Source organism: Streptomyces sp. NPDC090083, assembly GCF_044747445.1.
GTDB lineage: Bacteria > Actinomycetota > Actinomycetes > Streptomycetales > Streptomycetaceae > Streptomyces.
Genome location: NZ_JBIVED010000008.1, coordinates 1 through 455,839, shown reverse-complemented (window position 1 = coordinate 455,839; position 455,839 = coordinate 1). Strand labels below are relative to the sequence as shown.

Annotated in this window: 406 protein-coding genes, 8 tRNA genes, 1 rRNA gene and 4 pseudogenes; 263 read left to right on the top strand and 156 right to left on the bottom strand. The window is 71.0% G+C overall.

The annotated features are described in order from the left end of the window. Positions 1 to 93, top strand: a 5S ribosomal RNA gene (rrf, locus tag ACIPTO_RS28560); the annotation flags it as partial. Between the two features lie 1,527 nt (positions 94 to 1,620). Then, complete coding sequence (locus ACIPTO_RS28555) at positions 1,621 to 2,547, top strand: hypothetical protein (protein ID WP_401196788.1); 927 nt, start codon at positions 1,621 to 1,623, stop codon at positions 2,545 to 2,547. An 82-nt stretch (positions 2,548 to 2,629) separates the two neighbouring features. Here ACIPTO_RS28555 and ACIPTO_RS28550 read toward each other — a convergent pair whose 3' ends face one another. Further along, entirely contained in the window at positions 2,630 to 3,922 is a 1,293-nt protein-coding gene (locus ACIPTO_RS28550; RefSeq protein ID WP_401196773.1) for a DUF1015 domain-containing protein, read from the bottom strand. A gap of 72 nt (positions 3,923 to 3,994) precedes the next feature. Here ACIPTO_RS28550 and ACIPTO_RS28545 point away from each other — a divergent pair, with 72 nt between their 5' ends. From ACIPTO_RS28545 to ACIPTO_RS28530, 4 genes are all read left to right on the top strand, one after another. Beyond that, positions 3,995 to 5,023: an HAD hydrolase-like protein gene (locus ACIPTO_RS28545; RefSeq protein WP_401196770.1), complete on the top strand. Its 1,029-nt coding sequence runs from the start codon at positions 3,995 to 3,997 to the stop codon at positions 5,021 to 5,023. 109 nt (positions 5,024 to 5,132) lie between these two features. Next, a complete protein-coding gene (locus tag ACIPTO_RS28540) occupies positions 5,133 to 6,176 on the top strand; it encodes an iron chelate uptake ABC transporter family permease subunit (RefSeq protein WP_366321644.1) in 1,044 nt (347 codons plus the stop codon). Further along, entirely contained in the window at positions 6,173 to 7,228 is a 1,056-nt protein-coding gene (locus ACIPTO_RS28535; protein ID WP_401196768.1) for a FecCD family ABC transporter permease, read from the top strand. The genes ACIPTO_RS28540 and ACIPTO_RS28535 overlap by 4 nt, the downstream gene beginning before the upstream one ends. Positions 7,229 to 7,371: 143 nt before the next feature. Next, positions 7,372 to 8,202, top strand: coding sequence for an ABC transporter ATP-binding protein (locus tag ACIPTO_RS28530; protein WP_401196766.1), 831 nt, complete (start codon positions 7,372 to 7,374; stop codon positions 8,200 to 8,202). Positions 8,203 to 8,234: 32 nt separating this feature from the next. Here ACIPTO_RS28530 and ACIPTO_RS28525 read toward each other — a convergent pair whose 3' ends face one another. After that, positions 8,235 to 8,582, bottom strand: a complete 348-nt coding sequence (locus ACIPTO_RS28525; protein ID WP_366321638.1) for an SCP2 sterol-binding domain-containing protein — start codon at positions 8,580 to 8,582, stop codon at positions 8,235 to 8,237. 42 nt (positions 8,583 to 8,624) lie between these two features. Here ACIPTO_RS28525 and ACIPTO_RS28520 point away from each other — a divergent pair, with 42 nt between their 5' ends. The 5 genes from ACIPTO_RS28520 (at position 8,625) to ACIPTO_RS28500 (ending at position 14,036) form a co-directional block, all read left to right on the top strand. After that, positions 8,625 to 8,930 carry a hypothetical protein gene (locus tag ACIPTO_RS28520; RefSeq protein WP_366321636.1) on the top strand — a complete coding sequence of 102 codons (306 nt, stop codon included), beginning with the start codon at positions 8,625 to 8,627 and terminating at the stop codon, positions 8,928 to 8,930. Between the two features lie 7 nt (positions 8,931 to 8,937). Next, entirely contained in the window at positions 8,938 to 9,753 is an 816-nt protein-coding gene (locus tag ACIPTO_RS28515; protein WP_366321634.1) for a TlyA family RNA methyltransferase, read from the top strand. Next, entirely contained in the window at positions 9,750 to 10,655 is a 906-nt protein-coding gene (locus ACIPTO_RS28510) for an NAD kinase (RefSeq protein WP_366321633.1), read from the top strand. Before ACIPTO_RS28515 ends, ACIPTO_RS28510 begins: the two co-directional genes overlap by 4 nt. Positions 10,656 to 10,829: 174 nt before the next feature. Next, positions 10,830 to 12,548: a DNA repair protein RecN gene (gene recN, locus ACIPTO_RS28505; RefSeq protein WP_366321671.1), complete on the top strand. Its 1,719-nt coding sequence runs from the start codon at positions 10,830 to 10,832 to the stop codon at positions 12,546 to 12,548. A gap of 348 nt (positions 12,549 to 12,896) precedes the next feature. Next, positions 12,897 to 14,036 (top strand): glycosyltransferase family 4 protein, encoded by a 1,140-nt coding sequence (locus ACIPTO_RS28500; protein ID WP_401196762.1) that lies wholly within the window; start codon positions 12,897 to 12,899, stop codon positions 14,034 to 14,036. A gap of 10 nt (positions 14,037 to 14,046) precedes the next feature. Here the strand turns inward: ACIPTO_RS28500 and ACIPTO_RS28495 are convergent, their stop codons facing one another. Both ACIPTO_RS28495 and ACIPTO_RS28490 read right to left on the bottom strand, forming a co-directional pair. Next, entirely contained in the window at positions 14,047 to 15,693 is a 1,647-nt protein-coding gene (locus tag ACIPTO_RS28495) for a PucR family transcriptional regulator (protein WP_366321629.1), read from the bottom strand. Between the two features lie 66 nt (positions 15,694 to 15,759). Then, positions 15,760 to 17,562 carry a glycoside hydrolase family 15 protein gene (locus ACIPTO_RS28490; protein WP_366321627.1) on the bottom strand — a complete coding sequence of 601 codons (1,803 nt, stop codon included), beginning with the start codon at positions 17,560 to 17,562 and terminating at the stop codon, positions 15,760 to 15,762. A 458-nt stretch (positions 17,563 to 18,020) separates the two neighbouring features. Here ACIPTO_RS28490 and ACIPTO_RS28485 point away from each other — a divergent pair, with 458 nt between their 5' ends. From ACIPTO_RS28485 to ACIPTO_RS28435, 11 genes are all read left to right on the top strand, one after another. Further along, positions 18,021 to 19,670: a CTP synthase gene (locus tag ACIPTO_RS28485; RefSeq protein WP_352180126.1), complete on the top strand. Its 1,650-nt coding sequence runs from the start codon at positions 18,021 to 18,023 to the stop codon at positions 19,668 to 19,670. Between the two features lie 146 nt (positions 19,671 to 19,816). Further along, positions 19,817 to 20,446 carry an NUDIX hydrolase gene (locus tag ACIPTO_RS28480; RefSeq protein WP_366321625.1) on the top strand — a complete coding sequence of 210 codons (630 nt, stop codon included), beginning with the start codon at positions 19,817 to 19,819 and terminating at the stop codon, positions 20,444 to 20,446. Between the two features lie 230 nt (positions 20,447 to 20,676). Next, positions 20,677 to 22,773 (top strand): tetratricopeptide repeat protein, encoded by a 2,097-nt coding sequence (locus ACIPTO_RS28475; RefSeq protein WP_401196757.1) that lies wholly within the window; start codon positions 20,677 to 20,679, stop codon positions 22,771 to 22,773. A 142-nt stretch (positions 22,774 to 22,915) separates the two neighbouring features. Then, positions 22,916 to 24,031 carry an alanine dehydrogenase gene (ald, locus tag ACIPTO_RS28470; RefSeq protein ID WP_366321669.1) on the top strand — a complete coding sequence of 372 codons (1,116 nt, stop codon included), beginning with the start codon at positions 22,916 to 22,918 and terminating at the stop codon, positions 24,029 to 24,031. A gap of 401 nt (positions 24,032 to 24,432) precedes the next feature. Then, a complete protein-coding gene (locus tag ACIPTO_RS28465; protein WP_078532803.1) occupies positions 24,433 to 25,569 on the top strand; it encodes a ParA family protein in 1,137 nt (378 codons plus the stop codon). Continuing rightward, positions 25,554 to 26,102, top strand: coding sequence for a hypothetical protein (locus ACIPTO_RS28460; RefSeq protein WP_328832331.1), 549 nt, complete (start codon positions 25,554 to 25,556; stop codon positions 26,100 to 26,102). Before ACIPTO_RS28465 ends, ACIPTO_RS28460 begins: the two co-directional genes overlap by 16 nt. An 18-nt stretch (positions 26,103 to 26,120) precedes the next feature. Next, complete coding sequence (locus tag ACIPTO_RS28455; protein ID WP_401196754.1) at positions 26,121 to 27,131, top strand: segregation and condensation protein A; 1,011 nt, start codon at positions 26,121 to 26,123, stop codon at positions 27,129 to 27,131. Next, a complete protein-coding gene (scpB, locus tag ACIPTO_RS28450; protein WP_352180130.1) occupies positions 27,128 to 27,784 on the top strand; it encodes an SMC-Scp complex subunit ScpB in 657 nt (218 codons plus the stop codon). The genes ACIPTO_RS28455 and scpB overlap by 4 nt, the downstream gene beginning before the upstream one ends. After that, positions 27,784 to 28,938 carry a pseudouridine synthase gene (locus ACIPTO_RS28445; RefSeq protein ID WP_401196752.1) on the top strand — a complete coding sequence of 385 codons (1,155 nt, stop codon included), beginning with the start codon at positions 27,784 to 27,786 and terminating at the stop codon, positions 28,936 to 28,938. The genes scpB and ACIPTO_RS28445 overlap by 1 nt, the downstream gene beginning before the upstream one ends. Positions 28,939 to 29,081: 143 nt before the next feature. After that, complete coding sequence (locus tag ACIPTO_RS28440) at positions 29,082 to 29,810, top strand: NUDIX hydrolase (protein ID WP_401196749.1); 729 nt, start codon at positions 29,082 to 29,084, stop codon at positions 29,808 to 29,810. Continuing rightward, positions 29,807 to 30,829, top strand: coding sequence for an ADP-ribosylglycohydrolase family protein (locus ACIPTO_RS28435; RefSeq protein WP_401196747.1), 1,023 nt, complete (start codon positions 29,807 to 29,809; stop codon positions 30,827 to 30,829). Before ACIPTO_RS28440 ends, ACIPTO_RS28435 begins: the two co-directional genes overlap by 4 nt. 4 nt (positions 30,830 to 30,833) lie before the next feature. On the opposite strand, the gene ACIPTO_RS28430 is transcribed toward ACIPTO_RS28435, so the two are convergent. From ACIPTO_RS28430 to ACIPTO_RS28415, 4 genes are all read right to left on the bottom strand, one after another. After that, on the bottom strand, positions 30,834 to 31,526 hold the full coding sequence (locus ACIPTO_RS28430; RefSeq protein ID WP_401196744.1) for a DNA polymerase beta superfamily protein: 693 nt from the start codon (positions 31,524 to 31,526) through the stop codon (positions 30,834 to 30,836). A gap of 21 nt (positions 31,527 to 31,547) precedes the next feature. Then, on the bottom strand, positions 31,548 to 31,961 hold the full coding sequence (locus ACIPTO_RS28425; RefSeq protein WP_401196742.1) for a Rieske (2Fe-2S) protein: 414 nt from the start codon (positions 31,959 to 31,961) through the stop codon (positions 31,548 to 31,550). A gap of 102 nt (positions 31,962 to 32,063) precedes the next feature. Further along, entirely contained in the window at positions 32,064 to 32,648 is a 585-nt protein-coding gene (locus ACIPTO_RS28420; RefSeq protein ID WP_366321609.1) for a DUF6529 family protein, read from the bottom strand. A gap of 27 nt (positions 32,649 to 32,675) precedes the next feature. Then, positions 32,676 to 33,356, bottom strand: coding sequence for a hypothetical protein (locus ACIPTO_RS28415; RefSeq protein ID WP_401196739.1), 681 nt, complete (start codon positions 33,354 to 33,356; stop codon positions 32,676 to 32,678). Between the two features lie 177 nt (positions 33,357 to 33,533). Between ACIPTO_RS28415 and ACIPTO_RS28410 the strand changes: the two genes are divergently transcribed. From ACIPTO_RS28410 to der, 6 genes are all read left to right on the top strand, one after another. Then, positions 33,534 to 33,977: a YidB family protein gene (locus tag ACIPTO_RS28410; RefSeq protein WP_401196736.1), complete on the top strand. Its 444-nt coding sequence runs from the start codon at positions 33,534 to 33,536 to the stop codon at positions 33,975 to 33,977. Between the two features lie 91 nt (positions 33,978 to 34,068). Next, positions 34,069 to 34,437 (top strand): chorismate mutase, encoded by a 369-nt coding sequence (gene aroH, locus ACIPTO_RS28405; RefSeq protein WP_401196734.1) that lies wholly within the window; start codon positions 34,069 to 34,071, stop codon positions 34,435 to 34,437. After that, positions 34,434 to 35,519, top strand: a complete 1,086-nt coding sequence (locus ACIPTO_RS28400) for a prephenate dehydrogenase (protein ID WP_366321601.1) — start codon at positions 34,434 to 34,436, stop codon at positions 35,517 to 35,519. The genes aroH and ACIPTO_RS28400 overlap by 4 nt, the downstream gene beginning before the upstream one ends. Before the next feature lie 270 nt (positions 35,520 to 35,789). Then, the gene (gene cmk, locus ACIPTO_RS28395) at positions 35,790 to 36,485 is read left to right on the top strand and encodes a (d)CMP kinase (RefSeq protein WP_366321599.1); all 696 of its coding nucleotides are present in this window, start codon (positions 35,790 to 35,792) and stop codon (positions 36,483 to 36,485) included. 53 nt (positions 36,486 to 36,538) lie between these two features. Further along, positions 36,539 to 37,126: a lysophospholipid acyltransferase family protein gene (locus ACIPTO_RS28390; RefSeq protein WP_401196784.1), complete on the top strand. Its 588-nt coding sequence runs from the start codon at positions 36,539 to 36,541 to the stop codon at positions 37,124 to 37,126. A gap of 83 nt (positions 37,127 to 37,209) precedes the next feature. Continuing rightward, the gene (gene der, locus ACIPTO_RS28385) at positions 37,210 to 38,685 is read left to right on the top strand and encodes a ribosome biogenesis GTPase Der (protein ID WP_401196731.1); all 1,476 of its coding nucleotides are present in this window, start codon (positions 37,210 to 37,212) and stop codon (positions 38,683 to 38,685) included. A gap of 91 nt (positions 38,686 to 38,776) precedes the next feature. Here the strand turns inward: der and ACIPTO_RS28380 are convergent, their stop codons facing one another. Continuing rightward, positions 38,777 to 39,199 carry a hypothetical protein gene (locus ACIPTO_RS28380; protein WP_401196728.1) on the bottom strand — a complete coding sequence of 141 codons (423 nt, stop codon included), beginning with the start codon at positions 39,197 to 39,199 and terminating at the stop codon, positions 38,777 to 38,779. A gap of 37 nt (positions 39,200 to 39,236) precedes the next feature. After that, positions 39,237 to 40,025 carry a hypothetical protein gene (locus tag ACIPTO_RS28375; protein WP_366321593.1) on the bottom strand — a complete coding sequence of 263 codons (789 nt, stop codon included), beginning with the start codon at positions 40,023 to 40,025 and terminating at the stop codon, positions 39,237 to 39,239. Between the two features lie 504 nt (positions 40,026 to 40,529). Between ACIPTO_RS28375 and ACIPTO_RS28370 the strand changes: the two genes are divergently transcribed. From ACIPTO_RS28370 to ACIPTO_RS28360, 3 genes are all read left to right on the top strand, one after another. Then, on the top strand, positions 40,530 to 41,231 hold the full coding sequence (locus tag ACIPTO_RS28370; RefSeq protein WP_366321591.1) for a transglycosylase family protein: 702 nt from the start codon (positions 40,530 to 40,532) through the stop codon (positions 41,229 to 41,231). Between the two features lie 152 nt (positions 41,232 to 41,383). Further along, complete coding sequence (locus ACIPTO_RS28365) at positions 41,384 to 42,388, top strand: helix-turn-helix transcriptional regulator (protein ID WP_401196724.1); 1,005 nt, start codon at positions 41,384 to 41,386, stop codon at positions 42,386 to 42,388. Positions 42,389 to 42,650: 262 nt separating this feature from the next. Beyond that, positions 42,651 to 42,866, top strand: a complete 216-nt coding sequence (locus tag ACIPTO_RS28360; RefSeq protein WP_366321590.1) for an I78 family peptidase inhibitor — start codon at positions 42,651 to 42,653, stop codon at positions 42,864 to 42,866. Between the two features lie 96 nt (positions 42,867 to 42,962). On the opposite strand, the gene ACIPTO_RS28355 is transcribed toward ACIPTO_RS28360, so the two are convergent. Together ACIPTO_RS28355 and ACIPTO_RS28350 are read right to left on the bottom strand one after the other, a co-directional pair. Next, entirely contained in the window at positions 42,963 to 43,997 is a 1,035-nt protein-coding gene (locus ACIPTO_RS28355; RefSeq protein WP_366321588.1) for a phosphatase PAP2 family protein, read from the bottom strand. 239 nt (positions 43,998 to 44,236) lie between these two features. Continuing rightward, on the bottom strand, positions 44,237 to 45,496 hold the full coding sequence (locus ACIPTO_RS28350; protein WP_401196720.1) for a hypothetical protein: 1,260 nt from the start codon (positions 45,494 to 45,496) through the stop codon (positions 44,237 to 44,239). Between the two features lie 262 nt (positions 45,497 to 45,758). Here ACIPTO_RS28350 and ACIPTO_RS28345 point away from each other — a divergent pair, with 262 nt between their 5' ends. Beyond that, positions 45,759 to 47,360 carry an MFS transporter gene (locus ACIPTO_RS28345; RefSeq protein WP_401196717.1) on the top strand — a complete coding sequence of 534 codons (1,602 nt, stop codon included), beginning with the start codon at positions 45,759 to 45,761 and terminating at the stop codon, positions 47,358 to 47,360. Positions 47,361 to 47,500: 140 nt separating this feature from the next. Continuing rightward, positions 47,501 to 48,691: an acyl-CoA dehydrogenase family protein gene (locus tag ACIPTO_RS28340; RefSeq protein WP_401196715.1), complete on the top strand. Its 1,191-nt coding sequence runs from the start codon at positions 47,501 to 47,503 to the stop codon at positions 48,689 to 48,691. 97 nt (positions 48,692 to 48,788) lie between these two features. Here ACIPTO_RS28340 and ACIPTO_RS28335 read toward each other — a convergent pair whose 3' ends face one another. After that, positions 48,789 to 49,229, bottom strand: a complete 441-nt coding sequence (locus ACIPTO_RS28335; protein ID WP_019059292.1) for a cell division protein SepF — start codon at positions 49,227 to 49,229, stop codon at positions 48,789 to 48,791. 333 nt (positions 49,230 to 49,562) lie between these two features. Here ACIPTO_RS28335 and ACIPTO_RS28330 point away from each other — a divergent pair, with 333 nt between their 5' ends. From ACIPTO_RS28330 to ACIPTO_RS28310, 5 genes are all read left to right on the top strand, one after another. Beyond that, entirely contained in the window at positions 49,563 to 50,759 is a 1,197-nt protein-coding gene (locus ACIPTO_RS28330; RefSeq protein WP_401196712.1) for a DUF5685 family protein, read from the top strand. Between the two features lie 301 nt (positions 50,760 to 51,060). Next, complete coding sequence (locus ACIPTO_RS28325) at positions 51,061 to 53,406, top strand: nitrate- and nitrite sensing domain-containing protein (protein WP_401196709.1); 2,346 nt, start codon at positions 51,061 to 51,063, stop codon at positions 53,404 to 53,406. Beyond that, on the top strand, positions 53,403 to 53,831 hold the full coding sequence (locus ACIPTO_RS28320; protein ID WP_366321576.1) for a roadblock/LC7 domain-containing protein: 429 nt from the start codon (positions 53,403 to 53,405) through the stop codon (positions 53,829 to 53,831). The genes ACIPTO_RS28325 and ACIPTO_RS28320 overlap by 4 nt, the downstream gene beginning before the upstream one ends. Next, positions 53,828 to 54,184 (top strand): DUF742 domain-containing protein, encoded by a 357-nt coding sequence (locus ACIPTO_RS28315; RefSeq protein ID WP_366321574.1) that lies wholly within the window; start codon positions 53,828 to 53,830, stop codon positions 54,182 to 54,184. The genes ACIPTO_RS28320 and ACIPTO_RS28315 overlap by 4 nt, the downstream gene beginning before the upstream one ends. After that, positions 54,168 to 54,767 (top strand): ATP/GTP-binding protein, encoded by a 600-nt coding sequence (locus tag ACIPTO_RS28310; protein ID WP_366321572.1) that lies wholly within the window; start codon positions 54,168 to 54,170, stop codon positions 54,765 to 54,767. The genes ACIPTO_RS28315 and ACIPTO_RS28310 overlap by 17 nt, the downstream gene beginning before the upstream one ends. A 70-nt stretch (positions 54,768 to 54,837) precedes the next feature. Here the strand turns inward: ACIPTO_RS28310 and ACIPTO_RS28305 are convergent, their stop codons facing one another. Beyond that, positions 54,838 to 55,794: an ABC transporter substrate-binding protein gene (locus tag ACIPTO_RS28305; protein ID WP_401196705.1), complete on the bottom strand. Its 957-nt coding sequence runs from the start codon at positions 55,792 to 55,794 to the stop codon at positions 54,838 to 54,840. 423 nt (positions 55,795 to 56,217) lie between these two features. On the opposite strand from ACIPTO_RS28305, the gene ACIPTO_RS28300 reads away from it, so the two are divergent. The 9 genes and pseudogenes from ACIPTO_RS28300 to ACIPTO_RS28260 all read left to right on the top strand — a co-directional run bounded on the left by ACIPTO_RS28300 (position 56,218) and on the right by ACIPTO_RS28260 (position 66,058). Beyond that, positions 56,218 to 57,075, top strand: coding sequence for an amino acid ABC transporter permease (locus ACIPTO_RS28300; RefSeq protein WP_401196702.1), 858 nt, complete (start codon positions 56,218 to 56,220; stop codon positions 57,073 to 57,075). After that, positions 57,072 to 58,889 carry an FAD/NAD(P)-binding protein gene (locus ACIPTO_RS28295; RefSeq protein WP_401196700.1) on the top strand — a complete coding sequence of 606 codons (1,818 nt, stop codon included), beginning with the start codon at positions 57,072 to 57,074 and terminating at the stop codon, positions 58,887 to 58,889. The genes ACIPTO_RS28300 and ACIPTO_RS28295 overlap by 4 nt, the downstream gene beginning before the upstream one ends. Before the next feature lie 42 nt (positions 58,890 to 58,931). After that, complete coding sequence (locus ACIPTO_RS28290; RefSeq protein WP_401196697.1) at positions 58,932 to 59,693, top strand: amino acid ABC transporter ATP-binding protein; 762 nt, start codon at positions 58,932 to 58,934, stop codon at positions 59,691 to 59,693. 24 nt (positions 59,694 to 59,717) lie between these two features. Continuing rightward, entirely contained in the window at positions 59,718 to 60,794 is a 1,077-nt protein-coding gene (locus tag ACIPTO_RS28285; protein WP_401196694.1) for an LLM class flavin-dependent oxidoreductase, read from the top strand. Beyond that, positions 60,791 to 62,155: an NtaA/DmoA family FMN-dependent monooxygenase gene (locus ACIPTO_RS28280; protein ID WP_401196692.1), complete on the top strand. Its 1,365-nt coding sequence runs from the start codon at positions 60,791 to 60,793 to the stop codon at positions 62,153 to 62,155. The genes ACIPTO_RS28285 and ACIPTO_RS28280 overlap by 4 nt, the downstream gene beginning before the upstream one ends. A 188-nt stretch (positions 62,156 to 62,343) precedes the next feature. Continuing rightward, a pseudogene (locus tag ACIPTO_RS28275) lies at positions 62,344 to 62,527 on the top strand (DUF1684 domain-containing protein); the annotation flags it as partial. Positions 62,528 to 62,767: 240 nt separating this feature from the next. Beyond that, the gene (locus ACIPTO_RS28270; protein ID WP_366321558.1) at positions 62,768 to 63,667 is read left to right on the top strand and encodes a S1 family peptidase; all 900 of its coding nucleotides are present in this window, start codon (positions 62,768 to 62,770) and stop codon (positions 63,665 to 63,667) included. A gap of 159 nt (positions 63,668 to 63,826) precedes the next feature. Next, positions 63,827 to 64,744 carry a slipin family protein gene (locus ACIPTO_RS28265; RefSeq protein ID WP_366321665.1) on the top strand — a complete coding sequence of 306 codons (918 nt, stop codon included), beginning with the start codon at positions 63,827 to 63,829 and terminating at the stop codon, positions 64,742 to 64,744. A gap of 231 nt (positions 64,745 to 64,975) precedes the next feature. Continuing rightward, positions 64,976 to 66,058, top strand: a complete 1,083-nt coding sequence (locus tag ACIPTO_RS28260) for a S1 family peptidase (protein ID WP_401196688.1) — start codon at positions 64,976 to 64,978, stop codon at positions 66,056 to 66,058. Positions 66,059 to 66,160: 102 nt separating this feature from the next. Here ACIPTO_RS28260 and ACIPTO_RS28255 read toward each other — a convergent pair whose 3' ends face one another. After that, positions 66,161 to 67,360: an AAA family ATPase gene (locus ACIPTO_RS28255; protein ID WP_401196685.1), complete on the bottom strand. Its 1,200-nt coding sequence runs from the start codon at positions 67,358 to 67,360 to the stop codon at positions 66,161 to 66,163. Next, on the bottom strand, positions 67,357 to 68,439 hold the full coding sequence (locus tag ACIPTO_RS28250) for a DUF3533 domain-containing protein (protein WP_401196683.1): 1,083 nt from the start codon (positions 68,437 to 68,439) through the stop codon (positions 67,357 to 67,359). Before ACIPTO_RS28250 ends, ACIPTO_RS28255 begins: the two co-directional genes overlap by 4 nt. Positions 68,440 to 68,718: 279 nt before the next feature. Here ACIPTO_RS28250 and ACIPTO_RS28245 point away from each other — a divergent pair, with 279 nt between their 5' ends. Together ACIPTO_RS28245 and ACIPTO_RS28240 are read left to right on the top strand one after the other, a co-directional pair. Next, complete coding sequence (locus ACIPTO_RS28245; RefSeq protein WP_401196680.1) at positions 68,719 to 72,171, top strand: DNA polymerase III subunit alpha; 3,453 nt, start codon at positions 68,719 to 68,721, stop codon at positions 72,169 to 72,171. After that, positions 72,168 to 73,148 (top strand): DNA polymerase thumb domain-containing protein, encoded by a 981-nt coding sequence (locus ACIPTO_RS28240; RefSeq protein WP_401196678.1) that lies wholly within the window; start codon positions 72,168 to 72,170, stop codon positions 73,146 to 73,148. Before ACIPTO_RS28245 ends, ACIPTO_RS28240 begins: the two co-directional genes overlap by 4 nt. A 62-nt stretch (positions 73,149 to 73,210) precedes the next feature. Here ACIPTO_RS28240 and ACIPTO_RS28235 read toward each other — a convergent pair whose 3' ends face one another. Then, complete coding sequence (locus tag ACIPTO_RS28235; protein ID WP_401196675.1) at positions 73,211 to 73,585, bottom strand: cupin domain-containing protein; 375 nt, start codon at positions 73,583 to 73,585, stop codon at positions 73,211 to 73,213. 95 nt (positions 73,586 to 73,680) lie between these two features. Between ACIPTO_RS28235 and ACIPTO_RS28230 the strand changes: the two genes are divergently transcribed. After that, positions 73,681 to 74,124: a MarR family winged helix-turn-helix transcriptional regulator gene (locus tag ACIPTO_RS28230; protein WP_401196673.1), complete on the top strand. Its 444-nt coding sequence runs from the start codon at positions 73,681 to 73,683 to the stop codon at positions 74,122 to 74,124. Between the two features lie 146 nt (positions 74,125 to 74,270). After that, positions 74,271 to 75,131 (top strand): alpha/beta fold hydrolase, encoded by an 861-nt coding sequence (locus ACIPTO_RS28225; protein WP_366321542.1) that lies wholly within the window; start codon positions 74,271 to 74,273, stop codon positions 75,129 to 75,131. 67 nt (positions 75,132 to 75,198) lie between these two features. On the opposite strand, the gene ACIPTO_RS28220 is transcribed toward ACIPTO_RS28225, so the two are convergent. Next, on the bottom strand, positions 75,199 to 76,242 hold the full coding sequence (locus tag ACIPTO_RS28220; RefSeq protein WP_401196671.1) for a lytic polysaccharide monooxygenase: 1,044 nt from the start codon (positions 76,240 to 76,242) through the stop codon (positions 75,199 to 75,201). Positions 76,243 to 76,411: 169 nt separating this feature from the next. On the opposite strand from ACIPTO_RS28220, the gene ACIPTO_RS28215 reads away from it, so the two are divergent. Next, positions 76,412 to 76,864 (top strand): GNAT family N-acetyltransferase, encoded by a 453-nt coding sequence (locus ACIPTO_RS28215; protein ID WP_366321538.1) that lies wholly within the window; start codon positions 76,412 to 76,414, stop codon positions 76,862 to 76,864. 11 nt (positions 76,865 to 76,875) lie between these two features. Here ACIPTO_RS28215 and ACIPTO_RS28210 read toward each other — a convergent pair whose 3' ends face one another. Continuing rightward, complete coding sequence (locus ACIPTO_RS28210; RefSeq protein ID WP_366321536.1) at positions 76,876 to 77,010, bottom strand: hypothetical protein; 135 nt, start codon at positions 77,008 to 77,010, stop codon at positions 76,876 to 76,878. 135 nt (positions 77,011 to 77,145) lie between these two features. Between ACIPTO_RS28210 and ACIPTO_RS28205 the strand changes: the two genes are divergently transcribed. Then, positions 77,146 to 77,754, top strand: coding sequence for a class I SAM-dependent methyltransferase (locus ACIPTO_RS28205; protein ID WP_366321534.1), 609 nt, complete (start codon positions 77,146 to 77,148; stop codon positions 77,752 to 77,754). Between the two features lie 7 nt (positions 77,755 to 77,761). Here the strand turns inward: ACIPTO_RS28205 and ACIPTO_RS28200 are convergent, their stop codons facing one another. Continuing rightward, positions 77,762 to 78,262, bottom strand: a complete 501-nt coding sequence (locus ACIPTO_RS28200; protein WP_401196668.1) for a DUF402 domain-containing protein — start codon at positions 78,260 to 78,262, stop codon at positions 77,762 to 77,764. Next, a complete protein-coding gene (locus ACIPTO_RS28195; protein WP_401196665.1) occupies positions 78,243 to 79,172 on the bottom strand; it encodes a GNAT family N-acetyltransferase in 930 nt (309 codons plus the stop codon). Before ACIPTO_RS28195 ends, ACIPTO_RS28200 begins: the two co-directional genes overlap by 20 nt. Before the next feature lie 104 nt (positions 79,173 to 79,276). Between ACIPTO_RS28195 and ACIPTO_RS28190 the strand changes: the two genes are divergently transcribed. Then, positions 79,277 to 79,648 (top strand): GntR family transcriptional regulator, encoded by a 372-nt coding sequence (locus ACIPTO_RS28190; RefSeq protein ID WP_366321528.1) that lies wholly within the window; start codon positions 79,277 to 79,279, stop codon positions 79,646 to 79,648. An 86-nt stretch (positions 79,649 to 79,734) separates the two neighbouring features. Here ACIPTO_RS28190 and ACIPTO_RS28185 read toward each other — a convergent pair whose 3' ends face one another. Then, positions 79,735 to 80,829, bottom strand: a complete 1,095-nt coding sequence (locus tag ACIPTO_RS28185; protein WP_366321526.1) for a DUF5925 domain-containing protein — start codon at positions 80,827 to 80,829, stop codon at positions 79,735 to 79,737. A 210-nt stretch (positions 80,830 to 81,039) separates the two neighbouring features. Here ACIPTO_RS28185 and ACIPTO_RS28180 point away from each other — a divergent pair, with 210 nt between their 5' ends. Next, on the top strand, positions 81,040 to 82,464 hold the full coding sequence (locus ACIPTO_RS28180; RefSeq protein ID WP_401196660.1) for a xylan 1,4-beta-xylosidase: 1,425 nt from the start codon (positions 81,040 to 81,042) through the stop codon (positions 82,462 to 82,464). A 56-nt stretch (positions 82,465 to 82,520) separates the two neighbouring features. On the opposite strand, the gene ACIPTO_RS28175 is transcribed toward ACIPTO_RS28180, so the two are convergent. From ACIPTO_RS28175 to ACIPTO_RS28155, 5 genes are all read right to left on the bottom strand, one after another. Then, on the bottom strand, positions 82,521 to 86,270 hold the full coding sequence (locus ACIPTO_RS28175; RefSeq protein ID WP_401196658.1) for a lipopolysaccharide biosynthesis protein: 3,750 nt from the start codon (positions 86,268 to 86,270) through the stop codon (positions 82,521 to 82,523). After that, the gene (locus ACIPTO_RS28170) at positions 86,263 to 87,063 is read right to left on the bottom strand and encodes a polysaccharide deacetylase family protein (protein WP_401196655.1); all 801 of its coding nucleotides are present in this window, start codon (positions 87,061 to 87,063) and stop codon (positions 86,263 to 86,265) included. The genes ACIPTO_RS28175 and ACIPTO_RS28170 overlap by 8 nt, the downstream gene beginning before the upstream one ends. Next, positions 87,056 to 88,126, bottom strand: a complete 1,071-nt coding sequence (locus ACIPTO_RS28165; RefSeq protein WP_401196653.1) for a glycosyltransferase family 2 protein — start codon at positions 88,124 to 88,126, stop codon at positions 87,056 to 87,058. The genes ACIPTO_RS28170 and ACIPTO_RS28165 overlap by 8 nt, the downstream gene beginning before the upstream one ends. Then, the gene (locus ACIPTO_RS28160; RefSeq protein WP_366321516.1) at positions 88,123 to 88,941 is read right to left on the bottom strand and encodes a glycosyltransferase family 2 protein; all 819 of its coding nucleotides are present in this window, start codon (positions 88,939 to 88,941) and stop codon (positions 88,123 to 88,125) included. Before ACIPTO_RS28160 ends, ACIPTO_RS28165 begins: the two co-directional genes overlap by 4 nt. Positions 88,942 to 89,309: 368 nt before the next feature. Further along, complete coding sequence (locus ACIPTO_RS28155) at positions 89,310 to 89,804, bottom strand: hypothetical protein (protein ID WP_401196651.1); 495 nt, start codon at positions 89,802 to 89,804, stop codon at positions 89,310 to 89,312. Positions 89,805 to 89,952: 148 nt separating this feature from the next. Here ACIPTO_RS28155 and ACIPTO_RS28150 point away from each other — a divergent pair, with 148 nt between their 5' ends. After that, positions 89,953 to 90,759: an SGNH/GDSL hydrolase family protein gene (locus tag ACIPTO_RS28150; protein ID WP_401196648.1), complete on the top strand. Its 807-nt coding sequence runs from the start codon at positions 89,953 to 89,955 to the stop codon at positions 90,757 to 90,759. A 22-nt stretch (positions 90,760 to 90,781) separates the two neighbouring features. On the opposite strand, the gene ACIPTO_RS28145 is transcribed toward ACIPTO_RS28150, so the two are convergent. The 4 genes from ACIPTO_RS28145 to ACIPTO_RS28130 all read right to left on the bottom strand — a co-directional run bounded on the left by ACIPTO_RS28145 (position 90,782) and on the right by ACIPTO_RS28130 (position 97,592). Further along, positions 90,782 to 92,392 (bottom strand): protein kinase, encoded by a 1,611-nt coding sequence (locus ACIPTO_RS28145; RefSeq protein WP_401196645.1) that lies wholly within the window; start codon positions 92,390 to 92,392, stop codon positions 90,782 to 90,784. A gap of 45 nt (positions 92,393 to 92,437) precedes the next feature. After that, positions 92,438 to 94,141 (bottom strand): sulfite exporter TauE/SafE family protein, encoded by a 1,704-nt coding sequence (locus tag ACIPTO_RS28140; protein WP_401196643.1) that lies wholly within the window; start codon positions 94,139 to 94,141, stop codon positions 92,438 to 92,440. Beyond that, on the bottom strand, positions 94,141 to 95,928 hold the full coding sequence (locus ACIPTO_RS28135) for a tetratricopeptide repeat protein (protein WP_401196640.1): 1,788 nt from the start codon (positions 95,926 to 95,928) through the stop codon (positions 94,141 to 94,143). The genes ACIPTO_RS28140 and ACIPTO_RS28135 overlap by 1 nt, the downstream gene beginning before the upstream one ends. Positions 95,929 to 96,050: 122 nt before the next feature. Further along, positions 96,051 to 97,592, bottom strand: coding sequence for a DUF4331 domain-containing protein (locus ACIPTO_RS28130; RefSeq protein ID WP_366321504.1), 1,542 nt, complete (start codon positions 97,590 to 97,592; stop codon positions 96,051 to 96,053). Between the two features lie 229 nt (positions 97,593 to 97,821). On the opposite strand from ACIPTO_RS28130, the gene ACIPTO_RS28125 reads away from it, so the two are divergent. The 3 genes from ACIPTO_RS28125 (at position 97,822) to ACIPTO_RS28115 (ending at position 99,593) form a co-directional block, all read left to right on the top strand. Next, a complete protein-coding gene (locus tag ACIPTO_RS28125) occupies positions 97,822 to 98,364 on the top strand; it encodes a sigma-70 family RNA polymerase sigma factor (RefSeq protein ID WP_366321662.1) in 543 nt (180 codons plus the stop codon). Continuing rightward, positions 98,361 to 99,200: an anti-sigma factor domain-containing protein gene (locus ACIPTO_RS28120; protein WP_401196637.1), complete on the top strand. Its 840-nt coding sequence runs from the start codon at positions 98,361 to 98,363 to the stop codon at positions 99,198 to 99,200. Before ACIPTO_RS28125 ends, ACIPTO_RS28120 begins: the two co-directional genes overlap by 4 nt. Before the next feature lie 126 nt (positions 99,201 to 99,326). Further along, positions 99,327 to 99,593: a hypothetical protein gene (locus ACIPTO_RS28115; protein WP_033286328.1), complete on the top strand. Its 267-nt coding sequence runs from the start codon at positions 99,327 to 99,329 to the stop codon at positions 99,591 to 99,593. 42 nt (positions 99,594 to 99,635) lie between these two features. Here the strand turns inward: ACIPTO_RS28115 and ACIPTO_RS28110 are convergent, their stop codons facing one another. The 4 genes from ACIPTO_RS28110 to hmgA form a co-directional block, all read right to left on the bottom strand. Beyond that, the gene (locus ACIPTO_RS28110; RefSeq protein ID WP_401196634.1) at positions 99,636 to 100,832 is read right to left on the bottom strand and encodes a CaiB/BaiF CoA transferase family protein; all 1,197 of its coding nucleotides are present in this window, start codon (positions 100,830 to 100,832) and stop codon (positions 99,636 to 99,638) included. A gap of 20 nt (positions 100,833 to 100,852) precedes the next feature. Beyond that, positions 100,853 to 102,019: a type ISP restriction/modification enzyme gene (locus tag ACIPTO_RS28105; RefSeq protein ID WP_366321498.1), complete on the bottom strand. Its 1,167-nt coding sequence runs from the start codon at positions 102,017 to 102,019 to the stop codon at positions 100,853 to 100,855. A 139-nt stretch (positions 102,020 to 102,158) separates the two neighbouring features. Continuing rightward, entirely contained in the window at positions 102,159 to 102,905 is a 747-nt protein-coding gene (locus ACIPTO_RS28100) for a GntR family transcriptional regulator (RefSeq protein WP_366321496.1), read from the bottom strand. A gap of 27 nt (positions 102,906 to 102,932) precedes the next feature. After that, complete coding sequence (gene hmgA / locus ACIPTO_RS28095; protein ID WP_401196631.1) at positions 102,933 to 104,249, bottom strand: homogentisate 1,2-dioxygenase; 1,317 nt, start codon at positions 104,247 to 104,249, stop codon at positions 102,933 to 102,935. 161 nt (positions 104,250 to 104,410) lie between these two features. Here hmgA and ACIPTO_RS28090 point away from each other — a divergent pair, with 161 nt between their 5' ends. The 8 genes from ACIPTO_RS28090 to ACIPTO_RS28055 all read left to right on the top strand — a co-directional run bounded on the left by ACIPTO_RS28090 (position 104,411) and on the right by ACIPTO_RS28055 (position 114,933). Further along, positions 104,411 to 104,974, top strand: a complete 564-nt coding sequence (locus ACIPTO_RS28090) for a hypothetical protein (protein ID WP_401196629.1) — start codon at positions 104,411 to 104,413, stop codon at positions 104,972 to 104,974. A gap of 64 nt (positions 104,975 to 105,038) precedes the next feature. Beyond that, positions 105,039 to 105,656 carry a TetR family transcriptional regulator gene (locus ACIPTO_RS28085; RefSeq protein ID WP_401196627.1) on the top strand — a complete coding sequence of 206 codons (618 nt, stop codon included), beginning with the start codon at positions 105,039 to 105,041 and terminating at the stop codon, positions 105,654 to 105,656. A 118-nt stretch (positions 105,657 to 105,774) separates the two neighbouring features. Next, a complete protein-coding gene (locus ACIPTO_RS28080) occupies positions 105,775 to 108,015 on the top strand; it encodes a molybdopterin oxidoreductase family protein (RefSeq protein ID WP_401196625.1) in 2,241 nt (746 codons plus the stop codon). A gap of 122 nt (positions 108,016 to 108,137) precedes the next feature. Then, the gene (locus tag ACIPTO_RS28075) at positions 108,138 to 109,544 is read left to right on the top strand and encodes a citrate:proton symporter (RefSeq protein WP_366321486.1); all 1,407 of its coding nucleotides are present in this window, start codon (positions 108,138 to 108,140) and stop codon (positions 109,542 to 109,544) included. 38 nt (positions 109,545 to 109,582) lie between these two features. Further along, the gene (locus ACIPTO_RS28070; protein WP_401196622.1) at positions 109,583 to 110,806 is read left to right on the top strand and encodes an MFS transporter; all 1,224 of its coding nucleotides are present in this window, start codon (positions 109,583 to 109,585) and stop codon (positions 110,804 to 110,806) included. Positions 110,807 to 110,979: 173 nt separating this feature from the next. Then, positions 110,980 to 112,314: an ABC transporter ATP-binding protein gene (locus ACIPTO_RS28065; RefSeq protein ID WP_401196619.1), complete on the top strand. Its 1,335-nt coding sequence runs from the start codon at positions 110,980 to 110,982 to the stop codon at positions 112,312 to 112,314. A gap of 129 nt (positions 112,315 to 112,443) precedes the next feature. Beyond that, entirely contained in the window at positions 112,444 to 113,832 is a 1,389-nt protein-coding gene (locus tag ACIPTO_RS28060) for an aldehyde dehydrogenase family protein (RefSeq protein ID WP_401196617.1), read from the top strand. Positions 113,833 to 113,850: 18 nt separating this feature from the next. Next, complete coding sequence (locus ACIPTO_RS28055; protein ID WP_366321478.1) at positions 113,851 to 114,933, top strand: Zn-dependent alcohol dehydrogenase; 1,083 nt, start codon at positions 113,851 to 113,853, stop codon at positions 114,931 to 114,933. A gap of 12 nt (positions 114,934 to 114,945) precedes the next feature. Here the strand turns inward: ACIPTO_RS28055 and ACIPTO_RS28050 are convergent, their stop codons facing one another. Together ACIPTO_RS28050 and ACIPTO_RS28045 are read right to left on the bottom strand one after the other, a co-directional pair. Beyond that, positions 114,946 to 115,914 (bottom strand): DMT family transporter, encoded by a 969-nt coding sequence (locus ACIPTO_RS28050; RefSeq protein ID WP_401196614.1) that lies wholly within the window; start codon positions 115,912 to 115,914, stop codon positions 114,946 to 114,948. A gap of 151 nt (positions 115,915 to 116,065) precedes the next feature. Beyond that, complete coding sequence (locus tag ACIPTO_RS28045; RefSeq protein ID WP_401196611.1) at positions 116,066 to 116,704, bottom strand: TetR/AcrR family transcriptional regulator; 639 nt, start codon at positions 116,702 to 116,704, stop codon at positions 116,066 to 116,068. 93 nt (positions 116,705 to 116,797) lie between these two features. Here ACIPTO_RS28045 and ACIPTO_RS28040 point away from each other — a divergent pair, with 93 nt between their 5' ends. The 3 genes from ACIPTO_RS28040 to ACIPTO_RS28030 all read left to right on the top strand — a co-directional run bounded on the left by ACIPTO_RS28040 (position 116,798) and on the right by ACIPTO_RS28030 (position 119,030). Continuing rightward, a complete protein-coding gene (locus tag ACIPTO_RS28040) occupies positions 116,798 to 117,952 on the top strand; it encodes an acyl-CoA dehydrogenase family protein (protein ID WP_401196608.1) in 1,155 nt (384 codons plus the stop codon). Between the two features lie 93 nt (positions 117,953 to 118,045). Beyond that, the gene (locus ACIPTO_RS28035; RefSeq protein ID WP_366321470.1) at positions 118,046 to 118,333 is read left to right on the top strand and encodes a YiaA/YiaB family inner membrane protein; all 288 of its coding nucleotides are present in this window, start codon (positions 118,046 to 118,048) and stop codon (positions 118,331 to 118,333) included. Positions 118,334 to 118,406: 73 nt separating this feature from the next. After that, on the top strand, positions 118,407 to 119,030 hold the full coding sequence (locus tag ACIPTO_RS28030) for a TetR/AcrR family transcriptional regulator (RefSeq protein WP_401196606.1): 624 nt from the start codon (positions 118,407 to 118,409) through the stop codon (positions 119,028 to 119,030). Between the two features lie 27 nt (positions 119,031 to 119,057). Here ACIPTO_RS28030 and ACIPTO_RS28025 read toward each other — a convergent pair whose 3' ends face one another. Continuing rightward, positions 119,058 to 119,519, bottom strand: a complete 462-nt coding sequence (locus tag ACIPTO_RS28025; protein WP_366321466.1) for a MaoC family dehydratase — start codon at positions 119,517 to 119,519, stop codon at positions 119,058 to 119,060. 125 nt (positions 119,520 to 119,644) lie between these two features. On the opposite strand from ACIPTO_RS28025, the gene soxR reads away from it, so the two are divergent. After that, positions 119,645 to 120,169, top strand: a complete 525-nt coding sequence (soxR, locus tag ACIPTO_RS28020; RefSeq protein ID WP_401196602.1) for a redox-sensitive transcriptional activator SoxR — start codon at positions 119,645 to 119,647, stop codon at positions 120,167 to 120,169. A 49-nt stretch (positions 120,170 to 120,218) separates the two neighbouring features. Here soxR and ACIPTO_RS28015 read toward each other — a convergent pair whose 3' ends face one another. The 3 genes from ACIPTO_RS28015 to ACIPTO_RS28005 form a co-directional block, all read right to left on the bottom strand. Beyond that, entirely contained in the window at positions 120,219 to 121,286 is a 1,068-nt protein-coding gene (locus ACIPTO_RS28015) for an RNA ligase (ATP) (RefSeq protein WP_366321462.1), read from the bottom strand. 113 nt (positions 121,287 to 121,399) lie between these two features. Further along, positions 121,400 to 122,158 carry a 3-keto-5-aminohexanoate cleavage protein gene (locus ACIPTO_RS28010; RefSeq protein WP_401196599.1) on the bottom strand — a complete coding sequence of 253 codons (759 nt, stop codon included), beginning with the start codon at positions 122,156 to 122,158 and terminating at the stop codon, positions 121,400 to 121,402. A 50-nt stretch (positions 122,159 to 122,208) separates the two neighbouring features. Then, positions 122,209 to 123,153 carry a hypothetical protein gene (locus tag ACIPTO_RS28005; protein WP_401196597.1) on the bottom strand — a complete coding sequence of 315 codons (945 nt, stop codon included), beginning with the start codon at positions 123,151 to 123,153 and terminating at the stop codon, positions 122,209 to 122,211. A 237-nt stretch (positions 123,154 to 123,390) separates the two neighbouring features. Between ACIPTO_RS28005 and ACIPTO_RS28000 the strand changes: the two genes are divergently transcribed. Then, entirely contained in the window at positions 123,391 to 124,194 is an 804-nt protein-coding gene (locus ACIPTO_RS28000) for a G1 family glutamic endopeptidase (protein ID WP_401196594.1), read from the top strand. 166 nt (positions 124,195 to 124,360) lie between these two features. Here ACIPTO_RS28000 and ACIPTO_RS27995 read toward each other — a convergent pair whose 3' ends face one another. Then, complete coding sequence (locus tag ACIPTO_RS27995) at positions 124,361 to 124,963, bottom strand: hypothetical protein (RefSeq protein ID WP_366321454.1); 603 nt, start codon at positions 124,961 to 124,963, stop codon at positions 124,361 to 124,363. 221 nt (positions 124,964 to 125,184) lie between these two features. Here ACIPTO_RS27995 and ACIPTO_RS27990 point away from each other — a divergent pair, with 221 nt between their 5' ends. Beyond that, positions 125,185 to 127,968: a penicillin acylase family protein gene (locus ACIPTO_RS27990; RefSeq protein ID WP_401196591.1), complete on the top strand. Its 2,784-nt coding sequence runs from the start codon at positions 125,185 to 125,187 to the stop codon at positions 127,966 to 127,968. Here ACIPTO_RS27990 and ACIPTO_RS27985 read toward each other — a convergent pair. Further along, the gene (locus ACIPTO_RS27985) at positions 127,957 to 129,321 is read right to left on the bottom strand and encodes a serine-threonine protein kinase (RefSeq protein ID WP_401196589.1); all 1,365 of its coding nucleotides are present in this window, start codon (positions 129,319 to 129,321) and stop codon (positions 127,957 to 127,959) included. The genes ACIPTO_RS27990 and ACIPTO_RS27985 overlap by 12 nt on opposite strands. An 81-nt stretch (positions 129,322 to 129,402) precedes the next feature. After that, positions 129,403 to 130,623, bottom strand: coding sequence for an exo-beta-N-acetylmuramidase NamZ domain-containing protein (locus ACIPTO_RS27980; protein ID WP_401196587.1), 1,221 nt, complete (start codon positions 130,621 to 130,623; stop codon positions 129,403 to 129,405). A 160-nt stretch (positions 130,624 to 130,783) separates the two neighbouring features. Here ACIPTO_RS27980 and ACIPTO_RS27975 point away from each other — a divergent pair, with 160 nt between their 5' ends. Genes ACIPTO_RS27975 through ACIPTO_RS27965 form a run of 3 tightly spaced genes read left to right on the top strand, consistent with a single transcriptional unit; the run spans position 130,784 to position 133,832 of the window. Beyond that, on the top strand, positions 130,784 to 131,548 hold the full coding sequence (locus tag ACIPTO_RS27975) for an SDR family oxidoreductase (RefSeq protein WP_366321446.1): 765 nt from the start codon (positions 130,784 to 130,786) through the stop codon (positions 131,546 to 131,548). Then, positions 131,545 to 133,212, top strand: coding sequence for a class I adenylate-forming enzyme family protein (locus ACIPTO_RS27970; protein WP_401196584.1), 1,668 nt, complete (start codon positions 131,545 to 131,547; stop codon positions 133,210 to 133,212). The genes ACIPTO_RS27975 and ACIPTO_RS27970 overlap by 4 nt, the downstream gene beginning before the upstream one ends. Before the next feature lie 26 nt (positions 133,213 to 133,238). Next, a complete protein-coding gene (locus ACIPTO_RS27965; RefSeq protein ID WP_366321442.1) occupies positions 133,239 to 133,832 on the top strand; it encodes a TetR/AcrR family transcriptional regulator in 594 nt (197 codons plus the stop codon). A 58-nt stretch (positions 133,833 to 133,890) separates the two neighbouring features. Here ACIPTO_RS27965 and ACIPTO_RS27960 read toward each other — a convergent pair whose 3' ends face one another. Together ACIPTO_RS27960 and ACIPTO_RS27955 are read right to left on the bottom strand one after the other, a co-directional pair. Further along, complete coding sequence (locus tag ACIPTO_RS27960; RefSeq protein ID WP_401196581.1) at positions 133,891 to 134,589, bottom strand: response regulator; 699 nt, start codon at positions 134,587 to 134,589, stop codon at positions 133,891 to 133,893. Continuing rightward, complete coding sequence (locus ACIPTO_RS27955) at positions 134,586 to 136,580, bottom strand: sensor histidine kinase (RefSeq protein ID WP_401196579.1); 1,995 nt, start codon at positions 136,578 to 136,580, stop codon at positions 134,586 to 134,588. Before ACIPTO_RS27955 ends, ACIPTO_RS27960 begins: the two co-directional genes overlap by 4 nt. A 230-nt stretch (positions 136,581 to 136,810) precedes the next feature. On the opposite strand from ACIPTO_RS27955, the gene ACIPTO_RS27950 reads away from it, so the two are divergent. Further along, positions 136,811 to 137,377 (top strand): hypothetical protein, encoded by a 567-nt coding sequence (locus tag ACIPTO_RS27950; protein ID WP_401196575.1) that lies wholly within the window; start codon positions 136,811 to 136,813, stop codon positions 137,375 to 137,377. Positions 137,378 to 137,445: 68 nt separating this feature from the next. Here ACIPTO_RS27950 and ACIPTO_RS27945 read toward each other — a convergent pair whose 3' ends face one another. The 7 genes from ACIPTO_RS27945 to ACIPTO_RS27915 all read right to left on the bottom strand — a co-directional run bounded on the left by ACIPTO_RS27945 (position 137,446) and on the right by ACIPTO_RS27915 (position 142,542). Next, positions 137,446 to 138,660: an acyl-CoA dehydrogenase family protein gene (locus ACIPTO_RS27945; protein ID WP_401196573.1), complete on the bottom strand. Its 1,215-nt coding sequence runs from the start codon at positions 138,658 to 138,660 to the stop codon at positions 137,446 to 137,448. Positions 138,661 to 138,666: 6 nt separating this feature from the next. Continuing rightward, on the bottom strand, positions 138,667 to 139,689 hold the full coding sequence (locus ACIPTO_RS27940) for a phosphotransferase family protein (RefSeq protein WP_401196570.1): 1,023 nt from the start codon (positions 139,687 to 139,689) through the stop codon (positions 138,667 to 138,669). A 186-nt stretch (positions 139,690 to 139,875) separates the two neighbouring features. Continuing rightward, positions 139,876 to 140,172 carry a hypothetical protein gene (locus ACIPTO_RS27935; protein WP_366321430.1) on the bottom strand — a complete coding sequence of 99 codons (297 nt, stop codon included), beginning with the start codon at positions 140,170 to 140,172 and terminating at the stop codon, positions 139,876 to 139,878. A gap of 173 nt (positions 140,173 to 140,345) precedes the next feature. After that, positions 140,346 to 140,669: a DUF202 domain-containing protein gene (locus ACIPTO_RS27930; RefSeq protein ID WP_401196568.1), complete on the bottom strand. Its 324-nt coding sequence runs from the start codon at positions 140,667 to 140,669 to the stop codon at positions 140,346 to 140,348. Continuing rightward, on the bottom strand, positions 140,666 to 141,058 hold the full coding sequence (locus ACIPTO_RS27925; protein ID WP_266767151.1) for a YidH family protein: 393 nt from the start codon (positions 141,056 to 141,058) through the stop codon (positions 140,666 to 140,668). The genes ACIPTO_RS27930 and ACIPTO_RS27925 overlap by 4 nt, the downstream gene beginning before the upstream one ends. A 10-nt stretch (positions 141,059 to 141,068) precedes the next feature. Then, complete coding sequence (locus tag ACIPTO_RS27920) at positions 141,069 to 141,590, bottom strand: NUDIX hydrolase (RefSeq protein WP_401196564.1); 522 nt, start codon at positions 141,588 to 141,590, stop codon at positions 141,069 to 141,071. Positions 141,591 to 141,648: 58 nt separating this feature from the next. Further along, positions 141,649 to 142,542 carry a DMT family transporter gene (locus tag ACIPTO_RS27915; protein ID WP_401196562.1) on the bottom strand — a complete coding sequence of 298 codons (894 nt, stop codon included), beginning with the start codon at positions 142,540 to 142,542 and terminating at the stop codon, positions 141,649 to 141,651. Positions 142,543 to 142,950: 408 nt separating this feature from the next. On the opposite strand from ACIPTO_RS27915, the gene ACIPTO_RS27910 reads away from it, so the two are divergent. The 4 genes from ACIPTO_RS27910 (at position 142,951) to ACIPTO_RS27895 (ending at position 147,004) form a co-directional block, all read left to right on the top strand. Next, positions 142,951 to 143,901, top strand: coding sequence for a hypothetical protein (locus tag ACIPTO_RS27910; protein WP_401196559.1), 951 nt, complete (start codon positions 142,951 to 142,953; stop codon positions 143,899 to 143,901). A gap of 87 nt (positions 143,902 to 143,988) precedes the next feature. Next, entirely contained in the window at positions 143,989 to 145,521 is a 1,533-nt protein-coding gene (locus tag ACIPTO_RS27905) for an APC family permease (RefSeq protein WP_401196557.1), read from the top strand. A gap of 114 nt (positions 145,522 to 145,635) precedes the next feature. Further along, a complete protein-coding gene (locus ACIPTO_RS27900; protein WP_366321418.1) occupies positions 145,636 to 146,385 on the top strand; it encodes a molybdopterin-dependent oxidoreductase in 750 nt (249 codons plus the stop codon). Then, on the top strand, positions 146,369 to 147,004 hold the full coding sequence (locus ACIPTO_RS27895; RefSeq protein ID WP_366321416.1) for a cytochrome b/b6 domain-containing protein: 636 nt from the start codon (positions 146,369 to 146,371) through the stop codon (positions 147,002 to 147,004). Before ACIPTO_RS27900 ends, ACIPTO_RS27895 begins: the two co-directional genes overlap by 17 nt. An 81-nt stretch (positions 147,005 to 147,085) precedes the next feature. Here ACIPTO_RS27895 and ACIPTO_RS27890 read toward each other — a convergent pair whose 3' ends face one another. From ACIPTO_RS27890 to ACIPTO_RS27875, 4 genes are read right to left on the bottom strand one after another with little or no spacing between them, the layout of a single operon-like run. Beyond that, positions 147,086 to 148,111, bottom strand: a complete 1,026-nt coding sequence (locus ACIPTO_RS27890) for an L-idonate 5-dehydrogenase (protein ID WP_401196554.1) — start codon at positions 148,109 to 148,111, stop codon at positions 147,086 to 147,088. Between the two features lie 17 nt (positions 148,112 to 148,128). Continuing rightward, positions 148,129 to 148,887, bottom strand: coding sequence for an SDR family oxidoreductase (locus tag ACIPTO_RS27885; RefSeq protein ID WP_401196551.1), 759 nt, complete (start codon positions 148,885 to 148,887; stop codon positions 148,129 to 148,131). Between the two features lie 10 nt (positions 148,888 to 148,897). Further along, the gene (locus ACIPTO_RS27880) at positions 148,898 to 150,295 is read right to left on the bottom strand and encodes a gluconate:H+ symporter (protein WP_366321410.1); all 1,398 of its coding nucleotides are present in this window, start codon (positions 150,293 to 150,295) and stop codon (positions 148,898 to 148,900) included. 45 nt (positions 150,296 to 150,340) lie between these two features. Further along, complete coding sequence (locus ACIPTO_RS27875) at positions 150,341 to 150,859, bottom strand: gluconokinase (protein ID WP_401196548.1); 519 nt, start codon at positions 150,857 to 150,859, stop codon at positions 150,341 to 150,343. Positions 150,860 to 150,989: 130 nt separating this feature from the next. Here ACIPTO_RS27875 and ACIPTO_RS27870 point away from each other — a divergent pair, with 130 nt between their 5' ends. After that, positions 150,990 to 151,691: a FadR/GntR family transcriptional regulator gene (locus tag ACIPTO_RS27870; RefSeq protein ID WP_366321406.1), complete on the top strand. Its 702-nt coding sequence runs from the start codon at positions 150,990 to 150,992 to the stop codon at positions 151,689 to 151,691. A 58-nt stretch (positions 151,692 to 151,749) separates the two neighbouring features. Here ACIPTO_RS27870 and ACIPTO_RS27865 read toward each other — a convergent pair whose 3' ends face one another. From ACIPTO_RS27865 to ACIPTO_RS27845, 5 genes are all read right to left on the bottom strand, one after another. Continuing rightward, on the bottom strand, positions 151,750 to 152,127 hold the full coding sequence (locus ACIPTO_RS27865) for a YchJ family protein (protein ID WP_401196545.1): 378 nt from the start codon (positions 152,125 to 152,127) through the stop codon (positions 151,750 to 151,752). Positions 152,128 to 152,145: 18 nt separating this feature from the next. Beyond that, positions 152,146 to 152,877, bottom strand: a complete 732-nt coding sequence (locus tag ACIPTO_RS27860) for a hypothetical protein (protein WP_401196542.1) — start codon at positions 152,875 to 152,877, stop codon at positions 152,146 to 152,148. 66 nt (positions 152,878 to 152,943) lie between these two features. Next, complete coding sequence (locus ACIPTO_RS27855; protein WP_366321400.1) at positions 152,944 to 154,287, bottom strand: M1 family metallopeptidase; 1,344 nt, start codon at positions 154,285 to 154,287, stop codon at positions 152,944 to 152,946. A gap of 80 nt (positions 154,288 to 154,367) precedes the next feature. Next, on the bottom strand, positions 154,368 to 158,231 hold the full coding sequence (locus ACIPTO_RS27850; protein ID WP_401196539.1) for a Pls/PosA family non-ribosomal peptide synthetase: 3,864 nt from the start codon (positions 158,229 to 158,231) through the stop codon (positions 154,368 to 154,370). 278 nt (positions 158,232 to 158,509) lie between these two features. Further along, positions 158,510 to 158,594, bottom strand: a tRNA-Leu gene (locus ACIPTO_RS27845). 209 nt (positions 158,595 to 158,803) lie between these two features. On the opposite strand from ACIPTO_RS27845, the gene ACIPTO_RS27840 reads away from it, so the two are divergent. From ACIPTO_RS27840 to ACIPTO_RS27830, 3 genes are all read left to right on the top strand, one after another. Continuing rightward, positions 158,804 to 160,129 carry a M20/M25/M40 family metallo-hydrolase gene (locus tag ACIPTO_RS27840; protein ID WP_366321396.1) on the top strand — a complete coding sequence of 442 codons (1,326 nt, stop codon included), beginning with the start codon at positions 158,804 to 158,806 and terminating at the stop codon, positions 160,127 to 160,129. Positions 160,130 to 160,299: 170 nt separating this feature from the next. Continuing rightward, a complete protein-coding gene (chpH, locus tag ACIPTO_RS27835; RefSeq protein ID WP_266767135.1) occupies positions 160,300 to 160,533 on the top strand; it encodes a chaplin ChpH in 234 nt (77 codons plus the stop codon). A 131-nt stretch (positions 160,534 to 160,664) separates the two neighbouring features. After that, entirely contained in the window at positions 160,665 to 161,747 is a 1,083-nt protein-coding gene (locus ACIPTO_RS27830) for a chaplin (protein WP_401196536.1), read from the top strand. Between the two features lie 75 nt (positions 161,748 to 161,822). On the opposite strand, the gene ACIPTO_RS27825 is transcribed toward ACIPTO_RS27830, so the two are convergent. After that, positions 161,823 to 162,011 (bottom strand): DUF5703 family protein, encoded by a 189-nt coding sequence (locus ACIPTO_RS27825; protein ID WP_005485166.1) that lies wholly within the window; start codon positions 162,009 to 162,011, stop codon positions 161,823 to 161,825. A gap of 47 nt (positions 162,012 to 162,058) precedes the next feature. Here ACIPTO_RS27825 and ACIPTO_RS27820 point away from each other — a divergent pair, with 47 nt between their 5' ends. After that, positions 162,059 to 162,784 (top strand): hypothetical protein, encoded by a 726-nt coding sequence (locus tag ACIPTO_RS27820; RefSeq protein WP_401196534.1) that lies wholly within the window; start codon positions 162,059 to 162,061, stop codon positions 162,782 to 162,784. 93 nt (positions 162,785 to 162,877) lie between these two features. Here the strand turns inward: ACIPTO_RS27820 and ACIPTO_RS27815 are convergent, their stop codons facing one another. Further along, entirely contained in the window at positions 162,878 to 165,265 is a 2,388-nt protein-coding gene (locus ACIPTO_RS27815; protein ID WP_401196531.1) for a helix-hairpin-helix domain-containing protein, read from the bottom strand. Next, positions 165,262 to 166,245, bottom strand: a complete 984-nt coding sequence (locus ACIPTO_RS27810; protein ID WP_366321388.1) for an aldo/keto reductase — start codon at positions 166,243 to 166,245, stop codon at positions 165,262 to 165,264. The genes ACIPTO_RS27815 and ACIPTO_RS27810 overlap by 4 nt, the downstream gene beginning before the upstream one ends. Before the next feature lie 186 nt (positions 166,246 to 166,431). On the opposite strand from ACIPTO_RS27810, the gene ACIPTO_RS27805 reads away from it, so the two are divergent. Both ACIPTO_RS27805 and ACIPTO_RS27800 read left to right on the top strand, forming a co-directional pair. Then, positions 166,432 to 167,487: an LLM class F420-dependent oxidoreductase gene (locus ACIPTO_RS27805; protein WP_366321386.1), complete on the top strand. Its 1,056-nt coding sequence runs from the start codon at positions 166,432 to 166,434 to the stop codon at positions 167,485 to 167,487. A 236-nt stretch (positions 167,488 to 167,723) separates the two neighbouring features. Then, positions 167,724 to 168,512 (top strand): ferritin-like domain-containing protein, encoded by a 789-nt coding sequence (locus tag ACIPTO_RS27800; protein WP_401196528.1) that lies wholly within the window; start codon positions 167,724 to 167,726, stop codon positions 168,510 to 168,512. 14 nt (positions 168,513 to 168,526) lie between these two features. On the opposite strand, the gene corA is transcribed toward ACIPTO_RS27800, so the two are convergent. Continuing rightward, positions 168,527 to 169,525: a magnesium/cobalt transporter CorA gene (gene corA / locus ACIPTO_RS27795; protein WP_401196526.1), complete on the bottom strand. Its 999-nt coding sequence runs from the start codon at positions 169,523 to 169,525 to the stop codon at positions 168,527 to 168,529. Between the two features lie 62 nt (positions 169,526 to 169,587). Between corA and ACIPTO_RS27790 the strand changes: the two genes are divergently transcribed. From ACIPTO_RS27790 to mshC, 4 genes are all read left to right on the top strand, one after another. Further along, positions 169,588 to 170,274 (top strand): histidine phosphatase family protein, encoded by a 687-nt coding sequence (locus ACIPTO_RS27790; protein ID WP_401196524.1) that lies wholly within the window; start codon positions 169,588 to 169,590, stop codon positions 170,272 to 170,274. 75 nt (positions 170,275 to 170,349) lie between these two features. After that, entirely contained in the window at positions 170,350 to 170,940 is a 591-nt protein-coding gene (locus ACIPTO_RS27785; RefSeq protein ID WP_033283700.1) for a DUF3090 domain-containing protein, read from the top strand. Next, positions 170,904 to 171,722, top strand: coding sequence for an SCO1664 family protein (locus tag ACIPTO_RS27780; RefSeq protein ID WP_401196521.1), 819 nt, complete (start codon positions 170,904 to 170,906; stop codon positions 171,720 to 171,722). Before ACIPTO_RS27785 ends, ACIPTO_RS27780 begins: the two co-directional genes overlap by 37 nt. Positions 171,723 to 171,816: 94 nt before the next feature. Then, positions 171,817 to 173,046 (top strand): cysteine--1-D-myo-inosityl 2-amino-2-deoxy-alpha-D-glucopyranoside ligase, encoded by a 1,230-nt coding sequence (gene mshC / locus ACIPTO_RS27775; RefSeq protein ID WP_401196519.1) that lies wholly within the window; start codon positions 171,817 to 171,819, stop codon positions 173,044 to 173,046. 78 nt (positions 173,047 to 173,124) lie between these two features. On the opposite strand, the gene ACIPTO_RS27770 is transcribed toward mshC, so the two are convergent. From ACIPTO_RS27770 to ACIPTO_RS27735, 8 genes are all read right to left on the bottom strand, one after another. Continuing rightward, positions 173,125 to 174,126, bottom strand: a complete 1,002-nt coding sequence (locus ACIPTO_RS27770) for a PAC2 family protein (RefSeq protein WP_366321374.1) — start codon at positions 174,124 to 174,126, stop codon at positions 173,125 to 173,127. Positions 174,127 to 174,324: 198 nt separating this feature from the next. After that, complete coding sequence (locus ACIPTO_RS27765) at positions 174,325 to 174,996, bottom strand: FadR/GntR family transcriptional regulator (protein WP_366321373.1); 672 nt, start codon at positions 174,994 to 174,996, stop codon at positions 174,325 to 174,327. Positions 174,997 to 175,081: 85 nt separating this feature from the next. Beyond that, positions 175,082 to 176,377, bottom strand: coding sequence for an amidohydrolase (locus ACIPTO_RS27760; protein ID WP_401196516.1), 1,296 nt, complete (start codon positions 176,375 to 176,377; stop codon positions 175,082 to 175,084). Continuing rightward, positions 176,374 to 177,126: a purine-nucleoside phosphorylase gene (locus ACIPTO_RS27755; RefSeq protein WP_366321369.1), complete on the bottom strand. Its 753-nt coding sequence runs from the start codon at positions 177,124 to 177,126 to the stop codon at positions 176,374 to 176,376. Before ACIPTO_RS27755 ends, ACIPTO_RS27760 begins: the two co-directional genes overlap by 4 nt. Continuing rightward, positions 177,123 to 177,995 (bottom strand): ABC transporter permease, encoded by an 873-nt coding sequence (locus tag ACIPTO_RS27750; RefSeq protein ID WP_401196513.1) that lies wholly within the window; start codon positions 177,993 to 177,995, stop codon positions 177,123 to 177,125. Before ACIPTO_RS27750 ends, ACIPTO_RS27755 begins: the two co-directional genes overlap by 4 nt. Then, entirely contained in the window at positions 177,995 to 179,107 is a 1,113-nt protein-coding gene (locus tag ACIPTO_RS27745) for an ABC transporter permease subunit (protein WP_366321367.1), read from the bottom strand. The genes ACIPTO_RS27750 and ACIPTO_RS27745 overlap by 1 nt, the downstream gene beginning before the upstream one ends. Before the next feature lies 1 nt (position 179,108). Further along, entirely contained in the window at positions 179,109 to 180,632 is a 1,524-nt protein-coding gene (locus ACIPTO_RS27740) for an ABC transporter ATP-binding protein (protein ID WP_401196510.1), read from the bottom strand. After that, positions 180,613 to 181,665 carry a BMP family ABC transporter substrate-binding protein gene (locus tag ACIPTO_RS27735; RefSeq protein WP_366321363.1) on the bottom strand — a complete coding sequence of 351 codons (1,053 nt, stop codon included), beginning with the start codon at positions 181,663 to 181,665 and terminating at the stop codon, positions 180,613 to 180,615. Before ACIPTO_RS27735 ends, ACIPTO_RS27740 begins: the two co-directional genes overlap by 20 nt. A gap of 309 nt (positions 181,666 to 181,974) precedes the next feature. On the opposite strand from ACIPTO_RS27735, the gene mtnA reads away from it, so the two are divergent. Beyond that, on the top strand, positions 181,975 to 183,006 hold the full coding sequence (mtnA, locus tag ACIPTO_RS27730; RefSeq protein ID WP_366321361.1) for an S-methyl-5-thioribose-1-phosphate isomerase: 1,032 nt from the start codon (positions 181,975 to 181,977) through the stop codon (positions 183,004 to 183,006). An 84-nt stretch (positions 183,007 to 183,090) separates the two neighbouring features. Here the strand turns inward: mtnA and mtnB are convergent, their stop codons facing one another. The 3 genes from mtnB to ACIPTO_RS27715 are packed head-to-tail and all read right to left on the bottom strand — an operon-like array spanning position 183,091 to position 185,017. Continuing rightward, positions 183,091 to 183,699 carry a methylthioribulose 1-phosphate dehydratase gene (mtnB, locus tag ACIPTO_RS27725; protein ID WP_401196506.1) on the bottom strand — a complete coding sequence of 203 codons (609 nt, stop codon included), beginning with the start codon at positions 183,697 to 183,699 and terminating at the stop codon, positions 183,091 to 183,093. Further along, positions 183,696 to 184,421: an acireductone synthase gene (mtnC, locus tag ACIPTO_RS27720; protein WP_401196503.1), complete on the bottom strand. Its 726-nt coding sequence runs from the start codon at positions 184,419 to 184,421 to the stop codon at positions 183,696 to 183,698. Before mtnC ends, mtnB begins: the two co-directional genes overlap by 4 nt. Continuing rightward, positions 184,418 to 185,017 (bottom strand): cupin, encoded by a 600-nt coding sequence (locus tag ACIPTO_RS27715; RefSeq protein ID WP_366321355.1) that lies wholly within the window; start codon positions 185,015 to 185,017, stop codon positions 184,418 to 184,420. The genes mtnC and ACIPTO_RS27715 overlap by 4 nt, the downstream gene beginning before the upstream one ends. Before the next feature lie 438 nt (positions 185,018 to 185,455). Here ACIPTO_RS27715 and ACIPTO_RS27710 point away from each other — a divergent pair, with 438 nt between their 5' ends. Genes ACIPTO_RS27710 through mtnK form a run of 4 tightly spaced genes read left to right on the top strand, consistent with a single transcriptional unit; the run spans position 185,456 to position 190,360 of the window. Further along, entirely contained in the window at positions 185,456 to 186,553 is a 1,098-nt protein-coding gene (locus tag ACIPTO_RS27710; protein WP_366321353.1) for a substrate-binding domain-containing protein, read from the top strand. After that, positions 186,540 to 188,081 carry a sugar ABC transporter ATP-binding protein gene (locus ACIPTO_RS27705; protein ID WP_401196499.1) on the top strand — a complete coding sequence of 514 codons (1,542 nt, stop codon included), beginning with the start codon at positions 186,540 to 186,542 and terminating at the stop codon, positions 188,079 to 188,081. Before ACIPTO_RS27710 ends, ACIPTO_RS27705 begins: the two co-directional genes overlap by 14 nt. Before the next feature lie 49 nt (positions 188,082 to 188,130). Then, positions 188,131 to 189,177 carry an ABC transporter permease gene (locus tag ACIPTO_RS27700; RefSeq protein WP_366321349.1) on the top strand — a complete coding sequence of 349 codons (1,047 nt, stop codon included), beginning with the start codon at positions 188,131 to 188,133 and terminating at the stop codon, positions 189,175 to 189,177. Positions 189,178 to 189,199: 22 nt separating this feature from the next. Further along, the gene (gene mtnK, locus ACIPTO_RS27695) at positions 189,200 to 190,360 is read left to right on the top strand and encodes an S-methyl-5-thioribose kinase (protein ID WP_366321347.1); all 1,161 of its coding nucleotides are present in this window, start codon (positions 189,200 to 189,202) and stop codon (positions 190,358 to 190,360) included. Between the two features lie 70 nt (positions 190,361 to 190,430). On the opposite strand, the gene ACIPTO_RS27690 is transcribed toward mtnK, so the two are convergent. The 5 genes from ACIPTO_RS27690 to ACIPTO_RS27670 form a co-directional block, all read right to left on the bottom strand. Beyond that, the gene (locus tag ACIPTO_RS27690) at positions 190,431 to 193,394 is read right to left on the bottom strand and encodes an NACHT domain-containing protein (RefSeq protein ID WP_401196495.1); all 2,964 of its coding nucleotides are present in this window, start codon (positions 193,392 to 193,394) and stop codon (positions 190,431 to 190,433) included. A gap of 233 nt (positions 193,395 to 193,627) precedes the next feature. Further along, positions 193,628 to 195,244 (bottom strand): glycerol-3-phosphate dehydrogenase/oxidase, encoded by a 1,617-nt coding sequence (locus tag ACIPTO_RS27685; RefSeq protein WP_366321343.1) that lies wholly within the window; start codon positions 195,242 to 195,244, stop codon positions 193,628 to 193,630. Positions 195,245 to 195,253: 9 nt separating this feature from the next. After that, positions 195,254 to 196,792 carry a glycerol kinase GlpK gene (gene glpK / locus ACIPTO_RS27680; RefSeq protein ID WP_366321341.1) on the bottom strand — a complete coding sequence of 513 codons (1,539 nt, stop codon included), beginning with the start codon at positions 196,790 to 196,792 and terminating at the stop codon, positions 195,254 to 195,256. Positions 196,793 to 196,875: 83 nt separating this feature from the next. Continuing rightward, positions 196,876 to 197,655 (bottom strand): MIP/aquaporin family protein, encoded by a 780-nt coding sequence (locus tag ACIPTO_RS27675; RefSeq protein ID WP_366321339.1) that lies wholly within the window; start codon positions 197,653 to 197,655, stop codon positions 196,876 to 196,878. 379 nt (positions 197,656 to 198,034) lie between these two features. Next, positions 198,035 to 198,808: an IclR family transcriptional regulator gene (locus ACIPTO_RS27670; protein WP_366321337.1), complete on the bottom strand. Its 774-nt coding sequence runs from the start codon at positions 198,806 to 198,808 to the stop codon at positions 198,035 to 198,037. A 388-nt stretch (positions 198,809 to 199,196) separates the two neighbouring features. Here ACIPTO_RS27670 and metH point away from each other — a divergent pair, with 388 nt between their 5' ends. The 3 genes from metH (at position 199,197) to ACIPTO_RS27655 (ending at position 205,643) form a co-directional block, all read left to right on the top strand. Further along, the gene (gene metH / locus ACIPTO_RS27665) at positions 199,197 to 202,712 is read left to right on the top strand and encodes a methionine synthase (RefSeq protein ID WP_401196490.1); all 3,516 of its coding nucleotides are present in this window, start codon (positions 199,197 to 199,199) and stop codon (positions 202,710 to 202,712) included. A gap of 203 nt (positions 202,713 to 202,915) precedes the next feature. Further along, positions 202,916 to 203,614: an HAD family hydrolase gene (locus tag ACIPTO_RS27660; RefSeq protein WP_401196487.1), complete on the top strand. Its 699-nt coding sequence runs from the start codon at positions 202,916 to 202,918 to the stop codon at positions 203,612 to 203,614. A gap of 424 nt (positions 203,615 to 204,038) precedes the next feature. Further along, the gene (locus ACIPTO_RS27655) at positions 204,039 to 205,643 is read left to right on the top strand and encodes an ABC transporter substrate-binding protein (protein ID WP_366321331.1); all 1,605 of its coding nucleotides are present in this window, start codon (positions 204,039 to 204,041) and stop codon (positions 205,641 to 205,643) included. A 328-nt stretch (positions 205,644 to 205,971) separates the two neighbouring features. Here ACIPTO_RS27655 and ACIPTO_RS27650 read toward each other — a convergent pair whose 3' ends face one another. Further along, a complete protein-coding gene (locus tag ACIPTO_RS27650) occupies positions 205,972 to 206,643 on the bottom strand; it encodes a response regulator transcription factor (RefSeq protein ID WP_261702934.1) in 672 nt (223 codons plus the stop codon). Positions 206,644 to 206,904: 261 nt separating this feature from the next. Further along, the gene (locus ACIPTO_RS27645; RefSeq protein WP_401196484.1) at positions 206,905 to 207,948 is read right to left on the bottom strand and encodes a RecB family exonuclease; all 1,044 of its coding nucleotides are present in this window, start codon (positions 207,946 to 207,948) and stop codon (positions 206,905 to 206,907) included. A 175-nt stretch (positions 207,949 to 208,123) separates the two neighbouring features. Here ACIPTO_RS27645 and ACIPTO_RS27640 point away from each other — a divergent pair, with 175 nt between their 5' ends. From ACIPTO_RS27640 to ACIPTO_RS27630, 3 genes are all read left to right on the top strand, one after another. Continuing rightward, positions 208,124 to 209,845: a site-2 protease family protein gene (locus tag ACIPTO_RS27640; RefSeq protein ID WP_401196481.1), complete on the top strand. Its 1,722-nt coding sequence runs from the start codon at positions 208,124 to 208,126 to the stop codon at positions 209,843 to 209,845. Positions 209,846 to 209,895: 50 nt separating this feature from the next. After that, a complete protein-coding gene (locus ACIPTO_RS27635) occupies positions 209,896 to 210,801 on the top strand; it encodes a tRNA (adenine-N1)-methyltransferase (protein WP_366321325.1) in 906 nt (301 codons plus the stop codon). Positions 210,802 to 211,030: 229 nt separating this feature from the next. Continuing rightward, the gene (locus ACIPTO_RS27630) at positions 211,031 to 211,615 is read left to right on the top strand and encodes a hypothetical protein (protein WP_401196479.1); all 585 of its coding nucleotides are present in this window, start codon (positions 211,031 to 211,033) and stop codon (positions 211,613 to 211,615) included. Between the two features lie 13 nt (positions 211,616 to 211,628). Here the strand turns inward: ACIPTO_RS27630 and ACIPTO_RS27625 are convergent, their stop codons facing one another. Then, positions 211,629 to 211,934 carry a ferredoxin gene (locus ACIPTO_RS27625; protein ID WP_366321658.1) on the bottom strand — a complete coding sequence of 102 codons (306 nt, stop codon included), beginning with the start codon at positions 211,932 to 211,934 and terminating at the stop codon, positions 211,629 to 211,631. 387 nt (positions 211,935 to 212,321) lie between these two features. Here ACIPTO_RS27625 and arc point away from each other — a divergent pair, with 387 nt between their 5' ends. The 6 genes from arc to prcA all read left to right on the top strand — a co-directional run bounded on the left by arc (position 212,322) and on the right by prcA (position 218,457). Then, complete coding sequence (gene arc / locus ACIPTO_RS27620; RefSeq protein WP_366321321.1) at positions 212,322 to 214,088, top strand: proteasome ATPase; 1,767 nt, start codon at positions 212,322 to 212,324, stop codon at positions 214,086 to 214,088. Between the two features lie 244 nt (positions 214,089 to 214,332). Beyond that, complete coding sequence (dop, locus tag ACIPTO_RS27615; RefSeq protein ID WP_401196477.1) at positions 214,333 to 215,844, top strand: depupylase/deamidase Dop; 1,512 nt, start codon at positions 214,333 to 214,335, stop codon at positions 215,842 to 215,844. Between the two features lie 155 nt (positions 215,845 to 215,999). After that, on the top strand, positions 216,000 to 216,218 hold the full coding sequence (locus tag ACIPTO_RS27610; protein ID WP_401196475.1) for a ubiquitin-like protein Pup: 219 nt from the start codon (positions 216,000 to 216,002) through the stop codon (positions 216,216 to 216,218). Between the two features lie 31 nt (positions 216,219 to 216,249). Then, positions 216,250 to 216,843, top strand: a complete 594-nt coding sequence (locus ACIPTO_RS27605; protein WP_401196472.1) for an endonuclease VII domain-containing protein — start codon at positions 216,250 to 216,252, stop codon at positions 216,841 to 216,843. Then, positions 216,795 to 217,640, top strand: a complete 846-nt coding sequence (gene prcB, locus ACIPTO_RS27600) for a proteasome subunit beta (protein WP_366321315.1) — start codon at positions 216,795 to 216,797, stop codon at positions 217,638 to 217,640. The genes ACIPTO_RS27605 and prcB overlap by 49 nt, the downstream gene beginning before the upstream one ends. A gap of 70 nt (positions 217,641 to 217,710) precedes the next feature. Further along, complete coding sequence (gene prcA / locus ACIPTO_RS27595) at positions 217,711 to 218,457, top strand: proteasome subunit alpha (protein ID WP_266767097.1); 747 nt, start codon at positions 217,711 to 217,713, stop codon at positions 218,455 to 218,457. Between the two features lie 122 nt (positions 218,458 to 218,579). Here the strand turns inward: prcA and ACIPTO_RS27590 are convergent, their stop codons facing one another. Further along, positions 218,580 to 219,596 (bottom strand): LacI family DNA-binding transcriptional regulator, encoded by a 1,017-nt coding sequence (locus tag ACIPTO_RS27590; protein WP_366321312.1) that lies wholly within the window; start codon positions 219,594 to 219,596, stop codon positions 218,580 to 218,582. Positions 219,597 to 219,720: 124 nt separating this feature from the next. On the opposite strand from ACIPTO_RS27590, the gene ACIPTO_RS27585 reads away from it, so the two are divergent. The 11 genes from ACIPTO_RS27585 to ACIPTO_RS27535 all read left to right on the top strand — a co-directional run bounded on the left by ACIPTO_RS27585 (position 219,721) and on the right by ACIPTO_RS27535 (position 231,208). After that, on the top strand, positions 219,721 to 220,974 hold the full coding sequence (locus ACIPTO_RS27585; RefSeq protein WP_401196469.1) for an MFS transporter: 1,254 nt from the start codon (positions 219,721 to 219,723) through the stop codon (positions 220,972 to 220,974). A 9-nt stretch (positions 220,975 to 220,983) separates the two neighbouring features. Beyond that, on the top strand, positions 220,984 to 222,345 hold the full coding sequence (gene pafA, locus ACIPTO_RS27580) for a Pup--protein ligase (protein ID WP_171143128.1): 1,362 nt from the start codon (positions 220,984 to 220,986) through the stop codon (positions 222,343 to 222,345). Positions 222,346 to 222,487: 142 nt separating this feature from the next. Beyond that, positions 222,488 to 223,501: an FKBP-type peptidyl-prolyl cis-trans isomerase gene (locus tag ACIPTO_RS27575; RefSeq protein WP_366321309.1), complete on the top strand. Its 1,014-nt coding sequence runs from the start codon at positions 222,488 to 222,490 to the stop codon at positions 223,499 to 223,501. A gap of 94 nt (positions 223,502 to 223,595) precedes the next feature. Continuing rightward, positions 223,596 to 223,967, top strand: coding sequence for an FKBP-type peptidyl-prolyl cis-trans isomerase (locus tag ACIPTO_RS27570; RefSeq protein WP_366321307.1), 372 nt, complete (start codon positions 223,596 to 223,598; stop codon positions 223,965 to 223,967). Between the two features lie 131 nt (positions 223,968 to 224,098). Continuing rightward, a complete protein-coding gene (locus ACIPTO_RS27565) occupies positions 224,099 to 225,052 on the top strand; it encodes a WYL domain-containing protein (protein ID WP_366321305.1) in 954 nt (317 codons plus the stop codon). Positions 225,053 to 225,071: 19 nt separating this feature from the next. Next, positions 225,072 to 226,097: a WYL domain-containing protein gene (locus ACIPTO_RS27560; RefSeq protein ID WP_366321303.1), complete on the top strand. Its 1,026-nt coding sequence runs from the start codon at positions 225,072 to 225,074 to the stop codon at positions 226,095 to 226,097. Positions 226,098 to 226,108: 11 nt separating this feature from the next. Continuing rightward, on the top strand, positions 226,109 to 226,423 hold the full coding sequence (locus ACIPTO_RS27555) for a hypothetical protein (RefSeq protein WP_366321656.1): 315 nt from the start codon (positions 226,109 to 226,111) through the stop codon (positions 226,421 to 226,423). 21 nt (positions 226,424 to 226,444) lie between these two features. Beyond that, on the top strand, positions 226,445 to 226,639 hold the full coding sequence (locus ACIPTO_RS27550) for a hypothetical protein (protein ID WP_366321301.1): 195 nt from the start codon (positions 226,445 to 226,447) through the stop codon (positions 226,637 to 226,639). A gap of 260 nt (positions 226,640 to 226,899) precedes the next feature. Further along, on the top strand, positions 226,900 to 227,181 hold the full coding sequence (tatA, locus tag ACIPTO_RS27545) for a Sec-independent protein translocase subunit TatA (protein WP_355906538.1): 282 nt from the start codon (positions 226,900 to 226,902) through the stop codon (positions 227,179 to 227,181). Positions 227,182 to 227,229: 48 nt separating this feature from the next. After that, positions 227,230 to 228,192, top strand: a complete 963-nt coding sequence (gene tatC / locus ACIPTO_RS27540) for a twin-arginine translocase subunit TatC (RefSeq protein ID WP_366321299.1) — start codon at positions 227,230 to 227,232, stop codon at positions 228,190 to 228,192. A gap of 151 nt (positions 228,193 to 228,343) precedes the next feature. Next, complete coding sequence (locus ACIPTO_RS27535; RefSeq protein ID WP_401196463.1) at positions 228,344 to 231,208, top strand: DEAD/DEAH box helicase; 2,865 nt, start codon at positions 228,344 to 228,346, stop codon at positions 231,206 to 231,208. Between the two features lie 63 nt (positions 231,209 to 231,271). On the opposite strand, the gene atzF is transcribed toward ACIPTO_RS27535, so the two are convergent. The 4 genes from atzF to ACIPTO_RS27515 are packed head-to-tail and all read right to left on the bottom strand — an operon-like array spanning position 231,272 to position 237,922. Further along, the gene (gene atzF, locus ACIPTO_RS27530; RefSeq protein WP_401196460.1) at positions 231,272 to 232,924 is read right to left on the bottom strand and encodes an allophanate hydrolase; all 1,653 of its coding nucleotides are present in this window, start codon (positions 232,922 to 232,924) and stop codon (positions 231,272 to 231,274) included. 53 nt (positions 232,925 to 232,977) lie between these two features. After that, complete coding sequence (locus ACIPTO_RS27525) at positions 232,978 to 236,487, bottom strand: 5-oxoprolinase/urea amidolyase family protein (protein WP_401196457.1); 3,510 nt, start codon at positions 236,485 to 236,487, stop codon at positions 232,978 to 232,980. Continuing rightward, positions 236,484 to 237,101: an urea amidolyase associated protein UAAP2 gene (locus ACIPTO_RS27520; RefSeq protein ID WP_401196454.1), complete on the bottom strand. Its 618-nt coding sequence runs from the start codon at positions 237,099 to 237,101 to the stop codon at positions 236,484 to 236,486. Before ACIPTO_RS27520 ends, ACIPTO_RS27525 begins: the two co-directional genes overlap by 4 nt. Further along, positions 237,098 to 237,922: an urea amidolyase associated protein UAAP1 gene (locus ACIPTO_RS27515; RefSeq protein WP_401196452.1), complete on the bottom strand. Its 825-nt coding sequence runs from the start codon at positions 237,920 to 237,922 to the stop codon at positions 237,098 to 237,100. The genes ACIPTO_RS27520 and ACIPTO_RS27515 overlap by 4 nt, the downstream gene beginning before the upstream one ends. Before the next feature lie 186 nt (positions 237,923 to 238,108). Here ACIPTO_RS27515 and ACIPTO_RS27510 point away from each other — a divergent pair, with 186 nt between their 5' ends. The 6 genes from ACIPTO_RS27510 (at position 238,109) to ACIPTO_RS27485 (ending at position 243,571) form a co-directional block, all read left to right on the top strand. Next, entirely contained in the window at positions 238,109 to 238,744 is a 636-nt protein-coding gene (locus tag ACIPTO_RS27510; RefSeq protein WP_366321287.1) for a TetR/AcrR family transcriptional regulator, read from the top strand. A gap of 294 nt (positions 238,745 to 239,038) precedes the next feature. Next, a complete protein-coding gene (locus ACIPTO_RS27505; protein ID WP_401196450.1) occupies positions 239,039 to 240,625 on the top strand; it encodes a sensor histidine kinase in 1,587 nt (528 codons plus the stop codon). Then, positions 240,622 to 241,029: a roadblock/LC7 domain-containing protein gene (locus ACIPTO_RS27500; protein ID WP_019066134.1), complete on the top strand. Its 408-nt coding sequence runs from the start codon at positions 240,622 to 240,624 to the stop codon at positions 241,027 to 241,029. The genes ACIPTO_RS27505 and ACIPTO_RS27500 overlap by 4 nt, the downstream gene beginning before the upstream one ends. After that, positions 241,026 to 241,430 carry a DUF742 domain-containing protein gene (locus ACIPTO_RS27495; protein ID WP_366321283.1) on the top strand — a complete coding sequence of 135 codons (405 nt, stop codon included), beginning with the start codon at positions 241,026 to 241,028 and terminating at the stop codon, positions 241,428 to 241,430. Before ACIPTO_RS27500 ends, ACIPTO_RS27495 begins: the two co-directional genes overlap by 4 nt. Beyond that, positions 241,411 to 242,031 carry an ATP/GTP-binding protein gene (locus tag ACIPTO_RS27490; RefSeq protein ID WP_366321281.1) on the top strand — a complete coding sequence of 207 codons (621 nt, stop codon included), beginning with the start codon at positions 241,411 to 241,413 and terminating at the stop codon, positions 242,029 to 242,031. The genes ACIPTO_RS27495 and ACIPTO_RS27490 overlap by 20 nt, the downstream gene beginning before the upstream one ends. 52 nt (positions 242,032 to 242,083) lie before the next feature. Then, positions 242,084 to 243,571, top strand: a complete 1,488-nt coding sequence (locus tag ACIPTO_RS27485) for a cytochrome P450 (protein WP_401196447.1) — start codon at positions 242,084 to 242,086, stop codon at positions 243,569 to 243,571. Between the two features lie 40 nt (positions 243,572 to 243,611). On the opposite strand, the gene ACIPTO_RS27480 is transcribed toward ACIPTO_RS27485, so the two are convergent. From ACIPTO_RS27480 to ACIPTO_RS27465, 4 genes are all read right to left on the bottom strand, one after another. Beyond that, positions 243,612 to 244,559 (bottom strand): pseudouridine synthase, encoded by a 948-nt coding sequence (locus ACIPTO_RS27480; RefSeq protein WP_401196445.1) that lies wholly within the window; start codon positions 244,557 to 244,559, stop codon positions 243,612 to 243,614. Positions 244,560 to 244,584: 25 nt separating this feature from the next. After that, positions 244,585 to 246,135 (bottom strand): amino acid permease, encoded by a 1,551-nt coding sequence (locus tag ACIPTO_RS27475; RefSeq protein ID WP_366321275.1) that lies wholly within the window; start codon positions 246,133 to 246,135, stop codon positions 244,585 to 244,587. Between the two features lie 241 nt (positions 246,136 to 246,376). Next, positions 246,377 to 247,222 (bottom strand): siderophore-interacting protein, encoded by an 846-nt coding sequence (locus ACIPTO_RS27470; protein ID WP_401196443.1) that lies wholly within the window; start codon positions 247,220 to 247,222, stop codon positions 246,377 to 246,379. A gap of 88 nt (positions 247,223 to 247,310) precedes the next feature. Next, positions 247,311 to 248,240 carry a 5'-3' exonuclease gene (locus tag ACIPTO_RS27465; RefSeq protein ID WP_366321654.1) on the bottom strand — a complete coding sequence of 310 codons (930 nt, stop codon included), beginning with the start codon at positions 248,238 to 248,240 and terminating at the stop codon, positions 247,311 to 247,313. A 234-nt stretch (positions 248,241 to 248,474) separates the two neighbouring features. Here ACIPTO_RS27465 and ACIPTO_RS27460 point away from each other — a divergent pair, with 234 nt between their 5' ends. The 4 genes from ACIPTO_RS27460 (at position 248,475) to ACIPTO_RS27445 (ending at position 253,020) form a co-directional block, all read left to right on the top strand. Beyond that, positions 248,475 to 249,524: a glycine betaine/L-proline ABC transporter ATP-binding protein gene (locus ACIPTO_RS27460; RefSeq protein WP_401196441.1), complete on the top strand. Its 1,050-nt coding sequence runs from the start codon at positions 248,475 to 248,477 to the stop codon at positions 249,522 to 249,524. Continuing rightward, positions 249,517 to 251,328, top strand: a complete 1,812-nt coding sequence (locus ACIPTO_RS27455; protein ID WP_401196439.1) for an ABC transporter permease/substrate binding protein — start codon at positions 249,517 to 249,519, stop codon at positions 251,326 to 251,328. The genes ACIPTO_RS27460 and ACIPTO_RS27455 overlap by 8 nt, the downstream gene beginning before the upstream one ends. Positions 251,329 to 251,737: 409 nt before the next feature. Then, the gene (locus tag ACIPTO_RS27450) at positions 251,738 to 252,301 is read left to right on the top strand and encodes a helix-turn-helix domain-containing protein (protein ID WP_033283758.1); all 564 of its coding nucleotides are present in this window, start codon (positions 251,738 to 251,740) and stop codon (positions 252,299 to 252,301) included. Continuing rightward, the gene (locus ACIPTO_RS27445; RefSeq protein WP_401196437.1) at positions 252,301 to 253,020 is read left to right on the top strand and encodes a helical backbone metal receptor; all 720 of its coding nucleotides are present in this window, start codon (positions 252,301 to 252,303) and stop codon (positions 253,018 to 253,020) included. Before ACIPTO_RS27450 ends, ACIPTO_RS27445 begins: the two co-directional genes overlap by 1 nt. Here the strand turns inward: ACIPTO_RS27445 and ACIPTO_RS27440 are convergent. After that, positions 252,947 to 254,056 (bottom strand): TDT family transporter, encoded by a 1,110-nt coding sequence (locus ACIPTO_RS27440; RefSeq protein WP_401196435.1) that lies wholly within the window; start codon positions 254,054 to 254,056, stop codon positions 252,947 to 252,949. The genes ACIPTO_RS27445 and ACIPTO_RS27440 overlap by 74 nt on opposite strands. 70 nt (positions 254,057 to 254,126) lie before the next feature. Between ACIPTO_RS27440 and ACIPTO_RS27435 the strand changes: the two genes are divergently transcribed. After that, complete coding sequence (locus tag ACIPTO_RS27435) at positions 254,127 to 255,050, top strand: LysR family transcriptional regulator (protein ID WP_401196433.1); 924 nt, start codon at positions 254,127 to 254,129, stop codon at positions 255,048 to 255,050. Positions 255,051 to 255,083: 33 nt separating this feature from the next. Here ACIPTO_RS27435 and ACIPTO_RS27430 read toward each other — a convergent pair whose 3' ends face one another. Continuing rightward, entirely contained in the window at positions 255,084 to 255,776 is a 693-nt protein-coding gene (locus tag ACIPTO_RS27430) for a gamma-glutamyl-gamma-aminobutyrate hydrolase family protein (RefSeq protein WP_366321652.1), read from the bottom strand. A 71-nt stretch (positions 255,777 to 255,847) separates the two neighbouring features. Beyond that, positions 255,848 to 256,582, bottom strand: a complete 735-nt coding sequence (locus ACIPTO_RS27425; protein WP_366321261.1) for an FCD domain-containing protein — start codon at positions 256,580 to 256,582, stop codon at positions 255,848 to 255,850. Between the two features lie 85 nt (positions 256,583 to 256,667). On the opposite strand from ACIPTO_RS27425, the gene ACIPTO_RS27420 reads away from it, so the two are divergent. Genes ACIPTO_RS27420 through ACIPTO_RS27405 form a run of 4 tightly spaced genes read left to right on the top strand, consistent with a single transcriptional unit; the run spans position 256,668 to position 261,489 of the window. Next, entirely contained in the window at positions 256,668 to 258,032 is a 1,365-nt protein-coding gene (locus ACIPTO_RS27420; protein WP_401196430.1) for a glutamine synthetase family protein, read from the top strand. Positions 258,033 to 258,069: 37 nt separating this feature from the next. Further along, positions 258,070 to 259,449 (top strand): aldehyde dehydrogenase family protein, encoded by a 1,380-nt coding sequence (locus ACIPTO_RS27415; protein ID WP_401196428.1) that lies wholly within the window; start codon positions 258,070 to 258,072, stop codon positions 259,447 to 259,449. Next, on the top strand, positions 259,446 to 260,231 hold the full coding sequence (locus ACIPTO_RS27410; protein WP_366321255.1) for a 3-oxoacyl-ACP reductase: 786 nt from the start codon (positions 259,446 to 259,448) through the stop codon (positions 260,229 to 260,231). The genes ACIPTO_RS27415 and ACIPTO_RS27410 overlap by 4 nt, the downstream gene beginning before the upstream one ends. A gap of 25 nt (positions 260,232 to 260,256) precedes the next feature. After that, positions 260,257 to 261,489: a haloacid dehalogenase-like hydrolase gene (locus ACIPTO_RS27405; protein ID WP_401196425.1), complete on the top strand. Its 1,233-nt coding sequence runs from the start codon at positions 260,257 to 260,259 to the stop codon at positions 261,487 to 261,489. A gap of 32 nt (positions 261,490 to 261,521) precedes the next feature. Here ACIPTO_RS27405 and ACIPTO_RS27400 read toward each other — a convergent pair whose 3' ends face one another. After that, complete coding sequence (locus tag ACIPTO_RS27400) at positions 261,522 to 262,724, bottom strand: amino acid deaminase/aldolase (protein WP_401196423.1); 1,203 nt, start codon at positions 262,722 to 262,724, stop codon at positions 261,522 to 261,524. A 1,612-nt stretch (positions 262,725 to 264,336) separates the two neighbouring features. Between ACIPTO_RS27400 and ACIPTO_RS27395 the strand changes: the two genes are divergently transcribed. Continuing rightward, entirely contained in the window at positions 264,337 to 266,592 is a 2,256-nt protein-coding gene (locus ACIPTO_RS27395; RefSeq protein WP_401196421.1) for a hypothetical protein, read from the top strand. After that, on the top strand, positions 266,589 to 267,764 hold the full coding sequence (gene mycP / locus ACIPTO_RS27390) for a type VII secretion-associated serine protease mycosin (protein WP_401196418.1): 1,176 nt from the start codon (positions 266,589 to 266,591) through the stop codon (positions 267,762 to 267,764). Before ACIPTO_RS27395 ends, mycP begins: the two co-directional genes overlap by 4 nt. A gap of 18 nt (positions 267,765 to 267,782) precedes the next feature. Here mycP and ACIPTO_RS27385 read toward each other — a convergent pair whose 3' ends face one another. Beyond that, positions 267,783 to 268,805, bottom strand: coding sequence for a serine hydrolase (locus ACIPTO_RS27385; RefSeq protein ID WP_401196416.1), 1,023 nt, complete (start codon positions 268,803 to 268,805; stop codon positions 267,783 to 267,785). Between the two features lie 150 nt (positions 268,806 to 268,955). Here ACIPTO_RS27385 and ACIPTO_RS27380 point away from each other — a divergent pair, with 150 nt between their 5' ends. After that, a complete protein-coding gene (locus tag ACIPTO_RS27380; RefSeq protein ID WP_401196414.1) occupies positions 268,956 to 269,690 on the top strand; it encodes an SseB family protein in 735 nt (244 codons plus the stop codon). A 34-nt stretch (positions 269,691 to 269,724) separates the two neighbouring features. Here ACIPTO_RS27380 and ACIPTO_RS27375 read toward each other — a convergent pair whose 3' ends face one another. Further along, on the bottom strand, positions 269,725 to 270,096 hold the full coding sequence (locus tag ACIPTO_RS27375; RefSeq protein ID WP_366321241.1) for a DUF1844 domain-containing protein: 372 nt from the start codon (positions 270,094 to 270,096) through the stop codon (positions 269,725 to 269,727). Positions 270,097 to 270,434: 338 nt separating this feature from the next. Here ACIPTO_RS27375 and infC point away from each other — a divergent pair. From infC to ACIPTO_RS27325, 10 genes and pseudogenes are all read left to right on the top strand, one after another. Further along, positions 270,435 to 271,134, top strand: a pseudogene (gene infC / locus ACIPTO_RS27370) (translation initiation factor IF-3). A gap of 107 nt (positions 271,135 to 271,241) precedes the next feature. Next, on the top strand, positions 271,242 to 271,436 hold the full coding sequence (rpmI, locus tag ACIPTO_RS27365; protein ID WP_019065473.1) for a 50S ribosomal protein L35: 195 nt from the start codon (positions 271,242 to 271,244) through the stop codon (positions 271,434 to 271,436). Positions 271,437 to 271,538: 102 nt separating this feature from the next. Continuing rightward, positions 271,539 to 271,922 (top strand): 50S ribosomal protein L20, encoded by a 384-nt coding sequence (gene rplT / locus ACIPTO_RS27360; protein ID WP_107019818.1) that lies wholly within the window; start codon positions 271,539 to 271,541, stop codon positions 271,920 to 271,922. Positions 271,923 to 272,095: 173 nt separating this feature from the next. Further along, complete coding sequence (locus ACIPTO_RS27355; RefSeq protein ID WP_366321238.1) at positions 272,096 to 272,944, top strand: RNA methyltransferase; 849 nt, start codon at positions 272,096 to 272,098, stop codon at positions 272,942 to 272,944. Positions 272,945 to 273,000: 56 nt separating this feature from the next. Further along, on the top strand, positions 273,001 to 274,128 hold the full coding sequence (locus ACIPTO_RS27350; RefSeq protein ID WP_366321236.1) for an ATP-binding protein: 1,128 nt from the start codon (positions 273,001 to 273,003) through the stop codon (positions 274,126 to 274,128). Between the two features lie 166 nt (positions 274,129 to 274,294). After that, positions 274,295 to 275,422: a phenylalanine--tRNA ligase subunit alpha gene (gene pheS / locus ACIPTO_RS27345; RefSeq protein ID WP_366321234.1), complete on the top strand. Its 1,128-nt coding sequence runs from the start codon at positions 274,295 to 274,297 to the stop codon at positions 275,420 to 275,422. Then, positions 275,422 to 277,926, top strand: a complete 2,505-nt coding sequence (gene pheT / locus ACIPTO_RS27340) for a phenylalanine--tRNA ligase subunit beta (protein WP_401196410.1) — start codon at positions 275,422 to 275,424, stop codon at positions 277,924 to 277,926. Before pheS ends, pheT begins: the two co-directional genes overlap by 1 nt. Positions 277,927 to 278,096: 170 nt before the next feature. Then, positions 278,097 to 279,233 (top strand): PP2C family protein-serine/threonine phosphatase, encoded by a 1,137-nt coding sequence (locus tag ACIPTO_RS27335; protein WP_401196407.1) that lies wholly within the window; start codon positions 278,097 to 278,099, stop codon positions 279,231 to 279,233. Positions 279,234 to 279,430: 197 nt separating this feature from the next. Next, complete coding sequence (locus ACIPTO_RS27330; protein WP_366321228.1) at positions 279,431 to 280,771, top strand: transcriptional regulator; 1,341 nt, start codon at positions 279,431 to 279,433, stop codon at positions 280,769 to 280,771. Between the two features lie 70 nt (positions 280,772 to 280,841). Then, the gene (locus tag ACIPTO_RS27325) at positions 280,842 to 281,411 is read left to right on the top strand and encodes an NUDIX hydrolase (RefSeq protein WP_366321226.1); all 570 of its coding nucleotides are present in this window, start codon (positions 280,842 to 280,844) and stop codon (positions 281,409 to 281,411) included. Here the strand turns inward: ACIPTO_RS27325 and ACIPTO_RS27320 are convergent. Together ACIPTO_RS27320 and ACIPTO_RS27315 are read right to left on the bottom strand one after the other, a co-directional pair. Next, positions 281,408 to 281,665: a hypothetical protein gene (locus ACIPTO_RS27320; RefSeq protein ID WP_366321224.1), complete on the bottom strand. Its 258-nt coding sequence runs from the start codon at positions 281,663 to 281,665 to the stop codon at positions 281,408 to 281,410. The two genes, ACIPTO_RS27325 and ACIPTO_RS27320, sit on opposite strands and share 4 nt — an antisense overlap. A gap of 194 nt (positions 281,666 to 281,859) precedes the next feature. Then, positions 281,860 to 282,735 carry a 3-hydroxybutyryl-CoA dehydrogenase gene (locus tag ACIPTO_RS27315; protein ID WP_401196405.1) on the bottom strand — a complete coding sequence of 292 codons (876 nt, stop codon included), beginning with the start codon at positions 282,733 to 282,735 and terminating at the stop codon, positions 281,860 to 281,862. Positions 282,736 to 282,902: 167 nt separating this feature from the next. Between ACIPTO_RS27315 and ACIPTO_RS27310 the strand changes: the two genes are divergently transcribed. Next, entirely contained in the window at positions 282,903 to 284,147 is a 1,245-nt protein-coding gene (locus ACIPTO_RS27310) for a glycoside hydrolase family 10 protein (protein ID WP_401196403.1), read from the top strand. Positions 284,148 to 284,190: 43 nt separating this feature from the next. Here the strand turns inward: ACIPTO_RS27310 and ACIPTO_RS27305 are convergent, their stop codons facing one another. Beyond that, entirely contained in the window at positions 284,191 to 285,117 is a 927-nt protein-coding gene (locus tag ACIPTO_RS27305) for a DMT family transporter (protein ID WP_401196400.1), read from the bottom strand. On the opposite strand from ACIPTO_RS27305, the gene ACIPTO_RS27300 reads away from it, so the two are divergent. From ACIPTO_RS27300 to ACIPTO_RS27290, 3 genes are all read left to right on the top strand, one after another. Beyond that, positions 285,116 to 286,579, top strand: a complete 1,464-nt coding sequence (locus tag ACIPTO_RS27300) for a PLP-dependent aminotransferase family protein (protein ID WP_401196398.1) — start codon at positions 285,116 to 285,118, stop codon at positions 286,577 to 286,579. The genes ACIPTO_RS27305 and ACIPTO_RS27300 overlap by 2 nt on opposite strands. Before the next feature lie 92 nt (positions 286,580 to 286,671). After that, positions 286,672 to 287,109, top strand: a complete 438-nt coding sequence (locus tag ACIPTO_RS27295; RefSeq protein WP_366321214.1) for a GNAT family N-acetyltransferase — start codon at positions 286,672 to 286,674, stop codon at positions 287,107 to 287,109. Between the two features lie 103 nt (positions 287,110 to 287,212). Then, entirely contained in the window at positions 287,213 to 287,806 is a 594-nt protein-coding gene (locus ACIPTO_RS27290; protein ID WP_366321212.1) for a histidine phosphatase family protein, read from the top strand. Between the two features lie 98 nt (positions 287,807 to 287,904). On the opposite strand, the gene ACIPTO_RS27285 is transcribed toward ACIPTO_RS27290, so the two are convergent. Next, positions 287,905 to 288,348 (bottom strand): DUF6314 family protein, encoded by a 444-nt coding sequence (locus tag ACIPTO_RS27285; RefSeq protein WP_401196396.1) that lies wholly within the window; start codon positions 288,346 to 288,348, stop codon positions 287,905 to 287,907. A gap of 254 nt (positions 288,349 to 288,602) precedes the next feature. On the opposite strand from ACIPTO_RS27285, the gene ACIPTO_RS27280 reads away from it, so the two are divergent. Next, on the top strand, positions 288,603 to 291,116 hold the full coding sequence (locus tag ACIPTO_RS27280) for an alpha-L-arabinofuranosidase C-terminal domain-containing protein (protein ID WP_401196393.1): 2,514 nt from the start codon (positions 288,603 to 288,605) through the stop codon (positions 291,114 to 291,116). Here the strand turns inward: ACIPTO_RS27280 and ACIPTO_RS27275 are convergent. Beyond that, a pseudogene (locus ACIPTO_RS27275) lies at positions 291,103 to 291,282 on the bottom strand (carboxymuconolactone decarboxylase family protein); the annotation flags it as partial. The gene ACIPTO_RS27280 and the pseudogene ACIPTO_RS27275 sit on opposite strands and share 14 nt — an antisense overlap. Before the next feature lie 7 nt (positions 291,283 to 291,289). Then, on the bottom strand, positions 291,290 to 291,766 hold the full coding sequence (locus tag ACIPTO_RS27270; RefSeq protein ID WP_401196391.1) for a MerR family transcriptional regulator: 477 nt from the start codon (positions 291,764 to 291,766) through the stop codon (positions 291,290 to 291,292). Positions 291,767 to 291,930: 164 nt separating this feature from the next. On the opposite strand from ACIPTO_RS27270, the gene ACIPTO_RS27265 reads away from it, so the two are divergent. The 6 genes from ACIPTO_RS27265 to ACIPTO_RS27240 all read left to right on the top strand — a co-directional run bounded on the left by ACIPTO_RS27265 (position 291,931) and on the right by ACIPTO_RS27240 (position 297,821). After that, positions 291,931 to 292,800, top strand: coding sequence for a hypothetical protein (locus ACIPTO_RS27265; protein ID WP_401196388.1), 870 nt, complete (start codon positions 291,931 to 291,933; stop codon positions 292,798 to 292,800). A 133-nt stretch (positions 292,801 to 292,933) separates the two neighbouring features. Continuing rightward, the gene (gene argC, locus ACIPTO_RS27260; protein ID WP_401196385.1) at positions 292,934 to 293,962 is read left to right on the top strand and encodes an N-acetyl-gamma-glutamyl-phosphate reductase; all 1,029 of its coding nucleotides are present in this window, start codon (positions 292,934 to 292,936) and stop codon (positions 293,960 to 293,962) included. Next, a complete protein-coding gene (gene argJ, locus ACIPTO_RS27255; RefSeq protein ID WP_366322994.1) occupies positions 293,959 to 295,113 on the top strand; it encodes a bifunctional glutamate N-acetyltransferase/amino-acid acetyltransferase ArgJ in 1,155 nt (384 codons plus the stop codon). The genes argC and argJ overlap by 4 nt, the downstream gene beginning before the upstream one ends. After that, positions 295,110 to 296,069, top strand: coding sequence for an acetylglutamate kinase (gene argB, locus ACIPTO_RS27250; protein WP_366322996.1), 960 nt, complete (start codon positions 295,110 to 295,112; stop codon positions 296,067 to 296,069). Before argJ ends, argB begins: the two co-directional genes overlap by 4 nt. Then, positions 296,066 to 297,262, top strand: coding sequence for an acetylornithine transaminase (locus ACIPTO_RS27245; protein WP_401196382.1), 1,197 nt, complete (start codon positions 296,066 to 296,068; stop codon positions 297,260 to 297,262). The genes argB and ACIPTO_RS27245 overlap by 4 nt, the downstream gene beginning before the upstream one ends. Before the next feature lie 19 nt (positions 297,263 to 297,281). After that, a complete protein-coding gene (locus ACIPTO_RS27240) occupies positions 297,282 to 297,821 on the top strand; it encodes an arginine repressor (protein ID WP_328832550.1) in 540 nt (179 codons plus the stop codon). A gap of 74 nt (positions 297,822 to 297,895) precedes the next feature. On the opposite strand, the gene ACIPTO_RS27235 is transcribed toward ACIPTO_RS27240, so the two are convergent. The 5 genes from ACIPTO_RS27235 to ACIPTO_RS27215 all read right to left on the bottom strand — a co-directional run bounded on the left by ACIPTO_RS27235 (position 297,896) and on the right by ACIPTO_RS27215 (position 302,745). After that, complete coding sequence (locus ACIPTO_RS27235; protein WP_401196779.1) at positions 297,896 to 298,633, bottom strand: FAD:protein FMN transferase; 738 nt, start codon at positions 298,631 to 298,633, stop codon at positions 297,896 to 297,898. Positions 298,634 to 298,688: 55 nt separating this feature from the next. Next, the gene (locus ACIPTO_RS27230) at positions 298,689 to 299,474 is read right to left on the bottom strand and encodes an FMN-binding protein (protein WP_366323002.1); all 786 of its coding nucleotides are present in this window, start codon (positions 299,472 to 299,474) and stop codon (positions 298,689 to 298,691) included. 19 nt (positions 299,475 to 299,493) lie between these two features. Continuing rightward, entirely contained in the window at positions 299,494 to 300,876 is a 1,383-nt protein-coding gene (locus ACIPTO_RS27225) for a ferredoxin reductase family protein (protein ID WP_366323004.1), read from the bottom strand. Between the two features lie 166 nt (positions 300,877 to 301,042). Beyond that, entirely contained in the window at positions 301,043 to 301,747 is a 705-nt protein-coding gene (locus tag ACIPTO_RS27220) for a L,D-transpeptidase family protein (RefSeq protein WP_366323006.1), read from the bottom strand. A gap of 131 nt (positions 301,748 to 301,878) precedes the next feature. Next, complete coding sequence (locus tag ACIPTO_RS27215; RefSeq protein WP_401196377.1) at positions 301,879 to 302,745, bottom strand: hypothetical protein; 867 nt, start codon at positions 302,743 to 302,745, stop codon at positions 301,879 to 301,881. A 247-nt stretch (positions 302,746 to 302,992) separates the two neighbouring features. On the opposite strand from ACIPTO_RS27215, the gene argH reads away from it, so the two are divergent. The 4 genes from argH to ACIPTO_RS27195 all read left to right on the top strand — a co-directional run bounded on the left by argH (position 302,993) and on the right by ACIPTO_RS27195 (position 307,743). Then, the gene (gene argH / locus ACIPTO_RS27210; protein ID WP_366323009.1) at positions 302,993 to 304,420 is read left to right on the top strand and encodes an argininosuccinate lyase; all 1,428 of its coding nucleotides are present in this window, start codon (positions 302,993 to 302,995) and stop codon (positions 304,418 to 304,420) included. A gap of 182 nt (positions 304,421 to 304,602) precedes the next feature. Then, complete coding sequence (locus tag ACIPTO_RS27205) at positions 304,603 to 305,574, top strand: aldo/keto reductase (protein ID WP_401196375.1); 972 nt, start codon at positions 304,603 to 304,605, stop codon at positions 305,572 to 305,574. Positions 305,575 to 305,656: 82 nt separating this feature from the next. Next, the gene (locus ACIPTO_RS27200; protein WP_366323013.1) at positions 305,657 to 306,223 is read left to right on the top strand and encodes a helix-turn-helix domain-containing protein; all 567 of its coding nucleotides are present in this window, start codon (positions 305,657 to 305,659) and stop codon (positions 306,221 to 306,223) included. Beyond that, complete coding sequence (locus ACIPTO_RS27195) at positions 306,220 to 307,743, top strand: MFS transporter (RefSeq protein WP_401196373.1); 1,524 nt, start codon at positions 306,220 to 306,222, stop codon at positions 307,741 to 307,743. The genes ACIPTO_RS27200 and ACIPTO_RS27195 overlap by 4 nt, the downstream gene beginning before the upstream one ends. Before the next feature lie 76 nt (positions 307,744 to 307,819). Here ACIPTO_RS27195 and ACIPTO_RS27190 read toward each other — a convergent pair whose 3' ends face one another. After that, positions 307,820 to 308,491 (bottom strand): lysophospholipid acyltransferase family protein, encoded by a 672-nt coding sequence (locus ACIPTO_RS27190; protein ID WP_366323017.1) that lies wholly within the window; start codon positions 308,489 to 308,491, stop codon positions 307,820 to 307,822. A 319-nt stretch (positions 308,492 to 308,810) separates the two neighbouring features. On the opposite strand from ACIPTO_RS27190, the gene ACIPTO_RS27185 reads away from it, so the two are divergent. From ACIPTO_RS27185 to ACIPTO_RS27175, 3 genes are all read left to right on the top strand, one after another. Further along, complete coding sequence (locus tag ACIPTO_RS27185) at positions 308,811 to 309,992, top strand: glycerophosphodiester phosphodiesterase (protein WP_401196370.1); 1,182 nt, start codon at positions 308,811 to 308,813, stop codon at positions 309,990 to 309,992. Between the two features lie 73 nt (positions 309,993 to 310,065). Beyond that, entirely contained in the window at positions 310,066 to 310,572 is a 507-nt protein-coding gene (locus ACIPTO_RS27180; RefSeq protein WP_366323021.1) for a sigma-70 family RNA polymerase sigma factor, read from the top strand. A gap of 46 nt (positions 310,573 to 310,618) precedes the next feature. Next, positions 310,619 to 311,116 (top strand): GNAT family N-acetyltransferase, encoded by a 498-nt coding sequence (locus tag ACIPTO_RS27175; protein ID WP_366323023.1) that lies wholly within the window; start codon positions 310,619 to 310,621, stop codon positions 311,114 to 311,116. On the opposite strand, the gene ACIPTO_RS27170 is transcribed toward ACIPTO_RS27175, so the two are convergent. Further along, entirely contained in the window at positions 311,106 to 311,564 is a 459-nt protein-coding gene (locus ACIPTO_RS27170) for a hypothetical protein (RefSeq protein WP_401196367.1), read from the bottom strand. The two genes, ACIPTO_RS27175 and ACIPTO_RS27170, sit on opposite strands and share 11 nt — an antisense overlap. Before the next feature lies 1 nt (position 311,565). Continuing rightward, positions 311,566 to 311,925 carry a hypothetical protein gene (locus ACIPTO_RS27165; protein ID WP_366323025.1) on the bottom strand — a complete coding sequence of 120 codons (360 nt, stop codon included), beginning with the start codon at positions 311,923 to 311,925 and terminating at the stop codon, positions 311,566 to 311,568. 50 nt (positions 311,926 to 311,975) lie between these two features. Here ACIPTO_RS27165 and ACIPTO_RS27160 point away from each other — a divergent pair, with 50 nt between their 5' ends. The 10 genes from ACIPTO_RS27160 to ACIPTO_RS27115 all read left to right on the top strand — a co-directional run bounded on the left by ACIPTO_RS27160 (position 311,976) and on the right by ACIPTO_RS27115 (position 324,721). Next, complete coding sequence (locus ACIPTO_RS27160) at positions 311,976 to 312,626, top strand: HAD family hydrolase (protein ID WP_366323027.1); 651 nt, start codon at positions 311,976 to 311,978, stop codon at positions 312,624 to 312,626. Between the two features lie 360 nt (positions 312,627 to 312,986). Then, the gene (locus ACIPTO_RS27155; protein WP_401196365.1) at positions 312,987 to 314,021 is read left to right on the top strand and encodes a methionine ABC transporter ATP-binding protein; all 1,035 of its coding nucleotides are present in this window, start codon (positions 312,987 to 312,989) and stop codon (positions 314,019 to 314,021) included. Next, on the top strand, positions 314,018 to 314,722 hold the full coding sequence (locus ACIPTO_RS27150; protein ID WP_366323031.1) for a methionine ABC transporter permease: 705 nt from the start codon (positions 314,018 to 314,020) through the stop codon (positions 314,720 to 314,722). Before ACIPTO_RS27155 ends, ACIPTO_RS27150 begins: the two co-directional genes overlap by 4 nt. Positions 314,723 to 314,797: 75 nt before the next feature. Beyond that, on the top strand, positions 314,798 to 315,631 hold the full coding sequence (locus tag ACIPTO_RS27145; protein WP_366323033.1) for a MetQ/NlpA family ABC transporter substrate-binding protein: 834 nt from the start codon (positions 314,798 to 314,800) through the stop codon (positions 315,629 to 315,631). A 180-nt stretch (positions 315,632 to 315,811) separates the two neighbouring features. Then, positions 315,812 to 316,450, top strand: a complete 639-nt coding sequence (locus tag ACIPTO_RS27140) for a GNAT family N-acetyltransferase (RefSeq protein WP_366323035.1) — start codon at positions 315,812 to 315,814, stop codon at positions 316,448 to 316,450. Between the two features lie 118 nt (positions 316,451 to 316,568). After that, the gene (gene cbiE, locus ACIPTO_RS27135; protein ID WP_401196361.1) at positions 316,569 to 317,792 is read left to right on the top strand and encodes a precorrin-6y C5,15-methyltransferase (decarboxylating) subunit CbiE; all 1,224 of its coding nucleotides are present in this window, start codon (positions 316,569 to 316,571) and stop codon (positions 317,790 to 317,792) included. A gap of 384 nt (positions 317,793 to 318,176) precedes the next feature. Next, a complete protein-coding gene (gene cobT, locus ACIPTO_RS27130) occupies positions 318,177 to 322,058 on the top strand; it encodes a nicotinate-nucleotide--dimethylbenzimidazole phosphoribosyltransferase (RefSeq protein ID WP_401196359.1) in 3,882 nt (1,293 codons plus the stop codon). A 143-nt stretch (positions 322,059 to 322,201) separates the two neighbouring features. Next, positions 322,202 to 323,434, top strand: coding sequence for a uroporphyrinogen-III C-methyltransferase (gene cobA, locus ACIPTO_RS27125; protein WP_401196356.1), 1,233 nt, complete (start codon positions 322,202 to 322,204; stop codon positions 323,432 to 323,434). Between the two features lie 64 nt (positions 323,435 to 323,498). Continuing rightward, on the top strand, positions 323,499 to 324,317 hold the full coding sequence (locus ACIPTO_RS27120) for an RNA methyltransferase (protein WP_019059837.1): 819 nt from the start codon (positions 323,499 to 323,501) through the stop codon (positions 324,315 to 324,317). An 8-nt stretch (positions 324,318 to 324,325) separates the two neighbouring features. Beyond that, positions 324,326 to 324,721 carry an NUDIX domain-containing protein gene (locus tag ACIPTO_RS27115; RefSeq protein ID WP_401196354.1) on the top strand — a complete coding sequence of 132 codons (396 nt, stop codon included), beginning with the start codon at positions 324,326 to 324,328 and terminating at the stop codon, positions 324,719 to 324,721. Positions 324,722 to 324,785: 64 nt separating this feature from the next. Here the strand turns inward: ACIPTO_RS27115 and ACIPTO_RS27110 are convergent, their stop codons facing one another. Then, positions 324,786 to 326,159 (bottom strand): serine/threonine-protein kinase, encoded by a 1,374-nt coding sequence (locus ACIPTO_RS27110; protein WP_401196353.1) that lies wholly within the window; start codon positions 326,157 to 326,159, stop codon positions 324,786 to 324,788. A 196-nt stretch (positions 326,160 to 326,355) separates the two neighbouring features. On the opposite strand from ACIPTO_RS27110, the gene ACIPTO_RS27105 reads away from it, so the two are divergent. From ACIPTO_RS27105 to ACIPTO_RS27090, 4 genes are all read left to right on the top strand, one after another. Further along, complete coding sequence (locus tag ACIPTO_RS27105; RefSeq protein WP_033282228.1) at positions 326,356 to 326,631, top strand: hypothetical protein; 276 nt, start codon at positions 326,356 to 326,358, stop codon at positions 326,629 to 326,631. 217 nt (positions 326,632 to 326,848) lie between these two features. Beyond that, positions 326,849 to 327,058 (top strand): hypothetical protein, encoded by a 210-nt coding sequence (locus ACIPTO_RS27100; protein WP_366323049.1) that lies wholly within the window; start codon positions 326,849 to 326,851, stop codon positions 327,056 to 327,058. 348 nt (positions 327,059 to 327,406) lie between these two features. Then, on the top strand, positions 327,407 to 328,348 hold the full coding sequence (locus ACIPTO_RS27095) for a phosphotransferase family protein (protein WP_401196349.1): 942 nt from the start codon (positions 327,407 to 327,409) through the stop codon (positions 328,346 to 328,348). Between the two features lie 80 nt (positions 328,349 to 328,428). Then, complete coding sequence (locus tag ACIPTO_RS27090) at positions 328,429 to 328,728, top strand: zf-TFIIB domain-containing protein (protein WP_318015217.1); 300 nt, start codon at positions 328,429 to 328,431, stop codon at positions 328,726 to 328,728. 69 nt (positions 328,729 to 328,797) lie between these two features. On the opposite strand, the gene ACIPTO_RS27085 is transcribed toward ACIPTO_RS27090, so the two are convergent. The 5 genes from ACIPTO_RS27085 to ACIPTO_RS27065 form a co-directional block, all read right to left on the bottom strand. Then, a tRNA-Val gene (locus ACIPTO_RS27085) sits at positions 328,798 to 328,869 on the bottom strand. Between the two features lie 34 nt (positions 328,870 to 328,903). Beyond that, positions 328,904 to 328,975: transfer RNA gene (locus tag ACIPTO_RS27080), tRNA-Val, on the bottom strand. A 34-nt stretch (positions 328,976 to 329,009) separates the two neighbouring features. Then, positions 329,010 to 329,081 (bottom strand) — tRNA-Val (locus tag ACIPTO_RS27075). A gap of 1 nt (position 329,082) precedes the next feature. Further along, a tRNA-Cys gene (locus ACIPTO_RS27070) sits at positions 329,083 to 329,156 on the bottom strand. 40 nt (positions 329,157 to 329,196) lie between these two features. Beyond that, a tRNA-Gly gene (locus ACIPTO_RS27065) sits at positions 329,197 to 329,269 on the bottom strand. 179 nt (positions 329,270 to 329,448) lie between these two features. Here ACIPTO_RS27065 and ACIPTO_RS27060 point away from each other — a divergent pair. The 3 genes from ACIPTO_RS27060 to ACIPTO_RS27050 are packed head-to-tail and all read left to right on the top strand — an operon-like array spanning position 329,449 to position 332,185. After that, positions 329,449 to 330,492: a chorismate-binding protein gene (locus ACIPTO_RS27060; protein WP_401196347.1), complete on the top strand. Its 1,044-nt coding sequence runs from the start codon at positions 329,449 to 329,451 to the stop codon at positions 330,490 to 330,492. Then, entirely contained in the window at positions 330,489 to 331,310 is an 822-nt protein-coding gene (locus ACIPTO_RS27055; protein ID WP_401196344.1) for an aminotransferase class IV, read from the top strand. Before ACIPTO_RS27060 ends, ACIPTO_RS27055 begins: the two co-directional genes overlap by 4 nt. A 50-nt stretch (positions 331,311 to 331,360) precedes the next feature. Then, a complete protein-coding gene (locus ACIPTO_RS27050; protein WP_366323057.1) occupies positions 331,361 to 332,185 on the top strand; it encodes a GNAT family N-acetyltransferase in 825 nt (274 codons plus the stop codon). Between the two features lie 16 nt (positions 332,186 to 332,201). Here the strand turns inward: ACIPTO_RS27050 and ACIPTO_RS27045 are convergent, their stop codons facing one another. Continuing rightward, a complete protein-coding gene (locus tag ACIPTO_RS27045) occupies positions 332,202 to 332,723 on the bottom strand; it encodes a DsbA family protein (RefSeq protein ID WP_366323058.1) in 522 nt (173 codons plus the stop codon). Positions 332,724 to 333,168: 445 nt separating this feature from the next. On the opposite strand from ACIPTO_RS27045, the gene ACIPTO_RS27040 reads away from it, so the two are divergent. Then, entirely contained in the window at positions 333,169 to 333,609 is a 441-nt protein-coding gene (locus ACIPTO_RS27040) for a hypothetical protein (protein WP_401196340.1), read from the top strand. 169 nt (positions 333,610 to 333,778) lie between these two features. Beyond that, positions 333,779 to 333,931: a hypothetical protein gene (locus ACIPTO_RS27035; protein ID WP_019059824.1), complete on the top strand. Its 153-nt coding sequence runs from the start codon at positions 333,779 to 333,781 to the stop codon at positions 333,929 to 333,931. A 117-nt stretch (positions 333,932 to 334,048) separates the two neighbouring features. Here the strand turns inward: ACIPTO_RS27035 and ACIPTO_RS27030 are convergent, their stop codons facing one another. Continuing rightward, complete coding sequence (locus tag ACIPTO_RS27030) at positions 334,049 to 334,609, bottom strand: CGNR zinc finger domain-containing protein (protein ID WP_401196337.1); 561 nt, start codon at positions 334,607 to 334,609, stop codon at positions 334,049 to 334,051. Between the two features lie 276 nt (positions 334,610 to 334,885). Continuing rightward, positions 334,886 to 335,299, bottom strand: a complete 414-nt coding sequence (locus tag ACIPTO_RS27025) for an SsgA family sporulation/cell division regulator (RefSeq protein ID WP_004002642.1) — start codon at positions 335,297 to 335,299, stop codon at positions 334,886 to 334,888. Positions 335,300 to 335,490: 191 nt separating this feature from the next. Here ACIPTO_RS27025 and ACIPTO_RS27020 point away from each other — a divergent pair, with 191 nt between their 5' ends. The 7 genes from ACIPTO_RS27020 to ACIPTO_RS26990 all read left to right on the top strand — a co-directional run bounded on the left by ACIPTO_RS27020 (position 335,491) and on the right by ACIPTO_RS26990 (position 343,254). After that, positions 335,491 to 335,955 (top strand): TIGR02611 family protein, encoded by a 465-nt coding sequence (locus ACIPTO_RS27020; RefSeq protein ID WP_401196335.1) that lies wholly within the window; start codon positions 335,491 to 335,493, stop codon positions 335,953 to 335,955. 77 nt (positions 335,956 to 336,032) lie between these two features. Then, positions 336,033 to 336,104: transfer RNA gene (locus ACIPTO_RS27015), tRNA-Val, on the top strand. A gap of 576 nt (positions 336,105 to 336,680) precedes the next feature. Next, positions 336,681 to 337,967 (top strand): ABC transporter substrate-binding protein, encoded by a 1,287-nt coding sequence (locus ACIPTO_RS27010; RefSeq protein WP_401196332.1) that lies wholly within the window; start codon positions 336,681 to 336,683, stop codon positions 337,965 to 337,967. After that, a complete protein-coding gene (locus ACIPTO_RS27005; RefSeq protein WP_401196329.1) occupies positions 337,967 to 338,935 on the top strand; it encodes a carbohydrate ABC transporter permease in 969 nt (322 codons plus the stop codon). The genes ACIPTO_RS27010 and ACIPTO_RS27005 overlap by 1 nt, the downstream gene beginning before the upstream one ends. Then, a complete protein-coding gene (locus ACIPTO_RS27000) occupies positions 338,932 to 339,807 on the top strand; it encodes a carbohydrate ABC transporter permease (protein WP_401196326.1) in 876 nt (291 codons plus the stop codon). Before ACIPTO_RS27005 ends, ACIPTO_RS27000 begins: the two co-directional genes overlap by 4 nt. A gap of 4 nt (positions 339,808 to 339,811) precedes the next feature. Continuing rightward, entirely contained in the window at positions 339,812 to 340,402 is a 591-nt protein-coding gene (locus ACIPTO_RS26995) for a hypothetical protein (protein WP_401196323.1), read from the top strand. A 119-nt stretch (positions 340,403 to 340,521) separates the two neighbouring features. After that, on the top strand, positions 340,522 to 343,254 hold the full coding sequence (locus ACIPTO_RS26990; RefSeq protein WP_401196320.1) for a Tat pathway signal sequence domain protein: 2,733 nt from the start codon (positions 340,522 to 340,524) through the stop codon (positions 343,252 to 343,254). Between the two features lie 7 nt (positions 343,255 to 343,261). Here ACIPTO_RS26990 and ACIPTO_RS26985 read toward each other — a convergent pair whose 3' ends face one another. After that, positions 343,262 to 345,631, bottom strand: a complete 2,370-nt coding sequence (locus ACIPTO_RS26985) for an SCO7613 C-terminal domain-containing membrane protein (protein WP_401196319.1) — start codon at positions 345,629 to 345,631, stop codon at positions 343,262 to 343,264. 102 nt (positions 345,632 to 345,733) lie between these two features. Between ACIPTO_RS26985 and ACIPTO_RS26980 the strand changes: the two genes are divergently transcribed. The 3 genes from ACIPTO_RS26980 (at position 345,734) to ACIPTO_RS26970 (ending at position 346,812) form a co-directional block, all read left to right on the top strand. Further along, on the top strand, positions 345,734 to 346,180 hold the full coding sequence (locus ACIPTO_RS26980; protein WP_401196316.1) for an SRPBCC family protein: 447 nt from the start codon (positions 345,734 to 345,736) through the stop codon (positions 346,178 to 346,180). A gap of 67 nt (positions 346,181 to 346,247) precedes the next feature. Then, positions 346,248 to 346,322: transfer RNA gene (locus ACIPTO_RS26975), tRNA-Val, on the top strand. Between the two features lie 277 nt (positions 346,323 to 346,599). Beyond that, positions 346,600 to 346,812 carry a hypothetical protein gene (locus ACIPTO_RS26970; protein ID WP_401196314.1) on the top strand — a complete coding sequence of 71 codons (213 nt, stop codon included), beginning with the start codon at positions 346,600 to 346,602 and terminating at the stop codon, positions 346,810 to 346,812. A gap of 213 nt (positions 346,813 to 347,025) precedes the next feature. Here ACIPTO_RS26970 and ACIPTO_RS26965 read toward each other — a convergent pair. From ACIPTO_RS26965 to ACIPTO_RS26955, 3 genes and pseudogenes are all read right to left on the bottom strand, one after another. Further along, a pseudogene (locus ACIPTO_RS26965) lies at positions 347,026 to 348,051 on the bottom strand (recombinase family protein); the annotation flags it as partial. A gap of 119 nt (positions 348,052 to 348,170) precedes the next feature. Then, a complete protein-coding gene (locus tag ACIPTO_RS26960) occupies positions 348,171 to 349,028 on the bottom strand; it encodes a replication-relaxation family protein (protein WP_401196312.1) in 858 nt (285 codons plus the stop codon). A 255-nt stretch (positions 349,029 to 349,283) separates the two neighbouring features. Beyond that, complete coding sequence (locus ACIPTO_RS26955) at positions 349,284 to 350,537, bottom strand: type IV secretory system conjugative DNA transfer family protein (protein ID WP_401196309.1); 1,254 nt, start codon at positions 350,535 to 350,537, stop codon at positions 349,284 to 349,286. Between the two features lie 720 nt (positions 350,538 to 351,257). Between ACIPTO_RS26955 and ACIPTO_RS26950 the strand changes: the two genes are divergently transcribed. Then, positions 351,258 to 351,380: a hypothetical protein gene (locus tag ACIPTO_RS26950; RefSeq protein WP_401196306.1), complete on the top strand. Its 123-nt coding sequence runs from the start codon at positions 351,258 to 351,260 to the stop codon at positions 351,378 to 351,380. A 266-nt stretch (positions 351,381 to 351,646) separates the two neighbouring features. Here the strand turns inward: ACIPTO_RS26950 and ACIPTO_RS26945 are convergent, their stop codons facing one another. The 3 genes from ACIPTO_RS26945 to ACIPTO_RS26935 form a co-directional block, all read right to left on the bottom strand. Further along, positions 351,647 to 352,249 (bottom strand): MT-A70 family methyltransferase, encoded by a 603-nt coding sequence (locus ACIPTO_RS26945; RefSeq protein WP_401196304.1) that lies wholly within the window; start codon positions 352,247 to 352,249, stop codon positions 351,647 to 351,649. Positions 352,250 to 352,658: 409 nt separating this feature from the next. Then, complete coding sequence (locus ACIPTO_RS26940; protein ID WP_401196302.1) at positions 352,659 to 352,856, bottom strand: hypothetical protein; 198 nt, start codon at positions 352,854 to 352,856, stop codon at positions 352,659 to 352,661. Positions 352,857 to 353,085: 229 nt separating this feature from the next. Then, positions 353,086 to 353,370, bottom strand: coding sequence for a hypothetical protein (locus ACIPTO_RS26935; RefSeq protein ID WP_401196300.1), 285 nt, complete (start codon positions 353,368 to 353,370; stop codon positions 353,086 to 353,088). Positions 353,371 to 353,660: 290 nt separating this feature from the next. Between ACIPTO_RS26935 and ACIPTO_RS26930 the strand changes: the two genes are divergently transcribed. Together ACIPTO_RS26930 and ACIPTO_RS26925 are read left to right on the top strand one after the other, a co-directional pair. Continuing rightward, positions 353,661 to 354,065, top strand: a complete 405-nt coding sequence (locus tag ACIPTO_RS26930; RefSeq protein WP_401196298.1) for a hypothetical protein — start codon at positions 353,661 to 353,663, stop codon at positions 354,063 to 354,065. Positions 354,066 to 354,098: 33 nt separating this feature from the next. Further along, a complete protein-coding gene (locus ACIPTO_RS26925) occupies positions 354,099 to 356,096 on the top strand; it encodes an AAA family ATPase (RefSeq protein ID WP_401196296.1) in 1,998 nt (665 codons plus the stop codon). A gap of 90 nt (positions 356,097 to 356,186) precedes the next feature. Here ACIPTO_RS26925 and ACIPTO_RS26920 read toward each other — a convergent pair whose 3' ends face one another. After that, positions 356,187 to 356,510: a hypothetical protein gene (locus ACIPTO_RS26920; RefSeq protein ID WP_401196294.1), complete on the bottom strand. Its 324-nt coding sequence runs from the start codon at positions 356,508 to 356,510 to the stop codon at positions 356,187 to 356,189. 2 nt (positions 356,511 to 356,512) lie between these two features. Then, a complete protein-coding gene (locus tag ACIPTO_RS26915; RefSeq protein ID WP_401196292.1) occupies positions 356,513 to 356,935 on the bottom strand; it encodes an ATP-binding protein in 423 nt (140 codons plus the stop codon). Between the two features lie 353 nt (positions 356,936 to 357,288). On the opposite strand from ACIPTO_RS26915, the gene ACIPTO_RS26910 reads away from it, so the two are divergent. Further along, entirely contained in the window at positions 357,289 to 358,743 is a 1,455-nt protein-coding gene (locus tag ACIPTO_RS26910) for a helix-turn-helix domain-containing protein (RefSeq protein WP_401196777.1), read from the top strand. Here ACIPTO_RS26910 and ACIPTO_RS26905 read toward each other — a convergent pair. Further along, positions 358,733 to 359,551: an alpha/beta hydrolase gene (locus ACIPTO_RS26905; RefSeq protein ID WP_401196289.1), complete on the bottom strand. Its 819-nt coding sequence runs from the start codon at positions 359,549 to 359,551 to the stop codon at positions 358,733 to 358,735. The genes ACIPTO_RS26910 and ACIPTO_RS26905 overlap by 11 nt on opposite strands. Before the next feature lie 61 nt (positions 359,552 to 359,612). On the opposite strand from ACIPTO_RS26905, the gene ACIPTO_RS26900 reads away from it, so the two are divergent. Both ACIPTO_RS26900 and ACIPTO_RS26895 read left to right on the top strand, forming a co-directional pair. Then, positions 359,613 to 360,866 (top strand): hypothetical protein, encoded by a 1,254-nt coding sequence (locus ACIPTO_RS26900; RefSeq protein WP_401196286.1) that lies wholly within the window; start codon positions 359,613 to 359,615, stop codon positions 360,864 to 360,866. Between the two features lie 86 nt (positions 360,867 to 360,952). Further along, complete coding sequence (locus ACIPTO_RS26895) at positions 360,953 to 362,155, top strand: hypothetical protein (RefSeq protein WP_401196284.1); 1,203 nt, start codon at positions 360,953 to 360,955, stop codon at positions 362,153 to 362,155. Here the strand turns inward: ACIPTO_RS26895 and ACIPTO_RS26890 are convergent. The 3 genes from ACIPTO_RS26890 to ACIPTO_RS26880 all read right to left on the bottom strand — a co-directional run bounded on the left by ACIPTO_RS26890 (position 362,148) and on the right by ACIPTO_RS26880 (position 363,863). Beyond that, positions 362,148 to 362,519: a hypothetical protein gene (locus ACIPTO_RS26890; RefSeq protein WP_401196282.1), complete on the bottom strand. Its 372-nt coding sequence runs from the start codon at positions 362,517 to 362,519 to the stop codon at positions 362,148 to 362,150. The genes ACIPTO_RS26895 and ACIPTO_RS26890 overlap by 8 nt on opposite strands. A 129-nt stretch (positions 362,520 to 362,648) precedes the next feature. After that, positions 362,649 to 363,083 (bottom strand): helix-turn-helix domain-containing protein, encoded by a 435-nt coding sequence (locus ACIPTO_RS26885; protein WP_401196279.1) that lies wholly within the window; start codon positions 363,081 to 363,083, stop codon positions 362,649 to 362,651. Between the two features lie 51 nt (positions 363,084 to 363,134). Continuing rightward, positions 363,135 to 363,863 carry a 3'-5' exonuclease gene (locus ACIPTO_RS26880; protein WP_401196276.1) on the bottom strand — a complete coding sequence of 243 codons (729 nt, stop codon included), beginning with the start codon at positions 363,861 to 363,863 and terminating at the stop codon, positions 363,135 to 363,137. A 182-nt stretch (positions 363,864 to 364,045) separates the two neighbouring features. On the opposite strand from ACIPTO_RS26880, the gene ACIPTO_RS26875 reads away from it, so the two are divergent. From ACIPTO_RS26875 to thrS, 3 genes are all read left to right on the top strand, one after another. Beyond that, positions 364,046 to 364,612: a DUF4365 domain-containing protein gene (locus ACIPTO_RS26875; RefSeq protein ID WP_401196274.1), complete on the top strand. Its 567-nt coding sequence runs from the start codon at positions 364,046 to 364,048 to the stop codon at positions 364,610 to 364,612. After that, positions 364,609 to 365,841: a hypothetical protein gene (locus tag ACIPTO_RS26870; protein ID WP_401196272.1), complete on the top strand. Its 1,233-nt coding sequence runs from the start codon at positions 364,609 to 364,611 to the stop codon at positions 365,839 to 365,841. Before ACIPTO_RS26875 ends, ACIPTO_RS26870 begins: the two co-directional genes overlap by 4 nt. 125 nt (positions 365,842 to 365,966) lie before the next feature. After that, positions 365,967 to 367,943 carry a threonine--tRNA ligase gene (thrS, locus tag ACIPTO_RS26865; RefSeq protein WP_366323084.1) on the top strand — a complete coding sequence of 659 codons (1,977 nt, stop codon included), beginning with the start codon at positions 365,967 to 365,969 and terminating at the stop codon, positions 367,941 to 367,943. Positions 367,944 to 367,973: 30 nt separating this feature from the next. Here thrS and ACIPTO_RS26860 read toward each other — a convergent pair whose 3' ends face one another. Then, a complete protein-coding gene (locus tag ACIPTO_RS26860; RefSeq protein WP_401196269.1) occupies positions 367,974 to 368,630 on the bottom strand; it encodes a potassium channel family protein in 657 nt (218 codons plus the stop codon). Between the two features lie 67 nt (positions 368,631 to 368,697). Here ACIPTO_RS26860 and ACIPTO_RS26855 point away from each other — a divergent pair, with 67 nt between their 5' ends. After that, a complete protein-coding gene (locus ACIPTO_RS26855) occupies positions 368,698 to 369,258 on the top strand; it encodes an HIT domain-containing protein (RefSeq protein ID WP_366323088.1) in 561 nt (186 codons plus the stop codon). 157 nt (positions 369,259 to 369,415) lie between these two features. Here ACIPTO_RS26855 and ACIPTO_RS26850 read toward each other — a convergent pair whose 3' ends face one another. Continuing rightward, a complete protein-coding gene (locus ACIPTO_RS26850) occupies positions 369,416 to 371,083 on the bottom strand; it encodes a hypothetical protein (protein ID WP_366323090.1) in 1,668 nt (555 codons plus the stop codon). 173 nt (positions 371,084 to 371,256) lie between these two features. Continuing rightward, positions 371,257 to 373,455: an elongation factor G-like protein EF-G2 gene (locus ACIPTO_RS26845; RefSeq protein WP_401196265.1), complete on the bottom strand. Its 2,199-nt coding sequence runs from the start codon at positions 373,453 to 373,455 to the stop codon at positions 371,257 to 371,259. 218 nt (positions 373,456 to 373,673) lie between these two features. Here ACIPTO_RS26845 and pgsA point away from each other — a divergent pair, with 218 nt between their 5' ends. The 15 genes from pgsA (at position 373,674) to ACIPTO_RS26770 (ending at position 389,132) form a co-directional block, all read left to right on the top strand. Then, a complete protein-coding gene (gene pgsA / locus ACIPTO_RS26840) occupies positions 373,674 to 374,408 on the top strand; it encodes a phosphatidylinositol phosphate synthase (protein WP_401196775.1) in 735 nt (244 codons plus the stop codon). Next, on the top strand, positions 374,405 to 375,316 hold the full coding sequence (locus ACIPTO_RS26835; protein ID WP_366323094.1) for a phosphatidylinositol mannoside acyltransferase: 912 nt from the start codon (positions 374,405 to 374,407) through the stop codon (positions 375,314 to 375,316). The genes pgsA and ACIPTO_RS26835 overlap by 4 nt, the downstream gene beginning before the upstream one ends. Next, positions 375,313 to 376,473 (top strand): glycosyltransferase family 4 protein, encoded by a 1,161-nt coding sequence (locus ACIPTO_RS26830; RefSeq protein WP_401196263.1) that lies wholly within the window; start codon positions 375,313 to 375,315, stop codon positions 376,471 to 376,473. The genes ACIPTO_RS26835 and ACIPTO_RS26830 overlap by 4 nt, the downstream gene beginning before the upstream one ends. A 132-nt stretch (positions 376,474 to 376,605) precedes the next feature. Continuing rightward, positions 376,606 to 377,148, top strand: coding sequence for a hypothetical protein (locus ACIPTO_RS26825; RefSeq protein WP_366323098.1), 543 nt, complete (start codon positions 376,606 to 376,608; stop codon positions 377,146 to 377,148). 214 nt (positions 377,149 to 377,362) lie between these two features. Beyond that, positions 377,363 to 378,274 carry a pyridoxal 5'-phosphate synthase lyase subunit PdxS gene (gene pdxS / locus ACIPTO_RS26820; protein WP_366323100.1) on the top strand — a complete coding sequence of 304 codons (912 nt, stop codon included), beginning with the start codon at positions 377,363 to 377,365 and terminating at the stop codon, positions 378,272 to 378,274. Positions 378,275 to 378,280: 6 nt separating this feature from the next. Continuing rightward, positions 378,281 to 378,895, top strand: coding sequence for a pyridoxal 5'-phosphate synthase glutaminase subunit PdxT (pdxT, locus tag ACIPTO_RS26815; protein ID WP_401196260.1), 615 nt, complete (start codon positions 378,281 to 378,283; stop codon positions 378,893 to 378,895). A gap of 51 nt (positions 378,896 to 378,946) precedes the next feature. Next, the gene (locus tag ACIPTO_RS26810) at positions 378,947 to 379,699 is read left to right on the top strand and encodes a YebC/PmpR family DNA-binding transcriptional regulator (RefSeq protein ID WP_352180401.1); all 753 of its coding nucleotides are present in this window, start codon (positions 378,947 to 378,949) and stop codon (positions 379,697 to 379,699) included. 139 nt (positions 379,700 to 379,838) lie between these two features. Next, positions 379,839 to 380,441, top strand: coding sequence for a crossover junction endodeoxyribonuclease RuvC (ruvC, locus tag ACIPTO_RS26805; RefSeq protein ID WP_401196257.1), 603 nt, complete (start codon positions 379,839 to 379,841; stop codon positions 380,439 to 380,441). Beyond that, a complete protein-coding gene (ruvA, locus tag ACIPTO_RS26800) occupies positions 380,438 to 381,043 on the top strand; it encodes a Holliday junction branch migration protein RuvA (RefSeq protein ID WP_401196255.1) in 606 nt (201 codons plus the stop codon). Before ruvC ends, ruvA begins: the two co-directional genes overlap by 4 nt. A gap of 10 nt (positions 381,044 to 381,053) precedes the next feature. Then, entirely contained in the window at positions 381,054 to 382,124 is a 1,071-nt protein-coding gene (ruvB, locus tag ACIPTO_RS26795) for a Holliday junction branch migration DNA helicase RuvB (protein ID WP_366323108.1), read from the top strand. A 165-nt stretch (positions 382,125 to 382,289) separates the two neighbouring features. Then, positions 382,290 to 382,796, top strand: a complete 507-nt coding sequence (gene yajC / locus ACIPTO_RS26790) for a preprotein translocase subunit YajC (RefSeq protein WP_366323110.1) — start codon at positions 382,290 to 382,292, stop codon at positions 382,794 to 382,796. Positions 382,797 to 382,937: 141 nt separating this feature from the next. Continuing rightward, positions 382,938 to 384,686 carry a protein translocase subunit SecD gene (gene secD, locus ACIPTO_RS26785; RefSeq protein ID WP_366323112.1) on the top strand — a complete coding sequence of 583 codons (1,749 nt, stop codon included), beginning with the start codon at positions 382,938 to 382,940 and terminating at the stop codon, positions 384,684 to 384,686. Between the two features lies 1 nt (position 384,687). Then, complete coding sequence (gene secF / locus ACIPTO_RS26780; RefSeq protein WP_401196251.1) at positions 384,688 to 385,812, top strand: protein translocase subunit SecF; 1,125 nt, start codon at positions 384,688 to 384,690, stop codon at positions 385,810 to 385,812. Continuing rightward, entirely contained in the window at positions 385,809 to 386,348 is a 540-nt protein-coding gene (locus ACIPTO_RS26775) for an adenine phosphoribosyltransferase (RefSeq protein WP_366323116.1), read from the top strand. Before secF ends, ACIPTO_RS26775 begins: the two co-directional genes overlap by 4 nt. A gap of 243 nt (positions 386,349 to 386,591) precedes the next feature. Further along, a complete protein-coding gene (locus ACIPTO_RS26770; protein ID WP_366323118.1) occupies positions 386,592 to 389,132 on the top strand; it encodes a RelA/SpoT family protein in 2,541 nt (846 codons plus the stop codon). Between the two features lie 73 nt (positions 389,133 to 389,205). On the opposite strand, the gene ACIPTO_RS26765 is transcribed toward ACIPTO_RS26770, so the two are convergent. Both ACIPTO_RS26765 and ACIPTO_RS26760 read right to left on the bottom strand, forming a co-directional pair. Further along, positions 389,206 to 390,435 (bottom strand): DUF349 domain-containing protein, encoded by a 1,230-nt coding sequence (locus ACIPTO_RS26765; RefSeq protein WP_366323120.1) that lies wholly within the window; start codon positions 390,433 to 390,435, stop codon positions 389,206 to 389,208. Positions 390,436 to 390,569: 134 nt separating this feature from the next. Further along, positions 390,570 to 391,391 (bottom strand): peptidylprolyl isomerase, encoded by an 822-nt coding sequence (locus ACIPTO_RS26760; RefSeq protein ID WP_366323122.1) that lies wholly within the window; start codon positions 391,389 to 391,391, stop codon positions 390,570 to 390,572. A gap of 179 nt (positions 391,392 to 391,570) precedes the next feature. Here ACIPTO_RS26760 and ACIPTO_RS26755 point away from each other — a divergent pair, with 179 nt between their 5' ends. Both ACIPTO_RS26755 and hisS read left to right on the top strand, forming a co-directional pair. Then, positions 391,571 to 392,281, top strand: a complete 711-nt coding sequence (locus tag ACIPTO_RS26755) for an MBL fold metallo-hydrolase (RefSeq protein ID WP_401196246.1) — start codon at positions 391,571 to 391,573, stop codon at positions 392,279 to 392,281. A 10-nt stretch (positions 392,282 to 392,291) separates the two neighbouring features. After that, complete coding sequence (hisS, locus tag ACIPTO_RS26750) at positions 392,292 to 393,554, top strand: histidine--tRNA ligase (protein WP_366323126.1); 1,263 nt, start codon at positions 392,292 to 392,294, stop codon at positions 393,552 to 393,554. Between the two features lie 210 nt (positions 393,555 to 393,764). Here the strand turns inward: hisS and ACIPTO_RS26745 are convergent, their stop codons facing one another. The 4 genes from ACIPTO_RS26745 to ACIPTO_RS26730 are packed head-to-tail and all read right to left on the bottom strand — an operon-like array spanning position 393,765 to position 397,400. Next, the gene (locus tag ACIPTO_RS26745) at positions 393,765 to 394,388 is read right to left on the bottom strand and encodes a response regulator transcription factor (RefSeq protein ID WP_366323128.1); all 624 of its coding nucleotides are present in this window, start codon (positions 394,386 to 394,388) and stop codon (positions 393,765 to 393,767) included. Next, positions 394,385 to 395,683 (bottom strand): sensor histidine kinase, encoded by a 1,299-nt coding sequence (locus ACIPTO_RS26740; RefSeq protein ID WP_401196243.1) that lies wholly within the window; start codon positions 395,681 to 395,683, stop codon positions 394,385 to 394,387. Before ACIPTO_RS26740 ends, ACIPTO_RS26745 begins: the two co-directional genes overlap by 4 nt. Beyond that, complete coding sequence (locus ACIPTO_RS26735) at positions 395,680 to 396,537, bottom strand: ABC transporter permease (RefSeq protein WP_401196240.1); 858 nt, start codon at positions 396,535 to 396,537, stop codon at positions 395,680 to 395,682. The genes ACIPTO_RS26740 and ACIPTO_RS26735 overlap by 4 nt, the downstream gene beginning before the upstream one ends. After that, a complete protein-coding gene (locus tag ACIPTO_RS26730) occupies positions 396,534 to 397,400 on the bottom strand; it encodes an ABC transporter ATP-binding protein (protein WP_366323134.1) in 867 nt (288 codons plus the stop codon). The genes ACIPTO_RS26735 and ACIPTO_RS26730 overlap by 4 nt, the downstream gene beginning before the upstream one ends. Positions 397,401 to 397,542: 142 nt before the next feature. Between ACIPTO_RS26730 and ACIPTO_RS26725 the strand changes: the two genes are divergently transcribed. The 3 genes from ACIPTO_RS26725 to rpsD all read left to right on the top strand — a co-directional run bounded on the left by ACIPTO_RS26725 (position 397,543) and on the right by rpsD (position 400,531). Continuing rightward, entirely contained in the window at positions 397,543 to 398,199 is a 657-nt protein-coding gene (locus tag ACIPTO_RS26725; RefSeq protein WP_366323135.1) for a vitamin K epoxide reductase family protein, read from the top strand. A gap of 47 nt (positions 398,200 to 398,246) precedes the next feature. Next, positions 398,247 to 399,602, top strand: a complete 1,356-nt coding sequence (locus ACIPTO_RS26720) for a replication-associated recombination protein A (RefSeq protein WP_401196236.1) — start codon at positions 398,247 to 398,249, stop codon at positions 399,600 to 399,602. A 314-nt stretch (positions 399,603 to 399,916) separates the two neighbouring features. After that, positions 399,917 to 400,531 carry a 30S ribosomal protein S4 gene (rpsD, locus tag ACIPTO_RS26715; RefSeq protein WP_019066381.1) on the top strand — a complete coding sequence of 205 codons (615 nt, stop codon included), beginning with the start codon at positions 399,917 to 399,919 and terminating at the stop codon, positions 400,529 to 400,531. 30 nt (positions 400,532 to 400,561) lie between these two features. Here rpsD and ACIPTO_RS26710 read toward each other — a convergent pair whose 3' ends face one another. Continuing rightward, positions 400,562 to 402,730 carry an ATP-binding protein gene (locus ACIPTO_RS26710; protein ID WP_401196234.1) on the bottom strand — a complete coding sequence of 723 codons (2,169 nt, stop codon included), beginning with the start codon at positions 402,728 to 402,730 and terminating at the stop codon, positions 400,562 to 400,564. Between the two features lie 206 nt (positions 402,731 to 402,936). Here ACIPTO_RS26710 and ACIPTO_RS26705 point away from each other — a divergent pair, with 206 nt between their 5' ends. The 13 genes from ACIPTO_RS26705 (at position 402,937) to nusB (ending at position 416,127) form a co-directional block, all read left to right on the top strand. After that, a complete protein-coding gene (locus tag ACIPTO_RS26705; RefSeq protein WP_266766959.1) occupies positions 402,937 to 403,383 on the top strand; it encodes a DUF948 domain-containing protein in 447 nt (148 codons plus the stop codon). A 7-nt stretch (positions 403,384 to 403,390) separates the two neighbouring features. After that, positions 403,391 to 403,741 (top strand): hypothetical protein, encoded by a 351-nt coding sequence (locus ACIPTO_RS26700; protein WP_401196232.1) that lies wholly within the window; start codon positions 403,391 to 403,393, stop codon positions 403,739 to 403,741. Continuing rightward, positions 403,741 to 406,413, top strand: a complete 2,673-nt coding sequence (gene alaS / locus ACIPTO_RS26695) for an alanine--tRNA ligase (protein WP_401196229.1) — start codon at positions 403,741 to 403,743, stop codon at positions 406,411 to 406,413. Before ACIPTO_RS26700 ends, alaS begins: the two co-directional genes overlap by 1 nt. A 15-nt stretch (positions 406,414 to 406,428) precedes the next feature. After that, on the top strand, positions 406,429 to 406,893 hold the full coding sequence (gene ruvX, locus ACIPTO_RS26690; protein WP_366323144.1) for a Holliday junction resolvase RuvX: 465 nt from the start codon (positions 406,429 to 406,431) through the stop codon (positions 406,891 to 406,893). Between the two features lie 122 nt (positions 406,894 to 407,015). Further along, entirely contained in the window at positions 407,016 to 408,785 is a 1,770-nt protein-coding gene (gene mltG, locus ACIPTO_RS26685) for an endolytic transglycosylase MltG (RefSeq protein ID WP_401196227.1), read from the top strand. Next, entirely contained in the window at positions 408,766 to 409,605 is an 840-nt protein-coding gene (locus tag ACIPTO_RS26680) for a shikimate dehydrogenase (protein ID WP_401196224.1), read from the top strand. Before mltG ends, ACIPTO_RS26680 begins: the two co-directional genes overlap by 20 nt. 217 nt (positions 409,606 to 409,822) lie before the next feature. Continuing rightward, positions 409,823 to 411,007 (top strand): chorismate synthase, encoded by a 1,185-nt coding sequence (gene aroC, locus ACIPTO_RS26675; RefSeq protein ID WP_401196221.1) that lies wholly within the window; start codon positions 409,823 to 409,825, stop codon positions 411,005 to 411,007. Further along, complete coding sequence (locus ACIPTO_RS26670; protein ID WP_366323152.1) at positions 411,004 to 411,522, top strand: shikimate kinase; 519 nt, start codon at positions 411,004 to 411,006, stop codon at positions 411,520 to 411,522. Before aroC ends, ACIPTO_RS26670 begins: the two co-directional genes overlap by 4 nt. Next, a complete protein-coding gene (gene aroB / locus ACIPTO_RS26665) occupies positions 411,519 to 412,610 on the top strand; it encodes a 3-dehydroquinate synthase (protein WP_352180424.1) in 1,092 nt (363 codons plus the stop codon). The genes ACIPTO_RS26670 and aroB overlap by 4 nt, the downstream gene beginning before the upstream one ends. Before the next feature lie 195 nt (positions 412,611 to 412,805). Then, a complete protein-coding gene (locus ACIPTO_RS26660) occupies positions 412,806 to 413,642 on the top strand; it encodes a Pro-rich N-terminal domain-containing protein (protein WP_366323154.1) in 837 nt (278 codons plus the stop codon). A 312-nt stretch (positions 413,643 to 413,954) separates the two neighbouring features. Then, on the top strand, positions 413,955 to 415,061 hold the full coding sequence (locus ACIPTO_RS26655) for a M24 family metallopeptidase (protein WP_401196217.1): 1,107 nt from the start codon (positions 413,955 to 413,957) through the stop codon (positions 415,059 to 415,061). Positions 415,062 to 415,123: 62 nt separating this feature from the next. Continuing rightward, positions 415,124 to 415,690: an elongation factor P gene (gene efp / locus ACIPTO_RS26650; protein ID WP_366323158.1), complete on the top strand. Its 567-nt coding sequence runs from the start codon at positions 415,124 to 415,126 to the stop codon at positions 415,688 to 415,690. Between the two features lie 2 nt (positions 415,691 to 415,692). Further along, positions 415,693 to 416,127, top strand: coding sequence for a transcription antitermination factor NusB (gene nusB, locus ACIPTO_RS26645; RefSeq protein ID WP_366323160.1), 435 nt, complete (start codon positions 415,693 to 415,695; stop codon positions 416,125 to 416,127). A gap of 204 nt (positions 416,128 to 416,331) precedes the next feature. On the opposite strand, the gene bldD is transcribed toward nusB, so the two are convergent. Beyond that, the gene (bldD, locus tag ACIPTO_RS26640; protein ID WP_003956405.1) at positions 416,332 to 416,832 is read right to left on the bottom strand and encodes a transcriptional regulator BldD; all 501 of its coding nucleotides are present in this window, start codon (positions 416,830 to 416,832) and stop codon (positions 416,332 to 416,334) included. Positions 416,833 to 417,084: 252 nt separating this feature from the next. On the opposite strand from bldD, the gene pyrR reads away from it, so the two are divergent. The 13 genes from pyrR (at position 417,085) to metK (ending at position 431,487) form a co-directional block, all read left to right on the top strand. Continuing rightward, positions 417,085 to 417,666 (top strand): bifunctional pyr operon transcriptional regulator/uracil phosphoribosyltransferase PyrR, encoded by a 582-nt coding sequence (gene pyrR / locus ACIPTO_RS26635; protein ID WP_401196214.1) that lies wholly within the window; start codon positions 417,085 to 417,087, stop codon positions 417,664 to 417,666. Positions 417,667 to 417,754: 88 nt separating this feature from the next. Next, a complete protein-coding gene (locus ACIPTO_RS26630; protein ID WP_266766947.1) occupies positions 417,755 to 418,732 on the top strand; it encodes an aspartate carbamoyltransferase catalytic subunit in 978 nt (325 codons plus the stop codon). A 5-nt stretch (positions 418,733 to 418,737) separates the two neighbouring features. Beyond that, a complete protein-coding gene (locus ACIPTO_RS26625; protein WP_366323165.1) occupies positions 418,738 to 420,024 on the top strand; it encodes a dihydroorotase in 1,287 nt (428 codons plus the stop codon). Further along, positions 420,021 to 420,614 (top strand): hypothetical protein, encoded by a 594-nt coding sequence (locus ACIPTO_RS26620; protein ID WP_366323167.1) that lies wholly within the window; start codon positions 420,021 to 420,023, stop codon positions 420,612 to 420,614. The genes ACIPTO_RS26625 and ACIPTO_RS26620 overlap by 4 nt, the downstream gene beginning before the upstream one ends. Further along, complete coding sequence (gene carA, locus ACIPTO_RS26615; RefSeq protein ID WP_401196210.1) at positions 420,611 to 421,768, top strand: glutamine-hydrolyzing carbamoyl-phosphate synthase small subunit; 1,158 nt, start codon at positions 420,611 to 420,613, stop codon at positions 421,766 to 421,768. Before ACIPTO_RS26620 ends, carA begins: the two co-directional genes overlap by 4 nt. Further along, complete coding sequence (gene carB / locus ACIPTO_RS26610; RefSeq protein WP_401196208.1) at positions 421,761 to 425,069, top strand: carbamoyl-phosphate synthase large subunit; 3,309 nt, start codon at positions 421,761 to 421,763, stop codon at positions 425,067 to 425,069. Before carA ends, carB begins: the two co-directional genes overlap by 8 nt. A gap of 53 nt (positions 425,070 to 425,122) precedes the next feature. After that, complete coding sequence (locus ACIPTO_RS26605) at positions 425,123 to 426,229, top strand: quinone-dependent dihydroorotate dehydrogenase (RefSeq protein WP_401196205.1); 1,107 nt, start codon at positions 425,123 to 425,125, stop codon at positions 426,227 to 426,229. Then, positions 426,226 to 427,071, top strand: a complete 846-nt coding sequence (gene pyrF, locus ACIPTO_RS26600; RefSeq protein ID WP_366323174.1) for an orotidine-5'-phosphate decarboxylase — start codon at positions 426,226 to 426,228, stop codon at positions 427,069 to 427,071. The genes ACIPTO_RS26605 and pyrF overlap by 4 nt, the downstream gene beginning before the upstream one ends. 289 nt (positions 427,072 to 427,360) lie before the next feature. Continuing rightward, on the top strand, positions 427,361 to 427,684 hold the full coding sequence (locus ACIPTO_RS26595) for an integration host factor (RefSeq protein ID WP_019059734.1): 324 nt from the start codon (positions 427,361 to 427,363) through the stop codon (positions 427,682 to 427,684). A 59-nt stretch (positions 427,685 to 427,743) separates the two neighbouring features. Next, positions 427,744 to 428,337: a guanylate kinase gene (gene gmk / locus ACIPTO_RS26590; protein WP_366323176.1), complete on the top strand. Its 594-nt coding sequence runs from the start codon at positions 427,744 to 427,746 to the stop codon at positions 428,335 to 428,337. Positions 428,338 to 428,377: 40 nt separating this feature from the next. Beyond that, on the top strand, positions 428,378 to 428,650 hold the full coding sequence (rpoZ, locus tag ACIPTO_RS26585) for a DNA-directed RNA polymerase subunit omega (RefSeq protein WP_019059732.1): 273 nt from the start codon (positions 428,378 to 428,380) through the stop codon (positions 428,648 to 428,650). Positions 428,651 to 428,810: 160 nt separating this feature from the next. After that, positions 428,811 to 430,028 carry a bifunctional phosphopantothenoylcysteine decarboxylase/phosphopantothenate--cysteine ligase CoaBC gene (gene coaBC / locus ACIPTO_RS26580; RefSeq protein WP_401196200.1) on the top strand — a complete coding sequence of 406 codons (1,218 nt, stop codon included), beginning with the start codon at positions 428,811 to 428,813 and terminating at the stop codon, positions 430,026 to 430,028. A 250-nt stretch (positions 430,029 to 430,278) separates the two neighbouring features. Next, positions 430,279 to 431,487 (top strand): methionine adenosyltransferase, encoded by a 1,209-nt coding sequence (gene metK, locus ACIPTO_RS26575; RefSeq protein ID WP_401196198.1) that lies wholly within the window; start codon positions 430,279 to 430,281, stop codon positions 431,485 to 431,487. Between the two features lie 81 nt (positions 431,488 to 431,568). On the opposite strand, the gene ACIPTO_RS26570 is transcribed toward metK, so the two are convergent. From ACIPTO_RS26570 to ACIPTO_RS26545, 6 genes are all read right to left on the bottom strand, one after another. Next, entirely contained in the window at positions 431,569 to 432,711 is a 1,143-nt protein-coding gene (locus ACIPTO_RS26570) for a hypothetical protein (protein ID WP_401196196.1), read from the bottom strand. A gap of 26 nt (positions 432,712 to 432,737) precedes the next feature. Continuing rightward, the gene (locus tag ACIPTO_RS26565; protein ID WP_401196194.1) at positions 432,738 to 434,678 is read right to left on the bottom strand and encodes an ABC transporter substrate-binding protein; all 1,941 of its coding nucleotides are present in this window, start codon (positions 434,676 to 434,678) and stop codon (positions 432,738 to 432,740) included. Continuing rightward, complete coding sequence (locus ACIPTO_RS26560; RefSeq protein ID WP_401196191.1) at positions 434,675 to 435,427, bottom strand: TIR domain-containing protein; 753 nt, start codon at positions 435,425 to 435,427, stop codon at positions 434,675 to 434,677. Before ACIPTO_RS26560 ends, ACIPTO_RS26565 begins: the two co-directional genes overlap by 4 nt. 13 nt (positions 435,428 to 435,440) lie before the next feature. After that, a complete protein-coding gene (locus ACIPTO_RS26555) occupies positions 435,441 to 436,730 on the bottom strand; it encodes a helix-turn-helix domain-containing protein (protein ID WP_401196189.1) in 1,290 nt (429 codons plus the stop codon). A gap of 184 nt (positions 436,731 to 436,914) precedes the next feature. Next, positions 436,915 to 437,676, bottom strand: a complete 762-nt coding sequence (locus ACIPTO_RS26550; protein ID WP_401196187.1) for an ABC transporter permease — start codon at positions 437,674 to 437,676, stop codon at positions 436,915 to 436,917. After that, positions 437,666 to 438,562, bottom strand: a complete 897-nt coding sequence (locus ACIPTO_RS26545; protein WP_401196185.1) for an ABC transporter ATP-binding protein — start codon at positions 438,560 to 438,562, stop codon at positions 437,666 to 437,668. Before ACIPTO_RS26545 ends, ACIPTO_RS26550 begins: the two co-directional genes overlap by 11 nt. Before the next feature lie 98 nt (positions 438,563 to 438,660). On the opposite strand from ACIPTO_RS26545, the gene ACIPTO_RS26540 reads away from it, so the two are divergent. After that, complete coding sequence (locus ACIPTO_RS26540; RefSeq protein ID WP_366323186.1) at positions 438,661 to 439,161, top strand: TetR/AcrR family transcriptional regulator; 501 nt, start codon at positions 438,661 to 438,663, stop codon at positions 439,159 to 439,161. A 61-nt stretch (positions 439,162 to 439,222) separates the two neighbouring features. Beyond that, positions 439,223 to 441,367, top strand: coding sequence for a primosomal protein N' (locus tag ACIPTO_RS26535; protein WP_401196182.1), 2,145 nt, complete (start codon positions 439,223 to 439,225; stop codon positions 441,365 to 441,367). A 237-nt stretch (positions 441,368 to 441,604) separates the two neighbouring features. On the opposite strand, the gene ACIPTO_RS26530 is transcribed toward ACIPTO_RS26535, so the two are convergent. After that, entirely contained in the window at positions 441,605 to 442,174 is a 570-nt protein-coding gene (locus tag ACIPTO_RS26530; protein ID WP_366323190.1) for a hypothetical protein, read from the bottom strand. Positions 442,175 to 442,443: 269 nt separating this feature from the next. On the opposite strand from ACIPTO_RS26530, the gene fmt reads away from it, so the two are divergent. Next, positions 442,444 to 443,388 (top strand): methionyl-tRNA formyltransferase, encoded by a 945-nt coding sequence (gene fmt, locus ACIPTO_RS26525; protein WP_366323192.1) that lies wholly within the window; start codon positions 442,444 to 442,446, stop codon positions 443,386 to 443,388. Positions 443,389 to 443,617: 229 nt separating this feature from the next. Next, positions 443,618 to 445,036: an RsmB/NOP family class I SAM-dependent RNA methyltransferase gene (locus ACIPTO_RS26520; RefSeq protein WP_401196179.1), complete on the top strand. Its 1,419-nt coding sequence runs from the start codon at positions 443,618 to 443,620 to the stop codon at positions 445,034 to 445,036. Between the two features lie 8 nt (positions 445,037 to 445,044). Here the strand turns inward: ACIPTO_RS26520 and ACIPTO_RS26515 are convergent, their stop codons facing one another. Next, positions 445,045 to 446,217, bottom strand: a complete 1,173-nt coding sequence (locus tag ACIPTO_RS26515; RefSeq protein WP_366323196.1) for an alpha-hydroxy-acid oxidizing protein — start codon at positions 446,215 to 446,217, stop codon at positions 445,045 to 445,047. Positions 446,218 to 446,904: 687 nt separating this feature from the next. Between ACIPTO_RS26515 and rpe the strand changes: the two genes are divergently transcribed. The 5 genes from rpe to ACIPTO_RS26490 all read left to right on the top strand — a co-directional run bounded on the left by rpe (position 446,905) and on the right by ACIPTO_RS26490 (position 450,132). Then, on the top strand, positions 446,905 to 447,591 hold the full coding sequence (rpe, locus tag ACIPTO_RS26510) for a ribulose-phosphate 3-epimerase (RefSeq protein ID WP_366323198.1): 687 nt from the start codon (positions 446,905 to 446,907) through the stop codon (positions 447,589 to 447,591). 78 nt (positions 447,592 to 447,669) lie between these two features. Beyond that, positions 447,670 to 448,716, top strand: coding sequence for a sugar-binding domain-containing protein (locus ACIPTO_RS26505; RefSeq protein ID WP_366323200.1), 1,047 nt, complete (start codon positions 447,670 to 447,672; stop codon positions 448,714 to 448,716). A 50-nt stretch (positions 448,717 to 448,766) separates the two neighbouring features. Next, positions 448,767 to 449,168 carry a ribonuclease domain-containing protein gene (locus tag ACIPTO_RS26500; RefSeq protein WP_401196175.1) on the top strand — a complete coding sequence of 134 codons (402 nt, stop codon included), beginning with the start codon at positions 448,767 to 448,769 and terminating at the stop codon, positions 449,166 to 449,168. Continuing rightward, entirely contained in the window at positions 449,165 to 449,482 is a 318-nt protein-coding gene (locus tag ACIPTO_RS26495; protein ID WP_401196172.1) for a barstar family protein, read from the top strand. Before ACIPTO_RS26500 ends, ACIPTO_RS26495 begins: the two co-directional genes overlap by 4 nt. A 35-nt stretch (positions 449,483 to 449,517) precedes the next feature. After that, positions 449,518 to 450,132, top strand: a complete 615-nt coding sequence (locus ACIPTO_RS26490; protein WP_401196170.1) for a hypothetical protein — start codon at positions 449,518 to 449,520, stop codon at positions 450,130 to 450,132. Positions 450,133 to 450,144: 12 nt separating this feature from the next. On the opposite strand, the gene ACIPTO_RS26485 is transcribed toward ACIPTO_RS26490, so the two are convergent. Beyond that, positions 450,145 to 451,773, bottom strand: a complete 1,629-nt coding sequence (locus ACIPTO_RS26485) for an LPXTG cell wall anchor domain-containing protein (RefSeq protein WP_401196167.1) — start codon at positions 451,771 to 451,773, stop codon at positions 450,145 to 450,147. Between the two features lie 205 nt (positions 451,774 to 451,978). Between ACIPTO_RS26485 and ACIPTO_RS26480 the strand changes: the two genes are divergently transcribed. The 3 genes from ACIPTO_RS26480 to ACIPTO_RS26470 all read left to right on the top strand — a co-directional run bounded on the left by ACIPTO_RS26480 (position 451,979) and on the right by ACIPTO_RS26470 (position 455,749). After that, the gene (locus ACIPTO_RS26480; protein WP_366323357.1) at positions 451,979 to 453,421 is read left to right on the top strand and encodes a GuaB1 family IMP dehydrogenase-related protein; all 1,443 of its coding nucleotides are present in this window, start codon (positions 451,979 to 451,981) and stop codon (positions 453,419 to 453,421) included. 389 nt (positions 453,422 to 453,810) lie between these two features. Next, positions 453,811 to 455,286, top strand: a complete 1,476-nt coding sequence (locus ACIPTO_RS26475) for an amino acid permease (protein ID WP_366323210.1) — start codon at positions 453,811 to 453,813, stop codon at positions 455,284 to 455,286. A 10-nt stretch (positions 455,287 to 455,296) separates the two neighbouring features. Next, a complete protein-coding gene (locus tag ACIPTO_RS26470) occupies positions 455,297 to 455,749 on the top strand; it encodes an Lrp/AsnC family transcriptional regulator (RefSeq protein WP_366323212.1) in 453 nt (150 codons plus the stop codon). Positions 455,750 to 455,839 lie beyond the last annotated feature (90 nt).

Below are 455,839 nucleotides of genomic sequence, written 5' to 3'. Positions count from 1 at the left end.
ACGCCCGGTTACATTCCGAACCCGGAAGCTAAGCCTTACAGCGCCGATGGTACTGCAGGGGGGACCCTGTGGGAGAGTAGGACGCCGCCGAACAATCTTTGGAGGACCCCTGGTCCCAGCGTTCACGCTGGGACCAGGGGTCCTTTTGTTTTTCCAGAAACTTTCAGAAACACAGTCCGGAGCGCGCCGCGTAGCTGGCTGCGCGAGAATGACTTGCGGTACCGAAGACAGGAGTCACCGATGTCCACCAACTCTCCCGAGGACCGACCCGAGCGCGAGGAGCGGCGACGGGACAGTGGTGACCGCGGTGACCGTGGCGGGTACCGCGGAGGCCCGAGCCGTGGCAACGATCGCGGGGGCTACGGCCGCCGTGACGACAGCCGTGGTGGCGCCCCTCGCCGTGACGACCGTGGCGGGAGCGGTGGCGATCGCGGTGGTTATCGCGGACGGGACGACCGGTCCGCCGGCCCGCGTCGCGACGACCGGCCCGCGGGTGCGCGCCGTGACGACCGTCCGTCCGGCCCCCGTCGTGATGACCGTGGTGGCGAGCGCGGCGGGCGTCCCGGTGGCTTCCGTCGTGACGACAGCCGTGGTGAGCGTCCGCCGTTCCGGCGTGACGACCGCGGCGACAACCGTGGCGGTGATCGCCGCGACGACAACCGGGGCGATCGTGGTGGCTTCCGGCGCGATGACAGCCGTGGTGAGCGGCCTCCGTTCCGGCGTGACGACAACCGTGGCGGCGGTGGCGGTTTCCGGCGTGACGACAGTCGCGGTGAGCGTCCGCCGTTCCGCCGTGATGACCGGGGCGACAACCGGGGCGAGCGTCCTGCCTTCCGGCGTGACGACGACCGCGGCGACCGTGGCAGCTACCCCCGCCGTGACGACCGTCGCGATGACCGTCGTAGCGATGACCGCGGCAGTGGCGATCGCGGTGGGTTCCGCGGGCGGGACGACCGTTTCGCCGGCCCCCGCAGGGATGACCGCGGCGGCGATCGTGGCGGCTTCCGGCGTGATGACAGCCGTGGTGAGCGTCCGCCGTTCCGTCGTGACGACCGCAGCGACAACCGAGGCGACAGCCGTGGTGAGCGACCGCCCTTCCGGCGCGACGATCGCCGTGACGACCGCCGTGACGGTGACCGTCCTGCCTTCCGGCGTGACGACAACCGGGGCGACCGTGGCAGCTACCCCCGCCGTGACGACCGCTCCGCCGCCCCCCGTCGTGACGACCGGGGTGGGGACCGTCCGGCCTTCCGTCGTGACGACAGCAGGGGCGAGCGTCCCCCGTTCCGTCGTGATGAGCGGGGTGAGCGTCCTGCCTTCCGGCGTGACGACGACCGCGGTGACCGTGGCAGCTACTCCCGCCGTGATGACCGTTCCGCTGCCCCGCGTCGTGACGACCGTCCGTCCGGACCGCGCCGCGATGACCGCCGCGACGACCGTGGTGGCGAGCGCGGCGGACGTCCCGGTGGCTTCCGTCGGGATGACAGCCGTGGTGACCGTCCCGCGTTCCGGCGTGACGACGACCGCGGTGGCTACCCCCGCCGTGACGACCGTCGGGGCGACGACCGCCGCGGTGGTGGCAGCCGGTTCCGGGACGAGCGGGACCGTGACCGTGAGCCGATCAAGCGGCTGCCGATCCCCGAGGACGTCACGGGCGAGGAGATCGACAAGGACGTACGGCAGGAGCTGCTCAGCCTGCCGAAGGGGCTCGCGGAGGACGTCTCCAAGAACCTGGTGATGGTCGCCCGGCTCATCGACGAGGACCCTGAGGGCGCCTACGCCTACTCCAAGATCGCTCTGCGCCTGGCGTCGCGTGTCGCCGCCGTGCGTGAGGCGGCCGGGTTCGCCGCGTACGCCAACCAGAAGTACAGCGAGGCGCTGGCCGAGTTCCGGGCCGCGCGGCGGATGACCGGCAGCGTGGACCTGTGGCCCGTGATGGCCGACTGCGAGCGTGGGCTCGGGCGGCCCGAGAAGGCGCTGGAGATGGCCGGGGCCGCCGAGGTGCACAAGCTCGACAAGGCAGGCCAGGTCGAGATGCGGCTCGTCGCGGCCGGCGCCCGGCGTGACATGGACCAGCTCGACGCGGCGATCGTCACGCTGCAGAGCCCGGAGCTGGCCTCCAACACCGTGCAGCCGTGGACCGCGCGACTGCGGTACGCCTACGCCGACGCCCTGCTCGCCGCCGGGCGTGAGGACGAGGCTCGGGAGTGGTTCGCCAAGGCCGTCGAGTCCGACAAGGACGGCAGCACCGACGCGTCGGACCGGCTCGCCGAGATGGACGGGGTCGAGTTCGTCGACGCGTTCGTCGAGGACGACGACGAGGACGAGAGCGACACCGTGACGGACGCCGAGGCCGACGTCGATGTGGACGATGACGATGACGATGACGAGGTCGAGTTTCAGGACGACGTCTCCGTAGCCGACGAGTTGGATGACGAGGACGACGGCACCGAGGACGACGCCGTGGCCGAATCCAAGGACGACGTCGTCAAGGAGGGCGTCATCGAAAACGATGCTCCTCTTAAAGAGGACGACGACAAGAACTGACCCGCGTCGGTGAAGTGACAAGGGCGGGACCCCGGCACCCGGGGTCCCGCCCTTTCGCGTCTCCTGGGTCGAGGGCCGCGGCTCAGTCGTCCAGCGCGCGCAGCACCAGTCCTGATGCCGGTTTCGGGCCGAAGGACGTCGACTTGCGGGGCATCGTGACGCCCTGGCGGGCCAGGTCGCGGACGACTTCCTCGCGGACGGGGTGCATCAACACGGCCGTGCCGCCGTCCCGTTCGGCCTTGTGGACCGTGGCGGCGGTGTCGTGGATGTAGGCGATGCGGGCCGGGTCGTCCTCAGGGATGTGCCAGACGTGGTCCAGGAGAGTGGCGTGCAGGACGGTCGCGTCCAGGGTGCGCCAGGCGGCCGGGCGGTCGGCCGGGATCGTACGGGCCAGGAGGTCCGGGTCCGGGTGGTCGACCAGGTGGAAGGCGCCGTCGCCGGCGAGGAGGAAGGCGTTGCCCTCGCAGGCCGCGTCGGCGAGGGCTTCCAGGGCTTCCGGAAGGGGCACCTCCAGGTGCCGTACGCGGAACAGGCCCTCCAGGGCGGCGAGGGCGGTGGTGACCGGGACGCCGTGCAGGAGGCGGTGGATCGCGCGCACGCGGAGCGGGTAGCGGGCCGTGTCCACGAGGAGGACGAGGCCGTAGTCCCAGGGGCTGGGGGAGGGGTGCTCCGCGCGTAGACGTCGATAGGTCGCCCAGCGGTGGTGGCCGTCGGCGATCAGGGCCTGGTGGTGGGCCAGGTCCTGCTGGATGCGGGCCAGGTCGGCGGGGTCGGTGACCGACCAGAGGCGGTGGCTGTAGCCGTCCTCCGTGGTCGTCGACAGGAGTGCGGGGTCCTTGGCGACGCGTTCGACGACGGTCGTGGTGTCGGACGGCGTGCCGTTGCCGCGGTACGTCAGGAGCAGGGGTTCGAAGTTCGCCGAGGTGGCGCGCATGAGGGCCGCGCGGTCGGCGACGACGTGCGGCATGACGTCCTCGTGCGGCAGGACCACGCCCTCCGAGGGGTCCGACAGGCGCAGGGCGCCGATGACACCGCGCTGCAACATGCCGTTGCCGTCGTGCTGTTCGTAGACGTACAGGCCGGGCTCGGGGTCGGTGGTGAGGACGCCCTCGGCGAGCCAGCGGTGCAGGGTGTCGGCGGCCTGTTCGTTGCGGGCACTGGGGGTGGTGGCCTGCGGGAGGATCAGCCGGACGATGTTGTGCGGGTCGGAGTCCTGCAGATGGTGCACGCCGTCGGGGCGCACCACGACGTCGTACGGTGGGGACGTCACGGCCGCCAGGCTGCCGACCAGGTCGGGGTCGTAGCGAAGGCCTCGGAACGGGGTGAGTTCCAGGCCTCGGCGCTCCGTTGCTTCCGAGTGACCTGCGGTGTTCATCCCGGCATCGTACGTGTGTCAGTGGCATGCGGGATGATCGGGTGAAAGCGATCGAACGAGGAGCGATGTGGAATGAGCCAGAGCGTCAGGACGAGGCCCGAGGGCAGTGGCCGGGCCCTGAGCGAGGCGTACGACACGGCGCTGCTCGACCTCGACGGCGTGGTGTACGCGGGGGGTGAGGCGATCGCCCACGCGGTCGACTCGCTCGCCACCGCGCACGCGGGCGGGATGCGGCTGGCCTACGTCACGAACAACGCGCTGCGCACCCCGGACGCGGTGGCCGACCACCTCACCGAGCTGGGCATACCGACCGGCGCCGACGATGTGATCACCTCTGCGCAGGCCGTCGCCCGGCTGATCAGCGAGCAGGTGCCCGAGGGCTCCCGCGTGCTGGTGATCGGCGGGGAGGGGCTGCGGGTCGCGCTGCGCGAGCGCGGTCTTGAGCCCGTCGACTCGGCGGACGACGAGCCGGTGGCGGTCGTGCAGGGCTACGGCGGTCCCGACCTGGTGTGGTCGCGGTTCGCGGAGGCCTGTTACGCCATCGCGCGCGGGGTGCCGTGGTTCGCGTCCAACACCGACCTGACGATCCCGAGCGCGCGCGGCATCGCCCCGGGCAACGGCGCGGCGGTGGAGGTCGTGCGGATCGCGACCGGGGCCGAGCCGCAGGTCGCGGGCAAGCCGTTGCCGCCGATGCACAAGGAGACGATCCTGCGGACCGGTGCCGAGCGGCCGCTGGTCGTGGGGGACCGGCTGGACACGGACATCGAGGGGGCGTTCAACGGCGAGGTGGATTCGCTGCTCGTCCTGACCGGCGTGACCGACGGCCCGCAGTTGCTGGCCGCGCCGCCGCAGCACCGGCCGACGTACGTCGATGCCGATCTGCGGGGCATGCTCGCCGGGCAGCCCGAGGTCACCGAGGCGGGAGACGGCTTCCGGTGCGGTGGCTGGACGGCGACGGCGGGCCGTGACCGGCTGGAACTCGACGGTGAGGGCGAGGCGTTGGACGGGCTGCGCGCCCTGTGCGCGGCGGCCTGGACCGCGGCGGGCGACGGCTCCTGCGCGCTGGACGGCGAGAAGGCGCTGGCGCGGCTGGGGCTGTGACGGGGGAGACGGGGGAGAGGACGAGGGGCGCGGTCTCTGAGGGCGCTGGACGGCGGGCGAGTGGGACACGGCCTCCGGGTCACATGCGAGGGTAGGCTAACCTAACCTGGTGTTGGTCGACAGTCCCCCAGAACAGCGCGCGGAGACCGCCCCCGCGCCCCCAACCCACCGGGCGATACGTGTCCTTGGGCTCTTCGCCTCGGTGGCACTCCTGGTCCTCGTGGCCCTGGCCAGCATCGCGATCGGCGCGAAATCGCTGCCGTTGGGGGATGTGTGGCACGGCCTGTTCCACGACTCGGGGACCTATGCGGACGTCGTGGTCGGCGACCGCATCTCCCGTACGGTTCTCGGGCTGCTCGCCGGTGCCGCGCTCGGCCTGTCCGGCGCGGTCCTCCAGGCGCTCACCCGCAATCCCCTCGCGGACCCCGGTCTGCTCGGCATCAACGCCGGTGCCTCCGCCGCCGTCGTCACCGCGATCACGTACTTCGGCGTCACCTCGCTGAGCGGCTACGTCTGGTTCGCCTTCGCGGGCGCGGCCGTGGTCGGCGCGCTGGTCTGGTTCCTGGGCGGCAGCCGGGGCGCCACCCCCGTACGCCTCGCCCTCGCCGGCACCGCGATCAGCGCCGCTCTCTACGGCTACCTCCAGGCCGTCATGATCATGGACGACGCCGCGCTCTCCAAGATGCGCTTCTGGACGGTCGGTTCGCTGGCCTCGGCCACCGGCTCGACGATCACCCAGGTCGCGCCGTTCTTCGCCGTCGGCACGGTCGTCGCACTGCTGCTCGCCCGCCCCCTGAACGCGGTCGCGATGGGCGACGACACCGCCCGCGCCCTCGGCGCCGACCTCAACCGCACCCGCGCGCTCGCCATGCTCTCTGCGACCGTGCTGTGCGGAGCGGCGACCGCGGCCTGCGGCCCGATCGTCTTCGTCGGCCTGATGGTCCCGCACGTGGTGCGCTCCTTCACCGGCCCCGACCTGCGCTGGATCCTGCCGTACGCCACGATCCTGTCGCCCGTGCTGCTGCTCTCGGCGGACGTGCTCGGCCGGTTGGTCGCGCGGCCCGCGGAGCTCCAGGTCGGCATCGTCACCGCGATCATCGGCGGGCCGGTCTTCATCTATCTCGTACGACGGCGGAGGACGGCCCAGCTGTGAAGGCCACATCAACTCAGGCTCTCCGTACCCGAGCCGTACGGACCGGCGGCCTCTCGCTCCGCCTGGACCCGCGCGCCGTCACGGTCGTCGTCCTGCTCCTGGTCTGCGCGCTCGCGGCGAGCGTCGTGCTGATCGGCACCGGGGACTTCCCGCTCCCGGCCGGTGACGTCCTCAAGACGCTGTTCGGCGGCGGGAACGCGGGACAGGAGTTCATCGTCAACGAACTGCGGCTGCCCCGCGTCCTCGTCGGGCTCCTGGTCGGTGCCTCGCTCGGGCTCGGGGGCGCGCTGTTCCAGTCCATCTCCCGCAATCCGCTGGGCAGTCCGGACGTGCTCGGCCTCTCGCAGGGGTCGACGGCCGGGGCGCTCGTCATGATCGTGCTGCTCTCCGGCAGCGCGACCGCCGTCACCCTCGGGGCGCTCGTCGGCGGTCTGGTGACCGGGCTCGCGATCTATCTGCTCGCCTGGAAGCAGGGCGTGCACGGATACCGCCTGGTGCTCGTCGGCATCGGCGTCTCCGCCGTCGTCACCGCCGTCAACGGCTATCTGCTCACCAAGGCCGACCTCGTCGACGCGGCCCGCGCGGTCGTCTGGATGACCGGTTCCCTCAACGGCCGCGACTGGACGCAGGTCTGGCCGCTGCTCGCGCTGTGCGCCGTGCTCCTGCCGCTCGTCCTCGCCAACGGGCGCGGGCTGCGGATGATGGAGATGGGCGACGACGTGTCGTACGCCCTCGGCGTGCGCGTCGAGCGCGTACGGCTGCTCCTGCTGGTGGCCGCCGTGCTGCTCACCTCGGCCGCGACCGCCGCCGCCGGACCCGTCGGCTTCGTCGCGCTCACGGCACCGCAGCTCGCCCGCCGTCTGACCCGCTCGCCCGGTCCCAACCTGGTGCCCTCGCTCTGCATGGGCGCCACCCTGCTGGTCACCGCCGACTGGGCCTCCCAACGGGCGTTCGGCGCCGACCAGTTGCCCGTGGGCGTGGTCACCGGCGTCCTCGGCGGGGTCTACCTGCTGTGGCTCCTCGTCACCGAGCGGAAGGCGGGCCGGATATGAGCGCCGCCACGGACGTCCCCGCCGGCCCCTCCACGAACACCTCCCCGCACGCCCCCACGAGCGCCTCCCCTGACACCTCTGCGTACGCCTCTACAAACGCCTCTACGAACGCCTCGGCGAACGAGAACCACCGAAGGAGCACCGTGAACCGTCTGTCCGCCGAGAACGTCACCCTCGCCTACGACCAGCGCGTCATCGCGAGCGAGCTGTCCGTGGAGATACCCGACAACTCCTTCACGGTGATCGTCGGCCCGAACGCGTGCGGCAAGTCCACGCTGCTGCGCGCCCTGTCCCGGATGCTGAAGCCGAACGAGGGCCGGGTGCTGCTCGACGGGCAGGTCATCCAGTCGATGCCGGCGAAGAAGGTCGCGCGCACCCTGGGTCTGCTGCCCCAGTCGTCCATCGCGCCCGACGGCATCACCGTGGGCGACCTCGTGGGCCGCGGCCGGTACCCGCACCAGGGCATCCTGCGCCAGTGGTCCGCCGAGGACGAGCGCGTCGTACAGGAGTCGATGGCACAGACCGGGGTCGCCGAGCTGGCCGACCGCTATGTCGACGAACTCTCCGGCGGGCAGCGGCAGCGCGTGTGGATCGCGATGGCGCTGGCCCAGCAGACGCCCCTGCTGCTGCTCGACGAGCCGACCACCTACCTGGACATCCAGCACCAGATCGACGTCCTCGACCTCTGCGCCGAGCTGCACGAGGAGCAGGGCCGCACGCTGGTCGCGGTGCTGCACGACCTGAACCACGCGGCCCGGTACGCCACCCATCTCATCGCGCTGCGGGAGGGCTCGGTCATCGCGGAGGGCGCCCCGAGCGACATCGTCACGGCCGAGCTGGTCGAGGAGGTCTTCGGGCTGCGCTGCCAGGTCATCGACGACCCGGAGACGGGGACGCCGCTGGTGGTACCGGCGGCGCGCAAGGCACGCGCGCGTGCCGGGCGCGACACGGTGGCCGCCGCGAAAGCCTCCTGAACCGGACCGCTGAAGCGGGGTGCCGGAGCGGGTTACAGCAGCTTCCTGAGGCGGAACAGGTCGAACACGTTGGCCTCCAGCTTCACCCGGCCCGAGCCCCAGGCCTTGGCGAAGTTCAGGCCGCCGTCGACCATGGCCACCAGGTCGTCGCCGGCCATGGTCAGCCTGATCTGGGCCTTCTCCGCCGGAAGGCCCTGCACGGTCTCGTCCACCACGATCCGGCCGCCGGTGAGCCGGCCGACGAACGTGGTGTCGAGGTCGGTGATCCGGCAGCTGACCGAACGGTCCATGGCCGCGGCGGCGCGGACATTCCCATCGGCCTTCTGCATGGTGTCCGAGAGCTTCTCGAGTGCGGCGCGGCACTCCTCGATCGTTGCCATCGTGATCGACGGTACCCCAGGGCTTCGGGGTAGCGTCTGGGCATGAGCGACTCATTGCCCGAGGCCGAGCCCGGGGCCGTGGCGGAGGGGGCCGCGGAGGCCGTCGCGGAGGCGGAGCCCGCGTACGACCCGGCCGCCCCCGCGCCCCTGCACGTGGACCGCGCCCCGAGCGGCAACGCCGACGTCGACGCCCAGCTCGGGCGGCTTGCCGACACCGACCACCTCGCCACGGACGGCCATGTCGAGGTGTACGAGGATGTACACCGGGGGCTGCGCGACGCGCTCACCGCGCTGGACGCCCGACCGGGACCTCCGGCGCCCCCGACGACATACGACCGCAGGAGCTGAACCGAACGTGGCAGGAGTGGCACGCCGCCGTCTCGACGCCGAACTGGTCCGACGGAAGCTCGCGCGCTCGCGGGAGCACGCGAGCCAGCTGATCGCCGCCGGCCGGGTCACCGTGGGCAAGACCGTCGCGACCAAGCCCGCCACCCAGGTGGAGACCGCCGCCGCCATCGTGGTCGTACAGGACGACGACGATCCCGACTACGTCTCGCGGGGCGGCCACAAGCTCGCGGGCGCGCTGGCGGCCTTCGTGCCGCAGGGGCTCGTCGTCGAGGGCCGGCGGGCGCTGGACGCGGGCGCGTCCACCGGAGGCTTCACCGATGTGCTGCTGCGGGCGGGTGCCACGCAGGTCGTGGCGGTCGACGTCGGGTACGGACAACTCGCCTGGTCTCTGCAGAGCGATGAACGCGTCACCGTCAAGGACCGTACGAACGTACGCGAGTTGACGCTTGAAGCGATCGATGGGGAGCCTGTGGATCTTGTCGTGGGGGATCTGTCCTTCATCCCGCTCGGGCTGGTGCTGCCCGCCCTGGCGCGGTGCACGAAGCCGGACGCGGACCTGGTGATGATGGTCAAGCCGCAGTTCGAGGTGGGGAAGGAGCGGCTGGGCAGCGGCGGTGTCGTACGCAGCCCCGAACTACGGGCCGAGGCCGTGCGCGGAGTCGCCCGGCGGGCGGCCGAACTGGGGCTCGGAGTGCGGGGGGTCACCGCCAGCCCGCTGCCCGGGCCGTCGGGAAACGTCGAGTACTTTCTGTGGCTGCGGGCCGGCGCACCCGAACTGGACCCGGCCGATGTTGACCGTGCAGTGGCGGAGGGGCCGCGTTGACACAGAACCGAGCTCGTACTGTTTTCCTGCTCGCGCACACGGGTCGCCCCGCGGCCATCCGGAGTGCCGAACTGGTCGTGAAGGGCCTCCTGGAGTCCGGTATCGGAGTCCGCGTCCTGGAGTACGAGGCACGCGACCTGCCGCTGCCCCCCGAGGTGGAGACGGTCACCGAGGCCACCCCGCAGTGCCTTGAGGGCTGCGAACTGCTCATCGTCCTCGGCGGCGACGGCACGCTGCTGCGCGGGGCCGAGTTCGCGCGGGCGTCCGGGGTGCCGATGCTCGGCGTCAACCTCGGCAGCGTGGGCTTCCTCGCCGAGGCGGAGCGGGACGATCTCGACAAGGTCGTGGACCGGGTGGTCACCCGGGCGTACGAGGTCGAGGAGCGGATGACCGTCGATGTCGTCGTGCACAAGAACGGGAACATCGTGCACACGGACTGGGCGCTGAACGAGGCGGCGGTGCAGAAGGCCGGCGCGGAGAAGCTGCTCGAGGTCGTGCTGGAGATCGACGGGCGGCCGGTCACGGGGTTCGGGTGCGACGGGATCGTCTGCGCGACGCCCACCGGATCCACGGCGTACGCCTTCTCCGCCGGGGGGCCTGTGGTGTGGCCCGAGGTCGAGGCGCTGCTGATGGTGCCGATCAGCGCGCACGCGCTGTTCGCGAAGCCGTTGGTCACCTCGCCGGATTCGGTGCTCGCCGTGGAGGTGCTGCCGCACATCCCTCCGGGGGTCCTGTGGTGTGACGGGCGGCGGACCGTCGAACTGCCCGCCGGGGCCCGGGTCGAGGTCCGGCGGGGGGCCGTTCCGGTGCGGCTGGCCCGGCTGCACCACGCGTCGTTCACGGACCGGCTGGTCGCGAAGTTCGCGCTGCCCGTCTCCGGGTGGCGCGGGGCTCCGCACTGAGGTTCCGGCCGGCGGGGGCCGCGACACGGTCGCGCGCCCCTGGGCGGGATGCACTCCCCTGGGTGATATGTGGAGCGATGTTGCTTCCGTTCACCTGCTGCTTCCTCTCCGCGAGGTGGGGGGCGTCGCACAGGCGGCCCCCGACCTCGTAAGGTCGTGTCCGTGTTGGAGGAGATGCGGATACGGTCGCTCGGAGTCATCGACGACGCTGTCGTCGAGCTGTCGCCGGGGTTCACCGCTGTCACGGGTGAGACCGGTGCGGGAAAGACCATGGTCGTCACCAGTCTCGGGCTGCTGCTCGGAGGACGGGCGGACCCGGCGCTGGTGCGGATCGGGGCGAAGAACGCGGTCGTGGAGGGGCGGATCTCCGTGCCTCCGGGAGCCTCGGCCGTCCTGCGCGCCGAGGAGGCCGGTGCCGAGCTGGACGACGGGACGCTGCTCATCAGCCGTACCGTTTCCGCCGAAGGCCGGTCCCGGGCGCATCTGGGCGGGCGCTCCGTGCCGGTGGGGTTGTTGGCCGAGCTGGCCGACGACCTGGTCGCCGTGCACGGGCAGACCGATCAGCAGGGGCTGCTGAAGCAGTCCCGGCAGCGGCAGGCGCTCGACCGGTACGCCGGGGACGCCGTCACCGGGCCGCTCGCCAAGTACGGCGAGGCGTACCGCCGACTGCGTGCCGTCGCCGTCGAGTTGGACGAGATCACCACCCGCGCGCGTGAACGGGCCCAGGAAGCCGACATGTTGCGCTACGGCCTCGACGAGATCGCCGGCGTCGAGCCGCGTCCCGGAGAGGACGTCGAACTCGCCGCCGAAGCCGAACGGCTCGGTCACGCCGAGGCGTTGGCGTCCGCCGCGACGGCCGCCCATGCCGCGCTCGCCGGGAACCCCGAGGACCCCGAGGGCATCGACGCCACGACGCTCGTCGCGGGCGCGCAGCGCGCCCTGGAGGCCGTACGCTCCCACGACTCCGAACTCGCCTCCCTCACCGACCGGATCGGCGAGATCGGCATCCTTCTGGGCGATGTGGCGGGGGAGTTGGCGGGGTACGCCGACGACCTGGACGCGGATCCGCTGCGGCTGGCCGCCGTCGAGGAACGCCGGGCGGCCCTCAACGCGCTCACCCGGAAGTACGGCGAGGACATCACCGCCGTGCTCGCGTACGCCGAGCAGGGCGCCTCGCGGCTGACCGAGCTAGACGGCGACGACGAACGCATCGACGAGTTGACCGCCGAGCGGGACGCGCTCCGCGGTGAACTGGGCGGTCTCGCGCAGGCGTTGACCGACGCCCGCACGGAGGCCGCCGAACGCTTCGCCGCCGCGGTGACCGCGGAGCTGGCGTCCCTCGCGATGCCGCACGCGCGAGTGTCGTTCGAGATCCGGCAGACCGAGGACCCGGAGGGCGTCGAGGTCGGAGGCCGTGCGGTCGCCTACGGCCCGTCGGGCGTCGACGAGGTCGAACTGCTCCTCGCCCCGCACCCGGGCGCTCCGCCCCGGCCCATCGCCAAGGGCGCGTCCGGCGGCGAGCTGTCCCGCGTGATGCTCGCCGTGGAGGTCGTGTTCGCGGGCACCGACCCCGTCCCGACGTATCTCTTCGACGAGGTCGACGCGGGCGTCGGCGGCAAGGCGGCGGTCGAGATCGGACGCCGTCTCGCGAAGCTCGCCAAGACCGCGCAGGTCGTCGTCGTCACCCACCTGCCCCAGGTCGCCGCCTTCGCCGACCGGCAGCTCCTGGTCGAGAAGACCAACGACGGCTCCGTGACCCGCTCCGGCGTGAAGGTCCTCGAAGGCGAGGAGCGCGTACGGGAGTTGTCCCGCATGCTGGCCGGCCAGGAGGACTCGGAGACGGCACGCGCGCACGCGGAGGAACTGCTGGCCACGGCACGGGCGGACGGGTAGCGGGCGGCTCCGCGCACTGGTCGGCGAGCCCTCCGCGCAGGGCCGGTGGAGCGTGCCGCCGCCGTGGTGGCCGCCGCGGTGCACGGGGGCGGGGTGAGCGAGGCGGTGCGGGCGGGCTGACCCGGGCAGCCCGTTCCGGGCGCGCCGTCCCCATCACTCGTACGGGTGACACCCGTGCCCCTGTTGCCCCTCCGCACGGCCCCCACGCCCTCCGGCGTTGCCGGAACACCCGTACGTGCTGGCATCCTTGAGTCGGAACGCGTAGGAAGCGTGCGGTACACCCCCTCCGCCCGATCCTTCTGTACTTTCTTCGTGACCGCCCGTCGCCGAATCAGGAGCCCCGGCCACGTGACCCCCGTGAGCAGCCACTCACCGCACGGCCAGTCGCCGCTGCGCACCGTGCAGGTGCTCGGCGGAGGCAACGCCGCGAGCAGCGCGCATGTGCGCTCCCTGGCCTCCGGGCTCGTCGCGCGGGGCGTGCGCGTGACGGTGTGCGCCCCCGTCGAGGCCGATCACACCTACGACTTCACGGGCGTCGGCGCCGATCACGTGCACGTGCCCCGCAGCAGCGACCCGGCGTCCGTCGCCGCGCTCCGGGCCGCCTGCGCGGACGCCGACCTGGTGCACGCGCACGGGCTGCACGCCTCCTTCCGCGCCGTCCTCGCCCTCAGCGGCCGCCGCACCCCGCTCGTCGTGACCTGGCACAACCGCACCCATGCCGAGGGAGCCAGGGCGCACCTGCTGCGGCTGCTGGAGCGGCGGGTCGTGAAGGCCGCCGTGGTGGTGCTGGGGACCACGTCCGACCTCGTCGACCGGGCCCGGCGCACCGGCGCCCGGGACGCCCGCCTCGCCGCCGTCGCCCTGCCCGGCCCCCGCCGACCCGCCGCCGACCATGACGACCCCGACGGGTTCGGCCCCAAGCTCCGGGCCGAACTCGGTGCCACCGAACGCCCGTTGCTCGTCGCCGTCGGCTCCCTCGACCGGGAGCGCGGCTACGACACCCTCCTGGACGCCTCGCGCGGCTGGTGCCGGCTCGATCCGACGCCCTTGCTGGTGATCGCGGGGGAGGGCCCGTTGCGGGGCGCGTTGCAGCGCCGCATCGAGGACGAGGAGCTGCCGGTCCGGCTCATCGGGCGGCGCGACGACGTGAGCGAGATCCTCGCCGCCGCCGATGTGGCACTCCTGCCCAGCAGTTGGGAGTCCCGCTCGGTGATCGCCCAGGAGGCCCTGCGCGCCCGCGTCCCGCTCGTCGCGACCGCCGTCGGCGGCATCCCCGAACTCGTCGGCGACGCCGCCGAACTCGTGCCCTACGGCGACGCGAAGGCCCTCGCCGACGCGGTCACCGGCCTGCTGCGCGACCCGGAACGCCGGGAACTGCTGCGGGAGAAGGGCGCCCGGCAGGCGGCGAGTTGGCCGACCGAGGACGAGACCGTCGCTCAAGTGCTGAGCGTGTACGACGAGTTGACCCAGCCGCTGCCGTTCACCTGAGGGCGGTGTTTCAGGGGACGAGCCTGCGGGCGCGCAGCGCCAGGCTCAACGCCAGTACCGTCTGCGGGTCTTCGAGGTCGGTGCCGAGCAACTCCCCTATCCGGGCCAGCCGGTTGTAGAGGGTCTGCCGGTTGAGGTGCAGCTCGCGGGCGGTCTCCGCCTTGCGGCCCGCGTGCGCCAAGTACGTCTCCAGGGTGGGCAGCAGCGGCGGCTTGGAGCGGTTGTCGTGGTCGCGGAGCGGGCCGATCGCGCGGTCCACGAAGGCCGCCAGGTCGGGATGGTCGCGCAGCCGCCACAGCAGCAGCTCGATGTCGAGGCGCCGCGCGTCGTACCAGGGCCGGTCGGACAGGCCCTGCGCCGCCGTCGCGGTCTCGGCCGCGTGCCGCAGCCCCGCCGAGGCCGCCGCCCAGCCGCCGGCCACCCCGACGACCACGATCGGCGGCTGCGCGCCCGGGCGTTGCATCCCGGCGCGCTCGACTCCCGCACGCAGCGCTGCCGCCACCCGGTCCGCGACGGCCGACCGCTCCGACTCCGAGCGCAGGCCGAGGAGCAGCGGGACGCGGCCCTCGACCGGCCGTACGCCCAGCAGGACCGGGACTCCCACCGAGGCCAGCTCCTCGGCGACCGCGCGGGCCAGGACCGCCCAGCCGCCGCCGGGTGCGGCGAGTGCGTCGCCGAGCCGCATGACCACCGGGAGCAGCGGGCTGCTGCCGGGCTTGAAGCCCAGGACCCGGGCCTGCGCCGGGGCGTCGTCGGCGGCGATGCGCCCCTCGGCGAGGTCGGTGAGGAAGTCGCCGCGTCCGCGCGCCGCCAGCTCCTCCTCCTGGCGGGCCTGCATGAGGACCACGGCGAGGCTGCCCGCGGCCCGTTCGGCGGCGATGCGGTGCACCGGCGCGAGCGGCCCCAGGACCGGAAGCAGCACGATCCGCGCCCGTACCGAACCCGTGCCGGGACCGCCCCCGGGCACGTCCACCAGGACCGAACCGGCGGGTGGCGAGGCGTCCTTGTGCTGACCGCGCAGGCCTTCCCACACCTGGAGCGGGTCCGCGCCCTCGGGCCCCGACCCGGCCGCGTACAGGAGTTGGCCGTCCGGGGTCTCCAGGAAGACCGGGTTGCCGCTGAAGTCGGCCAGGATGCCCAGGACTTGGGGGATTCCGCCGCCGCCGAGCAGGGCCTCCGTGCAGCGCCGGTGGACCTCCTCGGCCTGCTGGAGCAGCGCGTAGTGGCCGTTGACGATCTCGGTGTGGATCTCCTCGGTGACCGCGACGAACGGCACCTCGCGGTGCAGCTGGACGAGGGGGAGGCCGGTCGCCCGGGCGGTCTCCACCAGGGTCGCGGGGAGCCGGGTGAAGCGCGGGCCCAGTTCGACGACCAGGGCCGCGATGCCGCGCTCGGCGAGGGTGCGGACGAACGCGCGCTGCTCCGCCGGGCGCGTACCGAGGCCGTAGCCCGTGGTCAGCAGGAGTTCGCCGCCCTTGAGGAGGGAGGCGATGTTCGGGACCTCGCCCGCGTGCACCCAGCGCACGGTCCGCTGGAGGCGGTCGGCGCCGGCCAGGATCTCCGGCAGCCCGCTGCGCAGCCCGGGCAGCTCCAGCGCCCGCTGAACGGTGATGCCGGCGCCCTGGCTGTCGAATGTGCTGTCCGTACGGCTCTCCATGCAGCGGACGGTACCTGCGGGAACGCCCCGGACACATCTCGGGTCCGGGGCGTGCGCGCGGCGGGGTCAGCCGCCGTAGGCCCCCGAGGCCGTCAGGCGCAGGGCCGTGTCGATCAGGGGGACGTGGCTGAAGGCCTGCGGGAAGTTGCCGACCTGGCGCTGCAGGCGCGGGTCCCACTCCTCGGCCAGCAGGCCCAGGTCGTTGCGGAGCGAGAGGAGCTTCTCGAAGAGCTTGCGGGCCTCGTCCACGCGGCCGATCATCGCGAGGTCGTCCGCCATCCAGAACGAGCAGGCCAGGAAGGCGCCCTCGTCCCCGGGGAGACCGTCGACGCCCTCGTCCTCGCCCGAGGTCGGGTAGCGCAGGATGAAGCCGTCCGGCGTGGACAGTTCGCGCTGGATCGCCTCGATCGTGCCGATCACGCGCTTGTCGTCCGGGGGCAGGAAGCCCATCTGCGGGATGAGCAGCAGCGAGGCGTCCAGCTCCTTCGAGCCGTACGACTGCGTGAAGGTGTTGCGCTCCTTGTCGTAGCCGCGCTCGCACACGTCCCGGTGGATGTCGTCGCGCAGCTCGCGCCACTTCTCCAGCGGGCCGTCCGCGTCGCCCGACTCGATCAGCTTGATCGTGCGGTCGACCGCGACCCAGGCCATCACCTTCGAGTGCACGAAGTGGCGGCGCGGGCCGCGCACCTCCCAGATGCCCTCGTCCGGCTCGTCCCAGTGCTTCTCCAGGTAGCGGATCAGCTTCAGCTGGAGCAGGGAGGCGTAGTCGTTGCGGGCCAGGCCCGTCATGTGGGCCAGGTGCAGGGCCTCGGTGACCTCGCCGTAGACGTCCAGCTGGAGCTGGTGCGCGGCGCCGTTGCCGACCCGGACCGGGCCGGAGTTCTCGTAGCCCGGCAGCCAGTCCAGCTCCGCCTCGCCGAGCTCCCGCTCGCCGGCGATGCCGTACATGATCTGCAGGTTCTCCGGGTCGCCCGCGACGGCGCGCAGCAGCCACTCGCGCCAGGCGCGGGCCTCCTCGCGGTAGCCGGTGCGCAGCAGCGAGGAGAGGGTGATGGCCGCGTCGCGGAGCCAGGTGTAGCGGTAGTCCCAGTTGCGGACGCCGCCGATCTCCTCCGGGAGGGAGGTGGTGGGCGCGGCGACGATGCCGCCCGTCGGGGCGTACGTCAGGGCCTTCAGCGTGATCAGGGAGCGGACCACGGCCTCGCGGTACGGGCCGTGGTAGGTGCACTGCTCGACCCAGTCGCGCCAGAAGTCCTCGGTGGCCTCCAGCGACTGCTCCGGCTCGGGGAGCGGCGGCGGCTGCTTGTGCGAGGGCTCCCAGGAGATGGTGAACGCGATGCGGTCACCGGGGGCGACGGTGAAGTCCGAGTACGTGGTCAGGGACTTTCCGTAGGTCTCGCAGTCGGTGTCGAACCACACCGAGTCGGGGCCCGCGACGGCGACCGTGCGGCCCTCGTGCTTGTGCACCCAGGGCACGACCCGGCCGTAGGAGAAACGCATCCGCAGGGCCGAGCGCATCGGGACGCGGCCGGAGATGCCCTCGACGATGCGGATCAGCTGGGGGGCGCCGTCGCGCGGGGGCATGAAATCGGTCACGCGGACCGTGCCCCGCGGGGTGTCCCACTCGGACTCGAGGATCAGCGAGTCACCGCGGTAGCCGCGCCGGGCCGCGGTGGGCGGCTGCGCGTCGGCGGCGTGGGCCGGGCCCAGCCGCCAGAAGCCGTGTTCCTCGGTGCCGAGCAGACCGGCGAAGATGGCATGGGAGTCGAAACGGGGCAGGCACAGCCAGTCCACCGTGCCGTCCCGGCAGACCAGGGCAGCGGTCTGCATGTCTCCGATGAGTGCGTAATCTTCGATGCGCCCGGCCACGTGCAACTCCAGTCGAACGGCCACGTCGCCCCATGCGAAAGGGGCGGTCGCTGTGTGCGGTCAAGGGATCGTTTGTAGTGCGTCGTTGAGCCATGAAGCAAATGGGGGTCGTTGCTCAACGAACTGACGAGCTCTCGTTGTTCCGGGAGATACGGGCGGGGGTGGTGCCGTGTTCCGGACCGGCTCGGCAGCGAGTGTCCGAGCAGGATACGACGCACGTAGATGATCTGTGTGCCGCTCTCGCCAACGGACCTGGGCCGAACGGGTGAGCAACCGGTGAGGAACAGGTAACCAGGGCGCGTCCGTGTCGACGGGAGTCCTGTGTGTGTCGACGTGGCTGCGGAGCGTGGCCGGAAGCCATCTCCTCCGGGCGCTGATACCCTGGTAGCCCGTGGACCGGTGGGCACAAAACCCCCGACCGCACTTCGAACCGCGACCACGGGAGCCCCCTCTTGGCCATGCCGCCCAAATCAACGACGACCAAGCACATCTTCGTCACCGGGGGTGTCGCCTCCTCGCTCGGCAAGGGCCTCACCGCCTCCAGCCTGGGCATGCTTCTCAAAGCGCGGGGCCTGCGCGTCGTGATGCAGAAGCTCGACCCGTATCTGAACGTCGATCCCGGCACGATGAACCCCTTCCAGCACGGTGAGGTGTTCGTCACCAACGACGGTGCCGAGACCGACCTCGACATCGGACACTACGAGCGTTTCCTCGACCGCGACTTGGACGGCAGTGCCAATGTCACTACAGGCCAGGTCTACTCGACGGTGATCGCCAAGGAGCGGCGCGGCGAGTACCTGGGCGACACCGTGCAGGTCATCCCGCACATCACCAACGAGATCAAGCACCGCATCCGGCGCATGGCGACCGACGAGGTCGACGTCGTCATCACGGAGGTCGGCGGTACGGTCGGCGACATCGAGTCGCTGCCCTTCCTCGAAACGGTCCGCCAGGTCCGCCACGAGGTCGGCCGGGACAACGTGTTCGTGGTGCACATCTCCCTCCTCCCGTACATCGGCCCCTCGGGAGAGCTGAAGACGAAGCCGACCCAGCACTCGGTCGCGGCCCTGCGCAACATCGGTATCCAGCCGGACGCCATCGTGCTCCGCTCCGACCGCGAGGTGCCGACCGCGATCAAGCGCAAGATCTCGCTGATGTGCGATGTCGACGAGGCCGCCGTCGTGGCCTGCCCCGACGCCCGCTCGATCTACGACATCCCGAAGACCGTGCACAGCGAGGGCCTGGACGCCTACGTCGTCCGCAAGCTGGACCTGCCGTTTCGGGACGTGGACTGGCGGACCTGGGACGACCTGCTCGACCGCGTCCACAACCCGCTGCACGAGATCAACCTCGCGCTGGTCGGCAAGTACATCGACCTGCCCGACGCCTACCTCTCGGTCACCGAGGCACTGCGCGCCGGCGGGTTCGCCAACAAGGCCCGCGTGAAGATCAAGTGGGTCACCTCGGACGACTGCAAGACCCCGGCCGGCGCCGCCAAGCAGCTCGCCGACGTGGACGCGATCTGCATCCCCGGCGGCTTCGGTGACCGCGGTGTGTCCGGCAAGGTCGGCGCCATCCAGTACGCCCGCGAGCACAAGATCCCGCTGCTCGGCCTCTGCCTCGGCCTCCAGTGCATCGTGATCGAGGCGGCGCGCAACCTCGCCGGCATCGCGGACGCCAACTCCACCGAGTTCGACGCGGCCACCGGCCACCCGGTCATCTCCACGATGGCCGAGCAGCTCGACATCGTCGCCGGCGAGGGCGACATGGGCGGCACCATGCGCCTGGGCATGTACCCGGCCAAGCTCGCCGAGGGCTCCATCGTGCGCGAGGTCTACGACGGCAAGGAGTACGTCGAGGAGCGGCACCGCCACCGCTACGAGGTGAACAACGCCTACCGCGCCGAGCTGGAGAAGAAGGCCGGGCTGCAGTTCTCCGGCACGTCTCCGGACGGCAAGCTCGTGGAGTACGTGGAGTACCCGCGCGAGGCGCATCCTTACCTCGTCGCGACGCAGGCCCACCCCGAGCTGCGCTCCCGCCCGACCCGGCCGCACCCGCTCTTCGCGGGCCTGGTCAAGGCGGCCGTGGCACGCAAGACGGGCGAGTAGCGAGGAGTACGAGGGTTGTACGGTGACCGGGGTGCGCGCCTTCAAGAGGTGTGCACCCCGGCCGTTTTCCAGGCGGCGCCCGTGAACGCGTGTTCCCGGGAACGTGTTTCGTGTACGTGTTTCGTGTACGTGTGGAGGGACAGCGCATGACGACGATCAAGGACACCCCGGAGGAGTGGGAGATCCGGGCGACCGCGACCCCCTTCGTCGGCAACAAGACCTCCGTGCGCACCGACGACGTGGTCATGCCCGGCGGCGCGGTCGCGCGCCGCGACTACCAGGTCCACCCCGGCTCCGTGGCCGTCCTCGCCCTCGACGAGACGGACCGGGTGCTGGTGATCAGGCAGTACCGCCACCCCGTACGGCAGAAGCTGTGGGAGATCCCGGCCGGACTGCTCGACATCCCTGGTGAGAACCCGCTGCACGCCGCCCAGCGCGAGCTGTACGAGGAGGCGCACGTCAAGGCTGAGGACTGGCGGGTGCTGACCGACGTCTACACCACGCCCGGCGGCTCCGACGAGGCGGTCCGCGTCTTCCTGGCCCGGGACCTGTCCGAGGCCGACGGACAGCGCTTCGAGGTCGAGGACGAGGAGGCCGACATGGAGCACGCGCGGGTGCCCGTCGACGACCTGGTCCGCGGGGTCCTCGCCGGCGAGCTGCACAACAACTGCCTCGTCGTCGGTGTCCTCGCCCTGCTCGCCGCCCGGCACGGCGAGGGCCTCGACGCGCTGCGCCCCGCCGGGGCGCCGTGGCCCGCGCGTCCCTTCGAGTCCTGAAGCCACGCGGGCCGAACCGGCAGCCGGCTTCAGGTCCGCCCGCGCCTCATCCTTGCCTCATCCTTTTCGCGCCGTCGTGCGTCCTCCGGTGTGACGATCGGCTGATCCGATCGGGGGACGTGCCCGCCGCGCTCCGCACGGATCGTCGCAGAGCGTGAACTAGGCTCTGGAAACACCCGATCCGGAGTCCCGGCGGGCAATGCGCGTGCAGTGGGACGGGAGTGTGGCCCGTGACGGATCAGGCGGTGGACACCGGCGGCGTGAAGCTGTCCGAGAACACTTCTACCGAGGGCCAATTCCTGGGCCGCGCAAGAGAGTTGAAGGAGCTGCGCGCCGACATCGAGCGCGCGGGCCTGGACACCATCGCCGGCCGCAAGGCACCCCGCGCCCGGGTCCTCCTCATCGCGGGCAAGCCCGGCTCGGGCCGCAGCGCGCTCGCCGCGGAACTCGCCCGGCAGGTCGCTGACCGTTACGAAGGCGGAATCCTCCGGGCCCGGCTCAGCGAGCCCGACGGCACCCCCGTCCCCACCGAACGCACCGCCCGCGAACTCCTCACCGCCCTGGAACTGCCGACCCCGGCCGGCGCCTCCGAGGACGACCTCTCGGACATCCTGCGCGAAGCCCTCACCGACCGCCGGGTGCTCCTCCTGCTGGACGACGCGGCCGACGCCGAACAGGTCGACGCGCTGCTCCCGGACTCCCCGGACTGCCTGGTCGTCGCCGTCTCCGGCGGCCCGCTCACCGGCATCGCCGACGTCCGCCCCTGCACCCTCGGCGGCCTCGACACCAAGTCCGCACTGGAACTCCTCACCCGCTACACCGGCGCGGTCCGCATCACCGTCGACCCGGTCGCCGCCGAGGGCCTCGTCGAGGTGTGCCAGTCCCAGCCCGCCGCGCTGACCCTGGCCGGCGGCTGGCTCGCCGCCCGCCCGCAGGCCGCCGTGGCCGACCTCGCCAAGCACCTGCACGCCGAGACCGAGGAGGGCACCCCCCTCAGCCGCGTCTTCCGGCTCGTCTACGGCTCCCTGCCGAGCCCCGCCGCCCGGATACTGCGACTGCTCTCCCTCGCCCCGGCCGGCCTGGTCGACCCGCAGACCGCCTCCGCGCTGGCCGGCTGCTCCGTCAGCGGCGCCCGCGCCACCCTGGACGACTTCGTCGACGCCGGCCTGCTGCGGGCCCTGGACTCGCCGCTCCCGCAGTACGAGGTCCCCGGCTGCCTCCAGCCCCTCCTGCACGCCCTCGCGGAGACCCAGGACCGTCCGGCCGAACTCCAGCTGGCCCGCGCCCGCATGCTGGAGCGCACCGTGCGGCTGCTGCAGTCCTGCCGTGCCATCACCGAGACGGACAGCCCGCAGGCCCGCGAGAAGCTTCTCGGGACGCCCCGCGCGCTGCGCTTCCCGACCCCCAGGGCCGCCGCCGACTGGCTCCGCGTCCGCCGGCCGGCCCTGCTCGCCTCGGCCCGCCTCGCGGTCGCCGACGGGGAGCTGGACACCCTCGCCCGACGCCTCATGTCCCAGCTCGTGCGGGCGATGGTGGCCCACGTCGGCACCCAGGCCGCGGCCCCCGAGCTGTACGGCATCCACCGGCTCGTCCTGGACGTGGCCGAGCGGCGGAACCTGCCCCGGGAGAAGGCCGCGGCGCTGCTCAACCTCGCCGACCTGGACGCGCAGACCGGCCGTACGACCGAGGCACTGGCCCGCTACCGGGCCGCGCTGGACGCCGGACGCGAAGCGAATGACCCGTACGCGACCGGCCGCGCGATGGAATCCGTAGGCGGCGCGCACCAGGAGCTCGGTGATCACGACCGGGCCGCCGACTGGTTCGGCCGGGCGCTCGCCCAGCGGCTGGCGCGGGACGAGCGCGCGGACGCCGCCCGGCTCTACGGCCGGATCGCCGCCGCGCACACCTACGCGGGCCGCTACGGCGAGGCGCTCAGGAACTGGCGGGCCGCCGTCGCCGGACACCGCAAGAACGGCGATGTCCCGGCCCAGGCGCGGGCGTTGAGCGAGCTGGCCCGGGTCCAGGAGTACGCGGGCCGTCCCGAGGAGTCCCTCGTCACCTGCCACGAGGCCGTCGAGTGGGCGCGCCGCGCGGAGGACGTACGGCTGCAGGCGGCGCTTCAGCTGCGGCTGGCCGACACCCTCGACCGGCTCGGAGACCCGGCGTCCGCGGCGCTGCACCGGGGGACCGCCGAGCGGATGCTCGGCGAGGAGATCGAGGGGATCGAGCGGGCCGATTCGGCCGCCGGATCCGCGGAATCTGCCTCCGAACCCTTGGAACAAGACGCTAACGCCTGCGAAATCCGTAGTACACCTGCGGAAGATTGATGCATTGAAAGGCTAGACACCGAGAACGCCTTCATTAGACTGGCTCTGCCGCACCTTCTCCTGCGGTCTCCTGGTGTGCTGTGTCATGCCCGGGTATGAGATGTATTGCCCCACACCCTCTGAGCCAAGGACCGTGATCGACGTGAAGGTCGGCATCCCCCGCGAGGTCAAGAACAACGAGTTCCGGGTGGCCATCACCCCCGCCGGCGTGCACGAGCTGGTGCGCCACGGCCACCAGGTCTTCATCGAGCAGAACGCCGGCGCCGGCTCCTCGATCACGGACGACGAGTACGTCTCGGCCGGCGCGCAGATCCTGGCCACCGCCGACGAGGTCTGGGCCACCACCGACCTGCTGCTCAAGGTCAAGGAGCCCATCGCCGAGGAGTACCACCGCCTCCGCAAGGACCAGACGCTCTTCACCTACCTGCACCTCGCCGCCTCCAAGGAGTGCACCGACGCGCTCGTCGAGTCCGGCACCACGGCGATCGCCTACGAGACGGTCGAACTGCCGGGCCGCGCCCTGCCGCTGCTCGCCCCGATGTCCGAGGTCGCGGGCCGGCTGGCCCCGCAGGTCGGCGCCTACCACCTGATGCGCTCGGTCGGCGGGCGCGGTGTCCTGCCCGGCGGTGTCCCCGGCACCCAGCCCGCGCGCGCCGTCGTCATCGGCGGCGGGGTCTCCGGCTGGAACGCCACGCAGATCGCCGTCGGCATGGGCTTCCACGTCACGCTCCTCGACCGCGACATCAACAAGCTCCGCGAGGCCGACAAGGTCTTCGGCACCAAGGTGCGGGCGATCATGTCCAACTCCTTCGAGCTGGAGAAGGCCGTCCTGGACGCCGACCTCGTCATCGGCGCGGTGCTCATCCCGGGCGCCAAGGCCCCGAAGCTGGTCACCAACGAACTCGTGGCGCGGATGAAGCCCGGAAGTGTTCTTGTCGACATCGCGATCGACCAGGGCGGCTGCTTCGAGGACTCGCGTCCCACCACCCACGCCGAGCCGACCTTCCCGGTCCACGACTCGGTCTTCTACTGCGTCGCCAACATGCCCGGCGCGGTGCCCAACACGTCGACCTACGCGCTCACCAACGCGACGCTCCCGTACATCGTGGAGCTCGCCAACCGCGGCTGGGCCGACGCGCTGCGACGTGATCCTGCTCTCGCCAAGGGTCTCAACACCCATGACGGCAAGGTGATTTACCGCGAGGTCGCCGAGGCGCACGGACTGGAGCACGTCGAGCTGGAATCGCTGCTCGGCTGAGCCTGCCGACCAAGTCACCGTTCAGTAAAAGGCGATACGTCAACACAGGTCGTCAACACCGCACGCCTGGCCGGACCTTGCCCGACAAGGTCCGGCCGGATGTGTGTATGGTCACTTTGCGGCACTCGGTCAACTCGCGCCGAACGTAACCCTTGAACCGATTCGTGCACCGGTGAAACCTGCCGTGCGACGGCCGTACGCCCTTGACAGAGGGATGTTTCATTGCCGACACATCGGGCCGGGTCCGGCGGATTGTGTTGCTGCGAACACCCGACACGCCATAGAGTCGCCAACCGTCGGCATGGTGCCACGCTGACCTATCGAGAAGTTCCCTGGTCACCAAGGAGGTAAGACGACTTGTGAATGAGTCGACATTTTCTCCCGGGGGTGGTCAACCAGGAATGCCTGCAAGGGGCCAGGAGCCCGCGGGGTTCGAGGCTGTCGGCTCCGTTGCGGTGCGCACCTTCGCAGCCCACCAGGGTCACCACAAGCCAGGGGTGACCCAGCCAGCACACCAGAGCATGGATGGCCATCACGTGAACGCCATGGCCGGCGACGGAAGGGGCGCGCCCCACAACCATTTCGCCGACTACGACGAACTGCCCGACGGGCACTTCTACGACCCCGACGCCGAGTACGAGCCCGATCCCGAGTACGCGGCCACACTCGCGCCCGACGCTGCCCGCCAGCGCCGCGAGCGCGTGGGCCCGACCGGACGCCCGCTGCCCTACTTCCCGATCCCGGGTCCGCTGACCAGTCACGGCCCCGCCACGATCATCGCGATGTGCAACCAGAAGGGCGGCGTCGGCAAGACGACGTCGACCATCAACCTGGGTGCCGCGCTCGCGGAGTACGGCCGGCGTGTACTGCTCGTCGACTTCGACCCGCAGGGCGCGCTGTCGGTCGGACTGGGCGTCAATCCGATGGAGTTGGACCTCACCGTCTACAACCTGCTCATGGAGCGGGGCATGTCGGCCGACGAGGTGCTGCTCAAGACAGCCGTCCCGAACATGGACCTGCTGCCCAGCAACATCGACCTGTCGGCCGCCGAGGTGCAGTTGGTGAGCGAGGTCGCGCGCGAGTCCACGCTGCAGCGGGCGCTGAAGCCGCTGATGGCCGACTACGACTACATCGTGATCGACTGCCAGCCCTCCCTCGGCCTGCTCACCGTGAACGCCCTGACGGCGGCGCACAAGGTGATCGTGCCGCTGGAGTGCGAGTTCTTCGCGCTGCGCGGTGTCGCCCTGCTGACGGAGACCATCGAGAAGGTCCAGGAGCGCCTCAACCCCGAGTTGGAGCTCGACGGGATCCTCGCCACGATGTACGACTCCCGCACCGTGCACAGCCGTGAGGTGCTCGCGCGCGTGGTCGAGGCGTTCGACGATCACGTCTACCACACGGTCATCGGGCGCACGGTGCGCTTCCCGGAGACCACGGTCGCCGGTGAGCCGATCACCACGTACGCCTCCAACTCCGTCGGTGCCGCCGCCTATCGCCAGCTCGCCAGGGAGGTGCTCGCCCGGTGTCACGCCGAGTGAGTCTGCCGGGGGCCGACGAACTGTTCCGTACGACAGGGGGGATGGCGCTCCAGTCATCCAGCCCCAGGCGCCCGGCCAACGGCGAGGCCAGGGTGCCGGCTCCGGCGGGGGAGAGCGATCCCGCCGCCGGGGAGGACGCCCCGCACTCCGTACCCGCCCAGGGCGGCGACGGCGAGGGGGCCGAGCACGTCGCGGCGGACGCGGACGGCGGGGAGTCCCGCAGCCGCGCCGCGGACGCCTCGGGGCGACGTCAGGACGCGCAGGAAGGTTCTGCCCAGCCCCGCAAGCAGCGCCAGCGGGCGCAGGCCCAGCGGCGCCCCAGCGGGCGGGAGCGGCACGACGAGAAGATCACCGTGTACGTCTCCGCCGAGGAACTGATCGACCTGGAGCACGCCCGGCTGATGCTCCGGGGTGAGCACGGCCTCGCGGTCGACCGCGGCCGGATCGTGCGGGAGGCGGTCGCCGTCGTGCTGGCCGATCTGGAGTCCCGCGGGGACGCGAGCATTCTCGTCCGCCGGCTTCGCGGGCGGTAGCGGTAGCCTGCGGGGGCCATGACCTCGAACGACGCTCCCGCTCCCGGCGCACCTGCCGGCCGCAGGCGTGCGCTGGGCAGGGGGCCGGGCGCGGCTCCCGAACCCGAGGCGCCGGTCGCCGTGGCGGAACCGGAGCCCGAGGCCGTCGTGGCGGAGCCCGTGGGGGCTGTCGAGGAGCCTGGGGTGCCCGGTGCGGAGGCCGAAGAGGCCGATGACGGGGTCTTCAAGGTTCGGCTCGCGAACTTCGAGGGGCCGTTCGACCTTCTCCTCCAGCTGATCTCGAAGCACAAGCTGGATGTGACCGAGGTGGCGCTGTCCAAGGTCACCGACGAGTTCATGGCGCACATCAGGGCGATGGGGCCCGACTGGGACCTGGACCAGACGACCGAGTTCCTCGTCGTCGCGGCGACCCTGCTGGATCTGAAGGCGGCGCGGCTGCTGCCGGCCGCCGAGGTCGAGGACGAGGCCGATCTCGCGCTGCTGGAGGCCCGGGACCTGCTGTTCGCGCGGTTGCTGCAGTACCGGGCGTACAAGCAGATCGCCGACATCTTCAACCGGCGCCTCGACGAGGAGGCCCGGCGCTACCCCCGGACCGTCGGCCTCGAACCGCACCACGCCGAACTGCTGCCCGAGGTCGTCATCCGGATCGGACCCGAGGGCTTCGCCAGGCTCGCCGTGAAGGCCATGCAGCCCAGGCCCAAGCCGCAGGTGTACGTCGACCACATCCACGCGCCGCTCGTCAGCGTGCAGGAGCAGGCCGGGATCGTCGTCGCGCGGCTGCGGGAGCTCGGCGAGGCCAGCTTCAGCGTGCTCGTCGAGGACACGGACGACACCCTGACCGTCGTGGCGCGGTTCCTCGCGCTGCTGGAGCTGTACCGGGAGAAGGCCGTCGCGCTGGACCAGGAGACCGCGCTCGGGGATCTCGTCGTGCGCTGGACCGGTGGGGAGGGGGAGGGCGAGCCCGTGGTCACGGACGAGTTCGACCGGCCGCCCGAGCCGGTCACGGAGACCAAGGAGGAGTCGGCGTGAGCGAGGAGACCACGGGGGTCCCGGCGAGCCCGTCCGGCGTCGCGGAGCTCGACCTCAAGCCCGCCCTGGAGGCCGTCCTCATGGTCGTGGACGAGCCCGCGACCGAGGAACACCTCGCGAAAATACTCCAGCGGCCCAGACGGCGGATCGCGGACGCGCTGCGCGAGCTGGCCGACGAGTACACCGTCCAGGGGCGCGGCTTCGAGCTGCGGCTGATCGCGGGCGGATGGCGGTTCTACTCCCGGCCCGCGTTCGCGCCGGCCGTCGAGGGCTTCGTCCTGGACGGCCAGCAGGCCCGGCTCACCCAGGCGGCCCTGGAGACCCTGGCGGTCGTCGCGTACCGCCAGCCGGTCAGCCGCAGCCGGGTCTCGATGGTCCGCGGAGTCAACTGCGACGGTGTGATGCGCACCCTGTTGCAGCGCGGTCTCGTCGAGGAGGCGGGCACGGAACCCGAAACAGGTGCGATCCTGTACGTGACGACGAACTACTTTCTGGAGCGGATGGGCCTGCGGGGCCTGGACGAGCTCCCGGAGCTCGCGCCCTTCCTCCCTGAGGCCGAGGCGATCGAGGCGGAGACGCTGGAAGGAGTCCCGTCGTTCGATCCGGATGCACCGGATGCAGACGCAGACGACACGACGACGACGGAACTTTGATGCGAAGCAGTGGCAGTGGCAGTGGCAGGAACAGCGGCGGCGGACGCGGCAACCCCCGGGGGACCGGTGGGGGCGGCAACCCCCGCGGTTCCGGCGCGGGCGGCAACTCCCGGGGATCCGGCGGGGGCGGCTCCCAGCCCAGGGGTGCGGGCGGGCGCGACGACAGGCCGAAGCGCGCGGGCAAGCCCCGTCCCGAGGAGCGCCGCTACGACGTAGGCCCCACGGGATCCCACGAGGGCCCCAAGTCCGGGCGCGGTGCCTCCGCGCGCGGCGGTGCCAAGGGCGGCCCCAAGCAGGGCCAGGGCACCGGGCGCGGACGCTGGGCGCCGGCGACCTCGCGTGAGTACGACGCGCGGGCCGAGGAGCGCAACCGGGAGCGGTACGCGGGCAAGAAGGACGTGAAGCTGCCCAAGACCTTCCCGGGCGCGGAGCAGGAGGGCGAGCGCCTGCAGAAGGTCCTCGCGCGCGCGGGCTACGGCTCCCGGCGCTCCTGCGAGGAGCTGATCGAGCAGTCCCGCGTCGAGGTCAACGGCGAGATCGTGGTCGAGCAGGGGCTGCGCGTCGACCCCGAGCACGACGAGATCAAGGTCGACGGGCTGACGGTGGCGACGCAGTCGTACCAGTTCTTCTCGCTGAACAAGCCCGCCGGTGTCGTCGCGACGATGGAGGACCCCGAGGGCCGCCAGTGCCTGGGCGACTACGTCACCAACCGTGAGACGCGTCTCTTCCACGTCGGCCGGCTCGACACCGAGACCGAGGGTGTGATCCTGCTCACCAACCACGGCGAGCTGGCGCACCGGCTGACCCACCCCAAGTACGGCGTGAAGAAGACCTACCTCGCGCACATCGTGGGCCCGATCCCGCGCGACCTGGGCAAGCAGCTCAAGGACGGCATCCAGCTGGAGGACGGGTACGCGCGAGCGGACCACTTCCGCGTGGTCGAGCAGACCGGCAAGAACTACCTGGTCGAGGTGACCCTCCACGAGGGCCGCAAGCACATCGTCCGCCGCATGCTCGCGGAGGCCGGCTTCCCGGTCGACAAGCTGGTCCGGGTCTCCTTCGGCCCGATCACCCTCGGCGACCAGAAGTCGGGCTGGCTGCGCCGCCTGTCGAACACCGAGGTCGGCATGCTGATGCAGGAGGTCGACCTCTAGGCCCCGTATGCCACGGCGCGCTCGTGACGGCCGGTCCCGGACTCTCCGGGGCCGGCCGTTTCGTTCTCGCCGGGTGCCGGGGGTTGCGCCGGACCGCACCCACTCTTTATGGTCGTACTGACTATTAAGGGGGGTGGTTGTTCATGACCACGACACCGGGCTACGACAAGTACGCCTTCGAACCGTTCGCCGTCACCGCGGACCTCGCCGTCCTCACCATCCGCGACGGCACCCTGCACGTCCTGCTCGTCGAGCGCGCGCAGGAGCCGTACGCCGGACACTGGGCGCTCCCGGGCGGCTTCGTGTCACCCGACGAGTCCGCCGAGACGGCCGCCCGGCGCGAACTCGCCGAGGAGACCGGCCTGTCGGACGTCTCCGGGCTGCACCTGGAACAACTGCGCACCTACAGCGAACCCGACCGCGACCCCCGCATGCGGGTCGTCACCGTGGCCTTCGCCGCACTGCTGCCCGACCCGCCCGAACCGCGCGCCGGCAGCGACGCGGCACAGGCCCGCTGGCTGCCCTACGACACGCTCGGGCCGCTCGCCTTCGACCACGACCGGATCCTCGCCGACGCGCACGAACGGGTCGGCGCCAAGCTGGAGTACAGCTGCCTCGCCACCGCCTTCTGCCCGCAGGAGTTCACGCTCGGCGAGCTGCAGCAGGTCTACGAGACCGTGTGGGGCGCGGAGTTGGACCGGCCCAACTTCCGCCGCAAGGTGCTCGCCACACCGGGCTTCGTCGAACCGGTGCCCGGCGCGGCCAAGTTGACGGGCGGCCGCGGCAAACCGGCCGCGCTGTACCGCGCCGGGCCCGCCGACGCCCTGTACCCACCCCTGCTCCGGCCGACCCGGGAAGGACCGTCCGCATGACCTCGACGACCGTCAACAAGCGTGCTGCCACCGGGGCGTTGACCGGTCTCGCGCTCGGGGACGCGCTGGGCTTCCCGACCGAGTTCAACGCCGTGCCCGACATCCTCGCCACGTGCGGCCCCTGGCGCGAGATGGAGCTGCCGAGACCCGCGATCGTCACCGACGACACGCAGATGACCCTCGCGCTGGGCCGCGGACTGCGCACCGCCCTGGAACAAGGGCCGCTCGGACCCCGGCGGATGGCGCGCCCGGTACGCGAGGAGTTCGTGGACTGGTACCGGTCACCGGACAACAACCGCGCCCCCGGCCGGACGTGTCTCGTCGCCTGCGACCTGCTGACGGACGAGCGCCGGGCCTGGCAGGACGCAAGCCAGATCGGTTCCAAGGGCTGCGGCGCCAACATGCGCGTCGCGCCGATCGGACTCGTCCCCGGCCTCGACGACGAACAGCGGTCCGGCGCCGCCCAGTTGCAGTCCGCGCTGACCCACGGCCACCCGACCGCCCTCGCCGCGTCCGACCTCACCGCGCACGCCGTACGGCTGCTCGCGCAGGGCGCGGAACCGACCGGACTGGTCGGGCTGCTGCGCTCGTACGCCGTCGGGAACCGCACCCGGTACCAGGAGCGCTGGCTCGGCGACCTGTGGACCCGGAGCCACGACCCCTCGCCCGGGGACTTCATCGCGCGCGGCTGGGACGAGTGCCTGGAGATCCTCGGCCGGCTGGAGAAAGCGGTGCGGACCGTCTCCCCGGAGACCGACCCGTGCCTGGCCACCGGCGCGGGCTGGATCGCCGAAGAGGCGCTGGCCACCGGGCTGTTGTGCTTCCTGCTCTTCGTGGAGGAGCCCGTGACCGCGCTGCGGCGGGCCGCCTGCACGTCCGGCGACTCGGACTCGATCGCCTGTCTCACGGGGGCGTTCGCGGGAGCCCACCTCGGGGCGGACGCCTGGCCGGAGGAGTGGGCCGGTCGGATCGAGTACCGGGAGGAGCTGCTGGAACTCGGCAGGCTCTGGGACGCGTGACGTCTCACCCCGCCGGGACGGCGGCCGACGCGCGGCGGACCCGGAGCAGGAAGTCCTCCACGCGGGACCGGTCCGGTTCCGGCGGGAGCGGGGAGACGGCGGCTGCCCGGTCCGTCTCCCCGGCCAGCCGGGTCATCCAGGACTCGACCTCCGGCCAGGGGACCTCGCCGCGTTTCACGGACAGCAGGGCCTCCCGCCGGTCGCCCACGTCGATCGTCAGGGCGCCCGTGCGGAGCAGGTCACGGGCGCTCGTCAGGAGACGGAGCAGGTGCATCGCGTGCTTCCAGCGAGGAGCGCCGTGCACGCGGAAGTCGGCCTCCAGCTTCTTCCGCTGGCCCAACGCGTAGCGCGTGAACGTCTCGTGGACCTGCCGGGAGAGGAACGCCTCGCGCAGGTCGAGGAGTTCGCGGCCGGTGGCGTCGATGTGCTCGACGAGGGGCGAGTGGAGGCACTCCAGGATGTTGGGGTTCGCGCGTAGCGCCAGCTCGCAGAAGCGCTCCAGCTCCCAGCTGAACTGCTCCTCCGCCGGGCCCTCGATGTGCGTCGGCGGCTTCTCGAAGCGCCAGAACAGGGGAGTGGGGGCGAGGAACACGCCCCGGCGGTCCGTGTCACTGCCGTCCGTCGCCAGGCCGAAGGCGCGTGAGCCCATCACACAGGCGTAGATCGTGTGGTCGCGGACCAGGTGTTCGAACGGCATGTCCGGAGCGTACGCGGCGGCTCACGCCAGGCGGATCGAATTTCCCTTCACCTCGATCCGCTCGGCGGGCAGCGGCTTCGGAGCCGGGCCCGCCGCCACGGAACCGTCCGCGATGCGGTACTTGCTGCCGTGGCACGGGCAGTCGATGGTGCCGTCCGCGACCGTGCCCACGGTGCAGCCCTGGTGGGTGCAGATCGCGGAGAAGGCCTTGAACTCGTCCTTCTCCGGCTGGGTGACGACGATCTTCCGGTCCTTGAAGATCTTGCCGCCGCCGACGGGGATGTCGGCCGTCTTCGCCAACTCCTGCCCGCCGGACGCCTTCACGGACGACGAGCCCGAGGAGTCGTTGCCGTCGCCGTACTTGCTGCAGCCGGCGGTGAGCGCGGCGGCGGCACCCGTCACCAGGACCGTGCGGCGCGTCGAGCTGTCGGTCATGCGGTCACTCCGAACGTGGTCGTCATACGGGTCCCTGCGACGGTGGCCGGGCCGTGCCGTGCCGTGGCTACGACGGCGGTCATGTCGTCACTCCGGCGATGGTCATGTGGTCACTCCGACGGTGCGGAAGAACCAGAGGGCGGACGTCAGCCAGATCAGCGCGAGGGCGGTGAAGACCAGTCCGCCGACCAGCGGCAGCAGCCAGCCGGGCAGGCGCTCCGAGCGGAGCAGCAGCATCTTGGCACTGAAGGCGCCGAAGAACGCGCACCCCAGGACGGAATGCCACATCACGCGTGTCGAGTACGACTGGTACCCGAACGCGTAGAGGCAGTGCACGGCCACCGGCACCGCCACCAGGAACGCGATCCGCCCCGACCAGCGGTGCAGCGCCGGCGCCCACCCCGGGCCCGGGAGCCTGCCGTAGACCATGAAGGCCGATACGACCTGGACGAGGGCGAAGAGGAACGCGGTCGTCGCCAGCCAGGACTTGACCGCGCCCGTGCTGCTGAAGCCGGCCAGGTTGAAGGCGGTGCCGGCCGGGTCGTGGACCTTGCCGTAGACACCGAGGCCGATGGCCACGGCGGCGGCCACGAGGGCGGGGACCAGGTAGCGGGCGGGGCTGTCGTGGGGGCGCGCGGGCGGGCGTGGCGGGTAGGCCTGGGTGGCGGAGTTCGGGTCGACGGTCATGAGCGGCTCCCTGAGGCGGCCGGTGGGTCAGGGGGTGACGGGGTGTGCGGTGAGCCGCTGTCCGTCGACCGTGACCGCGCCGGTCTCCGGGTCGATACGGGGTGCGGAGGCGGCCTTGCCGTCGCGGGTGACGATGCCGGTCTGACGGCCGTTCGGGAGCACGACCCAGCCGGCGTCGATCTTCGCGCCGCGCACCTTCGCGGTCGCGCGCCAGAGCCCGGAGGGCCTGACCGCCTTGGCCGCGGTGAACGCGTAGTGCCGGCCCTCGTCCCGGACCGCGCCGCGGATCCTGTCGCCCTGACCGATCGTGCCGTCGAGTACGGCGCCGTTCGGGGCGGTCAGCCTCATGGCGCCGTTGTCGTTCACCCGGCCCCTGAGCCAGGCCTCCTTGTAGCGGCCGTCGCAGAAGTACGCGACCGCCTTGCCGTCGCGGACCGATACGGCGACCGAGGCCGCGTCGTCGTCGGTGCGGCCGGCGTAGTCGGCGTTCGGCACGGCGGGCCGTGTCGGAGCCGGGTCGGCGGTGGCAGTGGGGCCGGGAGCGGGAGTCAGGGTGGACGTGGAGGGCCGGGGCGCGGACGGTGACGGTGGCTTCCCGCTGTACGAGGACGATGCCGTCCTCGTCCCCGACGTCACGTTGAGCGTCAGCATGAACAGGGCGAGCACCAGGCCCGCCAGAAGGGTGAGCAGTGGTCCGGGACGCTTCACTGAGGGCCTCCCCCGAGGCGGGCTTCCAGCCCATGAGAGCGGACTCGGCGCCGCGGGTAAAGAGGCAAACCGGGATGATCTCACCCCGAGTAGCGGAGCTCGGCGATCCGGGTGACATTGGCAGGGTGCGAGGCCGGGCCCCGACCAGCGGCCGGCCGTTCTCGAAAGGCGCGTGCCATGGCGGGCAACGATCTCGGCAGTCTTCTCGGCGGTCTTCTGGGCGGATCGGGCGGCGGGAGCCAGGGCGCTTCCGGCAGCGGCAACATCCTGGGCGCACTGCTCTCGGCCCTCGGCGGGAGCCAGAGCGGCAGCGGTGGCAGCGGCGGCGGGAGCAATCCGCTGGGCGGACTGCTGGACATGCTCACCAAGTCCGGTCTGACCGAGCAGAAGGACTCCTGGGTCGGCACCGGGCAGAACCAGTCCGTCACCGCCGCCCAGATCCAGCAGGCGCTGCCCGACGACACCCTGCAGAAGGTCGCCGAACAGGCCGGGGTCACCCCGGAGCAGGCCGCCGGCGACCTCGCGCAGACGCTGCCCCAGGCCGTCGACAGACTCACCCCCCAGGGGCAGGTGCCGCAGGCCGCCTCGCTGGAGGAACTGGTCCGGCAGCAGTCCCTGTGACCGTCTCGGTGGGCGGGCGCCGCGCACCGGCACCGGACCGGCTGACTACGCTGGATGCACCAACAGCCGTACATCAGCGAGGAGCAGAGCCGTGGCGGTACGAGCGGTCCGGGGCGCCGTCCAACTGGACAGGGACGAGGCCGGCCACATGTCCGACCAGGTCGGGGCGCTGCTCACCGCCGTCCTGGAGCGCAACGGCCTCACCGCCGACGACCTGATCAGCGTGTGGTTCACGGCGACGCCCGATCTGCACAGCGACTTCCCGGCCGCCGCCGCGCGCAAGCTCGGCGAAGGCTTCGCGGACGTACCGCTGATCTGCGCGCAGGAACTCGACATCGAGGGCGCCATGCCCCGCGTGGTCCGCGTCCTCGCGCACATCGAGTCCGACCGGCCCCGCGCCGACATCGCGCACGTCTACCTCGGCGCGGCGGCCGCCCTCCGCAAGGACATCGCCCAGTGAGGACCGCGATCGTCATCGGGACGGGCCTGATCGGCACGTCCGCCGCGCTCACCCTCACCTCGCGCGGAGTGGCCGTGCACCTCGCCGACCACGACCCCGAGCAGGTCCGGATGGCGGTGGCGCTCGGCGCCGGGACCGACGAGGAGCCCGACGGGCCCGTCGACCTCGCGATCGTCGCCGCGCCGCCCGCACTGGCCGCGGACGTCGTCGCCGACGCGATGCGGCGGGGGGTCGCCCGGGGCTACCTCGACGTGGCCAGCGTCAAGGGCGGACCGCGCCGGGAACTGGAGGCGCTCGGGCTCGACCTCTCGTCGTACATCGGCACGCATCCCATGTCGGGGCGCGAGAAGTCGGGGCCGCTGGCCGCCACCGGTGACCTGTTCGAGGGGCGCCCCTGGGTGCTGACGCCCACGCGGGACACCGACACCGAGGTGCTGAACCTCGCCCTGGAACTGGTCTCCTACTGCCGTGCGGTGCCGGTCGTCATGGACGCGGACGCGCACGACCGGGCCGTCGCGCTGGTCTCCCACATGCCCCACCTGGTGTCCAGCATGGTCGCCGCCCGGCTGGAGAACGCCGAGGAGGCCGCCGTACGGCTGTGCGGGCAGGGGATCAGGGACGTGACGCGGATCGCCGCGTCCGACCCCCGGATGTGGATCGACATCCTCTCCGCGAACCCCGGGCCGGTGGCCGACCTGCTGACGGATCTCTCCGGGGACCTGGAGGAGACCGTGCGGGCGCTGCGGGCCCTGCAGTCCTCCGACGCGGGGGAGCGGCACCAGGGGGCGAAGGGGGTCGAGGACGTGCTGCGGCGGGGGAACGCGGGGCAGGTCCGGGTGCCCGGCAAGCACGGGTCCGCTCCGCGGGCCTACGAGGTGGTCGCGGTACTGATCGACGACCAGCCCGGGCAGCTGGCCCGGATCTTCGCGGACGCGGGGATGGCGGGGGTCAACATCGAGGATGTGCGGATCGAGCATGCGACCGGACAGCAGGCGGGGCTCGTGCAGTTGTGGGTGGAGCCCAAGGCTGTGCCCGTGCTGACGGCTGCGTTGCGGGAGCGGGGTTGGGCCATCCGGCAGTAGGTGCGGGTGGGGTGGGGCTCGCGTCCTCCGGGGGCTCCCGCCCCCAGACCCCCGGTCGGCCCTGAAGGGGCCTCGTCCTCAAACGCCGGACGGGCTGATGGTGCGCGTCCTGTGCCGGAGAGGCGGTGGTCGTTCGCAGTGGTCGATCGGCTCGGTCCGTGGGCAGGGGGGCGGTCCGGCCGGACGAGTGACGCGCACCCAGTAACCTTGTGCGGGGCGCACTCGCGTCTCCACCCCGCTCACCACCCCGCACCAGGAAGGTGTCCTCCCGTGGAAAACGGCGCCGCCCGGACCGCCCCGGCAGTGATTGTCGCCATCGACGGCCCCTCCGGCACGGGCAAGTCGAGCACGTCGAAGGCCGTGGCGGCGCAGCTCGGGCTGAGCTACCTCGACACCGGCGCGCAGTACCGGGCGATCACCTGGTGGATGGTGAGCAACGGGATCGACATCACCGACCCCACCGCGATCGCCGACGCGGCGGGCAAGGCGGACATCGTCTCGGGCACCGACCCGGCGAACCCGACGATCAGCGTCGACGGCGTGGACGTGGCCGGCCCGATCCGGACGCAGGAGGTCACCTCCAAGGTCAGCGCGGTCAGCGCGGTGCCCGAGGTGCGGGCCAGGATCACCGAGCTGCAGCGGACGCTGGCCGCCGAGGCCGAGCACGGGATCGTCGTCGAGGGGCGGGACATCGGGACGACCGTGCTGCCCGACGCCGATCTGAAGATCTTCCTCACCGCCTCCCCGGAGGCGCGTGCCGCCCGCCGCAGCGGTGAGCTGAAGAGCGCCGACGTACAGGCCACCCGCGAGGCGCTGCTGAAGCGCGACGCGGCCGACTCCTCCCGCAAGACCTCGCCGCTCGCGAAGGCGGACGACGCCGTCGAGGTGGACACCTCCGACCTCACGCTCCAGCAGGTCATCGAGTGCGTCGTCACCCTCGTCGGGGAGAAGCGGGCCGCCAAGTGACCGCACCATCCGAGCGGGGCGCCGACGTCGGACGGCGCATCGGCGTCGGCCTGATGTACGGGCTGTGGAAGCCGCGTGTGCTGGGTTCCTGGAAGGTCCCCGCGACCGGCCCGGTGATCCTCGCCGTCAACCACTCGCACAACATCGACGGCCCGATGGTCATGGGCGTGGCACCCCGGCCGACGCACTTCCTCATCAAGAAGGAGGCGTTCGTCGGCCCGCTCGACCCCTTCCTGCTCGCCATCGGCCAGCTGAAGGTGGACCGGTCCGTCGCCGACCGTTCGGCGATCACCCGGGCGCTGGACGTGCTGACCGGCGGCGGGGTCCTCGGCATCTTCCCCGAGGGCAGCCGCGGCGAGGGCGACTTCGCCTCGCTGCGCGCCGGGCTCGCCTACTTCGCGGTCCGCAGCGGCGCCCCGATCGTGCCGGTGGCCGTGCTGGGCAGCGCCGAGAAGAGCGGACGACTCATAAAGGCGCTGCCCCCGCTGCGCTCCCGCGTCGACGTCGTCTTCGGCGACCCGTTCGAGGCGGGCGACGGCTCCGGCCGCCGTACGCGCAAGGCACTGGACGAGGCGACCGAGCGCATCCAGAAGCAGCTGGCCGCCCACCTGGACGACGCCAGGCGCCTCACCGGGCGCTAAGAGACACTTGAGTACTTGAGTAGTGGATCACCCGAAATCCGGGAGGCTCCACCGATCACCACGATGAACGAGGTACCGACTTCATGAACGACCAGATCCAGCCCGACGGCTCCGGTGAGGAGTACGACCACGGGGCGCTCGGCGACGCCGAGTACGCGGAGTTCATGGAGCTCGCCGCCGTGGAGGGCTTCGACGTCGAGGACGTCGAGGGAGCCATCGAGGAGGCCGGTCACGGGCCGCTGCCCGTCCTCGCCGTCGTCGGCCGGCCGAACGTCGGCAAGTCGACTCTCGTCAACCGCATCATCGGCCGCCGTGAAGCCGTCGTCGAGGACAAGCCCGGCGTCACGCGTGACCGGGTGACCTACGAGGCCGAGTGGGCCGGGCGTCGGTTCAAGGTCGTCGACACCGGCGGCTGGGAGCAGGACGTCCTCGGCATCGACGCCTCCGTCGCCGCGCAGGCCGAGTACGCGATCGAGGCCGCCGACGCGGTCGTCTTCGTCGTCGACGCCAAGGTCGGCGCCACCGACACCGACGAGGCCGTCGTCCGGCTGCTGCGCAAGGCCGGCAAGCCCGTCGTGCTCGCCGCCAACAAGGTGGACGGGCTGAGCGGTGAGTCCGATGCGGCCTACCTGTGGTCGCTCGGCCTCGGTGAGCCGCACCCCGTCTCGGCGCTGCACGGGCGCGGCACCGGCGACATGCTGGACGCCGTCCTGGAGGCGCTGCCGGAGGCGCCCGAGCAGACCTTCGGCACCGCGGTCGGCGGGCCCCGCCGGATCGCGCTGATCGGCCGTCCGAACGTCGGCAAGTCCTCTCTGCTGAACAAGGTGGCCGGCGAGGAGCGCGTGGTCGTCAACGAGATCGCCGGCACCACCCGCGACCCGGTCGACGAGCTGATCGAACTCGGCGGTGTCACCTGGAAGTTCGTCGACACGGCGGGCATCCGCAAGCGCGTCCACCTCCAGCAGGGCGCCGACTACTACGCCTCGCTGCGCACCGCCGCCGCCGTCGAGAAGGCGGAGGTCGCGGTCATCCTGATCGACGCCTCCGAGAACATCTCGGTGCAGGACCAGCGCATCGTCACCATGGCCGTCGAGGCGGGCCGCGCGATCGTCCTCGCCTTCAACAAGTGGGACACGCTCGACGAGGAGCGCCGCTACTACCTGGAGCGCGAGATCGAGACCGAGCTGGCCCAGGTCGCGTGGGCGCCCCGGGTCAACATCTCGGCGCGCACCGGCCGCCACATGGAGAAGCTGGTCCCGGGCATCGAGACCGCCCTCGCGGGCTGGGAGACGCGCGTCCCCACGGGCCGGCTGAACGCGTTCCTGGGCGAGTTGGTCGCGGCCCACCCGCACCCGATCCGCGGCGGCAAGCAGCCCCGCATCCTCTTCGGCACCCAGGCGGGCACCAAGCCCCCGCGCTTCGTCCTCTTCGCCTCCGGCTTCATCGAGGCGGGCTACCGCCGCTTCATCGAGCGCCGTCTGCGCGAGGAGTTCAGCTTCGAGGGCACCCCGATCCACATCTCGGTCCGGGTCCGCGAGAAGCGCGGCAAGAAGAAGTAGCCGCGTGGACGGCCGCACGGCTGTTCATGGGTGTCGCACGACGAAGAGGGCGGTCCCGGTCTCGACCGGGGCCGCCCTCCTCCGTGGTGCGTCAGATGCCTCGGCGCGGGCCGGGCGGCAGGGCCGCCGGGATGTGGTGCATCCCGGTGTGGCCGTGCTGGTGCTGCTGCTGGGCGATCTGGCCGAGCTGCCCGACGCGCTGCCACTGCGACTGCTGCCGGGCGCTGTACGCCCCCGCGCTGTACGCGCTGTACGAGCCCCCGCCCAGGGACCCCCCGGCCACGGAACCCCCGCCGAACGTGCCGGTGCTGTGCGGGCTGTGGCCGAAGGCGGTGAAGCCCAGCTCCTCCTCGCCGCTGCGGTCACCCGGCAGTGAGCGGAAGGTCTTGACCCACTCCGCGTAGAGCCGGTCGTAGATCGGCGTGGCCGAGGGACCGCCGGGGCTGTCCCGGTCCGCTCGCGAGGACGGGATCGGCTGGTAGTGCCGGCTGCGGGGTACGTCGTATGCGTGCACGTATGTCCAAACGACGCGTGACCTGAAGGGATGCGGCTCAGGTGCCCGCGAGCGGGAGTGCGGAGCCGACCAACTGGCCGCCCGCCGCTGCCTTGTCCAGGGCGCTGCGCAGCAGGTCCTCGCGGGGCTGGCGGCCGATGGAGCCGACCGGTGCCGCGAACATCAGCACCTGCTGGTGCTTGTTGGCGGCGGCCCGCCAGCTGTCGGTGACCTGGAGCGGCTGGTGCGCCTGCCACCAGGCCACCGGGGAACCGCCGTTGGCGCTCGGCTGGAGCACCGCGTGCAGCTGGCCCGCGGCGAGCAGCACCGACCAGCCGTGCAGCACGGGCGGCACGGTGGTGATCTCGCTGAGCGGCATGAAGCCCTGCTCGATCAGCAGCGGCAGGAAGTCGTCCCCGACGCCGGTCGAGCCGGGCCGCACGATCGGCGCCGTCGGCTCGACGACCAGGGCGGGGTGCAACTCCCCTGAGATCAGGACGAGTCCGCTGGTCACCCCGAGCACGGCCTGCTCGGGTACGGCCCGCTCCGGTTCGCCGGCCGGGGCGTGCGCGTTGCCGCTGATGGAGCGGACCGCGCCCTGCAGCTGCTCCTCGGTGACCTGCACGACCTGCGAGGGCAGGCAGGTGGCGTGGGCGAAGGCGAGGACGGCGGTCTCGTCGCCGATGAACAGGACGGTGCTGGTGCGCTCCTGTTCGGAGTCGCCCTGGGTGCGGCACGACGTGCAGTCGTAACTGCCCGGGGCGTTGTCTCCGGCGAGCAGCCGGTCGGCTTCATCGTCGCCGATCTCGGCGCGTACGTCGTCGCTGACGTCGAGCATGCGCGGCACGGGTGGCTCCCTCGGAATGCGGTGCCCGGTGGGTCCCGGGCTCATGCAGATGACAACGGAGGATCTGTGGCGGGGGTCACGCTTCGGAGCGAACCGAATCGAACCAACCGACGCGGACGGTCACAACGCGCACGGAATTCGCCACTCCCTGTCAACTGACCGAAAGGTCAAGGGAGTTGGTCGCGTGAACCGGGTCACAGCGCGTGTCGGCAACTGGTCGCAAAATCGTGAAATCGGCGGATGTAGTGGGTGGCCGAAAAGTGACGATACCCTCGGTAACAGTGAACTGGCCTGCGGCGACGGGCAGTTGGTCGACATCGACTCGTTGACCTCCGTACATTCCTCCGCCGTGTGCAGCGAGCACCGCTCGGGACACGTCCGTCGGCCGAACAAGCCAGCAGTCAGCACGACTTCCGACGGACGGGGACGGGCGCGGACACCACGTCGATGCGTGGGAGCCGCGGACCGCCCTGGGGGACCCCGGGTTGTTGGAGAGGGAACTACATGTCCGAATGTGCCGATACCACTCGCGAGAACGCTCATAAGTCCCCCATGGGGCAGGCGCGTACGACGGCGGTCCTCGCCGGGGCGGCCCTGCTCGCCCCCCTCGGACTGCTGGCCGCAAGCGGCAACGCCGCGGCGGCCGACAGCGGGGTGTGGGACCGCATCGCCCAGTGCGAGAGCGGCGGCAACTGGCACATCAACACCGGCAACAGCTACTACGGGGGACTCCAGTTCTCCGCCGGAACCTGGCGCGCCTACGGCGGCACGGCCTACGCGGCCACCGCGGACCAGGCCTCCAGGTCCGAGCAGATCGCCGTTGCCACCAAGGTCCAGCGCGCCCAGGGATGGGGCGCCTGGCCGGTCTGCTCGGTACGGGCCGGAGCGAGCGGCGGCGCACCAGCCGCCTCGTCCGGCACGGTGACCGAGAAGGCCACCAAGTCCACGAGGACCACGAAGAAGCCGGCCACCGGGTCGACGACGAGGAAGGCGACCCCGTCGAAGCCCGCGAAGACACCGGCCCGCGGGACGAACAACGCCTCGCGCGGCACCTCCCGCGGCGACTACACCGTCCGCGCGGGCGACACCCTGAGCGGCATCGCCGCCCAGCACGGGACCACCTGGCGGAAGGTCTACGCCGCCAACAAGGCCGTCATCGGCGGTGACCCCGACCTGATCATGCCCGGGCAGCAGCTCGACCTCTGAGCCGCCCGGCCCGCCCCGCCCCCGTCCGGTCCCCCGACCGGACGGGGGCGCGCGTCACTCCCGTTCGCCGGCGGCCGTGGCGGACGCGGGCCCCGATGCCGGCGGAGGCGGGCCGGTCCCGGTGCCGACCGTGCTTGATGGAGACTTCGACCATGTTGGAGACCTCGGCACGACTCCTGCGCCTGCTCTCGCTGCTCCAGGCCCACCGCGAGTGGTCCGGCGCCGACCTGGCCGACCGGCTCGGAGTCACCGCGCGCACCGTCCGCCGGGACGTGGACCGGCTGCGCGAGCTCGGGTACCCGGTCAACGCCAGCCCCGGCACCGGGGGCGGCTACCAGCTGGGCGCGGGCGCCGAGCTGCCGCCGCTGCTGCTGGACGACGACGAGGCGGTCGCCGTGGCGGTCGGTCTGCGCACCGCCGCCGGTCAGGGCATCGACGGCATCGGCGAGACCTCCGTCCGCGCCCTCACCAAGCTCGAACAGGTGCTGCCGAGCCGGTTGCGCCGCCGGGTGGGCGCCCTCAACGCGTTCACCGTGCCGCTGCTGCACCACGCGCCGCCGTCCTCCGTCGATCCGGCCGTGCTGACCGAGCTGGCCGCGCTGTGCCGGGACGCGGAGCGGCTGCGCTTCGACTACGAGAGCCATGACGGCACGCCCACCCGCCGCAGCGTCGAACCGCACCGCCTGGTCTGCACCGAGCGGCGCTGGTACCTCGTCGCCTGGGACCTGGAGCGCGAGGACTGGCGCACCTTCCGCGTCGACCGCGTCACGCCCAGGCCGCCGCACGGGCCGCGCTTCACCCCGCGCGAGCCCCCGGCCGAGGATCTCGCCGTACACGTCTCGAAGGGCATCTCCACGCGCGCGTACGCCGCGCACGCCCTCGTCCGGCTGCTGGTGCCCCTCCGGGAGGCGGCCGAACGGATCTCGCCGTCCGCCGGGACGCTGGAGGCCGACGGACCGGACGCCTGCCTGCTGCGGACCGGGGCCCCGAACCTCGACCTGATGGTGGTCCACGTGATGATGACGGGCTTCGAGTTCGAGGTCCTGGAGCCGGCCGGGCTGACCGAGCGGATCAGGGCGGCCAGGGACCGGCTGTCGCGCGCGCTGGACCGCGAGCGGGGCCCCGGAGCCGACGGCGATTCTGTGGCGGAACAGTGAAACTCTTATGCTGCGTCAGCTCCCGCCGTACCGCACGGAATCGGAATGGAATGAGGCGCGCGGCCGGTTCTCGCGGCGCTTTCCGCCGGGCTATTCGCCGGGCCGGACCGGTGGGCGGGAATTGCGTTCGAATGCCCGCGGAAGGAGTACGGAACCGCTCATACGTGTGAGGGAGGCCCAACAAAACACACGTCCTGATCCTGTGACAGAAGTGTGACCGGAGAGGGACGGAGAGAGCGGGAGAGGGGCTAGCGTGGCGGGCATGGCATCCATTCCGACTCCACCGGCAGAGCCCCAGGACAGTCCGAACAGCTATGTGGGCCTCGACGCGGCAGAGGCCGAGCGGCTCGCACGCGAGCGCGGCTGGTCGACCGTGCGGTCGCTGCCGCCGGGGGCGATCATCACCATGGAGTTCCGCGTGGGACGGCTCAACTTCGAGGTCAGGGACGGCACGGTGGCGCGCGCCTGGAAGGGCTGAGCGCCGACGTGACGAAGGCCCCGGTTCCGCTGGAGGAACCGGGGCCTTCTTGATGCGGGGCGGGAGTGTGCGTACCGGCCCCGCGGCTCGGTGGGGTCAGCCGCCCGTCGCCGGGCGGGCCGTGGCGGTGCTGGTGCCGCGCGCCACCCGGTCGGGGTGCGGCGGGCGGCGGCTGCCGATCGGGGTGACCGGGGTGCGCTCCGAGCGGGTCGTGTGCGGGCCGGGGGCGAGATGGGGCGCCGGCCGCACGGAACGGCTCGCGCCGACCGTCTCGCGGGCCGCCGGGACCTCCTCGCCGGAGGAGGCGCGGGGCTTGAGCAGCACGGGCGCCGTGACCGGGGACGCAGGCGCCGGAACGGGCGCCGTACGGCCGCTGCGGGCCCGCCAGCGGTCGCGCAGGTCGAAGATCCGGGTCTCGGCCAGGGCGATCAGCGGCTCGCACCACGGGAGGGCGAGCAGGATCAGCAGACCGGCGGCCCAGCCGAGCAGCACGTCGCTCAGCCAGTGCGTGCCCAGGTAGACCGTGGCGAGACCGACGCCGAGCGAGGTCACCGCGGACGCGGCGGACAGCCAGCGGCGGGTGGCCGGGGTGGAGGCCAGATACGCCAGGATTCCCCAGGTCACGACCGCGTTGGCGGTGTGGCCGCTGGGAAATATATCGCCGCCGAGACCCATCTCGTTCGAGCCGATGACGGTCGCGTAGTGCGGGCCGAGACGGCCCATGCCGAGCTTGGCGGCGCCGACCGTGATGTTCAGCAGCAGCAGCGAGGTGCCCAGCGTCAGCAGCGGGCGCAGCGTGTGCTGCCGCCACGAGCGCCAGCCCAGCCAGGCCGCGACCATCACGGCGGTCGGGCCACGCTGGCCGAGGACCACGTAGTAGTCCACGAACCAGTGGATGCCCGCCCACTGCTGGTACGGCCGGAAGAACATGACCTGCCAGTCGAACCGGACCAGCCAGGACGTGGTCACGACGAGCCACACGATCGCCAGGTAGAAGGCCAGGGTCGCCGCGAACAGCACGACCCTGTGCCGGCTCATCCTCGGCACATCGATGTGGGCCGGCCGTTCGGGTTCACGGTCCAGCCTCGCGAACACCCGGTCCAGACGGGTGAGGTTTCGTTCGGTACGCACCCAATCGACGTTACAGCGAGTGAGTGTGGATCCCCGTCGAATCAGCGGCTTTGTGATGACGATGTGATGTGGGAAAGCTCTCAGGAGCGGGTGTATTTCCGAGGATTCCGCAATCCCGGACGGCTCCGTCCTTCAATTCCTTTGATCATGCCGGGGTCGAGTTTTATGGCCCTTATGAATTAGTTCACCAAATGCTGGGGTGGAATTGGCCGGGTGCTCATCGAGCGTAGTCGAGTCGATCATGGTGGACCGGAGCCGTTCAGCCAGAACGCGCCGTACGCCGCCGACGCCACCGCGACACCGCCCACCACCCACGCTGACCTGGACGTACGCAGTCGCGCCAGGGCGAGCGCGAGGGGGAGCAACAGGGGGAAGGCGGGCATCAGCAGGCGCGGTTTCGAGCCGAAGTAGCTCGACGCGCACAGCGCGAGCGCGGTCACGACCCCGGTGTACACGAGGAGTGGCAGCGGCTGGCCCTGCCGGACGCCCACGACGTACAGCCAGAGCACCAGGCCGACGCCGACGATCAGCCCGGTCCCGGCGAGCGCCGACGGGAACGACGTGAACTTGTCGCCGACGAAACGGGCGAAGGCCGCGCCCCCGTCGAAACCGTTCCGCCAGCCCGCCTGCACGTCGAGATAGCCCAGCGGACCCTTGCCGGTGCGCTGCCCGACCCACAGCACGTACCCGGCGGCGCCCAGGGGCGCGATCAGCATCCCGAGGGCGCACCGCCAGTTCCGCGCGCCGGGTGCGGGCGCCGCGCTGCGGTCCCGCACGAAAGAGGGGGCGGCCGTGGACGCGGTGGGGGTGACGGAGGCGGACGGGGTGACGGCCGTGGACCACTCCGCAGGCCCCTTCTGCCCGGACCTCTTCGCGCGCGAGCCGGATCCGGTGAACGACGCGATGCCCGCGACCCACACCGCGGCGACCACCGCGAGCCCCACGGGCCTGGTCAGTCCTGCCAGCAGGGCCAGCGCGCCCGCCGTCGGCCAGCGGCCGGTCAGGACGGCGTACAGCGACCACGCGGCGAGCGCGGTGAACAGCGACTCGCTGTACGCCATCGACTGCACGATCCCCACCGGCAGCACGGCCCACAGCAGCACCGCGCACACCCCGGCCCTGCGGCCGTACACGTGCTCCGCGACCGCGAAGATCCCCCAGGCCGCCGCCAACGAGGCGAGCACGGCGACCACGAACCCGCCGTCGGCGTACGACAGCGGGGACACCGCGTGCACGGCTCTTTCCAGCCAGGGCAGCAGCGGGAAGAAGGCGAGGTTCGAGTGGACATCGCCGTTCGGGAGGCGGACCTCGTAGCCGTACCCCTGATCGGCGACCCGGGTGTACCAGAGGGCGTCCCAGCGGGCCGTCAGCAGGGTGTACGCGCTCTTGCCGCGCGCGGCGCTCCACACCGCGAGCACCACCAGGCCCAGGGCGCGGACGGCGGCGTACCCGAGGAGAGCCGGGGCCGCCCGGCGCAGAGGTGCTGCTAGATCGGTCACGGACCCGATTATCGAGGGACCCCGGAACCGGCAGGCCGGGCGGGGGGCGTGGTCCACGGGCGGGCGAGTGGTGTACGCCACACGTGTTCTCCGGTGAGTGTGAGAGGTCCGCCACGTGGCATTGGCGTGAACTCGCGTACGCTGACGGCTCACTCGCCTTCGTTGCGCGGGTCGGAGACACCGCTCCTCTCCGGCCGCAGTCACGGGGAGTCCCCACCCCGTGAGCCCCGCCGAACGCGAGGGAACATCTGGGAGGTAGTACATGTCCGGGACGACCACGGCCGCCGCAGCGCTGCGCCGTCGGGCGGCCGGGGCCGGTGCCAACCGCTGGGTCGTCCTCGTCGTCCTCTGCGTCAGCCTGCTCCTCGTCGCGCTCGACGCCACCGTGCTGCACGTCGCGGTGCCCGCCGTCACCGAGGACCTCAAACCCGGCGCGATAGAGCTGCTCTGGATCGTCGACGTCTACCCGCTGGTCTGCGCCTCGCTCCTCATCCTCTTCGGCACGCTCGGCGACCGGGTGGGCCGCAGACGCATCCTGCTCCTCGGCTACGGCCTCTTCGGCGTCGCCTCCGCCCTCGCCGCCGTCGCCCACGACGCCCAGGTGCTGATCCTCGCGCGGGCCTTCCTCGGTGTCGGCGGCGCGATGATCATGCCGGCCACGCTGTCGATCCTCCGCCAGGTCTTCCCCGACCGCCGCGAGCGCGCGGTGGCGATCGGCGTGTGGAGCGCCGTGGCGGCGGTCGGCGCGGCCGTGGGCCCGCTGCTCGGCGGCTTCCTGCTCGAACACTTCTGGTGGGGCTCGGTCTTCCTGGTCAACATCCCGCTGATGCTGGTCAGCCTGCCGATCGGCCGGCTCCTGCTCCCCGAGTCCCGCGGCGACCGCGACGGCCCGTGGGACGTCGTCGGCGCGCTCATGGCCGCGGGCGGTCTCTTCGGCGTCGTCTTCGGCGTGAAGCGGCTCGGCGGCGGGGAGCCCGTGGAGAGCGCGTGGACCGTGGCCCCGCTGCTGGTGGGCGCGGTGCTGCTGGTTCTCTTCGTACGACGGCAACGGCGCCGTACGCATCCGCTGGTGGACCTGAAGATGTTCCGCAGGCCGGCGTTCAGCACGTCGGTGGGCTGCATCGTGCTGGCGATGCTGGCACTGGTCGGCCTGGAGCTGATCGCCGCCCAGTACCTGCAGCTGGTGCTCGGCCTCTCCCCGCTGGCGACGGGTCTGCGACTGCTGCCGCTCACGTTCGCGGCGATGGCGGCGGGGCTGTTCGGGGCGCGGATGCTCCGGCGGTTCGGGCCGCGCCGGATGGTGTGCTCCGGGTTCTGCCTCACCGCGTTCTCGGTGCTGACGCTGATCGCGATGGGTGAGCGGGACAACACGGGGCTGCTGCTCTTCGGGTTCCTGCTGCTCGGGTTCGGCCTGGAGATGACGCTCTTCGGGGCGTACGAGTCGATGCTGAGCGAGGCGCCGCCGGCGCAGGCGGGCGGCGCGGCGGCGATCGGCGAGACCTCCTACCAGCTCGGCGCCGGTATCGGCATCGCGCTCCTCGGCAGCGTCATGAACGCGGCCTACGCGCCCGGACTGTCCTCCGTCCCGGGTGTACCGGCGTCCGCGTCGGCGTCCGCGGGGCATTCGCTGGGCGAGGCGTACGACGTGGCCGGGCGGCTCGGCGGGGCCCGTGGCGCCGCCCTGCGCGACGCGGCGCGACACGCTTTCGTCCACGGCCTCCACGTCACGCTTCTCGTGAGCGCGGCGCTGCTCCTGCTGGGCGCGGTGATGGCGTTGCGCCTTCCCCGGATCATGCAGTGCGAGCCCACTCTCGCGGCGGTCCCCGCACCCAGGGAAGCGACCCAGCCCCGAGTCTCCGCCTGACCCACCCCCACGCCCACCTGCCCACCCGCACGGACGGGCAGGTGGCAAAGGCCTTGCACGCTGGACGCACGGCACCCGCCCCCGTAACGTCGACCCGTCCCCAACTAGCGCCGATAGTTTTAATCGCCGGAGGCCCTGTCATGGCTGCGTCCCCGAAGCTGCCCCCCTTCGACCCCACCGACCCCCTCGGCCTCGACGACCTCCTGGACCCCGAGGACCTCGCGATCCGGGACACGGTCAGGACCTGGGCCGCCGACAGGGTGCTGCCGTACGTCGCCGAGTGGTACGAGAAGGGGGAGCTGCCCGGGATCAGGGACCTCGCCAGGGAACTCGGCGGCATCGGCGCCCTCGGCATGTCGCTCGACGGATACGGCTGCGCCGGTGCCTCCGCCGTCCAGTACGGCCTCGCGTGCCTGGAGTTGGAGGCGGCGGACTCCGGCATCCGATCCCTCGTGTCGGTGCAGGGCTCCCTCGCGATGTACGCCATCCACCGCTTCGGCAGCGAGGAGCAGAAGCAGACCTGGCTCCCGCGCATGGCCTCCGGCGAGGTCATCGGCTGCTTCGGCCTCACCGAACCCGACCACGGCTCCGACCCCGCCGCCATGCGCACCTACGCCAAGCGCGACGGCGGTGACTGGGTCCTCAACGGCCGCAAGATGTGGATCACCAACGGGTCGGTGGCCGGCGTCGCCGTCGTATGGGCCCAGACCGACGACGGGATCCGCGGCTTCGTCGTACCGACCGGCAGCGCTGGGTTCTCGGCGCCCGAGATCAAGCACAAGTGGTCACTCCGCGCGTCCGTCACCAGCGAACTCGTCCTCGACGACGTGCGGTTGCCGGCCAATGCGGTGCTTCCCGAGGTCGTAGGACTGAAGGGGCCGCTCAGCTGTCTGTCGCACGCTCGCTACGGGATCGTGTGGGGTGCGATGGGCGCGGCGCGCGCTTCCTTCGAGTCCGCCGTGGAGTACGCGAAGACCCGGGAGCAGTTCGGGCGGCCGATCGGCGGCTTCCAGCTCACCCAGGCCAAGCTCGCCGACATGGCGGTCGAGCTGCACAAGGGGATTCTGCTCGCCCACCATCTGGGGCGGCGCATGGACGCCGGGCGCCTGCGTCCCGAGCAGGTCAGCTTCGGCAAGCTGAACAACGTACGGGAGGCCATCGAGATCTGCCGTACGGCACGGACGATCCTCGGTGCCAACGGGATCTCACTGGAGTACCCCGTGATGCGGCACGCGACGAACCTGGAGTCGGTCCTCACGTACGAGGGCACCGTCGAGATGCACCAGCTCGTGCTGGGCAAGGCGCTCACCGGACTCGACGCCTTCCGCTAGGGGGACCGGGAGACCCGAAGACCCCAAGGCGCGGAGACGCCAAGACGCGAAGACGCGGACAACCCTGCGGGAGGCAGGGCCGATGAGCGGCCCTGCCTCAGCTCTGGTTGAAGAACCCGTCCTCACGGCGCACGGCGGGGTCGCCGCTGACGATCTCCGTGTTGGCGGGGGTCAGCAGGAAGACGCGGTTCGCGACCCGCTCGATGGTGCCGCGCAGGCCGAAGGTGAGGCCTGCCGCGAAGTCGACCACGCGCTTGGCGTCGGTCGCCTCCATCGCTGTGAGGTTCACGATCACCGGGACACCTTCCCGGAACAGCTCACCGATGGCTCGGGCGTCGCGGAAGCTGTCCGGGGTGACGGTGCCGATCCTGCGGCCCTTCACCTCGGCGACGTCCTCGGCCACCTTCACCCGCGGATCCGTGACCCAGGCATCCCCGGGCTGCTCGGTCCCTTCGGAGTAGTCGTCGTCGTAGTAGCGCTCGTCATCGTTGTCGTCAACGAGCCCAAGCCAGGCACTCGCCTTGCGTACCGATCCCATGGACGCCTCCTCTCACAGCGGTCTTTCTTGCTTTCCGCATCCCTATGGTCATCCATGATGCGGATCGCGCGCCAAGTGGATAGACGCCGCGCGGGGGGTTTGTGACGCTACTGGTGCACAGCCAAAACGTCGAGGGCCCCCGTGTATCAAGGGTGTTGCGCGATACGGCTGCTGACTGAGAGTGAAATATGATTCTTCACGGCGACCGGGTGACGGCTGGTGCGTACGGGTGAACGGAGTGGTCGAAGTGAAGCGTCTGCTCAACGCCTGGTCAGTTGCCCTATCGATCTTCGGATGCCCAGTCAGTTGTCGTTCACGCCACGGGGGGTTGTCGTGTTCGGAATGGTCCGGCCTTGCTCGCACCGGCTCGGTGAGAGCCTCAAGACGCAGTGGATGGCGCATTTGTGCGGGCTGTGTCTCGCGCTGCGCGGAGACCACGGTCAGCTCGCGAGGGTTGTCACCAACTACGACGGCCTGATCCTTTCGGTGCTGACGGAGGCTCAGGCCGATCGGGCGGACGGCGGCCGGCGGCGTACGGCCGGGCCGTGCCCCTTGCGCGGGATGCGGACCGCGTCCGTCGCGCAGGGCGAGGGCGCGCGGCTCGCGGCGGCCGTCTCGCTGGTGCTCGCCTCCGCCAAGGTGCGTGACCATGTCGCTGACGGGGACGGGCTGCTGGCCCGCCGGCCGGTGGCACTGGCCGCGCGCCGGGTCGCCGGGAGCTGGGGGCGGGCCGGTGCGCGGACCGGCGCCGACGTCGGGTTCGACGCCGCCGTACTCGTCGACGCGGTGGAGCGGCAGTTCGGCATCGAGGCGCTCGCCGGGCCCGGAACGCCGATCCTGACCGTCACCGAACCGACCGAGACCGCCGCCGCCGCCGCGTTCGCGCACACCGCGATCCTCGCCGGACGGCCCGCCAACGCCGCGCCCCTCGCCGAGGCCGGACGCCTCTTCGGCCGGCTCGCGCATCTTCTGGACGCCGTCGAGGACCAGGAGGCCGACGCGGCGTCGGGTGCCTGGAACCCGCTCACCGCGACCGGCACCCCGCGCACCGAGGCCCGCCGCCTCGCCGACGACGCGCTGCACGGGATACGCCTCGCCCTGCGCGAGACCGAGTTCACCGAAGGCAAGCTGGCGCATCTGCTCCTCGCGCACGAACTGGGCCGCTCGGTCGACCGGGCCTTCGGCACGCAGTCGTGCGGGCACGGACCCGAGGCCGCCTTCGGGCCGCCGCGGACTCCCTATCTGCCGGGCGATCCCCGACACGGCGGCAATCCCTACGGCGGCAGTCCCCATGGCGGCAATCCCTACGGCGGTGAGCCCCCGAGGCCGCCCGAAAGGCGCGGGTTCTGGGCCGGGTGCGCCGTCGCCCTGGGACTCTGCTGCACCTGCAAGGTGTGCTGCGCCGACGAGTTCGAGGGGCCGTGGTCGGGACGGCGGCGCGAGGGCTGCTGCTCCAGCTGCGACTGCTCGTGCTGCGACGCCTGCGAATGCTGCGAGTGCTGTGAATGCCTGTCGTGCTGCGACTGTTGATCCCTGATCCCTGATCCCTGATCCCTGACCCTTCACCCCTGACCCCTGGTCGCTGGTCCGTGAAGGGTGAAGGGCGACGAGTGGCGGTGACCGCCCGTCACCGGCGTTGTATACGCGCCGTATCCGGATCATGGGTGACCTGCGCGGACGGACCGCCGTGTTTCAGCGCGGTAAAACAAAAACATGATCCGGTGACCGGTGCGCGGTGAGTGTCGTTGGGCGGGAGCAGAACCATTTCTGCCCCCAGGTTCGATCTTCCTCGATCCCCCCACCCAACTCGCCACCCACTTAAGGCACTTCAGTGGACGTCACAACAAAAGCGACCACCAGCATCCGCACCAGGCTGCTGAGGATTCTGATCCTCGCCCTCGCGGTGCTGCTCGTCCTGCTCGGTATCGCGGCCGCCGAGCAGATCTCCGCCTATCGCAACGCCTCCGCGACCGCCGCCAACGCCCGCCTGGAGATCACCCTTCAGGGGCTGGTGCACGAACTGCAGAAGGAGCGCGGACTCACCACCGGATACGTGGGCGGCGTACGGCAGTTCAGTGCCAAGCTGCCCGCGCAGCGCAAGGCGACCGACGCGGCACGCCGGCAACTGGACGTGGCCCTGGAGGGACGTACGGACTCCGCCGCCGGTTCGGTGCGCGAGTCCCTCGGCCGGCTCGGCGGCCTCGCCGGCATCCGCAAGGACGCCGACGACGGCTCCGGCGTGGTGAGCGACACCTTCGACTACTTCACCACCACGATCACCGTCCTCGACCGGCTCGACCTCGGTATCGAGGACGTCCACGACGGCCCGCTGCGCGACGCCTACCAGGCCCTCCAAGTCCTCGGCAACGCGAAGGAGTTCACCGGCGAGGAGCGCGCCATCGTGCTCGGCTCGGTGCGCGCGGGGAAGTTCCGCGGCGACGACTACAGCCGCTTCATGGAGATCCGCGCCGGACGCCTCGCCGCCCTCGACGCCTTCCCGCGCTCGGCCACCGCCGTGCAGGAACGCCGGCTGAACACCGCCCTGACCACGCCCGACGCCGAACGCGCGCTGGCGTACGAGAGCAAGGCGGTGCACGGCACCGGAAAGCTGAAGGCGGGCTCGGTCCCGCCGATGGCCTGGTGGGACTCCATGACCTCCACCATCAACGGGATGCGGAGCGTCCAGATCTCCCTCGGCACCGACGTCCAGAACAGGGCCGCCGACCTGGAGGGTTCGGCCCAGCGCGACCTGCTGCTGTTCCTGCTGCTCGCCCTCGGCTCGGTCGTCGCGCTCGCCGCGCTGGCCCTGGACTGCGTACGGTCCGTATCCACGCCGCTCGTCGAACTCGCCCGGCAGGCACGGGAGGTGGCCGGCAGCCGGCTGCCGCAGGCCGTGGCCGCCGTACAGGACGGGTCGTCCGGGGCGGCTCCGCAGCCGCCGGCTCCGCTCGCCGTCGCCGACAAGGCGGGGGCCGAAGTCCGCGAGGTGGCCGACGCGTTCGACCGGGTGCAGCGGTCCGCCTTCGAACTCGCCACCGAACAGGCCGTGTTGCGCCGCAACGCCACCGACTCCCTGGTGAGCCTCGGCCGCCGCAACCAGAACCTGGTGCGCCGCCAGATCAGCTTCATCAACAAGCTGGAGCAGGAGGACGCCGACCCCGCGACCCTCGCGAACCTCTTCGAACTCGACCATCTGGCCACCCGGATGCGCCGCAACGCCGAGAGCCTCCTCGTGCTCGCCGGGGAGTCCAGCCCCCGCCCCTGGTCCACCCCGCTCTCCGTCAACGACGTGCTGCGCGCCGCGCTGTCCGAGGTCGAGGAGTACCGCCGGGTCAGCCTGCGCCGGATCGAGCCCGCGTTCGTCACCGGCTCCGCCGTCGCCGAAATCGCCCATCTGCTGGCCGAGTTGGTGGAGAACGCGCTGAACTTCTCGCCGCCGGACTCCGACGTGGAGATCGAGGGACGGCGGACCAGCGCCGGGTATCTGGTCGCGATCGTCGACCACGGCTTCGGCATGGACACCCAGGCACTCGCCGAGGCGAACGTCCGGCTGTCCGGCACCGCCGGCTTCATGGCCGAACCCACCCGCTTCCTGGGCCACTTCGTGGTCGGCGCCCTCGCCCGCAAGTGCGGTATCGAGGTACGGCTCGGCGAGGCACCGGCGGCCGGTGTCGTGGCCCGGGTGCTCATCCCCGCGGGGCTGTTGACGGAGAAGGGGGTCGAGCAGGGGCCGACGGTTCCCGCCCCGAGGAAGGCGGAGGCCGAGAAGATGGAGAGCCCGGAGACCGAGACGGTGGCCTCCCCGGTCGCCGCCAAGGGCGGTTCGTCCGCCGCGCGCACCCGCAACGGCCTGGTCAAGAGGCCGCAGCGCAGCGGTATCGCGGCCGCGGTGAGCGAGACCGACCGGAGCGGCCGGCCCGCGCCCACCGCGCCGGCGAACCCGGAACGGACCCCTGAACAGGTCTCCGGGATGCTCTCCACCCTGCGCAGCGCCCATATGCGGGGCGGCATCAGCGTCGAGAAGGAGAAGCAGCAGAAGACCGAGAAGGGTGCCGCGAAGAACGCCGGGACGGGCAGCGGGACGACCGTCGGGACGGGCAGCGGGACGCACCCCAAGTCCTCCGCCGACACGACCATCAAGGCGACCGCCGAGACGAACGAGGGTGCTGCCAAGTGACCACCGTCGACACCCCGCACGCCTCGCGGACCTTCAACTGGCTGCTCGCCAACTTCGTCAAGAGCACCGACGGCGTACGAGACGCGGTCGCCGTCTCCTCCGACGGGCTGCTCATCGCCGTCTCGGACGGCCTCGGCCGCACCGAGGCCGACCATCTCGCCGCGATCGTCTCGGGGTTGAGCAGTCTGGCCCGCAGCGCGTCCAAGCGGTACAGCTTCGACGGGGTCAAACTCATCATGATCGAGATGGGCCGGGGCTTCCTGCTCGTCTCGGCGATCCGGGACGGCAGCTGTCTCGGCGTCCTCGCCGACAGCAGCGGTGAACTGGGCCTGGTCGGCTACGAGATGGCCGTACTCGCGGAGCGGGCGGGTGATCTGCTCACCCCGACGCTCATCGCCGATCTGCGGCAGGCGTTGCCCCGGTGAACGGTGAACACCCCAGGGACGTAGAACCTGACGAGGACGCGACGTTCGTCCGGCCGTTCATCATCACCGGCGGCCGGTCCGAGCCTCTCCAGGCCGATCTGCGGCTGGAGACGCTGGTCGTCGCCGTCGGCGTGCCGGATCCGTCGCTCGCGTTCGAGCGGCGCCACATCGTCGCGGTGTGCGAGCAGCCGACGACCGTCGCCGAGGTGGCGCACCGGGTCGGCGTACCCCTCGGAGTGGCCAAGGTGCTGATCTCCGACCTCGTCGTCGCCGGGCAACTCGCCTGCCGGCAACCCGCGGAGCTGCCGCTCCCGATGCTCGAAAGGATCAGGGACCATGTCCGGGCGCTCTGACAAGATCGTGCCGCTGGCCGTGAAGATCGTGGTCAGCGGCGGCCTCGGGGTCGGCAAGACCACGTTCATCGGGGCCATTTCGGAGATCGAACCCCTCGACACGGAGGCGGCGATCACCCAAGTCTCCGTCGGTGTCGACTCGTTGGAGGGCGTCGAGGCGAAGACCACCACGACCGTCGCCCTCGACTTCGGGCGGATCACCCTCGACCCGACGATCGCGCTGTACCTGTTCGGTACGCCCGGACAGGACCGGTTCTCCTTCCTCTGGGACGACTTGGTGGAGGGTGCGCTCGGCACGATCGTCCTCGTGGACACCCGGCGGATCGAGGACTGCTTCCCCGCGGTCGACTACTTCGAGTCGCAGGGCGTGCCGTTCGTCCTCGCCGTCAACCGTTTCGACGGCGCCGAGCGCTTCGACGTGGACGAGGTCCGGGAGGCCCTGGGGCTGGGCGCGGATGTGCCGGTGCTGGACTGCGACGCGCGCGAACGGGACTCCGTACGGGACGTGTTGGGAGAGCTGATGGACCGGGTGATCGGAGTCCGGGCCACCCCGCGTCGCCGTACGGCCGCCCTGTCACGTTAGGGGAGGCCAGGGCGGACGGGAAGAACAGGGAGGACAGGGGGCCGGTGCGTGAACTCGGCTCCCTGCGGCCCTAGTTCTTCAGCTCCGGCGGCGAGATCCGCGACGTGGCTATCGCCGAGCCCGAAGTACCCCACTTCTTCAGGATCTTGGCGTACGTCCCGTCGGCGATCAGCTTGTTCACGGCCGCCTGGAAGGCCGGGGCCAGCTTCGTGTTCTTCTTGAAGGCGAAGCCGACGTCCAGGCGGTGGAACTCGTTGAGGAACTTGACGCCGGTCTGCTGGGCGACGGCGTAGCGCAGCCCGTTGATCGTGGACATCACGACGTCGCTGCGGCCCTGTTGGAGTGACGACCAGATCGCGCCGGACTCGCTGTAGGTCTGCACGCTGTACGCCTTCTCGCCGGCGTCGGTGCAGACCTTCTTGTTCTCCTCCAGGGTGGCCTCGAAGGTGGTGCCCGCGCCGGTCGCGACGTTCAGGCCGCAGAGCTGCTTGAGGTCGGTGACCTTGGTGAGCTTGCTGTCGGAGCGGGTGGCGAAGCCCTGGCCGTCGTTGATGTAGGTGACGAAGTCGATCGACTTGCGCCGTTCGTCGGTCACGCCGAAGTTGCTGGCGCCGAAGTCGTACTTGCCGCTGTCGAGGGCGGGCAGGATCGCCTCGAAACCGGCCTGTTCCGTCTTGAGCGTGATGCCGAGGACCTTGGCGACGGCGTCCGCGAAGTCGACGTCCTGGCCGGTCAGCGTCTTTCCGTCGGACAGGTAGGTGGTGCCGGGCGGTGTGCCGCCGACGGCCACCGCGACGGTCAGGCTCGTGGTGCCGGGCGGGAGCAGTTTCGCCGCCGCCGCGTCCTTCGGGATGGCCGAGACGACGTCCGTGGTGGGGATCTGGTCCGCCTTGGCCGCCGCCGCGTTCGCCGTGGTGCCGGACGCGGCGTCCGAGCCGGAGCCGCAGGCGGTGAGCAACAGGGCCGCCGAGCTGATCAGGGCAAAAGGTGCGAAATGTCGATAGCGGGAGCGCGTGGGCGTACGCATCGTGTGCGGTCTCCTGAGAGCAAGAGTGAAGAGGACCCGAGGGGAGGGGTGAGGGGTGCGCGTGTGAAGGCGACGGAGGAGGTGCGGGGAGAACGCGAGAAGCGCCCGATCGATCAGAGGATCAGGAGATCAGGGCGCGCAGTGGGTCAGCTCAACAGGAAGAGGACCACACTCGACCGAGGTCGATGTGGGAGCGCTTGACCAGCCACTGCTGTGGATGCATGGGCCAAGTGGAACAGGCATCCGGTGGGGCGTCAACCGACTTGAGACGTAGCGCTCACAGTATGGACAGCCTTGACAGCGGGGGGAAACGGCGCCGTACTCTCGGTGGACGGCCCTGCTGAGGGGCTAGGCCGTACCGCGCCGCGAGGCGCTCCGTGTGAAGGCACCACCCGTGTTCGACCGACGTCACGGAGTCTTCGCATGTCTTCCGACACCCTCGCCGCATCAGCCGCCGCACCGGACATACCGGAGCCGGCCGGCTCTCCGCGGATCGTCCCGCAGCGCCGCCCAGGACAGTGGGCCGCCGCCGTCGCCGTCCTGGTCCTGCTCGGCTTCGCCGTCGCCTCCGTGGTCCGCAACAAGGCGTTCCAGTGGGGCGTGGTCGGCGACTACTTCACCTCGGACTCCGTGCTGCGCGGCCTGTGGCTCACCCTGTGGCTGACGGCCGTGGTGATGGTGCTCGGCTTCGTCCTGGGCGCGCTGCTCGCGGCGGCCAGGCTGTCCGCCAACCCCGTTCTGCGTGGGGTCAGTTGGGGCTATGTCTGGCTGTTCCGGTCGATCCCGATCCTGGTGCAGCTGCTGCTGTGGTTCAACATCGGGGCGCTGTACCCCGAGGTGCTCGGTGTGCGGACCGTCAACCTGTTCACGCCGATCGCGGTCGCGATCATCGGCCTCACCCTGCACGAGGCCGCCTATGCCGCCGAGGTCGTCCGGGGCGGCATCCTCTCCGTCGACCGGGGCCAGGTCGAGGCCGCGCAGGCGCTCGGGCTGAGCCGGTGGCGCCGCTGGTGGCGGATCGTGCTGCCGCAGGCGATGCGCTCCATCGTGCCGCCCGCCGGGAACATGCTGATCGGCACCCTCAAGGGCACCTCGATCGTCAGCGTCATCGCCGTGCAGGACCTGCTGTTCTCCACGCAGTTGGTCTATCACCGCACCTACCAGGTGATCCCGCTGCTGATGGTCGCCACCCTCTGGTACACCGTCGTCACCTCGGTGCTCGGCGTCGGCCAGTACTACGTCGAGAAGCACTACGCGCGCGGTGCGGAGCGCACCCGATGAGCGCGTCGAGGCGGACCCTGGTGATCGTCGGGGCCGGGCCGCGGGGGACCGGTCTCATCGAGCGCATCGCCGCCAACGCGCCGGAGCTGTACGCCGGTTCGGGTGCCGAGGGTGCCGAGGGTGCCGAGGGTGCCGAGGACGCCGAGGACTTCGGGGGTCTCGACATCCATCTCGTCGACCCCCACCCGCCGGGCGCCGGCCGCATCTGGCGCGCCGCCCAGTCCCCGCTGCTGTGGATGAACTCGCACGCCGAGGACGTCACCATGTTCACCGACGAGACGGTGGTCATGGAGGGTCCGGTACGCCCGGGACCCACCCTGCACGAATGGGCGGAGATCGACGGCAGCACCTTCGCCGACCGCCGGATCCAGGGCGCCTACCTGCGCTGGGTGCACGAACAGGCCGTCGCCGCCCTGCCCCCGGGCATCACCGTCCACCACCACCCGCGCCGCGCCCTCAGGGTCGGCGGCCCGCGCGAAGGACGCCAGCAGGTGTGGCTGGAGGGCCTCCCGCACCCGCTCCACGCCGACCTCGTCGTCCTCGCCCTCGGCCACCTCGACGCCGAACTCGACGAAGAACAGCGCGCGTTGGCGGCGTACGCCCGCGAACACGACCTGGTGCACCTGCCGCCCGATTTCACCGCCGACAGCGACCTCTCCGCCCTCGCCCCGGGCGAACCCGTCCTCGTCCGCGGCTTCGGCCTCGCCTTCGTCGACCTGATGGTGCTGCTCACCGAGGGCCGGGGCGGACGCCACGACGGTGACACCTACGTCCCCTCGGGGCAGGAGCCGGTGCTGTACGTCGGGTCGCGGCGCGGAGTGCCGTACCACTCGAAGATCGGCTACGAGTGGAGCGGTGAACGGCCGCCGCTGCCGCGCTTCTTCGGGCCCGCCGAGGTCGACGCGATCCTCGCGCGGCCGGACGGCTTCGACTTCCGGCGGGACGTGTGGCCGCTGATCGAGAAGGAGTTGGGGTTCGCGCACTACCACCGGCTGTTCGGTGCGCACCCCGAGCGGACGAGCATCGCCTGGGCCGACTTCGAGGAGAAGTACGCGGCCTGCGAGGCGGCGGAGCGCGAGACCCTCGTGGCGTCCGCGGTGCCCGACCCCGCCGACCGGCTCGACCTCGCGGCCCTCGACCATCCGCTGGCCGGGGTGACGTACGCGTCCCAGGAGGAGTTCCAGGACGGGCTGCGGGCCTACGTGGAGGCCGATCTGAGCCGCCGTCACGATCCCTCCGACAGCCCGGATCTGGCGGTCTTCCTCGGACTGCTCTCCGTCTACGGGCAGTTGATCCGGCTCGGGGACGTCGGGTCCTGGTGGCACGGGTTCTTCAGCTACCTCGCCTCCGGGCCGCCGGGACCCCGGCTGCGTCAACTCCTCGCGCTGTCCCGGGCCGGCATCGTGCGGTTCGTCGGCGCCGACATGACCGTGGCGGCCGAGGACGGGGTGTTCCGGGCGTCGAGCGCGACCGTGCCCGGGGTGAGCGTCGAGGCGCGGGCGCTGGTCGAGGCGCGGCTGCCGGAGCCCACGGTCGGGCGGACCGTCGACCCGCTGCTGCGGGACCTGCACGCCGACGGGGCCGTGGAGAGCCCCGAGGGGCTGCTGCGGGTGGACCGCACCGACGGGCGGCTGCTGGACCGGGCCGGGCAGCCGCATCCCCGGCGGTTCGCGCTCGGGCCCTACACCGACGTCCGCACCCCCGGCGCCTTCACCCGGCCGCGCACCGGCGGGCCCGCGTTCCGGCAGAACGACGCCACCGCGCGGGCCCTGCTGGCGTTCCTGCGCGACCTCGCGTGTCAGGCCCCCGTGTAGCCCCGGCCGCCAACTCCACTGCCAGCACAAGGGATTCACACCATGACCGTCATGGTCGACATCAGGTCCGTCCACAAGAGCTTCGGACCGCTCGACGTGCTCAAGGGCATCGACCTCACGGTGCGCACGGGCGAAGTCACCGCGATCCTGGGCCCGTCGGGCTCCGGCAAGTCGACGCTGCTGCGCACGATCAACCATCTGGAGAAGGTCGACCAGGGCACGATCAGTGTCGACGGCACCCTCGTCGGCTACCGCCGCTCCGGCGACAGGCTGTACGAACTGCGCGAGCGCGAGGTGCTGAGACAGCGCACCCGGATCGGGTTCGTGTTCCAGAACTTCAACCTGTTCCCGCACCTCACCGTGCTGGACAACATCGTCGAGGCACCCGTCTCCGCGCTGAAACGCCCCCGCGGGGCGGCAGTCGAGAGCGCGCGCGGACTCCTCGACCGGGTCGGGCTCGCCGACAAGGCCGACTCCTATCCGAAGCAGTTGTCCGGCGGCCAGCAGCAGCGGGTCGCCATCGCCCGCGCGCTCGCCCTGGAGCCGAAACTGCTGCTCTTCGACGAACCGACCTCCGCGCTCGATCCCGAGCTGGTCGGTGAAGTCCTCGACGTCATCAAGGACTTGGCCCACCAGGGCAGCACGATGATCGTCGTCACCCACGAGATCGGTTTCGCCCGCGAGGTCGCCGACACCGTCGTCTTCATGGACGACGGGCGGATCGTCGAACAGGGCGCCCCCACCGACGTACTCGACCGACCCCGGCACGAACGCACCCGGACCTTCCTCTCCAAGGTGCTGTGACGTGCGCAGAAAGGACTTCCCCGCATGACCTCCTCGCACGGCCGGGGCCTGCATCTGGCCGCCGCCGTCGACCAGCGGTCGGCCTACGACGCCGTCTCCTACGTCGAGTTGGCGCGGCTCGCCGAGAGCGGCGGCCTCGACTTCGTGACCCTCGACGACACCTTCGCGCGGCCCGGACCCGACGCCCTCGCCGTGCTCTCCCGGGTGGCCCCGGCGACCGACCGGATCGGCCTGGTGCCGACCGTGACCACCACGCACACCGAGCCCTTCCAGGTGCAGGCCGCGGTCGCGACCCTCGACTGGGTCAGCCGGGGCCGGGCCGGCTGGCGGCTCGACGTGTCGACCACCGAGGGCGAGGCCCGTCTCTTCGGCCGCCGTCATGCCGCGCCCGCCGACGCGCTGTGGCGGGAGGCCGGTGAAGTCGCCGGGCTGGCGGCCGAGTTGTGGGACAGCTGGGAGGACGGCGCCGAGATCCGGGACACGGCCACCGGCCGCTTCGTCGACCGCGACAAGCTGCACCACGTCGACTTCCAGGGCTCCGGGTTCTCCGTCAGGGGCCCCTCGACCGTGCCCAGACCGCCGCAGGGTCACCCCGTCCGGGTGGTCGACGCGACCGAGGGCCAGGCCCGGCGGACGGCCGCCCGGTACGCCGATGTGGCGCTGGTCCGCGCCGCGAGCTCCGCGCAGGCCGGGGCCGTACGGGCCGAACTCCGGGCGTCCGCCGAGAAGTTCGGCCGCGACCCCGACACCTTGCGGGTCCTCGCGAGCCTCGTCGTCGATCTCGGCGACGGCGAGCACGCGGCCGAGCCGGGCCACGGCGGGGGCGGCCCCCGGCAGACCGCGCACGGCCCGCTGTACCGGGGCGGCCCGGTCGACCTCGCCGAACTGATCGCGGGGTGGCACGGCGACCGTACCGTCGACGGCTTCCACCTCACGCCCGTCGAACCCCGCCGCGACCTGGAGCGGCTCGCCAACGGCACGGTCGCGCTGCTCCAGCACCGGGGCCTGTTCCGCACGTTCTACCCGGGCAGCACCCTCAGGGAGCATCTCGGCCTGGCCCGGCCCGCCAACCGGTACGCGGTGACCGGGGGAGCGTCATGACCGCGGGCAGGCCCTCCCGCGGGCAGATCCATCTGGCCGCGCACGTCCCCGGCGCCGACGGCACCACCGTGTGGGCCGATCCGCGGTCGCGGTCCCAGATCGCGTTCTCCTCCTTCGAGCATCTCGCCCGTACCGCCGAACGCGGCTGCTTCGACTTCCTCCTCCTGGCCGAGGGGCTGCGGCTGCGCGAACACAAGGGCCGCATCCACGACTCGGACGTCGTCGGCCGCCCGGAGTCCCTCACCGTCCTCAACGCGCTCGCCGCCGTCACCGGACGGATCGGGCTGGCCGCCACGGTCGACGCGACCTTCAGCGAGCCGTACGAACTCGCCCGCAGACTCGCCACGTTGGACCACCTCAGCGCCGGCCGGGCGGCCTGGAACGTGGGGACCTCGTCCGACGCGCTCACCGGCGAGAACTTCCGGCGCGGGGGATACCTGGACCGCGCGGACCGCTACCCCCGTGCGGCCGAATTCATCGACGTGGCGCGGGAGTTGTGGGACTCCTGGACCCCGGACGGAGTGCCCCGCCCCATCGCCCACCGGGGGCAGCACTTCGACATCGCGGGCGAGTTCACCGTTCCGCGCTCGCCGCAGGGGTATCCGGTCGTCATCCAGGCCGGGGTTTCGGGGGAGGGGCGGGAGTGCGCGGCCCGGACCGCCGACGTGCTCTTCTCCCGCTGGGGGGACGGGAGTTGTCCACCGGGAGGACACAGCACGCCGCAGGGCGCGCTGGAGGACGGCCGCGCCTTCTACGCCGACGTGAAGGGACGCCTCGCCAAGTACGGCCGCGACCCCGACGACCTCAGGATCATGCCCGGCGTCTCCGTCGTCCTCGGCGACACCGCGGCCGAGGCCCAGGAACGCGCCGCCGAGATCCGACGGCAGCAGGTCTCCCCGCAGAACGCGCTCCTCGCCCTGGAACAGCTCTGGGGCGCCGACCTCTCCTCCTACGACCCCGACGGCCCGTTCCCCGACGTCGACCCGGTGCCGGACCCGGCGCTCGGCCAGGGCGGGACCCGGCGCGCCGACACCGTCGCGCGGGCCGAGAAGTGGCGGGCGCTCTCCCGCGAGAAGGGGCTGTCCATCCGGCAGACCATGATCGAGGCGAGCCCCCGCCAGTCCTTCGTCGGCACCCCGGAAGCGGTCGCCGCCGACCTGGAGACCGTCGTACGCCAGGACGCCGCCGACGGCTTCGTCCTGGTCCCGCACCTCACCCCGGGCGGGCTCGACGAGTTCGTGGACCGGGTGGTGCCACTGCTCCAGGAACGCCGCGCCTTCCGCACGGAGTACCGGGGCACCACCCTGCGCTCACACCTGGGGCTGCCCGATCCGGCGTGGACGGGCCGGCCCGCGGGCTGACGGTGTGCGACGCGCGGGGTGACGGAGGCCTATCCGGACGGGCGACTTCCGGACATCCCCGGGGGACGGATTCTCGGCGCCGGCACGGTCGTCCTCACCGGCGAGATCCACTTCGGCGGCGCGGCACGTGTTCCGGGGCGTCGAGCGGCCCCTCGGAGCCGGACCGTCCGGCGCCGCTTCCGGTCGCCTTCCGGTTCCTCCGCCGGGCCGCGTCCGACGTCGAGGGGCGTACGACGGTGGACTTCGACCATGCCCGTGCTTCCACCGGGTGCGGTCGCCGGACATTTCATCTGCCCTTTCCCGCGGCCCGGGAATACGCTGGGGACCGCGATCGAGGCGGGGGAGCACACCTTTCGGCGGCCAGGGCGCTGACCTGCGGCGGACCGTTTTCCGGGCCATCGGGCCCGGGTGATCAACTCGCGTAGATTGTGGGCCAGTTGAACGCCGTACGGCCGAAAGGCGCCCTTGCGCCCATCGGTCGGACGGTCAAATACTCCCCCACAGCGCTTGTCAGGGGCACGGCGTGTTCGAAAACCGGACGCCCGACCTGACTGCGCCTCACGGGCCCCGACCCCACGCGGGCCCCCGAATTCCCCTAGGAGGGAACGAAACGTGAGGATCAAGCGCACCACCCCGCGCAGCGGAATCGCGAGACGGACCAGGCTGATCGCCGTGGCCACCGGATTCGTCGCCGCTGCCGCGTTCGCCGTCCCCACCGCGAGCGCGAGCGACTCCCCGACGTTCAGCGCGACCCAGCTGTCCGCGGCCAACTCGTCCGTGCTCAAGGCCGATGTCCCGGGCACCGCCTGGGCGGTCGACAGCAAGACGAACCGTGTCGTCGTCACCGTCGACAGCACGGTCTCCCAGGCCGAGATCGCGAAGATCAAGGCGCAGGCGGGCAGCACCGCCGACGCGATCACGATCAAGCACACGGCCGGTCAGTTCAAGAAGCTGATCACCGGTGGCGACGCCATCTACGGCGGCGGCTACCGCTGCTCGCTCGGCTTCAACGTGCACAGCGGGAGCACGTACTACTTCCTGACCGCCGGCCACTGCGGTGAGGTCGCCTCCACCTGGTACTCCAACTCCGGCCAGAGTTCGGTGCTGGGCACGAACGTCAGCTACAGCTTCCCGACCAACGACTTCGCGCTGGTCAGGTACACCAACACCTCGGTCGCGCACCCGAGCGCGGTCGGAAGCCAGACCATCTCCAGCGCGGCCACGCCGTCCGTGGGCACCACCGTCTACCGGCGCGGCTCGACCACCGGCACCCACAGCGGCCGGGTCACCGCCCTGAACGCCACCGTCAACTACGGTGGCGGCGACGTCGTCTACGGCATGATCCAGACCACGGTCTGCGCCGAGGGCGGCGACAGCGGCGGCCCGCTCTACGGCGGCTCCGTGGCCTACGGTCTGACCTCGGGCGGCAGCGGCAACTGCACCTCCGGCGGTACGACCTTCTTCCAGCCGGTCACCGAGGCGCTGAGCTACTACGGCGTGAGCGTCGGCTGACGCCCGTCTGAACGTCCTCCGCTCCGGACTGCAGCCGGCAGCGGGTGAGCCCCCGTACGCAACTGGCGTGCGGGGGCTCGCTCTTGTGCCGAGCGCGGAGTTACCGTCGTTGCATCGGAGCAAGCACCTGATGCGCCACGTCGGACCCTGGGGGCCGTGATGGTCGAGGAGCTGGTGACGGCGGGAGTGACACTCGCGTCCGTCGGAGCGGTGTACGCGATGGCGGCGGCACGGGTCGTCAAACAGTACGAGCGCGGGGTGGTGTTCCGGCTCGGCAGGCTCAGGCCCGAAGTGCGCGGAGCCGGGTTCACCATGGTCGTCCCGTTCGTGGACAAGCTCCGCAAGGTCAACATGCAGATCGTGACGATGCCCGTGCCCGCGCAGGAGGGCATCACCCGGGACAACGTGACGGTCCGGGTGGACGCGGTCGTCTACTTCAAGGTCGTCGACGCGGCGGACGCGCTGGTGCAGGTCGAGGACTACCGCTTCGCCGTCTCGCAGATGGCGCAGACCTCGCTGCGGTCGATCATCGGCAAGAGCGACCTGGACGATCTGCTGTCCAACCGCGAAAAGCTGAACCAGGGGCTGGAGTTGATGATCGACAGCCCCTCCATCGGCTGGGGCGTGCAGATCGACCGGGTGGAGATCAAGGACGTCTCCCTGCCCGAGACGATGAAGCGGTCGATGGCCCGGCAGGCCGAGGCGGACCGTGAGCGGCGGGCCCGGATCATCAACGCGGACGCCGAGTTGCAGGCCTCGAAGAAACTCGCCGAGGCCGCCGAGCAGATGTCCGAACAGCCCGCAGCGCTCCAACTCCGGCTGCTGCAGACGGTGGTGGCGGTCGCCGCCGAGAAGAACTCGACGCTGGTGCTGCCGTTCCCGGTCGAGCTGCTGCGGTTCCTGGAGCGGGCGGCCCCGGCTCCGGCCGCGCCCGCCGCACCCGCGGCGGCTGCCGTGCCCGCGGCCCCCGGGGCGCCGGTTGCCCCTGCGGCGACGCAACCGGTGCAGGAGCAACTTCCGCCCGCGGAGCCGCAGTCGGATCCGGACTCCGAGGGGTCGATTTCAAGACAGGACTAGTCCTCACCGGCTGATGCGCACCACTCGCACCGAGTGTTTGCAGTGCGAATGGCCTGGGCTGACCGTGAGCAGTCAAAGTGAGGGGGGCGTGCAACCGCGTTCCCCTCGCGACCTGAAGTCGACCTTGTGTGCTCCCTGTGCGATTGGGGAGAGTGGGTGCTCGTCAACCTATCTTTCGGCCGGTCGGGTCCCCATAACCCGGCGGGCCGACCCCCCACAGGAGGACACGAGTTGAAGCACCGACGCATACCCGGGCGCCGGGTGGCCGTGGCGGGTGCGGGCATAGCCGCACTGGTCGTCGCCGGAGTCACCTTGCAGAGTGCGAACGCCAGCGAGACCGCGCCGACGTCCGCACCGCACACCCTCTCGGCCCTCGCGGCCGGAAAGCTCGCCTCGACGCTCGGCAAGGACCTCGGCACGGACGCGGCCGGCACGTTCTACGACGCGAAGAGCAAGAGCCTCGTGGTCAACGTGCTCGACCAGAACGCGGCCGACACCGTCGAGGCGGCCGGCGCCAGGGCGAGAATCGTCGAGAACTCCCTGGCCGAACTGGCGGGCGCCCGCACGACCCTCAAGCGGGACGCCACCATCCCCGGCACCTCATGGGCGACCGACCCCACCACCAACAAGGTCGTCGTCACCGCCGACCGCACGGTCTCCGACGCCGAGTGGACCAAGCTCGGCAAGGTCGTCGACGGACTCGGAACCAAGGCCGAACTCCAGCGCACCAAGGGGGAGTTCAAGCCCTTCATCGCAGGTGGCGACGCCATCTCCGGTTCGGGCGGGCGCTGTTCGCTCGGCTTCAACGTGGTCAAGGGCGGCGCACCGTACTTCATCACCGCCGGGCACTGCACCGAGGCCATCTCCACCTGGTCCGACTCCAGCGGCGCCGAGATCGGCACGAACGAGCAGTCCAGCTTCCCGGACAACGACTTCGGCCTGGTCAAGTACACCTCGGACGTGGCCCACCCGAGCGCGGTCGACCTCTACGACGGCTCGTCGCAGACCATCACCCACGCCGCCGACGCCACCGTCGGCGAGAAGGTGACCCGCAGCGGCTCGACGACCCAGGTGCACACCGGCACGGTCACCGGCCTGGACGCCACCGTGAACTACGGCAACGGCGACATCGTCAACGGCCTGATCCAGACCGACGTCTGCGCCGAGCCCGGTGACAGCGGCGGCTCGCTCTTCGACGGCGACGCGGCGATCGGCCTGACCTCCGGCGGCAGCGGCGACTGCACCTCGGGCGGCGAGACCTTCTTCCAGCCGGTCACCGAGGCGCTGTCGACGTTCGGGGCGCAGATCGGCTGACCTTTCCGCACAGCGCCGTGAAGTCCCGTCCCCGCGCGCGAGGGGGGCGGGACCTTCGCGTACCTGCTCCGCCCGGCCCGCCTCCGCGTCCGCCCGGCGGGCTCAGCGCTTGGGCCAGTACCACAGGGGTTCGTCGAGCGGGCCCTCGCGCCCCGCCACCGCCGTCTGTCCGAACTCCTTCACCAGCTCTATGGAGTTGACGTCGAGACGGTGTCCGGATGAGCCCTTCCGGAGAGCGTCCGCGAGGGGTCTGGCATGGGTGACGACGACGATCTGGGTGTCCTTCGTGGCGGTGAGGATCAGGTCGGCGAGCGGAGGGATCAGGTCCGGGTGGAGGCTCGTCTCCGGCTCGTTCAGCACCAGCAGTGACGGGGGACGGGGGGTCAACAGGGCCGCCGCCCACAGGAGATAGCGCAAGGTGCCGTCCGACAGCTCGGCGGCGGCCAGCGGGCGCAGCAGGCCGTGCTGGCGCAGGCCGAGCCGGAAGCGTCCGCCGAGGTCGGCGATCTCGACCCGGCTGCCGGGGAAGGCCGCGTCCACGGCCTCGTCCAGCGCGTCGGCGGCACCGATCTCGCGGATCGTCTGCAGCGCGGCGGCCAGGTCGGAGCCGTCACCGCTGAGCACCGGGGTGCGGGTGCCGATCAGGTCGGCCCGGGCCGGGGCGTGCGCGTCGGTGCGGACATGGTCGTAGAACCGCCAGGACCTGATGAACTCCCGGACCGCCAGGACGTCGGGTGCGTGCCGGGGGTCGGCCGGTTCGCCGAGCATGCTGTCGTACGGGCGCAGGGTGCCGTGGGTCCGGGACCAACTGCCGCTCGCCCCGCGGAGTTTGACGACGGCTCCCGCGCGGTCGGAGAGCGTGGCGGCCGGGCGCAGGACGGGGCCGCTCCAGATGGACTCGCGCTTGATCTCCGGGTCGAGGTTGAACATCGACGGCGCCTCGCCCGCGCCCGAGGTGGGGCTCGGGTGCCCGAAGTCCACCGCGTAGCCGAACTCGTCGCCCGCGAAGCCCAGTTGCAGACTGACCGGGCCCGAGCGGACCGTGCCCTGCACGGCATGTCTACCCTCGCGCACCGCGCGGCCGATCGTCGCCGGGCCCGCCCACAGCACCGACGGCAGGCCGCCCTCCTGGGCGAGCGCGGCGACGGCACCGCCGCGCGCGGCCTCGGCGAGCAGGCGCAGGGAGCGGTAGAGGCTCGACTTGCCCGTGCCGTTCGCCCCCGTGATCACGTTCAGTCGCGTCAGCGGGACGATCAGGCGGCGCAGCGAGCGGTAGTTCTCGACGGCGAGGGTGCTGATCATCCGTCCAGCGTGGCAGACGGGTCTGACAACGCCGGTCGGGCCAGCAGGTCCTCGTGCTTCCGGCGCAGGGTCGCCGCCAGCAGGGTGACCACGATCCCGGCGAGCGCCCAGGCGGACAGGACCAGCAGCGGGCCGGTGACGGCGTTGCCCTTGAAGTAGGCGATCGAGCGCGCCACCCAGGTGCCGGCGCCCGGTGGCAGCGCGGGTCCGATCGCGTTCCAGAACGGCGGCAGCAGCGGCAGCGGGAAGGCGCCGCCCGCGCTCGGGTTGCCCGCGATCACCACGAGCAGGATCGCCAGGCCGATGCCCACGACCCCGAAGACCCCCTGGAGGGCGAGGGTCGCCGCCCCCACGGCGAACGTGACCAGCGCGCCGAGCCCCCAGAGCGCCGTCACACTGCCGGGCAGCGCGCCCAGGACCGGCCCGATGATCACCGCGCCGCCGAGGCCGCCGACGGCCGAGACCAGGGCCATCACGATCAGCCGGATCACCGCGCGGCGCGGGTTGGCGGGCCGGGCGCCGGTGCTGATCGCCAGGATCGAGGCGCACAGATAGCCGCCGACGCACCAGCCGACGACCAGGTAGAACGACGACAGCCCGTCGAAGTCCTGGCCGGAGGCCGGTGCCACGTCCACCGTCCGGACCGTGCGCTGCTCGGTCCTCTCCAGGGAGGAGGCGATGGTCTCCAGGGTGGTGGCGAGGACGGTGCCGCCGCCGGTGGCGACCAGGAGCGTGTCCTGGGTGCCGCGCGGGTCGATGACGAGGGCGCCGTCGATGTCCCGGTCCAGGATCTGCTTCCGCGCTGTCGCCGCGTCGGACACCGCGCGCGGGTCGAGCGGTGACCCGGGCAGCTGCTTCAGCCGGGCCACCGTCTGCTCGGCCGTGACCCCGGGGGCGACGACCCCGAACGACACGTCCCTGGGCTTCGGATTGTGCAGCGCCCCCACGTAGGAGGCGATGAAGAGCAGCTGAAGGGCGACCACGCCGACGACGAGGAGGGTGGCCCGCAGGCTGACCGCGTCCTTCACCTCCCCGAGGAAGGACGTACGGGACGTACCGGCACCGGGGGTCTCTGTCATGTCCTCACGGTCCCGGCGGGCCGGTGTTCGCGCAGGCGGAAAAGGGCCGAACGGATGTCGTACGCGTGTTCGGAGATGTTTTCGCTCCAACTGCCCGGCCCGGCCGGGGAGCTGACGGAGCGGCGCCCGTTTCGGACATCGCGCACCTCCTCAAAGAATCGTCGATGTGTTCGAATGCGAGTCGCTGACCGGGGCTGATGGGGCTAGAGTAATCGAACGGGCGTACGATGAACATATCGGACGGATGGCCGAAAAGGGGTGGTGGGATGGAGGTGGAGCATGGCGGGCTTCGCCCATCTGCACGTCGCGTCCGGTTACTCCGCCCGCTACGGCGCCTCCCACCCCGAGCAGCTCGTCGGCCGGGCGGCCGAGCGCGGGATCACGGCCCTCGCGCTCACCGACCGGGACACGGTCACCGGTGCCGTCCGGTTCGCGCAGGCATGCGCCGGTGCCGGGGTCCGGCCGCTCTTCGGCATCGACCTGGCGGTGGAGGCCCTCGCGCCCCCGCCGCCCGCACAGCGCCCGCGCACCCCGGCCCGCGGCGGCGCGCACGTGGTCGAGCCGCCGCTGCGGTGCGTGCTGCTCGCCCAGGACCGGGCGGGCTGGGCGCGGCTGTGCCGCATCACGTCGGCGGCTCACGAGGATGCCCTGTCCGGTACGCCGCCGGTGGTGCCGTGGGAGGCGCTGCGCGCGTACGGCGGCCCCGGCCTGACCGTGCTGCTGGGTCCGCTCTCGGAGCCGGTGCGGGCGCTGTCGGTGGGCCGGGAGGACGTCGCGACGAAGCTGCTGGCGCCCTGGCGGGAGGTCTTCGGGAGGGGAGTGCGGTTGGAGGCCGTAGCGCAGAATCGTTTCGGCACGGCTCCGGGCTCCCTGCGGCTGGCCGCCCGCACCCTCGCCCTGGCCGACCGCACCGGGACGACCGCCGTGCTCTCCAACGCCGTCCGCTACGCCGACCCCGCCCAGCACCGCCTCGCCGACGTCCTCGACGCGGCCCGGCTGCTGCGCCCCGTCGACCGGCGCCGACTGGACAGCGGACAGCGCTGGCTCAAGGACGAGAAGGAGATGGCGGTCGTGGCCCGGATGATCGCCGAGTGCGCCGGAGCGGACGTCCGCCGGGCCCGCCGGCTGCTGGCGGACACCGTGGCCACGGCGGACGCGTGCGCCGTCGACCCGGCGGCCGACCTCGGCCTCGGCGTCCCGCACTTCCCGGAACCCTCGCTCTTCGGCGCCGGACCGGAGACGGGCGGCGCGGCCGGGCTGCTGCGCCTGCGCGCGGAGGAGGGCCTGGTCCGGCGCGGCCTCGACCGCGACCGGGCGGCACGCGACCGGCTGGAGGAGGAACTCGCCGTCATCTCCCACTGGAACTACGACGCGTACTTCCTCGCCGTCGGCCAGGTCGTCGCCGACATCCGGGCCAAGGGCATCCGGGTCGCCGCCCGCGGCTCCGGCGCCGGCTCGCTGGTCTGCCACGCGCTGGACATCGCCACCGCCAACCCGCTCGACCACAGCCTGCTGTTCGAACGCTTCCTGAGCACCCGCCGCGAATCACTGCCCGACATCGACATCGACGTGGAGTCCGCCCGCCGGCTGGAGTGCTACGACACGGTCTTCGAACGCTTCGGCAAGGAGCGGGTGGCGGTCACCGCGATGCCCGAGACCTACCGCGCGCGCAGGGCGCTGCGCGACACCGGCCTCGCGCTCGGCATCGCGCCCGCGGACGTCGACCGCATCGCCAAGAGCTTCCCGCACCTGCGGGCCTCGGACATCACCAGTGCCCTCGCCGAACTGCCCGAACTGCGCCAACTGGCAAAGGAGATGGGGCGGTTCGGCCCGTTGTGGGAACTCGCCGAGGGGCTCGACTCCCTCGTCCACGGCATGGCCATGCACCCCTGCGGAGTGGTCATCAGCGACGCGACCCTCCTGGACCGGCTGCCGGTGCAGCCCACTCCGCAGGGCGACTACCCGATGGCGATGGCCGCGAAGGAGGAGATCGAGGCGCTCGGCAACATCAAACTCGACGTGCTGGGCGTACGGATGCAGTCCGCGATGGCCCACGCCGTCACCGAGATCGAACGCGCCACCGGCCACCGCATCGACCTCGACGACCCCGAACAGGTGCCGCTCGACGACGTGTTCGCGTTCAAGCTCATCCAGGAGAGCCAGACGCTGGGACTGTTCCAGCTGGAATCCCCCGGCCAGCAGGACCTGTTGTCCCGGCTCCAGCCGCGTGACGTGCAGGACGTCATCGCCGACATCAGCCTCTTCCGCCCGGGCCCGGTCGCCGGCGGCATGCCCGAGCGGTACATCGCCGCCCGCCACGGCGGTACACCGGTCTACGCCCACCGGGACCTCGAACCCGTGCTCGCCGACACCTACGGCGTGACCATCTGGCACGAGCAGATCATCGACACACTGCACGTGCTGACCGGCTGCGACCGGGCCTTCGCGGAGATCACCCGGCGCGCCCTCGGCGACAAGGAGCAACTGCCCCTGATCAAGGACTGGTTCCACCGGAAGGCACACGCGCGCGGCTACGGCGCGGCCGTCCGGGACGAGGTCTGGAGGACCGTCGAGGCCTTCGGGGCGTACGGCTTCTGCCGCGCCCACGCGGTCGCCTTCGCCGTACCGGCGCTGCAGAGCGCCTGGCTCAAGGCGCATCATCCGGCGTTCCTGCTGGCCGGGTTGCTCGAACACGACCCCGGGATGTGGCCCAAGCGGGTCCTGGTCTCCGACGCCCGCCGACGCGGTGTGCCGGTCCTCCCCGTCGACATCAACCGCTCCCGGGTCAAGCACACCGTGGAGATGACCGAGCAGGAGGAGTGGGGCGTGCGGCTCGCGCTGTCCGGGGTGCGCGGCATCGGCGAGGAGGAGTGCGCGCGGATCGAGGAGGGGCAGCCGTACGGATCGCTGTCCGACTTCTGGCAGCGGGGCCGTCCCAGCCGGCCGGTCGCCGAACGCCTCGCCGAGATCGGCGCGTTGGCCTGTCTGCACGACGGCCGTCTCACCCGGCGTGATCTGCTGCTCCAGATCACCGAGCTGCACCGGCAGTCCCGCAACCGGACTGCGGGAGCCGGCCAACTCCCCATGGACACGGGGGCCGTCGGGGGAGCGGAGCCGAGCGGGCTGCCGGAGATGACCGGACGCGAGGCGCTGAGCGCCGAGCTGGGCGCGCTCGGCATCGACGTCTCCAAGCACCTGATGGAGCATCACCACCGGCTGTTGCGCGAGATCGGCGCGACGGACGCGGCCCACCTGGCCGAACTGCGGGCGGGGCGGCAGGTGTTGGTCGCCGGGGTGCGCGCCTCCACCCAGACCCCGCCGATCGCGAGCGGCAAGCGGGTCATCTTCGTCACCCTGGAGGACGGTTCGGGCCTGGTCGACCTCGCCTTCTTCGAGGACTCCCATCCGGCCTGCGCGCACACCGTCTTCCACAGCGGACTGCTGCTGGTGCGCGGCACGGTCCAGGTGCGCGGCACCCGTCGTACCGTCGTCGGTTCCATGGCCTGGGACCTGGACGAGATCGCCGCCGCCCGCCGGGACGACGGCCCCGAGGCGGCGCTCGCCCTCCTCGGCGAGACCCACCCGCATCCGACTCCCGCCCAGTCGCGGCGGACCCTGGCCAACGGCACCACCGGCGCCCGCCTCCACCCCTACGCCGACCTCCAGCCCGCCGGGACCCGCTCCGCCGACCTGAAGAAGTTCGGCCACCGCAGCCCGGGGAGCGCCGGATGACCGCGCGGCAGCGGCACATCGCCCACTTCCACCTGCACACCGCGCTGACCGGGGACGAGTACGACGACGTAATCGAACTGGTGTCCGGAATCACGCCCCACGTCCAGGCCATCCCGCCCAACGCCCTTCAGGTCGACCTGACGTCGGCGCTCCGGTACTTCGACATGTCCGCCTACGACGCGGTCCAGACGGTGAAGATGAGACTGAAGGCCCACTACGGCATCGACAGCAGCGCCGGCCTCGCGGGCAACCGCATGCTGGCGGCGATGGCCGCCGACGCGTCCGCCCCGGGCGACACCACCCGGGTGCCCACCGGGCAGGCGGCCGACTGGCTCCACCCCCGGCCGGTCACCGCGCTGCCCGGCATCGGCCGCGCCACGGCGGACACACTGCACCGGTACGGGCTGCACACCATCGGCCAGCTCGCCGGCCTGCCGCCGGCGACCCTGCAACGGCTCCTCGGCGCGGGCCAGGCACGGCTGCTGACCGAACGCGCCCACGGCCGCGACCCCCGCCCGGTCGTCCCCGCGGAACCGGCGGCACACCTGACCGCCGACCTGGCCCTGGGCCGGGACTGCCTGGATCCGGCCCAACACCACCGGGCCGTCCTGGGACTTGCCGACCGGATCGGCCAACGCCTGCGCGGAGAAAGGAAGTTCGCGGGCCGACTCACCCTCACGGTCCGCTACGCCGACGCTACGTCCACCACCCGCACCCGCGCCCTGCCGGAACCCACCGACCACTCGCCCGCCGTCGCGGCCACCGCCCTGGGCCTGTTGACCTCGCTCGGGCTGCAACGCGCCCGCGTCCGGGCCTTCGTGCTCCGCGCCGACGACCTGCGACCGGCCGGGAGCGCCTACCGCCAGCTCTCCATGGACCCGGCGGACGCCCGCGCCCGCGCGGTCGAGGCCGCCGCGGACCGGGCCCGCCGACGCTTCGGGCAGGAGGCGGTGCGCCCGGCGACGCTGGCCGACTGACCCCGATGACCGCGAACCGCCCGTCCGCTCAAGGGGGGCGGCGGAGAGCGCGAGGGCAGGGGTCAGTTGGCCCAGGGGGCGACGATGCGCGTTCCGTCGGCCAGCTCCGCCTCCAGGCCGATGGAGGTGGTGACCCAGGTGACCGCGGTCCGGTCGGTGGGGTTCTCCACGCCGAAGGCCGCGCCGGGGTTGATGATCACCGTGTCGCCCGCGCCGACCCGCTCGGTGCGGCCGTCGAGGGTGATGAGCAGGTCGCCTTCGAGGATGTGCAGGATCTCCTCGCGGTTGACGGTGTGCAGGGGCGCCTTGGTGCCGGCGGGGATCTCACCCCGCCACGCGCACAGCTCCTTGCTGCCGGTGCGGGGATGGGCGTACGAGACGAAACGGGCGCCGTGGATCTCGTGGACGACGGCGTCGGACGGGTGGACGATGGACATGGACTGCCTCCTGGGAAAGATGGTCAAGCTCCTTGACTATATGGCCTCATGGTCAAGCGGCTTGACCGATTCGTCAAGGGTGTTTCAATGCCCTCGTGGAGAACTCCGAGGCCATCGCCCTGACCGCCGCCCTGCTCACCGCCGCGGGTGACCTGACGCAGCGCATCAACGACGGGGTCGTGGCCCGCGGCTTCGACGCGCGCCCGGCGTACGGCTTCGCCTTCGCGCGGCTCGCGCCGGACGGGGCGACGGCCACGGACCTCGCGGCGCATCTCGGCGTCACCAAGCAGGCGGCGAGCCAGCTCGTCGACGAGCTCGTGCGCAAGGGGTACGCCGAACGGCGTCCGCATCCCGGCGACGCCCGCGCCCGGCTGGTCGTGCTCACCGAGTCGGGGTGGGCCTGCATGCGGGCGGCGGAGGAGGCGGCCCTGGATGCCGTGCGGCCCTGGGCCGACCTGCTGGGCGAGGGTGAAGTGCGCGTGTTGTGCGACCGTTTGCGGCGAATCGCGCCCTACGGTCCCCTCAGGCCCACCTGGTGACTGGTTATCACTGGAAGTTTTTACTGACGCGTAACTTCACACTTCACCTACTCGCCCGTAACTTGACGAGAGAACAGCATTCTTGTGATCCGGGTCACAGGGCGTAAGGCCATCGCAACTCCCTTGAGCCGCAAGGAGATCACCCGATGCTGCCCTGGAAACGACTGCTCAGACCCCTGACCGCACTGCTGCTGACCGCCGCGGTCGCCGCCGTTCCCACCGCCGCCGCCCATGCGTCGAGCGCCCCCACCCACGGCTGGAACGACTACAGCTGCCGGCCCTCCGCCGCCCACCCGCGCCCCGTCGTCCTCGTCCACGGCACCTTCGCCAACGCCACCGACAACTGGCTGGTCCTCGCGCCGTACCTCGAAGCCCGCGGCTACTGCGTCTTCTCCCTCGACTACGGCCAGCTCCCCGGCATTCCGCTCGTCTACGGCCTCGGCCCCATCGACAAGTCGGCGGAGCAACTCCAGGCCTACGTCGACAAGGTGCTCGCCGCGACCGGCGCGGCCAAGGTCGACCTGGTCGGGCACTCGCAGGGCGGGATGATGCCCCGCTACTACCTCAAGTTCCTCGGCGGAGCCGCCAAGGTGAACACCTTCGTCGGCATCGCCCCCGACAACCACGGCACCACCCTGAACGGCCTCACCAAACTCCTGCCGTACTTCCCCGGCGCCGAGGACGTGATCGCGTCGGCTGCCCCCGGCCTCGCCGACCAGGTCGCCGGCTCGGCCTTCCTCGCCAAGCTGAACGCGGGCGGCGACACCGTCCCCGGCGTCCACTACACGGTCATCGCGACCCGGTACGACGAGGTCGTCACGCCCTACACGAGTCAGTTCCTGAGCGGGTCCGACGTGCACAACGTGCTGATCCAGAACCTGTGTTCAGTGGACCTGTCCGAGCACGCCCTGCTCGGACTGACGGATCGGATCGTCTTCCACGAGGTCGCCAACGCCCTCGACCCCGCGCACGCCAGTGCCACCACCTGCCTGTCGGCGCTGAGCTGACCACAGGCACACCGCGGGGCCTGTCCGACCTGAGCCGCCGGACAGGCCCCGCCCTCCGCACGGTCCGCTAACGGCCGTGCCGGCCACCGCCGTTGGTCGCGCGACGGCGCACCGAGGCGAACAGGGCCGCCGCGCCGAGCGCCAGGGAGGCGGCGCCGCCCACGATGAGGTACGGCGAGCTGTCGTTCGCGCCGGTCTCCGCGAGATCTTGCGAACTCCCCGCAGCCTGCGGCTCGTTGGCCTGCCTGGCCGCGGCGACCGGCTCCGCCGAGGTGCTCGCGTCCGCGTCCCCGTGGCCGTTGTGCTCGATGGTCGACTTGTCGGCACCGGCCGCGATCTGTTCGTCGGACGGCGCGGAGGCGGACGGCGCGGGAGTGCTGGGCGCGCGCGTGGCCGGGGCGGCCGGCTTCGAGGGCGATGTCGATGCCGGCGTCGAACTGCCGCTCGTACCACCGCCGTCGGCGGCCGTGCCGCTGCCGCCGAAGCTGACGTCCGAGCAGGAGTAGAACGCCTCCGGGCTGTCCGAGCGCTGCCAGACCGCGTACAGGAGCTGCTTGCCCGAGCGCTGCGGGAGGGTGCCGGAGAAGGTGTAGAAACCGCCCGCCGCGACCGGGTCGGTGGACGTCGCGACCGGGTGCTCCAGATCCAGGTCGGACCAGGCGAGCGGCCGTGCGGGGTCGTAGCCGGAGCGGGTGATGTACACCTTGAAGGTGCCCTTGTGCGGGGCGGTCACACGGTACTTGAAGGTGTACGACCCGCTGCTCACGCTCGTCGCCGGCCAGTCGGCGCGGGCCAGGTCGAGGCCCTTGAACTCCTCGTTGTTCGCGCTGCACAGCTTGCCGTCCGGGATCAGCGCCTGGTGCTGTCCGGCGGCGTCGCCGATCCGGATGCCGTTCCAGTCGTAGAGCGCCTGTGTGCCACCGGCCGCGACGGCGGCCTTGCACGCGTCCGACTTCGGGCTCTCCGGCCCCTCCGCGTAGCACTGCGCGACCCTGCTGACCGGGTCCCCCATCGAACCGTGCGCCACCGCGGGCGCCGCGGCGAGGGCGGTCAGGGCGAGGGGAGTCATCCCGAGAACGGCGACGGCGGCGACCTTGCGGCGTGCGGGCATGCGGGAACTCCAGCTTCTCGGACGGTACGCGGCGCGGGGGACGGACCCCGTGGGGGTGATCAGAAGCTAGCCCCTGAACACCGCGGAATCGCCTGCTGGAGACGGGGAGGGGAGATCCTTATGGTCGTGTTAAGGCAGGGCTAACCGAGGGCTGAGGGAGGACGGTTCCGTGACGGGAACGGACGAGGTGCGGGTCGCCGTCGTCGGCGACGTGGCGGCGGTGAAGGCCGTGACCGACATGGCGTTCCGCCCCTACATTCCGCGGATCGGTATGGTGCCGCAGCCCATGGAGGCGGACCACATGGCGAATGTGGTCGCGGGGCGGGTGTTCGTGACGGGGGAGCCCGTGACCGGGCTGGTGGTCATCGAGGAGCGCGGGGATCACCTGTTCCTCGACAGCATCGCCGTCCGGCCCGACGCGCACGGCACGGGGGTGGGACGGCGGCTGCTGGAGTTCGTGGACGCACGCGCGCGTGCCCTCGGTCTGGGCGAGGTCAGGCTCTACACGAACGCGCTGATGTGGGAGAACCAGAAGATCTACCCGAGGTTCGGGTACGAGGTCGTCGAGCGGCGCGCGGACGGGCCGTACGACCGCGTCCACTACCGGAAACGGCTGGACTGAGCCGGCCGGGGTCAGGCTTCCGGCCACCAGGTGCGGGCGATGTCCTTGCGGATCTCGGGGCGCTCCGCGGGGCGCTCGTCGAGTTCCTCGCGCACACGGCGGGTGTCCGACTTCCTCAGGGGCTTCTGCACGGTTGTGCGGCGCATGGCTGCCTCCTTGTGTCCACCCGGGTTCGTGTTCTCACGAGATGGACCGTTCCCGGGAGGGTGACTCATCGGTGGTGGTCTGTCTGTGGCGGCTGTCACCATTGGACTGTCAGTGGTGGGTGTCACGCTGAGTTCATGAGTGAACCTGTAGCGAACGTCGACTGGGACGCGGAGGCCGCCGCCTTCGACGAGGAGCCCGACCACGGCCTGCGGGACCCGGAGGTCCGGCGGGCCTGGGCCGACCGGCTGCGCGGCTGGCTGCCCGCGGGCGCCGCCGACATCCTCGACCTCGGCTGCGGCACCGGCAGCCTGTCGCTCCTCGCGGCCGAGCAGGGACACCACGTCACCGGCGTGGACCTCTCCCCGGCGATGGTGGACCTCGCCCGCGCGAAGCTGGCCGGCCGTGACGCGGCGTTCCTCGTCGGTGACGCGGCGGCACCCCCGGTGGGCGAGCAGCGCTTCGACGTCGTCCTCGTACGGCATGTGCTGTGGACCCTGCCCGATCCCGCCCGCGTCCTGCGGCACTGGCGCGGACTGCTCCGCCCCGGCGGCCGGCTCGTGCTGATCGAGGGCCGCTGGGGCACGGTCAGCCCGGTCGGCATATCCGCCGACCGTCTCGCCGGTCTCCTGGCACCCCTCGTGCCCGACGCCGGGCGCCTGCGCGTGGAGCGGCTCTCGGACGACCCGCTGCTGTGGGGCGGACCGGTGGACGACGAGCGGTACGCGGCGGTGGCCCTGCCATGAGCCGGACTCACCGCAGCAGCGCGGCGAACCCGCCCGCGCGGGCCAGCCCCTCCAGCTCGTCGAGCGCCGCCACGGCCGCCGCCGCGGCGGCGGGGTCCGACACGGCCAGCCCGCTCTCCTCGAACTCGTCCTCGTCCAGCCGCCGTACGTCCGACCCGTCGGCGGAGACCCACAGGTCCAGATCGAGGTCCTCCACGACGAGTTCGGTGCCGGAGAGCGTGGCGGGGCGGGTGATGTCGCAGTACCAGCCCTTCAACCGGCCCTCGCCGTCCCGGACTTCCTTCACCGCGTACCAGCGGTCCCGCCAGTAGTACTCGGTGAACACGTCCCCGCGCTCGAAGCGCACGAAGCCGAAGTCGCGGACGCCGTCACCGGCCCACGGGGCGCGGACGGCGAGGCGGGTGCCGTCGTCGGAGAGCGGCTCGGCCGCGTAACGGATCTTCGTGCGGCCCGCCTTGACGAGGACGACGTCCAACCGCCCCGCGGGATCAGGTGAGTTCACGGACATGGCGCACCTCCGTGGCGCAGATCTCGTAGCCGAACCACTTGTTGATCGCGAGCATCGGACCGTTGCCGGTGTCGTTGCCCGTGAACGCCTCCGTGCAGCCGGCGGCTCGGGCGCGGTGCAGGGAGTCGTTCTTGGCGAGCTTGGCGAGGCCCCGGCCGCGGTGGGCGCGGGCGGTGCCGGTCATGACCGTGCCGTACCGGCTGTCGCCGTCCGTGCGGGCGGCGCTGAACGCGGCGGGACGTCCGCCGACCAGCACCACGGACGTCAACTCCCGGCTGAACAGCGGGTGTCGCCAGGTCCCCTCCAGCCAGTCCGCGTAGTCGGTGAACTCGACACCGATGTCGCTGGGTTCGTCGGCCATCGTCTCCGCGTCCAGCTCGAACAGGGGACGCGGGTCGTCGGCGAAGTCCGAGCCCGGACGGATCTCCACGCCGGGCGGCGGGGTGTCGAGCGGAGGCAGGGTGCCGTGCGCCAGGTCCAGGCGGAGGAAGTGCGCCGAGCGGCTCGCCGTGTAGCCGAAGCCCTCGGCGAAGGCGCGGTGCGCCGGGTCGTCCAGCACCCAGGCGTAGATTCCGGTCGCGCCCTGGGCGGCGAGGTGCTCCTCGGCCGTGCGGGCCAGGAGCGAGCCCGCGCCCCGGCGGGTCCGCTCCGGGTGCACGTACACGTTGACGAAGCCCCGGCCGGGCTCCGGGCTGTCGTGGGCGATGCCCACCTGGGCGGTGCCGATGATCTCGCCGTCCTCCTCCGCGACCAGCCTGCGCAGCGCGGACCGCGGATGGGCGTGGGTGATCTCGTGGGCGACGGACTCCGGGGTGAGCAGCATGAAGGGGAGGGCGAGCCGGCGTACCGCGACGAAGCCGTCCAGGTCGGCGGGTACGTCGGGGCGCAGGTCGCGTGCGATCACGGTCATGGGTCGCACGCTACGGCGGGGCCGCGCCGTCGTGCCTCCCGTTTTCCGGCGGGTGTGTCCCTTCCGGAGGGCGCGTTCCCGGGCGGGTGCGGGACAATCGGGCCGTGACCTTGAAGATCCACATCGACGACAGTGCGGCGCCGTACGAGCAGGTGCGGGCGCAGATCTCCGAGCAGGCGCGGGCGGGGGTGCTGCCGGTGGGGTACCGGCTGCCCACCGTCCGGGGCCTCGCCGAGTCGCTCGGGCTCGCCGCGAACACGGTGGCCAAGGCGTACCGGGCGCTGGAGACGGACGGGGTGATCGAGACGCGCGGGCGCAACGGAACGTTCGTCGCCGCCGCGGGCTCGGCGGCGGAGCGGGAGGCGTCGTCGGCCGCGCAGGCCTACGCGGAGAAGGTGCGGCGGTTGGGACTCGCGGAGGGGGACGCGGTGGCGGCCGTGCGGGATGCCCTGCGGGCGGCCTACGGAGAAGGCTGAGGCGAGGTCGGCACCGCCGGTGTGCGCCGTCGCGGCCGAGCGTCGTCGCGGCGGACACCCGTCCCGGCGGTGGGAGGCCCGGGTGCCTACAGGTACAACCCCGCGTCCGCGCCCTCGCGTTGGTCCGGGACCGAGGTCGGTTGCGTGCCGCGGCGCAGGGCGTACAGCTCGGCCAGCGTCGCGCCCTCGCGGCCGACTCCTTCCTCCGTGCCGAGCCAGCTGACCGACTCCTTGCGGGTGAGGGGGCCGACCTCGATGCGGGCGAGACAGCGGCCGGGGCGGACGACGGCCGGGTGCAGACGCTCCAGATCCTCGTTCGTGGTGACGCCGACCAGGACGTTGCGCCCCTGGCCGAGCAGGCCGTCCGTGAGGTTGAGGAGGCGGGACAGGGCCTGGCCCGCCGTGTGCTTGGCCTCGCCGCGGATCAACTCGTCGCAGTCCTCCAGGAGGAGGAGCCGCCAGCGGCCCTTGCCCGTCGTGTCGTCCTCGCCGATCGCGATGTCCATCAGATAGCCGACATCGCTGAACAGCCGCTCCGGGTCCAGCACGCAGTCCACCTGGCACCAGTCCCGCCAGGACCGCGCGAGCGTGCGCAGCGCCGAGGTCTTGCCGGTGCCCGGCGGACCGTGCAGCAACAGCAGACGGCCCGCGATGTCCTCCGGGGTCGTCTTCATCAGGCGGTCCATCGCGTCCGCCACCGGACCCGTGTAGTTCGGGCGCACCTCCTCCCACGTGCCCGCCGAGATCTGCCGGGTCGTGCGGTGCGGGCCGCGCCGGGGGGAGACGTACCAGAACCCCATCGTCACGTTCTCCGGCTGCGGTTCGGGCTCGTCGGCCGCGCCGTCGGTCGCCTGGTCGAGGACCTTCGCGGCGAGTTCCTCGCTGGTCGCCGTCACGGTGACGTCGGCGCCCCGGTTCCAGCGGGAGATCAGCAGGGTCCAGCCGTCGCCCTCGGCGAGCGTCGCGCTGCGGTCGTCGTCACGCGCGGCGCGCAGCACCCGGGCGCCCGGCGGGAGCAGGGTCGCCCCGGACCGTACGCGGTCGATGTTCGCCGCGTGCGAGTACGGCTGCTCGCCCGTCGCGAACCGGCCGAGGAACAGCGCGTCGACGACATCGGACGGGGAGTCGGAGTCGTCGACGTTGAGCCGGATCGGCAGAGCGTCGTGCGGGTTGGCAGACATGGGGGCCATGATCCGGCACGACGACCCCGTCCGCACCCGGTTTCCGCAGTGCGCCCCCGAGTGTCGGCTCCGTCCGGTGCATCCGATGCGCCCGATGTGTCCGGACCGGGTCCCGTCGAGGCCCGGCCGTGTATCACCTCCGCCCTGTTACAGGGCTGTGCACGCGGAGACCTGCCCCACCGTCCGGCGCCGACGTTACTGTTGCCCTTGATGGGACGTCATGGGTGGAATTCGGCGGCACTGCGGTGGCGGCTCACCGCACTGCTGGGCGTGGGGGCGGCCGTACTGGCCCTGATCGTGACGCTGGTCAACACGCTTCCCGGCGGCGGAAGCACCGCGGGCACCTCACGGGACGGCGACAAGGTGCACGGCACCCCGGCGACCCCGCCCGACGCGGACCGGCCGGAGGTCGGCTGGGGCTTCACCCACACCCAGTACAGCGCCGACGAGGGCAGCGGCACCGCGACCGAGCGCGTCGAGGGGCTCCTCAGGACGTCCCGACTGCCGCAGGACCAGGCCATCATGGGCTGGGGCGCCGACAACCCCGAGCCGGTGAAGGGGCGTTACGACTTCGGCGCCCTGGACCGCCGTGTCGACTTCATGCGCGCGTCGGGCGGCACCCCGGTCATCACGCTGTGCTGCTCGCCGGACTGGATGAAGGGCGGCACGTCCGGTGTGGACCACACCGACTGGAGCCAGGCCTCGCTGGAGACGGCACCGAAGCCGGACCACTACGCGGACTACGCGGCGCTCGCCGCGACCGTCGCCAAGCGGTACCCGGACGTCACCCACTTCATCGTGTGGAACGAGTTCAAGGGCTTCTGGAACGACGCCGAACGGCGCTGGGACTACGAGGGGTACACCGAGCTGTACAACCTGGTCTACAAGGCGCTCAAGAAGGTCAACCCGAAGATCATGGTCGGCGGCCCGTATCTGGTGATGGACAGCCTGGACCCGCGCGACGCGAACGCCTCCCGTACGTTCAAGGGCAGGTGGGGCGCGATGGACCAGCGGATCATCGACGCCTTCGACTACTGGAACGAGCACAAGGCCGGCGCGGACTTCGTGGTCGTCGACGGCTCCAGCTACACCAACGACGACGACCTCCTGCCGGACGAGTTCGGGGCCACCGACAAACTCACCGCCGTCAGCGAGTGGGTGCGGGAGCAGACGCACGGACTGCCGCTGTGGTGGGCCGAGTACTACGTCGAGCCCGCCGACGGCAACGACGACCGCAAGGGCTGGTCCGAGTCCCACCGGGTCGCCGTCCAGGCCACCGGCATGATCGCCCTGGCCAGGGGCGGAGCCACCTCCGGCTTCTACTGGAACCCGGAGAAGGAGAAGGGCACGGAGTGCGCGGGCTGCCTGTGGACCCCGACCGACGGCCCCGGCGGCGGGCGGCAACTGCCCATGTACGACCTGGTCTCCCGCTTCGACGCGGCCTTCGGCCCCGGCGCGAGGTTCGAGACCGTGCCGGTCGCCGCCGACGACGTGCCGAACGTACGGGTCCTGGCCACCGACAAGGCGATCCTGGTGGTGAACACCCTGGACCGGCAGATCAGCGCGAAGGTCGACGGCAGGACGTTCGACATGACGGCCTACGAGGTCAAGTGGCTCATGCGCACGCCGACTTGACCCCGTAGAACACCAAGGAACGCCAGGGAACCCCGGGCGACTCCGTGGGAAGTGCGTTACTTCATCGTCAGGAACCGCTGCACCAGCGAGGCCAGCAGCACCGCCAGCAGGGGCAGCGAGAACCAGAAACTGCCCTGCAGCCACCGCAGGTGACGCACACCGGGCCGGACCGCGACCCGGACGACCTCGCGGGCCGTCAGCATCAGGATCAGGGCGACGGCGGCGAGCGCGCCGACCACCGACCACGGCGTCCAGGTGATCTGCGGTCCGATCGGCCCGGGATCGGGCTTCGGGACCGGGCCCGCCGGCTGCTGCCGCAGCGTGTACACCGTCGCGTCGGCGTTGACGAGGACCTTCTTCACCTCCTGCCGGGCGTCCAGGTTCCGGATGAGCCGGGACTCCCAGGTCGCCGCGTAGCCCGCGTCCAGCTGGAGCGAGACGGCCTGGCTCCTGTTGAGCATCAGATACGAGTTCGGGCCCGCGTCCCTGAGCGCCTTGACCAGCCCGGACACCAGCACCGGGTCCGCGGGGGCCGGCGTGGGAACGTAGGTGACCCGTTCCATGTCCTTCGCGCCCCACGGCATCGCCGGTGTCACGTCGTTGACCGTGTCGTCGCTCAGCCACAGCAGACGTACCGTCGGCCTGTCGTGGGCGTACACGTAGTTCATCGCCTCGACCTCGCCGGGCCGGACCCGCTCGAAGCCCTCGTTGCCCCAGCGGGCCACCAGGAAGCCGCCCATGAGCAGCAGTCCGGTGAGCAGCGCGGCCAGCGGGGCGAGTCCCGACCGGTCCTTCCCGCGCTCCTCGGCGGTGGCGCCGGTGCGCGGGAAGAGGGCGAGGCCCGCGAGCAGGGCCGCGCCGGGCACCGCGAACATGAAGACGCGCAGCGCCATCTCGCCGCCGTAGGACTGCATGCCGAAGCCCAGGAACGGGACGAACGTGAGGACGAGCAGGGAGCGTTCGCGGTACTTGTGGATGCGGCGGCGCAACCAGCCCCAGCAGGCGAGGGTCATGATGCCGCCGGCCAGCAGGACGCGGGTGTAGAGGACCAGCTTGTGGGTCGAACTGCCGCCCTGGATACGGCCGGAGACGGACGTCGAGACATTGCTGCCGACACCGCCGACCCCGCCGAAGAGGTTGTCGAAGTGCCCGGACCAGTACGGCTCGGCCATGAAACCGAGCCAGACCGCGACGAGCACCGCGAACAGGATGGGCAGGCCCCGGAGTTCGGAGCGGCCGATCAGCACGAGGACCGTCAGCACGCCCAGCATCACGAACGGCGTGAGCTGGTGGGCCGGGACGCTCGCCGCGAACAGTCCGACCAACACCATGAGCAGGACGGCCTGTTGGCGCCGGTCGGTGGGTTCGACCTCCGCCTCGCCGGGCCGCATCCGCGTCCACAGCACGTGCGGTGCCCGGAACCAGACCAGCAGGATCGCCACGAAGGCCAGATAGAGGAGGAAGGTGAAGCCCTGCGGGGAGAAGTAGTCCTGGCCTACCCAGCCGCTGAGCACGAAGATCCAGAGGCCGGTCCACTTCGCCCGCCAGCTCGCCCGCAGCGACCGCAGCAGAAGGAACATCGGTGCCAGATAGGCGAGTTGGATGGCGGTGGGCCACCAGCGGATGACCTCGGACCAGTCGGTGACCCCGCACGCCCTGCCGACGAACGCGGCCACCGCGAAGAAGCCCGGCCAGCTCCAGCGCGCGTCCAGGTCGGGTACGGCCGACCCGGTGCGGTCGATGTAGTCGATGAACCCGAGGTGCTGCCAGGCCGTCGGGAAGCGCGGCTCGGTCTCGATCACCGCGGGCAGCGCGTGCAGCGAGAACACGGTCGCGAGCAGGGTGATCAGCAGCAGTGTCCGGTGCTCGCGGCCCAGCCACAGCAGCGCGGCGAACACCACGACCAGCAGCACGGCCCCGACCAGTGTGGGCAGCGGCAGCACGGAGACCAGGCCGAGCCCGCCCATGCGGTCCAGGTCGGACTCGCCGAGCCGCAGCGCGGGCACCCAGTACAGCAGCAGCGCGGCCACCAGCAGACAGCCGAGCACGACCCCGGGCCGCGTCGGCACCAGCCGCTCCCGCAGGGACGACGGCCGTACGGGCGGCACTTCGCCCTCCTGCGCGTGCGCTCCGGCCGCGGCGGCCGGGCTCAGCGAGGACTCCGAGCCGGGCTCGCGCTCCTCCACCGGCAGGCCCACGGCCTCCTGCCGTTTGATCCCGAGCGCCCGGGTCGGAGGCTGGTCGCCGGACACGATGGGCGTACCGGTGGGCGGGGTCCCCGGGCCCGGCCGTAAGTCCGGCCGGCGTTCCAGGTGGTCGAAGTCGACGTGGATGCCGAGCGCGAGGGTGTCGGAGTCGAGCGCCCAGGCCGGACCGCGCCGGCGCGGGGCGGCGGCCGGGACCTCGCGGGTCCCCAGGTCGGCGAGGTCCCCGTCGGGCGCCGCGTCCTCGGGCACCTCGGTGGCCGGCGCGGCCCGCAGGGTCCGGAACAGCCTGGGCGCGGCGATCGTCACGATCACCGCGAGGCTGGAGATCTCGGCGACGCCCGCGCCGGTCAGGCCCATGCGGGGGAGCAGCAGCAGCGTGAGGCTGAGCACCAGGACGCACAACAGGCCCTGCAGCCAGGCGAGTCCACTGGTGCGGCTCTGCGCGCGCAGCACCGCGAAGTACGTCTCCATGACGACCCGCAGCAGCGCGCCCACCGCGAACCAGCGCAGCAGCGGCGTCGCCGCGTCCGCGTAGCCCGCGCCGAACACGCCCAGGATGTACGGCGCCCCGATGAACAGCAGCCCGCAGATCGGCAGCATGATCCGGGCCATCCGTCTGAGCGCGGCCCGGGTGTTGGCGGCGATGCGCGCCGGATCGTGCGAGCCCTCGACGGTCAGCGAGGCGCCCATGTTGATGGCGAGCAGGTTGACCGTGCCGCCTATCGTCGTGGTGATGTAGAAGTACGCGTTGTCCTCGGAGCTGACCTGCGAGGCGATGATCACCGGCACGAGGTAGACCACGGCGAGCGAGAACAGCGAGCCCGTGTAGTCCCCGGCGAGGAACCGCCCGATCTCCCGCAGCGTCGGCGGCTTCGCGTGGGCCTCGGTGGCCTCGACGTGCCGGGGCACCAGCCGCCGGAACACCAGCCAGCCGAGCGGCACCACGGAGGTGGCGATCGCGGCGACCCAGGACACGAAGACACCGCTCGTGGCGAGGACCGACGCCAGCCCGACGAGCAGCGCCAGCTTCACCGCCGAGAACACGGTGTTGCCCACCGGCACCCACGGCGCGCTGCGCAGCCCGGTGAGCACCCCGTCCTGGAGCGTGAGCAGGTTCCAGGCGATCACCGCGACGACGAAGCCGAGCGCCGGGACCGGCCCGTGCAGGAAGCGGTAGGAGGGGCCCCAGTCGTTCAGCGTCAGCAGGAAGATCCCGGCCCCGCACGCGACGACGAGCGAACTGCCCGCGTACGTACGGAAGATGAGACGTCCGGTGAGGCGTCCCGCTACCGGGATGAAGCGGGCCAGGGCGCCCGTCAGGGTCACCGCGGTGAGCCCGGCGAGCAGTTTCATCGCGGCGATCGCCGCCGAACCCTGCCCGACCGCGGACGCCGAGTAGTAGTGGGCCGCGATCAGCCAGTAGCCCAGCCCGAGCACCGCGGAGATCCCGGTGTTGAGCATCAGGGCGTAGGCGTTGCGGAACAGCGGGCTGCCGCCGGGGGACTTGGCTCTCCCCGGCAGGCGCAGGCGGCGCCCCGACTGCCGGGGCGCCTCGGTCGTCGGCGCCGCGGCCTGGGTGGTGGTCGTCGTGTCAGACACGGGAACGGATGGCCTTCCGGCGGACCTGTCGGGCTCTGCGGACCATGGCGTAGCCCCGGGTGAGGGCACGGTCCCTGGCGAAGGTGCGGGCGATGGCACGGCCCTCGACGAGCCGCGCGAACTCCTCGACACCCGTGGTGCGGCGCACGGTCACCCGCCGCAGCGCGTACGGCCCCTGGCGGCGGCGGGCGAGGCCGTTGCCGACGGCGAGCGCCTGCGTGAACCCCGCCTCCCGCACGGCGTGCCGCACCCGGCGGTCGGAGTAGCCGTACGGATACGCGAACGAGACCGGCACGGCACCGAGTTCGTCGGCGACGATCTCCTTGCAGCGGACCAGTTCCGCGCGCAGGGAGTCGTCGTCGAGCTGGTCGAGCTGCGGGTGGGTGTGGCTGTGGCCGCCGATCTCGACGTCCGTGCCCGCGAGTGCGCGCACCTGGTCCCAGTCGAGCATGGTGTCCAGGCCGCCGCCGGTGTCGTGGGCGCCCCGGATCCAGCCGGTGGAGACGAACAGGGTGGCCGCGAAGCCGTGTTGGGCCAGCGCGGGCAGGGCGTGCCGGTGCACACCCTCGTAGCCGTCGTCGAAGGTGATCAGCACCGGGTGCTCGGGCAGCGGTGTGCCCGAGCGCCAACTCGCCGCCAGATCGGCCGTGGTGACCGGTGTGCGGTCCAGGTCGCCGAGGAGCGCCAGCTGTTCGGCGAACGCCTCGGGCGCGACGGAGAGTTCACGGGTGGCGTCGTTCGGGGCGGCGGCGATGGAGTGGTACATCAGGATCGGTACCGCTGTGTCACTCATGCCGGCTCCCCGTGCTCATGTCCGCCCCGTGTTCATGTCCGCCCCCGCGGTCGTCCGCGTTCCCGCGCTCGTGTGCCTCCTCGGAGATCCGCACCACCGAGAAGGTGACCCCGCCGCGCCGGGCCCGCGCGCTCCCGACGAGATAACCGCCCGCCGCGCCGAACACCCCGGCGACGATCGCGCCCGCCCGGCCCGCACCGCCCGGCCGGGCGAGCACGGCGTCCCGCAGCCCGCGCAGCACTCCGGCCGGCAGGACCCGGGTCGTGTAGCGGCGCTCCGACTCAAGTCCCTTGTCGGCGCCGACACTTTGGGCCACCAGCGCCTTGGAGAGGCCTTCGGCGTACGTCCGCGCACGGAAGTACCCGAAGCGCTCGCGCACCGCGGGCACCCGGTGGTGGATCACCGCCCGGTCGTCGATCAGCAGCACCGCGTCCGGCCTGGCCCGGGTGAGGCGGATGCAGAGCTCCGTCTCCTCGCCGCCCAGCGGGCGCCTGTCGCCGTCGCGCCCGATGCCGGTCGCGAAGCCGCCGGCCGCGTCGAACGCCGTACGCCGGAACGAGGCGTTGCCGCCCAGGACGTTGCGCACCCGGACCCGGCCCGGCGGCAGGCCCCTGTACGTGCAGCCCACCACCCAGTCGAACTCCTCGGGGAACCAGGCCGGTCGGCGCCCGGACGCCCAGACGGGCATCGTCCGGCCGCCGACGGCCATCACCCGCGGATCGGTGTACGCCTCGGCGAAGTGCCGCAGCCACTCGCGCTCGGCCACGGCGTCGTCGTCGAGGAAGGCGACGACCTCGCCGCGCGAGGCGGCGATGCCGGTGTTGCGGCCGGCCGACAGACCGCGCGGGCCGGCGTTCGCCAGCACGCGGACCTCGCCGGTCTCGCCGGCGTCCTTGTACTCCCTGGTGAGCCGGTCCAGGAGAGCGGGGTTGTGGTCGACGACCAGCAACGTCTCCAGCGCGGGCCGTGACTGCGCGCGCACCGAGGAGACCGCCGCGAGGATGTCCTCCCAGCGGTCCTCGGTGTAGACGCAGATCACGACAGAGATGCCGGGACCGCTCAAGACACCTCTCCCCGGAACGGGTCGGTCGTCATGGAGTGCGAACGGCGGCGCAGCGCACGCCGGTTGGAGCGCTCCTTGAGGATCACCTTGAGCACCCGGATCCCGTCCCGCACGGCGCGCAGGTTGCTCGTGCCGTGGATACGGAGGTACTCGTGGCTGGGGATCTCCTGCACCTTGAGACCGGCCTTGACCACCCGGATGTTGATGAGCGTCTCGATCTCGAAGCCGGTGCAGTCGAGGTCGATCTTGTCGAGGCAGTGCCGCCAGAACGCGTTGTATCCGTAGCAGAGATCGGTGTAGCGGGCGCCGAACTTGCGGTTGACGATCGTGCACAGCGCCCAGTTGCCGAGCTTGCGGATGAACGTCATGTCGTCCGTGCCGCCGCCGTTGGCGAAGCGTGAGCCCTTGGCGAAGTCCGCGCCCGAGACGAGGGCGGAGACATAGCTGACGATCTCGTTGCCGTCGGCCGAGCCGTCCGCGTCGACCATCACGATGATGTCGCCGCTGCAGGCCTCGAACCCGGTGATCAGGGCATCCCCCTTGCCCTTGCCCTGCTGTTCGACGACCTTGACCCCGGGCCACAGCTCGCGAGCCACTTCGATGGTGTTGTCGGTGGAATTACCGTCCACAAGAACTACCTCGTGTATCCACGGGGGAAGTGTCTTGAAGACGTACGGGAGATTCTCCGCCTCATTCATGGCGGGAATCACCACGCTCACCGGCGGTGTGATCGCCAGGTGAGAGGAGATAGGCCGGTATGCGGCCGACAATAACGGATCTTGGCCCGATGTCGCTGGGCGCAGAACAGAACTCACGAGCTGGTCCCTCTCGTCCGGCGGACCGCCCGCCCCTGGGCGGCCCGGCTCTGTGCTCCGGTTCGAAAAGGGGGTTCTCACGGACGCCACGGAGAAAAGGAATCTCCCTGCACGCATGGTGAGCTGGCACAACTGATCGACCTCCGGAAAACATGAAAGCCGACCGCGCGGACGACTCGGTCACATGAACGGTGACCGAGCACGGCACCCCCCTACCGCGCTCCGCCCCGGATTCATCGCGGTCCTTGAGCCCTCCCCTGGAGCCGCTGGATGACGAACCGGTGCGGGTGAGATGTACGACGGTATTGATGATTGAACCTGTATGGCAAGGCCTGGATGGAGGCCTCACGTTTTTGTTGGTTTGACCGTTACACTACTTTGTCAGCCGTTGTACGGCCCGGCATATGCCGTATGAATACCGATAGCGAAATCGAGCCGCTGATCACCGCCACCGTGATGATTCCGCCGTCGACGGACCACCGGTGCACGGCCAGCATTCCCTGAGCCACCAGCATGTCGACGGCCACCGCGCCCGCCACCGAGGTGAGAACACGGCTGAAGGGATCAAGTCCGCGCAATACCGCGGCAATTGCCGAAGCCGGCGCCGCGAAGAGGAAGAACAGCGCGAACGGACCGCGCAAGGGCGATCCCGAGTCGAGGAGTGCGAGCAGTGCGCCCGCGCCCCCCACGGCGACCGACGCGCCCGCGAACAGTGGTGCCAGGTCCCTCCCCGGTCCTGGCCGCACCCGTTCGACGCCGTCCGTGGACGTTCTCTTGATGCGTAAGGTCTGCATTGGCGACTTTGCCCCCCGACGCGCCGGATGCCGGGTTTCAATGTGGCGCAGCCCGACCGCGACCGTCAAGACGGAAAGGGCACTCGCACCGGTTGTGATGCACAGGTGAACAGCTGTTCCCCCCGATAAACCCCTCCTTCCCTTGGCATGCACACTTCCCGTCAACGCGCGTCGCTGCTACGACGGTTGTGGCAGAGATCCTGCTAAGGGAGGTTCCATGAGACGTTCCCGATTCACGGCATACGTGACCTCGCTCCTCCTGGCCGCCGGCCTCGCCCTCACCGGGGCGATGACGGCGCAGGCGTCCCAACTCGCCGCCACCGGCGGCTATGTGGCCCTCGGCGACTCCTACTCCTCGGGGGTCGGCTCGGACAACTACATCAGTTCCAGCGGTTCCTGCGACCGCAGCACCAAGGCCTACCCCTACCTCTGGGCAGCCGCCCATTCACCCTCGACGTTCGACTTCATGGCCTGCTCGGGCGCTCGTACGGGTGATGTTCTCGCCAACCAGCTCGGCACCCTCAGCAGCTCGACCGGCCTCGTCTCGATCAGCATCGGCGGCAACGACGCCGGCTTCGCCGACGTCATGACGACCTGCGTCCTGCAGTCCGACAGCTCCTGCCTCTCCCGGATCGCCACCGCGAAGGCGTACGTCGACTCCACGCTCCCCGGCCTCCTCGACAAGGTCTACTCGGCGATCAGCGCCAAAGCCCCCGCCGCGCGCGTGGTCGTGCTCGGCTACCCACGCTTCTACAAGCTCGGCACCACCTGCCTCGGCCTCTCCGCCACCAAACGCTCCGGCATCAACGGCGCGGCCGACTACCTCGACGCCGCCCTCGCCAAGCGCGCCGCCGACCACGGCTTCACCTACGGCGACGTACGCACCACGTTCACCGGCCACGAGATCTGCTCCGGCAGCTCCTGGCTGCACAGCCTCAACCTGCTCGACATCGGCGAGTCCTACCACCCGACCGCGGCCGGCCAGTCCGGCGGCTACCTGCCCGTCCTGACCGGCGCGGTCTGACCCTCACCCAGGGCACGTCGCCTCACGACGAGGGCGACGCCGTGTCCGACGCGGAGGCCCCGCCCGACGGGGTCTCCGCCAGGCACGTCACCGAGAACGGCACCGAGTTGGACTCCCCGTGGACCGGACTGCGGACCTCCACGCTGATCTCGTTCCTGAACGTCCCCGTGTTCGTGTACGTCGTCAGGAACACCCGGTCCTGCTTGGTCTTCCCGCCGCCCGCCGGGAACGACAGCGTCTTCCACCCGGGGTCGGAGACCGAACCGGTCTTCGTCACCCAGCGGTAGGACACCTCCGCGGGCACCTTCCCCACCGTGATGCTGGCCGTGAAGGTCGGCGCCTTCGCGTTCGGCGGCGGACAGCTGCCCGAGTACTCGGTGTTGGCGCCCTCCACCGTCGCCTTCACCGACTGCGGCGCCGACGACGACTTGCTGCTGCTGGGGCTCGGCGTCCCGCTCGCCTCCGTGGTCTTACTGCTCGCACTGGGCGACGTCCCGTCCGAGGGCTCGTTCTTGGGGCTGCTCGCACCCTTGCCCGCGTCCGCGTCCCCGTCCTTGTTCCCGTTGAGCAGCGTGTACGTCAGCCCGCCGATCGCCAGCGCCAGCGCGACCAGACCCGCGACCAGGACGACGGCGGCACGCCGGTTGCCCCGCGGCTCGTCCGCGCCCGTCCGCGTCCCGTAGGGGTCGGCCCCGGGCCCGACGGGAGGCATCGGCTGCGCCGGCGTCGTCGGATAGGTGTCCTGCGGAACCCCCGCCGCCATCGGCGAGTACGGCCTCGTCGGCGCCGTGGACGCGCGGGGCGCACCGCCCGCGGCGACCAGCCGCAGATCCTGCTCGGCCTGCTCCGCGGACATCCGCTGGGCCGGGTCCTTGCGCAGCAGGCCCTCGATGACCGGTGCGAGCGGTCCCGCCAGCCGCGGCGTCGGCAACTCCTCGTCGACGATGGCGCGCAGGGTGCTCAGCGGGGTGTTCTGGCGGAACGGCGAATGCCCCTCGACCGCCGCGTACAGCAGGACGCCGAGGGCCCACAGGTCGGACTCGGGACCCGGGGTGCGGCCCAACGCCCGCTCCGGGGCTAGGAATTCGGGCGAGCCGATGACCTCGCCGGTCATGGTCAGCGCCGAACTGCCCTCGACCATCGCGATACCGAAGTCGGTCAGGACGACCCGGCCGTCGTTCGACATCAGCACATTGGCCGGTTTCACGTCCCGGTGCAGCACCCCCGCGTCGTGCGCGGCCCGCAGCGCGGCGAGCACCTCGGCACCGATGTGCGCGGTCCGCTGCGGCGACAACGGCCCCTCGGCGTCCAGGAGATCGGCCAGGGACACACCCCGCACCAGCTCCATGACGATCCACGGGCGGCCGTCCTCCGTCGCCACGTCGTACACCGTCACCACGTTGCGGTTGGCGACCCGAGCCGCCGCCCACGCCTCGCGCTCCAGCCGGGCGTACATCCGCTCCACGTCGTCGGAGGCCAGCCCGCCGGGCGCGCGCACCTCCTTGACGGCGACCTCGCGTTGCAGCACCTCGTCGCGGGCCCGCCACACCGTGCCCATCCCGCCCTCACCGAGGGGGGACAGGGGCCGGTAGCGGCCCGCGATCAGACGGTCAGTGCCCGGATCTTCGGACATGGGCCACCCCCATTCGCAGCCGGGCGAATTCTCGCCTCACACAACTCAGCCGAGTGCTGATGCCGCCCCCTTGAGCACCAGTCCGACCCCGAGACCCACGACGACCAGCGCCGATGCCAGCGGCGCGGTCCTGCGGACCAGTACGGCCATGGGGCTGGTGGTCCAGCGGGGGCGCCGGTCCAGCACTCGGTTCATCCCTGTACCCAGCTTGACGACGGCGAATCCGGCGGCGGTGAGGGTGAGGGCGAGACCGACGCCGTACGCGACGACGAGCAGCAGCCCGAACCACGCCTGGCCGAGCGCGGCGGCGCCCACGAGCACCACCACGGCGGACGGACTCGGCACGAGGCCACCGGCGAAGCCGAGCAGGATCGTGCCCCGCAGGGTCGGGGCGGTCTCGTGGGTGTGGGTGAACCCGCCGTGCGTGTGCTCCACGGCGTGGCCGTCGCGGTGGGGATGAGTGTGGCCGTGCTCGTGCTTGTGCCCGTGCGGGTGCTCATGGCCGTGCTCATGACCGTGGTCGTCGTGGCTGTGCGGGTGCGGGTGCGCGTGGGTCTCCGTGTGGGGCGCGCCGGCTTCGGCGTGCGCGGAGACGAGGACCAGGGCGCGTTCGGGGGCCTTGGCGGTCTCGTGGTCGTGGTCGTGGTCGTGATGGTGATCGTGGCCGTGGGGGTGCGGATGGGCGTGTGAAGTGGTGTGCGGGCGTGGGCGGTTGCGCCAGGCGCGGCGTACGAGGTTGGCGCCCGCGAAGAGCACGAGGACGCCGCTCGCGATGCCCAGCCAGGCGATCACCGAGGGGGTCGCGGCGGAGCCGGCCGTGACCAGGAGGCCCAGGGCGATGACACCGAGGGTGTGGGTGACGGTGACCGAGGCGGCGAGGGGGAGCACGTCCTTGAGGCGGGCTCGGCTGCCCCGCGCGGCTGCCGTGGCGGCCATCAGCGTCTTGCCGTGACCGGGCGCGAGCGCGTGCATCGCGCCCAGGGCGACAGCGATGAGCAGCGCGAGCACGGCGAAGCCCACGGTGAGGTGGTGCCGGGCGACCAGGTTGTTCAGGGCCTCCGTCCAGCGGTCGGCGCCGCGCGGCAGCACCGAGCCGGCGGGCGGTTCCGCCGCGGACCGACCGTCGTCGGCGAGCGCGGGACCGCCGGGACGCGCGTGCAGGGACGCCGTCGTGGTGTCGGCGGGGGAGGACAGCAAGTCCTTGGGGTAGCTGGTGAGTTCGTGCGAGATCGACGTCTTCGCGACGTCCGACCTCGTGAGCGTCATCCGGTCGGCGCGCGCGGTGATCTCCCGCCAGCCGGGCCCGGTGGTCAGTCCCGCGCTGTGGAAGCCGACGGTGACGGTGCTGCCCTTGGGGAGCGCGGCGGTCGAACCGCACTCCACCCGGAGGGTGTTGAGCCCGGCCTGTCCGGGCCGCAGGTGCGCGGTGCCGGTGCCGGGCGTGAGGGCGACCGTACGGCCGTCGACGGTGACCTTGCTGCCCTCGGCGGCCTTGTCGCAGCGCTCCCGGGCCCACTCCGTCATGCCAAGACGCTTGATGTCCGGCTTGACCTGGGTCGCCGGGATCTCGGCGAGGTCCTCGATGTGCGTGACGCGCAACTGGCCCGGGGCGACGACGAGGCCGTCGTAGCGGTTGACGGTGAAGTTGCCCAGGGGGTGCGCGCTCGCGGTGGCCGAGGGGATCAGGAGGAGCGCGCCCGCGGTCGTGAGGACGGCGGCGGCGGAGGCCAACAGGCGGCGGACCGGCATCACTTGGTGTCCTCCAGCGCCTTACGGGCCTTGGTGGCGCCCAGCGGGGAGAAGCCCGGGTTCAGCTTCAGGGCCTTGGCGAGGTGGGCGCGGCCGTCGGCCGTGTGGCCGGTGGCGAGCTCGATCATGCCGAGGTGGTAGATGAACGAGGCGTTGTGGTAGTTCGTGGCCGTCGCCCGGCGGGCGTACGGCAGGGCCTCCTTGTCGCGGCCGTTGACGTGCAGGGCCCAGGCCAGCGCGTCCGCGGTGTGCACGGTGTGGCGGCGGGCCCATTCGGCGCGGGCGGCCTTCAGGGCCGACGTGACGTCCCCGTGGTCGGCGGCGGCGAGCGCGGTGTCCAGGTCGGCGTTGACGCCGTTGGCGCGGGCCAGCGCGATCCAGGCGTCGACCAGGGCGTACTGGTCGTCGGCCTTGGCCCTGTCGCCCTCGGCGCCCCGGCTCTCGTACAACTCGCCCAGCTCCACAAGGGGTTGGGGCAGCGGGTAGCGGGAGACGACCAGCTCCATGCCCTTGATGGCCGCCGCGCGGTCGCCCAGGGCGGCCTGGGTGCGGGCGCGGCCCTCCAGTGCGGGGAGGTAGTTCTCGTCGGCGGCGAGGGCGCGGCCGTAGTCGTTCAGAGCGGTCTTGTAGTCGCCCTGGTTCCAGGCGAGTTGGCCGAGCGTGCCGGCCACGTACGAGATGTCTCCGGGAGAGGTGGCGGCGGCGAGGGCCTGTTCCAGGACCTTGCGGGCGGTGGTGACGTCCCCGCGCAGTTCGTGCACGTAGGCGTAGCGCGTGAAGACCGGGACGCCGGGCTTGCGGGCGTCGGCGAGGTCGGCGGCCTTCGACGCGTCCGCGTAGCGGCCGAGTTCGACGAGCGCGTCGATGCGCGAGCACAGGGCGCGCTCGCTGTACGGGTTCTCCTTGAGGACCTGGTCCGCGTAGGCCAGGGCCTCCTTGAACTCGTGCCGGGCGGCGGCGAGCGCGGCGCGGCCCTCCAGGGCGTTCTCGTTGGCGGGCGAGATCTTCAGCGACCGCTGGAAGGCGGCCTGCGCCTGCGGGTACCGGGACGGGTCGCCCTTGGTCCTGGCCTGCTCGACGTACGCGAGCCCGAGCGTCGCCCACCCGTCGAAGTCCTTCGGCTGCGTCCTCAGATGGGCCTGCAGCGCGGCGATGCTCGCGTCCAGACTGCCGCTGGCGAGCAACTCCGGTGACACGGCGCTGGATCCGACGGCGGCACCGGTCGCGCCGCGGTCCTTCGCGGCGCCGATGGCGATGGCACCGGCGGTCATCGCGACGGCCAGCAGGGCGGCACAGCCGACGAGTTGGACGGTCCGCCAGCGGCGGCCCGCGGCGGCCACCCGGCGTACGGCGGCGATGCGCTCGTCGTCGGGACGGGTGGCTGTGGGGGGTGCCGGGGCCTCGGTGGAGGGCGCGCGGTCCTCGGCGCGAGGTGCGCGGCTGTGGGGGGTTCCGGGCTCATCGGCGGTGGTGGGCGCGGGAGTCGAGGGCGGGGGTGAGTCGTCGGCGGCGGTGTCCCGGTTCTCGGGGTCCGTGTCCGTGTCCGCGGTCCGGGACGTGTCGGCGTCCTCGTCCTCGTCCTCGTCCCTGTCCCGTTCATCCGCCGCCGGCTCCGTGCTCTGCTCCGTCTCCGGCTCGGCGTCCGGCTTCGTGGGCCGTCCGCTCTCCGGTCCCGCGCTCGCCGACCCGTCGTCGTCCCCCTCCTCCCACAGCCGTTCCCACTCCCGCTGGGCCGCCGCCGGCTGGTCGGCCTCCGTCGGGCTGTTGTCGGTCTCGCGCGGGGCCATGCCGTTCCTCCATCGCCTGGGGTGGTTCAAGTGCCGTGGTGCCGAAGGGGGTTGTCACGTGGGGGTGGCGCGGCCCGCACCGTGGGGGAAGGTGAAGTGCGGGCCGCGCCAGTCTGCGGGGGTCAGTACGGGCGGTGGCTCATCCGGCGGCGCCACCACGCGACGCCCGCGCCGATCAGCAGGACTCCGGCGACACCCGAGGCGGCCGAGGCGACCATCAGCATCATGTTGTCGTTGCCGGAGGACGCCCCGGCCGGCTGGAGCGCGTCGCCCAGCTGGTTCTTGACGTCGCTGCCGCCGGCCGTGCCCTTGGCGAGCGGGCCGCGCGAACCCGAGGTGGGCTCGGCCACGTACGGGAAGTACTTCTCGAAGCCCTTGTCGTTCTTGTCGACCGCGTCGCCCAGGTCGTTCTTGGAGCCGACGAGTTCACCCTCCATGACCTGGAGCGCGGAGTCGATCACGTCGTCGGTGAGCCGACGGCCGTTCGGGAAGCCCGCGTTGTCGCCGTCGAGGACACCGAGGCGCTTGGGGTGCGCGGTCGGCGGGATCGACGTGTTCAGACGCAGCATCTCCGACGGCTTCGCGTACGGCTGGAGCGTGTTGAGGTTCTTGACGCCGGTGAGGAACACGCTGACGAGGTCGTTGCGCGGCTCGCTCGGCGCCTTGATCTTGTAGATCGACTCGATGAGCTTCGGGATCTCGGGCTCGGTCACGTTCTTCAGGAACTGCGCGTCGTCCTTGGGCTGGGACGCGTTGAACTTGTCCTTGTCCTTCTGCGGGTTGACGACCTCGTTGACCAGCGGGTTGCCCAGGCGCGAGACCTGCGTGTAGTAGCCCTGGGCGTTCCTGCGCTGGGTCGTGGAGTAAATACCCACGGTCGGGCGGGACTTGGACTGCCGGATCAGGTCGTTGGGCACCTGGAGGGCGATCGTGTTGACGTTGTAGCCCTTGAGGGTGTCGTTGCCGACCTCGCTCAGGTTGCCGCCGTAGAGCAGGTCGAAGACGCGCAGGTCGGCGAAGAACGGGTCGTCGGCCTGGCCGGCGAAGGTCGCGCCGCCGTTCGACGTCTTGTAGACCGCCTGCGAGCGCAGCTTGGCGTAGTCCGGCATCGACGCGTCGCCGACGTCGGAGGGCGCCGCCGGGATGTCGTCGGCGATCTTGGTCTTGTGGACCACCTTGCCGTTCTTCAGCTTGATCAGCTCGACGTCGTACGACTGCGTGACGTTGAGGTCGGGGTCGGTGAGGCTGGTCACCGGGCCCGTGTTGTAGAGGAACGTCTTCTTGTTCTTGATCTGGGTGCTGAAGGTGTAGCGGAAGATGAAGTCGTCCAGCGCGTCACCGTTGTTGTCGATGTGCAGGTCGTACTGGGCGTCGTCCGCGAACTGGTAGAAGTTCGGGCCGCCGGCGGGCTCCTCGAACGGTATCCAGTTCGCCACGATCGTCGTCGTGTCCGGCTTGTCCGGGCTGACGAACGCGTACAGGTCCGTGTTGTCGTACTGCGGGGTGCCCGAGATGAGGGGGGCCTCCCGGTGGGAGGAGGCCGCGGCCACTCCCGGTTCCAGCGCGGCCGTACCGGCGGCTGCGAGCCCCCCGGCGGCCAGCGCGCCACATACGAGGGCCGCGAGCTTCCTGCGTCCCGCACCGCTCCTGGAGATAGGTGTCATGCCGTCCGTCCTCAGTGCCAACTTGCCTGACGCCCGGAGATTCGGAGCACGTGCCGGGGCGGATTGGTCGAACCCGAAAAGTTTTTTTGGCGCCTTCCAATCCGTCCCTTGACCCGCGTTTTGGGCGCGCCGATCCGTAACCCATCCAGAGGGGCGCTCGCCGCGAATGCCTCATGTGACGGGATGTGATGAGGGGATGGGCCGCGTGCGGTCGAAGAGTGGGGGACGGGTGGAGGCTGATGAACTCCTGGTGCAGGTGGCGGCAGGGGATCAACGGGCCTTCGAAGAGCTGTACGGACTGGTGTCGGGGCCGGTGTTCGGGCTGGTGCGCCGGGTGGTGCGCGATCCGGCGCAGTCCGAGGAGGTGGCCCAGGAGGTGCTGCTGGAGATGTGGCGGTCCGCCGCCCGCTTCGACCCCGGCCGCGGCAGCGCCCTGTCCTGGGTGCTCACCCTCGCCCACCGCCGGGCCGTCGACCGGGTGCGCAGCGCCCGCGCGGCCGTCGACCGCGAGCAGCGCGAGGCGCGCCGCTCCCACCACCCCGCCTTCGACCAGGTGACCGAGGAGGTCGAGGCGGGCCTGGAACGGCAGTTGGTGCGCCGCTGCCTGGACCGGCTCACGGCGCTGCAGCGGCAGTCCGTCACTCTCGCCTATTACGACGGCTATACGTACCGTGAAGTGGCCGAGCGGCTCTCGCTGCCGCTGGGCACGGTCAAGACCCGCATGCGTGACGGACTCACCCGGCTGCGCGACTGCCTGGGAGGTGTCGCATGAGTGTCCTCGCCCGACTGTTCGGCCGGGGTGACGTCCACTCGCTCGCGGCCCCCTACGCCCTGGACGCCCTCGAAGCCGGTGAGCGCCGCCAGTTCGAGAAACACCTCAGGGGCTGTGACCGCTGTGCCGAGGAGGTCCAGGCGTTGACCGAGGACGCCGTCCGGCTGGCCTGGTCCACGGCCGCCCAGCCGCCGCCCGCCATGCGCGACCGGGTGCTGGCCGCCGTACGGCAGACTCCGCAGGAGCCGGGACCGCTGCGGGAGCGTGTGCGGGAACCGCGGGCGCGGGAGTACACGCCCCGGCTGCCGGCGCATGTGTGGGGAGCGCAGCCGCAGGCCTCGCGCGCCCGCGTGCCCCAACGGCGGCCGTTCTTCGTGCCGTTCGCCACCGCGACGGCCGCCGCCGCGCTCGTCGTGGCCTCGCTGTTCGCCGTGCAGGCCAACCGGACCCAGGACCAGCTGACCGCCGAGCGGGCGCAGGCACGTGAGATCGCCCACGTTCTCGCTGCTCCCGACGCCCGCGCGACCACCGGCGCGGACACCGGAGGCCGGAGCATCGGCGTGATCGCCTCCGCGTCGGAGGGGCGCGCGGTCGTCACCCTGAGCGGATACGGCGCGCTGCCGAGCGGGCGCGTGCATCAACTGTGGCTGATGCGCCCCGATGTGCAACCGCGCTCCCTCGGGCTCTTCAAGGGCGACACGCCCTTGCTGGCCACCGGACTCGACAAGTCTGCAACATCACTCGCAGTGACCGTCGAGCCCGACGGGGGCTCAGCCCAGCCCACAACTCAGCCAGTTGTCCAACTCGCCCTGAAATCGGTCGGATTCGGAGAGTAATCAAGGAGGGGTCGTCAACCCCCTTACGGGGAAGGTGAATCCTGTGACCGCGATACACGCGTGCCCGGTTGGGGCGATAGGGTTACCCTGCCCGGGCCGGGTGGACTCGTACGGGTGGGGAGTGACATGGAACAGATAGTGCGCAGCAGGGCAAGGGTCCCTGCGATCACGTGCGGGAGCAGCGCGACGAGTTCGCGCCTCGACCGCCACCTCTCGGTGCTGGGCGGCCCCGTCGTCCCGCAGCGCGAAACGGCGGAAGCGACCTCACTGATGCGCGAACTGACATCACGTGACACCACGCAGGAACGCAGCGCGACGGGTACGCGGGTGAGCCGCGTCAAGCTCTTCGCGCCGCTGCGCAGACTGCGCCGTTCACTCTTCGGCGGACGCTGAGCAAGTCCTCGGCGTCCCCGGGGAGTTCCCGGGGGCCCGCGCTCAGGCCACCACACCGTCCACGCGCAGTGCTGCGATCTCCGCGTCCGCCATCCCCACGGCACGCAGCAGCGCCTCGGTGTGCTCCCCGAGCGCGGGCACATCACCCATCGGTGCCTCGCCTCCGCCCGGCAAGGTGATCGGTGGCAGCAGTGCCCGCAACGGCCCGACCGGTGAACCCACTTCCCGCCACCGGTCCCGGGCCGTCAACTGCGGGTGATCCGCCAGTTGTTGCACGTCCCGCAGGCGCGCGCAGGCCACGCCCGCCCGCTCCAGCAGCGCCACCGCCTCGTCGGCACCGAGCCCACCCAGCGCCTCGCCGACGAGGGCGTCGGTGCGTTCCCGGTTCCCGACCCGCGCCGCATTGGTGGCGAAGTCGGGATCGGTCCCCAACTCCGGCCGCCGGATGATCTGTTCGGCCAGCCGCCGCCACTCCCGGTCGTTCTGCACCGACAGCAGCACCCGCCCGCCGTCCGCGGTGGGATAGGCGTCGTACGGCGCGATGATGGCGTGCGCAAGTCCGGTGCGCGCCGGGGGAGTTCCCCCGTGCATCGCGTGATGCAGAGGATGGCCCATCCACTCGGCGAGCGCGTCCAGCATCGACACCTCGACCGGCCCGCCGCGCCCGCTCACACCCCGGCGCACGAGCGCCGCGAGCACGCCGGAGAAGGCGTACATGGCCGCCGCGATGTCGGCGGCCGGAACCCCCGCCTTCACCGGCTGCCCCGGCGTCCCGGTCACCGACACCAGCCCCGCCTCGCACTGCACGAGCATGTCGTAGGCCCGCTTGCCGGCGTACGGCCCGCTCGGCCCGTACCCGGAGATGTCCACGGCGACCAGCCGGGGATGCGCGGCGCACAGCGTGGCCGCGTCGAGCCCGAGCCGGGCGGCGGCGCCGTGCGCGAGATTCTGCACGAACACGTCCGCGCCGGCGATGAGTTGCCGTACGACACCGACCCCGCGCGGGTCCTTCAGATCGAGCGCGATCGACTCCTTCCCGCGGTTGCACCAGACGAAGTGCGAGGCCATCCCGCCCGCCGCGCTGTCGTACCCGCGTGCGAAATCACCTCCGTCGATCCGCTCCACCTTGATCACCCGGGCGCCGAGGTCGGCGAGTTGACGGGTGGCGAAGGGGGCGGCCACGGCCTGTTCGACGGCGACGACGGTGATGCCGTCCAGGGGCAGGGGCAGGGACTCCATGCGGGGGATCGCCTTGTTCTCTAGAGCAGCGCGAACTGGCCCTCGGGGCCCTCTTCGTGGTGGTCGAGGACCGACGCCGGGTGCCGGGTCCACTCCGGTGGCGGCAGGACGCCCGCCTCGCGCAGCTCCGCCGCGGTGATCCGGTCCGTCACCTCCAGCGCCTCCTGCCGCGGACGGAGCTCCGCCAGCAGCGCCAACACCGTGATCAGCTCCAGGAGTTCCGACGTCCACGTCTGCTGCCAGGCCGGTGGGCGGACGGCTGCCAGGGTGCCGGGGTCCGCCTCCGCCGTGCGGGACGCGAACCACTGCTCCAGCACCCGCACCCCGCTCACCTCGAAGTCCCAGGACTCCGGCGGTACCGGGGAGACGCGGCCCTCGTCGAGATGGAGGGTCTCCTCGTCGCGGTCGTAGTGGAGCGTGAGGGGGAGCGGTGGCAGCGGGGCGCGGACGTAGGGGCGGCGGCCACCGGGGAGTTTGGGGCGGTCGCCGCCCCGGCACATCAGCCGGAGGACGCGATGGCCCAACTCGACGCCCTGTGACCAGAGTCCGGGGTCACGGGTGAGGGGGACCGCGGGGCCCGGACGGGCCGTCGTCACCGTCCAGGCGAGGACGTCCGCCGGGGTCGGCGAGTGGCCGAGGTGGGTCGCCAGGTGGTCCGACAGGCCCGGGGCCAGGTTGGGTTCCCCGGCTCCGGGACGGCGGTAGAGGGGGCGGACGCGGCCGGGGCGGAGCAGGGGGAGGACCGAGGACGCGAGCAGGAACGGGCCGGAGCCGCCGGGGACGACCGGTGTCTCGACCACGAAGATCTGCCGCTCGTCCGCCACCCGCCACAACTCCGGCCGGGCCGCGTCGATCAGGCGGTGGTCCGGGATCAGCCACTGCTCGTCGAAGGGGGCGCGCAGGACGCGGACCGGTTCCGGGGCCGGGCCGGTGGCGCGGATCAGCTTCTCCGTGCCGCTGGACTGGCCGGGCAGCTGGGACACCGCGGAGTGCAGGGTGCGTGCGCGCGTCGGCTCGAACAGGGTGTCCCGGTCGGGGACTTCGGCCTTCAGCAGGGCGTCCCAGCGCGTTTTCAGGGTTGCCGCGTCGGGTGCCGTCGGCCACCCCCGGCCGAGCCGGATCGGTGCGACGGACCACGGCATGAGGTCCGCGAGCAGCGGAGCGTCGTCGTGCGTCACGCTGGGCATCGTACGACCTGCTCACGGCAGCCGGATCGGGGTCGCGCCGCCGAGGGGCGCGACGCTGTGCCGGGGTGCGGCTCCGCCGCGCGGGCGCGGCCGGTCCCACCGGGCCCGCGCACGACGGACGGCCCCCTCCGTGGGGCGTTCACGCGTCGAGGGTGACCGAGAAGGAGAAACGGTCGCCGCGGTAATGGATGACTGCCACGTCCAGGACCCTGCCCTGTGCGTCGCGGGTGATGCCTGTGTAGTGCAGGATCGGGCTGAGGAGCGGGACGTGGAGGAGGCGGGCGGTCTCCGGGTCGGCGAGACGGGCCTCCACCGTGTCCGTGATGCGGCCGATGTCCGCGCCGACGACGTCCCGCAGGACCTTGGTCATCGGCCAGCGGATCAGGTCGTCGAGGTCGACGCGGGCGGCCAGTTCGGGGCGGATGTGGTTGCGGGCGTGGTTCGTCGGCTCGCCGGTCTTCTCGTCGCTGCGGAGCCGGTGGTACGTCGCCACCTCGGGCAGGTCCGGGAAGTGCTCGGTGAGTTCGGGCGGGACGGGTGCCCTGCCGTGGTCGAGGAGTCGTGCGGTCATGCCGGACTGCTGCGCGACGATCGCGTCCACCGAGCCCAACAGCCGTACCGGCGTGGCCCGCTGGACGTCCGGCTCGATGAACGTGCCCCGGCGGCGGTGCCGGGTGATCAGCCCCTCGTCCTCCAGCTCCTTCAGCGCCTGCCGCATGGTGAGCACGCTGACGCCGTAGTGCAGCGCGAGCTGCTCCTCCGTGGGCAGCCGCAGCGGGTCCCGGGGCGAGCGGCCGAGTATCGAGGCGCGCAGGGACTGCGACACCTGGTACCAGAGCGGCAGCTTGCGGTTCAGGACGATCGAGTCCGGGGCGAAGGAGGTCACGGGGCCATCCGTACCGGTCGGGGATCGTCAGGGCAAGGGGCGGAAGTGCCGCTGCAGGCCCTGCCACACGCCGTCGTAGGCCTGCTGGAGGTGTTCGGCGCCGGCCGCCTGGGCCGTGGCCGTCACCGGCCACCGGGTCTCGAACATGAACGCCAGCCCGTCGTCGACCTTCTGCGGACGCAGTTCCGCGGCGCTCGCCCGGTCGAAGGTCTCCCGGTCCGGGCCGTGCGCCGACATCATGTTGTGCAGCGAGCCGCCGCCCGGCACGAACCCCTCGGCCTTCGCGTCGTAGGCGCCCTCGATCAGGCCCATGTACTCGCTCATCACGTTCCGGTGGAAGTACGGCGGCCGGAAGGTGTCCTCGCCCACCAGCCAGCGCGGCGCGAAGACCACGAAGTCCACACCGGCCAGCCCCGGGGTGTCCGAAGGGGACGTCAGCACGGTGAAGATCGACGGGTCGGGGTGGTCGTAGGAGATGGAGCCGAGCACATTGAACCGGCGCAGGTCATAGGCGTACGGCACATGGTTGCCGTGCCAGGCGACGACGTCGAGGGGTGAGTGGTCGTAGGTCGCGGTCCAGAGGTTGCCGCAGAACTTGTTCACCACCTCGACCGGGCCCTCGGCGTCCTCGTACGCGGCGACCGGGGCGCGGAAGTCCCGGGCGTTGGCGAGGCCGTTGGCGCCGATCGGGCCCAGGTCGGGGAGCTGGAACGGCGCCCCGTAGTTCTCGCACACATATCCGCGGGCTGAAGCGTCCAGCAGCTCCACACGGAAGCGCACCCCACGAGGGATCAACGCCACATGTCCCGGCTCCACATGGAGGAGACCGAACTCCGTGCGCAGCAGCAGCCCGCCGCGCTCCGGGACGATCAGCAGCTCGCCGTCCGCGTCGCTGAAGACCCGGTCCATGGAGGCGTCGGCGTGGTAGAGGTGCACGGCCATGCCGGTGCGCTGGGTCGCGTCCCCGTTGCCGCCCAGGGTCCACAGGCCGGCCAGGAAGTCGGTGCCGGGCGCGGGGGCGGGGAGCGGGTTCCAGCGCAGCCGGTTCGGATCGGGGACCGACTCGGTGAAGGGGGCCGTACGGATCCGGCCGTTGTCGGCGCGGGTGAACGCGGGGTGCGCGGCCGAGGGGCGGATGCGGTAGAGCCACGAGCGCCGGTTGTGCGCCCTGGGCTCGGTGAACGCCGTACCGCTGAGCTGCTCGGCGTAGAGACCGAGCGGTGCGCGCTGCGGGGCGTTGCGGCCCTCGGGCAGGGCGCCCGGCACGGCCTCCGAGCTGTGTTCGTTGCCGAAACCGGTGAGGTGGGTCAGTCCCTCGGCCGTCTTGCGCGCGTCCCCGCTCATGCCTGCTCCCTAGCCAGCTGATTCCTATGCAACACCGTAGGATTGCGGTTTCGCGGGCGCAAGGGGAAGGTGGGGGAGCGGCCGAAAATCCGACTCGCGACGACCAAGAACCCACCTCTGGGGGGATCCGGCTGTCGGACCGTTGTTCTACTCTCCCCCGCATGTCGTGGTCGCGCGCACTCCTCACCGCGCTCGCGGTCTGTGCCCTGCTGCTGGCCGGATCGGCGGGCTGCGGGTCCGATGACACCCCCGAGGGGAAGGGCGGCGGGGTGTCCCCGTCGCCGGTGGGCAAGGTCCTCGACAGCACGGACGAGCAGGGCAGCCACTACCGCGAGGTGAGCGGGAGCGGTGCCCCCGAGGTCGGCGTCGAGGTGGAGCCCGACGCCGCCGACGACAGCTGGGACGTCCGGCTGACCCTCCACGACTTCCGTTTCTCGCCGGCCGGCGTGCGGCCGCGGGCCGTCGCCGGGCGCGGCACCGTCCGCCTCCTCGTGGACGGCCGCACCGTCGCACGCCTCCGCGTCCCCGAGTACCACCTGGCCGCCGGCCTCGTCCCGCACGGCACCCACCACGTCACCGCGCGCCTCTACGCCGACGACGGCACGGTGTGGGCCGTCCACGGCAAACCGGTGCAGGGCACGGCGGACATCACGGCGTCGGCGGCCCAGGCCACTCCCGACGGCAGCAAGGTCCCCGGCCCCACACCGACGCGGGGGACGAAATGAGTGCCAGGGCCACCCAGTTCCGTATTCAGGTTCGCGCTTCTCCTGATCACGGCGGAAAGGCATCATGAAGCCCGTGCCCCACACGACATCGCTCCGGCGTGCGCCCGTGCAACGGCGCAGCGCCGAACGGCTGACCAGGATCCTCGACGCCTGCGCCGACCTCCTCGACGAGGTCGGCTACGACGCGCTGAGCACCCGGGCCGTCGCCCTGCGCGCCGGTGTCCCCATCGGCTCGGTCTACCGCTTCTTCGGGAACAAGCGGGCGATGGCCGACGCCCTCGCCCAGCGCAACCTGGAGCGGTACACGGAGCGCGTCAGCGAGCGCCTGGAGGAGACCGGCGCCGACGGCTGGCGGGCCGCGATGGACGCCGTCCTGGACGAGTACCTCGCGATGAAGCGCACCGCGCCCGGGTTCTCCCTCGTCGACTTCGGCAACCAGATCCCCATCGGCTCGGGCCACGCCGAACCCAACCGCCGTGTCGCCGACCGGCTCACCGACCTCCTCTCCGGCTACCTCGCCCGCGACCCCGACGAGGATCTCCGCCGCACCTTCCTGGTCGCCGTGGAGACCGCCGACGCCCTCGTCCACCTCGCGTTCCGGGTCGCGCCGGAGGGCGACGAGAAGGTCATCGGGGAGATGCGGGAGCTGCTGCGGGCCTATCTGGCGCGGGTGCTGGACTGAACGGCGGTCCGGCCCCGGCGCCCGGCGGACTCCCGGTCTTCCCCGACACCCCCTCGCCACCGTCCATACCGGTCGGTATGCTCGCCGCGAAGAGGCAAAGTCGCCCATGGGAGGCCCCGTGTCCCGCACCGCCCTGCGCATCTGCCCGCTGTGCGAAGCCACCTGCGGGCTGACCCTCACCATCGAGGGCACCCGGGTGACCGGCGCCCGGGGTGACCGCGACGACGTGTTCAGCCGCGGCTTCATCTGCCCGAAGGGTGCCTCCTTCGGCGCCGTCGACGCCGACCCCGACCGGCTGCGCACCCCGCTCGTGCGCCGGGACGGCGAACTGCGCGAGGCCACCTGGGAGGAGGCCTTCGACGCGGTCGCGGCCAGCCTGCGCCCCGTCGTCGAGCGGCACGGCCCGCACGCCGTCGGGGTCGTCCTCGGCAACCCCAACGTGCACACCATGGCCGGCGCCCTCTACCCGCAGGTGCTGCTCGGCGCCCTCGGCACCCGCAGCGTCTTCACCGCGTCCACGGTCGACCAGATGCCCAAGCACGTCTCCTGCGGCCTGCTCTACGGCGACGCCAACGCGATCCCGGTGCCCGACCTCGACCGCACCGACCACCTGCTCCTCATCGGCGCCAACCCCCTTGAGTCCAACGGGAGTCTGTGCACCGCCCCCGACTTCCCGGGCAGGCTCAAGGCCCTCAGGGCCCGCGGCGGCACCCTCACCGTGATCGACCCGCGCCGCACCCGCACCGCCAGGCTCGCCGACCGCCACATCGCGGTCCGGCCCGGCGGCGACGCCCTGCTCCTCGCCGCGATGGCCCACGTCCTCTTCGACGAACACCTCGTGGACCTGGGCGAGTTGACCCCACACGTCCAGGGCGTCGAGGAACTCCGCGCACAGCTGCGGGACTTCACCCCGGAGGCCGTGACAGCGGCGTGCGACGTGCCCGCCGCCGAGATCCGCGTCCTCGCCCGCGAACTCGCCGCCGCCCCGACCGCCGCCGTCTACGGCCGTATCGGCAGCTGCACCGTCCCGCACGGCACCCTCGCCAGCTGGCTCGTCGACGTCCTCAACATCCTCACCGGCAACCTCGACCGGCCCGGTGGCGCCCTCTTCCCGCAGGCCGCCACCGACCGGACACCCCGGCCCGCCGGACCCGGCCGCGGCTTCGCCCTCGGGCGCTGGCACTCCCGGGTGAGCCAACACCCCGAGGCCAAAGGAGAGTTGCCGCTCTCCGCGCTCGCCGAGGAGATCGACACCGCGACCGCCGAAGGCGAACCGGTCCGCGCGCTGATCGCCGTCGCCGCCAACCCCGTGCTCTCCGCGCCCGACGGCGCCCGCCTCGACAAGGCCCTCGGCTCGCTCGACTTCATGGTGAGCGTCGACCCGTACCTCAACGAGACCGCCCGCCACGCCGACGTCGTGCTGCCGCCGCCCCCGCCCGCCCAGAGCCCGCACCACGACTTCGCGTTCAACACCCTCGCCGTCCGCAACCAGGTCCGCTACACCCGCCCCGCGATCCCGCTGGAACCCGGCCGGATGGCCGAGACCGAGATCCTGGCCCGGCTGATCCTCGCCGCGACCGGCATGCACGGCGCCGACCCCGCCGCCGTGGACACGATGGTGATCGACCAGACCCTGGGGAAGGCCGTCACGGATCCCCACTCGCCCGTCCACGGCCGCGACGCGGCTGAGGTGGCCCTTCGGCTCACCGGTGACACGGGCCCCGAGCGGCGGCTCGACATGATGCTGCGCCTCGGCCCCTACGGCGACGGCTTCGGCGCACGACCCGACGGGCTCACCCTTCAGCGGCTGCTCGCGCATCCGCACGGCATCGACCTCGGCCCGCTCGCCTCCCGCCTTCCGCAGCCCCTGAAGACCCGCAGCGGCAAGGTCGAACTGCTGCCGCAGCCGATCGCCGACGACCTGCCCCGGCTCCGGCGGGCCATGGACGACCGCGCCGACGGGCTCGTCCTCGTCGGCCGCCGGCACCTCCGTTCCAACAACAGCTGGATGCACAACGTCCCCGCCCTCACCGGCGGCACCAACCGCTGCACCCTGCACATCCACCCCGACGACGCCGAACGCCTCGGGGTGGTCGACGGAGCGCCGGTCCGGGTGACGGGCGCCGGGGGAGAGGTGACCGCCCCCGCCGAGATCACCGACGCGCTGCGGCGCGGTGTCGTCAGCCTGCCGCACGGCTGGGGACACGACCGTCCCGGCACCCGGCTCCGCCACGCGGCCACCGATCCGGGCGTCAACGTGAACCAGCTCCTCGACGGCAGCCAGCTCGACCCGCTGTCGGGCAACGCGGTCCTCAACGGCGTGCCCGTGGAGGTCGCCGCACTCACCGCACCGCTGTGACCTGGAGTTCTGCGCTTATTGCTCGCGCGTCACCGTCTTGTTAACGCCGCTTGCCGCGACCTAACGTCGTCGAACCGCCGCCCCTGGTGGGAGTTCAAAGGCGAACGTTAGGTGTTCCACTCATGCTGACCATCCTCGGCTTCACCATGATCGCGACCTTCCTGGTCCTGATCATGCTGAAGAAGATGTCGCCGATCGCGGCGCTCGTCCTGATCCCCGCGCTGTTCTGCGTCGTCGTCGGAAAGGGCGCCAAGCTCGGCGACTACGTCATCGACGGCGTCACCAGCCTCGCGCCCACCGCGGCGATGCTCATGTTCGCGATCGTCTACTTCGGCGTGATGATCGACGTGGGTCTCTTCGACCCGATCGTGCGGGGCATCCTCAGGTTCTGCAAGGCGGATCCGCTGCGCATTGTGGTCGGTACGGCACTCCTCGCCGCGATCGTCTCCCTGGACGGCGACGGCTCGACCACCTTCATGATCACGGTCTCGGCGATGTACCCGCTCTACAAACGCCTGAAGATGAGCCTCGTCGTGATGACCGGCGTCGCCGCGATGGCCAACGGCGTGATGAACACGCTCCCTTGGGGCGGCCCCACCGCCCGCGCCGCGACCGCCCTCAAGGTCAGCGCGGGCGACATCTTCGTCCCCATGATCCCGGCACTCGCCGTCGGCATGCTGGCGGTCCTCGTCCTCTCCTACGTCCTCGGCCGCCGCGAGCGCAGGCGGCTCGGCGTGCTCACGCTGGACGAGGTGCTCGTGCCGGAGCCGGAGACCGAGCCGGTGCTCGTGGGGGCGGGCGGCGACGGCGACAAGCCCGCCCGCGGCGGCGGTGGTTCGGGCTCCGGCACGGACGCGGACGCCGAACTCCCGGACGAGGACGAGGGGTTCCAGGGCCTCGACCCCGACCGGCCCACCCTGCGGCCCGGGCTGTACTGGTTCAACGCGCTGCTCACGGTCACCCTGCTCACCGCCATGATCATGGAGTGGCTGCCTATCCCGGTCCTCTTCCTGCTCGGCGCCGCCCTCGCCCTGACCGTCAACTTCCCCCACATGCCCGACCAGAAGGCCCGCCTCGGCGCCCACGCCGAGAACGTCCTCAACGTCTCCGGCATGGTCTTCGCCGCCGCCGTCTTCACCGGCGTCCTCCAGGGCACCGGCATGGTCGACCACATGGCGACCTGGCTGGTCGACAGCATCCCCGACGGCCTGGGCCCGCACATGGCCCTCGTCACCGGTGTGCTCAGCATCCCGCTCACGTACTTCATGTCGAACGACGGCTTCTACTTCGGCATCGTCCCGGTGCTCGCCGAGGCGGGGAACGCCCACGGCGTCTCGACGCTGGAGATCGCCCGCGCCTCGCTCGTCGGCCAGCCCCTGCACATGTCCAGCCCGCTGGTACCCGCCGTGTACGTCCTGGTCGGCATGGCCAAGGTCGAGTTCGGCGACCACACCCGGTTCGTCGTCAAGTGGGCCGCCCTGACATCACTGGTGGTGCTCGGGGCAGGAATCCTCTTCGGCATCATCTGACCCGACCTCATCGGACCGACCGCACAAGGGACTTCACCATGGCGCCCGGCAGGAACCGCGGCTGGCTGCTCCGCCTCGTCATCGCCTTCAGCTTCACGCAGGGGGCGGTGTCGATGGCCCGCCCCGCGGTCTCCTACCGGGCCCTCGCACTCGGCGCCGACGAGCGGGCCATCGGCGTCATCGCCGGTGTCTACGCACTGCTCCCGCTCTTCGCCGCCGTACCGCTCGGCCGCCGCACCGACCACGGCCGCTGCGCGCCCCTGCTGCCCGTCGGCGTCATCCTCATCTCCGGCGGCTGCGCGCTGAGCGGACTGGCCACCTCCCTCTGGACGATGGCCATGTGGAGCGGCGTGATGGGCCTCGGCCACCTCTGCTTCGTGATCGGCGCCCAGTCCCTGGTCGCCCGCCAGTCCGCCCCGCACGAACAGGACCGCAACTTCGGGCACTTCACCATCGGCGCCTCCCTCGGCCAGCTCATCGGCCCCGTCGCCGCGGGCGCCCTGATCGGCGGCTCCGACATGGCGGGCACCAGCGCCCGCGCCCTCCTCGTCGCGGGCGCGGGCGCCGCCGTCTCCTTCACCTCCCTGTGGCGCATCGAGGACCGCACGGCCGTCAAGTCCCGTACGGAGCAAGGTGATCCGGTGCCGATGCGGAGCATCCTGGGCGCCCGGGGCGTTCCCGCGGGCATCTTCATCAGCCTCTCCGTGCTCTCCGCGACCGACATCCTCACCGCCTACCTCCCGGTGGTCGGCGAACACCGGGGCATCGCGCCCTCCGTGATCGGCGTCCTGCTCAGCGTCCGCGCCGCGGCCACCATCGCCTGCCGTCTCGTCCTGACCCCGCTGCTCCGACTCCTCGGCAGGGCGGCCCTGCTGACCGCGACCTGCCTCCTGGCGGGCGTCCTGTGCGCGGGCATCGCCCTGCCGCTCCCGGTGTGGGCCATCGGCCTGATGCTCGCGGTCCTGGGCTTCTGCCTGGGCGTGGGCCAGCCGCTTTCCATGACGACGGTCGTGCAGGCCGCCCCGGACGGCGCGCGCTCCACCGCCCTCGCCCTGCGGCTCACCGGCAACCGCCTCGGCCAGGTCGCCGCACCCGCCGGAGCGGGTCTCGTCGCCGGAGTCGCGGGCGTGGCCGCGCCGTTCGTGATGCTCGGCGCGCTGCTGGTGCTCTCGGCGGGCGTCGCACTGCGCTCACCGGCGCGAACACCCAGGGCGGGCAGGGGAGTCGGCGGCCCCCTGAAGGCACGCGACGGGGTCCGCTGAACCGGCCCGGCGACTGAACGCGATCGTCCGTTTTCTCACCACCCGGACCGACCCGCCCGATCCCGTCCGGTCTCTTCCCTCCGGCGCGCACATTCCGTTAGCTTCCGTGACTCACAAGCCTCGTACGACCCGTGCGAGGTGATCGGATCGCGGAGCCCCCGGGGGCACTCGTCATGACACGCGCCATCTCCCTGCACGCCGTCAGCAAGGCCTACACGCGAGGCGTCCGCGTGGTCGACCGGATGTCGCTGGACATCGCGCCGGGGGAGTTCCTCGTCCTGCTCGGACCGTCCGGGTGCGGCAAGTCGACCGTCCTGCGGATGATCGCGGGCCTGGAGCAGATCACCGAGGGCGAGCTGCGGCTCGACGGCGAACTGTCCAACGAACTCGCCCCCTCCGAACGGGACATGGCGATGGTGTTCCAGAACTTCGCCCTCTACCCGAGCATGACCAGCCGCGACAACATCGGCTTCCCGCTGCGCATCGAGACCCCCGGCGAGGACCCGCGGCCCCGCGTCGACGCCACCGCCCGCATGCTGGGCATCGAGGACCTCCTGGAGCGCTTCCCCAGCCAGCTCTCCGGCGGCGAACGCCAGCGCGTCGCCATGGGCCGCGCCATCGCCCGGCACCCCTCCGCGTTCCTCATGGACGAGCCGCTCTCCAACCTCGACGCCAAACTCCGCAACCACCTCCGCGCCGAGATCTCCGCCCTCACCCGCAAGCTGGGCGTCACCACGGTCTACGTCACCCACGACCAGGCCGAGGCCATGTCGCTCGGCGACCGGGTCGCCGTCATGCGCGGCGGGGTCCTCCAGCAGGTCGGCACCCCGCGCTCGGTGTACGCGCTGCCCCGCAACGTCTTCGTCGCCGCGTTCATCGGCACCCCGCGCATCAACCTCCTCCGCGGCCTGGTCCGGGCCCCGCTGGACGGCGCGATGACCATCAGCCTCGGCAAGCAGTACCTGCGGCTGCCCGAACCCCTCTGCCTGGACCACCAGTTGCTCCGGGTCCAGCAGGGCCGCGAGGTCATCGTCGGCCTGCGCTCCGAGGCCGTACGCATCGCCAAGCCGACCGCCGCCCGCCCCGGCGAGGTGGCGATCAGCGGACTCGTCGAGCACGTCGAGTTCCAGGGCCACGAGGTCCTCGTCCACTTCAACACCGGCTCCCGGCCCGCCGTCGTACCGGAGCTGGAGGCACCGCGCCCCGCCCGCCCGGTCCGCCGCCGGCGACGCGAGGGCAGCGTCCTCGGCCGGCTGCGGGAGCGCGCGGGAGCGCTGCGCGCCGGTCCGGTGGTGGCCCTGGACCCCGCGGTGGAGGCGCTGGCCGACCCCGTACCGCCCGAGGGCCGCCTCCCCGGTGACCTCGTCGTCCGCACCACTCCCGACATCGAGCTCCGGTACGGCATGCAGGTCCCGCTGCTCGTCGACATCGACCATCTGTTCGTCTTCGACCAGCACGGTGACCGGATCTCCCCGGCCCCGGCGCGGCTGCCCGACCTGGACGAGTGACGACCGGTACGGACGGGTGCGTGAACGGGCACGTCACCGAGGCTCTGTGACGCGTGGTCTCTGGCGCCGGAAAACTAACATCGCTAGTTTGTGAGGCGGACGACGTAGTCACGCCCGGGAGGCACCACGATGAAGGCACACGACGGCATGTACATCGACGGCGCCTGGCGCCCCGCCGCGAGCGGGGACACCATCGACGTGGTGAACCCGCTCGACGAGCAGGTGATCGACCGCGTCCCGGCCGGAACCGCCGCCGACGTCGACGCCGCCGTACGGGCCGCCCGTGCCGCCCTCCCGGGCTGGGCCGCCACCCCGCCCGCCGAACGCGCCGCCCGGCTCGCCGCGCTGCGGGACGCGCTGGCGGCCCGCAAGGACGAGATCGCCGAGACCGTCACCGCCGAACTCGGCTCCCCGCTCGCCTTCTCGCAGGCCGTCCACGCGGGCGTGCCGATCGCGGTCGCGGGGTCGTACGCCGAACTCGCCGCGTCCCACGCCTTCGAGGAGAAGGTCGGCAACTCGACCGTCTACCAGGAGCCGATCGGCGTGGTCGGCGCGATCACCCCCTGGAACTACCCCCTCCACCAGATCGTCGCCAAGGTCGCCCCGGCCCTCGCCGCAGGCTGCACGGTGGTGCTCAAGCCCGCCGAAGACACCCCGCTCACCGCCCAGTTGTTCGCCGAGACGGTCGCCGAGGCGGCCGTCCCCGCGGGCGTCTTCAACCTCGTCACCGGCCTCGGCCCGGTCGCGGGACAGGCCCTCGCCGAGCACCCGGGCGTGGACCTCGTCTCCTTCACCGGCTCCACCGCGGTGGGCCGCCGGATCGGCGCGACGGCGGGAGCCGCGGTGAAGAAGGTCGCCCTGGAACTGGGCGGCAAGTCCGCCAACGTCATCCTCCCGAGCGCCGACCTCGCCAAGGCCGTCAACGTCGGCGTCGCCAACGTGATGTCCAACTCCGGCCAGACATGCAGCGCCTGGACCCGCATGCTCGTCCACCGCGACCAGTACGACGAGGCGGTGCGGCTGGCGGCGGACGCGGCCGCCAAGTACGGCTCCCGCATCGGCCCGGTCGTGAACGCCAAGCAGCAGGCCAGGGTGCGCGGTTACATCGAGAAGGGCATCGCGGAGGGCGCACGCCTGGTCGCAGGCGGCCCCGAATCACCCGCCGGGCAGGGCTACTTCATCAGCCCGACCGTCTTCGCCGACGTCACCCCCGACATGACGATCGCCCAGGAGGAGATCTTCGGCCCGGTCCTCTCGATCCTCCGCTACGACGACGAGGACGACGCCGTCCGCATCGCCAACGGCACGGTCTACGGCCTCGCGGGCGCGGTGTGGGCGGGCGAGGAGGCCGAAGCGGTCGCCTTCGCACGGCGGCTGGAGACCGGGCAGGTGGACATCAACGGCGGGCGCTTCAACCCCCGTGCCCCGTTCGGGGGTTACAAGCAGTCGGGGGTGGGCCGGGAACTCGGCGCGCACGGGCTGTCCGAGTACCTCCAGACCAAGTCCCTTCAGTTCTAGACCCCCAGGAGGCCTCACATGGTCCGCGCCGCCGTACTGCCCGCCGTGGGCGCCCCGTTGGAGATCGCCGAGATCGACCTCCCGGAACCCGGCCCCGGCCGGGTCCGCGTCCGTCTCGCCGCCGCCGGGGTCTGCCACTCCGACCTGTCCCTCAGCAACGGCACCATGCGCGTGCCGGTCCCGGCGGTCCTCGGCCACGAGGGCGCGGGCACGGTCGTGTCCGTGGGGGAGGGCGTCACGCATGTCTCACCGGGCGACCCGGTCATCCTCAACTGGGCGCCGTCCTGCGGCACCTGCCACGCCTGCGCGCTGGGCGAGGTCTGGCTCTGCGCCAACGCGCTCAACGGCGCCGCCGATGTCCACGCCCGCCGCGCCTCCGACGGCAGCGACCTCCATCCCGGCCTGAACGTGGCCGCGTTCGCCGAGGAGACGGTCGTGGCCGCGTCCTGCGTCCTGCCCCTCCCGGAGGGCGTCCCGCTGACGGACGCGGCCCTCCTCGGCTGCGCGGTCCTCACCGGCTACGGCGCGATCCACCACTCGGCGCAGGTCAGGGAGGGCGAGACGGTCGCCGTCTTCGGCGTCGGCGGAGTGGGCCTGTCGACCCTCCAGTCGGCCCGGATCGCGGGCGCCTCGACGATCGTCGCCGTCGATGTCTCCCCGGAGAAGGAGGAGTTGGCGCGCGCGGCCGGGGCGACGGACTACGTGGTCGCCTCCGAGAACACGGCCCGCGAGATCCGAACCCTCACCGGAAAACAGGGTGTTGACGTGGCCGTGGAGTGCGTGGGCCGCGCCGTCACCATCCGCACCGCCTGGGAATCCACCCGCCGAGGCGGCCGCACCACGGTCGTCGGCATCGGCGGCAAGGACCAGCAGGTCACCTTCAACGCCCTCGAACTCTTCCACTGGGGAAGGACGTTGAGCGGCTGCGTCTACGGCAACTCGGACCCGGCGAAGGACGTCCCGGTGCTCGCCGAACACGTCCGGGCCGGACGGCTGGACCTCGGATCGCTGGTGACGGAACGGATCGCGCTGGACGGGATTCCGGGCGCGTTCGAGAACATGGTGGCGGGCAAGGGCGGACGGGCGCTGGTCATCTTCTGAGGGCGCTGCCGGTCACTTCCCGACGGGCGCCTCCTCGGGCGGCGGCTCGACCGCGACCACCGGAGCCGCCGCCGCGTCCGTGCCGTCCGCGGTCCCCGCCGTCCGTGCCCGGGACCGCGACACCGCCACACCCGCCAGGCACAGGACGCCACCTCCCAGCGTGAGGAGCCCCGGCACCTCGCCCAGCAGCAGCCAGGACATCAGGACGACCAGCGCGGGCACCGCGTACGTGGTCGCGCCCATCTTGCCTGCGGTCGTCCGGGCGAGGGCGTACGCCCAGGTGGTGAAGGCGAGCGCGGTCGGGAAGACGCCCAGGTAGACCATGTTGAGCGTGGCGGAGACGGGCGCGTCACCGGCCTGCTCGACCAGCTGTCCGGCGAACGGCAGGCACAGCACCGCGCCGACGAGACACCCGAACGTCGTCGCCTGGAGGGCGCTCGCCCGCGCCAGGGCCGGCTTCTGGGCGACGACCCCGCCGGCGTACGCGACCGCCGCGAGCAGACACAGCACGACACCGAGCACGGACGAACCGCCCTCGCCCGACATCGAGAGCCCCACGGTCACCGCACCGGCGAACGACACCGCCATCCCCGTCAGCAGCCGCGGCGGCACCGCGTCACCGAGCAGCCGGGAGCCGAGCAGGGCGATGAGGATCGGCCCGATGTTCACGACGAGGGCCGCGGTACCGGCGTCGACCTGCTGCTCACCCCAGTTCAGGACGACCATGTAGAACCCGAACCAGAGCACGCCCGAGACCGCGATCCCGCGCCAGGCGGAGCGGGGCGGCACTCCTGACCGTCGTACGAGGGAGATCACCCCGAGCGCCAGCGCTCCGCTCGCCAGCCGGCCCAGGGCGAGCGCGCCCGGTGAATAGGCCGAGCCCGCGCTGCGGATGGACACGAAGGCGGACGCCCAGAGCACGACGGTGACGACTGCTGCGGCTGCGGCCGCCCGTTCGGGACGGCGGAGGGGGTTCGTCATGTCACGAGGCTAGAGGGGGGAGGAGCGGCGCCGCTGGCGGAAATCGGACGCCATCGTCGGGGGGCTTCCGTTGTGTGCCGGGTGCGCGACCAGCCCCCACACATCCGCACCCGGCACTCCACGGAACCCCCACCCCCCATACCCGGCCCCCCTACCCCTGGACCACCTCGGCGAACTGCCCCGCCAGCCCGTCCAGCAACGCGGCGAGCCCCACCTCGAAGGCCCGCTCGTCCACCTTCTCCTGCTGCTCGGCGAGGAGATGCGCCTGCCCGAGATGCGGATAGTCCGCGGGATCGTACGCACTCTCGTCGTCCACGAACCCCCCGGCGAACGACCCCAGCGCGGACCCCATGATGAAGTACCGCATCAACGCCCCGATCGACGTGGCCTGAGCCGCGGGCCATCCCGCGTCGACCATCGCGCCGTAGACCGCGTCCGCGAGCCGCAGCCCGGCGGGGCGCCGCCCGGGGCCCGTCGCCAGCACGGGCACGATGTTCGGATGGTCGCGCAGGGCGGACCGGTACGACACGGCCCAGTCGTGCAGTGCCGTGCGCCAGTCGCGCCCGTCCGAGAACATCGACAGATCGACCTGTGCGCTGACCGAGTCGGCCACCGCCTCCAGGATCTGGTCCTTCGTGCGGAAGTGGTTGTAGAGCGAGGGTCCGCTCACCCCCAGCTCCGCGGCGAGCCGCCGGGTGGACACGGCCGCGAGGCCCTCCGCGTCCACCAGCACCCGGGCCGTCTCGACGATCCGGTCGGTACTGAGAAGGGGCTTGCGCGGTCGGGCCATGCCGCACATAGTAGGGCTGCGAGAGTCAAACTAGCAGTGCTAATTTAAATGTGCAGCAGTTGCTGTACGGCCTTCCACTTGGGGTGACACGCGATGAACCTGGGACTGAGCGAGGAGCAGGAAGCCGTACGGCGGCTCGCCAAGGACTTCGTGGACCGCGAGGTCGCCCCGCACGTCATCGCCTGGGACCGCGCCGAGGAGGTCGACCGCGCGATCGTCAAGAAGCTCGGCGGAGTCGGCTTCCTGGGCCTGACCATCGACGAGGAGTACGGCGGCTCGGGCGGCGACCACCTCGCGTACTGCCTGGTCACCGAGGAACTCGGCCGGGGCGACTCCTCCGTGCGCGGCATCGTCTCCGTGTCGCTCGGGCTGGTCGCGAAGTCGATCGCGGCCTGGGGGAACGAGGAGCAGAAGCGCCGCTGGCTGCCCGGACTCACCTCGGGCGAGTACGTCGGCTGCTTCGGTCTCACCGAACCCGGCACCGGTTCCGACGCCGGCAACCTCACCACCCGCGCCGTCCGCACCGACGGGGGCGACTACGTCGTCAACGGCACCAAGATGTTCATCACGAACGGCACCTGGGCCGACGTGGTGCTGCTCTTCGCGCGCTCGACCGACGCCCCGGGACACAAGGGCGTCTCCGCGTTCCTCGTGCCGACCGACACCCCGGGCCTGACCCGCCGCACCGTCCACGGCAAGCTCGGCCTGCGCGGCCAGGCCACCGCCGAGATCGTCCTGGAGGACGTGCGCGTCCCCGCCTCCGCGATGCTCGCCCCCGAGGGCAAGGGCTTCTCGGTCGCCATGTCGGCGCTGGCGAAGGGCCGGATGTCGGTCGCGGCGGGCTGCGTCGGCATCGCACAGGCCGCGCTCGACGCGGCGCTCCGCTACGCCGGTGAGCGCGAGCAGTTCGGCAAGCCCATCGCACAGCACCAGCTCGTCCAGGAACTGATCAGCGACATCGCCGTCGACGTGGACGCGGCCCGCCTGCTGACCTGGCGCGTCGCCGACTTCGTCGACCGCGGCCTGCCCTTCGCCACCGAGTCCTCCAAGGCCAAGCTCTTCGCCTCGGAGGCCGCCGTGCGCGCCGCCAACAACGCGCTCCAGGTCTTCGGCGGCTACGGCTACATCGACGAGTACCCGGCGGGCAAGCTGCTGCGCGACGCCCGGGTGATGACCCTCTACGAGGGCACCAGCCAGATCCAGAAGCTGCTCATCGGGCGCGCGCTGACGGGCGTCTCCGCGTTCTGAGACGGGTCCTTCCCCGCGAAGGCCCGCTCTGAGTACGCGAGCTGAGTATCCGCGCGGATGTGGCGGAGGCCACGTCCGCCGCATCGTGGACCCATGAGTGACACACCGGTCAAACAGCAGACCACGGCCGCCTATCACGGCCAGGCCGTCGCCTCCTTCGCGATCGCCCTCGCGGCGACCGCCATCGGCATCTTCCAGCTGCACGCCGACACCTGGGTGCGGGCCTTCCTCGGGATCGCCGTCCTCTACCTCGTCACGTCCGCCTTCACGCTCGCCAAGGTGGTCCGCGACCGCCAGGAGGTGGGCCAGATCGTCAGCCGGGTCGACCAGGCCAGGTTGGAGAAGCTCCTCGCCGAGCACGACCCCTTCGACAAGCTCTGAGCGGCCGGACTAAGCGCTCGCTCAGGTTCGGCGGTATGGTGGACCCCTTGTCACCGAGAGGGGTTCACGAGCGATGAGTACGGCGGAGGAGACGACCGCGGGCGACCCGCAGGCCTGGGCCGAGGTCACGCCCGACGCGGCCCGGCGGCTGCTGATCGCCGCCGTGGAGGCCTTCGCCGAGCGCGGCTACCACGCGACGACCACCCGGGACATCGCGGGCCGCGCCGGCATGAGCCCGGCCGCGCTCTACATCCACTACAAGACCAAGGAAGAGCTGCTCCACCGGATCAGCAGGATCGGCCACGAGAAGGCCCTCGACATCCTGCGGACGGCGGCGGGGCGCGAGGGCAGCGCCGCCGAGCGGCTCGCGGACGCCGTCTGCTCCTTCGTGCGCTGGCACGCGGGCGGGCGCACCACCGCGCGGGTCGTGCAGTACGAACTCGACTCGCTCGGCCCGGACGCCCGCGCCGAGATCCTCGCGCTGCGCCGGCAGGTCGACGCCGAGGTACGCGGCATCGTCGAGGACGGAGTGGCCGACGGCTCCTTCGACGTGCCCGACGTGAAGGGCACCACCCTCGCGATCCTCTCGCTGTGCATCGACGTGGCCCGCTGGTTCAGCCTCGACGGCCCCCGGACACCGGACGAGGTCGGCGCGCTCTACGCCGACCTCGTGCTCCGGATGGTGGGGTCCGAGTAGTCCTCGCGGTACGGGAGCCGGTGCGGCTCAGAGGTAGTAGCGCGACACCGACTCGGCCACGCAGACCGGCTTGTCGCCGCCCTCGCGTTCCACGGTGAACGCGACGGTCACCTGGACGCCGCCCGGGACGTCGTCGACGCCGGTGATCGTCGCGGTGGCGCGCAGCCGGGAGTCGACCGGGACCGGGGCGGGGAAACGGACCTTGTTCGTCCCGTAGTTGACGCCCATCGTCACGCCCTCGACCTTGATCAGCTGCGGACCGAAGAGCGGGAGCAGCGACAGGGTGAGGTAGCCGTGCGCGATGGTCGTCCCGAACGGGCCGGCCGCCGCCTTCTCCGGGTCCACGTGGATCCACTGGTGGTCGCCCGTCGCCTCCGCGAACAGGTCGATCCGCTTCTGGTCGACCTCCAGCCAGTCGGTGTGCCCCAACTGCTCGCCGACCGCCGCCCGCAGGTCGTCGACGGAGGTGAAGATCCTCGGCTCTGCCATGTCCTGTCCCGGCCTCTCACGTCATCCAGTACGTCGTCATATACCTAAGCAACTGCTTAGCATGGTCGGCCGCGGAGCCCCTGTCAACGGACCACGGGCGGGACGCGGTGGGTAGGCTCTGACGGGTGCCTCAGATCCCGATGAAGATCCACGAGCTGACGGTCGGCCAACTCGCCGCACGCAGCGGAGCCGCCGTCTCCGCGCTGCACTTCTACGAGGCCAAGGGCCTGATCAGCAGCAGCCGCACCACGGGCAACCAGCGCCGCTACACCCGCGACACCCTGCGCCGGGTCGCCTTCGTGCGGGCCGCGCAGCGCGTCGGCATCCCGCTGGCCACGATCCGCGAGGCGCTCGCCGAACTCCCCGAGGAGCGCACCCCGACCCGCGAGGACTGGGCGCGCCTCTCCGAGGCCTGGCGTTCCGAACTCGACGAGCGCATCAAGCAGCTCAACCGGCTCCGCGACCACCTCACCGACTGCATCGGCTGCGGCTGCCTCTCCCTGTCGGCCTGCGTGCTCTCCAACCCGGACGACGTGGTGGGCGAGCGGGGCGCGGGTTCGCGGCTGATGACGGAACGGGGCGAGCGCGGAAAGGGACGCACGCCCCGGGCCGAGGACCAGGACCAGGACCGGGACGGGGTCCAGGACTAGAGTCCGGCGGCCGAGGCGTGCCAGGGAGCGCGGCGGAGCGCGGCCGAGGTCACTCGAACTCGGTGCCGCCCTTCCGCGTGAGGTACGCCGGGCTGACGGCCTTGGCGATGGCCCGTCCGCCGGTCACCGCGCTGTACCGCTCGGTCGCCGGACGGATCACGACCCCCTCGCGCAGGTGCAGCCCCCGCCCGGACACGGTCTCCCGCCCGCTCGCGACCTCCAGCACCCGCTCGATGCCGAACGGTCCCTCGTACAGCCGGGGCACCAACGGCAGCTCGCCGTCGAGGAGTCGGGCGGCGTCCAGCCACCGGACGACCCCGTCGATCTCGGCGGAGACGTCGAACACGGCGTACCCGAGCGTCTCGCGGCGGCCGTCGGCGCCGTAGGCCAGGTCCTGTACGCCCGCGCCGTAGACCTCGCCGAAGATGCCGACCCGGCGGGCGCCGAGCCGTTCGGCGAGACGGGCGGCGGCCTCGGGGACGCCGTGGCCGCGGACGGCTCGCCAGTAGAGGTTGCGCGGATCCTCCTTCAGGGCGAGGGACTTGGCGCCGAAGCCCTTGGAGGAGACGTGCACGCGACCCTGCTCGGCGACATACGTCAACAGGCAGGCGGAGCCGTGGAGTTTCTCGGTCAGGACCACGGCCTCGCCCGGTGCGAAGATCCCGGGAAACCGCTGGATGTTCTCGATGTCCACCCAGGGCAGCAGATCGGGCGCGTGCTCGACGTCGCCGTTCATCGTGGGCGGGATCGGCGGCACCCACTTCACGATGCCGAGGCGCTCCGCGAAGTCGGTGCCGTCCCGGGCGGCCCGGTCCAGATCCACATCGGCGAGGGCCTTCGGCCGGCACACGATCCCCTGCGACAGCTCACCGCGCAGCCGCACCGCCCTGACCCGGTCGGAGCCGCTCCCCGCGAGGCGCCCGGTGAGCCCCAGCTCCTCGATCAACCCGCCCGGCAGCACGGCCTGTTCGGGGATGTAGACGGCGGTGTCACCGGTGCGGAACGCGCCCTTCGCGACCACGGCCCGGTACAGCCCGACCTGCGCCAGCTCAAGGGCGTCGGCGTTCGGGTGCTCGTGCACGGTCAGCACTTCCGCGGTGACGCGCAGCGTCGACATCGGGGCTCCTCGGGTTCCTCAGCGGGGTTTCATCGCCCTCAACTGTCCTGAGCCAAAAGGGGTGGAGCGACCGGATTTGCGGCTGCTAGCTTCGGCGGGGCGGCGGCGCGGCCCTACGACGAGCGCCGGGCCGCCCCGTACTGCGCCAGCCCCTCCGCCACCAACTGGGCGTTGGACGAGGCCCGTTCGCCGTTCGGGAGGAGGAGGGTGTCCTCCAGGCCGATGCGGGTCGCGAGGCCCAGCCGGGCCGCGAGGCGGAGGACCGGCCAGGCGCTCGCGTTCTCTCCGTGGAGCAGGACCGGGCGGCCGTGGTCGCAGGTGAGGGCGGCGAGGAGGGCGCGTGCGGTCGCCTCGGAGGTGTTCTCCTCCTCGGAGGCGTTCTCGGCGGCGCCCTCGGCGGGGTCCGTCACCTCCGCGAGGATCCGCAGGACCCTGGTGCGGAGCGGTGAGGCGGTGAAGCGGGCCGCGCCGTCCGTGCCGGACCAGATGCCCGCCTCCACGCCGACGCCCCGGTCCAGCAGGGCGGTTGCCACCTCTTCGGCGCCCGGCTCGTGCCAGTTGACCGAGGCGTGGTCCGGGAGGGTCGTCCAGGTGCGGATCCGCTCCGCTCTCGCCACCGGGTCCGGTTCCGCCCACGCGCCCGTGGTCACGCCGATCGGGACCGACACCCGTGCCCGGATCGCTTCCAGCGTCACCGCGAGGACCCGCGGCGACAACGTGTCATGCCCGCACGGGGTCTTGGGATGGAGGTGGACGTCCGTGGCCCCGGCCGCGACGGCCTCCACCGCGGCATCGGCCAACGCCCCGGGCGAGACCGGCACCATCCAGCCGTCGGCGGGACCACGGGTCCCGTTGAGACATACCTGCACCATGCCCCGATGGTGTCACCCGCCACTGACAACCGCCCCGCGCCCGGACCTCCTCACCCCCACACCCACCGGATGCCCACCCGGCAGGGCCCCGCGCCCAACGCCACCGCGTGCACCGAGCCCGACGCGTCGACCCGGAGCCGGTGTTCGCGCGGCCGTCCGGTGCGGGGCCGGTGATCGAGGCCGTTGGTGCGGAAGGAGTAACAGGTGCGCGGCAGGCACTCCTTGGCGAAGCGGACCTCCAGGAGGTGTTCGCGCATCGGGACGTGGATGGTGGTCTCGGCGCGCTGGGAGTAGGGGCGCTGGTCACGGTGTTCGACGGTGTAGTCGACGATCACGGTCTCGCCGCGTGACAGCGGGCTGTCGAAGAGCAACTCGGCTGCCACGAGCCCCTCTTCGGGCATTTCGAGGACCGTGCCGAGTCGCGCCGGTGCCGCCAGCCGGAAGCGGGGGAGCGGGCCGGGGCCCGGGGTGTCGAGGCGGTACACGGCGATCCACCGGTCCGCGCCGTCCGCCTCCGCGCGCAGCACCCGCCTGCTGGTCAGCGAGCGGACCCGGCGGTCGGCGTCCACGTCCACCCGGTTGTGACAGCTGAGCCGGGTCAGGCTGTCGTCCCAGCGGGTGTCCAGCGCGCCGAGGGCGGCGGTGAGGTCGTGGTGGTCCGACCAGGCCCGGGCGAGATCGGGGTGGTGGCCGTCCGGCGGCAGCCAGCGTCCGCGGGGCCGGGGCGGGCCGAGCAGCCCGGTCAGCGCGCCGGGCGGCAGCCGTAGGACGTCTTCCAGTACGGCGAGCGCGGCCAACGACCGTTGCCGCTCGGGTTGGTAGCGGCCGGACTGCCAGGAGCTGAGCGTCGCGGGCGCCACCGGGGTGCCGCGCCGCGACAGCCGGTCCTGAATGCGGTCCAGGCTGAGCCCGCTCGCCGCGATGGCCGCCCGCAACGCCTCGTGGAACGGCATCGCCCCGGTACCGGACGCGGGGTCCTCCAGTCTGGAATTCACGTACTCCAGCTCAAGTCAGGGGCGTCGTGGGGCGGAAGGGCGTTGGCCTGAAGTTTGGTCAGTCTTGCCCAGTGATGGATCAATCTTGAACGAACCTGTGAGGTTTCCCGGGTGTTGCGCTGCCAATTCCCGCAAGACTGAAGGAACTTGTCCGTCTTGCCATGCACATGAGGGCGCGCGGAAGCTGCTGTGCACTGCCGCCACGGCAGCCCCCCACCCCTCGAATGACGGAGAGTCATGTCCCCGAGATCTTCCGCCGGGTTCGTTCTCGTCAGCGCCACCGCCCTCACCGCCGCCCTCGCGACACCCGCGCTCGCGGCCGCCCCGGGCGCCGCGCACACCCCGGCCCAGCTCACCCAGTCCATAGCCAGCCACGAGAGTCACGCCCTGCACGGGCTCGCGCGGCCCGGCAAGGTCAACGCCACCGTCTCCTCCACCAACTGGTCCGGCTACGCGGCCACGGGCTCGACCGGCGCGTACACCTCGGTCACCTCGTCCTGGACCCAGCCGAGCGTCAGCTGCTCGTCGGCCACCACGTACTCCTCGTTCTGGGTCGGCCTCGACGGGTACAGCAACTCCGCGCTGGAGCAGACCGGTACGGAAGCCGACTGCATCGGCGGCAGGGCGACCTACGGCGCCTGGTGGGAGGTACTGCCCGCCTCCGAGAGCGCGTACTCCGGTGTCACGGTCAAGGGCGGCGACAAGTTCACCGCGACGGTGACCTACACCGGCTCGACCTTCACCATGACCCTCGCCGACTCCACCGAGGGCTGGACGAAGACCACCACGCACGCCGGCTCGTCCGGCTTCAAGAACGCCTCCGCCGAGGTCATCGCCGAGGCCCCCGAGGTCGGCGGCTCGGTCGCGAGCCTCGCCAACTTCGGCACCGTGAACTTCACCGGCGCCAAGGCGAACGGCAGCAACCTGGACACCTACTCGCCGAACGAGATCGTCATGACGAAGAGCAGCAGCTCCGCCGTACGGGCCCAGCCCGGCTCGATCTCCGGCGGCAGCTTCGCCGACGTCTGGAAGGCCAGCTGACCCCTGCGGCGCGCCGGCCGGGGGCTGTCGACGGAACGCCGTCGGCAGCCTCCGCCGTTGCACCGGCAAGCGCAAAGCGGCTGAGCCGACCCGTGTCGACCCGGGTCGGAAAAGGGGGTGCGGCATCCCCGGCGCACCCCTGGCGCCCTTCTTCGATCCGCCCGGTTCAGGCCGACATCAGCAGCCGTCCGCGCCTGGCGTACGCCAGTGCCTCGGGTGTGAGCACCGGACGCGGTACGACGATGCCGCAGTCCGTGCAGACCGGACCCGAGGAGGGTTCGTGGGCCAGGTCGTACTTCCACTGGAGGCGCTCCCCGGCGCACACCGGGCACACGGAACCCGGTGCGCGCTCCAGTGCGGCGATCAGCCGGCGGAGCACCTCGGCGAGGGGTTCACGGGGGTGGAGGCGTGGGTCGTCGCACCAGGCGACGCCGAAGCCGCCCCAGGTCAGCCGGTGCCAGTCGTCCACGGTTCCCGGGCGGCGGAGCCCGTCGTGCTTCTCCTTCTTGCGACGCTCGGCGAATTGGACCTCGTAGGCGAGCCAGACCTTGCGCGCTTCCTCCAGTTCGTCCAGTGCGGCCACGAGCCGCGCCGGGTCGGGGGAGCGGTCCTCGGGTCCGAACCCGGCCCGGGAGCACAAGTGGTCCCAGGTCGCCCTGTGCCCATAAGGGGCGAACCGCTCAAGGCACTTGCGCAGCGAGTAGCGCCGAAGCGCCAGATCGCACCGAGGGTCTCGCACCTGTCTCGCCAGACTCCGGAAACCGGCCATCGCCCTGCACCTCCGTCACACCTGCACCTGTACTTCGGTCACCTCGGCGTCGTCGAACGGACGTCGCCGAATAGACGTATCGACAAGCGATTTGGCTCCATCCGATTTCCGATGCCCCCCATAAGCCGCTTGCCCCGATCCAAAACTTGACGCATGTTCATCTTCAATCTCGGGGATACCGGCGGTAACGTCCGGCCACACCCTCGTCGGCAGGAGCCGCCATGCCTCGGCGCACCCCACGTACCTTCCTTGACAGACTGAGAACTCCCGGCGGATTCCCCGGGTTCCTGAAGGCCGCATCCGTATGCGTCCTCGTTGCCGCCCTTTTGTCTCCTCTTGCCCAAGGCACCGCGTCGGCGGCCACGGCCTCCAACGACTACTGCGGCGGCCAGTGCTCGGACATCCTCCCGGCCGGCGAGAACGGCAACGCGACCCTCGCCCAGATCCTGCTGAACCAGGTCTTCGGCACCCAGCCCAGCCACGCCGAGGACCAGCTCGGCCCCTACGCCAACCTGGCCACGGGCGCCTCCACGCTCACCGACGCGAAGATCAACACCTTCTTCAACGACGCCTCGTTCGGGGTCCCCGCCGCCCAGGTCGCCTCGACCGAGAACCCCAGCGGACGCACCGACGTGACCATCGTCCGCGACAAGGCGACCGGTGTGCCGCACATCACAGGCACCACGCGCTACGGCACCGAGTACGGCGCCGGATACGCGGCCGCCGAGGACCGGCTCTGGCTCATGGACGTCTTCCGGCACGTCGGACGCGGCCAGTTGACCACCTTCGCCGGCGGCGCGGCCTCCAACCAGGGCCTTGAGCAGGAGTTCTACCGCAACGCGCCCTACAGCGAGGCGGAGCTCCAGTCGCAGATCGACAACGCCGTCGCCAACAACGGCACCCGCGGCCAGCAGGCACTCGCCGACGCCAACGCCTACCTGGCCGGCATCAACGCCTACATCGACGCCTCGGACAGCGGCCGCTACTTCCCCGGCGAGTACGTCCTCACCGGCCACAAGGACTCGATCACCAACGCCGGCACGATCGACCACTTCAAGATCACCGACCTGGTCGCGCTGGCCTCGGTCATCGGCACCCTGTTCGGCTCCGGCGGCGGCGGTGAGGTCAACAACGCCCTCTCCCTGCTCGCGGCCCAGGAGAAGTACGGCGTGGAGCAGGGCACCAAGGTCTGGGAGTCCTTCCGCGAACGCAACGACCCCGAGGCCGTGCTCACCGTCCACAACGGCGAGAGCTTCCCGTACGGCACCAAGCCCACCACCGCCCAGGGAGAGGCCCTGCCGGACGCCGGTTCGGTCACGACCGAGCCGCTCGTCTACGACGCCTCCGGCACCGGCGCCGACCAGAGCGCCTCGGCGGCCTCCGCCGCGGCCACCGCGACCGCCCTCAGCTCCGCGAAGCGCGGGATGTCCAACGCCCTCGTGGTGAGCGGCAAGTACACCGCGAGCGGCCACCCGATCGCCGTCTTCGGACCGCAGACCGGCTACTTCGCACCGCAGCTGCTCATGCTCCAGGAGATCCAGGGCCCGGGCATCAGCGCGCGCGGCGCCTCCTTCGCGGGTCTGAGCATGTACGTCGAACTCGGCCGCGGTCAGGACTACTCGTGGTCCGCCACGACCTCCGGCCAGGACATCATCGACACCTACGCCGTCGAACTCTGCCAGGACGACTACCACTACCTCTTCCACGGCACCTGCACGCCGATGGAGGAGATCCAGCAGACGAACTCCTGGAAGCCCACCACGGCCGACTCGACCGCCGCGGGCTCGTACACCATGAAAGTCTGGAAGACGGAGTACGGACCCGTCGAGTACCGGGCGACCGTCGGCGGCAAGAAGGTCGCCTACACCACCCTGCGCTCCTCCTACATGCACGAGGCCGACTCGATCATCGGCTTCCAGATGCTCAACGACCCGGACTACGTGAAGAGTCCGCAGACCTTCCAGAGCGCGGCCCAGCACATCAACTTCACGTTCAACTGGTTCTACGCCGACTCCTCGCACACCGCGTACTACAACAGCGGCAACAACCCGGTGCGGGCCACCGGCGTCGACCCCGAGTTCCCGGTCTGGGGCCAGGCCGCCTACGAGTGGCAGAACTGGGACCCCACCACCAACACGGCCGACTACACCCCGGCCTCCGCGCACCCCAACTCCATCGACCAGGACTACTACATCTCCTGGAACAACAAGCAGGCCCTCAACTACACGACGGCCAGCTGGGGTGACGGGTCCGTCCACCGGGGCAACCTGCTCGACGACCGCGTGAAGAAACTCGTCGCGGCCGGCGGGGTCACCAGATCCGCCCTGGTGAAGGCGATGTCCGACGCCTCGCTCACCGACCTGCGCGCCGAGGACGTGCTGCCCGACCTGCTGAAGGTGGTCAACAGCAGCACGGTCACCGACTCCACGGCCGCGGCGGCCGTCACCAAGCTCCAGACCTGGCTGACCGCGGGCGGCAAGCGCACGGAGACCTCGGCCGGCTCCAAGACCTACGCCAACGCCGACGCCATCCGGATCCTGGACGCCTGGTGGCCGCTCCTGGTGAAGGCCGAGTTCCAGCCCGGCCTCGGCGACAGCCTGTACACCGCGTTCACCAACAACCTGTACATCGACGAGTCCCCGTCGGCGGGCCACGGCCCGACCGGCTCGCACGCCGGAAGCTCCTTCCAGTACGGCTGGTGGAGCTACGTCGACAAGGACATCCGCTCGGTGCTCGGGCAGACCGTGTCCGGGCCACTGGCCCAGCAGTACTGCGGCGGGGGCAGCCTCAGCGCCTGCCGGGACATCCTGATCAGCACGCTGAAGACGGCGGCCGGCACCAGCGCGTCCACCGTCTACCCCGGGGACTCGCTGTGCTCGGCGGGCAACCAGTGGTGTGCCGACTCGATCGTCCAGCGGACCCTCGGCGGCATCAAGCACTACAACATCAGCTGGCAGAACCGGCCCACCTTCCAGCAAGTGGTGGAGTTCACCTCACACCGGTGACGCCGTAGCGGCGGCGGGCCGGCCGATACGGCCCGCCGCCAGCACCACCCGCGCGAGTTCGGGGTGCACGATGTCACTGTGCGCCCCGCTCGGCGGACCGCCCCGGCACACCACCGCGCAGGCGTCGACGTTCACACAACCCGACGTCGGCAGCGGTGAGTCCAGCGCCTCGGCCAGGGTCAGCGCACAGGTGCCGGGCACCGCCCGCACCCCGTCGTGGCCCAGCGCGCCCCACTTGTCGCCCAGCATCCGGGCGAGGTCGGCGGCGGCGAACGAGCAGTCGTCGTCCGCCATCCGGGAGGCCAGCGGATAGAGCGTGCCGAGCGCCGAGTCGAAGTGCGAGTAGCAGCACACCAGCGGCCCGTCGACACGGTTCTGCTGCCCCTGCAGCACACCCCCGCTGCGCGCGTCCTCCGGCAGTCTGGCCGCGAACGCGTAGTGGGAGAAGGCGCCTTGGAGCAGCGTCACCGACTTGACCGAGCGCACGCCCTCCGGCAGGCCCCGCAGCGCGAACGACACCAGGCGCCCGCCGAAGCTGTGTCCCACCAGATGGACCCGCACCTCCGGCGCCACCGCAGCGAGCCGCCCGATCGCCGGGCCGAGCCCGCGTTCACCGATGGTGCCCGCGCGCCGCTTCATCGCGTAGTACGCCGCCTGCCGCAGCAGCTCCCGCGCGCCCTTCCACGGGTCCGGCAGCGCGAACTCCCGCACAGGGCCCGGAGATCGGGGTGCCGCGAGCCCGTCCAGCGCCTGCGCGAACTGCCCGCACACCTCGGCGGTGCGACCCGCCGCGAACATCCGGGGTTCGTACTGCGGCACCCCCTCCGCCAGTGTGTCCGCGCCGAACAGCGCCTGCGGCCCCGGCGGCACCACCTCCACCAGCGTCCGCACCAGTCGTCCGAACTCCTCCAACTCCGCTTCCCGGGAAGGGTGTTGGTCCAGCAGTCGGGCGATCTGGTCGATCACCGGGGCGTTGCCAGGGAAGGCGTCCAGGAGCGCGTGCCGGGTGTCGGCGTCGAGGGCGGGAGGCGTCACCGGCCGGGCCGCGGTCGCCGGGGTCCGGGAGAAATCCGGAATCGGCTGGTCCGGAAACTCCATGGATGGCCAGATGACGCCCAGGTACCCGATCCTGGCCTCCGGTGCGAGGTGCGGAATCGGCGAGAAGAAGCGGCTGTAGAGCCGGGTCGCGCCGGCGCGCCCGCTGTTCCACCCGTGCGAGAAGACGATCAGGTCACCCACCCCGCGCCGCCGCACCTCGCTCAGCAGCCGGTCGCGTTCTCCCTGGTCGACGTCTCCGTCGGCGTCGAAGGTCAACTCCCAGTAAGGGCTCACACTCATCGCCGGATCCGCCATGACCGGCCCCCTTGTTCCCCGAAGTGGTGCGATGTGGGCGCATCGTCCCGCTACCGGTGAAGATTGGCCATACGTCGCGGCTCACTTGTAGAGGAGATATTCAGTTCGAACCCGCCGGAACACCCTCAGCTCCTCCTGCCACTCCGCCACCACCTCGTCGGTGCCCGCGCCCGCGTCGATCGCCGTCCGCACCCGCGTGGACCCGGTGAGCTTGTCGATCCAGTCGTCCGGGCGCCAACCGAAGCCGCTCCAGACCTTCTTGGCGGTCACCAGCAGCGCGATGCCGGTGCGGACGGGGTCGTACGCGGCCCGGTCGTGGACGTGGATCTGGACCCCGCCGACCGTCCTGCCCTCGAACTTGGAGAAGGTGGGCGCGAAGTAGGCCTCCCTGAAGTGCGCGCCGGGCAGGCCGAGTCGATTCACCGCGGCGGCCCAGCGCCCGTCGACGCCCTCCGCGCCGAGCAGTTCGAAGGGGCGGGTGGTGCCGCGGCCCTCGGACAGGTTCGTGCCCTCGAAGAGACACGTTCCCGCGTACACGAGCGCGGTGTCCGGCGTCGGCATGTTGGGGCTCGGCGGCACCCACGGGAGCGACCAGGCGTCGTAGAACTCCGAACGGCTCCAGCCCGTCATCAGGACGGTCTCCAGGGCGACCGGCTTCGGCAGGAACTCCCCGTTGAACAGGCGCGCCAGCTCCGCGACCGTCATGCCGTGCGCCTGGGCGATCGGCTGTCGGCCGACGAAGGTGGCGAACTCCCGGTGCAGGACCGGGCCTTGGGCGGACCGGCCGGTCACCGGGTTGGGGCGGTCGAGGACGACGAAGCGCTTGTCGGCCAGCTGGGCCGCCTCCATGCAGTCGTAGAGCGTCCAGATGTACGTGTAGAAGCGGGCGCCCACGTCCTGGATGTCGAAGACGACGGTGTCCACGGCGGCGGTCCTGAAGACGTCGGCGAGGGGCGGGCCGCTCTTCATGTACGTGTCGTAGACGGGGAGTCGGGTCGCCGGGTCGGTGTAGTGGCCCTCGGAGCCGCCCGCCTGGGCGGTGCCTCGGAAGCCGTGTTCCGGGCCGAAGACCGCGACCAGGTTCACGTGCGGGCTCGCGTGCATCACGTCGACGATGTGGCGGGCGTCCCGGGTGATGCCGGTGGGGTTGGTGACGATGCCGACGCGCTGGCCGCTGAGCCGGCTGTAGTCGTGCGCGGCCAGCTGGTCGAAGCCGGTGCGGAGGACGCGCGGTTTGGGGGGAGCGGGGGTGAGGGTTGCCGCCGGGGTCGCTGCCAGGAGGGTTCTTCTGGTGAGGGACATGTCGGCACCGTAGGGGCTGCCGCGTGCGGTGGGCAGGGTGCGGGCCGTGTGCGGCTGGTCGCGCCGTGACCCGCGCCGCTGTCGGGGCGACTGCCCTTCCGGTCTTACATACCGACCGGTTAGTCTGGCTGGGCAGTGGAGCCGCAGTCGAAGGAGACCGATGGTGGAAGCCGTTCAGGGTGCCGGGGTGGTCGTCACAGGGGCCGGGGGTGGCATCGGGGCCGCGCTCGCGCGGCGGTTCGCCGCCGAAGGGGCCCGGGTCGTGGTGAACGACCTCGATGCCGACCGGGCCGAGGCCGTCGCCGACGAGATCGGTGCCGTCGCCGTGCCGGGGGACGCCTCCGCCGTCGTCGGTGCCGCCCGGGACGCCCTCGGCGGGACCGTCGACATCTACTGCGCCAACGCCGGGGTCGGCTCCGGTGGGTCGGAAGCGGCCGGAGAGGACGTCTGGGCGCAGGCCTGGGACGTGAACGTCATGGCGCACGTGCGGGCCGCCGAGGCGCTGATCCCGGGCTGGCTGGAGCGCGGCGGCGGGCGGTTCGTGTCGACCGTGTCCGCGGCCGGACTGCTCACCATGATCGGGGCCGCGCCGTACAGCGTCACCAAGCACGGCGCCTACGCCTTCGCCGAATGGCTGTCGTTGACGTACCGCCACCGGGGGATCAAGGTCCACGCGATCTGCCCGCAGGGGGTGCGCACCGACATGCTGGCCGCCACCGGCAGCGCGGGTGACCTGGTGCTTCAGCCGACGGCCATTGAGCCCGACGTCGTCGCCGAGGCGCTGATGGAGGGGATCGCCCAGGAGCGGTTCCTGATCCTGCCGCATCCCGAGGTCGCCGGTTACTACCAGGCCAGGGCCGCCGAACCGGATCGCTGGCTGACCACCATGAACCACATCCAGCAGAAGTGGGAGGCCGGAGAGTGACCGACTCCCTGTACGCCGCCAAGCCCTGGGTGGCCCTGCTCAACGAGGCCCAGCGCGGGCCCGTCAGTCCGGACGACTCCCTGGTGCACGCCCTGCGCCGAGTGGTCGGTGAGACTCCCGACCTGACCTTCCTCACCTACTTCGACGGACGGCTCGGCTACCGCGAGGTCGACGCGCTGAGCGACTCCGTCGCCGGGTATCTGGCCGCCCGCGGACTGGAGCGGGGCGACCGGGTCGCCGTGCTGCTGCAGAACTCGCCGCACTTCGTGATCGCCCTGCTCGGTGCCTGGAAGGCCGGCGCGATCGTCGTGCCCGTCAACCCGATGTACAAGTCGGGAGAGGTCACCCATGTCCTGCGGGACGGCGAGGTGACCGCGCTGATCTGCACCGACCGCGCCTGGGAGTCGTATCTGCGCGAGACGGCCGCCGGGTCTCCCGTGCGGATCGTGCTCACCGCCTGCGAGCTGGACTTCCAGACGCGCGACGACGCGCGCGTGCTCACCTTCGAGCGGCTCCCGCAGGCCGCCGACGCCGAGGACCTGGTGGCCGTCGCGAAGGCCGGTCACCCGGCGCCCGAAGGGCGTGAACCGGCGCCCGCGGACATCGCGTTGATCAGCTACACCTCGGGGACGAGCGGTGCCCCGAAGGGCGCCACCAACACCCACGCCAACATCCTCTACAACGCCGAACGGCAGCGCACCGGACTCGGACTGCCGGACGCGCCCGTGTACTTCGCGATGGCGCCGCTGTTCCACATCACCGGGATGGTGTGCCAGCTCGGCGCCGCACTCGTCAGCGGGGGCTCGCTGGTGCTGGTGTACCGGTTCGAGGGCGGGGTCGTCCTCGACGCGTTCGCCGAGCACAGGCCGCACTACACGGTCGGCCCGTCCACCGCCTTCATGGCGCTCGCCGCGCACCCGGCCGTCACCCCGGACCACTTCGCGTCCTTCCGGAACATCTCCTCCGGCGGCGCCCCGGTGCCGCCCGCGCTGGTGGAGAAGTTCCGGGCCGGCTTCGGGCCGTACATCCGCAACGGCTACGGCCTCACCGAGTGCACCGCGCCCTGCGCCTCCGTGCCGCCCGACCTGGAGGCGCCCGTCGACCAGACGTCCGGGACGCTGGCCGTGGGCGTGCCGGGACCCGACACCGTCGTACGGATCGTCGACGACCTGGGCGCGGAGGTGCCCTTCGGGGAGCAGGGCGAGATCGTCGTGCGCGGACCGCAGGTCGTGCCCGGGTACTGGCGGCGCCCCGAGGCCACCGCCGAGACCTTCCCGGACGGCGAACTGCGCACCGGCGACATCGGGTTCATGGACCCGCAGGGCTGGCTGTACGTCGTCGACCGCAAGAAGGACATGATCAACGCGTCCGGCTTCAAGGTGTGGCCGCGCGAGGTCGAGGACGTGCTGTACACCCATCCGGCGGTACGCGAGGCGGCCGTCGTCGGGGTGCCGGACGGGTACCGGGGCGAGACCGTGAAGGCGTACATCAGCCTCCGGCCGGGCGTCGAGACCGACCCGGATGAACTCGCCGTGTACTGCAAGGAGAGACTGGCCGCCTACAAATACCCGCGCCAGGTGGAGATACTGCCCGACCTGCCGAAGACGGCAAGTGGGAAGATCCTCCGGCGGGAACTGCGTTCCCGGTCGCGCGACAGCGAGTGAACAGTCAGAAAAGGCAGGTGGCGGCAGTGCCCAGGACGACCGACGGAGACGGGGCCCCTGTCCCGCAGCGGCTCCTCGCCGCCGCCACCAGACTGTTCGCCGAGCAGGGCTACGACCGCACCTCGGTGCAGGAGATCGTCGAGGCCGCAGGCGTCACCAAGGGGGCGCTCTACCACTACTTCGGCTCCAAGGACGACCTCCTGCACGAGGTGTACGCGCGCGTGCTGCGCCTCCAGCAGGAACGCCTGGAGGTGTTCGCGACCGCCGACGAGCCGGTCGAGAAGCGGCTGCGGGACGCGGCGGCGGACGTCGTGGTGACGACGATCGACAACCTCGACGACGCGTCGATCTTCTTCCGGTCCATGCACCACCTGAGCCCGGAGAAGAACAAGCAGGTGCGCGCCGAGCGCCGCCGTTACCACGAGCGCTTCCGCGGGCTCGTCGAGGAGGGCCAGCGCGCGGGCGTCTTCTCCACGGCGACCCCGGCGGACCTCGTCGTCGACTACCACTTCGGCTCGATCCACCACCTGTCGACGTGGTACCGCCCGGGCGGCCCGCTCACCCCGCAGGAGGTCGCCGACCACCTGGCGGACCTTCTGCTGCGCGCGCTGCGGCCGTAGGCCCAGGGCCGCCGGACGGCAGCCCTGGGCCTACGGCCGCGGGCGGGGGCCCGTGCGCCTACGCCTCGGGGGCCGGCCCGAGCCCCGCCTCCCGGGCCCACGCCGCCGCCTCCGCGCGGTCCGCCACGCCCAGCTTGGCCAGGACCGCCGACATGTGGTTGCTGACCGTCTTCGGCGACAGGCCCAGCCGGGCGGCCACGGCCGAGTTGGGCCGGCCGGCGGCGATCAGCGCGAGGACGTCGCGTTCCCGCGGGGTGAGGGCCGGGCAGGGATCGGGACGGTCCGGGGGCCGGCTCAGATGGCCGAGCACGCGCCGCGCGACACCGGGGCCGAAGATCGCCTCGCCCGCGGCCACCGCCCGGATCGCCCGGACGATCTCGTCCTGGCCCGCGCCCTTGAGCACGTACCCCAGGGCGCCCGCCCGCATCGCGGCGAACACCGAGTCGTCCTCCTCGACCATCGTGAGCATCAGGACGGCGACCCCGGGCGCCACCCGGCCGATCTCGCGGGTCGCCTCGATGCCGTTCAGGTCGGGCATCCGGATGTCCATCACCACCACGTGCGGGCGCAGGGTGACCGCCGCCCGTACCGCCTCCCGGCCGCTCGCGGCGACCCCGGCCACCCGCACGCGCGGGGTGCCGTCCCGCACGGACTCCAGGAGTGCGGCCAGCCCGGTGCGGACCACCGGGTGATCGTCGGCGAGCACGACCCGCAGCCCGGCCCCGGTGTCCTCGCCCCCGGGTTCCCCTGCCCTCACGGCGCCTCCCTCAACGGCAGCGTCGCCACCACCCGCCCCTGCCCGGCCACACACCGCCCGCCCAGCTCCGCCGCGCGCTCCTGCATCGACGTGATGCCCACGCCCGGTGTCCACGCGGTCTCCTTGTCCACCGGCGAACCGTCGTCGCACACCTCCAGGCGCAGCCCGTCGCCGATCTCGATGCTCAGCTCCACCCGGGAGGCCCGCGCGTGCCGGGCCGCGTTGGCCAGCGCCTCCATGGCGATGCGGTACGCGGCCACCTCGACGGCGGCGGGCAGCGCGGGCAGCCGCTCCGGGGCCCGGACCCGTACCCGGACCGGTGTGCCGTCCGCCCGCCAGGACAGCCGCACCGCCCGTTCCCGCAACGCGCCCAGCAGCCCCAACTGGTCGAGATCCGGCGGCCGTAGGCCGTCCACGAGACGGCGCACCTCCGCGACCGCGCCGCCGACCTCGGACCGCACCTCGGTGAGCAGGGCCGCCGCGCGTTCCGGGTCGTAGGCGAGGAGGTTGCGGACGGCGTCGGCCTGGAAGGCGGCGCCCGCCAGCGTGGGGCCGAGGCCGTCGTGCAGATCGCGCCGGATCCGGCGGCGCTCCTCCTCGCGGGCGGCGACGATGCGCTCGCGGGAGTGCTGGAGCTGGTGGGTGAGATCGGTGGCGTGCAGGGCGGCGGCCAGCGGGACGGCGAGGAGTTCGAGGACCGCCAGGTCGGCGGTGGCGGGCTGCTGTTCGCCGGGGCGCAGGCCCACCACCAGCGCGCCGACGGTCCGGCCGTCGTAGTCGAGCGTGAGGGCGTGGATGCGTTCGCCGGGTTCGCCCCAACTCCCGTCCGTCACACCGGACTTCGACTCCACGCACACGTACGGCAGCCGCAGTGCCTCGCCGACCGCCTCCGGGACCGCGCCGACGCCGGTGCCGGCCAGCCGTTCGCCGATGCGGGAGACCGCGCGCACCGGGTCGTGCCGGTCGCCGTACAGGGCGCGGTCGACCATGCGCTGGAGGAGGCGGCGGGCGGGCTCGAAGGCGGCGGCCAGGGTGACGGCGATCAGCGCCGGTCCCAGCAGCGCGGGGTCGGGGTTGAGGAGGGCCTGGACGACGGTGACGAGACCGGCGTAGGCGATGGCCACACCGACGGTGAGCGCGCCGTAGAGCAGGCTGCGGGAGACGACGAGGCGGATGTCGAGCAGCTCCTCGCGGACCACGGCGATCATGATGGCGGTCGGCAGGAACAGGGTGCAGCAGGACGTGTAGACCGCCGGGAAGCCCATGATCTGCAGGACCACGCTCAGCGCCAGCGGCAGCATTCCCGCGATCAGCCACAGCAGCCGTCGCCGGTCCTGCTCGGCGCCGCGCCGGTAGCGGAGGACCATCACCGCGAACACGGCGGCCAGCGCCAGACAGGCCTTCGCCGTCTCGGTGTCGCGCAGCGCGGACATCCAGCCGTCCGGCACCGGGAGGTACGACGGCTGGGCGGGCGTGCCGCGGAAGAGTCCCCAGTCGTCGCGCGCCCAGATCGCGAAGTCCAGTGGGGAGGAGAGGAGTTGGGCGACCAGGGCCCAGCGCCAGCGGCGGTCGGGCAGCCGGCCGTCCGGGAACAGGAAGAACACGAGCACGAACGCCGTGGAGCTGCCGAGGATCCAGGTGTGGCGGCCGGCCGTCGTGAGCGCGTGCAGCACCTCCGGTGACCAGCCCAGCCGCAGGCCTTCGACGGCCAGCCCGATCGACATGCCCGTGAACGCGTGGCCGAGCCCGTACGCGACGAGCAGCCAGCCGATGGGGTTGCGCGGCCGGTGCAGCGCGATCACCGTGCCGCAGACCGGGTAGGCGAGACCGACCGCGAGGTCGACGACCATGTCGTAGCGGATCACATCCGCCGCGGAGACCCCGGCCGCCGCCAACGCGACCGCCCCGGCCGCCACTTGGAGTGCCGCGAGCCCCAGCAGCAGGTACGCCGTCGTCGTACGGAGCGGGGTGCGGCCGTCGCGGTCGTCCATGCGTCCCATCGTGGGGGCGCGGCGCCCGGGTGTCCCGGGAACGCTTCCCGGTCCACCCGGGAGAAGTCCCCGGCCCCGCCCGAGACCTTCCCCTCAACTCCCGGCCCCCGGCGGCGCGATGCTCAGGGCAGCGGAACGGCGGGCCCACCGCCGGACCGGCCGACAGAACCTCAAGAACTACAAGAACCGCAAGAACTACAGGAACCACGGGAACCAACGGGGGAAACACCATGCTGTCGACGAAGCGGCGCCTGACCGGCGTTGTCCTTGGCTCCCTGCTCGCCCTCGGCGGGACGGCGGCGGTACCGGCCGCCGCGCAGACGCCGGCGCGGGCCGGGTGCGGTATCGCGGTGAACGAGCCGCACATCCAGCAGCGTTGGAGCGCGCTCGGCGGAGCCCGCGGCCGGCTGGGCTGCCCGACCAGCGGCACCAGGGACGTGTACCTGAACAACGTGTACGCGGGCAAGCGCCAGTACTTCGCCTACGGCACCGCCACCTGGTCGCCGCGCCAGGGCTCCAACATGGTCGTCGCCGCCTGGGAGGACCGGGGCTACGCCTACTTCACCTGGGGCACGACGGCCCCGGAGCACCGCTACGACTCGTTCCTGGTCCGCTGGACGAGCGCCTCCGACCCCGGGGGCACCCAGCGCGAGTTCGGCGGCGGCACGTCCGGCCGGATCCGGGTGCTGGAGCGGAACACCGGCGCCTACGTCTTCACCGTCGAAGGCTGTGACATCGGGACGTTCGGCCACACCTGCCGCCAGGGCTGGACGCTGCGGGCGAGTACGCCCAACTGACCAACTCCTCGGGGGAGAAGGGCTGGAAGGGGTGGGGGTGCCCACACCCCTTCCAGCCCCTTCGCCTCTTACAGGTACTGCTTCAACTCCCGGCGCGCCAGCGACCGTTGGTGCACCTCGTCCGGGCCGTCGGCCAGCATCAGGGTGCGGGCGCTCGCGTACAGCTCGGCCAGCGGGAAGTCCTGGCTCACCCCGCCCGCGCCGTGCAGCTGGATCGCCTTGTCGAGGATGCCGACGACCGTGCGGGGCGTGGCGATCTTGATGGCCTGGATCTCCGTGTGGGCGCCCTTGTTGCCGACGGTGTCCATCATCCAGGCCGTCTTCAGGACCAGCAGGCGCAGCTGCTCCACGGCGACCCGCGCGTCCGCGATCCAGTTGTGGACCACGCCCTGCTGGGCCAGCGCCTTGCCGAACGCGACGCGGGACACGGCGCGCCGACACATCAGCTCGATCGCCCGCTCGGCCATGCCGATCAGCCGCATGCAGTGGTGGATGCGGCCGGGACCCAGCCGCGCCTGGGCGATGGCGAAGCCGCCGCCCTCCTCGCCGACCAGGTTCGTCACCGGCACCCGCGCGTGGTCGAAGACGACCTCGGCGTGGCCGCCGTGCGAGTGGTCCTCGTAGCCGAAGACCTGCATCGCCCGCTTCACCGTGACGCCCGGGGTGTCGCGCGGGACCAGCACCATCGACTGCTGGCGGCGGGGGTCGGCGCCGTCCGGGTCCGTCTTGCCCATCACGATGAAGATCCTGCAGTCCGGGTTCATGGCCCCGGAGATGTACCACTTGCGGCCGGTGATGACGTAGTCGTCGCCGTCCCTCTCGATCAGCGTGGTGATGTTCGTGGCGTCCGAGGAGGCCACCTCCGGCTCGGTCATCGCGAACGCCGAGCGGATCTCACCGGCCAGCAGCGGCTCCAGCCACTGCTTCTTCTGCCGCTCGTCGCCGAACTGGTGCAGCACCTCCATGTTGCCGGTGTCCGGCGCCGCGCAGTTCAGCGCGGTGGGCGCCAAGTGCGGTGAGCGGCCGGTGATCTCGGCGAGCGGCGCGTACTGGAGGTTGGTCAGGCCGCCGCCGTACTCGGCGTCGGGCAGGAAGAGGTTCCACAGGCCCTGCCTGCGTGCCTCCGCCTTCAACTCCCCTATGACAGCGGGGGTGTCCCAGGGTGAGGCGAGCCGGGCGCGCTGCTCCTCGGCGACGGGCTCGGCCGGGTAGACGTACTCGTCCATGAAGGCCAGGAGCTTGGCGCGCAGTTCCTCGGTGCGTGCGTCGTACGCGAAGTCCATGGTGGATCAGCCTTCCTGAAGGGTGGTCAGGCCGTGCTCGATGAAGAGGGGCACCAGTTCGCCGATGCGGTCGAAGCCGGGGCCGACGGTCTGGCCCAGGGTGTAGCGGTAGTGGATGCCCTCCAGGATCACGGCGAGCTTGAACCACGCGAACGCCGTGTACCAGGAGACCGCCGACACATCGCGTCCCGAGCGTGTGGCGTACCGCTCGATCAGCTCGGCCGGCGTCGGGTGGCCGGGGGCCGAAGCGGTCGTGGAGATGGGGGAGTCGGGGAGTTCCAGCGGGAGGCTGTACATCACCAGCAGGCCCAGGTCGGTGAGCGGGTCGCCGAGGGTGGACATCTCCCAGTCGAGGATCGCCTGGATCTTGTCGTCGTGTCCGATGAGGACGTTGTCGAGGCGGTAGTCGCCGTGCACGACCGCGGGTGCGGGGGAGTCGGGGAGGCGTCGGCCGAGGGCCGCGTGCAACTCCTCGACGCCGGCCAGGTCCCGGTTGCGGGAGGCGTCCAACTGCTTGCCCCAGCGCCGGAGTTGGCGGTCCAGGAAACCCTCGGGGCGGCCGAAGTCCGCGAGCCCCACCTCGGCGGGGTCCACCGCGTGCAACTCGACCAGGGTGTCGACGAGTTCGAGGACCGCGCCCCGGGTGCGCTCCGGGCCGAGCGGGACGAGTTCCTCCGCCGTGCGGTAGGGGGTGCCCTCGACGAACTCCATGACGTAGAACGGGGCTCCGAGCACCTCGTCGTCCTCGCAGAGGAGGACGGGTCCCGGTACCGGCACGTTCGTCGGGTGCAGGGCGCTGATGACCCGGTGCTCGCGCTTCATGTCGTGCGCGGTGGCCAGCACATGGCCCAGCGGGGGCCGTCGTACGACCCAGCGCGCGGTGCCGTCGGTGACCGCGTAGGTGAGGTTCGACCGTCCGCCCTCGATCAGCCGGCCGGACAGGGGGCCGCTCACCAGACCGGGCCGCTCGCGGTCGAGCAGGCCGCGCAGCCGGTCGAGATCGAGTCCGGGCGGGTGGTCGGGGCTCATACATCACTCCTACGAACGGACGGGCAGAACTGCACCCATCATGCCGACCGGTCGGTATGTCGTCCAGTGCGGGAACGAAACGTGACCGGGGCCACCCTAGGCCGACAGCTCCCCGCGCCGGGCGACGGGGAGCTGTGCGTCAGTGGTTCCGGGCCGTTCCGGGACCCCGCGGGCCGGGGTGCGGGCTCAGTGGTCGTCCCAGTGGCCGTCGTGCAGGGCGTGCCGGTGACCGTCGTGGACGTAGTCGACGTGGTCGCCGTGCAGCACGCTCTCGTGCCCGCAGTCCTGGCCGTGCGTGTGGGCGTGCTCCTGGTGGGCGACGTGGCCGCCGGGCTCGCACTCGTCCCAGTGCCCGCCGTGCTCGCGGTGCAGGTGGCCGTCGTGGGCGTAGTCGACGTGGTCCCCGTGGGGCACGGCGGCGTGGCCGCAGTCCTGGCCGTGCGTGTGGGTGTGGGAGTCGTGCTCCAGGTGCGGGGTGGTCATGGTGCTCACCTTCGGAAGTGGGGGCGATGACGTCCGACAGGGTGCCATGGGAATGGGGCGTATGCGGTGATATGGGGTGCGTGGCGCGGGGGTTGAGGGGGTTGAGGGGGCTCGGGGTGGGCGGGCCGCGCCGGATCGCCGTGATCCGCTTCCGGCTCCCCGGCGACTGCCGGTCAGCGCACGAGTACCGCCGCGCACACCGCCACGGCTACCGTGCACAGGACCGCCGCCACCGCCTGCCGCGGGGACAGGGCCGGAGGGATTCCGCCGGAGGCCAGGGTGCGGATGCGGTGGTGGGCCACGGTCAGGAAGCCCAGCCAGAGCGCGCAGCAGAGGGCGCAGGTGATGACGCCGGCCGGGTGCGGGCCGTCGTGGAGGGCGGCCTTCACGGCGAGGACCGCGGCGACCGTGCTGGACAGGGTCGTGCGGCGCCAGGCCAGACGGGTGCGTTCGGGCTGGAGGCCGGGGTCGCGGTCCGGGGCCGGAGGGCGGGTCATCCGGCCCAGCCGGCGAGGACGACCACGACCATCGCCAGGGCCACGATCGCCACCGCGACGCTCAGCAGCGCGGGAAAGCGGGAGACCGGCAGATCCTCGCCCCGCCGCATCGCCCGCTCGCACCGCACCCAGTGGTTGACCGCGCGCAGTGCGCACAGCACGCCGGCCGCGAGCAGGGCCAGCGCGAGACCGGCCCGCCAGGCCCAGCGCAGATGCGGCAGGAACTGGTCCACCGCGAAGCCGCCGCCGATCAGCGCGAGCGCGGTCCGCAGCCAGGCCAGGAAGGTGCGCTCGTTGGCCAGCGAGAACCGGTAGTCGGGGGTGCCGCCCTCCTCGCTGATCTCCTGGGGCGCGAACCACAGCCGGACGTTCCGTACGAATTCGATCACGGGCAGGACCCTATCCGGCCGTCTCCCGCCGGTACGCCGTCAGTCTGGCGTAGGCGGCGAGGCCGTCCGGCACCCACTCCCACTCGTCCAGCCGGCGTTCGATCTCGTCGTCGGTCAGGAAGTCGTGCCAGGCGACCTCCTCGACCTGCGGGCTGACCGGCAGGTCGCAGCGCACCTCGTACACCGCCGACCACCACGTCCGCCCGGCGCCGTCGTCGTACAGGAACTTGAAGAGGAACGTCGGGCGGGGCAGGCCGGAGACGCCGAGTTCCTCCTCGGCCTCGCGGAGCGCCGCGTCGTCGTAGGACTCGCCGGCGCCGACCACTCCGCCGACGAACATGTCGTGGAGGGAGGGGAAGACGAGTTTGGTGGGGGTGCGGCGGTGGACGAAGACCCGGCCCCGCGCGTCCCGGGCCTGGACGAAGGCGGCGCGGTGGCGCAGGCCCCGCGCGTAGGCCTCGCCGCGGGGGGACCGGCCGATGACCCGGTCGTGTTCGTCGACGATGTCGAGGAGTTCGTCAGCTGCGCTCATGACCCCATCCAAACAGGGCCGCGGCCCTGACCTCGACCCGGCAGGGCGCCGCCTGCGGTCAGTGCGGCTGGAGGGCCGGCGCGGGCTTCGGCCTCGTCGTGCCGCGCGGCATCGCGGGGTGCATGCCCAGGAGCAGGATGCCCACGACGATTCCGGCGAGGCCCGCCGCCTCCCAGGCCAGCGCGCCGGTGTCGGTGCGCAGCCGGTCGCCCAGGAAGCCCACGCCGCAGATGATCCCGGCGAGCGGCTGCGCCGCGGTGAGGGCCGGCAGGGACATGCGCAGAGGGGCCGTCTCGAACGCGCTCTGCACGAGGACGAGGCCCGTCACCCCCAGGGCGAGCACGCCGTACGGCTGCCAGCCCGAGAGGAGTTCGCCGAAGCCTCCCGCGGTGAAGCGCTGGCCGCTGACCCGGGTGAGCGCGTCCTGCACGCCGTAGAGCAGACCGGCCGCCAGGGCCAGGAGGACCGGGCCCGAGCTGAGGCGGGAGTGTTTGGCGCAGGTCGTGAGGAGGAGGGCCAGGCCGACCATGACGCCGATGATCAGCCAGTGGCGGAACGGGTCGGTGACCGCCGTGCCACTGCGGGGTTCGCCCGCGACGATGAAGGTCGTGACACCGCCCGCGAGGAGCGCGAGGCCCGCCCAGCCCTGGCGGCCCAGGGGCTGCCGGGTCTGCTTGCGGGAGAGGGCGAGCGCGAAGAGGAGGTTGGTGGCCAGCAGCGGTTCGACGAGGGAGACCTCGCCCTTGCTGAGCGCTATCGCGCCGAGCACCATGCCGGCGACCATCAGGCCGATGCCGCCGAGCCAGCGCGGCACCCGCATCAGGTCGAGCAGCAGCCGCGGGGAGAGGAAGTCGCTCAGGGGCGCGTGCTGGGCCGCGTTCTGCTGGAGCACGAACCCGAAGCCGAGGCAACAGGCCGCACTCACGGCGAGCATCAGAACCAGAACCGACACGCTGCGTACCTCGATCGTTGGGCCGGGCTACGGGGTGCGTTGCGGCGACTGTAGCGCCCCAGGGCCCGGCGTGCCCCTGGGAGTCCGGAAGCGGACAGTCGACCCGGTCACGATGCTCTGACGACCTCGGCACGATCGGAGGCGGCGGCGGGACCGTTCTCCCATGGTCCGTCGCCGGATGGCGGAGCGCCATGGCGTACGCCACACCGGTTCCTCACGAACGGTGGGGAGCATGCCGTCCGGGGGAGTGGATTCAGCCACAAGTGCCCCTCCTTTCCCGGTAGTTGACAGGTGTCACGGGTGTGCCCCACTTGACGTGAAGTGTTGGCTGAGGGTTTGCTGTGCGTGATCGGCCGATGGCAGGCCGATGTCCCGCAGCGCCGCGTGAGGATCGTGAGGAATACCCGGGTGTCCCCACCCCCGCCACCCCTCGGACGCCGTCACAAGCGCGCGTCACAGCCCTTCGACGCGGCGCTCGACGACGATCAACTCGTCGCCGCGCGAGCCGCGTTGGCCCAGGGACGCTGGCAGGCGGCGCGCGGACTGCTCGCCCGGACGGGCGACGACTGGGACGCCCGCGCCCACCGCGTCACCGTCCTCGCCCAGGAGTCCTACACCGCCGCCTGGGCCCGCGACTGGCTGCTCGCCGAACCCGAGTCCGGCGACGCGGCCGTGCTGCTCGCCCTGGCGCTCGTCCAGCGCGCGCTGGCGGGCAAGGAGGAACCCGCCCGCGCCCGGGACGCCTGCCGTACGGCGTCGTCCAGGCTGCCCGGCGATCCCACGCCGTGGCTCGGACTGCTCCTGCTGGAGCACACCCTCGGCACCGACGAAGGCGTCGTCCAGCTCTTCGACGAGGTCCGCCACCGGCACGCCGACCACCACCACGCCCACCATCTGATGGTCGCCCGGCTCGCGGAACGCCGGGCCACCGCCGGACTCGACCCGCTCCACGAGGTGTACGACTTCGCCTACTGGGCCGCCGAACAGGCCCCCGCCGACTCCCCGCTCGCCATCCTCCCGGTCGTCGCGCACGCCGAGCGCTATCGCGTCCTGGCCGCCGCCGGCCTCGAACCCGCCGACCCGGCCGCCTCCGAGCACTGGACCGGGCGCCGGGCCCGCCAGGTGATGAAGGCCGGCTTCGACTGGTGGCTGGAATGGGAGACCGAGGGCCACCCGCGCCGCCTGGTCGACCTCAACTTCCTCGCCCACGCCAAGTGCTGCGAGGGCCGGGGCGCCGAGGCCGCCGCCCTGTTCCACCGGATCGGCGAGCACCCCACCCCGACCCCCTGGTCGTACCCGGACCGCGACCCCCTCACCGCCTTCCGCACCGCACGCGACCACGCGCTCGGTACGTCGTGACGCCATCACGGCGACGGAACGACCCCGTAGCGACGCTCCCGTGACGTCCTCGCCCTCCCCGCAGCGACCCGAAAGGACGTCCTCGCCATGACGACGGGCAAGTCCAGTACGAGCAGCGCCACCGCGGACGGCGGCGACGTCAGCACGTTCCGGGGGCGGGAGCGGGCCCTGCGCGCCGACCGTCTCGGCACCGGGGGCCTGCTGCTCTCCGTGCTCGCGGCGACCGCTCCCCTCATGGTGGTCGCAGGTGTCATGCCCACCACATTCGCGGTGATGGGGATCGAAGGACAGCCCCTGCTCTTCGTCCTCCTCGGGGCCGTCCTGGTCCTCTTCGGCGTCGGCTACGCCGAGATGAGCCGGCACGTCCACAACGCGGGCGCGTTCTACGCGTACATCTCCCGCGGCCTCGGCGGCACCGCGGGCGCCAGCGCGGCCCTGGTGGCACTCGTCGCGTACAACGCCCTCCAGGCCGGCATCTACGGCATCTTCGGCTTCGAGGTCTCCGGCCTGTTCTCCACCTACGCCGACCTCCAGGTCGCCTGGTGGATACCGGCACTCGCGGCCGTCCTCGTCGTCGGCACGCTCGGCCGGCTGAAGATCGACGTCAACGCGCGCGTGCTCGGCGTCCTGCTCGTCATCGAGGTCGCGCTCGTCGTCATCTTCGACATCGCCGCCGTCGCCGACCCGGCCAAGGAAGGCCTGTCCCTGCACGCCTTCAACCCGGACACCCTCGGCGGCGCGGGCGTCGGCACCGCCCTGTGCTTCTGCGTCGCCGCCTTCCTCGGCTTCGAACAGGCCCCCGTCTACGCCGAGGAGACCAGCCGCCCGCACGTCCTGGTGCCGCGCGTGATGTTCCTGGCCGTCGGCGGCGTCGCCGTCTTCTTCGCGCTCAGCTGCTGGGCGCTCACCGTCGCCGCCGGACCCTCGCGGATCGTCGGCGTCTCCCAGAAGCAGAGCGCCGGCCTGCTCTTCCACCTCACCGAGTCCCGGCTCGGCGGCACCTTCACCGACGTGCTGCACGTCCTGTTCGTCACCGGCATGTTCGCGGCCATGCTCAGCTTCCACAACGTCGTCGCCCGCTACGCCTTCGCCATGGGCCGCGAGGGCCTGCTGCCGTCCGCGTTCGGCCGTACGACGGGCTCCAGCGGCGCGCCCGGCACCGGCTCGCTGCTCCAGACCGCCGTGTCCGCCGTCATCGTGGTCGTCTTCGCGCTCGTCGACGACAAGCCCACCGGCGACCCGACCGAACCGGTCCTGCATCTGTTCACCTGGTTCGGCAACATCGGCGCCCTCGGCGTGATCGTGCTGATGGCCGCCGCCTCCGTCTCGGTGATCGTCTTCTTCGCCCGCCGCGGCTCCGCGGGCGCGCAGGCCTGGCGGCTGGTCACCTCCGCGCTCACCGTCATCGCCGTCTACACGGTCAAGGACTTCGACGTCCTGGTCGGCGCGGGACCCGACTCGGCCCTGAGCTGGGTCCTGCCCGGCATCATCGGTCTCGCCGTGCTTGTCGGCCTCGCCCAGGGCCTGTTCCTGCGCGCCCGCAACCCCGAGGCGCACGCCCGCATCGGGCTCGGCAACGAGGCGTTCCAGCTGGAGAAGGCGGCGGCGGAGACGCCGTGACGCGTCCCGAGCCGCGACGGGCTCTCTGAGAAGCGCGTAAGAAAGGGTTACGGAAGTCTGACGGGCACCCGCGATCCCTGGCCGTGCCGGGGTCGCGGGTGTTCGAATGAGTGCGTGAACCCTGAACAACCCGCGGTCGATCCACCCGAGGAGGAGAAGCCGGAGGGCCGGCCGTTCGGCCGCCGGGTCCTCCTCGGCACCCTCGGCCTGGGCGCCCTCGGCGTCGTCACCGCGCCCACCCTCCAGAAAGGCATGGAGGGGTTCCTCGGCGCGATGTCCGGCGACGACCCCACCGGCCTGACCGGACTGCTCCCGAACGGCGGCGGCTTCCGCTACTACTCCGTCACCGGGTCGGTCCCGGACAAGAACGCCGAGACCTACCGGCTGACCGTCGACGGCCTGGTCGACAGACCGGCCACCTACACCCTGGCCGACCTGCGCGCGCTGCCGCAGACCCGGCTGGTCAAGGACGTCCAGTGCGTCACCGGCTGGCGGGTCCCCGGGACCCCCTTCGAGGGGGTGCGCCTGTCCCGGATCCTGGACGCGGCGGGAGTGCGGGCCACGGCCGGGGCGGTGCGCTTCACCTGCTTCGACGGCGCCTACACGGAGAGCCTCACCCTCGACCAGGCCCGGCGCTCCGACATCCTGGTCGCGCTGCGCATGCAGGACAAGCCGCTCGGCCACAACCACGGCGGCCCGGTCCGCCTCTACGTGGCGCCCATGTACTTCTACAAGTCCGCCAAGTGGCTCTCCGGCATCACGGTCACCGAGCATGTGAAGCCCGGCTACTGGGAGAACCGGGGCTACGACGTCGACGCCTGGGTCGGCAAGTCGAACGGACGCGACGATGCCCCTACGAACTGAAGCCCACTCCGCGCAGACGGAGTCCTCGGCCCGCGTCCGCCGCTTCGGCCGCACCGAGCGCTGGGTGCACCGGACCACGGCCCTGCTGATGGGCATCTGCGTGGCCACGGCCGCCTGCCTGTACATCCCGCAGTTCGCCGAACTGGTCGGCCGCCGTGAACTCGTCGTCCGCATCCACGAGCTGGCCGGGATCGCGCTCCCCGTGCCGGTCCTCATCGGCCTGATCTCGCGCGGCTTCCGCGTCAACCTCGGCTTCCTCAACCGCTTCGGCCCGCACGACCGGGTCTGGCTCCGCGGCGCCCTGATGCGCGACAAACGCCGCTCGGCGCGCCCGGCGGGCAAGTTCAACGCCGGCCAGAAGGTCTACGCCAACTGGATCGCCGGCGCGACCCTGGTGATGCTCGGCACCGGCCTGATGATGTGGTTCACCCATCTCACCCCGATCATGTGGCGCACCAGCGCGACCTTCGTCCACGACTGGCTCGCCCTGACCATGGGCATCGTCCTCGGCGGCCACATCGGCATGGCCCTCGGCGACCCGGAGGCCAGGGCCGGGCTGCGCACCGGGTCGGTGAGCCGGGAGTGGGCCAAGCGCGAGCACCCGCTCTGGAAGCCGTAGCGCTCCGCCGGGAGGCCGTAGGTCGTCCGCGGCGGAGCCGCGCCGCGGTATGGCGGCGCGCGCCCCTCCGGCGCGCGCGGCTCAGTCCCGGAAGTCCAGCAGGACCTTGCACGATCGGCTCCGGTCGGCCGCCAGCGCGAACGCCGACTCCGCCTCCCGCACCGGCACCACCGCACTGACCAGCGCGTCGAACGCGGGCTCCACGGCGAGGAGCCGCAGGGCGTCGTCGAACTCCGTGTCGAAGCGGAACGCGCCCCGCAGCTCGATCTCCCGGCTGACCAGCAGGTTCCCGGCGAACGGACTCCGCCCCGGCGGCAGCATCCCGAGCTGCACGACGACCGCGCCCCGCCGCACCAGCCGCAGACAGGTGTCGAGCCCGGCCGCCACCCCCGACGCCTCGACGGCGACGTCCACCTCGGACGGCCACCCGGAGTCGTCCGGATCGTCCGCCCGTACGACGGTGTCGGCACCGGCCGCCGTGGCGTACTCCAGCGCCGCAGGAAGCAGGTCGGTCACCGTCACACGAGCCGCCCCGGCCGCCTTCGCCGCCGCGACGACCAGACAGCCGATCGGGCCCGCGCCGGTGACCAGCACATGGCGTCCGGCGATGTCCCCGGCCCGTCGTACGGCGTGCAGGGCGACGGAGAGCGGCTCGGCGAGGACGGCCCTGCGCAGCTCAAGTCCGGCCGGGACCGCCCTCAACTGCCCTGCGGGAACGGTGACATGGGCCGCGAAACCGCCCTGGACGTGCGGGAAGCGGGCCGCGCTGCCCAGGTACGCGGTGTCCCGGCACACGTTGCGCCGGCCGTCCGCGCACTCGGGGCACACCCCGCACGGAGTGGCCGGGTGCACGGCAACTCCCGTACCGGGGACGGGACCTGTGGCCCCGGGGCCGTAGGACAGGACGGTGCCGACGACCTCGTGGCCGAGCAGCATCGGTTCCCTGAGGCGGAAGTCGCCGACGCCGCCGTGGCGCCAGTAGTGGAGGTCGGAGCCGCAGACACCGCCGTAGCGGACCGCGACCAGGGCCTGGCCGGGGCCGGGCTCCGGGGTCCTCAACTCCTCGACCCGCAGGTCGTCCTGACCGTGAATCACACAACCCAGCATGTCCGGACTCCCCTTCTCTACAGCACGCTCGTCATACCGCCGTCGACGTACAGGATCTGTCCGCTCACGAAGTCCGCGGCGGGCGACGCCAGGAACAGCAGCCCGCCCACCAGATCCCCGGTACGGCCCCAGCGGCCCGCCGGGGTCCGCCCGCGCACCCAGGCGCTGAACTCCTCGTCCTCGACCAGGGGCCGGGTGAGTTCCGTCTCGATGTAGCCGGGGCCCAGGCCGTTGACCTGCACACCGCTCGGGCCCCAGTCCGCGCACATGCCTTTGGTGAGCATCTTCAGGGCGCCCTTGGTGGCCGCGTACGGGGCGATGCCCGGGCGGACCACCTCGCTCTGCAGCGAGCAGATGTTGATGATCTTGCCGTGGCCGCGCTCCGTCATCCGGCGGGCCGCCTCGCGGCCGACCAGGAACGCGCTGGTGAGGTTGGTGCCGACGATGCGGTGCCAGTCGGAGTCGGTGAACTCCAGCAGCGGGGCCCGCAGTTGCATGCCCGCGTTGTTCACCAGGATGTCCAGCGGGCCGACCCGCTCCTCGACGTCCCTGATCCCGGCGGCGACCGAGGGACCGTCGGTCACGTCGAAGGCGGCCGTGCGGACGTCGCCGGAGAGCCCGGCGGCGGCCTCGGCGAGGCGATCCCCGTCGCGGCCGTTGAGGACGACCGTGCAGCCGGCCTCCGACAGGCCCCGGGCGAGGGCGAGTCCGATGCCCCGGCTGGAACCGGTGACCAGGGCCGTACGGCCGCTGATGTCGAAGAGAGGATGGCTCATTCCCGCACCCCTAGATGATCAGCGAGAGCAGGAGGACGAGTCCGCCGCCGACGACCGAGATGATCGTCTCCATGACGGACCAGGACTTGAGGGTCTGGCCGACGCTCAGGCCGAAGTACTCCTTCACCAGCCAGAAGCCGGCGTCGTTGACATGGCTGAAGAAGACCGAGCCCGCGCCGATCGCCAGCACGAGCAGGGCGGTGTGCGTGCTCGACATGTCGGCGGCCAGCGGAGCGACCAGACCGGCCGCCGAGATGGTGGCCACCGTCGCCGAACCGGTCGCGAGCCGGATCGCCACCGCGATCAGCCAGGCCAGCAGCAGCGCCGGGATCGACCAGTCCTTGGAGATGTCCAGGATCATCTGGCCGACGCCGGAGTCGATCAGCGTCTGCTTGAAGCCGCCGCCCGCGCCGACGATGAGCAGGATGCCCGCGATCGGCATCAGGCCCTTCTCGACGGTCGTGGAGAGCCGGTCCTTGGTGAACCCGGCCGGCCGGCCCAGCGTGAACATGCCGACGATGACGGCCGCGAGGAGCGCGATCAGCGGCGAGCCGATCACGTCGAAGACGCGCTGCACGGTGTGCGCGGGGTCGTCGACGATGATGTCGACCAGGGCTTTGGACAGCATGAGCACGACCGGCAGCAGGATCGTGGCGAGGGTCGCCCCGAAGCCCGGACGGCTCTTCAGGTCCTCGGACGGCCGGGCCGGGAGCATCCGCTCGGGCGCCTGGACGTCCACCCAGCGGGCGGCGACCTTCGAGAACAGGGGACCCGCGACGATGACGGTCGGGATGGCGACCAGCACGCCGAGCGCCAGCGTCAGACCGAGGTTCGCCTTGACCGCGTCCACGGCGACCAGCGGGCCGGGGTGCGGCGGGATCAGCGCGTGCATGACCGACAGACCGGCCAGCGCCGGGACGCCGATGCGCATGAGCGAGTAGTTGCCGCGCTTGGCGACCATCAGGACGACCGGGATCAGCAGCACGATGCCGACCTCGAAGAACAGCGGCAGCCCGATCACGGAGGCGATCAGGACCATCGCCCACGGCATCGACCGGGGGCTCGCCTTCGCGAGGATGGTGTCGACGATCTGGTCCGCGCCGCCCGAGTCGGCCAGCAGCTTGCCGAGGATCGCGCCCAGGGCGATCAGCACGCCCACCCCGGCGACCGTGGAGCCGAGCCCGGTGCTGAAGCTGGTGATGACCTTGTCCAGCGGCGCCCCGGCGAACGCGCCGAGCGCGAGCGAGCCGATGGTCAGCGCCAGGAAGGCGTGCATCTTGAACGTGGTGATGAGCAGGACGATGACGGCGATGCCCGCCAGTACGGCGATGCCCAGCTGCGCGTGTCCGGCCGAGGTGATGGGCTCGACGGGGTCCGCTGCCAGCATCTCGACGCTGAGTCTGGTCACGGTGGTTTCCTTGCGGATATGGGGAGTTGAGGTGGCGAGGGAGAACTAGGAGGTCGGCTCGGGGACCTGTTCGAGCGCGGACGCGGCCCGCTCGGCGATCTGCTCGGGGCTGCCGGTGACGTCCACGGCGACACCCGCCTCGTCCGCCTCCAGCGGCTGGAGCGTGGCGAACTGCGAGTCGAGCAGCGCGGTCGGCATGAAGTGGCCGTGCCGGTGCGCCATCCGGTCCTCGATCAGCGCGCGGTCGCCGGTGAGGTGCACGAAGACGACCCCGGGGGCGGCGGCGCGCAGCCGGTCGCGGTACGACCGCTTCAGCGCGGAGCTGCTGACGACCCCGCCGAGCCCCGCGCGCCCGTGCGCCCAGGAACCGATGGCGTCCAGCCAGGGCCACCGGTCCTCGTCGGTCAGCGGGTGCCCGGCCGACATCTTCGCGATGTTGGCCTGCGGGTGGAAGTCGTCGCCCTCGGCGTACGGAACGCCGAGCCGGGCCGCGAGCAGGGGACCGATGGTGGTCTTCCCGGTGCCCGCCACACCCATGACCACGACGACATGGGGGGTACGCATGGCTGCCTCACTGTCTCCGTCGACACCTGATGTCGCACCCACTGAAACCGATTAGGTACGACGAATTCAAGAGTCTGTGACATATAAGTCTGACTTTTTGGTTCCGTGATGTGCCCCGTACGCTGAGTGCATGACCATTCCGGGCCGCGGGTTGCACGGCCGCGTACTCGACTCCCTCGGCCCCGCCATCACCGCGGGCGCCTACCCGCCGGGCAGTGTCCTGCGCACGGACGAGCTCGCCAAGGACTTCGAGGTGTCCCGCTCCGTGATGCGCGAGGCGGTCCGCGTCCTGGAGTCCATGCACCTCGTCGAGTCCCGCCGCCGGGTCGGCGTCACGGTCCGCCCCAAGGCCGAGTGGAACGTCTACGACCCCCAGGTCATCCGCTGGCGCCTGGCCGGAGCCGACCGCCCCCAGCAGCTGCGCTCGCTCACGGTGCTGCGCTCCGCCGTCGAGCCGATCGCGGCCGGCCTCGCGGCCAAGTTCGCCACGGCCGAGCAGTGCGCGGAACTCACCGAGTGCGCGATCGGCATGGTCGCCACCTCACGCGGCCACCAGCTGGAGGCCTACCTCGTCCACGACGTGGCCTTCCACCGCGTGATCCTCACCGCCTCGGGCAACGAGATGTTCGCCCGCCTCGGCGACGTCGTCACCGAGGTCCTCGCGGGCCGCACCCACCACGAGGTCATGTTCGAGGACCCCGACCCCGCCGCCGTCACCCTGCACGTGCAGGTCGCGGAGGCGGTCCGCGAGGGCGACGCGGTCCGCGCGGAGACCCTGACCCGCGAGATCACGGTCGGCGCCCTCCAGGAACTGGACATCCTGGCCCCGTAGCAACCCCGGGAGGCCGGCCGCCCTTGGTCCCCAGTCCCTGGTCCCTAGTCCTTAGTCCTTAGTCCAAGAACTCCCCGTCGAGATACACCCACGCCCCGTCGACCCGCTCGAACCGGCTCCGCTCATGGATCGCACCACCCCGGTACGAGGCCCGGAACGTCACCGTCCCGGCCGAGTGGAAGGCCGACCCGCCGGTGCTTTCGACGATGTCCAACCCCGTCCACCGCATCCCCGGATCGAGGTCGAGCGGCTCGGCGGGACGCGTCCGCGGATGCCAGGTACGCAGCAGATAGGACGCGTCCAGCCGCACGAAGGCGGTGTAGCGGGAACGCATCAGAGCCTCGGCGGTGGGAGCGGTCGCGGAGCCCGAGTGGTAACGGCCGCAGCAGTTGCCGTAGGGGGCGGGGAGGCCGCAGGGGCAGTTGGAGCGGGTCATGGGCATATTGTGCCCGGGCTACGCGCGCGGACGTTCGGGGGTGACGCCGAGGGGCAGCCGGACATAGGCGTCCTCGGGCAGCCGCGTCTCCTTGTCGCGGGTGAGAGTCGCACAGGCCAGGAGCGGCAGCGGCTCGCCGCGAAGAGGGTCGGTGACCTCCCCGGCGGGTGTGGCGCCGATGAACTCCACGAGGAGGGCGCCGGTGATCCGTGTCCCGATCTGCTGCACGAAATTCGCCGGGAGCGTCCACTCGACTCCCTGGTACAGGCTCCCGTCGGCACGGCGGTGCACCCGCTTGACGAACCACTCCTCGTCCCGCATCTGCGGCGCACTGCGGGCTCTCAGATGGGCGGCGGCGGACGTCATCGCGTTGATCTGGGGAAAGCCGGCCAGCTCGGCCGTGAGCCTTCCAGCAGCTTCCAGGACGGGTCCCGCCGCCCGCAGGTCCCTGGCCAGGGTGTTCCGCCACGCCCGCTCGTCTGCCACCGGCGGCAGGTGGTACACGATGGCCTGGACGTCCTTCACCCGCCAACCGCCCACGGCCGGGAACAAAAGCGTGACCTTCACGGCCGGTGCTTCGTCCCCGGTGTACCCGAGCGACCAGACGTAGAGATACCCGGTGAAGGGCCGTGCGGTGTCCGGACCTGTGGTGAACATCCGCTCCAGCGGGACGGACCGCGGCTCGGTCTCCCCGTAGACCTCCAGCCACTCGCTCGTCTCCGCCGTGCCCCGGCTCCATGCGGTTGCCATGACCTCACCCCCGTGTGAGGTCACTTGATACTCCGTCAGCTCCTCGGCCGCAACGGAACCTGCGACTCAGACCGCGATCCCCGTCTCCGCCGAAGGCATCGGCGGCAACGCCCCCCGGTACACCCACGCGTCGAAGAGCTGGTCCAGCGGTTCGGACGTGAAGCGGGACGCGTGGGACGTGAACGTCGCCGTGGTCACCGTGCCGTTGCGGTGCTGGGTCGCCCACCCCCGCAGCATCCGGAAGAACGCGATGTCGCCCAGCGCGCAGCGCACCGCGTGCACGGCGACACCGCCGCGTTCGTAGAGACGGTCGTCGAACATGGACTTGCGGCCGGGGTCGGCCAGACGCAGGTCCTGGGGGAGCGTGGCGAGCAACCGGTGCGCGGCGGCGGCGTGTTGATGGGCCGTGCGACCGCCCGAGCGCTCGGACCACAGCCATTCCGCGTACTTGGCGAAACCCTCGTTCAGCCAGATGTGCCGCCAGTCGGCGATGGAGACGCTGTTGCCGAACCACTGATGGGCCAGCTCGTGCGCGACAAGCCGTTCCGAACCCCGGGCCCCGTCGACGTGGTTGGCGCCGAACAGCGACAACCCCTGTGCCTCGACGGGGACATCGAGCTCCTCCTCCGTCACGACGACCGCGTACTCGTCGAACGGGTACGGCCCGAAGATGTCCTGGAACAGCTCCATCATCGCGGGCTGACGGGCGAAGTCCCTTGAGAATTCGGGGAGAAGGTCCGACGGGATGTGCCCGTGCTGCGGGACCCCGCCCAGCCCCGGATCGCCCAGCAGCACCGTCTGGTACTTGCCGATCGACAGGCCGACGAGATAGCTCGACGTCGGCGCCGACTGCTCGTACACCCACGTGGTCGTGGAGGCCTTGGTGGTCCGGGTGAGCAGCCGGCCGCCCGCGACCACCGCGTACGCCGACGGGGTCGTGATCGAGATCTGGTACGACGCCTTGTCCGCGGGACGGTCGTTGCACGGGTACCAGGACGGCGCCCCGATCGGCTGGCTCGCCACCAGCGCGCCGTCGGTCAGCTCCTCCCAGCCGAGGCCGCCCCAGGGGCTGGCGACCGGCTTGGGGTTGCCCGACCAGTGGATCTCCACGGTGAACGCGGCACCGGCCCGCAACGGCTTCGCCGGACGCACCCGCAGCCGGCCGCCGCGATGCGTGTAGTGCGGCTGGCGGCCGTCCACCCGGATCCGGCCGATCTTGAAGTCGCCCAGGTTCAGCTGGAACTCGGGCAGCGGCGCACGGCCCGCTATGGCGTTGATGCGCGCCGTGCCGGAGAGACGATTGGGGCCGGGACGGTAGTCCAGCGCGAGCTCATAGCGGTGCACCCGGTAGCGGGCATCGCCGTTTGCCGGGAAATACGGGTCCGGACCCGCCGCCTGCTGAACGGTCACTGCTGCGTCTGCTCCCTGCGCTGTGCTCGTATCTCGTACCCGTGCACCGCCCTCCGAAGCCGACACCGCGTGACCTGTGTTCAGGATCGCCATGACTCGATCGGATTGCCCAGCCAGCGGGTGTCGTCCGGCACGGACTCACCCGCCATCACGAGCGACGCGGGCCCCAGAGTGGTACGGGCCCCGACCTCGCTGCCGGGCAGGACGATTCCGCCAGGACCCAGCGTCGCGCCCTCACGGAGGACCACAGTATCCGTCCGCAAGATCCGGTCGTGGAAGAGGTGGGTCTGGAGCACACAGCCGCGGTTCACCGTGGTGGCGTCCTCCAGGGTCACCAGGTCGGTCTCGGGCAGCCAGTAGCTCTCCACCCAGACCCCCTTGCCGATGTGCGCGCCGAGCCCGCGCAGCCAGGCCGTCAGCACCGGAGTGCCCGGCACCGAACCGGCCAGCCACGGCACCGCCACGACCTCGACGAAGGTGTCCGCCAGCTCGTTGCGCCACACGTAACCGCTCCACAGCGGGTGCTCGTCACCGCGGTGCCGGCCCACGAGCAGCCACTTGGCCACGATCGAGACCAGCCCGGCCAGCGCCCCCACCGCCAGCAGCACGAGCCCCGACAGCAGCGGCGCCCACACCCCCAGCGCGCACAGCGCGGCCACCGTCAGCACGGCGAGTCCCGCCGAGCAGAACACCGGCACGATCCGGCACAGCTCCACCAGACCGCGCGCCCACAGCAGCCTGGCCGGCGGGTCGTAGGTCCGGCTCTGGTCGCCGCCGCTGGTGCTGCGCGGCAGCTTCACCGGCGGCAGACCCAGGTACGACGTGCCCTTCTTCGCCTTCTTCGGCGTCGCCGACAGCACCCCGACGAGCCCGCCGTCCGGCACGCTCCGGCCGGGCGCGGTCATCCCGGAGTTCCCGAGGAACGCCCGCCGCCCGATCTCGGCCCGCCCGATCCGCACCCAGCCGCCACCGAGCTCGTACGGCGCGGTCAACGTGTCGTCGGCCAGGAACGCGCCCTCGCCGACCGTGGTCAGGCTCGGCAGCGCGAGCACGGTGGACACCTCGGCGCCGCGCCCGATCCGCATCCCGAGCAGCCGCAGCCACACCGGGGTCGCGAGCCCCGCGTACAGCGGGAACAGGGTCTCGCGGGACAGGTCCATCAACTGCGTCACGGTCCACGCCTGCCAGCCGGTCCGGCTGTGCGTCGGATGCGTACCCTCACGCAGCCCCAGGCTGAGCAGCCGCACCCCGATCAGGATCAGCAGCGCGTACGCCAGCCCGAAGGACAGCGTCGCCGGGACCAGCGCGACCGCCGCACCCCGCAGCGCCTCGCCGAGCCCGTCGCCGGGCGCGATGAACGCGCTCGCCACCAGCAGCGCCACGACGCCGGAGACCACCGGGAGCATGGTCAGCGCGAAGCCCGTCACGCCGTACATCACACGCCAGTACGTGCCCCGCTGCGGGCGCTCCTTGGGCCAGTTGTGCTTGGCCTTGCCGAGCTTCACCGCGGGCGCGCCCGCCCAGCGCTGGCCGGTCGGGACCGTGCCGGTGACGGCCGAACCCGGCGCCACCTCGGCCCGCTTGCCCACCCGGGCACCGGGGAACAGCATGCTGCGCGTGCCGACCACCGCGTGCGCGCCGACCTTGACCGGGCCGATCTCCAGCCGGTCGCCGTCCAGCCAGTAGCCGGACAGGTCCACCTCGGACTCGACCGCGGCACCGCGGCCCAGCTTGAGCATGCCGGTGACCGGCGGCAGCGAGTGCAGATCGACGTCCTGGCCGACCTTGGCGCCGAGGGCACGCGCGTACCGCTCCAGCCACGAGCCCGTCAGAGCGGTCGCCCCGCTGAACTCGGCCAGCCGCTCCGCCGCCCACAGCCGCAGATGGACGCTGCCACCGCGGTCGTAGCGGCCCGGCCGCACACCGCGCAGCAGCAGTCGCGCGCCGCCCGCGGCGATCGCGAGCCGGCCGGGCGGGCTGAAGAACAGCAGCGCGCCCGCGCCGACCAGCCACCAGGACGCGGTCGGCAGCCAGCCGTAGCCACCGAGCACGTTGCCCAGCGCGGCCAGCGCCACCGTCCAGCGCAGCCCGACCAGGGTGAACAGGGGGATCAGCGCGAGGAGTTGGACCACCCTGGCGCGGGTCGGCACCGGGGCGATCGGCCGCGCGGTGCCGTCGCCCTGCGCCGAGTCCTCCAGGTGCCGGGCCAACTTCCGCAGCGTCGGCCGCTGGTAGATGTCGAGGACGGCCGCGCTCGGGTACCGGGTGCGCAGCCGGGTGGTCAACTGCGCGGCGGCCAGGCTGCTTCCGCCGATCGCGAAGAAGTCGTCGGCCGCGGTGCTCACCGGGATGCCGAGCACCTCGGCCCACTGCTCAGCGAGCCAGGCCTCGGTGCCGTAGAGCTGCTCCTTGGCGCCACCGGTCTCCAGGCCTTCGAGCGGCCAGGGCAGCGCGTTGCGGTCGACCTTGCCGGAGGTGCGGGTCGGGAGGTCCTCGACCGGCGCGATCAACGGCACGAGCGCGGCGGGCAGTTCGGCCCGCAGCTTCTCGACGGCGGCGGTCTGGTCCCAGCCCTCCTGGGTGACGACATAGCCGACGAGGAGCTGGTTGCCGCTGCGTGCGGTGCGCACGGCGGCGGCCGCACCCGCGACCCCGGGCAGCGCCTGGAGCGCCGCGTCGACCTCGCCGAGCTCGATCCGGCGTCCGCCGAGCTTGATCTGCTCGTCGGCCCGGCCCAGGAAGATCAGCCCCTCGGGCTCGGCCTTGACCAAGTCACCGCTGCGGTAGGCCCGTTCCCAGCCGAGCGATTCCAGGGGCGCGTACTTCTCCGCGTCCTTCTCGGGGTCCAGATAGCGGGCGAGACCGACCCCGCCGATCACCAACTGGCCGCTGTCGCCCATCGGCACGGGCACCCCGGCCTCGTCGACGACGGCCAACTCCCAGCCGTTCAGCGGGAGTCCGATGCGGATCGGCTCGTCGCCGGTCATCAGCGAGGCGCAGGCCACGACGGTCGCCTCGGTCGGCCCGTACGTGTTCCAGACCTCACGGCCCTCGGTGACCAGCCGCTGCACCAGCTCGGGCGGGCAGGCCTCACCGCCGAAGATCAGCAGGCGTACGTCGTTCAGCGCCTCCGGCTCCCACAGGGACGCCAGGGTCGGCACGGTCGAGACGACGGTGATCTCCTGCTCGACCAGCCAGGGGCCGAGGTCGGCGCCGCTGCGGACCTGGGAGCGCGGCACGGGCACCAGACAGGCGCCGTAGCGCCAGGCCAGCCACATCTCCTCGCAGGACGCGTCGAACGCGACGGACAGCCCCGCCATGACCCTGTCACCCGGACCGATCGGGTCCTCGGTGAGGAACAGGGCCGCCTCGGCGTCCACGAAGGCCGCCGCGCTGCGGTGGGTGACGGCCACGCCCTTGGGCTTGCCGGTGGAACCGGAAGTGAAGATGATCCACGCGTCCTGCTCGACACCGGGCCGGGCCGCCGGGGCGTCGCCGTGCCCGAGCACGGTCAGCGCGTGCTCGGCGCCGATGACGGCCCGCACACCGGCCTCGCCGAACACCAGCTCGGCCCGCTCGTCCGGGTCCTCGGCGTCCACCGGCACATAGGCGGCACCGGCGGCCAGCACGGCGAGGATCGCGATGTACAGGTCGTTGGTCCCGGAGGGGACGCGCACGCCGACCCGGTCGCCGAGGCCGACACCGGCCGCGGCCAGGGTGCGGCGCAGGGTCTCCACCTCGGCGGCCAGCGCACGGTAGGTCAGACGGACGGTGCCGTCGTCCAGGGCGAGCTCGTCGGGATACGACCGCACCGACGCGTCGAGCACGTCGACGAGCGTGCGGGGCGAAGCGGCGGACGCCGCGGAGAAACGTGCCGTGTCGCCGAACTGTGTGCGGATCTCATCGTCGAGCCCGAGAGCGCTGCTCTCGTGTATGGCTGCCATCGGTCCTCGCGTCTCGAACCCGGACATCTCCGGGGCGCTGGCGGGCCCGCAGGTATGCCTGGGGTTGTCCAGCTCCAGCTCCGTTCCGTAACAAGCCGGAAATTTTAGTACGACGCTAGGGTCCGGGCCTGCCGACGGCCACTCGGGGCAGCCGAACGGGGGCGCTCCGTGAGCGAGCGGCAACGCTCTGACCTGGTGATCTTCGGATCGAAGGAGACATCCCCCACAAATGCGGCGAGGACCGCGACCTGTGCTGGTCGCGGTCCTCGCCGTCGATGTGTCCGAGGGGGGACTTGAACCCCCACGCCCGATAAAGGGCACTAGCACCTCAAGCTAGCGCGTCTGCCATTCCGCCACCCGGACAAGGTGTCTGTCGCGCGTGGTTTCCCCTGCGGCGACAAAGGAAACATTACCAGGCTTCCAGGGGTGGCCGATCACCCCCCGTCGCCGCCCCGCGCGGCCCCCGTCCGGCGTGAACGGCGTGTGACGGGCCGGGACCGCCCTTGGGGTGCGGGGCGTGGGAGAGAGAGGATGAGGGAGGACCACCAGCAGTGACAGTGGGAGGAAGCAGCGTGAGCGACACGGACACGGCCAAGGGCGTCACCGGCGAGGACGAGGTCGTGGACCTCTGCCGCGAGCTGATCCGCATCGACACCAGCAACTACGGCGACCACTCGGGCCCGGGTGAGCGCAAGGCGGCCGAGTACGTCGCCGAGCAGCTCGCCGAGGTGGGCCTCGAACCGAAGATCTTCGAGTCGCACCCGGGACGCGCGTCCACCGTGGCCAGGATCGAGGGCACGGACCCGTCCCGGCCCGCCCTCCTCATCCACGGCCACCTGGACGTCGTACCGGCGAACGCGGCGGACTGGACCCACCACCCGTTCTCCGGCGAGGTCGCCGACGGGTGCGTGTGGGGGCGCGGCGCGGTCGACATGAAGGACATGGACGCGATGACCCTGGCGGTCGTCCGCGACCGGCTGCGCAGCGGGCGCAGGCCCCCGCGCGACATCGTGGTCGCCTTCCTCGCGGACGAGGAGGCGGGCGGCACGTACGGGGCGCGGCACCTCGTCGACAACCACCGCGAGCTGTTCGACGGCGTCACCGAGGGCATCAGCGAGGTCGGCGGGTTCTCGTTCACGGTGAGCGAGGAGCGCCGGCTCTATCTGATCCAGACGGCCGAGAAGGGCATGCACTGGATGAAGCTGACCGTGGCCGGCACCGCCGGGCACGGTTCGATGATCCACCGGGACAACGCGATCACCGAGCTGTCCGAGGCGGTCGCCCGCGTGGGCCGGCACACGTTCCCGGTGCGGGTCACCAAGACGACCCGGGCGTTCCTCGACGAACTCGGCGACGCGCTCGGCACCCCGCTCGACCCCGAGGACATGGAGGCCACGCTCGCCCGGCTCGGCGGCATCGCCAAGCTCATCGGCGCGACCCTCAGCAACACCGCCAACCCGACGCAGCTGAACGCCGGTTACAAGGTCAACGTCATCCCCGGCGAGGCGACCGCCAACATCGACGGGCGCTTCCTGCCCGGCCACGAGGAGGAGTTCCTCGCCGACCTCGACCGGATCCTCGGCCCGAAGGTCAAGCGCGAGGACGTCCACTCGGACAAGGCCCTGGAGACCTCCTTCGACGGCGCGCTGGTGGAGGCCATGCAGTCCTCGCTGCTCGCCGAGGACCCGACGGCGAAGGCCGTCCCGTACATGCTCTCCGGCGGTACGGACGCCAAGTCCTTCGACGACCTCGGCATCCGCGGCTTCGGCTTCGCGCCGCTCAAGCTGCCGCCGGAGCTGGACTTCGCGGGCATGTTCCACGGCGTCGACGAGCGGGTGCCGGTGGACGGGCTGAAGTTCGGGGTGCGGGTGCTGGACCGGTTCATCGACGCGTCCTGAAGCCGGGCCTTTCCGGTGTACGGCGTGTGTTGACGCCGGAATTCGACCGCCCGTACGGATTCCACTGGGACGAGTGAATGTGCTCATAAGCTCGTAGCTCCATTACTCCCTCCTCGTTACAGGTGATGCGATCGGCAACACGAGATCGCTTTTGCCAACAAGGAGGAATAATGATCAAGAAGGTCGTCGCCGCTGCGGCTGCCACCGGTGGCCTGGTTCTCGCTGGTGCGGGTCTGGCCGTCGCCGACTCCGGCGCTCAGGGTGCTGCCGTGCACTCCCCGGGTGTCGTTTCCGGCAACGTCATCCAGGTTCCCGTGCACGTCCCGGTGAACGTGTGCGGCAACACGATCTCGGTGATCGGTCTGCTGAACCCCGCCTTCGGCAACGCCTGCGTCAACAAGTGACGTCGCCCCTCTGAGGGGTGACCACGTCCTCGGCCCCGGAGCGCGCGCCATGCGCTCCGGGGCCGACGGTCTTCGCGCGGGACATCGCGCGGGGAATTCAGTCAGGATTGAAGGCAGGGGGGAATACAGCAATGCGACAGGTCACACGAAAAAGCCTGATGACCGTGGCGGCGGCGACCGGGGTGATCGCGGCCGCGGGCGGCGTCGCCCACGCCGACTCGGGCGCCGTCGGCTCCAGCAAGGGCTCGCCCGGCGTACTGTCCGGCAACACCGTGCAGGTACCGGTGCACGTGCCGGTCAACGCCTGCGGCAACACCGTGAACGTGGTCGGGATCCTCAACCCGGCGGTCGGCAACAAGTGCGCCAACCAGGGTGGGGGCAGCGGGACCAGCGGCGGTGGCCACGGCGGCTCCGGTGGCCACGGCGGCTCGGGCGGGCACGGCGCGCAGGGCGGCTCAGGGGGCTCGCACGCCGGCGGACACGCCTCGAACTCACCCGGCGTCGGCTCCGGCAACCACGTCCAGGTACCGATCGACGTCCCGGTGAACGTCTGCGGCAACAGCGTCAGTGTCATCGGCATCGGCAACGCCGTCACCGGCAACGACTGTGCGAATGGGGGCAGTTCGGGCGGCGGCGACCACGGGAAGCCTCCGACCGGCGGCCATCACGGGACCCCTCCGGGCGGTGGCGGTCACCACGGTGGCGGTCACGACGGCTGCGATCACCACGGGACGCCTCCGGGTGGCGGCGGGCATCACGGCGGTGGTCACCACGGGACACCTCCCGGCGGCGGCGGCCACCACGGCGGAGGCCATCACCCCGGGGGCGGGCATCACCCCGGCGGAGGTCACCAGCCGGGCGGAGGCCACCACCCGGGCGGGGGTCACCACCCCGGCACGCCTCCCGGCGGCGGCCACGGCACGACCCCTCCCGGGACTCCGGGCCACCCCGGAACGCCGAGCCACCCGGGCACTCCCACGCACCCCACCACCCCGGGCACCTCGCCGGTCAAGGGCGGTCAGACGCCGATCGGTTCCGTGCACGTGAACCAGCCCGGTGCGCAGTCCGGTGCCCGGTCCGGCGTCGAGTCCCCGAGCGGCGCCCAGCTCGCGCACACCGGCAGCGAACTGCCGCTGGGCCTCGCTCTCCCGGTCGGCGCGGGCGCGCTGCTCGCGGGCGCGGTGCTGTACCGCAAGGCGCGGGCCTCCGTGTAGCTCCCGGAGAGATGTGACGTGCGCAACGGAGGGGCCCCGCACGGTCGGGGCCCGCTCCGTCCCGCCCGGCTCAGCTCACCACGTGGCGCGCACCTGGCGGATGATCCGCCGGCGCAGCCGCACCCTGCGACTCCCGTCGCGCAGCAGGCTCAGTCGGTCCAATTCCCAGTGTCCGTACTCGGCATGGTCCGTCAGCAGACGTGTGGCGTCCTTGCGGGAGACCCCGCGAGGTACGTACACGTCGACAAATTCGTATTCCGGCATCGCATCTATTGTGCGGGCAGAGCCCCGGTACGGATAGCGTCTGCACTATGTCTGATGCTGCGCAGCCCACCGCTGCCGAGGTACGCGCCGCCGCCGAGGCGGTCAAGACCGCGCTCGACCGCCACCTGGCCGCGGTCGAAGCCCGGTCGGGGGAGGACGACCCGGCCGTCTACGAGGCGTTCAACCAGCTCGCCGCGGCCGCCGAGGTCTACGACGAGCTGCTCTACGACCGTTACGACGAGGTCACGCCTTTCGAGATCCCCGGTTCCGACGACTCCCTGCCGCCGTACACCGGCCCCGAGGAGCCGAACGCGGTGAGCGTGCTGATCCGCCGCGACTACGCCGTGGCCGAGCCGCAGCGGCTGCTGGCCCAGGCGCAGCGGGTCGAGGCGGCGGTCGGAGACGGCACGGGGACGGAGGCCTCCGCCACGATCCACGGCGCGCTGGGCATCCTCTTCGACGAGTTCGAGGCGGACGAGATCGCCTCCCGCCCCAAGGAGTTCGGCCTTGAGGAGGGCGACTCGACGCTGTGGGTGACGGCCGCCGACGAGACGGCCGAGCCCGGCGCCTGGCTGGAGGCCCCCTTCGAGCAGGTCGATCCGCAGCGGGTGGTCTGCCGCTTCGACGTCAGCGCGGTCTTCGACGACGAGATCAACGACGAGATCGACGACATCGACGAGGTGGAGGACGGGATCGAGGACGAACTCGATCCCGATCTGGACGCCGACCTCGACGAGGACGAGGACCTGGAGGCGCTGGAAGCGGACCGCTGATCCGCGCGGCGCCCGGCCCACACGACGGCGGCGGTCACCGAGGAAACCCCTCGGTGACCGCCGCCGTCGCGTGCCGTCCGCTGCCGTCCCGGCTCAGACCTCCGCCGGGACCTGCGGTCGCAGCAGCACCGGCAGCCGGGTCGTCCGCGGCTTGGCCGGGACCTCGGCGACGGCCCGGGGCAGCGCCTGGTCCACGCCGTGCACCACGGACAGATGCCGGTCGGCCCGGCCGAACGCCGTGTACACCCACGGTCGGCTGAGCGCCTGCGCCGCGTCCCCGGGCAGCACCACGACCACCGCGGGCCAGCGCGCCCCCACCGCCTGGTGCGCGGTCAGCGCCCACCCGTGCCGCACGGCCTGCTCGACCCGCTCCTTCGGTACGACGACGGGTCCGCCGGCGCACGCCAGATGCAGCCCCGCGGCGTCCGCGTTCACCACCCGGCCCGGGATCGTACGGCCGGGGGCGGGGGAGTAGGCGATCCGGTCACCGGGGTCGAAGCCGCCGAAGCGGCCGGGGCCCGGGTTGAGCCGCTCCTTCAGCGCCACGTTCAGGGCACGGGTGCCCGCCGCGCCGCCGTGGCCCGGTGTGATCACCACCGTCTGCTCGGCCGGGACGCCGATCACGCGCGGCACCGAGTCGGCGACCAGCTGCACGGTCCGGTGCACGGCCTCACCGGCGTCCCGCACCGGCACGATCACGACCTCCTTGCCGGGGGCCTCCACCTGGTTCAGCTCACCGATGCCGATGCCCGAGACCAGCTCGCCCACGGGACCGAGGTCCGGGCGCCGTGAGACGACCTGGGGGCAGGCCTTCGACGCGAGCAGGTCCGCGAAGACGCGTCCGGGCCCCGCCGACCACAGCACCGCCGGGTCCCCGGTCAGCACCAGCCGGGCGCCGTCCGGCAGCGACTCGCTGAGCAACGCCGCCGTCTCCACGTCCAGTTGAGGCGCGTCCAGCACGACCAGCAGATCCAGGTCCAGGGCTCCGTCGGCATCCCGCCCGGGGCCCTCGGCGCCGGAGAGGAGACCGGCGAGGGTCGCGGCACGGGGGCCGTCGGCCGACCCGGGGCCGTCCGCGGCGAGGCCCTCCGGCGCTGAGCCGTTCGTCGCCGGGCCCTGCGGTCCGCCGGACGCGGGATTCCCGGACCCCCCGGACCCGCTCCCCGCACCCCCATCCGCGCCGGACCCGCTCCCTGAATCCGCACCCGCGCCGGCCCCCGTCAGCAGAGCGGTGAACCGGTCCCGCCCGACCGGGCTGTGGGCGGCGGCCCAGACGCGCAGTCCGAAACCCGCCGCCGCGCGGAGCAGCGCCGCCGGTTCCTCCAGGGACGCCTCCCCGCCGGTGTGCAGGACCAGGCCGTGGCCCGCGACCGCGCGGATCAGCTCACCGGTGGAACTCCTGGCGGCACCCGCCTGCTCCCAGTCCGCCGCCGAACCGTCCTCCTTCGGCACCGAGTTGATCAGCTTGGCGAATCCGTCGGCGAGGCTCTCCTCGGCGAGCGCGTACCGCTCCAGGCCGATCAGCACCCGGACCGGACGCTCCTGTACCTCTTCGGCCTCCTCGTCCGCGCGCTGCACCGGGACGGCGGGCTCGTCCAACGCGTCCTGGAAGACGAGCACTTCGCCCTCCGCGATGGCGCTCTGCGTCGCCGCGTCCGGGTCGGGCACGCCCTGCTTGGCCAGCGCGGCCGTCAACGCCGAGGCCTCCAGGGCCGTGTGCCCGGCCAGGGCGGCCTGTTCGAGCAGCCAGCCGGTGACCGCGCGGCCCCGCCGCTCGTCGTCCGGCGCGCACTCGGCGCCGAGCAGTGCCCGCGCGAACCCGTCGGCCTGCTCGGGCCGCACACCGGGGACGCGGAGCAACTGCCAGGGGTCCTCGCGGAGCCGGTCGTCCGCGCCGTCGCCGAGGGCCGCCGCGACCTGTGCCGCGAGCGTCTCGGGCGCGCCGCCCTCGGCCAGCACCCGCCGTACGGATGCGACGGTCTCGGTCGCCGGGGTGCCGGGGTCGGCCGCGACGGGCTGCGGGCGGCGGACCGCCTCGGGCGCGGCGGACCGGCGCGGGGCGGGGTCCGGCTTGGCGAAGGGGGTGGTCACGGGCTTCTCGCCGCTCTCCACGGCCCGCACCGCCGCGAGCAGATCGGCGGCCGTCCCGCTGAGCTTGGCCCCGGCCGCGATGGGTCCGGCCTTCTCCGCCTTCCGCCGCTCGATCCGCTCCCGCTCCCGGCGCTGCGCGAGCAGTTCGGCGGCGGCTTCGGACAGCTCGGGCGCGGCGGCTTCGGCCTTCGCCTCTCCGGAGCCGTCGGAGCCGTCGGAGCCGTCGGTGGCTTCCTCGGCCGCGCCCTCACCGGTGTCCGCGGTGCCCTCGGTGTCCACTGCGGCCGGATTCCCGTCCGTGCCCTCCGCGCCCTCGGCCTCCGCCCCCGCGGCATCCGTGCCCGTGTCCTCGGACGGCGTGGTCTCCGTGGTCTCCGGGTCCGTGCTCACAGCGTGCTCCAGTCGTGATCGGGATAGCGGTGCAGAGGCGCCGACACGTCGTCGAGCGCTCGGCAGATCTCGTCAGGAAGACTAAGGGCCTCCACTGACAATGCGGCCGTGAGCTGCTGCGCGTTGCGCGCGCCGACGATCGGGGCGGCCACCCCGGGACGGTCGCGGACCCAGGCGAGGGCGACCTGGAGAGGCGTCACCGCGAGCCCGTCCGCGGCGATCGTCACCGCCTCCACGATGCGGGTCGCCGTGTCGTCCAGGTACGGCGCGACGAAGGGCGCCATGTGCTCGGAGGCGCCCCGTGAGTCGGCGGGGGTCGCGTGCCGGTACTTGCCGGTGAGGACCCCGCGCCCGAGCGGCGAGGAGGGCAGCAGCCCGATGCCCAGGTCGAGCGCGGCCGGCAGCACCTCGCGCTCCACGCCCCGCTGCAGCAGTGAGTACTCCAGCTGTGTGCTCGCCAGCCGCGTCCGCGCGCCCGGCGCCGCCAGCTGCCAGGTGGCCGCCTTGGCGAGCTGCCAGCCGCAGTAGTTCGAGACGCCCGCGTACCGCGCCCGCCCGCTGCTGACCGCCAGGTCGAGGGCCTGGAGGGTCTCCTCCAGCGGTGTGGACGGGTCGAAGGCGTGGATGTGCCACACGTCGACGTAGTCCGTGCCGAGGCGGGCCAGCGAGGCGTCCAGCGCGGCGAGCAGATGGCCGCGCGAGCCGTCGAAGCGGCGGTCGGGGTCGGGTACGCTCCCCGCCTTCGTCGAGATGACCAGGTCCCGGCGCGGCACGAGCCCCTCTATGAGCTGTCCGAGCAGGTACTCGGCCTCCCCGTCGCCGTACACGTCCGCCGTGTCGACGAGGGTGCCGCCGGCCTCCCAGAACGCCTTGAGGAGGCCCGCGGCGTCATGCTCGTCGGTGTCGCGCCCCCACGTGAGGGTGCCGAGTCCGATCCGGGACACACGCAGGCCGGTACGGCCGAGATGCCTCTGCTCCATGAACGCCGAGATTACTGGCCTGAACCTGCGGTGTGGGGGCCTGTGGATAACCGAATTCCGCGATGATCCACAGTCCCTCCGGCGGCACGCTCCGTGATCGCTCACCGGTACCCGTCCTGTCCGCCGCCACCACCGCGCGCTAGGGTCGGCACAACAGCGACGTTACTGATCGGTAAGGGGTCTGCCATGCAGCTCGGGATCAACCTCGGCTACTGGGGTGCCGGAATGGACGGCGACAACCTCGCCGTGGCGCGGGAGGCCGACCGCCTCGGCTACGCGGTGTGCTGGGCCGCCGAGGCCTACGGCTCCGACGCGGCCACGGTGCTCACCTGGGTCGCCGCGCAGACCGAGCGCATCGACGTCGGCTCGGCCATCTTCCAGATCCCGGCCCGCCAGCCCGCGATGACGGCGATGACCGCCGCGACCCTCGACTCGCTCTCCGGCGGACGCTTCCGCCTCGGCCTCGGCGTCTCCGGCCCGCAGGTCTCCGAGGGCTGGTACGGCGTCAAGTTCGACAAGCCGCTGGCACGCACGCGTGAGTACGTCGAGATCGTCCGGAAGGCGATGACCCGCGAGCGCCTGTCCTACGACGGAGAGCACTGGACGCTGCCGCTGCCCGACGGCCCGGGCAAGCCCCTCAAGCTGACCGTGCACCCGGAGCGCGAGCACATCCCGCTCTACATCGCGGCGATCGGCCCGAAGAACCTGGAGCAGACCGGCGAGATCGCCGACGGCGCGCTGCTGATCTTCCCCTCGGCCGAGCACCTGGAGGACACCGCCGTACGGCATCTGCGGGCCGGGCGCGAGAAGGCGGGCAAGACCCTGGAGGGCTTCGACATCGTCCCGACGCTCCCGCTCGCCCTCGGCGAGGACAAGGACGTCGAGAAGCTCGCCGACACCTTCCGCCCGTACACCGCGCTCTACGTCGGCGGCATGGGCAGCCGGCAGCAGAACTTCTACAACAAGCAGGCCCGGCGCATGGGCTTCGAGGCGGCCGCCGCCGAGATCCAGGACAAGTACCTGTCCGGCGACAAGGAGGGCGCCGCCGCGGCCATCCCGCACGACCTGATCGACAAGACGACGCTGCTGGGTTCCGTGGACCGCATCGCGGACCGGATGAAGGAGTACGCGGCGGCCGGTGTCACCACCCTGACGCTCGCCCCGGCCGGCTGGACCCTGGACGAGCGCCTCGCCGCCCTGCGCGCCGGAACGGAAGCACTGGAGCGCGCCGGCCTCGCGTGACGCGCCGTCGCGGCGCGGACGTTTTCTACGGCCGTGGTGGGGGCTCGGGGGGTCTTCCCCGCCACGGCCGTCACGGGGAACAACGCGCGGCGGCCCGTGCGGTTACGCCCCGGACGGGACATCCGTAGTCCTCCTTTTGGCGGAGTTGTCCGACACTGCTGTTGCAGCACCTCTGATGCCGCATTTGACTCGTTCTTTGCGGAATGCGGCGGAATCCTGCATGGAGGTGCCTTCAGATGCTTTCGGCCAAGAGTCTGTTCCAGGAGATCCTCGACAACGACGAGTCGTTCCGGCTGTTCTGCTCCATCGCGGCCAGCGGCGAGTCCCAGGGCGGCTGGGAGAACGGGCGCATCGCCGTGCTCGTACCGCCGAGCGAACGGCACCTCGCCCCCAAGATCAGCCGGCACGGCGCCGACGAGGACAAGCACGGCCGCATCTTCAACGCCCTCCTGAAGAAGCGCGGCCTCGAACCGGTCCGGGTGCCCGCCGACACCGACTACACGATGCTCCTGGAGCGGCACGGCATCGGTCTCGCGCACGAGAAACTCAAGGGCGAGGCGGCCCTGACCGTCGAGGACGTCGTCACCTACCTCGCGCACAGCCGGGTCACCGAGCAGCGCGCCTCCGAGCAGATGGACCTGCTGCGCAGGCACTTCGCCGACCACCCCGACCTCGGCCGCGCGGTACGCATGATCTCGCACGACGAGGACAACCATCTCGCCTACTGCCACGAGGAGTTGCTGCGTTTCGCCGCCGCGGGACACGGCCGCGCCATCCAACGGACGCTCCGGCAGTGCGCGTTGGCCGAGATCCGGATCTACCGGGACGTCAGCCTCGCGGTGATGGCACGCATGGGACACGTCCTCGGCTGGCCCCGCGCCAAGTCGGCCGCGCTCGCCGCGGGCATCCACGCGGTCTACGCGTACGAACGGCTCGGCGGCTGGCGGCGGATGGTGTCCCTGAGGATGCCGGAACGCCTCGACGCCCTCGGCGGACCGGCCACCGCCACCCCCGAGTTCGCGTAGGTCCTCGCAGCGCCCTACAGCCAGCCGCGCCGCTTGAACGTCCGGTACAGCAGCATCTCCAGGACGGCCATCAGCACGATCACCGCCGGGTACCCCCACAGCCAGTGCAGCTCCGGCATGTGGTCGAAGTTCATGCCGTAGATCCCCGCGATCATCGTGGGGACCGCGGCCATGGCGGCCCAGCCGGAGATCTTCCGCATGTCGTCGTTCTGCCGGACGCCGGTCTGCGCGAGGTGGGCCGACAGGACGTCCGAGACCAGCCGGTCCAGGCCCTCCACGGACTCGTTGACCTTCGTCAGGTGGTCGTTGACGTCCCGGAAGAACGGCCGCGACCTGTCGTTCACGTACGGCACCCGGTCCCCGGCGAGGCCGACGCCCGCGAGCCGGGCCAGCGGCTGGGCCAGCGGTCCGGTGGCTCGGCGGAACTCCAGGATCTGCCGCTTGAAGGCGTAGATCCGCGAGGCCGTGGTCCGCGAGCCGCCGCCGACCGGCGAGAACACCGCCGCCTCCAGCTCCTCCAGGTCGGTCTGCAACTCGCCCGCCACGTCGACGTAGTGGTCGACCACCGCGTCCGCGATCGAGTACAGCACCGCCGTCGGTCCGTGCCGCAGCATCTCCGGCTCCTCCTCCAGGCGGTGCCGTACGGCCGCCAGAGGGGCCTCCATGCCGTGCCGGACGGTCACCACGAAGGAGTCGCCCACGAAGACCATGACCTCGCCGGAGGTGACCACGTCGCTGTCCGCCTCGTAGGCGACCGGCTTGAGGACCACGAACAGCGAGTCGTCGTAGACCTCCAGCTTGGGCCGCTGATGGGCGGTGAGGGCGTCCTCGACGGCCAGGGGGTGCAGGCCGAACTCCTGGGTGACCCGGTCGAACTCCTTCTCCGTGGGCTCGTAGAGGCCGATCCACACGAAGGCGTCACCCACACGACGACAGTGGTCGAGGCCGTCGGAGAAGTCGCCGGGGCCGTCCGTCCGGCGTCCGTCACGGTAGATGGCGTAGTCGACGATCACGGTGCGTATTCTCCCGCCGTCCGGCCGGGGACGCACACGCGTGTGCGCCTACCCTTGGCCACATGCCCACGTTGATCCTTGTCCGGCACGGACGTTCGACCGCCAACACCGGGGGAGTGCTCGCCGGCTGGACGCCCGGTATCGCCCTCGACGAGCGCGGCAACGCCCAGGCCGCGGCGCTCCCCGGACGGCTCGCCGCACTGCCGATCGCCGAGGTCGTCGCCAGCCCCCTCCAGCGCTGCCAGGAGACCCTGCGGCCGCTCCTCGACGCCCGCCCCGACCTGCGGCTGCACACCGAGGAGCGGATCGGGGAGTGTCACTACGGCGACTGGTCCGGCCGCAAGCTCGCCGAGCTGTCGGACGAGCCCCTGATGGAGGTCGTCCAGTCCCATCCCTCGTCGGCGGCGTTCCCCGGCGGCGAGTCGATGCGCGCGATGCAGACCCGCGCGGCCGAGGCCGTACGCGAGTGGAACGCGCGCGTGGAGCGCGATCACGGCTCCGACGCCGTCTACCTCATGTGCTCGCACGGCGACATCATCAAGTCCCTTGTCGCGGACGCGCTCGGGCTTCATCTCGACCTCTTCCAGCGGATCTCCGTAGAACCGTGTTCCATCACAGCGATCCGTTACACCCGTCTCAGGCCTTTTCTCGTCCGGCTCGGGGACACGGGAGATCTCGCGTCCCTGGCGCCGCGCGAGGAGACACCGGGCGGCGACGCCACCGTCGGGGGCGGCGCGGGCGCACCGTGATCGTCGGCCGCAGTAGGGTGAAGCGGTCGCAGTAGCGCCCCACTTGTCAGCAGTCGATTCCCATGGAGACAGGACGTGTCCCGTCAGGTGTTCCTCTACGACCCGCCGGACCGCTTCGTAGCCGGCACGGTCGGACTGCCCGGGCGCCGTACGTTCTTCCTCCAGGCCGCCTCCGGTCCTCGGGTGACCAGCGTGGCCCTGGAGAAGACGCAGGTCGCCGCGCTCGCCGAGCGCATGGACGAGCTTCTGGACGAGGTCGTACGGCGCAGCGGCGGCAGCGCGGCCGTCCCGGCCGTCACCCCCACCGAGATCTCCGACACCCGCCCGCTGGAGACCCCTGTCGAGGAGGAGTTCCGCGTCGGCACCATGGCGCTCGCCTGGGACGGCGAGGAGCAGCGCATGATCGTCGAGGCGCAGGCCCTCGTCGAGCTCGACGCCGACACCGACGAGGATCTCGCCGAGGCCGAGGAGCGCCTCCTCCAGGACGAGGAGAACGGCCCCCCGATGCTGCGGGTCCGCCTCACCGGAGCCCAGGCCCGTGCCTTCGCCAAGCGGGCCCTGGACGTCGTCAACGCCGGCCGTCCGCCCTGCCCGCTGTGCAGCCTCCCGCTCGACCCGGAAGGACACGTATGTCCGCGCCAGAACGGATACCGGCGCGGAGCGTGACCACCGCCGAACTGCTCGCCAAGGGTGAGCTGACCGTGCGCGGACGCATCCGCGAGGCCTCGAACGCGGTGCTGTTCTGCTCCGTGGCGTACGAGGGCCGCGAGGCGTCCTGCGTGTACAAACCCGTCGCCGGGGAGCGCCCCCTGTGGGACTTCCCGGACGGCACCCTCGCCCAGCGCGAGGTCGCCGCCTACGAGGTCTCCGAGGCGACCGGCTGGGGCCTGGTGCCCACCACCGTGCTGCGCGACGGGCCGCACGGCGAGGGCATGTGCCAGCTGTGGATCGAGGCCGTGCCCGGGTCCGAACTGCTCGCCCTGGTCGACGCCGAGGAGCCCGGCGAGGGCTGGAAGGCCATCGCCCTCGCCGAGGTCGGCGAAGGGAAGACGGCTCTCCTGGTGCACGCCGACGACGAGCGGCTGCGCAGGCTCGCCGTCCTCGACGCGGTGATCAACAACGCGGACCGCAAGGGCGGCCATCTGCTGCCCGCCGACGGGGGCCGCCTCTACGGCATCGACCACGGTGTCACCTTCAACGCCGAGAACAAGCTCCGCACCCTCCTGTGGGGCTGGGCGGGCGATCCCCTCACTCCGGAGGCGGTCGACGTCCTCCAGGGGCTCAGGGAGGCGCTCAGCGACGGCGCCGGTCTCGCCGGGAGGCTCGCCGAGCTGATCACCGCAGCGGAACTCGACGCCACGCGCGCGCGGGTCGACGCGCTGCTCGCGGACGGGAAGCATCCCGAGCCGAGCGGGGAGTGGCCCGCGATCCCGTGGCCGCCCGTGTAGCTGCACACGGCGCGGCGGCGCGCAAGAGCGCCTTACCGGCCATACGGCCTGGTCCGGTTCGTAAACGGATCATCCGTCCGGTTACGCTCATGACATGTATGCCTGGCCCGCTTCTGAGGTCCCCGCCCTGCCCGGCAAGGGCCGCGACCTCCGGATCCACGACACCGCGACCGGCGGTCCGGTCACCCCGGACACCGGTCCCGTCGCCCGTATCTACGTCTGCGGCATCACGCCGTACGACGCCACCCACATGGGGCACGCGGCGACCTACAACGCGTTCGACCTCGTGCAGCGCGTGTGGCTCGACACCAAGCGGCAGGTTCACTACGTCCAGAACGTGACCGACGTCGACGACCCGCTCCTGGAGCGCGCCGTGCGCGACGGCGTCGACTGGGTGGCCCTCGCCGAGCAGGAGACGGCGCTCTTCCGCGAGGACATGACCGCCCTGCGGATGCTGCCCCCCAAGCACTACATCGGCGCGGTCGAGGCGATACCCGGCATCGTGCCGCTCGTGGAGCGCCTCAGGGACGCCGGTGCCGCCTACGAACTCGACGGCGACATCTACTTCTCCGTCGGGTCCGACCCGCACTTCGGCACGGTCTCCGGCCTCGACGCCGCCGCGATGCGCCTGCTCTCCGCCGAGCGCGGCGGCGACCCGGACCGTCCGGGCAAGAAGAACCCGCTCGACCCGATGCTCTGGATGGCCGCCCGCGAGGGCGAGCCGAGCTGGGACGGCGGCACGCTCGGACAGGGACGGCCCGGCTGGCACATCGAGTGCGTCGCGATCGCCCTCGACCACCTCGGCATGGGCTTCGACGTCCAGGGCGGCGGCTCCGACCTCGCCTTCCCGCACCACGAGATGGGCGCCTCCCACGCCCAGGTGCTGACCGGCGAGTTCCCCATGGCCAAGGCCTACGTCCACGCCGGCATGGTCGGTCTCGACGGCGAGAAGATGTCGAAGTCCCGGGGCAACCTCGTCTTCGTCTCCGCGCTGCGCCGCGCGGGAGTCGACCCGGCCGCCATCCGGCTCGCCCTGCACTCCCACCACTACCGCTCCGACTGGGAGTGGACCGACGGGGTCCTGGAGGAGGCCGTCGCCCGCCTCGGGCGCTGGCGTGCCGCCGTCTCCCGGCCCGACGGCCCCTCCGCGCTGACGGTCGTCGAGGAGATGCGCGAAGCCCTCGCGAACGACCTGGACGCACCGGCCGCGCTCGCCGCGGTCGACCGCTGGGCGGCTCTCCAGAGCGACCGGGGCGGCAGCGACGAGAGCGCCCCCGGTGTCGTCTCCCGTGCCGTGGACGCCCTGCTGGGCGTGGCCCTGTAGCAACGGCTCGCAGCACAGGGGCGGTTCCTCCCGGCCGGGAGGAACCGCCCCTGTCTCACGTCCTGCCGACGGACGGGCTTACTCCTCGGAGGAGTCCTCGTCGTCCGTGTCGGCCTCCGGTTCCGTGTCCGGCTTCGTCGGCCGCTGCGGCTTCGTCCGGCCGCCGCCCGGGTTGTCCCGGAGGTACGGCGCGCTGTCGCTGCCGTCCGCCGTGGCATGGCCCCCGGGCTGCGGGCCGCCGCCGTCGCGTCTGCGCAGGTAGCGCTCGAACTCGCGCGCGATGGCCTCGCCCGACGCCTCCGGCAGCTCCGCGGTGTCGCGGGCCTCCTCCAGCGTCTGCACGTACTCGGCGACCTCGCTGTCCTCGGCGGCCAGCTGGTCCACGCCGACCTGCCAGGCCCGCGCGTCCTCTGGCAGCTCGCCCAGGGGGATGCGCACGTCGATCAGGTCCTCCAGGCGGTTGAGCAGCGCCAGGGTCGCCTTCGGGTTGGGCGGCTGCGACACGTAGTGCGGCACCGCCGCCCACAGCGACACGGCCGGTACGCCCGCGTGCGTGCACGCCTCCTGGAGGATGCCGACGATCCCGGTCGGACCCTCGTACTTGGTCTCCTCCAGGTCCATCCGCTGCGCCAGGTCCGAGTCCGACGTGGTGCCGCTGATCGGCACCGGACGGGTGTGCGGGGTGTCACCGAGCAGCGCGCCCAGGATCACCACCAGCTCGACTCCCAACTCGTGGGCGAAGCCCAGCAGTTCGTTGCAGAACGAGCGCCAGCGCATGGACGGTTCGATACCGCGGACGAGCACGAGGTCACGCGGCTTCTCGCCACCGACCCGGACCACCGACAGGCGCGTGGTCGGCCATGTGATCTTTCGCACTCCGGCGTCCATCCACACCGTGGGCCGGTTGACCTGGAAGTCGTAGTAGTCCTCGGCGTCCAGGGCCGCGAAGACCTCGCCCTTCCACTCCTTGTCCAGGTGCGCGACCGCGGTGGAGGCGGCGTCGCCGGCGTCGTTCCAGCCCTCGAACGCGGCCACCATCACTGGGTCGATCAGCTCGGGAACCCCCTCCAGCTCGATCACCCAGCGCCTCCTTCCGATCTGCCCTCGCGTACGCCCCAACCTTACGGCGTCCGGCGAGGGCGCCCGCAGCCCCCTTGCACGGGGGAGTGAACCCATGCCTGCCCCGTCCGAGCGGCTCGAACACACAAGATCGCCACCCTGTGCAGACCCGTCCCGGCCGGTCACTCCTCCGATGGGTCGGCGGAGCGCCTCACTCGATCACAGGCTCGAACGCAGCCACTGCTCCACGCTCGCGATGTGCACCGTCGCCCACGACCGCGCCGCCTCCGCGTCCCGGTCGCGCAGCGCGCCGAGGATCGCCCGGTGCTCGTGCAGCGTCCGGCTCACCGCGTCCTCCTGGGTCAGTCCGCGCCAGATCCGGGCCCGCGTGGTGGGCCCGGACAGCCCGTCGAGCAAGGAGCAGAGCACCGAGTTGCCGGAACTGTGCACGATGCCCCGGTGGAACTCCAGGTCGCAGGCGACCAGTTCCTCCACCGACGGCTCCCCGCCGAGCGCGTCCAACTGGGCGCTCAGTGCCGCGAGTTGCTGCTCGCTGATGCGCAGCGCCGCCATCGCCGTGGCGGCCGGCTCCAGGATCCGCCGGACGGCGAGGAACTCCAGCACCGTGTCGTCGCGGTGGAAGTCCACCACGAAACTGAGCGCCTCCAGCAGGAGTTGGGGGTCCAGGCTGGTGACGTAGGTGCCGTCGCCCTGCCGCACGTCCAGGATGCGGATCAGCGACAGGGCGCGTACGGCCTCCCGCAGGGAGTTGCGGGACAGGCCCAGTTCGGCGGCGAGCTCGCTCTCCTTGGGCAGCCGGTCCCCGGGCCGCAGCGCGCCGGAGACGATCATTCCCTTGATCTTCTCGATCGCCTCATCGGTGACCGCCATGGCCGGCCTCCCTGTTGTTCAGACATCCGATGTATCAGGCCCATTATGGGGGTTCAGCAGGTTGAACGGGAGGGAAACGCACAGCTCAGACAAGTGCCTCGAGCGCGGCGAGCGCCGCGTCCTCGTCCAGCGTGCCGAGTGTCCGGTTCCGCATCAGCACCCGGCCGTCCACCACGGTGTCCCGTACGTCCGCCGAGTGCGCGGCGTACGCGAGCGTCGACCACGGGTCGTGCAGCGGCCGCAGATGCGGCGCCCCGAGGTCGAGCACGATCAGATCGGCCCGCTTGCCCGCCTCCAGCGATCCCAGGTGATCGCCCAGGCCCAGCGCCCGCGCGCCCTCGATCGTCGCCATCCGCACGGCCTGTTCGGCACCGACGGCCGTCGGGTCGCCGCCCGCCTTGTGGATGAGGGCCGCCTGCCGTACGGCGCCCAGCACGTCCAGCGTGTTGGAGCTGACGGCGCCGTCCGTGCCGAGCCCGACGGTGACGCCCGCGCTGAGCAGCCGGGGCACCGGCGCGACGCCGCACCCCAACTTCATGTTGGACACCGGGCAGTGGGCGACCGACGTGCCGGTGCGGGCCAGCGCCGCGATCTCCGGGCCGGTCAGGTCCACGGCGTGCGCGAGCAGCAGATCGGGACCGAGCAGCCCCAGCGAGTCGAGCAACTCCACAGGCCGCTTGCCGTACTTGACCTCGACGGTGGCGACCTCGGTGGCGTTCTCCGCCGCGTGGACGTGCAGCAGCGCCCCGAACTCCCGTGCCAGAGCGGCGATCTCGACGAGCTGGTCGGGGGCGAGGGTGTAGGTCGAGTGCGCGAAGAGGACCGGGCGGGTGCCGCCGCGTGCCCCGCCCCGGGCCGCCAGGTCCCGCCGCGCCCAGTCCAGCCGCTTCTCGTACGGCATCCCGTCCGGCGGTTCCGGCACGTCCATGAAGGTGGGGCCCGTGTGCAGCCGCCAGCCCGCCTCGCGGGCCGTCTGCTCGGCCGCCTCGTGGAACCAGTACATGTCGAGGGCCGAGGTCACCCCGGCCCGTATGCTCTCGGCCACCGCGAGCCGCACCGCCGCCGCCACGTTCCGCGGCCCCAGCAGCTCGGTCTCCCACGTCAACACCCGCTCCAGGAAGCCCTGGAGGGTCACGTCGTCGGTGCGACCGCGCAGCAGCGTCATCGCGAGATGCGTGTGCGTGTTGATCAGTCCCGGCAGGACGAGACAGCCGGTGGCGTCGACGGACTCGGCGGCGGTGAACCGGGTCGTCACGTCCGCGGCCGGTCCCACGGCGAGGATCTCGCCCTCGTGGACGGCGACCGCCCCGTCCCGTACGACCGTTCCGGCCTCGTCGACGGTCAGGACGTCCCCGCCGCTCACCAACAGGTCGATGGTCATGCCGGGTACTCCTCGGCCAGCAGCCGCAGCGCCTCCAGGGACACCACCGCGCCCCGCTCGACACCCGCCGCGACGACGTCCCGGTGCGGGTCGTAGCCGCCGGTGGTCTCCGCGTCGACCAGTTCGTCGGCGTTCGCGCCGTCCACGACCAGCACCCCGCCCGCGACCAGACCGCGCAGCGAGGCCGTCACCAGCAGCGCCGACAGCTCCATCTCGATCGCCGCGAGCCCGGCGCCGTCGTAGGAGAAGAGGGGGAGGAGGCCGGGCTGGAAGGCCGCTCGGGTCCAGACGATGCCGCGGTGGTGCGGGGCGTCGGCGGCGCGGGCCGCGCGCTGGAGGGCGAGGACGGCCTCGGGGGCGGCGACGGCGGGGTACTCCGGGGGCAGCAACTGCCGGGTGACGCCGTCGTCACGGACGGCCGCCTCCGCGATGACGAGGTCGCCGTCGCCGATGCCGGGCTTCATCGCGCCCGCCGTGCCGAAGCGCAGGAAGGTGCGCACGCCCGCGTCCGCCAGCTCCTGGAACAGCAGGATCGCGCCCGGCCCGCCCACCCCGTGCGAGGCGACGGTGACCGGCAGCCCCTTCCAACTCCCGCTGAACACACGGTATTCGCGGTGGTACGACACCTCCTCGGCACCGTCGAGCAGCGCGGCCACGGCGGCGGCGCGCGCCGGGTCGCCGACGACGACGGCGTGCGCGGGAAGTCCGGTGCGCGGTATGCGTGTGATGGGCAGCAGGTCGTGCGTCATGTGACAGCTCCGGTGGGGGAGTCGGCGGTACGGCGACGGCGGCGGGCCGTCGAGAGGAAGAGGGCGACCAGGGTCACGACGTACGGCGCGGCGTCCGTGGCCTGTTGGGGCAGGCCGACGCCCTGGAGGCGGAAGCCGGCGGCCTCGGCGAGCCCGAAGAGCAGCGCGGCGAGCAGCACACCGACGGGTGCCGCGCGGCCGAGCATCACCGCCACGACCGCGATCCAGCCCCGGCCCGCCGTCATGTTCTCGGAGAACAACGTGACGTTGCCGAGGGCGAGTTGGGCTCCCGCGAGCCCGCACAGGACCCCGGAGACGAGGACGGCCGCGTACTTGTGCTTCGCCGGGTTCACCCCGAGCGTGGCCGCCGCGTCCGGTGCCTCGCCGACCCCGCGCAGCCGGAGCCCCCACGCATGCCGGGACAGCAGCACCGCGGCCACCGCGACCGCGGCGAACGCCAGATGGGCGAGGGGGGTGAAGCCGCCGATCAGCGGCAGCCCGGCGAGTGACGGATCGTCGAAGGTGCCCTGCACACCGAAGACCGTACGCAACAGGAAGCTGGTCAGCCCGACGGCCAGGAGGTTCATGGCGATGCCGAGGACGACCGCGTCCCCGCGCAGGGTCACCGCGCCGACGGCCAGGATCAGCGAGTACGCGGCCGCCGCGAGGGCCGCGGCGAGCACACCGAGCCAGGCGCTGCCCGTGAACCAGCTCGTGGCCACCGACGTGAAGCAGCCCATCAGCATCATGCCTTCGAGGCCGATGTTGAAGACGCCCGCCCGCTCGCACAGGGCACCGCCGAGCGCGGCCAGCAGGATCGGGGTCAGCGCGCGCAGCGCCGACATCAGTAGGTCGGAGTCGAAGAACATCACGCGGCCCCGATCTTCCGAGCGGTCGGTGGAGAGGTCTGCTGAGCGTTGTCGTCGTGCGGGTCCTTCCGGGCGCGTCCGGTGAACCACCGCCCGGGGAAGCGCAGTCGGGCCGCCAGGAACACGATCACGATGGCCTGGAGCACCTGCGTCAGCTCGCGCGGCACCTCGGTCGTGCGCTCCATCGCCAGTCCGCCGACCGCGAGGACGGCGAAGAAGAAGGACGCGACGACCGTGCCGAGCGGAGCGGCCGCGGCGAGCAGCGCGGCCGTGAGTCCCGTCCAGGTGTAGCCCGGTGCGGTGAGCGAGCCGTCGACGAAGCGGTACGGGAAGCTCAACACCCCTATGGCGCCCACGAGTCCGGCCAGCGCGCCCGAGACGGACATCAACCTGAGTGTGAGGCCCCGGCGTTCGACGCCCGCGTAGGCGGCGAAGCGGGAGTTGAGACCGGTCATGCGGATCTCGTAGCCGAACGCCGTGCGCCGGTCCGTGAACCAGTACGCCGCCGCCGCGAGGACGACCAGGACGAGCCCGACGGTGACCGTCGAGTCGCCGAACGCGGGCAGTGCCACGCCGTCCGGCATCGATCGGGTCTGGGGGAGGCTGGAGCCGGGCTCCTTGAGCGGGTAGCGCGCCAGGTAGGACGCGAGCGACACCGCCGGGTAGCTCAGCAGCAGACTGCTGACCAGCAGCGGGACCCCGAGGCGGTTCTCGCACAGGGCGGCCAGCGCGGCGTACGCGGCGCCCGCCGCCATGCCCGCGAGCAGCGCCAGGACGACGGTCAGCGGCGCGGGCAGCGGCGAGTACAGACCGGTCACGGCCGCCGTGATGCCGCCGAGGACCAGCTGTCCGTCGCCACCGAGGTTGATCAGCCCGGCGCGCAGCGGGATCGCCAGCGCCAGCGCCATGCCCAGCACGCTGGTGCCGGTGCTCAGCGTGGAGCCGATGCCGTCCGCACCGAGCGAACCGGTGAGGACGGCGCCGTACGCCGTGAAGGGGTCCGCGCCGGTGCCCACGAGGAACAGGGCGCCGATGACCAGGCCCGCGGCCACGGAGAAGGTGACGGGGGAGCGCAACACCCCTGATGTGCGCGGTGTCTGAATGGGTGTCATGTCAGTCGAGGGCCTCCGTCGGGACCGCCGACCCGCCCGCCATGGCGAGTCCCAGCGTCCGTTCGTCCGCCTCGTCCTTCGGGTATGCCGCCGTGACCCGGCCCTCGTACAGCACGAGGACCCGGTCCGCGAGGCCCCGGATCTCACTGAGTTCGGCGGAGACGAGGAGGACCGCCCGACCGGCGTTCCGGTGGGCGACGATCTGGTCGTGGATGTTCTGGATGGCGCCGATGTCGACCCCGCGCGTGGGCTGCTCGACCAGCAACAGCGGTGCCTCGTGGGCGAGTTCGCGGCCGATCAGCAGCTTCTGCAGATTGCCGCCGGACAGCGCGGAGGCGGGCACCTCGGGGGTGGCCGCCTTGATGCCGAACCGCTCGATCAGCCGCCCGGCGTGGGCGCGTACGGCCGCGGGCGGCAGAAGTCCCCTGCTGGACAGGGACGTTCGGTGATGGCCCATCGCGAGGTTGTCCGCGACGGACGCCGCCGGTGCCGTACCGACCGCGTGCCGGTCCTCCGGGACGTAGGCGAGGCCCCGCGCGCGGCGTTCGGCGGCCGAGGCGTGGGTGATGTCCCGGCCCTGCAGCGCGACCCGTCCGGAGGCGACCGGCCGCAGCCCGGCCAGGGCTTCGATCAGCTCGCTCTGGCCGTTGCCCGCGACACCCGCGATGCCCACGATCTCCCCGGCGTGGACGGTGAGTCCCACTCCGTGGACGGCGTCCGTGGTGAGGTCCCTCACGTCCAGGACGACGTCACCGGGTGTCCCGGGCGGGTGGACGCGGTCCAGGTCGACCGCGCGACCGGTCATCGCGGCCGCGATCTCGTCGGCGGAGGTGTCCGCGGTGACCAGGCGGGCGACCACCCGGCCGTCCCGCAGCACGGTCACGTGGTCGCTGCCTTCGAGGACCTCGCGCAGCTTGTGCGTGACAAGGATCACCGTACGGCCCTGCGCGGCCAGCGACTTGAGGACCGCGAACAGGGCGTCCGCCTCGGCCGGCGTGAGCACCGCCGTCGGCTCGTCGAGGATCAGCGTGCGGGCGCCCCGGTGCAGCAGCTTCAGGATCTCCACGCGCTGCCGCAGCCCGACGGGCAGCTCGCCGACCCGGGCGTCCGGATCGACGGCGAGCCCGTGCTCCGCCGCCAGCTCGCGCACCCGGCGGCGGGCCGCGGCCCGGTCCACCAGGCCGAACCGGCGCGGCTCGGCGGCGTAGACGACGTTCTCGGCGACCGTCAGCGAGTCGAACAGCTTGAAGCTCTGGTGGACCATGCCGAGCCCGGCGGCCATCGCGGCGCTCGGGTCGCCGAACGACACCTCGCGCCCGTCGATCCGGACGGACCCGGCGTCGGCGCGCTCCATGCCGTAGAGGACCGACATGAGGGTGGACTTCCCGGCGCCGTTCTCGCCCATGAGGGCGTGGATCTCGCCGCGCCGGACGGTCAGGTCGACGGAGTCGTTGGCGAGCGTGCCGGGGAACCGCTTGGTGATGCCCCGCAGCTCGACCGCCGGCTCAGCCTGCGGCGGGGTCATCGACCTTGAGCTTCCCGGAGACGATCTGGTCGCGCAGCGCCCTGACCTTCGTGAGGACGTCCTTGTGCCGGGCGATCACGCACGTCGACGAGTCGACGCCCGCCTCCAGGCCGGTGAGGCTGATGCCGCCCTCCTTCAGGCCGTACGACACGGAGGTGCCGGTGCTGCCCGCGAGGACCTGCTCCACGCCCTTCTCCACCGCGACGTCCGTCTTCTTGATCACGTTGTCGACGACCGTGCCGGGGGAGGAGACGCACTGGTTGACGTCGACGCCGTACGCGAACGCGCCCTTGGCCTTCGCGGCCTCGAACACGCCGTAGTTGCCGGCCGCCGCCGCTGCCATGATCTGGTCGGTGCCCTTGGCGAGCAGGGAGTTGGCCTGCTCCTTGGCGCGCGCCGAGTCGTCGAACGGGGACTGGCCGCCGACGAACCGCGTCGACGCGGACGTCTTCGCCGCGACCTTCTCGGCACCTGCCGCGAACGGGTCGCTGTAGCGCCGGAACTGGGGAGTGTCGAGCACGTCCACCGCGCCGACCTTGCCGCTCCTGCTGAGCAGCCCGGCCTCGGCGCCCGCGAGATAGACACCCTCGTGCTCACGGAACACCGCGCACGTGACGTTCGCGTACGTCTTCGTCGTGCACGCGTCGATCATCAGGAACTGCTGCTTGGGGTGCGCCTTCGCCTGCTGTGCCACGAGGTCCGCGAACTCGAAGCCGACCAGCACGATCACACGGGGGCCCGCGTCCACGGCGGCCTGCACGTTCTGCTGCTGGGACGCGGTGTCCGTCGACTGGTAGACCTTCGCGGTTCCGTCGTGGGTCTTCGCGGCGGACTTCACGCCGGTGACGGCCAGCTTCAGGAACTCGTTCTGTCCGACGGCGTCCGGCGTGACCAGCGTGAACGACGTGCCGCTCCCGCCGCTCGCGCTGTCCGAGGCGTCGGTCTTCGCGGCCGCGTTGCAGGCGGTGGCGGCGATGACCATGAGCGAGGTGGCGGCGACGAGCCGCAGGGTGCGACGTGATCTGCGGAGCATGGGGACCTTCCGGGGTGCGGCAAGGCGCGCTCCGGCGGGAGCGCGTGCGACCAGATGGCGAGACAGGGGGAGACGAGGAGTGGACGCGAGAGGGACAGGTCAGCGTCGACAGCAGTCGCTCGCGCAGCGGCCGTGATCGAGGAAACGGCGCACGGTGAGCAGCACACGTCCTCCTTCGGCTCGGCCTTCGGGCTGCGGGTGCTGGACTTTAACATTCCTTTTGAGACACCTGCTCGACTGTCTCGAACTGTGGTTCGGCCAGGTCATGTACGGTGTCCGACACCATCGGAACGGCTGGAGTATCGCGTTATGTCCCAGGAATTGCGTGCCGTCGACTGGACCGGGAGCGGCCTCGCGCTCATAGACCAGACCCTGCTTCCGCACCGCAGCGAGACGGTGGCTGTCCACGATGTGGACACCCTGGTCGACGCGATCCAGCGCCTCGTGGTGCGCGGCGCCCCCGCGATCGGCGCGGCCGGCGCGTACGGCGTGGCCATCGCGCTCATCCAGGGCGAGCGGGAGGGCTGGACGGAGGCCGAGACCCGCGCCGCCGTCGCCCGCGTCCGCGAGGCCCGCCCCACCGCGGTGAACCTCATGGTGTGCGTGGACCGGGTCATGACCCGCTTCGACGAGGGCCTCGACGCGGTCCTCGACGAGGCCGCCGCCGTCCAGCGCGAGGACGTCGCCGCCAACCGTGCGATGGGTGTGTTCGGCGCCGACTGGCTGGTCCAAAGGGTCGGCGCGGACCGGCCGTTGAGGCTTCTGACGCACTGCAACACCGGCGCGCTGGCCACCGCGGGCTGGGGCACCGCACTCGGCGTCGTCCGCGAACTCCACGCGCGGGGACTCGTGGAGGTCGTCCACGTCGACGAGACCCGCCCGCTGCTCCAGGGATCACGCCTGACCGCCTGGGAGTTGGTCCAGGAAGGCATCCCGCACTACGTCCAGGCGGACGGCGCCGCGGCCGGCACCATCCTGCGCGGCGAGGTCGACGCGGCCGTCGTCGGCGCGGACCGTATCGCCGCCAACGGCGACACCGCGAACAAGGTGGGCACGGTGGGCGTGGCCCTGGCCTGCGCGGACGCCGGCATCCCGTTCCTGGTGGCGGCCCCGACCACCACGGTCGACCTCTCGACGGCCACCGGCGACGACATCCACATCGAACTCCGGGGCGAGGACGAGGTGTTGGAGTGGGCCGGAGTCCGCACGGCGCCGGCCCGGTCGCGCGGGCACAACCCCGCGTTCGACGTCACACCGGGTCGTCTGGTGACCGGCCTGGTCACGGAGCGGGGCGTGCTGGAAGTGTCGGCGGGCGAACTCCCGGGCGACCGCCTGAAGTAGAGGGCACGGAAGAAGCACAGCCAAAGCAGAAGGGGACTCTCTCCGGCGAACGCCAGGGGTCCCCTTCTCCTTTTCTCCTCGCGGTCAGCGCTGCGTGAGCTCCAACTCCAGCAACCACTCGACCACTTCGGTGTGGTGCCGGGCCTGACGCGGATCGTCGCCCCACACGTACAGCCCGTGCCCGGCGACGACGACGGCCGGCATCCGAGGATCCCGCGCCGCCTCCAGCCGGTCCCCGAGCACCTTCATGTCCTGGCTGTTGGCGATGACCGGCAGCGTCACCTCGACGTCGTGCGCGGGCTGGCCGACACCCTTCAGCATCTCGACGTCCTTGAAGACGATCCCGCCCGGCTCCCGGCGTCCCATCGCGACGGACGCCACCGTGTGCACATGGACCACCGCGCCGGCGCCGGTCAACGCGGCGACCCGGGCGTGCAGTTCGGCCTCCGCGGACGGCTTGCCGCCCCGCACGGCCGCGCCCTGTCCGTCCACCAGCACCACGTCGGCGGGCGTCAGTTCACCCTTGTCGTGGCCGCTCGCCGTCACGGCCAGCCGCAGCGGGTCCCGGGACAGCACCACGGACAGGTTCCCGGAGGTCCCCCGCATCCAGCCGAAGGAGGCGAAACGGGCGGACTCGGCGGCGAGGACCGCGCCGGCCTCCGTCAGGTCGGGTGCGGTGGCTTCGGTGGTCACGTGCTGCTCCTTGAACTGGTGATGCCGATCTCGTCGAACGCCGCCGCCTCCGCGTGGTCGCCGACGCCCTGCTCGAAATACGGTTCGCCCGGCCGCCGTACTCCTACGGCGTGCCACCCCGCGGCCACGGCCGCGTCGAGTTCGCCGGGCCGGTCGGAGAGGAAGAGCAGCCGGGACGGCTCGACGCCGGTCGCCTCCGCGATACGGCGGTACGACTCCGGCTCCTGCTTGGGTCCGGCGTTCTCGGTGTCGTAGAGACCGGAGACCAGCGGCAGGAGGTCGCCCTCCGGGCTGGCGGTGAACCACGCGCGCTGCGCGGCGACCGAGCCGGACGAGTAGACGTACAGCCGCACGCCCGCCGTGTGCCAGGCGCGCAGGGCCGGTACGACGTCGTCGTAGAAGTGCGAGACGAGGTCGCCGCGGGCGAAGCCCTCGGACCAGATGATGCCCTGGAGGGTCTTGAGGGGCGTGGCCTTGCGGTCCTCGTCGAGCCAGGCGTTGAGGGTCTTCTCGATCCGCGCGGCGTCCGCGTCCTGGTCGCCCGTCAGCTCGCGGACCTGCGTGATCGCCCGGGCCACGGCCGGGTCGTCGGCCCGCTCGGCGAGCAGGGCGGCGAAGCGCGAGCGGGAGTACGGGTAGAGGACGTCGACGACGAATCCCGTGGCGCTCGTGGTGCCCTCGATGTCGAGCACCACGGCGTCCACGGTGAACCGCGAGGTCACGCGGCGGCCTTGTCCCGCTGGTAGCCCGCGTCGATCGCGTCGTAGTCGGGGAAGCGCGAGGCGATGGTCGAGCCGGTGAAGTTGCCGATCCAGCCGTCCTCCTCGTGGAAGAAGCGGATCGCGGTGAAGGCGGGCCTGGTGCCCATGTCGAACCAGTGGGTGGTGCCGCGCGGCACGCCCAGCAGGTCGCCCTTCTCGCAGTAGACGGCGTGCACCTCGCCGTTCACGTGCAGGTAGAAGATGCCGGAGCCGGAGACGAAGAAGCGGACCTCGTCATCGTCGTCGTGCGTGTGCTCCTGGAGGAACTTCGCGCGGGCGCCGGCCGCCTTCGCCGGGTACTCCGGGTCGTCGCTGGGGTGCAGACCGAGCACGTCGACGGTGGTGAAGCCCTCTTCGGCGTTGAGCTTGTCGATCTCCGGGCCGTACGCGGCGAACACGGTGTCGCTGTCGGCGTCGGCCGGGACGTCCTCGCGGATCGGCCACTGCTCGTAGCGCACACCGATCGGGGCGAGCGCGGCGGCGATCTCGACGGGGTCGGCGGTACGGCGCACGAGGGTCTCGGGGCCGGACTCGGACCAGGTGGTGAGCAGGGTCATGGGAGCAACTCCGGAAAGGTGGGAGGGGATGTCCGGATGCCGAGACGGGCAACGGACCGACGAGGGAACCGAAGGGGTGGGCCACCGTCCGCCCTACCAGGGCGGGGCCGGTTATGTGATGGTAACCGCGGTCGGTGAACGGGCCGGATGTGACGTAGTCGTTGTCTCACCTGGTGAGAAACCGCTTCCACCCCTTTGACCGATGGCCGACATCATTCTCATGATCTCCCCATGAAGACGCTGCTGCTCGTGCGGCGGCTGTACGTGGACTTGCTCCGGTCGACCACAGCCAGCTGTCGCTGACCACATCCGGAGCACCGCGAGCCCTCGCCGCCGCGGTCCACCACCCGTCCGTGGTGGCTCATTCCCTTCCCACGCTCCGGGTCACGCACGCCCCGCCTTCACCCCTACTGCGCCATCCCGCACCTGGAGCCCCTCATGTCCCGCACCCGCGTCCCCCTCGCCGCGCTCTCACTGGCCTCCGTCTCCGCCCTCCTCCTGGCCGGCTGCTCGCAGTCCACGGACGCGTCGAAGACCACCGCCGACACCGCCGCCTCGGCCTCGGCCGCCACGGGCACCAAGCCGGCCCCCTTCAGCAAGGGCACCGTCAAGGTGGCGCTCGTGCGGCAGAGCGGCGCGGGCGACTACTTCGAGCAGTGGGGCAACGGCGCGAAGGCGCAGGCCAAGGCGCTCGGCATCGACCTGACGGTGTACGACGCGCAGGCCGACAACGCCAAGCAGGCCACCGACCTGTCCTCGGCCATCAACTCCGGCGCGCAGGCGATCATCGTCGACCACGGCTTCCCCTCGACGATCCAGCCCGAGATCGACCAGGCCGTGAAGAAGGGCATCAAGGTCGTCGTCTACGACGTCGACCAGACCAACAAGTCCGTGGTCAGCACCGAACAGGACGACGCCAGCATGGCGAAGGCCGTCCTCGACGTGATGGCCAAGACGGTCGGCGAGAACGCCAAGGTCGGCTACGTCAACGTGGCCGGCTACGCGGCACTCGACAAGCGCAACTCCGTCTGGAAGACCGCCGTCGACGCCAACGGCTGGAAGCAGCAGTTCAAGGTCGGCAAGGTCACCGACTCCACGGCCACCGACAACGTGCCGCTGGTCTCCGCCGCGCTGACCCAGCACTCCGACGTGGTGGGCGTGTTCGCCCCCTACGACGAACTGGCCAAGGGCACCGTCCTCGCCGTGCAGAACAAGAAGCTCCAGAACAAGGTGAAGGTGTTCGGCGCCGACGTCTCCAACGCCGACATCCAGAACATGACCGCCACGGACAGCCCCTGGGTCGCCACCGCGGGCACGGACCCGTCGGCGGTCGGCGCGGCCGTCGTCCGCACGGCCGCCCTGGAACTGGCCGGTCAGCTGAACAAGACCTCGGTCGACTTCCCGGCCGTCGCCATCACCCAGGACTTCCTGCGCAAGAACAAGATCGAGAACATGGACCAGCTGCGCGCCGCCCTGCCCGCCCTGAACCTCTCCAAGGTGAGCACCGCGGACTGGATCCCCAATGTCGCCCACTGACAAGCCCGCCCACGCGAGGTCCGCCGCCGCGGTCTCGCTCCACGACGTCAGCATGGCCTTCGGCGGCAAGACGGTACTGGCCTCCGTCTCCCTGGACATCGCACCGGGCAGCGTCGTCGCGCTGCTCGGCGCGAACGGCGCGGGCAAGTCCACGCTGATCAAGATCCTGTCCGGCGTGCACACGGACCACGGGGGTGAGGTGCGGGTCGCGGGGGAGCCCGCAGCCCTCCGGTCGCCGCTCGCCGCCCGGCAGTTGGGCATCCAGACCGTCCACCAGCGGATCGGCGAGGGCATCGTGCCCGGCCTCACCGTCGCCGAGAACCTGACCTTCGAGGAACTGGCCCAGCGCCGCGGCAACCCGTTCCTCAACGGCCGCCGCGTGCTGGCCCGCGCCCGCGAGATCCAGGCCGCGCTCGGACTCGGCTGGAGCGACGCCGTGTTGCGCCGGGACGTCACCGAACTGGGCATCTCCGACCGCCAGTTGCTGATCCTGGCCCGCGCGCTCGCCACCCGGCCCCGGCTGCTCATCCTCGACGAACCGACCTCGGCACTCTCCGCCACCGAGGCCGAGCGGCTCTTCGCCCTCGTCGAGCGGATGCGCGACGAGGGCATCGCGGTCCTCTACGTCTCCCACCGCCTCGGCGAGATCGACGCGCTCGCCGACCGGCTGGTCGTCCTGCGGGACGGCGGTCTCACCGACGACCAGGTCAAGCCCTTCGACTGGGAGAGCGCCCTGCGCGCGATGCTCGCCCAGGCCCACGAGGCGACCAGCGCCCGGCCGCAGCGCGACGGCGCGCGCGGGGAGGTCGTCCTCGGCCTGCGCGGCGTCCACCTCCTCGACGGCCGCGCGCCCCTCGACCTGGACCTGCGCGCCGGTGAAGTCACCGGCGTCGTAGGCCTGTTGGGCGCGGGCAAGACCGAACTCGCTCGCGGCCTGTTCGGCGCCGAGCCCTTCACCGGCGGCACGGTCGAACTCGACGGCGGGCGGTACGCGCCCCGCCGCCCCTCCGACGCGATCCGCGCCGGTGTCCACCTCGTCCCCGAGGACCGGCACGCCGACGCGCTCGTCCCCGGCTGGTCGGTGGCGCAGAACATCTCGCTGCCGTTCCTCAAGTCCCTCTCCCGGGCCGGGCTCGTGAACACCGGGCGGGAGGACGCCCTCGGCCGCGGGACCATCGACGCGCTCGGGGTCGTTGCCCGCGACGAGCACAGCGCGGTCGAGGAGCTCTCCGGCGGCAACCAGCAGAAGGTCGTCGTCGGCCGCTGGCTCGCCGAGACCCCGCGTGTCCTCATCCTGGACGAGCCGTTCCGGGGAGTGGACATCGGCGCGCGGCGCGACATCGGGCGCCGGGCGCGTGCGCTGGCCGCCGAGGGTGCGGCCGTGCTCGTCCTCTCCGCCGACGTGGACGAGGTCCTGGAGATCGCCGACCGGGTCGTCGTGCTGGCCGCCGGCGAGATCCACCTCGACGCGTACGGCGAGGACGCGGAACGCGACCGCGTGATCCAGACCATCTCGGCCTCCGTCTGATGCCCGCCCCGCACCAAGCCGCACCCGAAGCCACGGCAGGAAGTACGCCATGACCACCACCCAGAGCACCGAGGTCCCCACGAAGCCGCCGGCCGGGCCCGCGGACGCCCTCGGCCCGCGCGTCCAGAACGCCGTCATCAAGTACGGCTTCATCTTCGTCACGGTCGCGCTCTTCCTGTACTTCGCGCTGAGCGAGGGCTCCTTCCGGGAGTCGGCGACGATGCTCGACACCCTGCGGTACGTCTCCGTCGCCGCGATCCTCGGACTCGGCGTCACCCTCACCATGGCCGTCGGCGGCATGGACATGTCCGTCGGCGCGGTCGCCGGGCTCGGGGTCACCGTCGCCGCCAAGACGATGGTCACGTACAACCAGGTCGGCACGGTCGCGATCCTCGCCGTGCTCGCGGCGGGCGCGCTCGCCGGACTGCTGAACGCGCTGCTGATCGTCGTCATGAAGATCCCGGACATGCTCGCCACGCTCGGCACGATGTTCGTCATCCAGGGCACCAAACTCATCCTGGTCGACGGCCAGTCCATCTCCGCGGGCATGACCGAGTCCGACGGCAGCACGGCCCCCGGGAAGTTCACCGACGGCTTCCTGCGCATCGACCGCGGCACACTCCTCGGCATCCCCGTCTCGGTCCTCGTCTTCGCCGCGCTGACCGTCGTCGCCTGGGTGTTCCTGGCCCGCACCCGCTGGGGCCGCGTCCTGTACGCCATCGGCGCCAACCCCGAGGCCTCCCGCCTCGCGGGCATCCGCGTCGGCGCCTACCGGGCCCTCGCCTACGTCCTCTCCGGCGTCCTCGCCTCCGTCGGCGGCCTGATCCTGGCGTCCCGGATCGGCCAGGGAGACGTGTCCGCCGGCACGTCCCAGCTGCTGGAGGCGGTGGCCGTCGCCCTCGTCGGCACCTCGGTGCTCGGCCGGGGCCGCCCCAACGTCTGGGGCACGGCCCTCGGCGCGGTGCTGATCGGCATCATCACCACCGGACTGACCATCAAGGGCCTGCCGTACTACACCCAGGACGTCGTCGAGGGCGCGGTCCTCATCCTCGCCCTGGTCTTCAGCTTCACCCTGTCCAAGCGCCGCACCGCATAAGGAAGTTCGAGGAGTTCGTACGATGGGCTACCGCATCCTGGAGACCGACGACATCCCCGGTTACCTGCACGAGCGCGGCCACTGGGCGGACGTGAGCGACATCCACGTCCGCGAGGTGTCGGACGGCAACATGAACCGGGTCTTCCTCGCCTCCTCCGCCGACGGCACCCGCAGCCTCGCCGTGAAGCAGGCGCTGCCCTGGGTGCGGGTCGCCGGACCCTCCTGGCCGATGAGCCCCGAGCGCGCCGACGCCGAGGCCCGCGCCTACGAACAGGTCGCGCGGGTCGCCCCCGACAAGATCCCGGCGATCCACGGCTACGACGCCGACAACTACGCCCTCGTCATGGAGGACATGTCCGACCTGGAGGTCCTGCGCACGGTCCTCAACGACGGCGCGCCCTACGGACCCGGCACCTCGGCGCGGATCGGCGAGTTCGTCGCCCAACTCGCCTTCGCGACCAGTGACTTCGGCATGCCGTCCGCCGAGCGCAAGGCGCTGATCGCGGCCTCGGTGAGCCCCGAGCTGTGCAAGATCACCGAGGACGTGGTGCTGTCCGAACCGTACCTGGAGCACGAACACAACCACTGGCTCCCGGAGTTGACGGACCTGGCCGCCGCCTTCCGCGCCGACGCCCGGCTGCGCACGGAGGTCGCCGACCTCCGCCACACCTTCATGACCGGCGCGCAGGCCCTCCTCCACGGCGACCTGCACACGGGCAGCGTCATGGTCGGCGAACGCGAAGGCGCCCCGGTGGTAAGGGTCTTCGACCCCGAGTTCTCCTTCGTCGGCCCGATCGGCTACGACCTCGGCCTGTACTGGGCCAACGTGCTCGTGTCCGAGCAACGGGCCCGCGAACTGGGCACGCTGTCCGACCACGCCGACCAACTCGCCCTGTCCTGGCAGGCGTTCGAGACCGAGTTCCGCCGCCTCTGGCCGACCCGGGTCGACACCTTCTTCGACGACGCCTACCTCGACCGCTTCCTCACCCGCGTCTGGACCGACGCCGTCGGCTACGCCGGCACGGAGACGGTCCGCCGCATCATCGGCTTCGCCCATCTGACCGACCTGACGACGCTGCCCGATCCGGTCCCGGCGTCCCGGCGGACACTGCTGCTGGGGCGCGAACTGATCGTGCGGCGCGCGGAGCTGACGTCGCCGGAGGCCGTGCGGACGTTGGTCTGAGCGAGCGAGCGTCGGCGGGCGGGAGCCGGGCCGACCGGGCGACGGTGCGCCCGATCCGGCCCCGCCCCGGCTACACCGACCTGTCCTGCGACGCACGCGGTCGCGAAGGCCCTTCCGTCGCGGAGGCGGTGACCACCGGGGCCGTGACGCGGCCCGCCAGATGGGACTGGAGCCGCTGGTGCCGGAACTCGAACCCCGCGCCGGACTGCCGCAGGACACCGCGGCGGTGGGTGTCCTCCAGGAACGTCATCAGGCGCCACGGCATCCGGCCCGTCGCCGCGAGCCAGGCGCGGGCCACGGCGAAGCGGCCCCAGGCGCTCAGCGCGAGCGCCGCCGAGCCCAGCGGCAGCCACAACTGGGTGCCGATGTGCACCAGTCCGCCCCAGTCGCCGGGCAGCGCCACCACCGGAACGCAGACCGCGGCCACCAGCAGCGCGACCAGTCCGCCACGGGTGAACGACGCCGCGCGGTCCGTCCGCAGGGACGAACCGGGGCCCGCCGCGCGCATCACGTCGGACGGGACGCTCAGCGCGCGATAGACCCCGCACACGCAGCCGCCCACGATCCCGACCAGCACCCCGCCCGCCATCAGCGGCGGCAGACAGCGCCGGAGCACACCCGCCGGCGGTCCCGCGGTGAGCCAGCCGCGGGCCGCCGTCGGCAGCACGGACCGCAGGTTCGCGGCGTAGGCCGTCGTCGGCGCGCCCGCCCCGCCGACGGCGAGGCGGACCACCACCGCGCCGTCCCTCGACTCGAAGACCGTGCTCCGCGCGGTGAACGGGACGCAGCGGCGGTCGGCGAGCAGCGGGAGCGCGCAGTCGGGGGGCTGGACGCCCTCGGGGTAGGCGATCGGTTGGGCTCCGCCGCCGGGGAGGAGCAGGGTGCCGCGCAGCACACGGGTGGTGGTCGCCGTTCGCAGGCCGGAGCGCTGCGCGAAGCTCCAGCCCGCGATCGTCCGGCCCGAAAGGCCGCCCGTGGAACCGGACTTGAGCAGGGTCACCCCGGTGGCCGTCAGCCCCGCGACCGTGCAGGCGGTGACCCCGATCAGCAGCGCGGCGGCCGTACCGCGGACCGCTCCCGTCGCGAAGCGCCGGGCGACGCGGCCGGACCGGGCCGGATGCGCGAGGTCCTGCCCCGCCCGGCGGCCACCGCTCGTCAGCAGGGCCGCGCCCGCTCCCGCGCAGGTGATGCCGACCAGTCCGGTCCACGGGTTCCCGGACCGGCCGGCTGCCACCGCGCACGCCAGGCCGAGCCCGCCCAGCGACAGGACGGCCCCGCAGACCCGGGCCACCACGCGTGCCGCGCCGCCGCTCCAGGGCAGCGAGAGCGGCACCGGGTGGCGGGACAGCCCGGCGGTGCCGAAGAACAGGGTGAACAGCAGCGAGAAGAGACATCCGCCGAGGAGATCGGGCACCCAGCCGTCCGTGACCGCGCCGAAGCGGAAACCGAACCGCAGATCGTCGGCGTAGGCGAAGCCCGCCCACAGCAGCGCGCTCACACCGGCGGTGATCAGGGTCCGGCGGGCGAGGGTCCGCCGGTTCGCCGGGGCGTCCCCGGACGGGAGCAGGAACGCCTCCCCGAACGCGAAGCCCGCCGTCTGCCCGACGAGCGTGGCCAGCACCGACGTGAGATCCGCCGCGCCCGCCAGCTCGTCCGCCGCGCGCACCACCGTGACCGGCAGCACCACCAACGACAGCAGGGCCAGCGCCAGCAGGCCCGGCGCCAGGACGGAGACGGCCCGCGGCAGCATCGACTCCAGCTCCCACCACGCCAGCCTGCCGGTGCCGCGTCGCTCCAACTCCCGTGCCAGCAGCGTGAGTCGGCGTACCGCCGCATCGGTCGCGGGCGGCCCGGCGTCCCCGAACGCGGCAGGCACGAACGCCCCGAGCAGATGCTCCTCGACGGCCTCCGCGGTCGCGAAGCGGTCCGGGTCCAGCAGTTCGGACGGGTCCCGGGACGTGTCGCCGTAGACCGCGCGGGCCAGCGCCACCATCAGGGGAGTGGTCAGCGCCCGTGCCGCCGGGCAGTGCGGCCGGGCCGTGAGTTCCCGCAGCACGGGTGTCCACACGGTCTCCGTCCCGCCCTCCGCCGTGCGCAACGGCCGTGCCGTGCGCTCCAGATGGGCTCCGGCCTGCGCGAGGCCGAGAGGGCGCAGTTCGACCACTTCGGCGCCGGTCAGCACATCGCCCTCGGTCACCGCCTTCGCCCACGCCTTGGCCCGGCTGGTGAGCAACAGCGGGAGATCGTCGTCGAGTTCGGCGTTGATCCGGCGTACCGCCTCCCCGTAGACCGGGCGCGGCAGTTCGTCGAAGCCGTCGAGGACCGGCAGCACCAGCCCGGCGTCCAGAAGGCCCCGGGCGAGGGTGTGCCGCAGGTCGGTCGCGGCGGCCAGCGGGCGGTGCTCGGCGGCCAGCCGCTCGGCGAGCCAGTCGCGCAGCCCGGTGCGCCGGGGGTCCCAGCCCGCCAGCGGGAAGATCACCGGCACCGGTCCGCCGGGCCGCCGCGCGGCCAGCCGCCCCAGCACGAACCGCATCGCCAGCACGCTCTTGCCCGAGCCGGGACCGCCCAGGACCACCAGCCGCCGGCCGGGCAGCGCGGCGAACGACCCGGTGACGTCCTCGATCCGCTGCCCACGGGGCGCGGGCAGCGGCCTGAGTCGCCTGATGTTCTCCGGGTGATCCGCCAGCCACCGGTCCGCCGGTGCCCAGGCCACGTCCAGCGGGGCCGGGTCCTGAAGCCGCCGCAGCCTCGCCTCGGCGGCCCACTGCTCCCGTACGGCCTCGGCGAGCGCGTCGGCGGCCCGGCGGCGGTCCTCGTCGGCGGAACGGGGGGCCGGATCGGCGTCGCCGCGCAGCATGTCGGCGACGAGCGCCGCGACCGACACGAACGCGCCGATCGCCGACACCAGCACCCCCGCGGTGGCCGCGTCCTGCCACCACAGCCGCAGCACGGCGGCCAGCGCCGCGAGCGCGCCTCCGCACACGGCGTAGCCGAGCCGCCGCCGGACCCGCGCACTGTGCCATCCACCTTGCATACGCCGCTGCTCCCCGGGCCGGACCCCATGCCCCGACCGTTTCTGTCGGGAGCCAACTGTTCTAACGGCCCGGCGGGCCCGCGAACCGCCGGTCGCCAACCCGTCTGACGGAGCGCGCGGAATCACCGCAGGGGCGTGCGGAAGCGTGAACCACCGGTACCGGCGAGCGGCGGCTCCGGGTACGACCGAGGGGCGGCTCCCGACCGGGAACCGCCCCTTCAGTGCCGTGCCGCCTACTTCTTGTCGAGCAGGTCCTGCACCTTCGCGCGGACCTCGTCCGTGGCCAGGCCGCGGATCGTGAGGGTGGTGCGGCGGCGCAGGACGTCGTCCTGGGTCTCGGCCCACTCGTGGTCGCGGGCGTAGACGACCTGCGCCCAGATCTCGGGGGCGTCGGGGTGCACGCGCCGGCCCAGCTCCGGGTCCTCGTTGGCCAGCCGGGCGATGTCGAAGGCCAGGGAGCCGTAGTGCGTGGCCAGGTGCTTCGCCGTGTCGGCGGCCATGCGCGGGCCCGGTGCCGGGTTGTCGACCAGCAGGCGGTGGGCGACCGCGCGCGGGTTGGCGACGCCGGGGAGCGGGAGCTTCTTCGGGAGGGAGGAGATCGGCTCGAAGTCCTCGCCGAGCGGGCGGCCCGGAAGGGCCTCCAGCTTCTGCATGACCGTACGGCCGATGTGCCGGAACGTCGTCCACTTGCCGCCCGCGACGGACAGCATGCCGCCCTTGCCCTCGGTCACGACCGTCTCGCGCTTGGCCTTCGCGGTGTCGCCGGGACCGCCCGGCAGCACACGGAGGCCCGCGAAGGAGTACGTGATCAGGTCACGGGAGAGCTGCTGGTCACGGACCGAGAACGCGGCCTCGTCCAGGATCTGGGAGATGTCCTTCTCGGTGACCGAGACGTCCGCGGGGTCGCCCTCGAACTCCTCGTCGGTCGTGCCGAGCAGCAGCATGTCCTCCCAGGGCAGGGCGAAGGTGATGCGGTACTTGTCGATGGGGGTGGCGAGAGCGGCCTTCCACGGGGACGTCCGCTTCAGGACCAGGTGCGCGCCCTTCGACAGGCGGATGGACGGCGCCGCGTTCGGGTCCTCCATCCTGCGCAGGTGGTCGACCCACGGGCCGGTCGCGTTGAGCACCAGCCGGGCGCTCACGCCGAACTCGTCGCCGGAGGTGGTGTCGCGCAGCTCCGCGCCGGTCACCCGGCCCTGGGTGAAGCGCAGGCCGGTGACCTCGGCGTGGTTGAGCACGACAGCGCCCGCCTCGACGGCCGCGCGGACCGTCATCAGCGCCATGCGGGCGTCGTTCATCTGGTCGTCGCCGTACACGGCCACGGCCTTGAGGTTCTGGGTGCGCAGCTCGGGCACGTCCTGCGCCGCCTTCGCGGGCGACAGGAGGTGGCCGACGCCGTCGCCGAACGCGGAGAGCGCGGAGTAGGCGAACACGCCCGCCCCGAGCTTCGCCGCACCGTGCGGACCGCCCTTGTACACGGGCAGGTAGAACGTCAGCGGGTTCGCCAGGTGGGGAGCCACCTGGCGGGAGACCGCGCGGCGTTCGAAGTGGTTCTCCGCCACCAGCTTCACCGCGCCGGTCTGCAGGTAGCGCAGACCGCCGTGGAGGAGCTTGGAGGAGGCGGAGGAGGTGGCGCCGGCGAAGTCGCCGGCGTCGACCAGGGCCACCCGCAGCCCGGACTGCGCGGCGTGCCAGGCGGTGGAGATGCCCAGGATGCCGCCGCCGATGACGAGGAGGTCGTACGTCGCCTTGGAGAGCTGCTCCCGGGTCTCGGCCCGGCTCGGGTTCGAGCCGGAGGCCGGGTGCGTACCGAGGGCAGGTACGGACTGCAGGGTGGACTGACTGGTCATGTGGGGTTCTTACTCCTCGTCCTCGAGCCAGCCCATGGTCCGCTCCACGGCCTTGAGCCAGCTCTTGTACTCACGGTCGCGCTTCGCCGCGTCCATGTTGGGGGTCCACTCGGCGGCCCGGCGCCAGTTGGCGCGCAGGTCGTCGGTGCTGGTCCAGAAGCCGACGGCCAGGCCGGCGGCGTAGGCGGCACCGAGGCAGGTGGTCTCGGCGACCATCGGGCGCACCACGGGGGCGTCCAGGAAGTCGGCGAGGGTCTGCATCAGCAGGTTGTTGGAGGTCATGCCGCCGTCGACCTTGAGCGCGGTCAGCTCGACGCCGGAGTCCTTCGTCATGGCGTCCGTGATCTCACGGGTCTGCCAGGCGGTGGCCTCCAGGACGGCACGCGCGAGGTGCGCCTTGGTGACGTACCGGGTCAGACCGGCGATCACACCGCGGGCGTCGGAGCGCCAGTACGGGGCGAACAGACCGGAGAAGGCCGGCACGAAGTAGGCGCCGCCGTTGTCCTCGACCGAGAGCGCGAGGGTCTCGATCTCGGCTGCGGTGGAGATGAGGCCCATCTGGTCGCGCATCCACTGCACCAGCGAACCGGTGACGGCGATCGAGCCCTCCAGGGCGTAGACCGGCGCCTCGTCGCCGATCCGGTAGCCGACCGTGGTCAGCAGGCCCGAGTAGGAGTTGATGATCTTCTCGCCGGTGTTCATCAGCATGAAGGTGCCGGTGCCGTACGTGGACTTGGCCTCGCCCTCGGCGAAACAGGTCTGGCCGAACAGGGCCGCCTGCTGGTCGCCGAGCGCGGAGGCGACCGGGATGCCGCCGAGCAGGTCGCCCAGGCGCCCGCCGGTGACCTCGCCGTAGACCTCGGCGGAGGAGCGGATCTCCGGGAGCATGTTCATCGGGACACCGATGGACTCGGCGATCTTGTCGTCCCACTCCAGGGTGTGCAGGTTCATCAGCATGGTGCGGGAGGCGTTGGTGACGTCGGTGTAGTGCTTGCCGCCGTTCACACCGCCCGTCAGGTTCCAGATGACCCAGCTGTCCATGGTGCCGAAGAGGATGTCGCCCGCCTCGGCGCGCTCGCGCAGGCCGTCGACGTTGTCGAGCAGCCAGCGGGCCTTGGGCCCGGCGAAGTACGAGGCGAGGGGGAGGCCCGTCTCGCGGCGGAAGCGGTCCTGGCCGACGTTGCGGCCCAGCTCCTTGCAGAGGGCGTCGGTGCGGGTGTCCTGCCAGACGATGGCGTTGTGGACGGGCTCACCGGTGTTCTTGTCCCACAGCAGCGTGGTCTCACGCTGGTTGGTGATGCCGATGGCCTTGATGTCGTCGCGGGTGATGCCCGCCTTCTCGATGGCGGAGGCGACGACTTCCTGGACGTTGGTCCAGATCTCGGTGGCGTTGTGCTCGACCCAGCCCGGCTTCGGGAAGATCTGCTCGTGCTCCTTCTGGTCGACGGAGACGATACGGCCGTCCCGGTCGAAGACGATGCAACGGCTGGAGGTCGTGCCCTGGTCGATGGCCGCGATGAACGGTCCGGCGGTGTGCGCGTCGGTCACTGTGTGCTCCTGAGGGGTTCCGTGATCATGAGGACTGGTTCTACAGCTGCTTCAGTGCTCGGAGTACCGGTTCTCGGCCGGTTCTAAGCAAAGGCGACGTGGTAGATGCCCGCAGCGATCGCGCCGCCGATCAGCGGACCGACGACCGGGATCCAGGCGTAGCTCCAGTCGGACCCTCCCTTGTTGGGCAGGGGGAGCAGGGCGTGCACGATGCGCGGACCGAGGTCACGGGCCGGGTTGATCGCGTAGCCGGTCGGGCCACCGAGGGAGAGGCCGATGGCGACCACGACGAAGGCCGTGATCAGCCCGCCGAGGACGCCGAGGCCGTTGCCCTTGTCGTTGAGACCCTGGGTGAGGACCGCGAGGAGCAGCACGATGGTGCCGATGATCTCCGTGGCGAGGTTCTGCCAGACGTTCCGGATCTCCGGGCCCGTGGAGAAGATGCCCAGGACCGGGCCGGCGCCCTTCTCCTCGGCCTCGACGGCCTTGACCGCCGGCTCGCCGACGATCTCCTTGTCGGTGAGGTGGGCCTGGAACTGTCCGTAGTAGGCCACCCAGACGAGGGTCGCGCCGATCATGGCGCCGAGCAGCTGCCCGGCCCAGTAGATCGGGACGTTCTTCCAGCCGCCGTTCTCGATCGCGAGGGCGAGGGTCACGGCGGGGTTGAGGTGGGCTCCGGAGAGCGGACCCGAGATGTAGACGGCCGTCATGACGGCGAAGCCCCACCCGAAGGCGATGGCGAGCCAGCCGGCGGCACGGGCCTTGGAGGCCTTCAGCGTGACGGCGGCGCAGACGCCACCGCCCAGCAGGATGAGTATGGCGGTACCTATGGTCTCGCCGATGAAGATGTCGGAGCTGGACACCCGCGACTCCTTTGTCCTTCGTCCAGGGAAGCCGAACCCCGGGTCCCGCCGGGGATTCGTGCGCCCTCGGGGGTGAGAGCGATGCCGGCCTTTGGCGTTGCCACACTCTAGCGCGTATTGCCGGTAGGTGTTCGACAATGCCGACCGATGGACGGGAGTCTTGTCCCGAGGTTACGGGCGCGTCAAGAGTGCTGTTATTGAAAACGCGATCGTTATTGATTGCTCTGGACTATCGATCCCGCGGTCGGAGCGGACGGCGATCAAACAGACACCGTGTGTGGCGATTTGGCGTTTTAGCCGACTTTGTCATTCAGGGTACGACTGATACCGGAACGTCCGCATGACGTCCCGGTGAGATCCCGCTGTGAATCCGCTGAGCTCAGAACCGTCCGGCGCCGAGATCCCGCGACACCGCGCGGGCGCAGTCCCGTACCGCGGCGATCAGTTCGGGGCGCAGCGCGCCCTCCTCGTCGGGCCGGCACAGCCGCTCCACGGCGCCGGTGATCCCGACCGCGCCGACCGGCATGCGCCGCCGGTCGTGGATGGGCGCGGCGATGGACGCGACGCCCTCCCAGGTCTCCTCGACGTCGGCCGCGTACCCACGCGCGCGGGTCACGTCGAGGATCCGCTCGAAGTCGGCCAGGACGGACACCGTGCGGTCGGTGAAGGGCTTGCGGTCGGCCTCCAGGGCCTCGCTGTGCGCGACCGGGTCGTAGGCCGACAGGACCTTGCCCAGGGCCGTGGAGTGCAGCGGCTGCATGGCGCCGATCTCCAGGACCTGCCGGCTGTCGTCGGGCCGGAAGACGTGGTGCACGATCAGGACGCCCTGCTGGTGCAGCACTCCCAGGTGCACGCTCTCGCCGCTGGAGCGGGCCAGGTCGTCCGTCCACACCAGGGCGCGGGCCCGCAGTTCGTGGACGTCGAGATACGTGGTGCCCAGGCGCAGCAGTTCGGCGCCGAGCTGGTAGCGCCCGGAAGCGTCGTCCTGCTCGACGAAACCCTCCTGCTGGAGGGTGCGCAGGATGCCGTGGGCCGTGCCCTTGGCGAGGTCGAGCGACGAGGCGATGTCCGAGAGGCCGAGTCGTCGCTCGCCGCCCGCGAGCAGGCGCAGCATCGCGGCCGCCCGTTCGAGCGACTGGATGTTCCGTGCCATCGCCGTACTGCCTCCGTCCCGTTCGACCGTCGACGACCGCTGGCAACTGGTGCCGGCCGCTGCCAACCACTGACAGACACTGACAGTCGCTGACAAGCATGGCCGCTGCCGTCGTTCGGCAATGTCGAACACTACCGGTCGATGCCGACCTCTCGCTAATGGTCGGTCGATTCCTGTTACGTCCCTCGACGCGAGAACCTAGACGGGGGTTGATCCGCCCGTCACCCCGGTCGGCGTCCCCGTCCTCCGGTCCGTCTCATGGACGCTTCGAGCATCCTCCCCTCCGGCCCCGTTACTCTGGCGACGTGCACGCTCCCCGGCGAGTTCCGTGAGAGGTTCCCCGGGAAGCCGCAAAGCCGACAGCCGTCGCACTCCAGGGAGCCCCTTCATGGCCTCGTCGCCACTGACCCCTTCTGCCGACAGCCGGACCCGTGTGTCCGCGCTCCGAGAGGCCCTCGCCACCCGGGTGGTGGTCGCCGACGGAGCCATGGGCACCATGCTCCAGGCACAGGACCCCACGCTCGACGACTTCGAGAACCTCGAAGGCTGCAACGAGATCCTGAACGTCACCCGCCCCGACATCGTGCGCTCGGTCCACGAGGAGTACTTCGGCGCCGGTGTCGACTGCGTCGAGACGAACACCTTCGGCGCCAACCACTCCGCGATGGCCGAGTACGACATCCCCGAGCGCGTCCACGAACTCTCCGCGGCCGGCGCCCGCATCGCCCGCGAGACCGCCGACGACTTCACCGCCCGCGACGGCCGCCAGCGCTGGGTCCTCGGCTCCATCGGCCCCGGCACCAAGCTGCCCACCCTCGGCCACATCGGCTACGGCACCCTCCGCGACGGCTTCCAGGCCAACGCCGAGGGCCTGCTCGCCGGCGGCGCCGACGCCCTGATCGTCGAGACCACCCAGGACCTCCTGCAGACCAAGTCGTCGATCCTGGGCGCCCGCCGCGCCATGGAGGCGACCGGCGTCGACGTACCCCTGCTGGTCTCCATGGCCTTCGAGACCACCGGCACCATGCTGCTCGGCTCCGAGATCGGCGCCGCGCTCACCGCGCTGGAACCCCTCGGCATCGACATGATCGGCCTCAACTGCTCGACCGGCCCCGCCGAGATGAGCGAGCACCTGCGCTATCTCGCCCGCCACTCGCGCACCCCGCTGCTCTGCATGCCGAACGCGGGCCTGCCCATCCTCACCAAGGACGGCGCCCACTTCCCGCTCGACCCCGAGGGCCTGGCCGACGCGCAGGAACACTTCGTCCACGACTACGGCCTGAACCTCGTCGGCGGCTGCTGCGGCACCACCCCCGAGCACCTGCGCCAGCTCGTCGAGCGGGTCCGCGAGGCCACGCCCACCGAGCGCCGGCCGCAGCCCGAACCGGGCGCCGCCTCCCTCTACCAGACGGTCCCGTTCCGCCAGGACACCGCCTACATGGCGATCGGCGAGCGCACCAACGCCAACGGCTCGAAGAAGTTCCGCGAGGCCATGCTCGACGGCCGCTGGGACGACTGCGTGGAGATGGCCCGCGACCAGATCCGCGAGGGCGCCCACATGCTGGACCTCTGCGTGGACTACGTCGGCCGCGACGGCGTCGCCGACATGGAGGAACTCGCCGGCCGCTTCGCCACCGCCTCCACCCTGCCGATCGTCCTCGACTCCACCGAAGTCCCGGTCATCCGGGCCGGGCTGGAGAAGCTCGGCGGCCGTGCGGTCATCAACTCCGTCAACTACGAGGACGGCGACGGCCCCGAGTCCCGCTTCGCGAAGGTCACCCGGCTCGCCCAGGAGCACGGCGCCGCGCTCATCGCGCTGACCATCGACGAGCAGGGCCAGGCCCGTACCCCCGAGCACAAGGTCGCCATCGCCGAGCGGCTGATCGAGGACCTGACGACGAACTGGGGCATCCAGGAGTCGGACATCCTCATCGACACCCTGACCTTCACCATCTGCACCGGCCAGGAGGAGTCCCGCGGCGACGGCATCGCCACCATCGAGGCGATCCGCCGCCTCAAGAGCGCCCACCCGGACGTGCAGACCACGCTGGGCCTCTCGAACATCTCCTTCGGCCTCAACCCGGCCGCTCGCGTCCTGCTCAACTCCGTCTTCCTCGACGAATGCGTCAAGGCGGGCCTCGACTCCGCGATCGTGCACGCCTCGAAGATCCTCCCGATCGCCCGCTTCGACGAGGAACAGGTCACCACCGCCCTCGACCTCATCTACGACCGCCGCGCCGAGGGCTACGACCCCCTCCAGAAGCTGATGGCCCTCTTCGAGGGCGCCACCACCAAGTCCCTCAAGGCGGGCAGGGCCGAGGAACTGGCCGCCCTCCCGCTGGACGAACGGCTCAAGCGGCGCATCATCGACGGCGAGAAGAACGGCCTGGAGGACGACCTCTCCGCCGCGCTGGAGACCCGCCCCGCCCTGGACATCGTCAACGAGACGCTCCTGGACGGCATGAAGGTCGTCGGCGAACTCTTCGGCTCCGGGCAGATGCAGCTGCCGTTCGTGCTCCAGTCCGCCGAGGTCATGAAGACCGCGGTCGCCTACCTGGAGCCGCACATGGAGAAGTCGGACGCCGAGGGCAAGGGCACCATCGTGCTCGCCACGGTGCGCGGCGACGTCCACGACATCGGCAAGAACCTCGTCGACATCATCCTGTCCAACAACGGCTACAACGTCGTCAACCTCGGCATCAAGCAGCCCGTCTCCGCGATCCTGGAGGCCGCCGAGGAACACCGCGCGGACGTCATCGGCATGTCGGGCCTCCTGGTCAAGTCCACGGTGATCATGAAGGAGAACCTCCAGGAGCTCAACCAGCGCAAGATGGCCGCCGACTACCCGGTCATCCTGGGCGGCGCCGCGCTGACGAGGGCCTACGTCGAGCAGGACCTGCACGAGATCTACGAGGGCGAAGTCCGCTACGCCCGCGACGCGTTCGAGGGCCTGCGCCTGATGGACGCCCTCATCGGCGTCAAGCGGGGCGTGCCCGGCGCGAAGCTGCCCGAGCTGAAGCAGCGCCGGGTGCGGGCGAGCGCGGCCGTGGAGGTCGAGGAGCGCCCCGAGGAGGGCCACGTCCGCTCGGACGTCGCCGTCGACAACCCGATCCCCGAGGCGCCCTTCCGCGGCACCCGGGTCATCAAGGGCATCCAGCTCAAGGAGTACGCGTCCTGGCTCGACGAGGGCGCCCTCTTCAAGGGCCAGTGGGGCCTCAAGCAGGCCCGCACCGGCGACGGCCCGACCTACGAGGAACTCGTCGAGACCGAGGGCCGCCCGCGCCTGCGCGGCCTCCTGGACAAGCTCCAGACCGACAACCTCCTCGAAGCGGCCGTCGTCTACGGCTACTTCCCGTGCGTCTCCAAGGACGACGACCTGATCATCCTGGACGACGAGGGCAACGAGCGCACCCGCTTCACGTTCCCGCGCCAGCGCCGTGGCCGCCGCCTCTGTCTGGCGGACTTCTTCCGTCCCGAGGAGACCGGCGAGACCGACGTCGTCGGCTTCCAGATCGTCACCGTGGGCAACCGCATCGGCGAGGAGACCGCCAAGCTCTTCGAGTCGAACTCCTACCGCGACTACCTCGAACTGCACGGCCTCTCCGTCCAGTTGGCGGAGGCGCTCGCCGAGTACTGGCACGCGCGCGTGCGCTCCGAACTCGGCTTCGCCGGCGAGGACCCCACCGACGTCGAGGACATGTTCGCCCTCAAGTACCGGGGCGCCCGCTTCTCCCTCGGCTACGGCGCCTGCCCCGACCTGGAGGACCGCGCGAAGATCGCCGCCCTGCTGGAGCCGGAGCGCATCGGCGTCCACCTCTCCGAGGAGTTCCAGCTGCACCCGGAGCAGTCCACGGACGCGATCGTCATCCACCACCCGGAGGCGAAGTACTTCAACGCCCGCTGAACCGCGCGGGCCCGCCGCTCGGTACAGGCCCGCGGATCCGCACAGGCCCGCCGACCGGACCCGCGCGCCGCACTGGAGGCGCGCTGGAACGGGCAAGCGCATTGATCGGATAAGTCGTACACTGGTCGGTCCACCGCAGGCCGGTCGCCTCTCTGTGAAAAAGAGGCGGCCGGCCTGATCGTCCCTCAAGGAGGTGCGCCAGGATGACCAGCACGGTCCCCGCGCTCGGAACCCGTACGGCCGAAGGCTCCGCTCTCCAGGCCGTACTCCTCGACATGGACGGCACCCTGGTGGACACCGAGGGCTTCTGGTGGGACGTCGAGGTCGAGGTCTTCGCCGCCCTCGGACACACCCTCGACGACTCCTGGCGCCATGTCGTGGTCGGCGGCCCGATGACGCGCAGCGCCGGCTTCCTGATCGAGGCCACCGGCGCCGACATCACCCTCGCCGAGCTGTCCGTCCTGCTCAACTCCGGCTTCGAGGACCGCATCGGACGCGCCCTGCCGCTGATGCCGGGCGCCGCGAGACTCCTGGCCGAACTCGCCGAGTACGAGATCCCCACGGCCCTCGTCTCCGCCTCCCACCGGCGCATCATCGACCGCGTCCTGACCCTCCTCGGCCCGCAGCACTTCACGCTGACGATCGCCGGCGACGAGGTCGCCCGCACCAAGCCGTACCCCGACCCGTACCTCCTCGCCGCGGCGGGACTGGGCGTCGACCCGGCCCGCTGTGCCGTCGTGGAGGACACCGCGACCGGTGTCGCGGCGGCCGAGGCGGCGGGCTGCCTGGTGGTCGCCGTGCCGTCCGTGGCGCCCATCGCACCGGCCGACCGGCGCACCGTCGTCCCCTCGCTGGAGGTCGTCGACCTGGCATTTCTGCGCGGACTGATGGCCGACCGATGACGGAAATGCATCAACCGTTCACCGAGCGTGCAAAGTCCGATCAGGCCAATGGGAATGGAATTCGGACGTGATCGACCGGTCGAATTCCCATGCGCTCCAGCCGAGTTGACGGGTGTGAGGTTCACCACGCGTAGGAGGGTCGACATCGTCGCCGCCCTGTGCTGTTCACCCCATTTCTGAGGCCGATCGCGCACCCTTGTGTCCCGATTGGTGAAACCCTGCACTAATCCTTCCCTCGGTGGGTTTTCGGTCTGTCCGCAGCCGGTTCCGCAGCGTGATGGGAACTCAACTACGGTGGCCGTGAACCCCGGTGCGGGTCCGGACTAATCTCAACGCGAGAACATCGCCCTTATCCCCGTGATCGGCATCCCCACCCCATGCATGCCGGATACACGGACTCGATCAGCTCTGGAGAAACTCGAGCATGAACCGCAAGACTTTGGTGCTGCCGGCCGTTGTCGGCCTGCTCGCGCCGGTGCTCGCCGCCTGTGGCGGTTCCGGCAGCGGGAGTTCAAGCGGCGATGCGATCATCGTCGGCACCACGGACCGGTTCGAGGCGACGAAGGACGCTCCGGCGCCGCTCGACCCCGCCTACGCCTACGACGTCGGCACCTGGAACATCCTGCGCCAGACCGTGCAGACCCTGATGACCCAGCCCAAGGGCGAGGGCGACCCGGTGCCCGAGGCCGCCGAGAAGTGCGGCTTCACCGACACCGGCAACGAGCGCTACGCCTGCACCCTGCGCGACGGTCTCAAGTTCGCCAACGGCGACAAGATCACCGCGGAGGACGTGAAGTACTCCATCGACCGTGCGATGCGGATCAAGGCCGACAGCGGTGTGTTCGCCCTGCTGTCCACCGTCGACACCGTCGAGACCCAGGGCGACCGCGAGGTCATCTTCCACCTGAAGACGGCCGACGCCACGTTCCCGTACAAGCTGTCCACTCCGGTCGCCGGCATCGTGAACCCGGACGACTACCAGAAGGACAAACTGCGCGACGGTTTCGCCGTCGACGGCTCGGGCCCGTACACCCTCTCGGTCTCCGAGAAGGACAACGCGATCACCACGGCCACGTTCACCAAGAACCCCAATTACAAGGGTGCCTTGAAGGTGAACAACAACAAGGTCGAGATGCGCACCTTCGCCGACGCCGACGCCATGGGCAACGCGATCAACAAGGGCGACATCGACGTCATGACGCGCAGCATGACGCCCGAGCAGATCCAGAAGCTCAGCGACGACACGGACGGCGACGTCGACCTCGTCGAGATGCCCGGCCTCGAAATCCGCTACCTCGGCTTCAACACCAACGCCGAGACCGTGAAGTCGAAGGCCGTACGCGAGGCGATGGCCCAGATCATCGACCGCGGCGAACTCGTCTCCAAGGTCTACGGCACCGAGGCCGAGCCGCTCTACTCGATGGTCCCGGCGACCATCACCGGCCACTCGAACTCGTTCTTCAACAAGTACGGCGACCCGAGCGTCGCCAAGGCCCGCACCATGATGGAGCAGGCCAACATCACCACCCCGGTGAAGCTGACCCTGCACTACACGACCGACCACTACGGCTCGGCCACCAAGGAAGAGTTCCAGCAGCTCCAGAAGCAGCTGAACGCCAGCGGCCTGTTCGACGTCAGCATCCAGGGCACCGCCTGGTCGACGTTCCGTCCGGCCGAGCAGAAGGGCAAGTACGACGTCTACGGGATGGGCTGGTTCCCCGACTTCCCCGACGCCGACAACTACCTCGCGCCGTTCCTGGACAAGGACAACACCCTCGGCTCGCCGTACGCCAACACCAAGATCATGAACACCCTGATCCCGGAGTCCCGCCGCGAGGCCGACCGGCTCGCCGCGTCCAAGAGCCTCACGGCCATCCAGGACATCGTCGCCTCCGACGTCCCGCTGATCCCGCTCTGGCAGGGCAAGCAGTACGTCGCCGCCCGCGACGACGTGACGGGCACCGCGTACGTCCTCAACTCCTCCTCGACGCTTCAGCTCTGGGAGCTGGGCCGAGGCGTGGGGAACTGACGCGGCCGACCGCCGGGGTCCGGATGAGCTGATCCGGCGACACACACGCCGAACCAGCTGAACCAGCTCGACCAGTGGCCAGTCCCGCCGATCCACGGCGAGGCTGGCCACTGCTGATTGCCCATTGCCCATTGCCCAGTGGCCAGTTGGGCCTGCCGGGTCTGTTGGGCCTGCCGGGCTGGCCCGGCCTCTCGGCGAGGGCTGTGCCCCGGGCGCGACCGCCCGCACACACGGAAGAGGGCGCCCCTGTCAGGAAGGGGCGCCCTCTTCGTACGTACCGCCGACCGCCGACCGCCGACCGCCGACCGCGGTGTACCCGGTGCCGCGGCTACTGCGCGCCGGGGCGCACCAACCCGCTCTCGTACGCGTACACCGCAGCCTGTACCCGGTCGCGCAGGCCCAGCTTGGTGAGGACGTGCCCCACATGCGTCTTCACGGTGGTCTCGCTGACGAACAGGTCCGCGGCGATCTCCGCGTTCGACAGCCCGCGCGCCACCAGCTTCAGCACCTCGACCTCACGGTCCGTCAGCGTGTGCAGGGTGTCCGGCACCGGCTCGTCACCGGACGGGAGATGACCCGCGTACTTGTCGAGCAGCCGCCGCGTGATGCTCGGCGCGAGCATGGCCTCGCCGGCGGCCACCACCCGGATCGCCTGGACGAGTTCGTTCGCGGGCGCGTCCTTGAGCAGGAAGCCGCTGGCACCGGCGCGCAACGCCTCCACCACGTACTCATCGAGATCGAAGGTGGTCAGCACCAGCACCTTCGCCGGGCCGTCCCGCCCGGGGCCGGTGATCTGCCGGGTCGCCTCGACCCCGTCCATCCGCGGCATACGGATGTCCATCAGCACCACGTCGGGCTGCAGCGCCCGCACCTGGTCGAGCGCCTGCAGACCGTCTCCCGCCTCGCCGACGACCGCGAGATCCTGTTCCGCCTCCAGAATCATCCGGAACCCGGTTCGCAGAAGCGGCTGGTCGTCGACCAGTAGGACGCGGATGGCCACGTGAATCTCCTTCGCTAGCCCGGCCCCATTCTGCCCTGCCGGACGCTCCGCGACTCGACCGGGCTTGAGGGGGCGGGGTCGCGGAAGTGTGGAGGTGCGGGGGGTACGTGCTCGTGGGGGTGGGCTGGGTTCGGCCGGGTGGGGCGGCTTGCGCGAGGGCTCCGCTGAGAGCGGGGGTTTGGGGTGTCCGGACTTCGCGCACGAACACCCTCCGCTGAGGCTGGGTTCCGTCAGCGGCAACCTCACCGGATCCGCCGTCCGCTAGTCCCCGGCAGCGGCGTCAGTCACCGTCCCCTCGCCAGAACCAGAACCAGAACCAGAACCAGAACCAGAACCAGAACCAGGGCCAGAAGCCGTGCTCGTCACCCCGGCCCCCTCGTCAACCCTCCGTACCGGCAACGGATAAGGCGGGGGAGTGCCCCCGAACTCCGGGCACACCGCCTGGTGGTCGCACCAGCCGCACAGCTTCGTGGGACGGGGCCGCCAGTCGCCGGTCTCCGTGGCGAGTCGGATCGCCTCCCACAGCGCCAGCAGCTTGCGCTCGACCCGCTCCAGGTCCGCGACGACGGGGTCGTACGTGACCACATCCCCGCTGCCCAGATACACCAGCTGCAGCCGCCGCGGCACGACCTGCTTCAGCCGCCAGACCACCAGCGCGTAGAACTTCATCTGGAACAGCGCGCCCTCGGCGTACTCCGGCCGCGGCGCCTTCCCCGTCTTGTAGTCGACGATCCGGACATCACCCGTCGGCGCCACATCGACCCGGTCGATGATCCCGCGCAGCTTCAGCCCCGAATCCAGCTCGGCCTCGATGAACATCTCCCGCTCGGCCGGCTCCAGCCGGGTCGGGTCCTCCAGCGAGAACCACCGCTCGACCAGCCGCTCCGCCTCCCCGAGCCACCGCGCCAGCCGCTCGCCCTCCGGATCGTCGGCGAACAGCTCCACGACCTCCGGCCGTGACTCCCGCAACCGGTCCCACTGCCCGGGAATCAGCGACTTGGCCCGCGGCGCCGTACGCTCCGTCGCCGGCGCGTCGAAGAGCCGCTCCAGCACCGCGTGCACCAGCGTCCCCCTGGTCGCCGCCTCGCTGGGCTTCTCCGGCAGCCGGTCGATCACCCGGAACCGGTACAGCAACGGGCACTGCATGAAGTCGCTCGCACGCGAGGGCGACAACGACGCCGGCGCTATGGCGACGCGCTCGGCCACGCCCACCGCCCCCGGCTCCACCGTCACCGCCACGGCAGGCTCCGCCGCCGCGCCCTCGTCGCCCGCTGTCGCCGCGACGCCCTCCGCACTGGTCTCCATGTCCACAGACCTTACGGCCCGCCACTGACAGTGACCCGATCCCGGCCGACGCGCTCGCGACAGCCGGGGAAACGCGGGGGGTGCCGGGGCGGAACGCGTCACGACCGCCGCATACCATCGACCCGAGACCCCTCCGCCCGGCTGGCGCGGAGGACGCTTCGAACGAGGGGACACCGTGGACGAGAGCGGCGGGAGCGGGCAGCCGCGGTCCGGCACCAACGAGCCGACTGAGCACGCCACGGGTGCCACCACCCCGGCCCCCGACCCCGGCACCCACGAATCCCAACCGGAAGACACCGCGGCCGGGACGACACCGCAGAACCACGAGGACACCCGGCCCGAGGCCCACGACGACGCGAGCGCGTCACCGGAGCCCGCCGCGGAGGACCGTACGGGGGAGGACCGTACGGAAGGGGAGCGTGCGCAACCGGAATCCGCGCCCCGCCCGCCGACCACGGACGAAACCACGCCGCCCGCAGCCCCCGGCACCCGGGACCACACGGACCCCACCCCCACCCCCGCGCCTGACGCCTCGCCCGCCCCGACGCGCGTCCTGAACGGTGAGCCGAAGCCCGACCGCACCCCAACTGGCCCCACCGGCCCCACCGAACCCACAGGCCACGAGCGCACCCACGACCACGACCTCGCCCCCCACCACACCTACGCCCACACGGAACACACCGGACAGGACACCCCGAGCCCCGACGCCCGCATCGCCAAGGGACGGCCCCCGCAGCGTCCCAAGGAGCCCGGCGGTGGCCTGCTCATGGGACGGCCCTTTGGCGTGCCCGTCTACGTCGCGCCCAGCTGGTTCCTCGTCGCCGCACTCATCACCTGGGTGTTCGGCGGCCAGCTCGACCGCGTCCTGCCCGAACTCGGCGCCGCCCGCTACCTCGTGGCCCTCTTCTTCGCGGTCGCCTTCTACGGCTCGGTCCTGGTCCACGAACTCGCCCACACCGTCGCCGCGCTCCGCTTCAAACTCCCGGTCCGGCGCATCCAGCTGCAGTTCTTCGGCGGTGTCTCCGAGATCGAGAAGGAGGCCGAGACCCCCGGCCGGGAGTTCGTGCTGGCCTTCGTCGGCCCGCTGCTCTCGCTGGTCCTCGCGGGCGTCTTCTACCTGGCCATGCTGCCCGTGGAACCCGGCACCGTCCCCGGCGTCCTGCTGGCCGGCCTGATGGTCTCCAACCTCATCGTGGCCGCCTTCAACCTCCTGCCCGGCCTGCCCCTCGACGGCGGCCGCATGCTCCGCGCGGTGGTCTGGAAGATCACCGGCAGGCCCATGAGCGGCACCATCGCCGCCGCCTGGGTCGGCCGGGCCCTCGCCGTCTCCGTCCTCATCGGCCTCCCGCTGCTCACCCAGACCGGCGTCCTCGGCACCAACACCGAGGACATCAACGGCATGGACACGGTCACGGACGCGCTGCTCGCCGCGATCCTCGCCGCGATCATCTGGACCGGCGCAGGCAACAGCCTCCGCATGGCCCGCCTCCGCGAACACCTCCCGGAACTCCGCGCCCGCAACCTCACCCGCCGCGCGGTCCCCGTCGAGACCGACACCCCGCTCTCCGAGGCCCTGCGCCGCGCCAACGCCGCCGGCGCCCGCGCCCTTGTCGTCGTGGACGCCGACGGCGAGCCTCTCTCCCTCGTCCGCGAGGCCGCCATCGTCGGTGTCCCCGAACACCGCCGCCCCTGGGTCTCGGTCAGCGGCCTCGCCCAGGACCTCACCGACGGCATGCGCGTCTCCGCCGAACTCGCCGGAGAGGACCTCCTCGACGTCCTGCGCGCCACCCCCGCCACCGAGTACCTCGTCATCGAGGAGACCGGCGAGATCTACGGCGTCCTGTCCGCCGCCGACGTCGAGCGCGCCTTCGTGAAGGCCATGGCCCGCCCCAGCTGACGCACGCGCGCGTGGTCGGCGGCCCCCGCAAACGCCGGTAGGCTGGTCACATGTCCGAACCGACCGGTGCCGCCCGCAGGCGCGGGCCCTTCAAGGTCGGGGACCAGGTTCAGCTGACCGACCCCAAGGGCCGCCACTACACGTTCACGCTCGAAGCCGGGAAGAATTTCCACACCCACAAGGGTTCCTTCCCGCACGACGAACTGATCGGCGCACCCGAGGGCAGCGTTGTCCGCACCACCGGAAACGTCGCCTACCTCGCGCTGCGCCCCCTGCTCCCCGACTACGTCCTGTCCATGCCCCGCGGCGCCGCCGTGGTCTACCCCAAGGACGCGGGGCAGATCCTGGCCTTCGCCGACATCTTCCCCGGCGCCCGCGTCGTGGAGGCGGGCGTCGGCTCCGGCTCGCTCAGCAGCTTCCTGCTGCGCGCCATCGGCGACCAGGGCATGCTGCACTCCTACGAGCGCCGCGAGGACTTCGCCGAGATCGCCCAGCAGAACGTGGAGCGCTACTTCGGCGGCCCGCACCCCGCCTGGCAGCTCACCGTCGGCGACCTCCAGGACAACCTGTCCGACACGGACGTCGACCGCGTCATCCTCGACATGCTCGCGCCCTGGGAGTGCCTGGAGGCCGTCTCCAAGGCCCTCGTGCCGGGCGGCATCCTCTGCTGCTACGTCGCGACCACCACCCAGCTCGCGCGGACCGTCGAGTCCATCCGCGAGATCGGCTCCTTCAACGAGCCGACCGCCTGGGAGACGATGCTCCGCAACTGGCACGTCGAGGGCCTCGCCGTCCGCCCCGACCACCGGATGATCGGCCACACCGGCTTCCTCCTCACCGCCCGCCGCCTCGCGGACGGAGTCGAGCCCCCCATGCGCCGCCGCCGCCCCGCCAAGGGCGCCTACGGCGAGGACTACGACGGCCCCAACGCCGCCGGTGGCGCAGCCGGCCGCTGAGCCCCACCCCAGCGGCCCTGTGCCGCACTCAACGCGCGAACGCCGTGGCCGGGTTCCCGGAAGACCTCCGGAACCCGGCCACGGCGTCTCTCTTCTGACGCACCGCCACCAGCGACCCGCCCGTGCGACGGTGCGAACGAACTGTCGACCCCGCCGTTCCCCCGCACTGTGACGTGTGGCACCATGCAGGCCACCCCCACCGGCACAGCCTTCGCAGGAGACACTCCTAGTGCAGCACTCCGCCGTCCCGGAACTGGAACTGGCACACACCACCACCCGGCCCATCCACTGGGTCGCCACCGCCACGGCACTCGCCGGCGTCGTGGCGCTCTCCTCCGGCCTGCAACCGGACTCCGCGCACGCCGCCCAGGCCTCGGGCCCGCAGAACAAGTCCGCGCGCAGCACAGTCTCCGCGCCCTCGACCGCGGGCGTCGCCTTCCCGATCGACTGCGGCCCCGTGAAGGCCGTCGTACAGAAGAAAGCCTCCGGGGACCTCGACGGCGACGGCAGGCCGGAAACGGTCGCCGTGGTCCACTGCGACGCCGGCATGGGCACCCCGCCCGACGGCGTCTACGTCCTCACCCAGGCCGCGGGCGCCGCCAAGCCGCGCGTGGTCGCCACCCTCGTCGCCCCGAAGGCCCGCGAGACCGTCACCGACCTCGCCGTGCGCGACGGCGCGGTGCTCACCACACTGCTCGGCTACTCGACGGCCGACGTGCCCAGTTGCTGCCCCGACGTGAAAGAGACCGCCAAGTGGCAGTGGCAGAACGGCACGTTCGTCCGCTCCACCCCGGGCAACGCCCAGAACGTCTGACCCCCGCGGCCCCTCAGGCCGCGTCGGGCCCGTACACCTCGACCCGGTCCGCGACCCGGCGCACATGGATGCAGTCACCCGGACACTCCTTGGCGGAGTCCACGACATCGACCAGCAACGGCAGCGGCACGCGCGTGGTGGCGCCCTTGTCCTGCAGCAGCTCGTCGTCCGCGCTCTTCACATACGCCAGGCCGTCGATGTCCAGTTCGAAGACCTCGGGGGCGTACTGGACGCAGATCCCGTCGCCGGTACAGAGGTCCTGGTCGATCCAGACCTCCAACGCCTCTCCGTCGGCCGCGGCCTCGTCCTGCACGGTGATGTCTCCTGTTTCCGCCGGGTGTTGAACTCCGTTCGACCCTACCTCCGCCCACCCGGAGGACCTTTCTCCGCGATCCCAGGTTTCACGCCACCGCATGGCGGACACTGTCCGCATGCGCACTCTCCGTCAGATACCCGTCGGCCGGATTCCACCGGGAGCGGAACCCGCCCGTACGGCAACTCACGTCCACCGTGAAGGTTTTTGACCGACCCGGCCTTGGAACAGTCGGCTTCTGAATCACGTTGAGTGGGTATCCACACGGCGTGAGGGAGAGCGCAGGGTGACCGACGACACACCTTGACAGTCTTTGTGATCTAGGGGTTTCAATCGACACCCACCCAGGTAGGGTCTGGAAGCGTCCAGCTCCCCTTGGAGGAGGTGAGGACCGTGGCAGCCCACGACGACGACATGAACCGCGGCATCCGCCCGGGACGAGGGTCCGACGACCCGTCCGGGCAGATTGCCTACCTTGAGCAGGAGATCGCCGTCCTGCGACGTAAGCTCGCCGACTCTCCGCGACACACGAGGATTCTCGAAGAGCGGATCGTCGAGCTGCAGACCAATCTGGCCGGAGTGTCCGCCCAGAACGAGCGACTCGCCAACACGCTCCGTGAGGCCCGCGACCAGATCGTGGCCCTCAAGGAAGAAGTCGACCGGCTCGCACAGCCGCCGGCCGGCTTCGGTGTCTTCCTCGTGGCCAACGAGGACGGCACCGCGGACATCTTCACCGGCGGCCGCAAACTCCGGGTGAACGTCAGCCCAAGCGTGGATCTCGAAGAGCTCCGCCGCGGCCAGGAAGTAATGCTCAACGAAGCGCTCAACGTGGTCGAGGCCATGGAGTACGAGCGCGTCGGCGACATCGTCACCCTCAAGGAGATCCTCGAGGACGGCGAACGCGCCCTCGTGGTGGGGCACACCGACGAGGAGCGGGTGGTACGGCTCGCCGAGCCACTGCTGGACATCACCATCCGCCCCGGCGACGCCCTGCTGCTGGAACCCCGTTCCGGCTACGTCTACGAGATCGTCCCGAAGAGCGAGGTCGAGGAACTCGTCCTCGAAGAGGTCCCCGACATCGGCTACGAGCAGATCGGCGGTCTGGGCGGCCAGATCGAGATGATCCGCGACGCGGTCGAACTGCCGTACCTCTACCCCGACCTCTTCAAGGAGCACGAACTGCGGCCGCCCAAGGGCGTCCTGCTCTACGGGCCCCCCGGATGCGGCAAGACGCTCATCGCCAAGGCCGTCGCCAACTCGCTGGCCAAAAAGGTCGCCGAGGTCACCGGACAGGCCACCGGCAAGAGCTTCTTCCTCAACATCAAGGGCCCCGAACTCCTCAACAAGTACGTCGGAGAGACCGAGCGGCAGATCCGCCTCGTCTTCCAGCGCGCTCGTGAGAAGGCCAGCGAGGGCACCCCCGTCATCGTCTTCTTCGACGAGATGGAGTCCCTCTTCCGCACCCGTGGTTCCGGTGTCAGCTCGGACGTGGAGAACACCATCGTCCCCCAGCTGCTCGCCGAGATCGACGGCGTGGAAGGCCTCCAGAACGTGGTCGTGATCGGCGCCTCGAACCGCGAGGACATGATCGACCCCGCCATCCTGCGCCCCGGCCGTCTCGACGTGAAGATCAAGATCGAGCGTCCCGACGCCGAGGCCGCCAAGGACATCTTCGCCAAGTACCTCACCGAACGACTCCCGCTCCACCCGGACGACGTCGGCGAGCACAGCAACGACAAGACCACCACCGTCCAGAGCATGATCCAGACGGCCGTGGAACACATGTACACGGAGTCCGAGGAGAACCGCTTCCTGGAGGTCACCTACGCCAACGGTGACAAGGAAGTCCTCTACTTCAAGGACTTCAACTCCGGCGCCATGATCGAGAACATCGTCGGCCGCGCCAAGAAGATGGCCATCAAGGACTTCCTCGACCACAAGCAGAAGGGCATCCGCGTCTCCCACCTCCTCCAGGCCTGCGTGGACGAGTTCAAGGAGAACGAGGACCTCCCCAACACCACCAACCCGGACGACTGGGCCCGGATCTCCGGAAAGAAGGGTGAACGGATCGTCTACATCCGTACGCTCATCACCGGAAAGCAGGGCGCCGACACCGGACGCTCCATCGACACGGTGGCGAACACCGGTCAGTACCTGTAAAGAACAGGGCGGCTGCGGGTGCCCTGAGCGGGTACCCGCAGCCGACTGTTTTTCAGGCCATGACCGAACAAGGGGCGCGCGAGGCAATGACGCAAATGATCTCCCCACCAGCGCAAAGCCGTTCTAGGCTCTTCGGTACCGCCGAGTCGCGCAGTGCGGGGACGGGCACCGCACACGCACCGGAGCGCCAGCGGTACTTGAGCGGTGCCCCCGACCGAGGGCGCCGCCGGGCAAGGAGGGCCGCATGACCGTACGGCGAGTAATGGGCATCGAGACGGAGTACGGGATCTCCGTCCCCGGCCACCCCAACGCCAATGCCATGCTCACCTCGTCCCAGATCGTCAACGCCTACGCGGCGGCGATGCACCGGGCCCGGCGGGCCCGCTGGGACTTCGAGGAGGAGAACCCGCTGCGGGACGCGCGAGGCTTCGACCTCGCCCGGGAGGTCGCCGACTCCAGCCAGCTCACCGACGAGGACATCGGCCTGGCCAATGTCATCCTCACCAACGGCGCACGGCTCTACGTCGACCACGCACACCCGGAGTACAGCTCCCCCGAAGTCACCAACCCCATGGACGCCGTCCTGTGGGACAAGGCCGGCGAGCGCATCATGGCGGAGGCCGCCGAGCGCGCGGCCCAACTCCCCGGCGCGCAGCCGATCCACCTCTACAAGAACAACACCGACAACAAGGGCGCCTCCTACGGCACGCACGAGAACTACCTGATGAAGCGGGAGACCCCCTTCTCGGACATCGTGCGCCATCTGACGCCCTTCTTCGTCTCCCGGCAGGTCGTCACCGGAGCGGGCCGCGTCGGCATCGGCCAGGACGGGCACGAGCACGGCTTCCAGATCAGCCAGCGCGCCGACTACTTCGAGGTCGAGGTCGGCCTGGAGACCACCCTCAAGCGCCCGATCATCAACACCCGGGACGAGCCGCACGCGGACGCAGAGAAGTACCGCCGCCTGCACGTGATCATCGGCGATGCGAACCTCTCCGAGATCTCGACGTACCTCAAGCTCGGCACGACCGCCCTCGTCCTCTCCATGATCGAGGACGGCTTCATCGCCGTCGACCTGGCCGTGGACCAGCCCGTCCGCACCCTCCACCAGGTCTCCCACGACCCGACCCTCAAGCGCCTGGTCACCCTCCGCAGCGGCCGGACCCTCACCGCGGTCCAGCTCCAGATGGAGTACTTCGAGCTGGCCCGCAAATACGTCGAGGAGCGCTACGGCTCCGACGCGGACGACCAGACCAAGGACGTCCTGGTCCGCTGGGAGGACACGCTCAACCGCCTGGAGAACGACCCGATGAGCCTCGCCGGCGAGCTGGACTGGGTCGCCAAGCGCGAGCTCATGGAGGGCTACCGGCGCCGCGACAACCTCGACTGGGACGCGGCCCGGCTGCAGCTCGTCGACCTCCAGTACGCCGACGTGCGGGCCGAGAAGGGCCTCTACAACCGTCTGGTGGCCCGCGGCCGCATCAAGCGCCTGCTGGACGAGGACACGGTCGAGCGGGCCCGTACGACGCCTCCGGAGGACACGCGCGCGTACTTCCGCGGCCGCTGCCTGGAGCAGTACGCCGACGACGTCGCCGCCGCCTCCTGGGACTCGGTGATCTTCGACCTCCCGGGCCGGGACTCGCTCCAGCGCGTCCCAACCCTCGAACCGCTTCGCGGAACGCGTAATCACGTCAAGGAGCTCCTCGACCGCTGTCGTACGGCGGAAGACCTGGTCAGGGTCCTGTCGGGCGGCTGACGGGGCCCTCGGATCCGGGCTGCCGGACAGGGTGGAATGTCCGGTGGCCGGGAATCATCGAGGTGGCCGCCGTACGTTGTAGGAACTGCGGGGCCGATGTCAGTCCCTGCAAGTAGGGTCTGATCAAGAACGTCGAACCGAGCGGGGTGAGGGTTATGGCGACCAAGGACACCGGCGGCGGACAGCAGAAGGCGACGCGCTCCACGGAGGAGGTCGAGCAGCAGGCGGAGGAAGCGCAGGCGACGGACGACCTCAAGGAGCGCCACGAGAAGCTGAGCGACGACGTCGACTCGGTTCTGGACGAGATTGACGACGTCCTGGAGGAGAACGCAGAGGACTTCGTTCGAAGTTTCGTTCAGAAGGGTGGCGAGTAGCCTTCGAATCGAAGGTAACGGGGGCTCTGGGTTGGTGAGCGAAGAGGGCGTAAGGCGTTGCTCGCGGTGTAAGCAGCACAAGCCGCGGGCGGCCTTCGCCCGAAACGTGGCGATGCGTGATGGTCTGCAGGCCTACTGTCGTGAGTGCGCAGCGACGTACCACCAGGAGCGGCAGGTGGCCAAAGGACGCAACGTTCGACCGAGAGTGGATGTGCCCGAGGGGCACAAGCACTGTCGTACGTGTGGCGAGATCAAACCGCATAGTGAGTGGGGCCGGAACCGTAGTGCTTCGGACGGACTCGCGACGCTCTGCAAGTCATGCAAGGCCGTGAAGGGTCGCGCGGGTCACTTGAAGCGCAACTACGGCCTCACCGAAGCCGAGCGTGACGCGATGGTCGCCTCTCAAATGGGGCTCTGCGTGATCTGTTTGAAAGCTCCTGCGGTTCATGTGGATCACTGCCACGAGACGGGTAGGGTCCGTGGCGTACTGTGCTTCAACTGCAATTCGGCCATCGGCAAGTTGGGAGATCATCCCGACGCTGTTCGTCGGGCTGCCGCCTACTTGGAAGGATCCTCGTGGAAGCCAACACTCGTAGCACCGGGCGTCTACCAGCTGCCTTCCTGACGCCTGGGTCGTCGTCCTTCATGGACTTCCTCTCCGACCACCAGCCGGAGATGCTTCCGGGCAACCGGCAACTGCCGCCCACCCAGGGCGTCATCGAGGCCCCGCACGGCACGACGATCGTCGCTGTCACGTTCCCCGGCGGTGTCGTCCTCGCCGGTGACCGGCGGGCCACCATGGGCAATGTCATCGCGCAGCGGGACATCGAGAAGGTGTTCCCCGCGGACGAGTACTCGGCCGTCGGCATCGCCGGCACCGCGGGACTCGCCGTGGAGATGGTCAAGCTCTTCCAGTTGGAGCTGGAGCACTTCGAGAAGGTCGAAGGCGCCCAACTCTCCCTGGAGGGCAAGGCGAACCGACTGTCCACGATGATCCGTTCCAACCTCGGCATGGCCATGCAGGGCCTCGCCGTGGTCCCCCTCTTCGCCGGTTTCGACGTGGACCGCGGCGTCGGCCGCATCTTCTCCTACGACGTCACGGGCGGCCGTTCCCAGGAGCACGGCTACGCGGCCACCGGCTCCGGCTCGGTGTTCGCGCGCAGTGCCATGAAGAAGCTCTTCCACGACGACCTGACGGAGTCCGAGGCCACCACCCTGGTGGTCCAGGCCCTCTACGACGCCGCCGACGACGACTCGGCGACCGGTGGTCCCGATGTCGCCCGCCGGATCTACCCCATCGTCACCGTGATCACCGAGGACGGCTTCCGCCGGCTCGCCGACGACGAGTCCTCCGAGATCGCCCGCTCGATCCTGGAGCGGCGACTGCAGCAGCCCGACGGCCCGCGCGCAGCGCTGCTCTGACCGAGGGCCCGTTCTCATCAAGGTGATCCACTGATTTCGACGGAACTTTAAAGAGAGGGGACGGATACCGGTGTCGACGCCGTTCTATGTCTCACCCCAGCAGGCCATGGCCGACCGGGCGGAGTACGCCCGCAAGGGCATCGCCCGCGGCCGCAGCCTGGTCGTGCTGCAGTTCGCCGACGGCATTGTCTTCGTCGGTGAGAACCCGTCCCGCGCGCTGCACAAGTTCAGCGAGATCTACGACCGGATCGGGTTCGCGGCCGCCGGAAAGTACAACGAGTACGAGAACCTGCGGATCGGCGGTGTGCGCTACGCCGACATGCGCGGCTACACCTACGACCGCGCGGATGTGACCGCCCGGGGTCTCGCGAACGTCTACGCCCAGACGCTCGGCACGATCTTCTCCAGCGCGGCCGAGAAGCCGTACGAGGTGGAGTTGGTCGTCGCCGAGGTCGGGGACACGCCGGACGGCGACCAGATCTACCGGTTGCCGCACGACGGTTCGATCGTGGACGAGCACGGCTCGGTCGCGGTCGGTGGCAACGCGGAGACGATCAGCAGCTATCTGGACCAGCGGCACCGTGACGGCATGACGCTCGCGGAGGCGCTGAAGCTGGCCGTGCAGGCCCTGTCGCGCGACACGAACGGCAGTGAGCGGGAGATTCCCGCGGAGCGCCTGGAGGTCGCGGTCCTGGACCGTACGCGTCCGCAGGCCCGTAAGTTCAAGCGGATCGTGGGCCGTCAGCTGTCGCGTCTGCTGGAGGGCGAGAACGCGGACACGTCCTCGGAGGAGACCGACGGCGACGACGAGGAGTAGGCGGCCTCGTTCAGCCTCGTTCAGCTTTCATCTTTTTAGTGCGCCCCGGCCGGTCATCGGCCGGGGCGCACTGCGTTGGCGGGGTCCTACAGGGGCGCGGGGTCGCAGGGGCCGCGAGGGCGTCAGGAAGCGCCTGGTGCCGCTGTGGAGCCCCGGACGACCAGTTCCACCGGGATGTCCCCCTCGTGCGGTGTGCGGCCGTCCAGGACCGCGAGGAGGGCGCGCATGCCGTGTTCGCCGAAGAGTTCGGCGTCGAGGCGGACGGTGGTGAGTTCGGGGTCGAGGGCGGTGGCCAGGGCGAGGTCGTCGAGGCCGGTGACGGAGAGGTCGTCGGGGACGCGCAGGCCGAGGCGGCGGGCGGCCTTGTAGGCGCCGGCGGCGAGTTTGTCGTCGTCGCAGACGAGGGCCGTCGCGCGGGACCCCGGGTCCGCGAGCGCGGCCTCGGCCGCCTTCAGGGCGCCGTCGATCGAGATGGGGGCGCGGGTCGTCCGTACCGAAGTGCCCGTCACGGCGCCGACCCGTGCGGCGAGTTCACGCGCGCGTACCTCGAAGGTCCAGGACGGGATGTCCGCGGCGAGGTGCAGGAAGTGGCGGTGGCCCAGGGCCAGCAGGTGGTCGGCGACTTGGCGGACGCCGTCGGCGATGTCGAGGTTGACGGTGGCGGCGCCGAGGCTGCCCCGGGGGTCGCTGTCGAGCATGACCAGGGGGAGCTGGTCGCCGCGGATCGCGGTGAGGGCGTCGGCGGCCATGGAGGAGGCGATGACGCCGTCGAGGGCGGCGGAGGCGGAGGCGAAGGGGTCGCGGGCGGGGCCGATGCCTTCGGGGGACGGGTAGAGGACGACGCCGAAGCCGTGTTCGGCGGCGACGCGGGCGGCCCCGGTGTAGACGCCGGCGAAGAACTCCGTGGTCAGGGCGGGGACGACGAGGAGGACCGTGCGGGTGCGGCCGAGGCGGAGGTTGCGGGCGGCGAGGTTGGGACGGTAGCCGAGCTCGCGGGCGGCCTCGCGGACGCGTTCGGCGGTGGTGGCGGAGACCCGGCCGCGCCATTTGTCGCCGAGGACGAGGGAGACGGCGGCCTGGGAGACGCCGGCGGCCTGTGCCACGTCGCGGCTCGTGGGGCGGGTGCTGCCTGCTGCCACCGTCGCCTGCTCCTTCGTAAGGGACTCCGTATGGACGTGCGAACAGCGCACATGGTACGTATGACGGCGGACGTTATACGTAAAACCTCATGCGTGACGGTGAGGGGGAGGGCGGTTCGAGGCCGTGGGATATCTGGAGATCCTCAGGGCGAGGCACGCCACCCGACTGCTGGTGGGCACCCTGGTGGGCCGGTTGCCGAACGCGACCGCCGCCATCGCGATCGTGCTGTTCATCCGCGCGGAGGGCGGCACCTACAGCCTCGCCGGGGCGCTGGCCGCCGTGTACGGCGTCGCCAACGCCGTCGGGCAGCCCCTTTTGGGGCGGCTGGTCGACGTCCACGGGCAGCCGCGCGTGCAGCTGCCGGCCGCCGTCCTGTCGGCGCTCGCGATGGCCGTCTTCGCCTTCCTGGGCACCGATCCGCTGCCCCTGGCCTACGTCGCCGTAGCGGTCGCCGGGCTTTTCGCGCCGCCTCTGGAGGGCGGTCTGCGGGCGCTGTGGCCGGCCGTGCTGGGCCGGGAGGAGCAGGTGCACACGGCGTACGCGATGGACGCGGTCGCCCAGGAGGTCATGTTCACCGTGGGGCCGTTGCTCGTGACGGTGTTCGTGTCCCTGTGGTCGGCCCCCGTGGCGCTGCTCGTGCTGAACGTCATCGGGGTGCTGGGCGCCCTCTCCGTGGTCGTGTCGCCGCCCTCGCGCGCGTGGCGCTCGGCCCCGCGCGAGGCGCACTGGCTGGGCGCGCTGCGCTCGCCGGGGCTGCTGGCGCTGCTGGGCGCGTTCCTGTTCGTGGGAATGGCGCTCGGGTCGATCACGGTCGCCTCGGTGTCGTACGCGGACGCGCACGGCGGTGACGTGGTCTACGGGTGGCTCATGGCCGCGATCGGTCTGGGGGCGCTGCTCGGGGGCACCGTCTACGGGGCGCGGCAGTGGAGCGGGGTGCCGGAGCGGCGACTGCGGGTCCTGGTGGGGCTGCTGGCGGTGTGTTACCTGCCGCTGATGCTGATGCCGGGGGCGGTCGCCATGGTGCTGCTGGCGGTGCTCGCCGGGGTGTTCCTGGCGCCGGCGCTCGCCTGTGCGTTCATCATGGTCGACCGGCATGCTCCGAAGGGCACGGTCACCGAGGCTTTCTCGTGGCTTGTGACGACGTTCACCGTGGGCGCGTCGGTCGGAACGGGCGTCGCGGGGCCGGTCGTCGAGGCGGGCGGGGCGCTGTGGGGGTTCGCCGTGCCGGGGGTCTCGGGGGCGGTCTCGTTGCTGGTCCTGCTGGCGACCGGACGGGTCCTCGCAGCTCCCGCCGGGGGTGGGGTGGTTGCGGCTTCATCGGAAAATGATCCAAACCGTGCCGTCGAACCCCGTTTCAGCACAGGGGATCGGGCGTAATGTTCAGTCATGGACCGCCGCATTTTCGGGCTGGAGAACGAGTACGGCGTCACGTGTACGTTCAGGGGACAGCGGCGTCTGTCTCCCGACGAAGTGGCTCGGTACCTCTTCCGCCGTGTCGTGTCATGGGGCCGCAGCAGCAATGTCTTTCTGCGAAACGGCGCCCGGCTCTATCTCGACGTGGGCTCACATCCGGAATACGCGACCCCCGAATGTGACAACGTGACCGAACTGGTCACCCACGACAAAGCCGGCGAGCGCATTCTCGAAGGACTCCTGGTGGACGCCGAACGACGCCTGCACGAGGAGGGAATCGCGGGCGACGTCTACCTCTTCAAGAACAACACCGACTCGGCGGGCAACTCGTACGGCTGCCACGAGAACTACCTGGTGGCACGGCACGGCGAGTTCTCCCGGCTCGCGGACATCCTCATCCCGTTCCTGGTCACGCGTCAGCTGCTGTGCGGCGCGGGCAAGGTGCTGCAGACTCCGCGCGGTGCCGTGTACTGCGTCAGTCAGCGCGCGGAGCACATCTGGGAGGGCGTCTCCTCGGCGACGACGCGTTCCCGGCCCATCATCAACACCCGCGACGAACCGCACGCGGACGCCGAGCGCTACCGCCGTCTCCACGTCATCGTGGGCGACTCGAACATGTCCGAGACGACCATGCTGCTCAAGGTCGGTGCCACCGACCTGGTGCTGCGCATGATCGAGGCGGGCACGGTGATGCGCGACCTGACCCTGGAGAACCCGATCCGGGCGATCCGCGAGGTCAGTCACGACATCACGGGCCGGCGCAAGGTGCGTCTGGCCAGCGGCCGTGAGGCCTCCGCGCTGGAGGTGCAGCGCGAGTACTACGAGAAGGCCGTGGACTTCGTCGAGCGCCGCGGCATCCGTACCGGCACCGTCGAGCAGGTCCTCGAACTGTGGGGCCGGGTGCTGGATTCGATCGAGGCCGAGGACCTCGACCGGATCGGCACCGAGATCGACTGGGTGATGAAGTACCAGCTGATCGAGCGGTACCGGGCGAAGCACAACATGACCATGTCCCACCCGCGGGTCGCGCAGATCGACCTCGCCTACCACGACATCCACCGTCGCCGAGGGCTCTACTACCTCCTGGAGAGGAAGGGCCAAGCCGCCCGGATCTGCAACGACTTGAAGATCTTCGAGGGCAAGTCCGTTCCGCCGCAGACCACTCGGGCCAGGCTCCGCGGCGACTTCATCCGCAGGGCTCAGGAGCAGCGGCGGGACTTCACCGTCGACTGGGTCCATCTCAAGCTCAACGACCAGGCGCAGCGCACGGTGTTGTGCAAGGACCCGTTCCGGTCGGTGGACGACCGGGTGGAGAAGCTGATCGCCGGAATGTAGGCACAAACATCCGGATACCGACGTCCGGATACATATTCGGTACGCCACACGGGCCCCGTACGTTTCACGTACGGGGCCCGTCGCGCACCGTAGAGTTGCGCGCACGCCATCAACAAGATCGACCGATTACGAGGCCCCCACCGTGCGTCGACGCTCCGTTCTTCTCGCCGTTCCCGCAGGACTTGTGACGATCGCGGGGTGCGGTGACAGCGACTCCTCCTCCAGCAAGGCCAGCGCGTCGCCCTCGCCCTCGCCGTCCTCCTCGGCCTCGGCGGTGCCGCCGCCGAAGCTGGTGGACGGTCCGCTGCCGGCGATCACGGCGGGCACGAAGTTCGACGAGAAGCCGACCGTGGCCAAGGGCAGCGGTGAGCCGTCGAAGGACCTCGCGGTGAAGACGGTGATCGCGGGCAGCGGCAAGGCCGTCGCGGAGAACGACTTCGTCCAGGTGAACTACCTCGGCCAGGTGTGGTCGACGGCCAAGGTCTTCGACAACTCCTACGACCGCAAGACCTCGTTGGTGATCCAGCTCGCCCAGGGCGGCATCATCGACGGCTGGCGCTACGGCCTCGCGGGCCGCAAGGTCGGCAGCCGCGTCGAGATGGCCGTACCGCCGACCTGGGGCTACGGCAGCACGGGCAACGCGCAGGCGGGCATCAAGGGCACCGACACGCTGGTCTTCGTGATCGACGTCCAGGACTCGTTCAACGCCAAGAGCTCCGCCAAGGGGACGACCGTCGCGCAGTCCGACGCCGATCTGCCCAAGGTCGGCACGAACACCGACGGCAAGGCCCCCTCGGTGACGATCCCGAAGGCCGACCCGCCGAAGAAGCTGGTGTCGAACTACGTCCTGGAGAGCGACGGAGCCGTCGTCAAGGAGGCGCAGTCGATCCTGTGCCAGTTCAAGGGCGTGGTCTGGAGCACCGGCAAGGAGTTCGAGTCGACGTACACCCAGGGCCGGTTGAGCCAGTTCGCGATCAAGGACATGGAGTCGGTCGTCAAGGGCCTGGCCCAGGGCATCACCGGCAAGAAGGTCGGCAGCCGCGTCATGATCGTGGCACCCCCGGACCTGGCCTACGGCGACACCCCGCCGAGCGGTGGCGCCATCAAGAAGGGCGACACCCTGGTGTTCTCCGTGGACATCCTGGCCGCCATGTGACCCGTGCGGGTTCGGAGCCTGGCCGGAGCGCGCATTCGGCCGGTCTGCGAGACTGTGGGAGTTGCCTTGTCGTACACAAGCAGGAGCTAGAGACGTGAGCATCGAGAAGCCCGAGATCGACTTCCCGGAGGGCGAAGCCCCGGCCGAACTGGAGATCAAGGATCTCTGGGAGGGTGACGGCGAGGTCGCGGTGGCGGGCCAGAACGTCACCGTCCACTACGTGGGAGTGTCCTTCAGCACCGGCGAGGAGTTCGACGCCAGCTGGAACCGCGGTACCCCGTTCAAGTTCCCGCTCGGTGGCGGCCGCGTCATCAAGGGCTGGGACCAGGGCGTGCAGGGCATGAAGGTCGGCGGCCGCCGCCAGCTGACCATCCCCTCGCACCTCGCCTACGGCAACCAGAGCCCGACCCCGGCGATCAAGCCGGGCGAGACCCTGATCTTCGTGGTCGACCTCATCGCCGTCTGATCACCGGTTCCGACCGGACCCGATCATCTGGGGCCCATGCCTGCTGGGGCATGGGCCCTCGGCTTTTGTCAGGCCTGCGCGGGGCGGTACGGTCATCGTTCGTACGTACATGAGGAAGGCGAAGGGCGTCGATGGCCATTGCCAAGGCCGAGCGGCTGATGAACCTCGCGCTGTGTCTGCTCGGGACCCGGCGGCCGCTCAGCAAGCGTGAGCTGCGCGAGTCCATCGAGGCCTACCTCGAAGCGGGTTCGGACGACTCCTTCAACCGGATGTTCGAGCGCGACAAGGACGATCTCCGCGAACTCGGGCTCGTCATCGAGACGGTGGAGAACCTGGACGGCGAGGTCGGCTATCTCGCCCGCCGTGACAGCAACCGGCTGCCGCCCGTCACCCTCGACGCCGAGGAGGCCGCCGCGCTCGGTCTCGCCGCCAAGGTGTGGCAGCAGGCCCGGCTGGCCGGTGCCGCGAGCGGCGCCCTGCAGAAGCTGCGCGCCGCCGGGATGCCGGAGGATCTCGACCCGTACGAGCCGCACGGCGCGCTGGAGCCGCGGATCCCGGTGCACGAGGCGTCGTTCGAGCCGCTGATGCTGGCCTGCCGCGACCGCCGCCCGGTGGTCTTCGAGTACCGCAAGGCCACCGCCGCCCGTCCCGAGGCCCGCACTGTCGAGCCGTGGGCGCTGGAGTGCTGGCGCGGCCACTGGTACCTCGCCGGCTGGGACCGCGACCGGGGCGCCGAGCGCGTCTTCCGGCTGTCCCGGATCACCGGCAGGGTCCGTTCGCGCAACGGGCGGTTCACCGCGGACGTCCCGGACGTCGTCACCGTGCGGGAGACCGTCGCGGGCTGGGCGGGGGAGACCGCCGACCGCTCCGCGCTGATCCGGCTGCGCGCGGGCTCCGGTTACCCCTTGCGGGCGAAAGCCGTGGCGGTCCGGGAACTCGGGGACGGCTGGGACGAGTTGGAGATTCCGTACGGCCACGGGCTGGACGCCTGGCTGGTGGAGTTCGGCCCCGACGTGGTCGTCCTGGAGCCGGCCGAGCTGCGGGCCGACGTGGTGGACCGGCTGCGTGCCGTGGCCAAGGGCTGAGGGGGAGCGGAAGAGAACTGTGGCAGGCAAACCGGTCAGGCCCGTCAACGCCATCGACCAGACCCGGCGGATGCTCTCCCTGGTGACCTATCTGAAGGAGCGGCCCGGAGCGCGCATCGAGGACGTCGCCCGTGCCTTCGGGATCACCGAGGACGAGCTGGTGTCCGACCTCGATGTGCTGCCCATGTGCGGGACCAGCTTCCGGGGCGGCGACCTGCTGGACATCGACACCGACGGCGACCGCATCTGGTGGCACAACCCGGACGACGTCGCCGAGCCGCTGCGGCTCGCCGCCGACGAGGCGACCGCGCTCCTGGTGGCCGCCCGCGCGGTGTCGACCCTTCCGGGCCTGCGCGAGAGCGACCGGCAGGCGCTGCTGCGGGCCAACGCCAAGCTGGAGGCGGCGGCCGGTGAGGCGGCCGGTGCCAGCGCGCGGCTGTCGGTGACCTTCGAGTCCGAGGGCGGGGTCTTCGCGGACGTCGACCGGGCGATCTCGGAGCGCCGACGCCTGTGGATCCGCTACTACTCGCCCGCCCGGGACGAGCTGAGCGAGCGCGAGATCGACCCCATCCGCCTGGTCAGCGTCGGGCACACGTACGTGGAGGCCTGGTGCCGGCGCTCCGAGGCGCGCCGCACCTTCCGCCTCGACCGGGTCGCCGAGATCAAGATCCTCGACGAGCCCTCCGCGCCGCCCGAGATCGAACTGCGGGACCTGTCCGAGGCGTTGGTGCAGCCCGCCGCCGAGGACCCCGAGGTCGTGGTGGAGGTCGGCCCGGGCGGGCGCTGGGTCGCGGAGTACTACCCGCACGACAGTGCCGATGAGCTTCCCGACGGCGGGCTGCGTATTACGTTGCGCACCCCCGACCCGGCGTCCCTGCGGCGTCTGGCCCTGCGGCTGGGGCGCGACGGCCGGATCGTCTCCCCGAGCGACCTCGCCGACAGCGCCCGCAGGGCCGCGCGCGAGGCGCTGGCGGCGTACGACGGGCCGCAGGGTGTGGTTGACGCGGTGCATGGTGTTGACGAGAGGCAGGAGCAGGGGCTGTGAGCGAGTCGACGATGACTGGTGTCCCGGGTGTCTCCGGTGGTCCGGGCGTCCCCGGTGGTCCGGAGATGACGGTGGCCACCGCGTTCGCCGGGATGAAGAGCGTGGTCCCCGTGATGTTCAGAGCGGGCTGCCCGGACTGCCGGGGCAGCTTCGAACTGGCGGCGAGCGCCCTGCGTCTGGCCATCGGCGCCACCAGCCGCACCACCTTCTACTCCTTCACCTGCCCCGACTGCGGAGCCGCGGTGCGCAAGCCCGCGGGCGAGCGGATCGTCGAACTGCTCACCGGCGGCGGGGTCAGGACCCTGCGGCTGACCTCGGTCGGCTAGGGAGGGTCTAGGCTCGGCCCCATGTTCTGGGCGATGGTGGCGGTAGCTGTGGGTTTCCTGGGTCTCGCCGTGCTCGGCGTGCTCGCCGTCCGGGTCTTCCTGGCGGCGCGGCAGCTCGGGCAGCAGGTCACGGACGCGGCGCAGCGGATCAACAGGGCGGCCGAGGACCTCGAGCGCGCGGCGGTGGCGACAGCCCGTTCCGTCGACGCACTGTGAGTCACGTGTGAGCGAGGTGTGAGTTGCGCGCCTCATGCGCTTCGCGTCACTTTGCCCTGTCACGTTGTCGGTGGTGGCGGGTACGCTGCTGGTCGCGTTCCGGATAACGAGGCCCGGAGCGCGGACCGGGAGTACGCACGGGGATTGCCTGACGTTTACCCCTGAGCGTTACGATCGCTGGTAGCACGGTGGTCGGACGCATGTCCGACCGATCGGACAGCACCCCCACCCCAGCCGCCTCGGTGAGAAGGTAAAGACTTATGTTCGGAAGGCTCGGAGCTCCCGAGATCATTCTCATCCTCGTCGTCATCGTGCTCCTGTTCGGCGCGAAGAAGCTTCCGGACATGGCCCGCTCGCTCGGCAAGTCCGCGCGCATCCTCAAGAGCGAAGCCAAGGCGATGAAGGAAGAGGGCAACAGCACGCCCGCCCCCGCCGGCCCGCCGAACACCGACGAGTCCGTGCAGCGCACCATCCAGGCCGCTCCCGGTGACGTGACCAGCTCGCGCCCGGTCACCGAGCCGTCGGACACGACCAAGCGCTGACGCAGGGCCGGGACCCCCTCGGCCTGCCGCACGAGATGAGGACGTGGGTTGCCCAAGTCTGCCCGCAAGAAGGAGAAGGACCCCGAGGGGCGGATGCCCCTCGCGGACCATCTGCGCGAGCTGCGCAACCGGCTCGCGAAGGCGATGCTCGCCATCATCGTGGTGACCTGCGTGGCCGCCTTCTTCTACAACGACATCGTCAACGTCATCACCAAGCCGGTGCTGGACTCGGTCGGCTGCGCCTCGACGTTCGAGGAGCTGCAGAAGGCCGGTGACAAGACGCACACGTGCGCGCAGATCACGATCAACGGTCTGCTGACGCCGTTCACGCTGGCGTTGAAGGTGTCCCTGATGGCCGGTGTCGTACTGGCCTCTCCGGTCTGGCTCTACCAGCTCTGGGGCTTCATCGCCCCCGGCCTGCACAAGAACGAGAAGAAGTACGCGCTCTCCTTCGTCGGCACCGGCGTCCCGCTGTTCCTCGGCGGCGCCTACTTCGCCTACCGGGTGCTGCCCACCACGGCGAAGGTCCTGATCGGCTTCACGCCGAAGGACGTCAACAACCTGCTGCCGCTGGACGACCTGCTCGACCTGGTCACGCGCATGGTGCTGGTCTTCGGCCTCTCCTTCGAGCTGCCGCTGCTGCTGATCATGCTCAACCTCACGGGTGCGCTGACCGGCAAGCGAATGCTCGGCTGGTGGCGCGCGATGATCCTCGGCATCACCATCTTCGCCGCCGTCGCCACCCCCAGCACCGACCCGCTGACCATGCTGGCGCTGGCCGGACCGATCTGGGTGCTGTACTTCGGCGCGGTCGTCTTCTCCCTGCTCAACGACCGGCGCAAGCGCCGCCGCGACGCGGAGGGACCGGACGACGACGAGGCCTCGGACCTGGATCTCACCCCCGAGGACATCGGCGAGGTCGAGAGCGTCTCGGCGGGCCGGGCGGCCCTGCCCGAGCAGGCGAGCGGCACCGGCTCCGACCGGGTCAACGGCTACGACGACGTGACCTGACCGCCGTACGAGAACCGTCTCCGTGCTGTCCGACACCCCCCGGCACCCGGCTCAGGCCGGTGCCGGGGGGTGCGTCGTGTCCCGGGCACGGCACCGGTCCTGACGCCCTGAACTGCGGGGATCCCGTCATTCACAGGGATCGATCCGGATAATGATCGTCCTGTTGTCAGTGGCGCCCGGTACGCTCGAAAGCACGATGACAGAGGACCTCTCCCCGGCCGAGCGGTACGCGGCAGCCCGCCTGCGGGCAGCCGAGCAGGCCACCGCGCTCGCGGACTTCCGCGAGATGTACGACTTCGGTCTCGACCCCTTCCAGATCGAGGCCTGCCAGGCGCTCGAAGCGGGGAAGGGCGTGCTGGTCGCGGCGCCCACCGGCTCCGGCAAGACGATCGTCGGCGAGTTCGCCGTCCACCTCGCCCTCCAGCAGGGCAAGAAGTGCTTCTACACCACCCCCATCAAGGCCCTGTCGAACCAGAAGTACGCCGACCTGTGCCGCCGTTACGGCACGGACAAGGTCGGCCTGCTCACCGGCGACAACAGCGTCAACTCCGAAGCCCCGGTGGTCGTCATGACCACCGAGGTGCTGCGCAACATGCTGTACGCCGGTTCGCAGACCCTCCTGGGCCTCGGCCATGTGGTGATGGACGAGGTGCACTACCTCTCCGACCGCTTCCGGGGCGCCGTCTGGGAAGAGGTGATCATCCACCTCCCCGAGTCGGTGACCCTGGTCTCGCTGTCGGCGACGGTGTCGAACGCGGAGGAGTTCGGCGACTGGCTCGACACCGTCCGCGGCGACACCGAGGTGATCGTCTCCGAGCACCGGCCCGTGCCGCTGTTCCAGCACGTGCTCGCCGGACGCCGGATGTACGACCTCTTCGAGGAGGGCGAGGGCAACAAGAAGGCCGTCAACCCCGACCTCACCCGCCTGGCCCGCATGGAGTCCCAGCGCTCCTCGTACCAGGACCGCAGACGCGGCCGTGCCATGCGCGAGGCCGACCGCGAGCGCGAGCGGCGGCAGCGCTCCCGGGTGTGGACCCCGGGACGCCCGGAGGTCATCGAGCGGCTGGACAACGAAGGGCTGCTGCCCGCCATCACCTTCATCTTCAGCCGCGCCGCCTGCGAGGCCGCCGTGCAGCAGTGTCTGTACGCCGGGCTGCGGCTGAACGACGACGAGGCACGGGAGAAGGTGCGCGCCCTGGTCGAGGAGCGCACGGCGTCCATCCCGTCCGAGGATCTCCACGTCCTCGGGTACTACGAATGGCTGGAAGGTCTGGAGCGCGGTATCGCCGCCCACCACGCGGGCATGCTGCCGACGTTCAAGGAGGTCGTGGAGGAGTTGTTCCTGCGCGGGCTCGTGAAGGCCGTCTTCGCCACGGAGACCCTGGCGCTCGGCATCAACATGCCCGCCCGTTCCGTGGTGTTGGAGAAGCTCGTCAAGTGGAACGGCGAGCAGCACGCCGACATCACCCCCGGCGAGTACACCCAGCTGACCGGCCGGGCCGGGCGCCGCGGCATCGACATCGAGGGCCACGCCGTCGTGCTGTGGCAGCGCGGGTTCAGCCCCGAGCACCTCGCGGGACTGGCCGGCACGCGCACGTACCCGCTGCGCTCCAGCTTCAAGCCGTCGTACAACATGGCGGTCAACCTCGTCGACCAGTTCGGGCGGCACCGGTCGCGGGAGCTGCTGGAGACGTCCTTCGCGCAGTTCCAGGCGGACCGGTCGGTCGTCGGGATCTCCCGGCAGGTGCAGCGCAACGAGGAGGGCCTGGAGGGCTACAAGGACTCCATGACCTGCCACCTGGGCGACTTCGACGACTACATGCGGCTGCGCCGCGAGCTCAAGGACCGCGAGACGGAGCTGGCCCGGCAGGGCGTGGCACTGCGGCGCGCCGAGGCCGCGGTGGCGCTGGAGAAGCTCAAGCCGGGAGACGTCATCCATGTCCCGACCGGCAAGTACGCGGGCCTGGCCCTGGTGCTGGACCCGGGACTGCCCGCCGGGCGGTCCAACGGCCACCGCGGTTTCGAGCAGCACGACGGGCCGCGCCCGCTGGTCCTGACCGCCGAGCGGCAGGTCAAGCGGCTCGCGTCGATGGACTTCCCCGTCCCTGTCGAGGCGTTGGACCGGATGCGGATCCCGAAGTCCTTCAACCCCCGTTCCCCGCAGTCCCGTCGGGACCTCGCGTCCGCGCTGCGCACCAAGGCCGGGCACATTCCGCCGGAGCGGGCCCGCAAGCAGCGTTCGCAGGCCGCGGACGACCGGGAGATCGCGCGGTTGCGTACGGCGATCCGGGCGCATCCGTGTCATGGGTGCGGCGACCGTGAGGACCACGCCCGTTGGGCCGAGCGCTATCACCGGCTGCAGCGGGACACCACGCAGCTGGAGCGGCGGATCGAGGGGCGGACCAACACGATCGCCCGTACCTTCGACCGGATCGTGGCGCTCCTCACCGAGCTGGACTATCTGCGCGGCGACGACGTCACGGAGAACGGCAAGCGGCTGGCCCGGCTGTACGGCGAGCTCGACCTGCTCGCCAGCGAGTGTCTGCGCGAGGGCGTCTGGGAGGGGCTCGCGCCCGCCGAACTGGCCGCGTGCGTCTCGGCGTTGGTGTTCGAGGCGCGGGTCAGTGACGATGCGACGACGCCCAAGGTGCCGTCGGGCAACGCCAAGGCCGCGCTCGGGGAGATGGTGCGGATCTGGGGGCGCCTCGACGCCCTTGAGGAGGACTTCCGGATCACCCAGACCGAGGGTGTCGGGCAGCGCGAGCCGGATCTCGGGTTCGCCTGGGCCGCGTACATGTGGGCCAGCGGCAAGGGCCTGGACGAGGTCCTTCGGGAAGTGGACATGCCGGCCGGGGACTTCGTCCGGTGGTGCAAGCAGGTGATCGATGTGTTGGGGCAGATCTCCGCCGCGGCGCCGGTCAGCGGGGGCGAGGCGTCTTCCACCGTGGCGAAGAACGCGCGCAAGGCGGTGGAGTTGTTGCTGCGGGGGGTGGTGGCCTACTCGTCGGTGGGGTGAGGGTTCGTCGCTGCGTGCGGGTGCGCTGTGGCTGGTCGCGCGGCTCCCCGCGCCTCCGAGAGCTCACCGGTCCAGGTAGGTTCGCCAGGCGCCGTACCGGGTGATGTCCTCTGCGTGTGCCAGTGCCGCCGGCTCGCAGAGGAAGCCCGGGACGCTGGTGCCGTCCGAGAGCTGGACGCTGCCCAGGGTCATGGGTCGGGGGAGGGCGGCGAGCAGGCGGCCGAGGCCTTCTGCCGGCAGACGCCAGACCTCGGTCTCTATCGCCGCTCCGCCCTCGCCGACATGAACCAGGCCCGGCTTGGGCGGAGTTGTCGCGAGGGCGTGCAGGCGGTAGACCGGGGCCGTGGTCGTCGTGCGGTCCAAGCGGGCGCCCAGGGACAGCAGTTGGGGGTTGAGGGGCTGGCCCGTCAAGTGGGCTCCTACGACGGCGAGTGGCACCGTGGGGTCCAGGTCGCGGGCCAGGCGCGCCAGGCGGTCGTCCGTGAACGCCGGGCCGATCAGCATCACGCCGAAGGGCGATCCGTTCACCTCGCCGGACGGGATCGCCACCGCTGCCAGGTCGAAGAGGTTCGTCGAGTTGGTGAAGCGGCCCAGGCGGGCGTTCGCGCCCAGGGGATCGGCGGCCACTTCGGTCAGGGTGGGGTGGCCCGGGGTCGTCGGGAGCAACAGGGCGTCGGCGTCCGCCAGTTCGGACAGGGCACGGGTGCGCAGAGCGGTCAGGCGTTCCTCGTCCGCGTACAGCTGGTGGGCCGGGATGTCCCGGGCCCTGGTGATGATCTCGGCGACGGTGGGGTCCAGGCCCTCGGTGCCGGAGGCGATCGCCTTGTCGATGAACGCCCCCACCGCCGTGTAGCGCTCGGCGACGAACGCTCCCTGGTAGAGCATCGCCGCCGCCTCCGTGAACGGCGTGAGGTCCAGGGTGCGGATCTCCGCTCCCGCCCGGGACAGGCGGGTGACCGCCTCCTCGTAGGCTTCCGCCCAGCCCTCGTCCAGTTCGCCCAGCTGGTCCCGTGGGGGCACCGCCACGCGCCAGGGGCCCGGGGTGCGCTGGGGGAGCGGCGGGAGGGTGCGGGTCGGCGGGGAGGTCATGAAGGCGAGGGCCTGTTCGGCCTCGGGGAGGGTGCGGGCGAAGACCGTGACGCAGTCGATCGAGGCGCAGGCCGGGACCACGCCCGCCGTGGGGACCAGGCCCCGGGTGGGCTTCAGGCCGACGATGCCGTTGAAGGCCGCGGGGACCCGGCCCGAGCCCGCCGTGTCGGTGCCGAGGGCGAAGTCGACGATGCCCAGGGCCACGGCGACCGCCGAACCCGCGCTGGAGCCGCCGCTGATCCGTTCCGGGTCGTGGGCGTTGCGGACCGCGCCGTAGGGGGAGCGGGTGCCGACCAGGCCGGTGGCGAACTGGTCGAGGTTCGTGGCGCCGAGCACGAGCGCGCCGGCCGCGCGGAGACGGGCCACCACCGGGGCGTCGGCCTCCGGGGCGTAGGCGTAGGCCGGGCAGCCCGCGGTCGTCGGGAGGCCGTGCACGTCGATGTTGCCCTTGACCGCGAACAGACGTCCCGCGAGCGGGAGTCGTTCGCCCGCCGTCAGCCGGTCGTCCAGCGCCCGTGCCTCGTGCTCGACCTCCGTCTGCGGGCGCAGGTCGATCCAGATCTCCGGGCGGTTCACCGCCTGTACGCGGGCGTAGGCGGCTCGGACTCGGGACACGGTGGTCGGCATCTGGTGCTCCTCGCGGTTCGGTGCGCGGGTTCGGTGGCCTGGCTCGGGCGGGCTCAGCTCGCCGGTGCCAGGACCAGCAGGGCCGTGCCCGCCTCCACCTGGTCTCCGGGCCTGGCCAGGATCTCCGTCACCACGCCCGCCATCGGGGCGTGCACCCTGGACTCCATCTTCATCGCCTCCAGGGCCAGCAGGGGCTGGCCCGCCGTCACCTCGTCACCGGGCTCCACGTTCACCTGCCAGACGGAGGCGGCGAACTCGGCTTCGACCAGGCGCCCGCCGGCCGGGACGGCCGGCTCGGCCCGGGGCGGAGCCGGGGCGCCGGCCGCCTCCGCCCGGGTGAACTCGCCCGCCGCTTCCCAGGCTTCGCGTTCCGCGCCGAACGCGGTCTGCTGGCGGACCCTGAACTCCGCGATGGAGTCGGCGTGTTCGGTGAGAAACGCCTCGTACGTGGCGAGCGAGAACGTGCCCTCCTCGATGCGCGGGACGAAGCGGCCGGAGACGATGTCGGCGCGGAGTTCGAGGAGTTCGTCCGGTGCCACCGGGTACCACTTGATGCGGTCGAAGAAGCGGAGCAGCCAGGGTGAGCCGGGCTCGAACGCGCCGCGCTGCTGCCAGCCCGACCACACCTGGGTCGTCCGGCCCACGAACTGGTAGCCGCCGGGGCCCTCCATGCCGTAGACGCAGAGGTACGCGCCGCCGATGCCGACCGAGTTCTCGGCGGTCCAGGTGCGGGCCGGGTTGTACTTGGTGGTGACCAGGCGGTGGCGGGGGTCCAGCGGGGTGGCCACCGGGGCGCCCAGGTAGACGTCTCCCAGGCCCAGTACGAGGTATTCCGCGTCGAAGACCGTGGAGTGGACGTCGTGGACCGAGTCGAGGCCGTTCACGCGGCGGATGAACTCGATGTTCCAGGGGCACCAGGGGGCGTCGTCGCGGACGCCGGCCATGTAGCGGGCGATGGCCTCGCGGGTGGCGGGGTCGTCCCAGGAGAGGGGGAGGTGGACCGTGCGGGAGGGGACGACCAGTTGGTCCGTGGGCGGGAGGGCTGCCACTGTCTCCCGTACGGCGGCCAGGAGTTGGTGCTGCGGGAGGCGGGCCGGGTCCGTCCGGATCTGCAGGGAGCGGATGCCGGGGGTCAGGTCCGTGACGCCCTCGAAGCCGGCCTCCGCGACCGCCTCCATCAGGGCGTGGACCCGCATGCGCTGGGCCAGGTCCAGTTGCATGGGGCCGAACTCGACGAGGAGGTTGTCGTCGCCGCTGCGGCGGAAGGTGACGTCGTGGTCCCTCGCCAGGATGCCGCCGTCCACGATGGCGGGGCGGGGCGAGCCGCCGACGTCCACCGGGACGAAGCGGACGGTGTCGCCGGGCCTGAACTGGCCCAGTTTCCAGCGCTGTTGGCTGACGACCGTGGCCGGGCAGACGAAGCCGCCGAGGGACGGGCCGTCGGGGCCGAGGAGGACCGGCATGTCGCCGGTGTAGTCGACGGCGCCGACCGAGTACGGGGTGTCGTGGATGTTGGACGGGTGCAGGCCCGCCTCGCCGCCGTCGGTGCGCGCCCAGCGCGGCTTCGGGCCGACCAGACGGACGCCCGTGCGCGCCGAGTTGAAGTGGACCTTCCAGTCGGCGGCGTAGAAGTCGTGGATGTCGTCCTCGGTGAAGAACTCCGGTGCCGCGTGCGGGCCTTCGGCCACCGCCACGTCCCAGACGGCGTCGAGGACGGGGCGTTCGCCGGTCGGCACCGGTGTGCCCTCGGCGACCGTGCCGCCGTGCAGGACGTCACCGGTGCGCAGCGCCCGGCCGCCGTGCCCGCCGAACCGGCCCAGCGTGAAGGTGCTCGCGCTGCCGAGGAAGCCGGGAACGTCCAGGCCGCCCGCGACCAGCACGTAGGTGCGCAGGCCGTGTTCGGCCGGGGTGCCGATCTCCAGGACCGATCCCGCGGGCACGGTCACCGGCTCCCACTGGGGGACGGGCACGCCGTCCACCGTCACCGGTGCCGGGGCGCCCGTCACGCACACCGTGGTGGCGTGGGTGAACCGCACCGTCGGTCCCTGGAGGGTGCATTCGAGGCCGGGAGTGCCTTCCTCGTTGCCCAGCGCGCGGTTGCCGAGGCGGAAGGAGAGGTCGTCCATCGGACCGCACGGGGGCACGCCGACCTGCCAGTAGCCGGTGCGGCCCGGCCAGTCCTGGACCGTGGTGAGGGTGCCGCCGGAGACGATCTCGATGCGGGGGGTGGGATCCGTGACGGTGGCGAGGGTCGCCGTGGAGTGCGTGGCCGATCCGAAGTCCGGTTCCGCCAGGGCCGCTTGGACCAGGCCGAGGTTCGTCTCGATGCCGTCCACGCGGGTGCGGGCCAGGGCCTCGCCGAGCCGGCGCAGCGCGTCGGCGCGGTCCGAGCCGTACGCGATGACCTTCGCGAGCATCGGGTCGTACGCCGTCGTCACCTCGGTGCCGGTCTCCACCCAGCCGTCGACCCGCACGTCGTCCGGGAACTCGACCCGGGTCAACAGGCCCGCGCTGGGCCGGTGTTCACGGGACGGGTCCTCGGCGTAGACGCGGGCCTCGACGGCGTGGCCGCGCGGGGTGCCGGGGTCGCGGACGACACCGGACTCGCCCCGGGCCAGCCGCAGCATCCAGGCGACCAGATCGACGCCGTAGATCTCCTCGGTGACCGGATGTTCCACCTGGAGACGGGTGTTGACCTCCAGGAAGTAGGCCTCCTCGCGGGTGGCGTCGTAGACGAACTCGACCGTTCCGGCGGAGCGGTAGCCGACCGAGGCGCACAATTCGCGGGCCGAGTCGGCCAGTCGGGCACGGATGCGGTCGGGGAGGCCCGGTGCGGGGGCCTCCTCCAGCACCTTCTGGTTGCGGCGCTGGAGGGAGCAGTCGCGGTCGCCGAAGGTGACCACCCGGCCCTCGCCGTCGCCGAAGACCTGTACCTCGACGTGGCGGGCGTGCTCGACGAGGCGTTCCAGGAACACCCCGGCGGAGGAGAAGGAGGCGGCGGCGACGCGCTGCACCCGGTCCCAGGCCTCGGTGAGTCCGGCGGGGGAGTGGCACGCCGACATGCCGATGCCGCCGCCTCCGCCGGTCGCCTTGAGCATGACGGGGTAGCCGATGCGGGCGGCCTGGGTGAGTGCGTCGTCGAGGTCGGCCAGGAGGCCCGTGCCGGGCGCCAGTCGGACACCCGCCGCCTCGGCTGCCGCGCGGGCCGTGTGCTTGGCGCCGAACAGCTCCAGCTGTGCGGGAGTCGGGCCCACGAAGACGATCCCGGCGTCCTCGCAGCGGCGGGCGAAGGCCGCGTCCTCGGAGAGGAAGCCGTAGCCGGGGTGGATCGCGCCCGCGCCCGTGTCCTTGGCCGCCTTGAGGACCAGGTCGGCGTCGAGGTACGACTCCTTGGCGGGGGCCGGGCCGAGCCGTACCGCCTCGTCGGCCAGGCGTACATGGGGTGCGGCGCGGTCGGCGTCGGAGTAGACGGCGACCGTGCGCAGGCCGAGTGCGCGGGCCGTGCGGATGACGCGGACGGCGATCTCGCCCCGGTTGGCGATCAGCAGCGTGTCGAAGGTCATCCGGCATCCCCTCGGGAGGCGGTCCCGGCGAGCGTCATGGCGACTGCGGTCGGCTCGAAGCCGTTGCACGGGTTGTTGATCTGGGGGCAGTTGGAGACCAGGACGAGGACGTCGCGTTCGGCGCGCAGGGTCAGTTCGAGGCCCGGGGCGGAGAGGCCGTCGACGATGCCGAGGGTGCCGTCCGGCTCGACGGGCACGTTCATGTACCAGTTGATGTTGGAGACCAGGTCGCGTTTGCCGAGGCCGTGACGGGCGCCCTCCGCGAGGAAGTTGTCCACGCACGCGTGCTGCGACCAGGTGTGGTGGCCGTAGCGCAGGGTGTTCGACTCCTTGGAGCAGGCGCCGCCGACGGTGTCGTGCCGGCCGACCTGGTCGGCGGTGACCGTCATCAGCGGGGTGTGCTCGTTGGACATCAGCACGCTGCCGGTGGTCAGGAAGAGGTTGCCCTGCGCCTGGACGGTGTCGGGGGCGCTGTAGCGGACCGATGTGTCGTGGGCGTCGTAGACGAGGAAGTCGACGGCCTGGTTGCCGTGCAGGTCGGTGATCGTGAGGGTCTCGCCGGTGCGGACGACGGCGGACCAGGCGGCGCGGGCCGGAACAACGGTCGTGCTCATGCGAGCCCCCTCGCGGCGAGGAATTCGGCGGTGTTGAGGAAGGCGCGGCGGCCCTCGGGTGTGGCGTCCCAGAGCGGGTCGCCGGGCTTGGTGGCCTCGGCGCGCCAAGCCAGCACCTCCAGCGGGGAGTTGACGTAGGCGTCACGCGGGTCGGCCGGGTGCGGGACGTTCGCGAGCAGTACCGTCACGTCCTGTTCGGCGCGCAGGGTCACGCTGCCGCCGGGGCCGGTCGAGCCGGTGAAGTCGAGGGAGCCGTCGCCGCGGACCGCGACGCCCTGGAAGAAGGAGAGCGAGGGCGGTATGTCCCGTGGTTCCAGGCCGTTCTTGGCGGCGGCGAGCTTGAACAGCTCCCGTCCGGCGGGGGAGTCGGACTGCGGGGTGCCGTCGCCGTAGCGCTCGGTGTTGCGGATCAGGGTGGAGGTGCCGCACAGCGCGTCGTGGCGGCCCGAGGTGTCGGCGATCAGCGAGGCGAGGACGCGGCCCTGGTCGGAGAGGAGGAGCCGGCCCTCGCCGAGGTAGGCGTTCCACTGGACCTTGACCGTGTCGGCGACGTTCAGGCGCTCCCACGGGCGGTCGGCCGCGTACAGGAGCAGATGGGCGCAGGCGTCGCCGCGCGGGTCGGTCAGGCGGAGTTCGGTGCCGCGGGCGAGGACGCGGTGGGTGTAGTTGCCGCCCGCGACGGTCTCGGCCCACACCAGGTGGCCCGCCTCGCAGGGCGGGGACGGCCAGTCGCCGGCCGGGACGACGGGCATCGCCTCGGCCCGGCTGCCCTGCTGGGCGCGGGCGTGGTCGCGGGCTCCGTAAGTGGTCGCTGTCGCCATCGCGGGGGACCTCCGGCTGGGGGGACGTCTCGGTCGTACGGCATTTCTGTCGCCCGACAGAAATTAGGAGGCGGGCGGGTCACCGGGGTTGCCCGGGTGTTGCCGCTCGGTTACCGAGCCCTCACGAAGATCGCCGCCGGTCCGGCGGGCGGTCGCCGCGCGGGGCCGTGTGCGAGGATCGAACGCATGGGGACACCGGGTGCGCGGGGCGGTCGCAGGGTCGGCAGGCCGCGGGCCGACCAGCGGCCGGACAGCGGGCTGTCGCCGCGTGCCGAACTCCTCGCCGCCGCGGCCGAGTTGTTCACCACGCGCGGCTACGCGGCCACCACCACCCGGGCCGTCGCCGAGCGCGCGGGCATGCGACAGGCGTCCATGTACCACTACGTCTCCGGCAAGGAGGAGCTGCTCGCGGACCTCCTGGAGTCCACGGTCACGCCCTCGCTGGCCTGCGCGCGCGAACTCCTCGCGGACGACGCCACCCCGGCCGAGGGCCGGCTGTGGGAGCTGTGCCGCACCGACGTCGAGCTGCTGTGCGGCGGTCCGCACAACCTCGGCGGGCTGTATCTGCTGCCTGAGGTGCGCGCCGAGCGGTTCGCCGGCTTCCATGCCGTGCGCGCCGAACTCAAGGACGCCTACCGTCAGTTGCTCGCCGCGACCGCCGCGGGCGGGGCGCTCGCCAAGAGCGAGTTGGAGCTGCGTACGGATCTGGTGTTCGGGCTGATCGAGGGCGTCATCCTCGTGCACCGCTCCGACCCCGAGCGGCCGGTGTCCGCCTTCGCCGAGGCCACGGCCGACGCCGCGCTGCGCATCGCCGGAGTCTGAGCCGGAACAGGGGCTTCACTCATCACGGTGAGTGATGTTCGTGCACCTGTTCACCGTCACTCGGTGTGTACGAATGAAGGCGCAGCGTGTAAATGAGCCGAGGTTACTCCCCTTCCGTGTCCCATTTCAGGTGCTTGCTGAATATGACACAGCGATGATCCGGTCGGACTAAGCTCGCCCGCAGCGCACCGAGTTGGGCTGTATTCGGGCGCTTGTTCCCAAACATGCAAAAGATACAGAAGCTCCCCCCAGAGCTCCCCCGATCCCCCAGCCGACCCGTCTCAGAGGGCATACATGGTGAGTGTTCAATCGCCTCCCGGTGGCCGTGAACTTCCCTACGCGCGCGTGCTGTTGCCGCCCGCCATAGTGATGGCCGCAGCCACCGGGGCCGCCGTCGCCCTGGTGGCGGGGCCGGCCCGGATCGCCGTCGGCTGGTGCGGAGCCGTCGCCACACTCCTGGTGATCGCGACAGCGGCCGAAGCCGTACGACGTGGACGCATCCTGCGCGACGCGCGTGCCGAACACGCCCGTCACACCGCGTATCTGGAACGGCGGCTCGCCGACCAGACGCACGAGACGGTGCGCCTCGGCAAGGAGATCCTGCCCGCCACCCTCCACCGGCTCAGCAGCGGAGAATCCCCCGGAGAGGTGATTCGCCAAGTCGTCGACACCGATCCCGAGTGGCGGCAACTTCCCCAGCCGCAGCGCGACTTGCTGATGACCGTGCTCAAGATCGTGGAGCGCGAGGAGAACATGCGTGACTCCGCGCAACGCTCCTTCGTCAGCATCGCCCGCCGTGTCCAGGCCATCGTCCACCAACAGGCCAAGGAACTCCGGGAGATGGAGGAGGACCACGGCCGCAACCCCGAGGTCTTCGACGACCTCCTGCGCATCGACCACGGCACCGCGCTGATCGGCCGCCTCGCCGACTCCATCTCGGTGCTCGGCGGTGGCCGCCCCGGCCGCCAGTGGCCCGAACCGGTGCCGCTGTACAGCGTGTTGCGCGGCGCCATGTCCCGCATCCTGGAGTACCGGCGCATCGAACTGCACTCCATCGCCAAGGTCAACATCCGCGGCATCTCCGTCGAGCCGGTCATCCACGCGGCGGCCGAGCTCCTCGACAACGCCACGCGGTACTCGCCCCCGCAGACCAAGGTGCACGTCACCGCCGTGGAGGTGCAGACCGGCGTCGCCATCGAGATCGAGGACGGCGGCGTCAGCCTCAGCGAGGAGTCACGGGCCCGCGCCGAGGGCATGCTGGAGCGCGCCAAGGCCGGCACCGACCTCCAGGACCTCGGCGAGAGCCCGCGCCTGGGCCTCCAGGTCGTCGGCCGGCTCTGCGCGACGTACAACATGCAGATCTCGCTGCGCGCCTCGGCCTACGGCGGCGTCCGCGCCGTCCTCATCGTGCCCAGCGAGATGCTCACGCCCGGCACCGCGCCCGGACTCGCCCACGGCATCGGCGCCACCGCCATGCCCAAGGCCGAACTCGGCGCCGTCGACGGCCCCAAGCGCACGATCAAGCGCCGCCGCCCCACCAGCCCGCGCATCCCGGCCTCGGTCAGCATGGAGGACGAGGTTCCCGAGGTCACCGAGTGGACGGCGGGCGGCCTGCCGCAGCGCCGCAGCCGGGTCAAGGTCCCGCTCGCCCAGCGCTACGCCGAACAGGCCGCCGCCGAGCGCGCCGAGGCCGCGGCACGGGAGGCCCGCTCCGCGTGGGGCGTGCCCGAGCCCGAGCCGGAGAAGAAGGACGAACCCGAACCGGGCCTGTGGGTCGAGGCGTTCATGGAAGGCCTCAAGGGTGACCCGGACCCGACCGCTCTCACCCAGAAGACCGAGCCGGCCCGAGCCGAGGCCGACGACGAGGGGAACCTCAAGTGATCCAGCAGCGAGCCAACTTCGACTGGATGCTGAAGGACCTCGCCGACGGCGTGCCCGGCATCCAGCAGATCGTGGTCCTGTCCGCCGACGGCCTGCGCATCGCCCGCTACGGCGGTGACCCGGACGCCGCCGACCGCGTCGCCGCGGCCTGCGCCGGACTGCAGAGCCTGGCGGGCGCCGTCGCCTCCGAGATCCCCGGCAGCGACGGCCGGATGAAGATGGTCATCATCGAGATCAACGGCGGCTACTTCTATCTGATGGCCGCGGGCGCCAACGCCTATCTCGCGGTGCTGTCCGACGTGGTCGCCGAACCCGGCCTGATGAGCAACCGCATGCGTGACCTCGTCGTCAGAATCGGCGCACACCTCACCAGCCCGCCGAGGCGCAACGGGCAGACCGTATGACTCCTCCGCAACGCCGGCGGCGGCATCCGACGGATGGACCGCCGCCCGAGCCCGCCAAGAAGCAGGGCGAAGGAAAGATCCCGGAACGTCTCTACGTGCTCACCGGCGCGACGGAGGACGGCGACCGGGCCGAACTCGACCTGGTCACGCTGATCGTGGCGCGTTCCGACGCGCCGCAGTCGGCCACCCCGGAACAGGCGGCCCTGCTCCGGCTCTGTATCGCCCCCCTGTCCGTGGCCGAGCTGTCGGCCTATCTCAACCTGCCGTACAGCGTGGTGACCGTCCTGCTCACCGAGCTGCTGACGGCCGAACTGGTGCAGGCGCGCGCCCCGATCGTCCGCCAGGCGCTCCCCGACCGTTCCCTCCTCGAAGCGGTGATGCATGGACTTCAAAAGCTCTGACACCCTCACGGGTCCGCGGACCGAGGACCATCTCCCGCACACGGCCCAGGCCGCGGTGAAGATCGTGATCGTCGGCGGCTTCGGGGTCGGCAAGACGACCATGGTCGGTTCGGTCAGCGAGATCCGACCGCTGACCACCGAGGAGACCATGACGCAGGCCGGTGTCGGCGTCGACGACGACTACGGCTCGGACACCAAGACGGCCACCACCGTCGCGATGGACTTCGGCCGCATCAGCATCACCGAGCAACTGGTGCTGTACCTGTTCGGCACCCCCGGCCAGGAACGCTTCTGGTTCCTGTGGAACGGGCTGTTCGAGGGCGCGCTCGGCGCGGTGGTGCTGATCGACACCCGGCGCCTCGAAGTCAGCTTCGACGTCATAGGACGGCTGGAGGAGCGCGGGGTGCCGTTCGTGATCGCCGTCAACTCCTTCCCGGACGGCCCCCGTTACCCCCTGGACGACCTGCGCACGGCGCTGGACCTGTCCCCGGACATCCCCATCGTGGAGTGCGACGCGCGCCGCCGCGCCTCCAGCCGGGACGTCCTGATGACCCTGATGCGCTTCCTGCACTCCCTGGCGATGACGGGCTCACTCACGTGACCCGCCCGACTCCCCCGACATCGTTACCACTTCAGCTCCCGGAGCGAACACCGTGACGCCTGAACACCACTCACCCACCGAGACGGAAGACCCCCGGTCCGGCCCGCCCCCCGGCTGCCCCGCGCACGGACAGGGGCCCGGGGGACTGCACCGGCTGTACGGCGCCGAGGCGGCGGACCTGGGCGCCCTCTACGAGAAGCTGCGCCTCGAACACGGGCCCGTGGCACCGGTGTTGCTCCACGACGACGTACCCATCTGGGTCGTCCTCGGCCACACCGAGAACCTGCACATGGTGCGGACGCCCTCGCAGTTCAGCCGGGACAGCCGGATCTGGACCCCGCTGCGCGAGGGCATGGTCAAGCCCGACCACCCGCTGATGCCGCACATCGCCTGGCAGCCCATCGCCTCGCACGCCGAGGGCGACGAACACCTGCGGCTGCGCGGCGCGGTCACCGGCGCCATGTCGACGATCGACCCGCGCGGCATCCGCCGCCACATCAACCGCTACACCCAGGTCCTCGCCAACTCCTTCTGCGAGGAGGGGCGCGCCGAACTCGTCGGCCAGTTCTGCGAACACCTGCCGATGGCCGTGCTGTGCGAGATCCTCGGCATGCCCGACGAGTACAACGAGCAGATGGTGGAGGCGGCCCGCGACGCCCTCAAGGGCACCGAGACCGCCATCGTCAGCCACCAGTACGTCATGGACGCGCTGACCCGGCTCACCGCGCTGCGCCGGGCCCAGCCCCTGGACGACTTCACCAGCCACCTGGTCACCCACCCGGCCGGGCTCAGCGACGACGAGGTCAGGGAGCACCTGCGGCTCGTCCTCTTCGCCGCCTACGAGGCCACCACCAACCTGCTCGCCAACGCGCTGCGCATGGTCATCACCGACCCGCGCTTCCGCGCCCAGCTCAACGGCGGGCAGATGACGGTGCCGGAGGCGGTCGAGCAGTCGCTGTGGGACGAGCCGCCGTTCAGCACGGTCTTCGCCTACTTCGCCAAGCAGGACACGGAGTTGGGCGGCCAGCGCATCCGCAAGGGCGACGGACTGCTCTTCGCGCCGGCGCCGGGCAACGTCGACCCCCGGGTGCGTCCCGACCTCAAGGCCAACATGATGGGCAACCGCTCCCACCTGGCCTTCGGCGGCGGCCCGCACGAGTGCCCCGGCCAGGACATCGGCCGTGCCATCGCCGACACCGGGGTGGACGCGCTGCTGATGCGGCTGCCGGACATCGAACTCGACTGCGACGAAGACGAGTTGAGCTGGACGGCGTCCATCGCCTCCCGCCATCTGGTGGAACTGCCGGTGCAGTTCGCCCCGAAGCCGAAGCAGGACGTCTCGGAGAAGCCCGGCCACGCGGCGGTGCCGCAACCGCGCCACACCTGGCACGTCGGGATGTCCCCGGACCCGCAGCCGACGGCGGCGGCGATCCCGCAGCCCGTCGAGGTGACGGCTCCGCCGGTGGCGCCCGCGACGGCTGAGCCGGTGCACCGGCCGGGCGCGTGGCAACGGTTCCTGAGGTGGTGGCGGGGCTACTGAGCGGCGCGCGGGGCCGGACGGGCCGCTCGGCGGAGGCGTCTCACCGGCCGGCCCATGCCTCGTGGGCGGACCACGCCTCCAGCACCCGCCCGCTCCGGAACCGGTGCTCCGCCCCCGTGACCGGATCGGTGAACTCCAGTGCCCGCGCCACCAGTTGGAGCGGGCGGCGGAAGTCACCGTCCGGCACGGGGTCGTGCACCACCGGGTAGAGCGGATCGCCGAGGATGGGCACGCCCAACGCGCACATGTGGACCCGCAGTTGATGCGTCTGCCCGGTACTGGGCACCAGCCGGTACCGGGCCAGCCCGTCCGCCCGCTCCTCCGCCAGCTCGATCCGGCTGACGGCATTGACCTCACCGTCGACCTGCTGGGCGGCCATCACCCCGCGCTCCTTGAGGATGCGGCTGCGCACGGTGGCGGGAAGGACGAGCCCCGGATCGTACGCGGCGACCGCCTCGTACTCCTTCCGCACCCGCTTCTCCCTGAACAGCGCCTGGTACGCGCCCCGTTCACCGGGCCGCACGGTGAACAGCACCAGTCCGGCGGTGAGCCGGTCGAGCCGGTGCGCGGCCCCGAGCTCCGGGATGCCCAGCTCCCGCCGCAGCCGCGCCAGCGCCGTCTCGACGACATGGCTCCCGCGCGGGGTGGTCGCCAGGAAGTGCGGCTTGTCGGCGACGACGATGTGCTCGTCCCGGTACACGACGTCCACGGGGAACGGCACCGGCACCTCGGCCGGCAGCTCCCGGTGGAACCACACGAACATCCCCGGCTCGTACGCCAGCCCGGCCACGCTCCGCCCGTCCACCCCGACGAACAGCCCGTCGTCCATCATCCGCTCGACGACCCCGTCCCCCGCCCCGGAGAGCCGGGCCACCAGGTACTCGCGGACGGTGGCCCAGGAGTCCTCGGGGGGCAGCCGGACCCGCACCGGGTCGACTCCGTCGCGCTGCGGGAGGGGGGAGGGCGGGATACGGCGTTTCCGGGTCATCGCGGTCAAGGGTAGGCGGTCGGGGTCAGGCGGGGGCCCGTTCGGGAGTCCGGGCCGGCGCCGTACGGGCGCGGTAGGCCCGGTATCCGAAGCCGGCGCCCACCGTGACCGCCAGGAACAGCACCGTGAACCACTGGAAGTACCAGTGCCCGCCCGCCGGGTCGTACACCGCGGCCCGCGGCCACGCCAGGTTGACCGTCATGGCGAGGCCGTAGAGGAGGGCCAGGGCGTTGACCGGTACTCCCCACCGGCCCAGGGAGAACAGGGGCGCGCCCGTCTCGTCGGTGCCGCGCACCGTGAACTCGCCCCGCAGGCGGCGGAGCAGCAGGGGGCCCGTGACCATCGCGTAGGCCAGGTAGAGCATCACGATGCAGGTGGTGCCGATGGCGAGGAAGGCGTCCGGGGAGGCGAAGTCGAGGAGCAGGAGGGCGGCGGCGAGGGTGCCCACGGTGACGGCGGGGGCGGTGGGCATGCCGGTGCGGGGGTTGACCCTGGAGAGGCGCGCGGAGAACGGGAGCCGGGAGTCCCTGGCCATCGAGAACAGCATCCGGCAGGCCGCCGTCTGGATGGCCAGCGTCGCCACGGCTATCGCCACCACCACGTCCGCCAGCAGGGCCTTGCCGACGCCGTCGCCGAGGCTGCTGGTGAGGACGTAGCCGAGGCCGTCGGTGCCGAGGCGGCCGTCGGTCAGGCTGGGGGCGGCGAGGAGGCCGCCGAGGATGATCAGGCCGCCGAGCAGACCCGCGGCGGTGAGCGCGGTGAGGATCGTGCGGGGCGCCGTGCGGCGGGGGTTGTGGGTCTCCTCGCTCATCTCGCCCGCGCTGTCGAAGCCGATCATCACGTACGCCGCCGTGAACGAGCCCACCAGCAGCGCGCCGAGCACTCCGCCCGCCGGGCCGCCGGTCGTGTGGAAGGTGATGGTCGGTGTGCGCCGCGAGTGGGTCAGCAGGAGGACGACGATCAGGAGCGCGCCGATGATCTCCGCCGTCACGCCGACCCGGTTGACCACCGACATCACGCGGTTGTCGAGGCTGTTCACCAGCGTCGTCAGGACCAGCAGGATCACGCCCAGGACCGCCGCGTTGGCGGCGCCGTCCGGTGACGTGGGCGCCGGGTCGCCGCCCACGAGCTGGAAGCCCGACCAGATCGCCGGCAGCACCATCTGGAGCGCCAGGGCCGCTGCCGCGACCACCACGATCTGGCCCACCACCATGATCCAGCCCGCGAACCAGCCGAAGGCCGCGTTCGAGAGGCGGGACGACCACTGGTAGATCGCGCCCGAGAGCGGGTAGCGCGCGGCCAGTTCCGCGAAGCACGCCGCCACCAGCAGCTGGCCTGCCAGCACCACCGGCCAGGCCCAGAAGAAGACCGGGCCGCCGAACGCGTACCCGAAGGCGAAGAACTGGAAGACGGTCGTCAGGACGGAGATGAAGGAGAAACCGGCGGCGAAGGACGCGTACCGGCCCAGGCTGCGGTGCAGTTCCTGGTGGTAGCCGAACTCCGCGAGGGAGCCGTCCCCGGTGGCGGGGGAGTGCGGGGGATCGGGGCGTAGGTCGGAGGGGGCGGTCGTGGTCACGGCGGCACCTGCCTTCGGCGCAGGAGGGCGGAATCCGGTCACCCGACAGCTGTATTCCTGTCGGGTGACAGAAATTAGGGAGCCGCTGTTTCCGCCGCGTCACGCGGCCGTGTCCGCGACGGGCCCAAGTCCTCACGCCGGCACACCACACACCGGCCTGAGTGACCGGCCCGCGCACGGCGAAGGGGCGGTGCCGTGAAGCACCGCCCCTTCGCCGAAACCCTGCATCCGCAGCCGGACGCTAGGCGGCCGCCGTGGCGCCCTCCTGCTCCTCCTCGATCTTCGCGTTCCACTCCCGCTTCGACGCCTGCCAGCCGTCCTCGTTGTGGCCCAGGCGCCAGTACCCGGAGATCGACAGGTCCTCGCGCGGGATCTCCAGCTCGACCCGCAGCAGGGCGCGCAGGTCTTTCACGAAGGCGGCCTCGCCGTGCACGAACGCGTGCACGCGGCCCTCGGGGAACTCCAGTGCGCGGACGGCCTCGGAGAGCGCCTCGCCGACGGGACGGTCGCCGCGGTGCAGCCAGACGACCTCGAAGGTGGAGTCGATCTTCTGCTCCTCCTCGGGGCCGGAGATCTCCACGAACGCGTGGGCCGTGGCACCCTCGGGCAACGACTCCAGGGCGCGGGCGATCGCGGGCAGCGCGCTCTCGTCACCGGCGAGCAGATGCCAGTCGGCGTCCGCGTCGGGGGCGTAGGCGCCACCGGGGCCCATGAAGTGGACGCGCTCGCCCGGCCGGACCCGGGTCGCCCACGGCCCGGCGAGGCCCTCGTCGCCGTGGACGACGAAGTCGAGGGTCATCTCGCGGTGCTCGGGGTCCCAGTCGCGCACGGTGTAGGTGCGGGTCACCGGCCACTGCTCACGCGGGAACTCGGCGCGGATGCGCTCCACGTCGAAGGGCTCGGGGTAGACCGCGCCCCCGGCCGGGAACAGCAGTTTCACGTAGTGGTCGGTGCACGTGTCCGCCGCGAACTCGGCCAGACCCTCGCCACCGAGCACCACGCGCTGCATGTGGGGAGTCAGTCGCTCGGTGCGGACGACCTGCGCGGAGTGGGGCTTACGCGGCTTCCGTGCCGGACGTTCTGCCATGACGGCCTCCCAGATTCCCAAGCTTAGGCTTACCTAAGTTAGCACTACATTGTCTGTGAAAGGCAAGAAGGAAGGGCAAGAACAATGCTTACGCGCCCAGCGTGGTGAGCAGTCGCTGCAATGATCCGCCCAGCCCCCAGCGCTCCGCCAGCGCGCCCACCAGCTCCGGATCGCGCGGCGCGCGCGGCAGCGCGGGGTCGACATCCGGCAGCGGTACGTCGTCGGCGACCTTGACGACCTTCGGCGCGACCGCGACATACGGCCGCGCCTCGTCGAGGCGTTTGCGCTGCGAAGGCGTCAGCCTGGACGCGGGGTCGTCGATCGCGGCCATGATCCCGGGCACGTCACCGAACTCGGCGAGCAGCTTCGCCGCCGTCTTCTCGCCGATCCCGGGCACGCCCGGCAGACCGTCGCTGGGGTCGCCGCGCAGCAGCGCCAGATCCGCGTAGCCGCGGCCGTCGACGCCGTACTTCTCGCGCAGCAGGGCCTCGTCGGTGAGCTGGAGCGAGCCGACGCCCTTGAGGGGATACAGGACGCGGACGCCGCGGGCGTCGTCGACGAGCTGGTACAGGTCGCGGTCGCCGGTGACGATGTCGACCGGGCCCTTCGCGCGGGCCGTGAACGTGCCGATCACGTCGTCGGCCTCGTACGGCTCGACGCCCACGCGCGCGATGCCGACCGCGTCGAGGACGGCCTCGATGATCGGCACCTGCGGGGAGAGCGTGTCCGGAATCTCCTCCGCGTCCGGGCCGCCCGCGCGTACCTCGGCGACGCGGTGCGCCTTGTAGGTGGGGATCAGGTCGACCCGCCACTGGGGGCGCCAGTCCGCGTCCATGCAGGCGACGAGCAGGTCCGGGCGGTGGTCCTTGACCAGGCGGTCGATGAACTCCAGCAGCCCGCGCACGGCGTTCACCGGCGTGCCGTCCGGGGCCTTCACGGACTCCGGGACGCCGAAGTAGGCGCGGAAGTAGAGCGAGGCGGTGTCGAGGAGCATCAGTCGTCCGGTCACGCCACGCATCATGCCGCACGTCGGCGCGACGGCCACCCCTCGCCGTCACTCGGAGGGACCAACACCGCGTCACCCGGAGGGGCGGTCACCGGCTGTCCGTGACCTGGGCCACTCCTGTGTTTGCCCGTCGGAGGCCTGGGCAGGCGCGGCCTCGGAGCGATGCCGGTTGCACGTTCAACCGCCGAGGGGTCCGCGGGTCCCTCGGTGTCGCCTCCACGTCCTGTCCCCGACCGAGAGGTACGCGTGTCAGCCAGGCTAGAAGCCGAGCACCTGCACAAGGTGTTCGGCAGACGACCCGACCAGGCAGTCGAACGGCTCCGTGACGGAGCCGACCGGGAGGAGCTGCGCGCCGAAGGCACCACCGCCGCGGTGATCGACGCCTCCTTCTCCGTCGCGCCAGGGCAGATCTTCGTCGTCATGGGCCTGTCCGGCTCCGGCAAGTCGACCCTCCTGCGCATGCTCAACGGACTCCTGGAGCCCACCGACGGCCGCGTCCTCTTCGACGGCCAGGACCTCACCGCGCTCAGCGACCGCGACCTCCGCGAGGTCCGCGCCCGCAAGATCAGCATGGTCTTCCAGCACTTCGCGCTCTTCCCGCACCGCAGCGTCCGCGAGAACGCCGCCTACGGTCTCGAAGTGCAGGGCGTGCCCCGCGCCGAGCGCCTGAAGCGTGCCGGCGAGGCGCTCGCCCTGTGCGGCCTGGCCGGCTGGGAGGACTCGTGGCCCGACGAGCTGTCCGGCGGCATGCAGCAGCGCGTCGGCCTGGCCCGCGCGCTCGCCACCGACGCCGACCTGCTCCTCATGGACGAGTCGTTCAGCGCCCTCGACCCGCTGATCCGCCGTGACATGCAGGACCAGCTCCTCGAACTCCAGAAGTCGCTGAAGAAGACGATCGTCTTCATCACCCACGACCTCAACGAGGCCATGCGCCTGGGCGACCGCATCGCCGTCATGCGCGACGGCCGCATCGTCCAGACCGGCACCGCCGAGGACATCCTGCTGCGCCCCGCCAACGACTACGTGGCCTCCTTCATCCAGGACGTCGACCGCTCCCGGGTGCTGACCGCGAGCGCCGTCATGGACACCGGAGTCGACGGCCACGAGGCCGACTGCGACTGCGCGACCGCCACCCCTGACACCCCCTTCACCGACCTGTGCGCGATCAGCGCCCGCCTCACCCACCCGGTCGCGGTGGTCGACGCGGCGGACGAGGTCGTGGGCGTCGTACCGCAGGAACGTCTCGTCGCGTTCCTCGGCGGGGACGCGGAGGAAGAGGTGACCGCCCATGCCTAGGCTCCCGCTCGGCGACTGGGTCGACTCCGGTGTCGACTGGCTCCTCGCCCACATGTCCTGGCTCTTCGACGCGATCAAGACGGTCGTCGAGGGCATGTACGACGGCATCAACGCGGTCCTCACCGCCCCCGAACCCCTGCTCCTCGCGGGCATCCTGGCCGTGATCGCCTGGTGGCTGCGCGGACTGGTCGCGGGAGTCCTGGCCTTCGCCGGATTCCTGCTCATCGACTCGCTCGACCTGTGGGACCGGGCCATGTCGACCCTGGCCCTGGTGCTCGTGGCGACCGTCATCGCCCTGGTGATCTCGATCCCGCTGGGCATCTGGGCCGCCCGCTCCAAGGCGGTCAGCGCGGTCGTACGGCCCGCTCTCGACCTGCTCCAGACGATGCCGTCGATGGTCCTGCTGATCCCGGCGATCCTCTTCTTCGGCCTCGGCACCTCCGCCGGCGTGATCGCCACCCTGATCTTCGCGCTCGCCCCCGGCGTCCGCATGACCGAGCTGGGCATCCGCCAGGTCGACGCCGAACTCGTCGAAGCGGCCGAGGCGTTCGGCACCTCGCCGCGCGACACCCTGCTCCGGGTCCAGCTGCCGCTGGCGCTCCCGACGATCATGGCGGGCGTCAACCAGGTCATCATGCTGGGCCTGTCGATGGTCGTCATCGCCGGCATGGTCGGCACCGGCGGTCTCGGCGGCGCCGTCAACGAGGCCATCGGCCAGCTCGACATCGGCTTCGGCTTCGAGGCGGGCGTCGGCATCGTCGTCCTCGCCATCTACCTCGACCGCATGACCAGCGCGCTCGGCACCCAGATCTCGCCGCTCGGCCGCAGGGCCGCCGCCAAGGCGCGCGCGTCCGACGGCGCCAAGCTGTGGAACTACCGCCCGCGCCCCGCGTTCGCGGTGATCGGCGTGGTCGTCCTCGCCCTGGTGGCGAGCGGCCTCGGTGTCTTCGGCTCCTCCTCGGGCTCCGAGGCGACCGCCGCCGACAACGTCGGCAAGGGCAAGAACATCACCATCGGCTACATCCCGTGGGACGAGGGCATCGCCTCCACCTTCCTCTGGAAGGAGATCCTGGAGGAGCGCGGCTACAAGGTGACCACCACCCAGTACGCGGCGGGCCCGCTCTACACCGGCCTCGCCACCGGCCAGGTCGACTTCCAGACCGACTCCTGGCTGCCCACCACGCACGCCGAGTACTGGAAGAAGTACGGCAAGCAGCTCGACGACCTGGGCAGCTGGTACGGCTCGACGTCCCTGGAGCTGACCGTCCCGTCGTACGTGAAGGACGTCAACACCCTCGCGGACCTCAAGGCGCACGCCTCCGAGTTCGGCGGCAAGGTCACCGGCATCGAACCGAGCGCCGGAATGATGGGCCTCCTGAAGACCAAGGTCCTCAAGGAGTACGGCCTCCAGAGCTCCTACGACGTCGTCGACGGCTCCACCCCGGCGATGCTGGCCGAGCTGAAGCGGGCGTACGCCAAGCAGCAGCCGATCCTCGTCACGCTCTGGTCGCCGCACTGGGCCTACAGCGACTTCAAGCTGAAGAAGCTCAAGGACCCGAAGAACGCCTGGGGCAAGGGCGACGCCGTGCACACCCTGTCCCGCAAGGGCTTCGCCGACGACAACCCCGACGTCGGTAAGTGGCTGAAGGACTTCAAGCTCACCGAGACCCAGCTGACCGGTCTCGAGGCGCAGATCCAGAAGTCCGGCAAGGGCGGGGAGCAGGACGCCGTCCGCACCTGGCTGAAGAAGCAGCCGGGCCTCGTCGACAAGCTGGCGCCCCTCGCGCAGGACCGCAAGAGCTGACAGAGCCGGGCGGCCGGGTGACCTGACGGCACCGGCCGCCGCCCAGAGGTGGGCCCCGCCGCACGTTCCCCCCTTCGTGCGGCGGGGCCCACCTTTTCGTGTCCTCCGGTACGAAAAGGATCCGGCCAACCACACAGCGCTACGAAGCCCCTGGTTCAGGCCTTCGGTGGGAGCGGGAACACAGGCGGCCGCGCACGCATTGAAGACTAGAGGCGGACTCCCGCGCGGAACGGGGCTCACCGGGCCCTCGCGCACTGGCCAGAACTGTGAGGTCCGAGCACACGCTGCGTGACGTGGATGTGACAGGCGCATGAAACGGTTTGCCGAACATGCGTAGGGTGCAGAGAAGTCATCAGAGGACGCTTCAGAAACAGCATCGGACCGACGAGCCGAGGAGGGAGCCGGAGCGATGGGCGACCACAAAGAACAGCCCCTTCGGGTGGGTGCGGCCGTACGGCGCCGCCGCCGCGCGCTGTCCCTGACCCTCGCCGTCGTGGCCGAGCGCAGCGGCCTGTCGGTGCCCTTCCTGAGCCAGGTGGAGAACGACCGGGCCCGCCCGAGCCGCAGCTCCCTGGAGAAGGTGGCCGACGCCCTGCGCACCACGGCCGTCGAACTCCTCGCCGCCGCCGACCCCGCGTGCAGCGTCGACGTCGTCCGCGCCGAGGAGCCGGAGTCGGCCGAACCCCGGATGCGTTCCCTGGTACGGGGTCACCACCAGCTGCACGCCTCGGAGTTCACCGGCGACCATGACGCGGGGCGTGAATTCCAGCACCGCAACGACGAGTTGATGTACGTCGCGGACGGCGCCGTGGAGATCGAGGCGGAGGGCCGCGCCTACCGTCTGGTGCGCGGCGACACCATGTACCTCACCGGAGGCGTCCGCCACCGCTGGCGGGCGACCGTGCCGGACACCCGGGTGGTCGTCGTCGCGGTGGCCGAACACATCGAGGCGGTCCAGGACCGCCAGCGCTGATGCGCGTCGTCTCCCTCGTCCCGTCGCTCACCGAGGCCGTCGCCGTGTCGCTGCCGGGGGTCCTGGTCGGCGCGACGGACTGGTGCAGCCATCCGCCGGACCTCGACGTCACCCGCGTCGGCGGCACCAAGAACCCGGGACTCGACCCGGTCCTCGCCCTGGCCCCGGACCTGGTGATCGCCAACGAGGAGGAGAACCGCGCACCGGACCTGACCGCCCTGCGCGAAGCCGGAGTCGAGGTCCTGGTCACCGAGGTGCGGGACGTCCCGCAGGCCTTCGCGGAACTCGCCCGGGTCCTCGACGCCTGCGGTGCGCCGTCCCGCCCGCGCTGGCTGGACGAGGCGGAGCGGGCGTGGGCGGGGCCGCCGGAACCGGAACACCGCAGGACCGCCGTCGTCCCGGTCTGGCGCCGGCCCTGGATGGTGCTCGGCCGGGACACGTTCGCGGGCGATGTGCTGTCCCGGCTGGGCGTGGACAACGCGTACGCGACGCACGCCGAGCGCTACCCGCGCGCCCCGCTCGACGAACTGCGGTCCACGGCACCGGACGTGGTGGTCCTCCCGGACGAGCCGTACCGCTTCACCGCGGACGACGGACCGGAGGCGTTCACCGGCCTGCCGTGCGCGCTCGTCAGCGGCAGGCACCTCACGTGGTACGGGCCGTCACTGGGGGAAGCGCCACGGGTGCTGGGCGCGGCCCTGCGAGCAGCGCGCCGCTGACCAGGCCCCGGGAGGTCTGTACGGCGGCGGTGGCCCAGGCGGCGACCAGGACGCCGTAGAGGACGAGGGCGAGACCGTCGTAGACGGCGAGGCCGGTGTGGTGGGCCAGGGACTCGGCGCCGGTGACGCAGGTGCCGACCGGGAAGGTGAAGGCCCACCAGGTCATCGTGAAGCGCATGCCTTCGCGGCGGGCGCGGACGACGTGGGCGGTGGCGAGGACGAGCCAGAGAAGGGCGAAGCCCATGACGGGGACGCCGTAGAGGACGGCGAGGAGGGCGAAGCCGCGGGCGTCGGCGGGCGGTACGACACCGGGGGCGAAGTCCGCGAACTTGCCGACGGCGGTGGTGGACTGGCCCAGCGGGCCCAGGACCAGGAACAGCGCCGGGGTGAGCGCGAGGGGCAGCGGGCCGCCGGTGACGAGCCGGGCGAAGACCAGCGGCAGCATCAGCAGGGTCGCCAGCAGGCTCAGCCCGAACATCGCGAAGCAGGCCAGCAGCAGGGTCTCCTGCGCCTGCCCGGCCGGGAGATGTGGCACGAGGAGCGGGCCGAGCGCGGCGGACACCATCGGCGCGACGACGGGCAGCAGCCACACCGGGGTCGCCTGCGCGGGCCGCACGCGATGCCGTACGGCCATCAGGTACGGGACGGCGACGGCCGCCGCGAGACCGATGAGCGTTCCGGCGCCGAACAGCACGGCGTCGAGCGCGACCGCCGCCGTGACCCCGATCCAGTCCCGCCCGACGACCAGGGTGCCGCCGCCCACCGCCAGCAGGGCCATCGCGAGGCAGCCGTAGAAGGGGGCCATCGCCTGGTCGAGGAGGTGGGCGCGGGCCTGGTCGCGGTGGCGGGTCCAGTGCAGGGTGCGGGCGGCCAGCAGGGCCACGAGCATGGCCAGGGAGAGGGCCCAGACGGCGGTGCAGGCCGTGCGCAGCCCCGGAGGCCGCACCGGGAGCCCGGCACCGGCCGTGGCGACGATGGCGGTGCCCATGACGGAGGCGTACCAGTTGGGTCCGAGGTGACGAACGGCGGTGACCATGTGTCCACCGTCTCGCCGACTGAGACGGGCCACCAGGGAGCATCCTTCTATGGGGACATAAACTGGATTTATGAGCAGGGGTGAGACGGATGAGCAGCGGGAGGCGTCCATAGCGCACCGGGTGCCGGATCTGGGGGCGCTGGAGCTGTTGCTCGCGGTGGCCCGGCTCGGCAGCCTCGGCGGCGCGGCCCGGGAACTGGGGATCACCCAGCCGGCCGCCAGCAGCCGCATCCGCTCGATGGAACGCCAGCTGGGCGTCGCCCTGGTCGACCGTTCGCCGCGCGGCTCCCGGCTGACGGACGCCGGGGCCCTGGTCACGGACTGGGCCCGCCGGGTCGTCGAGGCCGCCGCCGCCTTCGACGCGGGAGCCCAGGCGCTGCGGCACCGCCGCGACTCCCGGCTCCGGGTCGCCGCCAGCATGACCATCGCCGAGTACCTGCTCCCGGGCTGGCTGCTCGCCCTGCGCTCCCAACGCCCCGACACGGCGGTCTCGTTGCTGGCCGGGAACTCGGCGACGGTCGCGGAACGGCTGCTGTCGGACGAGGCGGACCTGGGCTTCGTCGAGGGGCTCTCCGTGTCCCCGGGGCTGGACTCCGCGGTGATCGCCCACGACCACCTGATCGTCGTCACGGCTCCGACCCATCCGTGGGCCCGGCGCCAACGCCCGGTACCCGCGGCGGAGTTGGCGTCGACGCCGTTGATCCTGCGGGAGAAGGGCTCGGGGACCCGGCAGGTGCTGGACGCGGCCCTGGGCGGTCTTGCCCGTCCCCTCATCGAGCTGTCGTCCACCACGGCGGTCAAGGCGTCGGCGGTCAGCGGGGCGGGACCGGCGGTGCTGAGCGAACTCGCCGTGGGGGAGGAGCTGTCGACGCGGAGGCTGGTGCGCATCCCGGTCGAAGGGGTCGCTCTCGCCCGGGACCTGAGGGCGGTGTGGCCCACCGGGCACCGGCCGACGGGACCGGCACGGGAACTGCTCTCGCTGACGCGCGGCTAGGGCCTGCCCGGCGGATCCTGTCGCAGACGCGCCCTAGCGGGCCTTCGCGGCCGCTTCCACCAACGCCCGCATCACCCGCAGGTCCGTGCCCATCTCGGGATGCCACTGCACGCCCAGCACCCAGTCGGCGGAGGGGAGTTCGACCGCCTCCGGGGTGCCGTCCGCGGCCCAGGCCGACACCGTCAGGCCGGCGCCCAGGCGGTCCACGCACTGGTGGTGGAAGGTCGGGACCGAGGTCTCCTCCGGGACCGCCGCCGCGTACAGGGTGCCCGGGACCGGCTTGACCGGGTGGTGGCCGAAGACGCCCGGGGTCTCCGCGTGGCCGTCGATGTGCTGGACGAGGGTGCCGCCGACGGCGACGTTCAGGAGCTGCATCCCGCGGCAGATGCCCAGCAGCGGTACTCCCGCCGTCAACGCGGCCTCGATCAGGGCGAGTTCCCAGGAGTCGCGGGCGGCGGCGGCCGGGCCGGTGCGGGGGTCGCGCTCGGCGCCGTAGCGGATCGGTTCGACGTCGGGGCCGCCGGCGATCACCAGGCCGTCGAGGCGGGCGACGGTCGCGGCGGCCCGCTCGGGGGAGTCGGGGGGCAGCATCGCGGCGAGGCCGCCCGCCCGCTGGACGAGGCGCGGATAGCCGGCCGGCAGCAGGGCCGCCTCCAGCTCCCAGGCGCCCCAGCGTGCCCCGGCCTCCAGATATGTGCTGATGCCGATCAGCGGCCTGTCCGCCATGGACCCCTCCGACGTGACGCGCATTGAATGGACTCCGTGCGAACCATTGAACTACCCCGCTGGTCAGGCGGTCATGCGAGGAACCCCCGCAGCAGCGCCGCCGTCCCCGCGCAGTGCTCCCGCATCATCTCCCGCGCCCCGTCCGCGTCCCCGTCCAGGACCGCCTCGACCAGCGCGATGTGCTGGCGCTGCGAGTGCTCCAGGTTGCGCACGAGGAGGGGGATGCAGTCGAGGAGGTCGTTCACCGTGGCCCTGACCGCCGCGTACTGCGCGGTCAGGGTCGGCGAACCGCACAGCTCGGCCACGGTCAGGTGCAGCAGGGTGTCGAGACGGCGGTAGTCGGCGAGCGGGGCGTCGTGCGTGCGGGCCAGCGCGTCGCGCAGGCGGCCCGCCTGTTCGCCGTCCAGTCCGTGGGTCGCGCACAGGCCCGTCGCGCCGACCTCCAGCACCTCGCGGAAGCGCAGCACGTCCTCGATGTCGACCGCGCTGATCCGCCGCCGCAGCTCGTCCTCGCCGCCCGCGTCCGACTTCGGCAGCACGAACGTCCCGCCGTAGCGTCCGCGCCGGGACTCCACGAGCCCCTGGTCCTGCAGTACCTTCAGAACCTCGCGCAGCGTCACCCGGCTGATCCCGAGCCGCTCGGCCAGCTCCCGCTCGGCCGGCAGCCGCTCGCCCCCCGGCACCAGCCCGAGCCGCACCACCTGGAGGATCTGTTCCAGCGCCTCCTCGAACCCGTTGCCCGCCCGCACCGGCCGCAGTACCGGGGTCAACCGGTCCTCAAGGCCGTCCTCCGCTTCCAGTGACACGGGGCGGCACCCCCTTCCCAAGCAATGGTTCTCGGCAATACCTTATGGCTTCCGGCTGACCGTAGAAGCCGAAGGAGGCTTTCCCGTGGCAGACCGCACACCCCCACTGAGCGTCGAGGACCTGCAACGCCTCGTCAGCAGTGGTGAGATCGACACTGTCGTCCTCGCGTTCCCCGACATGCAAGGGCGGCTGCAGGGCAAGCGGTTCGCCGCCCGCTTCTTCCTCGACGACGTCCTCGCACACGGCACCGAGGGCTGCAACTACCTCCTCGCCGTCGACACCGAGATGAACACGGTCGACGGCTACGCCATGTCCTCCTGGGAACGCGGTTACGGCGACTTCGCCATGCACCCGGACCTGACCACCCTCCGCCGTGTGCCCTGGAACGACGGCACCGCCCTGCTGATCGCCGACCTCGCCTGGAACGACGGGTCGCCGGTGGTCGCCGCGCCCCGCCAGATCCTGCGCCGCCAGCTGGAGCGCCTCGCCGAGCACGGTCTCACCGCGCAGGTCGGTACGGAGCTGGAGTTCATCGTGTTCAAGGACACGTACGAACAGGCCTGGGACGCCAACTACCGGGGGCTCACTCCGGCCAACCAGTACAACATCGACTACTCCGTCCTCGGCACCGGCCGCATCGAGCCGCTGCTGCGCCGGATCCGCAACGAGATGGCCGTCGCGGGCCTCACCGTCGAGTCCGCCAAGGGCGAGTGCAACCCCGGCCAGCACGAGATCGCCTTCCGCTACGACGAGGCCCTCGTCACCTGCGACCAGCACGCCGTCTACAAGACCGGCGCCAAGGAGATCGCCTCCCAGGAGGGCGTCTCGCTGACCTTCATGGCGAAGTACAACGAACGCGAGGGCAACTCCTGCCACATCCACCTCTCGCTCGCCGACGCCGACGGCGACAACGCCATGGCCGGAGACGGCGAGGGCGGGATGTCGGAGGTCATGCGGTACTTCCTCGCCGGACAACTCGCCGCGCTCCGCGACTTCTCGCTGCTCTACGCCCCGAACATCAACTCGTACAAGCGGTTCCAGCCCGGCTCGTTCGCGCCCACCGCCGTCGCCTGGGGCTACGACAACCGCACCTGCGCCCTCCGGGTCGTCGGCCACGGCCGCTCGATGCGCTTCGAGAACCGGCTGCCCGGCGGGGACGTCAACCCCCATCTGGCGGTGGCAGGTCTCGTCGCGGCCGGACTCCACGGCATCGAGCAGAAGCTGGAGCTGCCGGAGGCCTGCGCGGGCAACGCCTACAGCGCCGAGTACGCGCACGTCCCCACCAACCTCCGCGAGGCCGCCGAACTGTGGGAGAACAGCCCGATCGCCCAGGCAGCCTTCGGCGACGAGGTCGTCGCGCACTACCGCAACATGGCCCGCGTCGAACTGGAGGCCTTCGACGCCGCCGTCACCGACTGGGAGCTGCGCCGCTCCTTCGAACGTCTGTGACCGCTCCGCCCGCCGAGACACGTCTGTGAGGACACCCTTGCCCGCCGAGCACCCGCTGCACGTACTCAACCCCGCCACCGAGGAGATCGTCGCCACCGTCCCCGCCGCCACCGCGGCCGACGTCGACGCCGCCGTCGTCCGCGCCACCCGAGCCCAGACCACCTGGGCCGCGCTGCCGCCCGCCGACCGGGCCCGGCTGCTGCGCCGCTTCGCGACCGCCGTCGACGAACACATCGAGGAACTGGCCCAGTTGGAGGTGCGCGAGGCCGGGCACACGATCGGCAACGCCCGCTGGGAGGCCGCCAACGTCCGTGATCTCCTCGACTACGCGGCCGGGGGAGTCGAGCGGCTGACCGGTCGTCAGATCCCGGTCGCGGGCGGCCTCGACATCACGATCCTCGAACCGCTGGGCGTGGTGGGCGTGATCGCGCCCTGGAACTTCCCCATGCCGATCGCGGCCTGGGGCACCGCCCCCGCGCTCGCCGCCGGCAACGCGGTCATCCTCAAACCCGCCGAGACGACCCCGCTGACCGCGCTCCGGCTGGCCGAACTCGCCCTGGAGGCAGGCCTTCCCGAGGGACTCCTCCAGGTCCTCCCCGGCCACGGACCGGTCACCGGCGCCGCGCTCGTCGAGCACCCCGGCGTCGCGAAGATCGTGTTCACGGGGTCGACCTCCGTGGGCAAGCAGGTCCTGGCGAAGGGCTCGGCGCTCCTCAAGCGCGTCACCCTCGAACTCGGCGGCAAGAGCCCGAACATCGTCTTCGCCGACGCGGACATCGAGGCCGCGGCAGCCGCCGCCCCCATGTCGTTCCTCGACAACTCGGGCCAGGACTGCTGCGCCCGCACCCGCATCCTCGTCCAACGCGCCGTCCACGACCGCTTCCTGGAACTGCTGACCCCCGCGATCGAGGCGGTCACGGTCGGCGACCCGGCCGACGAGAAGACCGACATGGGCCCGCTGATCTCCAGGTCCCAGCTGGAGCGCGTCCGTTCGTACGTCACCGACGACCTGGGCGGCATCCAGGGCACGGCGCCCGAGGGCCCCGGCTTCTGGTTCCCGCCGACCGTCCTCACCGGCGTCGACCCGCACGCGCGCGTGGCCGTCGAGGAGGTCTTCGGCCCCGTCGCCGTAGTGCTCCCCTTCGAGGACGAGGCGGAGGCGGTGGCGCTGGCCAACGCCACCGACTACGGCCTCTCCGGCTCCGTCTGGACCCGTGACGTCGGCCGCGCGCTGCGCGTCTCGGGGGCCGTCCGGGCGGGCAACCTGTCCGTCAACTCCCACTCCAGCGTCCGGTACTGGACCCCCTTCGGCGGCTTCAAGCAGTCCGGCATCGGCCGCGAACTGGGCCCGGACGCGCTCACCGCCTTCACCGAAACCAAGAACGTCTTCATCAGCACGGAGGGCTCCGCACAGTGACTGCTCAGGAGAACATCTGCCGCCGGCTCGTCGGCCGGACGGCCGTCATCACCGGCGCCGGCAGCGGCATCGGTCTCGCCACCGCGCGCCGCCTCGCCTCCGAGGGCGCGCACGTCGTCTGCGGCGACATCGACGAGACCCACGGGAAGGCGGCGGCCGACGAGGTCGGCGGACTCTTCGTCAAGGTCGACGTCACCGACCCCGAGCAGGTCGAGGCCCTCTTCAAGGCGGCCCACGACACCTACGGCAGCGTCGACATCGCCTTCAACAACGCGGGCATCTCCCCGCCCGACGACGACTCCATCCTCGACACCGGCCTGGAGGCCTGGAAGCGCGTCCAGGACGTCAACCTCACCTCCGTGTACCTGTGCTGCAAGGCCGCCATCCCCTACATGCGCCGCCAGGGCAGGGGCTCCATCATCAACACGGCGTCCTTCGTGGCCAGGATGGGCGCGGCCACGTCCCAGATCTCCTACACCGCCTCCAAGGGCGGTGTGCTGGCCATGTCCCGCGAACTGGGCGTCCAGTTCGCCCGCGAGGGCATCCGGGTCAACGCGCTGTGCCCGGGCCCGGTCAACACCCCCCTGCTCCAAGAACTGTTCGCCAAGGACCCGGAGCGGGCCGCGCGCCGCCTCGTCCACATCCCGGTCGGCCGGTTCGCGGAGGCGACCGAGATCGCCGCCGCCGTCGCCTTCCTGGCCAGCGACGACTCGTCCTTCGTCAACGCCGCCGACTTCCTGGTGGACGGCGGCATCTCGGGCGCGTACGTCACCCCGCTGTAGGACAAACCGGTACGGTCCACGTCGTATGCGACACCTTCTCGCGTGGACCCTGGCAGCGGTCGCCGCCCTGGCGACCGCGCCGGCCGCCCCCGCCCCGACCACGACCCACCCGAACTGCCCACAGCTGAGCACGAGTTGGTACGGCGACGACCGGGCCCGCCTCCAGCGGGTGATCTGCTCGGCCGGCGGCGGCCACCCGGTCGCCGTCTTCGACTGGGACAACACCGTCACCAAGAACGACGTCACCGACGCCACCCTCGCCTGGGCCCTCCGCCACGACAAACTGCTCCGCCCGGCCCACTGGACCGACACCAGCGAGTGGCTGACACCCACGGCGGACCGGGCCCTGACCGGGGCGTGCGGCACAGCCGTCCCGCCCGGCACGCCCCTCCCCACCGCCACGCACCCCCGCTGCACGGACGAGATCGCCGCGATCCGCGAGACCGGCACCACCACGAGCGGCGCCGCCGCCTTCGCCGGCACCTGGAACCACCGCCGCACGGTCCCGCAGTACGCCTGGGTCCCCCAGCTCTTCACCGGCCGCACCCCCGCCGACCTCGCGTCCTACGCCCGGGCGGCCCGCACCGAGGCCCTGGCGGCCCCGGTCGGTGCGACCCGACTCCTCGGCACCCGCACCGTCCCGGCCTACGTCCGCTACTACGACCAGCAACGCGACCTGATCCACACCCTCCACCGCGCCGGATTCGACGTCTACATCGTCTCGGCCGGCGCCGAACCCATCACGGAGGTCTGGTCGCGGGGCGTCGGCATCGACGCACGCCACACCCTCGCGATCCGCTCCCTCCTCGACGCCCGCGGCCGCATCACCCCCTGGACCACGGGCTGCGGCGGCACCCCGCCGACCCGCGGCGAGGCGATCCCGTACATCGACGGCAAACGCTGCTGGATCAACCAGGAGATCTACGGCGTCCGGGGCAACACGGCCTGGAAGCGCGCGAGTTGGCGGCACCGGCCGGTGATCGCGGGCGGCGACGCCGACACCGACGTGACGTTCGTCGGGGACGCGACCGGCGCCCACCTCGTCGTCAACCGGAACAAGAGCGAGCTGATGTGCCGGGCCTACGACGACGCCGACGGCCGCTGGGTGGTCACGCCGATGTTCATCGACCCGCTCCCGCGCAGACGGGACCCCTACCCGTGCTCGACGACGGCGTACACCGCGCCGGACGGGACGGCGAAACCCCTGCTGCGGAGGGACGGTTCACCGGTGCCGGACCAACGGGACACCGTGTACTGACGGTCGACGCCACCGGTCCGGCCACCCGGTCGCTACAGGAAGGTGTGTCCCTCGCCCCGGTAGGTCGGCACCGTGGACGTCACCGTGTCGCCCTCGATCAGGTGCAACGCGTCGAACCGCTCGCACAGTTCACCGGCCTTGGCGTGCCGGAACCACACCTTGTCGCCGATGAGCAGATCGTCGGCGGGCGACCCGAGCAGCGGCGTCTGGACCTCGCCGGGTCCCTCCTGGGGGTCGTAGCGCAGGCCCTCCGGGAGGTACGGCACCGGGAGGCGGTCGGGGCCGGGGGCGCCCGAGGCGGGGTAGCCGCCGCCGAGGACGGTGACGACGCCGACGCCGGGGCGCCGTACGACGGGCATGGCGAAGAGGGCGGCCGGACGGCCGGTGAACGACGTGTAGTTGTCGAACAGGCGCGGTACGTACAGCCCGGAACCGGCCGCGATCTCGGTGACCGCGTCCTCGGCCGCCGTGTGCTGCACACTGCCGGTGCCGCCGCCGTTGACGAACTCCAGGTCGGGCACGACCGCCCGCACCGCGCGCACCACTTCGGCCCGCCGCTCGGCGAGTTCACGCTTCGCGGTGGCCTGCATCAGCCGGATGGCGCGGGAGCGGAACGGGCGCCCCGCGACGGAGTCGCCGACCCCGGCGATGTGCCCCTCGTAGGCCATGATCCCGACGACCTTGAAGCCGGGGCGGCGGTTCACCAGGCGGGCGATGTCGGCGAGTTGGGCGGGGGAGCGGAGCGGCGAGCGGAGCGCGCCGACCCGGATGCGACCGCCCAGCAGCCGCAGCGCGGTGTCCAACTCCAGGCAGACACGCACGACTTCACGACCGCCGTCGCGGGCGTCGTCGATGAGCTTGAGCTGCGCCGGATCGTCGATCATCACGGTGACGGCGGCGGCGAGCTTGGGGTCGTTGGCCAGTTCACGGAAGGCGGCGCGGTCGGCGGACGGGTAGGCGAGCAGGACGTCGTCGAAACCGGAGCGGGCCAGCCACAGCGACTCGGCGAGCGTGAAGGACATCAGCCCCGCGAAACCGTCCCTGGCCAGGACGCGTTCGAGAAGCGCTCGGCAGCGGACGGACTTGCTGGCGACGCGGACCGGCTTGCCGCCGGCCCGGCGGACGAGATCGTCCGCGTTGGCGTCGAAGGCGTCCAGGTCGACGATGGCGACGGGGGCGTCGAGGTGGGCGGTGGCCCGGTCGTAACGGGCCCGGTCGGCGGCGCGCGCAGTCATGAACGCAGCCTGCCAGACAGGATTACCGCAGGGTAGGGGGACGTTCCGGGCAGATGCCCCGGGGGTGCGGACTGGTTCCCGTCCGGGCCGGGGCAACCCGTAGAGTGACGCGCACGCACGGAGGAAGCGCCGCCGGTCGTTCGACCGCGTCCGGGATGACGGTCCGCCGCGACGGGTATGCGTTGCCGGGGACGATTTCGTGGGCGTGCCGGTGAGGACGGGGAGGACACCGGTCCGTATACAGGCAGGGGCGCGAGAACGGCGGCCCGCATACGGACGAACGGTGGCCCGGGTATGAGGGAACGGGGGGTGCATGAGCACGGGAGCGCGACGTGCACCTGAATCACCGGGGGGCGCGATGTGGCGGGGGCCGGTCGATCCGGTCCGCCCGACGGCCTCTCCGGACCCGGTGAACTACCTCGACCCGGCCGCCTCGGTGGACTCGGCGGGCGAGATGGATTCGACGGACGTGACTGATGCGGCGGGGGGCCCTTCGGGTTCCGTTTCCGGGGCGGAGCTGAGGGCTGGTACCGATACGGGTCCGGCCTCCGGTACTGCCCCTGGTTATTTTTCGAGGGCGGGTTCGAGGGATGCGTCGGGTCGGGCTCCGGCCTCGGGTTCGGGTGCGGGGCAGGGCGTGAGCGCTGGTTCGGAGGGTGGTTCCGGTCCGGTCCCGGGTTCCGCCCGGGCGTCGGCGGCGGGCGGTGCGCCGGGTCAGGGCACGGCGGGGACGCCCGGTGCGCGGAGTGCGGGAAACCGGCCGGCCGGGTCCAACAGGGCTGCTACGGGCGGTACTTCGAGCGCGTGGGACGCGTGGAGCGCACCGGGAATGCCCAGCACGCCGGCGAACGGCGGGGCGTCCGAGCGGCGGCGTCCCTCGGGCGCCCATGCGAGCGGGCGACAGGGCACGGGGGATACACGGCCGGGCCAGGGTGCCGGTCCGGTGCGTCCGGGCGGCTCGGGTGCTTCCGGTGCCTCCGGGACTGGACGTGAGCCGTTCGAGCCTGTGGCGGGCTCCCGCACGGCGCCGGTGACGAGTGGCGGAGACGGTTCCGGTTCCGGGTGGTGGGACGGCGGCAACAGCAGACGTACGGCTCCGCGGAGCGCGGGGTCCGATGCGCGGGTGGTGTCCCGGGGCAACGGCCCCGACGGTCGCGACGTGTCACCGGCCGGCGGGCCCGACGCGCGAACGGGCTCTCCGGCGTACGGGGCCGGGGCGCGGACTGATGGGCGTCCGGTGTCAGCCAGCGGTGGCTTCGAAGGCCACCGCCCGGTCTCCCCGAACGGCGGTTCCGAGAGCCGCCCCGTGTCCTCCGACAACGGTTCCGGGGAGCGGAGTCCGTCTCGGAGCAACGGCACCGATGCGCGCGGTGGGGCCGGCTTCGAGGCCCGCGGTGGTGCGGGGCCCGCACCGGGTTCCTCCGACGACCGGCCGCGCTTTCCCGGCCTTCGGCCCTTCTCACCCCGCGCCATGGACCAGGAGAGCCCGCCCCCGCCTCCGGCCTCGGCACGCTTCCCGGACGCCCCGCCCCCACCCGGCACCGCCCCGCGCCGCGTGAACCCCGATGGAACCGCACCGGGCGCCGTCCCACCCCGTCCGCACCACCGCCCCGTGGCCGCGGCACAGGGTGGCGAAGCACCCGGGGAGAACGGTTCGGAAACGACCACGTCCTACCGTCCGCCCGCGCCGACGAGCCAGGACACCCCGGCCCGCCCGGCGAACGGGACCGCCGGCCAGGCGCCTGACCACCGGGACCAGGACGCGGCCCGCTCGACGCCCCCGCCCGGCTCCGCCGCCACCCCGCGCTCCGAGGACGAGCCCCCGCGCCGGCCGTCCGAGCCGAGGCGCTACATCCCGACCCGCCCGGGAACATCCCGCGACACCCCGCCCGAGGCGCTGCGCCAGGACGCGGCCCGCCCGCCGATGCCCCCGGCCCCGGCCGCTCCACCGCGTCCCGCGGGCGAGGTTCCGTACCAGGGGCCGGACCGGCCGAGCGGTACGCCCGGCCGGTCGGTCACGCCTCCCGCGCCCGCCACCCCGCCCCGACCTGCGGGCGAGACCCCCTACCCGTCGTCCGACGGCTCGCGCCAGGACCCGGCGCGCTCCGCGATGCCCCCGGCCCCGGCCGCTCCGCCGCGTCCCGCGGGCGAGGCTTCCATTCCGTCGCCCGACCGGCTTCGCCAGGCCCCGCCGCGCCCGGACACACCTCCCGAGCCCCCGGCCCCGCCACGTCCCGCGGCCGAGACCCCAGGCCAGGTACCCGGACCGTCGCGCCAGGACTCGGCTCGCGAGGCCGCGGCGACGCCTGCCGCCCCGGCCGCTCCACCGCACTCCGAGGGCGAGGCCCCGCGTCAGTCGTCCGGCTCGCAGCGCTACGTCCCGACCCGCCCGGGGACTTCCCGAGTCCAGGTCGCCCCGCCGCGCGTCGATGCCGACGGGGAGACCACCGCCCGGCCCTCCGGCGTGCACCACCCCGCCGCCACCGCCACTCCCACGCCCTCTTCCGATCCCCGCCCCGCCACCCCCTGGCGAGGCGAATCGTTCACGGACCCGACCGGCGGCGCGCCCACGCGGGGTGTGTGGTCTCCCGCCGGTGCCAGTGCGCCCTACCCCGCCGAACCCCGGCCGGCCGGCACGCACCCCGTCACCGGACCCACCGCGTCCGGCCCCGGCACCGCCATGCAGGGCCCCGCTGTCGACGAGTCCCGCGCCTGGTCGTCGGCCGCGCCCGGCAACCCGGCCGGGTCCACGGCCGAGGACGCGGGCGCGCGGTCACCGGCCGGCTCCGCCTCGGCCGGGCCCACCGTCGAGGACACCGGCGGGTGGACACTGCCCGCTCCCACGCCGGTCGAGCCCACCCCCGGTGAAGCCCGGGGCTGGTCACCCGCCGCTCCCAGTGCGCCGGCCGGAGGCGCCCCTGCCGGCCTCGCCCCCGATCCCGCTCTCTCCTGGTCCGCCCCCGTGGCCCCCCAGGGCGACCGCCCGATCGTGTCGTTCGGTGTGCCCGAGGGCTATGACGAGCGGGTGCGGCCACGGCCGCTCGGGGTGCGGATACAGGCCCGTACCGCCGCTGTCGCCGCTTGTGTCGTGCTCGGTGTCGGGCTCATCGGCGGGGCGGTGACCGGGAGTTGGCTCACCGGGGAGGACGGTGCGGACAGTGCCGTGAGTGCCTTCGTCACCGCGGGGGAGCTGTGGCACAGCGTGCCGGTCGATCAGCTGTTCCCGCCCACGGTGCTGGGGCAGGGGGCAGGCCCCGGCGGCGCCGACCGGACCTGGACCCGGATCGCCGTGGCACCGGACAGCGGGTGCGCGAACGCCTTCGACCCGCTGCTGAGCGACGCCCTCGCCCCCGTCGGCTGCCAGCGGCTCCTGCGCGCCACCTACACCGACGCCACCCAGAGCTACGTCACCACCGTCGGCATCCTCTTCACCAAGGCCGACAGCGCCGCGATGACCGCCCTCTCCACCCGGTTCAAGAACGAGAACCTCGGCAACCGCACCGACCTCATGCCCCGCCCGTACGCCGCGAAGGGCACCCTCGCCGCCGGCTTCGGCGACAAGCAGCGCGCCTCGTGGACCGTCTCCGTGCTGACCGACGCCCCCGTCGTCGTCTACGCCGTGTCCGGCTGGGCGGACGGCCGCAGGGTCGACGTACCGGAGCCCGCGGACGAGGCCGTCACGTCCGGCGGGACGACCGCGCCCGCCCAGTCCGGTCTCGGCAACGAGGCGCAGGGGCTCGCCGACCGGGTCGAGCGGAGTCTGCGCAAGACCGTCGACTCGCCCTCGGGGACATCGGAGACATCGGGGACGTCCGGGACCCCGGAGACGTCGGACACCTCACAGACCCCGGAGAAGAAGACCTCATGAGCGTCACGTTCCGCCGGGGCGGGCTGGTGAGCGCGGTCCTCGCCGCCTCGCTGGCCCTCGTGCCCTCCACCGTCGCGCACGCCGACGGCATACGTGACCAGGAATGGGCCCTGGACGCCATGCACACCCAGGAGGTCTGGCAGACCACCAAGGGCAGGGGCATCACCGTCGCCGTCCTGGACACCGGGGTCGAGGCCGACCACCCCGACCTCACCGGCAACGTCCTCGCCGGCAAGGACATGGTCGGCTTCGGCGCCAGGCCGGGCGACCGCGCCTGGGCCCGGCACGGCACCGCGATGGCCGGCATCATCGCCGGGCACGGACACGGTCCCGGCGACACCGACGGCGTCATCGGCATCGCTCCGGAGGCCAAGATCCTCCCGGTCCGCGTGATCCTGGAGGACGGTGACTCCGCGCGCGGCAAGGCCCGTACCACCCGGGGCAACGCCCTTGCGGACGGCATCCGTTGGGCCGCCGACCACGGCGCCGACGTCATCAACCTCTCCCTCGGCGACGACTCCGCCTCCGCGCACCCCGAGCCCGCCGAGGACGAGGCCGTGCAGTACGCCCTGAAGAAGGGCGTGGCCATCGTCGCCTCGGCCGGCAACGGCGGCGAGAAGGGCGACCACGTCTCCTACCCGGCCGCCTACCCGGGCGTGATCGCCGCGACCGCCGTGGACCGCTTCGGCACCCGCGCCTCCTTCTCCACCCGCCGCTGGTACGCCACGGTCAGCGCCCCGGGCGTCGACGTCGTCATCGCCGACCCCGACCACAAGTACTACGAGGGGTGGGGGACCAGCGCCGCATCCGCCTTCGTCTCCGGGGCGGTCGCGCTCATCAAGGCCGCCCATCCGGGGCTGGCCCCGGCCCAGATCAAGAAGCTCCTGGAGGACACCGCCCGCAACCCCCCGGCCGGGGGCCGCGACGACTCCCGCGGTTTCGGCTTCATCGACCCCGCCGCCGCCATCAAGGCCGCGGCCCGTCTCAAGCCGACGGACCTGCGCTCCGTCGCCTACGGCAAGAAGTACTTCGGCCCGGGCCCGGAGGCCGCCGCGTCCGACGGTGACACCGCCGGCTGGGCGGGCCCCCTGGCCGGCAGCGTCGGCGGAGTCCTGCTCGTCGCCGCCGTCGTCCTCTGGCGCGGCCGGCGCCGCCGCCACGAGTCCTTCTGAACCGCCGGGCCGGCGCGGTCAGTCGGCCGCGGTGGCCGAAGCCGACGTGGAGCTGGAGGCGGAGGTGGATGTGGAGGCGGACGAGCCCGTGCTCTTCGCGAACGCCGCCACTCCCGCCTTCGCCGCCGCCTCGACGAGCGTGATCCCCTCGGCCTGGGTCGTGCTGCCGTTGGACAGCACCGCGATCAGGTAGTCGTCGCCGTCCGTGCCCGTCACCCGCCCGATGCTGTTGACGTCCCACAGCCCGGTCGTGCTGCGCGCCAGCCACCCGTTCTTCAGCGCCCACGCGGAGCCGTCGGCCGCCGCGGAGACCCCCCACTGCTGGTCGGCCTCTATCTCCTTCATCAGACCCTGGAGATACGACCGCGAGGCCGCGCTCAGCTTCGAGTCGTCGCCGAACACCTGCTGGAGCAAGGTGAGTTGATCCGCCGCCGTGGTCTGGGTCAGGCCCCAGAGCGGACCGGCGCCACCCGTGGTGCCGGTCAGCCCGAACGTCCTGTTCGCCGCGTCGAGCCCGTCCGCCGTACCGATGATGTTCCACAGCGCCGTCGCGGAGTCGTTGTCGCTGTTCCGGATCATCGTGGTGGCGTACGACTTCTCCGCCGCGGTCAGCGTCCGGCCCGCGTCCTGCGCCTGGAGCAGCAGCGTCGCCAGGATGTCGACCTTCACGATGCTCGCCGTGTCGAAGGCGGCATCGCCGTACACCGCGCTCCCGCCCGAGGTCAGGTCGAGGACCGCCACCGACACCTTCTGGTCGCCGGCCGGAGTCACCGACCTCATCGCCTTCGCCAGCAGCGCGTCGCGGTCCACCGTCGGCCGCGTCACAGGTTCCACCGTCGCCTCCCCGCTCCCGGACGCCGAGGCCGACGGCGCCGCCGACGCCGACGATACGGGGCCGGAGTGCGCGTGCGCCTTCACGTAAACGGTCCCCGCCGCCGTGACGCCCACGACCGCCACGGTGGCGAGGGCGAGGTAGGGGAGCCGACGGCGTCGGGAGGGACGCGCGCGGTGGTCTCGGCGGGCGGCTCTGGAAGACTCCATGCCCGCGATGCTGCTGGCGGCTGCTGTGCGGGACGTAAGGCGGGAGTTAGATGTCTGTCAACTGTCCCTGAGAAACATGAGAAAGCTGTGGCCACCGCGTTTCAGGGCCCGCACAAGCCCTGCAGCATCCCCCCGATAGGGTCGGTCACCGTGGCGAACAAGAACATTCCCGACTCCGGCTACTCCGACGACGACGGCACGGCCGACCCCGTACTGACCGCGGCCCTCGCCGCCTGGGCCGAGGACCGCACCGCCGTGGGCCCCGTGCTGGCGGCCCTCAAGGGCGCCCGGCTGCTGGTGCCCGTGGTCGCCGTGCTCGGCGAGGTGGAGGAGGACGAGAACGGGCTGCGCCGCGAGAAGACCAGCGACATGGCCGTGCCCACGCTCAAGGCAGGCGGCCGTACCGCGCTGCCCGCCTTCACGTCCACCGACTCGCTGGCCCGCTGGGACCCGGCGGCCCGCCCCGTGGCCGTACCGCTGCACCAGGCGCTGCAGGCGGCCGTGCACGAGAAGGCGGACACGGTGGTGCTGGACATGGCGGGGCCGGTGCCCTTCGAACTGTCGGGGCCCGTGCTGCTGGCCCTCGCCGAGGGGCGGACCAGCGCCGACCCGCTCGCCGACCCGGAGGTCGTGGCGGCGGTACGCTCCGTGGTCGCCGGTGTGGGCGCGGTGCAGCGGGCCTACCTCGGCCCCGGCCGCGCCGACGGCACCCTCGCGCTGGTCTTCGAGCCCGCCGTACCGCACGACGCGGGGCTCCACGCGGTCGCCCGCCGCCTGGTCGCCGACGAGACGCTGAGGGCCCGCCTGGTGGACGGTCTCGACCTGGCGGTGCTGCCGGCCGGGACGACGCCTCCGGGCGAGCCCTTGTTCGTGCGTACGGGGTGAGTGCCGGTCGGGGACCGGGGCGGAGGGCGAGAGGCTAGCCGTAGATCGGGCCCGTGTACTTCTCGCCCGGGCCCTGGCCCGGCTCGTCGCGGACGATCGACGCCTCGCGGAAGGCGAGCTGGAGGGACTTCAGGCCGTCGCGCAGCGGGGCCGCGTGGAACGAGCTGATCTCGGTCGCGCTCGCGTCCAGCAGTCCGGCCAGGGCGGTGACCAGCTTGCGGGCCTCGTCCAGGTCCTTGTACTTGTCGCCCTCGTCGGTCAGACCGAGCTTCACGGCGGCGGCGCTCATCAGGTTGACGGCGACCGTCACGATCACCTCGACCGCCGGGACCTCCGCGATGTCGCGGGCCATGGCGTCGAAGTCGGGGGAGTCGGCATTGACGGACTCGGGGGGCGTGTCACTCATGCCCACACGATAGGCCCCGGTGTACGGCGGTTAGCACCACCCCCGGGGAGCTGCTAACCTTGTGTGATGACCGGCCAGGCACTGTGGTGCCCGGCCAACAAGTGGAGGCTCCGATCTCCCACCTGACCGTCCTGGCGGACGGCGGGTCACCCCGGTCAGGCGGTCACCATCGTTCCGTACGGACGATGGAGTCGCCCGAAAGCGCGCCCCGCGATCCTCGCGGCGGTGCTCCGGCAGTGTTTTGGAGCCCCGTCTTGTGATCGTCCGGGGCATTTTTTGTGTTCCGGCGCGGTTAGGTCTGTCTACCAAAGACAAACGCGGCCGTCCGCCAGATGGCCGTGTGGTGCTAACCGAGGAGGATCCATCAGCACCGAGCCCCGTATCAACGACCGGATTCGCGTTCCCGAGGTGCGACTTGTCGGTCCGAGCGGCGAGCAGGTCGGAATTGTTCCGCTTGCCAAGGCCCTTGAGCTCGCGCAGGAGTACGACCTGGACCTGGTCGAGGTCGCGGCGAGTGCACGTCCGCCGGTCTGCAAGCTCATGGACTACGGGAAGTTCAAGTACGAGTCGGCCATGAAGGCCCGTGAGGCGCGCAAGAACCAGGCGCACACGGTCATCAAGGAAATGAAGCTCCGGCCGAAGATCGACCCGCACGACTATGACACCAAGAAGGGTCACGTCGTCCGGTTCCTGAAGCAGGGCGACAAGGTCAAGATCACGATCATGTTCCGTGGTCGCGAGCAGTCCCGGCCGGAACTCGGCTACCGACTGCTGCAGCGTCTCGCGGAGGACGTGGCCGACCTCGGGTTCGTCGAGTCGAACCCGAAGCAGGACGGCCGGAACATGATCATGGTTCTCGGCCCGCACAAGAAGAAGACCGAGGCGATGGCCGAGGCCCGTGAGGCCCAGGCCGCCCGCAAGGCGGAAGCGAAGGCCAACCCCGGCAAGTCGCAGAACGCCGCGGAGGCCGAGGTCGACGGCGACGCCGAAGCGACCGAGGCCGTCGAGGCCCCGGCCGAGGCTCACGCCGACGCCTGATCCCGGGACGCCAGTCCGGGGAAGTAACCGATACAAGAGCGACGCTCCACCTGTGCCCGGTTTCACGACCGGGCACCGGAGCGCCACCGACGAGGAGATACGGCGCTATGCCGAAGAACAAGTCGCACAGCGGTGCCAGCAAGCGCTTCAAGATCACCGGCTCCGGCAAGGTGCTCCGCGAGCGCGCCGGCAAGCGCCACCTGCTCGAGCACAAGTCGTCCCGTGTGACGCGTCGCCTCACCGGCAACGCCGAGATGGCCCCGGGCGACGCCAAGAAGATCAAGAAGCTTCTCGGCAAGTGACGTACGCGGCGCTCCCGTCGAGCGCCGTACGTCTGGACCGGGACCCCATCGATTCCGGGCCGTGTGAGTCCAACCGCGGCCCCGCTACAAGGAGTTAAACAAGTGGCACGCGTCAAGCGGGCAGTCAACGCCCACAAGAAGCGCCGGGCGATCCTCGAAGCCGCCTCCGGCTACCGCGGTCAGCGTTCGCGCCTGTACCGCAAGGCCAAGGAGCAGGTCACCCACTCGCTGGTCTACAACTACAACGACCGCAAGAAGCGCAAGGGCGACTTCCGCCGGCTGTGGATCCAGCGCATCAACGCTGCGGCCCGCCAGAACGGCATGACGTACAACCGCCTCATCCAGGGTCTGAACGCCGCCAACATCGAGGTGGACCGCAAGATCCTCGCCGAGCTGGCCGTCAACGACGCCGGTGCGTTCGCCGCGCTGGTCGAGGTCGCGCAGAAGGCTCTGCCCAGCGATGTGAACGCGCCCAAGGCTGCGTGACGCTGCGCCGGCTTGAGCGGTGATGTGAAGGACCCGCAGGTTTTGGCCTGCGGGTCCTTTTGCTGGCCCGGGCTCGGCAGTTGTCCGGGTGCGGGTTCGTCGTGGCTGGTCGCGCGGTTCCCCGCGCCCCCGAGGGAATCCGGGCCCCCTGAGATTTGAAGGTGAAGCAGAGAATGTCCCCTCACGGTCCCGACCTGATCTCCCCCCGTTCCCCGCGCGTCGTCGCCGCGCGGCGGCTGGAGCGGCGGAACTTTCGGAGCAAGGAGCGGCTGTTCCTCGCCGAGGGGCCGCAGGCCGTGCGGGAGGCGGCGGGACACAAGGAGACGCTCGTCGAGCTGTTCGCGACCGCCGAGGCCGCGGAGCGGTACGCCGACATCGTCGGTGAGGCGCGTGCCGCCGGTGCCCGCGTGCATCTCGCGGACGAGCAGGTCATCGCCGACATCTCCACGACCGTCACGCCGCAGGGGCTGGTCGGGGTCTGCCGGTTCCTCGACACCCCGTTCGAGGAGATCCTCACGGGCCGGCCCAAGCTCGTGGCCGTACTGGCGAACGTGCGCGATCCCGGCAACGCCGGCACCGTCCTGCGCTGCGCCGACGCCGCCGGTGCCGAGGCCGTCGTACTGACCGACGCTTCCGTGGATCTGTACAACCCGAAGGCCGTGCGGGCCTCCGTGGGGTCGCTCTTCCATCTGCCCGTCGCCGTCGGGGTGCCGGTCGAGCAGGCCGTGGCCGGGCTCAAGGGGATCGGGGTGCGCATCCTCGCCGCCGACGGGGCCGGGACCGACGACCTCGACGACGAGCTGGACCAGGGGACGATGGGCGGGCCCACCGCCTGGGTGTTCGGGAACGAGGCGTGGGGGCTTCCGGAGGAGACCCGGGCGCTCGCGGACGCCGTTGTGCGGGTTCCGATCCACGGGAAGGCCGAAAGCCTGAACCTGGCCACCGCCGCCGCCGTATGTCTCTATGCGTCGGCGCGTGCACAGCGCGCCTCCGGAGGGTGCCGCTCTGTCACCGGCAGCTAGTAGGGTGACCAGCTCGGGGGCCACCTGCGCCGTATGAGAAGAGGTGGGGTACGGGGATGACTGTCGGCACGAGCAGCGCGCCGGGAGCTCGGGGCGTGCCCCAGCCGTCCGAGGGCAGGCACGACGACCTCGGCATCGACCCGGACGAGCTGGCCGACGGCCTGGTCATCGCCGACGAGCACGGGCACGTCGTCTGTTTCAACGCCGCCGCCGAGCGCATCACCTCCGTCGCCGCCGCCGACGCCCTCGGGCAGCGGCTGGAGAAGGCCCTCCCGTTAGAGGATCTGGAAGGGCGCCGCTGGTGGCAACTGACCGATCCCTACGGCGGGTTGGCCATCCGCGTGCGACAGCCGGAGCGGAACCTGCTGTTGCCGGGCGGCCATGAGGTGCTCGTCACGGCACGCTACGTCCGCACGGAACCCCTCGGCCCGGTCCGCCGTGTCGTCGTCTCGCTGCGGGACACCGAGGCCCGCCGCCGTACCGAGCGCAGCCATGCCGAGCTGATCGCGACCGTCGCCCACGAACTGCGCTCGCCGCTGACCTCCGTCAAGGGCTTCACCGCGACCCTGCTCGCGAAGTGGGAGCGATTCACCGACGACCAGAAGCGGCTGATGCTGGAGACCGTCGACGCGGACGCCAACCGCGTCACCCGGCTCATCGCCGAACTGCTCGACATCTCCCGCATCGACTCCGGGCGGCTGGAGCTGCGCCGCCAGCCCGTCGACATGGGCGCCGCCGTCGGCCGGCACATCCAGGCGTACGTGGCCGCGGGCCAGACCGCCGACCGGTTCCTGCTCCGCGTCGAGCAGCCGCTGCCCGATCTGTGGGCCGACCCCGACAAGGTCGACCAGGTGCTGAGCAACCTGCTGGAAAATGCGGTGCGCCACGGCGAGGGAACCGTCACCATCGACGTCACGGCCTCCGCGTCCCCGCGCGAGGGCGAGGAGACCGGCACATCCGTGACGGTGAGCGACGAGGGCCCAGGCATCCCGGAGGAGTCCATGAACCGCGTGTTCACCCGCTTCTGGCGGGGCAGCAAGCGCGGTGGCACCGGCCTCGGGCTGTACATCGTCAAGGGCATCGTCGAAGCCCACGGCGGCACCATCACGGTCGGCCGCGCCCCCGGCGGCGGCGCCGAGTTCCGATTTACGTTGCCCGTGGGCACCCCGGCGTATCTGCAGTAGTCCTGCCGCAGCCGCCGACGAGGCCCCACGGGCGCGGTCACCTGCCTCACCCCCGTTAGACTCGGCCTTTGGCACCTTTGCGTCCCCGTTCCAGGGACGCCGACGCGTCCCCCGAGCCGAGTCGGGACGGGGACCATCCGCCAGCCAACCGGAAGCACGGGAAGAGATGTCGGCACCGAATAAGTCGTACGACCCTGTAGAGGTCGAGGCCTTGAAACCGGAAGAGATCGAGCGCATGCGGGACGAGGCGCTCGCCGCCTTCGCCGCCGCCGGTGACCTCGACGCGCTCCAGGAGGCCAAGGTCGCGCACACCGGCGGCACCTCCCCGCTGGCCCTCGCCAACCGCGAGATCGGCGCGCTGCCCCCGCAGGCCAAGGCCGCGGCCGGCAAGCTCGTCGGCCAGGCCCGGGGCGCCGTCAACAAGGCCCTCGCCACGCGCCTCGGCGAGCTGGAGGCCGAGCGTGACGCCCGTGTCCTGGTCGAGGAGGCGGTGGACGTCACCCTGCCGTACGACCGCGTCCCGGCCGGCGCCCGGCACCCGCTCACCACGTTCATGGAGCGCGTCGCCGACGTCTTCGTGTCCATGGGGTACGAGATCGCCGAGGGTCCCGAGGTCGAGGCGGAGTGGTTCAACTTCGACGCCCTGAACTTCACCCCGGACCACCCGGCCCGGCAGATGCAGGACACCTTCTTCGTCCAGGGCCCCCAGGGCACCGAGGGCGACGAGTCCGGTGTCGTGCTGCGCACCCACACCTCTCCGGTGCAGGCCCGCGCCATGCTGGACCGCGAGCCGCCGGTCTACATCGTGTGCCCCGGCCGCGTGTACCGCACCGACGAGCTGGACGCCACGCACACCCCGGTCTTCCACCAGATCGAGCTCCTCGCCATCGACGAGGGCCTCACCATGGCCGACCTCAAGGGCACCCTCGACCACATGGTCCAGTCGCTCTTCGGCTCGGAGATGAAGACCCGGCTGCGGCCGAACTACTTCCCCTTCACCGAGCCGTCCGCCGAGATGGACATGCTCTGCTACGTCTGCAAGGGCGAGTCCGTCGGCAACCCCGACCGCCCCTGCCGCACCTGCTCCTCCGAGGGCTGGATCGAGCTGGGCGGCTGCGGCATGGTCAACCCGCGCGTCCTGGTGGCCTGCGGGGTGGACCCCGAGAAGTACAGCGGATTCGCCTTCGGGTTCGGCATCGAGCGGATGCTGATGTTCCGCCACAACGTCGAAGACATGCGAGACATGGTCGAGGGTGACGTCCGGTTCACCCGGCCGTTCGGGATGGAGATCTGATGCGCGTCCCGCTTTCCTGGCTGCGGGAGTACGTCGACCTGCCGGCGACGGAGACCGGCCGAGACGTCCAGGCCAAGCTCATTTCCGTCGGCCTCGAGGTGGAGACCGTCGAGCAGCTCGGCGAAGGCCTCAAGGGCCCCCTCGTCGTCGGCAAGGTCCTCACGATCGAGGAGCTGGAGGGCTTCAAGAAGCCCATCCGCTTCTGCACGGTCGACGTCGGCGGGGCCAACGGCACCGGTGAGCCGCAGGAGATCGTCTGCGGCGCCCGCAACTTCGCCGTCGGCGACAAGGTCGTCGTGGTCCTCCCCGGCGCGGTCCTGCCGGGCGACTTCGCCATCGCCGCCCGCAAGACCTACGGCAAGACCTCGCACGGCATGATCTGCTCCGGTGACGAGCTGGGCATGGGCGACGACGGCTCGCACGGCATCATCGTGCTGCCGCCCGAGCACGAGGTCGGCACCGACGCGATCGAGCTGCTCCAGCTCGTCGACGAGGTCCTCGACATCGCCGTCACCCCCGACCGCGGCTACGCCCTGTCGATCCGCGGTGTCGCCCGCGAGACCGCCACCGCCTACGGCCTCACGCTGCGCGACCCGGCCCTGCTGGACGTCCCGCAGCCGAACGCCTTCGGCTACCCGGTCCAGGTCTCCGACCCGGTGGGCTGCGACCGCTTCACCGCCCGCACGGTCACCGGCCTCGACCCCGACGCCCGCTCCCCGCTCTGGCTCACGCGCCGCCTCCAGAAGGCGGGCATGCGCCCGATCTCGCTCGCCGTCGACATCACCAACTACGTGATGCTCGAACTCGGCCAGCCCCTGCACGCCTACGACCGCTCCCGCGTCCAGGGCCCGATCGGGGTGCGCCGGGCCACGCCGGGCGAGAAGCTCACCACCCTCGACGGCGTCACGCGCACGCTGGACGCCGAGGACCTGGTGATCACCGACGACCGGGGCCCCATCGGCCTCGCGGGTGTCATGGGCGGCGCCAACACGGAGATCGACGACACCGAGGGCACCACCACCGAGGTCGTCGTGGAGGCCGCGCACTTCGACGCGCTCTCCATCTCGCGCACGGCCCGCCGCCACAAGCTGGCCTCCGAGGCGTCCAAGCGCTTCGAGCGCGGCGTCGACCCGCAGGCCGCCTCCGCCGCCGCGCAGCGCACGGTCGACCTCCTGGTCCTCCTCGCCGGCGGCACCGCGGACGCGGGCGTCACCGAGGTCATCGCGCCCTCGGCCCCGCACACCATCACCATCCCGGCCGACCACCCGGACAAGGTGGCCGGTGTCGTGTACGGCCGCGAGACCGTCGTACGGCGGCTCCAGGAGGTCGGCTGCGACGTGTACGGGCAGGACGAGCTGATCGTCACCGTCCCGTCCTGGCGCCCCGACCTCACCGACCCGAACGACCTGGCCGAAGAGGTCATCCGCCTGGAGGGCTACGAGAACCTGCCCTCCACGCTCCCCAAGCCCCCCGCGGGCCGGGGCCTCACCGACCGGCAGCGGCTGCACCGCCGGGTCGGCCGCGCGCTGGCCGGCGCCGGTTACGTCGAGGCGCCGAACTACCCCTTCGTCGGCGAGCACGTCTTCGACCAGTTCGGCCTGGCCGCCGACGACCCGAACCGCAAGGTCGTCAAGCTGGTCAACCCGCTCTCCGACGAGGAGCCCGCGCTCCGCACGACACTGCTGCCGGGCCTGCTCGGCGCGCTGCGCCGGAACGACGGCCGGGGTTCGCACGATCTGGCGCTGTTCGAGACGGGGCTGGTCTTCCACCCGCGCGAAGAGCTGAAGATCGCGGTCCGGCTGCCGGTCGACCGGCGTCCCACCGACGAGGAGATCGCCTCTCTCACCGAGGCGCTTCCCGTCCAGCCCCGGCATGCCGCCGTCGTCCTCGCGGGCGCGCGGGAGCAGGCCGGTTGGTGGGGCAAGGGCCGTCCGGCCGACTGGGCGGACGCGGTCGAGGCGGCGCGGGTGCTCGCACGGGAGGCCGGGACCGAACTCGTCGTGCGCGGCGGGCAGTACGGGCCCTGGCACCCGGGGCGCTGTGCGGAGCTCGTCGTCTCCGTCGACGGGGCCGAGCAAGTCGTCGGGTACGCCGGGGAGTTGCACCCGGGTGTGCTGAAGACGCTGGGTCTGCCCGCGCGCACCAGCGCGATGGAACTGGACCTGGACGCCCTTGAGTCGGCCTCTTCGGGGGTTCCCAAGGGGCCGAAGATCTCCACGTTCCCCGTCGCCACGCAGGATGTCGCGCTCGTCGTCGACGCGGCCGTGCCGCACGCGGACGTCGAGGCGGTGCTGCGTGAGGGCGCGGGTGAACTGCTGGAGTCCATCCGGCTGTTCGACGTCTACGAGAACGCCGCGCAGCTGGGTGACGGGAAGAAGTCGCTGGCGTACGCGCTGCGGTTCCGGGCTGCTGACCGGACGTTGACCGTCGATGAGGCGTCCGCGGCCCGGGACGCGGCGGTCGCGCTGGCCGGGGAGCGGGTCGGGGCGGTGCTGCGCGGCTGAGACGGGCCGAGGTCCACCTGCATAAATGCAGGCATCTCGGGGTGTCTCACTCGTTCGGGTGAGAAGTCCGGGTGATCCGGCCCGATCGGGGCATGCGGTCGACAGAATCGGACCGGCCTTTCGGGGTCGGTCCGATTGCGCTGTCGGGGCCTATTTGGGGGGCCACAGGCATGATCCGCATCAAGGCTGGGGTACCCCGCAGGGCGCGTCCGAGGACGCGTCTCCGCCGTCCGCTGCGCCGGGCGCTCGCCCTGGGGCTGCCCACGGTCTGGGGCGCCATAGCCATCACCTACAAGCTCACCTGCCCGCTCGCCCAGCAGAACGGCCTGGGCGCCCGCATCGTCACCAGCGCCGTGTTCTTCGCGGTCGGCACCGGTCTCGTCGTCCAGGTCCGCCGCTCCCTGCTGCGTGAACTCCGCCAGATCCGGCAGATCGCCGGCGCCGCCCAGAACGCCCTGCTGCGCCCGCTGCCGCCCCGCCTCGACGGTCTGAACATCGCCGCCGCCCAGCTGTCCGCGGAGCGCGGTGCGGCGGTCGGCGGCGATCTGTACGAGGTGATCGCCACCGAGCACGGTGTCCGCGTCGTCATGGGTGATGTGCGCGGCCACGGCATCGCCGCGATCGGCACGGTCGCCGCCGTCCTCGGCAGCTTCCGCGAGGCCGCCCACGACGAACCCGAACTCCCGGGCGTCCTGCGCCGGTTGGACCGCGCGCTCGCCCGCCACCTGCGCGAACGCGCCCGCGCGGAACACCCCGCGTCCGGCGCCCTCGACCCCGAGAGCCCGGTCGCCGAGGAGTTCGTGACCGTACTGCTCCTGGAGATCGGCAGGGACGGGGAGGTGCGGGGGCTGAACTGCGGCCATCCGTGGCCGTACCTGCTGAGCGGGGAGCGCGTCGACCCACTTGCCCGGGCCGAACCGCTTCCGCCGCTCGGACCGTTCCCGCTCCCGGCCGAGCTGCCGCTCGTCCGTTGCGGCCGACTCCTCCCGGGCGAGGCTCTGTTCCTCTACACGGACGGAGCGGAGGACGCCCGGGACGCGAGGGGCCGCTTCTTCCTGTTGAGGGAGGTCCTGGCAGAGGTGGCGTCCCACCACCCGCTTCCCGTACCCCGGTCGGTTCTCGGCTCGGTCTTCACCGCACTGCTGCGCCACACCGGCGGCACCCCTACGGACGACGTCGCGATACTCGTCCTCAGCAATGACAGAAAGCCGGCGCACCCCCACCCGGGGACGCGGGGAACCGCACGACCGGCCGCGGCGCACCCGCACCCGCACCCGGCGAACGACCGGCAGCCCAACGGCGTTTAGCCGCCCGCAAAGCCAGGCCGCCGCACTTACGAGGGGGAGCCGGCGGCCCGGCCGGCCTCTTGCGAGGCAATCCAGTCAACCGGCCCGAAACTCTCCGCAACAGCGCGCACACACCGCGGATTCACGTACTCCGTTCACACCCGGTGTGAATCGAACCGCACTACTCTGTCCGCACCGAGTCACCCGGGGGGCCTCCCATGCAGCCCAACACACTCCTCGACGCGATCCTGGACGAGGCGGGAATCTCGCACGCGGGACTCGCCGCTCACGTGAACCAGGCGGGACGGGCCCGGGGTCTCGCACTCCGGTACGAACACACCGCCGTGGCGCGGTGGTTGAAGGGCCAGCGGCCACGGGGCCAGGTTCCCGACCTGATCTGCGAGGTGCTCGCGACCCGCCTGCACAGACCCGTCACCCTCGACGACATCGGCCTCGGCGTCCCCGGCGAACCGTCCACCCCGCACGGCACCTCCCTGTCCGGCTTCGTCGAGCGGGCCACCGCCCTGTGGCGCTCCGACGAACAGCAGCGCCCGCACATCCTCGGCGCCCCGGCGGTCACCGGTACGCCCGCGGTGATGCCCGTGTGGGAGTGGGAGAACCCGCCGGACGACGTGGACGTCTCGCGCGGTGGCCGGCACCGGGTGAGCATGGCCGACATCGAGATGCTGCGCGCGGCCCGCGCCCACTACGAGCAGATGTACCGCAAGGCGGGCGGTGTGGCGACCCGCACCCGCATCGTCGGCTTCCTCAACTCCGAGACCGCCCCCCTGCTGCGAGGCAGCTACACCGATGCCACCGGCCGCCAACTGCACCGCGCCACGGGCGGGTTGGTGGCCATCGCGGGCATCTGCGCCTACGACTCCGACGCGCACGGACTGGCCCAGCGCTACTTCCACCAGGCACTGCGGCTGGCAAAGGCCAGCAACGACAGGGGACTCGGCGCCTACGTCATCGCGCTGCTGGTCAACCAGGCGCTGTTCATGCGGGAGTTCCGCCAGGCCGTCGCCTTCGCGGAGGCCGCGCTGCGGGCCGCCGGCCGGCAGATCACCCCGGCCCTCGCCTCCGACCTGTACGCGATGCAGGCGAAGGCGTACGCACACCTCGGCGACGGCACGAGCGCCCTGTCCTGCATCCGGCGTGCCGAGCAGGCCGCCGAACGCATCCGGCGCGGATACGAACCCGACGAGACCGGATATGTCCAGCCGGGCCTCGTCAACGTCCAGGTGGCGGAGGCGCTGCTCAGCCTCGGCGATCTGACGGCGGCGGGGGAGCACGCGGCGGCGGCCGTCGACACCCCGGCGCACGACCGGGGCCGGGTGCACCGGCTGGCGATGCTCAGCCAGATCGAACTGCGTCAGGGAAACGCGGACAAAGCGGTGGCCACGGCCGTGCGGATGGCCGAACAGGCGAGGGGGATGGAGTCCCAGCGGCTGCGGGACAGACTCCGCGCGGTGCGCGAGTACCTGGTGCGCAGCGACTGCGCGGGTACGTCCGAGGCGGCCGAACTCATCGACGGGGCACTGCGCGTACCGCTGTAGACAGCGCTGTCGTCCACAACACCGTTCCTGCTGCGATATTGCCACTTACTCGACGGAAGGTGGCAGAACCGTGCAGTGGACGAAACAGAACGAACAAACTGTGTACTCAAATCGCTGGTTCAGCGTCAATCTCGCCGATGTCGAACTACCCGACGGCCGGCACCTCGACCACTTCCTGATCCGGCTGCGGCCGGTCGCCGTGGCGACGGTGGTCAACGAGGCGAACGAGATCCTTCTGCTGTGGCGGCACCGCTTCATCACCGACAGCTGGGGGTGGGAGCTCGCGGCCGGCGTCGTCGAGGACGGCGAGGACATCGCGTGCGCCGCCGCCAGGGAACTGGAGGAGGAGACCGGCTGGCGGCCGGGGCCACTGCACCACCTGATGAGCGTGGAACCGTCCAACGGGCTCACGGACGCCCGGCACCACATCTACTGGGCCGACGAGGGCGAGTACACCGGACACCCCGTGGACGACTTCGAGTCGGACCGCCGGGAGTGGGTGCCGCTCAAACTCGTACCCGACATGGTCGCCCGCGGGGAGGTCCCGGCCGCCAACATGGCGGCCGCGTTGCTGCTGTTGCACCATATGCGGCTGGGCCACGACGGACCCGCGGCCAACCGGCCGCCCTTCGGGAACTAACGCGCCAGCACCTGCCAGACGGTCACCACGAGGGCGCCCACGGCGGTGAGGGCCGCGATGGCCGGCAGTGGCCAACGGGTGTGCTCCAGCGCGACGATGCGCGCGCTCAGATCGTCCAGTTCCTTGTCCGTCTCCTCGGTGCGATGACTGAGCAGGGCCAGCCCTCCCTCGACCCGCGCGTACGCGACATCGAGGCGGCGGCGTAACTCTGCGAGTTCTCCATGGACCACGGGATGCTCGGGGTCGGCGGTCACGGGTCCGCTCCTTTCCGTAGTCGGAACATCCCTTGCATGCGCATGAAGAGTCAACTCGCCTGGTGGACACGGAGGGAGAGTGTGCGAGGGGCATATGCGGGCCCGGCGCGCACACGGTGTGTGAATGCGGCGGGCCCGGCACTCCGAAGAGTGCCGGGCCCGCAACCGCCGGCGTATGACGGTGAGTTGCCCGCTCAGCCGTAGGTGTAGAACCCCGAGCCGGACTTCCGGCCGAGGCGTCCCGCGTCCACCATGCGCTGGAGCAGCGGGGGAGCGGCGTACAGCGGCTCCTTGTACTCGTCGTACATCGAGAAGGCGATCGCCGCGACCGTGTCCAGGCCGACCAGGTCGGCCAGCTTGAGCGGGCCCATCGGGTGGGCGCAGCCCAGCTCCATGCCGTTGTCGATGTCCTCGCGGCTGGCGATGCCCGACTCGAACATCCGGATCGCGGAGAGGAGATAGGGGATCAGCAGCGCGTTGACCACGAAGCCGGAGCGGTCCTGGGCGCGGATCGCGTGCTTGCCGAGCACCTTCTCGGCGAACAGCTGGGCGCGGCCGAGCGTGCCCTCGGAGGTGGTCAGCGCCGGGATCAGCTCGACGAGCTGCTGCACCGGCGCCGGGTTGAAGAAGTGGATGCCGATGACCTGGTCGGGGCGCGAGGTGGCGACCGCGAGCTTGACCAGCGGGATCGAGGAGGTGTTGGACGCCAGGATCGCGTCGGGCCGGGTCACGACCTGGTCGAGCACCTGGAAGATCTCGGTCTTCACCTGCTCGTTCTCCACGACGGCCTCGATCACGAGGTCGCGGTCGGCGAACTCGCCGAGATCGGTGGTGAAGCTGAGCCGCGCCTGGGTCTCCGCGAGTTCCTCGGCGCAGATCTTGCCGCGCGCGGCGGCCTTGGTCAGCGAGTTGAACAGCCGGGTCCGGCCGATCTCCAGGGCCTCCCCGGTGGTCTCGGCGACCTTCACGTCCAGGCCGGAGCGGGCGCACACCTCGGCGATACCGGCGCCCATCTGGCCGCAGCCGACCACTCCGACGCGCGCAATGTCTCCGCTTGGGATGCCCGTCACATCGTCCCCTTCGCCGCTCTGTCACTGTCGCAGGACCTCGTTGTTCGAGGCCTGCTCCGATCGTGCACGTTACCCGCAAGTATCGATGATCGATCGCCGGGGTCGGGCATCCTGGGGCGCGGAGACGATCCGTGACGGCGCGGATCCACAGCGTATGGGGTGTGCAGATGGGGCGATTGTCACGTCGGGCGTTCGCGATGGCCGCGCTGTCGACGCTGGCCACGACGAGTGGTGCGGCGGCGGACACGGGGCGCGGACCGGCGCCTGCGGGCCGTCCGCGCGCGGTCACCGAGATGCGGGGCGTGTGGCTGGCGACGGTCGCCAACCGCGACTGGCCCTCCCGCCCGGGCCTGACCCCGGCACAGCAGCGCACCGAACTGATCGCCCACCTCGACACGGCCGTCCGCGACCGCCTCAACACGGTGATGTTCCAAGTGCGGCCCACCGCCGACGCGTTGTGGCCCTCACCGTACGAGCCCTGGTCCCAGTACCTCACCGGCACCCAGGGCGAGGCCCCAGGCTGGGACCCGCTGAAGACGGCCGTGGAGGAAGCGCATGCGCGGGGACTCCAGCTGCACGCCTGGTTCAACCCGTACCGCATCGCCAACAACACCGACCTGACGAAGCTCGTCGCCTCGCACCCCGCGCGCAGGCACCCCGACTGGGTGGTCGCCTACGGCGGGAAGCTCTACTACAACCCCGGACTGCCGCAGGTCCGCGCCTTCGTCGAGGACGCGATCCTCGACGCGGTGAGGAAGTACCCCGTGGACGGCGTCCACTTCGACGACTACTTCTACCCGTACCCGGTGGCAGGGCAGACCTTCGACGACGACGCGGCCTACGACGCCTACGGCGGCGGCTTCGGCGACCGGGCCGCGTGGCGGCGCGACAACATCGACAAGCTGATCCGCGAGACCGCCGCCCGCATCCGGCAGGTCCGCCCGGGCACCCGCTTCGGGATCAGCCCCTTCGGCGTGTGGCGCAACAGCGCGACCGACCCGCGCGGTTCCGACACCCGGGCGGGAGTGCAGACGTACGACGACCTCTGCGCGGACACCCGCACCTGGGTGCGCGAGAACTGGATCGACTACATCGTCCCGCAGCTCTACTGGAACATCGGCTTCGCCGCAGCCGACTACGCCAAGCTGGTCGCCTGGTGGGCGGAGGTCGCGCGGGGCACGAGGACACGGCTGTACGCCGGTGAGGCGCTGTACAAGGCGGGCGACCCGGCGCAGCCCGCGGCCTGGCAGGACCCGGCCGAACTGTCCCGGCACCTCACCCTCGCCGCGACGTACCCCGAGGTCGGCGGGCATGTCTTCTTCGCGGCGCGGGACGTGGCCGTGGACCCGTTCGGAGCGATGGCACGCGTGGTCGCCGACCACTACCGGGAACCTGCGCGGGCGCCGCGCTGAACACCCTTGCGGGGCAAGGGATCTGAGCGGCTCTCACCTCCCGTCAGCTCCGCGCCCGTTGTGTGACGGCGATGCACACCAGCACCGCCGCCGCGGTCAACGGGGCGGCCACGGGCAGGTGTTCGCCGAGCAGCAGCACCGACCACACCAACGTGAGCAAAGGCTGGGCCAGTTGGAGCTGGCTCGCCTTCGGGACGCCGATGGCGGCCATGCCCCGGTACCAGACGACCAGCCCGAGGAACTGCGAACCGGCGGCGACCCACAGCACTCCGGCCACGCTGTGCGCGGTGAGGTGCGGGGTGTCGTAGGACAGCGCGAGCGCGGCGGCGGGCACGGTCAGCGGCAGGCACAGGACCAGCGCCCAGGCGATGACCTGCCAGCCGGGCATCACCCGGGCCAGCCGGCCGCCCTCGGTGTAGCCGGCCGCGCAGACCAGGAGCGCGGCGAGGAGATACAGGTCGGCGCTGGTCAGGGCGCCGCCGCTCTGCTGGACGGTGAAGGCGATCACCGCTCCGGCGCCCGCGAGCGCGGCCGTCCAGAAGGTGCGCGAGGGGCGGGTGCCGGTGCGCAGCGCGGACAGGGCGGCGGTCGTCAGTGGTAGCAGACCGACGACCACCGCCGCGTGGGCGGTGGTCGAGGTCTCCAGGGCGAGCGTGGTGAGCAGCGGGAAACCGACCACCACACCGGCGGCCACGACGGCCAGTCCCGCCCGGTACGGACGGCCGGGCACCGGGACGCGCAGCGCCAGCAGGCAGCCGCCCGCGATGACGGCGGCGAGGACGCTGCGCACGGCCACCAACGTCCAGGCGCCGAAGCCCTCAAGACCCCAGGCGGTGGCGGGGAAGGTGAGGGAGAAGGCGATCACCCCGAGCGCGGCCTGGACCGTGCCCGCGCGGACCGTCGGTGTGGTCGTCGGGGAGGTGCTGACCGCTATCGGGCTCGGGACAGTAGCGCTATCGTGTGCTCTCATGCGTGAGCGTAGCAGTGTCGGTGAACTGGCGGATCGGCTGCGGCAGGATCTCGACCGCTACTCTCCTGGTGGAAAGCTGCCGTCGAGCCGGGCGCTCGTCGAGCGGTTCCGGGTGAGCCCCGTGACCGTCTCGCGGGCCCTCGCGCAGCTGGCCGCCGAGGGACTGGTGGTCACCCGGCCCGGCGCCGGAGCGTTCCGGGCCGCGCCCAGGGCCGCGACCGCCGCCGCCGGGGACACCTCCTGGCAGGAGGTCGCCCTCAGCGCGGACGGCGCCGCCGATCTCGTCCCGCGCACGGTGGACGCGTCCGGCGTCCTCACCACGCTCGCCGCCCCGCCGCCGGGCGTGATCGAGTTCAACGGCGGCTATCTGCACCCCTCCCTGCAGCCCGAGCGCGCGATGGCCGCGGCCCTGTCCCGGGCCGGCCGCCGCCCCGGCGCCTGGGGACGGCCGCCGATCGAGGGCCTGCCGGAACTGCGCGAGTGGTTCGCGCGCGGCATCGGCGGCGCGATGACGGCAGCCGACGTGCTGATCAGCGCGGGCGGTCAGACCGCGCTCACCACCGCGCTGCGCGCCCTCGCACCGCCCGGCGCACCGGTCCTCGTCGAATCCCCCACCTACCCGGGCATGCTGGCGATCGCCAGAGCGGCCGGCCTGCGCCCGGTGCCGGTCCCGGTGGACGCGGACGGCGTGAAACCGCCCTTGCTGGCGGACGCGTTCCGTGCGACCGGCGCCCGGGTCCTCGTCTGCCAGCCCCTGTTCCAGAACCCGACCGGCGCCGTCCTGGCCCCCGCCCGCCGCCCGGAGATCCTGCGCATCGCCCGCGACGCGGGCGCGTTCGTCATCGAGGACGACTTCGTACGACGGCTGGTGCACGAGGACGCGGGCCCGCTGCCGCGTCCGCTCGCCGCCGACGACCCCGACGGCGTCGTCGTCCACGTCGGCTCGCTGACCAAGGCCACCTCGCCCAGCTTCCGGGTCAGCGCCCTCGCCGCGCACGGCCCGGTGCTGGAACGGCTGCGCGCCATCCAGGTCGTCGACACCTTCTTCGTCCCCCGCCCGCTCCAGGAAGCGGCCCTCGAACTGGTCGGCTCACCGGCCTGGCCCCGCCATCTCCGGGCGATCTCGGCGGAGTTGAAGACCCGCCGGGACACGATGACGGCCGCCCTGCGCCGCGAACTCCCCGCCTTCGCCCTCCCGCACATCCCCTCCGGCGGCTACCACCTCTGGCTCCGCCTCCCGGACGGCACCGGGGACACCGCCCGGGCCTTCGGCTCCGGGGGAGAGCAGTCGCTGACGGCCGCGGCCCTCCGCGCGGGCGTCGCCATCACCCCCGGCCGCCCCTATTTCAGCGCCGAACCCCCGGCCGCCCACGTCCGGTTGAGCTTCGCGGCGGTCGCGGGAACGGGCGAGATCGTGGAGGGCGTACGGCGGCTGCGGGCCGCCTGGGAGGAACCGGCCTGACGCGAGGACGCGCGCGGAGCCCTCGCCCGGCACCGCCCGCGCCCGGCCAAAACCGTTCGACACTCCCACGCCTGGCCTGCGATTCTCCCGCCATGAACGACATCCCGAGCCTCCCCGATGGCTACGAGTTCTCCGCCGACTCCGCCCGCGTCGACATCGATCGCACCTACCACTGGCTGTCCACCGACGCCTACTGGGCGAAGGACCGGCCCCGCGAGCAGCACGAGCGCGCGGTCGCCTCCTCCCTCAACTACGGGGTGTACGACGCCACTTCGGGCGAGCAGGTGGCGTACGCGCGGGTGGTCACCGACGAGGCGCTGTTCGCGTGGCTGTGCGACGTGTACGTCGACCCGTCGGTGCGCGGCAAGGGCATCGGCACGGCGTTCGTCGGCGCCGTGCGCGAGGAGCTGCGGCCGCTCGGGCTGCGCCGGATCCTGCTCGCCACGCACGACGCCCACGGGGTGTACGAGAAGCTCGGATTCAAGCCATTGGCGCGGCCGGACCAGTGGATGGCCCTGTATTTCGAGTGACATGTCCGCCTGGTCCCGACCTTGACGTGAAGTTTTGCCCACCGTGGGTAACTCTCATCCGGCCCCCCTTGACCTGCGTACTTCGGCGGATCACGATCGCCGCATGCTACTTCGGGTCACGTTCGTGGCGGCTGCACGCAGTTCCCCGATGCTCGCGGAGCGCTTCGAGGACGATCGCCCGCTGGACCAGGCGGGATGGGACGAGGTGCAGCGCGCGGCCCCGGTCCTGCTGCCGCTGGCGGCGGCGGAGCTGCGCTACTGCTCGCCGACCCCGCGCAGCCGGACCACCGGTGACGGGCTCGGGTACACCCCGCTGGTTCAACTCGCCCTGCGGGACTGCGACATGGGCCGCTGGCGCGGGCTGACCCTGGGCGAGGCGATGGCCCGGGAACCGGCCCTGGTCGACGCGTGGTTGGCCGACCCGCGGTCCACCCCGCACGGCGGGGAGTCGCTGCTGTCCTTCATCTCCCGGGTCGGCGGCTGGCTGGACACCCGTCCCGACGACGACGGCGGCCGTATCGTCGCCGTGGCCGAACCCTCCGTCATACGGGCCGCGTTGGTCTACGCCCTGAAGGCGCCCCCTTCGACCTACTGGAACCTCGACGTACGCCCCCTGTCGACCACCACGGTCACCGGGCACGCGGGCCGCTGGAACCTGCGCTTCGACGGGGCGGCGGTCCAGCCGAGGCGGGTGTAGCGGGGGAGAAGGGGGAGAGGGCGGAGGAGGGGGGGCGGAGAAGGACAGGACTCAGGGCCAAGGGGAGGCGAGGGCGACCGGGTCTCCGACGGGTCCGCTCACCTCTCGCGCGTGTAGTCGGTGGTGAGCACCAGGTCCTTCGCCGGGCCGCCCACCCGCCACACCGTCCGCCAGCGGTCCGCGTCCCGTACGGCGAACTCGCCCCGGTAGAGGTCGGCCGAGCAGGGATGGTCGGTGACGTGATGCCCGGAGGTCAGATCCAGGTCGTGGAAGGGGCGCCCGTCGCCGAAGCGCACGTCGGCCCGGCCGGGTCCGCCGCCCGGCAGGAACCGTAGCGTCCGCTCGGCGGGACGGGGTACGCCGCGCCAGGTGAAGGTGCCGGACTCGGCGTGCAGCAGGCCGCCTTCCGGCAGCGCGCTGAAGACGGTCGTACCGGTGAAGTCGCCCTCGTCGCCGCTCGCCAGGTCCCGTACCGACCGCTGTACCCGCCACCTTCCGGACAGATATGCCAGCACGTCCGGTACCGGCCAGAACTCGCCCATGGTCATCCCTTCCCGCCCGCCGCTGTCGCCGGCCGGATGAAGAACCCGGGGACCGCTGCCAGCAGGCCGAGGGGCGACCGGGCAGGGCAGCAGCGCGTGCATGTCCCCGACCCTACGTCCCCGTCCGCGCCGTCCCCGTCCGCGCGGGCCCCATTGACGTGCTCACGCCCCTTCCCTATCTTGCCGTTCGAAGTGCTGACCAGCGTCCGATATATCGAACGAGCAACGAGCACATCACGAGCCGCGGAGTGTCCATGCCACGCACCAGCCGCACCAGTCCCATCAGCCCCACCGGCCGTAACCGGCTGAGACTCGCCCTGGGGGTGAGCGCGTTCCTGCTGGCGACGGCCGTCGTGCCCGTGCCCGCCCATGCCGAGGACGTCACCGACTACGCGATCACCGTCGATCCGGGCGCGCGGGGCGCGACGATCGACAGGACGATGTACGGCGTCTTCTTCGAGGACATCAACCGCGCGGCCGACGGCGGCCTGTACGCCGAACTCGTCCAGAACCGGTCCTTCGAGTACTCCACCGACGACAACACGACGTACACCCCGCTCACCGCCTGGACGGTCGCGGGCCGGGCGCAGGTGGTGAACGACGCCGGCCGGCTCAACGAGACCAACCGCAACTACCTCTCCCTGGAGGCGGGTTCGTCCGTCACGAACGCCGGCTACAACACCGGCATCGCGGTCGAGGACGGCAAGAAGTACGACTTCTCGGTGTGGGCCCGCGCCGACCGCGGCACCGCCCTCACCGTGAGCCTCCAGGACGGCGGCGGCACGCTGGCGACCGCGCCTCGGGTCGCCGTGAGGAAGCACGGCTGGGCCCGGTACGAGGCCACGTTCACCGCGACCCGCACCAGTACCACCGGCCGCCTCACGGTCGCCTCCGCCGCCGCGACCGCCCTCGACATGGTCTCCCTCTTCCCCCGCGACACCTACCGGCACGAGCCCAACGGCCTGCGCAAGGACCTCGCCGAGAAGATCGCCGCCCTGCACCCGGGCTTCGTCCGCTTCCCCGGCGGCTGCCTGGTCAACACCGGTTCCATGGACGACTACAGCGCGGCCTCCGGCTACCAGCGCAAGCGCTCGTACCAGTGGAAGGACACCGTCGGCCCGGTCGAGACACGCGCCGTGAACTCCAACTTCTGGGGCTACAACCAGAGTTACGGTCTCGGCTACTACGAGTACTTCCGCCTCGCCGAGGACATCGGCGCGATGCCGCTGCCCGTCGTACCGGCCCTGGTGACCGGCTGCGGCCAGAACAAGGCGGTCGACGACCCCGCGCTGCTCAAGCGGCACATCCAGGACACGCTGGATCTGGTCGAGTTCGCCAACGGCCCGGTGACCTCCACGTGGGGCAGGCTGCGCGCCGACATGGGGCACCCCAAGCCCTTCCACCTCACCCACATCGAGGTCGGCAACGAGGAGAACCTGCCCGCCGAGTTCTTCGCCCACTTCACCCGGTTCCGCACCGCGATCCAGGCCGCGTACCCGTACATGACGGTGATCTCCAACGCGGGTCCGGACGACAGCGGTTCGACCTTCGACACGGCCTGGCAGCTCAACAGGGACGCCAAGGTCGACATGGTCGACGAGCACTACTACAACAGCCCGCAGTGGTTCCTGCAGAACAACGACCGCTACGACTCCTACGACCGCACCGGCCCGAAGGTCTTCCTCGGCGAATACGCCTCCGGCGGCAACGCGTTCAAGAACGGCCTGGCCGAAGCGGCCTACATGACCGGCCTGGAACGCAACGCGGATGTCGTCGAACTCGCCTCCTACGCACCGCTGTTCGCCAACGAGGACTACGTCCAGTGGAGCCCGGACATGGTGTGGTTCAACAACCACGCCTCCTGGGGCTCGGCCAACTACGAGGTCCAGAAACTGTTCATGAACAACGTCGGCAGCCGGGTGGTGCCGTCGACGGCCACCGGCACACCGTCGCTGCTCGCCCCGATCTCCGGCGCGGTCGGTCTGTCGACCTGGGCGACGAGCGCGGCCTACGACGACGTGAAGGTGACCGGCGCCGACGGGACGTCGCTGCTGAGCGACGACTTCTCCGGCGACGCGTCCCGCTGGACCCATACGGGCGGCGGCAGTTGGAGCATCCAGGACGGGCAGTACGTCCAGACCGACACCGGTGCCGAGAACACCATGGTGTCGGCGGGCGACCCGGCCTGGCACGACTACGACCTGCACGTGAAGGCCACCAAGAAGGCGGGGAAGGAAGGCTTCCTGGTCGCGTTCGGCGTCAAGGACACCGGAAACTACTACTGGTGGAACCTGGGCGGCTGGAACAACACCCAGACCGCCGTCGAACAGGCCGTCGACGGCGGCAAGTCCACGCTCATCGCCAAGCCGGGGACCATCGAGACGGGCCGCGCCTACGCCGTCGACATCAAGGTGAGAGGCCGTCAGGTCACCCTGTACCTCGACGGGCAGGAGTGGGGAGGCTTCACCGACGACAAGCCGGCCGAGCCGTTCCGCCAGGTCGTCACGGAGGACGCGAGGACCGGTGACCTGATCGTCAAGGTCGTCAACGACCAGTCCGCGGCGGCCCGTACGGCGATCGACCTGGGCGGCGCCGAGGTCGCGTCCAGCGCCAAGGTCACCACGCTCGCCGCCGCGCCCGACGCGGTCAACAGCGAGACGGCCACGGCGGTCGCACCGGTCGTCTCCACCTTCAAGGGGGTCGCCGACAGGTTCGGTTACACCTTCCCGGCGAACTCCGTCACGTTCCTGCGGATCAAGCAGAGGTAGCGGTCGTCGCCGCCTCTTCGGTGGGCTGCTGCCCCAGCGGCAGCAGCCCGCGCTCGGCGAAGACCTTCTTCGCGGCGAAGGTCGCGTTCAGGGCCTTCGGGATACCGCAGTACACGGCGGAGTGCGTCAGCGCCTCGACGATCTCCTGAGGGGTGAGGCCCACGTGCTCGTGCTCATGTCGGCTCGTCCGATCTCCGCTGCTCGCGCCCGCGCCCGCGTTCTTGCCCGTGGTCGTCGAGGAGCAGCTGTTCGTAGTGGTCGATCTTGTGGTCCAGCACGGCCGCGTTGCGGCGCAACGTCCTTATGCGGTCGCCCAGTTCGGCCCGGTGCGCACGGAGCATCGCCAGCCGGTCGGCGACCGAGGCGTTCCCCGCCGCGCGCAGCGCCGCGAACCGCTGCATGTCGGCGATCGACATGCCCGTCTCCCGCAGCCGCAGCAGGAACTCCAGCCAGGCCAGGTCCGCGGCCTGGTAGCGCCGCTGATTCCCGGTGCTCCGCCCGACCCGCTCGATGAGGCCGGCCTTCTCGTAGTAGCGCAACGTGTCGTGCGAGAGGCCGGTGCGCTCGGAGACCTGGGCGATGGTGAGGGTGGGTTCCCGGACCTGTTCCCGGTCCCGGGGGAGGGGCCGCAGGGGCTGTCCGCTGGTCATGAACACCACGGTAGAACCTGGAGCACGCTCCAGGTCAAGCCTCTCCGGAACCTGGCCTGCGCGGGATCCGTGCGTGCGCCGCCGAATGACGCTTGACCTGGGGATTACCCGCCCCGCACACTTGTCCGGCCCCTGGGGAGGGGGCGTACGAGGGGGGATGCCGCATGAGTGGAACGACGACGATCGACGGCTACCAGGACCGCTGCGAGCAGCTGTTCCTGGCCGGAGGGAACGCGGCCGTCCGGCGTGCCGCGCGGGAAGGTCTGGACGAGCTGGGGCCGCAGCCCGATCTCTACTGCTGGCTGGCGCTCGGGCACGCCGTCGAGGACGAAGACGACCACGACGACCGGGCGGAGGAGGCGTTCAGGGCGGGGCTCGCGCTCGACGCCGACCATCTCGGACTGCTCGCCGGGTACGCCGAACTCTGCCTGCGCGCCGACGCGTTCGAGTACCCGGGCCGCGCCGCGCGTGCGCCCGTCCTCTCCCGGCGTCTGCAGGAGGCGGCGCCGGAGTCCGCCGGGGCCGGGCAGCTCGCCGCCGCCGAGCGCTGGGCCCGGCGCGGCTACTGGGATGACATCCGGATGAGGGCGGTGACCGAATCCCTCCAGGGGCGCGACACCGAGGCCCAGGCCCGTGCCCTGGCCGAGGACCTGCGGCGGCGGGACCGTGCCGGCGGCGCCGAGGGTGAAGAAGCCGGAGCGGTCGCGGGGCACCCAGGGGCCGTCGACCGGGCCGCGACCGTGCGCGCCGCGACCCTGGAGGCGCTCTCCGGCCCGCGGGACGCGCCGGTCCGGCTCCTCGGCCGGTACCGGACGGCGGCGTGGGCGGTGAGCCTCGTCCTGTGCTTCGCCACCAACACCACGCTGCGGCGGACGGGAGTCGTGGACCACTTCAGCGTGTGGGGCTACCTCTGGCTGCTCCCCGTACTGGCCGTCGATCGCCGCTTCGCCGCCGTCCGCAGGGAGGCCGAGGCCCGCCACGTCGCCCACCTCGAAGCCGTACTGGCCGAGCGGCACCGGCCGAGCGGACGGTGAGGCGGAGAGGAGCCGCGGCGGCGGGTGCTCGGCGGCTGACGTGTTCCTGCGCAGTCTGAGTGCATACCCACTCACTCGGATTGCATAAACGTGCACCGCAACGTATAGTCATGCCATCGAAGAGGAGGGTTCCATGGCGGTACGTGCGGCGGTGGCCGGAGCGAGTGGGTACGCGGGCGGGGAACTGCTGCGTCTGCTCCTGGCTCACCCCGAGGTCGAGATCGGCGCTCTGACCGGCAACTCCAACGCCGGACAGAAACTCGGCGCACTGCAGCCGCACCTGCTGCCGCTCGCCGGTCGAGTCCTTGAGGAAACTACCCCCGAAATCCTCGCCGGACACGACGTCGTCTTCCTCGCGCTGCCGCACGGACAGTCCGCCGCCGTCGCCGAGCGGCTCGGCCCGGACGTCCTCGTCGTCGACATGGGCGCCGACTTCCGACTGAAGGACGCCGCCGACTGGGAGCGCTTCTACGGCTCCGCGCACGCCGGCACCTGGCCCTACGGCCTGCCCGAACTGCCGGGCGCCCGCGCCGAGTTGGCCGGGAGCAAACGCATCGCGGTGCCCGGGTGCTACCCGACGGCCGTCTCCCTCGCGCTCTTCCCGGCCTACGCCGCCGGGCTCGCCGAGAACGAGGCCGTGATCGTCGCCGCGTCCGGCACCTCCGGCGCGGGCAAGGCTCCCAAGGCGCACCTGCTCGGCAGCGAGGTCATGGGCTCGATGTCCCCGTACGGCGTCGGCGGGGGGCACCGGCACACCCCCGAGATCATCCAGAACCTCGGCGCGGCGGGCGGCGAACCCGTCACCGTCTCCTTCACGCCGACCCTCGCGCCGATGCCCCGCGGCATCCTCGCCACGTGCAGCGCCAGCGCGAAGCCCGGCGTCACCGGCGAGTCCGTGCGCGCCGTCTACGAGAAGGCCTTCGCCGATGAGCCGTTCGTGCATCTGCTCCCCGAGGGGCAGTGGCCCGCGACGGCGTCCGTCTACGGTTCCAACGCCGTTCAGGTGCAGGTCGCGTACGACGAGGCGGCGGGCCGCATCATCGCGATCAGCGCCATCGACAACCTGACCAAGGGCACCGCGGGCGGTGCCGTCCAGAGCATGAACCTCGCCCTCGGGCTCGACGAGTCCACGGGGCTGACGACGATCGGAGTCGCGCCGTGAGTGTGACGGCAGCACAGGGATTCACGGCCGCGGGCATCGCCGCCGGGATCAAGGAGAACGGCAACCCGGACCTGGCCCTCGTGGTCAACAACGGGCCCCGCCTCGCCGCCGCGGGCGTCTTCACCTCCAACCGCGTCAAAGCCGCGCCGGTGCTCTGGTCCGAGCAGGTGCTGAAGGGCGGCACGGTCTCCGCCGTCGTCCTCAACTCCGGTGGCGCCAACGCCTGTACGGGTCCGAAGGGCTTCCAGGACACCCACGCCACGGCCGAGAAGGTCGCCGGCACGCTGGGCCTGAACGCCGCCGAGGTCGCCGTCGCCTCCACCGGGCTCATCGGGCTGCTGCTCCCGATGGACAAGCTGCTGCCGGGAGTCGAGGCCGCCGCCGGTCAACTCTCCCCGCACGGAGGCGAGAAGGCCGCCATCGCCATCAAGACCACCGACTCCGTCCACAAGACGGCCGTGGTGACCACCAAGGACGGCTGGACCGTCGGCGGGATGGCCAAGGGCGCGGGCATGCTCGCCCCCGGCCTCGCCACCATGCTCGTCGTGCTCACCACCGACGCCGACGTCGACAGCGCCGTACTGGACACGGCACTTCGGGCCGCCACCCGCACCACCTTCGACCGCGTCGACTCCGACGGCTGCATGTCCACCAACGACACGGTGCTGCTCCTCGCCTCCGGCGCCTCCCGAATCACCCCGGACCGGGCCGAGTTCGCCGAGGCCGTGCGTGCCGTCTGTGACGACCTGGGCCAGCAGCTCATCCGGGACGCCGAGGGCGCCAGCAAGGACATCAAGGTCGAGGTCGTCAACGCCGCCAGCGAGGACGAGGCGGTGGAGGTCGGCCGCTCCATCGCCCGGAACAACCTCCTCAAGTGCGCGATCCACGGCGAAGACCCCAACTGGGGACGGGTGTTGTCCGCGATCGGCACCACCAGGGCCGCCTTCGAACCGGACCGGCTCAACGTCGCCATCAACGGCGTCTGGGTCTGCAAGAACGGCGGTGTCGGCGAGGACCGCGAGAAGGTCGACATGCGCTACCGCGAGGTGCACATCGTCGCCGACCTGGCCGCGGGCACCGAGACCGCGACGATCTGGACCAACGACCTCACCGCGGACTACGTCCACGAGAACAGCGCGTACTCGTCATGAGCACTACCCGCAAGCACACCGCGCTGCCCAAGGCGCAGATCCTCATCGAGGCACTGCCCTGGCTGACCCGGCACAACGGCAAGACCGTCGTGATCAAGTTCGGCGGCAACGCCATGGTCGACAAGGACCTGAAGGCCGCGTTCGCGCAGGACGTCGTGTTCCTGCACCACGCGGGGCTCAAGCCCGTCGTCGTGCACGGCGGCGGCCCGCAGATCAGCGCCGCCCTCGACCGGCACGGCATCGTCAGCGAGTTCAAGGCCGGGCTGCGGGTCACCACCGAGGACGCCATGGACGTCGTACGGATGGTCCTCGCGGGGCAGGTGCAGCGCGAGCTGGTCGGGCTGCTCAACCAACACGGGCCGCTCGCCGTCGGGTTGACCGGCGAGGACGCGCACACCATCACCGCCACCAAGCATCTGCCGGAGATCGACGGGGAGTTGGTCGACATCGGGCGGGTGGGCGAGATCACCGCGATCGACACGGGCGCGATCGAGGCACTGCTCGCCGACGGCCGGATCCCGGTCGTCTCGTCGATCGCGAGGAGCGAGGACGACGGACATGTCTACAACGTCAATGCTGACACGGCTGCTGCGGCTCTCGCTGCTGCGCTGGGGGCCGAGACGCTCATGGTCCTCACGGACGTCGAGGGTCTCTACGAGGACTGGCCGAACAGCGACGAGGTGATCAGCCGCCTCACCGCCAGCCAACTGGAGAAACTGCTTCCGGAGTTGAGCTCCGGGATGGTGCCGAAGATGGAGGGCTGCCTGCACGCCGTGCGCCACGGCGTGACCACCGCCCGCGTCATCGACGGCCGGGTCCAGCACTCGATCCTGCTGGAGATCTTCACCGACGAAGGCATCGGCACGATGGTCGTGCCGGACGAACTGCCCGAAGCGAAGCCCGCCAAGAAGAAGTCCGCCAAGAAGGCCGGCAAGAAGCAGGGGGATGCCGAATGACCGGGACCGTGACGAACGCGGAGCTGACCCAGCGCTGGCAGGGGTCGCTCATGAACAACTACGGCACCCCCAGGCTCCCCCTCGTCCGCGGTGCCGGCGCCCGGCTGTGGGACGCCGACGGCAACGAGTACACCGACTTCGTCGGAGGCATCGCGGTCAACGCCCTCGGGCACGCGCACCCGGCGATCGTCGAGGCCGTCAGCAAGCAGATCGCCGAACTCGGCCATGTCTCCAACCTGTTCATCGCCGAACCGCCCGTCGCGCTCGCCGAGCGGCTGCTGGAACGGTTCGGCCGGGACGGCAAGGTGTTCTTCTGCAACTCGGGTGCCGAGGCGAACGAAGGCGCCTTCAAGATCGGCCGCCTGACGGGCCGTCAGCACATGGTCGCCACCCAGGGCGCCTTCCACGGCCGGACCATGGGCTCCCTCGCCCTCACCGGCCAGCCCGGCAAGCAGGAGCCGTTCCTGCCGCTGCCCGGCGATGTCACGCACGTGGCCTACGGCGACGCGCAGGCGCTGGCCGCCGCCGTCACCGAGGACACCGCGCTCGTCATCATCGAGCCCATCCAGGGCGAGAACGGGGTCGTCGTACCGCCCGCCGGGTACCTCAAGGCGGCCCGCGCGATCACCGCGGCGCACGGCGCGCTGCTGGTCCTGGACGAGGTGCAGACCGGGGTCGGCCGTACCGGGCACTGGTTCGAGTACCAGGCGCACGAGGGCGTCCTGCCCGACGTCGTGACCCTCGCGAAGGGGCTCGGCGGCGGCCTGCCGCTCGGTGCCACCGTGGCCTTCGGACGCGCCGCGGACCTGCTGCTGCCGGGCCACCACGGCACGACCTTCGGCGGCAACCCGGTCGCGTGCGCCGCCGGACTCGCGGTCCTCGACACCATCGCGAACGACGGGTTGCTGGAGAACGTCAAGCGGCAGAGCGCCATGCTGCGGGACGGGATCGAGTCGCTGTCCCACCCGTTGATCGATTATGTCCGGGGTGCGGGCCTCCTCCTGGGTATCGTGCTCACCGAGCCGCTCGCGCCCCAGGTGCAACAGGCGGCTCAGGACGCCGGCTTCCTGGTCAACGCGCCCGCCCCCGATGTCGTACGGCTGATGCCACCGCTGAACCTCGGCGACGACGAGGTGGACGCGTTCCTCCGGGCGCTGCCCGGTGTCCTGGACGTGGCCAAGGGGGACGGATGATCCGGAGAATGAGTCGACGATGAGTCAGGCGCAGGAACACGAGCACACCGCGGGACCGGCCGTGCCGCAGACCCGCACCGCCCGCCACCGCCGGATCGTGGACATCCTCAACCGGCAACCGGTGCGCTCCCAGAGCCAGTTGGCGAAGCTGCTGTCCGACGACGGGCTGAGCGTCACGCAGGCGACGCTCTCCCGGGACCTGGACGAGCTGAACGCGGTGAAGATCCGCAACAACGACGGCGACCTCATCTACGCGGTACCGAGCGAGGGCGGCTTCCGCACCCCGCGCGCGCCGCTGGGGGAGTCGGCGAAGGAGGAGCGGATGCGGCGGCTCTCCTCCGAGCTGCTGATCTCCGCGGAGGCCTCCGCCAACCTCGTGGTCCTGCGCACCCCGCCGGGCGCCGCCCAGTTCCTCGCCTCGGCGATCGACCAGGCCGAACTGCAGGACATCCTCGGCACCATCGCGGGCGACGACACCCTCCTGCTGATCAGCCGGGACCCGCTCGGCGGCCAGGCCCTCGCGGACCATCTGCTGCGGCTGGCGCAGAACGACCACTGACCCACCCGTAGGGGCCGACGAGTCGGGGGCGCACCGGAGTTGTCCGGTGCGCCCCCGACTCGCATGGGGGATCCCTACCCGAGGCGGGCGGCCAGTCCGCCCGTGCAGCGCACCTCGTCGCCCGCCGTGATGAGCAGCGCCTCGACGTCCGGCAGCGACTCCAGCCAGGCCAGACCCTCGCGCGAGCCCATCGCGAACGCGGCCGTGGCCCAGCAGTCGGCCCAGGTCAGACGGGGTGCCACCACGGTGACGGCGACCAGGTCGGTCACCGCGGACTTGCCGGTGGACGGGTCCACGATGTGCGCCCCGCGCTCCGCCGTACCGGAGGTGGCCACCGCCAGTTCGTCGGCGCCCGCCGCCGAGATCACGGCCGCCAGACCTCCCGGGCGCAGCGGATCGGAGATGCCGACCCGCCAGGACCGGTGCGGTCCCGGCGCACCGAACATCTGGACGTCACCGCCGCCGTTGACGCTGACCCCGCTCACCCCGGCCGCCGTGAACAGCCCGGCCGCGCGTTCGGCGGCCCAGCCCTTCACGATGCCCGTCGGGTCGAGCTGTCCCTCGTACCTCGTGCTGAACCAGCCGGCGCTGACCCGCTCCGCCTCGGCGCCCAGCTCCAGCACCTCGGCGACCTCGGCGTCGCACTCCGCGAGGGTCAGCTCGCCGCGGGCCAGCCGGGAGACCTGGCTGTCGTCGCGGTAGGTGCTGAACACCTCGTTCACGCGGTGGAGTTGGGCGACCGCCTGCTCCAGCGCGGCTTGCACGGCGTCGGGCTCGCCGCCGCGGATGTCGAAGGAGAACACCGTCCCCATGACCTCCTCGGCGTGCCGCAGGGTGGCGGGAGCCTCCGCGGGATCGGTCACCGTGTCAGCCACCGGCCTTGTCCAGGGCCGACTGCAGGGACTGCTTGTAACCGCCGCTCGTGTACGAGGCGCCCGACACGGAGTCGATGCTCGCGCTGCCCGCGGCCACGGCCTCCTGGTTGAGCTTGGGGATCGCCAGCGCCGTCTTCTGGTCGCTGGTCCCGCCCTTGGGCGCCTGGATGGCCTCGGCCTTGGTGATCTTGCCGTTCGCGACGGTGATCCGGACCTGGACCGGCCCGTACTCGGTCGTCGCGACATCACCGGTGACGGTCCTGGCCTGGGCTGCCTGGCCCGACCCGGCCGCCGAACTCTGCGACGGGGCAGGGGTCTTGGCGGCCGTCGCCTTCATCTTGTCGATCGCCGACTGCAGGGACTGCTTGTAGCCGCCGCTCGTGTAGGTCGCCCCGGACACGGACGTGATGTCCGCGCTCTGGGTGGCGACGACCTCCTGGTTGAGTTTGGGTACGGACAGCGCGGTCTTCTGGTCGCTGGTCCCGCCCTTGGGCGCCTGGATGGCCTCGGCCTTGGTGATCTTGCCGCCCGCGACCGTCAGCCGTACCTGGACGACTCCGTACTGGGTCTGGGCGACCGCGCCCGTGACCGTCGAGGTCCCGGCTCCCGCGGCGCCGCCCTGGGGCGACTCCTGGGCGGCGGCGGCACCCTGAGCCGCACCCTGCGCGGACGCGGAGGCAGGATCCGACGCCGGCTTCAGGGAGAGCAGCAGCACGATCCCGGACACGGTGGCGGCGCTCGCGAGCAGAACACGCCGGATGGGGTGGCTCTTCTTCATCGCTCCTGACTCCCGTCGCTCACATCTCGAACGACTCGTGATGGATGCGGCGGGCGGGGACTCCCGCGCCGCGCAGTGCTTCGTAGACCGACTGCGCGAAGCCGGGCGGCCCGCACATGAAGACGTCGTGGTCGTCGATGTCGGCGATCTTCCGCCGCAGGGACTCCGCCGAGATGTCGGGGCGTTCCCCGTCGGGGCTGTTCACCGCGTACATCAGGCGGGCGCCGCGCTCGTCGGCGATCTTCGCCAGCTCGTCCCACAGGGCCAGGTCCTGGGTGGTGTTGGCCCGGTAGAGCAGCGTGATGTCACCGGCGGCTCCGGGCAGCGTCTCGAACAGCGCCCGCATCGGCGTGATGCCGACACCGCCGGCGACCAGCAGCACCTTGCCGCGGGTGCGCCGCTGCGAGGTCAGCGCGCCGTAGGGGCCCTCGGCCCACACCTTCGTGCCGGGCCGCAGTTCGCGCAGCCTGGTGCTGTGGTCGCCGATCGCCTTGACCGTGATCCGCAGCATGTTCGGGCGGGGGGCCGCCGACAGCGAGTAGGGGTGCGAGCTGAACCGCATGCCCGGCGCCAGGAACCGCCAGCGGAAGAACTGTCCCGCCTCCGCGCCGATCCGGTGCAGCTTGCGTCCGCTGATCAGCACCGACACGATGCCGGGCGTCTCCTCGATGACGGCCTCGACGCGCATCCGGTGCCGCATGTTGAGGCGGATCGGGGTGAGGATCCGGTACCAGACCACCAGCGCGGTGACCGCGCCGTAGAGCCCGGTCCAGACGGTCTTGGCGACCGGCGTCAGCGTGAAGTCGTTGCCGGTGCTGATCTGGTGCCAGAAGGTGAAGAACACCGCCGCGTACGTCAGCAGGTGCACGTGGTACCACAGGTCGTACGGCAGCCTGCGGCGGATGCCGCCGATCGACGAGAGGCCGATGAGCAGGAACAGGCCGGTGCCGATGGCGGCCTTGCCCATGTCGGGCAGCTGGTTCACCGAGTCGATGGTCTGCTGGACGATGTCGTTCAGCGTCTTGCCCGCCTGGAGGGCGTAGCCCCACATGATGAGGAAGACGTGCGCGGCGACCAGGCAGAGCGTGTAGCGGCCGCTCATCGCGTGCCAGCGGGCGACCCGGTCGGAGCCGACCCGGCGTTCCAGGGCGGGCACCCGGGCCATCTGGAGCACGACGAGTGCCATCAGATATCCCGCCAACAGGCCGGTGATGCGGCCCGCGTTGAGGATCTTGCCGTTCTGGTCGGCGATGGACGGCGTGTTGTGCCACCACAGCCACAGCACCCCGACCGCGCCCGCCCAGACGGCGAGCAGCAGCAGGGTCGCTGGGGAGCGGCGCGGGCGGATGCGGCGCATCGTCTGGCGGCGGGCGGCACGTCCGCCTGCGAGCGTGGTGGTCACGGTTCCTCCGTGGACGGGGCAAGGGGGGTGGGCTGGTCCCTTGGCCCTGAAGTACGTGCCGTTGCGCCTGTGCGTTCAGTGTTCCGAGGAGTCCGCCGCGTACGGAAGTGACGCGCGGTAACGGTCACTTGGGCAGGTGGCTCTCGACCCTGCGCTCTCGCGCATCTCAGTACCGGGAAACGGCCGTGACCCCGCTCGCCGTCCCGATGGCGATGTGCGGGGCCCGCGCGGGGTCGACCCACCTCAGGATGGTCCGCATCGCGTCCGCCGGCACGGACACGCAACCGGCGGTGGCGCCACGCCCGTTGACATGCAGGAAGATCCCGGCCCCGCGTCCTTTGACGGGCCTGGCGTAGTTGAACCCGATGACGAGCCCCCGCGCGTACTGCGTCGGGTAGGAACTCAGCCGCTCCGACTGGCCGGCCCGGCAGTCCGCGGCGAGCGGCTCGCTCCACCGGTTGTAGACCCGGGACCCGGCATCCTCGCACCACCACGAACTCGCGTTCACCCGGCGGTACTCGACCCGGGTGCCATCCGGGGCGGGCTGGATCCCGAAGGCGAACGGCAGGTCGTACAACCCCGTGGGAGTCGTGTACGACCCCTGCCGGCGAGCCCCGCCCTCGACCAGCCCCTTCGCCCCGAACCGGGCGGGGGCGGAGCCGGCCCGCACCCACGCCCCGTCCCGCAGGTCCCACCAACTGAGCGTTCCGGACGTGGAGTTGACGCCGGGTGCCTGCGCGACGACCAGTTGGCCCCCGCCCCCGGTGTCGGCGAGCGAGGCCGGCCCCGGAGGCTCCACCGCACGCGCGGGCACCGCCGCGAGCAGCAGGAGCAGGGACGCGGACGCAAGGGCGACGACACCGGGACGCATGGCTCAGACGCTAGAGCGTGCCGCCACCGACGGCAGCCCAGGTGGGCCGAACAGGCAAGGCGCCCTGGTGCGGACATCACCGTGGCCGCCCCGGCCGGCGATCATCGGGGCGGCCACGGCTGCCTGTCACGTCACTTGGTGAGCGTGCAGGCGGCGAGGGAGTCGAGCCCGGTGGGCTTGGTGCCCTGGCGGCCGATGGAGATGGCGATGCGGTCGATGGTGGAGACGCGCTTGTCCTTGAGCGGGCCGAGGATGGCGTTCTGGACGAAGTTGGCTCCGCCCTGTCCTACGGTGTCGACGAGTCGCTTGTTGGCTTCGGCGATCTGGGTGTCGAGGAGGGTGAGGTTGCGGTCGACCTCGGCCTGCGCGGAGGCCGGGATCGCGGGGAGCTGCGACTTCACGTCGGGGCACGAGATCGTGCCGACCGCGCTCGACGCACCGGTGTCCTCCGTACCCCCGGCCGCCTGGGTGGCCGAGGCGGCGGCACTCGGGACCGCGGTGTCCGCGGCCCCCGTAGAACCGGTTTCCCCGGTGGCCCCGGCCGAACCGGCCGAGTCGAGCGTGCAGGCGGCGAGGGAGTCGAGCCCGGTGGGCTTGGTGCCCTGGCGGCCGATGGAGATGGCGATGCGGTCGATGGTGGAGACGCGCTTGTCCTTGAGCGGGCCGAGGATGGCGTTCTGGACGAAGTTGGCTCCGCCCTGTCCGACGGTGTCGACGAGTCGCTTGTTGGCTTCGGCGATCTGGGTGTCGAGGAGGGTGAGGTTGCGGTCCACCTCGGCCTGCGCGGAAGCCGGGATCGCGGGGAGCTGCGACTTCACGTCGGGGCAGGTGATCGTCCCCGGGTCGGACAGCGTCCGGGCGCTCTGCGCGGTGCTGCTCTTGTCCGGCGTGCCGGCCAGAGCGGAACCGGCGATGACCGCGCCGGACAGGACCACGGCGGCGGCACCGCCGATGAACGCGACGCGACGCTTGTTGTACTTGGGGAGAGCCCTGGACATGCGAATGCCTCACTCGGGTCAGGGGGGACGGGGGGTGATGCGTGGGGGGAAACGCGGCGCCTGCGTTCGGCGAGAGGTACGAGAAAGCGGTTGCGGGTGTTCAAGGCTCTCCAAAATTGACGAGTCATGCAGGACTCTGCATAATCATGCATGCGAGAGGATGTGGCCGGAGCGCGCAGCCGGACAACGCGGAACGCGGCCGCATCCAGCACGACCACCCATCCACGGCCTCGGAGGAGCAGCGCAAGTGAGCAGCAACAGCGGTGACGTACGGCTCTGGGGCGGCCGTTTCGCCGACGGTCCCGCCGAGGCCCTGGCGAAGCTGTCCGCGTCCGTCCACTTCGACTGGCGGCTCGCGCCCTACGACATCGCCGGCTCCCGCGCCCACGCGCGCGTGCTGCACAAGGCGAACCTCCTCACCGACGACGAGCTGACCCGGATGCTCGCGGGCCTCGACCGGCTCGAAGCGGACGTCGCCGACGGCTCCTTCGTCGGCACGATCGCCGACGAGGACGTCCACACGGCCCTGGAACGCGGCCTGTTGGAGCGCCTCGGCCCCGACCTCGGCGGCAAGCTGCGCGCCGGCCGGTCCCGCAACGACCAGGTGGCCACCCTCTTCCGGATGTGCCTGCGCGACCACGCCCGGTCGATCGGCGGCCTGATCGCCGACCTCCAGGACGCGCTGGTCGGCCTCGCCGAGGCCCACCCCGACGTGGCGATGCCCGGCCGCACCCACCTCCAGCACGCCCAGCCGGTCCTGTTCGCCCACCACGTCCTCGCGCACGTCCAGTCCCTGTCCCGGGACGCGGAACGCCTGCGCCAGTGGGACGAGCGGACGGCGGTCTCGCCGTACGGCTCCGGAGCGCTCGCGGGCAGCAGCCTCGGCCTGGACCCGGAGGCGGTGGCCAAGGACCTCGGCTTCGAGCACGGCTCGGCCGCGAACTCGATCGACGGCACGGCCTCCCGCGACTTCGTCGCCGAGTTCGCCTTCATCACCGCGATGATCGGGGTGAACCTCTCCCGGATCGCCGAGGAGATCATCATCTGGAACACGAAGGAGTTCTCCTTCGTGACCCTGCACGACGCGTTCTCCACGGGCTCGTCGATCATGCCGCAGAAGAAGAACCCGGACATCGCGGAGCTGGCACGCGGCAAGTCGGGCCGCCTGATCGGCAACCTGACCGGCCTGATGGCCACGCTCAAGGCGCTGCCCCTCGCCTACAACCGCGACCTCCAGGAGGACAAGGAGCCGGTCTTCGACTCCATCGACCAACTCGAGGTCCTGCTCCCGGCGTTCACCGGCATGATGGCCACCCTCACCATCCACCGCGACCGCATGGAAGAGCTGGCCCCGGCCGGTTTCTCCCTCGCCACCGACATCGCCGAGTGGCTGGTCAAGCAGGGCGTCCCCTTCCGCGTGGCCCACGAGGTGGCCGGCGAGTGCGTCAAGGTCGCCGAGTCCGAGAACAAGGAACTCGACGACCTCACCGACGAGCAGTTCGCCAAGATCTCCCCGCATCTGACCCCGGACGTCCGCACGGTCCTCAACGTGCCCGGCGCCCTCGCCTCCCGCAATGCCCGGGGCGGCACGGCCCCGAGCGCGGTGGCCGTCCAGCTGGCAGAGGTGAAGCGCGACGTGGAAGCCCAGCACGCCTGGTCGACGGCGAAGCGCTAGGCGGCTTCCCGGGGCCGCGGGGTCGCGGGGCCGTACCGGCGAGCGGCTCCGCCGCGTGGGCGTGACCGGCCGCAGCGCACCCGCACCCGCCGAACGCGCCGCGACAACCCGAGCTCCAGGGTGAAGGTCATCGCGGGTTACGTTGGTCCGAGCCGCACCACAGCCGACCAACGGAGCCCGCGATGCCCTTCGCCCGACTGGCCACAGCGACAACCCCCACCAGCCACCTCGGACTCGGCCTCGCCGCGGTCGGCCGCCCCGGCTACATCACCCTGGGCCGGGAGAAGGACCTCGGGGAGCACCGCACCGTCGAAGCCCTCCGCGCCCGGACCCACGAACTCCTGGACGCCGCCTACGCGCAGGGCGTCCGCTACTTCGACGCGGCCCGCTCCTACGGCCGCTCCGAGGAGTTCCTCGCCGCGTGGCTGGACGCGCACCCCGACCGCGACGACATCGTGGTCGGCAGCAAGTGGGGCTACACCTACACCGCGGACTGGTCGGCGGACGCCGAGACGCACGAGGTCAAGGACCACGGCGTCGGGACCTACGAGCGCCAGCGCGCCGAGACCGCCGACCTGCTCGGCGACCGCCTCGACCTCTACCAGATCCACTCGGTGACCCCGGACAGCCCGGCCCTCACCGACAAGGAACTCCACGCGAGACTGGCCGAGTTGGCGGCGACCGGAGTGACCGTCGGCTTCTCCACCAGCGGCCCCGCGCAGGCCGACGCGATCCGCGCCGCCCTCGCCGTGACGGTCGACGGCGAGCCCCTCTTCCGTACCGTCCAGTCGACGTACAACGCCCTGGAGACCTCCGCGGACCCCGCCCTCGCCGAGGCCCACGACGCCGGACTCACGGTGATCGTGAAGGAGGGCATGGCCAACGGCAGGCTCGCGGAGCCGTACGCGCCGGACGCCCTGAAGGCGGTGGCCGAGGAGACGTCCCTGAACGCGGATGCGGTCGCCCTGGCGCTGATCCTGCGCCGGCCCTGGGCGGGCGTCGTCCTCTCCGGCGCGGCGACCGTCGGACAGCTCGCCTCCAACCTGCATGCGGCGGTCGTGGACCTGAGCGACGACCAGCTGGCCCGCCTCGACGCGCTCGCCGAGGACCCGCGGACGTACTGGGCGCGGCGGGGCTCGCTGCCCTGGCACTGACGATCGGCTGAGCCGACCCCGGCCATGAGTCACGTACGCCCACCGTGAGACAGATGTGTCTCACGTGGGTTACTGTTGTCTCATGGCCGTGGACCGTGACCACGTACTCCGCAGCGCCGCGGCGCTGCTCACCCGGAAATCCACGTCCACCATGGACGAGGTCGCCAAGGCGGCCGGGATCAGCCGGGCCACGCTGCACCGCCACTTCGCGGGGCGCGACGCGCTGGTGCGCGCGCTGGAGGCGCTGGGCATCGCCGAGTGCGAGTCCGCGCTGGACGCGGCCCGGCTGGACGAGGGCCCGGCCGCCGACGCCGTACGACGGCTGGTGCGGGCGATCGAGCCCGCCGCCGGACTCCTCGCGTTCCTCTACAGCGAGAACCAGCTCTTCGAGGGCGAGCAGCAGAACACCGGCTGGAACAGGATCGACCAGCGGATCGCCGCCCTCTTCCGGCGCGGCCAGGCCGGCGGCGAGTTCCGCATCGACCTCACCCCGGCCTGGCTCACCGAGGCGCTCTACGGCCTGCTGGCCTCCGGCGCCTGGGCGGTCCAGGAGGGCAGGGTCGCCGCCAACGACTTCACGCACATGATCGTCGAGCTGCTGCTCGGCGGCGCACTACGCAGAGACGAAACACGGAGAGAGGAATCATGACCAGCATCCTGCGGCCGGTGGTCGCGTCGGAGACGGAGAAGCGCCCGGGCCGGTGGCTCGCGCTCTCGGTCCTCGTGCTCGCCGTGCTGCTGGTGGCCGTGGACGCGACCGTCCTGGGCCTCGCGACGCCCTACATCAGCGAGGACCTGAAGCCGTCCGGCACCCAACTCCTCTGGATCGGCGACGTCTACTCCTTCGTCATCGCGGGCCTGCTCGTGTCGATGGGCAGCCTCGGCGACCGCATCGGCCGCAAGCGGATCCTGCTGATCGGCGCCACGGCGTTCGGCGCCATCTCGGTCCTCAACGCCTACGCGTCCACACCGGAGTTGATGATCCTGGCGCGGGCGCTGCTCGGTGTCGCGGGCGCGACGCTGATGCCCGCCACCCTCGCCCTGATCCGCAACCTCTTCCACGACCCGCGCGAACGCAGCCTGGCCGTGGGCATCTGGGGCGCGACGGCCTCCGCCGGCACGGCGGTCGGCCCGGTGGCCGGCGGCTTCCTCCTCGAACACTTCTGGTGGGGCTCGGTCTTCCTCATCAACCTGCCGGTCATGGCCGTCCTGGTCCTCGTCGGCATCAGGACGCTCCCGGAGTCCAGGAACCCCGACCCGGGCCCCTGGGACCTGATCAGCGTCACGCTCTCCCTGATCGGCGTGATCGGCGTGGTCTACGCCGTCAAGGAGGCCGCGACCCACGGCTTCGAGCTGCCCCCGCTCGCGGTGGGTGTGCTGGGCGCGGCGGCCCTTTACTGGTTCGTCCGCCGCCAACTCACCCTTTCCTCACCCCTGTTGGACATGCGCCTGTTCCGCAACCGCGGTTTCAGCGCGGCGGTCCTGGCCGACCTGCTGACCATCCTCGGCCTGTCGGGTCTGGTCTTCTTCCTCTCCCAGTACCTTCAACTCGTGCAGGGGCGGGGGCCGTTCGAGGCGGGCCTGGCCGAAATACCCGCGGCGGTGGGCGCGGTGGCGGCCGGTCTGATCGCGGGACGGGCGGCCCGCCGCTTCTCGGTCCGGGCGATCGTCGCCGGCGGCCTGGCGGCGGTCGGCCTGTCCCTGGCCGTGCTGACCACCCTGAACCAGTCCACCGCCTACCCGGTCCTCGGCGCCGCCCTGCTGGTCGTCGGCGTCGGCGCGGGCTTCTCCTTCACGGTGACGGCCGACGTCATCCTGTCCTCCGTACCGAAGGAACAGGCGGGCGCGGCCTCGGCGGTCTCGGAGACGGCCTACGAACTGGGCGCGGCCCTCGGCATCGCGGTACTCGGCTCGATCGTGACGGGCGTGTACCGGGGCTTCGCGGCTCCGGCGGGCACGCCGAGCGGGGCGCACGAGTCACTGGGCGGCGCGGTGGAGGCGGCGGGCGGCATGCCGGCACAGGCGGGCCAGGACATGCTGACGTCGGCGAGGGACGCCTTCGTCAGCGGCTTGAGCGTCGCATCGGCCGTGGGTGCAACGGTCCTACTGGCAACCGCGGTTGCCGCTTGGTTCATGCTGAAGGGGCAGAACCTGGACAACACCGTCTAGGGGGATGCCCTCAGGGGCGCGGGGAACTGGGCGACCAGCCCCCCACGCGCCCGAGAAGGGGTCGACCGCCGGAGGCCTACGCGGCCTTGGCCTTGGTGGCGTACATGTCGACGTACTCCTGGCCGGACAGCCGCATGACCTCGGTCATCACGGAGTCGGTCACGGCCCGCAGCACATAGCGGTCGCGGTCCATCCCCTCGTACCGGGAGAACTCCATCGCCTCACCGAAGCGCACGGTCACCTTCCCCGGCCGCGGGAAACCCGCCCCGCCCGGCTGCAGCTTGTCCGTGCCGATCATCGCGAACGGGACGACCGGCGCCCCGGTCATCATCGTGAGCCGGGCGATCCCGGTCCGCCCGCGGTACAGCCGGCCGTCGGGCGACCGGGTCCCCTCGGGGTAGATCCCGAAGACCTTGCCCTCCTCCAGGACGCGGCGGCCGGTCATCAGCGCGGCGACCCCGCCGTTCGCCCCGTCCCGGTCCACCGGGATCATCCCGACCCCGGTGAAGAACCAGGCCATGAGCCGCCCCTTGAACCCCTCACCGGTGACGTACTCGTCCTTGCCGATGAACAGCACCTGCCGGTCGCAGACCAGCGGAAGGATCATCGAGTCGATGAACGTGAGGTGGTTGCCGGCCAGGATCACCGGGCCGTCTCCCGGAATGTGCTCGATTCCCTCCACCTGGGGGCGGAACATCAGGCGCATGATCGGTCCGAGCACTGCCTTGATGAGCGCGAAGCGGGACAACGGGCCCTCCGGTGTCAAGGGGTTCGATATAAGTCTGTGCAGGTGAGGACGATACTCGCGGCGCCCGGGGTATTGCACATCGGGTTCACCGAGGTCTTACGCAGTGTTGACGCACGTTTACCTGCGGTGCCGCGCCAGGACCGCCCCGTAACCGGGCCGCCATGTTGTGACGCATCTCGCGTTCCTTGGTGACGGCGGGTCAAACCCGCCATCCCGTACGACATCCAGCGGCACCGTCGTGTTCCGGCCGACGTCTCCCGCCCGTCATCCGCGCGCCCCTACGATCGGCGCGCAGCGACGGGCGACGCCAGGAGGCTTCATGGACACGCAGGGAACACAGGGGCCGGACGAGCGAGCGGGCGGCACCGGACGGCGGGCGCTGCTCGGCGCCGCCGTGCTCGGCGCGGGAGTGGCCGCACTCGGACCGGCGGGCGCGGCGAGAGCCGCCGAGGCCACGACGGCCCGGCACGGCGGCGGTCTGAAGGACCTGCCCAAGCCGACGATCATCGGTCACCGCGGGACCAGCGGCTACCGCCCGGAGCACACCTTCGGCTCCTACGACTTGGCGCTCGACCTGGGTGCCGACATCGTCGAGGCCGGTGACCTGGTCCCCACCAAGGACGGCCACCTGGTCTGCCGGCACGAGCCGGAGATCGGCGGCACGACGAACGTCGCCGACCACCCCGAGTTCGCGGGCCGCAGGACGACCAAGCTGCTGGACGGCGTCTCCACGACCGGCTGGTTCACCGAGGACTTCACGCTCGCCGAGCTGAAGACCCTGCGCGCGATCGAGCGCATCCCGGCCAACCGCCCGCACAACACGCTCTACAACGGCCGCTGGGAGATCCCCACCTTCGAAGAGGTCCTCAGGTGGCAGGACGAGCAGACCCGCAAGCGCGGCAAGCAGGTCTGGATCTACCCCGAGATGAAGCACCCCACCTACTTCCGCAAGCGCGGCTTCGAGATGGAGAAGCTGCTCTCGGCGATCCTGCGCCGGCACGGCAAGGACCGCAGGAACTCGCCCGTCCTCATCCAGTCCTTCGAGCCGACCAGCATCGCGAAAATCGCCAGGCTGGTCGGCAACCCGCTGGTCGTGCTGCTGTCCGGCGCGGGCACCCGGCCCTTCGACTTCGTCGACCAGGGCGACCCGCGCACGGTCGACGACCTGGTCAGGCCGAAGGGCCTCGCGGAGATCGCGACGTACGCGGACGGCCTCGGCCCCACGCTCGACCTGATCATCACGAAGAACGCGGACGGCAGCCTGAACAAGGAGACGACCCTCGTCGCCGACGCGCACAGGGCGGGCCTGATCCTGCACCCCTACACCATGCGCAACGAGAACCCCTTCCTGCCGAAGGAGTACCAGAAGGGCACGGCCGCCGACGCCTACGGCGACGCGTTCGGCGCCTTCAAGCGGTACTTCGCCACCGGCATCGACGGTGTCTTCACCGACAACGCCGACACCGGCCTGCTGGCCCGCGCGGACTTCGTCAACGGCTGAGCCCCGCGCCCCGTTGGAGTGACAGACGGCCGCCCAGGCAACCTCGTGCCGGGGCGGCCACGTCGTGCCGCATATGACACACCAACTCGTCACCGCCCTGCGCCCACTGCTCGCCGCCGAGGCCTCTGCCGAGGCATATGCCTCCGGAACGGAGCCCGGCGACCTCGAACAGGCCGTCTGGCTCCGCCTCCTGGAGCTCCTCGACACCTCCGGCCCACCGGTCGACCCGCAGCGCTGGCTGCGCAGCGCGGTCCGCTCGGAGGCCCGGCGCACCCGCCGCACGGCCCGCCGGGAACAGTCGTACGGCGATGATCCCGTCGACGAGAGCGACCGCGGTCCGGAGCAGGCCGCGCTCACGGCGGCGCGGTACCGCGCGCTGCACGACGCGGTGAGCCGACTGCCCGGCCGGTGCCCGCGGCTGCTGGGGGCGCTGCTGTCGCCGAAGGACCTCACCTACCGCGAGATCGCGGGGGAGTTGGGTATCTCACAGGGCAGTCTCGGCCCGGAACGTTCCAGATGTCTGGGATGTCTTCGGCGATTGCTGACGCCGGAGGTTGCGGCGCTCGAAGCACGGGGATAGGAGTGAGGAACCAAGTGGCGATCAGGTGAGCGGGAGGCGTGCGCACATGGGCATGAGCGTGACCATCTCGGTGGCGACCGAGCAGGACGCAGAGCAGATCTTCAGACTGCAGTACCTGTGCTTCCAGAGCGAGGCGGCGCTGTACGGCAACTACCGCATCGACCCGCTCGTCCAGAGTCTCGACTCGGTCCGGAGCGAGGTCGGCGCCGACTGCGTCTTCGTCGCCCGGCTGGGCGAGGAAGTGGTCGGATCGGTCCGCGGCACGGTGACCGAGGACGGCGCGGCCGCCATCGGCAAGCTCTGCGTCCACCCCCGCCTCCAGGGCCACGGCATCGGCGCCCGCCTCCTCCGCGCGGCCGAAGCGGCCCTCGTGGAGGAGCGCGGCGCCAAGAAGTTCCGCCTCCACACCGGCCACCGCAGCGAGGGCAACCTCCGCCTGTACCGCCGCGTCGGCTACGAGACCGTGGGCACCTCCCAGGGCGACGACGGCGTACCGATGATCGTCCTGGAGAAGCCGGTCGAGGCCTACGTCGCTACGGCGTGACGGCGTCGGCGGTGCCGGTCGTGCGGTTCCTGCGCAGCCAGTACAGCGCGGACAGCGGCAGCAGCACGGGGATGAAGACGTACCCCGCGCCGTAGTACGACCAGACCGTCGCGTCCGGGAACGCCGAACTGTCGAACACGGTCAGCGTCCCGACGATGAGCACACCCGCGAGTTCGGCGGCGCAGCAGACCTGTGCCGCCCTGCGGGCCGTCTCGCCGCCGCGGATCAGGGAGTACGTGATGAAGCCGTACACCACGCCCGCCACGGCCGACAGCGAGTAGGCGAGCGGAGCCCGGTCGAACTCGGTGGAGATCTGGTACACCGAGCGGGAGACCGCGCCGACCACCATCACCCCGTAGAACCAGACGAGCAGCATCCCCGGCCCGCTGATGAGCCGCTTCGGCCGCCGTGCCGCGTGCTCCTCCGCGTTCTCGTCCGTGGTCGTCACCTCAGCCTCCCCAGATGTCGTAGAGCCGCACTTCGAGCACGGCGAGGACCACTCCGCCGGCCGCGGCCGTGATCGAACCCCAGCGGGTGCGCTCCGTCAGGGACATGAAACCCGCCGCCGGGACGGCCGCGAACGCGCCCAGCAGATACGCCACGAAGATCGTCGTGCCCTGCTCCGCCTTCTCGCCGCGCGCCAACTGCACGATCCCGACGACCAGTTGGACCGTGGCCAGCAGCGTGACCACCGCCATGCCGATGAAGTGCCAGTCCTTGGTCGGCTGATCACGGTAGGCCGCCCAGCCGCACCAGGCGGCGAGCAGCAGCGCGGCGACACCGGTCGCCAGCGTCAGGGCATCAAGCATGCAGAGACCCTATTACGGGCCCAGGTGCCTGTGACCGTAGGGTCGAGTGCATGAAGATCCGTGCTCAAGCCCTCCTGTTCGACAACGACGGCACCCTCGTCTCCTCCCTGGAATCCGTGGGCAGGTGCTGGACCCGGTGGGCGGAAGAGCTCGGGATCACCGCCGAGGACTTCGCGAAGGTCGAACTGCACGGGCGGACCGCCGTGGCGATAGCCGCCGACCTGCTGCCCGCCGACGCCGTCCCGGCCGCGGTCGCGCGGATCGAGGCGCTCGAGGTGGAGGACGTGCCCAACGGCGGCGCGGCCCTGCTGCCCGGCACCCGGGACCTCCTCGACGCGCTGCCCGCCGACCGGTGGGCCGTCGTCACCTCCGCCACCCGCCGCCTGGCCGAGGCCCGGCTCACGTACGCGGGCATCCTCCCCAAGACCCTCGTGGTCGCCGAGGACGTCACGCGCGGCAAGCCCGACCCCGAGCCGTATCTGCTCGCCGCCCGCCGGCTCGGTGTCGACCCGGCCGACTGCGTCGTCTTCGAGGACGCTCCGGCGGGGCTCCAGGCGGGCCGCGCGGCCGGAATGATCACCGTGGGATTGGCCACAACCCACCAGGCCCACGAGCTGGACGCCGACCTCGTGGTGAGCGACCTGTCGGCCCTGTCCGCGCTGGTCAGCGACGGGGGAGTGGAGATCTCCGCCCGCGCCTGACGGGTGTCCGCCGCTGTCCGGCATGCGGACAGCGGCCCTTTGTCAGGACCGTACGTCTGCTTTACTGATTCCATGACCACGACGAGCAGCCGCACCCTTGCGACCGAGGCGACCCTGACGCCCGGTGCTCGTTGTATGTGTCGAATGTGCGCCTTCTAGAAGGCCCCCGGACCGCCCCCGAGCCGTGGGGGTACCTCCCGCTCGAACGCAGTCGAGAGTGGGAGAGCCCCGAAGCGAGCCGTTGAGGCATGTCCACGCCCGCTGCGCCGTGCCGCACGCGGTGGACGCCGCCCAGCGCACAATTCCCCCTCGTACCCAGGGCACACCCACGCCCGCGTACCCGACAGTCATGGAACCCCAGTGATCACCACATCGGGCCTGACCAAGGTCTACCGCTCACGCGGCCGTGAGGTCACCGCCCTCGACGGCGTCGATCTCCACGTCCGCGAAGGCGAGGTCTACGGCGTCATCGGCCAGTCCGGCGCCGGCAAGTCCTCGCTCATCCGCTGCGTCAACCTCCTGGAGAAGCCCACCGCCGGCACGGTCACCGTCGCCGGGCAGGACCTCACCGCCCTCGCCGGCCGCGGACCGCGCGCCGGACGGGAACTCCGGCAGGCGCGCAGCCGTATCGGCATGGTCTTCCAGCACTTCAACCTGCTCTCCTCGCGGACCGTGCAGGACAACATCGAGCTGCCCCTCGAAATCCTCGGCAGGTCAGGGAAGGAGCGGTCCGCCAAAGCCCTCGAACTCCTCGACCTCGTCGGCCTCGCCGACAAGGCCACGTCCTACCCGGCGCAGCTCTCCGGCGGCCAGAAGCAGCGCGTCGGCATCGCCCGCGCCCTGGCCGGCGACCCCAAGGTGCTGCTCTCCGACGAGGCCACCAGCGCGCTCGACCCCGAGACCACCCGCTCCATCCTCCAGCTGCTGCGCGACCTGAACCGGCAGCTGGGCCTGACCGTCCTGCTCATCACCCACGAGATGGACGTCGTCAAGAGCGTGTGCGACTCGGCCGCGCTCATGGAGAACGGCCGCATCGTCGAGTCCGGCACGGTCGGCGAACTGCTCGCCACCCCCGGCTCCCAGCTCGCCTCCGCGCTCTTCCCCGTCACCGGTGAGGCGCACGGCACGGACCGCACGGTCGTCGACGTCACCTTCCACGGCGAGGCCGCGACCCAGCCCGTCATCTCGCAGCTCGCGCGCACCTACAACATCGACATCTCGATCCTCGGCGCCGCCATCGACACCGTCGGCGGACTCCAGGTCGGCCGCATGCGCATCGAACTGCCCGGCCGCTACGAGGACAACGTCGTGCCGATCGGCTTCCTGCGCGAACAGGGCCTGCAGATCGACGTGCTGGGCCAGGAGCCCGTACTGCTGAAGGAAGGTGCCCAGTGACCTGGTCGGAGATGCAGCCCCTGCTGTCCCAGGCGTGTTGGGACACGCTCTACATGGTCGGCTGGTCCACGGTCATCGCCGTCGTCGGCGGACTCCCGCTCGGCATCCTGCTGGTCCTGACCGACCGCGGCGGTCTGCTCCAGAACCTGGCCGCGAACAAGGTCATCGGCCAGATCGTCAACGTGGCCCGCTCGCTGCCGTTCATCATCCTGATGGTCGCGCTGATGGGCTTCACCCGGACGGTCACCGGTACGACCATCGGCCGCGAGGCCGCCATCGTGCCGCTCGCGATCGGGGCGATCCCGTTCTTCGCGCGCCTGGTCGAGACGGCTGTCCGGGAAGTGGACGGCGGGCTCGTCGAGGCCGTCCAGTCGATGGGCGGCAACACCTGGACCATCGTGCGCAAGGTCCTCGTCCCCGAGTCGCTGCCCTCGCTGATCTCCAGCACCACGACCACGATCGTCGCGCTCATCGGCTACTCCGCGATGGCCGGCACGGTCGGCGCCGGCGGCCTCGGCGACATCGCCATCCGCTACGGCTACCAGCGCTTCGAGACCCAGCTGATGTGGATCACCGTGGCGATCCTCGCGGTCGTCATCTCCCTCATCCAGTTCGCCGGCGACTACGCGGCCCGCTCCCTGCACCGGCGCGGCGGACGCACCGGCCCGGGGCCCAGGCTCCGGCTGCTGAAGGCCGCGTAGGCGGCCCGGCACTCCCACAGACTCCCCGCACCACCCAACGCGGGGTCGTAACACCCCTCAGGAAAGGCACTTTTCGTGCGTAACACCGCCAAGATCACCACCGCCGTCGCGGCCGCCGGAGCCCTCACCTTCGCGCTCTCCGCCTGCGGCTCGGGCAAGGACTCCTCCTCGGCCTCCGACTACAGCGGACCGCTGGTCGTCGCCGCGAGCCCCACCCCGCACGCCGAGATCCTCGACTACGTCAAGGACCACCTGGCGAAGAAGGCCGGACTCGACCTGGAGGTCAAGGAGTTCACCGACTACGTCACGCCGAACACGGCGACCGAGGACGGCTCGGTGGGCGCCAACTACTTCCAGAACAAGCCGTACCTCGACGACTTCAACAAGAAGAACGGCACCCACATCGTGTCCGTCGTCACGGTCCACCTGGAGCCGCTCGGCCTCTACTCCCACAAGGTCAAGAGCGCCGACGCCCTCAAGAGCGGCGCGACCGTCGCCGTCCCGAACGACAGCGTCAACGAGGCCCGCGCCCTCAAGCTGCTCGCGGCGAACGGACTGATCACCCTCAAGGCCGGTGTGGGCAACGAGGCGACCCCCGCGGACATCACGAAGAACCCGAAGAAGCTCACGTTCAAGGAGCTGGAGGCGGCCCAGACCCCGCGCTCCCTGGACGACGTCGACGCGGCCGTCATCAACGGCAACTACGCCATCTCCTCGGGCCTCAAGCCCGCCAAGGACGCCCTGGTCCTGGAGTCGGCGACGAACAACCCGTACGGCAACTTCCTCGCCGTGAAGAAGGGCAACGAGAAGGACCCGCGCGTCAAGAAGCTCGCGAAGCTGCTGACCTCGCCCGAGGTCAAGAAGTTCATCGAGGACAAGTACGCCGGTTCGGTCATCCCGTCCTTCTGAGTCATCACGTCCTTCTGACTCGTGTCGTACTTCGGAGTCGTCTTGTAGACAACTCGCCGCAACTCACGGGGTCCACCCACTCACCTTGGGTGGACCCCGTGGTGCGGTTCGGTGCTTTCATGCTGCATGCTGGGCAGTTCAGGTTGCCCTGAACATTTTCCGAAGGCTACGGAGCGGCGCATGACGAGCACCTTCCCCAACATCTCCATCAGCACGGAGCGGTTGGTGCTGCGGCCCCTCGACGAGGACGACGTCCCCGCGCTGACGGAGATGATGAACGACGAACAGGTCGGGTCCTGGACCGACGTCCCCCAGCCCTACTCCGAGGCCCAGGCCCGCCGTTGGATCACCGAGTACGCGCCCACCGCACGCACCTCGGGCCGCGGCCTCGACCTCGCCGTCACCGAGTTCCTCACCCAACGCCTCGTCGGCATCGTCCAGTTGACCAAGACCAACTGGCACATCCGGTCCACCGAGCTGTCGTACATCATCGCCCCCTGGGCACGCGGCGAGGGCTACGCCTCCGAGGCCGCGCTCGCCACCGCCCAATGGCTGTTCGGGGACCAGAAGCTGGAGCGCATCGAACTGCGCACCGCCGCCGACAACACCGCCTCCCAGCAGGTCGCGCAGAAGATCGGCTGCATCAGCGAGGGCGTCCTGCGGGGCGCGTGCATAGCGCACGTCCACGCCGACGACGGCACCTGGAGCGACGTCCGCACCGACTTCATCGTGTGGAGCCTCCTACCGGAGGACCTGGAGGGCACGGCCGAACAGCTCGCCGACGTCGACGGTTTCACGTCACTCGCCGACTGGAACTGACTTCGGCGGGGTACGGGCGGGGGAGCACCTCCCGGCCGCACCAGGTACCCTCACGGTGCCCGCGTGCGGGCCGCTTTCCCCGACGACCTGCGAAAAAACTCCCTGGAGACTGACGACGATGGCCGACCGCGTCACGGTGATCGGCTGGGACGGCTCTCCGCTGACCGCCGCGGCATGCTCCGCCCTCGCCGCCGCCACCCTCGTGGCCGGCGCCCCCCACCATCTCGCGCTCCCCGAGGTGTCGGAGCGCGCCGAGCGCATCCGCCTCGGCAGCGTCGCCCTCGCCGCCCGCCGGATCGCCGGACACCGCGGCTCCGCGGTCGTGTTCGCCGACGGCGACCCCGGCTTCTTCGGCGTCGTACGGACCCTGCGCGACCCCGAGTTCGGCCTTGAGGTCGAGGTCGTCCCCGCCGTCTCCTCGGTGGCCGCCGCCTTCGCCCGCGCCGGGATGCCCTGGGACGACGCGCAGGTGGTCGTCGCACACCGGCGCACCCTGCGACGCGCGGTGAACGTATGCCGGGCCCACACCAAAGTCGCCGTCCTCACCTCACCGGGCGCGGGACCCGCCGAGCTGGGCCTCCTCATGGAGGGCGTCCACCGCACCTTCGTGATCTGCGAGGAACTGGGCACCGAGCACGAACAGGTCACCGTCCTCACCTCCGACAAGGCCGCCGACCGCACCTGGCGCGACCCCAACGTCGTCATCGTCATGGGCGGCCCGGTCGGCCCCACCGTCGCCGGCGTCACCGGCGAGGGCTGGATCGCCGGCCGCGACCCGTCCGCCGTCGCCCGCGGCTGGACCCTCCCCGCCGAGGCCTACGGCGGCCGGCTCGGCGAGGGCGAGACGGATCTGCTCCGGGCCGCGCAACTCGCCCGCCTCGGCCCCCGCGTCGGCGACCTCGTGTGGGACATCGGCTGCGGCAGCGGCGCCTTCGCCATCGAGGCGGCCCGCGCCGGAGCCGCCGTCATCGCCGTCGACCGCGACACCCAGGCCTGCACCCGCACCGACTCCGCCGCCCGCAGCTTCGGCGTGCACCTCCAGATCGTCCGGGGCGACGCCCCGCACGTCCTGGAGAACCTCCCCGAACCCGATGTGGTGCGCGTCGGCGGCGGGGGAGTGGCGGTCGTCTCCGCGGTCGCCGACCGGCGCCCGCAGCGGCTCGTGGCGCACGCGGCCACCCGCGACGAGGCCGAGTTGATCGGCCGCGACCTGACGGAGCACGGCTACCACGTCGAGTGCGCCCTCCTGCAGTCCGTCGAACTCGACACCAGGGCCTGGACGGAGACGGAACGCAGCGTCGCGTTCCTGCTCAGCGGCCTCCTTCCGGAACGCGTTTCCTGACCTCTCACTCCGTCCCCGTGATCCTGTTGTCGTACTGCGCGCGGTAGGCTGGCGGACTGTTGTACCGCTTCGGGTGACCCGGCACTTCGTTCGTCAATGTCCGGAAAACCCGCCCGTTTTGGGGTGAGTGTGGTACGGCGAAACCGGAGGACGCGCAACGTGGCGCAGTCCACAGCGGACCGTCGCGGATCAAGCTGTCGCGACGGCTGATCGGCCGCGACAATGCCAGTGAATGGCTTTGTCGTCTAAATGGCTTTGTCGCTTTTTGACGCCGGGTCGTTCGTGCCGCTGGACAGGCACGCTCGTTCTCCACTGCGGGGCGGTCGGTGCGCCGTTCCCGGTGAGCGGGTCGTAGAAGCACTAACCGATGGGCGAGGGGTACGCATGACCGACACCGGCCAGATCCCGGCCGAGGGGCTGCCGGAGAACGCAGGCATGGTGGAACAGCCGGGCGTTCCCGCGCACGGCGCGTACACCTACCTCTCCGAGACCACCGCCGAGGACGAAGACCTCCTGCTGCTGCCGGGCGCCCAGGGCGCCTGGGGCAACGAGGTCCCGCCCCCCGCCCCCGAGCCCGTGGTCGAGACCGTCCACGAGCCCGCTCCGCAGGAGCAGGCCGCGCCGGAGCAGGTCGCCTACGAGGGTGCCGCGCACGACGGCACGGCGTACGAAGGCGCGGTGTACGACGCTGCCGCCTACGAGGCCGCCGCACCGGAGCCGGTCGCGCCCGAGGCCGCCGTGCCCGAGTCCGGTCCGCAGGAAGCCGTCGTGCACGAGCCGGGTCCGCACGAGACGGACGGGCGTGACAGCGGTGCGGTCGATCTGGGTGCCGTCAGGCATCCCGCACCGCCACCGCCCGCTCCTGTCCCGCCGCGCCGTCCGCTCCACCTCGGCCCGCCCCTCCCGGACACCTCGGCCAGCCCGGTCCGTTCCCTCGCCGACCGCGGCCCCGCGGGCGCGCCGGTACGGCAGCCGGTCCCGGCGGCGACCGGCCCCGAGTACTTCGACGCGCCCCAACTCCGTGACCTGCCCCCGCAGGGCGCGTCCCCGTGGGGCGTCCAGCCGCCGGTGGGCGCGGGGCCGCGGACAGCGGAAACGGTTGTTCCGCTTGTCGAACCGGGCCACGAATCCGCGGAGCAGCCGGCACCGGCGCAGGCTCCGGTCGCGGTGGGCGGTGGCATCGCGACAGCCCTGGACTCAGGCGTCGTCGCGCCCGAGCCTGGCCCGGTCACGGCCATGGCCGCGAGTGCCGGCACCGGTGCGGGGCTGGCGCAGGCGCCCGAGGCCGGGACCGCCTGGCAGGTGCAGGGCCAGATGGTCGCCGGGGAGCCCGCGACCCCGTTCGCCCACGTCAGCACCGAGACCTCAGGGAACGCCGGGGTCCACGAGACGGGCCAACTGCCCGGGGGCGTACAGCTTTCCGCCGCCGGCCAGCCGCCGGAGCAGCCCCAGGAGCCGGCGCAGGCCCGGTTCCACGCGCACGGCGCCGAGCCGGAGTCCGTACCGGACGCCGCTGCCGCCGCCGAGAGCGCGGTCGCTCCGGTGGCCGAGGACGTGCCGGTGGGCGGCACGGGTCCGGCTCCCGACGAGACGCCGGTCATGGCCGCCGGTCCGGTTCCCGAGGGTGTGCCCGTCGTGGCCGCCGCGCAGGAGCCGCAGCCGGAACAGCTCGTCGCGGAGGCCGTACCGGTGGCCGAGGAGCCGTTCGTCGCCGAGGCCGCGGCCACTCCCGAGCAGGCCCCGGCGGCCGACCAGGTCTTCACGGCCGAGCAGGCTCACGCGGCGGAGCCGGGTCCTGCAGTGGAGCACGCTCCCGTGATGGAGCAGGCGCTCGACACCCCGCCCGTCCACGAGGCCGCCCCCGTCCAGGAGATCGCCCCCGTCGACGGCCCGGCCGACGTCCAGGAAGCGGCCCCGACTCAGCCCGCCCCCACGGAGGTTGAGCCCCCCTTCGCCCCGGAGACCCCCGCCTTCGCCGAAGCCGCCCCGGCCATGACCGGGCTGCCCGAGCCCGAAGCGGTCGTGGAAGCCGCACCCGCACCCGCGGCCGACCCCGCACCGGAGCCGTCCCCCGTCGTGGCGGAGGTCCCCGGCCCGCTGCCCGAGCCCGAGCCCGTGGTGGAGGCCGAGGCGCTGCCGGAGCCGGAGCCGGTCCTCCCGGCCGTGCCGCAGGCGCAGCCGGCCACTCCCGAGGAGGTGGAACCCGTCCAGCCCCCACAGGCGGACGCGGACGACCGATCGGCGAGCGCGCCGCCGCCGCACCCGGACGACTCGCTGGGCCGTTTCGTGCCGGTGGAGGGCTCGGTGCCCACCACCCCGCACCTCGCGCCGACCCCGCCGCACCCGCTCACGCTGCCCCCGGAGGAGCAACTCGTCGGCGCGGAGGACGCGTTCGCCGCCGTGCCCGCACCCCGTGAGGCGGACGCCGACCTCGGACCGGAACTCGTACAGCACGCCGACGACCTGGACACCCGGGCCGCCGATCAGGAAGAAGAGAGCACGGCCGCAGTGGAAGACGTACGAGAGTCCACCGGCCCGGCCGCTCCCGCCTACGACGACGCCGAGCGCGAGGCCGTGCTGAAGGTGATGCGCGAGCGCCGGGACATCCGCAACGGCTTCCGCAGCGACCCGATCCCGCACGACGTGCTGCTGCGGGTGCTGGAGGCCGCGCACACCGCGCCGTCGGTCGGGCACTCGCAGCCGTGGGACTTCGTGGTCATCCGGTCCGCCGAGACCCGCCGCGCCATGCACGAACTGGCCGAGAGCCAGCGCGAGGCGTACGCGAAGTCGCTGCCCAAGGGCAGGGCCAAGCAGTTCAAGGAACTGAAGATCGAGGCCATCCTCGACACCCCGGTGAACATCGTCGTCACCGCCGACCCCACCCGCGGCGGCCGCCACACGCTCGGCCGGCACACCCAGCCGCAGATGGCGCCCTACTCCGCCGCGCTCGCCGTCGAGAACCTCTGGCTCGCCGCCCGCGCCGAGGGCCTCGGCGTCGGCTGGGTCAGCTTCTTCGACGAGCGTGAGATGGTCCGCGCGCTCGGCCTGCCGGAGCACCTGGAGGTCATCGCGTACCTCTGCGTCGGCTACGTCGACGAGTTCCCGGACGAGCCCGAACTGATGCAGGCGGGCTGGTCCAAGCGCCGCCCGCTGTCCTGGGTCGTGCACGAGGAGACCTACGGCCGCCGGGCGCTGCCCGGCGAGGACCCGCACGACCTGCTCGCGGAGACCGTCGCCGGGATCCGTCCGCTGGACGCGAAGGCGCTCGGCGAGGCGTGGGAGCGGCAGAAGCGGATGACGAAGCCGCCGGGCTCGCTCGGCATGCTGGAGATCATCTCCGCGCAGCTGTCCGGACTCTCCCGGCAGTGCCCGCCGCCGATCCCGGAGCCCGCGGCCGTCGCGATCTTCGCGGGTGACCACGGTGTGCACGCGCAGGGCGTCACGCCCTGGCCGCAGGAGGTCACTGCCCAGATGGTCGCCAACTTCCTCGGCGGCGGGGCGGTCTGCAACGCCTTCGCGAGCCAGGTGGGCGCCGAGGTGTGCGTCGTGGACGTCGGCGTGGCCTCCGAACTCCCGGCCACGCCGGGCCTGTTGCCCCGGAAGATCCGGGCCGGCACGTCCGACATGACGACCGGTCCCGCGATGTCCCGCGAGGAGGCCAAGCAGGCCATCGAGGTGGGCATCGAGACCGCCCGCGACCTGGTGGCGGCCGGCAACAAGGCGCTGCTCACCGGTGAGATGGGCATCGCGAACACCACCGCGTCGGCGGCCCTGATCTCGGTGTTCACGGGCACCGACCCCGCCGAGGTCACCGGCCGGGGCACCGGCATCAACGACGAGACCCTGGCCCGCAAGACGGAGGTCGTGCGCCGCGCGATCGACGTCCACCAGCCGGACCCGGCCGACCCGATCGGCGTCCTCGCCGCGGTCGGCGGCTTCGAACACGCGGCGATGGTCGGTCTGTTGCTCGGCGGCGCGTCCCTGCGCACGCCGGTGATCCTGGACGGCGTCAGCGCCGGCGCCGCGGCCCTCGTCGCCCGGGCGATCGCCCCCGAGGTCCTCGCGGCCTGCATCGCGGGCCACCGCAGCGCCGAACCCGGTCATGTGGCCGCGCTCAACAAGCTCGGCCTGCGCCCCCTGGTCGACCTGGACCTCCGCCTCGGCGAGGGCACGGGCGCGCTGCTGGCCCTGCCCCTGGTGCAGAGCACGGCGCGGGCGATGCACGAGGTCGCGACGTTCGACTCCGCAGGAGTGACGGAGAAGTAGGCGCCCGCGGTCGGCGGTGCGGCCCAGCCGGTGGACCGGCTGGGCCGTTCTGCCGCCCTGCCCTTAAAATCTGCACGTCAGGGCCACCGCGCGCCGTGAGAGCACGCGGGGGAGACCCGCCGTACAAGAGGAGCCACACCCTCATGGCCGAACACCCCGCCTACCCCGTAGGCCTCCGCCTCACCGGCCGCAGGGTCGTCGTCCTCGGCGGCGGACAGGTCGCCCAGCGCCGCCTGCCCGCGCTGATCGCGGCGGGCGCGGACATCCTCCTCGTGTCCCCTGTGGCGACCCCGTCCGTCGAGGCGATGGCGGACGCGGGCGAGATCGCCTGGGAGCGCCGCCCGTACGCGGAAGGCGACGTGGCGGACGCCTGGTACGCCCTGATCGCGACCACGGACCCGGAGGCGAACGCCCGGGCCTCCGCCGAGGCCGAGGCCCACCGCGTCTGGTGCGTCCGTTCCGACGACGCCGACCAGGCCACCGCGTGGACCCCGGCGACGGGCCACAGCGAGGGCGTGACGGTCGCCGTCCTCACGACCGACGCGCGTGGCCGCGACCCCCGGCACACGGCGGCCATCCGCGACGCGGTCGTGGCGGGCCTGCGCGACGGCACCCTCGTCGCCCCGCACCACCGCACCCGCACCCCGGGCGTGGCCCTGGTCGGCGGCGGCCCCGGCGACCCGGACCTCATCACGGTCCGCGGGCGCCGTCTGCTCGCCGAGGCCGACGTGGTCATCGCCGACCGCCTCGGCCCCCGCGACCTCCTCGCCGAACTGCCCCCGCACGTCGAGGTGATCGACGCGGCGAAGATCCCGTACGGCCGGTACATGGCTCAGGAGGCCATCAACAACGCCCTGATCGAGCATGCCCGCCAGGGCAGGTCGGTGGTCCGCCTCAAGGGCGGCGACCCCTTCGTCTACGGCCGTGGCATGGAGGAGATCCAGGCGCTCGCGGAGGCTGGCATCCCGTGCACGGTCGTGCCGGGCATCTCCAGCTCGATCTCGGTGCCGGCCGCGGCGGGCATCCCCGTCACCCACAGGGGTGTCGCACACGAGTTCACGGTGGTGAGCGGCCATGTGGCCCCTGACGACGAGCGCTCGCTGGTCGACTGGCCGTCCCTGGCCAGGCTGACCGGCACCCTCGTGGTCCTCATGGGCGTGGACAAGATAGGGAAGATCGCCGAGACCCTGATCGCGCACGGCAAGCCGGCCGACACCCCCGTCGCCCTGATCCAGGAGGGCACCACGGCCGCCCAGCGCCGGGTGGACGCGACCCTGGCGACGGTCGGCGAGACCGTACGCACCGAGGACGTGCGGCCGCCCGCGGTGATCGTCATCGGCGCGGTGGTCGCCGTAGGACCGAAGGAACTCGCGTAACCCCGGGTAACACAACCCGTTCCCAGCCGTTGGCACCACACCCAGGACAAGGCAGTATCACCCTGTGGCCGATCTCATCACCGTTGAGGATCCCGACGACCCCCGCCTGCGTGATTACACGGGCCTGACCGACGTGGAGCTGCGCCGCAAGCGCGAACCGGCCGAGGGCCTGTTCATCGCCGAGGGCGAGAAGGTCATCAGACGGGCCAAGGACGCGGGCTACGAGATGCGGTCGATGCTGCTCTCCGCGAAGTGGGTCGACGTCATGCGCGACGTCATCGACGAACTCCCCGCACCCGTCTACGCGGTGAGCCCCGAACTGGCCGAACGCGTCACGGGCTACCACGTCCACAGAGGCGCCCTGGCCTCCATGCAGCGCAAACCGCTCCCCACCGCCGACGAACTCCTGCAGACCACCCGCCGGGTCGTGGTCATGGAGTCGGTCAACGACCACACCAACATCGGCGCGATCTTCCGCTCGGCGGCGGCCCTCGGCATGGACGCGGTACTGCTGTCGCCCGACTGCGCGGACCCGCTGTACCGCCGCAGCGTCAAGGTCTCCATGGGCGCGGTCTTCTCCGTCCCCTACGCCCGCCTCGACAGCTGGCCCAAGGGCCTGGAGTCGGTCCGGGAGGCAGGCTTCACGCTCCTGGCCCTCACCCCCGACGAAAAGGCGAAGAGCCTCGACGAGGCCGCGCCCCACCGCATGGACCGAGTGGCCCTCATGCTGGGAGCGGAGGGCGACGGCCTGTCCACCCAGGCCCTGGTGGCCGCCGACGAATGGGTCCGCATCCCCATGGCCCACGGCGTCGACTCCCTCAACGTGGGTGCCGCCGCCGCGGTCGCCTTCTACGCGGTGGCCACCGGCCGCCCCGAACTCTAGGAGCCCGCTTGGCCCAGCGCGAGGCGATCGTCGCCGTACTCCGACGCGCGGACCGCGTCCTCGTCATCCGGCGCGGCCCCGACTCGTCGAGCCCCGGCTACTGGGCCCCGCTCAGCGGCAAGCTGGAACCAGGCGAAACCCAGGAAGAAGCCCTGGTCAGAGAGGTCCACGAGGAAGTCGGCCTCGCGGTCTCCCCCCTGACCAAGGTCTGGGAGTCCCAGGCGTACGACGGCCGCTTCCGCCTCCACTGGTGGACCGCCACCGAAACAGGCGACGGCACGATCGTCCCCGACCCGGCCGAGGTCTCCGAGGTCCGCTGGGTCACACCGACCGAGTTCCTGAAACTGACCCCGCTCTTCGAGGCGGACCGGGAGTTCTTCGAGCGGGTCTGGCCGGGGCTGTAGGCGCGGGAGTCAACTCCAGTACTCTCCACCCCGGGCCCGCACCACTCAGCGAAAAAGCGCCCTGCTACTCCCTGACCCCACCCGGAACGGAACTGTTCGCCCCCACGACACTGCCACGCCCCACGGGCCCAAGCCCATGGGCCGGCCCGGAACACCCCTGAGCCACCGCGATCCCCAACGCCACCAGCAACGTCACCACGACGAACACGAACAACCGCTGCCGCAGCAGCCGCGGATTCGCCGGCCGCAACTTGGTACCCGTGGTCCGCGGACCCGACCGCCCCGCCCCACTGCGGGGCGCGGGCCGACTCCCACTGCCGCCACCACCGGACCGCGTCGTGCTGCGCCCCGCCGGAGTCGGCCGAGGCTGCCCCGGCCGGGACGGCACCCCGCCCCCACGCGACGGACTGCCGCCCCCACGCGACGGACTGCCGCCACCCCGGGACGACGGAGCCGCACCACGCGGCGCCGGAGTACCCTGCGGACCCTGCGGATGCGGCCGCCGCCCGCCCTGTGTCCGCTGCTGCTCCGGATAGCTGTCGGCAAGCCGCCCGGTGGGTCGATCCGCCTCGGCCGCCCGCGGCGAAGGCGGCCGGACATCAGCCATCCCCTGCGCCTCGCGCGCCGCGATCTCCTTGAGCCGCAAGGACAGCTGAAGCGTGCTGGGCCGCTCCTCGGGATCCTTCGCGAGGCACGCGCGGACCAGCGGCGCGAGCGCGTCGGGCACCCCGTGCAGCTGCGCCTCCTCGTGCACCACGCGGTACAGCATGACCTCGGAACTACCGTGCCCGAAGGGCGAGTCGGAGGTGGAGGCGTAAGCGAGCGTGGCCCCGAGCGAGAACACGTCGGTGGCCGGAGTGACGGCCGCCCCCCGCACCTGCTCGGGGGCGAGGAATCCCGGCGACCCGACCGCCGTACCGACATGTGTGAGCGTCGACGCCCCGGTCGCCCAGGCGATCCCGAAGTCGATGATCCGCGGGCCCTTGGGGGAGAGGAGGATGTTCGACGGCTTGAGGTCCCGGTGGACGACCCCGGCCTCGTGCACCGCGACGAGCCCCTCGGACAGGGCGGCCCCGATCGCGGCGACCTCGGCGGCACCGAGCGCGCCCTCGTCGGCGACCTTGTCGTGCAGGGAGGGCCCGGGCACGTACTGCGTGGCGAACCACGGCCGATCGGCGTCGAGATCCGCCGCGACGAGCCGGGCGGTGCACCCGCCGCGGATCCGCCGGGCCGCCGAGACCTCGCGCGCGAACCGCGAACGGAACTCCTGGTCCTCCGCCAGATCCGGCCGGATGACCTTCAGCGCGACCCGCTGTCCCTTGCGGTCGGAGCCCAGATAGACGACGCCCATGCCCCCCGCGCCGAGCCGTCTGTGAAGCCTGAACGAGCCGACGACGCGCGGGTCCTCGCGCCTCAGGCGCATCATCGCCATGTTCATCCCCGCTGCCCGGTCCGTGTGACGAGCGACAGCTTACGTTTCCACGGGCGCCCGCGCGCAAAGGCCGCGCCCTCTCCGACCGACGGATTGTCAGTGCCGGGTGGGAAACTTGAAGAGTGGTCAGAGGCGTTGCGAGCGGCAGGACTTCACATCACCTCGGACCCCAACCAACCATCACAGAAGGGGGATTGAGCGCGTGAAGGGTGATCGCGTCGAGATAGTGGTGGACGCCGGCGACACAACACGTACCTACGAGGTGGTGGCGAGCAGGGCGGGCCGCCGGGTGGAGACGGCGGTGCGCAGAGGGGTGGTGGAAGTGAGCGAAGTCACCCGTAGCGGCTCCGTCGTGCGTACGGCCCGCTTCATGGCGACCAGGGTCCTCGCCCTGGTGGAGCAGCCGGTCCCGCGGGAGGACAGCTCAGAGAAAGCGGGGCACACCGGACTCCCCCTCCGGGAAGACCCCGAGACCTAGGAGCCGGTCTCCACCCAGGGGAGTAGTTCGCAGGTCATTGCTCATCCTCCGGGAGGCCCGCCAATCGGTACGAGGGCATGACGACCCGCACCCGCCGTACGCCTAGATTTGAGGTCAAGCGGCGGGTGCAGCACTCGTCCCCCGAGGTCAGACACCCGCCGCTGCCAAAGCAAAGACAACAGAGTTTGGTCAACGGAGCACGGTCAGGAGAGGGACCATGGCCCAGACGGCACCGCGGGCATTGATCCGCACCGAGGGACGCAAGGCGTACGACGCGGCGTTCCGCACCCGCCGCACGGGCCGTCGCCACCCACTGGTGGCGACCTTGATGGCACTTCCCCTGGCGGTCCTGCTGCTGGTCGTCTTCGACGGCTGGGAGACCGTGGCCACACAAGCGTCGTCCGTGGGAGTGATGCTGGGGCGCTGAGCGGCGACCCCAGGCCCGGAAGAGCGGTCCGGGCGGGGACATCCACCCATGAAACCCCGTGGGGACGGGGGTGCGGCGGACGGCAAAAAAAGCCGGCGCAGCTGGGGAGCTGCGCCGGCTTTGCTTTGCCCGGAGCCCACGTCGGACACCCCCGAGCTGAAGCGCCCCAAGCTGATGCGCGCGCCAAGGCGGGCGCCCTGAAGGGGCGCGGGGAACTGCGCGCCCAGCCCCCACCGCACCACACGCGCAACCCACCCGATCCCCGGACCCAGCGCCCCTGACCCCGCGACCCCCCCGATCCCCATTGCGTACGCTCCCGACGAGAACCGCGCGACCCCGGGGGACCCGATGACCACCCACCACCTGCTGCCCGACCTGACGACCCGGGCCACAACCACCGCACACACCCGGACCCCCACCTGCCCGTGCGGAACCACCGCCACCCTCACCGACCGCCCCGACGGCACGGTCGTCCGCCACGAATCCACCGTGGCCAAGGCCCATGCCCCGCACACGGACCCCGCCGACCTCACGGCCCGCCTCACCACGGCCGCGGAACTTCCCACCGTCCTCCTGCCCCCGCTCACCCCCATCCCCCTCCACCTGCACGAGCGCCTGGTGACCTGCTGGCCCTACGGCACCCCCGTGGACCCGGACGACCCGGACGCCGCCCCCTGGGAAGCCGCGGCCACCCTCCTCGCCCACCTGCACCGCACCCCACCCCCCACCCCTCTCCCGCCCATGCGAGGCCCCCTCAAGGCCCTCCGGGCGATCACCCGCCTCCGCGAGGCCGACGGCAGCCATCCCGCCATCACCCCCGTCCTGCGCGCCTGGACCCTGCTCCCCGCCTGGGCCCGCGCGGAGGAACCCCAGCCGGACACCACCACCCTCTGCCACGGCGACCTGCACCTCGGCCAACTGGTCCGCCACCTGGCCCCCGACGGCCCGTGGCTCCTGATCGACGTCGACGACATGGGCGTGGGAGTCCCCGCCTGGGACCTCGCCCGCCCCGCCGCCTGGTACGCCTGCGGACTGCTCCCACCCGACGAATGGTCCCGCTTCCTGAACGCCTACCGTGCGGCGGGCGGCCCGGCGGTCCCCGCGACCGGCGACCCCTGGCCCGCCCTGGACGTCCCGGCCCGCGCCCTCACCGTGCAGACCGCGGCCCTCGCCGTCGTGAAGGCGGTCGCGGCGGACCGCCCGCTGGACGAGGTGGAGCGCGCGGTCGTGGACGCGTGTGACCGAATGGGTTCCGCAGCGCCCGAGTTGGCGCCCGGAATCGCGAAGTAGGCTGCAACCGGCCGGGGCCGGACGGAGTCTGTCCTGGGGAAACACCAAGAAGTACCGACGGACGAGGAGTTGAGCCGAGCATGCAGTGTCCGAAGTGCCACGCGCCGATGCACACGTACAACCGCAACGGTGTCCAGATCGAACAGTGCAGCAACTGCCGGGGGATCTTCCTCGACTACGGCGAGCTGGAGGCGCTGACCCGCGTGGAGTCCCAGTGGCAGCAGCCCGCCCCGCCGCCCCCGGGCCCGCAGGCCTACCCGGCCCCGCCCGCGCCCGCCTGGGGCGCCCCGCACGGCGGCGGTCACGGCGGTGGCCACTACGGCGGTCACGGAGGCCACCACCGCCACAAGAGCTTCGGCCACATGCTGTTCTCCAGCTGACCGGCTCTCCGGCCGGACCGGCACACGAAGAAGCCCCCGGACGCGGAGAGCGCCGGGGGCTTCGGTGTGTGGACGATACTGGGATTGAACCAGTGACCTCTTCCGTGTCAGGGAAGCGCTCTCCCGCTGAGCTAATCGTCCTCGGGACCACGATCCGGGGATCATGGGCGGTGCGTGCGCGATACTGGGATTGAACCAGTGACCTCTTCCGTGTCAGGGAAGCGCTCTCCCGCTGAGCTAATCGCGCGGGGATCCTCGCGGATCAGGTCCTTGCGGACCAGTGGACGATACTGGGATTGAACCAGTGACCTCTTCCGTGTCAGGGAAGCGCTCTCCCGCTGAGCTAATCGTCCTTGGAGGTGGAGACGGGATTTGAACCCGTGTAGACGGCTTTGCAGGCCGTTGCCTCGCCTCTCGGCCACTCCACCAGGAGTGCGGGGGTTCGGGAAGATCCCCCACGTTCCTGCGAGCGGACGACCAGGTTCGAACTGGCGACCTCAACCTTGGCAAGGTTGCGCTCTACCAACTGAGCTACGTCCGCTTGTCGTTTCCGCTCGGCTTGCGCGTCGCGGCGACGAGTTGAACTCTAGCGGATTCCGGGGCCAGCACAAAAACGCGTTTGTGCAGCGTGCTGGCCTGCGTCTACGGCAACACATGGTCAGGGCACCCGCGGGGACACGGCCGGGTAACCCCTGAGACACCCGCCATAGACTCGACGGCGTGTTCCGCCTCACCCCTCTCGCCCGTTTCGGCGGCCGTGTCGCCACCGGTCTCCTCGATGTCACCAGCGATCCCGCGGCCCTGGACTCCACCGGCTTCTGGGCGGTCGCGGCCGACTACGAGGGCCGTCTGACCTGCGCCCGCTTCCGTGACGTACGCGAGGAACGGGTCCCGGCCCCCGTCCCCGGAGTCTGGCGCGGCCCCGCGACCGACGCCTGGATCTCCTCCCTCGACCGCGCCGCCTACACCGCGGGCGTCCGCCGCATCCGGGAGCACATAGCGGCCGGCGAGGTCTACCAGGCCAACCTGTGCCGCGTCCTGTCGGCGCCGGTCGCCCCCGACGCGGACGTCGACGCCCTCACCGCCCTGCTCGCACGCGGCAACCCCGCGCCCTACGCGGGAACGATTCGGCTGCCCGGCCACGGCGTCGAGATAGCCACCGCCTCTCCCGAACTCTTCCTGCGCCGCGCCGGGCGGGTCGTCGAGTCGGGCCCGATCAAGGGCACCGGGCGGACCGAGGCGGATCTGCTGGAGAAGGACTACGCCGAGAACGTGATGATCGTGGACCTGGTCCGCAACGACCTCGGCCATGTGTGTGCGACGGGGACCGTGACCGTGCCGGACCTGTGCGTGGTGGAGAAGCATCCGGGGCTGGTCCACCTGGTGTCCACGGTCCGGGGCGAGCTGCCCGCGGACACCGGCTGGCCGGAACTGTTGGCCTCCGCGTTTCCGCCCGGGAGTGTCACCGGAGCCCCCAAGTCCAGCGCCCTGCGCATCATCGACACCCTGGAGACCGCGCCCAGGGGGCCCTACTGCGGGGGCGTCGGCTGGGTCGACGCGGACCGTGGCACCGGCGAACTGGCCGTAGGCATCAGGACGTTCTGGGTCGACCGCGCGGACGGCATGCTCCGCTTCGGCACGGGCGCGGGCATCACCTGGGGTTCGGACCCCGAGGGGGAGTGGCGGGAGACCGAGCTGAAGGCGTCACGGCTGCTCGCGGTAGCGTCGGGCACGTACGAGGTGAACGGAGGGGCTCTCTCATGAAGATCTGGCTCGACGGCGGGCTGCAGGACATCGAGTCCGCCCGCGTCTCCGTCTTCGACCACGGACTGACCGTGGGCGACGGCATTTTCGAGACGGTGAAGGCGACGGACGGGAAGACGTTCGCGCTGACCCGTCATCTCGACCGGCTGACCCGCTCCGCGCGCGGCCTCGGGCTGCCCGACCCGGACCTGGACGAGGTCCGCCGCGGCTGCGCGGCCGTCCTCGCCGCCAACCTGATGCCGCTCGGCCGCCTCCGCATCACGTACACCGGCGGCCACGGCCCCCTCGGCTCCGACCGCGGCGAACACGGCCCGACCCTCGTGGTCGCCCTCGGCGAGGCGCACCACCGCCCCGACTCCACGGCCGCCGTCACGGTCCCCTGGACCCGCAACGAACGCGGCGCCCTCACCGGCCTCAAGACCACGTCGTACGCCGAGAACGTCGTCGCCCTCGCCCGCGCCCGCCAACACGGCGCGTCCGAGGCGCTGTTCGCCAACACGGTCGGTCAACTCTGCGAAGGCACGGGGTCGAACGTCTTCGTCGTCCTCGACGGCGAGATCCACACCCCGCCCGTCACCTCCGGCTGCCTCGCGGGCATCACCCGTGCCCTGACCGTCGAATGGACCGGCGCCAAGGAGACCGACCTCCCGCTCGACGTCCTGGAACACGCCGACGAGGTCTTCCTCACCTCCTCGCTGCGGGACGTCCAGGCCGTCCACCTCGTCGACGAACGCCAACTCCCGGGCGCCGCAGGCCCGGTGACTGCCAAGGCCATGCGCGTCTTCGACGAGCGGTCGGGCGACGACCTCGATCCGTAGGGGCCGTTAATCAGCTGAGCCGGGGCTCGGGTCCGGGTAGAACTCCCTTGATGACTACGACCCTGCGGCCGACCGAGCCGCTTCAGCAGGAGGCCGACGGGACCCGCTCGCGCCGCTATCAGGTGTGCGTCAACAGCCGTCCCGTCGGCTCGATACACCTCGGCACGAGTCCCGCCTTCGGCGACGCGGTGGCCCAGATCCGGTACCTGCGCATCGAGGAGCCGGACCGCAGACGCGGCCGGGGCACGGTGGCCGCGCTCGCCGCCGAGGAGGTGGCGCGGGGCTGGGGCTGCGCGCGGATCGAGGCGTCCGTGCCCGCGGCGGCGGAGCCGGCCCTCAGGATGGCGACCAACCTCGGCTACGTCACCCGCAACCGCCACATGGAGAAACCCCTCGGCGACACCGCGCCCGAACTGCCCGCGGGGAGCCGGGGCCGGCCCATGACCCAGGAGGAGTACGGCCCGTGGGAGAGCCTCGGGACGGAGAGCTTCATCCTGAGCTGGACCGAGCGCGGGGTGCCCGAGGCCGAGGCCCGGACCAAGGTGCTCCAGGGCAACGACGACCTGCTGCCCGACGGATTCGCCACCGCGGACATGCTCTTCACCGTCCTGGAGCACGAGGGCACCCGGGTGGGCACACTCTGGACCGGCCCCCGCGAGGGCAAGGCCTTCGTCTACGACGTCGAGGCCGACGCGAGCCATCGGGGCAAGGGCCACGGCCGCACCCTGATGCTCCTCGCCGAGGCACAGGGCGTCGCCGCGGGCCTCCCGGCCGTCCGGCTGAACGTCTTCGCGGGCAACACCCCGGCCGAGCGGCTCTACGAGTCACTCGGCTACGAGACGGTCGTCCACCACCTGTACAAGAGCCTGCTCTGACGCGTGCCCCCGAGGGTCACCGGTCCCCGGCCTCGGCGAGCAACCGGTCGGCGATCTCCTCGATGCGGGCCCGCAGCCCGTCCTGGCTCTTGCCGCCGTCGAGGCGTTCGCCGCCGATGACGTACGTCGGGGTGCCGGTCACGCCGATGGCCTTGCCCTCGGCCTGGTCGGCGTCGACGATCAGGATGTGCCGGCCGTCGATCAACGCGGTGTCGAACTCCTCGGCGTCCAGACCGAGTTCGGCGGCCACCTCGACCAGGAAGGGTTCTCCCTTACGGTCCAGCTCCGCGACCCGGCCGAGCACGGCCTCGATGTAGTCCCAGCCGCGCCCCTGCTCCACGGCTTCCTCGGCGGCCTGCGCCGCGGCGAACGCGTGCTTGTGCTTCTCCAGCGGGAAGTGCCGCAACCGCACCTCCAGCCGGTCGCCGTAGCGGGCCCGCAGGGCGCGCACATCGTCCAGGGCGGTGTCGCAGTCCGGGCACTGGAGCTCACACCAGACGTCGAGGACGGGGGTGCGCACGGAGGGAAGGTCACTCATGGATCCAGTCTCCCAGCCCCGGCACCCCGCCCCCAACCGGGACCACGGGGCGACGGCGGACGACAGGGACCGGGTCTCCTGCGGCCGGTTCTCCTGCGGGCGGTTCCCCTACGGGCCGCGTCCGTACGCCGGCCGACCGGCACCTGGGGAGGATGCGACCCGGAGATGTCCCTGATGTCCTCCCGAGGCATGGCCTCCCGGGGACCGAACGGTGCAGGATGGAAGGGACGAAGCACGACCTGCCGGACGGGGGCGCTCCAGCCGACGGAATGGCCCGGTCGACGGGAATGGCCCGGCCGACCAGGACGCTCCTGTCCTAGGGACGCTTGTCCGCCCGACGGGATGCCCCGACCGACCGGAACGCCCACGCCCCGAACACCCGGAGCCCGCCCGACCTGAGCGCGCTTCGCCGAGAACTGCCCGACGGACCTGCCTGGAGGACCGGATGATTGCCGAGACCGTCTGTTCCGCCGTCTCTGCGGCCGGCCTGGGCATCGCGGCGGTCACGGCGTACCGGAAGCGTTTTCTCTCCGCCGCCCGCATCGCCGCGTACTCGCTCGTACCCGTCGGCCTGGTGATGACCGGGGTCGTCGGCTGGGCGGCCGACACCGCGTTCAGCCCCACGGCCTGGGCGGGCTTCGTCGTGCTGGGCGGCGCCTGGCTGCTCTTCATGGGCACCCGCGCCGTGGAGCGCCGCCGTGGCGGCACCCGCAAGGAGCGCAGAGCGGCCCGTGACTCCGCGCAGCCGGACGCGGTGGCCCCGGCGGCCTCCGCGCCCTCCCTGGCCCCGGCCAAGCGCCCCGCGACCCGGCAGCCGGCGCCCCGCGCGCAGAGCGGGGACGACTTCAGCGACATCGAGGCGATCCTGAAGAAGCACGGGATATGAAGGCCGGACCGGACCGGGACTGAAACGACACAGAGTGAGCCCGGTCCGCCGGTAAGCGTTCAGGACTCGACCCGACCCGAAACGGACAACACGGAATTCGGCGAACTCCCTCTCTTTTCGGGCGTGTTGATCGCGTAGGGGGTCTCCGCTGCGTCATCATCGCGGCGAGATGCTGGACACGACACAGAGCGACGCCGCGCCGCCGAAGGACGAGCCGCGCGGCTGCCTTTTCGCCCTTTCCCAGCCACCGCTGATGATCTTCCTAGCGGTGATCGGGTGTCTGCTGCTCATGGCCTCGCTGCACGACCTGCTGATGCTGTGAGCCGTACTCGTGGTCCCCGACGTCACCCGTCGGGGGCCGCGACCTCATCGAGACGCGAGAAACTGAAAAAACGGGAAGCGGACGGAGACGGGAAGCGAGCGACGCCGGCGCCGGGTGTCAGCCCGCCGCCTCCTTGCGCCGCGCCCGGTAGGCGGCCACATGCAGCCGGTTCCCGCAGGTCCGGCTGTCGCAGTAGCGGCGCGAGCGGTTCCGGGAGAGATCGACGAAGGCGCGCCGGCAGTCGGGAGCCTCGCAGCGGCGCAGCCGCTCCTGCTCACCGGCGACCACGAAGAACGCGAGCGCCATCCCGCAGTCCGCGGCGAGATGGTCGGCGACCGAGGCGCCGGGCGCGAAGTAGTGCACATGCCAGTCGTAGCCGTCGTGGTCCGTGAGCCGGGGTGTCGTGCCCGCGGCGGCGACCAGGTCGTTGATCAGCCCGGCGGCGGCCCGGGGGTCCGGGGCCGAGAAGACCGAGGCGAACCGCCCGCGGATCTTGCGCACGGCGGAGAGGTCGAACTCCGACAGCACCCCGACATCGCTGATCTCGTGGTTTCGTACGAAATCCGCGAGCAGCGCGACATCCTTCAGTCCGTCCGGCGCCGCCGCGTCCTCCGGTGCGGTGTTCACCAGATCGACCACGGTGTCGAGGGCGCACCGGGTGTCGTGGGTGATCAGCACGTTTCGCTCCCTGGCCTGGGGGTCGGGCGGGCGCCCGCCGATGCTGGCCGATGGTAGTGGCTTCCCGGAGGGCCGCCCCCTGTCTCTTAGAACGGGACCGTGCCTCTCGCGGTTCCCCGGAACACGGAGAGTCGCGTGAGCGGGCCGGACGCGCACCGGCGCCGCCCCCGCGACGAATCGCGGCGACGGCGCCGGTGTGTGCCCTATGCGGTTGTCTGGGCCCGAGCCGTCTCCCCGAGTTCGGACGGCGCCGGGCGGCTTGGTCGGGACCTCGCGCTAGCTCTCCGCCAGGATGTGCGACAGCTCCTGATCCAGGTCGAAGTGCCGGTGCTCCGTGCCGGGTGGCACGGCGGCGTCCGTCCGCTTGAGGAAGGACTCCAGGGCTCGCGCGGGAGCCTCCAGCAGGGCTTCGCCCTCGGGAGAGCTCAGTGCGATGCAGACGACGCCCTGACCGTGACTACGGGATGGCCAGACTCGGACGTCTCCGGTACCGGTGGGCCGGTGGAGGCCCTCCGCGAGAAGGTCGCGGGCGAACACCCACTCGACGGTCTCCTCGGCTCCGGTGTGGAAGGTGGCGTGCACGGCGTAGGGGTCGGCCGTGTCGTACCGCAGGCCTGCGGGGACAGGCAGGGATGACTCGCTCGACACAACGAGGCGCAGGTGCAGCTCGCAGCTGACCGTGGTGTTCATAAGCGCCAGGGCCTTTCGCTCAGTGTGCGCTCGGGGATTCGCACGTCGGCGAAATCGACATGCCACCTACGGTGCCGTTGTAAACCCCTCTGAGTGTTTTGCGTGCCTTTACGTAACTCTTCCGGCCGAGGGCTCGATCGCTCCGCAGGGCCATTTCGGTGACTGGTTTCCCTCGGGTAGGGTTTGTCCGTATGAATACGGGGAGTGACGAACCGGGTGAGGTCGCGGTCGTGTCCGAAGAGGCGGGCGACGGGACGCGGGCGGGTGAGGCGGCGGACGAGCGGGGGCTCGGTTCCAAGGCGCCGGAGTTCGTCAGGGCGCGCCGCGCGCTGCATGTGAGCTGGCAGGTCGGCGTCTTCGTGGTCGGCCTCGCGGTCGTGGTCGCCGGCATCATCATGCTGCCGCTGCCGGGCCCCGGCTGGGTCGTGATCTTCGGCGGCATGGCGATCTGGGCGACGGAGTTCGTCTGGGCCCAGCTGGTGCTCCGCTGGACCAAACGCAAGGTCACCGAGGCGGCACAGCGCGCGCTCGACCCCGCCGTGCGCCGCCGGAACATCGTCCTGACCTCGGTGGGCCTGGTGATCGTGGTCGCCCTGGTCGGGGTCTACGTGTGGAAGTTCGGTGTCGTGATGCCCTGGAAGATCAAGGACCAGTGACCCGGTAAGGGCGTCCGGGCGGCTTCCCGCGCTGGTCGGGGCACCCGCTGACATGGGGTAATGTTCTCCGTGCGCCCGGGCGATTAGCTCAGTGGGAGAGCGCTTCGTTCACACCGAAGAGGTCACTGGTTCGAACCCAGTATCGCCCACCCGGACCGACGGCCCGCCTGTGATCCACAGGCGGGCCGTCGGCGTTCACGCCCGCATATCGCGTGGTCGGCCCCCCGCCGCCGCCCAGGCCACCGACCGACCGGTGCCCGCCGCCTGAGGCTCGACTCCCGGCCGCCCAGGCGCTCACCAGCCCGACGCCTGATGCCCGACGCGTGATGCCTGGCGCCCGGTATCCAGGCGCGGCAGTCCGCTGCCGGTAGACCGCCGTCGGCGTTCACGCCCCACACGCCGCTGCCGGTAGACCGCCGTCGGCGTTCACGCCCCGCACGCCGCGTGGTCGGCTTCTCGTGGCCGAGGCGTTTTCCGGCCGCCCGGCGCCAGAGTGCGGCTGGCCGCTTTCCGTTCGGCCGGCCGATCGCGCGCGTCTCACCTGCGGTGTCCGTCCGGTCACCCGCGCCGTGCGCCCGTCGGCGACGCCGCACCGCTCGGTCGGCCCCGGAGAAAATCCTGTCCGAATCATTGACGCACCCCGAGGGCCTCCGTAGCTTGTGCCAGCAAGCGCTTACTTGAAACGATTCATGCAGGTGCCACCGATGCTACGGGGAGGGCCCATCATGGGAACCGGCACGAATGTGGAGAGGCGTACGGTCCTCAAGGCGGCGGGAGTCTCGGCGGCCACGCTGGGGCTGGCCGCGACGGGGTGCGGCGGGAACGACGGCACCGCCGCGGACGGGACGGTGACGATCCGTTACTCGTGGTGGGGTGCCGAGGAGCGGGCGAAAAAGATCAATCAGTCCATCGCGCTCTTCGAGAAGAAGTATCCGAAGATCAAGGTGAAGACGGACTTTCAGGACTATCCCTCTTTCTGGGAGAAGTTCCAGACGCAGGCCGCGGGCGGAAATCCGCCGGACGTATTCCAGAACGCCGTCGGATTTCTTCGGAAGTACGACAAGAGAGGCGTCCTGCTCGATCTCCGGTCGCAGATCGACGCAGGGAATCTGAGCCTCGATCACTTCCGTACGGGCGTCACGAAAGTGGGCGAGGTCGACGGCAAGCAGCTCGGAATTCCGGTCGGTTCGAACACCATGGCGCTGGTCATCGACAAGAAGGTCTACGAGAGGGCCGGCGTCGATCCCACGGCGGGCTGGACCTGGGACGAGTACTTCAAGGCCCTCAAGACGATCCACGACAAGACCCAAGTCCCCGGCGACACCGGCTACTTCAGCATCATGTACCTGTACGACCTCTACCTCCGGCAGAACGGCAAGGCCTTCTTCGCCAAGGACGGCCTGGGATTCGAGGAGTCGGATCTGACGGAGTGGTGGACGGACGGGTACGGCCGCGTGAAGGCCGGGATCGTCACCTCCCCGAAGGTCGTCGCCCAGGACACCCCCAAGTCCTCCCTCTCGGCCGGGCACGGCGCCTCGGAATTCACCTGGGACAACTTCACCGTCCGCTACTCCGCCGAGGGCAGCAGCACCTACGGCCTCGCCCCGATCCCCACCACCGACGGCAAGGACACCGGCCAGTACCTCGCGTCCCTGATGCTCAGCGGCTCGGCACGCACCAAGCACCCCAAGGAAGTCGCCCGGTTCATCGACTTCATGGTCCACGACCCCTCCGTCGGGAGGATCATGGGCTACGACCGGGGCATCCTGGCGACCACCGACCAGTACGACGCGTTCAGGCCGACCGACGCCGTGCAGAAGGAGATCGCCCAGTACGAGGCGGACACCGCGAAGGCCGGGGTCCTCGGGACGATCACCCCGCACCCGTCCGGCGCCGACACCGCCGAGTCCGCCTTCCTCCGCATCGGCGGGGACATGGCGCTGGGCAAGGCCAAGGTCGCCGACGCGGTCAAGCAGTTCTTCTCCGAGGCGCAGGCCGCCTTCTCCGCCTGATGGGAACCGCCGTGACGCTCGTCAAGGACGCTCCGCCCGACGCCCGGCCGGCCCGCCCCACCGCCCCCGCCGACCGCAAGCGGCGGGGGCGCCGGGAGAACCTCGCCGGCTACCTCTTCATGTCCCCGTGGATCGCCGGCTTCCTGCTGCTGACCGCCGGGCCGATGGTCGCCTCCCTCTACTTCGCGTTCACCGACTACAACCTCTTCGACAGCCCGAAGTGGATCGGCTTCGACAACTTCACCCGGATGTTCGACGACCCCCGGTGGCGCAAGTCGGTCGAGGTGACGGCCAAGTACGTCGTCATCGGCACCCCGCTGAAACTCCTGCTCGCCCTCGGCGTCGCCATGCTGCTCGCCCAGAGCCGCCGCGGCCAGGCCCTCTACCGGGCCGCCTTCTACGCCCCCTCGCTGATCGGCGCGAGCGTCTCGATCGGCTTCGTCTGGCGGTCGCTCTTCTCCGACGGCGCCGTCGTGGACCGTACGCAGTCGCTGTTCGGTTCCCATGTCGGCGGCTGGGTCGGCGACCCCGACTGGATCCTCTACTCCCTGGTCGCGCTCACCGTCTGGCAGTTCGGCGCGCCGATGGTCATCTTCCTCGCCGGGATCAAGCAGGTCCCCAGGGAGCTGTACGAGGCCGCCGCGATGGACGGGGCCGGGCCCTTCCGCCGGTTCTGGAACATCACGCTGCCGATGATCTCCCCGGTGCTGTTCTTCAACGTGCTGCTGGAGACCATCCACTCCTTCCAGATCTTCGGCTCCGCGTACGTCGTCTCCAACTCCCAGTGCGGACCGGCCGACGCCACGCTCGTCTACACCTGTTACCTCTACCAACAGGGCTTCAAGAACGCCCAGATGGGCTTCGCGTCCGCGATGGCGTGGATGCTGCTGCTCGCCGTGGCGCTCGTGACGGCCGTCCTCTTCTGGTCGCAGAAGAAGTGGGTGCACTACGAGGAGGACGTCCGATGAGTGCCGGTACCGTCCCGAAGTCCCCGGGCCTGGGGCGCAAGCGCACCGGCTCGCTGCTCTGGCACATCGGCGCGCTGGCCGTGCTCGCCGTCGTCCTCTACCCGGTGCTCTGGGTCATCGGCGCCTCGTTCAAGCCGAGCAAGGACGTCATTGGCAGCCTGCAGCTCTTCCCGGGCCACCCGATCCTCGCCAACTTCAAGGGCCTCGCCAAGGGCATCGCCGACATCTCGATCTGGACGTTCTTCGAGAACTCCCTCTTCTACGCCCTCGGTTCGGTCGTCGGCATCCTCGTCTCCTGCTCCCTGACGGCCTACGCCTTCGCCCGCATCCGGTTCGCGGGCCGCAACCTGCTCTTCTCCCTGATGATCGGCACGCTCCTGCTGCCGTACCACGTGCTGCTGATCCCGCAGTACGTGATGTTCCAGAAGCTCCAACTGGTCAACACCTACGTCCCGTTGCTGCTCGGCAAGTACCTGGCGACGGAGGCCTTCTTCGTCTTCCTCATGGTGCAGTTCATGCGGAACCTGCCGAAGGAACTCGACGAGGCCGCCCGGCTCGACGGCTGCGGACATCTGCGGATCTACTGGTCGATCGTGCTGCCGCTGTGCCGGCCCGCGCTCATCACCAGCGCGATCTTCACCTTCATCAACGCCTGGAACGACTTCATGGGCCCGCTGATCTACCTCAACGAGCCCGGCAAGTACACCGTTTCACTGGGCCTGATGATGTTCCGCGACTCCGACGGCGTGGCCGCGAACTACGGCGGCATGATCGCCATGTCCCTGGTCGCGCTGCTGCCGGTGCTGCTGTTCTTCCTCGCCTTCCAGCGCTATCTGATCGACGGCATGGCGACCTCCGGACTGAAGGGCTGAGCCGGTGGCCGGAGCACGCGCGAAGGCGCGCCGGGAGTCCGTCCTCGCCGAGCGGTTCGGGGTCTTCGCCGAATGTCTGCTCACCGGGGTGTGGATCGCCGTCGCCTCGGCGGGAGTCGTCACCTACCCTGCCGCGTTCGCCGCCGGGGCACGGCACGTGAGGCGCCGTGCCGGTCATGTCGGCGGCGGCTGGCGGGAGTTCGTCGCGGACTTCCGTACAGCCGTGCGCGGCGGGTGGGTCGTCGGGGTCGCCGGGTGGGGCGCGGTGGTCGTCGTCCAGGTGGACGTCCACGCGGTGCGGTCCGGGCTGCCCGGCGGACAACTCGTGGGTGCGGTCGGGGTGTTCGCGTTGCTCGGGGCCGTCGTCGCCGGGTTGCGGGCGGCGGCGGTGTGGGCGCCGGGGGACAGCTGGCGGGCGCTGCTCGGCGCGGCCGTTCGGCGTACGGTCCTCGACCCGGCCGGCTCCTTCCTGCTCGTCGGCGGGCTGGTCCTCGTCGGCTGTTCCGCCCTGTTCATCGCCCCGTTGGCGGTTCCCGTGCTCGGGGCCGTGACGGCGGCGGCCGTCGCCGTGGAGGAGCGGTACCGCCGCCGCTGACGGACGAGGACCGGTGCGGCTGCCCGGAGCGCCGCACTCCTGTCTGTCATGTCCCTGACCACCCGCATGCCCCTGAACACCTGCACATGACGAACGTCTCCCGCACGGAAAGGAAAGCCATGTCTCCCATTCCCCGCAGGTCCCTGCTCAAGGCGGCGGCCGTCGCCGGAGCCGCCGCGCAGTTCAGCTGGGTGCCAGGAGCGAAGGACGCCCAGGCCGCGCCCGGAGCGGCGGCCGACGGCGACCCGGTGACCCTCGACTGGCTGGAGGACGGCGGGCTCGGCGCGGCGCCCGGTTCGACGGTCGGCGTGCCGTGGCCGATGGGCACCCACCAGGAGGACCAGACCTTCGCGCTGACGGACGCCGGGGGCGCGGCCGTGCCCGTGCAGTCCTGGCCGATCGCCTACTGGCCCGACGGATCGCTCAAGTGGACGGCGCACGCGGTGAGTTCGGGCTCCGGCAAGCTCACCCTCACCGCGGGGGACACCACCGCCCCCGACAAGAAGGTCACCGTCGACAGACACGGCGGCACCATCGACGTGTCGACCGGCGTCATCACCGTGAAGATCGGCAGGAACGGCTCCACCCTCATCAAGTCGGTCACCCGGGGCTCCACCGAGATCGCCAGGAACGGCCGGCTCGTGCTCATCCGGCAGCCCGAGATCGAGGACGAGGACCAGGGCACGGTGCGGACCGAACGCTTCGACGGGACGATCGGCGAGGTCACCGTCGAACAGGACGGCCCGGTACGGGCGGTGGTCCGCATCGACGGCAAACACCGCAAGGGAGGCAGGAGTTGGCTGCCGTTCTCGATCCGCCTCTACTTCTACGCGGGCGCCGACTCCTTCCGCATGGTCCACACGATCACCTACGACGGCACGGTCGAACCGGGCACGGCCAGCGGGGACTTCATCCGCGGCCTCGGCGTCCGCTTCACCGTGCCGATGCGCGACCAGGCCTACGACCGCCACATCCGCATCGGCGGTGAGGGAACCGGCCTGCTGCGGGAGGCGGTCCAGGGCGTCACGGGCCTGCGCCGCGACCCGGGCGCGACCGTCCAGGCCGCCCAGTACGCGGGCCAGAAGCTCGCCGACCCGTCCACCTGGGACCAACGCGTCACGAGCCGCCTCCCGTACATCCCCAAGTGGGGCGACTACACCCTCTCCCAGCTCTCCGCCGACGGCTTCACCCTCCGCAAGCGCACCACCAAGGGCCACGGCTGGATCCCCGCCGGCGGCGGCGGACACGCCTCCGGGTTCGGGTACGTCGGCGGGGCGAGCGGCGGACTCTCCTTCGGGCTGCGGGACTTCTGGGAGAAGTTCCCTGCACAGCTCGACATCCGTGCCGCGCACACCGACGAGGCCGAGGTCACCCTCTGGCTCTGGTCGCCCGAGGCCCAGCCGATGGACCTGCGCTTCTACCACGACGGCATGGGCCAGGACACCTACGCCAAGCAGCTCGAAGGCCTGGAGATCACCTACGAGGACTACGAACCCGAGTTCGGCACCCCGTACGGCATCGCCCGCACCTCCGAACTCCTCTTCTGGGCCAACGAGTCGACGCCGACCGCGGAGGCACTCGCCCAACAGGTCGAGGCCGTCAGAGTGTTGCCCCAACTCGCGGCCCCGCCCGCGCAGTTGATCAAGTCCAAGGTCTTCGGCCCCGGCCTCTACTCCGCACCCGACCGCTCCACCCCCGCCAAGGCGAAGATCGAGGACCACCTCGACTTCCTCTTCACCTACTACAAGGACCAGGTGGCGCAACGCCGTTGGTACGGCTTCTGGGACTACGGCGACTTCATGCACTCGTACGACACCGTGCGCCACCAGTGGAGGTACGACATCGGCGGCTACGCCTGGGACAACTCCGAGCTGTCACCGGACATCTGGCTCTGGTTCGCGTACCTCCGCTCGGGCCGCGCGGACATCTTCCGCTTCGCCGAGGCACTCACCCGGCACACCGGCGAGGTCGACGTCTACCACCTGGGCCAGTGGGCGGGCCTCGGCACCCGGCACGGTGTCCAGCACTACGCCGACAGCGCCAAGCAGCAGCGCATCGCCAACACCACCTACCGGCGCTACTACTACTTCCTCACCGCCGACGAACGCGTCGGCGACCTCATGGCCGCCAACGTCGACTCCGACGAGACGTTCCTCGTCCTCGACCCCATCCGCAAGATCCGCACCGAGCCGTACACCCCGGACCGGCACGCCCTGTCGATCGGTTTCGGCACCGACTGGAGCGGCCTGGTCTCGGCGTGGCTGACCGAGTGGGAACGCAAGGGGCCCCAGTGGGAGAAGGCCAGGGCGCGCGTCCTGTCGACGATGGAGACCATCGCCGCCCAGCCCAACGGATTCGTGCAGGGCAGCGGCCTCTACGACCTCGACACCGGCAGGTTCGCCGTGGCCGCAACCCCCGTGGTCTCCGTCTCGCACCTCTCGGCCGTCTTCGGCCTCAACGAGCTGTGCGCGGAGCTGATCCACCTCGTCGACATGCCCAGGTTCAAGGAGGTGTACATGGACTACTGCCGCTACTTCAACGCCTCCAAGACCGAACAGGCGGCCCGCTACGGCTCCAACTTCGGCACCCTGCTGCTCTTCCAGGGCCACTCACGCCTCGACGCCTACGCGGCCGTCCAGCTCGACGACGCGACCCTCGCCCGGCGCGCGTGGACGAAGTTCTACGCCTCGGACGGCTACACGGAGTCCTCGCCGTGGAAGACGGAGCCGCTGACCGGCCCCGTCACCCTCGTCCCCGGCGGCGAGGCCGCGTGGGTGTCCTCGAACGACACCGCGCTCTACGGCCTCGCCGCCATCGAGAACCTGGCCCTGCTCGGCGACAAGATGCCCTAGCGCAGGGCTAGTTCATCCTCCCCAGGACCTCCCGCACCCGTCGGGCGTCCCGGATCCGCTGCTCGTACGTCGCGCCGAGTGCGAGCAGCACGAGTCCGGCGAGGGCGGGCGGCGCCCAGCGCGGCAGGGCGCCGACCACCTGGGCGAGATACGGGGCGAGTTCGTGCAGCGCGTCCAGGACGAGCGTGCCGCCGCCGAGGGCCAGCGGTGCCTGGAGGCGGTGCCGCGCGCCGAGCAGGGTGACGGCCAGCGCGGCCGTGCCCAGCAGCAGCGGGCGCGTCCAGTGCGCGTCGGGCCAGGCCGTGAGGAGGCTCGGGACGAGCGTGGCGGCGAGCCCGGGGCCGTAGGCTGTCCAGGACGTGGTGTTCGGGTCGCGGCGCCTGCGCAGCACGCCCACGAGCAGGGCCGGGACGGTCACCGGCAGGGTGTAGGCCTCGGGGCTGCCGACGTTCCAGACGGACAGCCGCACCCACATCGCGAGGACGAACAGGGCGGCGGCGGCATAGCTGGCGGCACGCCGGTCGGGCCGTACCGCCGTGCCCGCCGCGATCACCCCGCACAGGGCCAGGACCAGGGCGAACGCGGGGAGTTCGGGAGCGGAGAGACCGATCGCCACCACTCCTGCGACCGCGCCCGTGATCTCGACGGCCAAGGTGGTCGACGGATCGCCGGTGCGCGCCGCGAGCAGGGCCGCGGTCGCCGGTACGGCCAGCACCAGCAGCGCGATGTGCTCCGGCCGCCAGTCCAGGGCGGCCCCGGTGGCGCACGCGAGGGCCGTCGCGTGGGCGAGCGATGCCGCGGCGGAGGCCGGCGCGAGACGGCCGCGCCGGGCGGCCAGGGCGAACACGGCGGTCAGTGACGCCAGTACGGCGAGCGTGGCCGGTTCCGTGGCCAGGGAGAGGGCGGCCAGGGACAGCGAGGTGGCCAGGGCGAGGAGCGTCGCGGTGCGGCGCGTGAGGGAGAGCAGGGCGATGATCGTCAGGCCCTGGATCAACAGGCCGCTGCTGTAAGGCAGTTGGAGCGCCGTCGGGACGGTGAGCGCGGTCGCCCAGGTCAGGACGAGGGCGGCCGTCCGTGCGCGGGGGCGCCACTCGGCGGTACGGGACGTCGACATCGTTACCGCCGCAACCGCCGCCAGAACCAGCGGAGTTGCGGACGTGTGCGCCGGCCAGAAGGCGTCCGTCGTCACCGCGTCGCGGGCGTCGGCCGGGGCGCCCCACCAGACCCGGGTCAGCCAGACGGCCGGGCCGAACAGGGTGAGCGTGGTGACCGGCAGCGCCCACACCACCGCGCTCGCCTGGACGGCGGCGGAGGCCCAGCCGAGCCCGTGACGCACGGGCTCGGGAAGCCGGCCCCCGACGAGAGCCAACAGGGCGACACCGCACGCCAGATAGCCCGGAACCGTCCAGTCGGCCGGCAGAACCGCACGCAGCACGCCACCGGCCGCGACGACCACGGAGAGGCCGCCGACCGCCGCCGTACCCGTCCTGAGCCGTACGTCCGAGGCGAGCCAGGTGGCGCCGAACGCGCCCGCCGCCGCGAGGGCGAAGAGCGCCGCCGCACGGGCGGCGGCACCCGGACCGGTCGCGTCCAGGGAGAGCTGACCGGCCGCCAGCACCCCCCAGGCGCCCATGGTGCACGCGCCGACGGCGGCGACGAGCCGAACGGCCCTGCGGGACAGCCGGAGTGCGAGAACCATGTCGATCACGGCGGTCAGCAGCAGCGCCGCCGTGATCGTGTGCGGACCCCCGCCGGCCGCGACCGCCCAGAGGAGCAGGGGAAGTTGGGCGATCGCGAGCGCGGCGGGGAGGGGGAGGAGAAGGGTCGGTGAGGGCGTCTTCCCGCCGGGGAGCGCCGCGAGTCCGAGGCCGTACGCCGTCCACAGCCCGGTCAGGACCGTCGCCGCCGCAGCCGCGAACGTCACGCCGTCCCCGGCCGGGAACGCGACCTCGTGCAGCGCGTAGGCGTCCAGCACGGTCAGCGCGAGGCCGAGACCCGCGAGCGATTCGGCGGTGGAACGCAGGCCGCGGCGCAGGAGTGCGACGGGTGTGCCGAGGGCCGCCAGGGTCACCGCGGCGAGCACGAGCGCCCGGCCCGTGATGCCCATGCTTCCCCAGCTGACCAGCGTGAACGCGATCGCGGCGAGCGTGAGGAGGATGCCGCCGAGCAGGAGCAGCACGTTCTGCACACCCGGCGCGGTGGTCTCCGGGCGGGGCGTGGCGGGAGGCGGCGGCGTCATGGGAGCGGGCGGCCCCGGCTGAAGCACGGTCAGCAGCCAGGCCCGCCGGTGCAGCAACTGCGTGCGGCGGGCGTCCAGTCGGTACAGCTCGGCGTCCAGGATCCGCAACTCGACGGCCGGCGGCGGGATGTGCGTCATGTCCCGAAGTCTGCTGGCCGTCCCGCCGCAGGACATGAGCGCGCGTACTCACCCCGTACTCAGGTACCGGGAGACGGGCGGTGCGCCGGGCAGACTTCCGGCATGGACTGGACGCACTACCGCTTCCGCGCCCGGTGGGCCCTGCCCGCGCCGCCCGCCGTCGTGTACCCGCTCCTGGAGCGGTCCGAGGACTATCCGCGCTGGTGGCCGCAGGTGCGCGGGGTCGACCGGATCGACGACACGACCGGCGTCATCCGCATCCGCGCGAGCCTGCCGTACGTGCTGACCTTCACCGCGCGGGAGGTGCGCCGCGATCCCGTCGCCGGGGTGCTGGAGATCGCGATGACCGGTGACCTGGAGGGCTGGGCCCGCTGGACGCTCACCGCCGACGGCTCCGGCACGCTCGCCCGCTACGACCAGGAGGTCGACCTGAACCGGCCCTCGCTCCGGCGGTTCGCCGCGGTGGGACGGCCGGTGTTCCGGCTCAACCACGCGCTGATGATGCGAGCCGGACGGCGCGGGCTGCTCGCGCACCTCGAAGCGGTCTGACGGCAGCGGTCTGACGGAAGCGGTTTGAAGGAAACCGGCGGGGGCCTGTATTGTTCGGTGCGTTCCCGGGCGATTAGCTCAGTGGGAGAGCGCTTCGTTCACACCGAAGAGGTCACTGGTTCGAACCCAGTATCGCCCACCATAAGAAGTTCATTGGAACCCGGTACCTTCCAGGGGCCGCCCACTAGGGCGGCCCCTGTTAGTTGCAGGCCAGCGCCCCTCCCCAGCCCGGGAGGGGCGCTTTGCCGTTTGGGGGCAGGTACGGCGGCCATGAGGCCGGGCAGGGCCTCCTGTGCCCCTGTGGGGGCTTGTTGCTGGCTTTGGGCTGTGTGCAGGATGCCGAACGGCTCCTTGAGCTTGTGACTCACCCGGATGTCACCGTTTGTGTCCTCTTCGATGTATAGCGCCGCAAACAGAGCTTGGTTGAGCTGGCGACGCTGCTGCTCGTTGCAGCGGCGGTACAACGCCTGCGGGTCTTGCAGAAGCTGCAAGCAGGCCTCGATGATCTCAACCCCCGTGCTGAGGGAGCCATCGACGTCGTGGAGTCGCATCGTAAGGCGATCCCGCTGTTTGGTGACTTCTCGCAACCTGGCCTTGATCTTGCTCTGAGGCAGGCTGCCATCAGCGGCTAGGTCGATGAGGTTGTTCTCCTTGGCGTCGAGCCCACGAAGCTGTTTCGTGAGCTGGGCCTGGAGGAGCTTGGTTGTGGACTGATGCTCGTTGACGAGGCTGACCAGGTAGGTGCGCATGGCAGCGATGAACTCGGGCGTGAAGCGCACCGCGGCGTAGTGATCCTCGACGGCTTCCTCAGTCTGCTCGATCGGGATGTACGGCATCTCGCAGATGTGGTCGAAGCGGCCGTTGCAGAAGAAGTACCGGTAGACGTTGCCATGTCGGTTAGTGGCGTGCTGCATGATCATTCGCCGCTGCTCATCTCGGCGACGACGGCATGCGCCACAGAACAGCGAGCCCTTGAGTTCGTGGTGGTGCACACGCCGTCGCTCACGAGCGGTGTTGCGAGCGTCGGCAACCATCTGGACTTCATCGAAGAGGTCTTGAGTAACCAAAGGCTTGTGACGGCCTTTGTACTTCTTGTCCTCGTGGGTGATCCAGCCGCAGTAGTAGTCGTCGCGCAGGACGACGTACAGCCGGTTCGTGGAGATACCTCGTTCTTCGGGGTACCGCGCGTTGCGGGGCATACGCAGTCCACGGTCGTACAGTTCTTGCCCCACCTCTTCCACGGTGTACTCACCGGTGGCGTACAGCTCGAACGCCAGGCGGATGAACGGGCCGCGTACCGGGTCGATGATGACAGTGCGGACACTGCGACGATCAACTACTTCGCCCGTGTTCAGGTAGCCAACTGGGGTGCGAGTGATTGTGCCGCCGTTCTTGGCTTTCTGCCCCATCTTGTACCTGACGTCCTCGCCACTCTGCGAGGAGGCGTACTCGTTGATGACCGCGATCATGCCGTGGAGCATGCGGCCGGTCGGCGTGTCGTCGATGTTCTTCTCGACGGCGGAGATCAGCCTGACGCCGAGCTTCTCCAGGGTGGCGACCATGATCGCGTCGTCCAGCCGGTTTCGGGCGAAGCGGCTGAGCATGTAGACGATCACGTAACGCACGTTGGGGTGCTCGCGCAGATAGGCAATCATCTGCTGGAACTCGGGGCGCTGGTCGATTGTTGTTGCCGTTCTTCCGGGGTCGACGAACTCTGTGGCCTTCGTAGAGCCAATTTCCACCCCGCGCTCGTGAATTTTTTCGCGCTGCGCCGGGATTGAGATGCCTTCGGGGTTGTAGTCGGTGTTGACCTGCCCGCTGTAAGAGACACGCAAGTACGCGACGTAGTCGTCCCCGATGATGCGCTGCATTGCTTTTTGCTTTTGCTTCATTTCTCGGCTCTCTCCTTTCTGGCTTTTCCGGGTTTAGTAGTCCTAATAGTAACTCCGTTACGCCAAGTTACCGAGGGCTATTTTGGCTGGCCTGCCCGCTAAGGTGTGGGTATATTTTCCGGCCCCTCGGCGATCAAGTGGGGAAACTCTTCCACCGTCACGACATGGAACACCCTGGCCGTCGTCAGGTTCTGCAACCGTGGCTCTGAGGCCAGCATGGCCCGGATGGCGGCCTGTCTCTTCTGGTCAGGCACAACCCAAACGGCAGATGGGAACAATCCGTGTTCCTGCTGGTGGATTCCGGAGTTCGCGTATCGCTGGTACTGAAGCGCTTTGCGCACAATAACCGGAGCGTGTTCGGTGGCGTTGTCGGCCTCGATGAACATGTGGTGCTCGTAGTCGCCACTTGCCGTGATCGCGAACAGGTCGGGCTTGAGCCACTGGCGCGCACCGTGCGCGGACAGGAAGGTACGCCAGCACTCCGGCTCGGCTTCCAGACGCAGCAGCTCGGTCTCGCCATCGCGAGCCAACTCGTAGAGGCGAATGGCCAGATCAGCAGCAGCGAGTGTGTGCGCGATGAAGGCCGGGGACGGTTCGCTGTAGCGCCGCCTGGTGGGGTCGCCATGTCGAGCACGAAGTAGCCGCTCACCGCTTGCACCAAGCTGCCACACGATGCCGGAGCTTCCTGCTCGCACGCCTCCGATACGGCGATGCATCCGCGTGATCAGGTGGTGGGATTCGAGGCGAGTCAGTACTCGAATGGTGGCAACGGCAGCCGCCATTTCCGTCGCATGACTCTTTCCGGTTCCCGCTTCGTGGGGTTCATTGCTGATCGGGAAATGTAGCCGCCGAATAAGAGCGGTGGTCAGTGCGCGGTGTACGCGCAGCGACTCAAGGATGGATAGATCACGCTCGGAGAGCGATTCAATCAGGCTGGCTATGTCATTGAACTTCATAAGATCTCCTTTCGTTGTTGTTGCTTCGCGCAAAATTTCTTGCGCAGGGTCTGTCTTGAGATGTGTTGCAGGCAGAGGGTTTTTTTGAGGCTTCCATGTGGAGGGGAGAGAGCCGGGAGCGCGAGGACAGGCACAGGATGCTGGTCAGTCCCCTCCCGCGCTGTGCCAGAAACCGGGGCTGTACTGCACGAACGTGCTGATGATCTCCATCATGGAGAGAGCAGCGAACAGAGGGGCGAAGAAAGCACCGTCTGTCTACTGGGCATCAGGTTGAGATCGACGCTTCCGGCCGAATTGCTGCGGAGGCGATTGAGGTGTTTCCGGCGATTGACTTGTGATCGAATTTACGGGTGCGGCAGTGGCTTCGGCAGGTGCGTAGTTGGCCCGGGCGGCTATACGAATGGCCTCAGCGTCCGCGATGACCGGAGGCGGCGGCAGCGTGCGCACCAAGCTCCAGCCGGTTGGGGCACCGTTCGCGACCAGGTTGGCGTACGCATGAAACCGAGGAAGGGCCACGAAGTCCTCGGGCTCCAGGCGCGGGGCCAGCTTGGCCGCCAGCTCGCGTGCGTCGTCGGCCTCGGTAGCGAACACGACCTTGCTTCTGGCATTGATGTCCACCGCCGTACGCAGCTCCAGCGGCAACTGACTGCGGAACTGGGCAGCCAGGAACCAGCCGACCGACAGACTGCGCGAGATCGCCAGCGCATCGGCGAGCGAGGTCGGCAGGTGCACGAACCTGGGCGCTTCATCGACGTACACCGCGCCGAGTCGAGCGTGAGCGCCCGGTTCACCGGCCCGTTCCTGGACGGCCTGCCAGACCTCGGCGATGACCAGACTGCCGAGCAGGCTCGCCACGCCGGGGCCGATCAGACCTTCGTTGAGGGGCACAAGCACGACCTTGTTGGTCCGGAAGGCGTCCCGTAGCCGGAATCGTCCCTCTCGCTGATCCAGCATCCGCACCACCGCCGGCCGTAGCAGGAACTGGCGCAGCTTGTTCATGGGGGCGGCCAGAACGGCTGCTTGGGCGGCGGGGCCTTGTTCGTCCCAAGCGGCCCAGAACTGGGCCAAGGTCAGGTCGCTTTGCACCCGACCGACGTACGTGCGGCGAAACGCCGGGTCGGTGAACAGCCGGGGCAGGTCGGTCAGAGTCGCTGGGGTGTTCGGAAGACTGCCGCGGGCCAGAGTGCGCAAGCCTGAGCTGAAGATGTCCGCCGTCCGAGGACCGTAGCCGTCAGCAAAGATCGAGGCGAACACGGCCAGGATGCCGTCAACCACTACGTCAGGGTCACGGCCGCCAACGTCGAGAGGGTTGAAGCCCACGGGGCGATCGTCGGCGGCGTTCAGCTCGACTATGTCGTCGACTCGGTGCGGTGGCACCCGCGCCAAGATGTCGTCGATGAGCTGCCTTTTGGGGTCGAGCACTACCACGGGCCGGCCAGCAACTATGTCCGCGGTGATCAGGTGGAGCAAGACGTTCGACTTACCCGACCCCGAGGGGCCGTAGGCCACACCATGAAACGTCTGGTCCTGTGGTGAGATACCCAACCGTCGATCGTCACCAGGAGCTGCGCTGTGGGCGAAGACTCGCTCCCCTTGGTGTACGCCTGCGGCGGCCCGGAGCGGTTTCGGATGCAGCGGAGGCATACCAGGTAGCTCGTCATGGCCAAGAGGCCAAGCAAGCGGACCGAGCAGCTCTGGTACCGACAACCGAAGTGGCCACAGCCAGGGAGGCCGAGCGTGGTTGAGCCGGGCAGCTGAGTCTCTTACTAACCGTATCCGCGTGCCAGGCCCTTGGGCCACGGTCAGGCCAGACAGTACGCCGAGGAGCAGTGAGCTGCGTCGTTGGCGGGTGCTAGCCCTCGTGCCGACGCGGATTGTTGCCATGAAGCCCGGGTGTTCAACTCTCTTCCGCAGCCGGGCCCGAAGCTCTGTCCCCGCTGGCCTGGTACCGGTCAGGGCTTGCCGCATCAGCGGCAGGCTGGGATCGGGGAACTCGGCAGGGAGCACGCTGGGCAGGATGCGCGGGCCCAACACGACCTGCACGACCAGCGCTTCGCCTTCCGTCAGGGGTACGGCGAGGGCGGAGAGCACTGCCCGGGAGACGGCCTCCGGAGTATCCATACTCAACGGCAGGTAGGAAGGTCGGATTCGAAACCGGCCCGCCGACTGGACGCGAGGACGAACTGGCTGGCGTTCGGGAGTACCGTCCAACTGGGAGTCCGGCACCAGGTGTCCGAGCAATCGATCCAACCGCGCGATATCTACCGGGCGGCCCCCGAGCAGGTGGCGTACGAGGCCGCCTTCGGCTCGTACCTCCCATACAAGCTGCGCGACCTGGCGATCGGCCGCTAGCCGGCCCAAGAGGGCGAGCGCTGCATCGGCGTCGAGCGGGCGCGGGAAATGTAGCTGGACGAACTGCAAGCCGTGGCCTGAAGTAGTGATCATGTAGCGTCCCTCGCTTCGGCCGCCTCGGCTTCCGCTTGATGTTGTCGCTCTTCAAGCACTACAGCTAGCAGGGCTTTGCTGAGCTTGCGAATGTCTGGAGTGTCATGTCGGACACCGTCAACCTTGAAGCGGCGTTGTGGGCGATTCGCTCGACTTTTGCGTGAAGCCATAGATCACCTCCTTTCGTGTTGGTTGTGGCCTTGGTGGTGCTCGTCGTTCGGCACCCAGTAGCCCGGAATGCTGATGTCCGCGTCGATCTGGTTGCCCCACACGAACCAGTCGCGTGTGCTCGGCGGTTGCCGTCGGGCGAACAGCTCCAGGTAAGGCCCGGTAGAGATCCGCTCGATGACCGCGTACTGCTCGTCGGGCTTGCGGGAGTGCTCTTGCACGGGCGCGTTGATCCACGTTGGCTGGGACTTGAAGCTCACAGGGGCCTTGCCGCGCGTACAGAACAACAGGTGCTCTGTGCTATTGCGGAGGTAAGCTCCCAGGCCGAGACGGAACTTGACCCACGTGAGGATCGAGCGGGGCGTGAAGCCCCAGGCTTCGGCCACGTCGTACCCATCCCGCAAACTGGCGTTGGTCACCCACAGCCAGAGGTGTGCGTCGTTCTCGGCGAGTTCTGTGATCGGCATTTCCTTGATGCGTTTCAGGCTCATAAGCCGGTAGTGCTGTTCGGCGCCCTTGAGCCCCTGCTGCTGGTGATCCCATGGCGGATCGGCCAGAATGGTACGGAAGCGTGTTGGTACCTCCAGTGGTGTTGAAGCGTCTGCCACGTCTTTTGTTACCCTCCTTTCTTTGCCTTCTGGAGTTAATCCGCCAGAAGTAGTTATAGGTGTAGAACATTCCAAACAGCTTGGAAATCGTTTGCCCGCTTGAATGTTCGCCCGAAAATTCAAGCGGACATACAGGTCGGCAAACCGGTTGGCACGCTCGTTTTTGTCCATGGGTCAGGCAACGGAAAAGCCGTTGTGTTATCTACACGATCACGGCTGAGTGACTGCTACCACCGCCGCTTTTGGCGAATGGCCAGAACGGTGGAGACCACCGCAGCCACGACGGCCGCGGCGATCAGAAACGGCACGACCGGCCGCACCATGTCGTACGCCCACCGAATGCAGTACGCAGAAAGCAGGAGAAGAACGAGCGCACGAAGCGCTCGTGTCTCCCATCCGGACCCGGTGTTCACTGAGGGCTGTACTCCTCGTGTGCCGTGGAGTTGGCGAACTCGTCATCGCCGCACAGAGAGGCAGCAAGATGCCGCTTGCCTTCGCTTTCTCGGGCCTTGACTGCGTCGTTGACGGCAATGAATCCGTCGAGCAGTCGCCAGCGGCTTTCGTTGAACCACTGACGCACGGCTCGCAGTTCTGAGGTGGTGCTCACTCCCGGCTCCCTTGCTTGAGTCCCTCGGTCGTTCACATACGCCCCCGATAGGCGGCACGGCGCATCTGCTCCTCGGCCCATCGCGCTTGGCGACGAATGTCACTCATCGCCTGGCGCGGGTCGGGATAGCGGGTGGCAGGCCGGCGAGGGCCTGCTCCTCGAACCTTCATAGCCAGCCGGGAGGTCACCCATCCGACGGCGAAGCCGAGCGCCAGTAGCAGGGCGACAGTCACCCGCCGATCTCCTGCCCGAAGCGGTTGACGTTCCGCGCGATGGCCATGGCCGCCGAGTTGGCGATGAGGGCCAGGGCCTCGGAGGCATCCGGGCACGCCTTCTCAAGCTCCATCTGCGTGCGCTTGAGATAGGCGACTTCAGCCATTGCCCCGTCTGCGACCGCCGAGATTGCCCGCGAGCTGGCTCGCTCGACCTGTGTTTCCTCGGCCACGGCAACGAGCGCACTGTGCGCTCGCCGCGACATAGGCGGGAGGTTCTGCCTCCGCACCATCTCGCTCATGTAGGAGGGCTCCTTTCCACTGATGATTTCTCAAGTCCGAGCCGCACCGCCGAAGCGGTTGGGCTCTCGCCTGCTGGCGATGACCAAAATCTCTCAGGGGACACCCTGGCTGCGACATGTCTTACGCAACCAATTTGGTGACTTTCTTTGGCTGTCTACCTCCGTCGGCAGCCAAGATCTCTTGACGAGATCAACAATAAAGTTCATAATCGCGTTTTATAATGCGAGAATTACCGCCACAATCAGAAAGAGAGCAGCTTCCGCAGGCGCAGCTTTTTAACGTCGATGCCATGAGTGATGAAGAAATCGTCATGGTGTACCGGGGACTTGATGCTGTGACTGACACAGAGATTTCCTGCGAAGAAGATGACCTAAAGCAGAACTTGATTAATCGCCTGTGTAGAGAACTGGGTGATCTGGCGACACGAGATTGGGAGCGTGTGAAGAATCTCGTATCCACAGCCGCGCAAAGTGAGAACGAGATCGTCGGCTGTTTCGCTGTAGATGTAGCAGCCGCTCTAGTGCGCACGAACTACGAGTTCGCGCGAGATACGCTTGTCGCTCTCGACGTAGCTCGGGATGATAGGTCCGTCCAAGTCAGCTCGCAGTTCTGTAACCTGTTTCAAAGTGGTGTTCTGACCCCGGAACAGGCTGCGGATCTGGAAGCTCGACTCGAAGCTGCACGCGACTACTAGTCCCATGTGCTCCGCTCCGGCATACTGTCGGCCGTGACATCAAGGCCTCCTGCGTTGCCCGCTGTGGTTGTCAAACTACAAGAAGAGCTTCAGAAAGTCGCTGATCGCTTGCTTCGGAACGCCTTTAAGCAAGCTGGCGATGCTGACGAGCGTGAGAACTTTCCAACGCTTGCTCACACCGCTCGGGCGCTGGTAGGCGAAGAACGCTGGAGGCGCAGCCCCAACCAAGCCGTGATTGATGTGGTGCACCTTGCAATTATCAAGTTGCCGGTGAATCTCTCAGATCGTAGTCCTGAACAGACTGTCGGCAAGAATAAGTGGCAGGGAAAGCCGGAGCGGCACGTAGCAGAGATCGTCTATGGCTATCGGGACGATGAGGTGCCCACACGCTTTGATGACAGCGGTGCCGAGTTGCCGCGTAGCTACGATAATAGCTACCTCCCTGCCGCTCTGAGTTTATTGAAGATTCCAAAAGGCAGCACATGGCGACGGATCTTCATGGTAATCAAGCAAGATCTTGCAGCTGAACTGTTGAGGCTGACCCCAGATTCCTTGATGGCCTATGGCGTCACAGACCTGGTGCAACCTGAAGTACCTGAAGCTGCATCGATCGCTAAGAGAATCGGCGACAGCCGCAGTCTCGCCCTGAGTGAACCTCCGGTTTTCGTGGATCGCCCTGAAATTCGAGCCCAGTTCGCTGAAGCCGTACGGCAGAGAAAGCGGATCATTGTGCTGTACGGGGAGGGTGGAACAGGTAAGACCTGGGCAGCCCAGGAGTTCACGCGCGAACTTGACAGCGTGGTGGTCAGAGCAAATCGGCCGGAGCTCATGCATGACGACATGGCTCAGGCCTTGGAAGATAGAGGTATTTCCTGCGCTGGCGACGATGGGTCTGTAAGAAGGTCATTTCGCAAAATGTTGTCGAGCGACCAAGCGCCTGCGTTTGTCGTGCTCGATGACGTCCAGGACGAGCGAGAGCTGAGGTTCTATCTACCGAATGACCTGCTGTCGAGAGTGGTAGTCACTGCTCGAACGAAGATCTTCAGTACACCAAGCCATGCGTTCTTCGTCAAAGTTGATTCTCTGAGCGAAGAGCAAGCTATGTGCTTCTTGGATAGCTATCTACCGAATGCCTCGCGGTCCGAGAAGCTACTTCTTTATCGGACACTCGGTGGAAGAGTCCTTGCGATGCGGCAGGCGTGTGCCTACCTCACTCGGTACGACGTGCGTATTGTTGACTTTGTGGCCGCTTTGCAGCACCACAGGAATGGCCTGCTGGAACAGATCCCGGAGCGTACAGACGTAAATCTCTCGTACATGTACCGGGATATCCTCTCTCGCGTGGGGGAGAGCAATCCAACGGCATTCAGTATCCTGAAGGGGATTTCCTTCACTAGTCCAACCGTGATTCGGCGCTTGCTGGATTGCTACGCTGCCGCGAAAATGGAGAAGCCCACGGCTCCCGCCATCAGGGACTCGCTTCTTGAGGGAGCGTATGTTGCACTGGAAGAACTGTGTATCGTGGAGCGTCACCACGATGTGGCAATTCCTGTTGTTTCGATCCACCCTCTTGCGCAATCAATCTTGCGTCACTCTTTTAAAAAAGAAGCGATCCCCGTATGCCATGAACTCGCAATCGTTGCAGCTCTTGAGCAGAGGAAAGTGTCGGTGGAGTATGAGCGGGAGGGGATTGGCGATACGTACTGGTACCTTGGCGTTCCGTGGCACTTGGAAGTTCAAGGCTATGAAGTTCTGAGGACGTGTGGAATGACCTCTAGAAGAGAGGAGTTGTTGGCGCGCATTTTTCCTCGGTTGATGAATAATATGTTTGGTGACTTCACAAGGCGAGTCGTGCCCGAGTGGGAAATGATGGTCGACCCTGTTCAGGCGATCGATTTCATCAGAGATTCCGTTGAGCTGTATCCTCCGAATTTGCGGCCCTACCTGAAGATGAGGCTTGAAAAGGTACGCGGCTTTCAGCATCAGATTACCGCGTGGCGTGAAGCAAATGGAGGTAAATACCCGTTCTAACTTTTGCTGCGCGACGACGTACGCCCCTGGAGGTCTTCCATCTCCAGGGGCGTACGATTAGAAACATGCCAATTGATCGGCTACTCCACGTCAGAGGACTTCCTCGCAGGCTTCGTGCACTTCAGCCCTTGCGTCCAGACACACAGCCTCATAGAACAGCATCCGCGCGATGGGGTGTGTTGTGACATGACCTGCTGACGGGATAATGAGGTGCTGCACTTGCTTTTCAAAGAGCCATGTACCAAGTTCCCCGAGACGCAGGAGCCGGTACTGATCTTTTCTGATCTCAAGCAACCTGAGATTGTGGGTATTGGCGTACTCGTGCAGCTGCTTCTCTAGCACCTCGACTTCGCCATCAGGCAAGTTGAGAACGCGCAAGTAGCCGTAGGCGGGTTCTAATTCTTGGCGAGACACTGCTACTCACCGACCAACGTGAGCGAGCACCACACGACCTTGCCGCCGGTCGGCGGAAAGTAGTAACCCCACTCTTTCGAGACGCTTTCCACGATGAACAGGCCGCGCCCGCTTTCTGCCTTTGGCGCTGAAAGCCCATGGAGCACAGGTGGCTGGACATCCGGGTCGCCCACTTCGACGATCAGGTGGGTACCGCGGTGCCGCAGGATCAGCGCCACCCGAACGGGCCCGGTGGCCGGCGCGGCCTTGATGACGTGCCGCACCGAGTTCGTAACGAGCTCGGAGACGACGAGGGCGGCCGTCTCGATGTGGTCAGGCGAAACATGCCAAAGGCTCAGTACGTCGCGTGCGTGCCGCCTTGCCCAACGCACGGCGTCGGGTTGAGCGGCCAACTCCAGGCGGCTGATGAAGTGTTCGGGGTTCATGGCGGCACTCCCTTGCTGTTCGCTGGTGGGGCGAAGTACCTGGAGGGAGCATTGGGGTTGAAGCGGCCGGGACGTCATGGCACTACCGCATAAGGGGGTTATGCATGGCATGCATAGACAGCGCCACCCGGGCGGCCTAAAGTCCGTAGGCTTGGCACTGGCGTAACCGGCAAGGCCCCCACAGGGAGCGGCACATGGCAGGGCAGCACGCTCGATACTGCACTTGCGGTACGCGGCTGGCCCGGGACAATCACGGCGAGCGTTGCTCTACCTGTCAGCGAAAGAACCTCGATGCAGCGGCCAGTGCTGATGTTTCGCCTATCGTGCCGGTGGAGTTCTGGCAGCACGAACGGATGCACGAGGCGCTCGCAAGCTGGCATATGGGCCAGGTGTTCTACGCCTACCGATCGCACCCCTGGCATGGCCGAGTGCTGTCACAAGAGCTGATGGCTAGTTGGTTGGAACTGAACCAGGCGCAGTTAAGCCGCATCGAGAGTGGCAAGGCGCCGCAAGACCTCGGCAAGCTCATGAGATGGGCGCATAGCCTGCGGATTCCGCCAGACCTACTGTGGTTCAAGCTGCCTGTCGTTGGGCGGGCCACTGCTACCGCGGTCGTCGCCGCTCGACCTCTGCCTGAAGAGCCAGCTCCAAACCCGGAGCCACCACTGGCCGGCGGGGTGCTGCCGGTCGTGGTCAATGGTCGCACTGTGCTCGTTCTCCTCGATGCAGAGGCGATTGCAACGAGCGGGCTGGGCAGCTTGGTTGGTCACTCGGCGGACGCGTCCGCCCAAGCCACAGAGCGAGACCCAATGAGCCCCTTGAACCGTCGAAGCTTTCTCAGGAACGGTGTTGCTGCTGTAGCGCTGCCCGGCCTCGGCCTGGATGAGCTGCAACACGTTGCGAGCGCACTCGACGACTCCCACCGCTACTTCGACGGGCCGGTGGTCGACTACTTCCGTCGTGTCCTCGACAAGGCCAAACGCGATGACGGTGCGCTTGGCCCCAAGAAGACGCTGCCGGTCATGCTTGGCCTGCTCGGCGCTGTCGAGAGCCAGGCGCGAGACGTGAAGCCGGAGGTGCGGCGCGAGCTGCTGGCGGTGGGTGCAGACGGAGCTGAGTTCGCTGGCTGGCTGTACCGCGACATCCATCAGCCCCAGGCGGCCGTGTTCTGGTACGACCGGGCCATGGAGTGGGCACAGGAGGCCGACAACGCAGCCATGCAGGGCTATGTCCTGCTGAAGAAGTCGCAGATGGCGTATGACGAGCGCGATGCGCTGCGGATGCTGACGCTTGCCCAGGCAGCAGGACACGATCGCTGGCAGCTGCCGGCGCGGGTACGAGCCGAGGTGACACAGCAAGAGGCGCTCGGCCGGGCCATGCTCGGTGATCCGCTCGACGTGGTGCGTGGCCAGCTGGCCGAGGCGGAGACGCTGCTGGCCAACGCACCAGAGGACGCACCAGACGGCCTCGGGGCGTCCTTCACCAGCCCGACCCGCGTGCTGCGTGACGCCATTACGCTCACCGAGGCCGGAAAGCCTGGCCTCGCTGCCGACCTGTTCAGCGACGTCCTCACCACCGGAGCGCTGTCCCGACGCGACACTGGGTTCTTCAATGCGCGGCGCGCGGCGGCGCTGGCTCTCAGCGGCGAGCCTGACGAAGCAGCGAAGGTCGGCAAGGCGTCAGCGGCCGTGGCTCACGAGGTCAAGTCGGAGCGCACAGTCCGTGTTCTCGGCGAGGTGTTGCAGACCCTTGACTGCTGGCGTAGCCGACCCGCCGTCCGAGAATTCCGCGAGTCGCTTACGGCGTAGCGGTGAGCCAGTCCGTCACCGTACGGATCACGAACGCCTGGTACTCCTGGCTCTTCGGGTCGAGGTACTGCGGGTCATCGTGAACGGCGAAGCCATGCTGTGAGCCTTCCACTGGCACCAGCTCTACCGGTGCGGTGAAGCGGGCAACAGCGTCCTGAGACGACTCGAACGGCACGAGTGTGTCCGCCGTGCCGTGCACGATGAGCGTTGGCGCCTGAACCTCGCCCAGTGCTTTGTGCGGCTTGAGCCAGAACACCTCGTTCATCATCGGGCGGCCGTGCCGAAGCGTGGGCGTGAACTGGATGGCCCCGCGCTCGGTCAACTCGGCCGCGGCCTCCTCGCTGATGACGTCATCAGTCCAGTAGGGCCGACTGTCGATGGTGCGCCGCTTGTAGTTGAGTTGCGGATTGAACAGCACGAGGCGCGAGACCTCCTCGGGACGCTTCGCTGCGTAGTAGGCGCAGAGGCCACCGCCGAAGCTGGCCCCGAGCAGCGTGATGTCGTCGGCTCCTGTTGTTTCGCGGGTGTACGCAAGCACGACTCGGATGTCGTTGAGGATCGTGGAGAGCGTCAGCTCTTCCTGCCGACCTTCGCTCTGACCGTGGCCGCGGAGGTCGAAGCGCAACGAAGCAACCCCCGCTCCAGCCAGTCCAGCCGCGAGTCGCGTGAAGAAGCCGCCCTCCTCACGGGTGACACCACCACCGTGCACGAGTACGACCACTCGGGGTGTTGGTGTTCTTGACTCGACCAAGGTGCCGGCGAGGTGAAGACCGTCGAGGGTGCGGACGCTCACGTCTGTAGTTGGCATGCAGCAAGAGTAGTTCGGGCAGCACGTGACTGGGAGGTCTCGCAGCAGCCTTGGGAAATGAATGAGCAAACGAGACGGCAGATTGTATAATTTGAAAATGGATCTTAGGAAACTTCTTAAAAAACTCCAATTTGACGCACGTTCCGAAGGAACTCTAGATGGGCCGTGGGGGCGCACGCAAGTTATCCCTGATGATCTGGCTACAGAAGAAGCCAAGATGCTGCACGTTGGCCCTGCTGTATCCGGTCAGATCACCGAGCTGGTCGAAGCTCTATTGGCTGACTTGCGATTCGAACATCTGAGTAAAGACGCCGATAAGCGCGTATGGCGCTTTGTGTGCCAATCTGCTCTTGATCGGAGTACGGATCACGTCGCTGGCTTCCTCTTTGATAATCAAAAGGAGCTGCGGTCCCTGTCGATCAGATTTGGTATTGACCATCTAGAGATCGGCGAGTCTTTTACACTGGCTGACGTTGAGTTTCTCCCCTTGCCTGAAGGGGATACGAAGGATGGTGATTTCTTTCGACACAATGAAAATTGCGGAAGTGTTGCCCGAGTAAAAGCTACCGGCACTGCCTCAGATCGCATGGTTATGCGCGCTCGGGAGCATGTGGCCCACGCCGTACGTATCTTGCGGGTAAGTTTGGCGCAACAGGGTCTCTTCCATAGTATGCAACTGAGATTCCGGGTTGGCGAAGAATATATTATTGAGGAGCGTGGACGCGGTTTTCAACGGCATGTCGATGCCCCCACTACGCTTGGGTTGCCGAAGCCACCAGGGGAGATCCTTGCTAACTTCTCATTCTTGAGTGTGCCTCATGGGAACGCGAGTAAGATGCAACGACAGGCGGCGCTTGCGCTTAAGTGGCTAGACGAGGCGCAGATTGCGACTGATCCATTTCATCGCGTTTCTTTCATTTTCTCGGCACTGGAGGCGATGTTGGGTGACAAGTCGGGGGGCCTGAAGTCTCGCCCGCTCGTCTTCTATCGAACTACGCTTGGGCACACGGTTACGGGTAGTTTCCCTGATCCTAAAAGGTTGTATTACCTGTACGACAAGGTCCGATCGTATGTCGTGCATGGGGAGTTTCCGGAGTTCTTTACGAATGATGATGTGGAGTTCCTCGAAAGGAACATCCGTAAAGCCTTCTTTGAGCTGGTAGATTTTTACGAGTCTCGCAATATTAAGACCAGGGCGGCAGTTAGAGCGGCGCTCAGGGAAGAGGCGAAGAACCATCTGGCCCTTGACTGGTTGAAGAGCCACGACCCAGAAAACTGGCCGGATGATTGGTCGCCCGACGTCGGCGGTGCCTAGTTCTTACTGATCATGCATCTCTTGTTTTTGCTTCAGTGTTCCGGTATAAGAGGGTCTGTGGCTTGAGGTGCTAGAAGGAGATATGAGTGACTGGAAACTTGGACGCTGAGATTGGCCGAGTGAATGAACTTACGCGTGCCATGCTCATTGAGTATGCGGCGTGGGGTTCGAAGATCAAGGTTGGTGAAACCCAGTTCGCGGCGTATAACGAGATGCTCGACTTTGTGAATGTTCGCATGGAGACGGTGGAAAGCTGTCTGCTGCTAATTGAGAACCAGAAAATCGCCGATGCGCTTGGGCTCGGCCGTTCACTCCTTGAGCACTACCTCCTGTTCATTCTGATGTGTCGCGGCAAAAAGGTCTTTAAGCTCCGTGATATGACTAACCTAAAGGAGGCGGAGTTTAAGAAATTTCTCCGCGACGAGCGCGAAAAGTACGCCACACTACGCGCATCAGGCAAGACGAGTGTCATTGACGTCAAGAAGGCCCCGCGCACGGCACGGCATCTCATGTATGTGTTCGAGGGGTACAAGTTTGAGGACGATCCTGACTTCATCCTGCCAGCTCACTACTTCCACTTCCGGGAATTTCATCCGGAGACCATGCGCCTCAAGGAGGAGGACTACTTTCAGTATTACGAACCGGAGCCCGAGCTTGTGAAGGCCCTCAAAGGGCATCGCGCTGAGAGTGCACTGAACTACAAGTTCTATCTGTCGTATGATGGCCTGCTGGAGTTTCTTGAACTGAACGAGCTCATCGATGCTCCTGTAATCGCCAGGATTGAAGCTCACTACACCTTCCTCGGAAAGTTCCTGCACCCGACGCACGACGCTGCTCGCAACCTGCACGACAACAGCAATGTGCGCTACGGGGACACTCGTGTGGGAATGCGTCAACCGTACTCCAAGACCGCTGTACTGCTCGCCTCTTTGTACCTCTGCTACTTGACTGCTGGATTTCTAGATGAAGCGGCAGGGCTGATCGAGGGGGCTCCCGAGAAGTACATTAGCCAGACTGGCACGGAGAGGTTGCGCGAGCTAAGTGGCGCCGTGCCGGAGAAATTCCCATACTTCTGGTTCCTGTTCAACGACCCGCCGCTCTATGACCGCTTTAACTACTGCATTCATCATGCTACGGACGAGGAGCTACAAGAGTGGGGCGGGTATGCGAATGTACCCAAGGAGCGAGTGCCGTTCAGCCAACACATTTATGGTTCGCTCGAGGGGGCTCTGACTGGCTGGGGAAATGCACGGTGCGGCAGCTACGTACCGCCCCGGATTTCTAGTTAGTTTTCGGGCGTCGGCCGCCTCGGCTCGTAGGGGTTGCTTCAGCTGTAGCCTCGCCCGAGGTGGCCGCTTCGCTGGCCTTGGTACCCAAGATCCCTGCGATGGCTGCTCGTCGCTCTTGGAGCCGTTGTTCCTCGGCGTCAAGTTCGGCCATGGCTTTCTGCTGGATGCTCTCGTCCTCTAGTGTCTTGACGACCCAATCGTTGAGTGCCTCTACGCCAACATCGTTAACGCTCTGTTCGGTTATGCCGCGTAACCCCTCGATCTGCTCCCGTAGAACTGGATCAATGCGTACGGCGAACACGACCGGCTTGCGTTCTTCCTCGGCTGCTACTTGTCCTTGTGTGTCTGGCGCTTGTTCGTTCATTTAGATTTCCCTCCTGTTGTTGGTTGGCATGTTCATTTATAGAGATTGGAGCTTAAAGATTGTTTATGGAGCGCGATTAGCCCCACCCTGATGTGTCGTAGGTGGGGCTAATCTAAAGGTTGAAAGCTGTTAGGTTCGATCGTGAGGGCCGCGCATCTTGACTTCGCGTTTGATGAGTCGATAGCGCACGGCGCAATCTGTGACCCCAAGTCGGTCACCAATCTTGGCAAGCGACATGCCCTGGGTGTATAGCCGCTCCGCTTCGTCCACATCCGCCTCAGTGAGCTTGCGCCAGCGGGTTTTGATGCCTTGACGCTTGAGGATGGCGCTCACTGTCATTGGAACGATGTCGAAGTCGTCGGAGAGTTGTTGCAGAGTCGCTCCAGCTTTGTATGCCTGGCATAGCTTTGCGACCTGCTCTTCCTTGAGGCGCTTGGCCCTACCGGTCTTGGGTCGCCGCTCTCGCCTCGGCAAGGGCGTAGTGGGGTCAGGAAGCGCGCCGAGAAGGCCCAGAAGGGCCCGCAACCGAGGCTTCGTGTTCCAGTCGGGTACCTCGTCGCCCACCGGGAAAGGCCGGTCCGCAGCAGCGGACCGGCTTTTTTGTCGGCCCGCACGCTAGGCGGCCTCCGCCGTCAGGTCCGGGCGCAGGGGCCACGACTGGTCCACCGACTCCGGGGTGCCGCTGCGCGCGAACCACGCCTGGAGGCCGCGCGCCTGGGCCGCGTGCCAGGTCGACTGCAGGGTGTGCAGCTCGGCCGGGGACAGCCGCTCCATGCGCGTCGCGAAACGGCGGCCCAGCGCCCGTACGACCTCCAGGGACGCCAGCGCGTCCGCGCCCGCGTCGTGCGCGCCCTCCAGCTCGACGCCGTAGTGCGCGCACAGGTCGGTCAGGGTGCGGCGGCCCTTGCGGTAGCGGTCCAGGTGCTTGTCCAGGACCCGGGGGTCCAGCACCCGCAGCGGCGTCGCCTGGAACCAGTGCTCCAGCGAGGTCGCGCGATGGCGGCGCAGCTCACGGTCCAGCAGGGTCAGGTCGAACGGCGCGTTCATCACCACCAACGGCCGCCCCATCGCCGCCTGTTCGGCCAGCTCGTCGGCTATCTCGTGCATCACCGGCGCCGGCCAGCGGCCGTTGCGCTGAAGATGCTCGTCCGTCAGTCCATGGATCGCCGTCGCCCCGGCGGGCACCGGCACCCCCGGGTCGACCAGCCACCGGACCGCCCGCGGGCGGGTACCGGGGGCGTCCTGGACGACGACGGCGGCCGACACGATCCGGTCGGTCTCCACATCCACGCCCGTGGTCTCCGTGTCGAACGCGGCCAACGGGCCCTCGTACCAGCACGTCATACGTACACAACTCCTCGTTCACCCACGGCAGCTGACGCACCGTCTTCTGCCTGTTTGGTGATACCCGGGCTGTTTGCGCCGTACGCCGGAAGGACACAACAGGAGTGCGGGTCTTTGCAGTTCAGCGACCCGGAGCAGGCATTCAGCGACACAATTCACCTGAACTTGGAAGGCTGTTGGCCATGGTGATAGCGCAGCCCGAGCGGGGCGGGCTGCTGCCCGAACGGACGGCACCCCAGCGCGGATCGCTCGCCACCACCGCCTGCATGGAGACACTGCAGGTGGGCTATCTGCACGCCGTCGCCGCCGCGGCCGGCTGCTCGCTGTCCCAGCCGTTCCCGGACAACGGCATCGACTGGCACGTCAGCCACGGCTCGCCCGGGCACACGGTGGACGACGAGGTCACGATCAAAGTGCAGCTCAAGTGCACTTACCAGATCCCGCCGAACCCGCCGGGACGTTCCTTCTCCTTCACGCTCGACAACGACCACCTGCGCAAGCTCGCCCGCACACCGGTCTCGGTGCACAAGATCCTCGTCGTGATGCTCGTCCCGCGTTCCCAGGACGACTGGCTGCGCGCCAGCCACGACCGGCTCGATCTGCGGCACTGCTGCTACTGGGTCAACCTCGCCGGTCACGCCATCACCGGCAGGACCCGGACCACCGTGCGCATACAGACCTCGCGCATCTTCGACGACCGGGCGCTGTGCGAGATCATGACGCGGGTCGGGACGGGAGGCAGGCCATGAGGCACCGCTCGGTCGAGGAACACCTGCGGACGGTACGGCCGCACCCCGTCGACCCCGCCTCCTGGGAGCAGCCCCCGGAGCCCGACCAGGTCGACCCCGCCGTCCTCGGCGCCCTGCTGCGCCGGCACGGCTGGCAGCGGCGCGGCGGAGCCCCCGGACGGTACGGCCGCTGGACCCCACCCGGGCCCGGCGGCTCCGGCACCAGCCTGCTGGTCCCCGAGAGCCGGGCCTTCCCCGACAGCGACGACCTCCTCGGCGAGGCCCTCGACGCGCTCGCCCGCAGCAACACCCCCTCCGCCCGCGAGGTCCTCGTCGGCCTCGCCGTACCGAGCGACGAGATCCGCTGGTGGCGGGACATCCCGACCGGCCCGGCGGGCGCCGCGTCCTGGACTGTGGAGGAGCAACTCCGCGCCGCCGCACGGCAGATGCTGCTCGCCGCCGCCCTCGCCACCCGCGCGCGGGCCGGCTACTACGGCGCCCGCCACCGCCGCCCCGCCGCCGCCTCCCTCGAACACGTCCTCGTCGGCTCCGCGTCCGGCGGCCGTCACCTCACCGCGTTCGTCCCGGTCGAGACCGGCCGCCCCCTCGCCGTACGCCTCCACCAGGCCCTGTACGCCACCCGCGAGGCCATCGACTACGAGCGGGCCACCGGCGGTATGGACGCCTTCGACGGGGCCGTGGAAGCGGGCGTGAGCCGGGAGTTGACCGAAGCCGTCGTCGCGCTCGTGCGCGGTACGGAGGGGGCCCGGATCGCCGTCGAGTGGGCGCCCGGCGCGGGTGTCCCCGCGGGCTGTGCCGCGCCCGCCGAGGCCGTCGAGTTCTCGCCCGGCGACCTGCCCGTGCTGCGCGCGGCCGGGGCCCGCTATCTGCGCGAGGAACCCGCCATGCCGGTGCGCGTCACCGGCACGGTGGTGCGGATGCGCCGGTCGGGACCGCGCGGCGAGGGCACCGTACGGATGCAGGTGATCGCCGGGGCCGAGGTCGGGCATGTGCGGATGACGCTGGACGAGGAGTCGTACCGGATAGCCGGGCACGCCCATCTCGTCGGGCTGCCGGTACGGGTGCACGGGCGGCTGGAGAGCCGGGGCGGGTTCCGCCGGCTGACCGGTGCCTCCGGGGTCGTACCCGTGCAGGTGGACGAGGCGGAGCGGGACCGGCTGATGAAGTCGATCCAGGGGAATGTGGAAGGCACTGCCTTCTTCGAGGAGGCGTGCAGCGGGGAGGACTGAGGGAGGACGGGGCGAGGGGGAGCGGGGGCGACCGTTTCGCGGTGGGCCCCTTAGGGTCGGTACGATCCCCTATTGCGCGCGCTCCCGGTATGGCGCCGCATCCACCCTGCAGTCAGGAGAGACCGGTGTCAGACGTCCGTGTGATCATCCAACGCGATTCCGAGCGGGAAGAGCGCACGGTGACGACGGGCACGACGGCCGCCGAGCTCTTCGCCGGCGAGCGCTCGGTCATCGCCGCGCGCGTGGCCGGAGAGCTCAAGGACCTCGCCTACGTCGTCTCCGAGGGGGACGAGGTCGAGGGCGTCGAGATCTCCTCCGCCGACGGCCTCAACATCCTGCGCCACTCCACCGCGCACGTCATGGCGCAGGCCGTGCAGGAGCTGTTCCCCGAGGCCAAGCTGGGCATCGGCCCGCCGGTCAAGGACGGTTTCTACTACGACTTCGACGTCGAGCGGCCGTTCACGCCCGAGGATCTCAAGGCCATCGAGAAGAAGATGCAGGAGATCCAGAAGCGCGGCCAGCGCTTCTCGCGCCGCGTGGTGACCGACGAGGACGCCCGCGAGGAGCTGGCGGACGAGCCGTACAAGCTCGAACTCATCGGCATCAAGGGCTCCGCGTCCACCGACGACGGCGCGGACGTCGAGGTCGGCGGCGGCGAGCTGACGATCTACGACAACCTCGACGCCAAGACCGGCGACCTGTGCTGGAAGGACCTCTGCCGGGGCCCGCACCTACCCACCACGCGCAACATCCCGGCCTTCAAGCTGATGCGCAACGCGGCCGCCTACTGGCGCGGCAGCGAGAAGAACCCCATGCTCCAGCGCATCTACGGCACCGCCTGGCCCTCCAAGGAGGAGCTGAAGGCGCACCTCGACTTCCTGATCGAGGCCGAGAAGCGCGACCACCGCAAGCTGGGCAACGAGCTGGACCTCTTCTCCATCCCGGACCAGATCGGCTCCGGCCTCGCCGTCTTCCACCCCAAGGGCGGTGTCGTCCGCCGGGTCATGGAGGACTACTCGCGGCGCCGCCACGAGGAGGAGGGCTACGAGTTCGTCTACACCCCGCACGCGACGAAGGGGAAGCTCTTCGAGACGTCCGGCCACCTGGACTGGTACGCCGACGGCATGTACCCGCCCATGCAGCTCGACGAGGGCGTGGACTACTACCTCAAGCCCATGAACTGCCCGATGCACAACCTGATCTTCGACGCGCGCGGCCGTTCCTACCGTGAACTCCCGCTGCGCCTCTTCGAGTTCGGGACCGTGTACCGGTACGAGAAGTCCGGCGTCGTGCACGGTCTGACCCGGGCGCGCGGCTTCACGCAGGACGACGCGCACATCTACTGCACGCGCGAGCAGATGGCCGACGAGCTCGACAAGACGCTCACCTTCGTCCTCAACCTGCTGCGGGACTACGGCCTGACGGACTTCTACCTGGAGCTGTCGACCAAGGACCCGGAGAAGTTCGTCGGCTCGGACGAGGTCTGGGAGGAGGCCACCGAGACGCTCCGCCAGGTGGCCGAGAAGCAGGGTCTGCCGCTCGTCCCCGACCCGGGTGGTGCCGCGTTCTACGGCCCGAAGATCTCCGTCCAGACGAAGGACGCGATCGGCCGGACCTGGCAGATGTCCACCGTGCAGCTGGACTTCAACCTGCCGGAGCGCTTCGACCTGGAGTACACGGGTCCGGACGGCTCCAAGCAGCGGCCCGTCATGATCCACCGCGCGCTGTTCGGGTCCATCGAGCGGTTCTTCGCGGTGCTCCTCGAGCACTACGCGGGTGCCTTCCCCGCCTGGCTGGCGCCGGTGCAGGCGGTCGGGATCCCGATCGGGGACGGGCACGTCGAGTACCTGGAGAAGTTCGCCGCGGCGGCCAAGAAGAAGGGGCTGCGCGTCGAGGTCGACTCGTCCTCGGACCGGATGCAGAAGAAGATCCGCAACGCGCAGAAGCAGAAGGTCCCGTTCATGGTCATCGTCGGCGACGAGGACATGAACGCCGGGACGGTGTCCTTCCGCTACCGCGACGGCTCGCAGGAGAACGGCATCGCGTTCGACGAGGCCATCGCCAAGATCGAGCAGGTCGTGGCGGACCGGGTGCAGGTCTGAGTCCACCGCGGTGAGAGGCCCCCGGGGATGTCACGTCCCCGGGGGCCTCTCGTCGTCCTCCCGGGCGAAGACCTGGAGCAGCCAGGACGCGAAGGTTCCGGTGACCGCGCCCAGCAGGGCCAGGCCGATGGCCATCATGCCTACGGCGATCAGGCGGCCGAGCGGGGTGACGGGGGCGATGTCGCCGTAGCCGACGGTCGCGAAGGTGGCGCAGGTCCACCACACGGCGTCGCCGAACGTGGTCATCGTCGCGCCCGGGGCCGCGTGTTCCTCGTGGTAGACGGAGAGGGCGCCGGCGAAGCCCAGCAGGAGGGTGGACAGGCCTGCGTAGACCATGACGCGCGCGTGCAGCGCGAGGCGGGGCTCACCGTGGCGGCGCTGGACGGTCTCGTAGAGCCGGACGATGCGCAGGGGGCGCAGCAGCGGCAGGAGCAGGACGAGGGTGTCCAGCCAGTGGGTGCGGACGAAGCGCAGCCGCTCGCCGCTCAGCCGCCAGCGGACCCCGTAGTCGACGGCGAAGAGCGCCCACGCGGCGAAGAGCACGGCGAGGCAGACGTCCTGCCAGTCGGCGGGCAGGCCGTGGGCCAGGATGCGCACGGCGTACGCGGCGAGGAAGACCAGGGACGCCACGGCGAGGGGGATCTCCGTGCGCCGCTCCCAGCGGGCCTTGCGGCTGTCGTCGTCCATCGGCCCAGCTTGGCGCGGGAGGGGTTTCGCGCAACCCCGGCGACACGCCGCGAACGGGCGAAGCCATATGCTTCCCTGCATGACGAGTGAGCCGGAGCAGCAGATCGGAGTGGGCACGCCGGACGCGTTCCAACGCCTCTGGACGCCCCACCGGATGGCCTACATCCAGGGCGAGAACAAGCCGACCGGACCCGGTGCGGACGACGGTTGCCCCTTCTGCTCGATTCCGGCCAAATCGGACGAGGACGGGTTGATCGTCAGGCGCGGTGAGCTGGTCTACGGGGTGCTGAACCTGTACCCGTACAACGGCGGCCATCTGATGGTCGTGCCCTACCGTCACGTCGCGGACTACACCGACCTGACGGACGCCGAGACCGGGGAGCTCGCGGCCCTCACCAAGCAGGCGATGACGGCCCTGCGGACCGCCTCCGGCGCGCACGGCTTCAACATCGGCATGAACCAGGGCAGCGTCGCGGGCGCGGGCATCGCCGCCCATCTGCACCAGCACATCGTCCCGCGCTGGGGCGGCGACACGAACTTCATGCCGGTGGTCGGCCACACGAAGGTGCTGCCGCAACTGCTCGCGGACACGCGGAAGATGCTGGCGGACGCGTGGCCCACGGCGTGAGCCCCGGCGCCTGAGGTCCGGGCGTCTGACGTCCGGGCGCCTCAGGTTCGGGCGCCCGAGGTCCCGGTCGGCTTCCTCCGGGTACCGCAGCACCCGCACCCTCACTCGCCCGCACGTGGGCCGCTCGATCGCCGGCGGCTCACGGACCGCCGGCGGCTCACGCGTCGTAGAGGTCGGCCTTGCGCGGTGACACGTCCTGCACGCCGGCGCTGAGGCCCGACGAGCGGCTGCTGAACTTGTCCGTGTCCACGCCGTTCTCGTCCAGGACGCGGATCGCCGCGGCGTGGACCACGCGGAGCACCGGGGTCGCGGCGCGCAGCGCGTCGTCGGCCATGAAGCGGTGGCGCCAGGGCTGGTCGGCCCAGGCGTGCCGCAGGCCGAACGGCTCGGGCAGGGATATGGAACCGCCGAGCCAGTTCAGCAGCGGCGGGTACCAGGTGATCGGGGCGCGGACGGCGAGGCGCACCACCTCGTCGGCGGGGACGAGCGGGAGCTTGACGCTGCGGTTCTCCCACGGCTTGAAGGTCTTCTGGACGCTCTTCGTCGGGGCCGAGGGCTTGCCGGTGAACAGTGAGTTCACCGGGCCCAGGGCGTGGCCGGTGATCTCGATGCGCAGGGTCTTGTGCAGCACGGTGACCGTGATCATCATCGTGATGACCAACTGGCCCTCCCAGAGCGTCCACTGGACGCCCAGGTAGTGCCGGTCGCCCGCGCCGAACTGCTGCTTGTTGCAGATGTCCTGGATCGCGTGCGTCTTGACCTGGTAGGCGTCCACGTCCGTGCCCTCGGGCCGGGACACCGCCTTCGAGCCCTCACCGATCGGCGTGACGATCCAGTGGCGTATCGACGCCTTCGGGAAGCCGCCGGTGTTGATCGTGTTCCGCTCCAGCATGCGCAGGTCGTCGTGGATGTTGCGGATGACGTCCCAGCTGCGGAAGGGGTGGATCTCCCGGTCGGCGTCCCGCGCGATGAGGTCCTCGGCGAGCTGCCAGCTGCCCCAGCGGGTGCCCATGCCGAGGATGCCCTTGGGGCCGGCGTAGAAGATCGAGTTCGACTGCTGTTCGGCGCTGAGCTTGGCCAGGGACTGGCGGAGCTGCTCGGCCTGGGTCTCGCCGGGGCTGGTCGGCACCGCCTCGGGAACCTTCGCGCCGACGCTGCTGCCCGACAGCAGGCTGGACCAGCGCTCGCGCAGGTCCTTCGCGGTGTTCTCGCAGACCTGCTTGGCCCACAGCCAGCCGACGACCGGGAGGACGACGCACGCGCGTGCGTACCAGGTCCAGAAGCCGTGGAACGGCATCTTGATCAGGAAGATCACGGCGATCGCGCCGACGGCGACGAGGAGGGTGGTGGCGATCGCGCCCGCCCGCTTGTTGGCCTGCGTGCGCTTGTCGACCAGGCTGCGCAGCTGGAAGACCAGCAGCCAGACGATGAGCCCGGGCAGGAACAGCACACCGCACAGCACCATGATCATGGACAGCCGGTTGTCCCGCGCGCGGCGGATGTTGTTCGCCGCCAGGGCGTGCTCGACGACCGCCTGCGGTTCGGTGCCGAAGGACTGGATCAGTGGCGCGCGGCCGGGGCCGAGCATCCGGGAGACCAGGGCTCCGGAGAAGGCCTCACCGAGGTTCGGGCGGAAGATAGTCGCCCACTTGCGGCCCTCGTTGACGGCCGTCTGGTGCCATTCGTTGTCGGCCTTCTTGATGTCGGCCACCGGGTTGTCCCGGTAAGCCGCCGAGGCCAGCGCGAAGGTCGCCGTCTGCCCCTCGTCGCCGGTTCGCGGCACCTGTGGTCCGAAGATGTCCGCGTAACCGCTCTCAACGGTCATACCCGCCCCCGATCGCCGCCGCTCCCGCTTCTGCGGCTTTCCCGACTTCCGTGCTCCGCACACCTGTTGATCAGGTCATCAGCGTATCGGCAGCCACTGACATTCGTCGGCGGACGGCCGAAAGCCGCCCACCGACAGCGAAAGATCCCCGAACCGCACCGGGGATCTCCGAACTACGGGGCGTCGCCCGCCTGTTCGCGGATCCGTTCGGCGATCTGCTGGGGCATCGGTTCGTGGCGGGCGTAGGCGCGGTGGAAGCGGGCGGTGCCGTGCGAGAGGGAGCGGAGGTCGACGGCGTAGCGGCCGATCTCGATCTCCGGGACCTCCGCGCGGACGAGTGTGCGCCCGCCGGACGTCTGCTCGGTGCCGAGGACCCGGCCGCGCCGCCCGGAGAGGTCGCTCATCACCGCGCCCACGTAGTCGTCGCCGACCAGGACGGTCACCTCCGCCACCGGTTCCAGGAGGTGGATCTTCGCCTCGGCCGCGGCCTGCCGCAGGGCCAGCGCGCCGGCCGTCTGGAACGCGGCGTCCGAGGAGTCCACCGAGTGCGCCTTGCCGTCGAGCAGGGTGATCCGTACGTCGAGAAGGGGATGACCGGCGGCGACTCCCCTGGCGGCCTGGGCCCGTACGCCCTTCTCCACCGACGGGATGAACTGCCGGGGCACCGCGCCCCCGATGACCTTGTCCACGAACTCGATGCCCGTGCCGCCCGGCAGCGGCTCGACCTCGATCTCGCAGATCGCGAACTGCCCGTGCCCGCCGGACTGTTTGACGTGCCGGCCGCGCCCCTGCGCCTTCGCCGCGAACGTCTCCCGCAGGGACACCTTGTGCGCGACGAGGTCGACCTGGACGCCGTAGCGGCTGCGCAGCCGTTCCAGGGCGACGTCCGCGTGGGCCTCGCCGAGGCACCACAGGACGACCTGGTGGGTGTCCTGGTTCTGTTCCAGGCGCATGGTGGGGTCCTCGGCGACGAGCCTGCTCAGACCCTGCGAGAGCTTGTCCTCGTCCGCCTTGCTGTGTGCCTGGATGGCGAGCGGCAGCAGCGGGTCGGGCATCTCCCAGGGCTCCATGAGGAGCGGGTCGTCCTTGGCCGAGAGGGTGTCCCCGGTCTCCGCGCGGCCCAGCTTCGCCACGCACGCGAGGTCGCCCGCGATGCAGTGCGTGAGCGCCCGCTGCTGCTTGCCGAAGGGCGCGGACAGGGCGCCGACGCGTTCGTCGACGTCGTGGTCCTCGTGGCCGCGGTCGGCGAGCCCGTGCCCGGAGACATGGACCGTCTGGTCCGGCCGCAGCGTCCCGGAGAACACGCGCACCAGGGAGACCCGGCCGACGTACGGGTCGGAGGCGGTCTTCACGACCTCGGCGACCAGCGGACCGTCCGGGTCGCACGGCTTGAGCTCGCGCGTCCTGCCGTCGACCGTGGTGACCCCGGGCGCCGCGCGCTCCAGCGGGGTCGGGAAGCCGCCTGTGATCAGCTCCAGCAGCTCGACCGTGCCGAGACCCTGCCGGGCGCCCTCGGCGGCGGGCGCGGCCGCCAGGACGGGAAAGAAGACCCCGCGTGCCACGGCCCGCTCCAGGTCCCCGATGAGCGTCTTGACGTCGATCTCCTCGCCGCCGAGATAGCGGTCCATGAGGGTCTCGTCCTCGCTCTCCGCGATGATCCCCTCGATGAGCCGGTTGCGGGCCTCCTCGATCCGCGGCAGCTGGTCGGGCCCGGGCTCCGACTCCTTGCGCTCCCCGGACGCGTAGTCGAACAGCTTCTGCGACAGCAGCCCGACGAGACCGGCCACGGGCGCGTGCCCGTCCGGCCCCGGCGCGCCGTGCAGCGGGAGGTACAGGGGGAGCACGGCGTCGGGGTCGTCCGCGCCGAAGGCCTCCGCGCAGGTGCGGGTCATGCTCTCGAAGTCCGCGCGGGCGGACTCCAGGTGCGTGATGACGATGGCGCGCGGCATGCCCACGGCCGCGCACTCCTCCCACACCATGCGGGTCGAGCCGTCCACGCCGTCGGAGGCCGAGACGACGAAGAGGGCCGCGTCCGCCGCGCGCAGACCGGCCCTCAACTCGCCGACGAAATCGGCGTACCCGGGGGTGTCGAGAAGGTTGACCTTGTACCCGTCCCAGTCGACGGGCACCAGGGAGAGCTGCACCGAGCGCTGCTGCCGGTGCTCGATCTCGTCGTAGTCGGAGACGGTGCCGCCGTCCTCCACGCGGCCCGCCCGGTTCACCGCCCCCGCGGTCAGCGCGAGGGCCTCCACCAGAGTCGTCTTGCCCGATCCGGAGTGGCCGACCAGCACCACATTCCGTACGGACGCGGGGTGGTCGGCCGCTGTAGCCCTGCCGGCGGCTCCGGGGTGTGCGTTCGCCTTGTCGCCCATGGCCTTGCCTCCCGTACACGGTGAGGTCACTGTGGGCGCGGACACACGCAGCCGCGTGCGGTGGCGGCTCCGATGACGCCCGCGGTCCTTCGAGCTTTCCACTCCCGTCACGGTGCGTCCATACACCGGACGCGATCCGGCCGCCGGCACCGTCGGCATCGAGTCGTGACCCGGGCGCACGGGTGCCCGGCCGTCGCCAACGCGCGCGCGTGGCTACGATGGGCCAGCCGGTGGCCAGCAGGGGCCGCGCGGCGACACCGACCCTCGGGAAGGCCATGCTGAACAAGTACGCGCGTGCATTCTTCACGCGTGTCCTCACGCCGTTCGCCGCGTTTCTGATCCGCCGGGGCGTCAGCCCCGACATGGTCACCCTCCTCGGCACCGCCGGAGTGGTCGCGGGCGCGCTGGTCTTCTACCCCATGGGCGAGTTCTTCTGGGGCACGGTCGTGATCACGCTGTTCGTGTTCTCCGACCTCGTCGACGGCAACATGGCCCGCCAGCTGGGCCGTTCCAGCCGCTGGGGCGCCTTCCTCGACTCCACGCTCGACCGGGTCGCGGACAGCGCCGTCTTCGGCGGCCTGGCCCTCTGGTACGCGGGCGGCGGCGACAACATCGCCCTGTGCGCCGTCTCGATCTTCTGCCTGGCCAGCGGCCAGGTGGTGTCGTACACCAAGGCGCGCGGCGAGGCGATCGGTCTGCCGGTCGCCGTCAACGGCCTGGTCGAGCGCGCCGAGCGGCTCGTGATCTCACTCGTCGCCTGCGGCCTCTCCGGCTTGCACAAGTTCGGCGTCCCGGGCATCCAGTGGCTGCTGCCGATCGCGCTGTGGATCGTCGCCGTGGGCAGCCTCGTCACGCTGATCCAGCGCGTCGTCACGGTCCGCCGCGAGGCGGCCGAGGCCGACGCCGCGGCCGCTCAGGAGGCCGCGCAGCACAGCAGCGGGGCGACCCCGTGAGCAGTGCCCGGGAACGGCTGACGGACACGCTCTACGGTGTCGGCTGGAGCACCGTCAAGAAACTCCCCGAGCCGGTCGCCGTCCGGCTCGGCCGCACCATCGCCGATCTCGCCTGGAAGCGCCGCGGCAAGGGCGTCCAGCGGCTGGAGAGCAACTACGCGCGCGTGGTGCCCGACGCGAGCCCCGAGCGGCTCGCCGAGCTCTCGCGCGCGGGCATGCGGTCGTACCTGCGCTACTGGATGGAGTCCTTCCGGCTCCCCGCCTGGAGCGCCGAGCGGATCCGCACGGGCTTCGAGCCCAAGGACGTGCACCACCTCACCGACGGCATCGCCTCCGACCGCGGTGTCATCCTCGCGCTGCCGCACCTGGCCAACTGGGATCTCGCCGGCGCCTGGGTCACCACCGCCCTGGAGACCCCGTTCACCACGGTGGCCGAACGCCTCAAGCCCGAGACGCTCTACGACCGTTTCGTCGCCTACCGCGAGGGCCTCGGCATGGAGGTCCTCCCGCACAGCGGCGGCACCGCCTTCGGCACCCTCGCCCGGCGCCTGCGCGACGGCGGCCTGGTCTGCCTGGTCGCCGAACGCGACCTGTCCGCCTCCGGGGTCGAGGTCACGTTCTTCGGCGAGGCCACCCGAATGCCCGCAGGACCGGCCCTCCTCGCCCAGCAGACGGGCGCGCTGCTGCTCCCCGTCACGCTCTGGTACGACGACTCGCCGGTCATGCAGGGCCGGGTCCATCCGCCGGTCGAGGTGCCCGAGTCAGGCGATCGGGCCGAGAAGACGTCTGTCATGACACAGGCGCTGGCGGACGCCTTCGCCACCGGCATCGCCGACCACCCGGAGGACTGGCACATGCTCCAGCGCTTGTGGCTCGCGGACCTCGATCCCGGCAAGGGGCCCTCGTGAGGATCGGCATCGTCTGCCCCTACTCCTGGGACGTGCCGGGCGGCGTCCAGTTCCACATCAGGGACCTGGCCGAGTACTTCGTCCGGCTCGGTCACGAGGTCTCCGTCCTGGCCCCGGCCGACGACGACACCCCCCTGCCGCCCTACGTCGTCTCCGCCGGACGCGCCGTCCCGGTGCCGTACAACGGCTCGGTGGCCCGGCTGAACTTCGGCTTCCTGTCCGCCGCCCGGGTCCGGCGCTGGCTGCACGACGGCGAGTTCGACGTCATCCACATCCACGAACCGACCTCGCCGTCCCTCGGCCTCCTCGCCTGCTGGGCGGCCCAGGGCCCGATCGTCGCCACCTTCCACACCTCCAACCCGCGCTCCCGGGCGATGATCGCCGCGTACGCGATCCTCCAGGCCGCGCTGGAGAAGATCAGCGCCCGGATCGCGGTGAGCGAGTACGCCCGCCGCACCCTCGTCGAACACCTGGGCGGCGACGCGGTCGTCATCCCGAACGGCGTCGACGTCGACTTCTTCGCGCGCGCCGAACCCAGGCCCGAGTGGCAGGGCGGGACCATCGGCTTCATCGGCCGCATCGACGAACCCCGCAAGGGCCTCCCCGTCCTGATGAAGGCCCTGCCGAAGATCCTCGCCGAACACCCGCAGGCCAGGCTCCTGGTCGCGGGACGGGGCGACGAGGAGGAGGCCGTCGAGTCCCTCCCCGAGGACCTGCGCTCCCGCGTCGAGTTCCTCGGCATGATCAGCGACGAGGACAAGGCCCGCTTCCTCCGCAGCATCGACCTCTACGTGGCCCCCAACACCGGCGGCGAGAGCTTCGGCATCATCCTCGTCGAGGCCATGTCCGCGGGCGCCCCGGTCCTCGCCTCCGACCTCCCCGCCTTCGCCCAGGTCCTCGACCAGGGCGGCGCGGGCGAACTCTTCACCAACGAGGACGCCGACGCCCTGGCCGAGGCGGCGGTACGCCTGCTGGGGGACCCCGAGCGCCGCGCCGACCTCCGGCGCAACGGCAGCGCCCACGTACGACGCTTCGACTGGTCGACGGTCGGCGCGGACATCCTCTCCGTGTACGAGACGGTGACCGCGGGCGCGGCAGCGGTCGCCACGGACGAACGGACGGGCCTGCGAGCGAGGTTCGGCCTGGCGCGGGACTGAGGCCGCGCTCCCGGCCGAGGCCGTCCAGGCCGACGCGGGGGAGTGGGGGCGGCGGCCCCCACAACGCCCCCACCGACCCCCCGCACGCATCCCGGTCAACCCGAGTGGAACGGCCCCGTAGGCTTGCCGCCCGTGACCGCAACCCTGATCTGGATCCTCGTCGCCGTCGTCGCGATCGGCCTCTACCTGAGCTGGACCGCGGGACGGCTCGACCGGCTGCACACCCGCATCGACGCGGCGCGCGCGGCACTGGACGCCCAACTGCTGCGACGCGCCTCAGTGACCCAGGAACTGGCCACCTCCGGAGTCCTCGACCCGGCCGCCTCGATCGTCCTCTACGAAGCCGCGCACGCCGCCCGGCAGGCCGAGGAGGAGCAACGGGAGGTCGCCGAGAGCGAGTTGAGCCAGGCCCTGCGCGCCGTCTTCGCGGAGGCCCCGCAGGTGGAGGACGTCCGTGAGGCACCCGGCGGAGAGGCGGCGGCCCACGAACTCACCGAGGCGGTCCGGCGGGTGCCCATGGCCCGGCGCTTCCACAACGACGCCGTACGCGCGGCCCGCGCCCTGCGCCGGCACCGCAAGGTCCGCTGGTTCCGGCTGGCCGGACACGCCCCGTTCCCGATGGCCTTCGAGATGGACGACGAGCCCCCGGCCGCGCTGGTGGACCGGGCGGCATAGAACGGCCCGGCCCGGTCCGCCCGGCACGGCCGTAGAACACAGCCGTAGTACACAGCCGTAGTACACAGTCGCGGACGGCCGCCCTGGCGCGCGTCCGCAAGGCGTCCCGGTCGGAAAACGATCCACCGGGTGTTCATTGGCCCTTGCTGTGGCCTGCACCTCTGCCGTTTCCTCGGTGATGCAGAAACCCTCTTTCACCGAGTGAGGTCACCCCGTGTCCAGCATCCCCAGCTCCGCCCAGACCCCCGAGACCGGCACCGCGCGCGTGAAGCGCGGCATGGCCGAGCAGCTCAAGGGCGGGGTGATCATGGACGTGGTCAACGCCGAGCAGGCGAAGATCGCCGAGGACGCCGGCGCCGTGGCCGTCATGGCCCTGGAGCGGGTCCCCGCCGACATCCGCAAGGACGGTGGAGTGGCCCGGATGTCCGACCCGACGATGATCGAGGAGATCATCGAGGCGGTCTCCATCCCGGTCATGGCCAAGTCCCGTATCGGCCACTTCGTCGAGGCCCAGGTCCTGCAGTCCCTCGGCGTCGACTACATCGACGAGTCCGAGGTCCTCACCCCGGCCGACGAGGTCAACCACTCCGACAAGTGGGCCTTCACCACCCCCTTCGTCTGCGGTGCGACCAACCTGGGCGAGGCCCTGCGCCGGATCGCCGAGGGCGCCGCGATGATCCGCTCCAAGGGCGAGGCCGGCACCGGCAACGTCGTCGAGGCGGTCCGCCACCTGCGCCAGATCAAGAACGAGATCGCCAAGCTGCGCGGCTTCGACAACAACGAGCTGTACGCCGCCGCCAAGGAGCTGCGCGCGCCCTACGAGATCGTCCGCGAGGTCGCCGAACTGGGCAAGCTCCCGGTCGTGCTGTTCTCCGCCGGCGGTGTCGCCACCCCCGCCGACGCGGCCCTGATGCGCCAGCTCGGCGCCGAGGGCGTCTTCGTCGGCTCCGGCATCTTCAAGTCCGGCGACCCGGCCAAGCGCGCCGCCGCCATCGTGAAGGCGACCACCTTCTACGACGACCCGAAGATCATCGCGGACGCGTCCCGCAACCTCGGCGAGGCCATGGTCGGCATCAACTGCGACACCCTCCCCGAGACCGAGCGCTACGCCAACCGCGGCTGGTAACCACCCATGGCGGATGTTTCTTCAGCCCCTGTCATCGGCGTCCTGGCCCTCCAGGGCGACGTACGGGAGCACCTGATCGCCCTGGCCGCGGCCGACGCCGTGGCCAGGCAGGTCAGGCGCCCCGAGGAACTCGCCGAGGCGGACGGTCTCGTCATCCCCGGGGGTGAGTCGACCACCATCTCCAAGCTGGCCGTCCTCTTCGGCCTGATGGACCCGCTGCGCACGCGCGTGCGTGCCGGCATGCCCGTCTACGGCACCTGCGCCGGCCTGATCATGCTCGCCGACAAGATCCTCGACCCGCGCTCGGGCCAGGAGACGATCGGCGGCATCGACATGATCGTGCGCCGCAACGCCTTCGGACGGCAGAACGAATCCTTCGAAGCGGCTGTCGACGTCAGGGGAATCGAGGGCGATCCTGTGGAGGGCGTCTTCATCCGCGCCCCCTGGGTCGAGTCCGTAGGAGCCGAGACCGAGGTCCTCGCCGAGCACGAGGGCCACATCGTCGCGGTCCGCCAGGGCAACGCGCTCGCCACGTCGTTCCACCCGGAACTGACCGGCGACCACCGCGTGCACTCCCTGTTCGTCGACATGGTGCGCGCGAACCTGGCTCCGGGGTCCTAGTAGGATCTCTGGGGTTCGTAAAGAGTTGGGTTACGCGAAGGAGACAGGCAGATGTCCGGCCACTCTAAATGGGCTACGACGAAGCACAAGAAGGCCGTGATCGACGCCAAGCGCGGCAAGCTCTTCGCGAAGATGATCAAGAACATCGAGGTCGCGGCCCGTACCGGTGGTGCCGATGTGTCCGGCAACCCGACGCTGTTCGACGCCATCCAGAAGGCCAAGAAGAGCTCGGTCCCGAACAAGAACATCGACTCCGCCGTCAAGCGCGGTGCCGGTCTCGAAGCCGGTGGCGCCGACTACGAGACGATCATGTACGAGGGTTACGGCCCGAACGGAGTCGCGGTGCTCATCGAGTGCCTCACCGACAACCGCAACCGCGCCGCCTCGGACGTCCGCGTCGCCATGACCCGCAACGGCGGGAACATGGCCGACCCCGGTTCCGTGTCGTACCTCTTCAACCGCAAGGGTGTCGTCGTCGTCCCCAAGGGCGAGCTGTCCGAGGACGACGTCCTGGGTGCCGTGCTCGACGCGGGCGCCGAGGAGGTCAACGACCTCGGTGAGTCCTTCGAGGTCATCTCCGAGGCCACCGACCTGGTCGCGGTCCGCACCGCGCTCCAGGACGCCGGCATCGACTACGACTCCGCCGACGCCAACTTCGTCCCGACCATGCAGGTCGAGCTCGACGAGGACGGCGCCCGCAAGATCTTCAAGCTGATCGACGCCCTGGAGGACAGCGACGACGTGCAGAACGTCTTCGCCAACTTCGACGTCAGCGACGAGGTCATGGAGAAGGTCGACGCGTAGCGCTGCCGCGAGCTGAGCGGATTTCGGCGGGCCGACGGGACACACCCCGTCGGCCCGCCGCTTTGTCAGTGACACCCGATAGCCTGCACGAACGGGGGTGCCCCGGCGAGGCCGGGAGAGATCGAACGAGGGGGTTGGTGTGCGCGTACTCGGGGTCGACCCCGGTCTGACCCGCTGCGGTGTCGGTGTCGTCGAAGGAGTCGCGGGCCGGCCGCTCACCATGGTCGGTGTCGGTGTCGTACGGACCCCGGCGGACGCCGAGCTGGGCCTGCGGCTGGTCGCCATCGAGCAGGGCATCGAAGCGTGGCTGGACGAACACCGGCCCGAATTCGTCGCCGTGGAGCGGGTGTTCAGCCAGCACAACGTCCGTACGGTCATGGGCACCGCCCAGGCCAGCGCCGTCGCCATGCTGTGCGCCGCCCGCCGCGGCATCCCGGTCGCCCTGCACACCCCCAGCGAGGTCAAGGCCGCCGTCACCGGCAGCGGTCGCGCCGACAAGGCCCAGGTCGGCGCCATGGTGACCCGACTGCTCCGACTCGACGCACCCCCCAAACCCGCCGACGCGGCCGACGCCCTCGCGCTGGCCATCTGCCACATCTGGCGCGGCCCTGCGACCAACCGCCTCCAGCAGGCGGTCGCCCAGAACCGCCTCCAGCAGGCCGTCGCCCAGCACGCGGCCGGCACGCTGAAGACCCCGCACACCCCGACCACCCGGCAAGCCCCGAAAGGCCGTACCGCATGATCGCCTTCGTCAGCGGCACGGTCGCCGCACTCGCCCCCGACACCGCGGTGCTCGAGGTCGGCGGTGTCGGCATGGCCGTCCAGTGCACGCCGAACACGCTGTCCACGCTCCGCCTCGGCAAGCCCGCCCGGCTCGCCACCTCCCTCGTCGTCCGCGAGGACTCGCTCACCCTGTACGGCTTCGTGGACGACGACGAACGCCAGATCTTCGAGTTGCTCCAGACCGCGACCGGCGTCGGCCCCCGGCTCGCACAGGCCATGCTTGCCGTGCACACCCCGGACGCGCTGCGCCGGGCCGTCGCCGCCGGGGACGAGAAGGCGCTGATGGCCGTGCCGGGCATCGGCAAGAAGGGCGCGCAGAAGCTGCTGCTGGAGTTCAAGGACCGGCTCGGCGCCCCGGTCGGCGCCCCCGCCGTCGGCGCCCCGGTCACCAGCGGCTGGCGCGACCAGCTGCACGCCGCCCTCGTCGGCCTCGGGTACGCGACCCGTGAGGCCGACGAGGCCGTGTCCGCCGTGGCACCGCAGGCCGAGGCCGCCGAAGGGGCGCCGCAGGTGGGGCAGTTGCTCAAGGCCGCCCTCCAGACCCTGAACCGCGCCCGCTAGGAGAACGTCAGTGAACTGGGACGACACGACCGACGAGACCGCCGCCGAGCGGCTGGTGGGCTCGGTCGCCGACCGCGAGGACCAGGCCGTCGAGGCCGCCCTGCGCCCCAAGGACCTGGGCGAGTTCATCGGCCAGGAGAAGGTCCGCGAACAGCTCGACCTGGTGCTGCGCGCCGCACGCGCGCGGGGCGCCACCGCCGACCACGTCCTGCTCTCCGGCGCCCCCGGCCTCGGCAAGACCACCCTGTCGATGATCATCGCGGCCGAGATGGGCGCCCCCATCCGCATCACCAGCGGCCCCGCCATCCAGCACGCGGGCGACCTCGCCGCGATCCTCTCCTCCCTCCAGGAGGGCGAGGTCCTCTTCCTCGACGAGATCCACCGCATGTCGCGGCCCGCCGAGGAGATGCTCTACATGGCGATGGAGGACTTCCGCGTCGACGTCATCGTCGGCAAGGGCCCCGGCGCCACCGCGATCCCGCTGGAGCTGCCCCCCTTCACCCTGGTCGGCGCCACCACGCGCGCGGGACTCCTGCCGCCCCCGCTGCGCGACCGCTTCGGCTTCACCGCGCACATGGAGTTCTACGAACCCGCCGAACTGGAGCGCGTCATCCACCGCTCGGCCAACCTCCTCGACGTGGAGATCGACCCCACCGGCGCCGCCGAGATCGCCGGCCGCTCCCGCGGCACGCCCCGCATCGCCAACCGGCTGCTGCGCCGCGTCCGGGACTACGCGCAGGTCAAGGCCGACGGCTTCATCACCCAGGACATCGCGGGGGCCGCCCTCAAGGTCTACGAGGTAGACGGCCGCGGTCTCGACCGGCTCGACCGCGGTGTCCTCGAAGCCCTGCTCAAGCTGTTCGGCGGCGGACCGGTCGGCCTGTCCACGCTCGCCGTCGCCGTGGGGGAGGAGCGCGAGACCGTCGAGGAGGTCGCCGAACCCTTCCTCGTACGGGAGGGACTGCTGGCCCGCACCCCGCGCGGACGCGTCGCCACCCCGGCCGCGTGGGCGCATCTCGGCCTCACCCCGCCCCGCGCGTCAACCGGGGGAAACGGACAAGGGGACCTGTTCGGGGCGTGACGGCGGGGGCACTGGCCGGGGCAGGAACCCCGGTGCCATGCTGAGCGTTGTTCCATCAGCGTGGACTCGCTTAGACTCCGCCGATGCCGCCTTTGTGGGCGGCGCCGACCACCCCCATCCACCAGGCCGCTCACCGCCGCGGTCGTGCGAAGGAAATTCCGTCCCGTGAATATCGTGACCCTCCTCCCCTTCATCGTGCTCATCGGGGCCATGTTCCTGATGACCCGCTCTGCCAAGCGCAAGCAGCAGGCGGCCGCGTCGATGCGTAATGACATGCAGCCCGGCACCGGCGTCCGCACGATCGGGGGCGTGTACGCGACGGTCAAGGAGGTCAACGAGGAGACGGTCCTTCTCGACGCAGGCCCGGGCGTCGAGCTTCTCTTCGCGAAGAACGCGATCGGCGCCGTCCTCACCGACGACGAGTACAACCGCATCGTCCACGGCATCGAGCACGACCTGAAGGACGACGCCGACATCGTCCCGGACGACGCCTCCTCCCTCACCGAGACCGACGAGCCCGCCGCCGACTCCTCCGACGACAAGCCCATCGACCTCGGCAAGAAGGACGCGGCCGTCGAGCCGGCCGACGCCACCGAGGAGGCGGCCAAGGCCGCAGAGGCGAAGACGGAAGAAGAGCCGAAGAAGACCGACGGCGACTCCGACGCGAAGTAGTAACGTCCCGGGAGCGCGGCGCGACCCGCTCGCGCCCCGCGCACCCGGGTACGTGCGTCGCTCGCACGGGATCCCGACACCATGTCATGGCCGCAGCCACGCTGACCCGGCGCGGAGCGGCCCGAGAGGGAGTACGAGAAGGTGGCAGCACCTAAGAGGGGCCGTAGCGCGAGCGCCCAGAGCAAGCCGGGGCGCTCGCTGGCCCTCATCCTGATCGCCATCGTGGCGCTCACCGGTGGCATGTTCGCATCCGGGCACGACACTCCGCGTCTCGGCATCGACCTGGCCGGCGGCACGAGCATCACCCTCCGGGCCGTCCCGGAGAAGGGCCAGGAATCCGCGATCAACAAGACCAACATGGACACCGCGGTCGACATCATGAACCGCCGTGTCAATGGTCTTGGCGTCTCGGAGGCCGAGGTCCAGACGCAGGGCAGCAGGAACATCATCGTCAACATCCCCAAGGGCACGAACTCGGAGGAAGCGCGCCAGCAGGTCGGTACCACGGCCAAGCTGTACTTCCGCCCGGTCCTGGCCACGGAGGCGTCCGCCGGCGCCGCGACGGCGAGCCCCTCGCCGAGCGCGTCGAGCAGCGCGTCCGGCAGCTCCTCGAGCTCGGCCACTCCCAAGGCGACCGGTTCCTCCTCGAGCTCCGCGACCCCGTCGGCCACCGCCACCTCCCAGGGCCGCGCCGCCAGCGACGCGCTGAAGGCCGACTCCACCTCCTCCGCGAGCCCCAGCGCCACCCCGTCGGCGAGCAGCTCCAGCGCCGCCAGCGCGGCTGCCGCCAAGCTGGAGGCCCAGTACACCGCGCTCGACTGCTCCAAGAAGGCGGTCCAGAACACCGCGGGCAAGGACGCCACCGCCAAGGACGCCACCGTGGCCTGCGGCAAGGTCTCCGGCGTCTGGTACAAGTACCTGCTCGGTCCCGCCGCCGTCGACGGCACGGACGTCAAGAAGGCCCAGGCCGTCTACAACACGCAGACCGCCGCCGGCTGGCAGGTCACCATGGACTTCACCGGCAAGGGCTCGGACAAGTTCGCGTCGATCACCGGCGAGCTGGCGAAGAACACCACCCCGCAGAACGAGTTCGGCATCGTCCTCGACGGCCAGGTCGTCTCCAGCCCGTACGTCAGCTCGTCCATCACGGGCGGCAACGCGGAGATCTCCGGCAGCTTCACCCAGGAAGAGGCCCAGAGCCTCGCCAACATGCTGTCCTACGGCGCCCTGCCGCTGACCTTCAAGGAGGACAGCGTCACCACGGTGACCGCGGCCCTCGGCGGTGAGCAGCTGCACGCCGGTCTGATCGCGGGCGCGATCGGCCTCGCGCTGGTCGTCGTCTACCTGCTGATCTTCTACCGCGGCCTGTCGGTCATCGCGATCCCCTCGCTGCTGGTCTCCGCGATCCTCACGTACGTGATCATGGCGCTGCTCGGCCCGGGCATCGGCTTCGCGCTGAACCTGCCGGCGGTCTGTGGTGCGATCGTCGCGATCGGTATCACCGCGGACTCGTTCATCGTGTTCTTCGAACGCATCCGGGACGAGATCCGTGAGGGCCGCTCGCTGCGTCCCGCCGTCGAGCGGGCCTGGCCGCGTGCCCGGCGCACCATCCTGGTCTCCGACTTCGTGTCGTTCCTCGCCGCCGCGGTGCTGTTCATCGTCACCGTCGGCAAGGTCCAGGGCTTCGCGTTCACCCTCGGCCTGACCACCGTGCTCGACGTGGTCGTCGTCTTCCTCTTCACCAAGCCGCTGATGACGATCCTCGCCCGCCGCAAGTTCTTCTCGAGCGGCCACAAGTACTCCGGCCTGGACCCGAAGGCACTCGGCGCCAAGCCGCCCCTGCGCCGCACCCGCCGTCCCTCCGCCCCCGTCGACCCGAAGGAGGCGTGAGATGTCGAAACTCGGCAACCTCGGCGCCCGACTGCACCGTGGCGAGGTCGGGTACGACTTCGTCGGCAATCGCAAGATCTGGTACGGCATCTCGATCCTGATCACCATCACGGCCATCCTCGGCCTGACGGTGCGCGGCCTCAACATGGGCATCGAGTTCCAGGGCGGCGCGGCCTTCACCACACCGAAGAACATGAGCGCCTCGGTCAGCCAGGCCGAGAAGTACGCCGAGGACGCCTCCGGCCACGACGCCGTCGTCCAGAAGCTCGGCGACGGCAGCCTCCGCATCCAGATCGCGGGCATCGACACCGACAAGTCCGACAGCATCAAGACGAAGCTGGCCAAGGACCTCGGCACCAGCTCCGAGAGCATCGCCGCCGACCTGGTCGGCCCCAGCTGGGGTGACCAGATCGCCAACAAGGCCTGGGAGGGCCTGGCGATCTTCATGGTGCTGGTCGTGATCTACCTGGCGATCGCCTTCGAGTGGCGCATGGCCCTGGCCGCGCTCGTCGCCCTGATCCACGACATCACCATCACCATCGGGATCTACGCCCTCGTCGGCTTCGAGGTCACGCCCGGCACGGTGATCGGTCTGCTGACCATCCTCGGTTACTCGCTCTACGACACGGTCGTCGTCTTCGACAGCCTCAAGGAGCAGACCAAGGACATCACCAAGCAGACCCGCTGGACGTACAGCGACGTCGCCAACCGTTCCATCAACGGCACGCTGATGCGGTCCATCAACACCACGGTCGTCGCGCTGCTCCCGGTCGGCGCCCTGCTGTTCATCGGCGGCGGCTTCCTCGGCGCGGGCGTCCTCAACGACATCTCGCTGTCGCTGTTCGTCGGCCTCGCGGCCGGTGCGTACTCCTCGATCTTCATCGCCACGCCGCTCGTCGCCGACCTCAAGGAGGCCGAGCCGCAGATGAAGGCGCTCAAGAAGCGCGTCCTCGCCAAGCGGGCCCAGGCCGCCGCGCAGGGCCGGCCGGTCGAGCCCGAGCCCACCGCCGGCCCGGACGACGACTACGACGACGAGCCCGAGGACGCGGCAGCCGTCGTCGGTCCCCGCACCCAGCCGGCGTCCCGCAACCGCGGCCGCGGCCGCCCCTCGGGGAAGCGCCGATGACCGACATCCAGGAGTTGCTGCTCAGCCGTATCCGCGATGTGGCCGACTACCCGGAGCCGGGTGTGGTGTTCAAGGACATCACCCCGCTCCTGGCGGACCCGGCCGCGTTCACGGCGCTCACGGACGCCCTCGCCGAGGTCGCCGTGAGCACCGGCGCCACCAAGGTCGTGGGCCTGGAGGCCCGCGGGTTCATCCTGGGCGCCCCGGTGGCCGTCCGCGCCGGCCTCGGCTTCATCCCCGTGCGCAAGGCGGGCAAGCTCCCCGGAGCCACCCTCGGCCAGGCGTACGACCTGGAGTACGGCTCCGCCGAGATCGAGGTGCACGCCGAGGACCTCAGCGCCGGTGACCGCGTCCTGGTCGTCGACGACGTCCTGGCCACCGGCGGCACCGCCGAGGCCTCGCTCCAGCTGATCCGCAGGGCGGGCGCCGAGGTCGCGGGCGTCGCCGTCCTCATGGAGCTGGGCTTCCTGAACGGCCGCGCCCGGCTGGAGCCGACGCTGCAGGGGGCTCCCCTGGAGGCGCTGCTCCAGCTCTGAGCGACGGCGGGAGGAACAAGCCCCGGGACATCCGCAGGACGGCCGCGAGAAGGCCGTAGGAAAGCCCTGGGACACCCGTAGGACACCGCGGAGGCGGGCCCGGAGGAATCCGGTGCCCGCCTCTCGTGTTGCAGGGGTAGACGGGCCTCACATCGGGCTGAAGGCGAGCCCGGGGCCCGGGATCGCTACCATGGGCACTCCGGAGCCTGACCGGGGGACCCGGATCGCGCACGAGGAGTCCTCTTGGCAGACGAGGCCCAGCCCCTGACCGCCGCCAAGCCCGAGCCCACCCCGGGCCCCGCGGCGGAGCCCGCCACGGGCGCGAGCACCGCACCGAGCGAACCCCGCCCGGCGGCGGAGCACGACCGGTCGGCGCCCGCCGACAAGGCGGCCGAGCCCTCGCGCCCCAAGCCCGCCCAGGTCGAGCGTCCGGCGGCCACCCCCGCGCCCCGTCCCACGGCCGGCCAGCCCGCCCGCACCGGCGGCGGCTCCTCCAACCGCGTCCGCGCCCGCCTCGCCCGCCTCGGCGTCCAGCGCTCGAACCCGTACAACCCGGTCCTGGAGCCCCTGCTGCGGATAGTGCGCAGCAACGACCCGAAGATCGAGACGGCCACCCTCCGCCAGGTCGAGAGCGCCTACCAGGTCGCCGAGCGCTGGCACCGCGGCCAGAAGCGCAAGAGCGGCGACCCGTACATCACGCACCCGCTCGCCGTGACGACGATCCTCGCCGAGCTGGGCATGGACCCGGCCACGCTGATGGCGGGCCTGCTGCACGACACCGTCGAGGACACCGAGTACGGCCTCGACCAGCTCCGCCGCGACTTCGGCGACTCCGTCGCGCTCCTCGTCGACGGCGTCACCAAGCTCGACAAGGTCAAGTTCGGCGAGGCCGCGCAGGCCGAGACCGTGCGCAAGATGGTCGTCGCGATGGCCAAGGACCCGCGCGTCCTGGTCATCAAGCTCGCCGACCGCCTGCACAACATGCGCACCATGCGCTACCTCAAGCGCGAGAAGCAGGAGAAGAAGGCGCGCGAGACCCTGGAGATCTACGCGCCGCTCGCCCACCGCCTGGGCATGAACACCATCAAGTGGGAACTGGAGGACCTCGCCTTCGCGATCCTCTACCCCAAGATGTACGACGAGATCGTCCGGCTGGTGGCCGAGCGGGCACCGAAGCGTGACGAGTACCTGGCCATAGTGACCGACGAGGTCCAGACCGACCTGCGCGCCGCCCGCATCAAGGCGACCGTCACCGGCCGCCCGAAGCACTACTACAGCGTCTACCAGAAGATGATCGTCCGCGGCCGCGACTTCGCGGAGATCTACGACCTGGTCGGCATCCGCGTCCTTGTGGACACCGTCCGCGACTGCTACGCGGCACTCGGCACCGTGCACGCGCGATGGAACCCGGTCCCCGGCCGGTTCAAGGACTACATCGCGATGCCCAAGTTCAACATGTACCAGTCACTGCACACGACGGTGATCGGCCCCAACGGCAAGCCCGTCGAACTGCAGATCCGCACGTTCGACATGCACCGCCGCGCCGAGTACGGCATCGCCGCGCACTGGAAGTACAAGCAGGAGGCCGTCGCCGGCACCTCCAAGGTCCGCTCCGAGACGCCCCGGACCACCGGCAAGGACGACCACCTCAACGACATGGCGTGGCTGCGCCAGCTGCTCGACTGGCAGAAGGAGACCGAGGACCCGGGCGAGTTCCTGGACTCCCTGCGCTTCGACCTGTCGCGCAACGAGGTCTTCGTCTTCACGCCCAAGGGTGACGTGATAGCGCTGCCGGCGGGCGCCACCCCGGTCGACTTCTCGTACGCGGTGCACACGGAGGTCGGCCACCGGACCATAGGAGCACGGGTCAACGGGCGGCTCGTACCGCTCGAATCCACCCTGGACAACGGCGACCTGGTGGAGGTCTTCACCTCCAAGGCGCCCGGCGCGGGCCCCTCCCGCGACTGGCTCGGCTTCGTGAAGTCGCCGCGCGCCCGCAACAAGATCAGAGCCTGGTTCTCCAAGGAGCGCCGCGACGAGGCCATCGAGCAGGGCAAGGACGCCATCGCCCGCGCGATGCGCAAACAGAACCTGCCGATCCAGCGCATCCTGACCGGCGACTCCCTCGTCACGCTCGCGCACGAGATGCGCTACCCGGACATCTCCTCGCTGTACGCGGCGATCGGCGAGGGCCATGTCGCCGCGCAGAACGTCGTACAGAAGCTGGTGCAGGCGCTCGGCGGCGAGGAGGCGGCCACCGAGGAGATCGACGAGAGCGTCCCGCCGACCACCGGCCGCGGCCGCAAGCGCCGTTCCAACGCCGACCCGGGCGTCGTCGTCAAGGGCGTCGACGACGTGTGGGTCAAACTGGCCCGCTGCTGTACGCCCGTCCCCGGCGACCCCATCATCGGGTTCGTCACCCGGGGCAGCGGCGTATCGGTTCACCGCAGCGACTGCGTCAACGTGGAGTCACTGTCCCGCGAACCCGAACGCATCCTCGAGGTCGAGTGGGCGCCCACCCAGTCCTCGGTCTTCCTGGTCGCCATCCAGGTCGAGGCCCTGGACCGCTCCCGGCTCCTCTCGGACGTCACCCGCGTCCTGTCCGACCAGCACGTCAACATCCTCTCCGCGGCCGTCCAGACCTCCCGCGACCGCGTCGCCACCTCCCGCTTCACCTTCGAGATGGGCGACCCCAAACACCTGGGCCACGTCCTCAAGGCGGTCAGGGGAGTGGAGGGCGTCTACGACGTGTACCGGGTGACCTCGGCGCGCAACAAGACGTAGGCGAACGGCTTCCACGAAGAGGGGCTCCCGTACGTGATGTACGGGAGCCCCTCTTCGCGTGCGTACGGACGGGTCAGCCGCCGAACTCCTGCAGACCCTTCAGCGCCTGGTCCAGCAGGGCCTGACGGCCCTCGAGCTCGCGCTGGAGCTTGTCGGCGCGGGAGGCGTTGCCCTGGGCGCGTGCCTGCTCGATCTGGCCCGTGAGCTTGTCCACGGCGGCCTGGAGCTGACCGGTGAGACCCTCGGCACGCGCGCGTGCCTCCGGGTTCGTCCGGCGCCACTCGGCCTCCTCGGACTCCTGCAGGGCCCGCTCGATCGTGTGCATCCGGCCCTCGACCTTCGGGCGGGAGTCACGCGGCACATGGCCGATGGCCTCCCAGCGCTCGTTGATCGAACGGAAGGCCGCGCGGGCCGCCTTCAGATCGGTCACCGGCAGGAGCTTCTCGGCCTCCTCGGCCAGCTCCTCCTTGAGCTTCAGGTTCTCCGTCTGCTCGGCGTCCCGCTCGGCGAAGACCGAGCTGCGGGCGGCGAAGAAGACGTCCTGGGCACCGCGGAAGCGGTTCCACAGATCGTCCTCGTGCTCGCGCTGGGCGCGGCCCGCCGCCTTCCAGTCGGCCATCAGCTCGCGGTAGCGCGCGGCCGTGGGACCCCAGTCCGTCGAGGCCGACAGACCCTCGGCCTCGGCGACCAGCTTCTCCTTGGTCTTGCGGGCCTCCTCGCGCTGCGCGTCGAGCGACGCGAAGTGCGCCTTGCGGCGCTTGGAGAAGGCCGACCGGGCATGCGAGAAGCGGTGCCACAGCTCGTCGTCCGATTTGCGGTCCAGGCGCGGCAGACCCTTCCAGGTGTCCACCAGCGCCCGCAGCCGCTCACCGGCCGCCCGCCACTGGTCCGACTGCGCCAGCTCCTCCGCCTCGACGACCAGCGCCTCCTTGGAGTGCCGGGCCTCGTCGGACTGCTTGGCGCGCTGCTGCTTGCGCTCCTCGCGGCGCGCCTCGACGGTCTCCACCAGCTTGTCCAGCCGGGCGCCCAGCGCCGCCAGGTCGCCCACCGCGTGGTGGGCGTCGACCTGCTCGCGCAGATGGTCGACGGCGGCCTGCGCGTCCTTCGCCGACAGGTCGGTGGTCTTCACGCGCTTCTCGAGGAGGCCGATCTCCACAACCAGGCCTTCGTACTTGCGCTCGAAGTAGGCCAGCGCCTCCTCAGGGGAGCCGGCCTGCCAGGAACCGACGACCTGCTCGCCGTCGGCCGTACGCACGTACACGGTCCCCGTCTCGTCGACGCGGCCCCACGGGTCGCTGCTCACAGCGCCTCCTCCACATGATGCCTGCGCGGGGCTCAGCGCCCCTGGGCATCGTCCACAGTTTCGTCACGGCCAACATAGGCGACCGGCGGGCGGCCTGTCCGCATCCAGCGCGACCGAAAATTCGCTGTTGACGGTCAGGATTTGGTGACGGTGGCCTTGTTGATCACGACCGTCGCGTTCGGTGCCCCGTCGCCCGCGCCCGTGCTCTCGCCGGCCGCCGCGATCTTCTGCAGGACCTTCATCCCGGAGGCCGAGATCGTACCGAACGGCGTGTAGCTGGCCGGAAGCTGGCTGTCCTTGTAGACGAGGAAGAACTGGCTGCCGCCGGTGTGCTTCTGACCGGTGTTCGCCATCGCCACCGTGCCCGCCGGGTAGACCCCGCCCTTGAGGCTGGTGTCCTTCAGGTTCTCGTCCGGGATCGTGTAGCCGGGACCGCCGCTGCCCGCGCCCGTCGGGTCGCCGCACTGCAGCACGTAGATGCCGCTGGTGGTGAGCCGGTGGCACTTCGTGTGGTCGAAGTAGCCCTTGGCGGCGAGGAAGTCGAACGAGTTCACGGTGTGCGGCGCGGCCGACGTCTTGAGCGCGATGTCGATGTCACCGCAGGTCGTCGCGAGCTTCATCGTGTAGTCGGCCGACTTGTCGATCGTGACCGCCGGCTCCTTCTTCCACGTCTCGGTCTTGATCTTGCCGGCGGCCGGCTTCGCGCACGGGTCCGGGGCCTTCTTCGTCGCCGAGGCGCTGGGCGTGACGTCCGCGCTCGCGTTCGACTTGTCGTCGTTGCCCTTCATGACACCGGTCGTGTACAGCGCGACACTGCCGATCACGATCACGCCGAGCACCGACGCGATCACCGAGTTGCGCATGCGCGCCTTGCGTCGAGCGGACGTACGCCGCTGCTGCTGCCGCAAGAACTTCTCCCGCGCGAGCTGCCGCTTCCGCTGTTCCTGGGTGACCACCGGATTCTCTCCTCATGCGTCTCGTACGCCGACTGGGACGCGTGCGTCTTGTGAGCCGACCGCCTGCGTGTGCCCCGTACCGTATATGGGTTCGCTGAGGATTCGGCAGCGCCGGTAGGCTCTGACCACTGACGCAGGGATCCTTATCCCCTCCCGTATCGACACAACGAAGGACGATCGTGCTCATTGCCGGGTTCCCCGCCGGGGCCTGGGGGACGAACTGTTATCTCGTCGCCCCCGCCGCCGGTGAGGAGTGCGTGATCATCGACCCGGGCCATCAGGCCGCCCAGGGAGTCGAGGAAGCGCTCAGGAAGCATCGGCTCAAGCCCGTCGCGGTCGTCCTCACCCATGGCCACATCGACCATGTGGCCTCGGTCGTCCCGGTGTGCGGCGCACACGACGTGCCCGCCTGGATCCACCCCGAGGACCGGTTCATGATGAGCGACCCCGAGAAGGCGCTCGGCCGCTCGATCGGGATGCCGCTGATGGGCGAGCTGACCGTGGGGGAGCCGGACGACGTCAGGGAGCTGGCCGAGGGAGCGCGGCTGGACCTTGCGGGACTGGAGTTCTCGGTCGCGCACGCGCCGGGCCATACGAAGGGGTCGGTGACCTTCCGGATGCCCGAGACCACGGAGATCCCCTCCGTGTTCTTCTCCGGGGATCTGCTCTTCGCCGGCTCCATCGGACGCACCGACCTGCCCGGCGGCTCCCACGCCGAGATCCTCGACTCGCTGGCCCGCGTGTGCCTGCCGCTCGACGACTCGACCGTGGTGCTGTCCGGCCACGGCCCCCAGACGACCATCGGCCAGGAGCGCGCCACCAACCCGTATCTGCGGGAGGTGGCCTCCGGCGGCCAGGGAGCCCAGGACGCTCCCCGACGAGGAATGTGACGAGATTTCCGTGAGCACCTTTCAGGCCCCCAAGGGCACCTACGACCTGATTCCGCCGGAGTCGGCCAAGTACCTCGCCGTGCGCGAGGCCATCGCCACTCCGCTGCGCAACTCCGGCTACGGCTACATCGAGACGCCCGGCTTCGAGAACGTCGAGCTGTTCGCGCGCGGGGTCGGCGAGTCCACCGACATCGTGACCAAGGAGATGTACGCCTTCGAGACCAAGGGCGGCGACCGGCTCGCCCTGCGCCCCGAGGGCACGGCCTCCGTCCTGCGCGCGGCGCTCGAGGCCAACCTGCACAAGCTGGGCAACCTCCCGGTCAAGCTCTGGTACTCCGGCTCGTACTACCGCTACGAGCGCCCCCAGAAGGGCCGTTACCGCCACTTCTCCCAGGTCGGCGCCGAGGCGATCGGTGCGGAGGACCCGGCGCTCGACGCCGAACTCATCATCCTCGCGGACCAGGCGTACCGCTCCCTGGGGCTGCGGGACTTCCGCATCCTCCTCAACAGCCTGGGCGACAAGGAGTGCCGTCCGGTCTACCGGGAGGCGCTGCAGACCTTCCTCCGGGGCCTCGACCTCGACGAGGAGACCCTGCGCCGCGCGGACATCAACCCGCTCCGTGTCCTCGACGACAAACGCCCCGACGTCCAGAAGCAGCTGGCGGACGCGCCGCTGCTCCGCGACTACCTGTGCGACGCGTGCAAGGCGTACCACGAGGAGGTCCGCGAGCTCATCACGGCCGCGGGCGTCTCCTTCGAGGACGACCCGAAGCTGGTCCGAGGCCTGGACTACTACACCCGTACGACCTTCGAGTTCGTCCACGATGGGCTGGGGTCCCAGTCCGCGGTGGGCGGCGGCGGGCGCTACGACGGCCTCTCCGAGATGATCGGCGGGCCCGCGTTGCCCTCCGTGGGCTGGGCGCTGGGCGTCGACCGTACGGTCCTCGCCCTGGAGGCGGAGGGTGTCGAGCTCCAACTCCCCGCGTCCACCAGTGTGTTCGCCGTCCCTCTCGGCGAGGAGGCCCGCCGGGTCCTCTTCGCCAAGGTCACCGAACTCCGCAAGCTCGGTATCGCGGCGGACTTCTCCTACGGCTCCAAGGGGCTCAAGGGCGCGATGAAGAGCGCGAACCGCAGCGGTGCGCGCTACACCGTCGTCGCCGGCGAGCGCGACCTCGCCGAGGGTGTCGTCCAGCTCAAGGACATGGAGTCCGGCGAGCAGAGGGCGGTCGGGGTGAACGAGATCGTGGCGGAACTGGAGTCGAAGCTCGGCTGAGGACGGGCTTTTTTCGCCCCCGCCGCCCCTACCCGTCCCGTCCTTCTGGGGCTCCGCCCCAGACCCCGCTCCTCAAACGCCGGAGAGGCTGAGAATCAGCGGCTTTCAGCCCGTCCGGCGTGTGAGGACGAGGCCGTTCAGGCCGAAGCGGGGGTCTGGGGGCGGCAGCCCTCAGGGACGGGACGGGTAGGGGCGGCGGGGCGGGAATCCTCAGTCCAGCAACCCGTACCGCATCGCGCTCGTCACCGCCGCCGTCCGGTCGTCCACCCCCAACTTCCCGAAGACCCGCAACAGATGGGTCTTCACGGTGGACTCCCCGATGTACAACCGCCGCCCGATCTCCGCGTTGGTGCATCCTTCCGCCACCAGCCGCACCACCGCGACCTCCCGCACGGACAGCCGAGGCCGCTCCGGTCTGGTCCGCAACTGGTCGACCAGCCGCGCCGCCACGGAGGGCGCCAGCACGGTCTCGCCACGCGCGGCGGCCCGTACCGCGTCGGCGAGTTCACTCCGGGGCAGATCCTTCAGCAGGTAACCCGCCGCCCCGGCCTCCACGGCCCGCAGGATGTCCCGGTCGGTCTCGTACGTCGTGAGGACGATCACCCGGCACGACAGCCCGGCCGCACTCATCCGCACGATGGAGTCGACACCCCCACCGTCCGGCATCCGCAGGTCCATCAGCACGATGTCGGGCCGGAGTTCGGCGGCCAGCGCCTCGGCCTGGGGCCCACTGGACGCGTCGGCGACGACATCGAGATCCGGCTCGGCACTGAGCATGGCCCGCAGCCCCTCCCGTACGACGGGATGGTCGTCGGCCAGGATGATCCGGATCATCGGGGACTCCTCGTAGGTGATGCAGGTGATGCAGGTGATGCAGGTGATGCAGGTGATGCAGGTGATGCAGGCGGTACGGGCGACGCGGGTGTTGCGAGTGGTACGGGCGATGTCGGCGACACCGGCAGGCTGACCGTCACCGTCGTGCCGTCGCCCGCCGCGCTCCGCACCACCGCCGTCCCGCCCACCTCGGCCGCCCGGGTCCGCAGCCCCGCCAAGCCGTAGCCGCCGGACACCGCACCCGGATCGAACCCGCACCCGTCGTCCCGTACGGACACGGTGAGCCGGTCGTCGGCGTACGCCAGCGAGAGCCGCACCGCCACCGAACTCCCCGCGTGCTTGCGGGCGTTGGCGAGAGCCTCCTGACAGGAGCGCAGGGCCACCACCTCGGGGCCCGCGGGCAGCGCGCGTACCGGGCCGGTGACGTCGAGGGTCGCGTCGTGGCGGGCGGCGAGCCGGCGCAGGGCGTCCGGGAGGGAGGCGTCCGCGAGGTCGGCCGGAGTGCCGCCGGTGACCAGGGCGCGGGCCTCGGCGAGGTTCTGGCGGGCGGTCTCGTCCATCAGGGCCAGGTGACGGCGGGCCTGCGGGAGATCGTCGTCCAGCTCCGCCTCCACGGCCTGCACCAGCATCAGCAGGCTGGTGAAGCCCTGGGCGAGGGTGTCGTGGATCTCGCGGGCCATGCGCTCCCGCTCGGCGAGCGCGCCGTGGGCCGAGGAGAGCCGGGAGACCTCGTGGCGGCTGGCGTCCAGTTCGGCTATCAACTCGGCGCGCTCCTGGCTCTGTTCGATGACACGGATGATCCAGGTGCCCAGGGCCACCGAGAAGACCAGGGTGACCACCGCGAAGACCGAGTTGAAGAACACGTCCTGCGCGCCGGGCCACCACAGCAGGGTCCAGCCGATCACGGGCACGATGTTGATGACGGTCACCGCGATCAGCGCCCAGCGCAGCCGCAGCACCATGAAGCAGGGCGGGACGAGCGCGAAGGCCAGCAGCCTGGTCTCGCCGACCAGGACCGCCGAGGGCAGGAACAGGGCCATCTCCGCGACGAGGTAGCCGACCGCGCGGCGCTCGTCCGGCGGGTCGCCCTGGAGGACCGGGCGCCCGATCACGACGTAGAGCGGGATCAGCGGGACGAGGAGGGCCGCCGCCGTGACGCGCACCGGCCACCCCGGTCGGCTCGTGCCGAGCACGAACACCAGGGTGGCCAGCCAGATCAGGGCGAAGTACGTGTCCCAGAGCCGGAAGGAGCGGTCCCAGGTGTACGAACCCGACGGCCCGTGCGGAGCCGTCATCCGTCGCGCCGGTTCTTCCACCGGAAGGTCAGCAGGCACAGCAGCAATCCTCCGACGCACCACGCCCCGAGCACCAGCGCGGTCTTCCCGAACTCCCAGCTCCCGGCCTGCTCCAGCACCTGGGCCGACGAGGGCAGGAACACCCCGCGCAGCCCCTGGCACATCCACTTCAGCGGGAACAGGGCGCCGATGTTGAGCATCCAGTCCGGGATGGTGTCGATGGAGATGTACACCCCGGAGATGAACTGCAGGACCAGGAAGGGCAGGACGACCACGGAGGTCGCGCTCTTGCCGGACTTCGGGACCGAGCTGATCGCGATGCCGAGCAGGGCGCACGCCGTCAGACCGAGGACGAAGATCCAGCCGAAGTCCAGCCACTTCGTCGCGGACGACGGCAGGTCGACGTCGTAGAGCGTGGTGCCGACGACCAGGAGGATCGCGGTCTCCATCAGGCCCGTGACCAGAACCAGCCAGATCTTGCCGAGGAAGTACGCGGCCGGCGGCATCGGGGTGCCGCGCAGCCGGCGCAGCACCTTCTCGTCGCGTTCGATCGCGATGGAGATGCCGAGGGACTGGAAACTCGTCGACATGATGCCGGCGGCCATCATCGCCGGGACGTAGAGCTGGGAGGCGTTCACCCCCGCGCCCTTGACGTCGTCGCTGAAGATCGACGCGAACAGGAACAGGAAGACGACCGGGAAGGCGAAGGTGAACACCACCTGGTCGCGCTGGCGGAAGAACTGCTTGATTTCGAGGCCCCCGCGGCGCAGGCCCAGTCCCCAGGCGTTGGGCAGCCGCTGCCGGGAGGTCTTCGGTCCGGCCGCTGCGGCGGTCGTGGGCGTGGTCGTGGTCATCGCGCGTCCTCCTGTCCGGTCAGCCGGAGGTAGACGTCCTCCAGGGTGGGGCGGCTCACCAGCAGGCCGGGGATCTCGCCGTCGAAACGGCGCATGAGTTCGGCTACGACCTTGGTGGGAGTCTCCGTGTGCTCCGCGCGCGGGGTGCCGTCCGGCTCGGTCCACTCGACGGTCGCCCCGGTGCCGTGGCGCTCGCGCAGGGCGGCCGGTTCCCCCTCGGCGACCACACGGCCCTGGGCGACGATCGCGAGGCGGTCGGCGAGGTTCTCGGCCTCCTCCAGGTAGTGCGTGGTGAGGAGGATGGTGGTGCCCTCGTCGGCGAGCTTGCGGATCAGGTCCCAGAACTGGCGCCGGGCCGCCGGGTCGAATCCGGTCGTCGGCTCGTCCAGGAGGAGGAGATCGGGGCCGCCTATCACCCCGAGGGCCACGTCGAGACGCCTGCGCTGACCGCCCGACAGCGCCTTGATACGGCTGTCCTTCTTGGCGTCGAGGCCGACCAGTCCGATGACCTCCTCCGGGTCGCGGGGCCGCGGGTAGTAGCGGGCGAAATGCCGCACGGTCTCGCCGACCGTCAACTCGGCGGGTGCGGATTCGTCCTGCCAGACGATTCCGACCCTCGAACGCCACGCGCGGGTGCCGGTCGCCGGGTCGGAACCGAGCACCGAGACCTCGCCGGCGTCCCGGCCGCGGTTGCCCTGGAGGATCTCGACCGTGGTGCTCTTGCCCGCCCCATTGGGTCCGAGCAGGCCGAACACCTCTCCCGTGCGGATCTCCAGGTCGATTCCGTCGACGGCGGTCACGTCCCCGTACTGCTTGCGCAGCCCCCGCACATCCACTGCGAGTTCGTTCGCCTGTTTTGTCATGCCAGGAGCATCGTCCGGAATCGAGCGTTCAGGGACGACCGTGCGGACTTCCTTATGTCCACCGAACGGTGGACACGCGTGTGCGTGCGGCACAATGGCCGTGCCCGAAGAAGGTCCAACTCTCAAGTGACGGATCGGCGTGATGAGCAAGACGACAGTGAAGGACGTCTCCACCGACTCCGAGCCGGAGCACACGGCCGGCGAGCCGCGCGCGGTGGGCAGCAGCCGCGCCTTCGCCGTGCTGATGGTGATCACCGGAGCGGCCGGTCTGCTCGCCGCCTGGGTCATCACGATCGACAAGTTCAAGATCCTCCAGGGCAAGGTCGACGGCAAGACCTTCACCCCGAGCTGCAGCATCAACCCGATCGTGTCCTGCGGCAGCGTCATGGAGAGCAAGCAGGCCGCGGCCTTCGGCTTCCCCAACCCGATGCTCGGCCTGGTCTGCTACGGCATCGTCATCTGCGTCGGCATGAGCCTGCTGACCCGGGTGAGGTTCCCGCGCTGGTACTGGCTGACCTTCAACTTCGGCACGCTCTTCGGGGTCGGCTTCGTCACCTGGCTCCAGTTCCAGTCGCTGTACCGGATCAACGCCCTGTGCCTGTGGTGCTCGCTGGCCTGGGTCGCCACGATCACGATGTTCTGGTACGTCACGTCGTTCAACATCCGCAACGACTTCCTGAAGGCCCCGCGCCCGGTCAAGAACTTCCTGGGCGAGTTCACCTGGGTCCTCCCGGTCACCCACGTCGGCATCATCGCCATGCTGATCCTGACCCGCTGGGGCACCCAGCTCTGGGCCTGACCCCGGCCCCGACGGGATTGTCAGTGGCGTGACATAGGGTTTTGGACGTGGAGCCCGACCTTTTCACCGCCGCCGCGGAAGAACGCCAGGAGAAGGACCCGTCCAGCAGTCCCCTGGCGGTGCGGATGCGCCCGCGCACCCTCGACGAGGTGGTGGGCCAGCAACACCTGCTGAAGCCGGGCTCGCCCCTGCGCAGGCTGGTCGGCGAGGGCGCGGGCGGCCCCGCCGGACCCTCCTCGGTGATCCTCTGGGGCCCGCCGGGCACCGGCAAGACGACCCTCGCGTATGTCGTCTCCAAGGCGACCAACAAGCGGTTCGTGGAGCTGTCCGCGATCACCGCGGGCGTCAAGGAGGTCCGCGCGGTCATCGACGGCGCCCGCCGCGCCACCGGAGGCTTCGGCAAGGAGACCGTCCTCTTCCTCGACGAGATCCACCGCTTCAGCAAGGCCCAGCAGGACTCCCTCCTCCCGGCCGTCGAGAACCGCTGGGTGACCCTGATCGCGGCCACCACGGAGAACCCGTACTTCTCGGTGATCTCCCCGCTCCTGTCCCGCTCACTCCTCCTCACCCTCGAACCCCTCACGGACGACGACCTGCGCGCCCTGCTCCGCCGCGCCCTGAGCGAGGACCGCGGCCTGAAGAGTGCGGTCACCCTCCCCGAGGACAGCGAGAACCACCTGCTGCGCATCGCCGGCGGCGACGCCCGCCGCGCGCTGACCGCCCTGGAGGCCGCCGCCGGAGCCGCCCTCGACAAGGGCGAGCCGGACATCACCCTCCAGACCCTGGAGGAGACCGTCGACCGCGCGGCGGTGAAGTACGACCGTGACGGCGACCAGCACTACGACGTGGCCAGCGCCCTCATCAAGTCCGTCCGCGGCTCCGACGTCGACGCGGCCCTGCACTACCTGGCCCGCATGATCGAGGCGGGCGAGGACCCCCGCTTCATCGCCCGCCGCCTGATGATCTCGGCGAGCGAGGACATCGGCCTGGCCGACCCGAACGCACTGCCGATCGCCGTCGCCGCCGCCCAGGCCGTGGCGATGATCGGCTTCCCGGAGGCCGCCCTCACCCTCAGCCACGCCACCATCGCCCTCGCCCTGGCACCCAAGTCGAACGCGGCGACGACCGCGATCGGCGCCGCCATGGAGGACGTACGCAAGGGGCACGCGGGCCCGGTGCCGATGCATCTGCGGGACGGGCACTACAAGGGCGCGGCCAAGCTCGGGCACGCGCAGGGGTACGTGTACCCGCACGACCTGCCGGAGGGCATCGCCGAGCAGCAGTACGCCCCGGAGGAGCTGAAGGACCGCGAGTACTACGCACCCACCCGTCACGGGGCGGAGGCGCGGTACGCGGACGCCGTGGAGTGGACCAGACAGCACCTTGGTCGCAAGCGGTCCTGAGCAGCCTGTAGAATCCCTCGAAGCGCTGTGTCCCGTGCAGTCAGAACGGGACGGTCAGCCGGAGCATGTCGGAGGACCCCGTCCTCGGACCGACTCCAGGAGCGTCGCGCACCGTTCGAATGGTGTCGCGGGCAGCCCACCACCACTCGTCTCAGGACGGGACCGGTCGGTGGGCCACTCGCGTGCTGCACGTAGTGCCCAGTTCAGGGGAGCGGCTGCCCACCAGATCCCGTAAGGGACCCGGCGGGTTTCCCCGGCTGCGGATGCGACCTCTCTCACCACCCTGACAAGCCGATAACCAGGAAAGAGACATCGTGGCGAACCAGTCCCGCCCCAAGGTCAAGAAGTCGCGTGCCCTCGGCATCGCGCTGACCCCGAAGGCCGTCAAGTACTTCGAGGCCCGTCCCTACCCGCCGGGTGAGCACGGTCGTGGCCGCAAGCAGAACTCGGACTACAAGGTCCGTCTGCTGGAGAAGCAGCGTCTGCGCGCGCAGTACGACGTGTCCGAGCGCCAGCTCGTCCGCGCCTACGAGCGTGCCTCCAAGGTCCAGGGCAAGACCGGTGAGGCCCTGATCATCGAGCTGGAGCGTCGTCTCGACGCGCTGGTCCTTCGTTCGGGCATCGCCCGCACGATCTACCAGGCCCGCCAGATGGTCGTCCACGGCCACATCGAGGTCAACGGCCAGAAGGTCGACAAGCCGTCCTTCCGCGTCAAGCCGGACGACGTCGTCATGGTCCGCGAGCGCAGCCGCAGCAAGACCCTGTTCGAGGTCTCCCGCGCCGGTGGCTTCGCCCCCGACGGCGAGACCCCGCGCTACCTCCAGGTGAACCTCGGCGCCCTGGCGTTCCGCCTGGACCGCGAGCCGAACCGCAAGGAGATCCCGGTCATCTGCGACGAGCAGCTCGTCGTCGAGTACTACGCCCGCTGATCACCTCACGGACGTAGCACCGGCTCCGCGTCAGCCCGTCGCCTCCCCGCCCTTCCAGGTGGGGGAGGCGGCGGGCTTTCGCATGTCCACGATCGCGGCCGTCCGCCGCAGCGGAACGCGCGGCGCCCGCGGAGCACCGGGCGGCCGCTCCTGCCCGAGCGCCCGGGCCACGGCCGCCTCCCGGCCGAGCCGGGCACCCTCCTGTACGCACTCGTCGTAGCGCGTGTCCCCGAGGCGTTCGCGGGCCATCGCCTCGCACAGTTCGTGCGGCGCGTTGTAGTACGCCGAGCCGAACAGCGGCAGCCCCACCGAGGGCCACATCCCGGCGGCGGCTCCCTGGAGCAGTGCGGCCTCGGCCGCGTCGCCCTCCGCCGCGGTGACGAGGGCCAGCAGTTCGACCGCGAGCACCGACCCCAGCAGATCACGGAAGCCGTGGGTGCTGCCCAGGCAGTCCGCCAACAGGTCGCGGGCGAGGACGAGTTCGCCGTCGCTCCAGGCGACGTAGGCCAGGACGTACAGCGCGTAGGCGCGGGTCCAGCGCTCGCCGTGGTCCTCGCAGACCCGCCGGACGTCCTCGCACAGCTTCACCGCGTCGGCCAGGTCGCCCTGGAACGCGCGGGTCATCGCCAGCTCGACCTGGCCCATCAGCACGTTGCTGTTCAGCTCGCCGATCTGCTGATAGCGGTCCAGGGCCGAGCGCAGCAGGGTCTCCGCGCGCGCCATGTCGTCGGTGACCAGGGCCAGACAGCCGGTGCGGTGCTCGGCGTAGGCCACCGCCGTGGGGTTGGCGGCCTGGTCCGCCTCCTCGCGGCACTCCTGGAGCGCGGCCAGCGCGGGCACGGTGTCCCCCTGGAGGATCGCCACATAGCCGAGCACCCACAGGGCCTTCAGCCGTGACTGGTCGTTGGCCGTGTCCTCCGCGTCCAGCTGCACGGCCTGCTCCAGCCAGTGCCGGCCCTCCGCGAGGCGACCGCAGCCCGCCCAGTAGAACCAGAGGGAGCCCGCGAGGTACTGGCCCAGATGCGTCTCGTCCGGCTCGGTCAGGCAGTACTCCAGGGCGCCGCGCAGATTCGGCAGCTCCGCCTCCACGCGCGCGGCGACCTCGCCCTGGCGCGGTGAGAACCAGTCCAGCTCGCACCAGGTGGCCAGGCCGAGATACCAGTCCCGGTGTCTGCGCCGCAGCCGGGGCGCGTCCCCGGTCGCCTCCAGCCAGTCGGCGCCGTAGGCCCGGATCGTGTCGAGCATGCGGTAGCGGACGCCCGCCGGTGTCTCGTCGCGGACCACCAGGGACTGGGCGAGGAGTTCGGAGAGCACGTCGAGGACGCCCTCCGAGGTCAGGCCGTCGCCGCCGCACACGTACTCGGCGGCCTCCAGGTCGAAGCGTCCGGCGAACACCGAGAGGCGTGCCCACAGCAGCCGTTCCTCGGGCGTGCACAGCTCGTGGCTCCAGCCGATCGCCGTGCGCAGTGTCTGGTGCCGGGGCAGCGCGTCCCGCCGTCCGCCGGCCAGCAGCCGGAACCGGTCGTCGAACCGCGCGAGCAGCTCCCCGGGCGTCAGCGCCCGCAGCCGTCCCGCCGCCAGCTCGACCGCGAGGGGAATCCCGTCCAGCCGTCGGCACAGCTCCCGTACGCCCGGCTCGTCGGCCAGGGTGACGCCCTGCTGCGCGGCCCGGTCGGCGAACAGCTCCAGCGCCTCGTCCTCGCCGAGCGGGGCCACCGCGACGATCCGTTCACCGGCCAGCTCCAGCGGCCGCCGCCCCACCGCGAGCACCCGCAGCCCCGGCACCCGCCCGAGCAGTTCGGCCACCAGCTCCGCGCACACGTCCACCAGATGCTCGAACCCGTCGAGCACCAGGAGGAGTCGGCGCTCCGCCAGATGCGCGAAGAGCGCCTCACGCGGCAGCCGCGCGGTGTGGTCCGTCAGCCCGAGTGCCTCCACGACCGCGAAGTCCACGAGTTCCGGGTCGCGCACCGGTGCCAGCTCCACCCGCCAGACGCCGTCCGGGGGAGCGGACCGGGGCGCCGCACGGGCCGCGAGCCGCGACTTGCCGACCCCGCCGGGTCCGGTCACCGTGACCAGGCGCGAGGCGTCGAGTGCCCGTGCCAGGTCGGCGAGTTCGGCGGACCGGCCCACGAACCGGTCGGGTTCGAGAGGCAGATTGCCGTCCGCGGTGGCGTCGTCGCCCTGGGAAGGTCGCATGGAACACGGAGCGTACTGAACCGTGTTCAGTCCGTACAATCGCTTCGCCCGACTCCGGTGTGCGCGGAGCGGTAATGCGGTACGGACCGCCGCCCCCGGCGCGATAGGCTCGGCAGCGGTTATCCACAGGTGTTCACGGGGTGTCGCGCACGGCGCGATAGGCTCGGGACGAGTCATCAACAGGTGTTTACGAGAGCGGGTGTCAGGTGTCCGGTGGAGAGGTGGCCGGGATCCTGGTGGCCGTCTTCTGGGCGATCCTGGTCTCCTTCCTCGCCGTCGCACTGGTGAGGGTGGCCCAGACGCTCAAGGCGACCACCAAGCTGGTCGCGGACGTGACCGATCAGGCGGTGCCGCTGCTGGCGGACGCCTCCGCGGCGGTGCGCTCCGCGCAGACCCAGATCGACCGGGTCGACGCGATCGCCACCGACGTCCAGGAAGTCACGTCGAACGCCTCCGCACTGTCCACCACCGTCGCCTCCACCTTCGGCGGCCCGCTCGTCAAGGTCGCGGCCTTCGGCTACGGCGTCCGCCGGGCCCTCGGCGGCCGTCGCGAGGACGTCCCCGCACCCGCCGGCACCTCCCGGCGCACGGTGATCGTGGGCCGTACCGTCCCGGCCGGACGACGCGGCAAGCGCACCCGGAAGAAGGACTGACCGAGCGATGTTCCGCCGTACGTTCTGGTTCGGCACGGGCGTAGCCGCCGGTGTCTGGGCGACCACCAAGGTCAATCGCAAGCTGAAGCAGCTGACCCCCGAGCACCTCGCCGTCTCCGCGGCCAACAAGGCGCTCGAAGCGGGCCACAAGCTCAAGGACAGCGCGGTGCACTTCGCGCTCGACGTCCGTGCGGGCATGGTCCAGCGCGAGGCCGAACTCGGCGACGCGCTGGGGATCAACGCCCCGGTCGACCCCGAACTCCCCGCCGCCCGGCGGTATCCCGCGATCGAGAACCGCACTGACCCGAAGTCCGTCGACAGGACGACGTACTCGTACAACCGGAATGAGGACCACTGATGGAGTCGGCTGAAATCCGCCGCCGCTGGCTGAGCTTCTACGAGGAGCGCGGCCACACCGTCGTTCCCTCGGCGTCGCTCATCGCGGACGACCCGACTCTGCTCCTGGTCCCCGCCGGCATGGTTCCCTTCAAGCCGTACTTCCTCGGCGAGGTCAAGCCGCCGTGGCCGCGCGCCACCAGCGTGCAGAAGTGCGTGCGCACGCCGGACATCGAAGAAGTCGGCAAGACCACCCGCCACGGCACGTTCTTCCAGATGTGCGGCAACTTCTCCTTCGGCGACTACTTCAAGGAAGGCGCGATCACCTACGCCTGGGAGCTGCTGACCTCGCCCCAGGACAAGGGTGGTTACGGCCTCGACCCCGAGCGCCTGTGGATCACGGTCTACCTCGACGACGACGAGGCCGAGACCATCTGGCGCGACAAGATCGGCGTCCCCTCCGAGCGCATCCAGCGCCTCGGCAAGAAGGACAACTACTGGTCGATGGGCGTCCCCGGCCCCTGCGGCCCGTGCTCCGAGATCAACTACGACCGCGGCCCCGAGTTCGGCGTCGAGGGCGGCCCCGCCGTCAACGACGAGCGGTACGTGGAGATCTGGAACCTCGTCTTCATGCAGTACGAGCGGGGCGAGGGCATCGGCAAGGAGGACTTCGAGATCCTCGGCGAGCTGCCCAGCAAGAACATCGACACGGGCCTCGGCCTCGAGCGCCTCGCGATGATCCTGCAAGGTGTGCAGAACATGTACGAGATCGACACCTCCATGGCCGTCATCAAGAAGGCCACCGAGCTGACCGGTGTCGAGTACGGCGACTCGCACGAGTCGGACGTCTCCCTGCGCGTGGTCACCGACCACATGCGCACGTCCGTGATGCTCATCGGCGACGGCGTCACCCCCGGCAACGAGGGCCGCGGTTACGTCCTGCGCCGCATCATGCGCCGCGCCATCCGCAACATGCGCCTTCTCGGCGCCACGGGCCTGGTCGTCCAGGACCTCATCGACACGGTCATCGCGATGATGGGCCAGCAGTACCCCGAGCTCGTCACCGACCGCCGGCGCATCGAGACCGTCGCCCTCGCAGAGGAGGCCGCCTTCGTCAAGACGCTGAAGGCCGGCACCAACATCCTCGACACCGCCATCGCCGACACCAAGCAGTCGGGCGGCAAGGTCCTCGCCGGCGACAAGGCGTTCCTGCTCCACGACACCTGGGGCTTCCCGATCGACCTCACCCTCGAAATGGCCGCCGAACAGGGCCTGTCCGTGGACGAGGACGGCTTCCGCCGCCTGATGAAGCAGCAGCGCGACCAGGCCAAGGCCGACGCGCAGGCCAAGAAGACCGGCCACGCGGGCGTGGGCGCCTACCGCGAGATCGCCGACAAGGCCGGCGAGACCGACTTCATCGGGTACTCGGACACCCAGGGCGAGTCCACCATCGTCGGCATCCTCGTCGACGGCGTCTCCTCCCCGGCCGCGACCGAGGGCGACGAGGTCGAGATCGTCCTCGACCGCACCCCCTTCTACGCCGAGGGCGGCGGCCAGATCGGCGACACCGGCCGGATCAAGGTCGACTCCGGTGCCGTGATCGAGATCCGCGACTGCCAGAAGCCGGTCCCCGGGGTCTACGTCCACAAGGGCGTCGTCCAGTTCGGCGAGGTCACCGTCGGCGCCAAGGCCGAGGCCGCGATCGACATCCGCCGCCGTACCGCCATCGCCCGCGCGCACTCTGCCACCCACCTCACCCACCAGGCGCTGCGTGACGCCCTCGGCCCGACGGCCGCGCAGGCCGGTTCCGAGAACCAGCCGGGCCGTTTCCGCTTCGACTTCGGATCGCCCTCGGCGGTTCCCACCGCCGTGATGACCGACGTCGAGCAGAAGATCAACGAGGTGCTCGCCCGCGACCTGGACGTGCACGCCGAGATCCTCAGCCTCGACGAGGCCAAGAAGCAGGGCGCCATCGCCGAGTTCGGCGAGAAGTACGGCGAGCGGGTCCGGGTCGTCACCATCGGCGACTTCTCCAAGGAGCTGTGCGGCGGCACCCACGTCCACAACACCTCCCAGCTCGGCCTGGTCAAGCTGCTCGGCGAGTCGTCGATCGGGTCCGGAGTGCGCCGTATCGAAGCGCTCGTCGGAGTCGACGCCTACAACTTCCTCGCCCGGGAGCACACGGTCGTCGCCCAGCTCCAGGAGTTGATCAAGGGGCGCCCGGAGGAGCTGCCGGAGAAGGTCTCCGCGATGCTCGGCAAGCTGAAGGACGCCGAGAAGGAGATCGAGAAGTTCCGCGCCGAGAAGGTGCTCCAGGCCGCGGCCGGTCTCGTCGAGTCCGCCAAGGACGTGCACGGCGTCGCCGTCGTCACCGGTCAGGTCCCGGACGGCACCAGCCCCGACGACCTGCGCAAGCTGGTCCTGGACGTGCGCGGCCGGATCCAGGGCGGCCGGGCCGCCGTGGTCGCGCTGTTCACGATCGGCAATGGCAAGCCGCTCACCGTCATCGCCACCAACGAGGCCGCCCGCGAGCGCGGGCTCAAGGCCGGCGACCTGGTCCGTGCCGCCGCCAAGACCCTCGGCGGCGGCGGTGGTGGCAAGCCGGACGTGGCCCAGGGCGGTGGCCAGAACCCGGCCGCCGTCGGTGAGGCCGTCGACACCGTCGAGCGCCTCGTCGCCGACACGGCCAAGTAAGAAACGGCCGCGAACATGCGAAGAGGACGTCGACTCGCGATCGACGTCGGGGACGCCCGGATCGGGGTCGCCTCCTGCGACCCCGACGGGATCCTCGCCACTCCCGTCGAGACCGTCCCCGGCCGCGACATCCCGGCGGCGCACCGCCGGCTGAAGCAAATCGCCGAGGAGTACGAACCGATCGAAGTCGTCGTCGGCCTCCCCCGCTCCCTGAAAGGGGGCGAGGGTCCGGCCGCCGCCAAGGTCAGGGCCTTCGCGCAGGAGCTGGCCAAGGGGATCGCGCCGGTGCCGGTCAGGTTGTTGGACGAGCGGATGACCACGGTGACGGCCAGTCAGGGACTGCGCGCCTCAGGGGTGAAGTCCAAGAAGGGCCGATCGGTCATCGACCAGGCGGCAGCTGTCATCATTCTGCAGCAGGCCTTGGAATCCGAACGGGTGTCAGGTAAAGCACCCGGCGAGGGCGTCGAAGTGGTCATCTGATCGCGATACGGTAACGTTCCGCGCGATGCGATGGTGTTCGAACAGCCATGGCACAGCAAGAGGCGGGACGGGAGCCGGGGCCGCAAGCGCCGCGACCGCCGCCTCGCGGCTCTAGGGGATCGATGACTGAGTATGGCCGGGGCCCAGGCTCCGAACCGTGGCATCCGGAGGACCCGTTGTTCGGGGACATCGGATGGGAAGGACAGCAGGCCCAGGTCGGCCAGCCGTCCTCCTACGGCGGCCAGCCGCAGCACTACCCGGACCAGCCGCAGCAGCCGCAGTACGGCGACTGGGGCCACGGCCAGCAGGCCGACTACGGTCACGCGCAGCAGCAGTACCAGGTCTACGACGAACAGGGCCACCCCCAGCAGTACCCCGGCCAGCAGCAGTGGGCCGACCAGCAGCAGTACGCCGATCAGAGCCATCAGCAGTACGCCGGTCAGCAGCAGCAGTACCAGCAGGGCGGCTGGGACGGCACCGGCGCGCCCGCGCAGGTTCCGTACGCCGCGGACCCCAACGACCCGTACGCGCAGCAGGCCGCCGCCTACGGCGAACAGCAGCCCGATTTCTACGGCACGCCCGACGCGTTCCCCCCGCCGGAGCCGCCGGGCAGACGGCGCACCGAGCCGGAACCGGAGAAGACCGACTGGGACCCGGGACCCGATCAGGGCGAACACGCGTTCTTCGCGGGCGGCGACGACGATGACGACGACACCGACGATCCGGACGACGGACGCGGTCGCGGTGACCGGCGGGGCAAGGGCGGCAAAGGCGGCCAGGGCAGCAAAGGCAAGGACAAAGGCGGCAAGGAGCGGAAGCGCCGCAACGGCTGCGCCTGCCTGGTCGTCGTCATGGTGTTCGGCGGCGGTCTGGCCGGAGTCGGCTATTTCGGCTGGCAGTTCTACCAGAACCGTTTCGGCTCGGCGCCGGACTACACGGGCGACGGCACCGGCTCGGTGAGTGTCTCCATCCCCAAGGGGGCGGGCGGCTACACCATCGGCCAGGAGCTGAAGAAACAGGGCGTCGTGAAGAGCGTCGACGCGTTCGTCGCCGCCCAGTCCCAGAACCCCGACGGCAAGAAGATCCAGGCCGGCGTCTTCCTGCTCAAGAAGGGAATGTCCGCCGCGAGCGCCGTCAAGCTGATGCTCGACCCCAAGAGTCAGGACAACCTGATCGTCCCCACGGGCTGGCGGAACGCCAAGATCTACGCGGCGATCGACAAGAAACTCCAGGTTTCCGACGGCACCACCAAGGCCGTCGCGAAGAAGGAGTACGCATCGCTCGGGCTGCCCAGCTGGGCGAACAGCAACAAGGAGATCAAGGACCCGCTGGAGGGCTTCCTCTACCCCGGCACCTACGGCGCCGCAAAGGGCATGAAACCCGAGACGATCCTCAAGCAGATGGTCTCCCAGGCCACCGACAAATACGGTGCGATCGACCTTGAGGCGAAAGCCAAGGCGCTCAATCTGGAGAACCCGCTCCAGCTCATCACGGTCGCGAGCCTCGTCCAGGCCGAGGGGAAGACGCACGACGACTTCCGTAAAATGGCCGAAGTGGTCTACAACCGACTCAAGACCACGAACACCGAGACAAACCGCTACCTGCAGTTCGACTCGACCTTCAATTACCTGAAGGGCGAGAGCAACATCCACATCAGCGAGTCCGAGATCAACAGCAACAAGGACCCGTACAACACCTATACGCAGAAGGGCCTTCCGCCCGGCCCCATCGACAACCCGGGCGACGAGGCACTCGCCGCCGCGCTGAATCCGACGCATGACGGCTGGATCTACTTCGTGGCGACCGACGGCGAGAACAAGACCGAATTCGCCAAGACGTACGCCGAATTCCAGTCACTCAAGGACAAGTTCAATGCCAACTCGGGCAACTGACGCCCGCCGGGCCGCCGTGCTCGGTTCCCCGATCGCCCACTCCCTCTCCCCGGTGCTGCACCGCGCGGCCTACGAGGAGCTGGGACTGGGCGGCTGGTCGTACGACCGCTTCGACGTGGACGAGGCGGCCCTGCCCGGGTTCTTCGCGGACCTGGGCCCGGAGTGGGCGGGCCTGTCGCTGACGATGCCTCTGAAGCGCGCGGTCATACCCCTGCTGGACGAGATCAGCGAGACGGCGTCGTCCGTCGACGCGGTCAACACCGTCGTCCTCACCGAGGACGGCCGCCGCACCGGCGACAACACCGACATCCCCGGCATGGTCGCCGCCCTGCGCGAACACGGCATCGAACAGGTCGACTCCGCCGCGATCCTCGGCGCCGGCGCCACCGCCTCCTCCGCCCTCGCCGCCCTCGCCCGCGTCTGCACCGGCGAGGTCGTCGCCTACGTCCGCAGCGCGGCCCGTGCCGCCGAGATGCGCGAATGGGGCGAACGACTGGACGTGGACGTACGCACCGCGGACTGGGCCGACGCGGCCGAGGGCCTGCGCGCCCCGCTGGTCGTCGCGACCACCCCCGCCGGCGCCACGGACACCCTCTCCGCCGCCGTACCGGAACGCCCCACCACCCTCTTCGACGTCCTCTACGACCCCTGGCCCACCGACCTCGCGGCCCGCTGGTCGGCCTACGGCGGCGCGGTGGTCAGCGGCCTCGACCTCCTGGTCCACCAGGCGGTGCTCCAGGTGGAGCGGATGACGGGCTGCCCGTCGGCGCCGGTGGACGTGATGCGGCGGGCGGGGGAGAAGGCACTCGCCGACCGTTGACGCGATCCGGCCGGGCACATGGCCCGCACTGCCGGACCGCTGACGTGGGCCCGGGACGGGGCGGGCGTCCGTTCCCTGGACCATGGACCAGGTCCGTGCGCCGGACGTGGGAGGATCGGAGGCGGCGGGCCAGGGCCGCGCACCCGGTTTCGCCGTCGTCGTACGCGAGGACGTGCGTACGCAGGGCAGTACCAGGGCGCGAGCATGAGGAGCACCGTTGAGCAGGTTGCGCTGGCTGACCGCGGGGGAGTCCCACGGTCCCGCACTCGTGGCGACGCTGGAGGGCCTTCCCGCCGGCGTGCCGATCACCACGGACATGGTGGCGGACCACCTGGCCCGGCGCCGGCTCGGCTATGGACGTGGCGCGCGCATGAAGTTCGAGCGCGACGAGGTCACCTTCCTCGGCGGTGTCCGGCACGGCCTCACCCTCGGTTCGCCGGTCGCCATCATGGTCGGCAACACCGAGTGGCCCAAGTGGGAGCAGGTCATGGCCGCCGACCCGGTCGACCCGGAGATCCTGGCCGGACTCGCCCGCAACGCCCCGCTGACCCGCCCGCGCCCCGGCCACGCCGACCTCGCCGGTATGCAGAAGTACGGCTTCGACGAGGCCCGCCCGATCCTGGAGCGCGCGTCGGCGAGGGAGACCGCGGCCCGGGTCGCGCTCGGCGCCGTCGCCCGCTCGTACCTCAAGGAGACGGCCGGGATCGAGATCGTCTCGCACGTCGTCGAACTGGCCTCCGCGAAGGCCTCGCAGGGCGTCCTGCCCACGCCGGACGACGTCGAGAGGCTGGACGCCGACCCCGTGCGCTGCCTGGACGCCGACGCGTCGAAGGCAATGGTCGCGGAGATCGACCAGGCCCACAAGGACGGCGACACCCTGGGCGGTGTGGTCGAGATCCTGGCCTACGGCGTCCCCGTGGGCCTCGGCTCGCACGTGCACTGGGACCGCAAGCTGGACGCCCGGCTCGCCGGTGCCCTCATGGGCATCCAGGCGATCAAGGGCGTCGAGATCGGCGACGGCTTCGAGCTGGCGCGGGTGCCCGGCTCGCAGGCGCACGACGAGATCGTCAGCACCGATGAGGGCATCCGCCGGGTGTCGGGCCGCTCCGGTGGCACCGAGGGCGGGCTGAGTACCGGTGAGCTGCTGCGCGTACGTGCCGCGATGAAGCCCATCGCGACCGTGCCGCGCGCCCTGCAGACCGTCGACGTGGCCACCGGTGAGGCCACCCAGGCCCACCACCAGCGCTCCGACGTCTCCGCGGTCCCGGCCGCCGGCATCGTCGCCGAGGCGATGGTCGCCCTCGTCCTCGCGGACGCCGTGGCGGAGAAGTTCGGCGGCGACTCGGTGCCGGAGACCCGCCGGAACGTCCGCTCGTACCTCGAGAACCTGGCCATCCGGTGACCGCGGCCCCGCTGGTCGTCCTGGTCGGTCCCATGGGCGTCGGCAAGTCCACCGTCGGGCAGCAGCTCGCCGAGCGGCTCGGTGTCGCCTACCGGGACACCGACGACGACATCGTGGCCTCCGAGGGCCGCACCATCGCCGAGATCTTCGTCGACGAGGGCGAGCCCGTCTTCCGCGCGATCGAGAAGCGCGCCGTGCACCAGGCACTCGCCGGGCACGACGGCGTCCTCGCGCTCGGCGGCGGCTCGATCCTCGACGAGGACACGCGCGCCCTGCTCGCCGGACACCGGGTCGTCTACCTCTCCATGGACGTGGAGGAGGCCGTCAGGCGCACCGGCCTGAACGCGGCCCGCCCGCTGCTCGCCATCAACCCCCGCAAGCAGTGGCGCGAACTGATGGAAGCCAGGCGTCACTTGTACGCCGAGGTCGCGCGGGCCGTCGTACCCACGGACGGCCGCACCCCCGAGGACGTCACCCAAGCCGTCCTGGACGCACTGGAGTTGAAGGAAGCATGAGCGAGTCAGTGACGCGGATCCAGGTCGGCGGCACGGCGGGCAGCGACCCGTACGAGGTCCTGGTGGGCCGCCAACTCCTGGGCGAACTGGGCGGGTTGATCGGCGACCGGGCCAAGCGGGTCGCCATCATCCACCCCGAGGCGCTGGACGAGACGGGTGAGGCGCTGCGCGCCGACCTGGCCGGGCAGGGCTTCGAGGCCGTCGCCATCCAGGTGCCGAACGCGGAGGAGGCCAAGACCGCCGAGGTCGCCGCCTACTGCTGGAAGGCGCTGGGCCAGTCCGGCTTCACCCGCTCCGACGTCATCGTCGGTGTCGGCGGCGGCTCCACCACCGACCTGGCCGGGTTCGTCGCCGCGACCTGGCTGCGCGGGGTCCGGTGGATCGCCGTACCGACGACCGTGCTCGCCATGGTCGACGCGGCCGTTGGTGGCAAGACCGGCATCAACACCGCCGAGGGCAAGAACCTCGTCGGCTCCTTCCACCCGCCGGCCGGCGTCCTCTGCGACCTCGCCGCGCTGGACTCCCTCCCGGTCAACGACTACGTCTCCGGGCTCGCCGAGATCATCAAGGCCGGTTTCATCGCCGACCCGGTGATCCTCGAACTCATCGAGTCCGACCCGGAGTCCGCCCGCACCCCGGCCGGACCGCACACCGCCGAACTCATCGAACGCTCCATCAAGGTCAAGGCCGAGGTCGTCTCCGCCGACCTCAAGGAGTCGGGCCTGCGCGAGATCCTGAACTACGGCCACACCCTCGCGCACGCCATCGAGAAGAACGAGCGGTACAAGTGGCGGCACGGCGCCGCGGTGGCCGTCGGCATGCACTTCGCGGCCGAACTGGGCCGTCTCGCGGGCCGGCTGGACGACGCGACGGCGGACCGGCACCGTACGGTCCTCGCCTCGGTCGGCCTGCCGCTCAGCTACCGGTACGACCAGTGGCCCAAGCTGCTGGAGACCATGAAGGTCGACAAGAAGTCCCGCGGCGACCTGCTGCGGTTCATCGTCCTCGACGGCCTCGCCAAGCCGACGGTGCTGGAAGGGCCCGACCCGGCCGTTCTCCTCGCCGCGTACGGCGAAGTGGGCGAGTAAGTACCGGACTGAACCTTCCGCCCGAATCGCCTTGTGCCGACGGGCACTTCGGCCCCTCCCCGGCCGTTCACCAAATGGCGGCCGGGGAAGGTACCGTTCGGTAGGGAGCGGGCTCGGGTCCGCCGCCAGCGCCCATTGCCTTCTGCGAGTGAGCCGGAGGGACGCGCCGGAAAAGACGAGACGGAGTGGCACCGGATGCAGGACGCAGTGGGGTCTCCGCTGCCGCCGCCCCACCAGCCGGGGCAGGGACCGACCACCGGTTGGTCCCCGGCCGGACAACAGTCCGGGCCGCCCCACCCGGGCCCGGCCCCCGTGCCGCCCCCGCCGCCGGCCCCGGGCTTCGCGCCCGGCCCGCCGCTGCCGCACGCGGTGCCCCGGCACGCCCCGGACACCACCGGCCACATCCAGCTCCCGCCGGGCGGCCCCGTGCCCATGCCCAGCACACCACCGGCCCAGGCCACGGCCGACCCGACCTCGACGACCCTCGCGGTGCTGCTCATCGGCCCCGCCGGCGCGGGCAAGACGAGCGTCGCGAAGTACTGGGCGGACCATCGCCGGGTCCCCACGGCCCACATCAGCCTCGACGACGTCCGCGAATGGGTCCGCTCCGGCTTCGCCGACCCGCAGTCCGGCTGGAACGACCACTCCGAGGCCCAGTACCGCCTGGCCCGCCGCACCTGTGGCTTCGCCGCCCGCAACTTCCTCGCCAACGGCATCTCGTGCATCCTCGACGACGCGGTCTTCCCCGACCGCCCGGTCGTCGGCCTCGGTGGCTGGAAGCGGCACGTGGGCCCCGGCCTCCTCCCGGTCGTCCTCCTCCCCGGCCTGGAGATCGTCCTGGAACGCAACGCGGAGCGCTCCGGCAACCGCCGCCTCACCGACGAGGAGGTCGCCCGCATCCACGGCCGCATGGCCGGCTGGTACGGCTCGGGCCTCCCGATCATCGACAACTCCCAAATGGACGTCCCACAAACAGCCCAGGTCCTGAACGACGTCCTGGCCCGCTCCATAGCAAGCCCCCCGAACTGGTAACCACGGGCCGAGCCGACCCACCCCAGGGGCGCGAGGAACGGCGCGACAAGCCCCCACCGATCCCGCACTCGGCACTCGACCGATCCCGCGCCCCCATCCCCCCGAACTGGCAAGTCACGGGCCGAGCCGACCCACCCCAGGGGCGCGGGGAACTGCGCGACAAGCCCCCACCGAACCCGCACCCGGCACACAACCGATCCCGCCTCGGGCACTCAACCGATCCCGCCCGGCGCAGCCGATCCCGCCCCCCCCGTCCCCCGAACGGCACTCTCCCAACCGGCACAATCCAGCCACCCCTCCTACGCTCATCTCATGTCAGAGGTCTACGCAGCCCGCCGAGCCAGGCTGAGAGAACGAGCGCAAGCCGCAGGCAGCCAGTCCGCCCTGGTCACCCGCCCGGCCAACGTGCGCTACCTGGCGGGCCCGGCCCCGCAGGGCACCGTCCTGCTCCTGGGCAGACGCGAGGACCTCCTCGTCTGCGCCGTCCCCCCGGAGGACCGCCCCGCGGACGCCCGCCCCGACGAATCCCTCCGCATCCACGAACTCGCGGCCCCCGCCGCCGACCCGGCTGTGGCGGCGGCAGACCTCGCGGCGGCCCAGGGCGCGGAATCCATGGCCGTGGAAGAACACCACCTCACCGTGGCCCGCCACCGGGCCCTCCTCTCGGTCGCCCCCACGCTCCGCCTCACCGACATCGGCGGCGCGGTCGAACAGCTGCGGGTCGTCAAGGACGAGGAGGAGATCTCCTGTCTGCGCATCGGCGCCGAGATCGCCGACCAGGCCCTCGGCGAGCTGCTGGAGTCGATCCTCGTCGGCCGCACCGAACGCCATCTCGCCCTCGAGCTGGAGCGACGGCTCGTCGACCACGGCGCCGACGGCCCCGCCTTCGCGACCTCCGTCGCCACCGGCCCGCACGCGGGCAGACGCGGCCACCGGCCGACCGACCGCCGGGTCGAGGAAGGAGATTTCCTCTCCGTCTGCCTCGGCGCCGACTACCGCGGCTACCGCTGCGAGATCGGCCGTACGTTCGTCATCGGGACCTCGCCCGCCGACTGGCAGATCGATCTCTACGACCTCGTCTTCGCCGCCCAGCGCGCCGCGAGGGAGTCCCTGACCCCCGGCGTCGCCTACCGCGATGTCGACCGCGCGGCCCGTCAGGTGCTGGACTCCGCAGGGCATTCCGAGGGCCTCGCACCCCTCACCGGCCACGGTGTCGGACTCGAAATCGACGAGGACCCGCAGTTGGCCCCCGCGGCCATGGGTAAACTGGACGCTTGCGTGCCGGTCACCGTCGAACCGGGGGTCCACCTCCCGGGCCGGGGCGGTGTCCGGATCGATGACACGCTCGTCGTACGCCCTGAGGCGGACGGCGGACCCGAGCTACTCACCATCACGACCAAGGAGCTGCTCGCGCTCTAGCTTTTCCGAGCTGTGCGCGTGTCCCCGGGGTCGTCCACGTCAGTCCAGGAGATTCCGCAACCGTGGCTTCCACGAACGACCTCAAGAACGGCCTGGTGCTCAAGCTCGACGGGGGCCAGCTCTGGTCCGTCGTCGAGTTCCAGCACGTCAAGCCCGGCAAGGGCCCTGCCTTCGTGCGCACCAAGCTCAAGAACGTGCTCTCCGGCAAGGTCGTCGACAAGACGTTCAACGCCGGCGTCAAGGTCGAGACGGCCACTGTCGACAAGCGCGACATGCAGTTCTCGTACATGGACGGCGACTACTTCGTCTTCATGGACATGGAGACCTACGACCAGCTCATGGTCGACCGCAAGGCCGTCGGCGACGCCGCCAACTTCCTGATCGAGGGCTTCACCGCCACGGTCGCCCAGCACGAGGGCGAGGTGCTCTTCGTCGAGCTGCCGGCCGCCGTCGAGCTGGTCGTCCAGGAGACCGAGCCCGGCGTCCAGGGCGACCGCTCCACCGGTGGCACCAAGCCCGCCACTCTGGAGACCGGCCACCAGATCCAGGTCCCGCTCTTCATCACCACCGGTGAGAAGATCAAGGTCGACACCCGCTCCAGCGACTACCTCGGCCGGGTGAACAGCTAACCGTGGCTGCCCGCAATACGGCCCGCAAGCGCGCCTTCCAGATCCTCTTCGAGGGCGACCAGCGCGGTGTCGGCGTCCAGACCGTCCTCGCGGACTGGATCCGGCTCTCCCGGGACGACACCCGGCAGCCGCCGGTCAGCGAGTACACGATGCAACTGGTCGAGGGGTACGCCGAGCACGCGCGCCGTATCGACGAGCTGATCGCGCAGTACTCGGTGGGCTGGACGCTCGACCGCATGCCCGTGGTGGACCGCAACATCCTGCGCCTCGGCGCCTACGAGCTGATCTGGGCCGACGAGACGCCGGACGCCGTGGTCCTCGACGAGATGGTGCAGCTGGCCAAGGAGTTCTCGACGGACGAGTCGCCCTCGTTCGTCAACGGCCTGCTGGGCCGGTTCAAGGACCTGAAGCCCACGCTGCGCCGGGACGAGGCGTAAGGCAGGACGCGAGAGCGATACGCGAGCGACACGCCGGAGGGCCCGCAGCGACACCGCTGCGGGCCCTCCGGCGTTCCGCCGCGCCCGTGGAGGACTCATGGGGTCCGTGAGGCTCCTGAGGCCCGCAGAAAGCCGCCGGGGTGGCCGGAACCGTGAAGTTCCGGCCACCCCGGCGGCACGTTTCTGCTCAGGCAGGGAGCGGGCTCAGCTCTCCTCGTGGGAGACCGCGCGCCGCGCGTCGGCGTCCAGCACGCCCCAGCTGATCAGCTGCTCGGTGAGGACCGAGGGCGACTGGTCGTAGATGACGGCGAGTGTGCGCAGGTCGTCCTGGCGGATCGAGAGCACCTTGCCGTTGTAGTCACCGCGCTGGGACTGGATCGTCGCCGCGTAGCGCTGCAGCGGGCCGGCCTTCTCGGCGGGCACGTGGGCCAGTCGCTCCAGGTCGAGGACCAGCTTCGGCGGCGGCTCGGCGGCCCCGCCCGGCGTGGTGCCCGGCAGCAGCTCCTGCACCGGAACCCCGTAGAAGTCCGCCAGCTCGGCGAGGCGCTGCACGGTGACGGCACGGTCGCCGCGCTCGTACGACCCGACCACGACCGCCTTCCAGCGTCCCTGGGACTTCTCCTCGACACCGTGGAGGGAAAGGCCCTGCTGGGTGCGGATGGCCCGGAGCTTGGCCCCGAGCTGTTTGGCGTATTCGCTGGACATATAGCTCCCGGACACTGTGTCGACGCGGCTGCAGTGTTTCCGCGCCGCGCGGCTGGTAACTCACTGTGAGGTTACGCAGCGTTACGCTCCCGCGTCAAGCCGAATGGTCCGCACCGGCTCTTCCTCGGCGGCCCCGGCCGATTACTCCACAGGGGTGATCAGGGACGTCACCCCGGCCTGCTACCGTGGACGGCGCAAATCCGACGTCCTTTAAGGTCCGTCCCGTGAGGCGGAGAAGGAGGTCCGTTTCTTATGGACACCCAGCAGTACGAGTCCGATGCCCGGCCGGTTCTCGAAGCCCCCGACATCGCGCGGGTCCTGACCCGCATCGCCCACGAGATCGTCGAGCGCGCCAAGGGCGCCGACGACGTGGTGCTCCTCGGCATTCCGACCCGGGGCGTCTTCCTCGCCCAGCGGCTCGCCGTCAAGCTCCAGGAGATCACCGACCGCAAGATCCCGGTCGGCTCCCTCGACATCACCATGTACCGCGACGACCTGCGCATGCACCCGCCGCGCGCGCTGGCCCGCACCGACATCCCCGGTGACGGCATCGACGGCCGCCTGGTCGTCCTCGTCGACGACGTGCTCTTCTCCGGCCGCACCATCCGCGCCGCCCTCGACGCCCTGAACGACATCGGGCGTCCCCGCGCGGTGCAGCTCGCGGTGCTGGTCGACAGAGGCCACCGCGAACTGCCCATCCGCGCCGACTACGTCGGCAAGAACCTCCCCACGTCGCTGCGGGAGACGGTCAAGGTCCAGCTCGCCGAGGAGGACGGTCGCGACACCGTGCTGCTCGGTGCGAAGCGGACCTCCTCGGGCGAACAGCAGCAATAGCACGCGCGCGTACGGCCCTGTCCGTACGACCGCGCCCCCGTGCGCCCGGATTCTCCCCGAACCTGAACTGCCTTACGGAGCCTGACAGATGCAGCGTCATCTCATCTCGGCCGCCGACCTCACCCGCGACGACGCCGTCCTGATCCTCGACACCGCCGAGGAGATGGCCAGGGTCGCCGACCGGCCGATCAAGAAACTGCCGACCCTGCGCGGCCGTACCGTCGTGAACCTCTTCTTCGAGGACTCCACGCGTACGCGTATCTCCTTCGAAGCCGCCGAGAAGCGCCTCTCCGCCGACGTCATCAACTTCACCGCCAAGGGGTCGAGCGTCTCCAAGGGCGAGTCCCTGAAGGACACCGCGCAGACCCTGGAGGCCATGGGCGTCGACGCGGTGGTCATCCGGCACGGGGCCTCCGGGGCGCCGTACCGGCTCGCCACCTCCGGGTGGATCGACGCGGCCGTCATCAACGCCGGCGACGGCACCCACCAGCACCCGACGCAGGCGCTGCTCGACGCGTTCACCATGCGGCGCCGGCTCGTCGGCCGGGACACCGGGATCGGGCGGGACCTGGCCGGCAAGCGGATCACGCTGGTCGGCGACATCCTGCACAGCCGGGTCGCCCGCTCGAACGTCGACCTGCTGCACACCCTCGGCGCCGAGGTCACCCTCGTCGCCCCGCCGACCCTGGTGCCGGTCGGCGTCGAGTCCTGGCCCTGCGAGGTCTCCTACGACCTCGACAGCACGCTCTCCAAGTCCGACGCGGTGATGCTGCTGCGCGTGCAGCGCGAGCGCATGAACGCGGCGTTCTTCCCGACCGAGCGCGAGTACTCGCGGCGCTACGGCCTGGACGGCGAGCGGATGGCGAAGATGCCCGAGCACGCGATCGTGATGCACCCGGGGCCGATGGTCCGGGGCATGGAGATCACCGCCGAGGTCGCCGACTCGGACCGCTGCACCGTCGTCGAGCAGGTCGCAAACGGAGTCTCCATCCGGATGGCCGTGCTCTATCTGCTTCTGGGCGGCAACGAACCCGCCGTCAGCCACGCCCGCATCGAGGAGAAGTAAGTCACATGAGCAAGATCCTGATCCGTGGTGCGAAGATCCTCGGCGGCGAGCCGCAGGACGTGCTGATCGACGGGGACACCATCGCCGAGGTGGGGGCCGGGCTGAGCGCCGAGGGCGCCGACGTCGTCGAGGCGGAGGGCAAGGTCCTCCTCCCCGGTCTCGTCGACCTCCACACCCACCTCCGCGAGCCCGGCCGCGAGGACTCCGAGACCGTCCTGACCGGCACCCGCGCGGCCGCCAGCGGCGGTTACACGGCCGTGTTCGCCATGGCCAACACCTTCCCCGTCGCCGACACCGCCGGCGTCGTCGAGCAGGTCTACCGGCTCGGCCGGGAGCACGGCTACTGCGACGTGCAGCCCATCGGAGCCGTCACCGTCGGCCTGGAGGGCAAGAAGCTCGCCGAACTGGGCGCCATGCACGAGTCGGCCGCCGGAGTCACCGTCTTCTCCGACGACGGCAAGTGCGTCGACGACGCGGTGATCATGCGCCGAGCCCTGGAGTACGTGAAGGCCTTCGGCGGAGTCGTCGCCCAGCACGCGCAGGAGCCGCGGCTGACCGAGGGCGCCCAGATGAACGAGGGCGTCGTCTCCGCCGAACTCGGACTCGGGGGCTGGCCCGCGGTGGCCGAGGAGTCGATCATCGCCCGGGACGTCCTGCTCGCCGAGCACGTCGGCTCCCGCGTCCACATCTGCCACCTGTCGACCGCCGGGTCCGTCGAGATCGTCCGCTGGGCCAAGTCCCGGGGCATCGACGTGACCGCCGAGGTCACCCCGCACCACCTCCTCCTCACGGATGAGCTGGTGCGCTCCTACAACCCCGTCTTCAAGGTCAACCCGCCGCTGCGCACCGAGCGGGACGTCCTGGCCCTGCGCGAAGCGCTCGCCGACGGCACGATCGACATCGTCGCCACCGACCACGCCCCGCACCCGCACGAGGACAAGGACTGCGAGTGGGCCGCCGCCGCCATGGGGATGGTCGGCCTGGAGACCGCGTTGTCAGTGGTGCAGGAGACCATGGTGGACACCGGACTCCTCACCTGGGCCGGGGTCGCCGAGCGCATGTCCGCCAAGCCCGCGGAGATCGGGCAGGCACACGGGCACGGCCGTCCCGTCTCGGCTGGTGAGCCCGCCAACCTCACGCTCGTCGACACGGAATACCGTGGGGCGGTGGACCCCGCGGGCTTCGCCTCGCGCAGCCGCAACACCCCGTACGAGGGGCGTGAGCTGCCGGGCCGTGTGACGCACACCTGGCTCCGGGGCAAGGCCACGCTCGTCGACGGGAAGCTCACGTGACACCTCTGCATCTGACGTACCTCGCCGCCGGGGAGAAGTCCGCCCCGGTGACCGACTGGGCCGCCCGCATCGGCTGGCTCGTCGGCCTCGCCCTGTTCATCGCGCTCGTCTACTGGCTGATGCGTGAGGGCTGGAAGTGGCGCGGCACGCTCCAGGGAGACCTGCCCGAGCTGCCCACCTCGCCGGAAGAGCCCGGCGAGGAGAGACTGACCGTGTTGTCGATGAGTGGCCGCTACCACGGCTCCACCACCGCCGGGCAGTGGCTCGACCGCATCGTGGCGCACGGCCTGGGCACCCGCAGCCGGGTCGAGCTGACCCTGACGGAGGCCGGCCTGGATGTCGTACGCCCCGGAGCCACCGACTTCTTCATCCCGGCCGGCGCGCTGCGCGAGGCCCTGCTCGGCAAGGGCATCGCCGGGAAGGTCCTCAGCGAGGGCGGTCTCCTGGTCGTGACGTGGGCGCACGGCGACCGGCTGATCGACTCCGGGTTCCGGTCCGACCACGCGGCCGAGCACGCGGAGTGGGTCGACACCCTGAACAGCATGATCAACAAGAATCTCGAAACGACCGACACGGAAGGCGCACGATGACCACCTCCACCAGGGGAGCCGACAAGGTTCCCGCCGTACTCGTCCTGGAGGACGGCCGGATCTTCCGCGGCCGTGCCTACGGGTCCGTGGGGGTGACCTTCGGCGAGGCCGTGTTCTCCACCGGCATGACCGGCTACCAGGAGACCCTGACCGACCCGTCGTACCACCGCCAGGTCGTCGTGATGACCGCCCCGCACGTCGGGAACACCGGGGTGAACGACGAGGACCCCGAGTCGCGGCGCATCTGGGTCGCCGGGTACGTGGTGCGCGACCCCGCGCGCATGCCGTCCAACTGGCGCTCCCGCCGCTCCCTCGACGAGGAACTGCGCGACCAGGGCGTCGTCGGGATCTCCGGCATCGACACGCGCGCGTTGACCCGCCATCTGCGCGAGCGCGGCGCGATGCGCGTCGGCATCTTCTCCGGCACCACGCTGCCCGACGACGACACCCTGCTCGCCGAGGTGCGCGAGGCCCCCGAGATGACGGGCGCGGACCTCTCCGCCGAGGTCGCCACCAAGGAGGCCTACGTCGTCCCCGCGATCGGCGAGAAGAAGTACACCGTCGCCGCCGTCGACCTCGGCATCAAGGGCATGACCCCGCACCGCATGGCCGAGCGCGGCATCGAGGTGCACGTCCTCCCGGCCACCGCGACCGCCGAGGACGTGTACGCCGTACAGCCCGACGGGGTGTTCTTCTCGAACGGCCCCGGCGACCCCGCCACCGCCGACCACCCGGTCGCCGTCATGCGGGCCGTCCTGGAGCGCGGCACCCCGCTCTTCGGCATCTGCTTCGGCAACCAGATCCTGGGCCGCGCGCTCGGCTTCGGCACGTACAAGCTGAAGTACGGCCACCGGGGCATCAACCAGCCCGTCCAGGACCGGACGACGGGCAAGGTCGAGGTCACCGCGCACAACCACGGCTTCGCCGTCGACGCGCCCCTCGACCAGGTCTCCGAGACCCCCTACGGCCGCGCCGAGGTCTCGCACGTCTGCCTGAACGACCAGGTCGTCGAAGGGCTGCGGCTGCTGGACCGGCCGGCGTTCAGCGTCCAGTACCACCCCGAAGCGGCCGCCGGCCCGCACGACGCCGCCTACCTGTTCGACCGCTTCACGTCTTTGATGGACACAGCTCTGATGGAGGGCCAGCGTGCCTAAGCGCTCCGATATCCAGTCCGTCCTGGTCATCGGCTCGGGTCCGATCGTCATCGGCCAGGCCGCCGAGTTCGACTACTCCGGCACCCAGGCCTGCCGCATCCTGCGCGCCGAGGGCATCCGCGTCATCCTGGTCAACTCCAACCCGGCGACGATCATGACCGACCCGGAGATCGCCGACGCCACCTACGTCGAGCCGATCACCCCGGACTTCGTCGAGAAGATCATCGCCAAGGAGCGGCCGGACGCCCTGCTGCCCACCCTGGGCGGTCAGACGGCCCTCAACACGGCCATCTCGCTGCACGAGGCCGGGACCCTCGACAAGTACGGCGTCGAGCTGATCGGCGCCAACGTGGAGGCCATCAACAAGGGCGAGGACCGCGACCTCTTCAAGGGCGTCGTCGAGGCCGTCCGCCGGAAGATCGGCCACGGCGAGTCCGCCCGCTCGGTCATCTGCCACTCCATGGACGACGTCATCGCGGGCGTCGAGACCCTCGGCGGCTACCCCGTCGTCGTCCGCCCGTCCTTCACCATGGGCGGCGCCGGCTCCGGCTTCGCGCACGACGAGGAGGAGCTGCGCCGCATCGCGGGCCAGGGCCTGACCCTCTCGCCGACCACCGAGGTCCTCCTGGAGGAGTCCATCCTCGGCTGGAAGGAGTACGAGCTGGAGCTGATGCGCGACAAGAACGACAACGTCGTGGTCGTCTGCTCCATCGAGAACTTCGACCCCATGGGCGTGCACACCGGCGACTCGATCACCGTCGCCCCGGCGATGACGCTGACCGACCGCGAGTACCAGACCCTGCGGGACATCGGCATCGCGATCATCCGCGAGGTCGGCGTCGACACCGGCGGCTGCAACATCCAGTTCGCGATCGACCCGGTCGACGGCCGCGTCATCGTCATCGAGATGAACCCGCGCGTGTCGCGGTCCTCGGCGCTCGCCTCCAAGGCGACCGGCTTCCCGATCGCCAAGATCGCCGCCAAGCTGGCCGTCGGCTACACGCTCGACGAGATCCCGAACGACATCACGCGCGAGACCCCGGCCTCCTTCGAGCCGACCCTCGACTACGTGGTCGTGAAGGCCCCGCGTTTCGCCTTCGAGAAGTTCCCGAGCGCCGACTCCACCCTCACCACCACCATGAAGTCGGTCGGCGAGGCCATGGCCATCGGCCGCAACTTCACCGAGGCCTTCCAGAAGGCGCTGCGCTCCCTGGAGAAGAAGGGCAGCCAGTTCACCTTCGTCGGCGAGCCCGGCGACAAGACGCAGCTCCTCGAAGAGGCGGTACGGCCCACCGACGGGCGGATCAACACCGTCATGCAGGCCATCCGCGCGGGCGCCACCCAGGAGGAGGTCTTCGCGTACACGAAGATCGACCCCTGGTTCGTCGACCAGCTCTTCCTCATCAAGGAGATCGCCGACGAGCTGTCCGCCGCCGACAAGCTGGAGCCGGAGCTGCTCGCCGACGCCAAGCGGCACGGCTTCTCCGACCAGCAGATCGGTGAGATCCGGGGCCTGCGCGAGGACGTCGTCCGCGAGGTCCGGCACGCGCTCGGCATCCGCCCGGTCTACAAGACGGTCGACACCTGCGCCGCCGAGTTCGCCGCGAAGACGCCGTACTTCTACTCGTCCTACGACGAGGAGAGCGAGGTCGCCCCGCGCGAGAAGCCCGCGGTCATCATCCTGGGGTCGGGCCCCAACCGCATCGGCCAGGGCATCGAGTTCGACTACTCCTGCGTCCACGCCTCCTTCGCGCTCAGCGACGCGGGCTACGAGACCGTGATGGTCAACTGCAACCCGGAGACCGTCTCCACGGACTACGACACCTCCGACCGCCTGTACTTCGAGCCGCTCACGCTCGAGGACGTCCTGGAGATCGTCCACGCCGAGCAGCAGGCGGGCCCGGTCGCGGGCGTCGTCGTCCAGCTCGGCGGCCAGACCCCGCTGGGCCTGGCCCAGGCCCTCAAGGACAACGGCGTCCCCGTCGTCGGCACGTCCCCGGAGGCGATCCACGCCGCCGAGGACCGCGGCGCCTTCGGCCAGGTCCTCGCCGAGGCGGGCCTCCCGGCCCCCAAGCACGGCACCGCCACCACCTTCGTCGGCGCCAAGGCCATCGCCGACGAGATCGGCTACCCGGTCCTCGTCCGCCCGTCCTACGTCCTCGGCGGACGCGGCATGGAGATCGTCTACGACGAGACCCGCCTGGAGTCGTACATCGCCGAGTCCACCGAGATCAGCCCCTCGCGGCCGGTCCTGGTCGACCGCTTCCTGGACGACGCCATCGAGATCGACGTCGACGCGCTCTACGACGGCCACGAGCTGTACCTCGGCGGCGTCATGGAGCACATCGAGGAAGCCGGCATCCACTCCGGCGACTCGGCGTGCGCCCTGCCCCCGATCACCCTGGGCGGCTTCGACATCAAGCGCCTGCGCACCTCGACGGAGGCCATCGCCAAGGGCGTCGGCGTCCGCGGCCTGATCAACATCCAGTTCGCGATGGCGGGCGACATCCTCTACGTCCTGGAGGCCAACCCGCGCGCGTCCCGTACGGTCCCCTTCACCTCCAAGGCGACCGCCGTGCCGCTCGCGAAGGCCGCCGCCCGGATCTCGCTGGGCGCGACCGTCGCCGAACTGCGCGCCGAGGGGCTGCTCCCGGCCCACGGCGACGGCGGCGAACTCCCGCTGGACGCGCCGATCTCCGTCAAGGAGGCCGTCATGCCGTGGTCGCGCTTCCGCGACATCCGCGGGCGTGGCGTCGACACGGTGCTCGGCCCGGAGATGCGTTCCACGGGTGAGGTCATGGGCATCGACTCCGTGTTCGGCACGGCGTACGCCAAGTCCCAGGCCGGCGCCTACGGCCCGCTGCCCACCAAGGGCCGCGCGTTCATCTCCGTCGCCAACCGCGACAAGCGCTCGATGATCTTCCCGGCGCGCGAACTGGTCGCCCACGGCTTCGAGCTGCTCGCCACCTCCGGCACCGCCGAGGTCCTCAGGCGCAACGGCCTGAACGCGACGGTCGTCCGCAAGCAGTCCGAGGGCGTCGGCCCGAACGGCGAGAAGACCATCGTCCAGCTCATCCACGACGGCGAGGTCGACCTCATCGTCAACACGCCCTACGGCACCGGCGGCCGCCTCGACGGCTACGAGATCCGCACGGCGGCCGTGGCGCGGTCCGTGCCGTGCCTGACGACGGTCCAGGCGCTCGCCGCCGCCGTCCAGGGCATCGACGCCCTCAACCACGGTGACGTGGGCGTGCGTTCACTCCAGGAACACGCCGAACACCTGACCGCGGCCCGCGACTAGCAGCCGGAGAGGGGGACACCGGAAACGGTGTCCCCCTCCTCCATGAGGACACCATGTACAAGATCTTCTTCAACCTCGTCTTCCGGCGGATGGACCCCGAGCAGGCCCATCACCTCGCCTTCCGCTGGATCCGCCTCGCGGCCCGCGTCCCCGTGCTGCGGACGTTCGTCGCCGCCGCCCTCGCGCCCCGGTACGAGGAGCTGCGCACGGAGGCGTTCGGGCTGCGCATGCACGGCCCCTTCGGCCTCGCGGCGGGCTTCGACAAGAACGCGGTCGCGATCGACGGCATGTCGATGCTCGGCTTCGACCACGTCGAGATCGGCACGGTCACGGGGGAGCCGCAGCCCGGCAACCCCAAGAAGCGGCTGTTCCGCCTCGTGCCGGACCGCGCGCTGATCAACCGCATGGGCTTCAACAACGAGGGCTCCGCGGCCGTGGCGGCCCGCCTGGAGGCCCGTGAGGCGGTCTTCAGGACCGTCGTCGGCGTCAACATCGGCAAGACCAAGGTCGTCCCCGAGGAGGAGGCCGTCGGCGACTACGTGAAGTCGACCGAGCGGCTCGCCCGGCACGCCGACTACCTCGTCGTCAACGTGTCGTCGCCCAACACGCCCGGACTGCGCAACCTCCAGGCGACCGAGGCCCTGCGCCCGCTGCTCACCGCCGTCCGCGAGGCCGCCGACCGCGCGGTCACCGACCGCCGCGTGCCCCTCCTGGTGAAGATCGCCCCCGACCTCGCCGACGAGGACGTGGACGCGGTCGCCGACCTCGCCGTCGAACTCGGCCTGGACGGCATCATCGCCACGAACACGACCATCGCGCGCGAGGGCCTGGGCCTGACCGCCGAACCCTCCCTCGTGAAGGAGACCGGCGGACTCTCCGGGGCACCCCTCAAGGCTCGCTCCCTGGAAGTACTGCGCCGCCTCTACGCGCGCGTGGGCGACCGCATCACCCTGGTGGGCGTCGGCGGCATCGAGAACGCCGAGGACGTCTGGCAGCGCGTCCTCGCCGGCGCCACCCTGGTGCAGGGCTACAGCGCCTTCGTCTACGAGGGCCCCTTCTGGGGCCGCGCCATCCACAAGGGCCTCGCCGCCCGCCTGCGCACGAGCCCGTACGCCACCCTCGCCGACGCGGTCGGCGCCGACGTGAGGAAGCCGGTATGAGCCCCCTGGAACCCTTCGGCGCACGCCTCCGCCGTGCCATGGACGAGCGCGGCCCGCTCTGCGTCGGCATCGACCCGCACGCCTCGCTGCTCGCCGAGTGGGGCCTGAACGACGACGTGGCAGGCCTGGAGCGGTTCAGCCGCACGGTCGTCGAGGCCCTCGCCGACCGGGTCGCCGTCCTCAAGCCGCAGAGCGCCTTCTTCGAGCGCTTCGGCTCGCGCGGGGTCGCCGTCCTGGAGAAGTCCGTCGAGGAGGCGCGGGCGGCGGGCGCGCTGATCGTCATGGACGCCAAGCGCGGCGACATCGGCTCCACCATGGCCGCCTACGCCGAGTCCTTCCTCCGCAAGGACGCCCCGCTCTTCTCCGACGCCCTGACCGTCTCCCCGTACCTCGGCTACGGCTCGCTCGCCCCGGCGGTCGACCTGGCGCGGGAGAGCGGCGCCGGCCTCTTCGTGCTCGCGCTGACCTCCAACCCGGAGGGCGGCGAGGTGCAGCACGCGGTCCGCGCCGACGGCCGGAACATCGGAGCGACCATGCTGGCCCACCTGGCCGCCGAGAACGCGGGGGAGACCCCGCTGGGGTCCTTCGGGGCCGTCGTCGGCGCGACCCTGGGCGACCTGTCGTCGTACGACCTCGCCGTCAACGGTCCGATCCTCGCGCCCGGCATCGGGGCGCAGGGGGCCACGCCGGCCGATCTTCCCGGGGTCTTCGGGCCGGTGCTGCGCAATGTCGTCCCGAACGTGAGCCGGGGTGTTCTACGTCACGGTCCCGATGCCGGAGCGCTCCAGGAGGCCTCGGACCGCTTCGCGGAGGAGATCCGCGTCGCCTTTGCGACCGTCTGAGGTGTTCGAACGGGTCGATCGAGTCCTCCGATGAGTGGCCCGAGGAGCGGCTCCCGGGCGACTTGAGTCTGAATACATCCTCAAATCGAGGGCGTTATGTCGCAAATGTCCGGCCTGGCGCAGGCTGACCAGGACTTTTCCTCTGTTCTCGCTGACTCCGGCGTCCCTGGCCGCTAGTCTCCGAGCAGAGTTCGCGGGCAAGCGTGTTGCTCGTAGCTCCCCAGGTGTGGGGCGACTAGGTTCCTCACCGGTCCGTATCCGACAGTTCGACATCCGAGGTGACGTAGGCGTGGCTCTTCCGCCCCTTACCCCTGAACAGCGCGCAGCCGCGCTCGAAAAGGCCGCCGCGGCTCGCCGGGAGCGGGCCGAGGTCAAGAATCGACTCAAGCACTCCGGCGCCTCCCTGCATGACGTCATCAAGCAGGGCCAGGAGAACGACGTCATCGGCAAGATGAAGGTCTCCGCCCTGCTTGAGTCCCTGCCCGGCGTGGGCAAGGTCCGCGCCAAGCAGATCATGGAGCGTCTCGGTATCTCCGAGAGCCGCCGTGTCCGTGGCCTTGGTTCCAACCAGATCGCCTCCCTGGAGCGTGAGTTCGGCAGCACTGGTTCCTGAGTCCGGGCACTCCGGACCGGGAGTCCCGGGCACACCGGGATTGCTGGAATAATCGCTGCATGGCTGCAACATTCCGGGGGACGACCCCCGAGCCCCCGGACGTACGTCCGCGGCTGACCGTGCTCTCCGGCCCCTCCGGGGTCGGCAAGAGCACGGTCGTCGCCCATATGCGCAAGGAACACCCCGAGGTGTGGCTCTCGGTGTCGGCGACGACCCGTAAGCCACGCCCCGGTGAGAAGCACGGCGTCCACTACTTCTTCGTCTCCGACGAGGAGATGGACAAGCTGATCGCCAACGGCGAGCTGCTCGAGTGGGCCGAGTTCGCCGGCAACCGCTACGGCACACCGCGCACGGCCGTGCTCGAACATCTGGAGTCCGGCGTACCGGTCCTCCTGGAGATCGACCTCCAGGGCGCCCGGCAGGTCCGCGACTCCATGGCCGAGGCGCACTCCGTGTTCCTGGCCCCTCCCTCCTGGGAGGAGCTGGTGCGCAGGCTCACCGGACGGGGCACCGAGCCGCCCGAGGTGATCGAGCGCCGCCTGGACGCGGCGAAGATCGAGCTGGCGGCGGAGCCCGAGTTCGACGCGACTCTGGTCAACACCTCCGTCGAGGACGTAGCGCGCGAGCTGCTAGCCTTGATGGAAGTTGTGTGATCGTTTTTCCGATCTCATCCCATCTTTCGGAAGGCAGAGCGTGTCCTCTTCCATCACCGCTCCCGAGGGCATCATCAACCCTCCGATCGACGAGCTCCTCGAGGCCACCGACTCGAAGTACAGCCTCGTGATCTACGCCGCCAAGCGTGCCCGTCAGATCAACGCGTACTACTCCCAGCTCGGTGAGGGCCTCCTCGAGTACGTCGGTCCGCTCGTCGACACGCACGTCCACGAGAAGCCGCTCTCCATCGCCCTGCGCGAGATCAACGCGGGTCTGCTGACCTCCGAGGCCGTCGAGGGCCCCGCGACCTGATACACGCGCGGAGTCGCCCGGAGTCCGTGGATAGTCATATCTGCAGACCGCGACCGCTTTATCCACAGGCCCGGCAGCGCGACTGCCGGGCCTGTGGTGTGTCATGGAGTCGTACGGATCGCACGAGTCGCACGCACGTTTCCGAACTCGGGGAGAGACGGTGGACAAGCCCAAGGTCGTTCTGGGGGTCAGCGGTGGCATCGCCGCGTACAAGGCCTGTGAGCTGCTGCGCAGACTGACGGAGTCGGGCCACGACGTCCGCGTCGTCCCCACCGCGTCCGCCCTGCACTTCGTCGGCGCGGCCACCTGGTCCGCGCTCTCCGGGCACCCCGTGTCGACGGAGGTGTGGAACGACGTCCACGAGGTCCCGCACGTGCGCATCGGCCAGAGCGCCGACCTGGTGGTCGTGGCCCCGGCCACGGCGGACATGCTCGCCAAGGCGGCCCACGGCCTCGCCGACGACCTCCTCACCAACACCCTCCTCACCGCCCGCTGTCCGGTCGTCTTCGCGCCCGCCATGCACACGGAGATGTGGGAACACCCGGCCACCCAGGAGAACGTGGCGACGCTGCGCCGCCGCGGCGCCGTCGTGATCGAGCCCGCCGTCGGCCGGCTGACCGGTGTCGACACCGGCAAGGGCCGACTGCCCGACCCCACCGAGATCTTCGAGGTCTGCCGCCACGTTCTGAGCAGGCACAGCCTTGCCCGGAGCGTCACCGGGCCCGACCTCAAGGGCCGGCACGTCGTCGTCAGCGCGGGCGGCACCCGCGAGCCCCTCGACCCGGTCCGCTTCCTCGGCAACCGCTCCTCCGGCAAGCAGGGCTACGCCCTCGCGCGCACCGCCGCCGCCCGGGGCGCCCGGGTCACCCTGATCGCGGCGAACACGGGACTGACGGACCCGGCGGGCGTCGACGTCGTCCCGGTCGGGACCGCCGTACAGCTGCGGGAGGCGGTGCTGAAGGCCGCCGCGGACGCGGACGCGGTCGTCATGGCGGCGGCGGTCGCGGACTTCCGCCCGGCGGAGTACGCGACGGGGAAGATCAAGAAGAAGGACGGCAAGGAACCCGACCCCATCGTCCTGGTGCGGAATCCGGACATCCTCGCGGAGATCTCCACCGACCGCGCCCGCGCCGGACAGATCGTCGTCGGATTCGCCGCCGAGACGGACGACGTCCTCGCCAACGGCCGTACCAAACTGACACGGAAGGGGTGCGATCTCCTCGTGGTGAACGAGGTGGGCGAGCGCAAGACGTTCGGTTCCGAGGAGAACGAGGCGGTGGTGCTCGGTGCCGACGGCAGTGAGACCGCCGTCCCCCACGGTCCGAAGGAAGCCCTGGCCGACACGGTGTGGGACCTGGTGGCACAGCGGCTCACCTGATGTGTGGCCGGTGTGTTTCAGCCGTCTGTCGATTCGCCGAAACCTGACATTCGTGCGTGGCGGCTCTGGCCAACGGCACACGCCATTCGGCAAAATGCGCGTGCCGCAGGTCACAGCGTTTCCCGAGAGGCGAGACAGGGGGACCGTCTGTCGACCACGACCGATAAACTGTTCTCGGACGACGTCGGGCGCAGCTCCCGGCCCGTCCGCCAATGATCAGCCAGCAGCCGCTGCAACCTCAGGGAGCGTTGTGTCCCGTCGCCTGTTCACCTCGGAGTCCGTGACCGAAGGTCACCCCGACAAGATCGCTGACCAGATCAGTGACACCATTCTCGACGCGCTTCTGCGGGAGGACCCGGGTTCCCGGGTCGCCGTCGAGACGCTGATCACCACCGGCCAGGTGCACGTGGCCGGCGAGGTCACCACCAAGACCTACGCGCCCATCGCGCAGCTCGTCCGCGACAAGATCCTGGAGATCGGCTACGACTCCTCGAAGAAGGGCTTCGACGGCGCCTCCTGTGGCGTCTCGGTGTCGATCGGCGCGCAGTCCCCGGACATCGCGCAGGGTGTCGACACGGCGTACGAGAAGCGTGTCGAAGGCGATGAGGACGAGCTCGACAAGCAGGGTGCGGGCGACCAGGGCCTGATGTTCGGCTACGCGACCGACGAGACGCCCACCCTGATGCCGCTGCCGATCTTCCTGGCGCACCGTCTGTCGAAGCGCCTGTCCGAGGTCCGCAAGAACGGGACCATCCCCTACCTGCGTCCCGACGGCAAGACCCAGGTGACCATCGAGTACGACGGCGACAAGGCCGTCCGTCTCGACACGGTCGTGGTGTCCTCGCAGCACGCGTCCGACATCGACCTGGAGTCGCTGCTGGCCCCGGACATCCGGGAGTTCGTGGTGGAGGCCGAGCTGAAGGCGCTGGTGGAGGAGGGCATCAAGCTCGACACCGACGGCTACCGGCTGCTGGTGAACCCGACCGGGCGGTTCGAGATCGGCGGGCCGATGGGTGATGCGGGCCTGACCGGCCGGAAGATCATCATCGACACGTACGGCGGGATGGCCCGCCACGGCGGCGGCGCCTTCTCGGGCAAGGACCCCTCGAAGGTGGACCGTTCGGCGGCGTACGCGATGCGCTGGGTCGCCAAGAACGTCGTCGCCGCAGGTCTCGCCTCGCGCTGCGAGGTGCAGGTCGCGTACGCGATCGGCAAGGCCGAGCCGGTGGGCCTGTTCGTCGAGACGTTCGGCACGGCGAAGGTCGACACGGACCGGATTGAGAAGGCGATCGACGAGGTCTTCGACCTCCGCCCGGCCGCCATCATCCGCGACCTGGACCTGCTGCGGCCGATCTACGCGCAGACCGCGGCCTACGGTCACTTCGGCCGTGAGATCCCCGACTTCACGTGGGAGCGCACCGACCGCGTGGACGCCCTGCGGACGGCTGCGGGCCTGTAGTTCCGAGCCGCACCCAGGCTTTACGAGGCCCGGTTTCCCTTCGGGGGAGCCGGGCCTCGGTGTTCTCCGCCCCACAAGGGGTCAGGGTGTGAGGTCGTCGTCCGGGGGTGGAGCCGAGCCCTCCGGGGGTGGAGTCGAGTCGCCCGGTGCGCCGGCATCCGCCTGTTCCGGTGGGTCGGGTTCGAAGTGGCGCCTGATCTCGTCGACGGCCTCTGTTTTGCCGTGTGCCGAGGCGATGGTGATCAGACGTTCGGCGAACAGGTTCACGTCCGCGTCGGCGGCGGAGAAACCGAACCACTCCAGCAACGAGTCGACGGAGAGAACCTCCCCGGAGCCGTTGTCGGAGACCGTCGCTTCTCCCACGTCGTACGGCTGCTGCCGGCCGGTCGACGGCCCGTCGTCCGGGGTGTCGTCGGTGAGAACCTCCCTCGGTTGCGGCACCAAGTGCTCGAAGGGTGGCGCGACCGTCTCGTTCTTGGCCGCGGCGGAGAGCCGGGCCAGCAGACCGATGCGGTCGACCGCGCCTTCCACCTCCTTCTCGTTCCGGGAGAGCCACCACACCACGGCGCTGCCCGTGTCCTTGAGGACGTCCTCGCCGAGATAGGCGCGCTTGCTGCGCTCGTAGTTCCGCTCGTGCTCCCAGACGTCCTCGTCCTTGCGTACATCGGAGAGCTTGGCGAGTCGCTCGCGGTCGTGTTCCGGGAGGCTCAGCGAGACGTCCAGCGCCATGGACATGACTCGGCCGGTGGCGTCGACGCGCATGGTGGCCAGGGCCCCGTCGAGCTGATGCTGCACGAACGCGCTGCGGTGGGGCGGCTGTTGGGCCGTCACGCCGCGGGCGCGCTGGAGGATCGCGTCGATCGCCAGGCCCGCAGGATTGATGTACGGCGCGTCCGAGGGTGCGTCCAGCACCAGCCAGCGCACCGTCGCGGAGAAGGAGAAGTCGTAGTCCGCAACCGAACTGGGCAGTGCCACATGGGTCACACGCTGGTCCTGCCGCGCGGGATCCGGCAGCGGGAGATCCGGTTCCGGCAGCAGGTCGCGGGGGAACGGCTCGCGCTTCGGGGTGAGGACTCTGTTCGTCACCACCCCGATCACCGCCAGCAGCGCTGCGGACGCGGCCCATGCCCAGCGTGGCCAGTCGGCACACAGATTGAGGATGACGAGGAGCAGGCCGAGGATGACGGTGACGAACAGCGTCATCGCCCTGTGTCCAGAACTCATGGAAGGCCCCCGATGGGTGCTCGCGATCAGACGGCGAGTGGGTAGGACTCGATGCCCTGCGCGGTGTTGATCCTCCGCAGCAGGGCGGAGACGGTCTCGGCACGGGACGCGCCAGGGCCGGCGTACTGCCAGCGCAGGGCGGCGCTGTAGAGACGCCCGGAGACCTGGACGTCCGCGTCGCAGGCGGCGGTGAGCACTCTGAGCACCAGGGCGCGGTGACGAAGGTCCTCGGCGGCGGAGAGCCAGCCTGCCAGGGGCGCCGCCCAGGACTCGACGGGCGCACGCAGTACGCCGTACCAGCAGCTGGTCAGTGACTCGCGGATGCTTCGGTACCCCATGAGGCGTACGGGGTCGGCGAGTTCGAGGAAGAGCGTGCGGTCCTCGGCCCACTGGCCCTGGGCGATGCCGGCACCGAGCCGGTCCAGCAGCCGCCGGTACAGACGGTTGTCCGACCGCGCCAGGTCCAGCAGTGCCTGGCGGGCTCGCGCGCCCACGGCACCGGTCGAGCGCCGCGCCAGATGGTGCAGCCGGACGAGCGCCTGATCCGGATGCGAGCGGGCCATCGTCCGGGAGCACACCAGAACGAGCACTCGCCGCAGCCCGGCGCCTGTCTCCGTCGACGTGCTCCAGTCGTAGATCTGCTGCCGGAAGTGGCGGCCGTGCTGCTCGTCGTCCAGGCCGAGGGCCAGCAACTGGGCGGCGTCCGGGACGAGATGGGCCGGTGCCCTGTCCGACGTCCACCGGTGTGCCAGCCAGGACAGATCCTCGGGGCGTGCGGTGCGCAGGCTCTGGGCGGCGAACCTGGCGACGGCCTCCTTGCGGTCGGACTGCGCGAGCGAGGGATCGACCAGACACGTGTCGAACCAGTCGCGCAACTGCCTGCGGATGTCGGGGAGGAACGTCCAGAAGTGGTCCCTCACCCCGCGGTCGTATCCCACGATGCGGAACCGCACCCGACCGTCGGGCCGCACCTCGGCGCCGATGTCGGAGAGCTCGGTGTAGAGGTCCGCCCGGTCGAGGCGCGGGGTGGGGTCCGGTGGATGGCTGAGGACACCCAGCAGGGTATTCGCGGCCCGCAGCACCGTTCCCGGAGTGGTTTCGTGGAACAGGGCGACGGACAACAGCAGCGCTCTGCGCCTGCCGTCCCGCTGGGACGCGAGATCCGCCGCCACCCGGGCGGTCTGGTCGTGCTGGTCGGCCAGCGACTCGGCCAGCCAGTCGGAGAAACCACGGTCGGCCGGCGAGGCGTCCCGGCAGCGCCGGATCCGGTGGGCGAGTCCCGCGATGTCGCGCATCGGGACCTGTGGCGGATACGACGTGAGACCGCTGACGTCCAGTTCCGACCGGGGTGGCTCGATGCCTTCGTGCCGGAGATGGGTGATCAGCACGCGCTGCGCCGAGGGGCGGCCGATCTCCGCCGTCAGATGTTTCAGTTCCCCCCGGAGCAGATAGCCGAGGCGGTGCGGGAGCACCACGGCGAGGTGGGCGCCGTGGCGGACAAGGCTGTCGCGGAAGTCGGAGAGCGCCGTCTGGACCGCGATGTAGCGGGATTCGTCCACCTCGGAGAGGTCCAGCAGCAGCCGGTCGCCGTCGCTGATGTCGCCCGCGTCGAGAGCCATGGTGGCTGTGTCGTCGGAGGTGTCCGGCAGCTCGTGCAGACTGCCCTTGGCGTCGGACAGCTCGTGCAGCAGCATGAGCGCGGCGGTGCGCCGGCCGCTGCCCGGCAGTCCGTCGATCAGTACCGTGTTCGTCTCGTCCAGCCGGTTGCGCGCGTGCTGCATGCCGCGCGGCGGTACGAAACGCGCGGCGAGATGCTCACGATCCTCCTTCGCTATCGCCCGTGGACGCCTGCTCACCTGTTCCAGCAGCCGGGCCTCGGCCGCGTAGTAGATGTTGAACTGGGGTCCGTCGCCGCTGTTGACGGCCCCATGGGCCTCACGGATGTACGAACCGAGCGTCTCGGTCACCGGTCCTCGCCTCCGCGCGGAGTCCGGGTGCCGAAGCCCTGACGTATTCCGCCGTGGTTGTCGCCGGAGACGAAGTTCGTGCCGTCCCCGTTGACCTGGGGTCCGTTGAACTGGCCGCCGCTGCCGGTGTGCAACGGACCTCGGGCGTCGTGCACATATGTTCCTACGGTCCCGCTGACCTGCCCTATCCCGCCGCTCTGGTGGTCGTTGCGGACGCTCACGTCGGGCTCGGCGGGTGCGGGTTCATCGGTCGGGACGGCCCCGTGGTCCAGTGCGGCAAGGGCCGGTACCCGCCGTACGAGACGGTCGGCGAGCCGGGTGAGATCGGCGTCCAGCGTGTGCAGTTCGACCCGCGTGTACTGGTACTCGGCCAGCCCGGAGATCGAGCGGGGCAGCCGTCGGGGGTCGAGCTGCTCCACCCTGCGGCCGATGAACAGCGGGACGATCAGCACCCCGGAGTCCAGGGCCTCCTCGATCTCGCGCCGGACCCAGTCACGGGGATTGTCGAGGGCCCGCGTGTTCGGCCTGTTCCGGTCGGGTGCGTCGATCCACTGGTCGTCGATGAGAGCCAGCAGCACATGGCTCCGCCGGGCCGCCCCGACGATCACGTCGCCGTAGTGACCGGCCTCGATCGACTTCCGGGCGAGGAAGACGCTGTCGTCGCCGAACCTGGCCGACAGTACGCGGTCGCACGAGTGGGCGACCTCCTTGCCGCCCCTGGTGCGGTAGTTGACGAAGATCTCGTGCATGGTCGTAGCCCTTCTAGAAGGTGCCGGCGTGGGTGAGCGCGCTGGACAGATCCGGGATCAGCTCCCGTACGGAGGCGTTGCGGGAGTGCCGGCCGAGGGTGTGGCCGAGGCGGCGGAGGTCGGCGGAGACCGTCGCGGAGTGGGTGAGCCGTACGGACGGCAGGACGTCGGCGGTGATCCGGCAGGCGTGGTCGATCTCGCCCGCCGCCGCGTGGGCCAGGGCGCGTCGGACGCCGTACCGGGCCCGGGTGCGGAAGGCGTGCTCCGGGATACGGGCGGTCTCCTGGTCCAGCAGGGTGGCGGCCTGTTTCGGACGGCCCAGGTCGTACAGGCACCAGCCGGTGAACATCGAGACGACGTCGGGTACGTGCGAGGCGCCGAGGACCGGTTCGGCGGGGTCGGCGGCGTCCTGTTCGAGGAGACGGCGTGCCTGGTCGAGGCTGGTCATGCAGGTGTCGTGGTCGCCGTCGACTGCGGCGCCCTGCGCCAGATGCTGGGCGGCCAGGCCTCGGATGCGGACGGGTGCGTCGCTCCCCAGGGCGTGGGAGGCCAGTTCCACGGCTTCGGCGATGTCGCCGCGGTACAGGCTGATCAGTGAGCGCCTGACCTGTGCGTAGGTGGCCAGCCCGGGGTCCGCACCCGCTGCCGCCAGGTGCACGGCGCGGTCCGTCCACCAGATCGCGGCTGTGTCGTCGCCGCACTCCTGGGCCATCCAGCCCGCGTACTCGGCGTAGCGGGAGGCGAGGAGCAGCAGGGTGCGCCGTCCGCGCGGTCCGCTGCGCGCGGCGAGCTGTTCCAGGCTGTGGGTCTGCGCGATGAGCGGCGGCAGCACACTCGCGGGTCCCGAGGTCTGACCGAGCCGCCGGAACTGGTCGAACAGCATCCGTGAGGCGTCGACGAAGGTCTCGGCGCCCTCGACGGAGAGCGAGCACTGATCGACCGTGTTCAGGGTCAGCACCGAGGCGGCACCGGCGGTGATCAGCCCACGGCGGGTCACGGGTTGGAAGGAACTCGAACCGTCCTTGCGCAGTTGCATCAGCCACACCTCGTCGTCGCTACCGGGGGAGTGCAGAGGCGGTTCGGAGGGTCGGACGGGCACGAGCCGGCTCAGCTCGCCCCCGGCACGCAGCTCGGTGTCGCACAGGCGTGCCAGCTCGGGCGTCGGGCGCTTGATTCCCCGTTCCACCTTGCTCAGTTGGCTCTTGCTGTAGTGCACGCGCTGTCCCAGTTGGTGCAGGGAGAGCCGGGCGGCCAGCCGCCTCTTGCGCAGTTCCGGCCCGAATTCGCGTGACTGATCCAGCACTTCGACCTCCGTCGTTCCTCGGCCGGCAGCCGAGGAGCGCCGTGATTCAGCGTGGGGCAGCCGACTGGGCCGAACAAGGCTGAACGGGCGTTTCCCGTTTCCTCATGGGGAGCGAAGCCGACGTGAACTGCCCTGTCGAGTAAGCGGTTTCGGCCACGGGCGAGTCCAAACGGGGGCCGACGGTTCAGCGGCGGATGGGGCGGGCCGATGCGAGGAGGGCTGTTGTGGTGAGGGTCGCTATGACGGTCGTCGCGTGGGTGTAGGCGGTGGTGTTGTTGGTGATCGCTGCCCGGAAGCCGTGGAGGGCCCAGTAGCCCGGGGTCGCGGGGGCCACTGTGGAGACCCAGTGGGGGAGGACGGTGAGGGGGACCAGGCAGCCGCTGAGGCAGGTGATGGTGAGGGCGCCGATGTCGGAGGCGGCGGCCAACTGGCCCTGGCTGCGGGCGTGGACGCCGAGGGCCAGGCCGCAGGCGGTGACGCAGGTCGCCCAGAGCAGGGCCATCAGCGGGAGGCGCCAGGTGCCGGCGGTGAGGGGGAAGCCGAAGGCCGCGGTCGCGAAGAGGAAGAGGACCGCCTGCTGGGTCAGGAACAGCGCGACCAGGGGGAGGGCCTTGCCGGCCAGGATGGTCGAGGGGTGCGCCGGGCCGGAGCGCAGGCGGTCCCAGGTGTGCCAGGTGCGTTCGGAGAGCAGGAGTTGGCCGGCCACGTCCAGGGCCAGCAGGGTGAACATCACCGCGATGCCCGGAGCTGCCTGTGTGATGCCCGGTGTGCCGGGGGTCGCCAGGCGGTCGTAGACCGGGTGGAGGACGCTCAGCAGGACCAGGGACATGACGGTGTACGCGAGGGGGGTTCCCGGGTCGCGGAGGAGCAGGACGAGGGTGTGGCGGGTGATCACCCAGGTGTGACGGGCCGGGGTGGCGCCGGCCGGTGCCGGTTCAGGCCGCATCGTGGGTCTCCGCGAGGCTGCGGTAGAGGTCGTCGAGGGACGGTTCGCGGATCGCGGCCGTGCGGACCCTGGCCGTGTCGGGGCCGAGATCACGGAGGAGCCGGGCGAGTGCCTGTGCCGGGTCGGCCGCGCTGAAACGCAGTTCGCCGGCGGGAGCCGAGGCGTCTGCCAGGTGGTCGGGCACGGCGCCGGTGAACGTCACGGTGACCTCGCCGGGGAGGCCGTCCAGGAGGTCGCCGCGGTGGCCGCGGGCGATCACCCGGCCGGCCGCGGCGACCGCGAGCGTGGCGTCCAGCTGCTCCAGCTCCGGCAGGTAGTGCGTGGTGTAGCAGATCGCGGCGCCTTCGTCGGCGCGGGTCCTGACGAGTCGTAGGAGTGCTTCGCGGGTCGTGGGGTCGGCGCCGACGGTGGGTTCGTCGAGGAGCAGGACGCGGGGGCGGGGCAGGAGGACCGTGGCCGCCTGGGCGCGGCGCTGCTGGCCGCCGGAGAGGGCCGCGATCGGGCGGTCGAGTACGTCGGTGAGGGCCAACGCCTCGGCTACGGCGGCCAGTTCGGCGCGGAGTCCGGTGCGGCGCAGGTCGGCGAGGCCGCCGTAGAGGCGGAGGTTCTCGCGGAGGGTGGCGGTCGGGTAGAGGGCCGTCTCCTGGGGGGCCAGGCCGATCAGGCAGCGGGCGGAGCGTGGGGCGGTGGTGAGGTTCGTCCCGGCGGCCACGACCGTGCCCGCGTCCGGGCGTTCCAGGCCGGCGACCGTGCGGGCGAAGGTGGTCTTGCCCGCGCCGTTGTGGCCGATCAGGCCGCAGATCTCGCCGGGCTCGATCCGCAGGTCGAAGCCGTCGAGAGCCTGGACGGGACCCCATCGTTTGCGCAGGCCGGTGACGGTCAGCATGGCTGCTCCCTCGATATATACAACGTATACGTATACTCTGTATACGTAGCTGCGAGGAAGGATGTCAAGTGACGCCACGACGGATCAGTCGTGATCAAGTGCTCGACGTGACATGGGAGTTGGCGACCCGGAAGGGGCTGTCGGCCGTCACGATGCGGGCCGTCGCGCAGGAACTCGACGTGAACCCGATGACGCTCTACCGGCACGTCGGCGACAAACAGGGACTCCTCGACGGCCTCGTGGAACGACTGCTGCTGGAGATCGAGGTGCCGGGCCCCGACGTCGGCTGGCGCGAGCAACTGCGCCTGCTCGCCCACAGCATGCGGGCCACGGCCCGCCGCCACCCCGACCTGTTCCTGCTGCTCTTCCAGCGCCCCGCGGTCACCCCCGAGGCCGTCGGGCCTCGCAACGCGGTCTACGGAGCCCTGCGCGCCGCCGGTCTCCAGGAGGAGCGGATCCCGCGGGCCGAGCGGCTGCTGTCCACGTTCATGCTCGGGTTCGCCGCCTCGGAGGCCGGGGGGCGGTTCCGGGACGGCGACCCGGACGAGGACATGGCCTGCGCGGAGGACCTCATCGTCCAGGTCCTCGCCGGGGCCTAGAAGATCATGTGCGGGTGGCGGGCTTCCGGCGTTGTCAGTCGGGTTTGGTAAGAATGCAAGGGTGAGCAGCGCTGATGGGGAACGGGACGGCGGGGCGGAGGGTGCGCCGCCCGAGCAGCTTGCGCTGATCCGGGAGAGTGTGCGGCAGGCGAAGCGGCCCAAGGCGAAGCCGCGGACATGGCGCGGGGCCGTGCTGGCCGGGGAGCTGCCGGTGGCGCGGGTGCTCGTCGACAAAGGAGTGCTGCATCTCGACCGGTACTTCGACTACGCGGTGCCCGAGGAACTGGACGCCGACGCGCAGCCCGGGGTGCGGGTGCGGGTCAGATTCGGGGCCGGGCGGCATCGGGTGCGGGACGGGCGCCGTGAGGGCGGAGGGCTGATCGACGGGTTCCTCGTCGAGCGGCTGGCCGAGTCCGACTACTCCGGGCCGCTGGCCGCGCTGGCTCAGGTGGTGTCGCCCGAGCCCGTGCTGAGTGCCGAGTTGCTGGGGCTGGCGCGGGCCGTCGCGGATCGGTACGCCGGAAGCCTCGCCGATGTGCTGCAGCTGGCCGTGCCGCCGCGCAGCGCGCGGGCCGAACAGAAGCCGTCGCCCGCGCCGTTGCCGCCGCCCGAGGTGCCCGAGGCCGGGTCCTGGGCGCGGTACGAGCGGGGGACCGGGTTCCTGGAGGCGCTGGCTTCGGGAGGCGCGCCGCGAGCTGTGTGGAACGCGTTGCCGGGGCCCGAGTGGAGCGAGGAGATCGCGCGCGCCGTCGCCGCGACGCTCGCCTCCGGGCGGGGGGCACTGGTCGTCGTACCGGACGGGCGGGCCGTCGGGCGGGTCGATGCCGCGCTGACCGCTGTGCTGGGGGAGGGGCGGCACGCGGTGCTCACCGCCGATGCCGGGCCCGAGAAGCGGTATCGGCAGTGGCTGGCCGTGCGGCGGGGATCCGTGCGGGCGGTCGTCGGGACCCGGGCCGCGATGTTCGCGCCGGTCCAGGACCTGGGACTCGTCGTGATCTGGGACGACGGGGACGGCAGCCACAGTGAGCCGCACGCGCCGCAGCCGCATGCCCGGGAGGTGCTGTTGCTGCGGGCCGCTCAGGACAAGTGCGGTTTCCTGCTGGGGAGTTGGAGTTGCACCGTCGAGGCCGCGCAACTGGTCGAGAGCGGGTGGGCCCGGCCGTTGGTCGCCTCGCGGGACCAGGTGCGGTCGGCCGCTCCGCTCGTACGGACCGTGGGGGACGGTGACCTGGCGCGGGACGAGGCCGCTCGGGCCGCGCGGCTGCCCACGCTGGCGTGGCAGGCGGTGCGGGAGGGACTGAAGCACGGGCCCGTGCTGGTGCAGGTGCCCCGGCGGGGATATGTGCCGCGGATGGCGTGCGCCCAGTGCCGGGCCGCCGCGCGGTGCCGGCACTGCGCGGGGCCGCTGGAGGGGCAGGACGCGGGTGTGCTGCGCTGCGGGTGGTGCGGGATCGAGGAGAACTCCTGGCACTGTCCCGAGTGCGGGGGGTTCCGGCTGCGGGCGCAGATCGTGGGCGCGCGGCGGACGGCGGAGGAGTTGGGGCGGGCGTTTCCCGCGGTTCCGGTGCGGACGTCCGGGCGGGAGCAGGTGCTCGACACCGTGCCGGGGACGCCCGCGCTGGTGGTGAGCACGCCCGGGGCCGAGCCGGTGGCCGACGGGGGGTATGCGGCGGCGTTGCTGCTCGACGGGTGGGCGATGCTCGGGCGGCCCGATCTGCGGGCCGGGGAGGACGCGTTGCGGCGGTGGATCGCGGCGGGGGCGCTGGTGCGGGCGCAGGGGGTCGGGGGGACCGTGGTCGTGGTGGCGGAACCCACGCTGCGGCCGGTGCAGGCGTTGGTGCGGTGGGATCCCGTGGGGCATGCGGTGCGGGAGCTCGCGGAGCGGGGGGAGCTGGGGTTTCCGCCGGTGTCCCGGATGGCTGCGGTGGCGGGGGGTGCGGAGGCTGTGGCGGAGTTTCTCGCCGCTGTGGAACTGCCTGCCGATGCCGAGGTGTTGGGGCCTGTTCCGGTGCCGGTCGCGGTGGGTGGGGCTCGGCGGGTCGGGGGGCCGCCGGTGGGGGAGCGGTGGGAGCGGGCGTTGATTCGGGTGCGGCCTGGGAGCGGGGGCGCGTTGGCCGCGGCGTTGAAGGCTGCGCAGGCGGCTCGGATGGCTCGGGGTGGGGGGGATGTGGTGCGGGTGCGGGTCGATCCGCCGGACATCGGGTGAGGTTCTCCCTCGGCCTTCGGCCTTGGGGTGTTCTCCCACCCGCGCATCGCCCGTTCACCGTCTGCCGACAGGTGAACGTGTGCCGTCGGGGTTCTCGTCGTCGGCGGCCAGCCGTTCGTCGTCCGCTCAGGACACATGCGGCTGGAGGCCCGCCGTTCGCCGTTCGTGGGGGCGCACACGGCGCTGCCTCCCGGATTGTGGCCGGGAGGCAGGTGGTGGTGGGCGGGTGAGGGTGGGTCAGCCGTTTCGGGGGCCCGGGAAGGCTGTCGGCCTGGCCTCGTCGCGGAGGGTGGGGCTGCCCGCCGTGGGCTGGGTCGGCATGGAGCGGGCGGCGGGGACCGTGGGGAGGGTCGGCATGGTCGGCAGCGCGGGCATGGTGGGGAGGCCCGTGTTGACGGCCACCGGGCGGGTCGTCGCCGCCTCCGTCGTGCGCTCGGCGTCGGCCGCGGCCTGGGTCGCTGCGCGGCGGGCGCCGTAGCGGCGGTGTACGGCCTGCTTGGTGACCCCGAGGGCGGAGCCCACCGCGTCCCACGAGAAGCCGAGTGAGCGGTCGAAGTCCACGGCGGCCGTGACCAGGGTCTCGACACTGTCCCGCAGCTCCTGCGCGAGACGGACCGTCGGAGCGGGAGCGCGTCCGTAGACGACGAAGCCCGTGGAGGGTCCCGAGCGGCGCGGGCGGTAGACGTTGCCCAGCTGGGCGGTGAGTGTGCGCAGTGCGTCCACCTGCCGGCGGACCCGCTCGATGTCCCGCACCAGCAAGTGCAGGCTGGCCCGAGCCTGGGCGTCGTGGGTTGCGTGGTCGGCCATGAACAAGCCTCTCGAACCGGCGTTGAAAAGGATCGGGCCACGCGAATGCGGCCCAATAGAGGTCAACTCTTTCTTGACCAACGTCTGTACGCTCCGCTGGTCACGCACCGGGGGCGTAGGGGCATATGCGTACGCCCCCCCCGCCGGACCGGTGCGCGCCGCGGGTGCCGGCGGGTTGACGGATATGAGCCGCCGGGCGCCGGTGCCGGGGTGCGCCATAGACTGGTGCGCTGCCCGCCCACCTCCGCCCGAGAGGCCCGAACCCTCCCATGAAGCTCGTCTTCGCCGGTACCCCCGAGGTCGCCGTTCCCGCCCTGGACGCCCTGATCGCCTCCGGGCGGCACGAGGTCGCCGCCGTCGTCACGCGGCCCGACGCGCCGGCCGGGCGTGGGCGCAGGCTGGTGGCGAGTCCCGTCGCCGAGCGGGCCGAGGAGGCGGGCATCGAGGTGCTGAAGCCCGGCAGGCCGCGCGATCCGGAGTTCCTGGAGCGGCTGCGGGAGATCGCCCCCGACTGCTGTCCCGTCGTCGCCTACGGCGCGCTGCTGCCCCGGGTCGCCCTCGACGTCCCCGCCCACGGCTGGGTCAACCTGCACTTCTCGCTGCTGCCCGCCTGGCGGGGCGCCGCGCCCGTGCAGCACTCCATCATGTCCGGCGACGAGATCACCGGCGCGTCCACCTTCCTCATCGAGGAGGGCCTCGACTCCGGGCCCGTCTACGGCACCGTCACCGAGGAGATCCGCCCCACCGACACCAGCGGCGATCTGCTCACCCGGCTCGCGTTCGCCGGCTCGGGCCTGCTCGCCGCGACCATGGACGGCATCGAGGACGGCACCCTGAAGGCCGTGCCGCAGCCGAACGACGGCATCACCCTCGCCCCGAAGATCACCGTCGAGGACGCGCAGGTGGACTGGACGGCCCCCGCCCTCCGGGTGGACCGGGTGGTGCGCGGGTGCACCCCGGCGCCGGGTGCCTGGACCGTGTTCCGCGGCGAGCGCCTCAAGCTCATCCAGGCCGCACCCGCACCGGACCGCACCGACCTCGCGCCCGGCGCGCTGGCCGTCGGCAAGAACAACGTGCACGTCGGCACCGGTTCCTACGCCGTCGAGCTGCTCTGGGTCCAGGCCCAGGGCAAGAAGCCGATGCGCGCGGCGGACTGGGCGCGGGGGGCGCGGATCGGGGCGGGGGAGAGCGTGGGGGCGCTCGGGACGGCCTAGTCGTCCGCCCGGGACACCCGGGAACCCCGGAGTCCCGGTCCGCGATCCGCACCGGAAGGCTGCGGGGAACTCCGCGACCAGCCACGACGCACCCGAACCAGCCCCCTCCACCTCGGCACCTCCGGGCCTCCGCGTCCCGAGGCCCCGCACCCCACGCCCCGCGCACACCCACGGCAGTGCGACGTACCCTGTGCACACAACTCAGGCAGAAATCCGGAGCACCTTTTTCGTGAGTGAGCAGGCCCCGCGTCCCCGTAAGCCCGGCAGGCCCTACCGTCGGCCGCAGAAGGATCCCGTGCGTTTTCTCGCCTTCGAGGCGTTGCGGGCCGTGGACGAGCGGGACGCGTACGCCAACCTCGTGCTGCCGCCGCTGCTGCGGAAGGCGCGGGAGAAGGGTGACTTCGACGCCCGGGACGCGGCGCTGGCCACCGAGCTGGTCTACGGGACCCTGCGCCGGCAGGGGACGTACGACGCGATCATCGCCGCGTGCGTCGACCGGCCGCTGCGCGAGGTCGACCCGCCCGTGCTGGACGTACTCAGCCTCGGTGTGCACCAGTTGCTCGGGACGCGGATCCCGACGCACGCCGCCGTGTCGGCCTCCGTCGAGCTCGCCCGGGTCGTGCTCGGCGACGGGCGGGCCAAGTTCGTCAACGCCGTACTGCGCAAGGTCGCCCACGACGACCTCGACACCTGGATCGAGAAGGTCGCGCCGCCCTACGAGGACGACCCCGAGGACCACCTCGCCCTCGTGCACTCGCACCCGCGCTGGGTCGTCTCCGCACTCTGGGACTCCCTCGGCGGCGGGCGCGCCGGCATCGAGGACCTGCTGGAGGCCGACAACGAACGGCCCGAGGTGACCCTGGTCGCCCGGCCCGGCCGGTCCACCACCGAGGAACTGCTCCGCGAGGAGGCCGCGGTGCCGGGACGCTGGTCTCCGTACGCCGTGCGGCTCAGCGAGGGCGGTGAGCCCGGGGCCGTCGCCGCCGTCAAGGAAGGACGGGCGGGGGTGCAGGACGAGGGCAGTCAGCTGGTCGCCCTCGCGCTGGCCAACGCGCCGTTGGACGGCAGCGACGGGTACTGGCTCGACGGGTGCGCCGGGCCCGGTGGCAAGGCCGCGCTGCTCGCCGCCGTGGCCGCCGAGCGGGGGGCCGTGCTGCTCGCCTCCGAGAAGCAGCCGCACCGGGCGGGCCTGGTGGCGAAGGCGCTTGCCGGGAACCCGGGGCCGTACCAGGTCATCGCCGCCGACGGGACCCGGCCGCCGTGGCGGCCCGGCACCTTCGACCGGGTCCTGATGGACGTGCCCTGCACCGGACTCGGCGCGCTGCGCCGCCGCCCCGAGGCGCGGTGGCGCCGTCGGCCGGAGGACCTCGAAGGGTTCGCGCCGCTCCAGCGCGACCTGCTGCGCACCGCGCTCGAGTCCGTGCGCGTCGGCGGGGTCGTCGGCTACGCGACCTGTTCGCCGCATCTCGCCGAGACCCGCGCCGTCGTGGACGACGTGCTCAAGCAGTTTCCGCGGACCGAACTGATCGACGCCCGCCCGCTGCTGCCCGACGTCCCGGCGCTGGGCGAGGGTCCCGACGTACAGCTGTGGCCGCACCTGCACGGGACCGACGCGATGTACCTCGCGCTCATCCGCCGGACCGGGTGAGCCGCGGCTCAGGCGACGTGCCCGAGTGCCTCTCGCGTGAGGTCCGCCAGGGTCGGGTAGCCGTCCACGGCCATGATCAGGTCGGTCTCCGCGAGCAGTGAGCGAAGGACGTGGACGATGCCGTCCGTGCCGCCGAGGGCGAGGCCGTAGGCGTACGGGCGGCCGATTCCCACGGCGGTGGCGCCCAGGGCGACCGCCTTGACGATGTCGGCGCCGCTGCGGACGCCCGAGTCGAACAGGACCGGGAGACCGTCCGCCGCGTCGACCACGGCCGGGAGCGCGTCGAGGGCGGGAAGGCCGCCGTTGGCCTGGCGGCCACCGTGGTTGGAGCAGTAGACGCCGTCCACGCCTCCGTCCTTCGCGCGCCGGACGTCCTCGGGATGGCAGATGCCCTTCACGATCAGCGGGAGATCGGTGAGGGAGCGCAGCCAGGGAAGGTCGTCCCAGGTGAGGGGGTTGCCGAAGAGCTGGGTCCAGAGCAGGACGGCCGACTGCGGGTCCTCCTCCGGGGTGCGGGCGAGGCGGGCGCGGAAGACCGGGTCGCTGGTGTAGTTGGCGAGGCAATGACCGCGCAGCTGGGGGAAGTTGGCGGTGGAGAGATCACGCGGGCGCCAGCCGGTGACCCAGGTGTCCAGCGTGACCACGATGCCCTTGTAGCCCGCCTGTTCGGCGCGGTGCACCAGGCTTGCGGCGAGGTCGCGGTCGGTCGGGGTGTAGAGCTGGAAGAGGCCCGGGGTGTCCCCGAACTCCGCGGCGACCTCCTCCAGCGGGTCGACGGTCAGCGTGGACGCCACCATCGGGACGCCGGTGCGCGCGGCGGCCCGCGCGGTCGCCAGGTCGCCGTGGCCGTCCTGGGCGCACAGGCCGATGACGCCGATCGGAGCCATGAACACCGGGGAGGGCAGCCGCATCCCGAACAGGTCGACGGACAGGTCGCGTTCGGCCGCGCCGACGAACATGCGGGGGACCAGACCCCAGTGGTCGAAGGCGGTGACGTTGGCCCGCTGGGTGCGTTCGTCACCGGCCCCGCCCGCGACGTACGACCACACGGAGGGCGGCAGCGCGGAACTCGCCCGGTCCTCCAGCTCCGCGAAGGCCATGGGGTAGGACGGCACGATGCCGCCGAGCCCGTTCAGGTAGATCTCGTTCTGGTAGGAGCCGAACGGCTGTCCCGTGCCCATTGCCATCTCCCTCTCCGCTGAGGTGCCCTGCCCGCGGCCGAAAGCCGGTGAAGTGCAGGATTCTCGCACCCCGGATCAGCCGGACGATGCTGCGGGGTCAGCCGGACGAGCAACTCGCACCGCCCCGGTACGACGAACGACGGGCCCTGCTCCACCCCGCCCCCGACCGGCGCCCCGAAAGGAACCCGAGGATCTCCACCCCACCCACAACCGTCGCCCCGAAAGGGACCCGAGGATCTCCACCCCGCCCACAACCCGCGCCCCGAAAGGAACCCGCGAATCTCCACCCCGCCCCCGACCGGCGCCCCGAAAGGGGCGCGGGGAACTGCGCGCCCAGCCACGACGGACCGACACTCGAAAACCCACCGATCCACAGCGGACCGGCACCTGAAAACCCACCGATCCACGACGGACCGGCACTCGAAAACCCACCGATCCATCACGGACCGGCACCTGAAGGCCCACCGATCCACGACGGACCGGCACCGGACAGCCCACCGATCCACAGCGGACCCGCACCGGAAAACCCACCCACCCGCAGCGGACCGGCACCCGAAAACCCACCGCCCCGCAATGGACCCGCCCCCCAAAGACCCCCCATCCCCAACGGACCCGCACCAGACATCGCACCCCACCCACGACGGACCGATGCGGCCAACCCCCGGAGGGCATGGCAGGCTTGGGGGCATGGCCGTCCAGATCAACCCCAGCATCCTGTCCGCGGACTTCGCCCGCCTCGCCGACGAAGCCGACGCCGTGTCCGGCGCGGACTGGCTCCACGTCGACGTCATGGACAATCATTTCGTCCCGAACCTGACCCTCGGCGTACCGGTCGTAGAGTCACTGGCGCGGGCGACGGACACCCCGCTGGACTGCCATCTGATGATCCAGGACGCCGATCGCTGGGCACCGCAGTACGTCGAGGCAGGTGCCTCCTCCGTCACCTTCCACGTCGAGGCGGCGGCCGCGCCCGTGCGGCTGGCCCGTGAGATTCGGGCCAAGGGAGCGCGCGCGTCCATGGCGCTCAAGCCCGCGACGCCGATCGAGCCGTACGAGGATCTGCTGCCCGAACTCGACATGCTGCTGATCATGACCGTGGAGCCGGGCTTCGGTGGCCAGTCGTTCCTCGACATCATGCTGCCGAAGATCCGCCGCACCCGTGAACTGATCAAGAAGCACGGACTGGAGCTGTGGCTGCAGGTCGACGGGGGAGTTTCGGCCGCGACGATCGAGCGCTGCGCGGACGCGGGCGCGGATGTGTTCGTCGCCGGTTCGGCGGTGTACGGCGCATCCGACCCGGCCGCGGCGGTACGTGCATTGCGCACGCAGGCGGAGGCGGCCACCGGCAAGGCATCCTGGGCGTGCGACCACTGAGCGGCAGGTATGTGAACGGCGGCCATCAAGGCTGATCAAGTGCGCCGGATCTGCAAGGATGAACGGCGAATCCAGAGTGTGAACAGCAGTGAGGAGATCGCCGTGTCGGGTATGTCGGCGGGCCGGTCAGCCATGCGGATGGGACCCGCTGAGCTGGTGCAGGCGGCGGCCATGGCCCGCCGCTTCTACCTCGAGGGCAAGTCCAAGATCCAGATCGCCGAGGAGTTCGGCGTCAGCCGCTTCAAGGTGGCCCGGGTCCTGGAGACCGCTCTCGAACGGGATCTCGTACGCATCGAGATCCGAGTACCGGCCGAACTGGACGCGGAGCGCTCGGACGCGCTGCGCGCCCGGTACGGCCTGAGGCACGCCGTCGTGGTCGAGTCCCCGGCCGAGGTCAGCGAGGAGTCGCCCGACCCCGAGAACCTCGGGGAGGTCGCGGCCGACCTGCTCGGCGAGCTGGTCACCGAGGGCGATGTGCTCGGCCTCGCCTGGGGCCGGTCCACCATCCACATGGCGGCGGCCCTCGACCGGCTGCCGCCCTGCACGGTGGTCCAGCTGACGGGCGTGTACGACGCCGGGACCGCCGAGCGCGGCTCGGTCGAGGCGGTACGGCGGGCCGCGCAGGTGTCGGGCGGCGACGCGCACCCCATCTACGCCCCGATGCTGCTGCCGGACGCGGCCACCGCCGAGGCGCTGCGCCACCAGACGGGGATCGCCCGGGCCTTCGAGTACTTCGACAAGGTCACGGTCGCCTGTGTCTCCATCGGCTCCTGGGAGCCGGGCATCTCGACGGTCTACGACATGCTCAGCGACGAGGAGCGGGCGCACTACTCGTCCCTCGGTGTCGCCGCCGAGACCTCCGCGCACCTCTTCGACGCGGAGGGCCGCCGGGTCGGCCGGGACCTGGGCGAGCGGTGCATCACCGTCAAGGCGGACCAGCTGCGCCGTATCCCCGAGGTCGTCGCGATCGCGGGCGGGCAGCGGAAGGCGGCGGCGATCGACGCCGTGCTGCGGTCCGGGCTCGTCACCAGCCTGGTGACGGACACGGCGGCGGCGGACTACCTGATGACGGCCGGGTCGTCGCCGAAGTCGGCGCTCAGCCGGACGGACCCCGACGGGATCTGACGGGCCGCGACACCACGTCGTGCGGGGACGGCCGTGGCAGCATCGGGCGCATGCTGCTGCGGTTCGTCTCCCGGGTGCTTCTCGTCTTTCTGGCCGTGCTGCTGCCGGTCGGCTGTTCTTCCACGGCTACGACCGGTGCCACCGCCTCCTCCACGGGCACTCCCACCTCCGCTTCCACCTCCACCGTCAGGCTCTCCCAGCTCCCCGCCGAGGCGCGGCGGACCGTCGCCCTCATCGACCGGGGCGGGCCGTTCCCGTACGCCAGGGACGGGGTCGTCTTCGGGAACCACGAGAAGCTGCTGCCCCGGCAGAAGCGCGGTTTCTACCACGAGTACACCGTCAGGACGCCGGGCTCGCGGGATCGCGGGGCCCGGCGCATTGTCACCGGGCAGGACGGCGGGATCTACTACACCGATGATCACTACAAGTCGTTCAGGACGGTACTGAGATGACGGAGTTCGCGGTCACCCTCGACCTCGACGGGGTCACGGACAAGGCCGGCCTGATGGACCGCTGCGCCCGGGCGCTCCAGCTTCCCGACTGGTTCGGCCGGAACTGGGACGCCCTCGCGGACAGCCTCGGCGACCACACCGTGTGGCCCGACGCGGCGGTCGAGCGGGGACTCCTGGTCGTCGTACGGAACTGGCGGCCGTACGCCGCGGCACGGCCCGACGAGTGGGCGACCGCCGTCGACGTCTTCGGGGACGCGGTCGACGCGACACCGGCCCTGTCCGTCGTGCTCGCGCTGGGCGGAGGCGGGCGCTAGCCCGATTGTCCGAGGCGGCTGGCAGAGTGTTCGGTATGGAGCAACAGGAGCAGCGCACGGCGGTCCGGCTGGTGGTCGTGGACCCGGACCTCGAAGCGCAGTGCGACCGGGTGGAAGAGCACTTGCTGGCGCCCCTGGCCGAGTCCGTGGGCGCGGCGGGCGGTGACCACGCGCTCTTCGCGGACGGGCTCGCGGCCTTCCTGCGGGTGCGGGAGACGCTCGCCGAGGCGGTGGCGCGAGGACCCAAGGTGTGGACGCCGAACGGCCGTTGGGAGCACGAGGGCCTGCGCATCGCCGAACTGCCCACCGGGGACACGGACTTGCTGTACGCCCTGCTGCGCGAGCTGTCCGGACTCCTCGTGGCCCCGCCGGACCTGCCCGACCCCTCGGGCGTCGTCGCCACCGTCCGCACCACCGTCCTGACGCCCGAGAAGACCGCCGTCGGCCTGGTCGGCGCGCTGGCGCGGGTGCTGTCCCTGGTGGACCTCACGCCCGACGCCGACACGGCCACGCTCTTCGCGGCGATCGAGGCGGGCGACGGCGAGGACGTGAGGCTCAGCTACGGACAGGACGAGGCGTGGCAGCGCCTCGCCCACCGGCTCACCATGCTGCTGACCGAGTCGGCTCCCCTGCACCGTTTCCTGTACTGAACGGCCTTCGCGTCAGCGGGAGTCGCGCCGGCGGCGGACGACGAGCAGGGCCGTCGAGCCGAGCGCCACGGCGCCGGCCGCCAGGGTGGCGACGAGTGCCATGGGGCCGGAGCCCGTGTGGGGCAGCGTCCCGCCGGGGACGTCCGTCGCGGCCGGCCCGGCCGACGTACCGTCCGACGCTTCCGGGCCGGGGGACGTGCCCGTCGTGGGCGAGGACGCGGACGGGCCCGGCGTCGGTGACGCGGTCGACGTGGTGAAGGCGAACGTGGCGCGGTCGTTGGCGGAGTCCGGGTCGTGCAGCGGGATGCCGGCCGGGCCGGGGAGCACGGTCGCCGTGCCCTCGGCGCCGGTGTAGTCCTTGGCCGCCTTCACCCACAGCACGAACAGCTGACTCCTCCCGGCGGCGACACCACGCGGTACCGGGCACACGTAGTGCCGGTGTCCCGCCGCGAAGGGTGCCGTCCCGCCGTCGCCCACCGGGAGGAAGCACTCGCCGTAGGGCGTGTCCTCCCCCTCCTCGAAGGCGTTGCCGGTCGCCACCGTGCCCTTGGGCAGGACGACGTCGACGAGGGCGACGGACCTGTCGCCGACGCCGTACGCGGAGGCCGGGCCGTGGTTCACGGCGTTGAGGGTCAGCGTCCACTCGCCGCCCGTACGGCGGGGTGTCACGGCGGCGGTGGCCGCGAGGTCGGCCGAGCTGTCCGCCGAGACCCGCACCTGGCCGGTGGCGCCGCTCTCGAAGCCGCTGCCCGGACCGGACGCGGGCACCAGCGTCAGTTCCGGCCCGGTCCCGTGGTCGCTGCCGCCGCCGGGCTCCACGCCGGGCTTCAGAAGCTCGGCCGAGTAGTCGGTCACGGCGGTGAGGACGCGGGCGCCGACCGTGGCGGTCAGCGGGCTGCTCAGTTCGACCGTGGCGCCCGCGGCCACCGGGGCGGTGAAGACGCAGGTCACGGACGCCTGGCTGCCGGGTTCGACCGGGTCGTCGCCGTCGCCGTAGGCGCAGTTGGAGAACTTCCGGTCGAAGACCAGTCCGCCCACCTCCTCCCAGCGCAGCATGATGCGGCGGTCGGTGGCGAGGTCGCCGGTGTTGCGCAGCCGGAGCGGAAGCTCGATCCGGGAGCCGATCCTGGCGTGCGTCACGTCGGGCACCTTGCCGACGGTCAGCTCGGGGACGCCGACGACCACCTTCGCCCGCGCGGTGGCGCCGGTGCCGTGCTCGGCGGAGACGGTGTACGTCAGGGTGCCGGTGGCACCGACGGCGGCGCCCGGGTCCGCCCGCACGGTGAAGTCGACGTACGGCGGCTGGGACTCCTCGGTGTCGACGCAGGTGACGACCCGCCCGGCGGCCGTGCACCTCGGGTCGTCCGCGGTGACGGCCGCGACACCCGCCAGGTCGCGGGCGTCGATGACCAGCGTCTGGCGCGTGGGCACGGGAACGTTCGCGCCGCCGTCGTAGAACTGCCAGCCCACGTGGACCGGCTGTGCGGCGGCCCCCACGTTGAGCTGGGCGTCCGCCTCGATCGTGGCGTACGCCTGGGTCGGCGAGGGGGAGGGGCCGGCGGCGAGGGCGGCGGATCCGGGCGCGAGGGCGAGCACCGCGGCGGTGAGCGCCGCCCCGAGCACCGTGCGGAGGGAAGTCATGACCGTTCGATACGCGAGGTGTCCCGAAGGTTGCCCGCACATGAAGCACGGGTTCGCTTGGACCTTCCTCCAGCGGCGCCCCGCACCCGCCTGGACGATGATCCGAGGCATGGCATTCCACCCGACATGGGACAATGAAGTACGTGCTCTTCCCCCTGGCTGACCTGTCCGGGGACCACCTCTGATCGACTGGGATGTGCAGCACGTGCGTTTCCTCAACGACATCCAGCCCCCGTACGACCTGACGTACGACGACGTCTTCATGGTGCCGCGCCGCAGCGCGGTCGGATCGCGTCAGGGCGTGGACCTCAGCTCCCCGGACGGCACGGGCACCACCATCCCGCTGGTCGTGGCCAACATGACCGCCATCGCCGGGCGCCGCATGGCCGAGACCGTGGCCCGGCGCGGCGGGATCGTGGTCATCCCGCAGGACATCCCGATCGAGGTCGTCACCGACGTCGTGTCCTGGGTGAAGAGCCGCCACCTCGTCCTGGACACCCCGATCCGGCTGGCCCCGCACCAGACCGTCGCCGACGCGCTGGCCCTGCTGCCCAAGCGCGCGCACAACGCCGGGGTCGTGGTGGACGAGGCCCAGCGCCCGGTCGGTGTCGTCACCGACGCCGACCTCACCGGTGTGGACCGCTTCACGCAGCTCGGCGAGGTCATGTCCCGCGACCTGCTGCTGCTCGACGCGGACATCGACCCGCGCGAGGCGTTCAACAAGCTCGACGGCGCCAACCGCCGCTACGCGCCCGCCGTCGACAAGGACGGCAAGCTCGCCGGCATCCTCACCCGCAGGGGCGCGCTGCGCGCCACGCTGTACGACCCGGCCGTCGACGCGGACGGCAGGCTGCGCATCGCGGCCGCCGTCGGCATCAACGGCGACTTCGTGCAGAAGGCCAAGCAGCTGCTCGACGCGGGCGTGGACACGCTCGTCATCGACACCGCGCACGGTCACCAGGAGTCGATGATCAGCGCGATCCGGCAGGTCCGGGCGCTCGACCCGCGGGTGCCGATCGTGGCGGGCAACATCGTCGCGGCCGAGGGCGTCAAGGACCTCATCGAGGCGGGCGCCGACATCATCAAGGTCGGTGTGGGCCCCGGCGCGATGTGCACCACCCGCATGATGACCGGCGTCGGCCGGCCGCAGTTCTCGGCCGTCATGGAGTGCGCAGCCGAGGCGAAGAAGTACGGCAAGCACGTGTGGGCCGACGGCGGGGTCCGCCACCCGCGCGATGTCGCGATGGCGCTCGCGGCCGGCGCGTCGAACGTGATGATCGGTTCGTGGTTCGCGGGCACGTACGAGTCGCCGGGCGACCTCCAGCAGGACGCGGGGGGCCGCCTCTACAAGGAGTCGTTCGGCATGGCGTCCGCCCGCGCGGTCCGCAACCGCACGTCGGACGAGTCGGCCTACGACCGGGCCCGCAAGGCGCTGTTCGAGGAGGGCATCTCCACCTCCCGCATGTACCTCGACCCGGCCCGCCCGGGCGTCGAGGACCTGATCGACTCGATCATCGCGGGCGTCCGCTCCTCCTGCACCTACGCCGGAGCGGGCTCCCTGGAGGAGTTCGCCGACCGCGCGATCGTCGGCATCCAGAGCGCGGCGGGCTACGCGGAGGGCAAGCCCCTCCACGCGAGCTGGAACTGACCCGACTCCCTCGCGCACGGCCCCTGTCGTCCCGTCGTACGGGATGCGCGGGGGCCGTGGGGATGCGGCGCGCGGCTGCCGACGCTTGGCCAAGTCGGTTCAGGCAGGCGGGAGTTGACGGCACCTCCTGGACCCGGACCGGTGCCGCCCTCGGCGTGACCGGGCAGGCCGCGTGGGAGGCCCACACCCGCCACGCAACGAATCCGCACCCCCGCCCCACGAACGCAACGATCCTGCGGCGGCGCGCAAGGATGCCGCATTACGGTCAGGACGCGTGGCCTCGTAAGGTCGAGCGCTGTACCCAGCGCGCGGCAGGACCTCCGCTCGGCGGCCCTCCTCGTGCCGTCGGTCCCTGCCGCCCCGACCGGCAGCGACAAGGAGCCATCCGCGTGCTCGACCAAGGCGCACCCCCGCACGACCGCAGTCGGACCGCCGAACCGTCCCCGGGGCTCGGCGCGCGCCTGATGCGCCGCAAACCCGTGGAACGCCTGGTCGCCGAGGGCGGCCAGGGTGAGGGCGGCTCCCTGCGCCGCTCCCTCGGGCTCTGGCAGCTGACGATGATCAGCATCGGCGCCACCCTCGGCACCGGCATCTTCGTCGTCCTCGGCGAAGCCGTCCCCAAGGCCGGTCCCGCCGTCACCCTCTCCTTCGTGATCGCCGGCCTCACCGCCCTGTTCTCGGCCCTCTCGTACGCCGAACTCGCCGGCACCATCCCGGTCGCCGGTTCCTCGTACTCGTACGCCTACGCCACCCTCGGCGAGCTGATCGCCTGGATCTGCGGCTGGTGTCTGATCCTGGAGTACGGCGTCTCGGTCGCCGCTGTCGCCGTCGGCTGGGGCGAGTACCTGAACGAACTCCTCGACGGGACGATCGGGGTCACCATCCCGAACGCGCTGTCCGCCCCGCCCGGCGACGGCGGCGTCTTCAACCTCCCGGCGCTGATCGTCGTCCTCCTCGCCATGGCCTTCCTGCTCGGCGGCGCCAGGGAGTCCGCGCGCGCCAACACGGTCATGGTGTGCGTGAAGATCGCCGCGCTGGTGCTGTTCTGCGCGGTCGGCGTCCAGGGCTTCAGGTCCGGCAACTACGACCACTTCATGCCGCTCGGCATGGCCGGTGTCAGCGCGGCCGGGGCGACGCTCTTCTTCTCGTACATCGGCTTCGACGCCGCCTCCACGGCCGGTGAGGAGGCGAAGAACGCGCAGCGCGACCTGCCCCGCGCGATCATGCTCTCCCTCGTCATCGTGACCGCGCTGTACGTCGTCGTCGCGGCCGTCGCCGTCGGCGCGAAGCCCTGGCGCCGGTTCAACGACTCCGAGGCCGCCCTCGCCCAGATCATGCGGGACGTCACCGGCCAGTCCTTCTGGGGCACCCTCCTCGCCGCCTGCGCGGTGATCGCCATCGCGAGCGTCGTCCTGACCGTGCTCTACGGCCAGACCCGCATCCTCTTCGCGATGTCCCGGGACGGCCTCGTGCCCAAGGTGTTCGGCAGGGTCCACCCGAAGACCGGGGCGCCCCGGGCCAACACGGTCATCGTGTCCCTGTTCTGCGGAGTCCTCGCCGCCGCCATCCCGCTCGGCCAGCTCGCGGACGCGACCAGCATCGGCACGCTCTTCGCCTTCGCCCTGGTCAACGTCGCCGTCGTGGTGCTGCGCCGGACCCGCCCCGACATGTCCCGCACCTTCCGCGTCCCGCTGTCCCCGGTCGTGCCCGCCGTGGGCTTCGGGCTGTGCGTGTGGATGATGGGCAGCCTCTCGGCCGTCACCTGGGTGGTCTTCGGGGTCTGGATGGCCGCCGGGCTCGTGTTCTACTTCGTGTACGGCCACCGCCGTTCCCGACTGGCAACACCCGTACCGCCCGAGAAGTGATCGATCCACCGTGCTGAACGAACTCGACGAACGCATCGTGCACGCCCTCGCCGAGGACGCCCGCCGCTCCTTCGCGGACATCGGGCAGCTCGTCGGCCTGTCCGCGCCCGCCGTGAAGCGGCGCGTGGACCGGCTGCGGGCCACCGGCGCCATCACCGGCTTCACCGTACGGGTGGACCCGTCGGCGCTCGGCTGGGAGACCGAGGGGTTCGTCGAGATCTACTGCCGCCACAACACCTCCCCGGACACCATCAGGCGCGGGCTGGAGCGCTACCAGGAGGTCGTCGCCGCCTCCACGGTCACCGGCGACGCGGACGCGGTCGTCCAGGTCTTCGCCGCCGACATGCGCCACTTCGAGCGGGTCCTGGAGCGCATCGCGGGGGAGCCGTTCGTGGAGCGCACCAAGTCCGTGCTCGTCCTCTCCCCGCTGCTCCGCCGCTTCTCGTCCGGCTCCCCGGCCTAGTAGTGCTTCGTTAGGTCTGTGCGTTTGTGCTGATCAAGAGCATCTTGAGGGTGTGGACAGGCATGAAGTGAACCGATTACGGGCGTCGTT

Excerpts from the sequence above, each read along its gene's own strand:
- ACIPTO_RS28550 (WP_401196773.1), bottom strand. The coding sequence starts at position 3,922 with ATGAACACCGCAGGTCACTCGGAAGCAACGGAGCGCCGAGGCCTGGAA.
- ACIPTO_RS28545 (WP_401196770.1), top strand. The coding sequence starts at position 3,995 with ATGAGCCAGAGCGTCAGGACGAGGCCCGAGGGCAGTGGCCGGGCCCTG.
- ACIPTO_RS28525 (WP_366321638.1), bottom strand. The coding sequence starts at position 8,582 with ATGGCAACGATCGAGGAGTGCCGCGCCGCACTCGAGAAGCTCTCGGAC.
- ACIPTO_RS28520 (WP_366321636.1), top strand. The coding sequence starts at position 8,625 with ATGAGCGACTCATTGCCCGAGGCCGAGCCCGGGGCCGTGGCGGAGGGG.
- recN (WP_366321671.1), top strand. The coding sequence starts at position 10,830 with ATGCGGATACGGTCGCTCGGAGTCATCGACGACGCTGTCGTCGAGCTG.
- ACIPTO_RS28495 (WP_366321629.1), bottom strand. The coding sequence starts at position 15,693 with ATGGAGAGCCGTACGGACAGCACATTCGACAGCCAGGGCGCCGGCATC.
- ACIPTO_RS28485 (WP_352180126.1), top strand. The coding sequence starts at position 18,021 with ATGCCGCCCAAATCAACGACGACCAAGCACATCTTCGTCACCGGGGGT.
- ACIPTO_RS28480 (WP_366321625.1), top strand. The coding sequence starts at position 19,817 with ATGACGACGATCAAGGACACCCCGGAGGAGTGGGAGATCCGGGCGACC.
- ACIPTO_RS28465 (WP_078532803.1), top strand. The coding sequence starts at position 24,433 with ATGCCTGCAAGGGGCCAGGAGCCCGCGGGGTTCGAGGCTGTCGGCTCC.
- ACIPTO_RS28455 (WP_401196754.1), top strand. The coding sequence starts at position 26,121 with ATGACCTCGAACGACGCTCCCGCTCCCGGCGCACCTGCCGGCCGCAGG.
- ACIPTO_RS28445 (WP_401196752.1), top strand. The coding sequence starts at position 27,784 with ATGCGAAGCAGTGGCAGTGGCAGTGGCAGGAACAGCGGCGGCGGACGC.
- ACIPTO_RS28440 (WP_401196749.1), top strand. The coding sequence starts at position 29,082 with ATGACCACGACACCGGGCTACGACAAGTACGCCTTCGAACCGTTCGCC.
- ACIPTO_RS28435 (WP_401196747.1), top strand. The coding sequence starts at position 29,807 with ATGACCTCGACGACCGTCAACAAGCGTGCTGCCACCGGGGCGTTGACC.
- ACIPTO_RS28430 (WP_401196744.1), bottom strand. The coding sequence starts at position 31,526 with ATGCCGTTCGAACACCTGGTCCGCGACCACACGATCTACGCCTGTGTG.
- ACIPTO_RS28425 (WP_401196742.1), bottom strand. The coding sequence starts at position 31,961 with ATGACCGACAGCTCGACGCGCCGCACGGTCCTGGTGACGGGTGCCGCC.
- ACIPTO_RS28420 (WP_366321609.1), bottom strand. The coding sequence starts at position 32,648 with ATGACCGTCGACCCGAACTCCGCCACCCAGGCCTACCCGCCACGCCCG.
- ACIPTO_RS28410 (WP_401196736.1), top strand. The coding sequence starts at position 33,534 with ATGGCGGGCAACGATCTCGGCAGTCTTCTCGGCGGTCTTCTGGGCGGA.
- ACIPTO_RS28390 (WP_401196784.1), top strand. The coding sequence starts at position 36,539 with ATGTACGGGCTGTGGAAGCCGCGTGTGCTGGGTTCCTGGAAGGTCCCC.
- der (WP_401196731.1), top strand. The coding sequence starts at position 37,210 with ATGAACGACCAGATCCAGCCCGACGGCTCCGGTGAGGAGTACGACCAC.
- ACIPTO_RS28370 (WP_366321591.1), top strand. The coding sequence starts at position 40,530 with ATGTCCGAATGTGCCGATACCACTCGCGAGAACGCTCATAAGTCCCCC.
- ACIPTO_RS28365 (WP_401196724.1), top strand. The coding sequence starts at position 41,384 with ATGTTGGAGACCTCGGCACGACTCCTGCGCCTGCTCTCGCTGCTCCAG.
- ACIPTO_RS28360 (WP_366321590.1), top strand. The coding sequence starts at position 42,651 with ATGGCATCCATTCCGACTCCACCGGCAGAGCCCCAGGACAGTCCGAAC.
- ACIPTO_RS28345 (WP_401196717.1), top strand. The coding sequence starts at position 45,759 with ATGTCCGGGACGACCACGGCCGCCGCAGCGCTGCGCCGTCGGGCGGCC.
- ACIPTO_RS28340 (WP_401196715.1), top strand. The coding sequence starts at position 47,501 with ATGGCTGCGTCCCCGAAGCTGCCCCCCTTCGACCCCACCGACCCCCTC.
- ACIPTO_RS28335 (WP_019059292.1), bottom strand. The coding sequence starts at position 49,229 with ATGGGATCGGTACGCAAGGCGAGTGCCTGGCTTGGGCTCGTTGACGAC.
- ACIPTO_RS28310 (WP_366321572.1), top strand. The coding sequence starts at position 54,168 with ATGTCCGGGCGCTCTGACAAGATCGTGCCGCTGGCCGTGAAGATCGTG.
- ACIPTO_RS28305 (WP_401196705.1), bottom strand. The coding sequence starts at position 55,794 with ATGCGTACGCCCACGCGCTCCCGCTATCGACATTTCGCACCTTTTGCC.
- ACIPTO_RS28300 (WP_401196702.1), top strand. The coding sequence starts at position 56,218 with ATGTCTTCCGACACCCTCGCCGCATCAGCCGCCGCACCGGACATACCG.
- ACIPTO_RS28295 (WP_401196700.1), top strand. The coding sequence starts at position 57,072 with ATGAGCGCGTCGAGGCGGACCCTGGTGATCGTCGGGGCCGGGCCGCGG.
- ACIPTO_RS28290 (WP_401196697.1), top strand. The coding sequence starts at position 58,932 with ATGACCGTCATGGTCGACATCAGGTCCGTCCACAAGAGCTTCGGACCG.
- ACIPTO_RS28285 (WP_401196694.1), top strand. The coding sequence starts at position 59,718 with ATGACCTCCTCGCACGGCCGGGGCCTGCATCTGGCCGCCGCCGTCGAC.
- ACIPTO_RS28280 (WP_401196692.1), top strand. The coding sequence starts at position 60,791 with ATGACCGCGGGCAGGCCCTCCCGCGGGCAGATCCATCTGGCCGCGCAC.
- ACIPTO_RS28265 (WP_366321665.1), top strand. The coding sequence starts at position 63,827 with ATGGTCGAGGAGCTGGTGACGGCGGGAGTGACACTCGCGTCCGTCGGA.
- ACIPTO_RS28255 (WP_401196685.1), bottom strand. The coding sequence starts at position 67,360 with ATGATCAGCACCCTCGCCGTCGAGAACTACCGCTCGCTGCGCCGCCTG.
- ACIPTO_RS28250 (WP_401196683.1), bottom strand. The coding sequence starts at position 68,439 with ATGACAGAGACCCCCGGTGCCGGTACGTCCCGTACGTCCTTCCTCGGG.
- ACIPTO_RS28245 (WP_401196680.1), top strand. The coding sequence starts at position 68,719 with ATGGCGGGCTTCGCCCATCTGCACGTCGCGTCCGGTTACTCCGCCCGC.
- ACIPTO_RS28240 (WP_401196678.1), top strand. The coding sequence starts at position 72,168 with ATGACCGCGCGGCAGCGGCACATCGCCCACTTCCACCTGCACACCGCG.
- ACIPTO_RS28235 (WP_401196675.1), bottom strand. The coding sequence starts at position 73,585 with ATGTCCATCGTCCACCCGTCCGACGCCGTCGTCCACGAGATCCACGGC.
- ACIPTO_RS28225 (WP_366321542.1), top strand. The coding sequence starts at position 74,271 with ATGCTGCCCTGGAAACGACTGCTCAGACCCCTGACCGCACTGCTGCTG.
- ACIPTO_RS28220 (WP_401196671.1), bottom strand. The coding sequence starts at position 76,242 with ATGCCCGCACGCCGCAAGGTCGCCGCCGTCGCCGTTCTCGGGATGACT.
- ACIPTO_RS28210 (WP_366321536.1), bottom strand. The coding sequence starts at position 77,010 with ATGCGCCGCACAACCGTGCAGAAGCCCCTGAGGAAGTCGGACACCCGC.
- ACIPTO_RS28205 (WP_366321534.1), top strand. The coding sequence starts at position 77,146 with ATGAGTGAACCTGTAGCGAACGTCGACTGGGACGCGGAGGCCGCCGCC.
- ACIPTO_RS28200 (WP_401196668.1), bottom strand. The coding sequence starts at position 78,262 with ATGTCCGTGAACTCACCTGATCCCGCGGGGCGGTTGGACGTCGTCCTC.
- ACIPTO_RS28195 (WP_401196665.1), bottom strand. The coding sequence starts at position 79,172 with ATGACCGTGATCGCACGCGACCTGCGCCCCGACGTACCCGCCGACCTG.
- ACIPTO_RS28185 (WP_366321526.1), bottom strand. The coding sequence starts at position 80,829 with ATGTCTGCCAACCCGCACGACGCTCTGCCGATCCGGCTCAACGTCGAC.
- ACIPTO_RS28180 (WP_401196660.1), top strand. The coding sequence starts at position 81,040 with ATGGGACGTCATGGGTGGAATTCGGCGGCACTGCGGTGGCGGCTCACC.
- ACIPTO_RS28170 (WP_401196655.1), bottom strand. The coding sequence starts at position 87,063 with ATGAGTGACACAGCGGTACCGATCCTGATGTACCACTCCATCGCCGCC.
- ACIPTO_RS28150 (WP_401196648.1), top strand. The coding sequence starts at position 89,953 with ATGAGACGTTCCCGATTCACGGCATACGTGACCTCGCTCCTCCTGGCC.
- ACIPTO_RS28145 (WP_401196645.1), bottom strand. The coding sequence starts at position 92,392 with ATGTCCGAAGATCCGGGCACTGACCGTCTGATCGCGGGCCGCTACCGG.
- ACIPTO_RS28140 (WP_401196643.1), bottom strand. The coding sequence starts at position 94,141 with ATGCCGGTCCGCCGCCTGTTGGCCTCCGCCGCCGCCGTCCTCACGACC.
- ACIPTO_RS28135 (WP_401196640.1), bottom strand. The coding sequence starts at position 95,928 with ATGGCCCCGCGCGAGACCGACAACAGCCCGACGGAGGCCGACCAGCCG.
- ACIPTO_RS28130 (WP_366321504.1), bottom strand. The coding sequence starts at position 97,592 with ATGACACCTATCTCCAGGAGCGGTGCGGGACGCAGGAAGCTCGCGGCC.
- ACIPTO_RS28120 (WP_401196637.1), top strand. The coding sequence starts at position 98,361 with ATGAGTGTCCTCGCCCGACTGTTCGGCCGGGGTGACGTCCACTCGCTC.
- ACIPTO_RS28115 (WP_033286328.1), top strand. The coding sequence starts at position 99,327 with ATGGAACAGATAGTGCGCAGCAGGGCAAGGGTCCCTGCGATCACGTGC.
- ACIPTO_RS28110 (WP_401196634.1), bottom strand. The coding sequence starts at position 100,832 with ATGGAGTCCCTGCCCCTGCCCCTGGACGGCATCACCGTCGTCGCCGTC.
- ACIPTO_RS28105 (WP_366321498.1), bottom strand. The coding sequence starts at position 102,019 with ATGCCCAGCGTGACGCACGACGACGCTCCGCTGCTCGCGGACCTCATG.
- hmgA (WP_401196631.1), bottom strand. The coding sequence starts at position 104,249 with ATGAGCGGGGACGCGCGCAAGACGGCCGAGGGACTGACCCACCTCACC.
- ACIPTO_RS28090 (WP_401196629.1), top strand. The coding sequence starts at position 104,411 with ATGTCGTGGTCGCGCGCACTCCTCACCGCGCTCGCGGTCTGTGCCCTG.
- ACIPTO_RS28085 (WP_401196627.1), top strand. The coding sequence starts at position 105,039 with ATGAAGCCCGTGCCCCACACGACATCGCTCCGGCGTGCGCCCGTGCAA.
- ACIPTO_RS28075 (WP_366321486.1), top strand. The coding sequence starts at position 108,138 with ATGCTGACCATCCTCGGCTTCACCATGATCGCGACCTTCCTGGTCCTG.
- ACIPTO_RS28070 (WP_401196622.1), top strand. The coding sequence starts at position 109,583 with ATGGCGCCCGGCAGGAACCGCGGCTGGCTGCTCCGCCTCGTCATCGCC.
- ACIPTO_RS28065 (WP_401196619.1), top strand. The coding sequence starts at position 110,980 with ATGACACGCGCCATCTCCCTGCACGCCGTCAGCAAGGCCTACACGCGA.
- ACIPTO_RS28060 (WP_401196617.1), top strand. The coding sequence starts at position 112,444 with ATGAAGGCACACGACGGCATGTACATCGACGGCGCCTGGCGCCCCGCC.
- ACIPTO_RS28055 (WP_366321478.1), top strand. The coding sequence starts at position 113,851 with ATGGTCCGCGCCGCCGTACTGCCCGCCGTGGGCGCCCCGTTGGAGATC.
- ACIPTO_RS28050 (WP_401196614.1), bottom strand. The coding sequence starts at position 115,914 with ATGACGAACCCCCTCCGCCGTCCCGAACGGGCGGCCGCAGCCGCAGCA.
- ACIPTO_RS28045 (WP_401196611.1), bottom strand. The coding sequence starts at position 116,704 with ATGGCCCGACCGCGCAAGCCCCTTCTCAGTACCGACCGGATCGTCGAG.
- ACIPTO_RS28040 (WP_401196608.1), top strand. The coding sequence starts at position 116,798 with ATGAACCTGGGACTGAGCGAGGAGCAGGAAGCCGTACGGCGGCTCGCC.
- ACIPTO_RS28035 (WP_366321470.1), top strand. The coding sequence starts at position 118,046 with ATGAGTGACACACCGGTCAAACAGCAGACCACGGCCGCCTATCACGGC.
- ACIPTO_RS28030 (WP_401196606.1), top strand. The coding sequence starts at position 118,407 with ATGAGTACGGCGGAGGAGACGACCGCGGGCGACCCGCAGGCCTGGGCC.
- ACIPTO_RS28025 (WP_366321466.1), bottom strand. The coding sequence starts at position 119,519 with ATGGCAGAGCCGAGGATCTTCACCTCCGTCGACGACCTGCGGGCGGCG.
- ACIPTO_RS28015 (WP_366321462.1), bottom strand. The coding sequence starts at position 121,286 with ATGTCGACGCTGCGCGTCACCGCGGAAGTGCTGACCGTGCACGAGCAC.
- ACIPTO_RS28010 (WP_401196599.1), bottom strand. The coding sequence starts at position 122,158 with ATGGTGCAGGTATGTCTCAACGGGACCCGTGGTCCCGCCGACGGCTGG.
- ACIPTO_RS28000 (WP_401196594.1), top strand. The coding sequence starts at position 123,391 with ATGTCCCCGAGATCTTCCGCCGGGTTCGTTCTCGTCAGCGCCACCGCC.
- ACIPTO_RS27995 (WP_366321454.1), bottom strand. The coding sequence starts at position 124,963 with ATGGCCGGTTTCCGGAGTCTGGCGAGACAGGTGCGAGACCCTCGGTGC.
- ACIPTO_RS27990 (WP_401196591.1), top strand. The coding sequence starts at position 125,185 with ATGCCTCGGCGCACCCCACGTACCTTCCTTGACAGACTGAGAACTCCC.
- ACIPTO_RS27985 (WP_401196589.1), bottom strand. The coding sequence starts at position 129,321 with ATGGCGGATCCGGCGATGAGTGTGAGCCCTTACTGGGAGTTGACCTTC.
- ACIPTO_RS27980 (WP_401196587.1), bottom strand. The coding sequence starts at position 130,623 with ATGTCCCTCACCAGAAGAACCCTCCTGGCAGCGACCCCGGCGGCAACC.
- ACIPTO_RS27975 (WP_366321446.1), top strand. The coding sequence starts at position 130,784 with ATGGTGGAAGCCGTTCAGGGTGCCGGGGTGGTCGTCACAGGGGCCGGG.
- ACIPTO_RS27955 (WP_401196579.1), bottom strand. The coding sequence starts at position 136,580 with ATGGACGACCGCGACGGCCGCACCCCGCTCCGTACGACGACGGCGTAC.
- ACIPTO_RS27950 (WP_401196575.1), top strand. The coding sequence starts at position 136,811 with ATGCTGTCGACGAAGCGGCGCCTGACCGGCGTTGTCCTTGGCTCCCTG.
- ACIPTO_RS27945 (WP_401196573.1), bottom strand. The coding sequence starts at position 138,660 with ATGGACTTCGCGTACGACGCACGCACCGAGGAACTGCGCGCCAAGCTC.
- ACIPTO_RS27940 (WP_401196570.1), bottom strand. The coding sequence starts at position 139,689 with ATGAGCCCCGACCACCCGCCCGGACTCGATCTCGACCGGCTGCGCGGC.
- ACIPTO_RS27935 (WP_366321430.1), bottom strand. The coding sequence starts at position 140,172 with ATGACCACCCCGCACCTGGAGCACGACTCCCACACCCACACGCACGGC.
- ACIPTO_RS27930 (WP_401196568.1), bottom strand. The coding sequence starts at position 140,669 with ATGACCCGCCCTCCGGCCCCGGACCGCGACCCCGGCCTCCAGCCCGAA.
- ACIPTO_RS27920 (WP_401196564.1), bottom strand. The coding sequence starts at position 141,590 with ATGAGCGCAGCTGACGAACTCCTCGACATCGTCGACGAACACGACCGG.
- ACIPTO_RS27905 (WP_401196557.1), top strand. The coding sequence starts at position 143,989 with ATGACGACGGGCAAGTCCAGTACGAGCAGCGCCACCGCGGACGGCGGC.
- ACIPTO_RS27895 (WP_366321416.1), top strand. The coding sequence starts at position 146,369 with ATGCCCCTACGAACTGAAGCCCACTCCGCGCAGACGGAGTCCTCGGCC.
- ACIPTO_RS27890 (WP_401196554.1), bottom strand. The coding sequence starts at position 148,111 with ATGCTGGGTTGTGTGATTCACGGTCAGGACGACCTGCGGGTCGAGGAG.
- ACIPTO_RS27885 (WP_401196551.1), bottom strand. The coding sequence starts at position 148,887 with ATGAGCCATCCTCTCTTCGACATCAGCGGCCGTACGGCCCTGGTCACC.
- ACIPTO_RS27875 (WP_401196548.1), bottom strand. The coding sequence starts at position 150,859 with ATGCGTACCCCCCATGTCGTCGTGGTCATGGGTGTGGCGGGCACCGGG.
- ACIPTO_RS27870 (WP_366321406.1), top strand. The coding sequence starts at position 150,990 with ATGACCATTCCGGGCCGCGGGTTGCACGGCCGCGTACTCGACTCCCTC.
- ACIPTO_RS27865 (WP_401196545.1), bottom strand. The coding sequence starts at position 152,127 with ATGACCCGCTCCAACTGCCCCTGCGGCCTCCCCGCCCCCTACGGCAAC.
- ACIPTO_RS27860 (WP_401196542.1), bottom strand. The coding sequence starts at position 152,877 with ATGGCAACCGCATGGAGCCGGGGCACGGCGGAGACGAGCGAGTGGCTG.
- ACIPTO_RS27850 (WP_401196539.1), bottom strand. The coding sequence starts at position 158,231 with ATGGCAGCCATACACGAGAGCAGCGCTCTCGGGCTCGACGATGAGATC.
- chpH (WP_266767135.1), top strand. The coding sequence starts at position 160,300 with ATGATCAAGAAGGTCGTCGCCGCTGCGGCTGCCACCGGTGGCCTGGTT.
- ACIPTO_RS27830 (WP_401196536.1), top strand. The coding sequence starts at position 160,665 with ATGCGACAGGTCACACGAAAAAGCCTGATGACCGTGGCGGCGGCGACC.
- ACIPTO_RS27825 (WP_005485166.1), bottom strand. The coding sequence starts at position 162,011 with ATGCCGGAATACGAATTTGTCGACGTGTACGTACCTCGCGGGGTCTCC.
- ACIPTO_RS27820 (WP_401196534.1), top strand. The coding sequence starts at position 162,059 with ATGTCTGATGCTGCGCAGCCCACCGCTGCCGAGGTACGCGCCGCCGCC.
- ACIPTO_RS27810 (WP_366321388.1), bottom strand. The coding sequence starts at position 166,245 with ATGGAGCAGAGGCATCTCGGCCGTACCGGCCTGCGTGTGTCCCGGATC.
- ACIPTO_RS27805 (WP_366321386.1), top strand. The coding sequence starts at position 166,432 with ATGCAGCTCGGGATCAACCTCGGCTACTGGGGTGCCGGAATGGACGGC.
- ACIPTO_RS27800 (WP_401196528.1), top strand. The coding sequence starts at position 167,724 with ATGCTTTCGGCCAAGAGTCTGTTCCAGGAGATCCTCGACAACGACGAG.
- ACIPTO_RS27790 (WP_401196524.1), top strand. The coding sequence starts at position 169,588 with ATGCCCACGTTGATCCTTGTCCGGCACGGACGTTCGACCGCCAACACC.
- ACIPTO_RS27780 (WP_401196521.1), top strand. The coding sequence starts at position 170,904 with ATGTCCGCGCCAGAACGGATACCGGCGCGGAGCGTGACCACCGCCGAA.
- mshC (WP_401196519.1), top strand. The coding sequence starts at position 171,817 with ATGTATGCCTGGCCCGCTTCTGAGGTCCCCGCCCTGCCCGGCAAGGGC.
- ACIPTO_RS27765 (WP_366321373.1), bottom strand. The coding sequence starts at position 174,996 with ATGGCGGTCACCGATGAGGCGATCGAGAAGATCAAGGGAATGATCGTC.
- ACIPTO_RS27760 (WP_401196516.1), bottom strand. The coding sequence starts at position 176,377 with ATGACCATCGACCTGTTGGTGAGCGGCGGGGACGTCCTGACCGTCGAC.
- ACIPTO_RS27755 (WP_366321369.1), bottom strand. The coding sequence starts at position 177,126 with ATGACGCACGACCTGCTGCCCATCACACGCATACCGCGCACCGGACTT.
- ACIPTO_RS27750 (WP_401196513.1), bottom strand. The coding sequence starts at position 177,995 with ATGTTCTTCGACTCCGACCTACTGATGTCGGCGCTGCGCGCGCTGACC.
- ACIPTO_RS27745 (WP_366321367.1), bottom strand. The coding sequence starts at position 179,107 with ATGACACCCATTCAGACACCGCGCACATCAGGGGTGTTGCGCTCCCCC.
- ACIPTO_RS27740 (WP_401196510.1), bottom strand. The coding sequence starts at position 180,632 with ATGACCCCGCCGCAGGCTGAGCCGGCGGTCGAGCTGCGGGGCATCACC.
- ACIPTO_RS27735 (WP_366321363.1), bottom strand. The coding sequence starts at position 181,665 with ATGCTCCGCAGATCACGTCGCACCCTGCGGCTCGTCGCCGCCACCTCG.
- mtnA (WP_366321361.1), top strand. The coding sequence starts at position 181,975 with ATGTCCCAGGAATTGCGTGCCGTCGACTGGACCGGGAGCGGCCTCGCG.
- ACIPTO_RS27715 (WP_366321355.1), bottom strand. The coding sequence starts at position 185,017 with ATGACCCTGCTCACCACCTGGTCCGAGTCCGGCCCCGAGACCCTCGTG.
- ACIPTO_RS27710 (WP_366321353.1), top strand. The coding sequence starts at position 185,456 with ATGTCCCGCACCCGCGTCCCCCTCGCCGCGCTCTCACTGGCCTCCGTC.
- ACIPTO_RS27705 (WP_401196499.1), top strand. The coding sequence starts at position 186,540 with ATGTCGCCCACTGACAAGCCCGCCCACGCGAGGTCCGCCGCCGCGGTC.
- ACIPTO_RS27700 (WP_366321349.1), top strand. The coding sequence starts at position 188,131 with ATGACCACCACCCAGAGCACCGAGGTCCCCACGAAGCCGCCGGCCGGG.
- mtnK (WP_366321347.1), top strand. The coding sequence starts at position 189,200 with ATGGGCTACCGCATCCTGGAGACCGACGACATCCCCGGTTACCTGCAC.
- ACIPTO_RS27690 (WP_401196495.1), bottom strand. The coding sequence starts at position 193,394 with ATGCAAGGTGGATGGCACAGTGCGCGGGTCCGGCGGCGGCTCGGCTAC.
- ACIPTO_RS27685 (WP_366321343.1), bottom strand. The coding sequence starts at position 195,244 with ATGACCAGTCAGTCCACCCTGCAGTCCGTACCTGCCCTCGGTACGCAC.
- ACIPTO_RS27670 (WP_366321337.1), bottom strand. The coding sequence starts at position 198,808 with ATGGCACGGAACATCCAGTCGCTCGAACGGGCGGCCGCGATGCTGCGC.
- metH (WP_401196490.1), top strand. The coding sequence starts at position 199,197 with ATGGCCTCGTCGCCACTGACCCCTTCTGCCGACAGCCGGACCCGTGTG.
- ACIPTO_RS27660 (WP_401196487.1), top strand. The coding sequence starts at position 202,916 with ATGACCAGCACGGTCCCCGCGCTCGGAACCCGTACGGCCGAAGGCTCC.
- ACIPTO_RS27655 (WP_366321331.1), top strand. The coding sequence starts at position 204,039 with ATGAACCGCAAGACTTTGGTGCTGCCGGCCGTTGTCGGCCTGCTCGCG.
- ACIPTO_RS27645 (WP_401196484.1), bottom strand. The coding sequence starts at position 207,948 with ATGGAGACCAGTGCGGAGGGCGTCGCGGCGACAGCGGGCGACGAGGGC.
- ACIPTO_RS27635 (WP_366321325.1), top strand. The coding sequence starts at position 209,896 with ATGTCCGAACCGACCGGTGCCGCCCGCAGGCGCGGGCCCTTCAAGGTC.
- dop (WP_401196477.1), top strand. The coding sequence starts at position 214,333 with ATGACCGTACGGCGAGTAATGGGCATCGAGACGGAGTACGGGATCTCC.
- ACIPTO_RS27610 (WP_401196475.1), top strand. The coding sequence starts at position 216,000 with ATGGCGACCAAGGACACCGGCGGCGGACAGCAGAAGGCGACGCGCTCC.
- pafA (WP_171143128.1), top strand. The coding sequence starts at position 220,984 with ATGGACCGCCGCATTTTCGGGCTGGAGAACGAGTACGGCGTCACGTGT.
- ACIPTO_RS27565 (WP_366321305.1), top strand. The coding sequence starts at position 224,099 with ATGGCCATTGCCAAGGCCGAGCGGCTGATGAACCTCGCGCTGTGTCTG.
- ACIPTO_RS27555 (WP_366321656.1), top strand. The coding sequence starts at position 226,109 with ATGACTGGTGTCCCGGGTGTCTCCGGTGGTCCGGGCGTCCCCGGTGGT.
- ACIPTO_RS27550 (WP_366321301.1), top strand. The coding sequence starts at position 226,445 with ATGTTCTGGGCGATGGTGGCGGTAGCTGTGGGTTTCCTGGGTCTCGCC.
- tatA (WP_355906538.1), top strand. The coding sequence starts at position 226,900 with ATGTTCGGAAGGCTCGGAGCTCCCGAGATCATTCTCATCCTCGTCGTC.
- ACIPTO_RS27535 (WP_401196463.1), top strand. The coding sequence starts at position 228,344 with ATGATCGTCCTGTTGTCAGTGGCGCCCGGTACGCTCGAAAGCACGATG.
- atzF (WP_401196460.1), bottom strand. The coding sequence starts at position 232,924 with ATGCCGACCACCGTGTCCCGAGTCCGAGCCGCCTACGCCCGCGTACAG.
- ACIPTO_RS27525 (WP_401196457.1), bottom strand. The coding sequence starts at position 236,487 with ATGACCTTCGACACGCTGCTGATCGCCAACCGGGGCGAGATCGCCGTC.
- ACIPTO_RS27520 (WP_401196454.1), bottom strand. The coding sequence starts at position 237,101 with ATGAGCACGACCGTTGTTCCGGCCCGCGCCGCCTGGTCCGCCGTCGTC.
- ACIPTO_RS27515 (WP_401196452.1), bottom strand. The coding sequence starts at position 237,922 with ATGGCGACAGCGACCACTTACGGAGCCCGCGACCACGCCCGCGCCCAG.
- ACIPTO_RS27510 (WP_366321287.1), top strand. The coding sequence starts at position 238,109 with ATGGGGACACCGGGTGCGCGGGGCGGTCGCAGGGTCGGCAGGCCGCGG.
- ACIPTO_RS27505 (WP_401196450.1), top strand. The coding sequence starts at position 239,039 with ATGGTGAGTGTTCAATCGCCTCCCGGTGGCCGTGAACTTCCCTACGCG.
- ACIPTO_RS27495 (WP_366321283.1), top strand. The coding sequence starts at position 241,026 with ATGACTCCTCCGCAACGCCGGCGGCGGCATCCGACGGATGGACCGCCG.
- ACIPTO_RS27490 (WP_366321281.1), top strand. The coding sequence starts at position 241,411 with ATGGACTTCAAAAGCTCTGACACCCTCACGGGTCCGCGGACCGAGGAC.
- ACIPTO_RS27480 (WP_401196445.1), bottom strand. The coding sequence starts at position 244,559 with ATGACCCGGAAACGCCGTATCCCGCCCTCCCCCCTCCCGCAGCGCGAC.
- ACIPTO_RS27470 (WP_401196443.1), bottom strand. The coding sequence starts at position 247,222 with ATGGCAGAACGTCCGGCACGGAAGCCGCGTAAGCCCCACTCCGCGCAG.
- ACIPTO_RS27465 (WP_366321654.1), bottom strand. The coding sequence starts at position 248,240 with ATGCGTGGCGTGACCGGACGACTGATGCTCCTCGACACCGCCTCGCTC.
- ACIPTO_RS27455 (WP_401196439.1), top strand. The coding sequence starts at position 249,517 with ATGCCTAGGCTCCCGCTCGGCGACTGGGTCGACTCCGGTGTCGACTGG.
- ACIPTO_RS27450 (WP_033283758.1), top strand. The coding sequence starts at position 251,738 with ATGGGCGACCACAAAGAACAGCCCCTTCGGGTGGGTGCGGCCGTACGG.
- ACIPTO_RS27445 (WP_401196437.1), top strand. The coding sequence starts at position 252,301 with ATGCGCGTCGTCTCCCTCGTCCCGTCGCTCACCGAGGCCGTCGCCGTG.
- ACIPTO_RS27440 (WP_401196435.1), bottom strand. The coding sequence starts at position 254,056 with ATGGTCACCGCCGTTCGTCACCTCGGACCCAACTGGTACGCCTCCGTC.
- ACIPTO_RS27435 (WP_401196433.1), top strand. The coding sequence starts at position 254,127 with ATGAGCAGGGGTGAGACGGATGAGCAGCGGGAGGCGTCCATAGCGCAC.
- ACIPTO_RS27430 (WP_366321652.1), bottom strand. The coding sequence starts at position 255,776 with ATGGCGGACAGGCCGCTGATCGGCATCAGCACATATCTGGAGGCCGGG.
- ACIPTO_RS27405 (WP_401196425.1), top strand. The coding sequence starts at position 260,257 with ATGCGACACCTTCTCGCGTGGACCCTGGCAGCGGTCGCCGCCCTGGCG.
- ACIPTO_RS27400 (WP_401196423.1), bottom strand. The coding sequence starts at position 262,724 with ATGACTGCGCGCGCCGCCGACCGGGCCCGTTACGACCGGGCCACCGCC.
- mycP (WP_401196418.1), top strand. The coding sequence starts at position 266,589 with ATGAGCGTCACGTTCCGCCGGGGCGGGCTGGTGAGCGCGGTCCTCGCC.
- ACIPTO_RS27385 (WP_401196416.1), bottom strand. The coding sequence starts at position 268,805 with ATGGAGTCTTCCAGAGCCGCCCGCCGAGACCACCGCGCGCGTCCCTCC.
- ACIPTO_RS27375 (WP_366321241.1), bottom strand. The coding sequence starts at position 270,096 with ATGAGTGACACGCCCCCCGAGTCCGTCAATGCCGACTCCCCCGACTTC.
- rpmI (WP_019065473.1), top strand. The coding sequence starts at position 271,242 with ATGCCGAAGAACAAGTCGCACAGCGGTGCCAGCAAGCGCTTCAAGATC.
- ACIPTO_RS27355 (WP_366321238.1), top strand. The coding sequence starts at position 272,096 with ATGTCCCCTCACGGTCCCGACCTGATCTCCCCCCGTTCCCCGCGCGTC.
- ACIPTO_RS27350 (WP_366321236.1), top strand. The coding sequence starts at position 273,001 with ATGACTGTCGGCACGAGCAGCGCGCCGGGAGCTCGGGGCGTGCCCCAG.
- pheS (WP_366321234.1), top strand. The coding sequence starts at position 274,295 with ATGTCGGCACCGAATAAGTCGTACGACCCTGTAGAGGTCGAGGCCTTG.
- pheT (WP_401196410.1), top strand. The coding sequence starts at position 275,422 with ATGCGCGTCCCGCTTTCCTGGCTGCGGGAGTACGTCGACCTGCCGGCG.
- ACIPTO_RS27335 (WP_401196407.1), top strand. The coding sequence starts at position 278,097 with ATGATCCGCATCAAGGCTGGGGTACCCCGCAGGGCGCGTCCGAGGACG.
- ACIPTO_RS27330 (WP_366321228.1), top strand. The coding sequence starts at position 279,431 with ATGCAGCCCAACACACTCCTCGACGCGATCCTGGACGAGGCGGGAATC.
- ACIPTO_RS27310 (WP_401196403.1), top strand. The coding sequence starts at position 282,903 with ATGGGGCGATTGTCACGTCGGGCGTTCGCGATGGCCGCGCTGTCGACG.
- ACIPTO_RS27300 (WP_401196398.1), top strand. The coding sequence starts at position 285,116 with ATGCGTGAGCGTAGCAGTGTCGGTGAACTGGCGGATCGGCTGCGGCAG.
- ACIPTO_RS27305 (WP_401196400.1), bottom strand. The coding sequence starts at position 285,117 with ATGAGAGCACACGATAGCGCTACTGTCCCGAGCCCGATAGCGGTCAGC.
- ACIPTO_RS27295 (WP_366321214.1), top strand. The coding sequence starts at position 286,672 with ATGAACGACATCCCGAGCCTCCCCGATGGCTACGAGTTCTCCGCCGAC.
- ACIPTO_RS27290 (WP_366321212.1), top strand. The coding sequence starts at position 287,213 with ATGCTACTTCGGGTCACGTTCGTGGCGGCTGCACGCAGTTCCCCGATG.
- ACIPTO_RS27285 (WP_401196396.1), bottom strand. The coding sequence starts at position 288,348 with ATGGGCGAGTTCTGGCCGGTACCGGACGTGCTGGCATATCTGTCCGGA.
- ACIPTO_RS27280 (WP_401196393.1), top strand. The coding sequence starts at position 288,603 with ATGCCACGCACCAGCCGCACCAGTCCCATCAGCCCCACCGGCCGTAAC.
- ACIPTO_RS27270 (WP_401196391.1), bottom strand. The coding sequence starts at position 291,766 with ATGACCAGCGGACAGCCCCTGCGGCCCCTCCCCCGGGACCGGGAACAG.
- ACIPTO_RS27265 (WP_401196388.1), top strand. The coding sequence starts at position 291,931 with ATGAGTGGAACGACGACGATCGACGGCTACCAGGACCGCTGCGAGCAG.
- argC (WP_401196385.1), top strand. The coding sequence starts at position 292,934 with ATGGCGGTACGTGCGGCGGTGGCCGGAGCGAGTGGGTACGCGGGCGGG.
- argB (WP_366322996.1), top strand. The coding sequence starts at position 295,110 with ATGAGCACTACCCGCAAGCACACCGCGCTGCCCAAGGCGCAGATCCTC.
- ACIPTO_RS27245 (WP_401196382.1), top strand. The coding sequence starts at position 296,066 with ATGACCGGGACCGTGACGAACGCGGAGCTGACCCAGCGCTGGCAGGGG.
- ACIPTO_RS27240 (WP_328832550.1), top strand. The coding sequence starts at position 297,282 with ATGAGTCAGGCGCAGGAACACGAGCACACCGCGGGACCGGCCGTGCCG.
- ACIPTO_RS27235 (WP_401196779.1), bottom strand. The coding sequence starts at position 298,633 with ATGGGGACGGTGTTCTCCTTCGACATCCGCGGCGGCGAGCCCGACGCC.
- ACIPTO_RS27230 (WP_366323002.1), bottom strand. The coding sequence starts at position 299,474 with ATGAAGAAGAGCCACCCCATCCGGCGTGTTCTGCTCGCGAGCGCCGCC.
- ACIPTO_RS27220 (WP_366323006.1), bottom strand. The coding sequence starts at position 301,747 with ATGCGTCCCGGTGTCGTCGCCCTTGCGTCCGCGTCCCTGCTCCTGCTG.
- ACIPTO_RS27215 (WP_401196377.1), bottom strand. The coding sequence starts at position 302,745 with ATGTCCAGGGCTCTCCCCAAGTACAACAAGCGTCGCGTCGCGTTCATC.
- ACIPTO_RS27205 (WP_401196375.1), top strand. The coding sequence starts at position 304,603 with ATGCCCTTCGCCCGACTGGCCACAGCGACAACCCCCACCAGCCACCTC.
- ACIPTO_RS27200 (WP_366323013.1), top strand. The coding sequence starts at position 305,657 with ATGGCCGTGGACCGTGACCACGTACTCCGCAGCGCCGCGGCGCTGCTC.
- ACIPTO_RS27195 (WP_401196373.1), top strand. The coding sequence starts at position 306,220 with ATGACCAGCATCCTGCGGCCGGTGGTCGCGTCGGAGACGGAGAAGCGC.
- ACIPTO_RS27185 (WP_401196370.1), top strand. The coding sequence starts at position 308,811 with ATGGACACGCAGGGAACACAGGGGCCGGACGAGCGAGCGGGCGGCACC.
- ACIPTO_RS27180 (WP_366323021.1), top strand. The coding sequence starts at position 310,066 with ATGACACACCAACTCGTCACCGCCCTGCGCCCACTGCTCGCCGCCGAG.
- ACIPTO_RS27175 (WP_366323023.1), top strand. The coding sequence starts at position 310,619 with ATGGGCATGAGCGTGACCATCTCGGTGGCGACCGAGCAGGACGCAGAG.
- ACIPTO_RS27165 (WP_366323025.1), bottom strand. The coding sequence starts at position 311,925 with ATGCTTGATGCCCTGACGCTGGCGACCGGTGTCGCCGCGCTGCTGCTC.
- ACIPTO_RS27160 (WP_366323027.1), top strand. The coding sequence starts at position 311,976 with ATGAAGATCCGTGCTCAAGCCCTCCTGTTCGACAACGACGGCACCCTC.
- ACIPTO_RS27140 (WP_366323035.1), top strand. The coding sequence starts at position 315,812 with ATGACGAGCACCTTCCCCAACATCTCCATCAGCACGGAGCGGTTGGTG.
- cbiE (WP_401196361.1), top strand. The coding sequence starts at position 316,569 with ATGGCCGACCGCGTCACGGTGATCGGCTGGGACGGCTCTCCGCTGACC.
- cobT (WP_401196359.1), top strand. The coding sequence starts at position 318,177 with ATGACCGACACCGGCCAGATCCCGGCCGAGGGGCTGCCGGAGAACGCA.
- cobA (WP_401196356.1), top strand. The coding sequence starts at position 322,202 with ATGGCCGAACACCCCGCCTACCCCGTAGGCCTCCGCCTCACCGGCCGC.
- ACIPTO_RS27110 (WP_401196353.1), bottom strand. The coding sequence starts at position 326,159 with ATGAACATGGCGATGATGCGCCTGAGGCGCGAGGACCCGCGCGTCGTC.
- ACIPTO_RS27100 (WP_366323049.1), top strand. The coding sequence starts at position 326,849 with ATGGCCCAGACGGCACCGCGGGCATTGATCCGCACCGAGGGACGCAAG.
- ACIPTO_RS27095 (WP_401196349.1), top strand. The coding sequence starts at position 327,407 with ATGACCACCCACCACCTGCTGCCCGACCTGACGACCCGGGCCACAACC.
- ACIPTO_RS27090 (WP_318015217.1), top strand. The coding sequence starts at position 328,429 with ATGCAGTGTCCGAAGTGCCACGCGCCGATGCACACGTACAACCGCAAC.
- ACIPTO_RS27055 (WP_401196344.1), top strand. The coding sequence starts at position 330,489 with ATGAAGATCTGGCTCGACGGCGGGCTGCAGGACATCGAGTCCGCCCGC.
- ACIPTO_RS27050 (WP_366323057.1), top strand. The coding sequence starts at position 331,361 with ATGACTACGACCCTGCGGCCGACCGAGCCGCTTCAGCAGGAGGCCGAC.
- ACIPTO_RS27045 (WP_366323058.1), bottom strand. The coding sequence starts at position 332,723 with ATGAGTGACCTTCCCTCCGTGCGCACCCCCGTCCTCGACGTCTGGTGT.
- ACIPTO_RS27040 (WP_401196340.1), top strand. The coding sequence starts at position 333,169 with ATGATTGCCGAGACCGTCTGTTCCGCCGTCTCTGCGGCCGGCCTGGGC.
- ACIPTO_RS27035 (WP_019059824.1), top strand. The coding sequence starts at position 333,779 with ATGCTGGACACGACACAGAGCGACGCCGCGCCGCCGAAGGACGAGCCG.
- ACIPTO_RS27025 (WP_004002642.1), bottom strand. The coding sequence starts at position 335,299 with ATGAACACCACGGTCAGCTGCGAGCTGCACCTGCGCCTCGTTGTGTCG.
- ACIPTO_RS27020 (WP_401196335.1), top strand. The coding sequence starts at position 335,491 with ATGAATACGGGGAGTGACGAACCGGGTGAGGTCGCGGTCGTGTCCGAA.
- ACIPTO_RS27010 (WP_401196332.1), top strand. The coding sequence starts at position 336,681 with ATGGGAACCGGCACGAATGTGGAGAGGCGTACGGTCCTCAAGGCGGCG.
- ACIPTO_RS27005 (WP_401196329.1), top strand. The coding sequence starts at position 337,967 with ATGGGAACCGCCGTGACGCTCGTCAAGGACGCTCCGCCCGACGCCCGG.
- ACIPTO_RS27000 (WP_401196326.1), top strand. The coding sequence starts at position 338,932 with ATGAGTGCCGGTACCGTCCCGAAGTCCCCGGGCCTGGGGCGCAAGCGC.
- ACIPTO_RS26990 (WP_401196320.1), top strand. The coding sequence starts at position 340,522 with ATGTCTCCCATTCCCCGCAGGTCCCTGCTCAAGGCGGCGGCCGTCGCC.
- ACIPTO_RS26985 (WP_401196319.1), bottom strand. The coding sequence starts at position 345,631 with ATGACGCACATCCCGCCGCCGGCCGTCGAGTTGCGGATCCTGGACGCC.
- ACIPTO_RS26980 (WP_401196316.1), top strand. The coding sequence starts at position 345,734 with ATGGACTGGACGCACTACCGCTTCCGCGCCCGGTGGGCCCTGCCCGCG.
- ACIPTO_RS26960 (WP_401196312.1), bottom strand. The coding sequence starts at position 349,028 with ATGAAGTTCAATGACATAGCCAGCCTGATTGAATCGCTCTCCGAGCGT.
- ACIPTO_RS26935 (WP_401196300.1), bottom strand. The coding sequence starts at position 353,370 with ATGAGCGAGATGGTGCGGAGGCAGAACCTCCCGCCTATGTCGCGGCGA.
- ACIPTO_RS26930 (WP_401196298.1), top strand. The coding sequence starts at position 353,661 with ATGAGTGATGAAGAAATCGTCATGGTGTACCGGGGACTTGATGCTGTG.
- ACIPTO_RS26915 (WP_401196292.1), bottom strand. The coding sequence starts at position 356,935 with ATGAACCCCGAACACTTCATCAGCCGCCTGGAGTTGGCCGCTCAACCC.
- ACIPTO_RS26910 (WP_401196777.1), top strand. The coding sequence starts at position 357,289 with ATGCACGAGGCGCTCGCAAGCTGGCATATGGGCCAGGTGTTCTACGCC.
- ACIPTO_RS26905 (WP_401196289.1), bottom strand. The coding sequence starts at position 359,551 with ATGCCAACTACAGACGTGAGCGTCCGCACCCTCGACGGTCTTCACCTC.
- ACIPTO_RS26900 (WP_401196286.1), top strand. The coding sequence starts at position 359,613 with ATGAGCAAACGAGACGGCAGATTGTATAATTTGAAAATGGATCTTAGG.
- ACIPTO_RS26890 (WP_401196282.1), bottom strand. The coding sequence starts at position 362,519 with ATGAACGAACAAGCGCCAGACACACAAGGACAAGTAGCAGCCGAGGAA.
- ACIPTO_RS26880 (WP_401196276.1), bottom strand. The coding sequence starts at position 363,863 with ATGACGTGCTGGTACGAGGGCCCGTTGGCCGCGTTCGACACGGAGACC.
- ACIPTO_RS26875 (WP_401196274.1), top strand. The coding sequence starts at position 364,046 with ATGGTGATAGCGCAGCCCGAGCGGGGCGGGCTGCTGCCCGAACGGACG.
- ACIPTO_RS26870 (WP_401196272.1), top strand. The coding sequence starts at position 364,609 with ATGAGGCACCGCTCGGTCGAGGAACACCTGCGGACGGTACGGCCGCAC.
- ACIPTO_RS26860 (WP_401196269.1), bottom strand. The coding sequence starts at position 368,630 with ATGGACGACGACAGCCGCAAGGCCCGCTGGGAGCGGCGCACGGAGATC.
- ACIPTO_RS26855 (WP_366323088.1), top strand. The coding sequence starts at position 368,698 with ATGCTTCCCTGCATGACGAGTGAGCCGGAGCAGCAGATCGGAGTGGGC.
- ACIPTO_RS26850 (WP_366323090.1), bottom strand. The coding sequence starts at position 371,083 with ATGACCGTTGAGAGCGGTTACGCGGACATCTTCGGACCACAGGTGCCG.
- ACIPTO_RS26845 (WP_401196265.1), bottom strand. The coding sequence starts at position 373,455 with ATGGGCGACAAGGCGAACGCACACCCCGGAGCCGCCGGCAGGGCTACA.
- pgsA (WP_401196775.1), top strand. The coding sequence starts at position 373,674 with ATGGGCCAGCCGGTGGCCAGCAGGGGCCGCGCGGCGACACCGACCCTC.
- pdxT (WP_401196260.1), top strand. The coding sequence starts at position 378,281 with ATGGCGGATGTTTCTTCAGCCCCTGTCATCGGCGTCCTGGCCCTCCAG.
- ACIPTO_RS26810 (WP_352180401.1), top strand. The coding sequence starts at position 378,947 with ATGTCCGGCCACTCTAAATGGGCTACGACGAAGCACAAGAAGGCCGTG.
- ruvA (WP_401196255.1), top strand. The coding sequence starts at position 380,438 with ATGATCGCCTTCGTCAGCGGCACGGTCGCCGCACTCGCCCCCGACACC.
- secF (WP_401196251.1), top strand. The coding sequence starts at position 384,688 with ATGTCGAAACTCGGCAACCTCGGCGCCCGACTGCACCGTGGCGAGGTC.
- ACIPTO_RS26775 (WP_366323116.1), top strand. The coding sequence starts at position 385,809 with ATGACCGACATCCAGGAGTTGCTGCTCAGCCGTATCCGCGATGTGGCC.
- ACIPTO_RS26745 (WP_366323128.1), bottom strand. The coding sequence starts at position 394,388 with ATGATCCGGATCATCCTGGCCGACGACCATCCCGTCGTACGGGAGGGG.
- ACIPTO_RS26740 (WP_401196243.1), bottom strand. The coding sequence starts at position 395,683 with ATGACGGCTCCGCACGGGCCGTCGGGTTCGTACACCTGGGACCGCTCC.
- ACIPTO_RS26735 (WP_401196240.1), bottom strand. The coding sequence starts at position 396,537 with ATGACCACGACCACGCCCACGACCGCCGCAGCGGCCGGACCGAAGACC.
- ACIPTO_RS26730 (WP_366323134.1), bottom strand. The coding sequence starts at position 397,400 with ATGACAAAACAGGCGAACGAACTCGCAGTGGATGTGCGGGGGCTGCGC.
- ACIPTO_RS26725 (WP_366323135.1), top strand. The coding sequence starts at position 397,543 with ATGAGCAAGACGACAGTGAAGGACGTCTCCACCGACTCCGAGCCGGAG.
- ACIPTO_RS26710 (WP_401196234.1), bottom strand. The coding sequence starts at position 402,730 with ATGCGACCTTCCCAGGGCGACGACGCCACCGCGGACGGCAATCTGCCT.
- ACIPTO_RS26700 (WP_401196232.1), top strand. The coding sequence starts at position 403,391 with ATGTTCCGCCGTACGTTCTGGTTCGGCACGGGCGTAGCCGCCGGTGTC.
- alaS (WP_401196229.1), top strand. The coding sequence starts at position 403,741 with ATGGAGTCGGCTGAAATCCGCCGCCGCTGGCTGAGCTTCTACGAGGAG.
- ruvX (WP_366323144.1), top strand. The coding sequence starts at position 406,429 with ATGCGAAGAGGACGTCGACTCGCGATCGACGTCGGGGACGCCCGGATC.
- mltG (WP_401196227.1), top strand. The coding sequence starts at position 407,016 with ATGACTGAGTATGGCCGGGGCCCAGGCTCCGAACCGTGGCATCCGGAG.
- ACIPTO_RS26680 (WP_401196224.1), top strand. The coding sequence starts at position 408,766 with ATGCCAACTCGGGCAACTGACGCCCGCCGGGCCGCCGTGCTCGGTTCC.
- aroB (WP_352180424.1), top strand. The coding sequence starts at position 411,519 with ATGAGCGAGTCAGTGACGCGGATCCAGGTCGGCGGCACGGCGGGCAGC.
- ACIPTO_RS26660 (WP_366323154.1), top strand. The coding sequence starts at position 412,806 with ATGCAGGACGCAGTGGGGTCTCCGCTGCCGCCGCCCCACCAGCCGGGG.
- ACIPTO_RS26655 (WP_401196217.1), top strand. The coding sequence starts at position 413,955 with ATGTCAGAGGTCTACGCAGCCCGCCGAGCCAGGCTGAGAGAACGAGCG.
- bldD (WP_003956405.1), bottom strand. The coding sequence starts at position 416,832 with ATGTCCAGCGAATACGCCAAACAGCTCGGGGCCAAGCTCCGGGCCATC.
- pyrR (WP_401196214.1), top strand. The coding sequence starts at position 417,085 with ATGGACACCCAGCAGTACGAGTCCGATGCCCGGCCGGTTCTCGAAGCC.
- ACIPTO_RS26630 (WP_266766947.1), top strand. The coding sequence starts at position 417,755 with ATGCAGCGTCATCTCATCTCGGCCGCCGACCTCACCCGCGACGACGCC.
- ACIPTO_RS26625 (WP_366323165.1), top strand. The coding sequence starts at position 418,738 with ATGAGCAAGATCCTGATCCGTGGTGCGAAGATCCTCGGCGGCGAGCCG.
- carA (WP_401196210.1), top strand. The coding sequence starts at position 420,611 with ATGACCACCTCCACCAGGGGAGCCGACAAGGTTCCCGCCGTACTCGTC.
- ACIPTO_RS26605 (WP_401196205.1), top strand. The coding sequence starts at position 425,123 with ATGTACAAGATCTTCTTCAACCTCGTCTTCCGGCGGATGGACCCCGAG.
- pyrF (WP_366323174.1), top strand. The coding sequence starts at position 426,226 with ATGAGCCCCCTGGAACCCTTCGGCGCACGCCTCCGCCGTGCCATGGAC.
- gmk (WP_366323176.1), top strand. The coding sequence starts at position 427,744 with ATGGCTGCAACATTCCGGGGGACGACCCCCGAGCCCCCGGACGTACGT.
- ACIPTO_RS26570 (WP_401196196.1), bottom strand. The coding sequence starts at position 432,711 with ATGAGTTCTGGACACAGGGCGATGACGCTGTTCGTCACCGTCATCCTC.
- ACIPTO_RS26560 (WP_401196191.1), bottom strand. The coding sequence starts at position 435,427 with ATGCACGAGATCTTCGTCAACTACCGCACCAGGGGCGGCAAGGAGGTC.
- ACIPTO_RS26550 (WP_401196187.1), bottom strand. The coding sequence starts at position 437,676 with ATGCGGCCTGAACCGGCACCGGCCGGCGCCACCCCGGCCCGTCACACC.
- ACIPTO_RS26545 (WP_401196185.1), bottom strand. The coding sequence starts at position 438,562 with ATGCTGACCGTCACCGGCCTGCGCAAACGATGGGGTCCCGTCCAGGCT.
- ACIPTO_RS26530 (WP_366323190.1), bottom strand. The coding sequence starts at position 442,174 with ATGGCCGACCACGCAACCCACGACGCCCAGGCTCGGGCCAGCCTGCAC.
- fmt (WP_366323192.1), top strand. The coding sequence starts at position 442,444 with ATGAAGCTCGTCTTCGCCGGTACCCCCGAGGTCGCCGTTCCCGCCCTG.
- ACIPTO_RS26515 (WP_366323196.1), bottom strand. The coding sequence starts at position 446,217 with ATGGGCACGGGACAGCCGTTCGGCTCCTACCAGAACGAGATCTACCTG.
- rpe (WP_366323198.1), top strand. The coding sequence starts at position 446,905 with ATGGCCGTCCAGATCAACCCCAGCATCCTGTCCGCGGACTTCGCCCGC.
- ACIPTO_RS26500 (WP_401196175.1), top strand. The coding sequence starts at position 448,767 with ATGCTGCTGCGGTTCGTCTCCCGGGTGCTTCTCGTCTTTCTGGCCGTG.
- ACIPTO_RS26495 (WP_401196172.1), top strand. The coding sequence starts at position 449,165 with ATGACGGAGTTCGCGGTCACCCTCGACCTCGACGGGGTCACGGACAAG.
- ACIPTO_RS26490 (WP_401196170.1), top strand. The coding sequence starts at position 449,518 with ATGGAGCAACAGGAGCAGCGCACGGCGGTCCGGCTGGTGGTCGTGGAC.
- ACIPTO_RS26485 (WP_401196167.1), bottom strand. The coding sequence starts at position 451,773 with ATGACTTCCCTCCGCACGGTGCTCGGGGCGGCGCTCACCGCCGCGGTG.